The organism is Actinomadura graeca (assembly GCF_019175365.1).
GTDB lineage: Bacteria > Actinomycetota > Actinomycetes > Streptosporangiales > Streptosporangiaceae > Spirillospora > Spirillospora graeca.
This window is the reverse complement of sequence record NZ_CP059572.1, coordinates 3,925,634-4,381,267: the sequence shown is the minus strand read 5'-3', so window position 1 is coordinate 4,381,267 and position 455,634 is coordinate 3,925,634. Positions and strand designations below refer to the sequence as shown.

Below are 455,634 nucleotides of genomic sequence, written 5' to 3'. Positions count from 1 at the left end.
GCCATTGGTGGGCCCGGTGACGTCGGCCGTGGCGGCTCGTCCGAGGAGGCCGGTGTCTGGGAGTACATCGGCATGTATGTAGATCGGCGTGCATGTGGGCGGGTCGCCAATGATCTCCGCGAACATTTAGACATCCAAGGGTATTGTCGAGAGGGAGACCGTAACGGGTTCTTCTTCCTTTGGGTATGGGTGCCGTAGCCGCGGGCGAATCGGCCGGGTCGATTGCCCTCTTCTCCGCTGCTGTGCGGACCACGCCCGAGGGTGGACGGGTGCGGCGCCGTGGCGTGCAAGCGTTAGGCGACGGAGCGCAGCCGTGCGTCCAGGGCGTCGAGGTCGGGGACGAACCAGATGTGGTCGGAGCGGCCCGACTCGTGGACGAGGGCGCGCAGCGCGGAGCTGGCCGCGAGGTGCTCGGTGATGTCGCCGATGACGGCCAGCGGCAGCCGGTAGTTGGCGAACTTCTGCATGATCTCCCCGGCGAACCGGGTTCCCAGGGAGAAGAAGCGCTCGTCCAGGCGGTCCACGGGGACGGCGACCACCCTGGCGCCGAGGAACGACGCGCCGATCAGGTCCAGCGCGTCCTGCGTGGTGGCCACCGGCGGGCCGGACGGGTCGCACATCAGCACCTGGACCCCGGCACGCTCCTGGATCACGTCAGGCATCGCCGGCCTCCCGTCCGAGCAGGCCGTTGTCGCTTTCCAGGAGGACGTCCAGCATGCGCAGGAGGTCCGCGGTGTCGGACGCGCCGCCCAGTATGACGATCTTCATGCGGTTCCGTTCGGTGTCGTGGACGGTCTGGACGCGCAGCGGGTGTGCGGAGTCGCGGGCGGTGTTCGCGCCGCCGAGGATCAGCGTGCCCAGCCGGTCGGCCGCCGTCCGGTCGATGCCGTCGATCTGCACGATGCTCGACACCTCGACCGGCGCCGGGCCGGGGCGCTGGGGTGCCGGTCCGGAGCGTCCCGTCAGCGACTCCAGGTCGGTCTGGGCGATCCGGTACTGCTTGCCGATCCGGACCGCGTTGAGCCGTCCGGAGCGGATGTAGCCGCGCACGGTCCGCACGTGGAGCCCGAGACGGTCAGCCACCTGTTGAACCGAATACATCTCTTCCTTCATCACTCCCTATCATAGGGTGTTGAGGGAAAAATAGGGAAGTTTAGGGTGTGATACGAAACGTGTGATCCACTGCGTGTCCGAAGACGGGAGGAAGGAACGTGGCCCGGACGTTCGTGGTGACGGGAGGCGGCCGCGGTGTCGGCCGGGTGATCGTCGAGCGGCTGCTCGGGGACGGGCACGGCGTCGTTGTGATCGAGTTCGATCCGCCCGCCGTGTCGTGGACGGACGGACATCCCGCCGGGCCCCGGCTGGTCCCCGTGATCGGGGACGCATCGGACGAGGCCGTCGCGGAGCGCGCGGCCGACCGGGCGCAGGCCATGGGTGTCCTGTCCGGCTGGGTCAACAACGCCGCCGTGTTCCGGGACGCCGACCTCGGCGCCCCGTCCGCGGCCGAGATCCTCGGGCTCGTCGCGCTGAACCTCGACCCGGCGGTGGTCGGATGCGTCACGGCCGTCCGCCGGTTCCTGGACGCGGGGACGGGTGGGGCGATCGTGAACGTGTCTTCGCACCAGGCGCGGCGTCCCGTCCGAGGGGCCCTGCCGTATGCGACGGCCAAGGCGGCGATCGAAGGGCTGACGCGGGCGCTGGCCGTCGACTACGGTCCGCGTGGGATCCGTGTCAACGCCGTGGCGCTCGGTTCGATCACGACCGAGCGGTACGAGGCGTTCCTGGACGGGCGGGATCCGGCGTCGGCCGCGCGGGTCGAGGACGAGATGCGCCGGCTTCACCCCGTCGGGAGGGTCGGGCGGCCGGACGAGGTGGCCGCCGCCGTCGCGTACCTGCTGTCGGACGGGGCGGGCTTCGTCAACGGGGCCGTCCTGCCCGTCGACGGTGGGCGGTCGGCCCAGGGACACGACCCCGAGGAGGCGTGAGCCCCACGAGTGCCCGGCGACGAGGTTCGCGGCGAAGCCGGTGAGCGCGACGCCGGAGCTCTGCTGCATGCGGTGCTGGAACGACGGTCGGCGGAGACGCCCGGCCAGGGCGGACGTGCCTGGCCCGCGAGGTGAACGGGTGCCGCAGATCGCAGGCCGGGTGGAGCGCGGTGAGCAGTGCCGTCAGCCCGATCGCGGACGCGATGCGCCAAGGGGACGGGACGTCAAGGGGGAGGGGTGGGGTGTCTGGAAGTCGACACGGACGTCAGGGTTACTTGACGTCAGGGTGTCCTGACCGCAGACTCGTTGTCATGATCACAGCTGATGGGATGGAGAAAGAGATCACGCTGCCCGCGGCGGCGGCGCGTCATGACGCGCTGTGGGTGCGCAACGCGGTCGGCGGGCTGCCGCTGGACCGGGACGAGGTCCTGGAGCTTCTGGCGCTCGGCGAGGTGATCGCCCGCAAGGCCGCCTACGGCCGCCAGCTCGCGGTCCGCTCCGCGCGCACCGCGGGGGCGTCCTGGTCGCAGATCGGCGCCGCGCTGGGCGTCACGAAACAGGCCGCGTGGGAGGCGCACGGCCGGTGGATCGACGACCAGGCCGCGCAGAACCGCGAGACCGGCTACGAGGGTCTGGACGAGGCCCGGACGGCCGCCGCCCGCGCCCTCGCCGGCGACCTCGGAGACGAATCGTGACCCGATGACGGGTTCTGACCCTTCTTGATCGTGAACGCGCAGGTCACGCCCATGGTCATGTCGCCGGGACCCCGCGGTGTCCGCGGTCTAGAGTGCGGAGGGGAGCTGCCGACGGGGGGAAGCGGATGGGGATCGACGCCGGGACGGGCATGGGCATGGACGAGGTCGTCCGGCAGCTGCGGATGGCGACCCATGACGCGCGGGTGGCCTTCGACTGCCTCGGGCTCGGGGAGATCGAGCGGGCCCATGAATGCATGATCACCGCCAAGGCGGCAATGGATGCCGCTGAGACGTTGCTGCGGCACGACCTGGAGCGGTTCCCGGTCGACGAGATCGCCGGAGAGGGTGCGAAAGTCATGGCAGAGATGGCTGACTAGGGCTTTTGTTCCACTTTGGGGTCGAGGTGGGGGTGGCCGGAGTTTCCGGCGTGTGGTAGTGGGAAATCTGCCTCCTAGAGGAACGGAGGCGGTTGGCATGGAGGTCGTCCTCGAAATGACCCTGCCGAGGAACGCCGAGAGCGCGCCGCTCGTACGGCATACGCTCGACGCCTCCCTCCGCGGCCTCGGGGTGACGCCGGAGATCCGCGCCGACATAGCGCTCGCGCTGGGGGAGGCGTGCGCCAATGTCATCCAGCATGCGGCGGCCGGGATGGAGTACGAGGTCCGCGCGCGGATGGACGGGCTGCGCTGCGTCGTGGAGGTCATCGACGGGGGCGGCGGCGATTCCGCTCAGTGGGGCGGCGGACGGGCGCCGCTGACCGCCGAGCACGGACGCGGCCTGCAACTGATCCGGGCCTTCACCGAGGACGTCCGGATCGCCGACCGTGTGACCAGAGAAGGGTCGGTCGTGCATTTCGAGAAATCGCTGGCGAGCTGAGCGCTTCGGCCGGGTCACTTCGGCCCAAGGCGCCGTTCCGGTATTCTCCTCGGGGATTTCGGGAGTTGCCGTGGACTTCAGCGCACGCCGTTATGGGGATCGTACGATCGTGGCCCTCACGGGTGATATCGACGTCGAGACGAGCCCCCGGCTGCGCGAGTTCCTCATCGGGCTCGTGGACGCAGGCGCCCGCCATTTGGTGATCGACCTCGACGGCGTCGCCTTCCTGGACTCCACCGGCCTCGGCGTGATGATCGGTGTGTTCCACCGGCTGGGGGCCGCGAACGGCTCGATGGCGTTCGCGGGCGGCCCGGCGGCGGTGCGGGGCGTCTTCCACGTCACCCAGCTCACCAGGGTGTTCGCCTTGCACGACACGCTCGACCAGGCACTCCTCCCCGTGCGCTGACCACCGCGTCCGTAACGTGCGACGGCCCGTGACGTGCGACGGCCCGTAACCTGCGACGGCACGTGACGTGCGACGGCCCGGGAGGTGTGCTCCCGGGCCGTTCGGCACGATCGTCAGCCGGTGACCGGGAGGTCCCGCTTCACCGGGGTCGGCGCGGGAGCCTCGACGGGTCCGGGCGCGGGCCGCGGCGCGGCGACCCGTCCGCAGGTGGCGGAGGCGACCCGGAGCGTCGAGCCGCCGTTCTGCGGCAGCTGGAGTTCCATGGCGGTGACGGCGAGGCGCCCGTTGGGCAGGCGCTGCTGCTTGTTGAGGACGAGCGCGGCCCGTCCGACGCCGTCCAGCTCGACGGGGACGGTGGTGTTGGGCGGCGGGGCGGCCATCAGGCGGCGTCCGGCGGCCACCGCGTTGGCGAGGTGGGCGCTGCCCTGGCCGCCGTCGCAGGTGGCGGACACGGTGCTGGCCATCAGCTTCGCGGCGGGGACGTTGAGCCGTCCGACGGTCGAGCGGGCGTGGCCCGCGCGGGCCCGCACGTTCAGCGCGGACGCCTTGACCAGCTTGGTGCGGTCCTCGCGCAGGAGGCTCTTGCTGACCTCGTCCGAGGTGGACGAGACGGTGGGCACCGGCGCGAGCGGGATCGGCCCGGTGGCCGTCAGCCCGTATGCCGCGCCCTCCGCGCCCGCGGCGCGCGGGGCGGCGGTGCCGGTCATGGGAGTGCCCGCCATGGCGGGAGTGGTGGTGGCGACGAGACCGGTGGCCAGGAGCCCGGCCGAGGTCAGGCGTCTGAGGACAGCGCGCATGGTGAGATCTCCGATCTGGGGAAGGCCGAGCGGCGTGCGCCGGTCGGCGCGGGTCAGCCGATGAGCACGAGCGTTCCGAGCGGGACGCGCGACAGCTTCCGCAGCGCGTCCGCGGGGACCCGCACGCAGCCGTGCGTGACGGCCTTGCCGAACACCGAGGTGTCGGGCCAGCCGTGCAGGGCGACCGTGCCGGGCCCGCCGCCGAAGGTGTCCAGCGTCGCCGAGTGCGTGCCGAGCGGCAGGACGAGCGGGCTGGGCGTCTTCTTGGCGGGGGCGAGGGTGGCCATGACGAACGTGCGGCCGGACGGCGTCGGGGTCGCGGGGGCGCCCACCGCGACCGGCCACCGCCCGACCCGCCGCGAGGACCTGACCAGTGTCAGTTCGCGGCGGGAGAGGTCGACCTTGACGGTGTAGGACGTTCGCGCGGTGCGCAGCCCCGCAGCGGAGATCCAGCCGCTCGCCTGGTTGGGGCGGCTCGGCAGCAGCACGCGCCGCCAGCCGCCGGAGGTCTCCACCACCGGGACCCAGGTGGGGCCGCCGAGCTGTTCGGTGGGGAGGGTGGCGATGGTCCGTCCGCCGGGACGGTCGAGCACCGCCCTCGGGCCGGTCGGGTGCACGACCAGCCCGTTGGTGCCGGACCGCGGGGCGGCGTCCTTGGGGACGCCGCGGAGGGTGGCGAACGTGGTGGCCGCGGGTCCCTTGCGGCCCGTGTCCGCCTCCGCGCCCGGCCGCCCGCCGGCGCCCGGCCGCTCGGCGGACGCCTTGCCGGGGGACGGGCCCCCGCACGCGCCGAGCAGGAGCATGGCGGCGGCCGCCGGGAGCAGGGCCCCGGACGTCCGGACACGTCCCGGCAGGACATTCGTGGTCGCCATGAGCCGCGATATTAGTGGTGTCGAAGGCCCAGGTATCGGCAATGGAGAAAAAATGGCAACGCCATTGCGTTGGCCATGCACAATGCCGTTTAACTTCCGATTTGCCAGGCGAATTCGGAATTAAAGGAATTTGTACGCGGGCGGTCTCATCCGGGATCCGGGAGGGCGCCGCGATGGGCGTCCGGCCGCGACGCCGCCTCGTGGAACTCCGCCAGGCCCCACAGCAGCGCGTCCCGCGCCGGGGCGGGCATCGTCGCCAGCACCTGCGCCAGCTCTTCGAGCCGCCGCGTCCGCAGCCGGTCGAGGACCTCCTGGCCGCCCGGCGTCAGCCGCACGGTGACCTCGCGGCGGTCGCGGCCCGGGTCGCGCAGCAGCAGCCCGGACGCCTCCAGCCGGTCGCACAGGCGGCTCGCCGACGACACCAGCGCGCCCAGCCCGGCCGCCAGGCGGCTGACGTTGACCGGGCCGCGCTCCAGGATGAACAGGGCCCGCAGCTGCGTGGACGGCACCGGCACGTCCGCGGCGGTGTGGGGGCGCGACCAGATGTCCATCAGCGTGGACGCCGCCTCGTCGAGGGCCGCGGCGGACTCCGCGAACCCATGATCCGGCGTGGCGACCATGCCGTCCACTGTTACACACCCCGGACCCGGACGGCAGTCCGCCGCGGGCGTGCCGCGGCGCCCTCAGCGGGGGAGCTTGACCACCGAGACGAAGAAATCATCGATCTTGCGGACGACGGAGATGAACCGGTCGAAGTCCACCGGTTTCGTCACGTACGCGTTGGCGTGCAGGTCGTAGCTGCGCAGGATGTCCTCGTCGGCCTCGGACGTGGTGAGCACGACCACGGGGATGCGGCGCAGGTCACCGTCGTTCTTGACGTCGTGGAGCACCTCCCTGCCGTCCTTGCGCGGCAGGTTGAGGTCGAGCAGGACGAGGTCCGGGCGGGGCGCGTCCGCGTAGTCGCCCTCGCGGCGCAGGAAGGCCATCGCCTGCTCGCCGTCGTTGACGACGTGCAGGCTGTTGTTGACCTTGTTGTGCTCGAACGCCTCGACGGTGAGCAGGATGTCGCCGGGATCGTCCTCCACGAGCAGCACTTCAATGGGGCGCGGGCCTTTGGTCATCGTGGTCTCCTGCGGGGAGCGTCCAGCGGAACGTGGTACCGGGCGAACCGCCCCGGTCGCGGGTGTCGAGCCAGATCCGTCCTCCATGGAACTCGACGATCTTCTTGCACAGGGCGAGCCCGATGCCCGTACCGGTGTACTCCTCGCGCGGGTGGAGCCGCTGGAAGATGAGGAAGATCCGGTCGGCGTAGCGGGGCTCGATGCCGATGCCGTTGTCGGCGCAGCGGAACTCCCACTCGGCGCCGGAGCGGCGGGCGTCGATGGTGACGCGGGGCGGTTCGTCCGGGCGGCGGAACTTCACCGCGTTGCCGATCAGGTTCTGGAACAGGCGGGCGAGCTGCGCGGGGTCGCCGGGCACGGACGGCAGGTCCCCGACCTCCACCTCCGCGCCGGTCTCCTCGGCCAGCGTCCCGAGGTCGTCGAGCACCTGCCGGGCGATCGCGTTCAGGTCGACCGAGTCCTCCGTCCGCGTGATCCGGCCGACCCGGGAGAAGCCCAGCAGGTCGTTGATGAGGGCCTGCATGCGCTTGGCGCCGTCCACGGCGAACGCGATGTACTGCCGTCCGCGTTCGTCGAGCTGGTCGCCGTAGCGGCGCTCGATCATCTGGCAGAAGCTCGCGACCTTGCGCAGCGGCTCCTGGAGGTCGTGGCTGGCCACGTACGCGAACTGCTCCAGCTCGGCGTTCGAGCGGCGCAGCTCCCCCGCCTGCGCGTCCAGCCGCCGGGTGGCCTCGGTGGTGGCGCGCCACTCGTCCAGGATGCGCCGCCGCATCCCGTCGATGATCACGGCCAGCTCGTCGATCTCGGCCGGGCCGCGGACGTCCAGCGGATGCGCGAAGTCGCCCAGCGCGACGGCCCTGACCTGGCCGCCCAGCAGGGACATCGGGGTGAGGACGGTCCGGCGGAACACCAGGGTCAGCGCGAGGGCCGCCAGCACCACCAGGCCGAGCGCGACGACCGCCGACCACAGGGCCGTGCTCGCGCGGCTGCGCAGCTTCGCCGCGGCCTCGCCGTGCAGCGTCGTGATGCTCCTCTGCAACGGCGCGATGTCGTTGCGGATCGTGCTGAACAGGCGGCGGGCCTCCTCGTCCCGCGCGCGCTCGATGGCGCGGCCGCCAGGCGTCGCGGCGAGCGGGTCGGCGAAGCCGGTGCGCCAGGCCGCGGCGTCGGCGGAGACGCGGTCGAGCATGTCGGTGACGGTCGCGCCCCGCGCGACCCCCGAGAGCAGCCGCCGCATCTTCGCCGCGGCGGCGCGTTCCTGCGCGACCGCCGCCCGGTAGTCCAGGACGTGGGCCGGTCGGCCGGTGGAGGCGTAGTCGCGGATCGCCATGTCCTGGGCGGCGATCGCCGAGGACAGCCGGAACTGCTCCAGCGTGGCCGGGTCGATCCGGTCGATGAGGGTGTTGCGGGCCTGGTTGTTGCCGTAGAGGGCGGACCCGGCCTGCGCGAACGAGACCAGGAGCAGCAGCCCGAGGATGATCGACCCCCACCGGTAGATCTGGACGAGCCGGAGCCGGCTCATCCCGCGCGGCTCGGGCAGTCCCGCCGCGGGCATCACCACCGGCGGCCCGATGATCTCTGTGAGCGCCGCCTCGCCGGTGGGCTCGCCCGCCCGGCCGCCCGCCGCGTCGCCCGCCGTCTCGCCCGCCGTCTCGCCCGCCGCGTCGCGCGCAGGGTCGCGCGTCGCGTCGCCCGCCGGGTCGTGCGCCGTCCGGGGTGTCGTCTCCTCCGGGCCGGGTGTCACGATCCGCCCCGGCTCAGCAGCAGCACGGCCAGGTCGTCGGGGAGGGCCTGGCCGTTGAGCCGCTCGGCCTCGGCGATCAGGCCGTCCACCAGGGCGTCGCCGCGCCGTCCGCCGCCGTGCGCCGCCTGCGCCATCTCGATCAGCCCGGCGAGGTCGAGCCGCTCCCCGCCGTCCCCCGCGTACCCCTCGATCAGCCCGTCGGTGTAGAGGAGCAGCCCCCACGAGTCGCCGAGCTCGATGTCGGCGGCGGGCCACCGCATGCCGGGCATCAGCCCGAGCGCGGGCCCGCGCGGCTCGTCCGGCACGGCCTGGACGCCGGTCGGCCCGAACAGCAGCGGCCGCGGGTGGCCCGCCCGGTGCAGCCGCGCGCTGCGCCGGTCCGGCGAGATCGTGATCATGCAGACGGTGGTGAAGATCTCCTCGCTCCAGCGCTCGTGCTCCAGGACGGCGTCGAGCGTCTCCAGCAGCCGCTGCCCGGTGTGGCCGGCCAGGACGAGCGTGCGCCACGCCATGCGCAGCCGCACCCCGAGGGACGCCTCGTCCGCGCCGTGCCCGCTGACGTCGCCGATCACCACGTGGACGGCGCCGTCGTCGGTCTCCACGGTGTCGTGGAAGTCGCCGCCGAGCAGCGCGCGGTCGCGTCCGGGCCGGTAGCGGGTGTGGTGCCGCAGCCCCCGGTCGTTGAGGATCGGGACGGGCAGCAGCCCCCGCTCCAGCCGCGCGTTCTCGCGGCTCACCGCCCGCGCCTCGACGAGCTGCCGCTCGGACTCGTCGGCGCGCTTGCGCTCGATCGCGTAGCTGATGGCGCGGCTGAGGAGCGCGCCGTCCACGTCCTGCTTGACCAGGTAGTCCTGCGCCCCGGCGGCGACCGCCTCCACGCCGACGTGCGCGTCGGCGAGGCCGGTCAGCACCAGGACGGCCGTGCCCGGCGCGCGGGCGAGCACCTGCCGCAGCGCGTCCAGGCCCTCGGCGTCCGGCAGCGTGAGGTCGACGATGACGCACTGCACGTCCGGGCGGAAGGCGGCGAGGGCCTCGGCGAGCGTGCTCGCGACGGTGATCCGGACGTCGGGCTGCACCTCGGTCAGCAGTTCCCCGAACAGGAACGCGTCTCCGGCGTCGTCCTCGACGAGGAGCAGATGCAGGGAGCCCGCGACGTCCAGGAGCCGTTCGGCGCCGCGACCGTGCATCGCGGGCATACGATCAGCTCCTTCGCCCTGCGGAACCGTGCAGGTGACGGGCGTTCTTCTTTTGCAGTCGAGCAAATATATGCCAGCCCGCCGGGCGCTCGTGAGGGAACACCGGCGCACGGCAGGGGCGCCGTGCGTTCTGCCTGGTCAACCGCCCCATGACGCCTCTGGCAGCATCCGGCGCGGCCTCCCGCGCCACCTCCCGCACGGCCTCCCGCGCCGCCGCTCGGGCGGCACATCGTCGTGTGGCTCCGGCACCCTGCGCCCCGTGCGTCACATGTCGGCGATGAGCTTGTCGACGCGTTCGTCGACGGAGCGGAACGGGTCCTTGCACAGGACGGTGCGCTGGGCCTGGTCGTTCAGCTTCAGGTGGACCCAGTCGACGGTGAAGTCGCGCCGCTTCTCCTGCGCCCTGCGGATGAACTCGCCGCGCAGCCGGGCCCGGGTGGTCTGCGGCGGCACCGACTTGGCCTCGAAGATGTCCAGGTCCCGCGACACGCGCTCGACCGAGCCGCGCTTCTCCAGCAGGTAGTAGAGACCGCGGTCGCGGTGCACGTCGTGGTAGGTCAGGTCGAGCTGCGCCACACGCGGCGAGGACAGCGGCAGGTCGTACTTGTGGCGGTAGCGCTCGATGAGCTGGTATTTGGTCACCCAGTCGATCTCCCGGGCCACCAGGTCGAGGTCGCCGGTCCCCACCGCGCGCAGGGTCCGCTCCCACAGTTCCAGGACGCGCAGCGCCACGGCGTCGCCGCCGTGCCGGTCGACGAAGTCCTTGGCCTTGCCGAAGTACTCCTCCTGGATCTCCAGCGAGCTGGCCTCGCGGCCGTTGGCCAGCCGGACCTTCCGCCGTCCGGTCGTGTCGTGGCTGACCTCCCGGATCGCCCGGATCGGGTTCTCCAGCGTGAGGTCGCGCATCACCACGCCCGCCTCGATCATCCGCAGCACCAGGTCGGTCGCGCCGACCTTGAGCAGCATCGTCGTCTCGCTCATGTTCGAGTCGCCGACGATCACGTGCAGCCTTCTGAACCGCTCGGCGTCGCCGTGCGGCTCGTCGCGGGTGTTGATGATCGGGCGGGACCGGGTCGTCGCCGACGACACGCCCTCCCAGATGTGCTCGGCCCGCTGCGACACGCAGTACACCGCCCCGCGCGGGGTCTGGAGCACCTTGCCGGCGCCGCAGACGATCTGCCGGGAGACCAGGTAGGGGATCAGGACGTCCGCGAGGCGGCCGAACTCGCCCTGGCGGCTGACGCAGTAGTTCTCGTGACAGCCGTAGGAGTTGTCGGCCGAGTCGGTGTTGTTCTTGAACAGGTGGATGTCGCCGGCGATGCCCTCTTCGCGGAGCCGCTGCTCGGCGTCGACCAGCAGGCCCTCCAGGATCCGCTCGCCCGCCTTGTCGTGTGTCACCAGGTCGATGACGCTGTCGCATTCGGGCGTGGAGTACTCGGGGTGGCTGCCCACGTCCAGGTAGAGCCGCGCGCCGTTGCGCAGGAACACGTTGCTGCTACGGCCCCACGACACCACCCGCCGGAACAGGTAGCGCGCCACCTCATCAGGTGACAGCCGCCGCTGGCCACGGAAGGTGCAGGTGACGCCGTACTCGTTCTCAAGCCCGAAGATGCGTCTGTCCACACCCGTGAGCGTATGCGGCCCGGGGCACGGTCGGTGGTCCTCTGAGCCTCTGTTCGACCGCTGTGGAGCCAGTGCTCTGTGGCCTGGCCGGACGTGACGGGCTTCGTCCGCGGTCGGCCACGACGCCCTCACCCGCGCCCTCACCCGGGGCGTGATCGGGTCGTGATCAGGCGCTTTTCGGGGTCTGCCGGGCGGCTTTCTGGGCGGCCTTGCGCTGCGCGGCGGCGGACCTGGCCCGGTTCAGGCTTTCCCTGACCCGGGCCGCGCCGCGCATTGCCGTGGCGGTGTCCTTGACGCGGCCCGCGTAAACCGCGAGAACCTCCGCGACCGGCGGCGGCGACCATTCCTCCTTCATCAGGACGACGGGGGGCGCGGGCCCCTGGGCGCCAGCGGGCACGGCGTTCGCGGGCGCGGCGCCCGGGGGGACGGGGACGAGCGCGAGATGCGATTGGCAGTGCGGGCACTGCACCCCCGGATGGGTGTCTCTGCTCATAACAAGAATCATTACCCAAAGGTCTGACAAAACCGGGGCGCGGTCCCTTGCCCCGTCCCTTGCGCCGCCCCTTTAGAAGGTGATGGGTAACGATCACGCCGTCCTCAATCAAGAGGGCGGCGTGACGTGGCGTCCGGTTAATGCGGGCTTCGCGATGACGGTCGGAAGCGGCCGCCGGGGCGAGGCGGTCGGCTGCCGGTGGGGCGGGCGCACCGGGCTCTGGTGGTCGCCGTGCCGCAGGTAGGTGGCGCCGCAGCAGACGAGCGCGACGAGCACCGCGATCCAGGCCATGATGCGCCCCGCGCGCAGCCCGTATCCGCTGGTCAGCCAGAGGATGTGCAGTGCCCAGCGTCTCCACTGGTCGGGCTCGCCGTGGCGGCGCATCTCGAAGGCGTTGTAGCGGAAGTCCCGTGCCAGGGCGTGGCGGCCGCATCCGGCGGTGGCACGTGCCAGCTCGCGGTAGAGGGCATCCAGCCGGTCGGAGCCGCGGTCCGTCCTGTCGCCGGAGCGCCGGGCGAGGTCCTCGGCGAGGACGGCCCGGCCGTGCCTGCGCCACCGCAGCCCGATGCGTGTCGGGCCGACGCGCATGTACGCGGCCCGCTCTGTGGGGGCCCGCTGCGCGGCGCCGCCGTCCGGGGTGGTGGAGAGAGACCACCAGGGCCGCCGGACGGGCAGGGTCGCGAAGAGGCAGTCGCCGGAGATCCGCAGCAGATCGGGGCGCCGGAGCCCGAGGAAGGCGCAGTCCCTGAGGTCCACGTCCGACAGGTGCAGCCCGCCCGAGGCGACCTCCCGCAGCGACCGCAGCCGGATCGCCGATGGACCGGTCCAGGCGGGTTCGGGCAGCCCCGCGATCGGCTGGGGCAGTGACCGGACCGTGATCGTCTCGCCGACGTCGGCCCGTTCCAGGTCGAGGTCGGCGTGCCGGAGCCGGAACTCCGCCGCGCCGCGCACCGTCACGCCCCGGGCCGACACCTGCCGTGCCGTCGCGTGGACGCGCAGCCCGGCGTGCGCGCAGGCGTCCGCGAGGCCGATCCGCCCGCCGGCGACCAGCGGGCCGAGCCACAGTCCCCGCCGGAACCTGGCACGTTCGAAATGGGCATGGCGCGTCACCTGGACGCGTTTGAAGGAGACGGCGCCGCCGAAGCACGCCGCCTGCATCGCCGCGTCCCGGCCGAAGAGCGCGCGGTCGAAGCAGGCCGCGCCGATGAACACGGCGTTGCGGAAGGAGGCGTCGGCGTGCCAGCCCGCCTCGCCGAACAGCGCGTCTCCGGCGAACACGGCCTCCTCGAAGGAGGCGTGCCGGTGGAACCGCGCGGCATGGAACGACACGTTGCCGCCGAAGCGCGCGCCCCGGAACGAGACGTTGCCGAAGAAGCGCGCGTCGTAGAAGGAGGCGCCGCCCAGGAAGCACGCGCCGTCGAACGAGCTGTCGCCCTCGACACAGGCACCGTGCAGAACGGCATGGGACGGGAGGACGGCGCCGTCGAAGCGCGTCCGCCCGATGTGGGGCCGTCCGTCCGGGCCGGTCAGGGCGTCGAGTAAGGCGTCCAGCAGCCAGGCCGGGACGGTGACGCCCCGCAGGTCCAGATCCGCGCCGGGACGGATGCCCTCGGCGAACAGATCGAAATCCCCGGGGGAGAGGTGCGCCGGGCAGCCCCCGAACTCCGCGACGGCGCGGCCGGTGCATCCGTAGACGGCCGTGCACCGCGGCCAGAGCACCGTGGTCAGGGGCGGCTGCGTAGGCTCGTGAGGGGTCACCTTTCTCGTTCTACCTACGTCGGGTGCCCACGTGAAGGTCTCCTGGTGGCCAGGTCGGTACTCCTTCGCGGTGACCCAGCGCACGGCCGTGGCCATCAGGGGCCACGCCCACCTCGGCTTTCCCTCTCGCGCCCTCTCCCGCCACCCCTGTCCCAGGGACCCCGCGACCGGCTTCGGACGTTTCGCTCGCATCCGTCACCCTACGGTCATCGGATCGTCCGGAGCGTAGTGGCGGCGATCCAGGTTCCGGATCACCGAGTGATCAGGCGGAACCGCGGGCATGATCGGCGTATCTGATCCTTCGGCGAGACCGCTACGTTCGACTGCCGTTCACTTTGCTCGGGAAAAATTACGGACATGACAGTCAATCCAGGACATCTCCCTCGTAACGATGAGGTGCTGCCCGACGACCGCTTCCTTGACCGGGAGGAGAGCTGGCTCAGGTTCAACCAGCGCGTCCTGGAGCTCGCCGAGGACCCGGCGCTGCCGCTGCTGGAACGCGTCCGGTTCCTCTCGATCTTCTCGAGCAACCTGGACGAGTTCTTCATGGTGCGGGTCGCCGGGCTCGCCCGCCGCATGGCGACCGGGCTCGCCGTCCAGTCCGCGAGCGGCCGGCAGCCGCGCGAGGTGCTGGAGCGCACCGCGGGCGTCGCGCACGAGCTGATGCTGCGGCACGCCGCCGCGTTCCGCAACGAGATCCGTCCCGCCCTCGGCAAGGAGGGCATCGACATCCTGCGCTGGGACGAGCTGGCCGAGACCGAGCAGGAGCGGCTGCGGCGGCTGTTCCGCGACCGAATCTACCCCGTGCTCACCCCGCTGGTCGTCGACTCCGCGCACCCCTTCCCCTACATCTCGGGGCTGTCGCTCAACCTCGCGGTGATCGTCCGTGACCCGGAGACGGACGCGACGATGTTCGCGCGGGTCAAGGTGCCGCCGCTGCTGCCGCGCTTCATCGAGGCGTCCCCCGACCGGTTCACCCCGCTGGAGGACGTGATCGCCGCGCATCTCGGCCAGCTGTTCGTCGGGATGGAGGTCGTCGAGCACCACGCGTTCCGCGTCACCCGCAACCAGGACCTGGAGATCGACGACGACATCAGCGAAGGGCTGCTCCAGGCGCTGGAGCGCGAGCTGCTGCGCCGCCGGTTCGGGCCCGTCGTCCGGCTGGAGGTCGAGGAGTCGATCTCCGAGGGCGTGCTGGAGCTGCTCACCGACGAGCTGATGGTGGACGAGGGCCAGATCTACCGCGTCGGCGGCCCCCTCGACCTCGGCGGCCTCGCGGCCATCGCGGACCTGGACCGCCCGGAACTGAAGTACCCCCCTTTCGTCCCCTCCAAGGAGGCCCTGCCGGAGGATGCGAGCATCTTCACCGCCATCCGTGAGCGGGACGTGCTCGTCCACCACCCCTACGACTCGTTCACCACGACCGTCCAGCGGCTGATCGAGGACGCCGCCGCAGACAAGCGCGTCCTGGCGATCAAGCAGACCCTCTACCGGACGAGCGGCGACTCCCCGATCGTCGACGCGCTGATGAGCGCCGCCGAGGCCGGCAAGCAGGTCGTCGTGGTCGTCGAGCTGAAGGCGCGCTTCGACGAGCGCGCCAACATCGCGTGGGCCCGCAAGCTGGAGACCGCCGGCTGCCACGTCGTCTACGGGTTCGTCGGGCTGAAGACGCACTGCAAGCTCGCGCTGATCGTCCGCCAGGACGCGGACGGCACCCTGCGCCGCTACTGCCACATCGGCACCGGCAACTACCATCCGAAGACCGCGCGGCTCTACGAGGACTTCGGCCTGCTCACCGCCGACCCCGAGGTCGGCGAGGACGTCAGCGCCCTGTTCAACCACCTCACCGGCTACTCGCGGCAGAGCTCCTACCACCGGCTGCTCGTCGCGCCGCACAGCCTGCGGTCCGGGCTCGTCCAGCGGATCGACCACGAGATCGACAACCACCGCGCCGGGCACTCCGCGCGGATCCGGATCAAGTGCAACTCGCTGGTGGACGAGATCGTGATCGACGCGCTCTACCGGGCGTCGCAGGCCGGTGTGCCGGTGGACGTCTGGGTGCGCGGCATCTGCGCGCTCCGTCCCGGCGTGCCCGGCCTGTCGGACACCATCCGGGTGCGCAGCGTCCTCGGCCGGTTCCTGGAGCACTCGCGGGTGTTCGCGTTCGAGAACGGCGGCGAGCCCGAAGTGTGGATCGGCAGCGCCGACCTGATGCACCGCAACCTCGACCGCCGCGTCGAGGCGCTCGTCGCGGTCCGCGACCGGGCCCAGCGGCGCGAGCTGCTCACCCTCCTCGACACCGCCATGGACGAGGGCACCCACGCCTGGACGCTCGCCGGAGACGGCACCTGGACGCGCGGCAAGCCGCCACCCGGCGAGACCCTCCTGGACATCCAGAGCCACCTGGTCCGGAGCCGGCGGTGGAGGACGGTCGATGGCTGACACGATCCACGCCGCGGGGGCCGTCCTCTGGCGGGACGGCCCCGAAGTGGGGCTGATCCACCGTCCCCGGTACGACGACTGGTCCTTCCCCAAGGGCAAGGTCGACAAGGGCGAGCACGTGCTGCGCGCCGCCGTCCGCGAGATCGAGGAGGAGACCGGGCTCGTGGCCCGCCTCGGCCGCCGCCTGTCCACCAGCGGCTACCAGGTCGGCGGGCGCGACAAGCGCGTCGACTACTGGTCCGCGCGGCCCGTCGCCGAGGCCGGGTTCGCCCCCAACGACGAGGTGGACCGGCTCGTCTGGCTCCCCGCCGGGGAGGCGGGGGCCCGTCTCACCTACGAGCGCGACGCGGAGCTCCTCCAGGAGTTCCTGCGCGGGCCGCTGCGCACCTGGCCCCTGGTGATCCTGAGGCACGCCGAGGCCGGTGAGAAACGGCAGTGGCGCGAGCCCGACGAGCTGCGTCCCCTGGACGAGCGGGGCCGCTCGGAGGCGTCCGCCCTGGCCGGGCTCCTGCATTCCTATGGCCCGGCCAGGCTGATCAGCTCGGCGACGGCCCGCTGCCTGGAGACCGTCCTGCCGTATGCGCGGCTGCTGCGCTCACCGGTCGTGACCGACGCCGCGTTCACCCTCGGCGAGACCGGCGCGGACCGTGCCATGGAACGCGCCCTCGACCTCGTCGCGGACGGGACGCCGACCGTCGTGTGCACGCACGGCGAGGTCGTCTCCGACCTCGTCACGGGACTGTGCAAGGAGATGGGGGAGACGGTCCCGGACGACCCCGGCCTGCGCAAGGGCGAGTTCTGGGTCGCCCACATGGACACCTCGGCCGTCGCCGCCCTGGAACGTCACGGCCCGGTCAGAAAGACGGCCCGAGCGTCTGCGACCAGGTGACGTCCAGCCGGTCGCGCGCCGCCTCCGCCGCGCACTGCTCCTTGCCATAGAGCACACCCAGGGTGAACGCGTCGGAGGCGGCCACGCGCGGGCGCGTCCCGGCCGTCTGGAGGTGCTCCATCGCGATGATCCCGTCCTGGTATTCGCCGAGGACCTCCTGGATCCGCTTGGCGTCCTTGGCGACCCTGCGCGCGGCCACCCCTAGCACGGGCACGGCCACCTCGGCGGCGTACCGCGCGCGCTTGGCGGCCTTCCGGGTGTCGTGGCGCGCGATGTCGGGGTCCTCTGCCACCGCGATGGTCGCGTACTGCTTGGCCATCCGGTCCCATGCCTTGGTCACGAGGACCGGCAGTTCCTTCCGTGCCTTCTTCTCGGCGGCCTTCCCCAGCGGCGGCTCCGCGATCAGCGATTCCAGCCTGTCCAGCAGCGAGAAGTACCGGGCGTCCTTCAGGGCGATGTTCAGCCTGCGGTAGGCGGCGCGCTCCTGCCGCGCGAGATCCTCCATCCACGCGGACGCCGCGCCGTCCAGCTTCTCCTCGAAGCGCATCCGCAGCACCTCCAGGTCGCGGACCTCGCCCAGCGCCGCCGCGAGCCACTTCAGCTCCTCGCCGAGCGTGCCGTCCACGTCCAGGACGGTCCGGTAGCTCTTGAGCGTGCTGCGGATCCTCCGCACCGCGATCCGCATCCGGTGGACGGCGTCGTGCTCCCCCATCCGCGCCTTCGGGTCGTACTCGACGACCGCCTCGACCTGCGCGGCGAGGTAGGCCATCACGGTCTCCGCCGTCGTCACCACGGGCGCCTTGCCGTTCTGGGTCGCCGCCACCAGCCGCGCCCGCGTCGCCGCCCTGGCCGCCTTCGCCTCAGACGGGACGATCGCCCCGTCCAGCAGCCGCCCGAGCTTGGACGACGACTTCGCCCGCTTCGCCCCCGCCCGCCGCAGCCGCTTCCCGACGGCCTTCAGCAGCTCGTGCGTGCCGTCGCCGAGCTCGACCTCGATCTCCCGCCACTGCTCGGTCACGGCGGCCACGGCGAGGACCACCGCGTCGGCCGTCGCCGCCTCCGCCGCGACGGCGTCCGGCACCCGGACGTCCCGCCCCGTCACCAGGTCGTCGGCGACCTCGGCCAGGACGCCGCCGTCCTCGTCCAGCAGCCGCACCACCGTCCGCTCGGTGTCCAGCGTCGCCACCGGGTCGAGCGCCGCGCCCCGCGTGTACGCCGCCACCAGCGCCGCCAGCCGCGGGGGGACGATCCGGGGCCGTCCCAGCGGCGCATGCAGCTCCTGCTTGCTGTCCGGCCCCAGCGGCATCTTCAGATGCCACCCCGCGTCCGACCCGCCCCTCCGCCGCCGCAGTGTGATCCCGTGCGCGGCCAGCCGCAGATCCCGCGTGTCGAAGTAGCTCGCGTGCAGCTCGTGCGTCACCGGCTCGCTCACGGACGCCACCCCGGGCAGCCCGTCCAGATCCGGCAGGACGAACTCGGCGACGGCGTCGTACTTATGTTCGATCTCCACATGCTTGACGGCCACGATCTGCTCCTCCAAGGGGGTCGGACGGCGGTGAGCACACCCTGGTGGCCAGCATTCCACGCCTAGGTGAACAGATACAGAAACGCTCATGGCGGCTCCTGGCGGGCTCTCGTCCCACCGGAAAACCCCGTCCCGCGGCAAGCCCACTCTCACATGACCGCGCAGTAAGGCCAACGTGCTCCACCCGGATGCAGACTTACAGTGTTCACTTCTTTACTTTGAGTCACGTCAAATCCCCTCCGCATCTGGGAGCACCCATGCGAAGTTTCGCGTCGAAGCTCGGTGCCGTGACGGCCTCCGCCGCCCTCGCCCTCACCCTGTCCCCCGCCGCACACGCCGAAGAGGCGGCCGCCTACTTCGAGGTCACCACCTACCAGGACCGGTCCGTCATCAAGCTCACCGACCCCGCGAAGATCGAGCACGCCCGCGGCATCGTCAACGGCACCGAGAAGGAACGGGTCCACGTCGTCGGCCGCATCCTCAAGACCCCCGCGCCCTACAACCCCGGATGGAGCTTCCACCTCAATCCGGACACCATCGACTTCTTCCAGGTGGCGATCGAGGTCTGCGACGCCACGACCAGCTACGTCGAGGAGCACCTGGACGAGGCCGGCGGGGCGTTCCTGCCCGGCCTCGTCTGGTGCCCCTGGTCCTCGAAGGTGATCCGCGAGGTCACCCCCGGACGCGGCTGACGCCCAGGCGCGCCGCGGGCGGGAGGCCCGCGGCGCGCCGCCGCGTCCGGCCTACCATGCCCCCGTGCGCACCCTCGTCCTCTGGGACATCGACCACACGCTCATCAACGCCGGCGGCGTGAGCGCCGAGATCTACGCGGCCGTGTTCACCCGCCTCATCGGCCGCCCGCCCGACCTGGTCGCCCCCATGGCGGGCCGCACCGACCTCGCCATCACCGCCGACACCCTCCGGCACCACGGCGTCGACCCCACGCCCCGCATCATGGAGTCCTTCACGGGGGCGCTGGCCGACGCGTTCACCGCCCGCCAGGCGGAGATCACGACCCGGGGCCGCGTCCTGCCGGGCGCCCGCGCCCTCCTGGAGGTGCTGGCGGACCGTCCGGACGTGGTCCAGTCCGTCCTGACCGGCAACATGCGCCCGATCGCCGAGTGCAAGCTGGCGGCGCTGGACCTGGCCACCCTCGTCGACTTCGACGCCGGCGCCTACGGGCTGGACGGCACCGAACGCCCGCCCCTCGTCAAGCTCGCCCAGCAGCGCGCCGCGCACAAGTACGGCGAGGAGTTCGACGCGGCCGCCACCGTTCTCATCGGCGACACCCCGCACGACGTCCGCGCAGGCCACGAGGGCGGCGCCCGCGTCGTGGCCGTCGCCACCGGCGCCACGTCCGCCGCCGACCTGAGACTCTCCGGCGCCGAGGTGGTCCTCCCCGACCTCACCGACACCCGGGCAGCCCTCCAAGCCCTCCTCCCACATACCTGACGCTGGTGGAGGTCGCTGACGACTGCCCCCTGCCGGGACTACCGGGCCGCGATCTCCCCACCCAGACCGTCGGGAACGCGAGCACCGTCCAGCGAAAGAGAGACGAGTAAGTCGTCTCGTTCGCGTGGGTCGGCGGCGGCGCGCAGGCGTCGTGCCATCTCCGAGCGAGACCAGTAGGGCGGGGCCTCTCGCACGGCCCGCAGGCGGGCACCGACGATCACCTTCGCGGCGGACATGTCGCCACGCACCTCCTGCCAGTCAAGCCGGTACTCTCATCCTGCCCATGGATCTACGCCAGCGCCGCCGATGCTCCACCCCCGAGCCTCCGCGATCTCCTTGGCGAGGTCAGCCAGTGTCGAGGACGGTCTGTCCGATCCACCTCGCGGGCGCAGAACGGTCCGCACGGCGACGTGGAGTGTCACTTCGGTCTGGGCGGACACGACCTCGCGTGTGAAGTCGGTGACCGTTGTGGCCACCGCCTCGGCGTCCATCCAAGCGCTTGCCTTCGTCAATGCGACGAACAGGTGGACAAGGTCGTTGTACGCGGCTCGTCCCCACTGCTGACCGTGCGCGGTCACCGGCCCGGCCTGACTGCGTGGGCTGTACGGGTCTTGGCGCAGGCGTCCATGGGCGGCCTCGTCGAAATAGGGCATCGCCGCCTTGTGGTCGCCGAGCTCGGCGTAGACCAAGCCGCGTTGAACGGCCAGCTCGGAGGCGTCCAGCCACCAGGACCACGCGGGGTCACGGGAATGCATGGAGTCCTGAAGGACGCTGGCCACGCGCTCCAGCCGGTCCAGGGAACGAGCGCGGTCGCCCGCCTGTGCGAGGGAGCGGGCTGCGCGGATGTTGAACAGCGCCTTGACGCGCGGGGCGAGGGTGACGTCCTCGATGGCGTGCTCCGCGATGCGAAGGGCCTCGCGGCCGTGCCGCTGTTTGACGTCGATCAGCGCGAGATGCGACAGCTCGAACAGCTCCATGGACCGGTCGCCGGCCAGCCGGGACAACAACATCGCCTCATGGGCGGTGGCGCGTGATTCCGCCAGCCGGTTCGCGTCGTACAACGTCCATGCCGCGATTTCACCGGTCTCGCCTGCGGCGGCTAGGAGATCACGCTCATCGGCATCGTGACGACCTGTGGCCAGCGCAGTCTTGGCGGAGGTGAACGCCTGGACGGCCAAGGCAGCGACGCTCGTCCCGCCAAAGCGGCTGTCGAGCACGATCAGGTGCCGGTTCGTGTCCCGGACCAAAGCGGCGTAGTCGTTCGGCGATGCGCTGTCGGCAGCCGGTAGAGCGGGCGCTTGGGAGATCGGGACTCCGAACAGTTCGGCTTGGGTGAGTCCGGTGACGCGTGCGTAGAGGGCGCGGTAGCGGCGTGATGGCGTCCGTTTTCCTGTCTCCCAGTGTTTGATCATCTCGGTGAGGGGGCCGACGTGCGGCAGTCCTGGTCGGTCGCGTGGGTCGGCGGCGGCGCGCAGGAGCCGCGCGAGTTCGGAACGTGACCAGTACGGCGGGGCCTCGCGTATCTCTCGCAGGCGTGCGCCGATGGCCTTTTTGTCGGGGGTCATGAGATGCACCTTCCGGCGCCGGATCGGCGGGGGTCCGATCCCCGGCCGTCCCCAATCATCCCTCTGTCGTTGTGGCGCCCGCCACAGGTTCACTGAGAGTGACGGAACGACAACACTCTTTGCGTCGGGAGACGGGTATGGCTGGCACCTTCGACGGGACCGAGCATCGGCACGCTTATCCGAGGCTGTACGAGCTAATGTGCGCCTTGCAGGGGCGCCGCTTCGTCACGGAGTTGCAGGCCAGTCCGCTGGCCGTGATCGTGACCCGTGCCGATGACCCCGCGGGAGCGAGGCAGATGGTCACGTGCAAGCCGCGGGTCGCCGACCAGGACCGGATGTGGTTCTTCGACGCTTCCGGGGAGCCCATCGCCGAGGCCGAGCACGTCACTGACGCGGCGGTCATCATCGCCGGGTACCTGGCCCCGGCGCCGTGAGCGGCGAGGAGACGTGTGTCGAGGGCTACGTCCTCACGGGTGGCGCCGACGTCTACCTGCTGCTGGATCCTGACACGCGGGACCCGCGGGCCACGATCGTGTCCCTGGGCAATGGGACGTGGCGGGCCCGCACCTTGGATGGCAAGGCCAAGACGTTCGAGCCGCCCGACGAGATCGACCGTCCCGCCCTGTGGGTCGCCGAACAGCTCACCATGGAGGCGCCCGATGGCGGGTGAGCTGCGAGTGGAGCCGTTCGGGCCGGTGGACGCGCTGTACGCCGCGGTCCGGCGGAGGGCGCCGCAGGTCGCGGTGGCGCGCGCCCGGGTGCTGGAGGAGTACAGCGTCCCTAAGCTCGGGGGATTCGGTGTCCTCGGGTTGCGGCTGCATGTGAGCTACCGGGACCGTTCGCTGCGGCGAATCGCGTGGGATGGCGGCGCCGGGACCTTTGTGTGGACGTCCGGGCCCGACAGGGGCGGCATGCTTGCCGCCGACGCTGAGCGGGCGGCCGTCCAGATCGCATGGGCGATTGGCGCACCTGTCTACCCGGGGCCGGCCGGATGGTGAGCCGGAGCGGCGTCGCCTCTCCCAGTGCCGTGATCGTGGGTGGAGCCACGGCTGCGGGGTGGTATGCGCAATGGCCCGGCCGCCAAGGCTCCCGCGGCGCCGGTGACTGAAATCGACCTTCGAACGACTCTCCCCGAGCAGGAAGCGGGCATCTTGAACGCGTATTCCGAAGACATCGAGCACACCAAGGCCGGTCTCCGTGAGGAGTTCCCCGCCTGGTCGATCATCTACACCACGGATACAGGTCGCTGGTGGGCCACGCGCGGGCCTCTCGTCCGCGAGGCGCTGGACGCAGAGGCCGCCGTCGATGCCGATATCCCGGATCCGGGCCCGGATCCGGGAAGTGCGTCCGACCCGCTTGGGGGACGGGCGTTGACCCGGCGTGCCATCTGGACCTGCTCGCGCGCGTCCTGGCCACCGAAGGGTGGTCGTCGCGTCCTCGATACGACCTGACCCCGGCGCGGTTACATGTGCTGTCGTCCGGCCTTCCGTCGGTCGGGGAGAGCGTCCAGGTCAAGGTGGGTGTGGGCGGAGTCCCCTGGTTCACGGGCTCGACCGGTGATCCGATCGCCCCCTGCCACGACCTGGCCAGGGCGGTCGGAGAGATCGGGACTCGGATCGAACCGCACGCCCGGGTTGTGATGCTGCGCGGGGAGGTGAGGCGAGGGGGCGCGCGCTTCGGTGCCGCCCGCTTGTGGAAGGCGCTGAGGCGATGCGGAGGGGGCGAAGACCCGTGCGCTCCGCGGGCCGGCTAGGTGTCCGTGAGGTGGTATTTCATGCCCATGTGGGAGGGGCGGAAGCCGATCTTTTGGTAGAAGCGGATCGCGTCGGGGCGCTGGCGGTCGGTGGTGAGTTGCACCACACGGCAGCCTCGGGCCCGGGCCTGGGTGATGGCCCAGGTGATGAGGGCCTGGCCGACGCCGTGGCCGCGGTGTTCGGCGGCGACGCGGACGCCTTCGATCTGGGCGCGTTCGCGGCCGGTGTAGGTGAGGCCGGGGATGAACGTCAGTTGGAGCGTTCCCGCGATCTTTCCGGCGACCTCGGCGACGACCAGGGTGTTGTTCGGGTCGTCGGCGATGGCGGTGAAGGCGGTGAAGTAGGCCGCTTCGCCCGGTGTTTCGCGGGCCGATCCGAGGGGATCGTCGGCGAGTAGCCGGACGATCTGGGGCAGATCGTCCGCCGTCGCCTCGCGGAAGGTCACTTCTTGATCACGCTGCACATCTCACAGGTTATCCGGGCACTACCGTGCATAAATCGCTATGACTTGTAGTACTACGCCTTGTAGTACTACGTTGGGTGGACGGCCACCCCGTGGACTGTCGTGGCCGCCGCCGCAGGGAGAAGCCATGCACAACGAAGAGAACGAGGAACACTGGAGCGACCACGCCATCTGCCGGGGCGCTGATCCTGATCTGTTCTTCCCGATCGGGTACTCCGTGCCCGTCCTCCAGGCGCAGGAGGAGGCCGCCAAGGCGATCTGCGCCAACTGTCCGGTCGTATCGGACTGCCTGTCGTGGGCGCTGAAGGTGGGGGAGCCCGACGGCATCTGGGGCGGGACGACGCCGGAGGAGCGCCGCTACCTGCGCCGGACGGCCGAGGCGCCCGCGCGCAAGCGGCTGCCGGTGATCGTGGTCCGGGGGGACGCGTCGGAGTCCGAGCACGCCTCCGCCGCCTAGGGGCACCTTCGGGGTGGTGTGAGCGTTGGGCTGGTGACGGCAGGGTCATCCGGATCTACGGTGGCGTACATGAGCTATCCCCCTGACAGGCGACGCTCCGAAGGACTCCTCGAAACGGGCGCGCGGGCGCTGGCCGCGGCCCTCCTCGTCGGCGGCGTGGCCGCGGCCATGTGGGTGCTTGAGCTGTTCGACGTCTACGCGAACGACCAGCGGCTCGACCAGTTCGGCATACAGCCGCGGGACGTGGCCGACCTTCCCGACGTCTTCACCGCCCCGTTCATGCACGCGGGGCTGGCGCACCTGACGGCCAACACGCTGCCCTTCCTCGTCCTGGGGTTCCTCGCGGCGGTCCGGGGCATCGCGAAGTTCCTCGCGTCGACCCTGATCGTCATCGTGGTCGGGGGGCTCGGGGTGTGGTTCACCAGCTCGGCCAACACGCTCGGGTCCAGCATCCTGATCTTCGGGTTCTTCGGCTACCTCGTCGGGCGGGGGCTCTTCGAACGGCGGCTCGCCGACATCGCCATCGCGGTCGCCGTGGTCGCTGTGTACGGGACGATGCTGTTCGGCGTGATCCCGAGCGACCCGGCCATCTCGTGGCAGGGGCACCTGTTCGGGCTGATCGGCGGGGTTCTGGGCGCCTGGTTCCTGCGCCGTGACACTAGTGCGGCCTGACGGTGACGTCCGAGACGACCGCGTCCCGGGGCGTCTCCAGGGCCCCCACCAGGACGCGGGCCACCGTCGCGGGCGCCGCGAAGTCGTCCTCGGCGTAGGGGTGGCCCTCCTGGGCGCGGACGCTGCGCTGCATCTCCGTGGCCGTGCGGCCAGGGTAGACGGTGGTGACGCGCAGGGACCGCTCCTCGTGGCGGAGGGAGTCGGCCAGGGCGCGGAGGCCGAACTTGCTCGCGGCGTAGGCCGACCATTCGGGGTTCGCGCGCAGCCCGGCCGTCGAGTTGACGAAGACGACGTGCCCCTTCGCGGCGCGGAGGGCGGGCAGGAGCAGTCGCGTCATCTCCGCGGCCGAGACGAGGTTGACCGACAGGTGGGCGATCCACTCGTCGGCCTCCAGCTCCGCGACCGGGGACAGGTGGACGACGCCGGCGGCGTGGACGAGGCCGTCCAGGCGCGTGGGGAGCCCGTCCATGGCGAGGGCGGCCTCGATGCGGCGCGGCTCGGACAGGTCGAGCTGGATCGTCCGGATGGACCGGGTGGAGGCGGGGCCCGTGGGGGCCGTCGTGTCGATGAGCTGGGTCGCGGCGTGCGCGCCGGTCCTCAGCTCCTTGGCCAGCTCGTCCAGGCGGCCCGCTGAGCGGCCGGTGAGGATCAGGTCGTGGCCGCGCTCGCGCAGCAGCCGCGCGACCGCGGCGCCGATGCCGCCGGTCGCCCCCGTGATGAGATACGTGCCCATGGAGCCCCATTCTCCTGGATCTTCGGACCGTCCGCCCACTCGGGTGGGACGCGGGGGAACCCGGATCAGTTCGGGCGCAGCACGCGGGTGACTCCGGCGATCAGGGCGGTGGCCAGCACCCATCCGGTCGCGACCAGGACGTACGCCGCCCAGCGGGACCAGCCCGTCGCGTCGAACGCCTGCTGCTGACCGAAAGTGTCCAGGGGGATCAGCAGGTCGAGGCTGTAGACGAGCGCGTGGAACTCGGGACGCTCGTCCGGCTGCTTGATCGGCTTCGGGGGGTCGAGGGAGAAGACGGTGGTGCCGGCGGCGAGCAGCGCGCCGAACCACGCGAACGCCAGCCACGGCCGGTAGCCGTAGCCGACCGTCCAGTCGAGGACGTGGTTCCAGCAGCGCCCGACCGGGTTCAGCCGCCGGCGGCGCGCGCGCAGCTTCGCTAGCTGCACCTTGCGGGCCAGATCGTCCGAGCCGACGCTGTGATACCAGGCCGCGAGCTGCTCGTAGGGCTGGAGGTGGAACTCGGGGTCGCGGGACACCCAGCTCAGCCGGTCCTTGTACGTGCCCTTGGAGCGCAGCGTCTCGTAGGTGAGGCCGTTGAGGTACAGCTCGTCCGGCCAGATCTCCGGGCTGTCCATGATGAGGTCGATGCGCGAGTAGGACAGCGACACCCGGCCCCTGATCTTCTCCGCGGGCCACAGGAGCAGCTCGTCGGCCTGGATGTGGCTGGCGTGCAGCGCCATCCGCCCGGGGTCGCAGGAGTCGAGGACGCTCGTGGAGAACGACAGGATGCCGTTGACGCGGGCGCTGCGCAGCCGCACGGTGCCGCGGGCGGTGAAGCCGCCGCTGAACTCGGCGGCGTCCTCGACGACCATGTTCTGCGCGTCCAGGGCGAGGCGGCCGGGGTTCTCCAGGGTGGTGCCCTGCATGAACAGGCCGCCGTTCATCCGGGCGCCGACGAGCCGGACGCCGCCGGTGATCCGTGAGTTCTGCACGAACGCGCCGACGTCCACGACGAGCCCGCCGCTGAACAGGGCCCACTTCTCCGGCGCGCTCGCGGTGATCTCCATCTTGTTCATCCGCAGGCCGCCGCTGATCTGCGCGCGGGGCAGCCAGATCTCGCCCTCGACGATCGACCCGGACAGGCTGACGTAGCCGTCCGCGCGCAGCCCGCCGCCGTCGAATCCCGGCATCCGGCATTCGGAGAAGCGGAGCTGCCTCGTCTGCGCGTTGGAGAAGTCGGGCTTCTCGACGATCCTGCACCTTTCCAGGCGCAGCTCGTGCTCGACCGTCCCGCCCGACAGGTCGAACCGCCCGACGACGTAGGCGCCGCGCAGCCGCACGGACGCGACCGACCCGGGACGGGACTCGCCCGCGCCCAGCAGCAGCCGGGTGATGATCTCGGCGCGGACGATCCGGTCCGGCAGCGGACCGGCGGGACGGTCGTCGCCGAGGACGACCGTCCCGCCGGAGGGGAACGCCGCCCACAGGCGTCGTTCGGCGTCGTTCATTCCCGGGGGGTGGGCCACGGGCACCCTTTCTACGGGCAGACCACCTTCGCGATCAAGGTGGGCCCGGGCCGGAACCGCCTAGAAGAAGCCCCTGCGCCGCCCGGCGTCCTGGAGGAAGCCGCCGAGCTGCTGCTCCCAGTCGACGCTGCCGACGGACGCGTAGTCGACGGTGAAGCGGCTGAACGCGTCGTGGCCCTCGGACAGCAGCCCGCCGCGCTTGTCGAGCTCCAGCACGACCTCCATCGCCTGCGGGTAGGAGACGAACGTCACTTCGAGCTGGTTGATGCCCCGCGAGAACTGCGGCGGAGGCATGAACTCGATCTCCTGGTAGAACGGCAGCTCCTGATGCACGCCCCAGATGCGGCCCTTCTCGCAGTCGGCGTTGCGGAACCGGAAGCCGAGGTTGGAGAACGCGGCGAGGATGCGCTCCTGCGCGGGCAGCGGGTGGACGGCGATCGGGTCCAGGTCGCCCGGGTCGAGCGCCCCGGCGACCTCCAGCTCGGTCGCGAGGCCGACAGTGGTGCCGTGCAGGGGCTGCCCGTACATGTGGGTGAGGGGCGCCTCCCATGGGATCGGGAACTGGAACGGGACGCTGTGCCGCGCGCCCTCCGCCAGCTGGAAGTTCCCCGCGACGGGCATCTTGGAGTACTCCAGGTTCGAGGTGTACTCGTTGTCGCCCGACTCGACCTCGACCCGCGTGCGCAGCGCCAGGTTGACGGCCTTGATGTCGGAGTTGAACTGGCCGCCGACGATGGTGATCTCGCCCGTGACGACGGCGCCGGGCGTGGTGTTCGGGTCGTGCAGCACGGTCTCGATCGAGGGGCCGCCGATACCCATCGCCTGACGCAGCTTCTTGAAGACCAAGGTGTGTCCCTCCCTGTTCGAGCATCCCCCTGGGCGCTCTCGTCCCATAGACGCCCCTAGGGGAGGGTACGTTCCCGAAAGGTGTTGTGACCTGCGATTCGGTAGATTCCGAGCGGTCAGTGGCCGCCGCCCCCGGCGAGATTGAGCCCGACGACCCCGGCGATGATCAGTGACAGCGCGCCGATCTTGACGGCGGAGACGTCGTCGCCCATCACCAGCATGCCGAGCACGGCCGTCCCGACGGCGCCGATGCCGACCCACACGGCGTAGGCGGTGCCGACCTCCAGGGTCTTCAGCGCGAGGTTGAGCAGGCCGAAGCTGGTGACGGCGAACACGAGGAAGCCGAGTGACGGGAGGAGTTCGGTGAAGCCCTTGCTGCCCTTCAGGCACAGGGCCATCGCGACCTCGAACAGGCCGGCGACGATGACGAGGATCCAAGCCATGGGTGGTGCTCCCGGACGACGAGACGGCAACGGTCGACGCGTCGTCTTCGCCTGCCGGGTACGGCGCACCTCGTCCGGGAGAACCCGCCAAGGGCCCTCACAAGCGACAACGCCCCCGCCAAAGCCGGTGTTCCCGCCGATGACGGAAGTCACCGGCGGGAACACCCAAACTTCGTCCAAGCCCGCTGGACGGGCGTGGGGCGACGGGGGCGGATCAGCGGGGGCGGATCACAGGGACCGGCCGAGGGCGCGGTACTCCCAGCCCGCTTCGCGCCACCGGACGGCGTCGAGGGCGTGCCGGCCGTCGACGATGCGCTTGTGGCGGACGACCCGGGCCAGCGCGTCCGGCTCGATCTCCCGGAAGTCCGACCACTCGGTCAGCAGGACGACGACGTCGGCGTCCTCGGCGGCGTCCAGCGCGCTCTCGCCGTACCGCAGCTCGGGGTAGGCGCGGCGGGCGTTGTCGAGGGCGGCGGGGTCGAAGACGCGCACGTGGCCGCCGAGACCGTGCATCGTGCGCGCGACGTCCAGCGCGGGCGCGTCACGGATGTCGTCGGAGTTCGGCTTGAACGCCGCGCCCCACGCCGCGATCCGCTTGCCGGAGATCTGGCCGCCGAGCAGCTCGCGGACGAGGTCCACGGTGCGGGCGCGGCGGCGGCGGTTGATGTCGTCCACCTCGCGCAGGAACGACACGGCCTGCCCGACGCCGATCTCCTCGGCGCGGTGCGCGAACGCGCGGATGTCCTTCGGGAGGCAGCCGCCGCCGAAGCCGAGGCCGGGCCGCAGGAACTTGCCGCCGATGCGGTCGTCGAGCGCGAGGGAGTCGGCGAGGTCCTTGATGTCGGCGCCGACGGCCTCGCAGACCTCCGCCATCGCGTTGATGTAGCTGATCTTGGTGGCGAGGAACGAGTTCGCCGCGACCTTCACCAGCTCGGCGGTGGCGAGGTCGGTGCGCACGACGGGGGTGCCGAGGTCCAGGACGGGCTTGAACGCGGCGCGCAGCCGCTCGTCCGCCCAGTCGGAGGCGACGCCGAACACGAGCCGGTCCGGGCGCATCGTGTCGTCCACGGCGAAGCCCTCGCGGAGGAACTCGGGGTTCCAGGCGAGCTCCACCTCCGTGCCGGCGGGGGCGAGCTCGTGCAGGACGCCGGTGAGCCGCGCGGCGGTGCCGACCGGGACCGTGGACTTGCCGACGACGAGGGCGCGGCGGTCCAGGTGCGGGGCCAGGGCGCGGACCGCGGCGTCCACGTAGGTGAGGTCGGCGGCGTCCGAGCCGGGCTGCTGCGGCGTGCCGACGCACACGAAGTGCACGTCGCCGAACTTGCCGGCCTCCTCGAACGACGTCGTGAAGCGCAGCCGTCCCGACTCCAGCGCCTTGCTGAGCAGCTCCGGCAGCCCCGGCTCGAAGAACGGGACCTCCCCCGAGGCCAGCCTGTCGATCTTGCGCTGGTCGACGTCCACGCCGACGACCTCGAACCCGAGCACGGCCATGCAGATGGCGTGCGTGGCACCGAGGTAGCCGGTGCCGATGACGGTGAGCCGCGGGGACTCCGTCGCGTTCATTCGCGCTTCTCCTAGTTTCATGTCAGTTGGTGACGGACGCTCCCGTGGCCTCAGGAGCACGAGCCCTTCTTCGTCAACCGGCCGCCCTGGACCTTGTTGCCGCAGTCGATCGTGTTGCCGCCGACGGTGTCGTTGATGCCGACGCCGCGGCCGCCCGCGAGGTCGATGACGTTGCCGCGGAAGATGTTGCCGCGCCCCCAGCCGTCGACGATCTCGTGGGTCTGGAAGCCGTCCAGGGGCGTCTTGGTGCCCTTGTTGCCCTCGATCAGGTAGCCGTTGCCCTTGACGTCCACCCACGAGTCGTTGTGCTTGTCGCCGCCCGTCCGGGAGCCGTCGAAGACGTTGCCGAGGATCTTGCCCCCGGTCGTCCCCTCCTTGATGTCGATCGCCTCGGCGGTCGCGCGGATCACGTTGCCGCGGACGACGTTGTGATCGCTCTTGTCCATCTTCCCGCCGGTGACGTCGCCCCAGTTCGACTCGGCGGTGCCGAGGTAGACGCCCTCGCCGAACTTCTCGCGCCGCAGCCCCGTGTTGTAGATCTTGTTGTACTGGACGGTGTTGCCGGTGGAGAAGTTGCGCAGGTGGATGGCCTCGTCACCGATGTCGTGGACGGTGAGGCCCTGGATGACGGACCCGTTCGTGGTGTCCCCCATCACGCCCTTCTGGCTGTTCTGGACGGAGAACCCGATGAGCCGCCAGTAGTTCGCCTTGTTCAGGTGGAACGCGTAGCCCTTCTTGATCCCGCCGCCGTCGATGACCGCGTCCTCGCCGCCGCACAGGAAGATGGGCTTGTCCTGCGTGCCGGACGCGGTGGCGACGAACTTGCCCGTGTACCGGCCCGCCTCCATCTTGATGACGTCGCCGGGCCGCGCCTCCGCCAGGGCCCGCTCCAGGCCGCGCGCGTCGCTCACGGTCTTCGTCGGACGCGGGCAGGTGATCTTGCCGGCGCCGCCCGGGACGGGCAGGGCCAGGGCCGGGCCCTTCGACGCGCTCTCCGGCGTGCCGCCGTCGCCCTCGCCGCCGTCGCCCTCGTCCACCTTGCCTCCCTCGTCGCCGCCCTTCGCCGGGCCGACGGTCCCCTCGCCCGAGGTCCGCTTCGAGTCACCGTCGTCCTTCCCGGTGAACAGGATCACCAGGGCGCCGACGACGACCGCGCCGACCAGCAGCCCCAGGACGAACTTGATATCGATCTTCACCGTCATGTGCCGGACTCCCTCACAGACCTCAGACGCGGCGGAGCAGCTGGACCGGACGCTCCTCCAGCTTGGTCTGCCGCTCGTACGGGTGGGCGCCGCGGCGGCCGATGCGCAATGCGGAGCCGCGCGAGCGGAACATCGAGATGGCGACGAGCAGGAACACGCCCGCCCAGATCAGGTTCATGGGCTTGAAGATCCGCTTGACCCATGTCCAGAAACCCGCGGTCTTGTGCCATCCCTTGGTGTTGTTACCGGTCGCGGCGTATGTGCCGGTGGCGCGGTCGACGTCCATGACGCTCGTCCCGGCGCCGCCGATGGTGTTGCCCGTGATGCGGGTGCCGGAGACGTCGCCGCGCAGGGTGATCCCGTGCCGGCGCGCCGACTGCACCGTGTTGCCGGTGATGGTGCTGCCCGCGTCCCGGACGTACAGCGCCGTCTTCGCGCCGACGACCACGTTCCCGGACACGGTGCCGCCGCGGACGCCGTCGCGCAGCACGATGCCCTGCCGCTCAGGGCCCTTCACCTGGTTGCCGGAGATCTGCACGCGCGTCGCGCCGCCGCGCGCGACGATCCCCATGTCGCCGCCGATGATGCGGCTGTTCTGGACGGCGACGTTGTCGCCGCCCAGCATCTCGACCCCGTACCGGCGGTTGCCGCGGGCGACGCTGCTGCTGATCAGGTTGCCGCCGAACGCGGTGACGGCCTCGCCGGACGCGGACGGGCCCTCGGCGAGCGGCTGCCCGTTCAGGGTGAAGCCGTTGCCGCCGTTCTCCTCGGACGTGCAGTTCGCCACCCGGACGCCCTCGGTGCCGCGCGACAGGACGAACCCGTCGCCGCGGCTCCCGGCGACCGTCGTGTTCTCGATCACGGCGTTCTTCGCGAACCGGTGCAGGATCACCCCGTGCACGAGGCTGTTCCGGATCGTGTTGTTCGTGAGCTGTGTCTGGTTGGACGCGGTCACGAACAGACCGTACGCGTCGCCGGTGAACGTGGAGTGGTCGATCGTCCCGCTCACCAGGTTCGCGGCGGGCACGAAGAACGAGGCGCCCCGTCCGCCGCCGCCCGCGGGGGAGACCTCGACCTCCTCCCGGTTGCCGCGGGTCGGCTCGTAGGTGCCGTTCGGCAGCCGCACCGCGCGGGGCGGGGCGGGCACGCCGGTCGGCTCCGCGGCCGAGTCGGGACGGTCGGAGCCGGTCAGCGCGACGCCGCCGGTCCGCCCGCTCCAGAACCCGAGGTCGGAGACCTGCGTGTACTTCATGGTGAACTCGCCGCCGATCGCGCGGATGTAGGCGCGTCCGTCGGTCACCTGAGTGTCGGGCCGGTGCGTGTCGTCGTTCCAGCTCGTGAAGCGGACGGGGTTCTGCGCCGAGCCGTTGACCCGGACCATCCCCCCGGCGCTGACGATCGAGGTGAAGGCGCCGGGGACGCTGCGCATCCGGATCGTCAGCGGGCCGGTGGAGCTCTGCAGGATCAGCTTCCCGCCGGCGGCGACCATCACGTTGACGCCGAGCAGGTAGGAGCCGTCGTTCTGCTTCTGGAAGTCCTGCCCGGCCAGCTTGGCCAGCTCCGCGATGTAGTAGGGCTGGCGCCGCTGCGGGAGCATCAGCGTCCGCCCGTTCGCGGACGTGAGCAGCCGCGGCACGCGCGCCGCCGCGGCCTCCGCGCCGCCGCCCGCGAGGTCGGACTCCTGCTTGGCGCGGATCTGCATGATCCGCGTGTCCTCCTGGTCGACGAGCGTGGCCTGCTGCTTGGCCGACTCCGCGGACACGTCGTTGACGTCCGGCATGCCGGAGTTCTGGCCGGTGTAGAGGCGGTAGCCGTAGGTGCCGCCGCCGACGAGGCCGAGCACCAGCACGGTCGTCACGACCTTGCGGCGCCGCCGCTTCTTCGGCGGGGGTGCCGCGCCGTGCCGGGGGCCGCCGGGCTCTTCGGGTCCGCTCATGTCAGACGCCCCTCCGTTCCGGCTGCGGGAGCCCGTGCCGCGGCGTCGGGTGCGGCGGCTGCGCGGGCAGCTCGCCCGTCGTCGCGCCCGCCATCGCGGGCGTCAGCGGCGGTACCCCTCCGGGACCCGCGCCGGGGCCGGGGCCCTGACCTGGGCCCTGACCTGGGCCCTGACCTGGGCCGGGACCCGGACCGGGGCCGCCTGCGCCCGGTGCTCCAGGCGCTCCGGGTCCGCCGTGCGTGCCAGGACCGCCGTGCGTGCCGGGCATGCCAGGGGCACCGGCGGTACCAGGGGTACCGGAGGCGGGCGCCGGACGGCCCTGCCGGGGGCCGGGGCCCCCGCGGCGCGGCAGCCGCCAGACCGGGCGCTCCTCCAGCGGCCGCTGGAGGGTGTACGGGTGGACGCCCGTCCGCCCGAAGCGCCTGCCGTCCCCGCGGGCGCGCAGCATCGTGATGATGACCAGCGCGAAGACGCACGCCCAGATGACGTTCAGCGGCGTCATGTACCGCTGCGCCTTCATCCACAGCGACGCCGTGTCGTGCCATCCGTCGGTGTCGTTGTCGGCCTTGGTGACCCGGCCGTGGGCGCGGGACGTGCTCACCGCGCTCGTCCCGGAGCCGCTCAGGCTGTTGTCGCGGATCTCCGAGCCGCCCGAGCCGCCGATCAGCGTGATGCCGTGCGCGGACGCGCCCTTGATGACGTTCCCGACGAGCGTCCCGGACGAGTTGCGCAGGTAGATGCCGGTGCGCGGGCCGTCGACGGTGTTGCCGGCGAGGCTCGCGCCCTTCACCCCGTCACGCAGCGAGATGCCCTGGCGGACCTGCCCGGACAGCCGGTTCCCGGAGATCTGCACCTGCGTGGCGGCGGAGCGGACCACGATGCCCATGTCCCCGCCGATGACCCTGCTGTTCTGCACCGACAGCTTGTCGCCGCCGAGCAGCTCGATGCCGTAGTGGCCGTTGTTCCTGGCCAGGCTGTTGTTGATCGAGCTGTCGCCGAAGCTCTCCAGCGACTCGCCGGACGCGGACGGGCCGTCGGCCAGTGCCTGCCCGTTGACGGTGAAGCCGTTATGGCCGTTCCGCTCGGACGTGCAGCCGGTGACCCGGACCTTCTCCGTCGCCCTGGACAGCACGAACCCGTCGCCGCGGCTGCCCGTCACCGTCGTGTCGGAGATGGTGGCGTTCTTGGCGAACCGGTGCATGACCACGCCGTGCACCAGGCTGTTCTCGATCCGGTTGCTGGTCACCTGCGTCTGGTTGGAGCCGGACACGAACAGCCCGAACGCGTCGCCGCTGATCGTGCTGTGGTCGATCGACCCGGTGACCAGGTCGGCCGCCGGGACGTGGGTGGCGGTGCCGCCGGGCTTCTCGGTCTCGATGTCGCCGGGGCCGCCGCCCGAGCCGCCCTGCTGCTGTTGCTCCAGCCGCCGCTGCTTGTTGGCGTGCCGCTGCTCCTTGTTCAGGTGCTTGGCGGCGCTGGCCGGGCGGTCGGTGCCGGTGAGCGCGATGCCGCCCGTCCGCCCGCTCCAGAACCCGAGCCGGGACACGTGGGCGTACTTCATCCGGAACTCGCCGCCGACCGCCCGCAGGTAGGCGCGCCCGTCGGAGACCTGCGTGTCCGGCCCCCGCGTCCGCGGGTCCCAGCTCGTGATCTGCACCGGGTACCGGCGGTTGCCCTCGATCCTGATGTTGCCGCCGAAGCTGACGATCGAGCTGAACGCGCCCGGCATGCTGCCCATCCGGATCACGAGCGGCCCGCCGGACGGGTTGGACAGCAGCAGGCCCGCGCCGTCCGCGACGAACACGTGCGCGCCGAGCAGGAACGAGCCGTCCGGCAGCCGCTGGAAGTAGCGGCCCCCGTACCGGCGCAGGTCGTTGATGGTGTACGGCTTGCCGCTGTTCACCGCGGGCAGCACGAGCGTCTTGCCCTGGCTGGAGCCGAAGATCTGCGGCCGCTTCCACTGCGCGGTGGCCCGCCCGCCGATCTGCAGGATCGCGGCCAGCACCGACCGCGTCTGCATGATCCGCTGGTCCTCCCGGTCGACGAGCGCCGCCTGCTGCGTCGCGTCGTCCTGGGGTCCCGCGTGCGCGCGCGCCGGCCTTGGTGGCGTCGGCGCCGCGGCCGCCGGCAGCGCGGCCGGGACGAGCCCGAAGCCGGCCGCGAGACCGGCGCAGACCGTCCCGCGTCCCGCCGCGCGCAGCGCCCTGGGACGGAGTGCCGTGCCGATCACCTCAGCCAACCCCCTGGAGCGAACTGGCGCTCTGCCCGGCGCCGCCGACCTGGTCGGACGAGCGGGTCAGCCAGCCCTGTTTGTTCATCGTCACGAACGCGTACAGCTTGATCGGCAACGAGATCATCATGATGACCAGCGCGGTCAGCGGCAGCAGCAGGATCTCGCCGGGGTGGCGCCTGAGGTGCGAGTAACCGCGCACGCCGCGTCCGAACAGCACCCATCCGATCGCGAGCGAGATGCCGAGGGGGGTCAGGTTGTCCAGGATCCGGCTGAAGATCAGGTAGCCGAGCGTCACGCCCATGGTGACCGGCGTCAGCAGGATCTGCAGGACGGTGACCTTCGTGACGAACGGCGTCTTCCACAGCCAGCCCTTCCACAAGGCCGTGAGGTAGCAGCGGTAGGAGTTGCGGCTCCAGCGGATCCGCTGCTTGAAGAAGGCGCGGAACGAGTCGGGGAACATCGAGATCGCGCGCGCCGACGACTGGTGCACGGTCTTGTACCCCTGCGACAGGGTCAGCCAGGTGAGCCGCCCGTCGTCGCCGGCGATGCAGCGGCGCCCGAGGAAGAACTCGTTCTCCAGGTTCTCCACCACCGGCTGGATGACCGAGCGGCGGTACGCGGCGGTGCGTCCGGACAGGCACGCGACGCCGCCCTTGGAGCCCATCGCCGGGACGTAGTCGTAGTAGCGCAGGTTGACCAGCCAGTCGGCGATCCGCCGCCACACGCTCGTCGTGCGCTGGTAGACGTTCTGCTGCGTGCCGACCCCGCCGACCTGCGGGTCCTCGAATGGCATCTGCACCGCGTCGAGCAGCCCGGGCTGCCACCAGGTGTCGGAGTCGGCGAACACCACGATCTCGCCCCGCGCCGCGCGGATGCCGACGCCGAGCGCGGAGCGCTTGCCGGAGTGCTCGTAGATCAGCACGTGCAGCCGCGGGTCCTCGACCTCGGCGAGCCTGCGGTGCCCCTCGACGTCCTTGACGTCGATCACGATGATGACCTCGCTCGGGTCCTGCGAGAGCCAGCTGTCCAGGCACCGGATCAGGATCTCGGGGTCCTCACGGTACGACGGCACCACGACCGACACCGTCGTCCGGAAGTTGTTGACCACAGGCCGGTCCAAGCGGGACAGCACGACGCGGTAGAGCCAGAGCCCCCACACCAGCAGTCCCGCGAAGCCCAGCGGAACGAACTTCCGCCAGTCGCCTCCGGCGGTCGCCCCCGCGACCGTCTCCCAGGCGTCGCTCAGCCATCCCGTGACAGATGACACTCGTCCTCCCCTCCCGTGTGGTCACGGGAGGGGACAGCAGTCCCGAGCGCCCCCGCGCCATCTCTAGTTAGAGGGACCTCTTGGGGTGGTCGATCCACTTTTGCCAGATCTGGCCATACACGATCACCAGGTCAGACGGGGTGGGGTGCTTTATCGGTCACCTTGGAGTCGTGTCAAGCGAATGGCGCTAAATGCGAGGGAACCCATGCCTCCGCCATCTCGTGGACGGGCCGAGGACATCTTTCCGAAACACCCAACAGGTAGTTGAGTGCCCTGTATATAGCTAAAAGAGTGCTCTGTAGCTACTTGTCTGGTTTCTGTTACCGACAAGTAGAGGAGGGGGTCATCGGCTGTGAATTGTGTCACCTCAGGGAACCGGCGGGCGGGTCGATGTGGCCTGCATCCCGCGGATCGTCCTCTTCCGGGGTGGTCGGATCTGGTTACCAGCGGGTAGCATGATGGTGAGTTACTGACCAGTACCACGCGCGGGGCATCGGCCGCCGCTGGACCGGACGGAGTCTCGAATGGGGCACTACAAGAGCAACCTCCGGGACCTGGAGTTCAACCTCTTCGAGGTGTTCAGGCGCCAGGACCTCCTCGGCAGGGGGCCGTACGCGGAACTGGACGAGGACACCGTGCGCAGCGTCCTCGACGAGGTGAACCGCCTCGCCGAGGGCCCGCTCGCCGAGTCCTTCGAGGACGCCGACCGTCACCCGCCGGTGTTCGACCCCGCCACCGGCACCGTGACCATGCCGGAGGGCTTCAAGAAGTCGTTCAAGACGTGGATGGACGCCGAGTGGTTCCGGCTGGACCTCACCCCGGAGTTCGGCGGCAGCGGCGCCCCCCGCTCGCTCTCCTGGGCCGTCGCCGAGCAGGTGCTGGGCGCCAACCCCGCCGTCTTCATGTTCGCCTCCGGCCCCGGCTTCGCCCAGATCCTCTGGCACATCGGCACGCCCGAGCAGAAGAGGTTCGCCGAGCTGGCCCTTGAGCGGCAGTGGAGCGCCACGATGGTGCTGACCGAGCCCGACGCGGGCTCCGACGTCGGCGCCGGACGCGCGAAGGCCGTCCCGCAGCCGGACGGCACCTGGCACATCGAGGGCGTCAAGCGCTTCATCACCTCGGCCGAGCACGACATGGCCGAGAACATCTTCCACCTGGTGCTGGCCCGTCCCGAGGGCGCCGGGCCCGGCACCAAGGGCCTGTCGATGTTCCTCGTCCCGAAGTACCTGGTGGACCTGGAGACCGGTGAGCTGGGCGAGCGCAACGGCGCCTACGTGACCGGCGTCGAGAAGAAGATGGGCCTGAAGGTCTCGACGACCTGCGAGCTGACGTTCGGCGGGAAGAGCCCCGCCGTGGGCTACCTCGTCGGCGACGTGCACCAGGGCATCCGGCAGATGTTCCTGGTCATCGAGTACGCGCGGATGATGGTCGGCACGAAGGCCATCGCCACGCTGTCCACCGGTTACCTCAACGCGCTGGCGTACGCCAAGGAGCGCGTGCAGGGCGCCGACATGACGCAGATGACCGACAAGTCCGCGCCCCGCGTGACGATCACGCACCACCCCGACGTCCGCCGCAGCCTCATGACGCAGAAGGCGTACGCCGAGGGCATGCGGGCGCTGGTGCTGCTCGCCGCGTCCTACCAGGACGCCGTGCAGATCGCCGAGCACGAGGGACGCCGGGACGAGCGCGCCGAGAAGATCAACGACCTGCTGCTGCCCATCGTCAAGGGCTTCGGCTCAGAGCGCGCCTACGCGCTGCTCGGCGCGGAGTCCCTCCAGACCCTCGGCGGTTCCGGCTTCCTCCAGGACTACCCGATCGAGCAGTACATCCGTGACTCCAAGATCGACACCCTGTACGAGGGCACCACCGCGATCCAGGGCCAGGACCTGTTCTTCCGCAAGATCCTCCGGGACGGCGGCGCGTCCCTGAAGGAACTGGCGGGCGAGATCCGGGCGTTCGCCGAGAGCGACGCCGGCAACGGCCGCCTCAAGAACGAGCGCGCGCTGCTCGCCCGCGCCCTCGACGACGTGCAGGGCATCCTCGACCCGATGATCGGCTGGGCGCTCGGCTCGGCGGAGGACCCGAGGCAGCTGTACAAGGTCGGGCTCGGCACGTCCCGGCTGCTGCTCGCCCTCGGGGACCTGATCGTCGCGTGGCTGCTGTGCCGCCAGGCCGAGATCGCCCTCAACGCCCTCGGCGGCGACGGCGTCTCCGCCTCCGACACCGCCTTCTACACGGGCAAGGTCGCCGCGGCGCAGTTCTTCTGCCAGACCGTTCTGCCACGCCTGGCCGCCGACCGTGCGATCACCGAGGCCACCAGCCTGGACGTCATGGACCTTCCCGAAGAGGCGTTCTGACCGTCCACCGGACCTGACCGCCCCTCCGGGCCCCGCTCCGCCTCCCGCGGTCAGGGAAGCGGCCCCTGCCATCTCGCGTGGCAGGGGCCGCCGCATGCGGCCGGGTGCTGCGCTCGGCCGCCGGGCTCATTACTGTAAGCCGCGACCTCCCCGCCACCCCCATTCGACCGGAGAGCCCGATGCGCGCCGCCGCGAGCGTCCCTTTTGCCGTCTGCCTTGCCGGGCTGTTGTCCGCCGCAGGCTGTGCGAACTCCGGGAAGGCCGAGACGAGCGACCCCCCGACGGCCAAGGCGGGCGGCCCCGCGCCCGCCCCCACTCCGTCCGGCGGGAAGTACGTCCGTGAGGGCTGGTTCGGCATCCCGTCCAGCACGGGAATCCCGGGCGGGACGGGCGGCACGGGTGGCCCTGGCGGCGCGCGCGGGCCGGGCAGTGTAGGCGGCCCTGGCAGTGTGGGCGGGACGAGCACATCGAGTGGTTCGGGTGGTCCCAGCGGCGTGGGCGGGCCGGGCGGCACGGGTGGCCCGGGCAGTGTGGGTGGGCCGGGCAGCGTGGGTGGTGCGCCGACCGCCGGCGCGACGGGCGCGTTGCATGCCCGCGTCGAGGTCAAGGGCGTGGAGCGGCAGGGCGCCAGGTCGGTGGTGCGCTACAGCGTGACGTCGCTGGACTCGTCCGCCAAGTCCGTGCCGATCCCCGCGAGCGTCCTCGACCCGGTCGGGCGCAGGTTCTACCGCCCTGCGGCGTCGGCCACCGGCGAGCAGTTCGCGCCGGGCGCCACCCGCGAGATGGTGGCCGAACTCCCGCCCCTCCCGCAGGACGTCCAGCAGGTCACGGTGTTCACGCCGGGCACGACGGGGGAGTTCACCGGCATCCCGGTGAGCGGCACGGGGAGCGCGCCCAGCCCGTCAGCCTCGCCCACCTCGCCCGCCCCGGGCGGCACCGGCCCTTCCGCGACGTCGGGGAGCGCGTCTTCGTCGGGGTCGCCGTCCGGGTCGCCGTCCTCGTCGCCGCAGGCGGGAGGCGTGGCCGGGGCCCCGGCCGAGCTGTACGACATCACCGAAGGCGAGATCAAGGACGTCACGTCCAGCGGCTCGGACGTGACGGTCAACCTCCGCACCGACGTGCTGTTCGCGTTCAACTCGGCCAAGCTGTCGGCGCGCGCGAAGGTCGTGCTGGACGAGGCCGCCCAGGAGATCAAGGAGAAGGCCGACCCCGCCCGGCGGCCCCTCACCTTCACCGGGCACACCGACAGCAAGGGCAGCGACTCCTACAACCTCAAGCTGTCGCGCGCCCGCGCCGAAACCGTCATGAAGGAGCTGAAGAGCCGCCTGGGCGACTCCTACAAGTACTCCGCGCACGGCAAGGGCGAGACGGATCTGATCGCCCAGGAAGGCGGCCCGGACGATGCGAAGGCCCGCGCCCGCAACCGCCGCGTGGAGATCACCTACGAGGTCCGGCAGCAGACCGCCCCGACCACCGGGCGCAGCACCGCCCCGGCGGGCGGACGTGGCGGAAGCACCGCTCCGTCCGCGTTCCGTCCGCAGGACGGTGCCACTGTGGCGAGCCGTTACGGCCGGTTCGGCGCGGACAAGAGGCGGCTGGACGTCAAACCCTTCTTCCGGGACGGCGCCTACATCGTCGCCGTTTTCGACATCGTCAACGAAGGGCCTGGGACGACCCCGCTGAGCGCCTCCTACGCGCACAAGGACTATCCGGGCGGCGTCTTCACATCCTTCTCAATCTCCGCACCAGGTGAGAAGGACGTGTACCGCGCCGTCCGCATAGGCACCCCGGTCTTCAAGGGCAGCGCCCTGTACGTGGGCTCCGCATCCGCCGCCTACAGGACGGGCGTCAACGAGCCGGTGCGCGGGATCGTCTACATGCCCGCGCCACCGGGAAACGTCACGTCGGTCGTCTTCGACGGCGGCCCCTTCGGCAAGGTCAACAACGTCCCGGTCTCCTGACCCACCGGGACGCGTCTCAGCCGTCACGTGAAGCGATGACGCGCTGGCCCATCCCGGCCCCGGGGCGCGCCCCGGGGCCGGGATGAGATCAGCGCACCGTCAGCTCCAGGCGAGGATGTGGAGCGGGTCCTCCAGCATGTCGCCGATGTCGCGGAGCACCCGCGACCCCAGCTCGCCGTCGATGATGCGGTGGTCGAACGACAGGGACAGCGTGGTGACCTTGCGGATCGCCAGCTCGCCCTCGTGCACCCACGGCATGTCCCGGATCTGGCCGAACGCCAGGATCGCGGCCTCGCCGGGGGTGATGATCGGCGTCCCGGTGTCCACACCGAACACGCCCACGTTCGTGATCGTGATCGTGCCGTCGGACAGGTCCGCCGGGGTCGCCTTGCCCGCGCGCGCCTTCGCCGCCAGTTCGTTCAGCGCGCGCGCGAGGCCGGGCAGGCCGAGCTCATGCGCATCCTTGATCTTCGGGACGATCAGCCCTCGTTCGGTGGCCGCCGCGATGCCGAGGTTCACGTAGTGCTTGACCACGATCTCAGCGCCGGACGGACCGTCCGCCCATGAGGCGTTCACCATCGGGTTCCTCGCCACGGCGGTGAGCAGCGCGCGCGCCACCAGCAGCAGCGGGGAGACCTTCACGTCCGGGAACTCGGGCATCTCGCGGAGGCGCCGTACGGCCTCCATCGTGCGCGTGACGTCCACCTGGAGGAACTCGGTGACATGCGGTGCGGTGAACGCCGAGCCGCTCACCGCCGCCGCGGTCGCCTTCCGCACGCCCTTGACCGGGATCCGCTCCTCGCGTCCCCCGGCCGCGGGAGCGGGCGCGCTCTGCGCGGCGAGGACGTCGTCGCGGGTGATGGACCCCTGCGGGCCGGTCCCCTCGATCGCGGTGAGGTCCACGCCGAGGTCCTTGGCCATCTTGCGGACCGGTGGCTTGGCCAGCGGCAGCGCGTTGTCCACAGCCTGTGGACGACGCGCCTGCGCGGGAACGGACGGCGCCGCGGGCGGCGCTGCGGACGGGGCCGCCGGCGGCGTCGCGGACGGGGCCGCAGCCCCGTTCGTACCCTTCCGGGCGCGCCGCCTCGTCGCCCCGTCCTTGACCCCGTACCCGACCAGGACCGGCTGGCGTTTGGGCTGGTCGGGCGACACCATCCCCGGCTCCTGCACCGACGGGACGCCCTCCTCGCGGAGCGCCGCCGCCTGCGCGGGCGGCTCGGAGACCGGCGTCGCGACGCCGCCCTCGGCCCCCACGTCCACCGTGATGATCGGCACGCCGACGTCCACGGTCTGCCCCTCGGTGACCATCAGCTCGGTCACCACGCCCTCGAACGGGCAGGGCAGCTCGACGATCGCCTTCGCCGTCTCGATCTCCACGATCGTCTGGTTGACCTCGACCTGGTCCCCCGGCTGGACGTGCCACTTGACGATCTCGGCCTCCGTCAGGCCCTCGCCCACGTCCGGAAGGTTGAACTGCTTCGGGCTCACCGGCGTCACCACGCGAAGGTCCGGTCGACCGCGTCCAGGATGCGGTCGAGGTCGGGCAGGTACTGGTCCTCGACGCGGGACGGCGGATACGGCGTGGAGAACCCGCCGACCCGCAGCACCGGCGCCTCCAGCCGGTAGAAGCACCGCTCGGTGATCCGCGCGGCCAGCTCGGCGCCGAACCCGCCGAACACGGGCGCCTCGTGCACCACGACGCAGCGTCCCGTCCGGTCCACCGAGCCCACCACCGTCTCGGTGTCGAGCGGGTTCAGCGACCGCAGGTCGATGACCTCGACCGACCGTCCCTCCTCGCCGGCCGCCGCCGCTGCCTCCAGGCACGTCTTGACCGACGGCCCGTACGCCAGCACCGTCACGTCCTCGCCCGGCCGGACGATCCTGGCCGCGTGCAGCGGCGTCCAGTCCGTCGACTCGGTGTCGATCTCGGCCTTGTCCCAGTACCGGCGCTTCGGCTCGAAGAAGATCACCGGGTCCGGCGACGCGATCGACTGCTGGATCATCGAGTACGCGTCCACCGGGTTGGAACAGCTCACCACCCGCAGCCCCGCCGTGTGCGTGAAGTACGCCTCGGGCGACTCCGAGTGGTGCTCCACCGCGCCGATGCCGCCACCGCACGGGATGCGGATGACCACGGGCAGCGACACCGCGCCCAGCGACCGCATCCGCATCTTCGCGAGCTGCGTGATGATCTGGTCCGCCGCCGGGAACACGAACCCGTCGAACTGGATCTCGACCACCGGCCGGTACCCGCGCAGCGCGAGCCCGATCGCGGTGCCCACGATCCCCGACTCGGCGAGCGGCGTGTCGATGACCCGCTCCTCCCCGAAGTCCTTCTGCAGGCCGTCCGTGACCCGGAAGACCCCGCCCAGCTTCCCGACGTCCTCGCCCATCACCAGGACCTTCGGGTCGCCCTCCATGGCCTTGCGCAGGCCCTCGTTCATCGCCTTGCCGAGTGTCAGGGTCGTCACGACGCCTCCTCCTCGAACGACGCCAGGTAGGCGGCGAACTGCTCCTGCTCCTCGGTCATCAGCGGATGGTCCTCCCCGTACACGTGCTCGAAGATCGTCAGCGGCCCGGGGTCGGGGAGCGCCAGGCACTGCGCCCGCAGCTCCTTCGCGACCGCCTTGGCCTCCTCGTCCACCCGCTCGAAGAACGCGGCGTCCGCCAGGTCACCGCGCACCAGGTACGCCTTGACCCGCTCGATCGGGTCCTTGAGCTTCCACGCCTCCTCCTCGGCCTTCAGCCGGTAGCGCGTGGGGTCGTCCGTCGTCGTGTGCGCGCCCATCCGGTACGTGAACGCCTCGATCAGGGTCGGCCCCTGGCCCGTCCTCGCGTTCTCCAGCGCCTTCCGCGTCACGGCCAGGCACGCGAACACGTCGTTGCCGTCCACCCTGATCCCCGGGAACCCATACCCCTGGGCCCGCTTGTACAGCGGGATCCTCGACTGCCGCTCCAACGGCTCCGAGATGGCCCACTGGTTGTTCTGGCAGAAGAACACGATCGGCGCGTTGAACACCGAGGCGAACACGAACGACTCGTTCACGTCCCCCTGCGACGTCGCCCCGTCCCCGAAGTAGGCGATCGTCGCCCCGGCCGACGGCGAGCCCAGCACACCGTCCCTCTGGACGCCCATCGCGTACCCGGTCGCGTGCAGTGTCTGGCTGCCGATCACGATGGTGTACAGGTGAAAGCCATGCTCCGCGGGGTCCCACCCGCCGTGGTTCACACCCCTGAACAGGCCGAGCAGCCTGATCGGCTCCACGTCCCGGCACCACGCCACCGCGTGCTCCCGGTAGGTCGGGAACACCATGTCGTGCCGTCCGAGAGCCCGCCCGGAGCCGATCTGCGCTGCCTCCTGCCCGAGCAGCGAAGCCCACAGCCCCAGTTCCCCCTGCCGCGTCAGCGCCACGGCCTCCAGATCTATCTTCCGAGTGAGCACCAGGTCGCGGTACAGCCCGCGGACCTCGTCCGCGCTCAGCTCGAGCGGATAGTCGGGATGCTCGACGCGCTCCCCCTCGGGGGTGAGCAGCTGCACGAGTTCGGGCTCGGCGAGCCCGGGGGTGTCTGGCGCGCCGCGCACGGAGTCGATCGTCATCGATGACACTCCTCGTTCGGGGCCGGTACACGGGATCGCCGTCCACCGGCCGATGTCAGCGACCTCGCCCCCGGTAAGGGACAAAAGCCGCTAAAGCCATGGTGGCAGACATCACACCCTGCGTTGCAAGTCCTACCCCCGCGCGCCCCGCCCCCACGCGCAACGTGACGCACGCCACCCGTACATTGCCCGCATGAGGCTCGACATGGACGTCCCCGACGACGGCCGCCGCCACCAGTACTGCTGGGGCTGCCGAGCCGAGACCGTCACCCCCGCCCACGGCGCCCCGGGCTTCGTCTGCGCCACATGCAGCCAGGAACACGCCCGCTCCCTCGTCATCGACCCCGCCCTGACCTGGTGGACCGACGCCGCAGGCGAGTACTGGCACGAGACCGCCGGCGTGTTCGTCCGCCGCCCGGACGGCCGCCACCTCTTCTTCGAGCGCCTCTTCTACCCTCTCCAATGGACCGTCCCCGCAGGCCACATCGACACCGGCGAGGACCCCCGCCGCGCCGCCCAGCGAGAACTCCACGAAGAGGTGGGCCTCCACGCCGCCCTGTCCGACCTCACCGAACTCGGCGTGGACGACATCCCCGGCGACTCCTGCTGGCGAGGCTCCGACGCACACCGCTGGCACACCTACGTCCTGGACGTCCCCGCGTCCACCACCGTCCGCGTCCTGGAAGAGGGCCACCGCCCCACCTGGCTCCCCCTCGAAGCCGCCCTGGAACAACCCCTCACCGTCCCGGTCAGAACCCTGATCGACCGCTACCTGAGAGCCCGATGAGCCCGCCGGACGCGCCCACCCCTGCCATCATCGACAGGTGCGTTACACCAGGGTCACCACAGCTGTAGCCCTCCTGGCGGCACTCGCTGCCTGCACGACCGCCAAGGACACCCCGTCCTTCAACCCGACCCCCCGCCCCACCCGCCCCGGCCAAGTAGTCATCATCGCCGGCGCTCCGGACAACTACCGCCCCCCTCGTGACGGCGAATACGCGGTGAAGGCAGGTGCCCAGTCCGATGGGGGGCTGGCCGTGGATCCAGCCACGGGACTGGTGTATTTCCGTGCGCTCGCAAATGACGCCTCCGTCGTCGTTCGTATCGAGCGGGACGGACGGGTCAGTACATTCCGTGTGAAGAACCGAGGCGGCCAGCTTGCCGTTGTGTCCGGTCAGTTGTGGATCATGTCCTCGGCCAAGGGCCTCCAGCTGTCCAAGATGGCGCTGTCGACCCTTCAAGAGACCGACGTCCTGACCACGGAGAACGACCGGCCGATCCGAATCCTCGACGAGGCGGGGCGCCCTGTGAGTTCCTCGGAGCAGCGCAAACTGGACGGACAGTGGACGGATTCTCGCTTCGCGATGCGGGGGGACGGTAGGCCCATCATTGTTTCGGGCGCCGGAGATCTCTTCGAAGTACAGGCGGCCAACGAGGTGAGGATCTGGCGGCCGAGCGGCTTTGAGGAAGCACGAAGGAAGGCGATGGGCTCCGGAAAGCAGCGTCCGCTGGCCCTGGTGGCGAACGGACGGAGCGGCGCGATCGTCCTCGCGGCCAGCGGGCTCGTCCGTATCGACACGGGCGGCGCTGCGAGCGGTACCGCCTTCCCCGGCTTGCCCAGGGGCATCCCGGCGTGGTCGGCGGCCACGCCTCTCGCCGATGGTTCAGTGCTACTCCTCGGAGGGACGACGGCCTTCGAACGCAAGCCGCGACCCGCTCTTCTGCGGCCGGACGGCCGCCTTGTGGCGCTTTCCCTCGGCGGTCCTCAGTGGTGTGGCCAGTTCGACGGTTCAATGGCTATTGTCGCCTCGGCCGAACCGGGCGGCCTGGCCGTGACGCCGGGCGGTGACCATCTCGTCATGGACAAGAACTGCGGACGAATATACTCTTTCCGTCTTCCTGCCGATATCGGTGGCGTTCCGCGTCGCGGCTAGGGTTGCACACCGTTCGGAGAGGAATTGTGATCAGTCGGATCCTCCATCCTCTGGACGATGGCGCGGCCTGTCATTGACTCTCCGTGAGGTTCTACTGGGAACTCGAAGTTCATGGCCCATTGTCGGATGGCTTGCTCTTCGGACGCTGTCAGGTTGGGCTTCTTGAGCAGCGCATCGACCTCGGGAACGCCGGTGTGACCGGATTTGGTGAGTGCGAGGGCCCGTGCTAGATCCAGCATCAACTGATCAGAGTACTGAGCGTGCTGGTCCTGGATCTCTTTGACCTTCTTGTCGAAGGCTTTGTAGGTCATCTTCTCAAGGGCGAGCCCAGTGCCCATCGAGTACGCGTCGGTCACCCCGGGGATGTTCGCGGCGGGAGTCGCACCGAGGATGGCGCCGGAAGCATCGCGAAGTAGTGTGAGGTGCTTCTGTGCGTCCTGGTATTGCTGCGCGGTGAGTTTTTCATTGGCGATCCGTTCCTTGCCGTACGCGGCGATCAGGAGCCCCTCCGCGTAGCCGGCCCTTGCTATCGCGTCATCGAACTTTCCGTGGGTCATACCCCAAGCGAGGATCTGCTGACGATAGAGCTGGGTGTCGTGTGCTATCTGCGCCCAGGACTTGTCGTCCATGGCGAAGGTGCGCAGAAAACCCTCCATATCGCTTCCCGCAATGTTGACGTAGACGCGGCCGGTTGCCGGATCCTTGCTGGGAAGGTCGGTACCACCGGATGTCGCGTTGGAGTCACCGATCGCTGGTATGTATAGGTGGATCATCCGAAGGAGGCCGGTTCTCAGGCCGGGGGCCAGTTCGGCTGTGTAGTGCTTGCTGCTGCTCGTTCCCGGGGGAGCCTGGTCGGTTCTGGGGAGGATGTCGAACCAGGGGAGCCAGTCGGGAGGGCTGTCTTTCTTGAGGAGTTTGTCGACCTTCTCGCGGCCCTTGTCGTTCCACCAGGCCACGGTCTTCATGATTTCGGCGGCGTTCTGGGCGGCCTCTTCTTCGTGGCCCTTGTCGGGTGTGGTCGCGAGGGCGATGACGGATCCTGCGGCGGTGCCGCCGTCCGGCCAGTCGGGTGTGATGAGGAGGGCGGCGTACGTTCCGCCGTTTCCGCGGGTCAGCCAGGTGAGCGGTTCGGCCTTTTCCGCGTCCTTGATGGTGAACGCCGATTCCAGTCCGGTCGCCGCGAGCGTCCGGGCCGCGGTGAGGTCTTGTTGCTGGGAGATGCGGCCGAGGATGGTGAGGGCGGGGTCGTATTCGCGGAGGGTCTTGGTGTCGGGGTCGCGGCCAAAGGGCTTGTTCAGGCCCCAGGGGTCCCACCAGCGGCCGTCCGGCTGGTTGGTCACGGAGGTGTGGGACTCGCCGCTGAGGGCTCCGGACGACTCGGTGATGGCGTAGGAGGGGTGTTTCTGGCGCCAGCGGAGGGCGGCCTTGGCGAGGTCGACGAGGACGGCGCTGCTCCATCTGACGTTGGGGGCGCTCAGTTTCACGAGGAGGGCCTGGCCGGGCATGTCGGCGCCCGCGGGGCCCAGGGCGTGGGCGACGGGGGCGCTGCCGTCCTTCCTGCGGGAGAGGGCGGCCAGGGCGGTGCCGAAGTCGCCGACGATCTTCTTGTCGTCGGGGGTGAGGCCGGAGCCGCCGTGGCTCTGGTGCAGGCGGTAGGCGAGTTTGCCGACCGAGCCCGCCGGGACGTTGGCGAAGAAGGCCGTGAGGTAGCCGTCGTCCTTGGTGTTCGCGCGGAGTGTCCTGGCCATCTCGGAGATGAGTTCGGGGGTGTAGGTGTTGGGGGCGTCCAGGGCCTTGGTCAGGGCGACGCCCTGGAGGCGGCCCAGTTCGGCCATTTCCTTGCGGCCGAAACGTTCCAGGTCGGGGACGGGCGAGAGGGACGAGCCGGCGAGGAGGGGGTCGGCCTGGTTCTCGGCGAGGGCGTACATGAGCCGCGTGCGGGTGCGGGACGACTGGTCGCGGCACCAGGCGGCGGCCCGGTCGCAGGGGGCCGTGCTCGGGATGTCGGGGTAGGCGGGTGCGAGGAGGCCGCGGACCATCCTGGCGGCCTGGGGGAGGCGGTCGGCGGCGCGGGTGAGGGCGGTTTCGAGGCGTTCGAGACCCTTGGCGGAGACGGACGCGACGCCGGGACGGCCCGCGGCCGGGGTCACGCGGGGGATGTCGGGGGTCTGGTACGTGGAGGGGCTCTGGTTGACGCGGGCGACCGTGCGCACGACCTCGAACATCAGGCGGTTGAGGGAGCGGTTGTGGTCCTGGAGGTCCGAGGTGAAGGACGCGGCGGAGCCGCCCTGCCAGATCTGTGGGCCCATCAGACGGGTCACTTCGGACATAACACTAGAAATCGCCCGTAGTTCCGTCTGGACGGCGCGCATGTCGATCGTGGCGACCATCGCCGTCCCTTCGTCCCTGTGCCGGAGGGCAACAGCGTAGAAGGAATTGTTGACCTCCGCATCTACTTTCCTTGACGAAAGAAGGTGGAAAGCGGGCGGAATAGGTTCTATTCGCGGGATAGGGCGCGGGTCGCTCCGGCGGCGACGGTGAGGCCGAGGAGGAGGCCCGCGGCCACGATGAAGTTCGCGATCCACTGGTAGACGCCCTTGGGGGCGAACTCGATCTCCTGACCGAGGCTGCCGATCGGGAGGAGAAGGTCGAGGGTGTAGAAGAACGGATTGAAGTGCGGTTTGTGACCCTCGTCCAAGACCTCTGGCTTGTGGAGGGAGAAGACGATCGTCCCGAACGCGAGGAGGCCGACCAGCCAGCTCGCGGCGCGGAACGGGCGGTAGCCGTAGCCGACCAGGCCGTCCTGGAACCAGCCGACGACCTTGCGTGACACGCCCTGGGTCTTGCGGCGGTCGCGGGCCTTGGCGAGCAGGATGGAGCGGCCGTCGGCGTCCAGGCCCAGGGCGCGGTAGGTCTGGGCGAGGCGCTCGTAGGGCTGCGGGGCGTAGCCGTCGGTGTCGCGGCGGAGCCAGGCGAGGCGGTCGCGGGCCGTCAGGGGCGGTTCGAGGGTCTCGTACTGGAGGCCGTCCAGTTGGAGGCGCTCAGGCCAGGTCTTCGCGTCGTCGCGGAGGAGGTTGATGCGCGCGTACGACAGGTCCGCGACGCCCCTGATCGGCTCGGCCGGGCGCAGCAGGACCTCCTCGGCCTGGAGGCGCTGGAGACTGAGCGCGGTCCCGTTCTCGTGGTGCAGGTGGGCGCCGCGGAGGCTGAGCTGCCCGGTGACGCGGGCGCCGGCGAAGCTGACGGCGCCCAGGGCGGTGAAGCCGTCGGAGCAGTAGATGTCGGTCTCCACGGCCAGGTCGTCGGCGTTGAGGGCGGTGCGGTCGGGGTGGGACAGGTGGGCGCCGACGAAGGACAGGTAACCGCCGACGCGGGCGCCGCGGAGCCGGACCTCGCCCTCGGCGCTGAACCCGCCGTCACAAAAGACGTTCGCGGCCACGTCCAGGCGGCTTGCGTACAGGGCGGCGCCGGCCGGGTTGTGCAGCCGCGCCTCGCGGAAGATCAGCTGTCCGCCGACGCGGGCGCCCGGCAGCCGGACCTCGCCGTTGGCCACGAAGCCCTGGTCGCAGTACACGTTCGCCTCGACGGTGAGGCGGTCGGCGAGCAGCGCGTCCCCGCCCGGATTGGCCAGCTGGACGCCCGACATGTTCAGGATGCCGGTGATGTTCGCCCCGTCCAGCCAGAGGCCCCCGGAGATCCGGCTGCCCTCCAGCCACAGGTGCCCGTCCACCCGGGTGCCGGACGCGACGAGGCCCGGAAGCCGGCAGCGCATCAGGTGGACGCTGTTCATGCTCGCCCAGTACAGGTGCGGGGCCTCGTCGAACAGGCAGTTCGTCAGCGCGAGCGGGACGTGGACCTCCGCGTGCCCGAGGTTCAGCGAGCCGGTGATGCGGGCGCCGCTGAGCCGGACGGCGGCGACCTGACCGGGCTGGGGCTCCACGGCGCCGACGAGGAGGGCGACGAGGACCTCGGCCCTGACCATCCGGTCATGTCCCCAGTGCGCGGTGCCGCCGGGATCGTCCAGCGCCGGGTCACCGGACGACATGTCGACCGACTCGCCGCGCGGGAACGCGTCCCAGAGGCGGCGCTCCGAGGGGGTCAGGTCCTCGACGTTCATCGGGCGGCTCCGGGGGGTGGGGACGGGGGTGACGGTGGGGGGTGGTGATGGGGGCCTGCCAGGCCATGGTGCCGTACGCTTCAGGATCGTTGCCGTACTTTAGGTCCGTAGAGAAACCGCAGACCAGTGAGGGGGCGGTCGTGGCGCGTGTCGTCGTCGACGTCATGCTGAAGCCGGAGATCCTCGACCCGCAGGGTCAGGCCATCGCCCGGAAGCTGCCGCAGATGGGGTTCGAGGGCGTCGTCGCCGTCCGGCAGGGCAAGCGGTTCGAGGTCGAGCTCGAAGGGGCGGCCGACGAGGCGGCGCTGGAGCGGGTCAACAAGATCGCCGAAACGCTGCTGGCCAACCCGGTCATCGAGAGCTTCGAGGTCCGGGTCCTCTAGCCGGATCCCCCGCGCCGGACGGATCTCCCGACACCAAAACGATCTTGATCGGGGAGGTTCCTCCGTCCGGGCCGGCTCTCGCCGGGAATGGCGTGGAATGTCGTGTGGTGACGTTCCGTGGTGGAGTCGTATGGCTCGTTCCATCGGGTGTTGGTGCGTTCCATGAGATGCTCGATCCTTCGCGGTGCCGGTGAGATGTCATGGAAAGACCCGACACTATAGCGATTACGGAAGATACCGCCGGGGAAGTGTTAGCTTCGTCGAGTCGTCGAACACGCTCCGGGGCCGGGGGCCTGGCCAGGAAGCCCGGAGCACGACACGAGGTGTCCCGGTGGAGATGAGGTTTTCGCTCGCGCTGCCACGAGAGGCGCTGAGCATTCCGGTGGTTCGCCGAGTGGTGGGTGACTCCCTGCGGGGGCTGGGTGTATCCGAAGAGTGCGTCGGGGACATCCTCGTGGCCGCCTCAGAGGCGTGCACGAACGTCATCCAGCACGCGCGCGCTACCGGCGACTACGAGGTCGCCGGTCACGTGGACGACGGCGTCTGCTCGCTCAAGGTCATGGACTGGGGGCACGGGCCACGTCCGGCCCCCGAGGACCGCGGGGTTTTGAGCGAGTCGGGGCGCGGCATTAGGATCATGCGGGCCCTGGTGGACGATATGAGCATCGACTCCTCGCCCGACCTGGGCACTGTCGTCCACCTGCGGAAGCGCCTGACCTGGCGAGACGAAGTGCTGATCGGGAGCCTCGAACGCAGGCTCATGCACAGCGCCGGGTAGATTGGTACGCGCGCGGGGGGAATGCGACGCGCAGCGGGGTGATCGGCGGAGGAGACCCGCTCGTCCAGGCCGCACCTCATTTCGGAGGAACAGAAGAGATGGACGCTGCCCGGGTTGGGATCATCACCTTCCCTGGTTCCCTAGACGACAAGGACGCCGCGCGAGCCGTACGGCTGGCCGGCGCCGAACCGGTCGCCCTCTGGCACGGCGACCACGACCTGCAGGGCGTCGACGCCGTCGTGCTGCCCGGCGGGTTCTCCTATGGGGACTACCTGCGCGCCGGGGCCATCGCCCGGTTCGCGCCGCTGATGGTCGAGCTCGTCGCCGCGGCCAAGGCGGGCCTGCCCGTCCTCGGCATCTGCAACGGGTTCCAGGTCCTGTGCGAGTCGCACCTGCTTCCCGGTGCCCTGCTGCCCAACGCGGGCCTGCACTTCGTGTGCCGGGACCAGCGGCTGAGCGTCGAGAACGCCGACACCGCCTGGACCACCGAGTACCGCGAGGGCCAGGAACTGGTGATCCCGATCAAGAACGTCGACGGCCGCTACGTCGCCGATCGTGAGACGCTGGCCGAGCTGGCCGACTCCGGACGCATCGTCGCGCGCTATCTCGACCTGAACCCCAATGGCTCCCTGGACGATATCGCCGGGATCTGCAACGAGGCCGGCAACGTGGTCGGGCTCATGCCCCACCCCGAACACGCCGTGGAGTCACTGACGGGCCCGTCCACCGACGGGCTCGGCTTCTTCACCTCGATCGTCAAGAGACTGGTCAACGCATGAGCGAGCAACCGCCCAACGGGTCCGGGCGCACGGACCGCGCCCGGGACACCTCGGACGAGCCCTCCATGGAGTGGCTCGGCGAGCTCAAGTCCGACGCCGACGACCCCGAGCTGCAGCCGGTCGACCCATCGGTGACCCAGGCGTTCGAGGCCATGCTGGAGGAGGGCGGTCCCACCGCCCCGCCCCCGGCCTCGTCGGTGCCGTCCGTCCAGTCTTCCGCCCCCAACGGGGGGCCCGCGGGCGCGCCCGTGAACGCGGGTGTCGGGGCCGTCGCCCCGGCGTCCGGCGGGAAGCAGCTTTCGATCGAGCTGGCTCCCGAGTTCGCCCGGGCCATCGCCGAGGAGCGGCCCTTCGGACGACCGTCCGACCCACTCGCCGATCCCCTGGCCGAACCCACGCGCACCGTCGCCGACCCGAACGGCACCGTCGCCGACCCGAACGGCACGAGTGGGCGGGGCACAGGCCCGCAGCCTGCCGTCCAGACGGGTACCGGCCCCCAGGATGCCGTGGGTACGGGCACCGATCCGCAGCCCCCCGTGGGCACTGGTACGGGACCTCAGCCCGCAGTGGGTACGGGCACCGGTCCGCAGCCTGCGGTGGGTACTGGTACGGCTCCGCAGCCTGCTCTTGGTTCGAGCTTCGATCCGTTGTCCCAAGGCGGCCCTGGGACGGGCCCCTTTCCGCCTGTAGGTACAGGTACGGGCCCGCAGCCCGCGGTAGGTACGGGTACTGGCCCGCAGCCCGCCGTGGGTACGGGTACCGGTCCGCAGCCCGCCGTGGGTACGGGCACGGGCCCGCAGCCTGCCGTCGGAACGGGCACCGGGCCGCAGCCTGCCATCGGTCTTGACGCTGATCCTCTATCGCAGGGGGGCCCGGCCACAGGGCCCATCCCTTCGGCCGGTCATGGCACCGACCCGCAGCCTGTTACAGGGCACAACACAGGTCCGCTGCCCTTCACCGGTCTCGGCACCGGGCCGCAGCCCGCCATCGGGGCGGACGGCCCCGGCCCGGGTGGACCTCACTACGCGATCGGGTCCGAGAGCCCAGGGGACGGCCCGCAGCCCGGCGGTGAAGGTCCCGGGACGGGCCCACAGCCTTCGCTGGGCGGTTCCGGCACCGGACCCCAGCCCGCGATCGACCGGCCCGGCACAGGCCCTCAGCCGACGATTGGCGGCCACGGCACGGGGTCGCAGCCGACGGTCACCACCGGCGGCCCCGGCTCTCAGCCGACGGTCACCGGTGGTGGCCCCGGCCCCGGCACGGGCCCGCAGCCGGCCGTCGTGCCGGTCGAGCCCGGAACGGACACCGTCGCGATCGCCGCGGCCTCGCCCGACCGGCAGCAGCCGTACGCCGAGCTGGGCATGAAGGACGAGGAGTACCAGCGGGTCCGGGAGATCCTGGGGCGCCGTCCCACCTCGTCCGAGCTCGCGATCTACTCGGTCATGTGGAGCGAACACTGCTCCTACAAGAGCTCCAAGGTGCACCTGCGCCAGTTCGGCGACAAGGCACCGCAGACGGAGGCGCTGCTCGTCGGCATGGGCGAGAACGCGGGCGTGGTGGACATCGGCCAGGGCTGGGCGGTCACGTTCAAGGTCGAGTCGCACAACCACCCGTCCTACGTGGAGCCGCACCAGGGCGCGGCGACCGGCGTCGGCGGGATCGTCCGCGACATCATGTCGATGGGCGCCCGTCCGATCGCGGTCATGGACTCGCTGAGGTTCGGCCCCGCCGACGCGCCCGACACGCAGCGGGTCCTGCCCGGCGTGGTGGCCGGGATCGGCGGCTACGGCAACTCGCTCGGCCTGCCGAACATCGGCGGCGAGACGGTCTTCGACGCCTGTTACGCCCAGAACCCGCTGGTCAACGCGCTGTGCGTGGGCGTGCTCAAGCACGAGGACATCAAGCGCGCCGTGGCGCCCGGCCCCGGCAACAAGGTGATCCTCTTCGGCGCGACGACGGGTCCGGACGGCATCGGCGGCGCGTCCGTGCTGGCGTCGGCGACCTTCGACGACGAGTCGCAGCAGAAGCGGCCGAGCGTCCAGGTCGGCGACCCCTTCATGGAGAAGCTGCTGATCGAGTGCTGCCTGGAGCTGTTCGGCGAGGACCTCGTCGTCGGCATCCAGGACCTCGGCGCGGCCGGGGTGTCCTGCGCGACGACCGAGCTGGCCGCGGCCGGCACGGGCGGCATGCACGTCGACCTCGACACCGTCCCGCTGCGCGACGAGACGCTCCGCCCTGAGGAGATCCTCATGAGCGAGTCGCAGGAGCGCATGATGGCGGTGGTCACGCCGGACAAGGTCGACCGCTTCATGGAGATCTGCGGCCGCTGGGAGATCCCGGCGACCGTCATCGGCTCGGTCACCGACACCGGCCGGCTGGTCATGACGTGGCGGGGCGAGACGATCGTCGACATCCCGCCGGTCACCGCCGCCGACGAGGGTCCGGTGTACGAGCGTCCGTACGAGCCGCCGCATGACCTCGGCGCGCTCCAGTCCGACACGCCGGGGCGGCTCACGCGCCCGTCCAACGGGGACGAGCTGCGCCGGACCGTCCTGTGGCTGGCCGGGTCGCCGAACCTCGCCAGCAAGACCTGGGTGACCTCGCAGTACGACAGGTATGTCCTGGGCAACACGGTGCTGGCCATGCCCGACAACGCGGGCGTCGTCCGCATCGACGACGAGTCGGGCCTGGGCATCGCCCTGTCCCTGGACGGGAACGGCCGCTACACACGCCTCGACCCGTACTCCGGGGCGCAGCTCGCCTTGTCGGAGGCGTACCGTAACGTCGCCGCGACGGGCGCGCGTCCCCTCGCCGTCACCAACTGCCTCAACTTCGGTTCACCGGAGGACCCGGGCGTCATGTGGCAGTTCGCCCGCGCCGTCGAGGGCCTGGCGGACGCCTGCCAGTACCTCGGGGTCCCGGTGACGGGCGGCAACGTCAGCTTCTACAACCAGACCGGCACCACGCCGATCAACCCGACGCCGGTCATCGGCGTCCTCGGCGTCCACGACGACGTGCGCCGCCGCGTGAACATGTCCCTGACCTCCGACGGCGCCACGATCGCGCTCCTCGGTGAGACGCGCGAGGAGTTCGGCGGCTCGGAATGGGCGCACGTGGTCTACGGCCACCTGGGCGGGCTTCCGCCGCTGGTCGACCTGCAGGCCGAGGCGGCGCTGGCGGGCGTCCTCGTCCAGGCGGTCCGGGAGGGGCTGGTCACGGCGGTGCACGACCTGTCGGACGGCGGTCTCTCGCAGACGCTCGTGGAGTCGTGCCTGCGCGGCGGTCTCGGCGCGCGGATCACCCTGCCCGGGGACCCGTTCGTCTCGCTGTTCAGCGAGTCGGTCGCGCGGGCGATGGTGGCGGTGCGGGCGGGCGCCGAGGCGCGCCTGGCGGCGCTGTGCGAGGCGGCGGGCGTCCCGGTCTCCCAGATCGGCGTCGCGGGCGGCGACTCGCTCAGCGTGACGGGCCGGGGCCCGGAGGGCGAGCAGCAGGAGCTCTTCGCGATCCCACTGGCGGAACTCCGCGAGGCGCACGAGCGGATGCTTCCGAGCTACGCCAGCTGACCGAAAAGCACCCGACCCGGGCGAACACCGCCCGGGTCACTGCGCTGTGCCGTCAAGGCCCGCAAGCCCGTCAAGGCCCGCAAGCCCGTCACAAGCCCGCAAGCCCGTCACAAGCCCCTGGCCCGTCCGAAAGCGGGCGGGTCAGAACACCGAGACGTGCACGTGGTCGTAGTGGTTGGCGGTCACGCCGCCGCGGTTCTCCATGCTGCGCCAGCCGGGACTGCGCAGGTCGTAGATGCGCTGCCGCCAGATGATGTACTTGATGCCGAGGGCGCTGGCGTGCGCGATGGCGTAGGCGGCGGTGCGGTCGCCGAGGGACTGGGCGCTGCCCGTGGCCATCTGGCCGCCGGTCGTGACCATGAAGTCGCAGGCGTGGCCGGTGCCGTGGTCCTGCGGGTCCCCGGTGCTGCGGACGCAGCCGATCGTCGGGAACGGCCCCATCTCCAGGTCGAGGGTGTTCTTGACCTTCAGCATGCGGGGGGTCACGCCGCCCATCCCGACGCTCGGGGACTCGGGCTTGTACTTCTTGACCAGGGCCCTGATGCGGTTCTTCTCCGCGAGCAGGTCCTTGATCTCCTTCTGCAGCGCGGAGATCTTCTGCTGGGCCTGCCTGCGGGCCTGGTCCTGCTGGGAGACCAGCGACTGGATCTGCTCGACCTTCGCCGCCTTGTTCTGCGCGAGGTGGCTGACCAGGGTGACGTTGCTCAGCAGCTCCGACGGGTTGTCGCTCGCCATGATCGACACCGTGGGGTCCTGGCCGTTCATCATGTACTGGGACGCGGCCATCTGCGCGACGAGACCGCGGGCCTCGTTGAGGTCGCTCTGCAGGACCCTGGACTTGTCCAGCGCCTGCTTCGCCGCGTACTGGGCGTCCTTCAGCTTGGCGAGGTCACCGCCGTACGCCTTGTCGAGCTTCTCGATCTGGGCGTTGAGCTTGCTGAACTTGCTGCTGTCTCCCGGGTCCGCGGCGAGGGCGTTCGCGGACGCGAGGGCCGCGAAGGGGGCCGCGGACGCGGACGGGACCGCCCCGCCGGCCAGCGGCACGGCCGCCACGGCGGCCGTGAGGGCCATGGCGGCGCGCCGGAGGGTGGAGGTGGGGGTCTCCACGTCTTCTCCTCTCCTCGTTGGCCTACCGGGTTAGCTGACGGGTTCGGGCTGGAGTGCGCCCTATCACCGACCTTCCGGTCCGCGAATTCACCCCGGCCGGGTCGTCCCGGCTGGTGGGTCCCCGGTTCCCGGGCTCGCGCCGCGGGATTCGGCCCGTCCGTCCGGCGCGTCCGGTGCGGCCGGACGTGGTCGCCGGGCGGGCTGTGAATCGAACATCGATCGGGACCGTCCGTTGCCTCGCCAAGATTAGACCCCAGCGGCGCGTAGGGCGGGCCCGAAGCCCGGAAAGCCCGGCCCCCTTGCTGGGAGCCGGGCCATCCTATGTGACACGAATCACAACTTGCCCTTGTAGAGCAACCTGTTCGCCTGCCCGCGCAGGCGTCCGAGGGCGTTCTTGGTGGAGTTGTCGTTCAGCCACTTCTGAACCGTCGGGAAGGTGGCCCCGCGGTGGGTGGTCAGGTAGAGCGCCGCGACACCGCTCACGTAGGGCGTGGCCATCGACGTCCCGTTGAGGGTCTTGGTCCCGCCTCCGGGCCAGGTGGAGACGACGCCGTACCCGGGTGCGCTGATGTCCACGCACTTGCCCCAGTTGGAGAAGTCGGCGCGGTTGTCGTAGACGGTCGTCGCGCCGACCGTCATGACCCAGCCGGCGCTGGCGGGCGAGACGCGGCAGGCGTCGATGTTGTCGTTGCCGGCGGCGACGGACACGAACACGCCCGACTTGGACAGGTTCGTGACCGCGGTGTTCAGCGCCGCGGACTTCGGCCCGCCGACCGACATGTTCGCGACGGCGGGCTTCGCGGCGTGGGTGCGCAGCCACTGCGCCGCGGCGACGAGGTTGGACATCGCGCCGCTGCCGTCGCAGCCGAGGACGCGCAGCGCCCGCAGCTTGACGTTCTTGGCGACACCGTAGGTCTTGGCCCCGATGATGCCCGCGACGTGCGTCCCGTGCCCGTTGCAGTCGTTGCCGTCCGGGTACTCGCTCGCCTTCCACGCGATGGCCGCGCGTCCGCCGAACTCCTTGTGCCCGACGGAGAGGCCGGTGTCGATGACGTACGCCGTCACACCTGTGCCGGTGGCGCTGTAGGAGTAGGTCTTCGACAGCTTCCGGCCGCGCTGGTCGATGCGGTCCAGGCCCCACGGCAGCGGTGCGCGCTGGGTGGTCGCGACCTTCACGACCTGGTCCTGCTCGATCGCGGCGACGCGCCTGTCACGGCGCAGCTTGTCGAGCTGGCCGCCGGTGAGCCGCGCGGCGAACCCGTTCAGGACGCCGTCGAACCGCTGGACGCCGGCCGCGCTCACGTTCTTCGCGGCGGCGTCGGTGGACGCGCCGTCCTTCAGCGTGACGATGTACCGGCCGGGCAGCGGGGTGCCCTCGGCCGCCGTCACCTGGACGGGCGCCGGGGACGGGTCGGCGGCGAGGACCGGGAACGCCGCCGCGCCGCCCACGCATGTCGCGACCGCGCCGGCCAGCAGGAGCCTTCGGTGGACAGCCCGCAAGGCGTCTCCTTCTGTCGAGGGGACCCGCGCAAGGCGGTGCCCCCGTCGGGGGGATGGGGGGTGCGGGGGAGGCCGAGACATCGACCGAAGGGAACCTTAGCGGATGTGTACAGAAATAGACGGCTAAATTGGTCACCGATATCGGCCATGGCACCCGATTGTGATCTCCGGAAGTCCACTGAACCGTTACTGATTCGTCATTTTCGGAGTCGGCGCACCACCACCGGACCTCGACCTTCGGCCCCGTCCACCGACCGACGGAGTTGCGTTTCACAGTCGTCCTGCGGCCGGGACCGGTCGCGGCTACCGAAGCCGTTGAACCATGACCGGGACGATGCTTCTCGCTGGCCGACACGACACACCCAGGGCGCGGTTCTCCGAAGCCCGACCGCCACCCCCACAACCCGCCCGCGACACGCCTCCGTACGCCGCGCACACACCCTGCACGCCCCCCGTCCGCGACGCGCCGACGCCCACTCCTCGCACCCACCACACACCCCCGCCTGCGACGCGCACCGACTCCGCACACACGCGGCCGCCACTCACGGCCACCCCCGCAAGCGTTTCCGCACACCGCACGCATCCGCCCAACACACCCATCCGTCAGCAACGCGCGCCCGTTCCCACACGCTCGCGTTAGCGACGCGCGTCCGTCCCATGCACGTGCGCCTGCCAGCCGCATCCGGCCCCATGAGCACCTCTGAGTGCTGCGTGCCTGCCCCGTGCGCGCCTCTGTCCAGCACCCGAGTCCGACTGACACGCGCTCCATCCGCGAGAGGCACCCTCCCTGCACGGCGCATGTCGCATCCCTTAAGCACCCCGTGCGCTGCGCGCATCCGTTCCGAGGGCACACGCGGCCCGCCACGCGCATCCGCTTGCGACGCGCGCCCGCATTCCACAAGCCTCCGTCTGTGACGCGCATCCGTCTGCTACACGCCTGTCTGTGACGCCCCGCGCGCTGCGACCCCTACCCGCATCCGGCTCCGTAAGCGCCTCTATGTGCTGCGCGCATCCGTCCGGCAGACGCATCCACCTGCGCCGCGCGTGCGTGCCCCCGTCCGTCACGCGCATCCGTCACGCGCATCCGTCCGTCACGCGCATCCGTCCGGCAGACGCATCCATTTGCGCCGCGCGTGCGTCTGCCATACGCCTTCGACGCCGAAAGACATCCGAGCTACGGCGCGTGCGGTCGCTCGTCGCATCCCGCCTCCGTGAACGCCTCCGCCGTGCGTGCCTCGGCGCGTGCGTGCACCCGCCCGGCAGGCGCATCCGTTTGCGGCGCGTGCCCGTCTTCCATGCGCCTCCGTCTGCGACGCCGCGCGTACGGGAGCTACTCGCATCCGGCTTCGTAGGCGCTTCCGTGCGCTGCGTGCATCCGCCCGGTGGGCGTATTCGTCCGGCACACGCCTCCGTCTGCGACGTGCATATGCCCGTGGGCGCATCCGTCCGGCACGTGCATCCGTCTGCCTCGCGCCTCCGTCTGAGAGAGGCATTCGCCCCCGCGTGCGGCCGCTAGACGTATTCGGTTCCTTAAGGGTCTTCGGCCGCTATGTGCCTCTGTCCGCGACGCGCGTGCGGCCTCGTTGCGCATCTGGCCGCCACCAGCACCCGTTCGCGATGCGCAACTAGTCAGTGCGTGCGCTCCGCCCTTTGCGCTTCGTTCGGCAGGCGCATCCGGCTCGTGTGCGCATGCGGCCGCTCCGCATGTCCGGCCGGTGCGGGAGGCGTGTTTGTCGTTGCGTGCACCGGGCCGTGCACTTGGGGCGGATGCGTGAGGGGATCCGGCCCCCGGAGAGCGGTGAGCTTAGGGGTGTGTTCAGCCGCGGCTGAGTCGTCCGGAGTAGCCCAGTTGTGTCCCCGGTTTGCTCCAGCTGTACTGCAACGTCCCGTCCGGCTGGCGTGTCACGCGCACGGTTCCGTTGGTGCATGGCTTCGGGACGATCAGGTTCATGTTCAGGGAGCCCTCCGTGCCCCTGCTCAGGGTGAGCGTCCCGGTGCAGTTCTCTCGCGGGTACACGGCGCGGGCGGTCGTGCCACCGGTCTCGAAGGTGACCTCGATGGGGAACGAGACGTTGCGGTTGGTGTTGACGACTGTTCCCTTCCAGGTTCCGGCGAACGAGGCCGGGATCGTCGTCACCGGGCGTTTGTCGGACGCGTTGGTCTGGTCCGGGGGCGGGGCGGCGTCGTCCGCCTTCAGTTGCGGCCACAGCACCAGCGTGATGATCGCGATGCCGACGCCCACGCCGATGGTCAGGGACAGCGCGACGCCGAGCACGTGGTTGCTCGGACGGCGGAGCCGGCCGAGGGCCAGCGCCACCGGCGACTGGTGCTCGCCGCTCTCGCCCGGCGGCCTCAACCCGGGGATGAGGTGCGGCGCCGATTGCGCGGTCGGCTGCGAAGGGTCGGCCGCGTCCTTCGCGTCGATCGACTCGAACACCGTTGTCTTGTCCGGCATCGAGCCGAGCGAGTCGAACGCGGTGGTCGCCTCGGACGGGTCGGGGGTTACTGCCTCGAATGATGCGGTCGGCTCGAAGGCCGCCGGGTCCAAATCGGTGGCCGAGGGCTCGTTCTTGGGTGACGGAGCCCAGGACGGCTTGGACCTCGGGGGCGGGGGTGGGGGCGGCGTCCGGGGCGGTGGGGTCGAGGGGAAAACAGCGCCCGGCATCGGCTGCCCGAGCGCTTCCGCATACGCGGCGTTACTGAACGCGGAGTTGCGCGGGCGCGGACCGTCGAACGTGCTCGACGGAGGATTCATAGGCGGTGATGCCAGTGGGTCGGGCGGGATCAGGGGACTCCTCGGGCTGGGCCTCGGCGGTGGCGCTCCAATGGGCGACCCGGTCGGGTCGGCGCTCGGCTTCGTCGAGTCCGCAGTTGCAGGTTCGGCGGACAACGGCGCGTCACCCCGGGGTGCGACGGGCGGCACGGAAGGCGTCCTCGACTCGTCGGACTCCTTCGGCTTGGCCGTGGACTTCGACTTGGTTGAGGGCTCCGAGGTGGCGCCCGCCGCGAGCGCGCGCCCCTCGTCCACCATGGAGGCGGGCATGCGGTCCACGAGCTCCGAACCCTCCTCCAGGAGCCGTTTCAGGATCCGCCTTGCGCTCGGACGCTCGGCCGGGGCCTTGGCCAGGGCGTCCGCCATGACCTCGCGGAGCGAGTCGGGTATGGCGGACAGGTCCGGGTCGTCGTAGACGATCCGCTGCATGACCTCCGACGGCGAGTCCTCCCCGAACGGGGGCTTGCCGGTGGCCGCGAAGAGCATGGTCGAGGCCCAGGCGAACACGTCGGCCGCCGGGCCGATCCCCTGGCCGCTGAGCTGCTCGGGAGCCTTGTACGACGGATCCTCGGTGACACGTCCGGCGGGGGTGGCGTTCACGGCCTCCAGGGCGCGGGCGATGCCGAAGTCGCTCATCCTGGGCCCGGACCGTCCGAGAAGGATGTTCCCGGGCTTCAGGTCGTGGTGCAGCGCGCCCGCCCGGTGCACCGCCGCGAGAGCCACCGCGGTGCCGATGGCCAGACGCTCAACGACCGCGGAGCCACGCACCCCCTCCTCGTCCACGAGTTGCTGGAGGGACGGCCCGTCGATCCACTCGCTCACCACGTACGGACGGTCGCCCTCCACGTCCGCGTCCAGGATCGCGGCCGTGCAGAAGCCGGACACCTTGCGTGCCTTGGTGAACGCACTGGCGAAACGGGACCGTGCCACCGGTTCGCCGCTCAGCCGCACGTGCAGCAGCTTCACCGCCACGACACCGGCGGACGCGTCCTTGCCGAGGAAGACGGCGCCCTGCTCGCCGACGCCGAGCCGTCCCGTGATCTCGTACGCGCCGAGTCTTCGCGGGTCACCCGGCTGCAGGGGCAGCGCCTCGGGCATCTGACGAACCTCCGTGTCCTGCGGGGACCGCGTCCCCGCCCGTCCCCGTTCCCTCGCTCCCCCATGCCTGGCACCGGGGTCCATTTTTACCGCCTGCCGGGCGTTCTGCCGCCAGAGCCGCGCAGACGGTCCCGGTCCGTGACCCGGTAGTGTCGATCGCGATGCCGCGAACACCGCTCTCCCCGGCCGTCCTGAACGAGCAGCGCACCGGGCTCGGCCTGCCGCCCTACACCGGCGGGGACGAGCCCGCCGAACTCCGTCGCGCGGCCTTCGACACCGTCCTGGCCTCGGTCGAGGCCGGGACCGCCGAGCCGTCCCGTCCGGTCGTCCAGGGGGCGGTGCGGTTCCTGCTCGACCGTCTGGCGGAGCTCGCGCCCGGCCGGTCGGTGGAGGTCCGCGTCCCCCCGCACGCCGCCGTTCAGTGCATCGACGGCCCGCACCATACCCGCGGAACCCCTCCGAATGTGGTGGAGATGGATGCCGCCACGTGGATCGCCCTCGCCACCGGCCGCCTGGCCTGGGCAGATGCGACAGCCACAGGCAGAGTCCGAGCCAGCGGCGCACGCGCAGATCTCACCGAACACCTCCCCCTTCCCCTGATCTGAAGTCCGCAGCCACCTTGGCAGGTCGGACAGCCCGACATGACCGATCCAGCAGGACCGACGGCTCGGCCACAGTCGCCAAGCCCCATGGCCGCGCCACACAAGGATGCAGCCGGAACCCGCGACCGGCTTGGAAATCACGCAATCGGGCCCGAGTACAGGGATCCGGCGGCATCGCTCGGTTGACCAGGCACTCGCGCGACCGGTACCGGCTTTGCGGTGTGTGATGTGGCGAGCCGGTGATCCTTATCACCCCATCGCGCCGATCCGCCCGCACTTGCCGGGACGCGGACGCCACGAGCTACCGCGACTGCGGCTGACCGATGCCAATCGTGCCGCCAATCGGTTACCGGCGCCTGCCCGTCACCAGCTTCCGGGTGGACGAGCCCCCTCGTCCACGCCGATCGAACCGCACTCCCGAGGCCGCTACCTTTCCGGCGAATGGCCACGTCCTTTGGGTGGTTGGACGTCGGCCCGTCACCGTCACCGTCGCCGACTTCGGCCTCGACCCCGTGCCATCCATCCCATCAGCGCAGGGATCAGAGCAGATAACTCCCATCATGTCCGGCGAATCGCGTGCGACTGCCGGTAGTGACGAGCGCTGCAGCGGCCCGTCCAGGCATCACGAGGTTGAAGAGCGAAGCGTTTGATGACCGATGAGTGGACCAGCCAACGCTGACCGCTCGCCGTCGATCGACGAGACGGCCGGACCGGCGGACGGGCGGACGGGCGGACGGGCGGACGGGCGGACGGACGGGCGGACGGACGGGTTCAGCATGTGTTTCCTGACCTCACGTCGCCTGACCTCGCGACGCTTATCAGGCCTAACGTGGCAAGCGTCCACCCAAAGTTCGCACCAGCCCAGACCTTCGGGCACGTCTCGCAACTGTGGCCTCTGCCGAACTCAGCGAGCGTCGTGCGTGACCTTGAAGCTGTGATCGCTCGCAGTTGGCCATCCGCAGAGGCGGGGCGGATGCGGCAGTGAGGCGAACAGGCTTCATAGTGCTATGCCTGGCCAGGTCGGGCACTGCCAACTGTGTCCATCCCACGTGACGAGGAAGGGGATGGCTGGAGGCAGTGGCGTTCCCCACACCCTCTTTCCGAAGCCGCAAAGGGCACTTAGTGCCGTAGTGAGACTGGCGACATGACCGACCAAAGCGATGGTTTCGCCAGGGTGAGCGGAAACGATGGCGGCGAGTGCGGAGTTGACGCGCTCGATGACCTGATGTCCGTCCTCGCCGTCGGCTACTCGCTGGGATAGATCCTGGTCGACGACCCAGGCGTGCAGCACCGCTGCGGCTCGCGCGCGTGTGTTCGGGTCGGTGGCGCCCTCGCTGCGGCCGATGCCGCCTTCTACCAACTCCGCCGAGGCGGTCACCTCTGCGCCGAGACGCGCGGCGATGATCTCCGCCGTCTCGTGAGCGCGGCGAGCGGTGCTGGAGTAGACGTGCGCGATCGCCTCGTTCCGAAGCTCATCGGCGGCGCGAGCAGCCTGGTGGCGTCCATGCGAGGTAAGCGGCGCAGCCGGGACCGCTCCAGACGCACCGGTGACGATGTTCTCTGACTCGCCGTGACGCATGCACCAGAGTCGGACTTGATCGGTCATCCCAGGCGCCGCCTCAGCCGGTTGCCGTGAGGTACACGCGCGACTCGCTCACGACCCGGCATTCTTCAAGGGCCCCGTTGCACTCCGCAGCCGAACGCTGCGCCATGTAGGTCCGAACGTGGCCACTCAACGGAGCCAGACAAGCTCCCTAGCGGAGTTCGGAACTCGTATGGCTGGGGGCGGAGGCGCGGGTGCCTCGGTGTGGTGCGTTGTGGGCTGGGGTTGTGGTGGCGCTGAGTTGAGCTGCTGTGTTGGCGGCCCCGCCCGCTGGTTGCGTGGGCGGCCGCACGGATGGCTGTTCGCATTGCTCCTGCGGAGTCGAATGTCCGGGGTCGGATGGGGATCGAGTGGCTAACCCTGTGACGGCGGGAGCTGGGGCGCGGTGTGCCGTTGTGAGCCGGGGTTTCGGCGTTGGGTGAAGGCGCGCGGTCGTCGATGGACGGTGACGCGTTTGGTGATCGGACGGTGTCGTGGGTCTCGAACGTTGGGGCGTGGTCGCGGTTTTAGAAGATCATCGGCTGGGGTGTCGGTGGGGCCGTCCTGCGAGAGCAGGTGGGGAGATGTGTGTGGTGGGAGGCAGTGGAGAGCGAGGACGTTGGTGGGGTGGCCGTTGGCTTGTCTGCCGCGGTGCGGGGGTGGAAGTTCGGGAGGAGCGGCTTGCTCGTTGGAGCGGTTGGGATGCGCTGGCCGGGGCGGATGCGGCGACGCGCTGCGGGTTCGGGGGCTGGTAGGTGGGTGATCTCGCGTGCTGTGGCGAGCGGGGCTTCGCGGGGTGCTATGCGCTGTGGCGGAGTGGATTGGTGGCTGATGGCGTTCGGATGGGGGGTGTGGGTGGCATGGGGTGAGGGTGTGCGTGGTTGGGGGTGGTCGGTTAGGGGGCTGGGGTGGCGTGGGCGTAGGGGAACTCGCGTTCTACACAGGATCGACGAGCTGTGTCGGTGGGGTATCTGGAGGCGTCGCCGCATTGGGCGGCCTTGCTCAGCAGCCAGGAGAGGGCGAGGGAACCGAGGATCAGGGCGATCGCCGAGCAGATCATGCCTGCCACGGCCAGGCCGCGTTCGGTGTCGCCGCGGAGGAGGGAGATCGTTCCGAGGATGAGCCCGGCGAGGGCGGGGAGGATGCCCACCAGGCACAGGGCGAGTCCTGCGAGGCCGGCGATCCCGAGGATCAGGACCGTCCGCGCCATGCCGCTTCGCTTCGGCGGCGCCGGAGGCGCGTAGGTCCGGTATCCAGGCATCGTCATGCGTACCTCCCCTGTCGGGCACCACATTTCCGTGCGCCGTGCGAAGGGCGCGGTTCCGGGGGGTAAAGGTCGGTTAAGGAGATCCGCCGATCGGAGCAGGTGAAGGAGGCAACTAGACTGGCTGACGTGCCTCTCCGTGATGGACGTCTGAGCCACGACATCGATCCCTCCGATCGCCCCCCGCAGGACGCATGCGGGGTGTTCGGCGTCTGGGTCCCTGCTGACCAGGCGTCGCGGGCCGAGGTGAGCAAGCTCACGTACTTCGGTCTCTACGCGCTCCAGCACCGGGGCCAGGAGTCGGCCGGTATCGCGGTCAGCGACGGGTCCCGCATCGTCGTCTTCAAGGACATGGGCCTTGTCGCCCAGGTCTTCGACGAGTCGGTGCTGAACACCCTGCGGGGCCACATCGCCGTCGGTCACTGCCGGTACTCGACCACTGGCGCTCCGACATGGGAGAACGCCCAGCCTACGTTCAGGTCCACCGAATCGGGAGGGCTCGCGCTCGTCCACAACGGCAACCTGATCAACACGCTCGACCTGGCCACCCGGCTGGAGCCGGGGGTGCTGACCGCGACGACGGACACCGAGGTCCTGACGGCCTTGCTCGCGACGCGCAACCAGGGGCCGGAGTCCGAGGCCGATGGTGGGCAAGGTGCCAGGCCGGGGCCGCTGGCGGCGGCCCGGGAGATCCTTCCGGCCGCGCGTGGTGCCTACTCGCTGGTCTTCATGGACGAGGAGACCCTGTACGCGGCGCGTGACCCGGAGGGCATCCGGCCGCTGGTCCTGGGGAGCTTTGAGGACCGGGGGTGGGTGGTCGCCTCCGAGACCGCGGCGCTCGACATCGTCGGTGCCCGGTTCGTCCGGGAGATCGAGCCGGGCGAGATGGTCGCCATCGACGGTGACGGGGTGCGGTCGGAGCGGTTCGCCGAGGCGCGGCCGAAGGGCTGCCTGTTCGAGTACGTGTACCTGGCCAGGCCCGACACCACGATCGCCGGACGCAGCGTCCAGGCCACCCGGGTGGAGGTCGGGCGGCGGCTGGCGCGTGAGCATCCCGTCGAGGCCGACATGGTGATCCCGACGCCGGAGTCGGGGACCCCGGCGGCGATCGGCTACGCGGAGGCGTCCGGGATCCCGTACGGGCAGGGGCTCGTGAAGAACTCCTACGTCGGCCGCACGTTCATTCAGCCGTCCCAGACGATCCGGCAGCTCGGGATCCGCCTCAAGCTGAACCCGCTGCGCGAGGCGATCGAGGGCAAGCGGCTGGTCGTGGTGGACGACTCGATCGTGCGCGGCAACACCCAGCGGGCGATCGTCTCGATGCTGCGGGACGCGGGGGCCGCCGAGGTGCATGTGCGGATCTCCAGCCCGCCCGTGGCGTGGCCGTGCTTCTACGGCATCGACTTCGCCACGCGCGCCGAGCTGATCGCGGGGAACCTGTCGGTCGAGGAGATCCGCGACTCCATCGGGGCCGACTCGCTCGGCTACATCTCCCTGGACGAGCTGATCTCCGCGTCCCACATCGCCAAGGACGACCTCTGCCGGGCGTGCTTCGACGGCGTCTACCCGATCGAGGTGGAGCAGAGCGCCCGGGGGAAGCATCTCCTTGAGGCCACCCGTTCCTGAGCGTGACCCGGGGTCCGCGGGCTCTCGCCGTGGTCGCGTGTTCGTCCGGTCCCGGACCGGACGCGGGTTCGACATCGTGCACCAGACCCTTTCCGAGAGGATGAGATGACCTCGTACGAGGCCGCCGGAGTCGACATCGCCGCGGGCGAGCGTGCCGTCGAGCTGATGAAGTCCCGGGTCGCCCGGTCGCGGCGTCCCGAGGTCGTCGACGACGCCAGCGGGTTCGCGGGCCTCTTCGACGCGTCGGCGTTCCTGCGCTACAAGCGGCCCTTGCTCGCCACGTCCACGGACGGTGTCGGCACCAAGGTCGATCTGGCGCGCCGCCTCGGGATCTACGACACGATCGGGCACGACCTGGTCGGCATGGTCATCGACGACCTGGCCGTCTGCGGCGCCGAACCGCTGTTCATGACCGACTACATCGCTTGCGGCAAGGTCGTCCCGGAGCGGATCGCCGACATCGTCGGGGGCATCGCCGACGCCTGCGCCCTGGCCGGCTGCGCCCTCGTGGGCGGTGAGACCGCCGAGCACCCCGGACTCCTCGAAGAGGACGAGTTCGACGTCGCCGGCGCGGGGACCGGCGTCGTCGAGGCCGACGGCCTCCTCGGACCCGACCGGGTCCGCCCGGGTGACGCCGTCATCGCCATGGCGTCGTCGGGCATCCACTCCAACGGGTACTCGCTCGTCCGCCACATCCTGGCGACGACCGGCCTGGATCTGGAATCCCAGCCCGCCGACCTCGGCCGGACGCTCGGTGAGGAACTCCTCACCCCGACCCGCATCTACGCCAAGGACTGCCTGGCCCTCATCGGCTCGGGCGGAGTCCGCGCGTTCGCCCACATCACCGGCGGTGGCCTGGCCGCCAACCTGGCGCGTTCGCTACCGCCGACCGTGGACGCCGTCCTGCGCCGGTCCTCGTGGGAGGTCCCTCCCATCTTCCGGACACTCCAGGCCCAGGGGAACGTACCCCAGGCGGAGATGGACAAGACCTTCAACCTGGGCGTCGGCATGGCCGCCATCGTCGCTCCTGAGGCGGCCGACGAGGCGCTCCGTGTCCTCAGGGGGCGGGGTGTTCCCGCATGGTCGCTTGGGGAGATCGTTCCGGGCACCGGGACCACCAGCCTTTCCTGAAGTCCCTCCGGGTTCGGAGGTGATGGGTCCAGGTTCGTCGGGCGGTCTGGATTCGGAAAGTAGAACGCCGTTCTGTGGATAATGGTCGGCGGCGGCCTCCGCGGGGCCCGGCCTGGCGCCCGAACTCGTGTTGGCGCGCGAAGTGGCTGCCGGACCCCTGAGAGGCGCTGGAGATGCTCACGGTCGGGTGTCGACTGGTCGCGGCCAGGGGCTGAGGTATCGGCTCGGGCGTCCTTGTGCCCAACCGCCCTTCGGTTTCGTTGCCCTCCTGCCAGTGGCCAGGGTGCTCGCGTCGGCCCGCGAGCGGCTGACGCCGGGCCTGTTATCCGGACCACACCAGACTTCCAAGGTGCCGTCAGCGGTCGATGGGGGTGGTTGGCCAAGGTGACGGGAGTGGGGGTTGGACGGGAGTGGGGGTGTCCGGTCTTGTGCGGGGTGTCGAACTTTGACGGGTCGGCAGGCGTCGGATTTATGTGATCTCTATGCGGGGGCGGTCTGAGGCGGCCGAGAAGAGTTCAAGGCGTCTGCCGGTGCTCTTGGTGTGGGTGAGGCGGTGGGCGGGGCCTCTGGGGGTTCTCGGCGGGCTTGGGGCGTACGTGGTGCTCGCGCCGATGGGGTGGGCTTATGCGGATACGGCCAAGTACCGATACTCGCCGGAGAAGGTGCCGGCCACACCTGTGGCCCTGGTGCTCGGGGCGGGGATCTGGGGGGACCATCCGTCCCCGCTGCTGGCGCGGCGGCTGGATCTGGCCGCTGATCTCTACCGGCGGGGCAAGGTGAGGGTGCTGCTGGTCTCCGGTGACAACCGGGTCAAGGGCTACGACGAGCCGACGGCGATGCGTGCCTACCTGGTGGGGAGAGGTGTGCCGGAGGGCAAGGTCGTCCGGGACTTCGCCGGGCTCGACACGTGGGACTCCTGCGCGCGCGCCAAGCGCATCTTCGGTGTGACGAAGCTGACCGTCGTCACCCAGGACTTCCACCTGCCGCGCGCGGTCGCGCTCTGCCGGGCGGTGGGCATCGAAGCCTGGGGAGTGGGCGACGACAGTATGGGCGGGTCGCGCACCAACGCCACCGTGCGGGGCTATGTGCGCGAGCCGCTGGCCATGATGAAGGCCGTGGGCAGCCTTACACTGCGGCCCGATCCGGCGCTGCTCGGCCGGAGGGAGCCTGGCGTGGACGAGGCCCTGGCATCTCCCTGACGAGCCTAAACAAACGCCACTGCCCGGTACTCCGGGCAGTGGCGCTCATGTCGTTCGGTCAACCGGAGGTGCCGTCCTTGCGCTCCTCCGTGCCGTAGTCCTCTGCGTAGTCAGCGTACTTCTCGGCGAGCTCGTCATAGGAGTCGTCGCCGGAGTCGTTGACTCCCAGTTCGCTCTTCAGGCGGTCGAGGTCCGTGTTGCCGCTGTTGTACTTGAGCTGTCGGGCAACCTTCACCTGCTTGGCCTTGGCTCGGCCGCGACCCATTGGCTCGACCCCCTCGATGGTCAGGGCTTTCGTGGGCCCATCAACGCGCGCGTGTACCACACGAACCGGTGCCTGATGAGCCATGCGTCAGTCACGGATACAACCGTACCCGTTTTGCGCCCGGCTCGGTACATCGACGGTACGTGGCGGCGCCTTATGTTGCAGAGAACACCAGTGTATCCGGGCTCCGGTCAGGGCGACACGGCTCTGTAGCCCACCCGGTGGGTGAGATCACCAAGGCCGCCACGGGACGGTAAAGAGGAGCCCATGGCGGCCCGGGGGACGTGCTTCAGACCAGGATGCCGCGCAACCGGCCGATCTCGGACATGCGCCGCTCGGCGAGCCGGTCGGCGGCGACCGCTGGCGGGACACCCTCGTCGGACGCCAGGGCGAAGATCTTCCGAGTCGTCTCATAGATGCGCGTGGCCCGGGCCTTGGCCCGGTCGAAGTCGAAGCCGTCGATCTCGTCCGCCACCTGGATCACGCCACCGGAGTTGACCACGTAGTCCGGTGCGTAGAGCACGTTGCGGTCGGCGAGGCTCTTCTCTATGCCGCTGTGGGCCAGCTGGTTGTTGGCCGCTCCGCATACGATCCGCGCCTTGATGGCGGGTACGGAGTCGTCGTTCAGGGAGCCGCCGAGCGCGCATGGCGCGTACACGTCGAGCTCACTCCGGACCATGGCGTCCTTATCGGGGACGACCTCCACTTCGGGGTGCAGGGACCGGACGCGCTCTACGGCGGCCTCGTTGACGTCACAGATCACGACGTCCGCGCCGTCCTCGCGCAGGTGCTCGACGAGACGGTGGCCGACCTTGCCGACACCCTCGACCCCGACCCGCCGGCCGCGCAGCGTGGGGGCGCCCCACACGGTCTCGGCCGCGGCGCGCATTCCCTGGAACACTCCGAACGCGGTGAGGATGGACGAGTCGCCCGCGCCGCCGTGCTCGACCGTCCGGCCGGTCACGTAGCGTGACTCCCGGGCGATGACGTCCATGTCCTCGCTGTAGGTGCCGACGTCGCACGCGGTGTAGTAGCGGCCGTGCAGCCCCTCGATGAAGCGGCCGTACGCCCGGAGGAGGGCCTCCGACTTGTCGATGGCGGGATCACCGATGATCACTGCCTTGCCGCCGCCGAGGTCCAGGCCGGCCAAGGCGTTCTTGTACGCCATGCCGCGGGACAGGTTCAGGACGTCGGTGAGCGCCTCCTCCTCGGACCCGTAAGGGTAGAAACGTGTCCCTCCCAGGGACGGGCCCAGCGCGGTGGAGTAGATCGCGATGATCGCGCGCAGGCCGCTGGCCTCGTCCTGGCAGAAGACGACCTGCTCGTGTCGGGGTTCTGTGCCCTTGTGGGGCGACCCGAAGACATTAGGCACGGTAGTGCCCTCCTCTCGTCTCTCGATCAGCCTAAGGGCCGCCCACGCCGCGACGCCGCTCTATGGACGTTTCCGACATGCCATGATCAAGAGGGCGTGGTCAGAGGTTCGCGGGAGGTAACACGCCCGTCTCGGTGGCCGTGAGGCGCCGTCGCCGCGGGAAGTCTCGTGTCACCATGCGGTGGTGTTTCCGTACTCCGCGTACCTACGGGTATACGAACCGGTGACCGCCTTCCCCGAGCCCGCCCGGACCCTCTGGACGGTCTACGCCGACTCCAGACGGCGCCCGCGGCGGATCCACGCGCTCGGGTCCGAGCACCGGGCCGCGGCCCGGCGGCTCACCGCCTCGCCGCCCGAGATCGTCCCGGACCGGGAGAGCAGGGACGCCTACGTACGGCGCTCGGACGACATGATCTTCGTGTGCCCGTGGGAGACGCGGCTGCGCTCCTGGCTGGCGTTCGAGCGGTTCAGGGACGAGCGGTCCGCGGACGTGGCGGCCGCCTTCGTCCCGCCGACGGTGGCCGAGCAGGCGGCCCGCGAGTTCGAGCACTGGAAGCAGTCCGGACGGTCGTTGCACCCGCACATCCAGACGGACGTGTGGCACGTCCCGCTGGCGTGGTTCGTGCCGTTCGCGCGCGCTGAGCGGTGCCTGATGCTGGGCGCCCCGGGCACCGGCTACCGGAGGACGGCCGATGCTTTGCAGGAACACGCAGGTCATGGCCCTGCTACGGCCGCCCGTGCGCGTACCCTCATCTACGTCACCTCGATGGGGGAGGCGCGCCGCCGCGTCGCGGACGCCCTGCCCGTCGTCAGCGGCACGCTCGGTGACGGCGCCGCGGGCGCGGTCCCGCTGTCGGCCGGGCGGCTGGAGGCCCTCGGCCGGTGGCTCGGCGTGTTCCACCCGCGGGCGCTGGTCGAGCTGGACTACGGCGGCCTCGTCCACCTCCTGGACGACCGGACGCTCCAGTCGGACGAGTCGGTGGCCGAGATGGCCGTGGCGCTCGCCGCGATGGAGCGCGGCGAGGCCGAGCTGGCCGTCGCGATGTACAAGCGGCTCCTCGCGCGCTGGAGGCCCGTCAGGGCCCTCGAAACGGCGAACTAAAACAAATTTCCCGAATCAGCGCGCGATACGACTATACGTGTCGCTAGAATCACGCAGCGTGACCCGTTGCTCAGTGGACACGCGCAGCTCCCCGCGTCCGCGGGGATGTTTGCACGCAACTACCGCCAGGAACTTGCTTGTTGCGCTGAGTGGTGGCAAGGTTACACGTTGTGATGTCATAGTGGCTCTTTCGGGCCATAGGGGACATCAGTGACCGCGCGAGGATCAACCGCAGGATCGCTGTCATCGGTCCACGGAGGAGAGGCCGCAAACATGTCAGCACGTACGCCAGAGGCCGAGCCCCTGCTGACGCCGGCGGAGGTGGCGACGATGTTCCGCGTCGACCCCAAGACCGTCACGCGATGGGCGAAGGCGGGGAAGCTCACGTCCATCCGCACGCTCGGGGGGCACCGCCGTTACCGCGAAGCGGAGGTGCGGGCGCTGCTGGCGGGAATCCCGCAGCAGCGTTCGGAGTAGCGACTCCGACCGGCGGCGTACCCGCCGGAGCACCAGGGGGGTCAGGAGACCGCTGGACGGCCTCGCACGTCGATTTCGCGCGAGGACGGTTCAGAGGTCTCCTGGGCGAACGGCCCGGGACCACGGTCATCCGAGAATCGCGGTCCCGGACCGCACATCGTTCATCGGGAGTCCCGCCCGCATCCTGCGGGCGGGACATCCGCATGTCCGCGGGACGACGCGGACCATCGTGGGATGTCAGGGTTTTGGGACACGGAGGACGGCCGCGACCACAAGAGGACAGATAGGGCCCTCAGGGTTGCGGGCCGAGCTCCTTCTGGGCGAGGCGGTCGAAGAGGGCGCCGGTGCCCGGATCGTGGCGCCCGGCCACGCGGAGCATGACGACGAGATGGTCCACGAGCAGGCGTTCCAGCTCGGGACGGGTCACATCGCGGTTCTCCAGCCAGTCCAGGCCGGCGGTCTCCACGGCGGCCATCCAGGAACGCAGCGTGATGCGCAGGATGGGCTGCGGGGTCTCCACGTTCAGTGAGTGCAGGATGCGGTCGAGGAGGAGCCGGCGGATGCCGTCGACGATCTCGCCGACCTCGCCGGAGCGGTCCGCGGGGCCGCCGCGCAGAAGGGCCGCGTACCCGGCCGCATGGCTCTCGACGAAGTCGAAGTAGCGCTCCAGCGAGATGCTCAGCCGTTCCAGGGGCTTGCCCTCGGTGGGCGGTTCGAGCAGGACGGACAGCTGCTTGGCGGCGCTGCCGAGCGCCGCGACGTACAGCTCGTACTTGCCGCCGAAGTAGTGGTAGACCAGCGCGCGGGAGGCGCCCGCTGCGGCCGCGACGTCGTCGATCGAGATGTCCTCGGGCGGGCGGGTGCTGAACAGCTGCAGGGCCGCCTCGATCAGCTCGTCACGCCGCTCGTCGACGGTGAGCCTGCGGCGGCCTCGCCCGCCGCCCTGCTGGCTCCTCTGCCGGCCCCGCGTCTTCGCGCCGGCCACTGCGCGATCTCCCACCTGGGCAGCGTATCCGAGGCCGGAGCGCCGCCCGCCGCGCGGATCGGCCGCCCGGTGCGGCGCGCACCGTGCCGTGATCATGCCGGTGCACGGTTGTGATCCAGGACACCACCGCCCCGAACTGCCATTCGCGGATGCCCGTTACTCACTGTTGCGACGATATGGGGTGAAGGCGAGGCATCATGGCATCTCCTCCCGGAGCGGAGGAGGCGCGCCGAGACCTCCCCTGGATTGGGTCCGGAGCGCTGTTGGCGGCAAGTCCTGCAGCCCCCCTGGACGGAGTGCCATGTCAGCTGGCGAAGGAAATCCCCCGCACAACAGGCCGATGCTAGGAGAGGGCGCGGTCCCCCCGCCGCGCGACGGTACCTCTCCTCCGGCGCGCGATGAGGGGAGGTCCGTGCCCGCGCCGAAACCGACCATCCGCAACGTCGCCGAGCGTGCCGGAGTGTCGAAATCCCTTGTCTCCCTTGTCATGCGGGGGTCACCGCACGTGAGCGAACGCCGGCGGCAGGCCGTCCTGCAGGCCGCCCGTGAGCTCGGCTACCGGCCCAACGCCGTGGCGCGAAGCCTCGTTGAAGGACGTACCAGATTGATCGGCGCGATCGTGGCCGACTTGCACAACCCCTTCTTCGCCGAGTTCCTGGACGGGCTTCAGGAGAGCCTGCACGGTGCGGGATTGCGGATGCTGGTCGGCAGCGGACGGTGGGATCCGCTGTTCGAGGCGGAGGCGGTCGAGGCGTTCCTGGAGATGCGGGTGGACGGGCTGGTGTTGCTCAGTGTCGTCCCCGAGTCGCTGAAGGAGGCCGCGGCCAGCGTCCCGGTGGTCGTCGTCGGCGAGCGGGACGTCGTCGGGGTGGACATCGTGGTCGACGATGACGAACTGGGCGCGAGCCTCGCCGTCGACCACCTCGTCGACCTGGGCCACCGGCGGATCGCGCACATCGAGGGGGCCCGCTCGACGACCGCGCGGTACCGCCGCGCCGGGTACGAGAAGGCCATGCGGCGGCACGGCCTGACGGACGAGATCGTGGTGGAGCCGGGCGACTTCACCGAGGAGGGCGGCTACCGGGCCACCCGCGCGCTGCTGCGCCGCGACCCCCGTCCGACGGCGATCTTCGCGCCGAACGACCTGGTCGCGACGGGTGCGCTGTCGGCGGCGGACGAGATGGAGACGCCGGTCCCCTCGCAGCTGTCGATCGTCGGCTACGACAACACCCACCTCGCCGCGATCCGGCACATCTCCCTGACGAGCGTGGACCAGCCTCGCAGGGACATGGGCCGGGTGGCCGCCGAACTGCTCACCGCGCGGATCGGCGATCCCGCACGCGGCGCCCGGCAGAACCTCGTCGTCCCGCATCTGGTGGTGCGGTCGACGACGGGCCCCGCGCCCGTCCTGTAGTGGCCACGGCCGGACGGGTTCCGGCCGCCTCCGCCCCCGCCTTCTCCCCCGGCCCTCCGCCCGCTCCACGCTCCCCGACTTCGTTCCATCCGAGGCGACGGCCGGTCGCGCGCATGCGCACATGGGGTCGCCCGTTCCTCGAACTGGTGCGCCCCCGGTAACAGCACGGCCAAGCCTGCCGCATTCGCCGGGCCCCGGACCGCCGCCGGGGGGTTAATGGACTCACCGTTCGGCGGGCCGGAAACCGGCTCCGGGCGGCCTCGGGCCGAGGCCGCCCGTGCGGGCTCCGCCGCGCGGACACGGGGAAGGGTCGTGTTCACCCAGGGGGGTTCAGCTCGTGCGTGATCCGGAGTTGGTGTCGTGCGCGCAGCGCGCGGCGAACGAATTGGAACGCGCGTGGTCGGAGTGGCGGCACGCGCGCGGGCTGGCCGAGCAGGTCTCGGAGTCCGTCGCCAGCTACGTCGCCCATTCGATCGACCATCCGTGGGGACGGCCCCGGGTGGTGCTGGGCCTGGACGCCGACGAGGCGCGGGCGCTCGCCGCGCTGCTCGGCAAGGAGGACCACCTGCGCTGAGCCGATGGTGTGGTGTGGCCTTGCCGCTCTATTTTCCCGGAACCTCGTTTGACGAACTCCGGTCCGTGTGCAGACTGTCAGGGTCGGTAACGAAGTCATCACGGAGGACGGCCCTGTGCGCATCCATCGAGGCGGCCCGGCGCTCGCCGGTCTCGCGCTGTGCCTCGGCGTCCTCGCGGCGTGCGGCGGCTCGTCCGGGGGCCAGGCGAAGGGCGACGCTGCGCCCCCGCCGACCGTGGGCGCCACCACGCCGCAGAACGCCACGGGCGCGGACCCGGCTGACCCCGCGGACCCGGCGAAGCCCGGGGCGGCGGACGGCTCCTCCCTGCGAGGCAAGGTGATCGTCATCGATCCCGGGCACAACGGCGGCAACGCCTCGCACCCGTCCGAGATCAACAAGCAGGTGCAGATCGGCAACGGCAGCAAGGCGTGCGACACGTCCGGTACCAGCACGAACGCCGGATACGACGAGCACGCCTTCACCTGGGACGTCTCGAACCGGCTCGCCAAGCTGCTGCGGGCGAAGGGCGCGAAGGTGACGCTGACCCGCACGAACGACACCGGTGTGGGGCCGTGCATCACCGAGCGCGCCGCCATCGGGAACCGGCTGGGCGCCGACGCCGCGCTGTCGGTCCACGCGGACGGCGCCCCCGCGTCCGGCCACGGCTTCCACATCATCGAGCCGATCGCGGTGAAGGGGCACAACGCTAAGGCGGTGCCCGCCTCGCTCAGGCTGGGCAGGATTCTGCGCGACGCCTACCACTCGGGCACCGGCGTCCCGTACTCCACCTACATCGGTGAGAAGGCCCTGGACAGGCGCGACGATCTCGGCGGCCTGAACCTGTCCACGGTGCCGAAGGTCTTCATCGAGTGCGGCAACATGCGCAACGCGGGCGACGCGGCCAAGCTCTCCAGCGCGCCGTTCAGGCAGCGCATAGCCGAGTCCCTGGCCAAGGGTTTCGCGTCCTACTTCGGCTGACCGCGCCGCCCTCCCGTCAGCCCTTCACCTCGCGCAGGCGGCCGGTCTCCACCTCGTAGACGAAGCCGCGGACCTGGTCGGTGTGCGGGATGAACGGGTCGGACCGGACGCGTCCGATCGACTGGCGGACGTCCTCGTCCAGGTCGCCGAACGCCTCGGCGGACCAGTCGGGCTTGAGGCCGGTCTCGCGCTGGATGTCGGCCTTGAACGCGTCGTCGGTGAAGGTCAGCATGCCGCAGTCGGTGTGGTGGATCAGGATGATCTCGCGGGTGCCGAGGAGCCGCTGGCTGATGGCGAGGCTGCGGCGCCCGTCGGCGGTGATCACGCCCCCGGCGTTGCGGATCACGTGCGCGTCGCCCTCGGTGAGGCCGAGGACGCCGTAGGGGTTGAGGCGCGCGTCCATGCAGGCGACGACGGCGACGCCCTTGCCGGGAGGCAGGGGGAGGTCGCCCTTGTCGAAGGATGCGGCGTAGCGCTCCGCGTTGGCGAGGAGTTCGTCCGTCACGCTCATGGTGGTTCCGTTCACTCGGGCCGGATGACGTGCTGCGTAACGAGGATTTCCGATTAAACCAGTAGAGTCAATGGGTAACACGGCGGGGACTCGCAGTGAGAGTCCCCTGGCAGCGGATGGGCCGTGGATCGGCCGCGCGGACGTGACGCGGACATGGCGCGGACGGGACACGGACAGGGCGTGGACGGGACACGGACAGGCCCGCGGCGGGCAGTATGGGCGGGTGCCTGATCTTCGTGCGCCCCTCGACCGCGTCCGTGCCGTCCTGGACGGGGCGGACTACACCGTGGACGCCGTGCGCGGCCTGCTCGGCCCCGTGGCGGGCGGTGCGCTGGCGCGCGACGAGATCGTCCCGGCGCTGCGCGCCACGCGTGGCGGGTCGCCGCTGGAGGCGCTGACCCGGCTGTTCTGGCTCCAGGTCCCCGTGGACGTGAAAGCCCTCGATGCCGCCGCCCTGCCGGTGGACGCTCTCGTCGCGGCCGGGTTGGCGGAGGTGTCGGGCGGCGAGGTGCGGGCGCTGCTGCACGTGGAGCCGCTGGAGTCGGTGGACGGCGGCGGGGACGGCGGCGGCGAGCTCGGCGACGGCGGCATGGAGGACGGCGACGGCGGTGGGGAGGACGGCGACGGCGGGGATCGTTGCCGAGGCCGTGACGGGCACGCCGGGTACGCGGTCTCGGATCTGAAAGTGCGGCCCGGCTCGGGGCGCGTCGTCCCGTCCGATCATGTGGTGGGGGCGGGCGGTGCTTCAGGCAGCCTCGCGCGGCTGGTTGTCCACAGGGCTGTGGACAACATCCTCGATCTCGGGACGGGATGCGGCGTCCAGGCGCTGCACCTGGCGGCGCGGAACCCGTCCGCGCGGATCACGGCCACGGACGTCAACCCGCGCGCCCTGAAGCTGGCCGCGATGAGCTTCGCGCTCTCCGGCGCGGACGGCGTCGAACTCCTTGAGGGGCCGTTCCTGGAGCCGGTCCGGCGGCGGCGGTTCGACCTGATCGTCTCGAATCCGCCGTTCGTCGTCGCGCCGTCCGGCGACGGTGGCCGAAGGTTCACCTACCGGGAGTCGGGGCTGCCGGGCGACGACTTCTGCCGCCGGCTCGTCACCGAGGCGCCCGCGTTGCTGGACGACGGCGGGCACGTCCAGCTGCTGGCCAACTGGCTGCATGTCGAGGGTGTGCCGTGGGACGAGCGCGTCGGCGCCTGGGCGCGGGAGTCGGCCTGCGACGCGTGGATCGTGCAGCGGGAGGTGCAGGACCCGGCCGAGTACGCGGAGCTGTGGCTGCGCGACTCCTGCGAGGCCGGGACGCCCGAGTACCACGCCCGGTACGAGGCGTGGCTCGGCCACTTCGAACGCCAGGGCGTGACGGGCGTCGGCTTCGGATGGATCACGTTGCGGCGGTCCGGGGCGGACCGGCCCGCCGTCAGGGTGGAGGAGATCCGGCATGCCGTCGAGCAGCCCGCCGGAGCGTACGTGGATCATGTCCTGGACGGGCTCGCCGCGGCGGAAAAGTTTTCCACAGTCTGTGGACAGCCGGTGCTGCGTGCGGCTCCCGGGATCGTCCAGGAGCAGATCGGCGAGCCCGGCGCCGAGGACCCGGAGCGGATCGTCCTGCGGCAGTCCGGACGGCTGCGGCGCGCGGCGGGCGTCGGCACGGTCGAGGCCGCGCTCGCCAGCGTCTGCGACGGCACCCTCCCGCTGGACCCCCTGCTGGACGCGATAGCCCGGCTCACCGGCATGGACCCCGACGAGGTGCGCGCGCACGCGGCCGCCGTCCTGCCCGAGCTGATCGCGGACGGGTTCTTCGAGGTCCCCTGAGGCGCTGGCGGCCGCATGCCCTAGGCGGTCGAGGCAGCCTGCCCGAGGCGTCGGCGGCGGGCGGCTCGGGGCGTCAGGGGCGGCGGGCGGCGGCGATCGTGGGGAAGGCGCTGCCCCGCAGGCGCCGGGACAGGCCGCGGTTGAGCCGGTGGGCCCACAGCGGGCCGCCGTAGATCATGCCGGTGTAGCCCTGGACGAGCGTCGCCCCGGCGCGGACGCGCTCCCAGACGTCGTCGGCGGTCTCGACACCGCCCACCGATATCAGGACGAGACGGTCGCCCGTGCGGGCGCGCAGGCGGCGCAGGACGTCCAGGGACCGGTCCTTGAGCGGGGCGCCCGACAGGCCGCCGGTCTCCTTCACCAGGCCCGCCTCGCTGCGCAGGCCCTCCCGCCCGATGGTGGTGTTGGCGGCGATCATGCCGTCCAGCCCGAGTTCGAGGGCGAGGTCGGCGACGGCGTCGACGTCCTCGTCGGCGAGGTCCGGGGCGATCTTGACCAGCAGCGGGACGCGGCGCGGGGACGAGCGGTCGGCGGCCTCGCGGACGGCCGAGAGCAGCGGCCGCAGGTGCTCGACCGCCTGGAGGTCGCGCAGCCCGGGTGTGTTGGGGGAGCTGACGTTCACGACCAGGTAATCGGCGTGCGGGGCGAGCCGCTCGGTGCTCGCCACGTAGTCGGCGGCGGCCTCGCCCTCCGGGACGGCCTTGGTCTTGCCGATGTTGACCCCGACGATCGTCCCCGGGCGGCGGTGCCGCAGCCGGCGCGCGGCGGCCTCGGAGCCCTCGTTGTTGAAGCCCATGCGGTTGATGACCGCCCGGTCGGCGACGAGGCGGAACAGCCTCGGGCGCGGGTTGCCGGGCTGGCCGCGGCCGGTGACCGTCCCGACCTCGACGTGGCCGAACCCGAACGCGCCGAGCGCCTCGTAGGCGAGGGCGTCCTTGTCGAACCCGGCGGCGAGTCCGAGCGGGCTGGGGAAGTCCAGGCCCAGCGCCCGGACGGCCAGCGCGGGGTCCCGCGGCGCGAGGACGCGGCGCAGCAGCGGCGCGGCACCGGGAACGGCCTGGATCGCGCGCAGCCCCCGCAGCGTGAGGTGGTGGACGGTCTCCGCCGGTACCCGGGTGATGACGCGTGAGAAGAGAAGTCGATACATCGCCCGCCAGTATCCCAGCCGCTCCGGTCAGCGGCCGAGGAAGGTCCGGCGGAGCGTCAGGCGCACCTCCCGGCCCGTCTCGCGCACCGTCCGGCGGACCATGCGGATGGGGTCGCCGACCGAGACACGCCAGGCCGCGCGCACCCCACGCCCGGCGGGACGCAGGACGCTCGTCCCGACCCAGCGGGCGGGGGAGACGGCGAGCGTCCACCACAGCCGGCGCAGCACGCGCGCAGCGAGCCGCCATGTTCCGGCGGCGGCGCGTCCGAGCGGCGCGAGGACATATCGGTACACGAAACGGGCGGGCGGGACGAACAGGACGCGTCCCAGCCAGGCCAGCCCCCGCCCGAGCAGCCGCCACGACCATGCCACGGCGGACCAGAACGTGTTCCAGCCGTCGGCGACGACACTCCCCACAGAGGCGAGAAGCCGACCGACGCCGCGTCCCACCCAACCCAAGCCACGTCCCACCCAAACGAACCCGCGCCCCACCCAAAGCAAGCCGCGGCCCGCCCAGGCGAGTCCGGCGCCGATGCCCCGGGCCGCCCAGGCGATGCCTTGGCCGACGACGCGGAACACCCAGGCGAGGCCGAGCAGCGGCGGCCGCAGCACATAGCGCCACAAGATGACGGCAGGCAGCACCACGAAGACGGCCAGTACCCAGCCGGTACCCACCGCGATCGCCCTGCCGAGCCGGGCGAGGAACCGTCCGGCGGGGGACAGCAGGACACGGTGGAACCAGCGGGCCAGCCGTCCTGTCCCCCGGCCGAGGAGGCGCAGCAGGCCGAGCGACAGCACGACCGCGAGCCACCGCAAAGGCCGGACGAGCAGCCGGACGACCAAGACGTCGAACAGCCAGGCGACGCCCGCACCGAGCCCGCGGGCGACGGCAGCCGCCAGGCGTCCGAGCGGCGCGAGCACCCCGCCGTAGAACGCGTTCCAGGCGCGGGCGAGGATCCGGCCGATTCCGGCCGGGATCAGCAGCAGTCCCCGCAGGACGGCGGCGACGCCGCGGCCCGCGAGTCGGATCAGGTCATAGCCGAGCCGGAGCGGGACCACGACCACGAGCGCGACCACCCGCACGGGCACGACGAGCCACGCCGGACCGGACGGTTCAGCCCTGCCGGTCCCCGGCGTACCGGGCCCGGCCACGGGGGCGGGCGTCTTGCGGAGGCTGACGGGGACGCCCGCGCCCGCAGGGTCGTCCTGCGTGCGACGGCCGTCCTTGGGGGGTCGGGCGGTCGCCACATCACACCTCGGAACGGTCGAAAGTTGCTCGATGGGAATTCGACCTGTCCGGACGGCGATGGGTTCCCCTCCCGGAGGCCGGGTTGAACCCGTTTCGCGCCCGTCACCGTACTGCCCCACGATCCGGAGGAGCGGTGCGGCCGCTCCGCCTCGATCGCCGTACGGGAACCGGACCGGAGCCGGAACTCAGATCGACAGGAGGACATGATGAAATTCCCACGTTGGGCGATCCCCGCCGCGGCCGCCCTGACCGCCACCGGGGTGGTGCTCACGGCATGCGGGCAGGAGAAGTCGGGGAGCCAGCAGAACGCCGCCGCGGGATCCAAGCAGAGCCCCTCCGCGGAACCGTCCGCCGAGCCGTCGGAGCCGCTGCCGGAGCCGACCGTCCTGGAGGTCGCGAGCGTCACCAAGCTCGGCAAGGTCGTCACGGACGGCGAGGGCAAGACGCTGTACCGCTTCGACAACGACACCGCCCGGCCCCCCGCGTCCACGTGCATGGACGCGTGCGCGAAGGCGTGGCCGCCGGTGTGGGCGACCAGTGAGGAGCCCGAGGTCAAGGGCGTCAAGCAGTCGCTGGTCGGCAAGGTCAAGCGGCCCGACGGCAAGTGGCAGGTCACGCTCGACGGGTGGCCGCTGTACAAGTACGCCAAGGACCAGAGCCCCGGCGACGTGAAGGGCCAGGGCGTGGGCGGCACCTGGTACGCGGCCGCGCCGAACGGCAAGAAGGCGCTCGCCGCGGCGAAGCCGGAGAAGGAGCCGGAGGCCCCCGCGAACAACCGCTGGGCGGGCTGGACGGTCCTCAAGGTCCGGCAGGACCCGAAGCTCGGCCTGATCGCCACCGACGGGAAGGGCAACACGCTCTACCGCTTCGACAAGGACACCCCCAAGTCGGGGAAGACGACGTGCTTCGGCGCCTGCAAGAAGGCATGGCCGCCGGCGGTCTTCAACGGGTGGAAGAAGCTCAAGCTGGAGGGCGTCAGCAAGAAGAACGTCAACTTCATCGAGCGTGCGGACGACGGCAAGTGCCAGCTCACCATCAACGGCTGGCCGATGTACTACTTCGCCAAGGACCAGCAGCCCGGCGACACCAAGGGACAGGGCGTCGGCGGGGTGTGGTGGGTCAGCACCCCTGAGGGCAAGAAGGCCATCGCCACCGGCGGCGGCTCCGGCGGCTCCGGCGGGTCCGGTGGCGACGGAGGCTACGGATCGGGTGGAGGCTACTGATCCGTTCACCCGGCGGCCGCTGAGCCGCCGGCACCGTGCCGGACCCGGCACAGCGCCCGACCCCCGTCGCGGGCGCGAACCGGTCCCACAGACGAAGGCGCGGAAGACTCGTGGGTCGGTCGGGGTCCGCGAGGCTTCCGCGCCTTCCTTCATGCCCGCATGTCCGTGAAATCCGCTGACACGGGTGTGGACATCGTTGCCTGTGGGCAGGTTTCCCTCGCCGATCACGCTCCGGATCTCGACAGTCACCTGATCCGGTGTTCGAATGGAGATCGGTTCCGCCATGGACGCGGCCCGGCGAAGTGCCCGCCCATGGTGGGTGGCTTCGGGAGGCCCGATGGTCAAGCGAGTCCGACGAGCCGGACGAGTGGAGAGGGGCAGGCGGCGGGGCAGGGCGGCCCGTGGCCGGGGGGGTGGCCGCAGAGGCGGCCGGGGTGGCGGCCCGCTGCGCGCGGCGGTGGCGCTGACCGTGCTGGCCGGTGGCCTCACGGCGTGTTCCGGCGGTGGCGGCACCCCCACGCTGAACTGGTACATCAATCCCGACGACGGCGGCCAGGCCAAGCTCGCCGCGGCGTGCACGCAGGCGTCCGGCGGCAAGTACCGGATCAAGACGTCGGTGCTGCCCAACGACGCGACGCAGCAGCGCGAGCAGCTCGTCCGGCGGCTGGCCGCGAAGGACTCCGGGCTCGACATCATGAGCCTGGACCCGGTGTACGTGGCGGAGGCCGCCAACGCCGGGTTCCTGCGCCCGTTCCCGGCGGGCGAGGCGGCCCGGTTCACCGAGGGGGTGTTCCCGCCCGCCGTCCAGAACTCGACGTGGGAGGGCAGGCTGTACGCGGCGCCGTTCTGGGCGAACACGCAGCTGCTCTGGTACCGCAAGTCCGCCGCGAAGAAGGCCGGCATCGATCCGAAGGCGCCCGGCTTCACGTGGAACGAGCTCATCGACGGCGCCGTGCGCTCCGGGACGACGGTCGGCGCGCAGGGCAACAAGTACGAGGGCTACATGGTGTGGATCAACGCCCTCATCGCGTCCGCCGGCGGGCGGATCATCAGTGACGCCGAGAAGGGCGACGACGCCACCATCGACATCGACTCGCCGGCCGGACGGCAGGCCGCCGCGATCATCCGCAAGCTCGCCCGGTCCAGCGCCGCGAGCCCGACGCTGTCCACCGACATCGAGGAGCAGGCGAGGTCGCTGCTGAACGGGCCGCGCGGCGGGTTCATGGTCAACTGGGGCTACATCTGGCGGGCCGAGAACGGCGACGCCAAGGACGGCGTCATCGACAAGCGCATCCCGGCCGACCTCGACTGGGCCCGCTACCCGAGGGTGAACGCGAACCAGGAGAGCAAGCCGCCGTTCGGCGGCATCGAGCTCGGCATCGGCGCGTACGGCAAGTACAAGGACACCTTCTCCGTCGAGGCCGTCAGGTGCATCACCTCCACCGAGAACATGAAGAAGTACATGATCGACTCGGGTAACCCGGCGGCCCGCGCCGCGGTCTACGACGACCCGGAGATCAAGAAGGAGTTCCCGATGGCCGGGCTGATCCGCGACTCCATCAACGCCGCGGCGCCCCGTCCCATCACCCCCTACTACACCGACGTGTCCGGTGCCGTGCTGAGCCGCTGGCACCCGCCCGCCTCGGTCGACCCCAACACGACGCCGGCCCGGTCCGCGGAATTCATCCGCCAGGTCCTGCGCGACCAGGCGCTGCTCTGAAGGGACGGAAGATGACCGCAGTGCACAGCGCGCCGGCCCCCGGGCAGAGCAGGGCCGGGCGCGCGGAGATCTCCGACCGGAGCCGCGCCGAACGCCGTCTCGGGCTGCTGCTGTCGGCGCCCGCCGTGCTCGTCATGCTGCTGGTGACCGCGTACCCGCTGATCAACGCGCTGTACCTGTCGCTGTTCAGCTACCGGATCACCGCGCCGGACGACAAGCGCTTCGTCGGCCTCGCCAACTACTGGACGGCCCTGTCGGACCCCCTGTTCTGGCAGGACGTGTTCACCACGTTCTTCATCACGTTCGTCACGGTCGCCGTGGAGCTCGTCATCGGGTTCGGGCTCGCGATGGTGATGCACCGGGCGCTGTTCGCGCGCCGGACCGTCCGCACCGCGATCCTGCTGCCGTACGGGATCGTCACCGTCATCTCGGCGTTCGCGTGGCGATACGCGTTCGACCTCCAGTCGGGGTTCGTGAACTCCTGGTTCGGGCTCGGCGACTACGCCTGGTTCTCGGGCCGCTGGTCGTCCCTGTTCGTGATCATCCTGTCGGAGATCTGGAAGACGACCCCGTTCGTGTCGTTGCTGCTGCTCGCCGGGCTGGCGCAGGTGCCGCGCGACCTCGGCGAGGCCGCGACGGTGGACGGCGCGACCGCGTGGCAGCGGCTGCGCCGGGTGACGATCCCGAACATGAAGGCCGCGATCCTCGTCGCGGTGCTGTTCCGCACCCTCGACGCGTGGCGGATCTTCGACAACGTGTTCATCATGACGGCCGGCCAGCAGAAGACCGAGACGCTGTCGTTCCTCACCTACCGGCAGACGATCACCCGGACCGCGATCGGGCTCGGCGACGCCGTCGGCGTCCTGCTGTTCCTGTCGGTGGTGCTGATCGCGTTCGTGTTCATCCGGGGGTTCCGCGTGGACCTGTCCCAAGTGCGAGGTGACCGGTGATGGAGAGCACCCGTTCCAAGTGGCTGTGGATCCTCGCGTCCCTGCTCATCCTCGTCTGGACGGTCTTCCCGATCCTGTGGATCGTGATGCTGTCGTTCAAGCAGCCCGGCGAGGTCGGCAACCAGAAGGGGTTCTTCCCCAAGGACTGGACGTGGGAGAACTACCGGACGGTCTTCAAGACCGACCTGTTCACCTCCGCGCTGGTCAACTCGATCGGCATCTCGGTGATCGCGACGTTCGTCGGGGTGGTGTTCGCGACGCTCGTCGCCTACGCCATCGCCCGGCTGGAGTTTCCCGGTAAGAAGCTCATCCTGTCGTTCGCGCTGGCCATCGCGATGTTCCCGGTCGTGTCGCTCGTTGGCCCGCTGTTCAACCTGTGGCGCGACATCGGCCTGTACGACACCTGGCCCGGCCTGATCATCCCCTACATCTCCTTCGCGCTGCCGCTCGCGATCTGGACGCTGTCGGCGTTCTTCCGTGAGATCCCGTGGGAGATGGAACAGGCCGCGCAGGTGGACGGGGCCACCACGTGGCAGGCGTTCCGGAAGGTGATCGTCCCGCTGGCGGCGCCCGGCGTGTTCACCGCCGCGATCCTCACCTTCTTCTTCTGCTGGAACGACTTCGTGTTCGGGATCTCGCTGACGTCCTCCGACCAGGCGCGTCCCGTCCCGGCGGCGCTCGCGTTCTTCACCGGCGCGTCCCAGTTCGAGCAGCCCACCACCGCCATCTGCGCGGCGGCGGTGGTGGTGACCGTGCCCGTCGTCGTCATCGTCCTGGCGTTCCAGCGCCGCATCGTGGCCGGGCTGACGTCCGGCGCCGTCAAGGGCTGAGCCCCGAGAGGGAGAACCATGGCCGCCATCACCATGAAGAACATCGTCAAGCGGTACGGCGACGGTTTCCCGGCCGTGAACGAGGTGTCCCTGGACGTCCGGGACGGCGAGTTCATGATCCTGGTCGGCCCGTCCGGCTGCGGGAAGTCCACGCTGCTGCGGATGATCGTCGGGCTGGAGGACATCACCTCCGGCGAGATGCTCATCGGCGACCGGGTCGTCAACAGGGTCGCGCCGCGCGAGCGGAACCTGTCGATGGTGTTCCAGAACTACGCGCTCTACCCGCACCTGACCGTCTACGAGAACATCGCGTTCCCGCTGCGGCTCGCCAAGACCTCCGACGACGAGGTGCGGCGGCGCGTCACCGAGACGGCGGAGCTGCTGGAGCTGACCGAGCACCTGGAGCGCAAGCCCGCGAACCTGTCCGGCGGGCAGCGGCAGCGCGTCGCGATGGGCCGCGCGATCGTCCGGCAGGCCGACGCGTTCCTGTTCGACGAGCCGCTGTCCAACCTGGACGCGAAGCTGCGCGGCCAGATGCGCACCGAGATCTCCCGGCTCCAGCGGCGGCTCGGCGTCACGACCGTGTACGTCACGCACGACCAGACGGAGGCGATGACGCTCGGCGACCGTGTCGCGGTGCTGCGCAAGGGCGTCCTCCAGCAGGTCGGCGGCCCCCGCGAGCTGTACGAGGAGCCCGTCAACCTGTTCGTGGCGGGGTTCATCGGGTCGCCGTCGATGAACTTCCTGCCCGCGTCCGTGGACGGGAGGTTCCTGGAGACCCCGCTCGGCCGGTTCGAGGTCCGCGACGACCGGAAGGCCGCCGCCGTGCAGGGCCGCGAGGTGGTGCTCGTCGGCATCCGCCCGGAGCACTTCGAGGACGCGTCGCTGGTCGGGGAGGAGAAGAAGGGGCGCGGCAGCATCGTCCAGGCGCACGTGGACGTCACCGAGTGGCTGGGCAACGAGCTGTACGCCTACGTCCCCTACGAGGCGCCCGCGGATCTCGCCGCGCAGCTGCGCGACCTGTCCCGCGAGCTCGACAGCGACCAGCTCCGCACGCAGGCCGTCGTGGCGCTGGACGCGGGCAGCGCCATCACGCCCGGACGCGACGCCGAGCTGTGGATCGACACGTCCCGGATCCACATCTTCGATCCGTCCACCGGCGAGAACCTCACCCGGGACGAGGAGCACGTCGCCCGGCTCGGCCGCGCCGCCGAGGAGTCGCGGGAGGCGCAGCGCCGCGCGCAGCGGGAGCACGCCGCGCCCGCCGACGGCGCGTCCGTCGCCGAACCCTGACATGCGGTTCGTGTTCAGCCCTCCGGCGGAGGCCGCGTCCGGCCTGCTGGACCTGCCGTGGCACGAGCCGCTGGAGGAATGGAGCGACGAGCGGCTCGTGGAGATCAGGCAGCGGGGGCTGTCGCGGCATCCCGTCCGGTTCGTGTCCGAGGCCGGGGTCGTGTACGCGCTGAAGGAGCTGGACACGCGGCTCGCCCGCCGCGAGTACCGGCTGCTCCGCCGCCTGCGCGACCTCGGCCTGCCCGCCGTCGAGGTGGTCGGGATCGTCGTCGACCGTCCCGGCCTGGACGCGATCCTCGTCACCCGGTTCCTGGACCACTCCAGCTCCTACCGGGCCCTGTTCGCCAACACCCGCTACGGCCACCCCGTCGACCGCCTCCAAGACGCCCTGGTCGAACTGCTCGTCCGCCTCCACCTGGCGGGTTTCATGTGGGGGGACTGCTCGCTGTCCAACGTCCTGTTCCGCATGGACGCGGGCGCGTTCGCCGCCTACCTGGTCGACGCGGAGACGGCCGAGCTGCACCCGTCCCTGTCGGAGGGCCAGCGCCGCTACGACATCGACCTGGCCCGCGAGCGCATCGCCGGTGAGCTGTTCGACCTGCGCGCCGCCGGGACGCTGCCCGCCGTCGACCCGGTCGGGATCGCCGACGGCACCGTCCACCGCTACGACGCGCTGTGGGACGAGCTGACCCGCGAGGAGATCCTGCACCCGGACGACCAGCGCCACCGCATCGCCGAACGGCTCCGCCGCATCAACGCGCTCGGCTTCGACGTCGACGAGGTCGAACTGGTCGACGCGGGGCCCGGCGGCGCGCGCCTGCGCGTCCGCACGCGCGTGGCGGAACCCGGCCACCACCGCCGCATCCTGATGGCCAGGACCGGCCTCGGCGCGCAGGAGAACCAGGCGCGCCGCCTCCTGAACGACATCGCCGGTTACCGGGGTCACCTGGAACGGGTGAAAGGCGGCCCGGTCCCCGAGGTGGTCGCGTCCAACATGTGGCTCGCCGAGGTGTACGAGCGAGTCGTCCGCGCGATCCCGGCGGGCCTCCGCGACCGTCTCGACGAGGTCGAGATCTTCCACGAGATCCTGGAACACCGCTGGTTCCTGTCGGAACGCACGGGCCGCGACGTCGGGACCTCGGAGGCGGCGCGCGACTACTTCGCCTCCGTCCTGCCGACCGTCCCCGAGGACCTGACCGAGACCGGACGGCCGCCAAGTTGATCTTGTCTGAGACGATCGGTGACATGTACGAGCGCTTCGCCCACGAGTACGCCGCCCACGCCGAGACCAGCGCCTACAACGCGCTCTACGATCGTCCGGCCGTCCTCGGCCTCGCGGGCGACGTCTCCGGGCGGACGGTCTTCGACGCGGCCTGCGGCCCCGGGCTGTACGCCCGCGAGCTGCTGGACCGCGGCGCCCGCGTCCTCGGCTGCGACGCGTCCCCGACCTTCGTCGCGATGGCCCGCGAGCGCACCGCCGGCCTGGCGGACCTGCGCGTCCACGACCTCGCCGACCCCCTCACCTGGGTCGAGGAGGGCTCGGTCGACCTGGTCGTCCTCGCCCTGGCCTTGCACTACATCGACGACCGGACGGCCCTGCTCCGCGAGTTCCGCCGGATCCTCGCCCCCGCCGGGGCGCTCGTCCTGTCCACCGAGCACCCCACCACGGCGTGGCTCCGCCTGGGCGGCTCCTACTTCACCACCGAACCCGTCGAGGAGTCCCTCAGCGACGAGCACGACTGGCCCATCCGCGCCTGGCGCCGCCCCCTCACCGTGACCTGCGCCGAGTTCCGCGAGGCGGGATTCCTGATCGAGGAACTCCTCGAACCCCGTCCCGCCCCCGAGATGGCCGACCGCTACCCCGACGACCACACCAAGCTCACCGAGTTCCCCGCCTTCATCGCCTTCCGCTTGATTCCCGTCCGGTAAGGGGCGGCCATTCCGCCTGGGTTCACGATGCTGTCGGGTGGGTGACTGTGGACTGACATGATCGTCAGTTGGCGGGGGGTCGTGGGCGGTGGTACTGCCATGCTCGCCCACTGGGCGAAAAACGCTGATGAAACGGACGGTGACCTACGGATGCCGTCCGTCGAATCGGGCCCCGGCGCGGAAATTATGGGTTAGTCATGGGTTCCGGGTGAGCGGTGGCGGAGAGGGCGCCCGTCCGCGGGCGCACGGCCGGGCGATCACCTCGCCGGACGCGGCGTGCGTCCGTCGACAAGGAGGCTGTTTCCGTACGCGGATGAGCAATCGGCGGCCTGTTGTTTACTTTTGTCACAATCCGCGGATGCGCTGTTAAGTCATACCGTAGGCTCCGCCACAAGCGGACCTGGAAGCCTCGAAAACCGCCGAAGCCGTCCTCTGGTCCGGCCCGCCGCGCGCCCCGGCTGGCCGGTGATGGACCGCTCCCGGCTCCGAAAGGTCAAGAACAAGCCGTCCAGCGCGTTGCCCGGTCACTCACCGCAGGTGGTCGAGCGCGATGCGCTTCGATCCTTGTGTGGTGATGCAGTGACACTCGGCACGACGGACCACGTCTCCCGCGATCGCGGCGCCTCGCGGCGGGCCGCCTCGTGAGCGGGAGGATGGAGCGGCTGGGCGAGCCGCTCGGTTTCACCGCCGACCCGGGGGAGGGGCGCCGGGCGCGGCGCACCGTCCGCGAACGCGCCGCGAAGGTCGTGGGCGACGCCTCGCTGCTGGACGACGTCGAGCTGATGAGCGCCGAGGCCATCGCCAACGCGATCCTGCACGGCTCCGGGCTGATCAGGGTGACGGTGGCGACGGACGGCCGGCGGCTGCGGGTGGAGGTCGCCGATGACGGCCCGGCGCGGACCGACGTGCACCGGCGCCGCCGCATCGACCACGGGCGCGGGCTCACCGTCATCGACGCGCTGGCGGAGGAGTGGGGCCTGGAGCAGACGACCCGCCGCACGCAGCTGTGGTTCGAGGTCGACGCGGCCGGCGCCCGCCTGGCCGAGATCTGACGCCTGCCGATCGCGCGACCGGGCCGGTCTCTTGTGGGGGGACGACCCCCCACACCCCCCGGAACGGAGCGGTCCTTTGTGGGGACGGCCCCTTACACCCTCCGGAACGGGCCGGTTCTGCCGCACTCCGCTCTCCCAGGCAATCTTTCGATGCGCATATTTCAAGTGTGGGTAGGGTGGGCGGCGATGGCGACGACGACCGGTGAGACGACGACCGGCGGGCTGCGCGAGCGCAAGAAGGAGGCGACGCGCAGGGCCCTGCACGAGGCCGCGATGCGGCTTGCGGTCGAGCACGGCCTGGACGAGGTCACGGTGGAGGCCATCGCGGACGCCGCGGGCGTCTCCCGGCGCACCTTCTCCAACTACTTCGCCGGCAAGGAGGACGCGCTCCTCTACGGCGACGAGCAGCGGATGCGCCGGCTGCTGGAGAACTTCGGGTCGCGGCCGCCCGGCGAGACCTCGTGGGCGGCGCTGCGCGCCTCGTTCCGCGCGTTGCTCGCCGAGCAGGGCGAACCCGATCCGCAGTGGGCCGCGCAGGCGCGCCTCGCCCGCGCCCATCCGTCCGTCCTGTCGCGGCAGCTCGGCCACTACGCCGCGTTCGAGCGCTGTATCGCCGACCTGATCGCCGCCCGTGACGGGCTGCCGCCCGGTGCGCTGCGCTCCCGCGTGATGGCGGGCGCGTTCATCAGCACGCTGCGGCTGGCGGCGCACCTGTGGACCGACGACCAGCCGTCGCGGCCCCTCGGCGAGGTGGCCGACGAGCTCTTCGAGGAGATGGCGCGGCCCTTCCGCTGACGGCGTCCCTCACCGCCGGGGGATGTTGCGGAGGTTGCTGCGGGCGAGGTCGAGCATCTTGCCGACGCCGCCGGTGAGGACGGTCTTCCCCGCCGCCAGCGCGAAGCCCTTGACCTGCTGGGGCGTGACGTGCGGCGGGATGGACAGGGCGTTCGGGTCGGTGACGACGTCCAGCAGGTACGGGCCTGGCGCGGCGAGCGCGCGCGACAGCGCGGGGCGGACGTCGGCGGGGCGCTCCACCCGGGCCGACTCGATCCCGGCGGCCTCGGCGATCGCGGCGTAGTCGACGGCCTCGTGGTCGGTCTCGTAGGCGGGCAGGCCGTCCACCATCATCTCCAGCCGCACCATGCCGAGCGACGCGTTGTCGAACACGATGATCTTCACTGGGACGCGGTGGAGCCGCACCGTGAGCAGCTCGCCGAGCAGCATCCCGAGCCCGCCGTCGCCGGAGACGGAGACGACCTGGCGGCCGGGCGCCCCGAACTGCGCGCCGATCGCGTGCGGCAGCGCGTTCGCCATCGAGCCGTGGACGAACGAGCCCATCACGCGGCGGCGCCCGTTCGGGGTGATGTAGCGGGCGACCCAGACGTTGCACATGCCGGTGTCGACGGTGAAGATCGCGTCGTCATCGGCGAGGTCGTCCAGGACGCTCGCGACGTACTCGGGGTGGATCGGGACGTGCCTGTCGATGTCCCGCGTGTAGGCGGAGACGACGTTCTCCAGAGCGCGCGCGTGCCGATGCAGCATCTCGTCGAGATAGGCGTGGTCCTGCTTCTGCTCGACCTTGTCCAGGACGAGGCGGAGCGTCACCCCGATGTCCCCGTGGACGGCCAAGTCCAGCGGGGTGCGGCGACCCAGCCTGGAGGGGTCGTCGTCCACCTGGATGGTGTTCTTCCCCGGCAGGAACGGGTCGTACGGGAAGTCCGTGCCGAGCAGCAGGACGAGATCGGCCTCCTGCATCGCCTCGTAGCAGGCGCCGTAGCCGAGCAGGCCGCTCATGCCCACGTCGAACGGGTTGTCGTACTGGATCCACTCCTTGCCGCGCAGCGCGTGCCCGACCGGCGACAGCACCTTGTGGGCCAGCGCCATCACCTCGGCGTGGGCGTTCCTGACGCCGGCGCCGCAGAACAGCATCACCTTCCGCGCGCGGTTCAGCGCGCCCGCGAGCCGCTCGACCTGGTCGGCCGGGGGGTGCACGGCGCCCTTGCGGACGAGGAGGGCGTGGTCGCCGGCCGGTCCGGCGGCGTCCTCGCTGGCGGTGTCGCCGGGCAGGGTGACGACCGCGACCCCGCCGAGCCCGACCGCGTGCTGGATCGCGGTGCGCAGGATCCGCGGCATCTGCGCCGGGCCGTTGATCATCTCGCAGTAGTGGCTGCACTCGGTGAACAGCCGCTCGGGGTGGGTCTCCTGGAAGTAGCCGCTGCCGATCTGGGTGCTCGGGATGTGCGAGGCCAGCGCGAGCACCGGCGCGCCGGAGCGGTGCGCGTCGTACAGGCCCTGGAGCAGGTGCGCGTTGCCGGGCCCGCAGCTTCCCGCGCAGACCGCGAGGCGTCCGGTGACCTGCGCCTCGGCCGCGGCGGCGAACGCGCCCGCCTCCTCGTTGCGGACGTGCACCCAGTCGATGCCGCCCGTGCGGCGGACGGCGTCCACGACCGGGTTGAGGCTGTCGCCGACGACCCCGTAGATCCGGCGGACGCCGGCCTGCCGCAGCACCTCGATGAACTGATCGGCGACCGTCGCCATCGTCCCCCCACGTACCGTGATCGTTCGAGGGGGACATGCCCGATGATCGTCGCACTGACACCCGGACGGTAATCAATCCATGAACCAACCGGTTCCGGTCCGGCGCTAAGGTGTCGCCCATGGGCGAGGGTGGGGGAGAGGGCGGCCGGGAGCTGGACTTCTGGTCGTTCGTCGATCTCGCGGGCGGACGGCTCGCGGAGGAGTTCGGGTTCCCGCACCGGCTCGCCACACGGCTGCTGCTGACGCTCAACCGCGCGTCCGCGATCGTCACCTACGACCTGGAGTCCACGGTGCACCGGCCGCGCGGGCATTCGTGGGCGGCGTTCCGGCTGCTGTTCGTGACCTGGATCGCGGGGCCGCTGGAGCCGGGCCGGGCCGCCACGCTGGCCGGGATGAGCAGGGCCGCGGTGTCCAATCTCGCCAAGACGCTGGTCGCGGACGGGATGATGGTCCGCACCAAGGGCGAGCGGGACGGCCGCTCGGTGATCCTGTCGCTGACCGAGCGCGGCGGGCAGGCCATGCTGGAGATCTTCGCGGGCCAGAACGAGCGCGAGCGGCAGTGGGCGAGCGTGCTGACCGAGACCGAGCAGGACATCCTCATCATGCTGCTGGACAAGCTTATCGCGGGCCGCGTCCAGTTCGACGTCCGCGAGCGCAGCTAGGAACTGCCCGCGGCGCCACTTCCCTGAGTCGGCGAACCCCCGTAAGGTTCGGCCAAAAGTAATACATACGTTAATCAGTTCGGGAGGCGAGCGCATGGCCCACTACCGCCGGGCCGGCGACGTGCCGCCGAAGCGTCACACCCAGCACAGGGACGGCGCGGAGCGGCTGTACTTCGAGGAGCTGATGGGCGAGGAGGGCTTCTCCTCCGATTCGTCCCTGCTCTACCACCGCGAGATCCCGTCCGCGATCGTCGACTCCCGGCCCTGGGAGCAGCCGGACGCGGCGACGACGCCGAACCATCCGCTGAAGCCCCGCCATCTCAGGCTGCACGAGCTGTTCCCGAAGGAGACCTGGGAGGGGACGGACGCGGTCACCGGCCGGCGGCTGGTGCTCGGGAACGCCGACGTCCGCCTCTCCTACGTCGTCACCTCCGGCGACTCGCCGCTGTACCGGAACGCGACCGGCGACGAGATCGTCTACGTCGAGTCGGGGTCCGCGACCGTCGAGACGGTGTTCGGGGCGCTGGAGGCGAAGGAGGGCGACTACGTCGTCGTCCCGGCGTCCACGACCCACCGCTGGCTCCCCACCGGCGACCAGCCGCTGCGCGCGTACGTCATCGAGGCCACCGGCCACGTCGCGCCGCCGAAGCGGTACCTGTCGCGTTTCGGGCAGTTCCTGGAGAACGCTCCCTACTGCGAGCGCGATCTGCACGGCCCCGGGAACCCCCTCCAGCTGGAGGGAACGGACGTGGACGTGCTGGTCAAGCACCGGGCCCCCGGCGGCGTGACCGGGACGCGGCTCACCTACGCGCGGCACCCGTTCGACGTGGTCGGCTGGGACGGCTGCCTGTACCCGTACACCTTCAGCGTGCACGACTTCGAGCCGATCACCGGGCGCGTCCATCAGCCGCCACCGGTTCACCAGGTGTTCGAAGGGCACAACTTCGTCGTGTGCAATTTCGTCCCGCGCAAGGTGGACTACCACCCGCTGTCCATCCCCGTGCCGTACTACCACTCCAACGTGGACTCCGACGAGGTCATGTTCTACTGCGGCGGCGACTACGAGGCGCGCAAGGGATCGGGCATCGGGCAGGGGTCGGTCTCGCTCCATCCGGGCGGGCTCGCGCACGGCCCGCAGCCCGGCGCGTACGAGCGCAGCATCGGCGCCGGGTCCTTCGACGAGCTGGCCGTCATGGTCGACACCTTCCGCCCGCTGGAGCTGGGCGAAGGCGGTCTGGCCTGCGAGGATCCTGGCTACGCCTGGACGTGGGCGAGGCGGTCGTGACCGGTTTCCCCGCCCTGTTCGCCGGCCTGTGCGACGACGCCGCCGTGTTCCCGCCCGGGCTCGCGCCGCTCGCCGCCGCCGTCCCGGCGCACCACCGGCACCGCCGCGCCGTCTACGGCCCCCTCGTCGGCCCGTTCGTGCTGCCCGCGACCGCGCTGGACGCCCTCGGGCCGCTGCTGACCGAGAAGATGGACCTGGCGGTGACGGCCCCCGGCGGCCCCGTCCAGGTCGCCGACGCCCTCATCGCCGTCTCCGGGCTGCCGGTCGACCTGCGCTGGCTGGAGGTCGCCGTGCCCGCCGGGATGTCCCCGGGCGACTTCTTCCGGGCCCTCGACCGCGCCCGCGCGGGCCGCGAGGACGTCCCGGTCTACGTCGAGGTCCCGCGGGACGGGCGGCATCGCGCGATCATCACGATGCTCGCCGCGACCGGCCACCGGGCGAAGTTCCGCACCGGCGGCGTCACGGCCGACCTCCATCCGACCGTGGCGGAGCTCGCCGCGGCGATCAAGACGGCGGTGGTCGCGGGCGTCCCGTTCAAGGCGACCGCCGGGCTCCACAACCCCGTCCGGCACACCGCCCGCGAGACGGGCTTCGACCAGCACGGATACCTCAACCTCATCCTGGCCACCGAGGCGGCGCTGGACGGCCGCCCGGCCGGTGACCTGGCCGGCATCCTGGACCACCGCGACGCCCTGTTCGTCGCCGCGTGCGTCTCGGAGATCGCCGACAGGGCGGAGGAGATCCGCACGGCGTTCCTGTCCTTCGGGACGTGCAGCATCAGCGAGCCGCTGGGCGACCTGGTGGGGCTGGGGCTGCTCTCGCACGAGTTCTTCGAGGAAGGCGCATAACCCGCATGACCCGCATATCGATCCCCGAGGGCTCGCCCTTCGGACTGTCCAACCTGCCCTACGGCGTGTTCTCCACCCCGGGCACCGCGCCGCGCGTGGGCGTCCGCGTCGCCGACTCCGTCGTGGACCTGGCCGCGGCGCTCGGCGACGACGTCTTCGCACGTCCGAGCCTGAACGCCTTCATGGCGCAGGGCCACGGGCGCTGGGTGGAGGTCCGCGAGCGCTTGCTCGGCCTGCTCGCCGGGGACGTGCCGGAGCCCGCCGTCCACCCGGCCGGGGCGGTCCGGACGCACCTGCCGGTCGAGGTCGGCGACTACGTCGACTTCTACGCCTCCGAGCACCACGCGTCCAACGTCGGCCGCCTGTTCCGCCCGGACTCCGCGCCGCTGATGCCGAACTGGAAGCACCTGCCCGTCGGCTACCACGGCCGCGCCGGGACGGTCGTCGTGTCCGGGACGGACATCGTGCGCCCGAGCGGGCAGCGCAAGGCGCCGTCCGAGGCCGCCCCGTCCTACGGCCCGAGCCGCCGCCTGGACATCGAGGCGGAGGTCGGTTTCATCGTCGGCACCGGTTCTCCGCTGGGCAGCCCCGTGAGCGTCGACGACTTCGCCGAACGGGTCTTCGGTGTCGTCCTGGTGAACGACTGGTCCGCACGCGACATCCAGGCGTGGGAGTACGTTCCGCTTGGTCCGTTCCTAGGGAAGAGCTTCGCGACGTCCATCTCCCCTTGGGTCGTCCCATTGCTCGCCTTGGAGGACGCCCGTGTCGCGACTCCGCCTCAGGATCCCGAGCCGCTTCCCTACCTTCGGGAGAAGAACCCGTGGGCCTTGGACCTCGACATGGTGGTGGAGTGGAACGGCCAGGTCGTGTCCCGTCCGCCGTATCGGGACATGTACTGGTCGCCCGCGCAGATGCTCGCGCACATGACGGTGAACGGCGCGTCCACCCGCACCGGGGACCTGTTCGCCTCCGGGACGGTCTCGGGGCCCGCCAAGGACCAGCGGGGCGCGTTCCTTGAGCTGACCTGGGGTGGCAAGGAGCCGGTCGAGGTCAACGGGGAGACCCGCACCTTCCTTGAGGACGGTGATGAGGTGACCGTCTCCGCGACCGCCCCCGGCCCGTCCGGCACCCGGATCGGCTTCGGCGAGGTCCGCGGCCGCGTCCTCCCCGCCGTCTGACCGCCGCTGTCTGACCGCCATCCGCGGCCGGGCGGCGGCGTGCTACGCCGCAGCGGTGAGCAGCACGACCGAGACTCCGGCACCCGCGAGGCCCGCGGCCTGCGCCGCCGACAGCCGCTCGCGCAGCGCGGTCACGCCGAGCAGGACGGGCACGACGGGGTACAGCGACGACAGGACGACCGCGATGACGACGATCTGCTCGCGGACGGCGAGGAGGTAGCAGACCAGCGCCGCCGCCGCGAGGCCCCCGTTCGCCGCCGACCAGCCGAGGGCCGCGGCGGACGGGAGGCGGCGGCCCGGTGCCCCCATCATCGGCGCGATCACCAGCACCGCCGCGACACGGCCCGCCGCGACCGGCCAGATGCCCGCTCCGTCCCCGGCCTGGGCGAGCGCCAGATACTGGACCCCGATCCCGGCGCCCGCCACCAGCCCGTTGAGGACGGCCGCGCGCGTCCTGCCCTGCTCGTCCGAACCTGACCGGGACACCAGCCACAGTGCGGGCAGCACCACCGCGATCCCGGCCCAGGCGGGCGCCGAGGGCCGGTCGCCCAGCAGCACGACACCGGCGACGACGGGGAGCGCGACACCGCCGACCGCGCTGACCGGGACGACCACGCTCATGTCACCGCGGCTGATCCCCCGGTAGAGGAAGACCATCGCCAGGCCGGTCCCGGCCCCCGACACCGCGCCCCACCCGAGGTCGGACGCGTCCACGCCCGTCGCGGGCAGCAGCGGCGCGGCGGCCACCGCGCACACCAGCCCGCCCGCCTGCCCGGCCAGCGCGACGGCCGCGAAGTCCGCGCGCCGCGACAGCAGCCCGCCCGCGACGTCGCAGACGCCGTAGGCCAGCGCCGACGCCAGGGCCAGCAGCACGCCGGTCACGCGGTCCCCGCGTCGCGTGCCGCCTGGCCCACCGGGCACACCGCGCCCTCGGTGCAGCGTCGCCGGTCGCAGAGGCGGCACAGCGTCTCCGCGTCGCCGATCTCCGCGTACAGGCGGGTCAGGAGCTTGGCCAGCAGCGCGGTGAGGGCCGCGCGCTCGTCGTCGTCGAGCACGGCCAGCACGTCGGCCAGCGGGGCGCCGCGCGCCGCCAGCATGTCCCGCACAGCGCTCTCACCGGCCGGTGTCAGCCGGACGTGCACGGTGCGGCCCTCACCACGCCGCCGGCGTGCGAGGCCCGCGTCCTCCAGCCCGTCCACCATCCGCGCCGCGGCGGACTGGGTCAGCCGGACCCGGCGTCCCAGCTCGGTGACGCCGAGATCCGGCGCGTCCGCCAGGACGACCAGCGCCGCCGCCCCGCTCGCGCTCACCCGCCCGGCCTCGGTGGCCCCGGCGAGGACCAGGTCGGTGACCGCCAGCGAGGCGGCTCCCAGCAGGTTCGCGAGGCGTTCATGCATGACTCATGCATAACATGATCGGGCACCCCGCGTCCAACCCGCACGGGACGGCGGGGCAGGAAACGGCGGCGGTCAGGACCGGGACGGCGACATGGGTCCTCCTCGACGGTTGGCGATGCCAACCCAGGACCCGGCGCGCGGGTGTGCCTGGCGGCACCTTGCGTCGCGGGGGACGCGCGTCCGGGCTACGGGTCCCGGCGGGGCGGGGAGCAGTCGGGGCCGTCGCGCCACAGCCGGTCGGCGGAGCCGGAGGCGAGGTGGTCGGCGTACAGCGCGACCTTGCCCCTGATGACGTCCAGTGCCTCCTGGAGGTCGGCCATCTGCCGCTGCACCTTCGCCTCGTGGCGGCTCAGGATCTCGAACCGGTCGGCCTCGTTCCCGGGACCCTGCCGGACGAGGTCGGCGTATCTGCGGATGTCGGGCAGCGACATCCCCGAGGAGCGCAGCTTCGTGCAGACCTTCAGCCAGCCGACCTCCTGCTGGGTGAACACGCGCCGCCCCGCGGAACTGCGCCGCACGGGCGTCACGAACAGCCCCTCCTGCTCGTAGAACCGCAGCGTGTGCGCGGAAAGGCCGGTCAGCGCGCTGACCTCGCCGATGCTCAGCGTCTCGGGGGCGGTGGTCATGGTGCCCAGTATAGGAACTTGACTTCGAGTCGACTCGAACTCCTACCGTCGGCGGCGACACACCGAGGGAAGGAAGCACTGTGGCCAGAACATGGTTCGTCACCGGCACCTCGTCGGGTTTCGGCCGGTTGCTCACCGAGCGGCTGCTCGTGCGGGGCGACCGGGTCGCCGCGACGCTGCGCAGGCCGGAGGCGCTGGACGACCTGCGCGCCGTCCACGGCGACCGTCTCTGGACGGCGCGGCTCGACGTCACCGACACCGGCGAGGTCCGGCGCGTCGTGGACGAGGCGTTCGCGGCGCTCGGCGCGATCGACGTCGTCGTCAACAACGCCGGGTACGGGGTCTTCGCGTCGGTCGAGGAAGCCTCGGACGAGCAGGTCCGGCAAGTGATCGACACCAACCTGCTCGGGTCGGTCCACGTCATCCGCGCCGCGCTCCCCCACCTCCGCGCGCAGGGACACGGCCGCATCCTGCAGGTGTCCAGCGCGGGGGGACAGACGACCTATCCGAACTTCGCCTACTACCACGCCTCCAAATGGGGCATCGAGGGCTTCTGCGAGACCGTCGCCCGCGAGATCGCGCCCTTGGGCATCGGCCTGACCATCGTCGAGCCCGGCGCGACGCCGACCGGGTTCGGTGACGCGCTCGCCACCGCCCCGGTCATGCCGGAGTACGACCGGGGCCCGGCGGGCGACACCCGCCGGGCCGTCGAGGACGGGACGTTCCCGCTGGTCAACGACCCGGAGAAGATCGTCCAGGCGATGATCGACCTCGTCGGACGGCGGGACGTCCCGCTGCGGCTGCCGCTCGGATCCGACGCGTACCGCGACGTCCGGGCGTCCCTGGCCGCGCGCCTCGCGGAGCACGACGCGCACCGTGAGATCGCGCTGTCGGTCGTCCACGACGACCACGCCCCGGCGGAGTAGCCCCCGCTTCAGGGCGCGGTGCCTCAGGACGCGCTGCGGAGCCACTCCTCGAACGTGGGACCGGCGAGCACGGCGTCCGGCCCCGCCAGCAGCACACCGGCCCTGACCGCGTCGCCGTCCGGGTCGTCCGGATTCTCCACACCCTCGACCCGCACCGGGTCGCCGCGCCGGGCGGCGAGGCGGGCGGTCATGTCGGCGAGCTCCTCCTCGCGGGGCCCGGCGATGTCCACGATCGGCGGCGCACCGGGCGCCCACTCCGGTTCGGTGGCGAGACGGGCGAGCTCCTGGACCACCGCCTCGGCGGCCACCGGCTGGATGCGCATCCGCGGGACATGGCTCACGTCGCCTTGCCTGCCCCACTCCAGGTTCTGCGCGGCGAACTCGTGGAACTGCGCGGCCCTGAGCACGCGCACCTGGAGCGGGCCGGCCAGCGCGGCCCGCTCCTGCGCGGCCTTGGCCGCCATGTACCCGGCGGTGAACCTGTCGACGGCCAGGATGGACAGCACCACCATGCGCCGCACACCCGCCCGCTCACCTGCCTCGTTCAGGTTCCGCGCCACGGACGTGAAGAACTCCGTCGCGGCGCCCTGCTCGATGCTCCCCGAGTTGGTCACGTCGATGACGCAATCGACGCCCTTGAGCGCCGCGTCCAGGCCGCCCCCGGTGGCCGCGTCGACGCCGCTGGACCGCGACATCGCGACCACGTCATGTCCCCCGCCTTCGAGCACCTCGACGAGACGGCGGCCGATCATCCCCGTCGCTCCGGCTACTGCGATCCTCATGTCCGGTCTCCTTCCCTCACCAGGGAGACGACACAGGTCCGGGACGTGTGACCGGCAATCTTTCACCTGCCGGGCGCGGGGGGCGGCGGTCAGTTCGTGATGGGGTCCAGCGAAAGGATCACGGCGTCCCAGGGGCAGAACCAGCCGCCGTGGCCCCAGTCCGGGCCGTCCACCCAGGACGGCCTGCCGTCACAGCCCTCGGGTGCGGCGTCGGTGAAGGAGAAGACGTCCGGGTCGATCGACCAGTTGTACGGCGCGTTGACGTCGACCACGCCCCAGAGGAATTTCCCGTTGGGGGTCAATGAGCCGGGATTGTCGCTGTCGAGGAGGGCACGGGCGTCGTCGATGTCCTTCTGATCGGTCAGCCGGACCTTGTAGTGCTCCCCGCTCACCTCGAACTCCGCGACGTACTGGGTGGCCTCCCGCGCCGGGCCGGTGTCCGCGTCGGCGGCGACGGCGGACCCGATCAGACCGGCGGCGACGGCGCCCGCCATGATGAACGTCCTCACACGCATGCGTCCTCCTAGAACGGGCGGAGGAGCGGGCAACGTCCGCCCCCGCGCCATGGATCGACTGATCGTGCGTCCCCGACGCTAGGAGCGGCGGACGCGTCGAACGACCCAGGCCACGCGCCCTTCCAGGTACAGCAGCCTGTACCGAGGGTGCAGGTCAGACGGTGGGGTGGCGGCGTGGGGCGGCGTCGTGGTCGCCGATGGGCGGCAGACCCACCTCGGCGCGGCGGGCGTCCAGGCCGTCCGGGTCCTCGATCGGCCGCGGGCCGAATCCGGCGGCGGTCAGGCCGTACTGGGTGCCGTACCGCTGCGGGCGGCCGGCGTTGACCCGGACGCGGTCCTCCAGGTAGGCGAGGTCCTTGCGGTCGGCGTCGCCGCGTCCGGCCGCTTCGCGCATGGCGAGGAGGAAACGGCGCTGCGTGCGCCGCCGCCGGTCGGCGTGCTGGGCGAGCAGCCAGGCCGCGTGGGCCGCCGCCGGCCCGACCAGCGCGATCCCCGGCCATCCGGTCCGCCGGACGACGCGGTCGAGCCAGGCGGTGTTCCTGTCGTCGACCCAGAGGAAGCGCAACGCCGTGAGCGGGGACAGGGACGTCGGCGGCGTCGAGGTGCGCACTCTCTGATCTCGGGCGGCCCGGCGCATCAGCTCCGCCCGCAGCACCTCTGCCCGCGGCGTCGCGTCCATCGCCCCACTATCGCCACTCAGCCCGCGCCGGGCCAGGGGCCGCCGGTTCTTCCGCTTGGGCCTCGGCGGGCCGGGCCGGTTCGGGATGGCCGGTCATCCAGCGCAGCAGGCGGAAGGCGCGCTCGCTGACGGTGCGCGGCGCGAAAACCGCGGTGACCAGGACGGTGAGCATGAGGGCGAGTTCGGCACTGGCGAGGACGACCGCCAGATCCGGATTGATGAACGCGATTCCCGTGGGGATCGCCAGGATGGTCGCGGCCAGGCCGAAGGAGACCCCTCGGCCGGACGCGGCGGGCTTGACGTCGGCGGGCGTGGTCATCATCGCCGTCCCGAGGTGTTCGTGGCGCCGGGGAAGTGGCAGCGGAGGGTCGCGATCCAGGCCCAGGCGATCGCCGCCGGGGCGTGCAGGAGGTAGTCGCGGAGCAGCCGGGGATGCTCGCCGCGGTCGTAGTCGTACCGGGCCTCGGCGAAGTCGTCGCGCCACCGCCGTCCGTAAGCGGAGGGCATGAGCGTCGCGGCGGTCCGGATGGGCCAGGGATCGTCCATGGTGTCGGCGAGGTCCGTCGCGGCGGCCGTCGGCCTCGCGCGGGTGAGCGTCGAACCGAGGAAACCCGCCAGCACCTGGACCAGGACGGCGGCGACCAGGACGGCCGCGCCGAGCATGCCGATGACGACACCGAACACGAGGCCCATGGAGGCGCCCAGGAGGGCCAGCAGCACGAGGTTGCCGAGATAGGTGTCGTCGAGGGTGTCGGCGAGGTCCCTCCTCAGCAGGAAGGTGGAGAGCGCGATGTAGCCGCCGCACTGGGCCACGGCGATGGTGAGGGCGCCGCTGGCGCGCTCGAAGAGCGATGCCATCCGGACGCGGAAGCGTTCGACGAAGGCGCCGAACGTCAGCACGATCGCACTGATCGCGCTTCCCGCTGCCGCGCCGGTGATGCCGCACACGGCGATGATCGTGAACTGCTCCGCGACGGTACCGGTGTCCTCTCCGCCGAGGTCGGCGGCGTCGAGGGCGGTGCCGACGACCGCGCCCAGCGGGGTGCCGATGAGGCTGAGTAAGGCCACGACGCCGAGGCTGTGGACGACGAACTTGAGGGAGGCTCCGAGTTCGAGCCGGTCGGAGAGGATCATCAGGAGGCCGCACCGCCCTCGGTCAGGCCGCGCAGGGCGGAGCCGAGGGGACGGCGGGCACCGGCCAGGGCGGCGCTGGCCTGCGCGGCGCCGTTGGCGGTGAGCCGGTAGTACCGGCGTGCGGGGCGCTTCTCCGCGCGCGGGTCGATGTCCTCCTTGTGGGAGGTGACCCAGCCCTCGGTCTCCAGCCGCAGCAGGATCGGATGCGTGGTGCCGGGCATCAGCCCGGTCAGCTGGGAGAGCTCACGTCCGTAGAGCTCGCGGGCGGGATCGCGCAGCAGTGCCTGGAGCACCAGCTGCGTCTGCAAGGTCATCCGTAGAGCCACGCTAGAACTCTAACAAGGGTAGGGCCGTTCGTCCATATCAGATCTCTAACTAGGTAAGCTGCTTTGTCGATCTTGCTTTGGGGACGCGGTGTGGAACGTTCGCAAGCCGCCACATGTCCGCGGAGCTGTCAGGTATGCCCGGTTGACCGCCCTGACGGCCCCAGGTGCGCTCCGGCGACATAGCCCAGGCAGCCGCCGCGGTGCCGCCCTCGTTCAGAGCGGCGCAGCTTGGTCGTTCGCGTTGACCACGCCGTCAACCGTCCCCCTCATGACGACGAAGGGCGGAAGCAGCGGATCGATGAAACGGTACCTGAATCGCCCCGGTGGTCCCTTCTTGATGAGGATCCCGCCACGCTGCCCCTCTGTGGACGAGAAGGCGTTGAGGTGGCTCGCGAAAGAGGAGATGTCGTAACGGATGCCCGTCATCTCTTGCAGCTGCTCACGGACGTCCGCGGCGCCGAAGGTGCCGAGCTCGTCCTTCGAGGCCACTGCGCAGGCCAGCAGGACCTGTTTGTGCAGAGTCTCCCGCTTGCTGTAGGTGGAGTTGTGGTAGCGCTCGCGAACCGTCTGCGAGACGTCCTTAAGGGCGGCAGCGACGCCTGACTCATAGTCGGCGACGGTCACCACGTCGCGTGCGTCGTCGACCGCGCACAGGCCGGCATGCTGACTGATGAGATGCGTGTAGTGAGGTAGGCCCTGGCTCAGCCGCACCACCCTCTGGACGAAGTCGTCCTCGACCGACAGACTCGCCGTTTTCATTCCTTGTCGTACGATGTGCTCAAGTTCATCATTTCCCATACGCGGCATGGGAACCTGAACGATGGCGCGCTGAATCGAGGCATGTTCTTTGATCAATTCTCCGACCGTGTCCCCCACGCCGAGGAGAAGCAACGTCACATTGATGCCATGGTCGGAGAGGATCTTGATCGTGTCCGCGAAGAGTGTTTGGAATCTGGCGTCTTCCGGCCTGTCGAACTCATCGATGAGGATGACCGTGCGGTCGACCTCGCTCACCATTTCCAGTAGGCGGCGAACCTGATTGGGGGACGGGTTCGTGTCGCCGAGTAAGGCGGCTAACGGCTTGGTGAACGTCTGGGTTCTGCCGGTGGGTTGAAAGCCGGTCTTCGGCTGTGACTCGGACAGCGGGAAACCGGAAAGTATCTCTCGCCAGATCGTTGCGTAGGTATCCGTGCTGGAACACGTGAAATCGACGGTCCACGCGGTCGTCTCCAGGATCATCTTCATGACCCGGGCGAGGGACGTCTTGCCCACTCCGCGCTCGCCATAGATGATCGCATGTTGCCCTGGCTGGTTGATCACTTCGATCAGCGTGCGCATCTGTTCGATGCGGCCTGCGAAAAGGGCTCGGTCGGTAATCGGCCGGGCAGGGCTGAAGGCTCCCCTGACCAGGGCTCGCCTCTGTGGGAGCTCATCGGCGGTGGTCACGTGTCCAGCTTGCCAGGTGGACGACTACAACACAAGCATTGTACAATGCTCATGTTGTAGTAGGAGGCCAGCGGTGACATGGAAGATCGTCTTGGTGGACGAGGTGCGTGACTGGCTCCATGGGCTGCGGGGGAGCGACCGGGACACCCTGCTGTCCATCTCGGCCGCGATCGACGTCCTCCAGTTGCGGGGCCCGGCTCTCGGCCGTCCACTGGTCGACACACTGCGCGGTTCAACGTTGCCGAACTTGAAGGAGCTCAGGCCGGGTTCCCTGGGCAGCTCTGAAGTACGGATACTTTTTGCGTTCGATCCGGTGCGAGACGCGATCCTTTTAGTCGGGGGAGACAAGTCCAGTGACTGGAACGGCTGGTACAAGGAAGCAATCCCTATTGCCGAGAAGCGCTACGCGGCCCATCTAGAGGAGCTCGCCGAAGGTCGAGGTCAGGAGAAAGGGAAGAGCTGATGGGTGTCGAGTGGGAGGATCTACGCGACGAGCTTCTCGTCGGCCCCGACGACAAGGCGGAGGTCGCTCGCCGCAGGAACAGGCTCCTCGCTGAGGAGCGTGCACATCGACTCGCCGAGGCGAGAAGGCGTCGGCAGCTCACCCAGAAGGACATCGCGGCCTCGATGGGAGTCACCCAATCGCGGGTCAGCGCCATTGAGCGCGGCAGCCTCGGTCGGGCCGAGCTGGGCACACTGGCTGCCTATGTTGCGGCTCTCGGGGGACGTCTGGAGATCGTCGCCGACTTCGGAGACGAGAAACTCGTCATCGGCGACAGCGATTATCCCGAATCAGGACCCTGACCGCAGTCGCCCACATCCACCTTGGCGGCGCGTTCATGAGCCGGACGCAGAGCACGGGGCCGGGGTCGGGGTCGGCGGGGTGGTGGTCAGTGTGGGGGGCCGTGGAGCCAGTTGTTGGATGCGTCCAGGGTCCACTGCTCGCACGGCTGGGTTGGGAACGTCACCTGCTGGAAGGTCGTGACGGTGTCGAGCGCGACCATGGTGCGGGCCGGGTCCTGGCCTGCGTGGATGTAGTAGGCGGGGTCCAGATCGAACGTGTGCAGCAGGTCGGGTCCGCTGTCGGTGACGATCGCCGGCGTCGGCTCGGGCGTCTCGTCCTGCTCGCCGCCCACGATGGCCAGGCCCACGGAGGGCCCGTCCTCGAGTGTCCACGGCGGGATCAGCCCGGTCGTGTCGAGGTAGATCCTCGGGGGGCGGATCGGGTGCGCCTTCTCCGGCCGGGTGAATGTGTAGTCGTCGTTCGGGTGGTCGAGGAGCGCGCTGTTGAGGATGGTGTCGTCGTACCTGACGGGGAACGGTTCACCTTCGTTCCGCCACGGCCGGTCCTCCTGGCAGCCGTGACGGGCGAAGCCGAGGGAGAAGTCGAGCGTCCAGGTGAAGGTGACCTGGTTGCCTTCATTGAGCGGACAGGCGAGCCAGACCAGCGGATAGACGTTGGAGGCGTCGCGCTGGCCGCTCTTCACGGGCATGACGGCGAAGACGGCGAAGGTGAGGGAGGGCTGCGGGGAGCGGTTGTACAGGGTGAGGGCGTACGTGTCTCCCAAGACCGCTCTCCTGGAACGGGTGACAGGCCCTCGCGTGCGGACGAATGGGGAACCGTCGCCGGTGAACGGGGTGCCGGGCGAGAGTGGAAGCCCTCGCCCGGCGTTAGCGGAATCAGGTGAGTGCGGGCTTCTTGTTACGCACCCAGTTGTTGTCCTTGGTCAGGGTCCACTCCTGAGAGAACTCCCCGGGCTGGAACTCGATCTCGGCCTTCTTGGTCCGCGTCGTGAGGTCGACCATGACTCCCTGCTCGGCGGTCCCGGCGTCGATGTAGTAGGTCGGGTGCAGGTCGAAGGTGTGCGCCAGGTTGGGGCCGCTGGCTCCCGCGATCGCCGGTACGAAAGATTGCTCCACGTCCTGCACGCCACCGATGATGGCCAGTCCCACACTGGGCCCCGTGTCCGGGGAGTAGTTCGGAACGTTCCCAGCCGTGTCGATGTAGACCTCGCCGGGCTTGATCGAATGCTTCCCAGGCTCCAGTTCGAACGTGTAGTCGCCCTGCGAATAGCCGAGTTCCGCCGCGTTTTCGGCGGAGTTGTCGTCGACGTCCTGGTAAGCGGACTCCGTCCACTGGACGTCCGATTGGATGCCTTGAGTGGCGAACATGACCTGATAGTTGAGGGACCACTCGAAGGTGACGCTGTTGCCCGAGTTCAGAGTCTTCGTGAGCCAGGCAATGGGAAGTTGCGTGCTCGACTCCGAGATCGGATTGACGGTGTAGACCGCGAACGTCCACTGAGGGTCCGTTGACTGGTTGTGCAGGGTCAGAGTGTAGATGTCGCTCATGACCTTCCTTCCTGTCGGATCCGTTCGGGTGGAGACTCCCCGAGGCCGGGTCCGGCCCTGGGGCATCTGTGCACGCACGACTCCGGTCGCATCGCGCTACGCACCCGTTCGCGAGTTCGCCTACCCTCCGTCATAGATCGTCACACATTGTGAGCATCGCGCAAGAGGGACAGGGCCTTGGTGAGGGCGGGGTCCCGTCCGGCCGAGAGGTCTTCGGCGGTACGGGGGACGTGGTGGTCGGGGGCGACACCGATGCCGTTGATGATCTCCCGGTTCGGGCCGAGGCTGTACCTCGGAGGCAGGAGCAGATGGCTGCCGTCGTCGAGTTCGTGGGGACGGGTCGGGCCGGAGACCATGCCGGCGGTGCGGGCGCCGATCAGGGGTCCGACGTGCAGATCCTTCACCGCGGCGGAGAAGGCGTCGCAGGCCGAGGCGCAGGCGCCGTCCGTGAGCACCGCGAGGGGCAGGTTGAGCAAGGGGACGCCGTCGTCGGTGCGCTGGGCGGCGCAGACGTCGTCCGCGTCACAGTCGTGGCTCCAGACCTTGCCGTGGGTGAACGCGCTGAGCAGCCGGACGGCCTCGGTGGGGGAGCCGCCGCCGGTTCCGCGCAGGTCGAGGACGACTCCGCGCAGCTTGCGGTCCTTGCGGAGCGCGGCGATGGCGGCCAGCACCTGGTCGGCGGTTCCGGGCCGCGCGAAACTCTCCGGCTTGACCACAGCGACGTCGCCTTTCAGCAACGTCGAGGTGACGGCCTTGGTCGTGGGCGTGAAGCGTCGCGGTCTCAGCGTGGTCGTCCAGGTGCGTCCGCTCGCGGGGCGGCGCAGTCTCAGCCGGACGGGGGCATCGCCGTCCTGCGGGTTGAGCAGGTCCATCACGGCGGTGGTCAGGGAGCCATTCACGAACGGAGGAGCGCCGTTGACCAATTCGATGACGTCGCCGGGCCGCAGCCTCCGGCCGGCGGCCGGGCCCCCGGTCACGGCGCTGATGAACAACGGAGGCAGTGCCTTCTGCGGGGCGCGCCACGTGATGCTGTACGCGGGCGAGGTGGTGATTCCCAGCCCGAACGCCTCGCCACCGGAGGGGGGCTGCTGTTTTCCCAGCCAGCGGGAGTGGTTGTCGTGCAGGCTGGCCACGATTCCGGTGATGGCGGCACCGGCCACCGCCTGTTTCAGTGCCAGGTCGTCGGGCAGTGAGGCGGCCACCCGCCGGTACACGGAGGCGAAGGCGTCCCAGTCGGCGGCGCGGTCTCCGGACAGTGGCGGCAGGGTCGCGTCGGCGCGGTCGAGCCCACGCCGGTTGAGCTCTTCGGTGAGCCCGGCGAACGCGGCGGCCAGAAGCGTCCGGTGGTCCAGCTTCTTGCGGCCGTAGAACTCGGTGAGGACGCAGTCGTACGCCTGCCCGATCGTGCTGAGCCCCGTCATCGCCCCGCTGGCCGGTGTGGTGTTCGCGCCGCATGCCGGTGGTGCGGCGGCCGTCTTCGCCGAGGACGCGGCAGCGCTCGCGGTGCTCATCACCAACACGCCGCCGCACGCCAGCACCGCCGCTTGGAGACGTCGGCCTAATGGCGGGAAGGACTTCATCTTGTGGTCTCCTCTGGCACCGGGGAGTCGAGCGGACAGTGCCAGAGGATGCCGGACCGAGTGTTTCCTTCATGTTTGCCGCGACGGGCGTCCGAGGGGCCGCGGGTGGCACGAGCCGTCGTGCCACCGCGCGGACCGCTCAGACTCGTCCGGCTCTATCGGGGGACGTAGACGCTGCTGCCGAACTCGAAGACGTGTGATCTGCCGATGCCCAGCCTGCCGATGAGCCTGCCGTTGCATTTGATGCCGTCGTAGATCAGCACGGTGACGTTGGTCTGGTTGTTGACGGACAACGGCCTGAATTTGCCGATGTAGCAGCCTCGCTCCGGGTTGTGGTAGGTGTTGCCGCTGACCGTCAGGGTTCCCCGGGCGGCCAGGGCGGGCGTGGCCGAAGTCGCGGTCACCGCCGCTGCGACGGCGATGGCGGCCAGAGCGGTCGTGATGTGTCGCATGATCGTCTCCGTTCGGGAGCTGAGTGGAGCCCTCCCATAATCCACGGAGAGTTGTCGCACGAGTACTTACCGTTAAGAGGGGATGCCTGACCGCCTGGCCTCGTTGCTGTGACCGGCCCCGCAACGCGTGGTCACGGCAGGTGCTTGAGTGCCGTGAGAAGGCGGGCGAACGCGGCCGGTGTCAGAGTGAGGTGACCGCCGTCCGGCGCCTTGCTGTCCCTGAGACCGACGCCTCCGCTCAGACTGGCGGCCTCGACGCACTCGTTCCCCTGGGTGTTACTTCGGCTGGACTTCCGCCACCTGGTCATGGCAGTTGCTTCAGGGTTGTGAGGAGGCGGTTGAAGGTGGCCGGTGTGAGGGTGAGGTGGCCGTCCTCAGGTGCTTTGCTGTCCCGGACGAGGCGTGTGTCAGGAAGTTGGGCGACCTCCACGCAGTGGCCTCCCGTCTCGTCGCTGTGACTGGCCTTCTGCCATTCCGGTGAGCTCATGGCTCTTCCTCATCGGTTCTGCTGGGTGCACTTCACCTGCGTCAGGAGCGTGGCGAACGTGGAGCGCGTGAGGGTGAGGCGACCTCCGTCCGGCGCTTTGCTGTCTCTGATGGCGACGGCGTGGGGGAGTGCGGCCAGCTCGACGCAGTTGCCGTGGTCTTCCGATGCCTTGGGCTTTCGCCATGTGGGAGTGGTCATGGGGGTCCTCAGAGGTTTGCCTCGTCGTGCTTCACTCGGGTGAGGAGGGTGGCGAACGCCGAGGGTGTGAGGGTGAGGCGGTCGTCGTCTGGTGCCTTGCTGTCTCGGACGAGGAGCGTGTCGGGAAGTTGGGCGACCTCCACGCAGTGGCCTCCCGTCTCGTCGCTGTGGCTGGATGTCCGCCACGTGGTCATGGCAGCTGCTTCAGGGTTGTGAGGAGGCGGTTGAAGGTGGCCGGTGTGAGGGTGAGGTAGCCGTTCTCCGGTGTCTTGCTGTCTCTGATGGCGACGGCGTCGGGGAGGGCGCCTAGTTCGACGCAGTTGCCGTAATCGTCCGATGCGCTGGATTTGCGCCACTCAACGTTCATTAGAGTGAGTCCAATACTCTGGCGATGAAGGTCTGGGACGCCTCGATGCTCAGCGAGGACATGCCGATCTGGTCATACCGTATCGCTTGTTCCTGGATATCGCTGGGATCGAGCGAAATGTTTCCCGTGGACCCGTAGTTCGCAAAGCCTAGGTCGCCGGTGGGCGTCTGCATGATCGCAAATCCTCCCCCGACGCCGCCGTAACCTAGGAGCTGCTCAGAGGTCACTCGCAGGTAGACGTGGGGCCACTCCGAGACCTCCAGCAAGTAGCTGAGTTGATCGCGCATCACATCCGTTCCACCGAAGACACGAAGGACGGCGGCGGTGTCGATGATCGCCATGAGCTTGCAGGGGTCCGGGCCGTTGAGGATCTCCTGGCGGGCCAGACGTTCCGCCACCGCCTCGTCCGCGTCCGTCCTCCGGCTGGCGGTGAAGACGGCGCGAGCGTAGCCCTCTCGTTGGAGAAGCCCTGGAATCAGGGAGGGCTCGTAGGTCTTGATGAGGGTAGATCGTCTTTCGTATTCCTTGAAAGTCTCCCACCATTCGAGGTCCCGGGCGCTTTTCGCGTGTTTGACCAGATTCTCGAAGAGATACTGCGTCCCCCACTCCCTGTCCAGGACTCGCGCGCGGGCGATGGGGAGCTGGACGTCGCCCGATTCATACCGTGCGACGGTCGAGCGGTCGCAATCGAGTATGGCGGCTAGTGCGGCGCCGGATATCCGGTGTAGTTGGCGCTGTCTGTGCAGCTCAACGGCTATGAGATCCCAGAGGGAGAAGTCCGGGCGGAGCGAGTCGGCGCGGCTCATCGGTGAACCTCCGTTGTTGCATCTGCTTCACGAACCTTCCGAAATTAACTCTCCACAGCCACGCTTGTCCCGGAAACACAGAAATGGAGAGGCGGACGGGATGGGGAGCAAAGCGGCCTATATTGGCGATTTGGACATTTGTTTTGTTGGGGTGGGGACTACTCCGGGGGTGGTGCGGAGTTTGGTGCGGTTTCGGCTGGAGGGGTGGGGGCTGCATCGGGTCGTCGATGACGTCGAGCTGGTCGCGGGGGAGCTCGTCGCCAACGCGGTGCGGAGTGCGCCGGGGCGGGACATCCGGGTCAGGCTCACGCGGGAGACGGGGGCCGTGGTCCTGGCCGTGTGGGACTCGTCGCCTGAGATGCCGGTGATGCGGCCTCTGAACGACATCGTGCCTGATGAGCGGGCCTTGGATCCGGGGTACGAGGACGGGGGGCGCGGGTTGCACATCGTGCTCGCGCTCGCGTCGCGGTGCGGGGTCGCGGTCGGGCAGCCGTCCGGGAAGTGGGTGTGGGCGAGGCTGCCGTGCTGAGCCGGGTGCGGGCGCGGTGGCGGCATCGGGCGGTGGTGCGGCGGCTTGAGCCGCTGGCGGTCGCGGTCGCGGCGCGTGGGCTCGGGTGCGTCCGGTTGTACGAGGTCTCGGGGCTGCCGATGCTGTGGGTCCACGGAAGCGGGGACGACGAGAACGTCGGGCTGGTGGTGGGTGTCCGGGCCGCCCCCGGCGGGTCGTGGGCCTTTTGTGAGGTCCATCGGGGGCGGGCCGGTTATCTCGGGCCGTGCGGGGACGTGACGGCGGCGGCCGTGAACGTGGACGGGATGCTGGAACGGCGGCTGTTCACGTCCGGGTGAGTCAGAGGTAGTAGGTGATTCCCTCGGCGTCATTGGTCGTGTAGAGCTGGTTCCACACCTCATGCTCCGGCTCGTCGCCGAGACCGTCCTGGGTGCCGTGGTAGACGAGCTGCGGCGTGGCCTGCCATGGCTGGACGCTCTGCGCGATCGTCCTGACGATCGGCCGGCCGACCTCCGCCAGGCACCACAGCGACAGCGGCTCGAAGGTCTGGTTCGCTGCGGACATGTCGATGATCTCTTGGAGGCCGGTCTCCGCGTTGAAGAAGTCGACGCCTTCGAGGATCTCGTCCGGGGTGAACGACATCGGGTCGATGTCGTAGCCGTTCCGCTGGAGGACGGCGGCCAGGTCGGCGCCGGTCATGTTCTGGTAGGTGGCGAGGCTCCAGTTCACGACGTACTGGCCGGCCCAGTTGAGCCGGATCTGCTGGGCCAGTCCCGGGGCCTGGGTGCCGCCGTTGGACATGACGTCGCCGTGGAGGTTGAGCTCCGAGAACGGAGCGTTGAGGAAGTGGTCCTCCCACAGGCACGCCCTGGCGAACACAGGCCAGGGGTCGGCGACGGCCCAGTCCGATTCGCCCCCCTCGTTGTCGTCGCCGATGAGCACGAACGCATGGTCGACGCCGATGACGTTCACCATCCTGATGCGGTCGTGGGATGCCTTCTGCCGGAGAAGGGAAAAGGCCATCACCGCCTGCTCGGAGCAGTTCCCCCCTCGTGCGTGCTGTGCTTTCGCCACGGTCAGGTCGGCGGGATCGGCGCCTGGCGGTACGCCGTCCCAGAACTCGGCCTTGCTCATGACCATGTAGCGCATTCGTGAGTTCATCAGCGTCTGCATCAGGCCGTACCGCTGATTGCCTCCCTGCGGGACGAGTGCCTTGACCTCGTTGACGACCTGTTCCGCCAGGGCGAGGCGCTGGGCCGCCTTCTGGGAGACCTGTTTGTAGGGGGCGCGCTGGATGACGGCCGCGGCGTACCCGTGGGCGTGTTCGTGGGCGACGGTGGTGCCCGGCGTGGTCGCCATGACCCGGCGGGCGGTCGCCTCGGCCTCTCGCTCGAAGCGGTCGCCGGGGTCGGAGACTCTGAGGCCCGAGCCGGTGTCGGTGCCCGCGACGGGTCCCTGGCGCTGTTGGATCACGTGCGTGAGCTCGTGGGCCAGGGTCAGCCTGTCCCCGCCCCCGGCCCCCAGGACGACGTGGTCGCCGGAGGTGTAGGCGCGGGCGCCCAGCCCCGCCGCGGAGGCCGTCGCCGCGGCGCCGGTGTGGACGCGCACGTCGGAGAAGTCGGCTCCGAGCCGGGCCTCCATGTCCGTGCGGGTGGCGTCGTCCAAGGGGCGGCCGCCGCTCCGCAGGACGTCATGGACCGTCGAGCGCTGGACCGCGTCCCTCGTCCCGGCCTCGCGCAGCATCTGGACGACCGCTGCGTTCCCTGCGGCGCTCTGTAACGCGAGGATTCCCTCTGGCGAGGGGTTCCCCTTCGGCGAATCGCGGCTTCCGGGTGCCGGGATGTGTTGTCCCGTGGTGACGGTTTGTTTGGGAGTCTGTGTCCTATTCATCCCGATGGTCTATATGATCACCGGGAAACCGGACAAGAGGCGGAGGGGCAGGCGTCGCGGGCCGGACGGGCACCGGTGGGACGTCAGGCGCCCTTGGTGGTGGTGACCGGCTTGCCCAGGGTGCTGCCCTTGGCCCATTTGGCGAAGGAGAGCTGCCAGTAGCCCCAGCCGTTCGTCCACTGGAGGCTGCGCTTGGTGCCGGTGATGGTGACGAGGTCGCCGCGGTAGGCCCAGTTGAAGAACCACTGGGCGTCGTTCGCGGGCGAGCGGACGCAGCCGTGGCTGCAGTTGCGGTTCCCGAGGCAGGACGGGTCGTCCATGTTCTGGTGGATGTACTCGCCGCTGTTGGAGATGCGGGTGGCCCAGGGGACCTGCTCGTCGTACCAGCCGGGGTCGCCCTTCTTCTTGCCGGGCGGGCGCATGCGCTCCAGGCGGCTGCGGTCCATGGTGAGGTGGACGCCGCTGGTGGTGAGCAGGTGGTCGACGCCGTCGGACTGGACGTCGCCGCCCGCGCCGAGGCTGACGCCCCATTTGCGGATGACCTGGCCGTTCTTCCGGATGACGAGCCGGTGGGTCTTCGCGCTGACGCTGATGGTGTGGGAGTCACCGATGCGGAACCTGCGGGTCACGTCTTTGTCACCGAAGACGTTGTCGCCGATCTTCAGCCCGGCGTAGTGGACGGTGACCGTCACGCGCTGGTGCGGGGCCCAGGGGCGGCTCGGGCGGAAGACGACCGAGGGCAGGCCGTTGAACGATTCGCCCGCGCTCAGCCAGCGCCAGGCGCCCTCGGTGGGGACGGTCGAGGAGATCTCGATGGCCCGCTCGACGGCGGGACGCGCCTTGACCGGCACCTCCTTGTTGAACTGGACGAAGACCGGCATCCCCGTGCCGACCGTCTCGTTCGGGCTCGGGACGACATTGTTGACGGTGGTCGCGGCCGTGGTCCTGGCAGTGCGGAAGGCGCTGGTGGCGGTGGTGGACTTGCCCTTGGGTGACGTCGCCGTCGCCGACACCTGGTAGCGGCCGCCGGGGGCGAGGGTCCAGGACGAACGCCAGCTCATCTTGTCCGGGGAGAGCGTCCCGGGGATCTCGGCGCCCTTGAGCTTCACCGAGACCTGCCCGAGCCTGCCGCCCGAGGACGTGACGGTCACGCCCTCGTCGGGGCGGGCGCGCCCGTCGCCGTTCGCGGGGGTGATCGAGACCTTGGGCGTGCCGTCCGCCCCGCCCTCGGCGGACGCGCCGCCCGTTCCCCCGCCGCCGCCGCACGCCGTCGCCAGTCCGAGGACCAGCGCCATCACCAAGGTCTTACCTCGCACCGTTCTCCTTCATCAGCCGCACGGGCCCCGATGGCGGGGCCCGCAACAAGATCGCCTACGGAACGGGCCTTATTCCCGACCACCGCAGGTCGGGGGCCGGACTACGCGTCCGATCGTGTGTGACGCCCATGGTGCCCGGAAGGTTCGCGGCCGGTGGGGGGTTCTCGGATCTTTCTCTGGCCGTGTCGCGCCGGAGTGCGGGACCACGGCCGGGCGGACCGCTTGGAGCAATTGCGGATAAGTGGGGTGGCAAAGGCGCGGCCGGGTGAATTGAAAGGAAGATTGCCCGGGGTTGGGTGTTCGGCGAGGTGATCAGTGAAACATGCTGTGACCTGGGGTTCCGTCGAGTGTTGATCTTCCGTCCAAGGTTGGGGCGCCCTTCGTTAAAAGGGGCTGTGCGTCACGGGGAGCGCTGCGATGCTGGGCCGTGCCGGTCAACTGGGCCCCGGTATTCGGCGGTGGAAGAAAGTGGTGAGTGAATGAGAGCCCAGGGGCTGAGCGCGTCCCTCGACTCCGGGACGTCCCGCTCGGACCTCTCGCCCTCGGCCGGTGACGGAACCGTCGCCGTCGCACAGGACGTGCCCTTCGGCCGGCGGGCGGCGGGGCCCCGCGTCCTCGCCGGGCTCTATCCGGCGTGCCTCGCGGTCGCGGACGGCTGGGCCATGGCGACCGCCGCCGCCGTCGCGCAGGTCCCGGCGGGCGGTCCCCGCGCCCTCGCGGCCGTCGCGGTCGTCGGGCTGAACGCCGCGGGCGGGCTGTACCGGATCCGCCGGAGCCCGTCGCTGCTGGCGGATATGCGGCCGGTGGTCGTGCGGACGCTCGTCGTCGGCGCGCCCACCGCGGCGCTGCTGCCCGGCGCGCGGTGGTCGGCGATGGCGTGGATCTGCGCGGTGTCGTGCGTCCTGTCGCTGAGCGTGCGGGGGTTCGCGCACGCCGCGGTGAGGGCGTACCGGTGCCGGCGCTCCGGTGCCCGCCCCACGCTGGTGGTCGGAACGGGCGCGACGGCCGCGCAGGTCGTGGACCTCCTGCGGGCGCGGGGCGAGTTCGGGCTCGTGCCGGTCGGGCAGGTGGGGCCGGGCATCCCGGACGGCACGGCGCCGCTGCCCGTGCTCGGGGAGACGGCCGACCTGCCCTCGCTCGTGGAGGCGCACGGGATCGACACCGTGATGGTCGTCGCGGAGGACATCGGCACCGGCAACCTGGACGCGGTGCTGCGCGTCTCGTTCGGCCTGCCGTGCGAGACGCTGCTCGTCCAGCCGCCGTCGGACGTGGTGCCCGTGGCGGCGGCGCACCGCGAGTACCTCGCCGGGCTGCCGTGCGCGCGGGTCGACTGGCCCCTGCGGGAGCCGGGGCCGCGCTGTGCCAAGCGCGCCCTCGACCTCGTCCTGGCGTGCGCGCTGCTGCTCGTGTCGGCGCCGCTGCTCGCCGCGTGCGCGCTGGCGGTGCGGCTGGAGGGCGGGCCGGGCGTGCTGTTCCGGCAGCGGCGGATCGGGCTCGGCGGCGAGGAGTTCGTCCTGCTGAAGTTCCGCACGCTGAAGCCGGTGGACGAGCAGGAGTCCGACACCCGCTGGACGGTCGAGGACGACGACAGGCTCGGCCCCGTCGGGCGGTTCCTGCGGCGCTCCTCCTTCGACGAGCTTCCCCAGCTGTGGAACGTCGTCCGTGGGGACATGAGCCTTGTGGGGCCGCGTCCCGAGCGGCCGCATTTCGTCGAGCAGTTCTCCCGGACGTGTCCCGGCTACGTGCTCCGGCACCGCGTCCCGGTGGGCATGACGGGCTGGGCGCAGGTGCACGGCTTCCGGGGGGACACGTCCATCGAACTGCGCGCGCGCCTGGACAACCACTACATCGACCACTGGTCGTTCGCCGCCGATCTCAGGATCCTGATGCTGACCGTCCGCGCGATGCTGTGCCGGGACCCCGGGTGAACGCACACGCGACCACCCCGCGCACCGTCCAGGCGATCCGCGATGCCGGCGCCCGGCCGAGCTGGCTGATCGCGGTGACCGTCTTGTGCGTCGGCGTCCCGCCGGGCGGCGGCACGCCCGGCCAGGAGGCGTCCGGCGTGCAGGTGACCGCGGGGGACGTCGCCGCCGCGGGCCTGGTGGCGGTGGCGGCGTTCCTGGTGGTCACACGGCGGGCCGCGATGCCCCGCCAGGCGTTCCTCGCGTTCGGGCCGGTGACCGCCGCGCTCGGCGTGGCCACGGTGTGCTCGCGGGACATCGCCGCGAGCCTGCCCGGATACGTGCGCGGGATCCAGCTCTTCGTGCTGGTGCCGCTGGCGGTCGTGCTGCTCGTCCGGGACCGCCGTGACCTCGCGATCGTGTGCGGGTCCGTGCTCGCCCTCGGCCTCGGGGAGGCCGGATACGGGATCTGGCAGTCGGTGACCGGCAACGGCGCGTCCATCGAGGGCGAGGCGATCCGCGCGGTCGGGACGTTCGGGGCCGCGGACGTGATGGCCCTGTCCGTCCTCACCGGCTTCGCGATCCTCGTGCTGACCGCGTTCGCGCTGGTGGCGCCCCGGCGGGGGACGGCGGCCGTCCTCGCGTGCCTGGCCGGGCTGGGCGTCCTGGCCGTCGCGCTGGCGTTCGCGCTCAGCCGGGGGAGCTGGCTCGCGCTGGGCGTGGCGGCCGCGCTCATGCTCGTGATCTTCGACCGGTGGGTCGCGGTGCGGACGCTGGTGTGCTGCGCCGCGCTGCTGCTCCTCGCGGTCGCGACGGTCGGCGGCGGGGCGCAGGCGGTCGTCGCGCGGTCGCGGTCGATCGCCGGGTCCGTCACCACGCCGGATCAGTCGGTGAGCGACCGGTACAACCTGTGGGGCGCGGCCCAGCGGATCTGGCAGGACCATCCCGTCACCGGCGTCGGCGTGAAGAACTTCCCGGCGTACCGGGACACCTACGCCTCCATCGAGCTGTCGTCGGGCAGCGAGACCGAGGACCCCGTCCACGGGTACGTCCGGCAGCCGCTGCTGTCGCCGCACAACGAGTACCTGCTGATCCTGTCCGAGCAGGGCGTGGTGGGGTTCACCGGGTTCGCCGTCCTGATCGCGGTGATCCTGCACGGCCTGTGGACGCGCCGCCGCACCCGCGACCCGTTCTGGCTGATCGGCGTCGGGGTCATGGCGTTCCTGCTGGTCAACTTCCTGTACGCGGACCTGGGCGGGCCCACGTGCGTGCTCACGGCGGTCCTCCTGGGCGTCGCGGCGGCGCGGGCGCTGGGCCTGGAGCCTTCCGCGGGTCCCGCGCGGGCCGCACCGTCCGCGCTGTTCACACGGCCCCTGGAGCGGCGATGACCGCCGCGGACGCCGCGCCCCGCGCCTCGTCCGTCGGACGGGCCGCCGTGCTGTCCGGGGTGCTGATCGCGGGCGGCACGGCCCTCGGGTTCCTGCGGGACCTCGCGATGGCGCATCTGTTCGGCGCCAGCGGCAGCACCGACGCCTTCCTCGTCGCCTGGACGATCCCGGAGACCGTCTCGCCGCTGCTCATCGAGGACGCGATGGCGCTGCTCATGGTCCCGGCCGTCACGCGCCTGCTCGCCGGGGGCGAGGGGCTGCGGCCGTTCGTCGGCGCGACCCTCCCGCGGATGGTGGCCGTGCTCGCGGCGGCGACGGTGACGCTGGCGGTCGGCGCGCCGGTGCTGGTCAAACTCCTGGCGCCGGGGCTGACGGAGCCGGGACCCGCCGTCGGCTGCGTCCGGCTGACGGCGGTCACGGTGGTGACGTTCGGCGTCGCGGGCCTGATGAGCGCGACGCTGCGGGCGCACCACCGGTTCGGGCCGCCCGCGGCGATCTACCTCGCCTACAACGCGGGCATCCTCGCGCTGATCGCGGGGTTCTCCGGGGTGATCGGCATCACCAGCGCGGCGGTCGGCGTCGCCTGCGGCAGCGTGCTGATGGTCGCGGTGCAGGCGCCGGCTTTCCTGCGGTGCCTGCGCGAGGCGCCCGCGCCGGCCTCGCCGCCCGGGAGGGCCGCCGACGTCCGGCTCGGGATCGCGGCGGTCGCGCCCATCGTCGTCTACACGGTGACGCGGCAGTCGCAGGTGTTCGTCGAGCGGTTCCTCGGCTCCGGGCTCGCCGCCGGGTCGATCTCGCACCTCAACTACGCGCAGAAGGTCGCGCAGGTCCCGATGGTGCTCTCACTGCTGATCGTGACGGTGACGTTCCCGAGGCTCGCGCGGGCGTCGGCGGACGGCGACACCGACCGGATCGCCCGCCGCATCCAGCGGGACCTCGTCGTCGTCAACGGGATGGTGCTGTGCGCGACCGCCTACCTCGTCGCGTTCGCGCCCGTCATCGTCGAGGCGCTGTTCGAGCACGGCGCGTTCACCTCGGCCGACACCGGCGAGACCGCGGCCATCATGCGCGTGTACGCGCTCGGGCTGTGGGGGCAGTCGACGGTCGGCCTCGCCGCCCGTGCCTTCTTCGCGCACGGCCGTCCCACCTGGCGTCCCGCGGCCGTGCTCGCCGCGGGCCTCGCCGTCACCACCGCCGTCGGCGCCGCGTTCGCCCCCGTCGCCGGGGCGGTCGCGCTCGCCGCCGCGAACGCCGCCGGGATCACCGTCGCCGCCGTCCTGCTGCTGGCGGGGGTGCGGCTGAAGGTCGCGCCGGTGTCGCTGCGCCGCGTCGGCGCGGACGTCGGCCGGCTCGTGCTCGTCGCGGCCGGGTCCGGCGCCGCGGGGCTGCTCGCCGCCGCCGCGCCCGGGATCGGGCGGGGCGGCGCGCCCGCGATCGTCACGGCGGTCACGGGCGGCGCGGTGACCGCCGCGACGTTCGCCGCGCTGGTCGCCGTCGCGGGACGCGGCCTCATCGCTTCATGGATCACCGCGGGGCCGCCCGGCGACCCCGCCGACTCGGGGAGGGCCAGTGAGCCAGCCGACCGGAGAACCGACCCGCCTGACCGGACCGACACGCCCGGAGGAGATGGACCGGTCCCTTGTGGGGGGACTAGCCCCCACACCCCCCGGAACGGGCCGGTCCCTTGTGGGGGGACGACCCCCCACACCCCCCGGAACGACCCGTAGCGCGGAGACGGCCGGACCGGCGCCGTGGGTGCTGATGTACCACTCGGTCGACCACGTCCGTGAGGACCCGCACCGGGTGACGGTCTCGCCGCAGCGGTTCGAGGGGCAGCTGGCGTGGCTGCGCGACCGGGGCCTGCGCGGCGTGGGCATGGCCGAGCTGCTGGAGGCGCGGGACGCGGGCGACGCGCGCGGCCTGGTCGGGCTCACGTTCGACGACGGGTACGCCGACTTCGCGACCCGGGCCGTCCCCGCGCTCGTGCGGTTCGGGTTCGGCGCGACGGTGTTCGTCGTGTCCGGCCGGATCGGCTCCTACAACGCGTGGGACGACGGGCCGCGCAAGCCGCTGATGACCGTCGACCAGATCCGGGCGGTCGCCGCCGCGGGCATGGAGGTCGCCTCGCACGGCAGGCACCACGTGTCGCTGCCCGGGACCGGCGGCTGCGAGTTGCGCGAGGAGCTGGAGGAGAGCCGCTCGACCCTGGAGGACATCGTCGAAGGCCCGGTCACCGGGTTCGCCTACCCCTACGGGCACGCCACCGGACGCGAGATCGAGGCCGTCCGCGCCGCCGGGTACGACTACGCCTGCGACATCGGCCCGGCGGAGCCGGGGCGCCACGCGCTGCCCCGCGCCTACATCGGCGAGCGGGACCGGCGGCTGCGGATGCGCGCCAAGCTCGCCCGGCACGGGCTGCGGTGGCGGCGGAGCCGGGTGTGACACGCGTCCTGCAGGTCATCACCGGGCTGGAGCGCGGCGGCGCCGAGCGGCAGCTCGCGCTGCTGCTGCGGCACCTGCCCGTGACCTGCGAGGTCGCGACGCTCACCCGCGCCGGGACGCTCGGCGCGGCCCTCCAGGACGAGGGGATCGCCGTCCACGAGATCGGGATGCGGGGGAACCGGGACCTGGCCGCGCTGCCGAGGCTGGTGCGGCTGATCCGCCAGGGGCGGTTCGACGTCGTCCACACCCACCTCTACCGGGCGTGCGTCTACGGGCGCGTGGCCGCGCGCGTCGCCGGGACGCCCCGCGTGATCGCCACCGAGCACTCGCTCGGCGACGGGCACCTCGAAGGGCGCCGGGCGACCCGCGGCGTGCGCGCGCTCTACCGGACGACCGAGCGGCTGGGGAACGCGACCGTGGCGGTGTCGCCGACCGTGGCGGCCCGCCTGCGCGGCTGGGGCGTCGCTCCCGGCCGGATCGTCGTCATCCCCAACGGGATCGACGCCGCCGCGTTCGCGTTCGACCCCGGGCGCCGCGCCGAGACCCGGCGGCGGCTCGGGATCGGGCCGGAGGAGTTCGTCGCCGGGGCGGTCGGGCGGCTCGTCCCGACCAAGCGGTTCGACCTGCTCGTCGAGGCCGTCGCCCGGCTGGACGCCCGGCCGGGCCCCGCGGGGCAGGCGCCGCCGGGCGGGGTGCGGCTGCTGCTCGTCGGCGACGGCCCTGAACGGGACGCGCTCGGACGGCTCGCCCGGCGCCTCGGCGTGTCCGGCCGCGTCATCCTCGCGGGCGGGACCGACGACGTCGCCGGCGCGCTGTCGGCCATGGACGTCTTCGCCGCGCCGTCCGTCCAGGAGACGTTCGGGCTCGGCGTGCTGGAGGCGCTCGCCGCCGGGCTGCCCGTCCGCTACACGACCTGCCCGGCGCTGGACGACCTGCCGCCCGGCGAGGCGCCGCACGCCCGCCACGTCCCCGCCGACGCCGGCGCCTGGACCACCGAGCTCGCCCTCCTCGCCGACCCCGGGCGGGGGCCCGTCCAGCGGGCCCCGGTCCCGGCCGCCGTCGCCCGCTACGCCATCGCCGAGCAGGCGGAAAGGCTCGCCCGGCTGTACCGGGACGGGACGCGCCGCACCGGCCGACCGTCCACCCGCGAGTACATCCCTACCTAGAAGGGGCCCGTGATGCCGAAGCCTGAAGCCACCCAGAAACCGTCCGGGGCACCGGCCGGCCCGCTCGGCCGGACCGCCGCGCTCACCCGGCGGACGGTCCGCCGCGCCGCCCGCCGCGCCGCCGCGCTCACCAGGCGGTACGGCCTGGCCGTGGCGTTCCTCCTCGCCGGGGTCCTCGGCGGCCTCGGCTACTCGCTGTTCACCCCGCCGACCTACACCGCGACGGCGTTCGTGCTGGTCGTGGACCAGGGGCAGAACGGCGGCGCCGGGCCGCAGGCGGTCAGCTTCGCGCAGGCGTACGGGCGGCTCGCGCCGCTCCCGGAGACGCTGCGCCACTCCAGCATCCGGCTGCCGAAGGTCGCGTCCGGTGCCACCCGCGAGCACATCCAGGCGTCCACCTCGCCGGACACGCCGCTGGTCCGGCTGACCGGCAGCGGCCGCAGCGGCGCCGACGCCGCCGCGTTCGCCAACGCCGCCGCCGACGCGCTCGTCCGGTACGGCACGTCCCACCGGGCCGACACCGGCGTCCGCGTCGCGCTGATGAGCCTGGCCGCGGCGCCGGGGACGCCGACCTCGCCCAACCTCCCGCTCGACCTCGCGGTCGGCACCTCCTCCGGCGTCCTGCTCGCCGGGCTCAGCGCCGCGATCGTGAGCGGGCGGCGGGGCCGGGGGGCGCGCGACGCGTCCCGGGCGCGGGCCGCCGGGACGGTCCCGTCGCCCGCCTCCGCGGAGCCGGTCGAGGTCGGCTCGTGACCCCTTCCCGTCCCGCCGGGGCGGACGCCGCGTCCGGCGCCCGGCGGGCCCGTCCCCGCGCGGAGAGGGCCGGGCAGAGAGGCCATGGCTGACGGCTCCGGGCCGTTCCGGGTCCTGCACGTCAGCCAGCCCAACGAGGGAGGGGTGGCCGTCTACGTCGGCCAGGCGGCCGCCGATCAGCGGCTGCGCGGCTGGGACGTCGCGGTCGCCTGCCCGGCGGGCGGTGATCTGCCCGGCCGGTGCGCCGCCGCCGGCGTGCCCTGGCTCGCCTGGGAGGCCGGCCGCGCGCCCGGCCCCCGGACGCCGGTGGAGGCGCTCGCGCTGCGCCGCCTCGTCCGCGCGTTCGCGCCCGACGTCGTCCACCTGCACTCCTCGAAGGCGGGCCTCGTCGGACGCTTCCCGCACCGCATCCCGACGATCTTCCAGCCGCACGGGTGGTCCTGGCTCGCCGCGACCGGGCGGCAGGCGTCCCTCAGCCTGCGGTGGGAACGGCGCGCCGCGGCACGCACGGGCGCGCTCGTCTGCGTCGGCGTCGGCGAGCTGCGGGAGGGGATGCGCGCGGGCGTGCGGGGCCCGTACCGGCTCGTCCGCAACGGGGTGGACCGCCGCCGGTTCCGGCCCGCCGACGACGCCGCGCGGCAGGCCGCGCGGATCCGGCTCGGCCTCCCCGCGGGCGGCCCGCTCGCGGTGTGCATCGGCCGCCTGACCCGGCAGAAGGGGCAGGACGTGCTGGTCGCGGCCTGGCAGGACGTCATGGCGCGGTGCCCGTCGGCGCGGCTCGCCGTCGTCGGGGACGGCGAGGACCTTCCCCGGCTGCACGCCCGCGCCCAGGCGGGCGTGGTCTTCGTCCCGGCCGTCCCCGACCCGCGCGACTGGCTGGCCGCGTCGAACCTGGTGGTCCTGCCGTCGCGGTGGGAGGGGCTGCCGCTGACGGCCTTGGAGGCGCTCGCCACCGGACGCTGCCTCGTCGGGACGGACGTCCCCGGCCTCCGCGAGGTCGTCCGGCCGGGCGTCGGCGCGCTCGTCCCCCCGGACGACCCCGCCGCCCTCGCCGACGCGATCGCCTCCAGGCTGCTGTGCCCCGCGATGGCCGACGAGGAGGGCCGTGCCGCGGCGGTGGCCGCCGTGGACTACGACATCGCCGGGACGATGTCGCTCCTGGCGGCCGTCACCCGCGAGGTCGCCGGGGCCGTCCCGGGCGGGGCGGCGCGGCCGGGCGGGACGGGGGCGGGCTGCCTCGGGGAACCAGGCTGCCCCGGCGAGCCGGAGGGACTCTGCGGGCCGGACGCGCCCGGGGAGGCGGGCGCCGTGCCCGGCGCGGCCGGGGACGGGGCCGCGGCGCCGCCGAACAGCTCGCGGTAGGTCTGGGACGAGCGCGGGTTCTGCGGGCAGCCCCACACGCCGTGCGGGCAGTAGTCGGTGATCGACTGGTACACGACGTCGTGCGAGGCGAACCAGTCATGCATTCCCTGGATATATTGCGAATTGTCGGAATTGCGGAACAGTCCCCACTCGGGGAACGAGAGCGGCTTTCCGCGGGCGGCGGCGAAATCGGCCTGCGCCTTCAGCCCGTAAGGCTCGTTGACATGGTCCTGGAAGGTCTTTCCCCAGGGCTGGTCGTAGCTGTCGGAGCCGATGATGTCCACGACGTCGTCACCCGGATAGCAGTGCGTCCACGGGATCGCGTCATGCCCGCGCGTCGCCGCGAAGTCGAAACGGAAACGCGCGCCCTGAACACCGCGCATCGTGGCCACAATGCGCCGCCAGTAGGCTTTCCACGCCGTCGGGTCGGACGAGCACCGGCCGCCGTAGAACTCCCCGTTCATCTCCCACCCGAGCACCAGGACCGTGTCTCCGGCGCCCAGCGAGACAAGCCGCTGCGCGAGGACGCGATAGTGCTGGTCGAACATCCCCCAGGCGCCGCTGCGCAGCATCGACGCCAGCTGGTAGGCCGGCAGGCCCGCCTCGTTCGGCGCCATCATCGGGACGTTGACCACCAGCATCCTGCGCGGATCGGCCGTCCGCCACGCGGCCCACGGCTTGAGCATCCCCTCCGGGCCCTCGACGCCGCGCCAGTCGTCCCCCGGCAGGTAGGTGCGCCCGACGGTCACCGCCGAGCCGAGCCATTGCTGGAATCTCCCGATTCTTTCCACGCCTTCCGCGCCGGATCCCAGAAAGGCGCCCAATGGCACATGTTTCGTCGGCTCGTACACCGTCTGCGGGCGGATGCGGGTCGCCAGCATGGACGCGGCGAGCGCGAGCACGACCGCGGACGCGGCCAGAACGGGAGGGAGCGGACAGAAAGGCACCCGTTTTCTGCCGCGTCCCCGGAATGGCCGCCCGGTTGGATGGATATCCGCTGCTCGCATGCGTAATGTATGCCCTCTGGCGCTCGCGGTGAACAAATCGGCCGAGGGGCCGATGGGAGAATTTACCTTGCGACGAGGAAGGCTGCTGTGCGCCACGATCCGCGGACGTCCTTCGGCGGGCCCGCCGCCCCACCGCGCCTCGACCCGGGCCTTCCCGTCCTGCTGCTGCGCACCAACCACAATTCCCTGCACCACGGCACGCTCGGCGCCATCCGCACCCTCGGGCGCGCCGGGGTGCCGGTGCACGCCATCCTCGAAGGGCCCGCGAACCCCTCGTCCCGGTCCCGCTACCTGAGCCTCGGGCACCCCTGGGCGCCGCCGGCCGAGCGCCCGTCCGCCCTGCTGAGCCACCTGCGCGTGATCGGCGAACGGGTCGGCACGGCGGCGCTGCTGCTCCCGATGGACGACGCGGGCGCCATCTTCGTGGCCGAGCACGCCGACGCGCTCGCGCCCTCGTTCGTCTTCCCCGCCCAGGACCCCGGCGTCCCCCGGCTCGTCGCCGACAAGTCCCGGCTCATCGCCGCCTGCGCCGCGCACGGCATCCCCTGCCCCGAGAGCCGGACGCCCGCCACCCGGGCCGAGGCCGCCGACGCCGTCCGCGCGCTCGGCCTCCCGCTGATCGCCAAGTGGGCGCGCCCGTGGCTGCTCGCTCCTGGGCGGCGGAGCACGTCACTCGTCCGCACCCGCGACGAGGTGCTCGGGCTCCTCGACGACGCCCGCGACGGCGACGGCCCGCCCGGCGGTGGCGCGGGCCCGCTGATCCTCCAGCGGCGCATCCCCGCGGGCGCCGGTGACTGGTTCTTCCACGGCTACTTCGACGCGACGCTCGACTGCCTCTACGGCGGGACGGGCCGCAAGCACCTCGCGCACCCGCCGCACGCCGGGCACACCGTCGCCGGGGAATGGGTCGACGAGCCCGCCCTGTCGGAGCTCGCGACGCGGGCCGTCCGGCTGCTGGGCTGCCGAGGCATCGTCGACCTGGACTTCCGCCGCGACCCCCGCACCGGCGTCTACCACCTGCTCGACTTCAACCCCCGGATCGGGGCGCAGTTCCGGCTGTTCGCCGACAGGCAGGGCCTCGACCTCGCCCGCGTCCTGCACCTCGACCAGTCGGGCCGCCGCGTCCCGCCCGCCCGCCCGGCGTTCGGCCGCCACCTGCTGGTGGAGAACCACTACCTCCAGCGGACGCTCGGGCGGCCGCTGCGCGCCGGGTCGCTGCGCCCGCTGCGCAGGGCCGACGAACTGGCCTGGTACGCAGGCGACGATCTGCCGCCGTTCCTCGCCATGGGCGGGCAGAGCGTGCTGCGCGCGGCGCGCCGCGCCCGCGCCGCGCTGCCCGGCGGGAGGCTCCACCACACGCACGACACACACACGGGGGAACGAGAATGAGCGACCCGACCAGCGACGTCGTGATCGTCGGCGCCGGGCCCTACGGCCTGTCGACCGCCGCCCACCTGCAGAACGTGGGCCTGGGGGTCAGGGTCATCGGCACGCCGATGCGTTTCTGGGACGAGAACATGCCCGAGGGCATGTACCTCAAGTCCGAGCCGTTCGCGTCCAGCCTGGGCGCGCCGAGGCCGGGCATGGGCTTCACCGACCGCAATCCCGATTTCCGGACCGGACGGCCGATCCCGCTGGCGACGTTCACCGAGTACGGCCGCTGGTTCGCGGCGGAGGCCGTCCCGGGCATCGAGCTCGCCGAGGTGGTGAGCGTCGAGCGCGGCGGCCCCGCCGGGTACCTCGTCACGCTGTCGACGGGTGAGACGGTCGCGACCCGCGCGGTCGTCATCGCCGTCGGCGTCGGGCCGTTCGCCCACATCCCCGAGGAGCTGTCCGGGCTGCCGGACTGGCTCGTCTCGCACAGCAGCGCGCACCGCGACCTCGGCCTGTTCGCGGGCAAGGACGTCGCCGTCGTCGGCGCCGGGCAGTCCGCGCTGGAGACCGCGGTGCTGCTGGCCGACGCGGGCGCGCGCCCGCAGGTCCTCGCCCGCCGCGAGGAACTCGACTGGAACACCGTCCCGGAGGAGCGCCGGTCGCTCCGCTCGAAGATCATCGGCGGGCCGCGGTCGGGGCTCGGCACCGGGTACCGGACGTGGCTGTGGGCGGAGCGGCCCGATCTCGTCCGCCACGTCCCGTACGCGCGGCGGCAGCGGATCGTCCGCGAGACGATGCCGCCCGCCGGGGCGTGGTGGCTGCGCGACCGGCTGGACGACCGCGTCGGGGTCGCGACGGGCCGGCTGCTGGTGAAGGCCGCCGAGCAGGACGACGGCGTCGCCGTCACCACGGTCGACCGCGCCGGGCGGCGGCTCGTGACCGAGGCCGAGCACGTCATCGCCGCCACCGGGTTCGTGACGGACCTTCAGCGGCTCGCGGTGCTCTCACCCGAGATCCGCGTCCGGGTGGACACCCGGTCCGGGGCGCCGGTGCTCACCCGCGACTTCGAGTCCTCGCTGCCGGGCCTGTACTTCGCGGGGCTCGCCGCCGCGGCCACCTTCGGGCCCGTCATGCGGTTCGTGCACGGCTCGGGGTTCGCGGGCCGCCGGATCGCCCACCACATCCTCCACCGGGCGTCACACGGGCGGCGGGCCGCGCCGCGGCCGGAGCCCGTCCAGGAGACCGCGCCGGTGGCGGGGGGCGCGCCGGGCGACGGCGCCCAGCGGTGAACGATCCTCAACCCGGCGGGGCCGCGGTCACCTCCAGGGCGGGCGCGAGCGGCGGAGCACGCGCTCGGCCCGCGCGGTGGCCGTGACCCACTCCCAGCGGGAGTAGAGCGTCCAGGCCCACGACGAGCGCCGCCGCCGGCCCGCCCACGCGGGCCCGGCGGACTCGCCGGGGCCGTCCGGACCCTCCGGAACGCCCAGGTCAGCGGGCTCGCCGAGAAGGTCGCAGGTCGGGCGGGTGACGAAGCGGCGGGCGACCCGGACCGGGACGGGACGGCGGCGCGCCGGCCTCAGCCTGGCGAGCGCGGACGGCGGGACGGGCATCGGCGGGCTCCTTGAGAGACCTCACCGAATGTAGCGCATCGGATACCGTCCGCCATACTTCTCCCGGTCTTCCGGTGAACGCCCGGAGAACGATCTCCGCCCGGACCTTGCCGGGTCTTGGCCCGCCCTCGCCCGCACGCTGACCACGCCCCGCCCCCGGGCCGCCGCCAAGGCGGGCGCGAGACCTCATCCCGGACATCCGCCCGGCCCAAATCCCGGAAACCGGACGAAGGTCCGTCAATGGCGCGCGCGGTCATCAAAAGGGACTGAGTTTGTGTCGGAATTCATGGTCGGGTAAACGATTGGAAAGTGCGGGTGGAGTGGCGCGAACGGAAGTCTCAGTTCGGTGATCATGGTTTGGTAGCGCTCTGACGTGCATCTATGTGACTTCTTGAGAAGACACGGCCGTCGGGCGAACAATTAATCCGCGATTCTGTGCGATGCGGTGCTACCGTCGTGCCGACAGTTCGCCGCCGAGCCGGAAAAGATCGACGCGACCAGGGGGACACCGGAAATGGAGACCGTACCGACGCACCGCGGGGCACTGCGCCCCCGGCACCGGTATGGGCTCCTGCACGCCCTCGCACGGCTGATCGTCGTCACCGGGTTCGCGGTCGCCGGCTGGCTCGCCCTCTCCGCGCTGAGCGACACCGCGTCCGCGGCGCAGCCCGGAGGGGCCGGGCAGAGCGACCACCCGGCCGGCGGGCGCCGCGCGGCTCCCGGGGAGGCGCGGGGACCCGCCGAGGCGCGGGGGACCGCCGCCGAGGGCGGGCTGGCCACCGTCCGCCACCTCACCGGCGACGGGACGCGCCCGGCCGGGCACCTGACGGCGGCCGTCGAGCGCGACATGCGCGAACTCGGCGACGACCCGGTGGCCTACACGACGGCGCGCGGGCGCGACGTCCTCGGCGACAAGGACCGCGCCGTCCGGACCGTCGGTGACCTGGCGGCGACGGGCGTGCACCGGCTGCGTCCCGCCGTCCGCGCGGCCGCGCCGATCGGCCTCGTCCCCGAGGTGGCCGGGCCCCGCCCGGCGCTGAGGGACGGCCTGCTCACCCGGGCGCAGGCCCCGGGCCCGGTGCCGCTCACCGCGGCGTCCGCCGGGAGCGCGGCCCGCGCGTCCGGCGGCGCGGTCACGGCGTCCCACGCGGACGCCCGCCAGGGGACCGTCGCCACCGCCGACGGCCGGCGGCACTACGGTGCCGAGCACCGAGCCCCGGCCGCACCGGGGCCCGTCCTCCCGTCCGGGCAGGACGACCCGCGCAGCGGGGCACTGTCGGGCGGCCATCAGCTCGGCCCGATCGCCGACCTCCGCGCCGACCGCCACGCGGCCGCGCCGCCCGCCCCGGGCACGGGGCTGTTCCACCCTTCGGCGCTGGCCGACCTCGCCGCGCCCGGCGGCCCGGCCGTCGTCCCCGACTAGGCACCCGGCCCGCCGCCGGACGCCCCGCACCGGGAGCGTTCCGCGCCCCGGGCCCACGGGCACCGGCCGGACCACCACCGTCCGCGGGACACCGCCCCGATCCACCGGGCGCCGTCCACACGGATCGCCGTCCGGCAGGCCCATCCCTTAGACGCCGTTCCGCCGCCATGCGCCGGACGAGCCGTCCCCTTGAACCTTCCTGGACCGCGGCGGGCCTCATCGTGCCGCTGCGCGCCGCGCCCACCCGGACGGGTGGCCGCGCGGCGATCCCAACCACCGATTCACCCGAATCGCCGAGAAGAAGAACAGGAGCACCAGCATGCGAATCTGGTCCAAGAACACGAGCCGCGCGGCCCTCGTAGCCGCCGCCTCGGTGACCCTCGGAGCGGGGAGCCTCGCGGGTCTCGCGCCCTCCGCGTCCGCCACCGGCGGCCACCACGGCGGCGGCGGAATGCAGACGTCCGGGAACTTCAGCATCCTGGGCGGCAACCAGGTCTACGCGCCGATCTCCGTACCGGTCGAGGTGAGCGGCAACGCCATCGCCGTGCTCGGGATCGCGCAGGGCAAGTCGCGCGGCGGCGCGTCCGTCAAGAACCACCGCCACGGCGGTGGCGGCGGTGGCGGCGGGATGACGACCTCGGGCATGTTCTCGATCGCCGGGGGCAACCAGATCTACGCGCCCATCAGCGTCCCCGTCGACGTCTGCGGCAACGCCGTCGCGGTGCTCGGGATCGCGCAGGCCCAGTGCAAGGGCGGCGCGTCGGTCATCAACGGCGGCTCCCACGGCAAGCACCACGGGAAGCACCACGGTAAGCACCACGGCAAGCACCACGGCTGGCGCGAGACCGGCGGCACCGGCACGACGAGCGGCTACCGGGGCGCCGACGCCACGGGCACCCAGCGCGTACCCGGCATCGCGGGCGGCCAGAACGCCCCTGGGATCGTGGGCGGCCAGCGCGACCCCGGCGCCCCGAGTGACCAGCACGGACCGGGCGTCCCGGCCGACCGGCCCGGCGTCCCGGCCGACCGGCCCGGCGTCCCGGCCGACCGGCCCGGTGCGACCGGCGGTGCCGGTCTCGTAGGCGGCCAGAGCGACTCCGGCGGCCGGCAGGACTCCGGCGCCCGTGATGGCGGCGGCTGGGGCGGCCACCACGGCGGCCACCACGGTGGCGGCATGCAGACGTCCGGGAACTTCAGCATCCTCGGCGGCAACCAGATCTACGCGCCGATCTCCGCGCCGATCAACGTGTGCGGCAACTCCGTCGCGGTGCTCGGGATCGCCAAGTCGTGGTGCAAGGGCGGCTCCCAGGTCTCCAACAAGCGCGGCGGCGGCGACGGGATGCAGACGTCCGGGAACTTCAGCATCCTCGGCGGCAACCAGATCTACCTGCCGATCTCCGTGCCGATCGACGTCTGCGGCAACGCCATCGCGGTGCTCGGCATCAGCCAGGCGGCCTGCAAGGGCGGCGCGAGCGTCGAGAACGGCGGCGGGGACAAGCCGCGTCCGCCCAAGTGGCACAAGCCGCCGAAGTGGGAGAAGCCGGTCAAGCCGCGCAAGCCTCGCAAGCACCGTCCCGGGGCCGGGCACCACAAGCTGCCGAACACCAAGCGGGTCGCCGCACCCCGTCCCGCGGCCGAGCCCGGTCGCCCGTCCATCCTGCGTGAGCTGATGCGCAGCACGCCCGTCAAGGCGCCGGGCCTCGTCCAGACGAGCTTCCAGGAGGAGACGCCGGTGAAGGTCGCCGCCCCGCTCGTGGGCTGACGCCGGCGCCGGACGACCCGTCACGGACGGACGGCCCGGGGCCGGGCGGCAGGCGCACCGCGGAGCGCCGGCGACCAGGCCCGGGGCCGTCACCGTCCACCGGACCCCCGGCCGCCGAGACGGCCGGGACGCACGACGATCGACCATGGTCGAGGAGGAGGGGGCGGCAGACGTGCCGCCCCCTCCTTCCCGCGACCGGACCAGAGCGATGGGAGCCAGACGATGCTCGACCGTACGTCCCGCCCGGCCGCGGCCCTCGCCGCCGGGCTGCTCACCGGCGGGCTCCTCACCGCCGTGGCCGCGCCGCCGGCGCACGCCGCGCCCGCCGGCGCCCGGCGGGGCGCGGTGATCGCGAAGATCCGCATCAAGCGGATCGGCCTGCGGGCACGCGTCCTGCACGGCATCGCGCCGAGGATGCTCCAGAGGGGGGTCGGCCACTACCCGGGGACGGCCTATCCGGGGCAGGAGGGCAACACGGTCCTGCTGGGCCACCGCACGACGTACCTCGCGCCGTTCGGGAGGATCAACGAGCTGCGGCGCGGGGACCGGATCGTCCTGAGCGCGGGCCGCGCGTCCTACGTCTACAGGGTGAAGCGCAAGCGGATCATCAGGCCGCGGGATCGGCGGGCGCTGGAGGCGGTCCCCTTCAAGCGGGGCAGCGTCCCGGACGGGACGTACGTCACGCTCATCAGCTGTCATCCGAGGGGATCGGACCGCCGCCGCCTCGTCGTCGTGGCGGCGCTCCACCACACGTCCCGCCGGCCCCGCTGACCCGGCGCCCGGCGGGCGGGTGTCAGGGGCGTGCGGCCGCGGCGGGGTGGCAGTCGACCATCATCTCGATGTTGCGGGTGTGGGTGAGGGCCGCGGTGCCGTCGCGGTCGAGGGCGGCGGCCAGGACGGAACCGACGGCGCCGGCGAGCAGCCCGCGGATCTCCTCGGGCCGCACGCCCGCCGGTTCCCAGGACCGCAGCGTGGCGTCGCCGGCGACGGTGACGTGGCGGACCCCGGCCAGCAGCAGCGCCAGCTCGCCGCGCCGTGCCAGCCCGGCGGCCCCGGCGGGACCGGCCAGGGCGATGACCGCGCCGAGGCGGCGGGCCACGCCGTGCAGCGCGAGCAGCGCGGGGCGCTCGTGCGCGGCGGCGCGGAAGAGCGGCGGGCAGCCCTCCTCCTGCCACCGGCCGTATTCCCCGAAGAAATGGCTGTCCACGTTGCGACACTAGGGGCGCGACGCGGCACGGAGGCGCGGGACACTCCACGCTTCCGGTCTTTTTACCCTGCCGCCCGAAGGGCGCGGACCATGCCGGTCAGCGCCTCCCGTAAAGAGAGATCAGGCCGTCGTAGTCGCCCTTTCCGAGAGTGGCGAGACCGTCATCGCAGGAACGCACGAACGGCGCCATCGTGAGCCTCGCGTGTTCCGGGCCCTCGACATGCGAGAGGCCGAGCACGTGGCCCGACTCGTGCGTCACGACGGCCGCGGTGTCGTAGCCGCCCGCCGGGCATCCGCCGGCCGCGCCGTCCCCGGCCGTCGTGCCGGGCCACCACCGCTTGCCGTGGGTCTGGAGCGCCATGTCGGTCTCGATCGTCCTGCCGCCCTCGAACCACAGGCAGGTCGCCGCGAGGACCTCGGGCTCCGCCTCCCGCATGGCCAGCCAGCCGAAGGTGTTCATCCGGTCCTGCGGCCCGCAGCCCGCCTGGACGGTGATGTTCGGGGTCCGGTCCGTCCGCCCCGCGTTGGCCTCCCGCACGTCCGGCGGCGGCGCGTACCGCCGTCCCGGCGTGCAGTCGGTGCGGGCGCCGACGATGTTCGCGATGCCCGCGGCGATGCCCGTGACCGGCTGGTCGCCCGTCCCGGGGCTGAAGTGCCACCGCACGGTCCCGCCCTTCGGCCACCTGCCCGGCTCCGCGCGGTACGTGCCGTCCTGGCACGGGTCGAGGGCCGCGCGCGTCCCGCGGGGCCTGCCCTGCGGGACCCGGGCGCCGCGGGTGGAGATGGTGATCTCCCCGGCGCGGGGGTCGACGCGGACGCGCAGCTCCGCCGCGCCGTCGGTGCGCAGCTCGTGCGCCGTGACCGACGCGCCGTCCCGGGGCACGACCACCGCGAGGCCGTTCGCGCCGCGGACCGTCCGGCCGCGCAGGTCGCACCGCGCGAGATTGATCTTCTCCGGCATCGCCCGGGCCGTCAGGGGCCCGGGCTTGCACCAGGCGGGCGGCCGCCGGTGCGCGCCGCCGGGCGAGGCCGCGGCGGCGGGCGCGAGGGGGACCGTGAGCGCGAGGACGGCGGCGGCCGCCACGGTCCCGTTCCTGTGCCGGTGCCACGCGGGCGGGAATGCGTCCATACCAGTGCTCCGATGATCGGAATCGTTGGTCGGAGTGTTGCGCGGCGGCGCGATAGGCAAACGGCCATTTCTCCAAAGTGATCTCCATTTGGCGGGGCTGCCGTTTACCAAATGGCTTCTCATGACGATATGTAAGGCTTTCGTAGATCGTTCCCCATAGTCATGCAAACAGGTTTACTGCGGGTTCATCCGGAAAAGCAGCAGGTAATCCGGCAACTCGGGATCAACAGAACCAGGGCGCCGGGGCCCGGGCCCACCGGACCGCCGCCCGAGCGAGAGCCACCGCGACCGGAGGGGCGGGAGCCGGCGGGTTCCGCCGCCATCGCGGACGGGCCGCCCCCACCCCGCCACTCCGGAAGCGGACACGAGAGCAGAGGTGTTCAACGTGCAGACGGAGACACAGGTCCGGGAACTGATGGGCTTGAGCGTGACCGACACCCACGGGACCAAGGTCGGCACGATCAAGCAGGTCTACCTCAACGACGACTCCGGCGCGCCGGAGTGGGTCACGGTGCACACCGGGTGGTTCGGGATGCGGGAGAGCTTCGTCCCGCTGTCCGGGGCGCGCAAGGAACAGGACGCGCTCCAGGTCCCCTACGACAAGGAGACCATCAAGGGCGCCCCGAACGTGGACGCGGACGAGCACCTGTCGCACGCCCAGATCGTCGATCTGTACCGGCACTACGGCGTCCGCCCGCCGAGCGGCCGCAGCGCCCCGGGCGAGGGCGGCACGGGCAGGCAGGCCGGGGACCGCCCGGAGACGGGCGCCCAGGGCAAGGCCGCGCCGGGCACGCCCACGAGCGCGGGCACCTCGGGCACGCCCGGCACGTCCGGCACCGCGGGCACGGCCGCCGGGAGCGCCGGGACGGCGGGGATGGCCGTGCATCCCGAGCGGCAGGGCAGGCGCGGGCAGGACCTTCCTCCGCAGTCGGCGCGTCAGGGCGCCGAGGCCCCGATGACCGAGATCACCCGCTCCGAGGAGCAGATGCGCATCGGCACCGAGCGCCACGAGTCCGGGCGCATCCGCGTCCACAAGTGGGTGGAGACGGAGACGGTCGAGCGGACGATCCCGGTCTCGCACGAGGAGATCAGGATCGACCGCGAGCCGATCACCGGCGGCCGTCCCGACGCCGAGGTGACGCTCACCGAGGACGACCAGGAGATCATCCTGTACGAGGAGCGCCCGGTCGTGGCGAAGGAGACCGTGCCTGTCGAGCGGGTCCGCATCCACACCGAGCAGGTGCAGGACGAGCAGACCGTCCGCTCCGAACTCCGCAAGGAGCGCATAGAGGTGACGCGTGAGGACGGCGCGCGCCATGACCGCGGGCGCGGCGCCGACCGCGGGCGCGGCGCCGACCGCGGGCGTGGCGCCGACTCCGGCCGCGCTGAGCGGGGACGCCGCAGGCCCTGACGACGTCCGCACGCGCCCTCGGGCCCCTTGCCGGATGACGCGTGCCCGGCCGGATCCGCCGCACCCGCCGTCCGGCCGGGCACGTCGGCGCGGCGTCCCCGGAGGACGGGGTGGCCGGATGCGGCCACCCGGCCGGACCGGTCCAGTCCGCCCCCGCGCAGAACGTGTTCTCGTTACTCATCCGAAACAGAGGTCAACTTCCGGACTTGAGGTGTGGTCACCGATTCTTTTGCGCTTTCGCCTGCCTATCAGGACCAATAGTTGGGTTTCTTGACAAACAGGGGCGCCCCGGGAGAAGTTCCAGACGATGCCACACCATCGGCCGCTGGTCCGGTCCGGTCTCTTGTGGGGGGGCGACCCCCCACACCCCCCGGAACGGCCCGGTCTCTTGTGGGGGGGCGACCCCCCACACCCCCCGGAATGGCCCGGTCACTGGCCTGACGACCCGCCACTGACCAACCCCCTGGGCCGGCCGCTTGCTGGGGCGAGCGGCCGGCCGCCGGTTTACCGGGGCGGGTCCCGGTCAGGACGTGGGGATGGACAGGACGGCGTTCGTGCTCGGCGGCGGCGGCGTCCTCGGCGCCCACGAGATCGGCATGCTGCGGGCCCTGGAGGAGACGGGCGTGCGCCCCGACCTCGTCGTCGGCACCTCCGTCGGCGCCCTGAACGGGGCCCTGGTCGCGGCCGACCCCGGCACCGCCGTCCGGCGTCTCACGGACCTGTGGTCGGACGAGCGGGTTCGCGCGGTGTTCGGCGCCCGCGTCTGGTCACGGCTGTGGACGCTGGCCCGCTCCGGCACGCACCTGCACGCGAACGACCCGCTCCGCAGGATGCTCGCCGAACTGCTGGAGACCTCGCGGATCGAGGACCTCGCCGTCCCGTTCCAGTGCGTCGCGGCCTGCGTCGAGACCGCGATGGCCCACTGGTTCACCGACGGGCCGGTCATCCCGGCCGTCCTCGCGTCGTGCGCCGTGCCCGGCCTGCTGCCGCCCGCGCGGGTCGGGGACCGGCACTACTACGACGGCGGGCTCGTCCACAGCATCCCCGTCGGCCGCGCCGTCGAGCTCGGCGCCACCACGATCTACGTCCTGCACGTGGGCCGCATCGAGCGCGACCTCGCGCCCCCGCGCCGTCCCTGGGAGGTCGGCATGGTCGCGTTCGAGATCGCCCGCAGGCACCGCTTCTTCGAGGAGATGGCGGCGCTACCGGACGGGCTGTCCGTGCACGTCCTGCCCGCCGGAGGACGGCCGCGGAAGGCCGGCGTCGACCTCACCCAGATGCGGTACCGGGACGTCTCCGGCATCGCCGCCCACATCGAACGCGCCTACCAGGCGTCCCTGAAGTACCTCAAAGAAGTGTGACATGCCGCCCCCCATCGTGCGCCGCGTGCTCTGCACGCCCCTCCTCTTCGTCCTGACCCTGCTGGTCCTCGTGCTGTACCCGCTGGCCCTCGTCGGCGGACGGCCCCGGCGCCTGCTCTCGTTCGCCCTCGCCTGGGGCGTCCTGGAATCCCGCGCCGTGCTCGCGTGCACCTGGCAGTGGCTGCTCCGCCGCCCCCGGTCGGACCGCCACTACGACATCATCCGCCGCTACGTCGCGGGCCTGTACTCCTGCGCGGAGAGGCGGCTCGGCCTGGACGTCAGGGTCGACGGCACCTGGGACGGCCCGTCCGAGGACCGGCCCCTGATCGTCCTCAGCCGTCACGCGGGGCCGGGGGACGCGCTCCTGCTCGTCCACCACCTTCTCAGCGACTACAGGCGGCGTCCCCGCGTCGTCATGAAGGCCATGCTCCAGTTCGACCCCTGCATCGACATCGTCGGCAACCGCCTGCCGAACGCGTTCGTCGTCCCCGGCGGCGGCACCGCGGGCATCGAGCGGCTCGCCACCGGCCTCGGCCCCCGCGACGCCCTGGTGATCTTTCCCGAGGGCGGCAACTTCACCCCGGCCCGCCGGCGCCGCGCCATCCGGCACCTCGCGCGCCGCCGCCGCCTCGACGAGGCGGCCCGCGCCGCGCGGATGCGTCACGTGATGCCGCCCCGGTCGGGCGGCGTCCTCGCCGCCCTCGCCGCCGCGCCCGGCGCGGACGTCGTGTTCGTCGCGCACGTCGGCCTCGACCACATCACCACGGCGGCCGAGGTCTGGCGCCGCATCCCGCTCGCGGACCCCGTCCGCGCGCACTGGTGGCGCATCCCGGCCGAGGACGTCCCGCGCGGCGCCGGCGCGCAGGTCGACTGGCTCTACACGCAGTGGCAGAAGGCCGACGCCTGGATCGCGGCCGGGAGCCGCGCATGATCCCCGCGGGTACGCTCGTGCCATGGACGAGGGCACGGTGAGGGTGGACCTGTGGATCTGGTCGGTGCGCCTCCTGAAGACCCGCTCGATGGCCACGACCGCGTGCCGCGCGGGGCATGTCCGCGTCAACGACGAGCGCGCCAAGCCCGCCACCCCCGTCCGCCCGGGCGACGAGATCCGGCTGCGCCATGACGGCCGCGAGCGCATCGTGATCGTCCAGCGGCTCGTCCGCAAGCGGGTTGCCGCCCCGGCCGCCGCGGAGTGCCTGATCGACAAGAGCCCTCCGCCGCCGCCGCGCGAGGCGCTCATCCCCATCGGCCGCCGCGACCGCGGCGCGGGCCGTCCGACCAAACGCGACCGCCGTGAGCTGGACCGGCTCCGCGCCCTGCACCAGAGCCGCGCCGCCCACGACCTGTCCACCCCCTCGGAGGACGGTTCCTGACGGCAGGCCCGCCGTCCGCCGGACGTGCCGCCCCCGGGCCGAGGCGGGATGCGGTCCTGGAACGCCTCCCCGCGTCGCGCCTCTTCCCGCCGCCGTGACCGCCGGAGGATCCGGTCGGCGCGGCACCCCCGCGTGACCTCGCCGGCCGGCCGGCGGGCGACGGGGAAGAACGGACCGCATCCCGCCACCACCTTTTGTAGGCGACCGGGCGCCGCCGCGTCCGGTGCGCACCCGCGCGGGCGCACCCGAGACCGCGCAGGTGCGCACCACCGCGCAGGCGCGCGCCTGTACACCGGGCCACCGCGGGGAGACCATGCAGACGTGGACGAGCGGACCGTGAAGCACCGGCTTCCCTACCCCTACGACCAGGACCTCTCGGGAGTCCTGCGGCGGCTGAACCGGCGGACCCCCGCCAGCCGCGACAGGCTCGCCAACGATCCGGTGACCGCGGCCTACCTGGCCGCGGGCATGCGCCTGATCGGACGGCACCTCGGGCCGTGCGCGGTCCGGACGTCCGCCGACCCGGAGGACGTGAACGCCATCGACCGCCCCCTGCTCGCCTTCCTGTCGCAGCGGGCCGTCGTCGCCGAGGTCGGCACGAACCCCGACCCGTTCCCGCGGATGGGGAGCGTCTCGACGCTGCGGTCCACGTGGGGCTGCCACTCGGACTTCATCTCCGACCTGCTGCGGTTCGGGCTGTGGTCCTCCCACCCGAGCCACTGCGACGCCGCCGAGGCCGCCGACATCCTCGAACGGCTGCTCGAAGGCCCCGACTACGTGGAGGCCCTGCACCGGCTGGGCTTCTGGAACATCCTGACCCTGGTCGACCGTCCCCGCTTCCGCCTGGAGCTCTTCGTCACCGCCGCCGCGGAGGGCGACGAGGTGATCCAGAAGGCGATGGCGGAGAACTTCCGGGAGATCAAGGAGCCGTGGACGGAGATCTGCGAGGACCTCATGCGGGCGCGGGGCCTGCGGCTCCGCCCGGGGCTCACGATCGACGAGTTCGTCGATCTGATCAGCGCCATGATGGAGGGGACGGCCCTGCGCGCCCTCGCCGACCCCCGCGCGGGCGTCATCGACCGTGCCGCGCAGAGGACGCTCGCCGGGACGGGCCTGCTCGCCCTCATCCGGGGATGCGTCGTGCGCGACGACCGGTCCGACGACCGGTCGCTGGAGGAGGCGGTGCACGCGATGGTGTACGACCTTCCCGCCTCCCTGTACGAGGCCGCCTACTGAGCCCGGCCCGGTGGGCGAGGGCCAGGCGGTCCAGGGGCAGGCGGTCGAGGGGCCGGTGGCTTGCGGGCCAGGAGGCGGCCCTGGCCGAAGCGCTCGGTCTCCACGGGCTCGCGGGACGCGCGGGCCTCCACGGCGAGTCCCGCCTGCTCCAGCAGGCCGGCGAGGCGGCCGAGCGGCCAGCGGTAGGCGCGCGTCACCTTGTGGTCGAACGGCCGGACGGTGTCGGGGGACTCGTAGAAGCCGAACAGGAGCCTGCCGCCGGGGGCGAGGACGCGATGGACCTCGGCGAGCACGTCCGGGAGCAGTCCGGGCGGGGTGTGGATCGTCGAGTACCAGACGAGGGCGCCGCCGACCGACCCGTCCGGCAGGGCGAGGGCGGTCAGGGAGCCCTCCTCGAACCGCAGCGCCGGGTGCGCCCGCCGGGCCAGCGCGATCATCGCCGGGGACAGGTCGAGGCCGAAGGCGGTGCGGCCGAGCGCGCTGAGGTGGGCGGTCAGGTGGCCGGGCCCGCAGCCGAGGTCGGCGACCGGGTCCCCGGCGAGCTCGGCGAACCCGGCGATCAGGGCCCGGTCCAGAGGGTGGTGCCCGCCGACGTCGCCGAACAGGTCGGCGTAGAGCGCGGCGACGGCGTCGTAGGCGGTCCTGGTGTCTGCTTCGGTCACGGGCGACGACGATAACCCCTGTGGACAGGCCGACGGATGGGACCGGTGTGCCTGGGTGAGGATTTGCCCTTTATGGGGCTTGTGGTGGGAAGTGTGGTGGAACGTCCCGACATGTGGCGGGGGTGAACGGGCCGACACCGTCCGATCGAAGGGGACCAGCCATGACTCAATCCGCCAATTTCCCGGCCCCGGCGCGCGACATCTGCGGGACCATGCTCGTCCACCGGAGACTGCTCAACGACAGCATGACCTACCGCGCCCAGCGCGCGCGCATCGAGAACCGCGCGCTCCAGTACGAGACGGGACGGCGCAGCGCGGTCCGCAACGAGGTGCTGACCATCCCCGTCGTCGTCCACGTCGTCCACAATCCCGCCCATCCGGAGCAGAACGTCGGCGACGCCCAGGTCCACAGCCAGATCGACGTCCTCAACCGGGACTTCCGGGCGGCGAACGCGGACGTGTCCCAGGTGCCCGAGGTGTGGCGCCCCCTGGTCGCCGACGCCCGCATCGAGTTCGCGCTCGCGACCCGGGACCCGCTCGGGAACCCGACGGAGGGGATCACCCGGATCGAGACCGACCGGGACGGGTTCGACACGAGCGACACGGTGAAGGCCGCCGAGACCGGCGGCGCCGACCCGTGGCCGAGCGACCAGTTCCTGAACCTGTGGGTCTGCCAGCTTCAAGGCGGGTTGCTGGGCTACGCGCAGTTCCCCGGCGGCCCGCCGCAGACCGACGGCGTGGTCATCCTGCACACGGCCTTCGGGACGACCGGGTGCGCCGCGTCCCCCTTCGACGGCGGGCGCACCGCGACGCACGAGATCGGCCACTGGCTCGACCTCCTGCACATCTGGGGCGACGACGACGGCGCATGCAGCAACGACGACCGCGTCGGCGACACGCCCAACCAGGCGTCCTCCAATACCGGCAAGCCCGCGTTCCCCCACGTGACCTGCGACAACGGGCCAAATGGGGACATGTTCATGAACTACATGGACTACGTCGACGACGAGGCCATGTTCATGTTCACCCGGGGGCAGAGCGAGCGGATGGACGCGTGCCTGGAGGGGGCCCGGGCGTCGTTCGTCGTCGCCCACCAGGTCGGCACCGCCAAGGCCCCTGCCGCGGCCCCGGCCGCCGAAGCGCCTTCGGAGGCGGCGGCCCCCGCCGCTCCCTCGGTCCCGCCCCAGGCCCCTGCCGCGGCCCCGGCGCCCGCCGCGCCCGCCGCCGCCCCGGCCGCGGCGGCGACCGGCGGGAACGGGCACGCCGCGCACGACAGCGAGGTGGAACGGCTGCTCAGGGAGGTTCTCAGCGAGGTCCAGGACGCGCTCGGCATCGTCACCGGTGATGGCCGATGAGCCAGGGCGAGAGCACCGTGGGCGCGGCGCCGCCCGACGTCACCGGCTCGTGGCTGCACTCCTTCGAGGAGGACACCGGCACCACGGAGGTGTACCGGCCGTCCGCCTACCGGTTCCGCCCGGCGCGGCGGGTGCGGGGCGGCCTGGAGTTCCGGCCGGACGGGACGTTCGTCGAGCGCCGTCCGGGCCCCGACGACCGGCTTTACGAGGTGCAGGGCCGCTGGGCCGCGCAGGGGGCGGGCCGGATCGGCGTCACCTTCCCGCAGGGACGCGCCGCACCCTACGAGATCACGGTCGTCTCCCGCACGCAGGACATGCTCGCGATCACGCGGTGACGCCCGCCCGGGACGGCTCCGGGGGGCGGGAGCGCGGGGCGGCGCGCAGATGGATGCGCTCGCCCTGGCGGCCGAACAGGCTGAGGATCTCGACGGGCTCGTCGCCGGCGGGCCCGAACCAGTGGGGGAGCCGGGTGTCGAACTCGGCGGCCTCGCCCGGCTCCATGACCAGGTCGTGGTCGGCGACGATCAGCCGCATCCGCCCGGACAGGACGTACAGCCACTCGTAGCCCTCGTGGGTGCGGGGGTCCGGCTCGTTCTGGTCGGCGGGAATGATCGACTTCCACGCCTGGAGGGGACCGGGACGGCGCGTCAGGGGCACCACCGTCCGGCCGTTGGCGGCTCGGGGCGTGAGCGGGACGCGCGGGTCGCCGACCTCGGGCGCGCCGACCAGCTCGTCCAGCGGCACCTGGTGGGCCTGCGCGATCGGCAGCAGCAGTTCGAGGCTGGGCCTGCGCTGCCCGGCCTCCAGCCGCGACAGCGTGCTCTTGGAGATGCCCGTGGCCTCGGCGAGCGCGGCCAGGGTGACGCCGCGCCCGGTCCGCAGGCGCTTCAGCCGCGGGCCGATCTCGGCGAGCGTTCCGGCGATCCCGGGAGCGTGTTCCATGACCCCATTCCATCCCGGCATCCCGGAAACGGCAACAAGAGTTGTCGCCACCGGACGGTGCGCGCCGCAGGGCCGGCTCCTCCGCCCCCCGCCGGCGGATCAGGTGCGCCGGTAGATCGTGATGGTGTGGCCGACGTCGTCGATGGGCTCGCTCGTGCGGAGGAGGGCGATCAGCCGTGGGTCGGCCTTCGCGATCCAGCTGTCGGACACCACCAGCAGCCCGCGCACCTGCCCGGGAGGCGCGCCGAACGGGTCGGAGGCATCGATGCCGTAGTAGGACGGGACGCCGCTGCCCTTGTAGGCCAGCCAGACCTTCTCGCGCGGGTAGCGGGCGCGGAGGCGGTCGGCGAGCCGTCCGAGGTCCTGCCCCCAGTCGGCGTTGGAGTCGTGCAGGCGCAGATGGGTCTTGGACGGCCCGCCGAACGCCTCGTTCGAGTACGGCAGGTAGGACGGGAAGGTCCGCAGCGAGCTGACCACGGCGAACAGCAGCAGCGCCGCCGCGGCCCACCGCCACCGGACGGCGCCGCGCCACGGCAGCGCCACCGCGCACGCCGCCGCCACGGGCAGGAACATCGGGACGACGATGACGTACCGGACGCCGAGGTCGCGTGAACCGGCCATGGCCGCCACCAGCAGGACCGCCGGGGGCAGGAGCACGTAAGGGGCGGCGGGACGGAACCGCCGCGCCGCCATGGCCGCGATACCGGCGGCCCACAGCGCCAGCGCGCCGAGCGGCGTCTTCACCAGCAGCGCGGCGGGCAGGTAGTACCAGAGGGAGCCGCGGTAGGTCCGCCCGAAGAGGAAGCCGGTCCACGTCGAGCCCTCGAACCCGAACTGGATGCGCATCCCGTCGCGGAACGGCCGCGGGAACGGCATCAGGCCGGCGGCGAGACCGCGCGCGCCGCCGAGGTCCGGCACGCCCGGCGGCGCCGTCCAGCGAAGCCGCGGGTCGACGGCCAGGTAGGACGCCCACACCACGGCGACCGCGACGACCAGGACCCCGGCCGCGGCCCCGGCGCCGCGGACGGCGAGCGCCCGCCGCGAGGCGCGGCGTCCCTCGCGCGGCTCCGGGCCGGAGGGACGCGTCGCCGACCACGCCGCGAGCGCGGCCAGGACGGGCAGGGCGGCCAGCATGGTCATCTTGGTGGCCACGGCCGCGCCGAGCGCGGCGCCCGCCGGTGGAAGCCAGAGCAGCGGGCGCTTCCGGGCCCGCCACAGCAGCCACGCCGAGGTCAGCAGGAACCCGGCCGCCGGAACGTCCAGGGTCGCCAGCGACCCGTGCGCGACGACATCCGGCGAGAACGCGTAGAGGGCGAGCGCGACCAGCCCGCCGGTCCGTCCGGCGAGGCCGGACGCGAACGCGAAGACCACCAGCCCGAACAGCAGCGTCAGGACGATCACCGGCAGCCGCGCGGCGAGCAGCACCCGCTGCGCGTCGTTGCCCGACCCGTACAGCAGGCGGCGCCCGGCGTCCTCCTGCGTCCCGGCGAACCCCGCGTCCATGCGCGGGTGCGCGAACGCCACGCCCGCGGCGATGACGAGCTTGCCGAGCGGCGGATGCTCGGGGTTGAGGCGCAGGTCGTGCTCCCGCTGGTAGGACAGCGCGGCGGCCGCGTACACCGGCTCGTCGATGGTCGGGCTCTGCCGGACGGCCGCGGTGACCATCGCGGCCGCCATCACCGCCAGCAGGGCCACCGCGCAGAGCGCCACCGCCCACGGCGGGAGCACGCGGGACCCGCTCGGGGCGGTCGCACCGTGCGGCGAGGTCACCGCCCCACCTAACCACCCCCGGCCGCGCGGATCCGGGCGATGCGCGAGGTGCGCCGGGTGGCGTCCGGGCCGAGTCCGCCTGAGAAGCCGAGTCCGCCGGAGAAGGAAACGGTGGTGTTCCCGGCGGGCCGTCGGCCGGGTGCCTCAGGAGCCGGGGGCCGCGCCGTCTCCGATGGTCCCGTTCCCGGTCGTCTCGGCCAGGCGGGCGGCGAGGAAGGCGCGTTCGGCGTCGTTCCCGGCGAGGTCGATCGCCTGCCCGTACGCCTCGGCGGCCTCGCGCGCGCGGCCCGCCCGCCGCAGCAGGTCGGCCTTGACCGCCGGAAGGTAGTGGTAGGCGGCGAGCCGCCCGTCCCGTTCGAGTTCCTCGACCTCGGCCAGCGCGGCGGACGGCCCGGCGACCATCGCGACCGCGACCGTCCGGTTGAGGGCGACGACCGGCGACGGCCACGCCTCCAGCAGCGCGTCGTAGAGGACGAGGATCTGGTCCCAGTCGGTGTCGTCGTAGGACGGGGCGGTCGCGTGGAGGGTCGCGATGGCCGCCTGCAAGGTGAACCGGCCGGGCCCGCCGCCGCGGAGGGCCTCGATGACCAGGCCGTCCGCCTCGGCGATGGCGTCACGGTCCCAGAGCGCGCGGTCCTGGTCCTCCAACAGCAGCGGCCGCCCGTCCGGCGCCGTGCGCGTGGCGCGCCGGGCGTGGTTGGCGAGCAGCAGTGCCAGCAGGCCCCGCGCCTCCCGCTCGTCCGGCAGCAGCCCGGTCAGCATGCGCGCCAGGTCGAGTGCCCGCTCGGCGATGTCGTCCCTGGTCAGGGTGGGGCCCGTGGGGGCGGTGTGACCCGTGGTGAACAGCAGGTGGACGGTCGTGAGCGCCCCGTCCAGCCGCGCGGGCAGCTCGTCCGGCCCGGGGAGCCGGAACGGGATCCGCGCCTGCGCGATCTTCTTCTTCGCGCGGGTGATCCGGGCGGCCATCGTCGCGACCGGGACCAGGAACACGCCCGCGATGTCGGGCGTGGCCACGCCGCGGGCCAGCCGGAGCGTGAGCGCGACCTGCGCCTCGGCGGACAGCGCCGGGTGACAGCACAGGAAGACCAGCCGCAGCCGGTCGACGTGCGGCTCCGGCTCGCCCTCCGGCTCCACCAGCAGCGGCAGCTTCGACCGCAGCGTCCTGGCCCGCCGCAGCGCGTCCAGGGCGTTGTGCCGCGCCGCGGTCGTCAGCCACGCCCCCGGACGGGACGGCACGCCGTCGCGCGTCCAGGCGCCGAGCGCCGCGACGTAGGCGTCCTGGACGCACTCCTCCGCCAGATCGAGGTCGCGGGCGACGCGCACCGTCGCGGCGAGCACCCTGGCCCACTCGCGGCGGTGCGCGTCGGCGACCGCGCGCCGGACGGGCGAGCCGTCCCCGCGGCCGGTCACCCGGTGAGCAGCGGCCGCACCTCGACGGCGCCGTCCATGATCGGGAGCAGCCTGCCGATGGCGACCGCCTGCTCCATGTCCGCGGCCTCCACCACGAAGAACCCGGCGATCACCTCCTTGCTCTCGATGAACGGGCCGTCGGTGACCATCCCGCCCTTGTGGATCGTGCGGGTGGCCGAGCTCGGCTGGAGCGCCTGCTCGTTGACGACCCGCGCGCCCATCGCCTCGATCCGCTCCCCGGCGCGGAGGTTGGCCTCCATGACCTCGGGCGGGATGTCCGCGACGCCCCCGGGGGTCTCCGCCTCGTAGATCAGAATCGCGTACTGCGGCATGGCCGGTCCTGTCCGCTCGTCTCGTCGCCGGTCACCGTCGCTGCCCTGGTCACCGGCCGTCTGTGCCCGGTTCCCAGTTGCCGGTCTCCGGGCCCATCGCACCGTATTCGAGACGGCCGTCCCGGGTGTAGGTGCTGATGACGACACCGGTCCCGGACGTCGTGGTGCCCGCGTGCCTGAGGCGGGCCGGGACCGTCCCGTCCCCGAACAGCCGCTTCCCGGAGCCGATGAGCACCGGGAAGACCAGCACGTGGAACTCGTCCACCAGATCGTGCCGGAGGAGCGTCTGGATCAGCCCGGCGCTCCCGTGCACCTGGATCTCGCCGCCCTCCTCCTCCTTGAGCCCGCGGACGGCCTCGGCCGTGTCGCCCGTCAGCAGCGTCGAGTTCTGCCATTCGACGCTCTTCAGCGTCCGCGACGCGACGTACTTGGGGATGCCGTTCAGCTTCGCCGCGATCGGGTCGCCGGCCTCGGCCAGCGGCCAGGTCGCGGCGAAGACCTCGTAGGTGCCGCGTCCCAGCAGGAGCGCGCCCGCCCGGGCGGTCAGCCCGCCCATCAGCTTGATCATCTCCGGCTCGAAGAACGGGACCGCCCAGCCGCCGTGCCCGAATCCGCCGTCGCGGTCCTCGTCCGCCCCGCCCGGCGCCTGCATGACGCCGTCCAGGGACACGAACGCGGTGACCAGCAAGTTCCGCATCGTTCTCTCCTCCGCTCGTCCTCCGCCGGGCACCACAGGTGGTGCCCTCACCCACTACGGCGAACGAGCCCGCCCCCGATCGACACCCTTCCCCGGCTTTTTCCGCCCGAACGGCGCCTGTCGCGCCAACGGCGCCGCGGCATCGTCCGCGGCGCCGTTCCCGTCCGGTCAGAAGCTGCTCGCGTACTCCCGGATCTCGGCGAGGACGTGCCCCCGGGCGTCGACGGCCGCGATGTCCGCGTGCTCGAACCCCTCGTTGGGGTCCTCCGGGGGTACGGTCCAGGTCGGGCGGGGGCCCGGCCTGTGGTCGAGGAACGCCATGAAGAACCCGTCCGGCCGCACCGGGACGACCCGCCGCTGCCCGTCCTGAAGGGTCACCCGGATCTGCGTGGTGGAGACCGGCGCGCGGCCGAGCACTCCCAGCTCGTCCTCGGTGAGGTCCCCGAACGTCGCCTGGAGCGGCGGGTCGTCCGTCCCGGCGCCCGGCGTCGCCCGCTTGGGGAGCACGCCGCCCTGCCCGCATTCGAGGCTGCCGTCCTCGTGGGCGACCGTGCGCAGGTAGGTGCACTCGGAGCCGTTGAGGCCGGGCGCCATCCACAGCTGGACGACCACGCCGCGCGAGTTGCGGGCCTCGATGACCTTCTTGGCCTTGGACATGTCCAGCTTCGACCAGTCGCTGTTGGGGTCCTCCGCCCGCCCGAACGCGTTGACCACCCCCGACGGGATGACCCCGGCGGCGTCCGCCCCGGCGCCGAGCGCGCCCAGGGTGAGCGTGGCCGCGAGGACGATCGTCCAGCGGCGCCGCCGCCGTCCGGGCCTGTGCGCCGGCGCGTCCGGGTCGCTCACCATGATCCGGGCCAGGGCGCGGTGGCCCTGGGCGTCACCGGCGGCGCCGGCGAGGTCGTCCCGGCCGACCGGGTTCCCCCGGCCCATCACCTGCCGGACGTGCGCGACCGTCTCCTCCACGGACGTGTTCCCGTGCTTCGTCACTTCGCCTCCTCCGGGGCCATCTGACGGTGGACGCCGGGGACCCGGCCGTCCCGCTCGGCGAGCGCGCGGTCCAGCCGCCGCCGGGCCCGGTGCAGCCGCACCGCGAACGTCTTCGGCGAGCAGCCGACGACCGCGGCCGCGGACGCCACGTCCAGCTCCTCCCAGCCGATCAGCCGCAGCGCCTCCTGGTCCCGGGCCGGGAGGGTCCCGAGGGCCTCGTGGAGCGCGAGCTCCTCCACCACCGTCCCGGCGTGGTCGGCGCCGCCCCCCTTGGGCGCCGTCCCTCCGAGCCGGGCCCACAGCCGTGACCTGCGCCGGTCGGCGCGCCGCTGGTTGGCGAGGGTGTTGCGCGCGATCGAGTACAGCCAGGGCAGTACCTCGCCGGGCTCGCCGGGCACGTCGCCCATCCGCCGCCAGGCGGTCAGGAACGTCTCGGACGCCACGTCCCGCGCCTGGTCCGGGTCGATCCGCCGGGACGCGTAGCGCAGGACGTCGGGGTAGTGGAGCTCGAACAAGGCGGTGAACCTCGTCTGATCGTCTTCCACACCCGCCTCCTTCAACAGTCGTGGTGGGTGCTGGATGCCTCCCTATGTCCGGCAAAGCCCCCCGTATTACCGGTGCGGTATCACCCGCGGTACCACCGGGACGGCCGGGGTGTCCTCGTCCATCACGGTCAATTCACCCACCGATCACTGGGCGGCCACCCCTCCGTCGGCCGGGTGCGAAGAGATTTCCGTTGTGCCCGTGGGCTTGAGCGTCACCTCGTCCCGGCGTGAGGACCCGCCGGTCTCCCCGTCCCGCCGATGGACGGCCCCGGCCCGGCTGGTGCCGGGGGTCCTCGCGCTGGCCTGGCTCGCGGTCCTGGTGACCCACCTGCGCACGCCCGTCCCGTCCGACCAGCTCAACTACCTGACGGCGGCGGCGCGCTTCCCGCACCCCGTCGAGGGCACCACGGAGATGCACCAGGTGACCCGGTTCGGGGTGGTCGTTCCGGTCCGCCTGATGATCGCGGTGTTCGGCTACTCGCAGGCCGCGTACGCGATCGTCCCCGTCCTGGCGACGCTGTCGCTGCTCCTCGGCACCTACGCGCTCGGCACGGTGCTGTTCGCCCGGCCGGTGGGCGTGGCGGGCGGGCTGATCGTCGTCGCGGCGACCCCGGTCTTCACCGACTCGACCGACCTGCTGCCCGACGTGCTCGCGGCCGGTCTCTTCACGTGCGCGCTGGCCCTGGCGGCGTCGACCGGACCGGCGTCCAGCGGATCGGCGTCCACCGGACGGGGTGCGGACGCGCCCGGCAGGGCCCGGTTCCTCGCCGTCGGGGCGCTGCTCGGCTGGTCCTACCTGGCCCGTGAGTTCGTCGTCTTCATGTGGCCGGTGGCGCTGGTCCTCCTGTACCGCAGAGCGCGCCTCACCGGACTGCTGTGGGCCGCGCTCCCGGTCGCGGTCATCGTCCTCGCGGAACTGGCGCTGTGCTGGCGGCTCTACGGCGACCCGTTCGCGCGCCTTCAGGCGATCATGGGGCACGGGCAGGGCCCGTCGAGGCCCGACATCGCCACGACCTACCGCGACAAGCCGCGCATGATGTACATCCTGCGGCTGCCGGTCACGCTGAGGACGTATCCGGAGGGCGGGCTGCTGGTCACCCTGCTCGGCCTGACCCTGCTGGGCGGGCTGCTGCGCCCCCGCAGGCTGGCCGTCCCGGTGGCCGCCTGCGCGCTGCTCTGGGTTCCGCTCACGCTGCTCGGCGGCGTGCTCGACCCCTCCGCCCCCAAGCTGCGGCTCCAGCTGATCCGCTACTGGTTCCCCGTCTTCCCGGCGTTCGTGCTCGGCGGCCTCGGGCTGCTCTGGATCGCCGCGGTGCTCCTGGTCGACCGCGTCCCGGTGCCGAGGCGCGCACCGGACGCGCCGCCCCTCGTCAGGCGCGCCGTCCTGCGCGTGGCGCTGCCCGCGGCGGTGGTCCTGACCCTGGCCGCGATCTCCGTCGGCGTCTCCGCGCGCTCCTGGTGGAGATCCCCGGACACGCGGGCGGGCGGCGGCACCCAGATGGAGGCGCTGCGCTCCTGGATGCGCGACCACGACGGTGCGGCCCCCCGCATCTGGGCGGATCAGCGCACCAGCAAGGTCCTCATGGTCTACCGGCAGGGCGCCTGGGGCGGGCGGGCATGGTCCGCGCGGGTGCGGAACGCCCGGCCGGGCGGCGAGAAGCCCCGTCCGGGAGATCTCCTGTTGCTCTTCGACACCGAGGACGGACGGGTCTGCCCGCAATGCCGGGCGTCGGCGCGCGCCATGAGGGGCGACCCGGCCTGGACGGGCCCCCGGTGGCGGCAGGTCTACGGCACCCCGGACCGCGTCGTCCGCGTCTACCGGCTCGCCCCCTGAGACGCCTCGCCGCAGGTCAAGAGTTCGCGGTCCGGGCTTTCCGGTTTCGTGGAACTCCGCACGCGCGCGGACGGGTAGCGTCAGCGGGACGGGGTGGCCTCGTGCGACCGGAGCGAGCAGCCGGAGTGCGGGGTGCGGCCCCGGGTGAGGCCCATCCGGGGCGGCGCGCCCGCGCCCGCGGGTGGGGGGTGCGTCATGGACGGCGTCCCCGCCCGGCGCGACTGGGCCGTCGCCCGCCCCCGCGTCGCGGAGCGCTTCGACGAAGGCGCCAGAGGGCCGCTGACGGTCGTGACGGGTCCGCCGGGAGCGGGCAAGTCGGTCGCCGCCGCGATGTGGGCCGCCTCGGGCGCGCCACCGGGCCCGGTCGCCTGGGCCTCGCTGGACAGGGAGGACCACCGCTCCGCCGCGTTCTGGACGATCGTCCTCGCGGCCTTGGACGACGCGGGCGTCGCCGGGCTCCCGGCCGTCCCGGGTCCGTCGGGGCGGGGCCGTGAATCCTTCCTCACGGCCCTGGCCTCCGTGCTCGGCGGTGCGGGCGCGCCGGTCGTCCTCGTGCTCGACGACTTCCGGCCCCCGTCCGGCTCCTCGGTGGCCCGCGATCTCGCCCGGGTCCTCACGGCCGCCGGCCCGGCGCTGCGGCTGGTGCTGATCTCCCGCGGCGATCCGCCGCTGCCGCTGCACCGCCACCGGCTGACCGGGGACCTCACGGAGATCCGGGGCGGGGACCTGGCGTTCGACGAACAGGAGACCCGCGCCCTCCTCGACCGCCATGGGGTGCGGGTGACGGCGCCGTCCCTGCGCGCCCTGGAGGCGAACACCGAGGGATGGGCGGCCGGGCTGCGGCTGGCGGCGCTGGCCATGCGCGGCCACCCGGACCCGGACGGCTTCGCCGCGGAGTTCGGCGGCGACGACCCCGCGGCCCTCGACTACCTCGTGGCGGAGGGCCTGAACGCCCAGCCGGCCCGAATCCGCGGCCTGCTGCTCGACCTCGGCGTCGCGCGCCGCTTCAACGCCGACCTCGCCGCGGAGCTGGCGGGACGGGAGGCCGGGGGCCTCTTCGCGGACCTCGTCCGGCGGAACGCCTTCGTCGTCCCCCTCGGTCGGGGCTGGTACCGCTTCCACGCCATGTTCGCCGAGGCGCTGGACCTGACGTCGCGGCACGAGCGGCCCGGAGGCGCGGTCCTGCTGCACCGGAGGGCCGCGGCGTGGTTCGCCCGCAACCGGCTGCCGGAGGACGCCGTCCGGCATGCCGTCCTGGCGGGGGACTGGTCCCGCGCCTGCCGTCTCGTGGTCGGCGACCTCGCGGTGGGCCGCCTCCTCGGTCTCACAGGCGACCGGGCCCAATTCTGTTCCGGGGGGTGTGGGGGGTCGTCCCCCCACAGGGAGCTGGCCCGGCTTATGGCCGGGATGCCCGATCCCGCCGGGTCCGCCGCCCCCGAGACCGCCGTCGTCGCAGCTGCGACGGCGCTGGCGCAGGGGGATCACCGGGTCTGCGCGCACCGCCTCGCGCACGCCGAGCGGCATCTCGCGGCGCTGCCCGACGACCGTGCCGTCCCGGCGCGGCTCGCCGCCGTGCTGGTCCGGGTCGTCGCCGCCCTCCCCTGCCCGGACGGGGCGTTCCACGGGCTCGTCCGCGAGCTGGACCTGCTGCTGGAGGCCCTTCCCCGCGGCCGGACGGACGGCCGTCCCGAGCTCCGCGCGCTCGTGCGCCACGGGTACGCGCTCATGGACCTGCGGGCCGGGCGGCCCCGGCAGGCGGCGGCGGGCCTCCGGCTCGCGTTGCCCGCCGCGGAGGCGGGGGCCGACCTCCAGCTCCGCCGGTGCGTGGGCGACCTGGCGCTGGCGGAGGCCCTCCAGGGCCGGTTCGGGCGGGCCGCCGACCTCGTCGCCCGGGCGGAGCGGCTGCCGGAGGTCCCCGCGGACCCCGGCGGGTGCCCTGTCCCTGCCGTGCACCTCGCGGGCGCCTGGGTGGCCTTCGAGGACGTCCGGCTGGACGACGCCCGCGCCGAGCTCGGCAAGGTCCGCCAAGCCGCCGGCCGGCCGCCCGACGGCCTGATCTCGGTGCTGCGCGCCCTGCTGACGGCCAGGCTGGACCTCGCCTCGGGGCGCCCCGGGCAGGCGCTCGCGGTCCTGTACTCCGCGCAGGAGGAGGCCGCCGGGATGCCCTGGCTGCGGCGGCTGCTGCTCCTGGTCGCCGCCGAGGCGCAGGCGGCCACGGGCGCCGTCGGCGCCGCCATGGAGTCCGCGCGGGCCGCGGGCGGCGCGGCGGGCGCGATCACGCTCGCCCGCATCCAGCTCGGCCTGGGCGAGGCCGCCGCCGCGGCGCGCACGGTCCGCCCGGCGGTGGTGGAGTCCACCGCCGTCCCGGCCGACGTGCGGGTCGAGGCGTGGCTGCTGGACGCCTGCCTCGCCTACCGCGCCGGTGACGGCTCGAAGGGACGCCGGTCCCTGGAGCACGCGCTGCGCCTGGGAGAACGGGAGAGGATCAGCCTGCCCTTCGCCCAGGCCAGGAACTGGCTTTTCCCCGTGCTGCGCGGCGACCCGGCCCTCCTCGGGGCGCACCGCGCCCTCATCGGGCCCCTCGGCGCGGCGGCCGGGGCCGGGACGCGCCCGGACGCGGACCCCGGCGGCTCCGGCGGGTCGGGGGAGGCCCCGATGGCGTTCGGCAGGCTGAGCGCGCGCGAGCTCCAGGTGCTGGGCCTGCTGTCGGAGATGCTGACGACCGAGGAGATCGCGACCGAGATGTGCGTCTCGGTCAACACCGTCAAGACCCATCTGCGGAGCATCTACCGCAAGCTCGCGGTGACACGCCGGGGCGAGGCCGTCCGCCGCGCCCATCACCTGGACCTGCTGTGACGCCGTCCCCCGCCATGGGTGACGCGTCCGGCGGCCGGTCGCCCCCGGCGGATACATCTCATCCGCCACGGGTGATTCGGGACGGTGCCCGGAGATCGGACGATGGCCACGAGGCCCACCGACGACAGGAGGGATGACAATGATCAGCAGTCACATGCACCGCGAATCGTCCAGGACGGGCGCCCGGCCGGTCAGCCGCGCGGCGATGGGCTTCTCGGTCTTCGCCGGCAGCATGATGATCTTGGCCGGGACGTTCGGCGCGCTGCTCGGGATCGCGGCGATCTCCAATGACGACTTGTACGTGGTCCGCGGCGACTACATCTTCAAGTGGGACGTCTCCACCTGGGGCTGGGCGCACCTGATCCTCGGGATCGTCGTGGCCGTGGCCGGGTTCGCGGTCTTCACCGGGCAGCTGTGGGCCCGCGCGATCGGCATCGTCCTGGCCGTCGCGAGCGCCATCGCCAACTTCATGTTCCTGCCGTACTACCCGGTGTGGTCCATCGTGATCATCGCGCTGGACGTGGCCGTGATCTGGGGGCTGGTGAAGTACTCGCCATCGTCCGCCGACACCTGACCGCCGGAGCGCCGGACCGGCGCTGCGGGCCGGTCCCACACCCCCGGCAGTGGTGGTCAGAGGATGAGCACGATGAAGACCAGGCAGCAGATGATGTTGATCAGCCACGCGTGGGTGTTCATCCAGGTCCGGACCGCGGGCATCGCCCGGACGGCGCGCCGGTGCACGAGCAGCAGCAGGAGCAGCGGCAGCGCCGCCACCAGGACGGTCAGCCCGATGAACGGCAGAGCGGCGGCCACGCCGAGGTCGTGCTGTTCGAGATGGGCGCCCACGGTCAGCATCACCACGAGGTCCGAGGGCATCAGCAGGATCACCAGGAACCCGGTGGTGAGCGCCTTGCGGGGCCCGGCGTCCATCAGCGTCCCGAGCCAATGCGGCGGCTCGATCGTCGCCCGCTTGACGTAGTTCCTCAGCGCCGCCACGAGCAGCAGGACCACCAGCACGAGCTGGACGATGTTCCCCGCCGACCCCGAGTCGGAAGGATCACCCATGGAGGAGCCGCCGCCCACCAGGGCGAAGATGCCCCGGGCGATGGAGACCCCCAGCGTCGCGGCCACGGCCACGCCCAGCAGGAACGCCAGCGACACGCGCACCGGGCTCCGGGTGGTCACGAGGATGATCGCGGACATGATCTGCGGGCCCGCCATCATGGTGATGGCCAGCGGAAGAATCTGCAGATCCAAGGGATGCCCCTTCCCAGCGGTCGCGTCGCACGCCACCATCCGTCCCATACCCGCGCACCCCCGCGACGACCGCGAAGAGTGCCTTGACCAGGCAAGCCCACCCATAGCGGGTGACCCGCCGCCACGGAATCCGTTCACCTGCGGCGCGCGGCGCGCCTGACGGCGCGGCGGGTGACCCGGCGGCTCCTGAACATCGTGTTCCGCCTCCCCTTCCCCCTCCGGCGGCCGGTGCGACCAGGCCCCGGTCCGCTTCCGCCGACAGCATGAGGGAGGCGTAGGGCGTCGCGTATCACCTGTAGGAGGTGAACCTGGCGACGTTCGTCGAACGGGGAGACGGCACCCTCAGGACAGGGGATGTGCGGCCGGCCAGGACTTTGCGACGCTCCGAATTCATCGGCTTCGGGGGGAGTGAAGGAATGGACGAGACGCCGTTGGCGCAGACGGGCTCTGTACCGGCTTTGCCTGAATGGGTGGTTTCCCGCCCTCGCGTGACGGAACTCCTGCGGCGCGGGGCCGGACGCCGCCTGACCGTGGTGACGGGGCCGCCGGGAGCGGGCAAGACCGCGGCCACGCTGGAATGGGCCACGGCCGTGTCCGCGCGGGGAGGGCGGTGCGTCCGCTGGATCACGTGCGACGGCTCGACGGCGACCGCCTCGCGGTTCTGCCGCGTGGTCCTCGACGGCCTCGCGCATGCCGGGTTCGACGTCCTGCCGATGGCCGTCGACGCGGGGGAGCCGCGGGGCGCGGAGGAGGCCGGTGGCGCGGAGGAGGCCGGTGGCGCGGAGGAGGCCGGTGGCGCGGAGCAGGCGGACGGCGACGTGCTCGCCCGGGCCGTCGGCGCGTGCCTCGGCGACGCCGATCCGCCGGTCGTCCTGGTCGTGGACGACTTCCCGGCGGAGGCGGGCTCCGGACCCGCCGAGGCGGTGCGGCGCCTCCTGCGCCATACCGGGCCGCGGCTGCGCGTCGTCGTCCTGTCCCGGAGCGTTCCTCCGATCCCCCTCCAGCGCCACCGCCTGGCCGGTGAGCTGACCGAGATCGGGCACGACGATCTGGCCTGCGACGACGGGGAACTCGCGGCGATCCTGGACCAGCATTCAGCGGGTCTTCCGCCCGCGTCCCGGCGCAGGCTGCTGGAGAGCACCGGCGGCTGGGCCGCGGGCGTCAGGATCGCCGCGATGGCCATGGCGCGGCTTTGCGCCCCGGAGGCGTTCGCGGAGGAGTTCGCGGGCGACCACCCGGCGGTCGTCGGCTACCTGACCGAGGAGGTCGTCGAGGCCCAGCCGCCGGGGCTGCGGCGGCTCCTCCTGGCCGCGAGCATCACCCGCAGGTTCACCGCCGGGCTGGTGGCCGAGCTGGCGGGCGGAGAGGACGGCCTGTTCCCGGAGATGGTGCGCCGGAACGCGTTCGCCGTCCCGCTGGGGGACGGCTGGTACCGGTACCACCCGATGTTCGCGCAGGCGTTGCGGTTCGTCCTCCGGCAGGAGTCCCCGGGTGGGATGCGGGACCTGCACCGCCGCGCCGCGGACTGGCTGGAACGCGCCGGGCTGGTCACCGAGGCCGTGGAGCACGCCGTCGAGGCGGGGGAGTGGCGCCGGGCCTCGCGGATGGTGGTGGACCGGTTCGCCATCGGGCAGGTCCTCGGCCCGTGCCCGCGCGGCCCGCTCACCGTGGCGTTCACCGCCATGCCGGACGGCGCCGTCTTCGGCGGCCCGGACCCGGAACCGGCGATCGTCATGGCCGCCGCGGCGACGGCCCGGGGCGACGACCGCGAAGCGGCCGCCGCGCTCGCGTACGCGAACGCGGTGCTCGGCTCGTCCCCGCAGGACGAGGCGCCGGCCGCGCGCGCCTGCCTGGCGGCGGTGGAGCTGTGGCGCACGGGCGTCCTCCCCGCCGGGAGCGCGGGACGGCTCGGACGCCGCGCCGCCCGCCTGCGGCGGCTGCCCGCCGGCGTCCTCGACGAGCGGCCCGAGCTGGAGATCCTGGCCTCCGCGAGCGAGGGCGCCGAGCGGCTGTGGCACGGCGAGCTGCGGGAGGCGGCCGGCTTCTTCCGCCGCGCCCTGTACGCGGCGGAGGCCGCGGGAGGGGACCTGCAGAGGCTGTGCCGCCGGGGCGACCTCGCGCTCACCGAGGTGCTGCTCGGCAACGCGGGGACCGCGTCCGGCCTCGTGACCGGGGTCGCGCCGGGGAGGGGCGCCGCACCGGCCGCGGGCCAGGAGGCGACCACGCGCCTCGCCGCCGCGTGGGTGCACGTGGAGCAGTGGCGCATCACCGCCGCGCGGGACGAGCTGGCCCGGGTCCGCCTGGCGCTCGGTGAGCGTCCCGATCCCTTCCTGGCGATCGTGCACGGTCTCGTGGCCGCCTGGGTCGAGGTGGCGCAGGACCGGCCGGAACGCGCGCTGGACGCGCTGCGCGCGGCCGAGTCGGTGACGCCGCGTCCCCGGTGGCTGAGGCGCAGGCTGCGGCTCCTGACCGCCGACGCGCTCGCGGCGCGGGGCGAGGGCCGGGCGGCGCGGCTCGCGGTGGAGCGCGCCGGACGGGCCGGGGGGCTCGACGCGCGGCTGTCCCTCGCGAAGGCCGCGCTGGGCGAGGGCGACGACGCGGCGGCCGCGGCGGTGCTCCGCCACGCCCTGCACGGGACGGTCGACGCCGCCGTGAACGTGCGCGTGGAGGCGTGGGTGCTCGACGCGGGGCTGTCCTACCGGAGGGGCGACCGGTCCCGGGGGCGCCGGTCGCTGGAGCGCGCCCTGCGGCTCGCCGCCCGCGAGCAGATCAGGCGGCCGTTCGCGATGTCGCGCGCCTGGCTGCGGCCGGTCCTGCTCGCCGACCGCGACCTGCTACGGCCCCACCTGCGGATCCTCGAACCGCTGGGCCTCTCCGCGGAGGACGGCGGGCCGCCCCGCCGGACGGACGCCGCCGTTCCCGTGGAGCGGCTGAGCGCGCGGGAGTCGGACGTCCTCCGCCGCCTGGCCCAGATGATGACGACGGAGGAGATCGCGGCGGATCTGTACCTGTCGGTGAACACGGTGAAGACCCACCTGAAGAGCATCTACCGCAAACTGGCGGTGACGCGGCGGGGTGACGCAGTGAGACGCGCGCGCCGCCTTTCGCTGCTGCGGCCGGCGGCGGCTCCGGAAGATCAGCGGAACGGCTAGGACGCCTTACGCGCGGGGACGCGGGAGCCCGGCCGGAAAGGGTTTCCCGCTCTATGCGGAATTCTCACCCGCGTTCTCCAGCCGATGCAGTCGCGCCGCCTCCTCCGCGGTGTGCAGACCGATCGCGACGAGGGCGAAAGGGCTGACGAACCCGTCGCTGATGTGATGACCGCCCTCGCGGGCGATGGCGTCGCGCAGCGGGACGGCCCAATGGTGTTCCAGGAGCAGGAGCGCCGCCGCCGAGTCGTGCGGGATCTCCTCCAGGACGTCCCAGGCGTCCTCGGCGAGGATCTTCCCCGCCCCGGCTCCGGGGCCCGCGGGCGGCGGGACGGGAGGCGCGTCGCCCTCGATGTCGAGGCCGATGAGCGCGCCGATCCTGCTGCCCGCCTCGGCGGCCTCGTCGCGCGACAGCGGGCCGAGGTGCTCCACCTCCAGCCCGCCCCCGGCGTCCTTGAACACCGCGAGCGCGTCGAGGACCCGGACGGCGTCCTGGCCCCGGAGCCGTTCGAGCTCCGCGGCGACCCGGCCCTGGAAACCGGGCCGGGCGAACCCGAGGGCGATCAGCTGGACGGGTCCGATCGGCATGGCTCCTCCGATTCCGCGGCCGTTGGACGACGTCGATCCTCCGCTCTCCCTAACGACCGTTCCACGCGTTTCCGGGCTCCGCATCACCTTTCCCGGGTGACGCGCTCGCCTTTTTCCCGCGTCGGCGGCGACCAGAGCGCGCCGAAATCCTCCATGGATTGGGGATCCGGCCGCGCGGCCGCCGGGGCCAGCCTTGGAAACGCGAACGGCGAAAGCGAGAGAAAGGGATGACGGCCATGGGTGAGCGTGTGCTGATAGCCGAGGAGGAACTGCCCGTCTCCGGCTGGCGGGCCTTGCTCTATCCAGGTGGCGACTACTGGTGGATGCTCTACCTTTTCTCCCCGGCCGGGTCACCGGTGATCCGCAGCGTCCTGAAGTTCGCCGCGGAGGGCCAGATGGTCATCGGCGCGCATCGGCGCCGTGCGGAGGCCCGGTGGCCGCTGGGGCCCGTCGCCGCCGGAGGCGGAGGGCGGACGGGGTGGGCGTTCGCGTACGGGGCGGTCGGCGCGGAGGGCCCGCCGCGGGTGCGGTTCTCCCATGACAGGGCGCTCAGGCCCAGCGTCGCGCGGGAGGCGGAGCCCCTCCTGCTCGGCGGATCGGTGTGGCTCGCCGAGTGCGCCGGCGACTTCGATCAGGTGCGGGTGGACAACGGCAGGCGGTGGAGCGTGCGCCTGCTGCTCTGACGGGACGCCTCCGGGAGCCGCCGGCGTCCGCCGGCGTCTTCCGGGGGCGGCGGGGCGGGGCGTTACCGCTTGCGGTCGTGTTCGAGGGAGAGGCGGGTCAGCTCGACGCGCGAGCCGACCTCCAGCTTCCGGAAGACGTGCCGGAGATGGAAGGCGATCGTGTGGACGCTGAGGAACATCTGCTCGGCGATCTGCCGGTTCGTCAGGCCCTGCGCGGCCAGTCCGGTGATCTTCTGCTCGGTGTCGGTGAGGCTGGCCCAGCCCGTCTTCGGGCGGGCCCGGCGGGACCAGTGCCGTCGCCGCACCCCGATCTCCCGCAGCCTGCTGCGCACCCGCGCCGCGTCCCGCGCGGCGCCGTGCCGCTGGTAGAGGTCGAGTGCCTGGTCGAGACGGCCCACGGCGTCCTGGCGGGCCGAGGCCGCCGCGAGGACGACGCCGCAGTCCTCCAGCGCCGAGGCCCGGCACCACGGGTCCGGGCTCTGCGCGGCCTCGTCGAGGAGACTCGCGTCCCGGCGGAGCAGTCCCCGCGCGTGGGCCGCCGCGCAGGTGAGGAACGCAAAGCACGGGTTCCCCTCCGCCAGCTCGGCGGCGACGGCGACCACGCCCTCGGCCTGCGCCCGGTCGCCGCCGGCGAGCGCGAGCCGGACGAGCCAGGCGCCCGAGTCCGGCGCGGTCACCAGCAGCCGCCGGTACCGGCCGTCGGCGTCGCGCAGACGGGAGAGCAGCGCCGTCGCGGCCTCGGAGCCGAACCTGGCCTCGTTGACCTGGGCGAGCACGGCGGTGCAGCGCAGGGTGTCCGGGACGGCCTGCCGCTCCAGCAGCAGGTCCTCGAACCGCTCCAGATGACGCGCGGCCAGGGTCATGTCGCCGCCGCGGAGGGCCGCGGTCGCCAGGACCGAGATCGCCGTCGGGGCGAACAGGTCGGCCCCGGTCTCGGTGGCCAGCCGGAGCGCGGCAGCGGCCTCGGCGACCGCGTCGTCGGGCCGTCCGGCGGCCAGATGGATCCTGGCCTGCAACGCGCTCGTCCCGGCCGCCCAGGCGTGGTGGTCCAGCGAGCTGCGCTCCCGCTCGGCGGTGCGGAGCAGCCCCTGCGCCTCGTCCAGCCGCCGGACGTCGCCGAGCATCGAGGCGAGCGTGAGCCGCGGATGCGTCCTCCTGGCCGGGATCGAGCCGAGCAGGGCGTGGCCCACCGCCTCGCGTGCGAGACGCAACCCCTCCTGGAGCTCCCCCCGGGCCCAGGCTGAGGTGGCCAGCAGGATCCGCGCCGTGATGAGGGCGGCGTCGCCGTGCCGGTCGGGCTTGTCCAGGACGGCCGCCGCCCGCTCCTCGCCCGCCCGCTCGCCCGGGTCCGCCGCCATGGCATGCAGCAGCGCCACCTCGGCCTTGTCGCGCAGGTTGACGGGCAGCCTCGGGAGCGCCAGCGTGTCGACGGCCTCGGCCCGGGCCTCGGCGGGCCTGCCGCGCAGGTGCAGGATCGCGGAGGTCGCGATCCGCAGCCGCGCCGCGGTCGGCATGGGCGTCGGCTCGGCCAGCGCGGCACGGGCCAGCGTCTCGGCCTTGCCCAGGTCGCCGGTGAGCGTCAGCGTCTCCACCGCCGTCGCGGTCCGTGCGAGCCAGTCCGAGTCGCGCTGGTCGGTGAGCTGCAGCGCCCGCTCGGTCAGGTGGAGCGCGGTGCTCGGCGAGGTCGGCAGCGCCTGCGCCGCCGCGCGGTCGAGCCGTGCCAGCGCCCTGGCGTCGCCCGGCGGCGTCCCCAGGATCAGATGCTCCGCCGCCGTCTCGGACAGCTCGCCGCGGTCCAGGAGGAACTCCCCGATCTGCCGGTGGACGGCCTGCCTGACCGTCATCGGGATCATCTCGACGATCGTCCGCCAGACGAGCTCGTGGCGGAAGGACGCCGCCTGCGCCATCTCGATGAGCACGCCCTCGGCCATGGCCTCCCGGATCGCCGGCAGCAGCTCGACGGGGGCCCGGTCGAGGAGCTCCGCCAGGTCCTCCGCCGAGAAGCACCGGCCGAGGATCGCCGCCACCTCCAGCAGACGGCGGGTGTCCGGCTTGAGATCGTCCATGCGACGCTGCACGATCGTTCGAACACGCTGGGGGACCACGTTCGAGATCAGGCTCGCCTCGCCCCGGCTCACACGGACGGCGCCCTCCTCCAGCAGGCCCTTGAGGAGTTCCACGAGCAGCATCGGATTCCCGGCGGTCTGCGCGGCCAGCGCCAGCAGCTCCCGTTCCGGCTTCGCCTTCAGCACGTCGGCCGTGATCTCCGCGATGGCCTCGTTGCCGAGCGGGCCGAGTTCGATGTAACGGGCGCCCTCGTGGCGCAGCCGGTCGAAAAGCAGATCGGCCTCGGTGGTCCTCGCCGCCGTGACCTGGCGGGTGAACATCCACGCCACCGGGGCGGACGCGAGCTGGGCCGGCAGGATCTTCAGCGTCAGGAGCGTCGCCAGGTCCGCCTCCTGGACGTCGTCCAGCCAGACCAGCACGGGCCTGTCGGCCGACCGGCTCTGCACGAGCCCCCGCAGCTCGTCGATCGCGGGGAACAGGTTCTCGGAGGCACCGGTCTCGAAGGCGCTCCCCTCGGACATCCCCAGCCCCTGGAACACCGAGAACAGCGACCCCAGCGGCGCCAGCCGCCTGAGCCCCGACGCCGATCCGCCCGTCACCGCGAACCCGCGGCCGGCGGCCTCGTCCACCGCCCTGGTGAGCAGAAGGTTTCTCCCCATACCGATCTCGGCGTCCACGAGAAGCACGCCGATCCCCCTGTTCCCGACCCCGTCGAGGAGATTGAGAACGGCTCTCCACTGGCTGTCGCGTCCTCGCATGGCATCGTCTCCAGAGCTCATCCGGCAACCGGGCATCACCGCGCACCGGGGGTCGGCTCGTCCTACTCCGGAGCTAGTGCGCACAAAGTCGCGTCTCCATGATTGACTCGAACATCTTATATGAGCATCCACATATTGAGTTTGCAAGAGCAAACCCATGCGTCAGATGTGGACGGCTCGCTTGGACGGTCGAACGGAAAGACCTGGATGCCCCATCCTCATCGCGTAAGTGATGAGAATGAATTATCGCTCACCAGTTCGAGTTCTTCCGATGGAGACTTTGGTTATAACAGGGCCATCGTCCGCCGGTAAATCATTCAGTTCGGTAGGAATGATTCGTCCAGGGCCGCTTGCTGGAAGGATGTGCCGCGCGCCCGCCCGGCCACCCGGACACCGCGGCGGCCGGGACCGATCGCATCGGTCCGCCGCCCCCCGCGGCGCCCCGGGCACGACAAAGATCACTACCTCCTTTGAGGATGTGACAGGGCGGCCCGGTGGGGTCGTATGGGACTCGCGAAGCCCGTCCCGCCCGTCCCGCCACGGGAGTTGACCATGATCTCTTCTCCGCAGACCCGCCCCGCAAGGAACATCCCGGCACCGGGAGGATGCGCCATGCCGACGACGTTCGATTTCGCCCAGCGGTCCGTCCGTCCCTACCGTCCCGCCGACGAGCCCGAGGTCCTCGCGCTGATCAACGAGGACCGGCTGGTCGGCCAGCCCGTCTGCACGTGGGGCATGCTGGAGGCCGCCCGCATCGGCCGGTCCGCGTTCGAGGGGTCGCGCTGGGCGCGGCTGGGCCTCGTGCGCACCGACGTGGTCGTGGACGAGGAGGACGTCGTGCTCGGCGTCGTCTCCACGGGCGTCCACCGCTCGGACGGCACCGGAACGCTGCTGTGGCTCCACGGAGGGGAGGAGCCCGCGGTGGTGCACCTGCTGCTGGACGCCGCGATGCGCCGGCTCGGCGGAAGGACGATCAGCGCCTTCCCGCTGCTGAGCTCCCTCGGCCTCGGCCTCAGGGGGCTTCCCGCGAAGGCCCGCGCCGCCACGTACTCCGCGATGCGGGGCCGCGCCTTCGAGATGGTCGGCATATCGACCTACCTGCACCAGCACCTGACCGCCCCGGCGCCGCCGCCCGCCGACGTGCGGGTCAGGCCGAAGCAGAACACCGACTTCCTCGGCTGGCGGATCCACGCGGACGGCGCCGACGCCCACATCGACGTGACGGTCTCGCCGTACGACGTCGGCTGGGTCACCCACGCCGAGCCGGACCCGGCGTGCGCCGAGGCGGAGGACCTCGTCCGGTCGGCGCTCCACGTGCTGACCCGCTGCGCCGCCCGCGAGGTCGTCGCGACCATCCCGTCCACCGGCGCCGGTGCCCCGGACCTGCACGAGCTGTACGGACGGCTCGGGTTCGCCGAGGTGGACCGGCTCACGGTCCTCAGCCGTCCCGCGTCCATCGCGCCGTGACGCGCATGGCCGGGAGATGAGCCGCGCGCGGCCCCAGGGGGGTGGGGCCGCGCGCATCCCGCGGGGATCGGCCACGTCCCCGCACCGAAGGAAGGTCAGGACCCGGGCATCAGGGGCGCCCGGGTCCTGACCGCGTCCCAGATCTGTTCCGGGGGGTGTGGGGGGTCGTCCCCCCACAAGAGACCGGGCCGTTCATTCGAACGCGGAGGGGACGAACGGCTCCTCGTCCCGGATCATCGAGTCCCCGGCCTGGGAGAGCAGAGAGAAGATCACTAGGCCGACGCACAGGTCGATCAGCCCCGTCGCGGCCTGGGCCGCGGGCGGCGCGCCCGTGCTGAAGGGGACGACCGTGCCGATCAGCGTGAGCAGCACCATGATCCAGGCGAACACCCGCATCGGGGCGGGCGTCAGCGCGACGAGGAACTGCAGGACCAGCGTCGCCAGCAGCGCACCGAGACCCGCCGTCACGATGAAGACGCTGGTCGGCAGGCCGCTGAGGACGCCCCTTCCCCAGGACGGGAAGAGCCCGATGCCGAAGACGCCGCGTGCGACCAGCACACCGAGGGACGCGGCGAGCTCGGCGACCAGGGCGGTGGCGAGCCCCGCGCCCCAGAGCCGGGTGGCGTCCACGCGCCGCCTTCCGGGGTCCTTTACCACGGCGCGGACGGTGCGGCCATCGAGAGGACCCGTCACGGCAGGCTCCTTTTCGGATCGGTGCTCCTCCCGCAAGCGTCCGCGCGCCGCGAAGCGGAGGGATCATCCTCCGCGGGTGACTTCGCGGCGGTCCCTCGCACCGCCCCGGAAAAGCGGTTTCATCACCATGAGTGACGCTCTAGGGTCGGTGTGTGATTACCGGGTGTCGTGTCGCCGGTGCTGGAGGAGGTGCCGCCGGTGGAGTCGCAGCTCATCGGGAGGGAGTCCCAGACGCGCGCGCTGCGGGACCTGGTCGGCCGGGCCGCCGTGAGCCACGGCGGGCTGGTGCTCGTCTGCGGGGAGGCGGGCATCGGGAAGTCGTCGCTGGCGGGCCACGCGGTCGCCGAGGCGGCGCGGCGGGGCATGCGGGTGCTGCACGGCGCGTGCTGGGACGCCGACGGCACCCCGGGTTACTGGCCGTGGACGCAGGCCGTCCGCGGGCTGCGTGGCCGCTGCGCCCCCGAGGAGTGGGCGGACCTCGCGGCCGCCGCGGGCGGCGTCCTGCCGGTCCTGCTGGGCGAGGGCCCGAAGAGCGAGGACGTCCCCGCCTTCCGGCTCCTCGACGCCGTCGGCACCATGCTGATCACCGCCTCCCGCCGCCGCCCGGTGCTGGTGGTGCTGGAAGACCTGCACTGGGCGGACGCCGCGTCCCTCGGGCTGCTGGAGTTCGTGGCCCAGCACATCTGGTTCGAGCGCGTGCTGCTGGTCGCGACCTACCGCGACGTGGAGGTCGAGCGGCCCGACCACCCGCTGCGCCCGCTGCTGCGGCCGCTGGCCGCGCGGGCGACGACGCTGCACCTGACGGGCCTGGAGCCCGAGGGCGTCGGGGAGCTGCTGGCCCGCACGGCGGGTGAGCGGCCGCCGGACGCCCTCGTCGACATCGTGCACGCGCGGACCGGCGGCAACCCGTTCCTCGTGGAGGAGACCGCGCGGCTGTGGTCCGCCGGATATCCCGTCACCACGATCTCGCCCGGCGTGCGGGCCGCGCTACACCGGCGCCTGTCACTGCTCGGCGACCCCGTCGCGCGCCTGCTGGAGGCGGCCGCCGTCCTCGGGCGGCGGTTCTGCCCCGCCGTGCTGGCCAGGACCGTGGGCGTGGACGAGGCGCGGGTCGCCGCCCTGCTCGCCGAGGCGGCCGGCACCCACCTGGTGCGGCCGGACCGGGCGGGGGCCCTGGTGTTCCGGCACGACCTCGTCCGCGAGACCCTCTACGAGTCGCTGGGCGAACGCGACCGGCGGCGGCTGCACGCCGCGGCCGTCCGCGCGCTGCGCGACCCGTCCGGCGCCGGTGACCAGGCCCGTCCGACCGAGCTCGCCCGGCACGCCTACTTCGCGGACGACGAACTGGACGGACGCGTCGCCGCGGACCTGCTGGCGGACGCCGCCCGGCACGCCGCCGGACGGCTGGCCGACCAGGAGGCGGTGGGGCACTACGAGCGTGCCCTGGAACGCCTCGGCGGCGACGACCCGGCCAGGAGCGCCCAGCTCTCCCTGCTCCTCGGGAACGAGCTGCACCTGATCGGCGACCGGGACCGCGCCTGGCGCGCCTTCGGCGACGCGGTCGACGCGGCCCGCGGCCTGGACGACCGGGCGGTTCTGAACCAGGTGGCGCTCGTCCTCCACGGCGCGGACGGACGGGGCGACGCCACCGGGCTGAAGGCGCACGTCCTGCGGGAGGTCTACGCCCGCCTGTCGGCCCCGGACCCCGCCGCCCCCGACGCCGACCGCGCCACGGACCCTGCCGACGCCGACCCCGCGACCATGGCCGACCACATCGCGCGGTGCGTCGTGACCGCCGCGCGCGAGCGCCGTGACGACGAGGCCCTCCACGTCGGGTTGTGGGCGCGGCTGCACGCCGGATGGGGGCCGGAGACCGCCGCCGAGCGGTCCGCGTTGTCCAGCGAACTGGTCGAGGTGTCCCGGCGGCGCGGTGACCGCTGCGGAGGGCACATGGCCATGTCCATGCGCTGGGTGGCACTGCTGGAATGCGGCGATCCGGCCTACATCGACCAGTTCCACGCGCTGGTGGGCGCCGCGGCCGACGCGGGGCTGCCGCAGATGCGCCTCACCTCTCTCATCGACCGCGGTGTCGTGTACGCGGTCATGGGCCGCTTCGCCGAGGCGGAGGAGGCGCACGCCGAGCTGGTCACCTCCCACGCCCGGCACACGGACTGGCTCCGGTACTACGCCGACCACCAACGCTGGGCCCTGTCGCTGCTGCAAGGCAGGTTCGCCGATACGGCGGAGCCGTGCCGGGCGCTGAGCGCGCAAGACCACCTGCACGGGGAACTGGTGGCCTCCATCACGGCACTGGAACAGGGCGAGCCCCCGACCGGAACGGTGCCGCGGCTGGGAGAGGGACGGCCCTGGCCGGATCGGGGTCTCGTCCCGCTGTGGCTGCGTTTCCAGGCGCAGGCCGCCGCCGCGTCCGGGGACCCGGGCTGGTGCGAGCGGGTCCGGGCCGCGCTGGAGCCGTACCGTGACCGGTGGCTGGTCTCGTTCTACGGATGGGACATCAGCGGCCCGGCGGCCCTGTGGACGGGAATGCTGGACGCCGCCCGTGAACGCTGGGACGACGCGATCGCGGAGTTCACCCGCGCGCACCGCTCCGCCGACCTCCTGCGGGCCCGCCCCTGGTCGGCCCGCGCCCGCCTCGAACTCGCCGCGGCCCTCCGCGCGCGGGGGGCCGGGCAGGACGCGGCGACGGCCGGCGGGCTGCTGCGCGACGCGGCCGCCGAGGCGCGGCGGCTGGGCATGGCCCACCTGACCGAGCGGGCCGGGCGCGTCCTGCCCGTGTCCGCTCCCGCGCCCCGGCCCGCCGACCCTGTGAACGAATTCACCACCGACGGCTCCGTCTGGCGCCTGACCTTCGCCGGGCGGACCGTGCACATGTCCGACGCCAAGGGCCTGCGTGACCTGCGCTGCCTGCTCGGCTCGCCGGGACGCTACATCCCGGCGGCCCGGCTGCTCGACCCCCGGGACCCCGCCGTGGAGGCGGGCACGTCCATGGGGGCCGACGCCGTCCTCGACGACGAGGCCAAGGCGCGCTACCGGCGGCGCCTGGAGCGGCTCGACGAGGAGATCGACCGCGCCACGGGACTCGGCGACGACCGGCGGGCGGCTGAGTTCGACCGCGAGCGGGAGGCGCTGCTGGACGAGCTGCGCCGCGCCACCGGCCTGGCAGGGCGGGCCCGCAGGCTCGGCGACGACGGCGAACGCGCCCGCAAGAGCGTCACCGCCCGCATCCGCAACACCCTGCGCCGCGTCGAGGAGCGGCATCCCGAGCTCGGCGCCCACCTCCGCCAGACGGTCACGACGGGGACCACCTGCCGTTACGCGCCCGACCACGAGATCCACTGGCGGCTGTGAGGAAGGGCGCGGCCGTCCCGGAAGGAGGAGTGGACGGCCGCGCCCTGGCTGGGGAGGGTCAGAGCTGCTGCCAGGCGGTCCATTCGCTGTTGGGGCGGTGTTGCCAGCGGTGGTGGACGCCGCCGGGGTTGTTGGCGAAGATCTCCAGGCGTCCGTCGGGGTTGCGGAGGGCTTGGACGAAGTAGCCTCCGCCGCCGAAGTCCTGCCAGGTGCGCCAGGTTCCGGTGGTGTCGGTCTGGTAGTTGTGCTGCATCGTGTCGTCGTTGAGGGCGAACACCTCGATGCGCCGGTCGTGGGAGGGGATGGCGGCCAGCCGCGCCCGGGCGGGGCCGCCGAGGGGTTGCCAGTCGAACCAGCTGCCGCCCGGGGTGGTCTGCCAGCGGTGGTGGACGCCACCGGGGTTGCTGGCGAACACCTCCAGGCGTCCGTCGTGGTTGTGGGTGACGGTGAGGTGGTCGCCTCCGAGGCCGAAGTCGGCCCAGTCCCGCCATGTTCCCTTGGCGTCGGTCTGGCAGTTGTGCTGGAAGATGTCGTCGTTCATCGCGAACACCTCGATCCGTCCGTCGGCGGCGGGCGCCGCGGCCAGCCGCGTCCGGCCCGGCCCGCCGAGCGGGTGCCAGTCGACCCAGCCCCCGTTCGGGGTGGTCTGCCAGCGGTGATGCACTCCACCGGCGTTGCTGGCGAAGGCTTCGAGTCGTCCGTCGTGGTTGTGGGTGATGGCGAGGTGGTCGCCGCCTGCGCCGAAGGGTCCCCAGGCGCTCCATTCGGCGGAGGGTTTGATCTGGTAGCGGTGGGTGAAGGTGTCGGCGTTCATGGCGAACAGTTCCAGGCGTCCATCGGCCGATGCCGCGAGTGCGACGGTGGCCTGTGCGGGGCCGCCGAGGGGTTGCCAGGCGGTCCAGGTTCCGCCGGGGCTGTGCTGGTAGGTGTGCCAGACCTGGTCCATCGCGCCGTGGAAGACCTCAAGGCGTCCGTCGGCCGACATGCCCACCGCCAGCCGCTGCCTGCGGTCCGGCGCGACCGGGGCGTGCCACCAGCTCGTCTCCTTGAGCGCTCCCGCCCAGGAGAAGCTGAAGTGGATGTGGTTGGTGTGCGGGTTCTTCTCCCGGTACGGCTGCCACCCGGCGCTCGCGCGGTTCGCCATCCAGATCCGCCGGTTCCAGATCATGTACATGATCCCGAAGCGGCGCGCGAGGGCGTGGGTGTTGCCGTGCCGGTCGTTGCCGTGCAGCCAGCCGATCAGGTCGTCCGCGAGATGCGGCTGGCTATGGACGTCGACGCCCCAGTCCCACGCGCGGCCCTCCTTGTGCTCGCTCGGCCCGCCGCGGCCGCAGGCCCGGCCGATACCGAGGTCGGTGGTGCCGGGGTAGGCGGCCAGGACCAGGTCGCGGAACTCGGCGACGCCGGGCTTGGGCGCGGGATCGCAGTCGCGCTGCTGCTCGTAGGCCGCGTAGGGGTCGATGTCCGGGCCGAAGTCGGGTGCGGGCGGCGCCATCGCGGGCTCCTCACGTGTCCGCCCCGCCTCGTGCGGGGTCCTGCCCGTGAGGCGCTACATCGGATGCGGCGCCGCTACATCGGATCGCGCGGCAGGTGAAGCGCCGTGCTTGGCCGGTGTCGGACTTCATCGGCGGTTCCTGCCCGGACCGGGAACTTCGGGCTGGATGATGGCGATGTGACGGAACGGCGTGCCGCGGTGGCGGTGACGGGGGTGCTGGTCACCGGGCTGGCCGTGGTGCTGCTGGTGCTGGGCTGGGACGACGCCAGGAAGGTGGCGGCCATCGTCTCGACGCTGGCGGCCGTGGCCGGAGTCGGGGTCGCGATCCTGGCGTTGCTGCCCGGCGGGGTCTCGCGGGGTCCGCGGGCGGAGGTCCTGGGGACGGGCCGCGCCTCGTCGGGACGCGGGGGCCACGCCAACTCCGGCTTCCTTGGCCGCTCACGCTCGCACCGAGGCGACGTCCGGGTGAGGAGGACGGGGGACGCCGACGCGTCCCAAGGCGGCGACGCCAACACCGGGATCCGATTCGACTGACCCGCACGTGGTCGCAGGCGCCCACGGGGGTGGTGATGGGGAACCGGGCGCGGTGGCGCGCGCGGCTGCGCGGCTCCGGTCAGGCGATCGGCGGCGACCACAGCGTCGTCAACACGGGGGTGCTGCATCTCGGCGGCCGGCCGGCCCGTCCCCCGGTCTCGGGATACCTGCACCGGGTCCGGCAGATCTTCCCGGGCGTCCTCGAAGACCGCGAGGGCGAGCTGCGCGAGCTGGCGGACTTCTGCACCCGCGCGGACGGGCCGTCCTACGCGTGGTGGCAGGGGCCCGCCTGGGCGGGCAAGTCGGCGCTGATGGCGTCGCTGGTGATGAACCCGCCCCCGGACGTGCGGATCGTGTCGTTCTTCATCACGGCGCGGTGGGCGGGGCAGAGCGACCGGGCCGCCTTCCTTGAGGCGACGCTGCTCCAGCTCGCCGCGATCACGGGGGAGACGCTGCCCGACGTGCTGACGGAGGCCAGCCGCCACGACTGGTTCCTGCGGCTCCTGGACGAGGCGGCGCTGGCGTGCGAACGCGACGGCGTCCGGCTCGTGCTGGTGGTCGACGGGCTGGACGAGGACAGCGGTGTGACGGCCGGCGCGGAGGCGCACAGCATCGCGGCCCTGCTTCCCGCGGCGCCGGTCCGGGGGATGCGCGTGGTCGTCGCGGGACGGCCGCACCCGGAGATCCCCTCCGACGTGCCGTCCTGGCATCCGCTGAAGGACGGGCGCATCATCCGGCCCCTGAGCGTCTCGCCCAAGGCGGAGTTCGTCCGCAAGGAGGCGGAACGGCAGCTGGTGCACCTGCTGGACGACGACGGCCTCGGCAGGGAGCTGCTGGGGCTGGTGACCGCCGCGGGCGGCGGCCTCGGCGGCGACGATCTGGCGGATCTGGCCGGGGTGTCGGTCTGGGAGGTCGAGCGCGTGCTGGACGCCGTCACCGGCCGCGCCTTCATGACCCGCCAGGCCACCTGGCGGCCCGGGTCGACGCGCCAGTTCGTCCTGGCGCACGAGGAGCTCCAGCGGACCGCGGCCCGCTGCCTGGGCGAGGCCGCCCTCACCGGGTGGCGGGACCGCCTGCACGGGTGGGCCGACCGGTACCGGCGCAGCGGCTGGCCGTCCGAGACGCCCGAGTACCTGCTCCGCGGATACCTGGCGATGCTGTACGCCGCCGGTGACGTCGCGCGGATGACGGAGCTGGCCACCGACCGGCTGAGGCTCGATCGGATGCTCGACATCAGCGGCGGTGACGCGGCGGCCATCGCGGACATCATCACCGTGCAGGAGTTCGTCCGGGACCACGAGCGGCCGGACCTGTCGGCGAGCCTGCGCCTGGCGTTCACCAGGGAGCGCCTCGCCCGGCGCAACAGCTACATCCCGACCGACCTGCCGTTCACCTGGGCGCGGATCGGCAACCCGATCCGGGCGGAGGCGCTCGCCCGCTCCATCACCGACGCGTCCGAGCAGGAGCGGGCGCTCAGGAAGCTGGCGACGGCCCTGGCCGCCGGCGGCGACCTGACGCGGGCCGAGCACATCGCCGCGTCGATCACCGACGCCTCCGAGCAGGCGCAGGCGCTGGCCGCGCTCGCCACCGCGTTCGCGAACAGCGGCGACCTGCGGCGGGCCGAGCACATCACCGGCCTGATCCCCGACTCCCTGAGGCAGGCGCAGGCGCTGGCCGCGCTCGCCACCGCGTTCGCGAACAGCGGCGACCTGCGGCGGGCCGAGCAGATCGCCGGATCCGTCACCGGCCGGACCGAGCAGGCCCTGGTCCGGTCCGCGCTCGCCATGACCGTGGCCAACAACGGCGACCTGAAGCAGGCCCTGCACATCACCCAGTTCATCATCGACCGCTCGGAGCGGTCCCGGGCGCTGACGGCGCTCGCCACGGTCAGCGGCGGTGACCTGAGGCGGATCGAGCACCTCGCCCAGTGGGTCATCGATCCCTCCGAGCGGGCGCAGCTGCTGGCCGCGCTCGCCACCACCATGGTCGGCAACGGTGAACTGAAACGGGCCAAGCGTGTCGTCCGCTCGGTCTCGCTCCCCCATGTGCGGGGTCCGGTGCTGATGGCGCTGGGCGGCGCGCTGGCCAGGGGCGGGGAGGCGGACGAGGCCGAGAGCATCGTCAACGAGATCCTCCTCCCGTCGGAGCGGGCCGAGGCGCTGACGCTGCTGGCGCGGGCGGCGACGGGGAACGGGGACACCGTCCGGGCGCGGCGTCTCGCGGTGGCGGCCGCGGACCTCACCCGGTTCCTCGCCCCCTCGGAGCAGGCCGAGGTGCTGACGGCGGTGGCGCGGGCCGCGACCGGGAACGGGGACGACGTCCGGGCGCGGCACTTCGCGGGGGTGGCGGCGGACGTCGCCCGTTCCCTGGTCCCCCCGGCCGAGCGCGCCGAGGCGCTGACGGCGGTGGCGCGGGCCGTGACGGAGTACGGGGACGCCGCCGAGGCGGGGCGGCTCGGGGAGGAGGCCGAGGAGGCCGCCCGCTCCATCGCCTCCGTCGCGGAGAGGGTGCGGGTCATGACGGACGTGGCGCGCGCCGCGACCGGGAACGGGGAGTTCGTCCGGGCGCGGCGTCTCGCGGAGGAGGCCGAGGACGCCGCCCGTTCCATCGCCCACCCGTCCGACCAGGCGCGGGCGCTGACGGCGTTGGCGCAGGAGGCGGCCGAGGACGGCGACCTCGACCGTGCCGAGCACCTCGCGCGCCTCGTCACCGACCCCGCCGGGCAGGCCGAGGCCCTGACCGCGCTGGCGATGGCGCCGGCCAAGGGCGGCGACTTCGACCGGGCGGAGCGCATCGCCCGCTCCATCTCCGAACCCGCGGCGGAGGCGCAGGCCCTGACGGCGGTGGCCCGGGCGATGATCGACGGCGGGGACGTCGGCCGGGCGCGGGACCTGGCGGGCTCGGCCGAGCGCGTCGCCCGCTCGATCAGCCACCCCCTGGAACAGGCCCGCGCGCACGTCTTATTGGCCAGGGCCGTCGCCATCAGCGGTGACGCGGACTGCGCGGAACGGATCGCCCGGTCGATCCCCGACGCCTACGAGCAGGCCCAGGCGTTAGCGGAGCTGGCCGTCGCCGTGGCCGGGAACGGCGATCTGGAACGCGCCGAGAAGCTCAGCCGGTCCATCGACGACGACTACGAACGGACGCGGGCACTGCGGGCGCTGGCCGTCTCCGTGGCCCGCACCGGCGACATCGACCGCGCCGAGCGGTTCGCGGAGTCCATCCCCTTCGCCCAGGAGCGCACCCAGGCGTTGACGGAGCTGGCCGTCGCCACCGTCGGCGGCGGCGACCTGGCACACGCCGAACGTGTCATCCGATCCATCGACACCCCTGTCGAGCGGGCCCGGGCGCAGCGGCTGCTGAGCACCGCCGTCGCCGTGAGCGGCGACATGGAACGCGCCGAACGCATCGCCCGGCCCATTCGCTCGTCCTATGAACAGGCCCAGGCGTTCCGGAAGCTGGCCACCGTCGCCTTGGAGGGCGGTGACCTGGACCGCGCCGAACGCCTCGCCCTGTCGATCCGTTCTCTCTATGAACGGACGCAGGCGCTCACGGAACTGGCCGTCGCCGTGGCCGGGAAAGTCGACCCGGACAGGGCCTTGGAGCTGCTGAGATCGGCCGAGGGGACCTTCAACTCCATGAAGGACTCGTTCGAGAAGCTCCAGGCCCGCGGCTCGCTCGCCGGAGCGCTGGCGAAGACCGGCGACCTGGACCGCGCCGAAAGGATCGCCCACTCGATCCCCTCGTCGCACGAAGACGCCGTGGCGGTGATGGCGGTGGCCGTGGCGGCGGCCCAGAACGGCGCCATGAAGCGTGCGGTGGACATCGCCACCTCCGTCACCAACCCCTTCCTGCGGGCCAAGGTGTTCATGGCCCTCGCGGGGACCGCGGGCAAGGGCGGGGATCTGTACCGCGCGCGGGAACTCGCGGAGCTGGCGGAGAGCATCTGCCGCGTCGTCCCCCACGCCTACGAGCAGACCCAGGCGCTGATGGCGGTGTCCGCGACCGCCGCCGAGCACGGGGACCTGGAGCGTGCCGAACGCATCGCCGGCACCATCACCCACCCGTACGAGAAGGCCCAGGCGCTGATGGTGGTGGCCACGGCGGCGGCGCGGAACGGCGACCTGAAGCGGGCGACGGCCATCGGCCACTCCCTCACGAACCCGCACGAGCAGGCGGCGGTGGTGACCGCGATGGTCGGGCAGGCCGGAGCGGACGAGGCCCGGCGGCTCCTCGCGGACGCCTTGACCAGCGCATCGCCCTACGCGCTGCTGGAGGCCGTCGCCGCCGCCGACCCCGCGGCGCTGGTCGCCGCCGCCCCGCACGCCCTCGAAGAGTTCTGACCGTCCCCGCGACCTCACCCCCGGCAGGCCGGGCTAGGCCCGCTTCTTGCGCTTGGCGTTGAGGTCGGTCACGCTCGCCCGCCTGCGAGGGGACGCCTTGGGCTTCATGAGCCGTTCGCGCCGCTTGCGCAACCGCAGCCGCTCTTTCTGGTAGGCGAGCCGCTCCTCGTCTTTGCGGATGATGAGCTCGTGTCGGAACGTCTCGTGCTCCTGCAAGAAGAGCGCCTCGCGACGTTCGAGGTCGGCCGCCGTCGCCATCTCCACGTCCCGCTGCCTCTTGAAGCGCTCGACCTCCGCCTTCACCAGCGCCGCCAGCTCGGCGTTGCGGACACGCCGGTCGTGCGCCTCCGCCTTGCTGGTCAGCTTGTGGAGGATCGGGGCGATGTCCATGGCCAGCAGCAGCGCCATCAGCAGCAGGCGGATCACCATGACGACACCGTTCCGCTTGGTGACCTTGCGGAACGCCTCCTCCTTGGCCAGGAGGTCCTGCACGTCCGCGCTCTTCCTCCGCGCGGTGTCGATCTCGGCGCGGCGCTGCGTCCGCAGCTCTTCGAGCTTCCCGCCGTCGCGTTCCCGCACCGTGGAGGCGGCCCGCTCCTCCTTGGCGAGGGCGGCCTTGATGTCCTTGAGCCTGGCGGTGGCGTCGTCGAACAGCGGTCCCTCACCGATCGGCCCGCAGGTGCCGGCGCGCTGGCAGGCGGCCTGCCGCTGCACCTTGGCGTATTCGGTGCGCAGCTTCTCGACGGCCTTGTCCTGCGCCTTGATCTCCTCCTGGAGAGGACGTGCGTCGGCGTTGTGGCGCTCGTCGATCCTCGCGATGGTCTTGCGCAGCGCCGCTTCGCGGTCGGCCGCGGCCTGCTCGCCGATTATTCCGCTGAAGGCCATCACCAGCAGGATCTCCGAGACCAGGAGCGATGCCACCACCGTGATGAGGACGCGGGGCGCGAGCACCGACCAGTTCGTCTTGGGCGGGTCCATGGTCGCGGTCACCTTGACGGCCGTCCGGGGTCCTCGTCCGTGCCGCGCCGGTGGCCTGGACGCCGCGTTCGTGCCGGTCTTCGCGCTCGTGCCGGTCTTGGCGTTCGTGCCGGTCTTGGCGTTCGTGCCGGTCTTCCCGGTCGTCCGCGCGGGCCGTCCGGTCGTGGCCGGGACGGTCTTGACGGTGATCTTCACGTTGCGGTACGGCGCGACCTGGCTCGTGACCGACCGGTCGATGAACAGGACGAACGCGCCGAAGACCAGCCCCACCGGCAGCTTCGAGACGATCGAGGAGTTGGCCGCCATCGCCGCCATGGCCGAGGCCGAGAACACGGCCAGCCCGGCGGTCAGCGTCATGAGCGCGCCGAGGTTGACGAACCGGGTCCGCTCGTCCTCGGTGACGAGGCGCAGCCGCGCGCCGGTGACCACGATGAGCAGGTTCGCCAGCAGCCGCGTCAGCGGCCGTGCCAGCGGGCGGCGGCGCCGCTTCCCGGGCCTCGGCGCGGGTTCCGCGGGCTCGGCCTGCGCGGTGCGGGGAGGGCGGCGGCGTGGCGGGCCCTTGCCGACCGAGGTCTTCTTCGGGGTGGCGGAGCGGGGACCGGACTTTGGAGCGGGCATGGCGAACCCCTGCCGTGAGACGTGGCACCGAGGACTGCGGCCAGTCCTGACCAAAAGTGTCCACAGGGGGTCCTGAGCTGCGCCAACAGAATTCTGTGCTCAGTCCGGGCGGGGCCGCTCGCGGCAGAGCCCGAGCTCCTCGGCCCAGCGCTGGGCGGCCTCCACGGGAGTGATCTTGACGGCCCGTCCGCTCCGCTCCAGCTCATCGCGCAGCACTTCACGGCCGTCCTCGGCGAGCAGTTCCGGATGGCTCCGCAGGTACTTGTCCCGGATCCGCGCCAGGTTGGCGTTGTGGGCGTCCTGGGTGACGTTCAGCCGCTCGGCCACCGCCGCGCCGTTGCTGGTGGAGTCGGGGCAGCCCACGAGCTTGGCGAGGCGCCGCTCGGCGGGGGTGAGCGCCGTCTGGCCGACGCTGAGCCTCACGGCGGCGAAGACCCGGTTCACCGACTGCTGGACGGCCGCCGCCCCCAGCCGGTGATCGGCGGCCACCTGTTCGGCGGACGGCCTCAGCATCAAGGACCGGAGCACGGCCATGTCGCCGGACCATAACCCGAAGTCCTCCGGATGCCGATGACGCAGCTCGGCGAAGCAGCGCTTGGCGAGTGCCTGCGACATGTGCAGCCTGCCGTCCGCGACCACCGTGATCGCGTCCGCCATCGCGGGGAAGTCGGGACGCGACTCCAGGTAGCCGCGGGCGCCCGCGGCGATCGCCTCCAGGACCTGGCGGCGCCGGGCGTGCGTGGAGAACAGCAGCACCCGCCAGCCCTTGGCGATCAGGTGCTGGACCGCGGCGCCGCCCGACAGCGGATCGCCGAGCTGGACGTCGCACAGCGCAACCCCCGGCCCGTCGATGGCCGGGACGTCCCGTACGCCGGGGTACGTCGGCTCTATGGTCGCGCCGGGCAGCAGCGGCTTGAGCCTGTCGTCCAGCAGGACGCGCAGCATCGCGTTGTCGTCCACGAACGCGACGGTCAGCCCGGACATGCGGACTCCTTCGACCACTCGAATCGGATCGCCGTCCCCTCGCCGGGCGCCGACAGGATCTGGTGGCGCCCGCAGATCTTCTCGACCCGCGGGTACGTCCTGTCCAGGCCGCCGCCGTGCCGCACCGCCGTGTGGTCGAAACCGACGCCGTCGTCGACGACCTCGACCACGACCTCTCCTTCCCTCGCCTCGGCGAAGAGCTCGACGACGGCCCCGGGCCCGGCGTGCTTATGGGCGTTGTTGAGCGCCTCCGCCGCCGCGGCGACCAGCACCGAGGCGACATCGGGCGGTGGCTCGACGTCGATGAAGAACGTCGGCTGCACCAGCAGCCCCAGCCGGAGGTAGGTGTCCGCCGCCTCGGCGAGGCCCTCGCCGAACGGCTGGTCGTCCTCGTCGGAGTCCAGGGCCGCGCGCGCGGCCAGCGAGGCGCGGCGCAGCAGCTCCCGGGTCTCCTCCGGCAGCCGGTCGTCGGAGATCAGGCCGTCCAGGATGCCGAGGCTCCCGTCGTGCAGACCACGGCTGAACCGGTCCCGGAGCCGCTCCAGGTCGTCCCGCCGCCGCTTGCTGGCCGCCTCCAGCTCGGTGGCGCGGCCGGTGGCCACGGCCAGCACGGTGCGGACGGCCATCGAGCGCAGCAGATAGGCGACGTACAAGCCGACCACGTACCACATGATGAATCCGAGCAGATCGGACGCCAGCTTCAACCCGACGTCGGGGTAGAGGGCGACGCACCACGACCCCCAGAGCAGGCCGATCCCGCCGAGCGCCCGCCAGGTCAGCCCGATCGCGAACGCCAGCGTCAGCGACGCGATCAGGCTGAACGGCACCACCTCGGTCATGATGACGTTGCGCAGCCCGGCCTCCGCCGCGCGCGAACCGACGCCCATCAGGGCGACGCAGAACCCCACGTCCACCAGGGCGAGTCGCGTGTCCCCGCGCATGGGCTCGCTGTCCCACACGCGGCGCACGTACCACGTCGCCTCCACGACCGCGCCGGCCAGCGCCGCCACCGCCAGCGACGGGTGCGCCAGATCGTTCCAGGCGAAGAGCGGGATCACGAGGAACGGCACCATGACGGCCCGGACGAACGCCGCCATCCGGTTCAGGTGCCGTTCGTAGCGCGCGACGATCTCGTCGCGGTCCGGGACCTCCGGGACGCGGTCCCAGTCGAGGGCGAGACGGAGCCGGGAGACGCGCGCGGGCAGGTCGAGTCCGGCCAATCGGCACCTCCGGGAACGCGGCTCCTCGCCCGACATCGTGGCCCATGGACCCGCGCCCGTCTGTGCACTGCGACCAGGTCGGCGACAGGGCGGTGACCGGTTGCGGTCGCCGCGGGTCTTGCGCTTCGAGGAGGCCGCCGACGCCGCTCAGGCCGCGTTCGGTGGGTGGAGCACAGGTCGCCCAGGGCGATGATCTCGGAGAGGCCCGAATCCGGTCAGGCGTCCACGGGAATGCGCCGGCCCGAGACGAGTTCGGGACGAATACGGATGTACTGGTCGCGGTGGCCGGGCATCCAGCTGCGCAGCGGCAAATCCTCCAGCGCGGCGATCTCCTCGGACGCGGTGACGAGGCGGGCGTGGCCGATGATCACGACCGACCAGCCGGTCCGGGCGGTGGCGTCGAACTCGTCGATCTCGAACGCGACGACGGTCTGGCGGGCGGCGGTGGCGAGCCGTGACGCCCGGGCCGTCCGGATGACCACGTCGTCGGCGTGGACGATGAAGTTGACCGGCTGCACGGCCGGGAGGGCGTGCTCGGTGAAGACGACCCGGCCGACCACGGCACGGGCGAGCAGGGCACGGCATTCCCGCACGTCCAGGATCTCCAGGCCACTGCGATCGAGGTGCATGGACCCAGGATCGCCGCCGGGGGCGGCGGGCGTTAGGGACGAACGTCCCATCGAGCGGCCGGTTCCCGCGGCTACTCGCGGTCGGTCCTCGGCCTGGCGGCGTCGGCCTTGAGCTGGGCGGCGAAGGCGGCGGCCTGGGTGCGGCGGCTCATGCCCAGCTTGGCGAAGATGCTGGAGATGTAGTTCTTGGCGGTCTTCTCGGCCAGGTACATGCGCTCGCCGATCTGCCGGTTGGTCAGCCCCTCGCCGATGAGCTCCAGGATCTGCCGCTCCTGGTCGGTCAGGCCCTGGAGGGGGTCCTTCTTCTCCTGGCGTTCGCGGATGCGCCGGAGCATGCGGGCGGTGCTGCGGGGGTCCAGGAGGGACTGGCCGGCGGCGACGGTGCGCACGGCGCCGACGAGGTCCGAGCCGTGGATCTGCTTGAGGACGTAGCCGGAGGCGCCCGCCATGACGGCGTCGAACAGGGCGTCCTCGTCGTCGAAGGAGGTGAGCATCAGGCAGGCCAGTCCCGGCATCCGGGAGCGGATCTCGCGGCAGACGGTGACGCCGTCGCCGTCGGGCAGCCGGACGTCCAGGACGGCCACGTCGGGACGGGCTGCGGGGATGCGGGCCAGCGCGTGCTCGGCGGTCCCGGCCTCACCGACGACCTCGATGTCGCCCTCGGCCGACAGCAGGGCGGCCACGCCCCGGCGGACGACCTCGTGATCGTCCATCAGGAACACCCTGATGGCCTTCCCGTCTCCCGGCGCGCTGTCGCTCACGCCCACGAACCTATCCTCCGCGCGACCACCCACCACACGCTCGGAGGTCCCGCGATCGGCGGGACCAAGGTCCCGGACGCCGCGTCCCATGGCGGGCGGGGATACTGGCGATGTGCCTCAGGAACGCGATGTGCCTCAGGACCGCGGTGTGCCTCGGGGACCCCGTCACGGTGAGGATCGCGCAAGGCCGATCCTTCCGCAGCTCCAGCTCGATGACCTGCTCACCGAGCTTCAGGCGCGGCTGGAGACCGTGCGTTCGACCCGCGACCGGGTGCACGGGCTGCTGGAGGCCGTCGTCTCGATCGGCGGTGAGCTGGACCTGGAGACGGTGCTGCGCAGGATCGTCGAGGCCGCCACGACGCTCGCCGACGCCCGGTACGGGGCGCTGGGGGTGATCGGCGAGGAGGGGGAGCGGCTCGTCCGTTTCGTCACCGCCGGCGTGGACGAGGAGCAGATCGCCGCGATCGGGCACTGGCCGCACGGCCTCGGCATCCTCGGGTTGCTGATCAAGGAGCCGCGTCCGCTGCGGCTGGCCGACCTCACGCGGCACCGCGAGTCGTACGGGTTCCCGGAGGGGCATCCGCCGATGCGGACGTTCCTCGGCGTCCCGATCAGGGTGCGCGAGGAGGTGTTCGGCAACCTGTACCTGACCGAGAAGGCCGGGGGCGGGGAGTTCGAGGAGGAGGACGAGGTCGTGGTGACCGCGCTGGCCACCGCGGCGGGCGTGGCGATCGAGAACGCCCGGCTGTACGAGGACGCGCGGTCGAGGGAGCGGTGGCTGGAGGCGTCGGCGGAGATCTCCACGGCGCTGCTGTCGGGCACCGGCACCGGCGAGGTGACGTCGCTGCTGGCGCGGCGGGCACGGCAGGTCGCCGACGCGGCCCTGGCCACCGTCGCGCTCGCCGACGAGGCGGGCCGCGGGTTCACGGTGGTCGCCGCCGACGGCGACGGGGCGGGGCGGCTGCGGGGCCTGCGGGTGCCCGCGGACCATCCCATCGCGGGCCGGGCCTGCCGGGACGGGGCCGCGCTGCGGCTGGCCGACGGCGGCGAGGCGGCGCGCGCCGCCGGTGTCGCGGAGCCGCCGATCGGGCCCGTGCTGTCCGTCCCGCTCGGGGTCGGCGAGTCCGCGCGCGGGGTGATCTCGGTGGTCAACGCCCCCGGCGGCGCGGTGTTCACCGAAGGGGCGCAGCGGCTGCTGGAGGCGTTCGCGGGGCAGGCGGCGGTGGCGCTGGAGCTGGCCGAGCGGCGCCGTGACACCGAGCGGCTGGCGCTGCTGGAGGACCGCGACCGGATCGCCAAGGACCTGCACGACACCGTCATCCAGCGGCTGTTCGCCACCGCGATGACGCTGATGTCCGTCATCAAGATCACGCAGCGGCGGGACGTGGCGGTGCGGGTGCAGCAGGCCGTGGACGACCTGGACGGCACCATCCGGCAGATCCGCTCCTCGATCTTCGCGTTGCAGGCCCCGGCCGACGAGGAGTCGCTGCGCAGCCGCCTGCACGCGGTGGTGGACGCGGCCGCCGGGAACCTCGGGTTCGCCCCGTCGGTCCGGCTGGACGGCCTGCTGGACACCGCCGTGGACGACCGCGTCGGCGAGCACCTGCTCGCGGTGGTGCGGGAGGCGCTGTCGAACGTGGCCCGCCATGCCGGGGCGTCCGAGGCGTCCGTGGCGGTCGGCGTCGGCGACGAGGTGACGCTGCGGGTCGAGGACGACGGGTCCGGGATCCCCGAGGGCGGCCGCCGCAGCGGGCTGCGCAACCTGCGGGAGAGGGCCGAGGATCTCGGCGGCTCGTTCAGCACGCGGGCGCGGCCCGGCGGCGGGACCGTGCTGGTCTGGCGCGTCCCCCTCAAGGACGTCTAGGACGCGGCGCCGTCGCCCGTCTGGTCGGCGCAGATCACGATCTGGCACCGGGCGCGGTCCCGCGCGACGGGCACGGTGTCGCCGCCGAACAGGTCACCGTGCTCGAAGCCGCCCCCGGCGCCGAGGACGAGCAGCTCCGCGTGCTCCGCCGCCTCGGCCAGCGCGTCCCCCGCGCTGCCGTGGACGATGCGGAGCCGGGTGGTCAGATGCTGGGAGCGCGGCACCGTCCGGGCCACCAGGTCGCGCAGCCGCAGCCACTCGCGCGCGGTGCGCAGCAGGCGGGGCGTGCGTCCCACGGCGGGTTCCAGGACGCGGACGACGTCCAGGCGCGCGTGGCGGCGCAGGGCCTCCCGCGCCGAGCGCCGCAGCGCCGCCACGGAGTTGGGTGATCCGTCCACGCCGACGACGACGCAGCGGTGTTCGGGCATGACCTGCATCAGGACCTCCTCGGGGTGCCTTCCACGCTCGCAGCGCGGGCGGCGCGGAGGGCAGTGCCGGACGTCCCGCCGGGAACGGACCTTCGGCCCTGCCGGGCGCGCACGGCCGGTGATGGGCTGGAGGTCAGGAGGACGGACTCATGCCCACACCACACAAGACCGATCGGGCCGGGCGGCCGGCCGAGGACGCGCGGCGCGCGGTGGAGGACGCGATCTGGGCGCCGTCGGTGCACAACACCCAGCCCTGGCGCTTCGCGGTGCGGGGGTCGCGGATCAGCCTGCGCGCCGACGCCGACCGCCGCCTGGACGTCGCCGACCCGGACGGCCGGGAAATGCTCATCAGCTGCGGCGCCGCGCTCTACAACCTCCGGCTCGGGCTGCGCGCGCTCGGCGACGAGCCGGAGGTGACCCTGCTGCCCGACCCGGACCGGCCGCACCTGCTCGCCGACGTCGAGGCGGTCCCGGGTGAGCCCGCGGACGAGCGCACCGCGCGGTTGTACGCGCAGGTGCGGCGCCGCCGCAGCCACCGTGGCGGCTTCCGGTCCGGCCCGGTGCCGGGGACGCTCCTCGCGGCGCTCCGGCAGGAGGCGGAGCGGGAGGGCGGACGGCTCGTCCAGGCGGTCGACGCCCACGTCGCGGGAGCGCTGGCGGCCCTGACCGACGCCGCCGAGCACGTCCAGCGGTGCACGCCCGCGTACGCGAGCGAGATCGCCCGCTGGGCGCCTTCCCCGGGGACCCGCCGCACGGACGGCGTCCAGCAGGGCGCGTATCCCCGGCAGACCCCGCGCACCGAGCCGCACTTCCCCGCCCGGGACTTCGCCCGGGGCCAGGGCTGGGGGACCGGAGCCCCGGCGGAAGGGGAGGAACCGGGCAGTACGGACGCGGGTGGCGAGGAGGCCGCGGCCGCGGGGGTCGTGGTGCTGCTCGTCACCCGCGCGGACGGCCCCGCCGACTGGCTGAGGGCGGGACAGGCGCTCCAGGCCGTCCTGCTGCGCGCGGCCGAGCACGGCCTTTCCGCCGCGTACCACACCCAGGCGTTGCAGGTCCCCGAGCTGCGGGCGTTCATCCGCGCCCACTTCTGCGGCGACGCCCACCCGCAGATGCTGCTCCGCATCGGGGTACCCGACGTCCGGGAGCTGACCAGCGTCCGGCGCCCCCTTCAGGACGTCCTGATCGAGGAGCCCTGAGTGGGACGGTGACGTTCGCCGTGCCCTCGGAGGACCAACGTCCCCCCGGGGCGGCGGCGCGGGTGCCCTAGCGTTCAGGCATGAACCAGATCATCGTCGGAGTGGACGGCTCGGAGCAGAGCCTCGCCGCGACCAGATGGGCGGCCGATGAGGCCCGTCGCAGGAACGCCGCCCTGCGCGTCGTCTACGTCGTGACGCCCTGGCTGTTCGACGTCCCGGTGGACCCGCGCGCCGGGGCGGTCCGCGCATGGCTGCTGAAGGGCGGCGAGGAGATCGTCGACCGTGCCGTCGCCGCGGCCCGGGAGAACGCGCCCGGAGCCGAGGTGACGGGCGTCCAGAAGGGCGGCCATGCCACCGAGGTCCTCATCGACGAGGCGCGGGACGCGCTGATGCTCGTGGCGGGGACGCGCGGCACCGGCACCCTCGCCGGGCTGGCCCTGGGATCGGTGTCGCTGCAGATCGCCTCGCACGCCCGCCGCCCCACCGTGATCGTCCGCGAGGTCGCCCCGCAGGAGAGCGGCCCGGCATCGGGCGGTGGGATCGTGGTCGGCGTGGACGGCTCGCCCGGCAGCGCCGCGGCGCTCGGGTTCGCGTTCGAGGAGGCCGCCGCGCGCGGCGCCGGGGTCCGCGCCGTCCTGGCCTGGACGCATCCGGCGTCCGCCGCGCCGGAGGAACTGCGGCCGTCCGCGTTCGACGCCGAGGCCCTGGCCGGCGAACACGAGCGCGTCCTCGCCGAGGCCCTCGCGGGATGGCGCGAGCGCTTCCCGGACGTCTCGGTGGAGCGGGAGGTCGTGCACCAGCGGACCGTCCGGGCCCTGGCGGACGCCTCGGCCGGCGCGGACCTGCTGGTGGTCGGCTCGCGCGGGCGCGGCGGCTTCGCCGGGCTCCTGCTCGGCTCGGTCGGCCGGGCGATGCTGCACCGCGCGCACTGCCCCGTCGCCGTCGTCCCCGCGCCGGGCGGCTGACGCCAGGGGGCCGGACAAGGGTGGTCAGGCGATGTTCTGGGGGTCCCAGCGCGCCCACTCGGCGTCCCAGAGACGGTAGCGTCGCCGGTCGAAGCGGTACCTGGCCAGCACGTACACCAGCAGCAGCGGCAGACCCAGCACGAGCGCGGCGCCGACCCCGCCCGCGACCGCGTCCCCCACCGTCCGGGCGTGCGGGCGCGGCGCGACGTCCGACACGGCCGAGGAGTCGGCCCAGACCGTGCGGCGCCCGCCGACGGTGGCCTCCCGCCAGGTGGTGTAGGAGCCGGTCCGCCGCGTGCCGTCGGCGCCGGACCAGGTCACCGTGACCTCGCTGCGGTGCCGCTGGCCCTTGACCTCCACGACGGTGGCGTCGACCCTCCGCCGGTTCGCCGCCTCGTGCCGTTCGGCCCGCACGCCCGAGGCGTAGACGGCCTGCCCGGCCCGCAGACCCAGCGGTGGAGCGAGGCTCAGGAAGAGCATGAGCAGCGCCAGTCCCAGCATCCACTGCCGGCGGTCCACGTCACGGCGCAGCGGACTGTTGTCGAAACCGGCGCGCCGGCGCAGCCGGTCGAGGCGGGTCCATGAGCCGGGCGATGCCATGACGGCCTCCTCTCATACTCGTCCACCGCCGACGTTAGGCGGCCCGGGCCCCGCGGCGACAGAGCCCTTGGTCCTGACGGCAGTGACCGTAAGGTCGGCAAGATCCGCCCCGGAGGGGACAGACGTCCCGCCGGAGCGGGGTCCAACGCACCTGCTGGGGCCTGGTCCCGGCGCGTTGACTGATCGGTGGACGAACCGTGGTGGTTCGACGGAAGGGTGAGGCGACCATGGCCATCTCCGAACACAAGATCAGTGGACGCCGGGCCCGGGTCGGCCTGCGCGTCGCGGCGGCCAGGCCGCTGACCGGGTCGCCCGCAGCGCGGTACGTCTGGGGCGCCGCCCGCCTGGCGCTGGGGTGGGTGTTCGCGTGGGCGTTCCTGGACAAGGCGTTCGGGCTGGGACACGAGACGCCGGTGGGGCGGCACCCGCCTCGTCCGCCGGTTCCCCGTCCTGAAGTAGCCCCCCGGATCGGAAAGGGCGCCCACCCCGTGGGCGCCCTTTCTCGGCGCCGGAGCGCCGGATGAGCCGAGCGTCGTGCAGGGCACCTTTTCGGGGTTCGCCATGTCGTCGTGCAGGATCGTCGCGATCTCGAACAGAACATGCTCATGCGCCCGCGCGGGACGGGCGCCTCCGGATCCCTTGAGACATCGTCGGCCTGTCCGCTCCACTGTGCCGCCGCTTCTGGACAGAAGTCCGAAGACGGCGAAATGGTCCTACCGATAATGAAGATACGGACCGGCCTGGAGATCGGACGCCTGGCGATGGCGTCCGGGAAGGCGCTCGCGGAGATGCGGAAAGGTATCCGGAAGTGCTACTCGAAGCCCGTGAAAGGCCATTCCGGGGTGACGGCGACGCGTGGTCCGGTGGCGTGGCCGGACGGCGGGCGGGTCGGCCATGGGGCGCCGGCCCGCCCGCGATGTCTCGGCACGGTCTCGGGTGGCGCGGGATACGGAGCGGCGCTCTGGTTCACGCCCGGCATCCTGCTATCGTCCGGTGAAGACCTGTCGTCTCAGTGTGATCGGCGATAATCACGCCGCGTGACCGGTTGCCGAAAGCGCCGGCCGGGCGGTGGACGTGCCGTGCCGGCATGACGGCGCGGCCCGCGGTGCGGGGAATCGACAGGGGCGCGTCGCCCTCGGCACCCCTTCCCGGTGTCAGCCCGACATCTCCGCGTGATCGTCTGCCAGTCCCACGGAGCCGGTCAGGAGAGTCGAGCGAAAGTAGGGCAGCTTGCGCTTCGGGACCAGGGCGGGGAGGAGGATTTCCCACATGTCCCGGACCTGCTGCTCCAGATCCGCCCGTCCCGCCAGGACGTGGGAGATCATCTGCACTCCGGTGAAGGAGCCGACGATGAACCGCGCCAGCGTCTCAGGGACGAGCTCCGGGCGCAGGTCGCCCTCCTGGGAGGAGCGCTTGAGGAGCTTCTCGGTCACCTCGAGCCACTCCCGGTACGGCGTGACCACCGCCATGTCGAAGGTCCCCGCCTCAAGGGCCAGCCGGATGCCGGCGCGCACGATCGGGTCCCGCATCATCTGGTGCGTCAGCTGCTGCGACAACCGGATCACCGACACCAGGCCGGGCGCCTGGTCGACGAGGAGTTTGCGGCACCAGTCGACGGAGCGCTCGTGCTGAGCGTCGATGACCGTCTGGGCCAGTTCCTCCTTGGACTGGAAATGGAAATACAAGGCGCCCTTGGTCACTCCTGCCTGGGCGATGATGTCACCGACGGTGGCCGTCCCGTATCCGAACCGGTCGAAAGTCTCCGCCGCCGCGCGCACGATCGTCTGGCGCGTCTGCTCTGCTCGGACCTGCCTCGACTTAGCGATCTCGATCTCCCTCATCGAACCGTTCGCCCGGGTCGCCACGGGACGTCACCCTTCGGACGGCCCCTCCGATCAATCGATCGGCGTCAAGCGCGAGTCACGGTCCACCGAGCTGCCTGTCTTCAGTTCATATTACTCCCGGGTTCCGCATAACTCGGTGCATTCATGGCATCGAATGCTGCTGTGACCTGGGGAGAAGCCAGAGTATCCAGCGACAGGGCGTTTCTCTAGGCCCCCGAGGGCCCGGCCCGGTCTTTTGAGGGGCGCCCCCCGCACCCCTCGCAACGGCCCTGTTCCACACCCCCCGGAACTGCCCGGGGCCGTCACGATTCTGCGGGACTGAGGTGGAAAATCCTCCTCGGCGGGTCGGTCTCCAGCCGCGCGAGCAGGTCGCGGGCCGGATCGCTGAGCTCGGTGACCTGCTGGAACGTGCCGGTGGAACCGGTGAAGGTGACGATGTGGATGCGGTCGAGCTCGCGGCGCATCCGCGTCCAGGTGTCACCGGCCTTGTTCTCGGCGACGCGGACCAGCAGCAGGGCCAGCCAGCACAGCAGGACGTGCGCGCGGATGCGCCCTTCGAGGCGGTGGTACACCGGGCGCAGTTTCAGGACGGTCTTCATGTCCCGCCAGCTGCGCTCGACTTCCAGCAGCTGCTTGTAACCGAGCGCGACGTCCTCGGCGGACAGGTCCGGGTCCGCGCAGCGCAGCAGGTATGTGCCGTCCAGGTCCCGCTCCGCCCTCTCCTTGGCCTTGTCGACGCGCAGCAGCCCGCCGGGGGTGACGCGCAGGAACCTGTCCAGGCCCGGCACGGCGGCGATCCTCCTGCGCAGCTCCGCCCGCTTCGCCGCGGTCAGCCCGTCCGAGCCGGCGATCCTGCCTTCGAGATCGGCGACGAGGCGTCCGCGGGCTGCGGCATCACGGGCTGCGGCGTCGGGACTGTGGCAGAGCACGAACCGGTCCTCGGTGTCGCCCACCCGGACCTCCCTCACCCGCAGGTTCGCGGCGATCGGCCGATAGCGGCCGGGACACGACAGCGCCGCCCGCGCGTGGGGGGAGTCCGGGCGCAGCTTCTCGCCGATGATGTAGGACCCCGTGTTCCGCCGCAGCGCCCGGCGGCCCTCCGCCGGGGACAGGTCACGGTCCGCGACCCAGATGATCTTCGCGGGGCTCCACTCCCGGACGTCCGACCTGACCTGCTGGATCAGCGTCGCGTCGGTGGTGTTCCCCGGCCAGCACCAGACCCGGACGGGGATGCCGTCGCGGGTGACGGCCAGCCCGATGACGATCTGCGGCAGGTCGTCGCGGTCGTCCCGGGACCTGCCGTAGGTGCGGAACCCCGCCGACCGCGCGGGGTCGGCGTCGTCCTCGCTCCCGGCCTCCTCCCCGCGCGAGTTCCGCGTCACCGCCTCGTCGGCCTCCTCCAGTTCGAAATAGGTGGAGGTGGTGTCGAAGAGCAGCAGGTCCACTTCGAGGCCGAGCAGGCCGGCGGCCGCGAGGTAGACCTGCTTCTCCAGCTCGCCGTGCACCTGGTGCAGCCAGTCCATGGCCCGGTAGCACGCGTCGTCGGACACCTCGCCCAGTCCGTTGATGCACACGTCGTGGCTCATCCACTCCGACGCGGCGAGCTTGGACGACGGGGCCAGCGCCCGGTTCGCGACCAGGCCGAACAGCACCCGCTCGGCCGCGGCCGCGTCCCGTGGCCGGCCCCGGCCGGGCGACGCGAGCCCGGCCAGGATCTTCGCCATCCCCAGCCGGTGCCACAGCTGGTCCAGCACGTACGCGCCGCCGTAGGGGCGGGACTCGGCGAACGTCAGATGCGGCCCCCCGGGGGGCGTCTGACCGGGTCGCATCAGCTGTGACAACGACGCGACCAGCCGCCGGACCGCGTCCCTGTCGAGCTTGTCCTCGCGGCCGAAGCTGTACAGCACCTTCGGTACCGAGCGGCCCTTGGAGGCGTCCCAGTCGTTGTGCGCCAAGTGCAGGTACCGGATCGTGCCGGACTTGGCCTTGCGGGTCGTCGTCTTCACATACATGGCTCTTCGCATCGCTGAGGGGCGGCGCCGTCGCCGCCCGGCGGTCTGGCATCTGCTGAGCGACGGGGGTTCATTCGCCCGCGCCCCCGGGCCGGCCGGCCGCCGCGGGCTGGCGCGGGAAGAAGAAGGCGAGCAGGCACGCCAGCGCGACGGCGGCGAGGCTGAACACCAGGGACACCTGGACGGCGTCGGTGTAGTTGCGGCCGAGCGCGGACGTGGACGCCCGGGCCCACGCGGGCGCGGCGGGGGAGTCCTTCAGCCCCTCCTTCCCCGGGCACCCGGGGACCCGGGCGCCGGGGTCGGTCAGGGAGGCGCGCTGCCGGAAGCACGTCTCGAAGCGGCGGACGATCTGCTCCCGCGCGGCGCCCGGCATCCCGGTGGCCGCCAGGTCGCGGCGGAGCGCCGGGACCGTGGCGGACGCCGCGTCCGCCGCGCTGCCGCTGAGGGAGCCGAACAGCACGACCCCGACCAGCGCGACGCCCAGCGCGGCGCCCACCCGCTGGGCGGTGTTGACCACGCCGCCCGCCGCCCCCGCGTCCCGGATCGGGACGGCGGCGAGCACCAGGTTGGTGTTGGGGGCGATGGCCAGGCCCGAGCCGACACCGGCGAAGGCCAGCGAGGGCAGCAGGACCAGCCCCGACACGTCCGGCCCGGCGGCGTGGACGGTGAGCAGCGCGGCCGCCAGCCCGACGATGACCATCGCCGTGCCGACCCGCAGGACGGCCGGGCCGAGCCGCCGGGTGGCCACGGCCGAGGCCGACGAGCCGGCCAGCCCGCCGACGGCGAACGGCAGGATGGTCAGCCCGGCGGTGAGGGCGGAGCGTCCGAGGCCGATCTGCAGCCACAGCGACAGCGAGAAGAACACGCTGGTGAACCCGGCGAAGTAGACGAGGGCGAAGCCGACCCCGGCGGCGAAGGCGCGGTTGTGGAACAGGCGCACGTCCACCAGCGGCGGCTGATCGGCGCGCAGGCGCCGGTACTGCCAGAACGTGAAGACCGCCAGTGCGGGGAGCGCGGCGGCCAGGGCGGCGAACGCCCACACGGGCCATCCCGCCGCGCGGCCCTCGATCAGCGGGTAGGTGACCAGCAGCAGGGCGACGGTGATCAGGACGACGCCGACCGGGTCGAGGTTGCCGCCCCGCCCCTTGGACTCCGGGAGCAGGCGCCACGCCGCGGTGAACGCGATCACGCCGATCACGACGTTGAGCAGGTAGATGGGCTGCCAGGTCATCCCGCCGAACCCGGCGCTGATCAGCGTGCCGCCGAGCAGCGGCCCGAGCGCGGTGCCGACACCGGCCGTGGCCCCGTAGACGGCGAACGCCTTGCCGCGCTCGCGGGGCGGGAACAGCACCTGGATGACCGCGAGGATCTGCGGGTTGAGGAGCCCCGCCATCGTCCCCTGGATCACCCGGAACGTCACGAGCGCGACGGCGTTGGGGGCGAGCGCGCACATCAGGGACATGAAGGTGAAACCGGCCAGGCCGAACAGGAACAGCCGGCGGCGCCCGAGGCGGTCGCCCAGGCGCCCGGCGGGGATCAGCGTCAGCCCGAACGCCATGGCGTACCCGCTCACGACCCATTCGACCGACCCGTAGCTGGCGTGCAGGTCCTCCTGGATCCACGGGATGGCCACATTGACGGTGGTGGTGTCGAGCATCGTCATGAAGAAACCCGTCACGACGACGGCCAGGACCCACCACCGTCGCTCCGGCAGGGCTGCGGGAGCGGCCGTCTCGGCCGCGTTCTGTGTCAGGTTCATAGCGGTTATGGTCAGGAGCGCCCTCGCGCGTAGAGAAGGAAGTGGCGGTATCCGACGCTGATAGCGTGCGTGAGGTGAAATCCGCCACGACCGACGGTCTGGACCGGCAGTTACTCCATGCCCTGGCCATCGACGGCCGGGCCCCGTTCCGGCGCATCGCCCCGGTGCTGGGCGTCTCCGACCAGACGGTCGCCCGCCGCTACCACCGGCTGCACTCCACGGGATCCTTGCAGGTCCTGGGCCGTCTCGACACGCGCCGCTCCCGGCGGGCCGACTGGCTGATCCGGCTGCACTGCACCCCCGGGGCCGCCATGCCCATCGCGGACGCCCTCGCACGGCGGTCCGACACGTCCTGGGTCACGATCATCTCCGGGGGGACCGAGGTGCTCTGCGTCACCCAGACCCGGACCCGGCAGCAGCGCGACGAGCTGCTGCTGGACAAGCTCACCCGCACCAGCCGCGTGGTGAGCGTCGCGGCGCACTGCGTCCTGCACACCTTCCTGGGCAGGCCGACGCCCTGGAGCGGCATCCTCACCGCCCTGACCCCGGACCAGGAGGACGAGCTGCGCCCTTCGGCGGACCAGCCGTCCCCGGTCACCGCGTCCGAGTTCGGCGCCCAGCCGGGGGACGAGGCGCTCCTGGAGCTCCTCGCGCGCGACGGCCGCGCCGGCTACGGCGAGCTCGCCGCGGCCACCGGATGGTCGCAGTCCACCGTCAAGCGCCGCCTCGACCACCTGCGGGCGAGCGGCGCGCTCTACTTCGACCTGGACTACGACGCGGCGCTCTTCGGCATCGAGATGACGGCCCGGCTGTGGATGTCGGTGACCCCCTGGAAGCTGGCCGCCGTCGGTGCCGCCCTCGCCGAGCACCCCGAGACCGCCTTCGTGGGGGCCACGACCGGTCCCGCCAACCTGACGGCCACCGTCCTGTGCGCCGACGCCGACGCCCTCTACGACTACCTCACGATGCGCGTTGGCCGACTCCGGTCGGTCCGGAGCATCGAGACCACGCCGATCATCCGTACCGTCAAGCGCGCCGGCGTCCCACGCCGGAGCGCGTCCTGACACCCCGGGCGGGCCGTCCCCCGGCGTCGGAAGGCCAGGTATCCGGGACGGCAAGGGAACGCGCGGACGCCAGGGAAAGCGCGCCCGAAATTCGCGCGTGCTCCCGCCGCGGGGCAGAACGTCACAGGTAAATCCGAAGCCTCCCGCACCCGCTTCGGGATACCCATACCTCTACTGCTAGACCCGAAACCCGCCGGGCCGGGAACCGTCTCCGAAGCGTGCACCGTGGAGCACTGCCAGATTTGCCGCGCCCGGTAGGCAGAAACCGCGCCGCGGCGTACCGTGGGTCGGCTCGAATGCCGTCGGTCTTGTCCGCCGCGTGCCGATCGACAAGGGACGGCGGACCCGGCCGCCGACGGTCGTACTCCACCCCGCATCACCATGGGCGGCCGCACTAGAGAATTGCCTTGTGCCCAGTTTCTGATGCTTCCGGTCAGAGGTGAAATGGTCATTGGCGTCCTGCCGGTAAATCCGGGTGGGCGGCCGTGCGCGGGCCGCGCCGGGCCGCGCGGGCCGCCGGCGCGGCTCGCAGGGACCACGCCGGCGGCCTGCCCGTGTTCTAGCGGACGGGGGTGAACTCCCTGGCCGCGATGAAGGGGGGCCGCAGCGACGCCGCGCCGAACGGCTCCACCAGCGTGTTCTCGACGCTGTTGAACACGACGAACACGTTCGAGCGGGGGAACGGCGTGATGTTGCTGTTCGACCCGTGCATGCTGTTGCAGTCGAACATCGTGGCCGACCCGGGGGCGCCCGTGAACTGGCGGATGCCATGCTCATCGCCGAGTTTCCGCAGGCTGTCGGGGTCCGGGGTGCCGACCTCCTGGCTCCTCAGCGAGCTCAGGTAGTGGTTCTCCGGCGTCTCGCCGGGGCAGGTCACGAAGGTGCGGTGCGAGCCCGGCATGATCATCAGGGGGCCGTTGCTGTCCAGGTTCTCGGTGATGGCGATCGACAGGCTGACCGCGCGCATCCGCGGCATGCCGTCCTCGGCGTGCCACGTCTCGAAGTCCGAGTGCCAGTAGAAGGTGTTCCCGGCGAGACCGGGCTTGAAGTTCACCCTGCTCTGGTGGATGTACACCTCCGACCCGAGGATCTGCCGCGCGGGCCCGACGACACGGGGGTCGTGGAGCAGCCGGGCGAAGACCTCGCTGACCTTGTGCACCTCGAAGACCGATCGCAGATGCCGCGACGTCGGCTCGAACACCGTGCGCTCGTCGTCCTTGAGCGCGGGGTCCTCCCTCAGCCGCTGCAACTCGGTGTGGAACGCCGCGACCTCGCCGGGCTCGATGAGCTGATCGAAGGCGTGGAACCCGGCGGTGTCGAAGCGCGCCAGGTCGTCCGCCGTGAGGGGCCCGTCGGCGGCGGTCCCGTAGACGACCGGGTCGGCGCGGTCGATGAGCGACGGCCGGCCGCTGGCCCTGGTGGGGTAGAGGTCCTCGGTCATCGTGCGCCCTCCGTGGTCGTCCCGTCCTGCGTGCGAGTGATCATCACTGCTCCTCTCCGGACCGCCGCCGCGCGACTCGGACCGCCTCGGCGACGATGTCCATCCCGGCGTCGATCTCCTCCTCGGTGATCGGGGCCGTGGATGATCGGGTCCGTCGAGAGATGGTCGAGCAGGGCCTGTTCGATCTCCGGGTTGTTGTGCCCGTAGTTGAGAGCGCCCGCGCCCGCGAAGAAGTCGAGGTATTCGCGGCCGGATTCGTCGTGCATTCGGCATGCCAGGGCCCGGCCGAACATCGTCGGCCATTCCCGGCAATAGCTGCGGACTTCAGATTCCAATGGGGTGAAGACATCTACGGCGTCGATGATTCGTCCACCTTCGTCTCGGGTCCGGCGCCGGACGGCTCCTTTTTACGGCCGACCAGTGCGGAGCGGCGTTCCGATTGGTGATCATTGGGAAGTGGGGGGACCTCCGTACTGTTTTGTCGGCCGGGGCGGCGCGCCGTGCGGCCGGATGAGCGATGAGTGGACCGGATATTTCCGGCCCGTGAACGCCGGGTCGCGGGCCCCGGGATGGGGCCGGGGGCGCGGATGTCCCGGGCCGGCTCCCTCAGGTCCGGGCCGCCGCAGGCGTTGAAGCGCTTCATGAGGGACGGCCGCGGTCGCGTGTGCTCCCAGGTCGCGGGCCCGCCGGCAGGTGCCCGTCCTCCCTCCTCGGAGTCGATGTATCACAGCAAACAAACCGACCGGAAGGTTTTGAATGTGGAGAGTACGTTGCTTGTGCGGACGGTAAACGGTCGCGCACGGGCAACTCGCACTTGACTTCCCCCCTCTCCGGTGTGGCGAGCTTGAGCTGGCCATAAGCGGCCATGAGAGGGTGGTCACGGCCCACCTCGGGTGCATCCCGGAAGTTCGCGAACCGGTCGAAAACCACTCACGAAGAACGGCGACGGGCCGCGCGCGGGGCGTAATAGGCATTGACAAACCGGAAGGTTGGTTTTTTTACTGGGCGCTGGCGCATCGGTCCGAGCGCCGAGAGTCGTGAACTGCTTGGCACGTTGGAGGAACCGATGGTCTGCCGTGATGGAACACCACGCGGAGTGCCTGGAGTTCGGCGGTGGCCGGGGCGCCCAGGGGGGATCCGCACAAAGATCGCCTTACGCTTACGGGACGCTCCCCCCGGCCCGCGCCGCGCCGCCCTCGTCCGCACCGTCCTCGTCCGCACCGCTCCCGTCCGCACCGCTCCCGTCCACGCCGTCCCCTTTTCCGCCGCTTCCCGCCGTCCCGCTCCCAGCTGCATCGTTCCCGGCTGCGCCGCGGAATCGCCGCGCCTTCCGGAGGCCCGCGAGCACGGGCACGGGAGCCGGCCATGACCCCCGTCGCGGGCCTTGAGGCCGACGCGCCACCGCACCGCGCCCGTCACGCCCGGCCCGGGGGGATCACCGTGGTCGAGCACGTCGAGGCGGTCCTGCGCCGGATCGAGGAGACCGACGGTGACCTGCACGCCTTCGTCGCGGTCGGCGCCCAGCCCGCGCTGCGCGACGCCGCCGCGGCCGACGCGCTGATCCGCGAGCGCGGGGAGGCCGCCTGGCACGACAGGCCGCTGCTCGGGCTCGTCGCCTCCGTCAAGGACCTCGTCCAGACCCGGGACCTGCCGACCCGCCGGGGGTCGCTGGCGTACCGGGGCGCCCGCGGCGACGCGCCCGCGGTGGCCCGGCTGCGGGCCGCCGGTGCCATCGTCGTCGGCAAGACGGCCACGTCGGAGCACGGATGGAGCGCGAGCACCGTGTCGCGGCTCGGGCCGGCGACCCGGAACCCCCGCCGCCGTGACCGCAGCGCGGGCGGGTCCAGCGGCGGCGCCGCGGCGGCAGTGGCCGCCGGGCTCGGCGATGTCGCGCTGGGCACCGACGGTGCGGGCTCGATCCGCATCCCCGCCGCCTTCTGCGGCGTCGTCGGCTTCAAGCCGAGCTTCGGGCGCGTCCCCTACGCCAACGCCGGCGGGGACCGCCTCGCCCACCTCGGGCCGCTGGCCGCGACGGTGCGCGAGGTGGCCGAGACGACGGCGGTCCTCGCGGGCCCGCACCGGGCCGACCCGGACTCCCGGCTCGCCCCGGCCGACGCGGGGCACCGGCCGCCGCCGCTGCGGATCGGGTGGATGGAGTTCCCCGGCACCGCCCCGGACGTCGCCGCCGTCGCCGCGCGGGCGGTGCGCGTCCTGGCGGACCAGGGCCACGTGGTCGATCCGCTGGGAATCCCGTTCGACGATCCCCACGACGCCCTCGTGGATCTGCTCGCGGTGTCGGAGGCCGCCCGCGAGGACGACGACGAGGACCTCGCCGACCCCGGCCGGGCGGAGCTCGTCCGTTACGGGAGATCGCTGGGCGGTGCCGCCGTCGCCCGCGCCGAGAACGTCCGGTGGGAGCTGAGGCGGGTGCTCGGCGAGGTCATGGAGCGCCACGACCTGCTCGTGTCGGTCACGGTGCCCGTCGAGCCGTTCGCGGCCGAGTCCATCGCGCCCGCCGGGGCGGACGACCCGCGTGACCTGCGCTGGCTCGCGTGGACGCCGGCGACGTACCCGTTCAACCTGACGGGCCAGCCGGCGCTCTCGCTGCCGGTCGGCACCACCCCCGGCGGGCTCCCCGTGGGCCTCCAGCTGGTCGGGCCGGTCGGCGCCGACGCCCTGGTGCTCGCCGCCGCCTCGGCGCTCGAGTCCGCCCTCGCCTTCGCCGTCGACGAGAGGAGCATCCGATGACGTTCCAGCGCACCTGGTCCCGCCGGTTCGCCACGAGCAGCGTCGGGGGCCGCGACCTCAGCGGCGTCTGGGACGACCAGCGCCGGGCGGCCGCCGAGCGGATCGAGGCGGACCTGGCCGACATCGACCTCGTGCGGGTCGCGTTCTGCGACCCCCACGGGCTCGCCCGGTCGAAGACCCTCTCCGCGCAGGTCTTCCGCCACGCCCTGCGCCATGGCGTCGACGTCAGCCCCGGCCCGTTCCTGTTCGACACCGGCCACGCGGTGGCGGTCGACTTCCACAAGGACCCCGGGCTGGGCGTGCCGGAGCTGGCCGGCGCCGGCGACATGATCGTCCTGCCGGACCCGCTGACCTTCCACCTGCTGCCGCACCGCGACCCCGACCGCGAGCCGCGCACGGCGTGGGTGCTCGGCGACGAGTACCACCGGGACGGGCTGCCGATGCCGCTGTCGTCGCGGGCGGTCCTGCGCCGCGTCTGCGAGATGTACGCCGAGCGGGGGCTCGAACCGGTGGTCGGCCTGGAGGTGGAGTGGTACCTCACCCGCCTGCTGCCCGGCCCGCCCGGCAACGCCGGCAACGGTTTCGGGCTCCAGGGGGAGCCGCCGCGGGTCGAGGCGGTCGACGCCGGCTACCAGTTCAACCTCGACGCCTACTCCGACGCGGTCGCGCCCGTGGTCGGCCCGCTCGTCGGCATGCTGACCGGGCTCGGGCTCCCGCTGCGGACCGTCGAGCACGAGTCCGGGCCGGGCCAGCTGGAGATCACGTTCGATCCGCTGCCCGCCGACGAGGCGGCGGACGCGATGCTGCTGTTCCGCACGCTCACCAAGCAGTACTGCGCCCGCAACGGGTACCACGCGTCCTTCATGGCCCTGCCCGGGCTCGACGGCGCGGACCCCAGCGGCTGGCACATCCACCAGTCGGTCATCGGTCCCGACGGGCGCAACCTGTTCGACGAGGGCGGCCCGGAGCCGTCGGAGTCCGGTTCCTGCCGCGCCTACACCGACGGGCTGCTCGCCGCCGCGGCGGAGCTCTGCCTGCTGTCGGTGCCGACCGTCAACGGGTACCACCGCTTCGACCCGTCCTACTCGCTGTCGCCGACCGAGGTGTCGTGCCGGTACGAGGACCGGACGGCGCTCGTGCGCGTCCTCGGCGGCGGCGAGTCGACCCACGTCGAGACGCGGCTCGCGGAGCCGTGTGCGAACCCCTATCTGGCGATCGCCGCCCAGCTCTTCGCCGGGCTGGACGGCATCACCGGGGGCGACGGCCCCCGCGCGAAGCACCCGGCTGCTCTGCCCGGCTCCCTGCGCGCCGCGCTTGAGGCGTTCCGCGCCGGAGACCGCGCGGAGGCGCTGCTCGGCAAGCCTCTGGCCACCTGCCTGGCCCGGCTCAAGGAGAGCGAGGCCGGCAGGTACGAGCACTGGTGCTCGCAGCAGGACGACATCCCGAGACCCACGAGTTGGGAGCACCGTGAGTACTTCGCCGTGTACTAAGGAACGAGTCCCGGACGCCTCCGAGTCGCACCGGCAGGACCGGCGGACGCGCGTCGCCGACCACGTCCGCGACCCGAAGTGGCACAAGCCGCCGCGCCGCATCGAGTCCTCGGAGTGCATCAACTGCGACAGCTGCGTGCGGAACTGCCCGCCGGAGTTCGGCGCCATCTTCGATTCGGGGATCGACGTCGTCATCGTCCCGGAGCTGTGCTCCGGGTGCCCGGTCTGCGTGATGGTGTGCCCGGTCGACTGCATCTACGTCGACGAGGAATGGTCTCCGACCAGCATCGAGATGTGGTCGCACGTCGAGCTGACGGCGGGAGGCCGGTGATGAGCCCCACGCGCCTTTCCACCCAGCAGCGTGCCACGTCGCGGCGGGCCGCGCTGGCCGAGGCCCGCAAGAACCGGCGTCCGAGCAGGCTCGGGACCAAGGCCGGCAGCGCCGACGGGCCCGACTTCGTCCTCGAACCGGACGCCGGATTCCCCGGCCTGCTGAAGCGGACGTGGCAGCACGCCGCGGAGGCACCCGATCCCGGCACCGCGTTCGACGTCCTGCTCACCCTCGGGGGCCACATCCCGGCGCGCGTCGGCTTACGCGGCCTGCGCGTGCCGGAGGAGGTGAGCGCCAAGATCCTCTTCGGGCGCTCGTGGCGCACGGGCGACCCGGACGCGCGGCCCGCCGCCGGAGGCGCCCCCGGAGGCGCACCCGGCGCCGCGGCCGGTGGCGAGACCGCCTTCGCGGGGGAGATCGCCCTCACCACCGCCGGACGCGTCGCCGTCCGCGCCCCGGGCGAGGCACCGCTCGCAGGTGGCGAGACGCTGGTCGACGGAGTGCTGCGGGTGCCCTGGTCGGCCGAGGAGCTCGCGTCCTACCGGCGGGAGATCGGGCAGGCGCGGGCCCTCGACGCCCAGGCGGTCACGACCTGCCGGCGCAGCCTGGACGCCGCCGGCCCGGACGGGCGGGCCGCCATGCTGGAGGGGCTGCGCGAGGCCGCCCGCCGGACCGCGCCGTTCTTCTTCTACCGGGGCGCGAAGCTCTACACGAACTTCCGCGAGCGCAACAACCTGACCGGCAAGACGCTGTGGCCAGGCCACCCGGACTGCATGCTGAGCAGCCTGGCCGGGCTCCCCCTGGAACTGTGGCCCGACGACGACGCCGTCGTGGTGACCTGCCTGTCCACCTACGTGCGGTCCGGTGGGTACGCGCGGATCGAGGAGGTCAACGGCACGCAGGTCAGCGTCGACCACATCGCCGATCTGCTGGAGCGGACCAGGGAGCGGTACAACGCGCTGCCCGCCGACCCCGGCGCCGCGCCGGTGGCCCCGGCGTACGGCGCGGGCATCGAGCCGCTCGGACGGCTTGCCGGCGACATCGCCGACCGGCGCCGCCGCCTGCGTCCCGACGTGCTGCTGTACCGCGAGATCCACGGTCCGCTGGTGCACAAGGTGGAGCGGACGGCCGGGAGCCCGGGCCCCTCGTGCCGGCGCAGCGTCGACGCCGTCCTCGGACGCCTGCGCGCGCGCCTGCCCGTCGAGGGCGCGACGTTCGCCGACGTCGCCGCGGGGCTGCGGTCGGGGCCGGAGTGGCTGGCCCGGCCGCACGGCACGTTCGGCACAGGGCTGGAGTCCCTCGTCCACGAGACGGTGGACGCGGTGCGGGACGCGATCGGCGCCGACTTCGCGATGAGCCGGGGCATGCGGTCGCTGCCGCGGCTGATCACGGCGATGCGCGCCGGGGACTGGGCCGAGATCGCCGGATGGGACCTGCCGGAGTACTTCTGCTGCGTCGTGCCGTCCGCGACCGCGCAGCGGCTCTTCGACGACACCCGCGAGCGCCTCGCCGACGTCGCGTGGGCGATCTCGGCGCGGATGCAGTACAACTCGTGGCACTTCTGCGCCGGGAACCTGCCGGGCGGACCCGTGGTCGACGCCCGCGACTACTTCGCGCCGCCGGGCATCCCGGACATCGCCCACTACTCCGACCAGCACCACAACGGGCATGTCGCGGCCCGCGTGCGCTTCAGCATCCGCAGCCCGCAGGCCGTGCGGGTGCTCGACCGGACGTTCCGCGGCTTCATAGACCTGCGGCTGCTGCGCTGCGAGGGCGAGCCGTTCGACGAGCAGGACCTGCTGGCCGCGCACCACGCCTCCGGGCTGATCGCCGGCGCGACCTCCGGCGCCGCCGCGCTGGCGGCGGCCGGGAGCGACGCCGAGGTCACCGCGTTCGACTCGCGGTGGCACTGGGCGGCGATCGTGGACGGCGCCCTGGAGCGGGCCTCATGACCCGGCCGCGGCCGCGGGGGGCGCGGCCGGAACGCAGAGAACGCCTGGCGGCACCGGCCACCGGCCGGGACGCCGTCAAGGGAACGGAGTGAGCATGTCCCGCCTGGACACAAGCCTGACGATCGACGACCTGCGCGAAGCCGTGGCGACTCAGATCGGCGTGGACGCGGCGTCGATCGACGACGACGCGAACCTGCACGGCCTCGGCGTCGACTCGCTGGGGATGATCCGCCTCGCCAACCGGTTCCGCCGCGCGGGGCTGCGCGTGTCCTACGGCCAGCTGGCCCGCGAGCCGACGCTCGCCGCGTGGAAACGGCGGCTCGACAGTGCGCGGGAGGCGGCCGAGGCGCGTGCCGCTCAGGCGGCGCCCGCGGGGGCGGAACGCCCGGACCCCCCGGCGGGGTGCGCGCGATGATCCCCCGCTACGTCCGTCCGGAGATGGCGCGGCTGCTGTCCGATCAGTACCGGTACGAGATGTGGACCCGCGTGGAGGTCCTCGCGTCCGAGGCGCAGGTGCGCCTGGGCCACGTCCCGGCCGGCGCGCTGGAGGACATCCGCCGCGCGCCCGTCCCGGACGCCGCCCGGGTCGCCGAGTTCGAGGAGGAGCGCGAGCACGAGATCCTCGCCTTCCTCGCCGCGTTCTGCGAGCCGATCCCGCCCGAGTCGGCGCGGTGGGTGCACTGGGGGATGACGAGCTACGACCTCGTCGACACCGCGCTCGGGCACATCCTGGCCACCGCGACCGACGTGCTCCTCGACGCCGCGAGGCGGCTCAGGAGGGTGCTCGCGGACCGGGCCGTCGAGCACTGGCACACGGTCTGCATCGGCCGCACGCACGGCGTGCACGCGGAGCCCACCACGTTCGGGCACAAGCTCGCCGGGTTCGCGTTCGCCGTGGACCGCGGCGTCGAACGTCTGAGACGGGCGCGCGCCGAGGTCGCCGTCGGGACGATCTCGGGGTCGGTCGGGACGTACGCGCTGATCGACCCGCTCGTCGAGGAGCACGTGTGCGCGGCGCTCGGCCTCGGCGTCGAGCAGGCGCCGAGCCAGGTCGTCGGACGCGACCGGCACGCGACCCTCGTCCAGTCGATCGCGACGCTGGGCGCGTGCGTCGAGCAGATCGCCCTGGAGGTGCGGCTGCTCCAGCGCACCGAGGTCGGCGAGGTGGAGGAGCCGCGGTCGGCGGCCTACCAGGGGTCGAGCGCGATGCCCCACAAGCGGAACCCGACCCGCAGCGAACGGTTGTGCGGGCTGGCCAGGCTGCTGCGCGGCCACGTCGTGAGCGTCCTGGAGGACGTGGCGCTGTGGCACGAACGCGACCTGTCCCACTCGCCGGTCGAGCGGACGGCCCTGCCCGACTGCCTCGCCGTGGCCCACTACCAGGTCACCGCCGCGGCCGAGCTGATCGCGGGGCTGGAGGTGTTCGGCGACCGGATGCGCTCGGCGATCGACGCCACCCGGGGCCTCGTGTACAGCTCGGCGGTCCTGGCCGACCTCCAGGAGCGGGGCGTCGAGCGGGAGCTGGCCTACCGCAGCGTCCAGGCGGCCGCCGACCGGACGCGCGCGGACGGCATCGACTTCCGCTCGGCGCTGGTGTCGAGCCGCGTCGGGGCCGGCGCCGGTGCCGGCAACGGCGCGATGCGGCCCGAGCGGTTCCTCGTCCATCACGACGTCATCCTGGAACGATTGGAATCCCTGCGTGAACGTGAAGATTGAGCGCGTCGAAGGCGCCTCGCTCGACGTCGACACCGTCATCGCGGTGTACGACGACTCGGGTCTCGGTGAGCGGCGGCCGACGCGCGACCGCGGCCGCATGGCGGCGATGCTGGCGAACGCCGACATCGTGATGGCCGCCTACGCCGACGGCGAGCTCGTCGGGATCGCGCGGAGCATCTCGGACTTCTCCTACGCCACCTACCTCTCCGACATCGCGGTCGCGCGGTCCTACCAGCGCAGCGGCGTCGGACGGGCGCTGATCTCGGCGACCCGCCAGGAGGCGCCGTCGGCGAAGCTCATCCTCCTGTCGGCGCCCGCAGCCGTCGACTACTACCCGCACATCGGTTTCCGTCCCCATCATTCGGCGTGGACCTTGGAGTCCTGGGCCCGGTCTCCCGGAGAGAACGCCGAGAGAGCAGAAAGAGAGCACTCGTGAAAATCGACAACGTCTACCTGGCCGGGATCGGCACCGCCGACACCGAGCTGCTCGACGTCTCCGAAGCGGTGGACCGGGGCTGGTACGACGCCGAGGCCAGGGAGCGCGGCGCGCTCGTGTCGGTCTCGGTCGCCGGTGAGACGCCCGCCCCCGACCTCGCCGTCCAGGCCGCGAACCGCGCCCTGGCCCTCGGCGGCCATTCCGCCGACGAGATCGGCGCCGTGTTCCACACCTGCGTCCACCCCCAGGGGCCGGACGGCTGGTCGGCGCAGCACTACATCAACCACAACACGATCGACCGGCCGGTCACGTCCGCCGAGATCCGCAACGGGTGCACCGGGTTCTTCGCCAGCCTGCAGCTCGCCTCCTGCTTTCTGGCCTCCGGGACGGACTCGCCCGCGGTACTGCTGACCTGCGGGGACAACTTCTCCACCCCGTCCATCGACCGGTGGCGGGCGTGCGGGCTGTTCGTCCTCGCCGACGCCGGCGGGTCCGTCGTGCTGTCCCGCACCCGCGGGTTCGCCCGGCTCCTGACGGTCGACGCGGTGGCCGCCCCAGAGCTCGAGATCCTGCACCGGGGGGCCACGCCGCTCTACCCGCCGACCATCACCCTCGGACGCCAGCTCGACTTCAACACCCCGGTCGAGTACATCAACGGCAAGGTCGCGAGCGGCGAGATGCCGCCCCAGGAGACGGACTTCGCGACGATCCTCATCGAGGCGACGGAGCAGTCGCTGAAGAACGCCGACGTCACGATGGACGAGATCGCCCTCGTCGTCCACGACGGGTTCCACTACGACACGCTCCGCGACCTCTACTTCGACCCGCTGGGGATCGGCGAGGAGAAGAGCCTCTGGAGCTTCATGCGCCTCGTCGGGCACGCCGGGGTGGTCGACCACATCCGCGGCCTCGAACACGCCTGGAAGGAGGGCCTCGTGTCGGTCGGGGACCGCGTCCTGCTGGCCGGTGGCACCCCGGGCATGGAGGCCGCGTCCGCCGTCGTCGAGATCCTGGAGCCGGCCCCGGCGCAGGTGCCGGACGGGACATGACGGGCGAGGGCCGCAGGGGCGTCCGGCGTCCCGGGTGACGCGCGCCCTCGGCCGCATCGGATCCATCCGCATCCACCGCACAGGAGCTTTCCGTATGTACACCTCGGTCGGCGTCACGCGGACCACGCGTGGCGAGCGTTACCTCAAGCAGCTCTGCCAGCACCTCAGCCGCCGCGCCGAGGTCCGGGAGATCGGCTCCGATTCCGCGGTCGCCCGCTTCACCCAGGGCGACTGCACGATGTCGGCGGACGCCGGGGAACTGACGATCACGGTCGAGAGCGAGCACCCCGGGTTCCACGACCTCGTGTGCCCGCGGCTTTCGGAGGACATCGAGCGTTTCGGCCGCAGGGAGGGGCTGTCGCTGGAGTGGGAGAAGTTCAAGGAAGGACCCGGCGGGACGCCGGACGCGACCGCTCCGGCCTCGAGGAGCGGACCGCAGTGATCGACACCGTGGTCGGGGCATCGCGTGGAAGGACTTCATGATGACGACCGTCGACATGGTCGCGTGGCCGGAGGAGGACGCCGCCCGGTACCGGGCCGCCGGCTACTGGCGCGGTGAGACCTACCCCGAGCTGCTGGAAAGGATGGCGGCGACCTTCGGCGACCGGGTCGCGGTCGTCGACGACGACAGGCGCCTGTCCTACCGGGAGCTCGCCGAGGAGGCCGGCCGGGCCGCCCGGGGCCTGCGCGATCTGGGCCTCTCGGCCGGGGACCGCGTGCTGGTGCAGCTGCCGAACCGGGCGGAGTTCCTCGTGCTGTGGTTCGGGCTGCTGAACCTCGGCGCGATCCCCGTGCACGCCCAACCCGGGCACCGGCGCAGCGAGATGATCCATCTGGCCCGGCTGTCCGAGGCGGCCACCTACGTCGTCCCGGACGTCGTCGCGCAGTTCGACTACCGCGAGCTGGCGGCCGAGGTCAGTGCCGAGAGCCCCTGGCTCAAGCACGTGATCGTCGTCGGCGACCCGGGCACGACCGGTTTCACCGACTACGAGGACGTGATCGCCGACCCCTCCGCCGACCCGGTCAAGAACCCGGCGGACGCCTCGGACATGGCCCTGCTGCTGCTGTCGGGTGGCAGCACCGGACGCCCGAAGCTCATCCCGCGCACCCACGACGACTATCAGTACAACGGCCGCGTCGTCGCGGACGTGCTCGGCTACGACAAGGACACCGTCTACCTGGCCGCGCTGCCGGTGGCGTTCAACTACACGATGAACTGCCCGGGGGTGCTCGGGACGCTCGAACGCGGCGGCAAGGTCGTGCTGGCCGAGAACCCCGACCCCGGCTACTGCTTCGACCTGATCGAGCAGGAGGGCGTGACGGCGACGGCGATCAACCCGCAGCTGGCCCCGCTCTGGCTGGAGGAGGCGGCGGCCACCGACGTCGACCTCTCCACCCTCCGGGTGATGCAGATCGGCAGCTCCCGGCTCGCCGACGACGTCGCCCGGCAGATGATCGACGGGTTCGGCTGCACGATCGTCCAGGCGTTCGGCATGTCCGAGGGGCTGCACTGCGTCACCCGGCTGGACGACCCGGTGGAGATCGTCAGCACGACGCAGGGCAAGCCGGTCTCACCCGACGACGAGGTGCGCGTCGTCGACGAGAACGACGCCGACGTGCCGGACGGCGAGGTCGGGGAGCTCCTCACCAAGGGGCCCTACACGATGTGCGGCTACTACCGCGCGCCGGAGCACAACGAGAAGTCCTTCCTCGACGGGTTCTACCGCTCCGGTGACCTGGTCCGGCGGCTCCCCTCGGGCCATCTGATCGTGATGGGGCGCACCAAGGAGCAGATCCAGCGGGGCGGGGAGAAGATCGCGGCGCCCGAGGTCGAGGGGCACCTCCAGGCGCACCCGGGGATCTCGTCCGTCGCGCTGATGCCGGAACCGGACGCCGTCCTGGGCGAGCGGACGGTGGCGTTCGTCGTGCCGGCGGGGCCGCAGGCGCCCACGCGCGCGGACCTGGCCGCGTACCTCGCCGAGCGGGGGCTCGCCGCCTACAAGACACCGGACGAGGTGCGCGTGCTCGACGAGATGCCGCTGACGCCGGTCGGAAAAATGGACAAGAACGTTTTGGCCGCACTGCTGGATGGGGGCGTGGAATGAACGACGAAGACTCGAATTCGACGCGGTGGTGGAGGTTCCAGCGATGAAATACGAGATCTTAGGGGAGCTGGTCGTCGGCAATGTGCTCGACAAGGCGGTGCGCGAGCACCGTGCCGACACGTTGCTGAGATTCCGGGACGGGGACCTGACGTACGGCGAGGTCGACGAGATGGTCAACCGGGTGGCGCAGGGGCTGCTCGGGCTGGGCGTGGAGCCCGGGGACCACGTCGCGATCATGCTCCCCAACAAGCCGGACATCGTGCACGTCATCCTCGCGCTGGCGCGGCTCGGGGCCGTCGCCGTGCCCGTGAACACCGAGTACCACGGCGAGATCCTCCGCCACGTCCTGCACAACTCCGACGCGAAGCTCCTGGTCATGGACACGCTCTACCTGGAGCGGATCCCCCCGCTGGTGCCGCGGCTGCCGCACCTCGAACAGATCGTCCTGTGCGGGGACTCCGCGGTCCGGGAGGCGCGCTCCCCGGTCGGGCTGGCGGCGTCGGCGCTGGTGGGCCTGCTCGGCGAAGCGGAGCCGCCGCGCGTCCCGGTCGCCTTCTACGACCAGCAGGCGATCATGTACACGTCGGGGACCACCGGCCCGTCCAAAGGGGTCATGGTCTCGCACGCGCATGCGCTCACCTGCTCCCTGGACTCTCTGAACTTCCTCGACCGCTGGGGGAAGACGAGCTACTGCCCCCTGCCGCTCTACCACGCCTCGGGGCTCTGGGACGGGCTGTTCTCCGCCATGCTGTGCGGCGGCTCCGTGGCGATCGTCCCCCGCTTCAGCGCGTCCCGTTTCTGGGACGACGTGCGGACGTTCCAGGCGCAGGTCGCGATGAGCGTGTTCTGCATCATCCCGATCCTGATGAGCGCGCCCCCCGGCCCCCGGGACAAGGACCACCCGCTGGAGATGTTCTACGTCGGCAAGTCCGTCCTCGACGAGGCCCTGCACGACCGGTTCGGGGTGCGGGCGGTGGAGACCTACAGCATCACCGAGGCGGGCCTCCCCGTCGCCAGCCCCTACGGGGAATGGCGTGTCGGCTCCTGCGGGCAGGCCCATTCGGACCTCTTCGACGTGGCCGTGGTGGACGACAACGACATCCTGCTCGGGCCGGGCGAGAGCGGTGAGCTCGTCGTGCGGCCCAAGGTCCCGTCGATCGTCACCACGGGGTACTACGGCGCGCCGGCCGAGACCGCCGAGTGCTTCCGGAACATGTGGCTGCACACGAAGGACCGCGTCTGGCAGGACGAGGACGGCTACTTCTACTTCGTGGACAGGATGCGCGACGCGATCCGGCGCCGCGGCGAGAACATCTCCGCGTTCGACATCGAATGCGAGGTGAACCTCCACCCGCAGGTGCTGGAGTGCGCGGCGTTCGGCGTCCCGTCGGAACTGGGCGAGGACGACGTCAAGCTCGTCGTGGTCCCCGCGGAGGGCGCGTCGCCCACGCCCGAGGAACTGGTGGAGTTCTGCCGGGAACGGCTGCCTGGGTTCATGGTGCCCCGGTACGTGGAGCTCGTGGACTCCCTGCCCCGCACGACCACCGACAAGGTCGCGAAGTATCTGCTGCGCGGCAAGAGCGAATGGTCACCGGCGGCCACCTGAGCGCGCCACGGCGGCCGCGGACCCCGCGGCCGCCGGTTCCATCGCCCCCGCGCCATCGACAAGGAGGACGACCGTGGACTGGGCCGACACCGAGGACGAGGCCGCGTTGCGGGCCGACATCCGGGCGTTCATCCACGAACGGTTTCCCGCCGGGTACGTGCCCGACCCGGACGCCGAGAACAGCCTCGAACCCGAGGACGTCCTGGGCTACGAGTGGACGTCCGACCGCGTCGCCCCCGACCCGGCGCGGCGGGCGGCCGCCGCGGCCTGGGCGGCGGCGCTGGCCGAACGCGGGTGGATCTCGCCGCGGCTGCCCGCCGAGTACGGCGGCGCCGGCTTCACCGCGCGGCAGGAGCTCATCCTCCAAGAGGAGCTGATGCGGGCCGAGGTGCCCACGGTCAACAGCATCGGCGCGCTGCTGCTCGCGCCCACCATGCTGGAGCACGGGACGTCCGAGCAGTGCTCCCGGTACCTGCCCGGCATCGCCGACGGGACGGTGACCTGGGCGCAGGGGTTCTCGGAGCCGGACTCCGGCTCCGACCTCGCCTCGCTCCGCACGTCGGCGACGCGGCAGGGCGACGAGTACGTCGTCAACGGCCAGAAGGTGTGGACGTCGCTGGCGCAGTACGCGGACCGGCTGTTCGTCCTGGTGCGGACGGACCCGGACGCCTACCGGCACCGGGGCCTCACGATGCTGCTGATCGACACCCGGGCACCGGGCGTCACGATCCGCCCGATCACCGACATCCGCGGCTCCCAGCCGTTCAACGAGATGTACTTCGACGACGTGCGGGTGCCGGTCGCCGACCGGCTCGGCGCGGAGAACGGCGGCTGGGCGGTCGCGATGACGGCGCTGGGCTACGAACGCGCCGGGATCGGGGCGACGATCAAATACCAGACGGTGCTCTCCCGTCTGGTGGGGTACCTCAAGGAACGGTCGGCCGATCCCGGTTCGCGAGGAACGTCCGGCGCGCTCCGGCGGGAGATCGCCGACAGGTACGTCGAGACGCGGGTGCTGCACAACCTCGCCCGCTACACGGTGGACCAGCAGTCCGCCGGCCGGACGCCGGGCTACGAGGCGTCCGCGAGCCTGCTGTTCGGCGCCGAGCTGAACCAGCGGCTGGCGCGCACCGGCATGTCGGCCTTCGGGCAGTCCGCCGGCCTGTGGCAGCGGGAGGGCGCCCCGCTCGACGCCCTGTTCGCGCATCTCCGGCTGGATTCGATCTCGGCGACGTTCATCGGGGGGGCGTCGGACATTCAGCGTCAGATCATTGCGTACCGCTGGCTCGGGCTGCCGCGATCCTGATCGACGGCGCTCCCGGCGGGCTTCTAGCGGAGGTGACGACAGTGGAGTTCTCGCTGACGGAGGAACAGGAGCAGATCCGCGGCGCCGCGGCCGGGTTCCTGAAGGGCAGGTTCCAGCGTTGCGCGGCCCGGGAGGGGAGCGCGGTGCAGCCGGGCGACGCCCGCACGGAGTGGAAGGCCATGGTCCAGCAGGGGTGGACGGGGCTGGCCGTGCCGGAGCGCCATGGCGGCGCCGGCGGCGGCCTGCTGGAGACGTGCCTGCTGATCGAGGAGCTCGGCGCGCACCAGCTGGTCACGCCCTTGCTGTCGACCGCGGTGTGCGCCGGGCCGGCGATCGGGCGGTTCGGCACACCGGAGCAGTGCGAACGCTGGCTTCCGGCGATCGCCGAAGGGCAGGTCTTCGCCTACGCGCGCGCGGCGGCCGGCGGCGGCTGGGGGCGTGAGGGGTCGCAGGTGCGGTCCGCCGAGGTCGAGGACGGCTTCGTCCTGCGCGGCACCGCGTGGTTCGTGCCGCACGCGGCGGTGGCCGAGGAGTTCCTGGTCGTCACGCAGACGGGCGCGGCCGACGAGCTGACGGTCCTCATGGTCGCGGCCGACGCGGAGGGCATCGAGTGCTCCCCGCTCGACGTCGTCGGGAACGAGCCGCAGTACCGGCTGCGGTTCGCGGACGTCCGGGTGCCGAGGTCGCGGGTCCTCGGGGAGCCGGGGGCCGGTACGGGGATCGTCGAGTTCATCGATGACCGCGGGGCCGCCGCGACCTGCGTGGAGATGGCCGGAGGCGCCCGCCGGGTGCTGGAGATGAGCGTGGAGTACGCGACGATCCGCGAGCAGTTCGGCCGTCCGATCGGGGCGTTCCAGGCCGTCCAGCACCTGTGCGCGGACATGGCCGTCGATGTGCTCGGCTCCCGGTTGATCGCCTACGAGGCGGTGTGCGCCCTGGACGCCGGGTCCGGTGACCCGCTGACCGTGGCGTCGGCGAAGGCGTGGGTCAGCGAGGCCTATCAGCGGGTCTGCGCGCGTGGCCATCAGGTGCACGGTGCCATCGGCTACACCGCGGAACACGACCTGCACTTCTATCTGCGCCACGCCGTGGCGGGTTCGCTGTCCTTCGGCGACGCCGATTTCCATGGCGAGCGGGTGTCGTGCGCGCTCGGCCTGTAGTGACGACGGTGCCGGGCGGTGATTCCGCCCGGCACCTTCCGTTCCTACGTCACCAGATCGGCTTGGCTTCGGGAACCCGGGCGGACCTGGGCGAGAATGCCGTCCCAGAGCTTGATCCGCGCCGCGAACGCGGTCTCGATGGTCTCGCGGCATTCATCCCATTTGGCGGTGTCATCGCCGCAGATGTCGGCGAGCATCTGCATGGCCATGGGCGTGTGTTCCTCGGCGTCGACCTGGATGTGCCGCCGAAGGTAGTCGACGAAGATCGAGAGGCGGTCGCCGAGCTGCTGGTTCAGCACCGCGACCTGGTCGAACATGTCGGGGATGAGGTCCTCGCGCCCGAAGGCGAAGGCCGCCGCCTGGCAGTGCAGAGGGCTCCCTTCGATGAAGCCCCAGGTGGTGGCGACGAACTCGGCCGCGGCCTCCGGCGCCCCGGCCTTCTTGAGGGCGGTCAGGACGGGTTCGCCGTCGCGCAGCTGCGTGAGGAACGCGTCGATCGGCGTGGTGTCGGCCCCGGCCTGGGCCATGGCGTCGAGGTAGAGCTCGAAGTGGCTGATGAAGCCGCCGCCTAATTCGTCGCTTTCCTCGACGAGGACGATATCGTTGATCAAGCGCCGGCTTCCGGTCGGGCCCTGCGGCACCCAGGGGATCTGCACACAGGTGAGTTGTGCCTGGAGTGCCTTGAGCAGGGACATGAAGTCCCATACCGCGAAGGCGTGGTGCTCCATGAACGTGACGACCGTGGGCAGTTCGTCGAGGGAACGGTACATCGGGTGGCTGATCACCCGCTGCCTGGCCGGCTCCACAGCTGCCTTGAGCTGATCGACGCCGGGGTTGGCCGTTCCCCAATCGTATCGGGACATGCGCATTCCCTTTCCTGTGCGGTGGATCGATCTGCGGGGAGGCTGGTGTCGAATTCACAGTTGGTCGTGGCGCGCGGACGATCGCCTGCGTGGCGTGTTCGCCGGTCCGTCCCAAGAAACGGCCGGCCCGCAGAGTGAAACAATATGCCGTGCATCCGGGCTCCTCCTGCGAGGGCCGGATTATATGCAGGCACTGGTCGCGCGCATTCTGGTCGGCGTGCCGTGCCTCCGTTCGCATATCGAATAGTTCACTCTACCTCGTATGCTAATTTGATTCGGCAATGCGGTCAAGTCATGGGGTACTAACCTTGAACACCGCCGACCTGGCGGACTGGAGTGGTTAATTGCAGGCGAAAGATGCTTTTGAGACGGGTGGGCCGGGATTACCGGAGTGTCCCTGTCCCGCCCTTCATGCGAAGTGTTAAAGCCGGGAGTCCGACCGACGGTGATCTGCCGATCGACAGACGGTCACCATTGCGCAGCGGGTATGAAAGGCCGAACCCGACCGGTCGCGCCGCGGGGCCGCGCCTGACACCACTCCCGCTGAAAGCGCCGGCCGGCCGGGTCGCGACCCGGCCGGCCGGATAGGGAATCGGTGTCGATCCGTGGTCAGCGGATAACGGAACGCCGAGCCTGGGCCAGCGCGGTGGCGACCAGGACGCCGGCACGTGCTCGGGCCTCGGGCTCCTCGGCTATCGTCTGGGAGAGAAGTGCGTCCGGATCCTGCCCCTCCCGCAGGAACACCTCGCGTACGCCACCCTCCATCCATCGGTGAAGATGTGCCTTGTCGAACTCGGGATGGAATTGGACCGCGAGATGCGGCCCCAGTGAGAACGCCTGCACTCCCATGTCGTTCCGGGCAAGAATCCTCGCCCCCGGTGGAGGCAGGCACCCGTCCGAGTGGAGCTGCATCCAGGGGCCCGGGGGAATTACGGCGGAATCGACCGGTTCGACCATGGTCCACCCCAGTTCCCTGCGGGGGGCCGTGACGATCTCACCCCCCAAGGCGGCGCAGAGCATCTGGGCCCCGAAGCAGATTCCGAGGATGGGCACGCCCATCCGGTCGGCCGTCCTCAGCCACTCTTGTTCCTGTTCGATCCAGATACGGGCGGGACCTTCGTCGTTGACCGACGCGGCGGCCCCGAGAATGATCACATGGTCGGCGTCCTGCGGGGACGGAAGCGGGCCATCATGGGGAAACAGGTGCGACGTGACTTCCGCACCTTTACGGCGGAACTCATCACTGATGAATCCGCCCGAGTCCCCGAGGTGATGGTGGATGACCATTGCGCGCAAGTGGCAACCTCCCTCCTGTTCAGGAGACCTGTCCTTTGATTTTACAGCCGGAGTGCGCGCGATACCAGAGACGAGAACACTTCTGCGGATCAATACCGTGAGTACGGGAAGACATAGTGTTGATCACAATCATCGACATCGTCCACCCATAGGTCGAAAGCAATCGAAGGTGTTGTGAAGAGCATCACCGAGGACGGAGAGACGTCATGCACGCTCAGTCATCAGATGGCCGGGACGCATTTACGCTCGCTAGTACCGCGAACCCGGAAGGCGACCTTTCAAGTGACCGGAGACGCCTTTTAATGGGAGACTTCCAAGGCGTTCATATGACCCTGATGGAGATCATTTACGGCCTTTGAATTTCATTTCGAATCGGATCCCGAGCCCGGTTCCGTGAGTTTGCCGTGGAGCTTGGCCTTGGCGGGCTCGGAGACGACTCGGGAGGCGCCGGCCTGCACCTTGTTGCGGAACGAACCCGCGACGACGTGGTCCTTGCCGGCCATGAGCGCTTCGAAGCCCTGCCGGGCGACCTGGGCCGCGTCGTCCTTGTCCATCTGCCCCAGACGGGTGTCCTGGAGGCCGGCCCGCTCGAAGAATTTGGTTTCGGTGGGGCCGGGAAGGAGCGCGGTGACGGTGACGCCGGTCTCCCGCAGTTCGTGCCGCAACGCTTGCGAGAAGGACGAGAGGAACGCCTTCGACGCGGCGTAGGTCGCCTGGTAGGGGCCCGGCCCGGTCGCCGCCACCGACGAGGTGAACAGCACCCGGCCCTCGCCTCGTCCGGCCATGTCCCGGAGCACGCGCTTGGCCAGGTGGACGGCGGACCGCACGTTCAAGTCCACCAGCCGCAGCTCGTCCGCCAGTTCCGTGTCGCGGGAGAAGTCTCCCGCGACGCCGACACCGGCGTTGATCGCCAGGGCGTCCACGGGGCGCCCCCGTGCCCGGATCGCGGCGTAGAGCTCCTCCACCCCCTGGGAGGTCGCGAGATCGACCCGGACCGGCTCGGTCACGCCGCCGGTCTCGTCGGAGACCCTGCGCGCCGCCTCGTCCACGCCCTCGTCCTCGGCGGCCATCACCACCTCGAAGCCGTGACGGGCGAACTCGGCCGCGAGCTCGCGGCCGATCCCGCTGGAGGCGCCGGTCACCACGGCCAGCGATGTCGTCTTCTCGGACGTCCCGGTCATGGTGAGCCACCCCGTTCCTGAAAGACGATCACGGCCGTTGCCCGACGGCCCGCTCGTCCGGCCCCTGCCCTTCGTGCCGGTGATAAACCTGCACCGGGCGCCTCGGCGGGGCATGCTCCAGGCGAGGGCCACCCGGCCCGAGCAGCGGCGACCTCGTGGACGCCGGTCGTCCGAGGCCGTCGTTCAGCTGTTGAGCACCTGGGCGCTGATCTGCTTGAGGTGCGCGTTGGCCCAGCGCATCTGCCGCAGGGTGTCCGGGTGGCAGCGCTCGACGACCCGCGGCAACCCGGTGTCGCGGGCGCCCTGGGCCGCCTGCCATCCGTACAGGTCCTTGGGGCCGAGCCGCCCTCGGTTCACCCGGTCCCCGGCCGAGCCCCGCACGCCGACCATCCGGCCGTCCTTGGACCGCGATCTCCATCGCGTCCCCGCTGGAATGCAGGATCGAGGCCGTGGCCGGCGAGCACGGCGTGGTGGTCCAGGCCGTCGCGGGGGAGCGGGTCGGCGTGCACGAGCGCCGCCGTCAGATGCGGGACGGAGTGGATCAAGGCGTGCTCGGCCTCGGCCGCCACCGCGTGCGCCCGGACGGCCGACACGCCGGGATCGACGACGATCTCGCACTCGGCGCGCAGCCGGTGACCGATCCAGCGCAACCGGACCCGGCCGATGTCCAGGACCCCGGGAGTCGCGCGCAGCGCCGCCTCCGCGCGGTCGACCAGGGCCGGGTCCACGGCGTCCATCAGCCGCCGGAACACCTCGCGGGCGGCCTGGCGCAGCACCGTCAGGATGGCGGCGGTGATGAGCAGCCCGACGACGGGGTCGGCCCATCGCCATCCGAGCGCCAGACCCCCCGCGCCCGCCAGGACGGCCAGCGAGGTGAAGCCGTCGGTGCGGGCGTGCAGGCCGTCGGCGACCAGGGCGGCCGACCCGATCCTGCGTCCGACCCTCATCCGGTACCGCGCGACCAGTTCGTTGCCCGCGAAGCCGACCAGCCCTGCGCCCGCGACGGCGGCCACGCCGGTGACCTCCTGGGGGTGCAGGAGCCGGTCCACGGCGGTGTAGGCGGCCGCGATCGAGGACGCGGCGATCGTCAGCACGATCACGACCCCCGCGAGGTCCTCGGCGCGTCCGTACCCGTAGGTGTACCGGCGGGTCGGCGGACGGCGGCCGAGCAGGAACGCGACCCCCAGCGGAACGGCGGTGAGGGCGTCGGCCGCGTTGTGCAACGTGTCCCCCAGAAGCGCCACCGAGCCGGACAGCGCCACGACGACCGCCTGGACGACCGCGGTGGCGCCGAGCCCGGCCAGCGAGATCCACAGCGCCCGCATCCCCTCGGCCGAGGACTCCAGCGCCGAATCGACCTTGTCGGCCGTCTCATGCGAATGCGGACGCACCACGTGCGTCATCCGCTTCCACAGCCGAGACCCGCCACCCCGCCCGCGCCCGTGCTCATGCCCGTGCCCGTGCCCGTGTCCGCTGGCAGCCGGCAAACCGCTCATCTGCCCAGGATGGCCGAAAAAACCGTTTGCAGCATCTCGACAAAAACTTTTGATAAGTGCCTGCCAATGATGCGCAACAAACAACGCTACGCCGATAGATTCGTCGAGTGACGACAGAAGGCGATCGTCGACATCACCATCTGTCACACCAAGCGTGTTCCCTGTTGAGACCACAGAACTCAAAAGTCCGGCCACCGGCGCGCCGCGCTCTAGTGAGCGCTCGGTTTCCGTGTCTGTGCCAGATCGTTTTCCCGAGGGTTCGGGTGTGACGGCCGGGGTAGAGGCAGCCACCGTGGCCGCTCGCCGGCGCCCTCCGCGCCGGGCACACGCCAAAGCGCCCCACACCGGCCGATCACCTAATGCGAGGAGTCCGCCCGTGACCGATGTGAAGCGGCCGGCCACCGAACCGCCGACGTCGCTGACCGCGCCGGTACGGGGTGTCAAGGGCGTTGTGGTCGAGTGGCTGGCCACCACCGACCACAAGAAGATCGGTTACCTCTACCTGATCGCCTCGTTCGGGTTCTTCTCCCTGGCCGGGCTCCTGGCCATGCTGATCCGAGGGGAACTGGCGCGCCCGGGCCTGCAACTGGTGAGCAACGAGCAGTACAACCAGCTCTTCACCATGCACGGCACGATGATGATGTTCTTCTTCGCCACCCCGCTGTTCGCGGGCTTCGCCAACGTCATCATGCCGCTGCAGATCGGTGCCCCCGATGTGGCCTTCCCGCGGCTCAACGCGCTGAGCTTCTGGCTCTTCTTCTTCGGGGCCCTGATCGCCATCTCGGGGTTCCTGACCAGCGAGGGCGCCGCCAGTTTCGGGTGGACCGGCTATCCGCCGCTGTCCGACGACACCCGCTCGCCCGAGCAGGGCGGCGACCTGTGGACGGCGGGCCTCTTCTTGTCGGGCTTCGGCACCATCCTGGGCGCCGTCAACTTCCTCACCACGATCGTCGGCATGCGCGCTCCCGGCATGACGATGTTCCGGATGCCGATCTTCACGTGGAACGTCCTGTTCACCTCGATCCTGGTGCTCCTGGCCTTCCCGGTGCTGGCCGCCGCGCTCGCCGCGCTGTGGGCCGACCGCACCCTGAACACGCATGTCTTCGACCCCGCCAACGGGGGGCCGCTGCTGTGGCAGCACCTGTTCTGGTTCTTCGGGCATCCCGAGGTGTACATCGTCGCGCTGCCGTTCTTCGGCATCGTCACCGAGGTCATCCCCGTCTTCAGCCGCAAGCCGCTGTTCGGGTACCTCGGCATGGTCGGGGCCAGCATCCTCATCACCGGGCTGTCGATGACGGTGTGGGCGCACCACATGTTCGCGACCGGCAGGGTGCTGCTGCCGTTCTTCTCGTTCCTGTCCTTCCTGATCGCCGTGCCCACCGGCATCAAGTTCTTCAATTGGGTGGGCACCATGTGGCGCGGGCAGATCGTCCTGCAGGCGCCCATGCTGTGGGCGCTCGGGTTCCTGGTCACGTTCCTGTTCGGCGGCCTGACCGGGGTGATCCTGGCGTCGCCGCCGCTGGACTTCCATGTCCACGACTCCTACTTCGTGGTCGCCCACTTCCACTACGTGCTGTTCGGCACCGTGGTGTTCGCGATGTTCGCCGGGTTCTCGTTCTGGTGGCCCAAGATGACCGGCAAAATGCTGGACGAACGGCTCTCGAAGATCCATTTCTGGATGCTCTTCATCGGGTTCCACACCACGTTCCTCGTCCAGCACCTCCTCGGCGCCCAGGGCATGCCTCGGCGTTATTCGGACTACCCCGACGAGTTCAGCGCCCTCAACCTGGTGTCGTCCGCCGGCGCGGCACTCCTGGGCCTGTCGACGTTCCCGTTCCTGTGGAACGTCTGGCGCACCGCTCGCAAAGGCCAGGACGTACACGTGGACGACCCCTGGGGCTACGGCAACTCCCTGGAGTGGGCCACCTCCTGCCCGCCACCCCGCCACAACTTCGACTCGATTCCCCGCATCCGCTCCGAAAGGCCAGCCTTCGACCTGCACCATCCCCACATCGGCGCCCTGCAGGATCCGGAAGACCTCCGCGAGGTTCCGCGCAGGAGTGAGTGACAGGGGAAACGAACACGTCAGGCGAGTTGTTCGTGGCCATGGCGACCGGGGTGCCCGCCTGCGACCGTCGTTACAGCCGGGCGTGGCCGGGTAGCCGTAGCGCGATGGCCGGAACAGCCGGCGGCTCGATCGACACAGGGGGCGCGATGACCACGCCTGAAGAGAACGCGGCGAAGACAGAGGACACCGATCAGGTCGTGATGAAGCCGGGCGGCGATTCCGGCCAGGACGCCGACCAGGCTCAGCCGGACCCTGACGTCCGCCCCGAACTGGGCGCCGAACTCGAAGACAAGATGGCCGAGAAGGGGATATCGCGGGACGACTTCGGCGAATCCTGAGGCGGCCCGGCGTCGAGGGCCGTGGGCGGCGGGTCGGTCGGATCAGCCGGGCTGGTCTCCGGTGTACCGGTAGATCTCACCTTGGGAATTGACGCCCCAGACGGTGCCGTCGGCACCGGTTCCGATGTCGGAAAGGTTGCCCGGGATGTTGATCCAGGGGTTCTGGTCGTCGCCGGTGTACTTGTAGATGCCGCCCGCGGAATTGACGCCCCAGACGTTCGTCCGCGATCCGGCGTCGATGCGGACCAGCTTGCCGGGGATGTTGATCCAGCGTTTGGTGTCCTGGTCGCCGGTGTAGCGGTAGATGTTGCCCGCGGCGTTGACGCCCCAGACGGTGCCGTCGGCGGCGGCGCCGATGTCGGTGAGGGCCCCTTCTATCCGGGTCCAGGGCTCGGCGTCCTCGTTGGTGTACTTGTAGATGCCGCCCGCCGAGTTGACGCCCCAGACGTTCGTCCGCGATCCCGCCGAAATGCGCGCCAGCGCGCCGGGGATGGAGCGCCAGTGGGTGGTGCCCTGGTCGCCGGTGTAGCGGTAGATGTTGCCCGCCGAGTTGACGCCCCAGACGGTGCCGTCCGGCGCGGCGCCGATGTCGATGAGACCCCCTTCGATGCGGATCCAGGGGTTCTGGTCGTCACCGGTGTACCTGTAGATACTGCCCGCGGAATTGACGCCCCAGACGGTCGTCCGCGATCCCGAGGTGATCGCCGTCAACGCCCCGGAGATCTTTTCCCATCGAGCCATATCGGCCGCCTTCCTCGTCCGATCACCACCGGTCCCTGACTCAGAGTAGTCAGTAGATCGCTTTTCGCTAATAATCGGTGCGGTCAGCAGAGGCAGCCGTCCCGCCAGCCTCCTGTATCCCGGCCGTCCATCCGCTCCCCAGTGGAGGGGCCCGGAAATGTCGGCTTGGCGGTCTCAAGGCTGAATTCGGCGCCGGGTCAGCAGCGCAGGGTGACCGCTCCCAGATGGGTGAAGTGGGCGGTGACGGTGCTGCCCCTGGTCAGCGGGATCGCGTCCGTCATGCCGCCGGTCAGGACGATCGAGCCCGCCTCGATGGCGTGGTCGCGCTCGGCCAGGGAGTTGGCGGCCATGGCCAGGGCCTCCGCGGGGTTGCCCTGGACGGCCGCGCCGGTGGCGGTGGCGGCGATCCGGCCGTCCACCTCCAGGTTGCACGCCTCCAGGGGCAGGTGGAGGGCGGTGGCCGAGGCGGACAGCGGCCCGGTGACGTAGTAGGCGGACGAGGCGTTGTCGGCGACGACGTCCGGCAGGGTGAAGCGGAAGTCGCGGTAGCGGCTGTCGATGATCTCCAGTCCGCCGTAGACGCGGTCGACCGCGGCCAGGGCGGAGGCGGCGGTGACGCCGGGGCCGGCCAGGCGGCGGCCCATGACGAAGACGATCTCGGGTTCGACGCGCGGGTGGATGAGGCGGTCCCAGGGGAGCGGGACGGCCGCCGGGAGCGCCATCGCGTCGGTGAGCCACGCGGTGACCGGCCGGTCGACGTTCATCTGCCGCTGCTTGGCCTGGGAGGTGAGGCCGAGTTTGACGCCGATGAGCTGCTCGCCGCGCTCGATGCGGCGGCAGAGGGTCTCGTCCTGGATCCGGTAGGCCGTGGCGAGGTCCAGGTCGGGCAGCTCGTCGGTGAGCGGCCCGCGGTCGGTCACGGTGTCCTCGGCGCGCAACAGCCGGGTGGCCTGCTCGTCGACGCCGCTTCGAACTGATTCCACGTTCCGCCTCCTGTCAGCTTTCCGGCACGGTGGCCCGCGGGCGCCGGGCGGGCCAGTCCCCCTTTCCGGCGGACGGAACGAACCGGTGAGTGTGCCGCCCCCCGGAACGGCCGCGTTGCGGCGGGCGGGCGTGGTGCCGACCATCCCGTTGCCGGAAGAAGCGGAGGACGAGTGATGGCGACCATCGACGCCGACGGTGTCACGATCTACTACGAAGACCTGGGGAAGGGCGACCCGCTCCTGCTGATCCACGGGGCGGCCGCGTCCGGGCGGTGGTTCGGCGACCTGCCCGCGCGGCTGGCCGGGAAGCGGCGGGTGATCATGCCGGACCTGCGGGGTCTCGGCCGCAGCCAGCGGGTCGCGCCGCTGGCGCGCCCCGAGATCTGGGTCGAGGACATGCGGCGCGTCCTGGACGCCGCCGGAGTCGAGCGCGCGGACGTGGCCGGGGTGTCCCTGGGCAGCCGTGTCGCCGGGCGGCTGGCGCTGGAGAGCCCCGAGAGGCTCCGTTCGCTGATCGTGGACGCGCCGATCGTCGGGCTCAGCGCGCACGGGAACGCCGCGCTCAAGAACGTCTTCGCCGTGGTCGACGACGACAGCGAGCAGGGCCGGGAGTGGCGGGACCTGCACGGCGACGACTGGCGGGACGTCGTGGCCTTCTACGGCGAGACCCGGAGCGCGCCGCGTTTCCAGGAGTACTACACGGTGCGGCCCCACCTGGGTGAGATCACGGTGCCGACGCTGGTGTGCCGGGGCGACCACGACGACTCCGTCCACCCCGTCGACGACGCGTTCGTCTGGCACAAGGAGTCGCCGCACACCGAGCTGCTGATCTCCCCGGGGCTGACGCAGTCGTCGGTCATGAAGGAGCGTCCGGAGGAGTTCCTCGCGGCGCTCGACGGGTTCCTCCGGCGCAGGGAAACGGTCACGGCGCCGTGAGCGTGGTGGTCGTCACGGGGTTCGGGCCGTACGCCGAGGAGGCCGACAATCCCAGCGGCGCCATCGCCGGACGGCTGGACGGGCGGGTCAGCGACGGTGTCATTGTCCGGGGGCTGGTGCTGCCGGTGACGACCCGGGGCGTGCGGGAGGCGATCGCCGCCGGGCTCGAACGGCACCGGCCGGACGCGCTCGTGCTGACCGGGGTCGCCCCGGGGCGCACCGCGCCCGCCCTCGAAAGGGCCGCGATCAATGTGCGGGACTTCCCGCTCTCCGACAACGACGGACGGGAACCGGTGGACGAACCCGTCCAGCCCGGCGGTCCCGACGGTTATCTCAGCACATTGCCCATCAAGGCGATTTTGGCCCGGTGGAACGCCGAGAGAATTCCCGGATACGTCTCCAACACCGCCGGTACGTTCCTGTGCAATCAGGCGTTCTATATCGCGCGGCACCTCACGCGGGACACCTCCACGGCGACGGGATTCGTGCATGTCCCGGTCACTCCGGCGCGCGCGGCGGGCGGCGGGGACCGGCCGGTGCCCTCCATGCCGCTGGAGTTGATGGAGCGGGCCGTGCTGCTGGCCGCGGTCGTGGCGGCCACCCACGAGGGCGGCGACCTGCGGCTCTCCGCGGGCGCGATCAGCTGAGCCGGGCCCGCGGCGGGGTTTTCCGTGTGTTCGTTCCTCAGGGCAGAACACCGCGGTGGACGGCGCCGTAAAAGCCCGCGTTCGATGAGCACGCGACCTGGCCCAAGGAATTCCCGGAATGCAAGGAAAGGAGGTCCATCGATGGCCCTCGACGCGGAGTACCTGTCATCGCTGGTGAACTGGAAAGAGGGGCTCATCAGCCCCGAGATCTTCATCGATCCGGAGATCTACCGGCTGGAGCAGGAGAGGATCTTCGGCAGGTCCTGGCTTTTCCTGGCCCATGACAGCATGATTCCGAAGCCGAACGACTTCTTCGCCACCTACATGGGCGGGGACCCGGTCCTCGTGGTGCGGCAGCCCGACGGCGGCGTCGAGGCGTTCCTGAACGTCTGCCGGCACCGCGGCATGAAGGTGTGCCGCGCCGAGTCCGGCAACACGCGCACGTTCATGTGCACCTACCACGGCTGGACCTACGACACCGCGGGCGGGCTCGTCGGGGTGCCGAACCTGGACGACGCCTACTACAACGAGCTGTCGCTGAAGGACAACGGGCTGGTCAAGGTCGCCCAGATCGACAGCTACAAGGGCCTGATCTTCGGGAACTTCGACCCGTCCGCCCCGCCCCTGGCCGACTACCTGGGCGACCTGAAGTACTACATCGACGGCTGGGTCGACCACACCGAGAACGGCATCGAGGTGCTGCCCGGCGTCGTCAAGTGGACGATCAACGCGAACTGGAAGCTGGCCGCCGAACAGTTCGTGGGCGACACCTACCACGCCCCGACCAGCCACGCCTCGTCGCTGCTGATGTTCGGCCCCGCGTTCGCGGGCAAGGACGGCGGGCACGTCGCGATGCGCGAGGGCCACGGTGAGAGCTTCCTGTTCGAGCGGCTGACGCGCTTCGAGGACGACCCGCTCGGCCGGTACAACGAGACCAGGAGCCGGGCCGCGCGGGAACGGGTCGGCGACCGGGCGGAGTTCGTCGCGAACTTCACGGCGTTCCCGGCGTTCTCCGGGCTGCCGGGCTCGGCCAACATCCGCGTCTGGCATCCCAAGGGCCCCAACAAGTTCGAGATCTGGTCGTTCACCGTCGTGGACAAGGACGCGCCCGAGGCCGCCAGGCGGGCCCAGCAGGTGTCGGCGTCCTTCACCGAGGGCCCGGCGGGCGTCGTGGAGACCGACGACGGCGAGAACTGGGGCCTGATCGGGCACATCCTCGAACACGGTCACCAGGCCAGGAAGATGGCCTGGAACTACGAGATGGGACGCGGCCACACCCGAGAGCACGAGGAGTTCCCCGGCGAGTACGGCGACTCGTTCTTCGGCGAGGACGGGCAGCGCGCCTTCTACCGGCGGTGGCTGGAGTTCATGATCAGCAAAACCTGGCCGACCATCCCCGAAGAGCCCGGGAAGCCCGGCGGCGCCGAACTGCCCGAAGGCTCGCCGAGCCGTGCCGGGGGCGTCCGATGACCCTCGACCAGATCGCCGGCGTGCGGGACACGACCGAGGCCATGCTGCTCCAGTACCGGGTCGAGCAGTTCCTCTACCGCGAGGCGCAGCTGCTCGACGGCTGGCTGTGGGACGAGTGGGCGGAGCTGTTCGCCGAGGACGTCCGCTACTGGATGCCGCTGCGCAAGAACCGGCTGCGGCGCCAGCGGACGGCGGACGAGGCGCCCCAGGGCATCGAGATCGCCCTCATCGACGACGACCACACCGCGCTGAGGACCCGCGTGGACCAGATGAAGTCCGGGCAGCACTGGGCCGAGGACCCGCCGTCCCGCTGCCGTCACCTCGTCACGAACGTGCGTGTCACGCCCGCCGGTGGTGAGCGGGCCGGGGACGGGGCGGACGGCGCCCGGTCGGCCGGGCTGCGCGTGCGCTCCAACTTCATCGTCTACCGCAACCGCCTCGAAACCGAGGTGGACATCTGGGCGGGCGAGCGCCAGGACGTGCTCCGTCCGGCCGGCGACTCCTTCCGGATCGCCGCGCGGACGATCCTGCTCGACCAGAACGTCGTGCTGTCCAAGAACCTCAGCGTGTTCTTCTGAGCGACCGGGGAGTGAGATGGGCACCACGTCGCCGTGGCTACCGCTGCGGCTGAAATCCGGGGCGGTGCTGCCGAACCGCTTCGTCCTGGCCCCGATGACGACCGACTCCGCCAATCCCGACGGGACGGTCAGCGACGCGGAGCTGAGGTACCTCGAACGCCGGTGCGCCAACCCGTTCGCGATGACGATCTCCTCGTGCGCGTACGTCGACGACGACGGCCGCTCCTGGCAGGGCATCGGCGCCGCGCGGGACGGGCACCTCGCCAGCCTGCGCTCCGTCGCGGCGGCGATGGGCGGCGGCCTCTCCGTCCTCCAGCTCTATGACGGCGGCCGCATCTCCAATCCGGCGCTCGTCGGTGCGGACGGGCTGCGCGCGCCGTCGGCCGTGCCGTCGCTGCGGCCGGGAGCGCGCACGCCCCGCGCGCTGACCGGGCCGGAGGTGTCCGGGCTCCTGGGCCGCTTCGTGGACGCCGCCCTGCGCGGCGAACGGGCGGGTTTCGGGGGTATCGAGCTGCACGGGGCCAACCACTACCTGATCCACCAGTTCTTCTCGCCGCGCGCCAACCGGCGGACCGACCGGTGGGGCGGCGACCGCGAGCGCCGCATGCGGTTCCCGCTGGAGGTCGCGGCGGCGGTCCGCGCCGCGCTCGGCCCGCGGACCGTGCTCGGCTTCCGCGTCAACCCGTTCGAGTCGGAGCCCGGCGGGTTCCGGCTCCAGGACGCGGCGGAGCTGGCCTCGCGGCTGGCTGGCGCGGGCGTCGACTACGTCCACATCTCGATGGACGACTTCCGGCGGCGGTCCCCGCAGCGCGAGGACCGCGACTGGACGGCCACCGGCGACGCCGTCCGCGCGGACGGCAACCCGATCACCGCCATCTCCGGCGCCGTCGGGGGGCGCTGCGTGGTGATCGCCAGCGGCGGCGTCACGTCCGCCGACGACGCGCGGACGGCGCTGCTGGCGGGCGCCGACCTCGTCGCCGTCGGGCGCGCGGCGGTCATCGACCCCGAATGGCTCACGGCGATCGGCGACGGCGGCGGGCGGAGCCCGCGCAGCCGTCTCCCGGCGGACCGCGACGAGATCGAGTCCGCGCTGACCCTTCCCTCGCGCATGGTGACCTACCTGCTCAGCAGGCCCGACTGGCTCCCGCGCGAGCCGACCGGACAACCGACCGACCCACCCAAGCAGGAGGCGCTGTGAACCTCGACGACCAGGCTGAGAAGGAGCTGCGAGCCACCGTGGCGGGCGTCGTGGCCAGGCCCGGCGAGCCCGGCTACGGAGAGGCGGTGGCGATCTGGAACGGGTCCATCACGCGCCGCCCCTCGATCGTGGTGCGGTGCACCGGGACCGGTGACGTGGCCGCCGCGCTGAAGTACGCGCGGGACGCGGGCCTTGAGGTGTCCGTCCGCGGGGGCGGCCACGGATTCTCCGGGTTCGCGCTCACCGAGGGCGGCCTGATGATCGACCTGTCGCCGCTCACGTCGGTGACCGTCGATCCCCAGGCCCGCACGGCCACCGCGGGCGGCGGGGTGAACTGGGGCGAGCTGGACGCCGCCACGCAGGCGCACGGCCTGGCGCTGCCCGGCGGGATGATCAGCCACACCGGCATCGCCGGGCTCACGCTCGGCGGCGGCATCGGCTGGCTGTGCACGCTCGCGGGCCTGACCTGCGACAACCTCATCGGCGCCGAGGTGGTCACCGCCGACGGCACCGTCCACCGGGTCTCGGAGGACTCCGAGCCGGAGCTGCTGTGGGCGCTGAAGGGCGGCGGCGGCAACTTCGGGGTCGTCACGGCGTTCACGTACAAGCTCACGCCCGTCGGGCCGCTGGTCAACTTCGCGATGTTCTTCTGGAGGCCCGAGCAGGGACGCGAGGCCCTGCGCGCCGTCCGCGACTTCGTCCCCACCTTGCCCGCCGACTGCGGCGCCTTCATCGCCGGGACGAACGCGCCCAACGCGCCGTTCGTCCCCGAGGAGCTGCGGGACAGGCCCGGATGGCTCCTGGCCGTCGTGGGCTTCGGGGACGCCGAGGGCCACGCCCGCGCCATCGCGCCGATCCGGGAGCTGCTCGCCCCGGCGGTCGAGGACGTCGAGGCGATCCCCTACACGCGGCTCCAGGGCATGTTCGACCACACCGGGCCGTGGGGCGCCTACTCCTACGAGAAGGCCGTGCACTTCGACGAGCTGACCGACGAGGTCATCGACGTCATGGTCGAGCACCAGCCGCGCAAGACGGCGCACCTGTCGTTCACCCCGATCCTCGTCACGGCCGGCGCCTACCACGAGGTCCCCGAGGACGCCACGGCCTTCAGCGGCGGGCGCACCGGCCGGTACGTCGTGAACGTCACGGCCGTGTGCCCCGACCGGGAGACCTTCGACATCGACCGCGCGTGGGTGCGCGAGTACTGGGAGGCGCTCGCGCCGCACGCGGTCGGCGAGGGCAGCTACATCAACTTCATGTCGGAGTACGAGGAGGACCGCGTGCGCGCGGCGTACGGCCCGGCCAAGTACGAGCGGCTCGCGGCGGTGAAGGCCGAGTACGACCCCGGCAACGTCTTCCACCTCAACGCCAACATCAAGCCGGTGACATCACGGGAGGCGCGATGACGACGGCCATGCCCCTGGGCGCGGCGGAGAACACCGAGGACGAGTACGAGGCCGTCCGCGCGAAGGTCGCGGCGCGCTTCACCAACCCGCTGGACCTGCCGAAGGAGATCTTCGCCGACGAGGTGATCTACCGGGAGGAGATGCGCCGCATCTTCAACGGGCCGTACTGGCACCCGGTCGCCCACCTGGCCGAGCTGCCGGAGCCCGGCAGCTTCAAGACGACCTGGCTGGGCGGCGTGCCGCTGCTGGTGTCACGCGGGCAGGACGGTGAGGTCCGCGCGTTCGTCAACACCTGCACGCACCGCGGCACACTGCTCGAACAGCGTTCCGCCGGTGTCGCCGCCGAGTTCGAATGCCCTTACCACCGCTGGCTGTTCGACAACCAGGGGTGCTTCCGCGGGGCGCCGGGGCTGCGCGACTTCCGCGCCGACTTCGACGCCGGCGACTACGCGCTGCCCGCGCTGAGGGTCGGGCGGCTCGCCGGGCTCGTCTTCGTCACCCGCGACCCGGGGGCGCCGTCCCTGGAGGCGTTCCTGGGCGAGGCGGCGAGCCCGCTCGGCGACTGCATGCTCGACGACGGGCGGCTCACCCTGCTCGGCTACCAGAAGGTGGTCTACCGCACGAACTGGAAGACCTACTTCGACAACGACTTCTACCACGCGCCGCTGCTGCACGCCGGTTTCCGGATGCTCGGCTGGCAGGGCGGCAGCGGCAAGGTGATCACCACCCGGCCCGTCGGGCACCTCTGCGTCGAGTACCAGAGCAGGCGGTACGTCGACAACGGGTACCTCGCCGACACGAGCGTGGTGGAGTTCCGCGGCGAGGACGACCGCGCCCGCGTGGTGGCGCTGCGTCCCGTCACGGTCGTGACCAAGCACCTGGACACCATCAACGTCCGGTTCGCCCGGCCGATGGGCGTGGACCGCACCGAGGTGCACTACGCGTTCTTCGGCCACGAGGGCGACACCCCCGAGTACGCCGACCACCGGGTGCGGCAGGCGTCCAACCTGCTCGGTCCCAGCGGATTCATCACCATCGAGGACGCGGCGGTGTTCAGCCGCGTCCAGAAGACCTCGGGCGACGACGGCTACCAGCGGTTCGTCAAGGGCGCCGACCGGCCGCCCGAGCAGGCGACCCAGAACGACGAACTGGCCAACACCATCGGGTGGGCCCACTACAGGCAGGTGATGGGCTTTGACCACTGACACCGGACTCCGGGGCGGCCCGCCCGCCGCCCGGCCCGACCACCTCGCGATGCTGGACGAGCTGTACGCCGCGTACGCCGAGGTCGTCGACGAGCGGCGGTGGGAGCGCTGGCCGGACATGTTCACAGAGGAGTGCTCCTACACGGTCCACACCCTGGAGAACGCCGACCGCGGCCTGCCCCTGGCGTACATGCTCGACGACTGCCGCGAAAGGCTCCTGGACCGCGTCAAGTTCGTCACGGAGGTGTGGGCGGGCACCGTCGAGCCGTACCGGACGCGGCACGTCATCCAGCGCACGCGCACCGAGGCGGCCGGTGACGGCGCCTACCGCGTGCGCGCCAACGTGGTGGTCACCTACACCGAGGCCGACGGCCCGCCGGAGATCCTCACCAGCGGCTACTACGACGACCACGTCCGGCTGACCGACGCCGGGCCGCTGTTCGCCGGCAAGCGCGTCTACCTCGACGGCACGCCGACCCGTTACCTCGTCTACCCGCTCTGACCGAGCCCGGAAGGAAGCCCCTCGATGAGCGCTGTCAACCAACTCTCCTACGTCGTCGGTGAGACCACCGACCTCAGGGGATGGAGGCGGTACGGCACCGAGATCCTCGGCCATCAGATCGTCGCCGACAGCGACGACCGCCTGCTGTACCTGCGTTCCGACGACCGTCACCACCGCCTGGCCGTCCGCGCCGGGCACACCGATGACGTGGCCTACGTCGGCTGGGAGGTGGCCGACCATGCGGCGCTGGAGGCCGCGGCCGCCGCACTGGAACGGCACGGCGTGACGGTCGTCGCGGGCAAGCCCGAGGAGGCCGCGGACCGCCGCGTCCTGGAGCTCGCCCACTTCGTCTGCCCGCACTCGGGCGTGCGGATGGAGCTGGTCGTCGGCCACGAGATGCTGCACGGCCCCCGGTTCCGTCCCACCCGCGACCTGGCGGGGTTCCGCACCGGCGAGCTCGGCATGGGCCACGTGGTGCTGTACGCGCCGGACGTCAAGGCCGCGGCGGACTTCTACGTGAAGGTCCTCGGCTTCGGCGTGACCGACTTCGCCAGCATCCCCGGGGCGGGCCTGTTCGCGGCGTTCCTGCACTGCAACCCCCGGCACCACTCGCTGGCGTTCATGAACATCCCCGGCGCGCCCCGCAAGATCCAGCACGTCATGTTCGAGACCGTCACCATGGACGACGTCGGCTACAGCCACGACGTCTGCCTGGACAGGAAGATCACGAGCACCGCGCCGGGACGCCACCACAACGACCGCACGTTCTCCTTCTACTTCCGCAACCCGTCCGGCTGGCACTTCGAGTACGGGTGGGCGCCCCGCACCATCGACCCCGGGACCTGGGACACCGAGCACTACCTGCTCCAACCCGGGTTCGCCTGGGGTCACCAGGGCCTCATGGAGATGGTCTGAGGGGACCATGGGCGAAGCAGACAACCGCGGGGCGCGGTTCGCCGGGCGCACCGCCGTCATCACCGCGGCGGGCGCCGGGATCGGCGCGGCGATCGTCCGCGAGTGGTGCCGTGAGGGCGGGCGCGCGCTGATCTGCGACCTGGACGCCACCGCCGCGCGGCGGGTGGCCGAGTCCGTGCGCGCGGGCGGCGGCGAGGTCACCTGGATCGCCGCCGACGTGAACCGGCCGGACGCCGCCGAGGCCATGGTCGCCGCGGCGGTCGGCGCCTACGGGGGCGTCGACACGCTCTTCAACGTCGCCGGGGTCAACCTCCTCAAGAGCGTCGAGGAGATGGACGACCCCGACTGGTACCGCATCATCGACACCAACCTGACCTCCGTCTACCGCTGCTCCAAGCACGTCCTGCCGGAGCTGCGCCGCAACGGCGGCGGGACGATCGTCAACGTCGCGTCCACGGCGGGCATCATGGCCGAGAACCGCTGCGCCGCGTACACCGCTGGCAAGGGCGGCGTCGTCCTGCTCACCCGGAACATGGCGATGGACTACGCGCGCGACAACATCCGGGTGAACGCGCTCTGCCCGGGGAGCACCATGACGCCGCGCATCCGGTCCTACCTGCGGGACCTCCCGGGGCACGAGAAGATGATCGACACCCTCAACCCCATGGGGCGCTTCGCCTGGCCGGAGGAGATCGCCAGACCCGCGCTGTTCCTCGCCTCCGACGACGCCTCGTTCATCACCGGGGCGTCCCTGGTCGTGGACGGCGGGATGACCGCCGGGATCCGCTTCCCCATCTTCGAGGAGGGCCGCTAGATCCGCTGACGTCCCCGCCGTGGAACCGGCCCCGGCCCCATCAGGGGACGGGGCCGGAGCCTTGTGCCGGGGACACGGCGGTCAGGAGGGGGTCGTGACCACGTACACCTCGCCGTCGACGACGCGGACCTCGTAGGTGGCGAGGGGGGTGGAGGCCGGTGGCGCCTTGACGGCACCGGATCTCACGCAGAACCTCGCGAGGTGCCACCCGCATTCGATCTCGCCGTTCTCCAGGTAGCCCTCCTCGGACAGCGAGGAGAGGCCGTGGGTGCACAGGTCGGCGGTGGCGTAGAACTCGCCGTCGATGTTGTAGAGGGCGATGGGCGGGCTGCCGGGCACCTGCCGGATCCCGCCGGGCGGCAGGTCGTCCACCGCGCAGGCGCGCACGAGCCGGGATGCGGTGTTCTGGCCGGTCATCATGATTCCCTCCGTTGTGCCGTGTGGCGGACGTCCACGCTCGCGTCGGCGAGCAGGTCCGGGTCGGGCCTGGCGCGGTCGGCGATCAGCCGGGTGGCGGCCCGCACGTCCCGCGGCCGGCCGACGCCGATCGCGGCCACGAGCACGCCGTCGCGCAGGTAGCAGGCGGTGAAGCGCATGTCGTCGGGCTCCCCGCGCCACACGACCGTGTCGGTGGGGCGCGGGTGCCCGGACATCTGGATGTTGAGCTCGTACTGGTCGGACCAGAACCAGGGGACCTCCCCGTAGGGTGTGGCCTTGCCGAGCATCGACCGGGCGGCGGCGATCCCCTGGTTCTGCGCGTTCTGGAAGTGCTCCAGCCGGACCGGCGGCCCGCCCAGCATCGGATTGGGGTGGCGGGCGACGTCCCCGGCCGCGTACACGTCCGGGTGCGAGGTGGCGCAGAAGGCGTCCACGAGCACGCCGTCGCCGACGGCGAGGCCGCTGCGGGCGGCGAGCTCGTCGTTGGGCACGACGCCGATCCCGACGACGACGATGTCGGCGTCGATCACCTGCCCGCCGGTGGTGACGACCCGCCGCACCCGCCGGTCCGCCGGCCGGCCGCCGCCGTCGCCTTCGAAGCGCTCCACGCCCACGCGGGTGATCACGCGGACGCCGCGCTCGCGGTGGAAGCGGGTCAGCCGCGCGGCGATGTCGTCGCCGAGGACGCGCCGCATCGGCAGGTCGTCCAGCTCCACCATGGTCACCGGGTTGCCGAGGGCGCGGGCCGACGCGGCGAGCTCCGCCCCGATGAACCCGCCTCCCACCACGGCGAGTGCGGCGCCGTCCAGGAGGGCGGCGCGGATCGTCTCCGCGTCGTCCAGCGTCCGCAAGTGGTGGACGCCGCGGAGACCGGCCCCTGGTACCGGCAGGGGACGGGGGCGGCTGCCGGTGGCCAGCAGCACCTTGTCGGCCTCGATGGTCGCGCCGTCCGCCAGCTCCACCCGGTGCTCCCCGGGCGCCAGCCGCGCGACGCCGGCGCCGAGCAGCAGCTCGATGTCGTTGTCGCGGTAGAAGGGCTCGGGGAACAGCCGGGCGTCGGCGGGCTGCTTGGTGCCGAGGATGAGCTCCTTCGACAGCGGCGGACGCTCGTACGGCGGGTGCGGCTCCGCGTCGACGAGGACGACGCGGCCCTCGAACCCCTCGTCCCTGAGCGTGCCCGCGGCGCGGCCGCCCGCCAGGCCCGCGCCGACGATCACATGGGTTGCCAACTGTCGCCTCCTTACTTCGCGAGGTATTCGAGGTGGAACCGGCCGTCGTCGCCGAACCGGAGCATGCCGGGGGCGTAGCCGAGGCCCTGGTGGTCGTCCTTGGCGTAGGTGTAGGCGCCCAGCACGCCGGTGAACCTGGTCCGCTCGATATGGGCGGCGATCTCCTTGCCGTCGCCCGCCCCGGCCTTCAGCGCGTCGAGGATCTGGTTGGCGGCGTCGAACGCCGCGGCCTCGGAGTGCCCGGCCGGCTTCGTCCCGTAGGCGGCCTGCCAGGCGGCGCGGAACTTCAGGATCGTGTCGCGGTTGGGGACGGAGGCCGGGATCTCGGCGTCGGGCAGGTTGACCCAGTGGACGCCCGCCACCATGCCGCCCGGCACCAGGGAGCCCTTGACGAGGTCGAGCACCGAGTGCGCCACCGCGCCGTGCCCGACCACGAGCGGCATCTTCATGCCGAGCGTGTTCATGCCCTGGGCGATCGGCAGCAGGTTGGCGCCGGACGCGCCCGCGACGACCGCGTCGGGTTTCTGCCCGCGCAGCCGGATGAGCTGGGTCTGCACGGTGGTGGCGCCGGACTGGAACGTCTCCACCCCGGTCAGCGTGATCGTGGGGTTGCGGGCCGCGAGGTCGCGGACGATCTTCTCCATCGCGTCGCCGGTGGCGTCGGCGGTGCGGACGAGGGCGATCCTCGTCATGCCCTTGTGCGCGAAGTAGGGGTTGAGGAAGACGTGGTACTGGTCCAGCGAGCCCTGCGCCCAGAAGATCAGCGGCTTGACGCGCGTGGCGATCGGCGACAGGCAGAACTGCATGACGCCCTTCGGCTCCAGGATCGCGTTCATCGCGCTGCACCCGGCGCCCGTGGCGGTGCCCAGCACGGCCGGGACGTCCTTGCGGCGGGCGAACTCGCGGGCCGCCGCCGCGGCGACCGCCGGCTGCGACTCCGAGTCGCGCACGACGAGCCGGACGGTCCGGCCGCGGACGCCCCCGGCCTGGTTGACCTGCTTGACGGCCAGCTCGACGGCGTCGAGCTCGGTGAGCCCGAGGACGGCGAGCGGGCCGGTCTTCTCGATGATCACACCGAGGTCGACCGGGCCGTCGTCGCCCTTCGCGCCTCCCCCGCAGCCGGTGGCGAGCAGGAGGACCGCCGCGGACGCCGCGGCCGTGATGGTGGGATGACGGTGTGTGAGGGGCATGGCGATCTCCAAGACTGCCGGTGGCCAGGGGGAGGGGCGGGGAGGGTCGGGGAGGGAGCCGGACGGGGTCAGGGACCGGCGGGCCCGCTGACGGGGACCGGGTCGCGGCGGCCCGCGCGGACGCGGCCGCGCAGGAGCGGGCGTTGCCCCGGGCGCCGCTGCCGCACCGTGAGCAGGGCCACGATCACCGACCCGTAGAGCACCGCGTCCTGCCAGGCGGTGGCGCCGTAGCCGCCGACGTAGCCGGTGACCAGGCCGAGGATCACGCTCCCGGCCGCCGCGGGCAGATAGCGCCAGCGGCCCACGGCGGCGCCGATGAAGCCGAAGATGCCGAGCGGCAGCACCTCGTGGGGGCTGACCGCGATCAGCGGGGCGAGCAGGATCCCGCCGACCGCGCCGAACAGCGCCGCGATGGTGAACGCCGCGAGCCGCATCCGGTGCGGGTCGATGCCCACGACCCGCGCGCCGGTGGCGTCCTCCGAGCAGGCCCGCAGCGCCTTCCCGAGGACGGTCCGGTGGAACATCACCCACGCGGCCCCGAACATCACGGCCGTGCCCGTCCAGAGCAGCAGGGCATGAGGGACGGCGGTGGCCCCCAGGATCCGGATCGTGCCGGTCGGCAGGAAAGCCGGTGCCGTCCGCGCGTCGACGCCCCACACGTACCGGAGCGTCTCGGCGATCACCAGGGCCGACCCGAGGGACATGACGATCGGGCCCGCCTCGCCGCGGGCCGTCCGCGGGTTGAGGATCACCCCGTACAGCAGGAGTCCCAGCGCGAGGCAGACGGCCAGCGCCCCGCCGACGGCCAGCGGGACGGGCCAGCCGAGGTCGCCGACGAGGCTGATGTAGGTCATCGCGGAGACGACCACGAACGCGCCCTGGGCCAGGTTGTAGATCCTCGCCACCTGGAACAGCACGGTCCAGCCGAGGGAGATCAGCGCGTACACCGCTCCCATGCTGAGCCCCGCGAACGTGAGCTGGAGCAGGGTGGTCATACGACGCCTCCCAGGTACGAGGCCACGACCCGCGGGTCGTCGCGGATCTCGGCCACCGGTCCCGACATCGCGACCCGCCCGTTCTCCAGGACGACGGCGGTGTCGGCCACCTGGAGCGAGCCGGTGACGCTCTGCTCGATGAGCAGGACGCCGACGCCTTCGTCGGCCAGGTCGCGGGTCTTGCCGAGGATCGTCCGGGCCGGCAGCGGTGACAGCGCCAGGCTCGGCTCGTCCAGGACGAGGAGACGGGGCCGGGCCATCAGCGCCCGGCCGATGGCGAGCATCTGCTGCTCGCCGCCGGACAGGTCCCCGGCGGCCTGCCGTAGCAGCGGCACCAGCTGGGGGAACAGGTCCAGGACCCGGTCCAGGTCGTCCTTGCGCCCGGCGGCGGGCCTCCGGTACGCGCCGAGCGCGAGGTTGTCGCGGACCGACAGCCCGGTGAACAGGTGACGGCCCTCGGGCACCATGACCAGCCCGAGCGGGACCCGCCGATGGGCGGGCAGCCCGGTGATGTCGGCGCCGTCGAGGCGGACCGTCCCGCGGGCGGGGGACAGCAGCCCCGCCGCCACGCGGGCCGTCGTGCTCTTGCCCGCGCCGTTGGCGCCGAGCAGGCACGTCACGCTGCCCGCGGTCACCGTCAGATCGACGCCGTGCAGGACCGTCGCGCCGTCGTATCCGGCGTCGACGCCGTGGAGTTCGAGTCGCTCAGACACCGATGTACGCCTCTATGACGGCGGGGTCGGCCCGGACGGCGTCCGGTGCGCCCCGCGTGAGCACGGATCCGCGGACGAGCACGATCACGTCGGACACCAGCTCCATCAGGAACCCCAGATGGTGCTCGATGACGAGCGCGCTCCCGCGGTGCCGGGCGAAGTAGCGCCGCAGGTCGCCCAGCAGCACGTCCCGCTCGGCGTCGGTCAGCCCGGCGGCGGGCTCGTCCAGCAGCAGGAAGCCGGGACGGGACGACAGGGCCCGGGCGACCGCCACGAGCCGCTGCTGCCCGGCGGTCAGGTCGTCGACCGGCGCCGCGGCCAGGTGGCCCACGCCCACGGCGGCCATGGCCTCCTCGGCGTGGTCGCGGAGGCGGATCTCGTCGCGGCGGAGCCCGGGTGCCCGCACCATCGCCCGGAGCATCCCATGGGTGCCGAGCCGGTGGGCGCCGGTCATGACGTTGTCGAGGACGGTGTGGCCGTGGAAGAGCCGGGCGTGCTGGTAGGTGCGGGCGATGCCGTGCCCGGCGATCCGCTCGGTGGAGAGCCGGTCGAGCCGCGTCCCGCGCCAGCGGACGGAACCGGACGTGGGCCGCACCGTCCCGGCGATGCAGCCGACCATGGTGGATTTGCCCGCGCCGTTGGGGCCGATCAGGCCCACGACGGCGCCCTCGTCGATGCGCGCCGTGACCGAGCGCAGGGCGTGGACGCCGCGGAAGCGGACGTCGAGACCGTCGATCTCAAGCATGCCCGTGCCTTTTCGGCAGGCGCCGCACGGCGGGGACGGCCCGCTCCGCCAGCCCCGCCAGTCCCGCGGGCGAGAGCGCGTAGACGACCATGAGGGCGAGCGCGGTGAGCAGCGGAGTGGACAGCGTGCCGCCGAGTTCGGGCAGCGACAGCAGGAACCCCAGCGCGACGAGGGTGCCGAAGACGCTCCGGTATCCGCCGAGCAGGACCGCGACGAACAGCGTGATCGAGTGGTCCACGCCGAAATCGGCCGGCGAGACGAACTGCGAGTAGTGCGCGTACAGGCTGCCCGACAGTGCGGCCATGGCCGCGGCCAGCACCCACATCGCGGTCTTGTACCGCAGCGCGGGGACGGCCAGGCCGCGGGCCGCGTCCTCGTCGGCCTGCACGGCGCGCGCGGCGCGTCCGAACCGCGACGCGGCGAGGTTCCGCCCGACCAGCATGCACAGCGCCACGGTCGTCCAGCTCGCCACGAAGAACGCGGTCTCGCCGCCGAGCGTCACCCCGAACGCGCCGAGCGGCGGGATCTCGGAGATCCCGTCGTTGCCGTTGGTGACGGGCGTCAGCGTGACCTCCAGGTGCAGGATCAGGTGGCCGAGGGCGAGCGTGGCGAGCGCGAGGTACCAGCCCCGCAGCCGCAGGATCGGCGCGGTCACCAGCGCCACCGCGACCGCGATCACGACCCCGGCGAGGACGCCGAGGAGCGGGTGCCCGCCGTGCTCGGCGGTCACGACGGCGCTGGCGTACGCGCCGATGCCCACCAGCCCGGCCTGCCCGAAGGTGAACTGCCCGCCCAGCCCGGCGAGCAGGGAGACGCCGACCCCGGCGACGCCCCAGATCCCCGCCAGCGTGAGCAGGCCGATGTAGGCGGTGGACCCGAGGAGCGCCGGCACGGCGGCGACGAACAGGGTCAGTGCGGCGAACTGCCACCACCCGTCGCCGGACGGCCGGGTCCGGGTGTTCCCGTCGTGGGTTTTCAGGGCCGCTCACCCCCTTCCTTGCCTGGTAGCGCGGGCGATGACCGGCGCTGCGATGTGATTGCAGCGACAGTCGGCTCTGGGGGGCGGAACCGCAACCGAGACTTTCCGGCCCACGGAACGTCGTCCGCTGTTCAGCGGCGGAGGACGCGGTGCGGTGGGTGCTACGCGGTGGGCGTTACGCGGAGGGGGCGTGCGAGGCGGTGGCCTGCTCGGTGTACCAGGCGGCGATCTGCGCGCGCGAGGTGAAGCCGAGCTTGGTCAGGATGTGCTCGACGTGGCCCTCGGCGGTGCGCGGGGCGATGACGAGCGCCGCCGCGATCCGCTTGTTGGTCATGCCCTGGGCGACCAGCCGCGCCACCTCCCGCTCGCGGGGGGTCAGCTCCGGCGCCGCCCCGGCGGGCCCGGACGGCGCGGACGGTCCGGACGGCGCGGCCGCCGCCTGGCGGGGCTCCTCCAGCGCGTACGCCATGAGCGCGTCGTGGCCGCACCGGCCGCCCTGGGCGAACGCGCGGTCGAACGCGGCGCCCCCCAGCGCGTCGCGGGCGCCGTCCCGGCAGTTGCGGTGGTGGACGGCCAGATAGGCGTGCCCGGCGAGCGGGGTGCCCGGCCGCTGCCACAGCTGCTGGAGGCCGCCGAGCAGGAACGCGGCGCGCTCGGCGCGTCTCTCCTCGGCGGCGATCCAGGCCAGCACCTCCAGCCCGTACGCGGCGCCGAGCTGGTCGTCGTCGGCCCAGTGGAGCCGGATGCTGTGGCGGGCCTCGGCGTCGGCGCGTCCCGGATCACCGGCCAGCCACATGATCACGCTCAGCGCCCAGCGGCCGTACGCCTCCAGGCGGCGCGAGCTGTTGCGCTCGGCCAGCGTCTGGAACTCCTCGGCCAGCGCGCAGGCGCGGCCGATGTCGCCGAGCTCGGCGACCACCAGGCCCCGCCGCACCAGCGTGATCGCGAGGCCGACCCGGTCGCCGGCCGCGCTGTGCGCGGCCTGGGCCCGCTCCAGCAGCTCGGCGGCCCCGGCCACGTCGCCCTCCGCCATCGCCAGGTGCCCGGTGAACTGGGCGACGTGGGCGAGGACCCACTCGTCCCGGAGCCGTGTGCCCAGCGCGCGGGCCTCCTCCAGCATCGCGGCCGCGCTCGCGTGGTCCTCCTGGATCCCGGCCAGCCACCCCGCCGCGACGAGGGCGCGCGCCCGCTCGGGGGTCGGGGACCTGTCGGCCGCCAGGAGCAGGTCCAGCCGGCGCCTGCCCTCCCGGACGAGCCCCACCGCGCGCCAGCCGAACCACAGCGAGGCCGCCAGCCGCAGCCCGGCGTGGTCCGGCCCGTCCTGCCCCGGGCCGTGGCCGTCGGCGCTGAAGTCCAGCGCCGCGCGCAGGTTCGGGAACTCGGCCTGGAGGCGGTGCACCGCCGCGACCTCCTCGGCGGTGAACCACTGGTCCGCGATCCGCTCGGCGAGCCGCTGGTAGTGGTCGCGGTGACGGCGGCGCAGCCGCTCCTCCTCGCCGGACCCGGCCAGCCGCCGCCGCCCGTAGTCGCGGATCATGTCGAGCAGCCGGTAGCGGGAGCCGTCGCCGTCCTCGCCCACCCGCGCCACGATCGACTTGTCGACGAGGGCGGACAGCAGCCCGGCGACCCGGTCGCGGTCCAGCCCGTCGCCGGAGCAGACGTCCTCGGCGGCCTGGAGGCCGAAGCCGCCGGTAAACACCGAGACCCGCGCCCACAGCCGCCGCTCGTCGGGCGAGCACAGGGCGTGGCTCCAGTCGAACAGCGCCTCCAGCGTCTGCTGGCGGGGCTCGCCGACCGCCGTGCCGGTGCGCAGCAGGCCGTACCGCTCGTCCAGCCGCTCGACGATCTGCTGCGGCGTCAGCGCCCGCATCTTCACCGCCGCCAGCTCGATGCCCAGCGGCAGCCCCTCCAGCCGCGAGCACAGCCGCGCCACCGCCTCGGCATTGTGATCGTCCAGGGTGAAGCCGGGTGCCGCCGCCGTCGCCCGCTCCACGAAGAGGTTCACCGCCTCGTAACGCGTGAGGTCCGCCGGTGCCGCGGCCGCCTGCCCGGCGGCGGGCACCGACAGCGGCGCCACGGCGACGACGTGCTCCCCCGGCAGGCCGAGCGGCTGGCGGCTCGTCGCGAGCACGCGGACACCGGGGGAGGTGCGCAGGAGCGCGGCGGCCAGCCCGGCGGACGCCTCCAGCAGGTGCTCGCAGTTGTCCAGCACCATCAGCAGCCGCCGGTCCGCCACATGCTCGGCGAGCGTGTCCACGTTCCAGGCGGCGGACCTGTCGCGGAGGCCGAGGGCGGCCGCGGCCACCTGGGCGATCAGCGCCGGGTCGCGCAGCGCGGCCAGCTCGACCAGCCAGACGCCGTCGGGGAACGTCCGGCGCAGGTCGCCCGCCACCCGCTGGGCGAGACGGGTCTTGCCCACCCCGCCGACACCGATGAGCGTCACCAGCCGCGCCTGGGGCACCAGGCGCTTGATCGCCACGGCTTCCCTGCGGCGACCGACGAAAGTGGTGAGCTCCAGCGGGAGATTGCCGTCGGATCGTCTGACTGCTGCCGCCAACGTGTCGTCCCGAGCGTCGAGGACTCCCTACACCAGCGAAAGTATGCGTGAGAAAGCCGCACGTCAATGCGTTCCCGCCGGTAGCGGGCCCGGCGGACGGCCAGCCTACCCCGCCCGCACGTTCACGCACGGTTCACCGGATCTCACGCGGAGTGAACAGGTAGGTCCCTGCGTAGTTCCCCCCATGCCGCAGGTCAGACGCTGCAGGAGAGTCGGGTCATACGCGCCGGACGGCCGTAGGAGCAGGACCGGATCGGAGGAGCCCATGCCGGCCTCGAACACCGCCACCGTGGCCCACGCCGCGCCGCCGCCCCTGGCCGGGGCCGTGCGCGGACCGACCCCCGCCGGCCCTCCGGCGGACGGCGCCGACGCGGACCTGCCCGCGTCGGGATCGGTGGGCAAGGCGCTCGCCGTGCTCGGCGCCTTCACCCCCGAGCAGCCCTCGCTGGGCGTCTCAGAGGTGGCGCGGCGGGCCCACATGCCGAAGTCGACCGTCCACCGGCTGCTGGCGGCGCTGGTGGACGGCGGGCTGATCGCCAAATCGGGCACCCAGTACTCGCCGGGCCCGCTGCTGACCGAGCTCGCGGCCCTGACGAACCGTCCCGACCTGCAACGCCTGCGCGAGGCGGCCCTGCCCTACCTGCTGGACCTCTACGAGCACGCGCACGAGATGGTGCACCTGGCCGTCCTCGAAGGCATCGACGTCCGCTACGTGGAGAAGATCTACGGTCACGAGCGGGCCCGGTGCCCGTCCCGCGTCGGCGGGCACGTCCCGGCCGCCGCCAGCGCGCTCGGCAAGGCGATGCTCGCCTTCAGCGACACCGAGACGGTGGTCAGGGCGAGCCGGCGGCTGCGGCCCCTCACCCCGTACACGATCGTCACGCCGCACGCGCTGGCCGCGGAGCTGCGCGCCGTCCGCGAACGCCACGTGGCCTACGACCGGCAGGAGAACACCCTGGGGCTGACCTGCGTCGCCGCGCCCATCCTCGGCTGGCGCGGACGGGTCGTCGCCGCCGTCTCGGTTTCCGGGCCGGTCCACCGGTTCCGCCCCGCCTCCTGCGCGACGGCCGTCCGGAACGCCGCCGCCGGGATCGCCAAGCAAGCCCATCTCCTGTGACCCGCATCCCCGAGGAGCGCAGCGTGCCCGACCTGCCGACCGACACCGCCCCGGACCGCGCGTTCGCCGTGTGGCTGTCCACGCCGAACGTGGCGGCCGCCGAGATCGCCTCCCAGGCCGGTTACGGCGCGGTGATCCTGGACATCGAGCACGGCGCGTTCGACCTCGCCGCCCTCGACCGCTTCGTCCCCTTCCTACGGGCCCTCGGTGTCGAGGTGCTCGCCAAGGTCCTCGCCCCCGAGCGCGGGCCGATCCAGCAGGCCCTGGACTTCGGGGCGGACGCGGTCGTCATCCCCCACGTCCTCGGCGTCGAGCACGCCCGCGAAGTGACCGCGTACGCCAAGTTCCCCCCTCTCGGCGACCGGAGCTTCGCGGGCGGCCGGACCACCTCCTACGGCGGCTACGACGACCCGTGGGTGCACCGCCAGGACCGCGGCACCCGCTGCCTCCCCATGATCGAGGACGCCCGCGCGCTGGAGCAGGCCGCCGAGATCCTCGCGCTCCCGACGGTCGACGGCGTGTTCGTCGGGCCGTCCGACCTCTCGCTGCGCCGCGGGCGCGGCGCGTACCGGCGCGACGACGGCGACTTCGCCGACCTGGCCCGGATCGCCGACGCGGCGGCCGCCGCGTCCAAGCCCTGGCTGTTCCCCGCCTGGAGTGAAGAGGAGCAGGTCTTCGCCCTGGAGCACGGAGCCGACCAGATCGCTCTGACCATGGAGTTCACCGCCCTCGGCGACGGGCTCCGATCGGCGCTGGCCCAGGCCAGGCGCCTCACCGCGAAGGAGGAGGCACGATGCTGACGCTCGCAGCCGGGCAGTTCGTCACGCGGGTCGCGGCACTGGACGACGCTCCTGCGCGCCCGCGCCATCGAGAACACCGTGGTCCCGGCGTGACGTTCCGGGATACGGATCACGGTGGTTGCGCCACCGGCGCGGGCCTTTGAGACTGCGCGGACGGCAATGGCTGAAAGGGATTGTGGCGATGGGTGAAGTCAAGGCACTGGGTTATCTCGGTTTTCACGCCACCGACATGGCGGCGTGGCGGACCTGGGCGACCGACCTCCTTGGCATGCAAGTGGCCGGCGCGCCTTCCGAGGCGTCGGAGGACGCCCTTTTCCTGCGCATGGACGAGCGGGGATGGCGCCTGGCCGTGGAGCCCGCCGAAAGCGACGGCCTGGCGTACACCGGATGGGAGGTGGGCGACCCCGCGGCACTGGAACGCCTGGTCGACGACCTTGCCCAGGCCGGTGTGAAGGCCGTCGAGGACCCCGGCCTCGCCCGACGCCGGAACGTCGAAAGGCTGGTCAGGTGCACCGACCCCGACGGTAATCCGCTTGAGTTCTTCTGCGGCGCCTACATCCCCGAACAGCCCTTCGTGTCGCCGCTGGGCGTCACGTTCGTCACCGGCGACTTCGGTCTCGGGCACATCCTCCAGAACGTCGCCGACGCCGAGGCGGCCAAGCGGTTCTATCTTGACGTACTCGGCTTCCGGCTCAGCGACATCATCGAATTCGGCCCGAACAAGGTGCATTTCACCCGCGTGAATCCCCGGCACCACAGCCTGGCCTTCGTCCAGGTGGACCAGCCGCCGTCCCTCGGCCATTTCATGGTCGAGGTGAGCGACCTCGACACGGTCGGCCGGGCCCTGGACAGGGTCAACGCGGGAATGGCGCGGCTCACCGAGACCCTCGGCAAGCACACCAACGACCACATGGTGTCCTTCTACATGATGAACCCGTCCGGCTCCCAGGCCGAGTACGGCTGTGCCGGACGGCTCGTCGACGAGACCAACTGGAAGATCAACACCTACAGCGCCACCGCGTACTGGGGCCACAAGGTCCCGGGCAGCGAGTACTCGGCGGACGGCCCCGTCTCCCCGCGCGTCCCGGCGTGACCGTGCACGGCCTCCTGGGCGACCCCGCCACCGGCCGCACGCTCGGCGTCGACGGCGCGCGGATCCACTACCACGACGTCGGCGACGGGCCCGTGCTGATCATGCTCCAGGCGTTCGGCCCCCTCCCCGGGACGACCGCCTGGCTGACCTACCACAGGGTCGTCGGCACCCTCGCCGCCACTTACCGCTGCATCCTGATCGACTATCCCAACTTCGGCCGCAGCAGCCCGGTGGTGTTCGACGAGCCCGTCCACGACCTCTACGCGCGGACCACGTTCGCGGTGATGGACGCCCTCGGCATCCCGTCCGCCCCGGTCATGGGCGTCTCCACCGGGGGCACGGTGGCGCTGACCATGGCCCTGACCGCACCCGATCGCGTGCGGGCCCTCGTCATCGGCTCGTGCGAGGCGTCCACCGGCGGCGACCCGCCCCTCCTCGCGCCCTTCCCGAGCGAGGTCCACCGGCTCTTCGAGGACTGCCAGTCCGGCCTCCCGGACCCGGGCCGGATCAGGCGCCTGCTCACCGGCATCGTCCACGACCCGGCGCTGGTCACCGACGAACTCGTCACGGCCATGCACGACCTGCGGGTCTCCGAACCGGAGCACGCCCTCGCCTGGGCGCGCTCGCGGAGCGTCCCCCACACCAACCTCGCGGCGCTGGCGACCCTCGCCGACATCCCCGCCCTCGTCCTGCACGGACGCCACGACCGGATGGTCCCTCTGGAGCAGGCGCTGCGCTTCCTCGGCCACCTCCCCAAGGCCGACCTGGTCGTCCTCAACGAATGCGGCCACTGGCCCACCGTGGAACGCCCGGACGCCTACCTGGACCACGCCCGGACCTTCCTGAACACCCTCGCCCCCCGCTGAACATCCACGCCCCCCGCTGCGAGCTGTGCATGGGGACAGCGAGGGGCGGAGGATTTTGGGCCGGTGCCCTAGACACGGGAGTTTCGTGTTGGGCACCGTGAGGATGGCGCCTTCAGGTGCGATCCGCGCCGCCCCGATCCAGGGAGGGTCCGTTGGCAGACGAGCCTCCGCCGCGGGAACCCGACGCCCCGGTCGCGCATGGCAGCATGCTCGACCTGCAACGCGAGCTGGTGGAGTGCCTGACGCTCGGGCAGGGGATGGCCGCGCTGGTCGCCCTGCTCCGCCGCCGCCTGGACGCCCCGGCCGCCCTGATCGACCTCCGGGGCAGCGTGCTGGCCCAGGCGCCCCGCCGCGCGGCCTGGCCCGTCGAGGCCCTGCGTGCCTGGCAGCCGGGGGGCGGGGCCGTGGTCGAGGGGCTCACAGTCGTCCCGGTCGAGCTGGAGGGCGACGTCGTCGCCCTGCTCTGCGCGGCGTCCGGACCCGCCTGCCTGCCGGTCCTGGGGTTCGCGGCCAACGTCGCGGCCCTGGAGCTCGGCCGGCTGCACGCCATCCTCACCGGGCGCCGTGAGCTGGCCGCCCAGCTCTTCCACGACATCATCACCGCGTCCATCCCGGACTGGGACACCGAGCGCCGGCTGCGCGGCTTCGGCGTCGACACCGGCCAGGCGAACCATGTGATCCTCGGCGCCGCGGACTGCTCGCCCAAACGGCTCCAGAAGTTCCCGTGGAACCTGCACGCGCTGCTCGCCCAGCGCAACGAGCCCTACGTGCGGGCGTCGGTGCAGGGCCGCCTCATGCTCCTCGTCCCGGCGGGGGAGGAGATGGAGCGGATCGCGCGGCTCACGCTGGGGCATCTCGCGCAGCTCGGCCCGGACGCGCGGGTCGGGGTGAGCGGCGCGCACCAGGGCGTCAGCGGCGTCCGGCTCGGCTACTACGAGGCGCAGGACGCGTTGCAGCGCGGTCCGGGCGTCAACCACCGGGAGCAGATCAACCTCGGTGCCGCGCTGCTGTGCGCCAACCTCGACCTGCCGATGTACGAGCTGGCCGCGATGGCGATGCAGCCGCTCCTGGACTACGACGAGCAGCACGGCGGCCGGCTCGTCGACACGCTGCATGTCTACCTCAGCCATGACTGCGCCACCGGCCCGGCGGCCGAGGAGCTGTTCATCCACCGCAACACGATGCGGTACCGGCTGGGCCTCATCGAGCGCATCACCGGGCGGGACCTGTCGTCCTTCGGCGACCGGATCCACTTCTGGCTCGCGACGACCGCCCTGCGGCAGGGCCGCCGCCCCCAGTAAGGCCGCGCACGGTAGGGCACCGTGACAGGCCGCACCGGGCAAGACTGTCCGGCGGCACATGGCCGCTCCGCCGCGATCTCGCGATTCTGCTGGTACCGAGACGCCCAGACACCGAGGAGCGGTTGATGAGCAGTGGCACGGATCGGCCGGTCACGTTGGAGACCGCGGAGATCCTGGAGCGGGTCGACAAGCTCGGGCCGGCCATCGGGGCCGCGGCGGACACCATCGAGCGGGAGCGGCGGCTGCCGCCCGAGCTGCTGGAGCGGCTTCGTGAGGCCGGGGTCTTCCGGATCGCGTTCCCGCGCGGCTGGGGCGGGCCGGAGATGCGGCTGGAGGACCAGCTCCGCATGATCGAGTCCATCTCGCGGCACGACGCCTCCGCCGGGTGGACGGTGCAGATCCTCGCCGACAGCGGCTTCTACGCGGGCCAGCTGCCGGAGGCCGTCGCGCGGGAGGTCTTCCCGTCGATCGACCTGGCGACCGCCGGGGCCTGGATCCCGCCCGCACGGGCCGTGCCGGTCCCGGGCGGCTACCGGCTGACGGGCAGGTGGCCGTTCGGCAGCGGGGTCCGCAACGCCGACCGGGTGCTGTGCGGCGCGTTCGTCTACGTGGACGATGAGCCGGTCCGCGACGCCGACGGGGCGATCCGCGAGCATCTGGCGTTCCTGCCCGTCGACCAGGTCACCCTGCACGACACCTGGCACACCACCGGGCTGGCGGGCAGCGGCAGCACCGACTACTCGGTGGACGACGTCTTCGTCCCCGAGGAGCACCTGTTCACCCTGCGCTACGAGGGACGGGGGGACCTGCCCCCGCTGACCCGCAGCGCCGACGTGCTGGCCCTGAACGGGCTCGGCGTCGCCCTCGGCCTGACCCGGCACGTCCTGGACGAGCTGCTCGACCTGGCGCGGACCAAGGTCGGGCCGGACGGCAGGCCGATCCGCGAGGAGTACCGGGTGCTGGCGGGTTACGCCGAGGCCGAGGCCAAATGGCAGGCGGCGCACGCGTACGTGCACGACGTGGCCGAGGAGTTCTCCGAAGCGCTCTGGGCGGGCCGTGTGCTCTCGGCCGCCGAGCGGGCCAGAGGGCTAATGGCGGGCGTGCTGACGGCCGACCTGTGCCGCGGCTCGGTGCTCCAGGCGCTGGAACTCGTCGGGTCGAAGGCGGTGTTCTCCAGCGGCCCGTTCGACCGGCCGCTGCGCGATCTGATGACGATCTCCCGGCACATCCTGCACCAGCAGAAGTCCTACGAGATCGCCGGGAGGCTGCTCATCCAGGGCGCCGCCCGGCACGTGTTCGCCTGAGGAGGGGATCGGTGATGTCGATCGAGGCCGCCCACTTCCGGCGTGTGCTCGGGCATGTGCCGACCGGTGTCGCGGTGGTCACCGCCGCCGCGCCCGCAGGGCCCGCTGGGTTCGTGGTCGGGACGTTCACCTCGGTGTCGCTGCGGCCTCCGCTGGTGTCGTTCTGCGCGGACGTGGGTTCGCGGGCGTGGACGGCGATGCGGGACGGGACGCGCTTCGGCGTCAACGTGCTCGCCGCCGACCAGAGCGGGCTGTGCGGCCGGTTCGCCCGTCCACCCGCCGAGCGGTTCGACGGGGTCGGGTGGTCGCCCTGCGCGCACGGGCTGCCGCGCCTGGACGGGGCGCTGGCCTGGCTGTGCTGCGCGCGCTTCTCGGTGCACCGGGCCGGTGACCACGACCTCGTCCTCGCGACGGTCGAGGAGCTGGAGGTGCTGCGGGACGCCGACCCGCTGGTGTTCCACCGGGGGTCCTACTCCCGTCCGGCGACGCTCTCCGGGGCGTCCTGAACACGGGATCACCCGTGCGGCAGGTGGGGGACGGCCCGGCAGCCGTCCCCCACCGGCTCAGCCCAGCAGGCGCTTGCCGAGCTTGGTGATCTCCTGTGCCGAGGGCGGGGCGAACAGCACGATCCGCTCGGCGCCCAGCTTCGCCAGCCGGTCCCAGACGGGCGCGCCCGGATCCCACCGGGGGTCGTCGACCGGCTCGTGCGGCCCGGTGTGCGCCACGACCCGGAATCCGCCGGTACGTCCCGCCTCCGTGAAGGCGGCTCGCGCGACCTCCACGAGCTCCTCCAGCGGCCGGGCATGGTCGCCGAACCCGTCGAGCGGGCAGGCGACGCCGTCGGCGACCCGCCCGGCGAGCGCCGCCGTCTTCGGCCCGAACGCGCCGACGATGAGCGGCGGGAGCGGTTCCGGCCGCAGGAGGCCGTGTCCCTCCAGCGACCACACCCGCCGGAGCCCGGCGATCCACGCCGCCGTCCCGGCGCGGCGCTGCGGGTCGGGCGGGGGCGTCCGGCCGAGCGAGAACTGCTCGCGGGCGAAGGGGCTCCGCCGCCCGGTGCCCGAGCCGATCCCCAGCCAGAGCCGCCCGCCCGACAGGTCCTGGAGGGACGCCGCCGCGACGGCGGTGGTCCCCGCGTCGCGGTTGGCGTAGTTGAGCACCATGGAGCCGATGTCCACCCGCTCGGTCCGCGCGGCGGCGGCGGCCATCATCGTCCAGCACTCCTGGTTCCAGGCGTCCGGCCCGACGAAGGCCGCCCCGAGCTGGTCGGCGAACGCGACGGCCGCGAACCCGGCCTGCTCGGCGGCGACGGCGGCGTCCACGACGTCCCGGGCCCGGGCGCTCTCACCCGCGATGCAAAGGTCGATCTTGGTCATGCCACCCGAGTGTCGTGAACCGGGGCGCGCCCCGCCATGGGCCCGGGACCAGCGGCTTCGGCGAAGGCTGGTCCGCGGGACAGTGCCTCAGCGGCGGCCCGAGCCGTCCGCCGCGCGGCCTCCGCGCCGCGGGCCGGTCGTCCGCATGTGCTCGTCGGACAGCCCGAACAGCGTGCCGCTCGGATCGGTGAGCAGCGCGTACCGGTCGAACGGCGAGGTGTCGGGGGGTATCCGCATAAGGCCGCCGAGCTCGACGGCCCGCATCGCCTCCGCGTCGACGTCCTCCACGTAGAAGTAGGGCACCCAGTGCGGGGCGATCGGGCTCGGGTGGAACTCCCGGACGTCCAGCATCCCGCCCAGGGAGAGGCCGTCGGGTGTGGACAGGCCACGGAAGTCGAAGATGTCGTCTTCGACCGGGCGGATGCCCGCGCCGAGCACCGCCGAGTAGAAACGCTCGGCCAGCGGCAGATCGTCGGTGGCGAGCTCGCAGTGGTACGGGCACCGCTGCGGACGCACCTGGCCCGGGTCCGACTCGACCAGCCCGAACACGGCCCCCCGGGGATCGGTCACCATCGCGCCGGGACGGCCGTCGAGGTCCACCGGACGGGCCACCCGGGGCGCCCACGGTGCCACCGCCTCCAGCGCCGGGTCCAGCGCCGCGACGCCGAAGCACACCGTCCAGTGGTCGGCGGGCGCACCGGCGACGGGCGCGCCGCCCGCGTCGAGGATCTCCCCGAACGCCTCGCCGCCGGGCCGCGCCACCCTCAGGCCCCCGGCCCCGCCGTCCTCGAACGACCAGTCCAGGAAGGCCCGGTAGAACGAGGCGGCCGCGGACGGCTCCGACGACGCGAGAACCAGCCAGGCAGGACCCGTCGAAGGCTTCATACGCACCGTTCAAGGAGAGGGGCTTGCGGAAGGGGAGCGGGGTGGGGCGTTCCCCAAGCCCACGGGCCGCCCCCTCCTTCCCGCACTGTAGCGGCACGGTGCCGCGTGGGCGCTGTGCCGCCGCCCAACCGGTCCCCGCAAGGCTGGTCGGGCGCACATGGCCTGGTCACCGGCTCGCGATGCAGCATTCACCACACCATCAGCCCCGCCCCGCCCAGGCGGGACACCTCGGGAAGGACGTGTGGTGACCAGAGCACCGATCCGCGCACGGACCGGCCAAGGCGGCGTCGGCGCCGCCCCCGGCGAGCCGCCGCCCGGCCCGGTCTCCAGCACGGGGGCGGCTCCCGGGAACAGGACCGGCACCCCCTCCGGTGACGGCTCCGACAGTGGCTGCAACAGAGGCTCCGACGGTGGTTCCGACGGCGGCTCCGACGCCGTGCTGGCCGGTCTGCTGGCGCGGGCCGCCGAGCTGCGCCCGCTGCTGCGCGCCGAGCAGCAGGCCACCGAGGACCGCGGGACCTACTCGCCCGAGACGCACGACGCGTTCTGGGAGGCGGGCTTCTACCGGATGCTCCAGCCCCGCCGGTTCGGCGGCCTGGAGCTCGGCGTCCCCGCGTTCTACCGGCTGATCGCCGAGGTGGCGCGCGGATGCCCGTCGACCGCGTGGTGCCTGTGCCTCGGCGCCGGCCACGCCCTCCAGGTCGGCTCCTACTTCTCCGAGCGCGCCCAGCGGGAGATCTTCGGCCTGCACGGCCAGCTCGTGAGCCCCGCCAGCGGCAACGGGCAGAACACCGTGATCGAGCGCGTGCCGGGCGGCTACAAGGTCTCCGGCAAGTGGCGGTACTGCTCGGGCGTCCCGTACTCCACCCACTTCATGGGGTTCGGCACCTTTCCCGGCGTCGAGCCGGACGCGCCCGACCGCTTCTGCTGGTTCGTGGTGCCCGGCGGCGACTACACGATCCTGGACGACTGGGGCGGCATCATCGGCATGAAGGGCAGCGGCTCCAACAGCGTCGTCCTGGACGGTGCCTTCGTCCCCGACCACTTCGCCGTGGACTGCACGTGGTTCGACGAGTCCGCCGGGCCCACCGCGGGCTCGGAACTCCACGGCAACCCCGTCTACGGCGGCACCTTCGAAGGGTTCGCCGAGGGCGAGATCGCCGCGATCACGGCGGGCACCGCGATGGCCGCCGTCGACGAGTACGTCCGGATCATCACCACCTCGACCGTCCCGCACCACGCCGAGACCGTCCTGCGCGCGGAGCACCCCGACTACCAGCGCTGGCTCGGGATGGGGCTGGCCTGGGCCGACGCCGCCGCGGCGATCTCGGTCCGGGGCGGCCAGCTGTACGAGGAGTACGCGCGCCTCTCGGTCGAGGGAAGCGACCCCTTCAGCCGCGACAAGGGCGCCCGCCTCAACGACATGTACTTCGCCTCCGAGCAGCTCGCCTACGACGCGGTCGGGCTCCTCCTCCGCAACTCCAGCTCCAGCGCCGCCGCCGACGGCCAGGCGATGCAGCGCTACTTCCGCGACATGGTCGCCACCTGCACGCGCGCCGACCAGCTGGAGCGGATGGCCGCCGCCGCTGCCGGCGCCTACCTCCGCTCCCTCGCCGCGACCTGATCAGATCAGCCTCTCCCCACCCCGGAGGTCCTCATGAACGACCGGCTCGCGGGCCAGGACGGCCTGGGACGCCGCGACCTGCTGCGTACGATCGGCCTCGGCGGCGCGGCGATGACCGCGGCACCGCTGCTGGCCGCCTGCTCGGGGGGCTCCACGGCGTCCTCGGCACGCCCGACCGGGAAACCCGTCCGGGGCGGGCGGCTCCGGCTCGGCTTCTCCGGCGGCGGCGCCTCGTCCGGCACCGACGCCCACGTCCAGCTCGACACCATGTCGGGGGTCGTCGCCGCGGCGATCTACGAGGGGATCACCTTCGTCGACCCGGACTTCAAGCTGGCCAGGCAGCTCGCCGAGAGCATCGAGCACAACGCCGAGGGCGACCAATGGACGATCCGGGTCAAGCAGGGCGTGGAGTTCCACAACGGCAAGACGCTCACCGCCGAGGACGTCATCCACAGCTTCGAGCGGATGCTGGACCACAAGACGCACGCCACGGGCGCGGGCCAGATCGGCATGATCGCGTCGATGCGGGCGATGGACGAGCGGACCGTCCGGTTCGCCCTGGCCCGTCCCACCGCCTGGTTCGACCAGGCCATCGGCGACGGCCAGGCGTTCGGCATCGTCCCGGTCGGCTACGACCCGAAGAAGCCGGTCGGGACGGGCCCGTTCAAATGCACCGGCTTCACCGCCGGCGTCAACGCGACGTTCGAACGCCACCCCAACTACCACGGGGACGCGGCCTTCCTCGACGGTGTCACCGCGACGCTCCTGGGCAGCGACAGCGCCCGGTACAACGCGCTGGTCTCCGGGCAGATGGACGCGGTCATCGGGCTGACCGCCGCGCAGATCGCCCAGGCCAAGGGCCGCTCCGACCTCGTCGTCTTCAACTCCGAGGCCGGGTTCTTCTACCCGATCACCATGCGGGTCGACTCCGGGGCCCTCGCGGACGTGCGGCTCCGCCAGGCCCTGCGGCTCTGCCTCGACCGCAAGCGGGTCGTCCTCTCCGCGTACGGCGGATACGCCCAGGCCGGTAACGACCTCTACGGCCGCTACGACCCGGACCTGGCCACCGACCTGGTCCGCGCCAACGACCTGGCCAAGGCCAGGGCGCTGGTGCGGGAGGCGGGCAAGCAGGGCGCGACCCTCACCCTCAACACCGCCGACCTCGGCCCGGGCCTCATCGCCACCTGCCAGGTCCTCGCCGAGAACGCCGCCAGGATCGGGCTGAACGTCAAGGTCAACGTGCTCGACTCCGCGACCCTGTTCGGCCCCAACTACCTCCAGTGGGACTTCGCGGTCGACACCTATCCCGCGAGCGCCATCCTCACCACCTCGTCGCTGAACGACGGCCCGCGGGCCAGCATCAACGAAAGCCACTTCAAGGACCCCGAGTACGCCGCCCTCTGGGAGAAGGCGTCGGCCGAGTTCGACGCGGCCAAGCGCAAGGAGCACCTGCACGAGATGCAGCGGATCCTCTTCGAGCGGGGCGGCTGGATCATCCCCGTCTTCCCGAACACGCTCGGCGCCTACAACAAGAAGGTCGCGGGCTTCCCCGAGAAGGACCTGACCGGCTTCGGGATGACCCGCCTCCTCGGCAAGGTCGGTTTCACCGCTTGACCGGGGACGCGCCGCCGGCTCCGAGGACCCCCACCCGTACCCGCCGATCCCGGGCACCGATCACCAGACAGGAGTCTCCATGTCCGTCATGGTCACCATCACCTTCCCCATGTCCTCCGACGAGGCCGACCGGATCGCCGCCGAGAACCCCCACCTGCTCGGAGCCATCCGCCCGCTCCTGGAGAAGCACGGCGGCCGGTTCCTGTTCCGCCTGCTCGGGGACGGCGAGTTCACCGACTACGACGAGTACCCCAGCCGCGAGGCGTACGCGGCCTTCAAGGCCGAGGCGCAGCCCGCGATCGACGCGTTCGAGGCGGCGCTCGGCGTCGCGTCCGCAGACGAGGTCCGGGACGTCGTGCGGCTCGGCTGACCGCCGCGGCGCCGACCCGAGAAGGAGGGCAGCATGAGCGACGAGACGGTGGCCGACGTGGCGCGCACCCCCGCCACGGCCGGCCCGCCCGCCACCCGGCCCCGATGGCGCGGCCGGCACCTGTGGCTGTTGCGGCGGCTCGTCTTCGGGGTGCTCACCCTGGCCGCCGTCTCCATGGTCGTCTTCCTGGCGACCACCCTGCTGCCGGGCGACGCGGCCCGGGCCGTCCTCGGCCCGACCGCGTCCCCGGCGCAGGTGGCGGCGCTGCGCGGGGAACTCGGCCTGGACGAGCCGGTCGTCACGCAGTACCTGCACTGGACGGGCCGGCTCATCAGCCTCGACCTCGGCCGGTCCCTCGCGGCGGGCGAACCGGTCTCCACGACCGTCGGATGGCGGGCGGGGAACTCGCTGACGCTGCTCGCGGTGTCGGCGCTGGTGTCGGTGCCGCTGTCGGTCGCGGTGGGCGCGGCGGCGGCGCTGCGTCCGAGGGGCGTCCTCGACGGCATCGTCAACGCCGTGTCGGTGACCCTCGCGGGGCTGCCCGAGTTCGTCACCGCGCTGGTGCTGGTCATGCTGTTCTCCACCACCGTCCTCCCGGTGCTGCCGGCCGTGTCGCTCGTCGAACCCGGCAGCACCGCCCTGGCCGTACCGGAGGTGTTGGTGCTGCCCGTCGCGACGCTGACCCTGGCCGTTGTGCCCTACCTGGCGCGCCTCGTCCGCGCGTCGCTCATCGAGGCGCTCGACTCCGACTACGTCATGATGGCCCGGCTCAAGGGGCTCAGCCCGCGCGTGGTCCTGCTCAGGCACGCGCTGCGCAACGGCCTCGTCCCCGCCATCCAGGGCACCGCCCTCTCCCTCGCCTACCTGCTCGGCGGTGTCGTGATCGTGGAGTACGTCTTCCAGTACCCGGGCCTCGGCAGCCAGCTCCAGACCGCCGTCAACCAGCGTGACCTGCCGGTCATCCAGGCGATCGTGCTGCTGTTCGCCGCCTGCTACGTGCTGTTCAACCTCATCGCCGACGTGCTGACCGCCTACTTCACCCCGAGACTGAGGACGCGATGACCCCGCGGGCAACGGACCCCGCGTCCGTCTCCACGACCGCATCCACCTCCACGACCGCATCCGGGCCCCGGCGGCGGCCCGCCAAGCGGCGGCGCCTCCTGGCCTCCACGCGGGTCCGGGTGGGCCTGGCGCTCACCCTCTTCATCGTGGTGCTCGCGTTCGCGGGACCTTTCGTGGCGCCGCACAGCCCGAGCGAGTTCGTGGGCGCCCCCTTCGCCGGGCCGTCCGGCGCGGCCCCGCTCGGCACCGACCAGCTCGGCCGCGACGTCCTCTCGCGGGTGCTGGGCGGCGGCAGGCTGCTGGTCTGGATGTCGCTCGCGTCCGCGGCGCTCGGCATGCTGCTGGGGGCCGGCGCCGGCCTGGTCGCCGGATACGCCGGCGGCTGGCTCGACGAGCTGATCATGCGGATCGGGGACGTCGTGCTGGCCCTGCCGGTCATCGTCTTCGCGATGCTGTTCGTGTCGCTGCTCGGGATGCGGCTGTGGCTGCTCGTGCTGCTCATCGGCATCGCGCACGCCCCGCAGGTCGCGCGGGTCACCCGCGGCGTCACCGCCGAGGTCGCGCGGCGCGAGTTCGTCGGCTCCGCGGAGGCGCTCGGGATGCCGCGGCGCCGGATCCTGCTCGGCGAGATCCTGCCGAACGTGTTCACCCCGCTGACCGTGGAGTTCGGGCTCCGCGTCGTCTGGTCGATCGCCGCGGTCGCCGGGCTCAGCGTGCTCGGCGCGGGCATCCGGCCGCCCACCGCCGACTGGGGGCTGATGATCAACGAGGGGCGGGACGGCATGGCCGCGCAGCCACCGGCCGTCATCGTCCCGGTGCTGTGCATCGCGATCTTCGCCTTCGGCGTCAACCTGGTCGCGGAGGGCATGTCCCGCTCGGTGGCGGGCCTGGACCGCGAGAACGGAGCGTGACCGGCCCATGACCATCGACGAGGGGATCGCCGCGGTCCGCGGCCTGCGGGTGGAGGTCTCCGCCGGCCACGACATCGTGGACGAGGTCACGCTCGCGCTCCGCCCGGGGGAGATCGTCGGACTGGTCGGCGAGTCCGGCTCCGGGAAGACGACCGTCGGCATGGCGCTGCTCGCCTACGCCCGGCGCGGCGCGCGGATCGCCGGCGGGAGCGTCGAGGTGACGGGCACCGACCTGCTGGCGCTAGGCGACCAGGGGCGCCGGGCGCTGCGCGGCCGGACCGTCGCCTACGTCCCCCAGGATCCCGCCGCCGCGCTCAACCCCGCGCTGAGCGTGGCGCGCCAGCTCGGCGAGGTCGTCGAGGCGCACGAGCCCGCGACGTCCAGGGCGGAGATCCGCTCCCGGATCCGGGCCGTGCTGGAGGAGGTCGGCCTGCCGTCCGACGCCGGGTTCCAGGCCCGCTACCCGCACCAGCTCTCGGGCGGGCAGCAGCAGCGCGTCGGCATCGCCATGGCGCTGATCCTCACCCCGGCCGTGCTCGTCCTCGACGAGCCGACCACCGGCCTGGACGTGACGACGGAGACCCGCGTCCTCGCCATCGTCCGGCGGCTGTGCGACGCGCACTCGATCGCCGCGCTCTACGTCACCCATGACCTGTCGCTGGTCGCCGGCATCGCCGACCGAGTGCTGGTCATGTACGCGGGGCGGATCGTCGAGGCCGGCCCGGTCCGCGAGGTGTTCGCCGATCCGGCCCACCCCTACACGCAGGCGCTGCTGGGCTCGGTGCCCGACGTCCGCGTCCGCACCGTCCTCGCCACCATTCCGGGCGACACCGCGCCGCCGGGACGCCGGCCCGGCGGCTGCCCGTTCCATCCCCGCTGCCCGATCGCCGTCGACGCCTGCGCCTCGGGCGGGCCGCCCGAGGCGGTGCCCGTCGGCGGCCGGGAGGTCCGCTGCACCCGCGTCAGGGAACGCAAGCAGGTCGCCGAGCGGGTCGTCCAGGAGATCCCGCCTCCGCCGGAGGGCCCGGTGGTGCTGCGGGTCACGGACCTGCGGGCGGGCTACCGGCGCCGGCAGGTGCTCTTCGACGTCTCCTTCGAGCTGCGGGAGGCCGAGTGCCTGGCCGTCGTGGGGGAGTCGGGTTCGGGCAAGAGCACGCTGTCCCGCTGCCTGATCGGGCTGCATCCCGAGCACCGGGGGGAGATCCTCCTGCACGGCGCCCCGCTCGCGTCCCGTGCCAGGTCACGCCCCGCCGGCACCCGCCGCACGATGCAGTACATCTTCCAGAGCCCCTTCAACTCGCTCAACCCGCGCCGCACCGTGGGCGAGATCCTCGCGGTGACGCACCGGATGTTCCACCGCGACGACCGCGCCGCGGTCACCGCCGCCGTCGAGCGGGCCCTGGAGCGCGTCGGCCTGTCCGGGGCCACGATGAACCACTACCCGGACGAGCTGTCGGGCGGCGAGCGACAGCGGGTCTCCATCGCCCGCGCGCTGGTCTGCCGTCCCGAGGTCCTGATCTGCGACGAGGTGACCTCCGCCCTCGACGTCTCCGTCCAGGCCGCGATCCTGGAACTGCTGCGCGGCCTCCAGCGCGACGAGGGCCTGGCCATGCTGTTCGTGACGCACAACCTCGCCGTCGTGCGCAACACCGCCGACCGCGTCCTGGTCCTCAAGGACGGCCGCGTGGTCGAACTGGACACCGTCACCAACGTGCTCGACCACCCCTCGCACCCCTACACCCGGGAGCTGGTCCAGGGCACGCGCTCGATCGACCCGTCCTAGACAGTGATCACAGTCCCGGCCCGCGGGTGGTGAAACCCCCTCGCCTATCTCTTGGTGGGGAGACGGCGATGTCTCCTCGGATCATCGGACGGCCGGTCCAAGGGGACCGGCCGTGATCAAGAGGTGGCCGAATTGACTCGCATGACGCTCGGGTTCTCTTCCGGGTCCGTGGGACGTACCGCGTCCCGGATGGCGGCCGTCGCCGGTACGGCCGCGCTGGCCGTCGCCGGGGCGGGCGCCGCGACGGCGGTGCACGCGGCGGCGCACGCGGCGGCGCCGCACTACACGCTGACGGTCGGCCCGGCCGAGGCGCAGCGCTACACCGGCATCAACGACCGGGGCGACATCATCGGCGTCGGACGGCAGCCCGGCGCGCAGAACGGGCAGGCGTTCGTCATCAAGGCCGGGACCAGCACGCCGCAGTTCCTGTCCACGCCGGACGATCCCGGCAACACCCACCAGTTCACCGAACCCCTCGCGATCAATGACAACGGCGTCACCGTCGGGGACGTTTACCTGACCCCCACGAGCGGCCCCGTCCTCAACGTCCACCGCCCCACGCGCTGGGACGGGCCGGGCGCGACCGGCGTGGACCTCGGCATCGATCCGAACAAATCGTTCTACGACGTGCGGGCCACCGGCATCAACGGGAGCGGCCTGATCGTCGGCAAGACCCTCCAGGCCGACGGCCACACCAGCGCCTGGACGGTGAGCGGGTCCACGATCACCAGGCTTCCGCCGCTGCCCGGCGGCACCGAGGGCCGCGCGAACGCGGTCAACGACAAAGGGGTGATCGTGGGATCGGCCATCGCCGCGGGCAACGCCACCATCCCCGCCGTCGAATGGATGGACGGCCGGATCAGGTCGCTGGGGATCCTGCCAGGCGGCACCTACGCCGAGGCCAGGGCCGTCAACTCCTCCGGCGTGGCGGCGGGCCAGTCCACCGTCACGACCGGCAAGGAGAACGGCACCTCCCACGCCGTCGTGTTCCGCGACGGCACGGTGACCGACCTCAACGTCCCCGGCACGGGACGCGGCGACACCGTCGCCAACGCCATCAACGACAGTGGGACGATCGTCGGGCAGGCCGTCGCCACCGGGTTCGTCTACCAGAACGGGGTCGCCACCGACCTCAGCACGCTCATCCCCGCGGACAGCGGCTACCACATCCTCACCGCGCACGGCATCAACGACGACGGCCGGATCGTCGCCACCGCCACCAAGACCGCCAACGGCAGCGGCACCCGCTACCCCGTCCTGCTCACCCCCACCGGGTAGCGGGTGCTCCAAGCCGGGCCCGGCGCTGCGGGCCCGGTCCGCCGCGGTCCCCGGCGCGCGCCCGCGGTTCCGGTGCGGCATTACAGTGGGCCGGTGACCTCGCTGCCGGAAGACCCGTCCCCGCTGGTCGGCGACGAGGACCGCGACGCGGCCGCGCAACGCCTCCAGGACGCCTTCACCGAAGGGCGCATCTCGCACGAGGAGATGGACGGGCGCCTCCACCAGGTGCTCACCGCAAGGACGCAGGGTGATCTGGCATCGGCCCTGACCTCCCTCCCGGAGGAGCAGCCGGACGGCCCGTCCACGATCGCCGCCGCCAGCGGACGGATCCGGCGGCGCGGCGCGTGGCGGGTGCCCAGGAACCTCGTCGTCGAATCCGCGATGGGAAGGGTGGAGCTGGACCTGTCGCGCGCGGTCATCGAGCATCAGGTGATCGACATCGAGCTGAGGCTCGGCACCGGCAAGGCCAGGATCACGGTGCCGCGCGACGCGGTCGTCGATATCGACGGCCTGCACACCGTGTGGAAGGCCCCCCTCTACAAGGTCCCGCGGCGTCCCCGCTCCGGCGGGCCGAGGATCCGGATCTCCGGAGCCATGGGCTTCGGACGGCTGAAAATCCGCCACGCACGCCGCTGAAGGCCCCCTCACCGCACACATCACCGCCGACCGGCTGCGGCATCGAGAACTCGCAGTGCGTCGCCTTCTCCATATCGGCCGCGGTCCTCCGCACCACCATGACGAACGGCGACCGCGTGAGATCACCTCACGATGGCGGGCACAACCGGTCCAATGCCGCCTGGCTCTCCTCGTCCGCGGCACGGTAGATCACCAGCCGCAGATTCGGATCCTGAAGCGGCATGAGGGTCTCGAAGTCCACCGCGACCACGCCGACCTCCGGATGCCGCATCACCTTGCGCCCGCGTCCGTTGACCCGGACATCCCCTTCGGCCCACAATCGCGCGAATTCCTCGTCACCAGCGGTGAATTCGGCGATGAGGTCGGTCAGCGCCTGATCCTCCGGATGCGCCGCCCACGCGGCGCGCAGGTGGGCGATCCCCTCCCGCACCACGCGTTCGCGGTCGACATAGAATTCCCGCGTCTCCGGATGCATCAGGCACAGCCACATCGAATTGCGCTGAGACGGCGGCAGGGTGTCGAAATCGAGGAGCAGCCGCGCGATCTCGTCGTTCCAGGCCAGGATGTCGTACCGGTGGTTCAGCAGCATGGCCGGCAGCGGCGACAGGTCGGCGACCAGCCGCGCCAGCGGCGGCGCCACGGTGGTGGCGGGCTTGTCGGCATTGCGGGGACGGTGCCGGGCCAGGTCGAACAAATAGGCGCGTTCGTCGGGGGCCAGGCGCAGCGCCCGCGACAACGCCTCCACCACGTCCGCCGAGGGCCGCAGCCCGCGCCCCTGTTCCAGCCGCACGACATAGTCGGTGCTGACCCCGGCCAGTTCGGCGACCTCTTCACGGCGTAATCCCGGGGTCCGCCGGGACCGCCGACGCGCCGGCAGTCCGAAATCGTCCGGGTCCAGGCGTTCGCGCCGGGTCCGCAGAAACGCGGCCAGCTCCTGTGTCGTGTCCACCGTGCGGATCACGTGATCGAGCCTACGCGAGGGTGGGACTGGCTTTCCCAGGAATTCCTCTCCCTTACCCGCGGCCCGCGGCGGTCACAGACTGGCCCCGACAACGGATCTCAAGCACAGGAGGCCACGATGTCGCTCACCCTCGACACTTATCGGCTGCTGGGCCGTTCCGGACTGCGGGTATCGCCGCTGGCACTGGGCGCGGCGACCTTCGGCACCGAATGGGGCTGGGGCACCGACCAGGACGAGTCGCGCAAGCTTTTCGACCTCTACGTCGGACGCGGTGGCAACTTCATCGACACCGCCAGCACCTACACCAATGGCACGTCAGAGACCTTGCTTGGTGAATTCACCCGCGACAACCGCGAAAGTTTGGTGCTGGCGACGAAATATTCGACGCTGCGCCGCCCCGGCGACCCGAATTCCTGGGGCAATCACCGCAAGACCATGTTCGCGTCGGTGGAGACGAGCCTGCGGCGGCTGGACACCGACTACATCGACCTGCTCTATCTGCACGTGTGGGACTTCCTGACGCCGGTCGATGAGATCCTGCGCGCCATGGACGACCTCGTCCGGCAGGGCAAGGTCCTGTACGTGGGGGTCTCCAACATCCCGGCCTGGCAGGTGTCCCGTATGCAGGCGATCGCCGACCTGCGCGGCTGGTCGCCGCTGGTAGCGCTCCAGATCGAACACAACCTTGTCGAGCGCACCGGGGAGCGCGACCTGATCCCCATGGCACGTGAAATGGGCCTGGGCGTGATCCCCTATTCCCCCTTGGGCGGCGGAGTGCTCACCGGCAGGTACAACCGCGACGACCTGGTCGAGTCGAACGCCCGAACCGAAGACGGCACCCGCAAAAGCTTCAACTACGACTTGGGCAAGCTCACCGAACACAACCTCGCCATCGCCGACGTCGTGAAGGAGGTCGCCAAGGAACTGGGCCACACCCCCGCCCAGGTCGGGCTGGCCTGGACCCTCCAAAGCCCGGGCGTGACGGCACCCATCATCGGCGCACGCACCCTCACGCAACTGGAAGACAACCTAGGAGCCCTGGACATCACCTTCACCGACTCCCAACTGGCCCGCCTCGACGAGGCCAGCGCGATCGACCTCGGCTCCCCTCACGAAGTGCTCGCCAGCGAGGTGATCCGCAACGCGACCAGAGCCGACCAAAAGATCGAAGCCCGAACCTGAACTCCGAGATGTCAGACGCCCCGGTCCGTACGGCTCCGGGGCGTCTGCACTGTTGAGAGCGGTGGGCAAGGTCAACCGCCGACATTCACGTCAATACAACGCCTCTGAGCTCTCCAGATGCACCCACTGACCTCCACCTAGCCCAAAACCGCCGCTTGTCCGCTGTGCGTCGGTTACGCTCAGAAGGACCTCAGCCTAGGCCACTCACTATCGACGGGAATGCCACGCCGTCTTCGGAAGGCTGCACCATGCGCCGTACCAAGCTACTCCTCTGGCTTCCCTTCCTGCTTGGGGCGGTCATCAACTTCTTCGCCCTGGTGATTGCTGGGTTCCTCTCCAACACGGCGACCGGTTTGGTGACCATTGTGTGGTGGCTCTGGCTGTTTCTCGTCCTAGTGTCTGTAGTGCTTCTCAGTTGCTGGGTGGCCTATTGGCGAAGACTGCCGGACTGACGCTGAAAACCTGAGCAATCGCCGCTCGGACGGTGAAACCAGGCCAGCCGTCCGCCGCCGGTCGCCACCACCGAAGGCTGCGCAGAGCAACCAGACCGAGACGGGGCCGCGATTGCTGCGGCCCCACCCCAGCCTGGGAGCTTGAAAACGACGACGAGCCGGTGGCCTCTGATCAGTGGCCGATGGCTGCGAGGACGTCGTTGGCGATGGCCTCGTCGATTCTGCCGTCGGGCGCGCCACCGACACCGATACCGGCGATGGGGAAGCCCTTGTACTTCACGGGAACCCCGCCGGGCAGGACGAGGGTGCCGGGAATCTGCTTGATCGTTTCGTTTCCGGCCAGGGCGCTCGTGGGCTGCCCGAAGGCAACGGCGGTGTAAGCCTTGCGCTTGGCGGACTTGAAGGTCTGCGGGCCTGCCTCACGGGTGCGGATCACGAGCCGGATGGTGCCGGATCGTTCCATGATGACCATCGTCACCCGCTGGTTCCCGTGCCGTCGCGCCGAGCGAACCAGCGCCTCGGACGCCCTGACGAGCGCGCTGTTGGTCAGGACACGCTCCGGCGCCGTGGCCGGCCCGCCGTGCCCGCCGTCCCCTCCGCGAACCGTGATGACGGCGGACGGCGTCGCGGCGGACGCCGTCCCCGCCACACCGAACGCCCCGGCCGCGACGGTGCCCAGCACAACGGCGCCGCCCATGAAATGCCTGATCGACATGACTCTCCCCGGTCCTCTGACAAGCGATTACATAGAGTAATCATTCAGATTTGCAAGGTAATAGAGCCGGCCTCCAGGGACAACCTGCCGTGCCCAGGGCGCTGAGCAACTCTCGGACAACGAATCACCATGGGTTCACAAGGCGGCGCTCTTGGCAAACCTCAGTCGACCTTCCCGCAAGGGTTCACTGCCCAGGCGCCAGAACCGGGCTGTTGTGATATGCGGCGATGAGCCACTGACCGTCCCGCTTCTCGAAGACCCAGGTCGCGTTCACCTTGCGCCGATCGTCCGGCTCTCCGGTCTCCCCGGCGAACAGGATGCCGGATTCGCTGATGACGATCGCGGCGTCCCTGCCGACGAAACGGAGGCTGAGCTGCTTGTTGAAGGTGGAGCTGCCCTTGAGCGGCCCCGCGAAGCCCAGGGCCATGTTCTCGCGGATCACATCACGGCCGTCGCGGAGCGAGCCGGTCATGATGGCGGTCGCGTCCGCGGTGTAGTCGGCGACCATGCCGTCGGCGTCCCCGGCCTCCCACGCCTTGTAGGAATCAGCCAGCACGGCCCGGATAGCGGCCTCGTCTTCCACACGACTTCCTGACATCGGAGTCTCCATTGTGATCGGCTCGCCCGCCTGTTCCGGCGAGCTCGTCACTACATACCGACGACGAGACCCGAACTCATCGCAGCGCCCGAGAACTTCTCCCAGATCCTCAGACGACCAGCTCGCCGCCATCCCGCACACGGGCCTGACCGGGTCGCCACCGCGCCCACCAGAGCCCCGCCGACCACTGCCTCGACGGGCCCGCTCTGCGATCCCGCCACCCCCAAATGACGAATTCCCGCTCGATCAACATGATCGAACGGGATCTCGTCAACGCTCTCAGTCGATCTCGAGAGCGGCTCTGGGAGTGGGTTGGAGGGTGTCGATCATCATCATCGCGCGGACGGCCGAACTCAGCCTGACCGGGCGTCCACCCGGGGCCGCGAGGATCGCCGACCCGGCACGGGCGCACGGACCGTCCCCCGCCGCTCCGGCTGATGAGCGGGGAGGGCGCCGTGTCACCACCTGACTGGCCCGCCGCGGAGTCATCGTTAGGGGAACCCGCCGATGGAACGGGCGGTGATGTCTCCGAGTGCCGTGTTGTTGGCGATGGTGTAATCGTCGCCGGTGCAGAAGAAGTTGGACTTCAGGCGCAGGATGACGCCTGTCCGGTTGTACGCCGACCGCATGACGGGATACCCGAACAAGCTGTTGCAGTCTCCCGGGGGGACTGCGGTGAACTGATAGCGGATGAGGCCGCCGAAGTTCGTCTGGGACCACATGCACAGGAGCCCCGGATCGCATTCGGCACCGGCGGGGACCGCCGGTTTCTGCGGAGCCGGGCCCGCTGCACTTGCCGCGGGAGCGGACAGGAGCCCGCCCAGCACCGCGGCACCAAGGACCGCGACCTGAATGGTCCTCGCGATCCCCTTTCGCTTCACCATAGTGATTCTCCGTTCGTGGTGTTGCTCACGCCCTTTCTGATTAAAGGATGCAGGCCGCTGCTGGGACTGCCGTATCGTGAGGACGCACAGGTGTTTAGTCTGCGTGCACTGTCGTGTGCTGCCGGCGGAACTCGCGCGGCGAAAGGCCGTAGGCGCCGCGGAACGCCTGACTGAAATGAGCGGGGCTGGTGAACCCCCACCGGGCCGCGATCGCATGGATCGGACGAGCGGCCAGCCGAGCGTCCGCCAGGTCGCGCCGGCACTGCTCCAGGCGACGCTCGCGGACCCAGCCCGCAACAGTGTGCCCGTCCTGCTGGAACAGTTTGTGCAGGTAGCGCAGGGAGATGTGGTGGGCCGTGGCGATCGTGTCCGGCGTCAGTTGCGCATCGCCCAGGTTTTCCCGGATGAAGGCGCGGATTTGGGCCATCAAGGCCCGCCGCCTGGTGTGGGGCGGCACCGTGCTCTGCGTGTCCAGCGCATCGGACAGGGCCGTGGTCAGCACCTCAAGCGCAAGGGTGGACAGCCGGGCAGTGTCGGCCGGGCTGAGTTCATGCATGTGCCGGGCAAGCTGAAGCAGGAACTTGGACGACAGTGCACCGACGCCTCGGGTGCCCGGTATGCGCACGGCGCTCAGACGCGGCAGTTCCCGGGGTGGTAATGACAGCAGCGAACGAGGAAACCGCAGGAGCAGCAACTGCTGGCTCAGAGGAGCATCCGGGGCGAACTCGGCCACATAAGGACGCGAGGTGTCATACAGAATCAGATCCCCGACCGTGAAACTCGTAGAGCGGCCGTCCTGCGTGATCCTGCCGTCCCCACGCACAAGGCAGCCCAGCTTGAACACGTCGGGATCGGCCTGGCGTATGAGCTTGGGCGTCCGGTGGACCGAGTGCGGCATCGTGGTAATCAAAGTCGCTTGCACGGGACCGAACTCGCTGATACCGACACGAGCCCGGAAGCCGCTCTCCAACTCCGGGTCGCAGCGAAGCTCATAGGGCACCCAGAGCTTAGAGTTCACCTCACGCCAGAAGCCGAACCGCTCTTCCGCCAAGACCTCCGCGGTACTGATCACGTCCATGATCCACACACTATTGTCGCCACGCACACTAGATCAATATCCCCGGACAATCCGCCGACCCACCCACACCGCACCCGTTGCGACCTGGCTAACTCACCGGAATGAGGTACCGATACCGCGTCGGGGTAACCATGCCCGATCGTCGCAGTGAACCCCACAAGCTGTTTGCTCACCGCGCACCCCAACAGCCGCGAACATCACATCGCCACCACTCATCGGCCCCTAAGCGATGACGCCGTCCTGGCCATGTCCCAAGAGCAGTACTCACGACCGCCACCACTACCGGCAAATCGCTGCCACATCTCGATCCATCGGACGCAATCAGAAAATACAAGCAGCCGACCTGGTCCTCACCGATAAAACCGTCCGAACACCGGCGGCCCACGAACCACAATAAACCGGCGGCAGCCGCCTTGTTCTCATCAACTCACTCAGCACGATTCGTCCATGGACCGGACGACGGTCACCGTAGCCGGGGCCGCGTCAACTCCGTGAACTGGAGAATCGTCTGCTGAAGGAACTGCTCGACCGGGTGCTGCGGGACGTGTCCTCGATCGCAGCACGTCTCTGATGGCATCACCCACCGGATCACCCGCTCCCCGAGGGGACGGGGTGCTGGTGCGGTGTTGGCCGGGATGTTCGCGGCAGCAGGTGCCCGGCGAGGAGTGTCGTGGTCACCTCAAATGCGACCGCTGGGACGTCCGACTCCCGTGTGCTACCGGCTGGGTTGGGTTACAGGGGGTGAGGGCCTTCGTGCCGGGCTCGTCAGGCGAAGGCCGGAACGGCGCAGATGGCCGCGCGGAGCGTCGCAGGGGGCACCGAAGGACGGGAGCAATCGTGTCCTTGCCGCCGCTACGGCCCGCGAGAGCGACTTGACGTCTTCAACCTGACTTGGCTCAAATTAGTGCGCACCGCGGTCGTGGATGCGGGTGAGGGCATCGCGGAGGTCGTCGGGTAGCGGGTCGACGGCGGTGAGGGTGTGCTCACCGGCCTGGATGTTGATGGTGCGGTAGCGGCGGGTGGTGCGCACGAACTTCTTGATCGACCAGCCGGTGGTCTGCTCGATCCACCAGCTGACGGCCAGGGCGGCGAACACGACCGTCAGGTGCGCGTCGATCGACTCGCGCTTGTATTGGTAGATCGGCCGCGCACGTAGGTCGTGTTTAGACATTCGGAACGACTTCTCGATGTGGAACAGTCGGTGGTAGGCGTCGATCACGAACTCGGCGGTGACGTCCGGGAGGTTGGTGACGTAGCCTTTGAGGCCGGCAAGGGCGCGTGCCTTGGCTTCCAGGGTCCGGTTGACACTCTTGGTGGCGCCGGTGAGCTGGATGAACCGGTTGCGTTTGACCGCGGTCTTGCCGGCGACGGCCTGCTCGGCCTTGGCGACCTGTTCGTCGATGCCGTGCAGGGTGCGCCGAGCCCGGTCCGCCCGGTACTGGTAGTAGATGATCTGGTCGCGGCGCTGGTCCTTGGGGCCGGCAGGCCAGGGCTGGGTGAAGATGTGCCCGTCGGGGATCTGCTCATCCGGGTGCTCGTGGCGCCACGCCTGGACCACGTACGGCACGTCGGGTATCCGCGCGCCGAGGATGAACGACAACCCCGCGGCCTCGATGGCCTGCTGGTTGGCCGCAGAGATCATGCCAGCGTCGGCCACGACCGTGACATCAGCCAGCTGGTGGGCATCCATGAACGCACGGATGGTCGGCAGCATCGTAGTGGTCTCGCCTCGGTTGCCCTCGAACGCGTTAGCCATCAACGGAAACCCGCTTGCGTCGGTGAGCAGCCCGATCGTGATCTGCGGCTCCAGGCGGCGTTCTTTGGAGAACCCGGGCTCACGGAACCCGTCCCCGGCATCGGTCTCGAAGTACAAGGTGGACACATCGGAGAGAACCAGTGACGCCGGCCCCAGATCAGCGGTGCGGGCGCACGCCGCGGCCAACTTCTGCCGCCAGGACTCTTTCGCGAACGCGGGCAGATGCCGCTGAGGGGCGCGTACGCCAGCGGGTCGAAACCTGCCTCCTCGACTTCCCGCAGACTGTCCAGCTTGCTGGTCGGCTCGACGATCCGTGCCAGCACCAGTAATCGGAACACTTCGTCACCACCAGCGGCCTTCTCGAACCCCAACAGCTGGTAGGCGTGGCCGAGCGCGTCCCACAGGTACCCCATCCGCGACGACGTGATCGCAAGCGGCCCACCACCAGCACCACTGCCGGCCTGCAACGCCGCGAAGTCCGGGCCAAAGTCGAGCTCGGGCTGCCCCACAGCCAGACGCTGCCTCGCCACCGCCTTGAGCGCCTCCAACGCCGCATCGTCATGCGCCGAGCCGATGTGCTCGATGTCCCGCGACCCGCGACGCGAGGAGTGCACGATCTGCACCGCCCTGGCCCCCGACGCCGTCTTCACCGTGCGCCATACGCCACGAGAGACAGCCTAGACCCGGCCGCTTAGTGCGCAGATTTTCGCCGTTCACACGACGAAACCGCAGCTCAACAGCCAGCACCCTACCCAAGATCAGGGATCTTGAGCCAAAGTCAGGTAAGGTGACGGAATGGTCATGCGGGTGGCGGTTCCCGTGCTGCCGTGCCGAGATGTGCAGGCAGCGCGGTCGTACTTCACGGACGTGCTCGGATTCGACACCATATTCACCTGGGAGAACCCACCTAGCTACGCGGCCGTGATCCGCGACACCGCCGAGTTCCACCTGTACGCCGAAAGCAGCGTCGGCCCGGCCAGGGTGACGGTTGTCGTCGACGACGTCGATTCCTGCCACGATGAGCTGCGCGCCCGCGGCGCCGACATCGTCGAGCCACTGGCCGACCGGCCCTACGGGATGCGCGACTTCAACGTACGGACACCCGATGGGCACTTGTTGATCTTTAGCCAGCCGCTTACCGAGTACGGGTGACCATCAGCGGACCAGCCGGAAGAATGACCGGACCTCGTCAACGAACAACGCCGGCTGCTCGAACGCCGCGAAGTGGCCGCCCTTGCCGGGCTCGTTCCAGTACCGGATGTTCGGGAACCGGCGCTCCGCCCACCGCCGAGACGGGCGCTGCAGCTCCTTGGGGAAGACCGAACAGCCGGTGGGTACGGTCACCGGCGCGCTGGCCGACCCGGAGATCTATTCGTTGACCTGCCGGAGGCTTTCCCAGTACAGCCGGGCGGATGAGGCGCCGGTGCCGGGCAGCCAGTAGAGCATCAGGTTGTCGAGCAGCTCATCCCGGGTAATAACCCGATGCAGGTCGCCACCGGAGTCGGTCCACGACCAGAACTTCTCGACGATCCAGGCGCAGAGGGCGGCCGGCGAGTCGACCAGCCCGTAGCCGACCGTCTGCGGCCGGGTCGACTGCTGCGCCGAGTATCCGGAGCCCCATTCGTCCGCCTCCCGCAGTGTCGCGAGCGCCGCCCGCTCGGCACCGGTGAGGTCGTCGAACGTGGCCGGATCGGGCGGTGCGAGCGGCGGCATGAGATGGATGCCGGCGACCCGATCGGGTTGCCGTTGACCGATGCTCGTGGCGATGCTGGTGCCCCAGTCGCTGCCCTGGGCGCCGAACCGCCGGTAGCCGAGCCGGGCCATCAGCTCGCACCACGCGTCGGATATCCGCTCGATCCCCCACCCCGGCGCGGCCGGCTTGTCGCTGAAGCCGTAACCGGGAAGCGATGGGCAGACCCCTAGAACCGGCCGCTTAGTGCGCAGATTTTCGCCGTTCACACGACGAAACCGCAGCTCAACAGCCAGCACCCTACCCAAGATCAGCGATCTTGAGCCAAGTCAGGTTCAACGGCGTAGGTCGACGGCGACGGGTGTCGGAAGCGGAGGCAGGCGTGTCGAGGGCGTCGGCTCGACGGGGATGCTTCGGGGGCGAGCCGAGGGGTGCGGCGGACCGTCCAGGCTGGGCACGGGACGACTCGCCGCCATAGGCCGGTCCGGGGGCTGTCGGGGGTGTTGGTGCCGGATGGTCAGTGCGTGCCGGTGGCGGTCTGGACGGCTCCGCGCAGGGCAGCCCGGGTCAGCAGGAGGACGGGCCCGTCCGGGACCTTACTGTCCCGCACCGCCACCACGCCGTGGAGTCCGGCCAGCTCGACGCAGTTCCCGCCGTTGGGGCCGCTGTAGCTACTCCTGCGCCACTTGGCGATTGTCAGGTCCATTTCTCCTGGATGACCTTTCGGATCAGTTCACGAGACATCACTTGTGTCAGCGCCCGTGAACGGAGCTCGATCAGGGTTCGCGCCAGGATGGAAAGATCTACTGGGGTGTCCGTAGTGATGCCTCGAACCGCTGTCTCGATGTATGCGACCTCACTTCGGTCCTCCATCGTCGCGATCACGAACGAGCCCAGGACACCCTCGTGTTCACCACTTCCCAACACTACTTGAATCGTGACGTTCGGCAACAAACTGAGCTCTAGGAGGTGTTCGAGCTGTTCCCGCATCGTGTCTGGCGTCCCGACGAGGTTGTGAAGCACGTGCTCGTCGAGCAGAAACAGGACAGTCGGTGAGGTCGAGTCGTCATCCTTGGTGAGGATGCTTTGGCGGCTGATGCGAGCGTCCGCGGCTTCCCGGCTGCCGCGCAGCATCGCCAAGGCGTAGTCAGGTGTTTGGGCCAGTCCGGGGACTATCGAATTTTCCCAGCTCACTAGCATCACCGCGTCCGACTCGATCTGAGGCCAGTCGAACCAGATCGGTACCGGATGTCCGTCCTTGTTGAGGTCCTCCCACAAGCTGATGAGAGAGCCACCCGCTTCCAAGTGGTCATCCACTGCGACCACGAAGGCCCGAGTGGCGCGCTTCTTACCGTTCTCGATGCGGCTGACCTGGGGACCACTGACCTTCGTCAAATGCGCGATGGTCTCCTGCTTGACGTCCTTGGCCTCTCGCAGACGGCGCATCTGACGGCCGAAGGCCACCAGGGCGGGGGATTCGCGGGGGCGTTGGCGTCGCGGGGGCATGTTTCCTGCCTTTCGGCGGAATCTGTCGAGTTGCGAGGCTGGCCTACCACCTTCTGCCACCTCTAATCGGTAGGCACATCCTAACTCGAAAATAACTCACCGTGTGTCTCATGCCACACACAGTGAGGAGAGATCATGGACGATGAGACGAAGCACGAGATGGTGGTGAAGCAGGATCCGGAGGTCGTTGCGGAGGTGCGGGAGTTCGTCCGGCTGGTGATCGGCCAGTGGGACATGGACGGGTTCGTGCCCTGCCTGGTGGCAAGCGAGCTGGTTACCAACGCCCTGCGCCACGCCTCCCCGCAGGACGGTGATGTGACCCTGCGACTCGACCGCACCGAGGACGGGACGCTGTGGATAGAGGTCCAGGACGGCACGTCCACCAAGCTGCCCGAGATACAGGAACCCGACCTGACCAGCGAAGTCGGTCGCGGTCTCGTGCTCGTGGACTACTTCTCCCTCTGCTGGGGCGTCCGTCCCCTCGCAGACAAAGCAGGCAAGGTCGTCTTCGCAGTCGTCACCCCATGAAGTCCTCTCGGTGGGACGGCCGGACGGCGCCGTCCCACCGCGTCCCCAGCCGGACCCACTACCCGTGCCGAACTCCTGCCCGGGCGACGTCCCGGTCCACGCGCTGAAACCCACGAGAATCGAACCATCCCCGCGTGCGCGGGGCTGAGGTCGACGCCCCCCGGCAGGGACGGCTGCGCGTAGCTACTTACGTGCACTTGGCGACGCTTTCGCGTTGTTGATGGCGGTGGCGGCCGTGTGGGGGTGGGGTGTGGTGACGGTGACGGTTCGGCCGTTGTTCAGGCGCAGCCGCAGGGTAGGCCCGGAGCGGACGGTGTAGCAGGTGCGTCGCGGCGTCCACCAGAAACCGAAGGCGACGTACAAGGGGTGGAGGTCGATCACTTCGGCGCGCTGGATCTGGTCGAGGTGGTAGGTGCGGCGCGGCCATCCGAGTGCGCCGAAGCGAACGGAGGCCCCGTTGGGGCCGGCCGCCAGTCTGACGCTGGACCCGGTGAGAGCGTAGAGGGCCACACCGGTGACGGAGATCAGTATCGGTGCCAGGTCCCACCAGCTCCCATTCGGTCCTCCTCCGAGGATCAGCAGTGGCAGCAGCAGTACGGCGCTGACGATCACCACGGGCCAGCTCGTCGCGCGGCCGGTATAGATGGACGTCGGGCCGGCGCCGGGAAATCCGGGTGCGGTCATGTCAGCTCCTCGATGAGGCGGATCAGTTCGGTTCGTCCGAGCCCCTGGGCGCGGGCGACGGCGATCAGGGCGTGGGCCGCCTCGGTGACCGAGGCCAGTGGTGCGCCTGCCGGGGTCACCCGGGCTCCGCGTCCCCGGCGGAACTCCAGCAGGCCCTCGTCTCTCAGCTGCCGGTAGGCGGCGAGCACGGTGTTGCGGTCGACCGACAGCGCCGCCGCCAGCTCGGTGGCCGGAGGAAGCTGCTCACCGGTGGTCAGCTCGCCCGATGCCACCCCGTGACGGACGCGACCGGCGATCTGATGCTGCAACGCCTCCGAGGATGAGTGATCAACAGTCCATCGCATGGTGCTAGTATTATTAGCACCATCGGCTCATAAATCAAGCAGGCCAACGCCCAGGGCACGGCGCTGGACTCTGCGCAACCACGATCCATCTCAGCGATAACGCCAGTTCGTGAGCCCCTCGCCCTCGAACGCGCCGAACACGCCCTACGACGCCGCCGACGCATCCACGGCAGCATCGACACCCAGACCCACCCATACCATCCCCGGCCTGATCAGCAAGGGCCAGCAAAGAACCCACGTCCGCCCTGGGCGCCGATGACCGGATACCAGATCATCGGGAAGTGCTACAAGAACCGTCCCCGCGTGCGCGGCGCCGACGGGACGTCTGGCCGTCCGAACGACATCACCCGCGGATCATCCCGCGTGCGCGGGGCCGACCTCGATGACGGCGTTGCGGCTCGATTGTGGACAGGGCCTCGACCGGCATGGCCCCCCTTCCAGGTGGGCGTTCTCAGGTCCTTCCAGGGAAGATGGCCGATGGGAGAGGCGCGTCACTCAGGAGGAACGATGCTGTTCAGGCGGGAGGTCCTTGAGGGGATCGCGGGCGGGCGGATCGACCGGGTGTTCCGGGTGTGGGCCAAGCCTCCGGTCCGCGCGGGGAGCACCCAGCGCACCTGGGCCGGGATCATCGTCATCGACTCGGTCACAGCCGTGACCCCTGAGGAGATCACCGAGGAGGACGCCCTCCGCTCCGGCTTCGAAGGGCGTGCGGCTCTGCTCAGCGCCCTGTCCAAAAGCACCAAGGAGGGCGGCTACCACCGCGTCATGCTCCACATCGGTGGTCCCAACCCCGAAGCAGAACTGGCCGGGAACGCCGACCTGACCGACCAGGAACTGGCCGAACTCAAAGCCACCCTGGACGCCATCGACGCCCGCAGCCGCCGCGCTCCCTGGACTCGCGAGGTCCTTCGCCTTATCGAGGAAAACCCTGGCCTGCGAGCCGCGGATCTGGCCGAACGCCTGGGCCGCGACAGGCTCCCGTTTAAGGCCGACGTCAGACGCCTCAAGTCCCTGGGGCTGACCGAGAGCCTGGAGACCGGCTACCGCCTCTCCCCACGCGGCAAGGCCCTCATGACCTACCTACGCCCCTGACCAACGATCAGCCGCTGCCAGGCGGGGGCCGAGCCACCCGTCGGCGGTCCTGCTACACCGGAGCGCTGGACGGCACGGGCCGAGCGAAAGACTTGGAGGCGGGCACGGCGGGGGCGAACGCTTCTAGAAGCAACACCACCTGCCGCCACCTCCTCGACCGAGGTGAGACGGTGCCTGACGTGCGCTCGTGGTGGGCGTTGACGACCTCGGAAATACGGATGTAGGGCGCGTGTGTCGCCAGGCATGGCCCTCGTCACGTCCGGCGGCGCGTTTGGCGGCGACGCTTGGGGGTGGAGCGCTTCGGCGGTGGCTTCTTACTGGTGGGCTGCTGTTGCGGTTTGCGGCCACGGGAGCTGTTGGGAGTGCGGCCGCGGACGATGCCGATCAGTTCCTCCATGAGGTCGGTCGTCACGGCCTCGGGCCAGGCCAGACCGATCTGGGACTGAGGAGCGTCGGTCACGGTGCGGTAGGTGAGGTCTTTGCGGTGGTGGAGGCGGGCCAAAGACTGCGGGAGCATCAGGACGCCGGTCCCCGACGCCACCAGCTCGATCGCGTCAGCGGTGTTCTCAGGACGGGTGAAGGCGAGCTGCCCGGGGCGGTCGTCCCAGGTCAGGACGTCGTCGAGCGGTTCGAACACGTCCTCGTCGACGAGATCGGCAAGCTTCACCTCCTCCACGGCGGCCACGGCGTGATCCTTCGGCACCACCACCACGGTCGTCTCCAGGTACAGCGGGATCACATGAAGGGCCGCGCGGTCGACGGGCAGGCGTACGAACGCCGCGTCCACGCCACCGTCCCGCAGCAGGGGGACGACCTCGGCGGCGGGCATCTGCACCAGCCGAAGTGGCACCTCCCGCACCCGCTCGGCCCACACCCGAGCCCACTTGCCGGGCGTCACCCCTGGCACATAGGCCAGCCGGAACTCACCATCGGTCACTTCTGCAGCCTAGCCACGCGCCCAGGTGGACCCCTCCTGCTGGATACCCTTGAGATCATGAGCCCGTCCAGGACGAAGACGCCGCAGACCATGAAACCCGCGACCGCGGCCAAGAAGCTGGGAATCCTGCTGTCAGCAGCGCCCGCCGAGTTTCAGGAAGGCCCCGTCTCCCGGAACGAGCTGAACGCGCTCCAAGCCGACCCGCCCCCGTGGCTCGCCGACCTGCGCCGCGAGGGCCCTCACCCCCGCCAGGTCGTCGCCGCCAAGCTCCGCGTCTCCGCCTCAGGTCTGGCCCGCGCAGGCATCACGGGCCCCCTCACCACAGCCGAGATCGAGGACCTGAAGGCCGAGAACCCCGACTGGCTGGAACGCGAGCAGGCCATTCAAGCCGAAGTCCGCAAAGAGAACCTCCGCCTCAAGCAGCAGCGCGCCAAGGCTTGACGCACGCGATCCCTCGGCCGCCGACCGGCAGGAGTGCGTGGGTTTCGCGAGTGGCAGATGACGATGCCTGCGGTGTCGACCTGCCGAGTGGCAGTGGGCCTTCGGTATGCGATAGGCGGAAGGTGGACGAGCGGTGTACATCCGCTTGAGATCGCGCCGGGGCGGAAATGAGAGCACCTCTGACCATGTTTCTGTTGGTCAGATGCGTAGAGGTAGGCAGAGGCGAGGCCGAACCGCCGACCTTCCGCTTTCAGAAGCGGCAATCACTCTGCGGCGGCTCCGTCGGTCGAGGTCAGACGGTGCCTCACGTGTGCCGTGGTGGGCGCCGTGCGGTGATGTTGCCGTCAGGGTTGCCGTCACCGGTCGGTGCTGTCAGGCGACCTTGATGGAGTGGGGGCCGACGCTGACGGTGATATCGAGGTGTCCGCCGAGTGCGGTGGCGTAGGCGCGGAGCGTTTCCAGCTCCATGGCTTCAAGGTCGCCGTTCTCGATCTGGGAGACGCGGGACTGGGAGACGCCGAGGATCTGGGCGATCTCGGCTTGTGTCTTGCCGATGGCCTTGCGAAGTTCCTTGAGGTGGTGGCCGGCGACATAGGCGTCCAGTTCGGCACGGGCCTGGGCTTGCCGCTGGGGGTCGGCCAGTTCGGGGTTGCGGTGGTGGGCTTCGGCCTTGATGTCCTGCCAGCGGCGTCCGGTGCTCATCGTCCGGCCTCCTTGTCTCTCGCGGCCCGGTATTCGCTGTAGCGGGCTTCGGCCAGTGGGATGGCCTGGTCGTACCACCGGGACCACTGCCCGGCTTTGTCTCCGGCCACGAGGAAGATCGCGGCGCGGTCTGGATCGAAGACGAACAGCATGCGGATCTCCGATCGCCCGCGGCTGCCGGGTCGCAGTTCCTTGAGGTTGCGCAGTTCGCTGTGTTCCAGGGTGTCGACGAGCGGCCGTCCCAGTGTCGGTCCTACTACGGCCAGCCTGTCGATGGCCTGCTCGATCAAGGCTGCGGTGTCCACATCGGATTCGCAGAGCTTGAGGAACCAGCTCTCGACTGGTTCGAGGAGGATGACGTCCCAGGACACCCCACCAATATAACCTGTGACTCATATCGATGGTTGACCGTCCGCCGCCGCTGGAGGACATCCGTTGCCGCCAAAGACGACGCCCCGAGCCTGCTGGCTTCGGGGCGTTTCCGCTGCTCAGAGAGGTGGGCAGGGGCGGGGTCGAACCGCCGACCTTCCGCTTTTCAGAAGTGGCAACCACCCTGCGGCCACCCGGTCACCCGGTCACCCGAGGTCATACGGTGTCCGACGTGCGCCGATGGTGTCGGCCTGTTGCCGTCAACGGTCAGTGTCCTTGGGATGGCGTGGGGACGCGTAGACGATCCAGACTGTGCGGTAGTCATCGGTGGTAGGGCGCCGGGCGCCCGCACCTACGGCTTGCTGTGCGGGTTGTGGATGAGGGTGCTGTGGAGCGTGGGTGGTCGGGGGCGCTGCATGACGAGGTAGGGGTATTACGGTCTTCTCTGCCGGTTTCCTGGGGTGAACCTTTCGTGGACCAGGCGTACGGCCATGGCGCCCTCGCCTACCGCAGAGGCGACTCGCTTGACCGATCCGCTGCGGACGTCGCCCACGGCGAAGACGCCCAGGTGGTCGCTCTCCAGGGGGAGCTGTGCGTTCCAGGCGGTGGACTGTCCCGTGATGACGAAGCCACGGTCGTCGAGCGGGACGGTGCCCTCCAGCCAGTCGGTGTGCGGAACGGCTCCGATGAAGACGAACATCGCCCTGGTCGGGATCTCCAGGAACTCCCCGGCGCGCTTGTCGTAGACGCGGACGCCTTTCAGTGTGCCGTCGCCGATGAGTTCGCGTACTTCGGTGTTGTGCTTGATCTCGATGCCGGGGGTCCGGTCGAGCTCGTCGGCGAGGTAGCGGGACATGCTGGCGCGCACGTCCTCACCGCGTACGATCATGTGCACGGACGAGGCGCTCTTGGACAGGTAGAGTGCCGCTTGGCCTGCGGAGTTGCCGCCGCCGACGATGACCACTGGTGAGCGGTCGCACATGCGCAGCTCGAAGGGCGTTGCCGCGTAGTAGACGCCCGATCCCTCGTATTTCTCCAGTTCGGGGACTTCCAGCTTCCGGTAGCGGGCCCCGGTGGCGATGATCACGGCGTGACCCCTGACGGTGTCGCCGTCCTCCAGGAGGACGCCGTAGAAGCCGTTGGCCGGCCGCAGGCCGGTCGCCTTCGCCGGGATGGTCAGCGCCGCGCCGAACTTGTGTGCCTGGATGACGGCGCGCTCGGCGAGCTCGGCGCCCGAGAGGCCGGAGGGGAAGCCGAGGTAGTTCTCGATGCGGGAGGAGGTGCCGGCCTGGCCGCCGGCGGCCACGGCGTCGAGCACGACGGTCGTCAGCCCTTCCGAGGCCCCGTACACGGCGGCGGCCAGCCCGGCCGGGCCGGCACCCACGATGACCAGGTCGCGGACGCGGTCGCCGGGCACCGGGGCGGGCAGGCCGATCGCCTTCGCCAGCTCGCCGACGGTCGGGTTGCGCAGAACCTTGTCGCCGCGCCAGATCACCACCGGGGTGTCCTCGGGCGGGATGCGCAGCTCGCGCAGTAGCGTGCCCGCGGTCTCGTCCTCCTCCAGGTCGATCCACCGGTGCGGCAGCCTGTTGCGGGCGGCGAACTCGCGCAACCGCCGGCAGTCCGCCGAATACCGCGAGCCGATGATGCGGAAGCCGGCGCCCAGCCCGATCAGCAGTGAACGCCGGGCAAGGTAGGCCCGCAGGATGAGGTCGCCGAGCGCCGGGTCGCGCGTCACCAGGGCCCGCACCTGCTCGGCCGGGACGGCCAGCACCTCGCCTGGCTCCCGGACGACGGCGGTCAAGAACCCCGCCTGGCCGGTGAGCAGGCTGAGCTCGCCGAGGAACCGGCGCGGGCCGTGGACGGCGATCGTCTGCTCGTCGGGGCCGTGTCCTTCGACCATGGCCACCTTGCCGGCCAGCACGACGATGAATTCCGTGGTGGGCTCCCCTTCCCTGAACAGGACGTGGCCGGGCAAGACGGCCCGGTGCTCGCCGTGTGGTGAGAGTTCGGTGAGCTGCGCCTCGCTCAGGCGGGGGAAGGCGCCGTACAGGTCCAGTGTCTCCGTCATGTGCGGGCCTCGACGGTGTCCGTGACCCATCTGCGCAGCTCGTGGGCAGGTGAGGCGCCCGTCCGCTGGGCGACGGTCTCGCCGCGGACCATCATCAGGAGCGTCGGGACGTGCTTGATCGTGAAGCGCTCGGACAGGTGTGGCGACCGGTCCACATCGACCTTGACGAGTTTGACCCGGCCGGCCAGTTCCCGGGTGACCTGTTCGAGCACGGGTGTGACCGCCCGGCACGGCGCGCACCAGTCCGCCCAGAAGTCGATGATGACCGGGAGGCCGGCACGCTCGGCGACCTCGGCGAACGTGTCGTCGCCCGCTTCGGCGATCCACGGAAGTGGCCGGTGGCAGTTCCCGCACCGGGGCACGCCGTCGGCGGCGGCGGGGACCCTGTTCCGTTTGCCGCAGTGCGGGCAGGCGACGGTCGTCGGGATCATGTCAGCTTCCCGGTCCGGAGAAGGTGACGTTCAGCTCGCCGTGGTCGACGTCCACCGTCACGGTCGAGCCGTCGGGAGCGTCGCCGCTCAGCAGCGCCCGGCCGATCCTGGTCTCGACCTCGCGGGCGATGAACCGGCGCAGCGGCCGGGCCCCGTACACGGGGTCGTAGCCCTGGTTGGCGATGAGCTTGAGCGCCTGGTCGGTGACCCGCAGCGTGAGCCGCCGGTCGGCCAGCCGCCGCCTGACGTCGGAGAACATCAGGTCCACGATCCGCTCGATCTCCGCCTCGGTCAGCGGCTTGAACAGGACGATGTCGTCGACCCTGTTCAGGAACTCGGGCCGGAAGTGCGTGCGCAGGTCGTTCATGACCCGGTCGCGGGCCTCCGGCTTGACCTCGCCGTCGGAGGTGACCCCGTCGAGCAGGTACTGCGAGCCGATGTTCGAGGTCATGATGATCACTGTGTTGCGGAAGTCGACCGTGCGGCCCTGCGCATCGGTCAGCCGCCCGTCGTCCAGGATCTGCAGGAACGTGTTGAACACGTCCGCGTGCGCCTTCTCCACCTCGTCGAAGAGGACCACCGAGTACGGCTTGCGCCGCACCGCCTCCGTGAGCTGGCCGCCCTCCTCGTACCCGATGTAGCCGGGAGGGGCGCCGACGAGGCGGCTGACCGTGTGCCGCTCCTGATACTCGCTCATGTCGATGCGGATCATGTTGTCCTCGCTGTCGAACAGCGTGGCGGCGAGCGCCCTGGCCAGCTCGGTCTTGCCGACGCCGGTCGGCCCGAGGAACAGGAACGACCCGACGGGCCGCCGCGGATCCTTGATGCCCGAGCGGGCGCGGATGACCGCGTCGGCCACCAGCCGCACGGCCTCCTCCTGGCCGATGACCCGCTCGTGCAGGGTCTCGTCCAGGCGCAGCAGCTTCTCGCGCTCGCCCTCCTTCAGGCGGGTGACCGGGATGCCGGTCCAGCGGGAGACGATGTCGGCGATCTCGTCCTCGGTGACGACCTCGCGCAGCAGTCGGCGGCCGCTCTGGCGGATCGCCAGCTGCTCCTCCTCCGCCCGCAAGCGGCGTTCCAGTTCGGGCATCTCGCCGTGGCGCAGCTCGGCGGCACGGTTGAGGTCGTAGTCGCGTTCGGCCTGCTCGGCCTCCCGGCGTATGGATTCCAGCTCTTGGCGCAGGGCCTGGACCTTGCGCAGGGCCTGCCGCTCGGACTCCCACTGCGCCCGCATGGCGTCGGCCTCGGCGCGCAGGTCGGCGAGCTCCTTGCGCAGGTCGGCGAGGCGCTCCTGGCCGGCGGTGTCGTCCTCCTTGGCGAGCGCGGCCTCCTCGATCTCCAGCCGCATCACCCGCCGGGTGAGTTCGTCGAGCTCGGCCGGCATGGAGTCGATCTCCGTGCGGATCATCGCGCAGGCCTCGTCGACCAGGTCGATGGCCTTGTCCGGGAGGAACCGGTCGGAGATGTAGCGGTGGCTCAGCGTCACGGCGGCGACGATGGCGCTGTCCTGGATCTTCACACCATGGAAGATCTCCAGTCGCTCGCGCAGCCCCCGCAGGATCGATATCGCGTCCTCTTCGGACGGCTCGTCCACCAGGACGGGCTGGAACCTGCGCTCCAGGGCCGCGTCCTTCTCGATGTGCAGCCGGTACTCCTGGACCGTGGTCGCGCCGATCATGTGCAGTTCGCCTCGGGCGAGCATCGGCTTGAGCATGTTGCCCGCGTCCATGGCGCCCTCGGTCGCCCCGGCCCCGACCACGGTGTGCAGCTCGTCCACGAACAGCAGGATCCGTCCCTGGGCCGCCGTGACCTCGTTCAATACGGCCTTGAGCCGTTCCTCGAACTCGCCGCGGTACTTGGCGCCGGCCACGAGCGCGCCCATGTCCAGGCTGAAGACGGTCTTGTCGCGCAGCCCCTCGGGGACGTCCCCGTTCGTGATCCGCTGGGCGAGTCCTTCCACGATGGCCGTCTTGCCGACGCCGGGGTCACCGATCAGCACCGGGTTGTTCTTGGTCTTGCGGGACAGGATCTGGATCACCCGGCGGATCTCCGTGTCACGGCCGATCACCGGGTCCAGTTTGCCTCCCCGGGCCTCGCTCACCAGGTCGCGGCCGTACTTCTCCAGCGCCTCGTAGGCGACCTCCGGCATGGCCGAGGTGACGCGCTGGTTGCCCCGGACGGCGGTCAGCGCCTCCAGGAACCGGTCCCTGGTGAGCCCCTGCTGTTGCAGCAGCCGGCCGGAGGCCGTGCCGGAGCCCTCCTCGATCAGTGCCAGCAGCAGATGCTCGACCGAGACGTACTCGTCCTTGAGCCTCTTCGCCTCCCGCTCGGCGGTGTCCAGCAGCCGCGACAGCCGCTGCGTGAGGTAGACCTGTCCGGGTTGCGCGCCCGGCCCGCTGACCTTGGGACGGCGTTCCAGGGCGTGTTCCAGGTCCCTGCGCAGGGCTTCGGGGTCGGCTCCGGCGTGCTGCACGAGCCGGGGGGCCAGCCCGTCCGGCTGTTCGAGCAGGGCCAGCAGCAGATGCTCGGCGTCGACCTCGGTGTGCCCATAGCGCAGCGCCTTCGTCTGGGCGCCGTGCAGGGCCTCCTGCGACTTCTGCGTCATGGTGTCCGGGTCCATTCCAGTCCCCCTAGTGTCGTGAGGCTTGCGTGCGCAGGGAGCCCTCCAGCGCCTCGATCCGGTCGAGCAGGTCGATCACCAGCCCGATCGCGGCATAGCTGATCGACAGGCCCTCGTGCAGCCGCCGGATGCGGGCGGCCGCGGCGACCTCGGAGGGCGGGAAGCAGAGCTCGCCCCTGGCGTCCCTGACCGGTTCCAGCAAGCCGAGCACCACGAGGCGGCGGACGGTCTCCGGGTGCAGCCCGGTGACCCGCGCATAGGCGTCCAGGCCCAGCCGTGTCGGGCGGACGATCGCGTACGTCGTCATGAGACCCTCCTCGGGTCGAACCGGGACGCGGCGGCGAGCTGTTCGAACAGGCGCCGTTCCTCCTCGGCGGGCTCGGGCGGCACCATGATCCGCACCTCGGCGAACAGGTCGCCGGGCGTGCCGCGGGGGTTGGGCATGCCGCGCCCGCGCAGCCGCAGACGGCGGCCGGTCGAGGTCCCCGGCGGCACTTTCAGCTTGGCCTCGCCGCCTGGCGTGCCGATGGCGACCGTGGCGCCCAGAGCGGCCTCCCAGGGGGCCAGCGGCAGGTAGGTGTGCAGGTCGCGGCCCTCGACGCGGTAGCGAGGATGCTCGGCGATCCGGACGATGAGGTAGAGATCGCCCGGCTGGGCGCCGTGGCCTCCCCGGCCTCCCTGGCCGGACAGCCTGATGCGCTGGCCGTCGGTCACCCCGGGCGGGATCGTGACGTCCAGCCGCCGCCCTCCGCCCAGCGTGATCGTCCGGCGCCCGCCGTGGTAGGCCTCCTCGACCGAGAGTGTCAGCTCGGCTTCCTGGTCCGCGCCCTGCACGGGCCCCCACGAGCGCCTGCCCCGGCCGTCGAACATGCCGCCGAACAAGTCCTCGAAGTCGATACCTCCGGCACCTCCGGCGGCCGTCCCGAAGCCGTCGCTCGTGCGCCATTGGCCACCTCCGCCACGTGCTTCGCCGGCGGAGCGGGCACCGGCCCGGGAACGGCTCCTGGCGTACTGCTCGGGGTCGACGTCCGGCGGCACCTGGCGGAAATCGTGCCCGAACGCGTCGTACCTGCGGCGCGCTTCGGGATCGGAGAGCACGGCGTACGCCTCCGAGACGTCCTTGAAGGTGTCCTCTGCCCCGGGATCCTTGTTGACGTCGGGATGGTATCTGCGGACCAGTTTGCGGTAGGCCCGCTGGATCTCGTCCTGGTCGGCGTCACGGCCGACTCCGAGCACTTCGTACAGGTCGCGTCGGTCGGCCATCACTCCGCCCTCGTGGCTACCACCACCACCGCCGGGCGCAGCTGCCGCTGGTCGCCGCCGTAGCCGGGTTGCAGCACCTCCACGACGGTGCCGGGCGCGACGTCGTCGCGTTCGACGGTCGAGACCGCCTCGTGGTGCCGGGGATCGAACGGCACGCCGGTCTGGTCCTGGCGGCGGTAGCCGAGGCGGTTCAGCGTGGCGACCGCCTGGTCGCGCACCGCGCGCACCCCCTGGACGACCGGATCGGCGTCGCCGTCTCCTTCGGCGGCACTCAGCGCGCGCTCAAGGTTGTCCAGGACGGGCAGCCACTCGGAGGCCACCTTGTCGCGTTCCTCGGCCCGGAGCCGCTCGGTGTCCCGGGCGATGCGCTTGCGGACGTTGTCCAGCTCGGCGACCGCACGCAGCCACCGGTCCTCCAGCTCCGCGAGCTTCGCCTCCGATCCCCCGAGCGGTTCGGCCTCGTCGGCGCCGGCCTGGGCCGCCCGCGCACCATCTTGGTCAGGACGCTCTTCGTGGCCGTTCATGTCACTCCGTGTCAGAGGCGGTGAACTCGGCGTCGATCACGTCGTCGTCGGCCGGGGCGCCCGAGGCGCGTTCCGTCCCGCCCTGCGGGGGCGTGCCGGACGGCTGACCGGCCTGCAGGGCCTGATAGACCTGCTGGAGTTCGCCGCTGAGCGTGCGCAGCCGGTCGATCGGCGCCTCCTGCTCGATCGCCTCGCGAGCGTCGTGGACGAGCTGTTCGGCACGCGCCTTCTCGTGCACGGGCACGGCGTCGCCGAGCTCCTGCAGGCGCCGTTCCACCTGGTAGGCGACCGAATCCAGCTCGTTGCGGGCCTCGGTCGCCTGCCGCAGCCGGAGGTCCTCGTCGCGGTGCTGCTCGGCGTCCTGGACCATCCGCTCGATCTCCTGCTTGTCCAGCGTGGAGGTCTCGCTGATGGTGACCTTCTGCTCGGCGCCGGTGTCCTTGTCACGCGCGGTGACGTTGAGGATGCCGTTGGCGTCCAGGTCGAAGGTGACCTCGATCTGCGGTTCTCCGCGTGGCGCGGGACGGATGTTCTCCAGGCGGAAGCGCCCGAGAACGCGATTGTCGGCCGCCCGCTCGCGTTCTCCTTGCAGGATCACGATGTCGACGGCTTCCTGGTTGTCGTCGGCGGTGCTGAACGTCTCGGTCCTGCGGGCCGGGATCGTCGTGTTGCGCTCGATGACCTTGGTCATGATGCCGCCGAGCGTCTCGACGCCCAGCGACAGCGGCGTGACGTCGAGCAGGACGACGTCCTCGACCTCGCCCTTGATGATGCCGGCCTGGACCGCCGCGCCGATGGCCACGACCTCGTCCGGGTTCACCGTCATGTTCGGGTCCTTGCCGCCGGTCAGCCTGCGCACCAGGTTCTGCACGGCGGGCATCCGGGTGGAGCCGCCGACGAGGATGACCTCATCGATGTCCGCGGGCGTGAGCTTGGCGTCCTGCATGGCCTGCTCGACAGGGTGGACGCAGCGCTCCACCAGGTCGGCGGTGATCTGCTCGAACGTGGAGCGCATGAGCGTCGTGTTGAGGTGCTTGGGTCCCGAGGCGTCCGCGGTGACGAAGGGCAGACTGATCGTGGTCTGTGTCACCTCCGACAGTTCGACCTTGGCCTTCTCCGCCGCCTCGAACAGCCGCTGGAGAGCCTGCGGGTCCGCGCGCAGGTCGATGCCCTGCTCCTTCTGGAACTCATCGGCCAGGTGGTCGACGATCCGGCGGTCGAAGTCGTCACCGCCGAGGTGCCCGTCGCCGGAGGTCGAACGGACCTCGACGACGCCGTCTCCGATGTCGAGGAGGCTGACGTCGAACGTCCCGCCGCCCAGGTCGAAGACCAGGACCGTCTCGTTCCCCTTCTTGTCCAGCCCGTACGCCAGGGCCGCGGCGGTCGGTTCGTTGATGATCCGCAGGACCTCCAGCCCGGCGATGCGCCCCGCGTCCTTGGTCGCCTGGCGCTGTGCGTCGTTGAAGTACGCCGGCACCGTGATGACCGCCTCGGTCACCTTCTCGCCCAGGTGCTTCGCGGCGTCCGCGGCCAGCTTGCGCAACACGAGGGCCGAGACCTCCTCGGGCGCGTACAGCTTGCCCTTGACGTCGAAGCGGACGCTGCCGTCGGGTCCCTCCGCCACGTCGAAGGAGACCGCGTTGATCTCGCTCTTGACCTCGTCGAATCGGCGGCCGATGAAGCGCTTGGCCGAGTAGATCGTTCCCTTCGGGTTGAGGATGGCCTGCCGGCGGGCGAGCTGGCCCACGAGCCGCTCACCCTGGTCGGTGAACGCGACCACGGACGGCGTCGTACGTGCGCCCTCCGCGTTCGCTATCACCGTCGGATGCCCGTCCTCCGTGGCGGCGATCACCGAGTTGGTCGTGCCGAGGTCGATGCCTACTGCCTTCGCCATTGCGGCTCTCCCTTTGGTCGATGCTTGCGAGCGGGTACGCGTCCGGGCGGCGTGCTCCGGCTCGACGAGGACGTGCTTCTCCTTCGCCGCCATGAGGTGGGCACTTCAATTCGGCGGTGCTCGGCGTCCGCCGCCTCGCCGACAGTGATTCGAGGTGGCGTACATCGTTTCCAGGTCTCCTGGGCCCACCTGCCGAGGTCGTCGCGGTCCTCCTTGTCGAAAGCGCGGGCATAGCGGCGGACTTCCGGGGGGCGCTCACATAGCGCCGGGCACCGCCCGCCCCGCGGTCGCGCTGGCAATGCCGACACATCGCATCGTTCTTGAAACGGAAACGATGCCCGAAGCCGACAAGGCGTATTTCAACGAACGTACTGCCCGACCTCCCCCGAAATAGGGCTGCGGCACGTCCCGTGAAGGATTTTGACTATGACCAAAGAAGACCTTGGCGTCATCGGACGACATGCGGCAGGGGGCGGCAGGGGAGGCACGCCATGCGGGGACAAAGCGCTATCAGAGCTCAGAACACCATGCTGACCTGGATAAACGTCAACACGCATGTTCCTCATGACGGCTTGGTCGCCGACCCCCGAGAGGCCGTGGTGCGGCGGCCCGGTCAACGCGCGATCCACACGCAGCGACCGATGGTGGGTTGGGTGGCATTCCGAGGGGTAGGCACAGCCGACAGCCCCGTCTGGATTGTGGGTGACGCGTAGACCCGAGCTTGATCGGCTGGCCGGCGCCCGTGGCGAGCGCACTCTGCGGCGTTCGCCGGAGATACCGCGTCGTCGTCCAGATAAGGCGGCAGACCTGCATGGCCGGCGCCCCGCCCAGGCGGGCGGAGAAAATCGCCTGCCTGCCGATGGTGCGGGGTCTATACAGAGGAGAATCGATGGAACTGACGGCCACGACAACGATTCGCAAACCCGTACCGGAGGTTTACGCGTTCTGGCGCGCCCTGGAAAATCTGCCGACGTTCATGGCACATCTCGAGGAGGTCCGCGGCACCGGTGACCGTACGAGCCATTGGGTCGCCCGCGCCCCGTTCGGCAAGGACGTCGAGTGGGATGCGGAGATCGTCGTCGAGGCGCCCGGCGAGAAGATCGTGTGGCGGTCGATCGGCGACGCCGACGTGCCGAACGCCGGCACTGTCCGGTTCATGCTCGCCCCGGACGGTGTGAGCACCGAGGTGCAAGTCGCTTCCAGCTACGACATCCCGGGCGGCACGGTCGGCGACGCGGTCGCCAAGTACTTCGGCGAGGAACCGCACCAGCAGCTCGACGACGACCTGCGCCGGCTCAAGCAGGTGCTGGAGACGGGTGAGGTGGTCCGGTCCGACGGCGCCCCGTGGGGCAAGCAGGCCCGCAAGGAGTTCCCGCAGCATCCGGCGCGACCGCTGTCGCCATCCGAGCTCGCGAAGGGAGCGGACGAATGAGGGCGAATACCTGGGCGGGACGCAACAAGGTCGAGGTCCGTGACGTGCCGGACCCGACGCTCCTGAACGAGCGCGATGCCATCGTGCGGATCACCTCCACCGCGATCTGCGGCTCGGACCTGCACCTGGTCAACGGGTACGTGCCCACGATGCAGGACGGCGACGTCATGGGCCACGAGTTCATGGGTGAGGTGGTCGAGGTCGGCGCGGGCGTCGATCCGGGCCGGCTGCGCGTCGGGGACCGGGTCGTCGTGCCGTTCCCGATCGCCTGCGGCGCGTGCGGCGCCTGTGCCGCCGAGCTGTACTCCTGCTGCGAGAACTCCAATCCCAACGCCGGGATCGCGGAGAAGATGTTCGGTCACCCGGTCGCCGGGATCTTCGGCTATTCGCATCTGACCGGCGGCTTCGCGGGCGGTCAGGCACAGTACGCGCGGGTGCCGTTCGCCGACGTCGGTCCGCTGAAGATCGAGTCCGATCTGACCGACGAGCAGGTGCTGTTCCTCTCCGACATCCTGCCGACCGGCTACATGGGTGCCGAGATGTGCGACATCCAGCCCACCGACGTGGTGGCGGTGTGGGGGGCCGGCCCGGTCGGGCAGTTCGCCATGGACAGCGCCCGGGTGCTCGGCGCCGCGAAGGTCATCGCCATCGACAAGGAGCCGTACCGGCTGGAGATGGCAGAACGGGCGGGCCACACGCCGGTGAACTTCGAGGAAGTCGACGTACGGTCCCGGCTGCTGGAACTGACCGGTGGCCGCGGACCGGACAAATGCATCGACGCGGTCGGCCTCGAAGCCAGCCACGGCAGTGCGCACATCGCCGCGTACGACCGCATCAAGCAGGCCGTGCGGTCGGAGACCGATCGCCCGCACGCGCTGCGGCAGGCGATCCTGTCGTGCCGCAGCGGTGGCGTGGTCTCGGTGATCGGCGTCTACGGTGGCCTGCTGGACAAATTCCCCGCCGGGGCGTGGATGAACCGGTCGCTGACCCTGCGGACCGGCCAATGCCACGTACAGCGCTACATGAAGCCGCTGCTCCAGCGCATCGAGCGCGGAGAGTTCGATCCGACCCGGATCATCACCCACAGGCTGCCCCTCGATGAGGCCGAACGCGGCTTCGAGCTCTTCAAGAACAAGCAGGACAACTGCGAGAAGGTCGTCCTCAAACCCTGACGGCCCCCGCATCGGGCCGCCGCGGCGAGCGCGGTGGCCGGATGCGGGTCTGTGGTCGCCCGCCCGGCAGTGCGGACGGGCCCCAGGGAAGGGGGCCTACGCGTCCTTCTCGTCCCGCCGGCCGCCGGGTTCGGGATGGTAGCCGTAAGCGGCGGCCCGCACCGTGTCCTCGTCCTCCAGCCCGGAACCGATCGCGCCGCCGACGGTGGCCAGCGAACTGATGATCCAGGCCAGCATCAGATAGTCACTGAGATCGACCGGCCGCTCCAGGCTCTGCTCCAGCACCGATGTGTCGATCAGCAGCGCCGCGGCCAGTATCGTCCCGGCGAACAGCACCAGATAGGACACCGCGGTGGCCAGGGTGAGGGTGAGGATCGTGCCGAGGTTGAACAGCCGGGCCAGCTCGGCCGGTGTGTCCCGGTCCGGTTTCTCCCACAGGTCGTGCGCGATGATCAGCCAAGCCACCAGCGCGGTCAGCCCGAGAAGCATGATCGCGGTGAGGCGGGGTCCGCCGAGCGCATCGCCCATCTGCCAGATGGTGTTGGTGGTGAGCGCGAACGCGGCCGTGCCGAAGGCGCCGACCAGCAGCTTGGACAGGCCCAGCAGGGCGCGCCCCGGGCGGTTGGCCCGGACCATCCCGGTCACCAGCCGCACCCGGCCGATCAGCCGCGAGGCGACGTAGCCCAGTTCCCCGGCATCGGCCTCGCCGACCACCCGGTGGATGGCGGCGACCCGCCCGACCGTCTGGGCCGGTGCCCCGCCGGCCTGCGGCACCTGCTCCTCGCGAGCGTCAGTGAGCAGACGGCCCACGAGATCGGGAACGGCTGTGCGGACCGTTTGCAGCTGGCGCAGTCCGAGCGCGGGCAAGGACACCATCGCGACCCGGCGCCGGGCTGACGTCTGCGCGACCAGCGGCACCCGCTCGGTTTGCAGCGGCAGGTCGGTCAGGCACACCGCGACGTCCCACCGGGCGTCGACGCGTCGGCGGGCAAGATCGTCCAGCAGCGCCTCGACACCGCCGCCGCGGCGGGGAGCCACCTCACCCCAGCCTTCCCGGACGATCCACCGCACGTCCGCGTCCACCCGCTCGGCGAGCAGGTCGGCCAGCTCGGCGGTAAGCCGCCCGACCACATGGGCCGGATAGTCCGGCGGGGTCGCCACGAGCCCGACGACGATCTCCGGACGCCCCTGATCGCCGGTGGCCATGGACGCTCCTCACCCTGCAGCCGAGCAAGATCACACGACTGCCTACCCGCCCTCACACGACACATGCGTCACTTGCCAGATCATGCCTTGAGGGGAAGCTTCCTGATTCGGACCCCGGGCGGGTACGGAACGTCCGACCACGGTGATCAACGACGGCGACCCGGAAGGCAGGGCCCGGTGGGTGGAGGCGACCCGTCCAAGAATCCCGGTGCTCAGAAGCGCCGGGCATGGATCTCCTCCGAGCGCTAGTGAACCAGCCTCTTCCTTAATGGCCTCATGCTCCGTCATGGAATCAAGGAGTGATCCGTCCCGTGGGGCAGATCAGGCGCAGATGCCGTCGTCTGCCTCCCCGTTCAGACTCCTTGATCGTTACCCTTCGTATTCGAGGTGTCTCCGGCTTCCCCGGCCAGGCGGATGTCGGCGATGACGTCGAGTCCGGTGTCAGTGGTCAGCCAGTCGCGCAGACCGGAGCGCCTGATCTTCTTGGACGGCGTGTAGGTGAGGTCGCTGACGAAGACCAGCCGGGTCAGACGGGCCCAGTCGCCGATGCGCTGGCCGACCATGCCGCGCAGCTCGCGCGCCAGCTCCACCAGGTCGGCTGACTCGTCCCGCCGAACGACGAACGCGACGGGCACCTGGGTGTAGAACTCGTCCGGCGCGGCGATCACAGCGCAGCGCCCGACGGCCGGGTGGGCGGCCAGGAGTGCTCGATGCCGAGTCCGGACACGCTCTCCTCGCCACCGTCGCCTACCGCCGTGTGTGGGACCGGGCGCGCCGGGTCGCGCTGTTTGACGCCGAGTACGCTTCGCCGCTCGCCAAGCGTCCGTACGACCTACGCCACGCGTGCGTGTCCACCTGGCTCAACGGGGGAGTCCCGGTTCCTCAGTTCGCCGAGTGGGCCGGCCTCAGTGTCGAGGTCCTGCTACGCGCCTACGTCAAGTGCATCGAGGGGCAGGACGAAGCGGCCAAACGCCGCATCGAGCAGGCCCTACGGGACCTAAGGGACGACTGAACTTCGGCACGTCTTCGGCACAGATGCCCGCCGAGAGCCGGTGACAGTCGGACACAGCCGGACGGACATGAGAAGCGTCCGACCGCGTATCCGCAGGTCGGGCGCTTCTTTTGCTGCTCAGAGAGGTGGGCAGGGGCGGGGCCGAACCGCCGGCCTTCCGCGTTTCAGGTCACAACGCCTGAGCGCTGTACTGACCTGCAAGAGCCCAGGTCACCCACGAGTGAGAAGCCGATAAGCGGATCGTCTTCCCTGGGGAGATTACTCTCTGCTGTGATGCAGATACCCACTGCTTGTGGTGATCATGCCTCAGATTCCGTTGGACTGCAGTGTGGGCACTGTGGCTGGTGACGAGGGGTGACCAGCTGTGGCCAGGGGGAAATTTGGCGAACCGGTAGCCTCTGTTGGTGATGACCGGAAATGACATGGGGCCAGGTGACCCGACGGTCGTGGTGCCGCCGATGACGGGGCTCGGGGAGACCGAGGTCCTCGGGATGCTGAATGTCAGCCGGGCGGTCGTCAGCGGCGGGTCGGAGTCGATCGTGCTCGATCAGATCGCGCGGGAGGCGGCGAAGGTCGCGCACGCGGGCGCGGCGCGGATCCTGCTGTCCGGCGGGCGCCACGGATTCCGGGTCGCGAGCAACTATGGGATCGGCGAGGTTTGGGCACGCCGCCTCGACCGGATGCGCGAGGAGGCTGAGATCGGCCCGGCGGGCATCGCAGTCCGGCACGGTGTCCCGATCGCCATCGATGATCATCGGACGCATCCGATGTTCCGCCCGTGGTGCGAGGCGGCGCTCGCGGCGGGCTTCGGGGCGATGCTGCTGGTCCCGATGAAGGTCGACGACCGCTGTATCGGGGCGATGGCGATCTTGCGTGCCGCACGGGGGCCGTGGCCTCGCGCGCAGATCGACGTCCTGTGCTTGTTCGCGGCGCACGCCGCGTCCACGATCAGGATCGCGCAGCTCGTCGAGGGGCAGGCGCGCAGGCTCTCCGCGCTCGACCGCGCGGTCGACGGCCTGCGCGCGCAGGCACACGAGCACGCCAACCGCCTGCAGGCCGTCGCGGGGCTGCTCGCGCTCGGCGACGTGGACGCGGCGATGCGGTTCGTCGACGGCCTGACGGCCGTCTATGTCATGGAGAATGATCAGATCACGAGCCGCATCGAGGTGCGGGTGGTGGCGGGCCTTCTCATCGCGGAGGGCAACATCGCACGTCAGCGTGGTGTGACGCTGGAACTCGCTGAGGACAGCACGCTGACGCACCTGCCGTCGCGGCTGAGCGACGCGGATGTCGTCACGATCTTGGGCAATTTGATCGACAACGCCGTTGCCTCGATCCTGGTGCTCCCGCAGCGCGAGCGCGTCGTCACGGTCCGGATCTGCGCGGGGGCCGAGGAACTCCTCGTCGAGGTGTCCAACCCGCTGCCACCGGGCATGTCGCTCGACCGGGAGCGCATGTTCGAGCGCGGCTACACGACGAAGGGCGGGCACGCGGGCCTCGGTCTCGCCTTGGTCGCCCAGGCCGTCAATGCCGCCTTCGGCGTGATCGACGTTGTGGCGGGAGAGGCCATGACGATCCGGGTGGCGATCCCCTATGACTGAGTGGCGCGTACTGATCGTCGAGGACGACCCGGTCGTCGCGGGCGTCCACCGCCGGGTCGTCTCGGCGTTCCCGGCACTGACCGTGGTCGGCATCGCCGACAGTGCTGAAAGCGCGGCCGCGGAGCTCAGGCGGACCAAGCCGCATCTGGTGCTGCTCGATCTGGGCCTGCCGGGTGTCGACGGACTGACGTTGCTACGGTCCGCGCGGGGTCGGGGTATCGAGGTCGAGGTCATCGCGATCACCGCGCAGAGCACGGCGTCGGTCGTACGCGCCGCCGCCCAGCTCGGAATTCTCGACTACCTCGTCAAGCCGTTCGCCGTCGACAGGCTGCGCCAGGCACTGGCCTCCTTCCTGAACCGGGTGGCGGCGACCGGCGGGGACGAGCTCTGCCAACGTGACATCGACGAGTTTCGCGCGACGACCGGCGCGACGAACTGGGTGCCGAAGGATCTCACGCCGGAGCGCCTCGATCTTGTACGCGGGCTTCTCCGCACGGTCACGCAGGGCGTCACCGCGGAGCAGGCCGCGCAGTCGCTCGGGGTCTCGCGGGTGACCGCCTGGCGCTACCTTGAGTATCTCGTGACGGTCGAGGAAGCCTGGGTCGACCATGTCGGCGACCGTCCCGGCCGACCGCGCAAGGTGTACGTCGCCCGGACGCTCATCGGCTGATCCGCGGTGGAGCGGCCGCACTCTTTTCGCTCGCCTGAACACAACCCGGACCGTGCCGCACATGGTCTTTAGCGTTGCGCTCGTCACCTTCTAGAGGAGCGCTGCTTCGCCGGACGGCGGGTCGGTGCCTTCCCGGACCGTAAAGGACGGGTGCGATGCTCAGGTTGGTCAATTCACACCGCCGGTCCCGTGCGCGGATCTCGTCGCTGGTGGCGGTCTTGGCCGTCACTGTCATGCCCATTGGCCTCACCGCGTGCGGCAGCGCGGCCCAGGGGCCGGCGAAGACCGCCAAGCCGAACGAGGACAAGCCCCTGAAACTCAAGGTCGGCGCGCTGCCGGTCGTCGGGAACGTTCCACTCTTTCTGGCGCAGGAGAAGGGGTTCTTCCGCGAGGAGGGGCTCGACGTCGAGATCTCCACCGACGTCAGCAACCCCGCCAACGCGGTGCCGGCGGTCCTCAGCGGTGACCTCGACCTCATCACCTCGAACTCGGTCACCTTCCTTCAGGCGGTGGGCAAGCGACTTCCCGTCACGTTCGTCTCCGCGGTGAGTTCCAACAGCCCCGAGTACACCGGCACCTACGTCAAGAAGGACAGCCCGATCCGCACGATCAAGGATCTCGCCGGTAAGAAGGTCGGCCTGCTCGCGCTCGGCGGGATCCAGCACGTCGCGTACCTCAAGGCCGCCAAGGACTCCGGGATCGACCCGGGCTCCGTCACGTTCGTCGAGCTTCCGATCCAGAACACCGTGTCCGCGCTCGAATCCGGGAAGGTCGACGCCGCGGGCCTGATAGAACCGTTCATCACCATCGGCGGCAGCGGCCTGCGCCGGATCGCGAGCGGCCTCGATGAGGGCCTGGGCCCGCAGACGCTGGTCACGGGCATGATGACCAGCAACAAGTTCGTCAAGGCGAATCCCGATGCGGCCGGCGGCTTCGCCCGTGCGATGGCACGCGCCGAGACCTACTGCGCGGATCATCCGGGTGATGTGCGCGCGACCCTCGGGAAGGTCAGCAAGACACCGCCCGCGGTCCTGGCCAAGATCGGCATGCCGACCTTCCACAAGGGCTCCGACGCCGCGAGCCTGCGTCAGCAGCTACGCCGGCAGGCGCAGGTCATGGTCGACGTCGGCCGGCTCAAGCAGATGCCGGACGTCGACGGCTCGGTGTTCGGCGGCTAGGACCGACGATGATCGACGTTCATGCGCACTGGATTCCCGCCCACTGCTTCGAAGTGCCCGGCGGGGTCACGCTCCGCGTCCGCGACGGCGAGGTCTTCTACGGGGACGTCCCGCTGCAGTTGAGCGCGGGTGACCTCACCGACCCGGAGGTCCTGCTCGAACAGGCGGCGGCGAGGGGGTTCACGGCGAGCGTGGTCTCCGCCCCGCCGATCAGTTTCGCCCTGGGGAGCGACAGCGCGGCCGTGGAGTACTGCGCGCGGTACAACGAGTCGCTCGGGGCCCTCACCCGGAATGCCGGCGGACGGGTCGTCGCCCTCGGCAATCTACCGCTCGGGCTGCCCGGGGAGGCGCTCGCGATGCTCGATGAGCTCGCCTCACGCGGCGAATTCGCGGGCATCGCGATCCCGCCGATGCTCGGTAGGCTCCGGCTCGACCAGGACCCCATGCGGTCGATCCTCCGCGGCGCGTCACGCCTGGGAATGTGCGTCCTCGTGCATCCGATGCAGCTTCCCGGGCCGGGACTCGGGCACCACTACATGCAGAACCTCCTCGGCAACCCGGTCGAGACGGCCGCGGCGATCGGGGCTGTGCTGCTCGGCGGTGTGCTAGACGAGCTGCCCGACCTGCGGATCTGCTTCGTTCACGGCGGCGGGGCGGCCCCGGCGCTGCTGGGACGGTGGGACCACGGCTGGCGGGCGCGCGCGGACGTGCGCGGCGACCTGACCGATCTCCCGTCACAGGCGTTCCGCCGTCTCTACCTCGACACGCTCGTCCACGGTGTGGACCAGTTGCGTCTGCTGACCGCCGTCGCGAGCGACGCGCACCTGATCGCGGGCTCGGACCACCCCTTCGACATGGGCGACCGTGACCCTGCCTTCCACCTGCGAGAAGCAGGTCTGGACCCCGGCGGCCTCAGGGCCGGCGCACTGAACTTCCTGGGCGAGCGCGGTGCCGCCTGGATCAACGACCAGAAAGGACCGATCGACCATGGCTGAACGGCAGGAGATGCGCGCGAAGCTCAACGAGGTTCTCGAGATCGTCCCCGAGCGCACGGCAGTCCTGGCCATCGACACCCACCGCGGTCACCTCGACCCGGAGATCGCGACGATGCCGGTGGCGGCCGATCTCGCGGCGCGGATCGTGGATTCGTCCGCCCGGCTCCTCAAAATCACCCGCGCTGCCGGGATCGCGACGATCTTCGTCGTCATGACGAACCGCATCATCAACGGCAAGAGCGAGTACCTCTCCAACCCGTTCTGGCGGTCGGTCGACGAGGTTCGCGAGAGCCTCACCCCGGACCTGCCGTCGACGATCGCCGGGCACAACCTCGTCGGCAGCCCGCAGACCCAGGTGATGCCGGAGCTCGAACCGGGCGAGGACGACATCGTCATCGAGTCGAAGCACCGGCTCAGCTCGTTCGTCGACACCGAGCTGGAGGGCACGCTGCGCCAGCTCGGCATCGACACCCTCCTGCTGATCGGCATCAACACCAACACCTGCGTCCAGTGCGCGGCGTTCGACGGGTTCAACCGCGATTTCCGGATCGTGCTCGTGTCCGACTGCGTGGGCTCCAGCTATGGAGACGATCTTCACGAGTTCGGTCTCCAGAACGTCGCCCGCTGCCTCGGCTGGGTGCAGTCGACCGACGAGATCGCCGAGCGTCTCAGCGCGCCCCTCTCCTCGACCGCCGGCGCCTGAGGGTCCACGGATGGTACGGCAGCCAGTCCTCGGGGCAGCGGCCCCGGCCGAGCCGTCGGCGCACGTCCGCGGTCGTGGTGGGCCGCCGTCGGCTCGGCGTGTGCTGCGCCGCCTGGCGGTCACCTACGGCGAGCCGGTGCTGGTGGTCGCGGTCGTGCTCGGCCTGGCCGAGCTGCTGAGCCGGACCGGTGTCATCGCCCAGGAGGTCCTGCCACCCCTGTCCCGGGTCGCTCGCGCGTTCGCGGACGCCGTGGGAGAGGGCAGCACCTGGCGCGCGATCGGGGTCTCCATGGAAGCCTGGGCGATCGGCCTCCTGCTCGCCGTCGGCGTCGCGGTTCCCGCGGGCATCCTGATCGGCGTCTCGCCGCGATTGCACCGGCTCACCTGGGTCGCGATCAATCTTCTGCGTCCGATACCGGTGGTCTCCGCGATGCCCCTGCTGATCCTCGTCTACGGTCTGGGGGCCCGGATGGCCGTCGTCCTGGTGCTGCTCTCGGCGATCTGGCCCCTGCTGCTCCAGGCGATCTACGGGGTCCGCGAGGTCGACCCGGTGGCGCGCCAGATGGCCGTCTCCTACGGGCTTGGCCGCTTCATGCGCTTCCGCCTGCTGGTCCTGCCGAGCGCGCTGCCGAGCGTGGCGACCGGGCTCCGGGTCGCGGCGACCATCGCGCTCGTCCTGGCCGTCGCCGCGTCGCTCGTCGGCGGCGGGCCGGGCCTCGGCTCCGAGATCGCCAACGCTGCGCAGGCCGGGGCCGGCGACCGGATGTGGGCCTTGATCTTTGTGACGGGGCTGCTCGGCCTGCTCGTCACGGCGACCTTCACCCGGATGGAGGCCTACGCGTTGCGATGGCATCAGTCCCAGCGTCAGGGGCACAGGTGACCACCCCGCGTATCGGCCGCCACGTCGGCGGCGCCGCTGCCGGCCTGGTCGTGCCCGTAGCAGCGATCACGCTGTGGTGGGTGCTCTCGGCCGACAGCGCCTCGATCTACTACCCGCCGCTTCAGACCAGCCTTGAGCGGTTCGCCGACGTGTGGGGGACGCAGCCTGGGCTGGGCGATGCGTTCACGAGCATCGTTCGGTTCCTGCTCGGCTACCTGCTGGCGGCGGCGACAGGTATCGGCTTCGGAATTCCCGTCGGACTCTCGCCGCGGTTGCGCCGGGCGATCGCACCGATCACGGAGTTCTCGCGTTCGCTGCCGATCGCGGCGTTGATCCCGGTCGTGTTCGTGATCTTCGGACCCGGGATTCGGATGGAGGTCAGCCTGATCGCGTTCGCCGCGGTCTGGCCCATCTTCCTCAACACGATCGACGGCGTCCGCGGCGTCGACGAGACGATGCTCGCGATGGCCCGCGTCCACCGCCTGAGCCGGGCGATGCGGCTGCGCTGCGTGCTGTTGCCCGCGGCGATGCCGCAGATCTTCTCCGGGCTGCAGGTCAGCCTGTCGATCGGCCTGTCGATCACGATCGTCGCGAGCATGTTCGGCGGTTCGGACGGGGTCGGCTTCTTCGTTCTCAATGCGCAGCGGACCTACGACATGCCGGCGATGTGGGCCGGGATCCTGCTGCTGGCGATCATCGGTCTCGTCTCGGCCCTTCTGCTCGAACTCGTCCAACGGAAGATGCTCGCCTGGCACGCCGGCTGGCGCGGCCACGCACAGGGAGGTGACCGTACGTGAGGTCCGTCAACGGCACGCCGGTCCTTGAGGTGGACCACATCGGCATGACGTACCGGTCACGGGGCGGCGAGACGGTCGACGCGATCGGTGACATCGACTTCCGGGTCGACGCCCGTGAGCTGCTCTGCATCGTCGGGCCGTCGGGATGCGGCAAGACGAGCCTGCTGAAGGTGCTCTCCGGCCTGATGCGGCCGACCGAGGGGACGGCGCGATTCGCGGGCGAGCCGATCGTCGGGCCGCCGGATGGGCTCGCGCTCGTCTTCCAGGAGTACTCGCGCTCACTGCTTCCGTGGATGAGTGTCGTCCGCAACGTGGCCCTGCCGCTGCGTGCGGGCGGTGTCGGCCGCAACGAGCGGCGGGCGGCGGCCGAGGCCGCGCTCGACGCCGTGGATCTGGCCGGGTTCGGGGATCGCTACCCGTGGGAGCTGTCCGGTGGGATGCAGCAGCGTGTCGCGATCGCCCGGGCGGTCGCTTGCAGACCTCGGCTGCTGCTGATGGACGAGCCGTTCGCGTCGGTCGACGCACAGACGCGCGCCGACCTGGAGGACCTCGTCCTGCGCGTCCACGCGGAGCTGGAGGTCCCGACGGTGTTCGTCACGCACGACATCGACGAGGCGGTCTACCTGGCCGACCGCGTGCTGGTGCTCAGCAGGCGCCCCTCCGTCACCCGCACCACGGTGCCCATCAACCTCGATCGTCCGCGTGACCAGGTCGAGACACGTCACGACCCGGAGTTCGTCGAGGCTCGCACCGCGATCGTGCAGATGATCCGCGCAGAGCAGGGGAGCCGTGCTCGTGGCATCGCGAAGGACTGAGTGGCACGTGCCAACGAATCGGAGCCTGTCATGGTGAAGTACGAGTTGTCGCCGGCGCGAACGGCCCTGATCGTCGTCGACATGCAGCGGTTCTTCCTGCGCGACGGCTGGGTCGACGACGCCGCGGGGGTACTGCATCGAGTCAACCGTCTTGCCGCGGGAGCCCGGGCGGCGGGCGCGCTCGTGATCCAGACCGCCCACGTGTTCCGGCCTGACGGCAGCAACGTCGGGACGTACGCGGGGATAGCACCGCAGGTCGCGGAAGCCGGCCTGCTCAACGACGGCACCGAGACGGCCGCCTTCCATCCCGATCTCGACGTGGCGCCCACCGACATCGTCCTGAAGAAGCCGCGCTACAACTGCTTCATCGGCACCGACCTCGACCTGCTGCTGCGCGGCAATGGGATCGACACCGTGGTCATCGCGGGCGTCGCGTCGCATGTCTGCGTGGAGGGCACGGCACGGGAAGCGGCCGAGCGCGACTACCGGACGGTGCTCGCGAAGGACGCCACCGCGACCTACCCGCTCGGCGACCTTGTCGGGCTCGGGCCATCGACGGCCGCGGAACTGCACCGAGCCACCTGCAACTTCGTCGCCTTCACCCTGGGCGAAGTCGCCGACGTCGACTCGATCCGCGAACGGCTGGCCGGCCACACCTCGGCGGCGCGCGCCGCCGCGGCAACCTCTTACGACGGGAGCATCACGCGATGACCGCCAACGAACCGGTCCTCTGGTCCAAGCTGAGCACCACCGAGATCCGGGACGCGGTGCAGCGTGCGCACGCGACGGTCATATGGCCGATCGGCGCGACCGAACAGCACGGGCCGCACCTGCCCGTCGATGTCGACCACGTGCTCGCGGCGAGCATCGCCGAGCGTGTCTCGGCCCGCACAGGGATTCCCGTCCTGCCGACGCTACCGATCACCTCCTCGTGGTACTGGCGGGGCTGGCCGGGAACTCTGTCGATCAGCGCCGCCACACTCGGTGCCGTACTCCTTGAGGTCTGTTCCGGACTCGCCGCATCGGGTGTCCGCCGGCTGATCCTGCTCAACGCCCACGGCGGCAACATTCCGGCACTGATGGAGTTCCCGGACCGGGCGTCCCAGGCGGTCCCCGACCTCGCCGTCCGCGTCCTCCATTGGTGGGAGGCGTCCCCGCGGGTGACGGCACTCGCCAACCGCGACACCGCCCCAGGCGACGGCGGATACCGGGTGACGCACGCCAACGTGGGCGAGACCTCGCTGTACATGGCGCTCGACGCCGGAACGGTCCGGCTCGACCGGATCGACGCCGAACCGGATCTGGACGCCGTCCCGCGCTTCTACTTCCGTCCCACCGCCGAGTTCAGCCCGAACGGCGTCTTCGGTCACCCGAGCGGAGCGACGCCGGAGCAGGGCCGTGAACTGCTCAAGATCGTGATCGATGACATCGTGGCGCTGACGGAGCGGGCGGCGGCCGAGATGCTCGCCGACGGGGCATGACAGGCGGCTCGGGACGCGCCGTGCTCGATCGTCCGGTGTGACTGATCGGCATGGACGCCTCGACAGTCGCTGCGGCTGCCGGTGCCGCCCCGGCCGCGCCCTATGTTCACGGCCGTGATCAAAACGCCGGGCATGGGACCGTCGTGGTGAACGCTGGTGACCGGCCGATGAGCGATCACGCGACCTGATTTCGAGATGCCGACCTTGACACGCCACGACGTCACCATCACCGCTTCTTCGCCACCGGAAGCAGCCGAGTTGCTGAGCCCGGAGGCGACCGCCTTCGTGGCGGAACTCCACCGGAGGTTCGGGGCGCGCCGCGACCAGTTGCTCGCGGCGCGCCATGAACGGCGGAAGGCGCTCGCGTCGGGGGCGACCCTCGACTTCCACGAGGACACGCGTGAGATTCGCGACGCGGCGTGGTCGATCACGCCGAACCCGATGGTGCTGGCGGACCGCCGAGTCGAGATCACCGGTCCCGCCGAACCGAAGACGATCATCGACGCGCTGAACTCCGGGGCAAGCGGCTTCATGGCCTGTATGGCGGAAGCCATGACGCCCACCTGGGACAACTTGATGACCGCGCAGTCGGCGTTGCGGGCGGCCACCCGCGGCGAGCTCGCGTACACCGCCATCGATGGGCGCCGGTGGGAACTGGCGCCGGAGCGGGCGACGCTCCACGTCCGGCCACGCGGATGGCATGCGGACGAACCGGCGTTCCTCGTCGACGGCGCACCGGTCGCCGGCGCGCTGCTCGACGCCGGGCTCTTCTTGTTCCACTCGGCCCGCGAACTGGTGGTGCGCGGCGCCGGTCCTTTTCTTTACCTCTCCAAGCTGGAGAGCTACGCGGAGGCGGCGCTATGGCGCGAGGTGTTCGTGGCGGTCGAGGACGAACTCGGATTCGGCCGCGGGACGATCCGCGCCACCGTGCTGATCGAGACACTGCCGGCGGCGTTCGAGATGGATGAGATCGCGTTCGAGCTCCGTGACCACCTGACCGGTCTCAGTGCAGGACGCCGGGAGTACCTCTTCAGCACGATCAAGTTCCTCGCCGAGCAACCGGAGTTCGTGCAGCTCGACCCCGCGCGCGAGACGACGACCGGGCCGTTCATGCGCGCCTACGCGGATCTGCTCGTGACGACCAGCCACCGCCGCGGCGCTCACGCGATCGCAGGGATGGGCGCGTTCGTTCCCGACCGCGGCGGACCGGGCGTCCCCGCCGCGGCCTTCGAGCGCGAATGCGCGGGCAGGGGCAGCGAGGCGCAGCTGGGGTACGACGGCACCTGGGTCGCGCATCCCGATCTGGTGCCCGTGGTGCGCGCCGCGTTCGACGCGGTCCTTGATGGTCGGCCGAACCAGCTCGACCGCGACCACCACTCGCCGACGATCACCGCCCGCGACCTCCTCGACCTGCCCCCCGCCACCTGCGGGGTGAGCGCCGAGGACGTCCGTGTGAACGCAGCGGTCGCGCTCGGGTATCTCGCGACGTGGTTGGCAGGTCCCGTCGTCATCGGCAACCTCATGGAGGACGCCGTCAGAGCGGAGGCCGCCCGCACGCGGCTGTGGCAGTGGGTCCGCCACGGCGTCCGGACGACCGACGGGGTGACCGTGGATCGCGAGCTCATGCGCTCGGTGTGCCGCAAGGAGGCCGCCCGCTTGGCGGCGCGCGAGGACGGGCCGCCGAGGCAGCGCCTTGAGCAGGCTCAGAAGCTGTTCGAACAGGTGACCTTCTCCGCCGAGCTCGCCGATTTCCTGACCACCCCGGGCCTCGCGCTCGTGCGCCGCCGCATGACGCACCCGACTCGCCACGAAGGTGGAGCATGAGCCTGCTGATCAAGGGTGGCCGGGTGATCACCGGCGCCGACGACTACGTCGCCGACATCCATGTCGCCGACACCACAGTGACCACCATCGGCGCCTCGCTGAACGTCACGGCCGACAAGGTCGTCGACGCGACCGGCTGCTACGTGTTGCCCGGTGGCGTCGATCCGCACACCCATCTCGCGTTCGACATGGCCGGGACGCGTACCGCCGACGACTACGAGTCCGGGACGATCGCGGCGGCCTTCGGCGGGACCACCACCGTGGTCAACTTCGCCCAGCAGCGGCCCGGCGAGCACCTGCGGACCGCGGTCGAGCGGGGCGTGGCCTCGGCGCAGGGCAAGGCCGTGATCGACTACGGCCAGCACATCATCCTCACCCAGCTTGAAGACAGCACGCTCCACCAGCTCGACGAGCTGGTGGGCGAGGGCGTCACCAGCATCAAGATGTTCCTCGCCTATCCAGGCGAACTCATGGTGGACGACGCCACGCTGTTCCAGGTGATGGAACGGGCGGGCGAGCTGGGGGCGCTGTGCTGCGTGCACGCCGAGAACGGCCCGGTCATCGACGTGCTGGTCCGTCGCGCCCTGGCCGCGGGGCGGACCAACCCGTCATGGCACGGCCGGACCAGGCCGGAACTCGCCGAAGCCGAGGCCACCCACCGGGCGATCGCCGTGGCCGAGATGGCGAACGCGCCGGTGTACTTCGTGCATCTGTCCTGCGCGGAGGCGCTCGCCGAGGTCACCGCCGCCCGCGACCGGGGCAGGCCCGTGTTCGCCGAGACCTGCCCGCACTATCTGTTCCTGGACTCCAGCGTCTACGACGACGAGAGCTTCGACACGGCGAAGTACGTCCTCACGCCGCCGCTGCGGGACGTCCGCCATCAGGACGCGCTGTGGCGTGGCCTGCGCGCCAACGGCCTGCAGGTGGTCTCGACCGACCACTGCCCCTTCTGTCTCAACGGGCAGAAGGACCTCGGCGCGGGCGACTTCTCCAAGATCCCCAACGGAGGGCCCGGTATCGAGCACCGACTGCAACTCCTGTACGCGGGGGTGGTCGCGGGGCGACTGCCGCTGCAGCGGATGGTCGAGGTGTTCGCAACGACGCCCGCGAGGCTGTTCGGCCTGTACCCGCGCAAGGGCACGGTGGCCGTCGGGTCCGATGCCGACCTCGTCGTCTTCGACCCGAGCGCGACGACGACGATCAACGCCGCGACCCAGCACATGGCGGTCGACTACAGCATGTACGAGGGCTGGCGGCTCGCCGGCGCGGTGCGCACCGTGATCTGCGGCGGCGCGCCCGTTGTGGAGAACGGCGTGTTCGTCGGCACCCCTGGCCGTGGACGGTTCCTACGCCGCGAAGCCGGTAGCCGACCGTGACCGCGTCCGAATCCAAGAATGACCCGTCGGTCGCTCGCTGGTGCGCGGGCCGGACATCGCAAGACCGTTGCGAAGAACGTCCGAGGTGGTCACTCGACCAGAACCAGCTCCCGGCCGCAGTGCGGCGGAAGGCCAATTCACGATTCCCGAAGAAGGGTTTCCCACGATGCCACGCATGTTCCTGAACGGCACGGCGATGTCCGGCCAGAAAGACCATTTCGCAGTTAACGGTGCCACATTCCTCGGTCCGACCAGCACCGCCCCCGGGTTCCGCTTCTTCGCGGTACGGCGCGAGTTCCCCGGCCTGCTCCCGGTGTCCGAGCATGGTGTCCCGGTCTCCGGCGAGCTGTATGACATGAGCGACAAGCAACTGTTCGACGTGTTGCTGCCCCAGGAACCCGAGGAACTCGAACTCGGCATGATCGAGCTGTCGGACGGGGCGACCGTGCACGCGATGATCCTGCAACCGGATCGCCTTGCCCCGGGGGACGAGGTCGTCGACATCGCCGATTTCGGGGGATGGCGCGCCTTCCAGGCCCACCTCACCGCGAACGAGCGGGCCCGTGATCTCCTCAACCGCTGATGGACTCACCCCGTCCCGGGTCGGCTTGGCACTGATCGAATGCCAGGCCGACCCGATGGGGAGCCCAGCGGGCCCCGGCGTGCTTGCCGCCGTCCCGCTGGGCCCCCAGCGTGGGGTCTAGCCGGCGCTAGCGGTGGGGAGGTGGAGCAGTCGCTCGGTCTCCTCGACGCTCGCGATGGCGAGATCCAGGTCGCGCGCGAGCATGGCGGTGCGCCGCACGAGCGGGAGGTTGCCGTGGCTGAGTTCCCCCTTGCGCAGGTACAGCGTGTCCTCCAGGCCCGCGCGGGCGTTTCCCCCTAGGGCCAGGGCGATCGCCGTGAGGCGGAGGTTGGCCCGCCCGATCGCGATGACCTGCCATACCGAGCCCTCGGGGAGGCGGCCGACCATCGTGAGAAGGTTCTCCGGCGTCGCGGCCATTCCCCCGGCCACGCCAAGCACAATGGAGAACTGCATGGGCTCGTCGTCGAGGAGACCCTCATCGCGCAGTCGCAGGCACGCTTCGAGGTGCCCGGTGTCGTAGATCTCCAACTCGGGCTTGACCCCCAGCTCGCGCATTCGCGCGGCCAGCCGCCGAACCTGTGCCGGCGGGTTGCGGAACTCGCCCGTCCCGAAGCTCATGCTGCACGGGTTGAGCGTCGCCATCCGCGGCCGCAACTCGACCAGCGCCGCGCGCTCCTCGAACGGCACGTCCAAGCCGACACCGGTGGAGAGCTGGATCAGAATAGGGCAGCGCTCGGCGATCAGATCCACGGTGCGCCGCGCGATCGTGAGGTCCGCGGTGGGCCGCTGATCGGTATCGCGCAGATGGAGGTGCGCCACCGCGGCGCCGGCGGAATACGCGGCGACGACCGAGTCGGCGATCTCCTCAGGCTGGGTGGGGAGATGCGGATTGTCAGCTGTGGTCGCGATCGGGCCGGTCGGGGCAACGGTGATGACGATGCTCACGGACGTGCTCCTGCCTGCGTTCGAGGATCATTCATCGAAGATCGCCACCGCCCGCGTCCAGCCCGCGGACGCGGCGTGGACCTTCACCGGAAAACAGGCGATCTGGAAGCCGTCGGCGGGCAGCGACTCCAGGGCGTGCAGCTTCTCCAGATGGCAGTAGCCGATGTCCCGCCCGGCGCGGTGGCCCTCCCAGATGATCGAGGCGTCCCGGTCACGGGCATAGCGCCGTGCGGTATGGACGAACGGGGCGTCCCAGCTCCACGCGTCGGTGCCGGTCAGCCGGACCCCGTGCTCCAGCAGAAAGAGGGTGGCGTCGCGTCCCATGCCGCAGCCGGTGGACACATAGTCATCGTGTCCGTACCGGGCTCCGGCGGCGGTGTTGACGACGACGATCTCCAGCGGCTTCAGTTCATGGCCGATCCGCGCCAGTTCGGTCTCGACGTCGGCCACCGTGGCGATGTGGCCGTCGGGCAGGTTCCGGAAGTCGAGCTTCACCGCGGGCTGCAGGCACCACTCCAGCGGCACCTGGTCGATCGTGATCGCCCGGGCGCCGCCGTCCATCGTTGCCGAGTAGTGGTAGGGCGCGTCGAGGTGCGTGCCGTTGTGGGTGTTGATCCGCACTCTCTCAATGGCCCAGCCCTCTCGATCGGGTAGGTCGTCCACAGTCATTCCAGGGAAGAACGCAATCACGTCTTCCGCGGTGTCGGCATGGGTGTAGTAGTCGATCTCCGGCCGGTAGCCGGGCGGGTCCGAGGCGATCCCGGCCTTGAGTGGAACCGAGATGTCGACGATTCTGCGCATGAAAGGTCCGCCTCCTTCAGCGGGTGAGATCTAGTGCGCCTGATCTGGCGGGGGAGGCAGGTCGAGCGCGGCAATGCCAGGATCACGCCGCCGGCAGGCCCCAGAGCAGGGCGTGACCTGCCGATGATCCGCTTGAGGGCGATCATGGGGGGCCTCCCTCGTGCCCGGCGTCGGAAGGCAGGCGCAGCCTCTGGTGCTCTGTGCCTGTCCTTCAAGATCAGAAGATGACCAGCCCAACTCTAGTTGCGAGTCCCACGACAATCCGTGTTGTGTTCAGGCGAGCGAAAAAAGGTAGGCCCGGACACCCGTCGCGAACCTATCGAATGAAAGTCCGGGCAGGAAAAGCGAAGAAGAGTTCGATCCAGACTTCCGTGAAGCTGCGGAGAACAAAGTCCTACGGGTTAGACGGCGGCCGCCCATGCTGTCGCGTCGCCTGAATGGATGCCCGATTGACGGAAACCGGCGCGATGGCAGAGGACGAGCCTGACGGGATCCCTCGGTGAAGATCCCGGGTCGAATGGTCCAGGTCTGGCGACCTCGGTCGAGCCAAGCACCTTAGGAAGAGGCGGCGCCGATGCCCTGGATATCCGAGTGAACGCAGTCGGAACGCTCGACCACACCGGCACGGGCCCGAGCGGAAATGGAGTCGACCGCGATCCAGTCCAGGGGCATGCTTCCGGGCTCTCGGCGGCAGACACCCGCACATGCCGAGCGTTCGGAAGCGACGTGCGTTGCGCTGCGGCCCGCCAGTACGTTGCAGAGTCAACATATAGGCGGAAGGTGTACGAGCGTTGTACATCCACCTGCGGCGTCCTCCGGGCCAAAATGAAAGGGCCTCCGACCGTGTTTCTGCTGGTCAGAGGCTTGGAGGTGGGCAGGGGCGGGGTCGAACCGCCGACCTTCCGCTTTCAGAAGTAGCAACCACCCTGCGCCCACCCCGCCCACCGAGGTCGGACGGTGCCCGACGTACGCCGGTGGTGCCGGTTGGTGGCCGTCGTTGCCGTCAGGGTTGCCGTCACCGGTCGGTGTTGTCAGGCGACCTTGATGGAGTGGGGGCCGACGCTGACGGTGATGTCGACGTGTCCGCCGAGTGCTGTGGCATAGGCGCGGAGGGTCTCCAGCTCCATGGCTTCGAGGTTGCCGTTTTCGATCTGGGAGACGCGGGACTGGGAGACCCCCAGGATCTGGGCGACCTCGGCCTGCGTCTTGCCGACCGCCTTGCGGAGCTCCTTGAGGTGGTGGCCGGCGACGTAGGCGTCTAGTTCGGTGCGTGCCTGGGCCTGGCGTTCGGGGTTGGCCAGTTCGGGATTGCGGCGGTGTGCTTCGGCTTTGATGTCCTGCCAGCGGCGTCCGGTGCTCATCGTCCGCCCTCCTTGTCCTTCGCTGCCCGGTACTCGGCGTAGCGGGCTTCGGCCAGTGGGATCGCCTCGTCGTACCAGCGTGACCACTGCCCGGCCTTGTCTCCGGCCACTAGGAAGATCGCTGCCCGGTCTGGATCGAAGACGAACAGCATGCGGATCTCCGATCGTCCTCGGCTGCCGGGCCGCAGCTCCTTGAGGTTGCGTAGCTCGCTGTGTTCCAGTGTGTCGACCAGCGGCCGTCCCAGCGTCGGCCCGACCTCGGCCAGCCTGTCGATGGCCTGCTCGATCAAGGCCGCAGTGTCCGTCTCTGATTCACACAGCTTGAGGAACCAGCTCTCGACCGGTTCGAGGAGGATGACGTCCCAGGGCACCCAACTAATATAACGTCTAGCTCATACTGTGGGGTTGACCGTCCGCTTCCTGATGACGTCCGTTGCCGTCAAAACACGACGCCCCGGGCCGTGTGGCTCCGGGGCGTTTGTGCTGGTCTTGAGTGTGGGCAGGGGCGGGGTCGAACCGCCGACCTTCCGCTTTTCAGAAGTAGCAACCGCCCTGCTCGCGAGACATTCGCCGAGGTAGAGGGTGCCTCAGGGGTGCCGCTGGTGCCGGGCGTTTGGGGCTGTTGTCGTCAGGACTGTCGTCAGCTTCGTCGGTGCTGACCTCGGGCTTTGAGGCGCCGTACGCGCCGCCCGTGCTGTCCGCCCGGCTTCGCTGGGCGCGGTCCACGAGCAATGTGCGCGGGTCGGCTGCCAACTCGTACAACCGGACCTTGCTCACAAGCACTCCGCCGCCCGACGAACCACCGCGCCGAAGCAAAGTCATGGGATAGACACGCTCAGCCCGACTCAAAGTGTCTGACTGCCCCCTACGCTCTGCGATCAGTTGAACCTCGTGATGCCGCCAGACGAGTACTACCACGCTCCGCGCCGCCCCAGCCTGCTAGCTGCCTTGGTCGACGTAAAGTTCGAACGCGCAGTGACTCCGCTACTGGTTCGCTGGGTCTACCTCGGTACTCTCGTCGTGGTTGGCTTCGGCGTTGTCTTCGGACTCCTCTGGGTCTGGTCGCTGGCCACCTGGATGGGCGGCGCGCTCTGGCTGGCAGCCCCAATCGTGCTCGGCTGGGGGCTGGTCACCCTGCTCACAGTCCGCATCACCTGTGAGTGGACTCTCACTCGCTTCCAACGTGCATGGCCCTCTCAACCCCAGACGGCCATGCGCCAAGCCTTCGCAGCCTCCGCGCCGTCCACACCCGCACATAACCCGGGCGGAACACCGACTAGCACCCCCACAGTCCGAGGACAAGCCGACCCGGAGCGCAGGGCCGCCCGCGGCCCGAGCACCGGAAGCCACGCGGCAGTACCTTGACCTCAGCCGATCGCGGGCATCTGCTCGTGTGTCCGCTGCCGGGACCTCGGGGGCCCGTAGACTCGTGCGGGGTGACTGGTGGCCAGATACGCGAGCGAGGCGGGCGGCGTGACGGCTGAACCACTTGATCACAACCCGCTTGACCCCGAGGACATCTTGCGTCGGCTCCCCCAGGAGGAGCACGAGCGGTTCATCCGCGACTACCGCAGATGCTGGCCAGACTCGGCCGAGCACACCCCTGGGTGACGCTCCTGCCCAGCCTCGACACCGAGGGGCTTCCCGCTGCCCGCGCGGGGCTCACCGGGCTCCGGACGTCTCAGCCGGGCACCCACTGGCGACGGACTTGTGACGACCACGGCGCGGCAAAGAGCAAACCTGTCTGCGGGTCCCGCTAGGTTGTGCCACGAAGCTAGTAGGACAAGGGGGTACCGATCGGCCCCGGCTTGCTCTGGCCAAGCCTGATGGGTCGATCGGCACAGTACGCAGGGCGGCGCACCTGGGCCGCATACGAGGGCTTGGAGTAGTGACGTTGGCACTGAAGAAGTCAGACCTGTACAGCTCGCTGTGGGCTGGTGCTGACGAGCTCCGCGGCGGCATGGACGCGAGTCAGTACAAGGACTACGTCTTGACGCTGCTCTTCGTGAAGTATGTGTCGGACAAGGCCAAGGCTGACCCGTACGCGAGCATAGAGGTGCCTGAGGGTGGTTCGTTCGACGACCTCGTCGACCTCAAAGGCAAGCCGGACATTGGCGAGAAGATCAACATCGCCATCCGCAAGCTGGCAAACGCCAACGACCTGCAGGGCGTCATCAACAACGCTGACTTCGACGACCCTGACAAGCTTGGTCGTGGCAAGGAACTCGTTGACCGCCTGACCAAGCTGGTCGGTATCTTCCAGGATCTCGACTTTTCGGGCTCGCGCGCCGAGGGCGACGATCTGCTCGGCGACGCCTACGAGTACCTGATGCGGCACTTCGCCACCGAGTCGGGCAAGAGCAAGGGTCAGTTCTATACGCCGGCCGAGGTCTCGCGTGTGATGGCGGCGCTCCTGCAGATCCCGAGGGACACACCACGCTCGACGACCGTTTACGACCCCACCTGCGGGTCAGGTTCGTTATTGCTCAAGGTGGCTGACGCCGCACCGAACAACCTGACGATCTACGGCCAGGAGAAGGACAACGCCACTCGGGCGTTGGCCGTTATGAACATGATTCTGCACGGCAACGCGACGGCAGAGATCCGCCAGGGCGACGCCCTGACCGATCCGCAATTCATTCGGAACGACGAGCTGCGTACCTTCGACTTCCTGATCGCTAATCCGCCGTTCAGCGTCAAGAGTTGGACGAGCGGACTGGAGAACGAATACGGCCGCTTCGCCGGCTACGGTCGCCCACCCGAGAAGAACGGTGACTACGCCTTCCTGCTGCACATGATCAAGAGCCTTAAGTCGACCGGCCGTGGTGCGGTGATCTTGCCGCACGGTGTACTTTTCCGCGGAAATGTCGAGGCGACTATCCGCAAGACCCTGATCAAGAAGGGCTACATCAAGGGGATCATCGGTCTTCCGGCGAACCTCTTCTATGGCACCGGAATCCCGGCCTGCATCATCGTGCTCGACAAGCATGACGCCCAGGCACGCACCGGCATTTTCATGATCGACGCCAGCAAGGGCTTCGCCAAGGACGGCCCGAAGAACCGTCTGCGTCCACGCGACATGCACCAGATCATCGATGCCTTCGTGAACCAGAAGGAGATCGAGCGCTACAGCCGCATGGTGCCGCTGAGCGAGATCGCCGACAGTAAGAACGACTACAACCTCAACATCCCCCGCTACATCGACAGCTCGGAGCCCGAGGACATCCAGGACCTCAGCGCGCACATCAAGGGCGGTGTGCCGAACCGCGACCTCGACGCCCTCCAGCCGTACTGGGAAGCCTTCCCGAGCCTGCGCGCCGGGCTCTTCAAGCCACTGCGCGAGGGCTACAGCGAACTGGTCGTCGAGCGCGCCGAGATCCACAGCACGATCAACGGATCGCCTGAATACGAGGCGTTTGCCTTGACCACGACCGACACGGTCAAGCACTGGTGGAACATCTCGCGCCAGCTACTCGAGGGCATCACGGCCACCACCCGACCAGCAGACCTGATTTACGAGCTTGGCGAGACCCTGCTCGACGCCTTCCGCAAGCGCCCGCTCATCGTCGAGTACGGCGTCTACGAGCAGCTCATGAGCTACTGGAACGACGTCATGCACGACGACGTCGCCCTGATCATGGCCGAGGGCTGGGGTAACGCCGCCAAGCCGCGCCCGACCATCGAGAACAAGGAGCGCAAGCTTAACGAGACGCCGGACTTGGTCATAGGCAGTGGCCGCAGCGCCAAGAAATACAAGATGGACCTAGTTCCGCCGAGCTTGATCGTGGCACGCTACTTCGCCACCGAGCAGGAAGTGGTCGACGAGCTGAACGCTCTGGCCGAGCAGGCCGGTCAGGCTCTCGAGGAGTTCATTGAAGAGAACTCGGGCGAAGAGGGCTTGCTCGCCGACGCCATGGACGACAAGATCAGCAAGGCGCTGGCCTCTGCCCGTCTGAAGGTTGCCAAGTACGAGGATCCGAAGAGCGACGAGGTGAAGGCACTTCAGGAGCTCATCCGACTGTACAACGCCGAGGCGGAGGCCAAAAAGGCTACGAAGGAAGCGCAGGCCGAGCTCGACCGCAAGACGCTGGCGCAGTACGCCAAGCTGTCAACCGAGGACATCCAGAGCCTCGTCATCGACGACAAGTGGGGAGCCCGCTTCGTGCGGGGCGCTCAGGCCGAGCTGGATGTCTTGATTCGCAAGCTTGTCGACCGTCTGACCGTTCTGGCCGACCGCTACGCCGAGACCCTCGGCGACCTCGATGCTGAGGTTGAGAAGTTCGGCGCAAAGGTGGCCGAGCACTTGAAGGCGATGGGGATCAGTCTATGAGTTCGAGTGAATGGCGATCTGTACAGCTGAGTGATGTAGCGGCATTCGGTTCGGGTACAACCCCGGCGCGTGCTCGTCAGTCAGAATTCTACGATCAGGGCACCGTGCCGTGGGTGAAAACGCTAGACCTGAACAACGGCGCCATAGTCTCCACAGACGAGTCAGTGACCACGCTGGCGATTGACCAGACGAACCTCCGCGTACATCCAGCAGGGTCTGTACTTGTTGCCATGTACGGCGGCTTTGTGCAGATTGGTCGGACGGGAGTTCTGCGTATAAGGGCGACGACGAACCAAGCGATCACCGTCGTACTTCCAGATCGCAAGCTTCTCGATTCCGATTTCCTCTTGCACCTTCTCAACTACCGAGTGGGGCACTGGAGGTCGGTCGCAAGTAGTAGCCGTAAAGACCCGAACATCACCAAGAACGACGTGAAGTCTTTCCCTTTCCATCTGCCATCATTACCGGAGCAGGCAGTCATTGCCAATGTGATCAATGACGCTACGGAGTTCCTTTCGGCACTCGAACAGGTCATCGTCAAGAAGCGCGCGATCAAGCAGGGCTTGATGCGAGAACTCCTGACCGGCCGCACGCGATTGCCAGGCTTCACGGCGGAGTGGGCGGAGCGGAAGATCGGCGAGTTTACCGAGGTTATGACAGGGGGCACACCTTCAACCTTCGTCTCTAGATATTGGGGTGGAGACATTCGGTGGATGAACTCGGGAGAGATTCATAAGAAGCGAGTGCGGGAGGTCTCCGGTCGAATTACCGTCGATGGTCTTCGTGAGTCGCCTGCCAAGATACTTCCTCGAGGGACGGTGCTCATGGCGCTCGTCGGCCAGGGAAGAACCCGCGGAACGGTTGCGGTCACAGAGGTTGAACTCACGATTAATCAGTCGATGGCTGGTATCCTGCCTGGTAGAGAACATGATTCTGACTTCCTGTACTACCTCCTCGATACGCGATACGAGGAGCTGCGGGGTGAGTCTGCGGGAGATGGCGGTCGGGGCGTTCTCAACTTGAAAATTATTAAGAACCTCAGCGTCCGGATGCCGCAACTGAATGAACAGGTGGCAATTGGACAAGTCCTTCGGGACACTGACGCCGAGATCGAAACCCTCGACCGTAGACTCGAAGCCACTCGCGCTATCAAGCAGGGCATGATGCAGGAGCTTCTGACCGGCCGCACTCGCCTGGTAGCGGAGGGCGCAGCATGAGCGATGTGGGGCAACTAGAGCGCGCGATGCAGAACCGCGTCGTTAAGTTCTTTCGGGAGAAGCTCGGCTACGAGTACGCTGGCAACTGGGAAGATCGCGCGGGCAACTCGAACATCGAGGAAGCTCTGCTTCGGCAGAAGCTGCTGGCTCGTGGCTATGACGAGGAGATTGTCGGCAAGACCATCAACGAGCTGCGCAAGGCCGCATCGGTCGGCGGTGCTCGTTCGCTGTATGAGGCGAACCACGAGGTCTACGACCTGCTGCGCTACGGTGTGAAGGTCAAGCGCGGGGTGTCAGAGAAGTTCGAGACTGTCTGGGTCATCGACTGGGCAAACCCGCAGGCCAACCACTTCGTCGTGGCCGAAGAGGTCGCCATCGCAGGCGTGCACAACAAGCGCCCTGACGTGGTGCTATACGTCAACGGTCTGGCCTTGGGCGTCATTGAGTTCAAGCGCTCGAAGGTGAGTGTCAGCGAGGGCATCCGCCAGAACATCGGCAATCAGAGCGAGCACTTCATCCGGCCGTTCTTCTCGACCGTTCAGCTCGTATTCGCGGGCAACGACGTCGAGGGCTTGCGCTACGGCGTGATCGAGACGCCCGAGAAGTACTGGCTGGAGTGGAAGGAACCCGAAGACAGCCCGGTCGGGGCTGGCGTGCCTAGCCGGCTGGACCAGGCCATCGCGCAGATGTGCTCGAGGGACCGCTTCCTCGAACTCATCCACGACTTCTTGGTCTTCGACGCTGGTGTCAAGAAGACCGCGCGCCACAACCAGTTCTTCGGCGTCAAGGCTGCTCAGGCCCGCATCGCCAAGCGCGAGGGCGGCATCATCTGGCACACCCAGGGCTCAGGCAAGAGCCTGACCATGGTCTGGCTCGCCAACTGGATCCGTGAGCACCAGCAGGACCAGCCCCGTGTCCTGATCATCACCGACCGCACCGAACTCGACGAGCAGATCGAGAAGGTTTTCGACGGTGTCAACGAACAGATCTACCGCACCACCTCGGGCGCTGACCTGCTCACCCAGATCAACAAGCACGACCCGTGGCTGATCTGTTCGCTGGTCCACAAGTTCCGCGGTGGCGACGAGGACGGCGATCTCGACGAGGCTGGCGAGGAGTTCATCTCCGAACTGCACTCGCGCCTTCCGGCCAACTTCGCGCCCAAGGGCAATCTGTTCATCTTCGTCGACGAGGCGCACCGTACTCAGTCGGGCAAGATGCACCGCGCCATGAAGGAGCTGCTGCCTGGCGCGATGTTTATTGGTTTCACCGGTACGCCGCTGCTCAAGGCCGATAAGGCGACCAGCATCGAGACCTTTGGGTCGTTCATCCACACCTACAAGTTCGACGAGGCTGTCGAGGACGGCGTCGTGGTCGACCTTCACTACGAGGCCCGCAACATCGACCAGGACCTGACCAGCTCCGAAAAGGTCGACAAGTGGTTCGAGGCCAGAACCAATGGCCTCACCGACCTCAGCAAGGCCACGCTTAAGAAGAAGTGGGGCACGATGCAGAAGGTCGTATCTGCTGAGCCTCGGGCCAAGCAGATCGTCCAGGACATCCTGCTCGACATGGAGATCGAGCCGCGCCTTGTGAGTGGCCGGGGCAACGCCATGCTCGTCGGCGAGAGCATCTACCAGGCGTGCAAGTTCTACGAGATGTTCGTCAATGCCGGTTTCAAGGGCAAGGTCGCCATCGTCACGAGCTACGTTCCGAACCCGGGCGACATCTCCAAGGAGGACTCGGGCGAAGGTGCTACCGAGAAGATCCGTCAGTATGACATCTACCGCAAGATGTTGGCCGACTTCTTCGGCGTGAGCGAGGACGAGGGCGTCGCCCGGATCGAGGAGTTCGAGAAGGAGGTCAAACGTCGCTTCGTCGAGGAGCCGGGCCAGATGCGCCTGCTCATCGTGGTTGACAAGCTGCTGACCGGCTTTGATGCTCCGAGCGCCACCTATCTGTACATCGACAAGAAGATGCGCGACCACAGGCTCTTCCAGGCCATCTGTCGCGTCAACCGCCTCGACGGCGACGACAAGACCTACGGCTACATCATCGACTACCGCGACCTGTTCAACTCGCTTGAGAGTGCGATCACTGACTACACCTCGGGCGCCCTCGACGGCTACGAGGAGAGGGATGTCGAAGGTCTTCTCAAGGACCGCGTAGAGCAGGCCCGCAAGGATCTCGACGAGGTGCTGGAGCGGATCCGTGCCCTCGTAGAGCCGGTCGCACCGCCAAATGGAACACTGGACTACCAGCACTACTTCGTGGCCTCTGTACCCGGTGACGCCGCTCAGATCAAGGCCAATGAGCCGAAGCGTGTCGAGCTCTACAAGTCCGTTTCGGCTCTGGTCCGCGCCTACAGCGCCATTGCCAACGAGATGGTAGAGGCCGGCTACACGGCAGCCGAAGCCGTATCGGTCAAGGCGGAAGTCTCTCACTACGTGGCTGTCCGCGACGAGGTCAAGTGGGGTGCTGGCGAGAACATCGACATGAAGAAGTTCGAGGCTGGCATGCGTGCCCTTCTCGATACCTACATCCGGGCAGACCCGTCTGAGGTCGTGGCGACCTTCGACAAGGGTTTGGTCGAGTTGATCGTCGAGCGTGGCGAGGGTGCTCTCCACACCCTGCCTCCGAACATCCGCAAGAACCCTGAGGCCGCGGCCGAGACCATCGTCAACAACGTCCGCAAGACGATAGTCGACGAGCGGGCGATGAATCCGAAGTACTACGACCGCATGTCAGCACTCCTCGATGCTCTGATTGAACAGCGCCGGAAGGAAGCCAAGGACTATAAGGAGTTCCTCGCTCGGCTCCTCGATATAGCCAAAAAAGTTGGAACCGGCGACTCGGACACCAAGTATCCGGAATGGGTTAAGGATGGAGCGCAGCGGGCATTAGTCGACTTCTTCTTCCCAGACCCGAACCTGGCAGTGCTAGTTGATGAGACTGTACGTCATGAGAAGGAGCACGATTGGGTCGGCAACCGTATGAAGGAGCGTGCTCTCGCCCGCGAGCTGCGCAAATTGCTGGCGCCTGACTTCGATCGCTTCGATGAACTGTTTAACCTGCTAAAGGCGCGAAATGAGTACCGTTAACGCCTACCTCACTGTCGCTGGCCTCGGCATTGATGTCGTCTACAAGGACATTAAGAACATGCACATCTCGGTCTACCCGCCGGTAGGCCGGGTTCGTGTTGCCGCACCACAGAGGCTTGACGAGGACGCGATCCGTCTCGCCATCATCCAGCGGCTGCCGTGGATCAAGAAGCAGCGCCAGCAGCTCCAGGACGCCGACCGCCAGACCGATCGCCGCATGGTCTCCGGTGAAACCCACTACGTATGGGGCGAGCGGTACCGCCTCGACTCGTCACGCGTTGGTCGCTCGCACATCGGGCTCAAGGGCAAGACCCTCTGGTTGACCGCCCCGGCCGGCGCCGATGGCGATGCCAAGCAAGCGATCCTTGACCGCTGGTACCGCCGCGAGCTCAAGGCTGCGCTGCCCGAGCTTATCGCCAAGTGGGAGCCGACCATCGGCGAGCATGTCGCCAAGTTCGTCGTCCGCCGTATGAAGACCAAGTGGGGCACCTGCCAGTCGGCAACGCGGGCGATCTGGATCAACCCCGAGCTGGCCAAGAAGAACCCTCGCTGCCTGGAGTACATCGTCGTCCATGAGATGGTCCACTTCTTGGAGCGCACCCACAACGAGCGTTTCGGCGACCTAATGGACAAGTTCATGCCCGACTGGCAAGCTCGCCGCGACGAGCTCAACGATGCGCCATTGGCGGCGGAGGACTGGTCATGTGGCTGATCAGTGCGCATATTCATGGTTACGAGAGACTCGTCGACACGAAGATGCAGTGGCGACTTGATCATGACGTTCCGGTCGGCCGGGGCGGGACCGGCCCGGAGAGGCCGCATGCCCGGCCCGGACGGACCGGCCCGACCGCGTAGTGGCCGGTTTAAAGACGTACTGAAAGTACTCATCCGGGTCGGGCGGCTTTGGATGATCTTGGTTTGGCGGTAGGGACCGCGGTGTCTGCTGTTCCGGCGGGGTGGTGGCGCAAGGCGCGGGTCCGCAGGGCTTGCTGTCAGGCCAGGCCGGTGTGGCGGACGTCGATACCTGCGGCTATGAGGGCTGCGCGGATGTCGTTGAGGTGGCCTGGCCGATTTGTGGACTTTGCTGAGTTGCTGCTGGCGGCTCATGTCGATCAGATCGCCTATGGTCTTCGGTCTGGCGGGGTCGACGCGTAGGGCGTTGGTGACCCTGGTCGACAGGTCCAGGCAGGAGATGGGGCAGCGTGGGGAGTGCTGGTCGTTTTCTGGGGGTGCTTCGGGGGCCGGGCTGGGCGTTCCGTCCAGGAGTGCTGTGCGGGTTGCTGTGGCCAGGAGGTTGACCAGGTCGGCGACCGTGCGCAGCCTAGGCAGCTCACGGGGCCCTGCATCGTTAGCCCTGTGTGGTGCGGGTGGTGCTCGGCCTCGTTCATCTGTGCGGCCATGGCCACGCCTTCGCGTTGATGATCTCTTCACGGAGTTGTCGGACGGTTGGGGCTGAGAGCAGGCGGGGGCCGTCGCTGAGGGGGACTATGGCCCACCACTCTCGGGTGTGCTGGCCGTACCAGGCATGGACGTTGGGGAACTGCTGCGTGATGCCTTGGGCGGCCCGGTGCTCGTCGGTGTTGCCGTTCATGAGCGGTTGGCGCTTGCCTGGGTTGCCTTCTTGAGCCGCCGCCAGATGATGCGCTCGACTTCGGTCACTGCCTCTGCCAGGTCGGCGCAGGGGATGGGGACGGTGCTGCTTCGGGTGAGGTAGACCCATCCGCCGAGGTGGGTGGCCGTCAACTCTTCGCTCGCCGGGGCGTGCCTGGTCGGGCCGACGTGAAGTGTCACCGGGGACACCTCGAAGCGCCGTTTGGTGCGCCATCCTCGTGCCGTGAGTGCTTCGGCTAGGCGGTCCAAGTGCCACATCGCCAGCCGGTCATGGCGGTCTCGCGTGATGAACCAGCGGACGAAGCGGCGGGCGCGGCGTCCCCAGTGCCGTACGGTCAGGGCGGACTCGTCGATCATCGGCCGTTCGATTCGGTGAGGGCGAGGACGTGTCGGATGCGGTCGGCGGCGTGCTGGGTGTCCCAGAGGGGGCAGAGCGGTTCAAGCTCGGGCTCTGACTTGCGGGTCGGACCTGGCCAGACCCAGTGCCACCACAGGTCGCCGGCCGGGCCGTGCGGGCGGCACCTGACCTCTTGCCGGAGGCCGGGACTCATCAACTGGCCAAGGGAGTTGTCGGGTGCTGGTTCACCGTGCGGGTTCACGGCCATGACCGCGCCGTGTCCCCATGCCTTGGCCGCTAGACCATGCTGGTCCAGAGCAGCCATCAGAGAGAGGGCTGCGTCTCGCCACTCGCGTTGATCGCCCAGCGGATGGGCTCTTGCGTCCGCTGCGTCGTGTCTCGGGGCGTCTTGGGGAGCAGACATTGAGGTCCCTTCGGACGGGTCCTATCAGGTGATGGGTGACCTTCTCGCGGTGATCTTGCTGGTCAGAGCCAGGTCTCCGTGATTGATATTCAAAGTACGGGTATAGTACTTCAAGTACAAGTCACTTCGCGTATTGCGTCGCACAATAAGTACTGATCTCGTAGAGATCCACGGAGGAGGGCGCCGATGTTCGGCTTGATGGTTCGGTTCACCTGCAAGGATGAAGACAGCGCCGAGGCGTTCGATCGGCTGGTGGCCGAGACGATTAGGAAGATCGAGACGGAGGAGCCGGGCACGCTGGTGTACGCGGTACACGGTGTTGACGGGCAGCCGCTACAGCGGATCTTCTACGAGCTGTACCGGGACCGGTCGGCCTTCGACGCGCACGAGGAACAAGAGCACGTTCGGCGGTTCCTCGATGCACGTGACGAGCTGCTCGCTTCGGTAGAAGTCGACCGGCTGAACCTCCATGCGGGCAAGGGGACGACCGGGTGAGTACCGAGTATCAGAGGGCGCTTGGACGGCGGATCGCCCAGGAGCGCAAGCGGCGGGGGCTGTCTCAGCCTGAGCTGGCGCGGCTGATCGATCGCTCGGTGGCCTGGGTCTCCCAGGTGGAACGTGGCGTGCGCAAGGTCGACCGGATGTCGGTCTTGGAGAAGGTCGCCGAAGTCCTGGACCTCCCGCTGTCGGAGTTGGCGGCTGAGGCTCCAGTTGTGGCTGCGACGACCGAGGAGCTTCCGGGGTCGGCCGGCCTGCGGCTCGTCCTGTCGGGTGCTCACTCGCTGCGTGCCATGCTGCACTCGGCGCCCGTTCCGTCCACTGCTGAGATCAAGCCGCGGGTAGATCGCGCCTGGGAGCTGGCCCATGGGAGTCAGTACGTCGAGTTGGCAGATCTGCTTCGTGGGTTGGTGCCCGCGCTGGAGTCCGCGGTGCGATCGGCGCCGGAGGAGCGGCGCACAGAGCTGTTCGATCTCTTGGCGGTGACCTACCAGGCGTGCTCGGCGGCGTTGGCCAAGCTCGGCGAACCGGAGGCGGCCTGGATCGCTGCTGACCGCGCCACCGTGGCGGCCGAACGTGCGGGCGATGCGCTGATGATGGCTGCCGGCGCTTTCCGGCTCGGGTTCGTCTTCCTGGGGGCGCGGCACTTCGACCAGGCGGAGGAGAACGCCCGGACGGCTGCTGAGGCGCTGTGGTTCCTTGTTGACCAGGGCAAGCCTGACGCCATGTCGCTTTGGGGCGGGCTGACGCTGCAACGGGCCGTGGCCGCGTCTCGGCTGAATCAGGCGGACGTGGCGTATGAGCATCTTGCGCGGGCTCGCGAGGTCGCCGAACGGCTCGGGGACGGTCGCAACGACTACAACACCGAGTTCGGTCCGGCGAACGTGATGCTCCATGAGGTCGCCGTGGCGGTCGAGTTGGGGGACGCAGGGCATGCGCTCCGGGTCGGGGGCGAGGCGGACACCTCGACGTTGTCCGCGGAACGTCGGGCGCGGCTACAGATCGATCTGGCGCGTGCGCACACCCAGCGGCGGCAGGTCGATGAGGCCGTCTCGGCGCTGCTGGAGGCGGAGTCGATCACGCCGGAGCAGATACGGAACCATCGGATCGTCCGGCAAGTCGTGTCCGATCTGCTGACCATGCAGGATCCACCCTCCTCTGACCTGCGAGAACTTGCCGACAGGGTGGGGGCGTAGGAAAAGTACGCTTTCTAGCACTCAAAGTACTAGTAGAAACCCTGAGTACGGGGTAGCGTTCGTGTTGACGCTGAAGCACTCCTTAGAGGAGGTGAAAGCTCAACACGAACGCTCTTCGTGTTTCAGGGGCGGAAGGCCGCTCTTGGACGGCGAAACAGGCCACACATGAAAGTGGCCTGAGCGGGAGACCCGCCCAGGCCGGATGCGGTTAGCACCCTAGTTGGCGCTTTGATGCTACCTCGTTCGTCCTGATGGCGTGTGCTCCCTCGGTTCCGTAACGCCTGCTCAGCAGGTGGACGAGAGGTGTACTCATCATGCGCAACATCCCTGTCGACGTCTCCGCGCTCACCTTCGTGTGCGTGTCGGCGCCGCGTCCCAAACTGGTCGACCAGGACACCGGCGAGGTGAAGGTGGACCGTAACGGCCAGACGGTGTTCACGGTGGGCCTGTCGGCCGCCGACGCCATGGGGCGGGTGGAACTGCTCAACGTGTCGGTGCCCGGCGACCAGACGGTGACGATCGGCGAGATCGTGTCGCCGGTCGGGCTGCTGGCGTTTCCGTGGGAGCAGGTCCGTAACGGCGAAAAGCGGTGGGGGATCGCCTACCGCGCCGTTCAGATCGTCCCGGCGGGGGCGGTTTCCTCCGGCTCGGTCTCGGCGTCGTCCGCTGCTGCCTGAACGGCGGGACGGTCGTGAACGCTGTCTGTCTGGTGCTCGGAGTCCTGGCCGCTACGGCGGTCGGGCTCTGGGCCTGGCGCCGGTGGCATCCGGTGTCCTTCTGGTACGGCGTGGGCTTCCCGGCTCGTGCGGTGCTGGTGCATCTGACCTGGCATCACGTGGCTTCGGGCTGCTAGCTGACGCCGAAGCGGCGACGACTGCGAGTCACGTTGGACGCCGTCTCCTTCCTGAGTGTCTCGCTGTTGCTTCATTTCGGCATCGCGCCGAATGTCGTCCGGGACATCGTCGGGCACAGCGACATTGAGGTGACCATGACCTACGCGCATGCGGCCCTGGACGAGAAGCGGGCGGCGCTGGGGCAGTTGGGGGATGTGCTCGGCTGAGGCCGTTGCTGTCAAAAGGCCCGGCACCTGATCAGGTGCCGGGCCTTTTGGCTGGTCAATGGAGTGGGCAGGGGCGGGGTCGAACCGCCGACCTTCCGCTTTTCAGTGAACGACGCTTCGACAGAGGAACCCCCCGATGACCTGTGAAGATTGCTCATGGGCGCGTCGAGCGTGGGCCACTTCGGCGCAGGTTCGGCACGATCAAGCACGAGCTCCCTCCGGCCGAGATCACCGACTGGGCTCCTCCCCGGCCTCCTCCTCCACGGTCGACTCTGGTCGGCGCTCAGGGACCGCCTCAGAGGCCTCGCATCCGGCGCTTGATCGCACGTGGCTGAAGCTAACCAACATCCTGGGGCAGCGGATGGGGCGCAGGGCAGAGTCACCGCCGCGGAATCCGCACAATCCACGGATAGTGGGAAGCGACAACCGCGTGGTGTCGGCCGCCTGGTCAGGGCCCCGTCCGTGTCTCTCCATAGCCAGTGTCATGGCGCGACGTCAGGAGCGAGCCTGTAGGCCCATCACCGCAGGTCGGCGGATTGTGCGGTGTTCCGCGAAGTTATGCGTTCCGGTTCCATCGCCGGAACCTAGCCGGACGGCCTGGAGGTCGAGATCTCTCCTCCTGGCCGCAGCCAGTCAACGCGAGCGGCAATCGCCGGGGTCACGACGAGTCGCGCAGAATCTCCAACGTTGGGGCGCCGCGTTTGGAGGGTGAGCTGCCGAGAGCGCTAGCGCTAGCGCCGGCCAGTTCCGCGGATTCTGGGCTTTCTGCGTACGAGTGCCCCATGGTGAGTCCCATACCCGCATGCTTCGGAGGTTGTACACCCGCGGCTGACTCCCGCCCGGGGCGGCCTGGGATGGCCCACCTCGGCCATGTGGAAGACACAGCTGACGATCGACAGCAGGAGGGCGTATCGTCGCTAAATCCGTTTCGTCCCCAACGCGACATGTACCACGCGGAACTATAGACAAAAGGCCCAGATGTGACCATACCGGACTTCGACCCCCAAACGGGCTACCTCCCTTCGGGGCGACACCCGTGCGGAAGGGACGAGATGTATGAGCGGTATGTGTCAAGCATGACAGATGGGGAAACACGAGCAAAGCTCTTTACTCAACTGGAAGATCACGCCGTTATCTTGGGCACCTTTGTACCTGTGGACCGCTGGTGGGTTGGTGGCAGCTTTGTAACATTAAGCAGAAAACCCCCGAATGACATTGATTGCGTTGCGATTATTGACGGGCGGGCCCATCATGAGCTAGAATCAGATGTTCTTCGCGAGATCGATAATCTAACAGATGGCCCGGATCCTTGGAATCCTCGACATAAAGTTGACTGTCTTGGAGTGATCGCCGAAGCGCCCGAAGGGCATCCAGTCTATGACTCATTCCTTCAAGCCTGGGGATTCTTCGACCGTTTCTTAACTCGCGAAACTCGTCCTGGCCGACCCAGGGGGCCGAAGGGGTACCTGGAGGTGACTCTCTAGTGAGCGTCAATGAGCTGAGGAGAGAGTTTGACGCCCTCACTAGGGCTATCAGTGGGCTGCGTGATACGGATTCGCATGCTACTCGCCTAAACAGGCTGGCCATGGAGAAGCTTAGGCAACGGATCGCAAGAGAGATCAGCGAAGCATCTCCCGAACTGGATCTGAGGTTCCAAGACCCTCGTCGCCGAAGTGAGATGCCTGCGCGGAAACTCGCTACGGTATTAAGCGCTTTGACAGACGCTGTCGCACACGCAGTGAATCTGAAGCGACCACAACCTTATTCGGGAACTCTGCCAGACGCTTTTAGGGCGATGGTTGATTTTCGTTTGCTCGGTATTAGGCCCGGTTCCGTGCGTCTCCATTTGCGTCTTCCAAATCCAGAGATTGACGCCAATATTTTGGCGAGCGCAACGGCCGTCAGTGCCAACGTAGATATTATGAAATCCGTTGAGCAAATACTCGACGTGCTTGAAGTCGCGGCTGGCAGTTCTAAAACTGCGACAAGCGGGCGAGCTCTCTCGCGACACCTCACGGCACTTGGGCCAGATGCTGCGCGAAATATTGCCAAGTTGGCCCGCGTGATCGCTGATGAAGAATACAGTGTTGACTTCGAATGGAAGCCTGAGCCTCAGGAGGGCATTCGGAGGAGCATTGTGATTGGCCCGTCTGAGGCCAGGAATCTTAGAGACGCTATCGGTGAACAGGATGCGCAGGTCGAAGTAAATGTCGTGGAGGGTAGGCTAGTTACGGCTAGCCGTGTTAGGTCTGTCTTTGACCTCATCCTTGATGACGAGAGCAAGATAACAGGACGCGTGACAAAGGAAGTTCAGCGCGACTTGCGTAGATTTTTCGACCGTCGCGTTTATGCTCATCTGCGCGAAACCACAGAGATTTCGCAAGTCACCCAGGTTTCGACGCGTCGAATAGAGCTAATTTATCTAGAGCTTGCAGAGGATGACGCTGATTCGTAACGTGTTTCGGTGAATCTCTGCAGACCTAATGCATATCGCGTTCGGCTAGCGCCCGCGGAACGGCGAGTGAGGGGCCTTGTCATCTGATACGACCGTGTAGCCGTGAGGAGCTGGATCAGGGGCAAGGCTGGCAGCGTCGAACAGCCCGACCTCTCCTCGCTCCTCTTCTTTAGCTTGCAGCCGGCTAAGTTTGGCCCTGAGGCGCAGGGCCGGTTGTTGTCTTTGAGCTTTCTCATAAGACCACTTCATAATTTTGTCACCAGCATCATGATCTGTAGCAAAGATCATTTCGAAAATATCTCGACCATTAGTGTTCATAACTCTAAAAGCTCTGGTCTTCCTGTAGCCGAGTACTCGTTCCATCCGCCACCGCATAAGGTTGGTCAGTTCGTGCTCGAACTGAGGGCCGCTAAGAATTCCGTTTTGCGTCGCCTCCAATGCATCAAACCACTCATCGGTGCCGAACATTTCGTTCGTTCTGCTCACGACACCGGGATCTAGGTTGCCTCGTATTCTCAAACCGCGAGGTATAAGGCCACTGGCACAAAGCAGCCACAATTCTGTCTTTGGCTTGTCCTGGCGCTTATGCCGAGCAAGCTTGACGAGGGTCGGCCACTCGACTTCGGTCGATTGTTGATCGAGAAAGGCAAATGTCGGCGCCCAGTTGAGTGGTGTGAGTTCAGTCAGAACGTCATCGATTGTCTCGTTACAATCCCCGGGAATAACCTTAAGGTCCCTCTGGGGATAGGCGGCCCTGAGTGAGTTTTCCAGTTTCTGGGCGTTGTTTGGAAGCTCGAAGAACCTTAGAACAGACAGAGGTGGGTCAACGGCAAGAGCCCGCTTAGGCGACCCTTGTATTGTGTGTCGTGAAGGCTCGCGGCTTACGTTCTCTGCCTGGCCGGCAAAGAGATCAAGGTAAACAGTCTGCTTCGCGCGTATAGATGCCTTTGAAAAGCCTGCAAGGTAGTCCGACAGGATGTCGAGCTTCTGCTCGGTCCACCAGCCCCAGTCCCTGGCCATCGTTGCCCACCTCCGGATTTCGTATGGATCCAGAGGTATCGCACGTTGGCCGGCCTGTCACATGACGGCCGGATGCGGACGGTCCCAAAAGTGGTGGGTTAGCCGGGCAACAAGCCGATCAGGCGCCAGACAACGCCGGCATCTCGCTCCACTGCCTTCCCTCAAGTTCCCTGCCGCCCTGCTTCGGCGTGCGCCCGCCCCACTGCTTGAAGAAGAAGGGGACACCAGTTGAGAGGCACTTGTCCCGGATATCGGTCACCCACCGCGGATCCAGGGGGCGGTGGTTGGGGCCGGACTCGCCACCAGCGATGAGCCAACCTATCCCCGCCAGGTCCAGGCCCCCTAGGGGGCCCAAGAGTGGTTCGCATGAGAGGAATCGGACAGTTGCTGGCACCGATCGTAGATCATCGACTCGGTAGAGAACTTCCTCACTCTCGACCGAAACGCCGATCCATAGGTTGTCTGGCCAGTTGAGCTTTCCTGCCAACTTTCGCAGGCGGGATGAGCGCTTGGTAAGAACCTGGTATGTATGCTGTGGTGTATTGCTTATCACTTCAAATACTTGTTGAACAAAGTCGAGGGGAACGCGCGCATGGAAGAGGTCACTCATGGAGTTAACGAACACGACACGGGGTGAGCGCCAAGAGTATGGTTGCTGCAATGCGTCGGAGTGAAGGGTGATCCCAAAACCTGGTCCCGAGGTCCTAGGGTCACCGTCATTTTGATACTTCTCGGTGCCCATGGCCTTTAGTCGGCGCGCCAAAGTCAAGGCATAACAGTTGTCGCAACCGGTTGATATTTTGTCGCAGCCGGTTGTGGGGTTCCAAGTAACCTCTGTCCACTCGATGCCAGTACTTTGTGCCATCGAAGCTGCCTCCACTTTCTCTTGCTGAGTGTTCTGCCTCCCGCTCTTCTATTCACTGCAACCTTATCATCAACGTGTCGGCATAGACAGTAGTAAGGCGTCATCGTCATCAGTCTTTCGAATGATCTAGCTTCAGTTATCCACATCCATGTGGACAGAACTTTTATCTGTTTTCCGCTTCCTGTCTAGAAACAACGAAGAGCCCCAGTCGACTGGGGCTCTTCGTTGTCTGTTACTTTTGTTCCAAGTACTGAAATGTGGGTTTTGGGTGCATGAGGAAGTCGTGGTGGGAGATGTTCCAGGCGTAGGCACCGGCCATGGAGAAGGCGACTAGGTCACCGACTGCGATGCGGTCCGTCGGGACCTCGCGCGCGAAGACGTCCTTTGGTGTGCAGAGTTGGCCGACGAGTGTGACGGGCTCGTTGTCGACCGCGGGGCCGTCGCCGCTGCCGGTGAGGATGTCGAACGGCTGGTTGTGCTGCTTGGTGACCGGTGTCCGGATGTGCATGGTGCCGCCGCGTAGGACGGCGTACCACTGGCCGTGTGCCTTCTTCACGTCCAGTACTTCGGTGACGTACCACCCGGCGTAGACGCTGATGGAGCGGCCCGGTTCGATGCGCAGTGTCTCGCCCGGCTGGGCGAGGCCGGCGACCTCGGCGCCGTACTGCTTCCAGTCGAATCGGGTGCCGGGCGTGCTGTAGTCGACTGCCATGCCACCGCCGAGGTTGAACTCACGTGGCCCGGTGTGGCCGATCCTGTCGAGCCATGCGCGGCCCCATGCGAGGACCTCGGCGGACTGGGCCGCCATGGCGGTTGCGTCCAGCCCGGACGCTAGGTGCGCGTGGATTCCGCGTAGGCGTACGTGCGGCGAGGCGGTCAGGGTGTCGGTGCAGGTGTCCATGAGTTCGGGGTCCATGCCGAACGGGCCGCTCATGGCCAGTGCGACCCCGCTGCGGTCGCCGGCGAGGTTGACCCGTAGTAGGACGTCGACCTCACGCCCGGCCGCCTCGGCGATGCGCGCGAGGCGAGCCAGCTCGTACGGGCTTTCGACGTGGATGCGCTCGACGCCGAGGTTGAGCGCCAGCTCGAGTTCGTCATCGGTCTTGCCGGGGCCGCCGAACGCCAACCGCGCGTCCGGGAGTGCCTCGCGCACGTGCGCCAGCTCGCCGCCGGACGCGACCTCGATGCCGTCGACGTACGGGGCGAGCGCGCGCAGGATCGGGACGTCGGGGTTGGCTTTGGCGGCATAGAAGATCTCCGGCGCGCCCGGCGCCGAGAGCGCCGCCTTGACCTCGGCTGCGTGGTCCCGGAGTGCGGCGAGGTCGTAGACGAACGCGGGTAGGTGCGCGTCCGCGGCGAGCGTTCTGGCATGGTCTTCGACGAGTCGCGTGATCATGGGGTGTGGTCTCCGGATGTCAGGCGAGCGGGAACTCGTACTGGGCCGTGAGGTAGTGGGCGGGGGCGATAGAGATCGTGACCTCGACGGCGCAGCCCTCGGCGGTCATGCCCACGTGGGTTATCTCCACCACGGTACGTTCCGGGCTGATCTCCAGTGACCGCGCTTCGACTTCGGTGGGCAGACGGCTGGGCGTGATCTCCTCGCGTGCCGACACCTGCGGGTAGCCGAGTTCGCCGAGGGCGCTCTTGACGCCGCCCACGATGACCGGTCCCTCCTCCTCCAGGACCGTCCCGCCCGCGATCTCCAGCGGGAACCAACTGGCGTTGAGCCGGACGGGGATGCCGCTGGCCAGCAGACGCCGTCGCCGGACAAGGCAGTTCACCTCGCCAGTGGGTAGGCCGAGCAGCTCGGCGACGCGGGCTGGAGGTTCAGCGTGTTCGGTGGTGATCTCGTGCTGCGGTTCCAAGCCGCGCGCTCGCACCTCCGCATCGAAGGCGCCGCGGGCGCCGTTGTTCTCTCGCGTAGCGCGCTCATACCGCGCGGGTGAGTGCAGCATCGGCGGTAGCCACGTGACCATGGTTCCGCGGCCTTGCCGAGGGCGGACGATGCCCTCGGCCGCGAGCATCTGCATCGCTCGGTTCACCAGGCTGCGCGAGGCGCCATAGCGCTCCGCTAGCTCCGGTTCGGGCGGCAGAACGGACCCCGTGCGGTACGTCCCTTCGATGATTTCTTGACGAATCTTCGCGGCGATGTCACGGAAGCCATGGCGCTCCGAGTCGGGCATCTACCTGCTCCTTTCTTGCTCCCCGGCGCTTGCGAGGTGCTGCTTAGGTCTACCTAACCAGATGAAACGCCAAACGCCAAACGACTGGTGACCCTTGACAAGCCGGATGAGCCAGGCGCAGTCTAGGTACGCCAAACGACAAACGTTTGGCGTAACTGGACGGTAGGAGCATCTCGTGATTCCGCAGAAGTCCAGCAACATCCCGCAGTGGATCGCCGGTGTGGCGGCCGTGATCTTCGCGGTCAACAACCCGGAGAAGGCCGCCGCGCTGGTCAATCAGGTGATCGACGCGATCACCACGTTCTCGTCCTCGCTGGGTTGATCCCGCGATGACCGCCCCGTGTTCCCGGCTGTCGGCCCTCGGCGCACAAGCCACCAAGCGCGCCGCCGAGGGCCGCGTCTTCCGACCGATCACCGACCTCAACGAGGTGTCCGTGTCCTCTTCCCTGACCCCGTTCGCTGCGCTGGCCGGTGTCGACCTGCGCGGCGTCCCCATCACCGGTGCTCAGTGCCGGTTCGACCCCGAGTTGCACACCGGACCGGCCGGTGAGGAGACGCCGGGCGAGCGCGCGGCGCGTGAGCTGGTCGCGGTCGAGGTGTGCGAGTCCTGCCCGCTGCGCGGTGCGTGCTTGGAGGTGGCGCTGCGGATCCGTCCCGAGTTCGGGGTGTGGGCCGGTTTCACCGCCCCCGAACTCGCCGTCCTCGCCGTGCTGGCCGAGGACCACCCGGCCGGTGTCCGCCGGTCGGCGTGCGACCTGGATGAGGTGGCGTGACATGAGCGCCGATCCCGCCGTGTTCTCCGCCGGCTTCGTGGCCTTGTACGCCGCGCACGCCGTGGGCGACCACTGGGTGCAGCGGGCCTGCGAGGCGGCCGGTAAGGGCGCGGCGAGCTGGCGCGGCCGGTGGCTGTGCGTCCGGCACGTCGTGTCGCTGACCGTTCTCAAGGCCGCCGCTGTGACCCTCGCGGCCGTGGTGCTGGGGTTGGCGGTCGACCCGTTGGCCGCCGGGCTGGCGCTGGTGGTGGACGCGGCCTCGCACTACTGGGCCGACCGGCGTTCCACGCTGCTGGCGCTGGCCCGCCGCGTCGGCAAGGGCGAGTTCGCCGCCCTGGGCGACGGCGCCGCCGCGCCGGCCGGTACCGGCGCCTACGCCCTGGACCAGTCCTGGCACATCGGATGGCTGTTTGTGGCCGCGCTGATCCTCGCCTGACCTTCGACCACTTCACCGCACGACCCGCACAAGGAGAGTCCGTCATGGGCTGGAGCAAGAAGGACCACGAGAACGAGGCCACGCGCCTGCTGGCCAAGGCCGACCAGTACAAGGCCGCGGGCGACAAGGGCGCGCACGACACCCTGATGATCCAGGTCGAGGGCCACAAGCGGCTCGCGCGAGAGGGCGGCAAGTGATGGCGCGCTCCCCGGCGCGGTTCTTCGACCCGGCCGGCGCCCGGTACGGGATCCCGACGTGGCCGTGGCGGATGGCGCCGCCGCACCTGCGTACCCGACGCCAGCTGGCCGCCGAGGGGCTGCGCCCCGGTGGTCAGGACATCGCCGGTCAGGTGCTGTGGCGCTCGCGCCGCTACGCCGCGCCCGGCGGGGTCCGCGCCGCCTACCTCTACGACGTCCGCCTGGCGCTGCCCAAGCGGACCCCGACCGCCTCGCAGCGCGCCGCGCTGGCCAAGGCGTTGGCCGCGCGCCGGTACTGCCCGGTGTGCGGCCACGACGCCGGTTACGTCCTGCCCCGCCGTCTGGGCACCTGCCTGGACTGCGCCGATCTGGCCGGAGCGGAGGCGGCCGCGGCATGACCACCACCCTCGACCACCACGTTCCCGCCGGATCCGGCGCCCCGGCCCAACCGATCACAGAACCTCACGCGACCCCGGCGCCGTCCTCGACGACCGGCACCCGGCGGGCCCGCGCGCTGTCGTCGGGAGAGTTCGCCGCGGTTGCGACCGTCGCCGCGCTCGTTGCGGTCTTGGGCTTGCTGGGGTTCGTCAACAGCTTCGCGGCCGTGGCCGATGCCTCCCGCCCGTCGTTCGGGCGGCTGGCGTGGTCGGTGCCTCTCGGTATCGACCTGGGGATCGGTATCTTCGCCGCGTTGGACATCGTGCTGTCCCGGCTGGACATGCGGGTGCGGTGGCTGCGGCTGATCCCCTGGACGCTGACCGCCGCGACCGTGTACCTCAACGTGGCCAGCGAGCACACGGTGTTCGGCAAGGTCGCCCACGCGGTCCTGCCCGCGCTGTGGGTCATCGCCGTCGAGGTCGCCGCGCACGTCATCCGCGTCCGCGCCGGTATCGAGTCCGGCACCCGGATGGACGGGATCCGCACCTCGCGGTGGATCCTCGCCCCCTGGGCCACGCTCAAGCTGTGGCGCCGGATGGTGCTGTGGGAGATCCGCTCCTACCCCGACGCCCTCACCCGTGAGCGTGCCCGTGTCCTGGCGCTCATGGACCTGCAGGACACCTACGGCCGGTGGACGTGGCGCCGCCACGCACCCCGCCGCGTCCGCGCCCTGTACCGGCTCGGCGAACTCCTCCCCGCCGCCGACCCGGCGTGCGCCGTTGAGAGCCCGTCCGGTGGACCGGGGGCGGACGGGCCGTCGCTGCCCGCCGCGGACCGTCCCGCGCTGGAGTCCGGGCCGTCCGCCGCGCCCGCCGCCGGACCGTCCACGCCGCCGTCCCGGACCAGCAGGCGGACGGCCCCGGGCAGGTCCACGGCCCGGACCGGCGGACGGTCCGCCCGCCCGTCCCGGACGCGCAAGACCGGCAAGACCGCGCCGCCGCCGGACGTCGACGACCTCATGCCGCTGGGCTGGCGCATCGCCGCCGACCTCGGCGCCCGCGACGTGGCACTTACCCGCGACACCCTCGCCGCCCAGCTCCGCGAGGCGGGCCAGAGCGCCGGCAACGCCCGCGTCGGTGCCCTGCTCGCCCGCCTCAAGACCGAAGCACCCACCGACCCTGCAACCGTCCCGGCCGGCACGCCCGCAGCCGCGCCGGCCGCCGAGGGAGACGAACCGCGATGAGCTTCACCAAGACCATGGGCGAGGTCGTCCGCCTGCCCGTCCCGCACCCCGATCACCCCGCCGGCCCGGCCCCCGGCCTCGACGCGCCGGCCGCCTCGCCGGACGGCACCGGCAACGACGCCCCGCCCGGCCCGCCGGTACCCGCGCCCGTCCCGTCCGGCGACGACGGCGACGGCGATGGTGACGCCCTTGAGGGCCGCGTCCTGGTGGACGGCCCCGACACCGCCCGCCCGGACGTGCGCGCCCGCCGGATGGCCGCCGAACGTGACCGGCGCCGCCCGATCATCGCGCCGTGGCTGCGTGACCGCGGCGAGGCCCGCGCCACTGTGCGGTGGGCGGCCGGATACGCCGGTCACGTCACCGGCTATCACGCCGTCCGGATCCCGCTGTACGGCCTGCGGCTGGCACTGCGGTCCCCGCGCGGGCTGTACCGGGTGGCCGTGGGCACCGGCCGGTGGACGTTCGATCTGGAGTCCCGGCCGCTGCGCACTTACGCCATCGACCACCACGATGACGACGCCTATCTGCGGCTGATGAGCGAGCGCAATGACCGCGTCCGCGCCCGGATGCTCACCACCGGCGCAGGGCTGGCCGGTAGCGGGCTGGCCGCCGCCGCGGTGGCCGCCGCCGGCGGCGTCACCCAGACCATCGTGGTCGCCGCGCTCGTGGCGCTGCTGGGCTGGATCGGCACCCCGACCGACCGGCGCATCCTCGACACCGCCGTCGTCTCCACCAAGGCACCCAAGCTCACCTCGGAAATCGTGGTCCGGGCACTGTCGGCGCTGGGCAACGCCGAGATCAACAAGGCCGTCGGCAAGGGCGGGAGCGGGATCACCTTCCCCGCCCCGATCACCCGTGACGGCCCCGGCTGGCGCGCCGAGGTCGACCTCCCCTACGGGGTCACCGCCACCGACATCATGGAACGCCGAGACCGCCTGGCCTCGGGGCTGCGCCGCCCGCTGGGCTGCGTGTGGCCCGAACCCGCGCACGACCAGCACGCCGGGCGGCTGGTGCTGTGGGTCGGTGACCAGGACATGAACCAGGTCAAGCCGGCCGCCGGGCCGCTGGCCAAGACCGCCGCCCGCGTGGACCTGTTCAAGCCGGTCCCGTTCGGCACCGACCAGCGTGGACGCCCGGTCACCGTGGAACTGATGTACGCCAACGCCCTGATCGGCGCGATGCCCGGCATGGGCAAGACGTTCGCGATGCGGGTGCTGGCGCTGGCCTCCGCCCTGGATCCGGCCGCCGAACTGCGCGTCTACGAACTCAAGGGCACCGGTGACCTGTCGGCCCTGGAGAAGGTGGCCCACCAGTACGGATCGGGGCGGGATGACGACACCCTCGCCGAGTGCCTGGCCGCGCTGCGCGAACTGCACAAGGACCTGGAACGGCGCGCCAAGGCGATCCGCAAGCTGCCCAAGGACTTGTGCCCGGAGAACAAGGTCACCCCGGAACTGGCCGCCCGGCGGTCGCTGGGCCTGTTCCCCTCGGTGTTCATCCTGGACGAGTGCCAGAACCTGTTCGCACACCCCGACCTCGGTGACGAGGCCGACCGGCTGGCCACCGACATCATCAAACTCGGCCGCGCCCTCGGCGTCATCCTGCTGCTGGCAACCCAGCGCCCTGACAAGGACTCGCTTCCCACCGGCGTCTCGGGCAACGTCGGGCTGCGGTTCTGCCTGAAGGTCATGGGCCAGACTGAGAATGACATGATCCTGGGCACCTCGATGTACAAGAACGGGATCCGCGCCACCACCTTCACCAAGAAGGACAAGGGCATCGGCTACCTGGCAGGCGAGACCGACGACCCCCAGACCGTCCGCGCCTACTACATCGACAACCCCACCGCCGCCCGCATCGCCGGCCGCGCCCGCGCACTGCGCAAGGCCGCCGGAACCCTGACCGGGTACGCCACCGGCGAGGACGCCACCCCTGCCGCCGACGACGCCGGAACATCGCTGCTGGACGACATCGCCGCGGTCCTGCGGCCCGGCGAGGACAAGGTGTGGTCGGAGGTCATCGTCACCCGGCTGGCCGGCCTGCGCCCGGCCACCTACGGCGCGTGGGGCGCCCTGGACGCCACCAGCAAGGCCAAACAACTCACCGCCGCTCTCAAGCCCCACGGCATCGCAACCGGGCAGATTTGGGGACACGACGGAACCGGCAAGGGCAGCAACCGCCGCGGCATCGCCGCCACGCACATCTGCGACGCCCTCGCCGGCCGCGACCACACCACCCCGTGACGCCGCCCCGCGCCGCTGGGTCTAGCGGCCACCACCGCTAGACCTAGCGGCCCGGCTAGCGACCCACACCCTTTCTCACCTGCGATCAAGCAACTAGCGGCCCTACCTGCACCCATGCCGAAAAGCCGCCCTGGGAGGCACCTGTGACCCCCCTGCTCGCCACCGCCGGCCACACCGGCCCCGACCTCGGCGCCTGGATCCTGCTCGCCGTCCTCGCCGCCGCCGGCCACCTGCTCCACTGCGTGATCTGGCCGTATCGGCCGTGCCGTAAATGCGGCGGCGCCGGACGGTTCCGCTCCCCGTCCGGCCGCGCCTGGCGCTACTGCAACCGCTGCTCCGGCCGCGGCGCGCAACTGCGCACCGGCCGCCGCATCTGGACCCACCTCAAGAACACCAACCGCAACCGGTGACCAGGGCACGCCCCCGGCGACCTGACCAGCAACCAGGAGAACACCCCATGTACGTCTACATCTGCAGCGAGCCCGGACTCTGGACGGTCGGCTTCTACACCCCGGACGGCACCTGGCACCCCGAAAGCGACCACGCCGCCCGACAGGACGCCGCCGCCCGCGTCGCCTGGCTCAACGGAGCGCGCAACACCACCGAGAGCTGACATCACGCCTGGCCGGAGTATCACGCGGCCCCCGGCGCACAAGCCACCAAGCACGCCGCCGGGGGCCGCACCTCCGACCGATCACGGACCCCAACAAGGCCCTAACAGGAGGTACCCCCATCATGACGCACCCCGCCCGCCACGTCCCGCCTGTGGCCCGCAACGGCCTAAGCATCCTGGACGTGTTCGCCTGCGCCGGTGGCGCGGGCATGGGCTACCACCTCGCTGGATTCGACGTGACGGCCATCGACATCCAGCCGCAGCCGCACAACCCATTCCCCTTCATCCGCGCCGACGCCCTCGACGCGCTGGCCGACCGGACATTCCTCGCCGGATTCGACGCCATCCACGCCAGCCCGCCATGCCAGGCATACACCCTCGCGCAGCGGATCCGCGGCAACACACACCCCGACCTCATCGCCCCCGTCCGCGCCCTCTTGCAGGCGTCCGGGCTGCCGTACGTGATCGAGAACGTCCCCGGCGCCCCGCTGCACAACCCGGTCACGCTGTGCGGGGCGATGTTCCCCGGCCTGCGCGTCTACCGGCACCGCGAGTTCGAGACCAGCCACCCCGTACCCGCCCCGGCGCACCCGGCGCACGCCGCGCCGCTGCGCAAGATGGGCCGCCCGCCCCAGCCCGGCGAGTTCGTCCACGTAGTCGGCAACTTCTCCGGCGTCGACTACGCCCGCGAGGCGATGGACATCGCCTGGATGACCCGCGACGAACTCCGCGAGGCCATCCCGCCCGCCTACACGCTCCACATCGGCACCGCACTCGCCGACGCCCTGACCGCAGGGGAGGTGGCCGCATGACCCGCCCGGCCAAGCCGTCCGCGCCCGTGACCCGGATGACCGCCGAGTTGCGCCGAGGGAACGCGATCTACATCCGCGGTATCGGCACCGTCCCGGTCGTCGGCGTTCTGCCGCTGCCGCGCGGTCAGGCGCTCATCGTGCTGGCCCGCGATGACCTCGCGGTGATCAGCACTCCCGCCGCCGAATGGGAAGCGCTGTGCGCCGATGCACCGGTGGAATTCCTCGCCCGCGTCACCTTCTGCTCGACTTGCCGGGGGGTGGGCCGCACATGCCGACTGTGACCATCTCACCCGCCCGCCACGCCTGGCAGCGGCACGACCGGTACAACGCCACCTGCCTGCGGTGCGGCACGCACGCCCAGAAACGGCCCTCGCCGTATGGACGCCGTTGGTTCACCGAGTGGCGGTTGCCCGATGGCACCTACGTCAACGACCATGACGGGCGCCCCACCCCGCCATGCCGACCCCGCACCGACACTGAGGTCGGGCGCAGTCAGGTCTCAGGAGACGCCGGTGAAGCCGGGGTCAAGCAGGGTGTCGATGAGGGCGCCGCCGTCGCCGTAGATCAGGGTGTCGGTGTCCCAGTCGAGTTCGACGTCGTCCAGCCCGCGGGAGCGGACGAGGTTGTCGTAGTTCTTCAGCGCGATTCGGGTCTCATCGGTCATGGCACCGACCGTAGCCCGGTGCCGCCGAGCGCGCAGCGCACCGGCCGCGGCCACGCCCGGCCGCAGCACTTGACCAGTGCGGCACTGGACTACGCGCGCCGCGGGTGGCGGGTGTTCCCGGTCCGCCCGGACGCCAAGAAGCCGCCCGCGCTGCACAGCCAAGCCGCCTGCCCTGGCCGCGGCCCCTGCGCGAGCGGGCACCGCAAGTGGGAGGACCGCGCCACCACCGACCCTGACCGCATCGCCGCCGCGTGGGCGCACGCACCCTACGGCGTCGGGATCGCGTGCGGCCCGTCCGGGCTGGTCGTCATCGACCTGGACGTGCCCGCCCCCGGCGAGCAACCGCCCCCCGGATGGGCGCTGCCGGGCGTGCGGGACGGCGCCGACGTGCTCGCGGTGCTGGCCGAACGCGCCGGCGCTGCCATCGACTTCGACACCTTCACCGTGGCCACCCCGCGCGGCGGCATGCACCTGTACTACACCGCCCCGCCCGGAACCCGGATCGGCAACCGCGCCGGCGAGCGCGGCGCCGGACTGGGCTGGAAGGTCGACGTCCGCGGCTGGGGCGGGTACGTGCTCGCCCCGCCCAGCACCAACACCGGCCGCCCCTACCGCCTCACCCACGACACCGCCCCGGTCCCCCTCCCGGAGTGGCTGACGGGCCTTCTCACCCCCGCCCCGCCGGCGCCTCCCCCCTTGGAGTGCCCCCCGGCCACCGCGGACCCGATCGCTGATCTGCCGGCCTATGCCCGGACGGCACTCCAAGGGGAGGGGCAGCGGGTGGCCGGCGCGCGCACCGGTGGCCGCAACCACGCCCTTAACAAAGCCGCCTACAACCTCGGCCGTCTCGTCGGCGCCGGCCTGCTCACCGCCGACCACGCCGCCGATCACCTCACCCAAGCCGCCGCCGTCCACCTCGGCACCGGCGGACTCACCCCCGCCGAAATCCGCACCACCATCGCCTCCGGCCTCACCGCCGGAACCCGCAACCCGCGCACCATCACCAGGGGGAACCCCGCATGACCACCAACCCCGCCACCCCGGACGACCAACCGGTGAACGGCGCCGCACTGCTCGAATCGCTGCGCGCCGCCCTCACCCGGTACGTCATCCTGCCGAGTCCCCAGGCCGCCGACGCCGTCGCCCTGTGGATCGCCGCCACACACGCGCAACCGGCATGGCCGCACGCCCCGCGCCTGGTCATCCGCGCCCCGGAAAAGCGGTGCGGAAAGTCCCGGCTCTTGGACGTGGTCGAGGCCACATGCCACGTCCCGTTCATCACCGTCAACAGCAGCCCGGCCGCGGTCTACCGGTCCATCACCGACGACCCGCCCACGCTGCTGGTAGACGAAGCGGACACCATCTTCGGGGCGAAGGCCGATGGGAACGAGGATCTGCGCGGACTGCTCAATGCCGGTCATCAGCGCAACCGCCCCGCCAAGCGGTACGACGCCAACGCCAACCGCGTCGAATCCATCCCCACCTTCGCCATGGCCGCGCTCGCCGGAATCGGCGCCATGCCCGACACCATCGAAGACCGCGCCGTCGTCATCCGCATGCGCCGCCGCGCTCCCGGCGAAACCGTCTCCCCATTCCGGCACAAGCGCGACCGGCAACCGCTCCGCCAACTCGCCACGGACCTCAACACCTGGCTACGCGCCGACCTCAACACATTGGAGGCCGCCGAACCCGCAATGCCCGTCGAAGACCGCGCCGCCGACACCTGGGAACCGCTCGTGGTCGTCGCCGACCACGCCGGTGCCCCTTGGCCCGAACGCGCCCGCGCCGCCGTCCTCGCACTCACCGCAGACGCCGACGACAACGGCCAGATGTCCACCCGGCTCCGCCTGCTCACCGACTGCCGGACCGCATTCGGCGCCGAGACCGCCCTTCCCACCGCCGTTCTCCTCGACCGCCTCAAGGCCGACCCCGAAGCACCCTGGGGCGATTACGGCCCCAACGGGCTCACCGCCATGAAACTCGGCACCATCCTGCGCGAATACGAGATCCGTTCCGACACCATCCGGTTCCAGAGCGGGCAGGCCAAGGGCTACCGCCGCGCCGACTTCACCGACGCATGGGCGCGGTACTGCCCCGCCGACGACACCCCGCCCGGCAATGCCGAACCGGCCACCGTCCTGCCCATGCCGGGGGTAGGCCGTACCAGCCGTACCAGCCTCAACACCGCAGGTCAGACCCGATGAGGCTTACCCGGCTGGTACGGCTCAAGCCGTACCACCCTGCCAAGTCGTACCGCACCTGACCAGCAAAAACGAGGCTGGTACGGCTGGTACGGCTACCCCTCCCATCACCGACACCCCGACGCCAGCGCACGAGCCACCACGCATGCCGCTGGCCAACGTCGGCCCAACCGATCCCCCCTCAAAGTGAGGTCGCCCGTGAAAACGGCAATCCGTCCCAAGGAAATGCTCACCCTCGCCGAGGTGTGCGCCGAGATCAAGATTTCGCGATCCACCTTCTACGACTGGCGCGCCAAGGGACTCGCGCCGGAATGCTCGAAAATCCCGAACGGCGAACTGCGCGTCAGCCGCGAAGACCTCGATGCGTGGTGGGAAGCTCGGAAGGTGGCCGCCTGATGCAGAACATCACCTACGACGCCCGCATCTACAAGACCGAGGTCTACAAGGGGAAGAGCGTCACCACCTACACCGCCCGGTGGAAGGTCGGCCCCCAGGTGTGGCGCGAATCCTTCCGTGTCAAGGCTCAAGTCGACAGCTTCCAAGCGGAGCTGCGCGCCGCCGCCCGTAAGGGTGAGGCGTTTGACGTCACGACCGGCCGCCCGGTGAGTTGGGGACGCGCCAAGAAAGACATGTCCTGGTATGCGTTCTGCCTTGCCTACGTGGACATGAAGTGGAAGGGCATCTCTGCCAAGCACCGCGCGAACACGGCATGGGCGCTCGTCACCGTCACGCCCGTGATGCTCGCCACCGAACGCGGCAGGTCCAAAGACCAGCACATCCGGACCGCGCTTCGCCGGTGGGCGTTCAACACCAAGAACCGTCCCACGTGCCCGCCGGACGTCGCCGAGGTTCTGCGCTGGGTCGAGAACAACACCAAGCCTATGTCCGTGTTGAACGACCCCGCCGCCGTGCGGGAACTTCTCAATGCCGCGGCCACGCGCCTCGACGGCAAGCCGGCCGCGCCGTCGACCGTCCAGCGCAACCGCGCGATCCTGCACCACGCGTGCGAATACGCCGTGGAAATCGGCGTGTTGCCCAACAACCCGATCAAGACGACGAAATGGAAGGCACGGAGTAAGAGTTCCGCCGAGGTCGACCGCCGTTCGGTGGTCAACCACGCCCAAGCGCGCCGACTTCTCGGAGCGGTCCGCCGGCAGAGGCCGAGCGGGCAACGCCTCATGGCGTTCTTCGCCGTCATCTACTACGCCGCCCTTCGCCCGGAAGAGGCTGTGAACCTCCGCGTCGAGAACGTCACGCTTCCCGCCCTGGTCTGGGCGGACGACACACAGAAGTGGCAGGAACCCATCGACGACTGGGGAGAACTGCACTTCAACACCGCCAGTCCGGAAGTCGGAACCGACTGGACCGACGATGGCGCCAACCGGGAACGGCGCCAGCTCAAAGGCCGTGCCGAGGGGGCATGGCGCCGCGTGCCGACCCCGCCACCGCTTACCCGCATCCTGCGCGCCCACCTGCGGGACATCGGCCCCGGCCCCGGCGGGCGCCTGTTCTGGGGAATCCGCGGCGGCGAGCTGGCCAGCATCACCTACCGCCGCGCGTGGGATGCGGCCCGCCGCGTGGCGCTCAGTGAGGCCGAGTACGCCTCGCCGCTCGCCAGGAGGGTCTACGACCTCCGGCATGCCTGCGTGTCCACCTGGCTCAATGGGGGAGTGCCGCCGACCGACATCGCCGAGTGGGCCGGCCACAGTGTTGAGGTGCTGCTACGCGTCTATGCGAAGTGCATCGAGGGGCAGCACGAGGCAGCCAAGCGCCGCATCGAGCAGGCACTACGGGACGGCTGAACTCAGAGAGCCGGATGCGCCCGCACAAAGGAAACGGCCCCAGCCACGTACGCCGTGGTCTGGGGTCGTCGCCCTTCCCCTGGAGGCGCTGATCCTTTTCTTGAAGCGCCCCTAGGAGTGTCGGCGAGCCGGTCTAAGGTGCAGACATGGATAAAGGAGTTCTCAGCGCCGATGCCGTCTTGAAGACGCTCGCGGAGTATGACCAGCTTGGGCAACAAGAGTTCCTTGCCTTGTATGGGTACCGTCCTGCCCGTTCGTACCTACTTGTCCATGAGGGTAGAGAGTACGACTCCAAGGCCATCGCCGGAGTGGCGCACAAGTACGAGTATGGGCAGCCTCTGACGTGGGAGGACTTCAGCGGTGGTCGGGAAGGCGCTGCACGCTGGCTTCAGGATCTTGGCTTTTCTGTCAAGGTGCTACGCAACCCGGACTGGGCATGGGATGAGCTTGTCCTTGCCTGCGACCTGGTAGCTAAGAACAACTGGAAGGGGTTGGACGCGGCTAACGCGGACGTGGTCGAGCTTTCCCGGTTGCTCAACCTCGCCCCAATCCACAGCCCGGAGTCCCGTAGCGACACCTTCCGCAACCCGAACGGCGTCGCACGCAAGACTTTCGACCTGGCTACCCACCACCCCGACTACACCGGAAAGCCGACCAATGGCGGGGCGCTCGACCTCGAAGTCATCGACGCCTTCCTCAAGCGGCCTCACGAGATGGCCGAAGCTGCTGCTCTCCTGCGCGAGGGTCTTGCGTCTGGCGACCTCACTGGCGGCAGCCTGCCGAACGACGACACCGAGTCTGAGGACTTCAGTGCTCCCGAGGGCCGTCTACTCCTCCGGCGCCACCTGTCCCGCGAGCGCAGCCGGAAGCTTAGAAGGCGGAAGATCGACAGCGTTCTCAAGCTTGGTGGAACTCTGGCCTGCGAGGCCTGTGGCTTCGACTTCGAGAAAACGTACGGTGCCCGCGGGGCCGGCTACATCGAATGCCATCACGTAGTCCCCCTCCACCAGGCCGGAGAGGGTTCAACCAAGCTCAGTGACCTCGCCCTCATCTGCGCCAACTGCCATCGCATGATCCACCGCGCAGCACCGTGGCCTACCCCAGCCGAACTCAAGGCGCTCATCGAACAAGCTTGAGTGCGACACCGATCGGAGAGCCCGTGACGCCAGAGGAAATGATCAGCCATGCGGAGGAACTGGAGGAGATGGCTAAAGCTCTTCAGGAGCACGCCGCGGCGCTGAAGAGCCATGCCGCCTCACTGAAAAGGGCAGACCGTCTCCTGGATGAGCCAGTCCTTGCCACGCAGACCGGGCACCAATATCACAGCCCGTATACCCCCTGCGGATTCGCACGCGACCCGGAGAAGGTAAGGCAGATCACCCTTCGGCAGGCAGGTGAGCAGGGCCTTCTCCCTTGCACCGTCCGGGAGTGCCGGGCCACTCTGACCGTCCCATGAGCCTGTGCGGTCTCAGGCGGTCGATGGGGCGGCACGGTGCTCTTGCCGCGATCGTGCCCGGTGAGCAGGCACTGCAAGGTGACTGACGTTCCGCACGCATTCCGCACGGCCACCCGCAACCTGCCGGTGACGGTCGGACACAGCCGGACAGACGAGAGAAGCGCCCGGACCTGTTCTTGCAGGTCGGGCGCTTCTTTGCGGTGCCCGATCAGGTGGGCAGGGGCGGGGTCGAACCGCCGACCTTCCGCTTTTCAGGCGGACGCTCGTACCGACTGAGCTACCTGCCCAGGACGCGCGGGGCGCCTGGCGGTCCTGACGGGATTTGAACCCGCGGCCTCCACCTTGACAGGGTGGCGAGCACTCCTAACTGCTCCACAGGACCTTGCTGCTCCGAGCCTAGTGGCTCGGGAGGGGTGTCTTGGCCGGGTGACCGGCGCTTGGCGACGTCCGAGAGCATACGCGATGGCCGAGGGCGGCGCCAACTCGTTAAGGGGTTTGCGGACGGGGGGACGGGGAGGACCGGTGGTAACGGAGAGGTACCGGGCGGATACCGATCCGGGGTGGGTTCAAAGGGTGGTGTAGAGGGGGTTTCGCATTGTTGGCGGGGTTCCTACTCTGACCCGGGTCAGAGGTGGATGATGCGAGAGAGGCCGGAACGCATGGTCGAAAAGCTCCCAGATCAGGCTGCAGATGACTACCAGCGAGGACTCGGCACCCGCCAGATCCAGATGCTGGCGATCGGCGGGACGATCGGCACGGGGTTGTTCCTCGGGGCCGGAGAGAACATCGCGAAGGCGGGGCCGAGCCTGATCCTGACCTACGCGGTCGCCGGGCTGATGCTGTTCTTCGTGATGAGGGCGCTCGGTGAGCTGCTCGCGTACCGGAGGGCCGAAGGGGGGTTCGCCGGGTATGCCCGGGAATTCCTGGGACCCTTCTGGGGGTACGCCACGACGTGGACGTACTGGATCATCTGGGTCACGACCGGCATGGCGGAACTGACCGCGGCCGGGAAGTACGTACAGAAGTGGTGGCCGGACGTCGAGCAGTGGCAGACGGCGCTGGTGGCGCTGCTGGTGCTGTTCGTCGTCAACCTGATCTCGGTCAAGCTGTTCGGTGAGCTGGAGTTCTGGTTCGCCATGATCAAGGTCGCGGCGATCGTGATGATGATCCTCGTCGGGATCGGGGTGCTGGTCTTCGGGTTCAGCGACGCGGGGAAGACGGCCGAGGTCGGGAACCTGTGGTCGCATGGCGGGGTCTTCCCGGAGGGGATCAGCCCGACGCTGATGACGCTCCAGATGGTCATGTTCGCCTACCTGGGCGTCGAGCTGGTGGGCGTGACGGCGAGCGAGGCCAAGGACCCGGAGAAGAACATCCCGAGGGCGATCAACGCGCTGCCGGTGCGGTTCGCGCTGTTCTACCTGGGGTCGCTGCTGGTGATCCTGTCGGTGGTGCCGTGGACGGAGTTCAGGGGCGGCGCGAGCCCGTTCGTGCTGGCCTTCGACAAGATCGGCATTCCGGGCGGGGCGGACATCGTCAACTTCGTGGTCCTCACCGCGGCGCTGTCGTCCTGCAACGCGGGCGGGCTGTACTCGACGTCGCGGATGCTGCGGACGACGGGGGTCAACGGTGACGGGCCCAAGGCGCTGGCCAAGCTGAACGGACGCGGTGTGCCGGTGCTGACGGTCGTGATCTCGACGCTCGTCATGGGCATCGGCGTGATCGTCAACGCGGTGGTGCCGGAGAAGGCGTTCGAGTACATCACGTCCGTCTCCACCGGCGGGGCCATCCTGGTGTGGACGGTCATCCTGGTGGCGCACATGGTCTACCGCCGGCGGGTGGCGGCCGGGACGGCGCCGAAGTCGCCGTACCGGATGCCGTGGGCGCCGTACACGAACTGGATCGTGCTGGCGTTCTTCGTGTTCGTCACCGTGACGATCGCGTGGGAGGCCGACACCAGGATCGCGCTGTATGTGATGGCGGGATGGCTCGTGGTGATCGCGGCGGGCTGGCCGATCGTGCGGCGCAACTCGCAGGACGCGACGAAGGTGAAGGTCGCGCTCGCGGAGGAGAGTACGAGCGCCTGATCCGCCCGGGACGGGGCGTCTCCACCACGGGACGCCCCGTCCCGGTGCGATGATGGGCCCGACCCTCGGAGGCGCCTGTGCCCGGCGTGCCACGCACCAGGCTGGAAGTCCGCGTCCGCTGGGTCCTGATGGTCGTGGTCGGGGTCGCGAACCTGGTCGGCGCGCTGGTGGTGCTGCTGTTCGCGACGTTCGTGGTCCCGGATCCTCCGCTGGACGATCGTGACCATGTCCATCTGGTGAACGCGGTCGTGTTCTTCAGTTATCCCCTGGTCGCGGGGCCGGTGGCGTTGTCGATGGGGCTGTGGCTGTGGCGTCCGGTCGTCAGCCTGGTGCGGGACGGCGGGGTCCCCGACCGCAGGCAGGGCCTGGCGGTGCTGCTGGGTCCGCTCAGGCTGACCATGCTCGTGGGCGGTTTGTGGGGATTCGGTGCGATCGGGTGGGCCGTCCTCGACTATGTGCTGTTCACGGGGCGGCTCGCGGTGAAGACCGGGCTGACCTGCCTGCTGGGCGCGGCCACGACCTGCACGATCATCTATCTGCTGTCGGAGCGGCTGCTGAGGCCGGCGGCGGCGCTGGTGCTGGCGGCGGAGGGGCCCCGGCGGTTCCGGCTGCCGGGCGTGACGACGCGGGTCATGCTGGCGTGGGCGCTCGGGACGGCGATCCCGGTGTTCGGGCTGATCTGCGTGGCGGTCGCGGCGCTCGCCGCGCCGGACATCGGCACCACGCAGCTCGCGATCACGATCCTGGGCCTGGGCGGCGCCGCATTGGTGGCAGGTGTCTATGTCACCTATATGGCGACACGGGCGATCGCTGATCCGATCAAGTCGGTGCGGACGGGCATGGCGCAGGTCGAGCGCGGCGACCTGGAGGCCGAGGTCTCGGTGTACGACGCGAGCGAGGTGGGGCAGCTCCAGGCCGGGTTCAACCACATGGTCGCCGGGCTGCGGGACCACGAGCGGCTGCGGGATCTGTTCGGACGGCACGTCGGCGAGGAGGTCGCCGGCCTCGCGCTGGAGCACGACATCACGCTCGGCGGGGAGACGCGCGAGGTCGCGGTGCTGTTCGTCGACCTGACCGGCTCGTCGAGACTGGCCGAGACGCGCAGCCCGGACGCGGTGGTGGGGCTGCTCAACCGGTTCTTCGGCGTGGTGGTGACCGTCGTGGCCAAGCACGGCGGCTGGATCAACAAGTTCGAGGGGGACGCGGCGCTCGCGATCTTCGGGGCGCCCGCGGAGGTGCCGGACCCGGCGGGCGGCGCGCTCGGCGCGGCGCGCGAGCTGGCGGCCCGGCTGCGTGAGGGGGTGCCGACCCTGGACGCGGGCATCGGCGTCTCCGCGGGCCCGGTCGTCGCCGGTTACATCGGCGCCGAGCAGCGCTTCGAGTACACGGTGATCGGCGACCCGGTCAACGAGGCGGCCCGGCTGAGCGACCTGGCGAAGCTCTCGCCGGGACGGGTCCTCGCCGCGGCCTCCGTCCTGGACCTGGCACACCTGGGCGAAGCGGACGAGTGGGACGTCGGCAGGACGGTGACGCTGCGGGGCCGCAGCCGTCCGACGCGGCTCGTCTCGCCGCGGCCGCACACCGTCCCGCAGCCCGCGCGGGCGCCGGAGGACGAGGCGCCATCGGCCCGCCGCATCCGCTTTCCGCGTCCGCCGGGGTTGCGCAGGACCCGCAAGCTCGTCCTCGGGACGCTGATCCTCGCGCGGGCGGCGCGGCTCTCCCGTCCCGCGGGCAGGGAGCCGGGACTGACAGCGGTACCGGACGGGAGCGCGGCGCCGAAGGCCGAGCCGGATTCGGGGCGGGAGTCGCGCGCAGGGCCTGAGCTGCGGACGGGGCCGGAGTGGGGACGGGAATCGGCGGCCCGACCCGATAAGTCAGGAGAAACCGAATAACTGCCACGTTCCAGACGCGTGCCGTGTTCCCCTCGCGCCCTGCCCTCGCGGATACGTATTGTCACTGGCCGTACATAGTCTGCTTCCGCGCTGTCACCCCGGTGTCATCGAGTCGATCAACCGTGGGGGGTGACACCGTCCAGCATTCGAGAGGTGAAGATGTCCCGACGGTACGGTCTCGCGTTCGTCGCGGTCGCGGCCACGACGACGATCACCGGATCCATGACGGATGCCGCGGCCGCGGACCCGCCCCCCGCCCCCTCCTCGCTTCCCGCCTTCCCCGAGCCCCGTCCCCGCGCCGTCCCGGCTGCGGCACTGGCCGCGAAGGTCGCCAACGTCGCCCACCGGGGCGCGTCCGCCTACGCGCCGGAGAACACCCTCGCGGCGTTCCGGCTGGCCCGCGCCCAGCGCGCGGACGCCTTCGAGATCGACGTCCAGGAGACGAAGGACCACAAGCTCGTCGTCCTCCACGACTCCACCCTGACCCGGACCACGAACGTGGAGACCGTCTACCCGGCCCGCGAGACGTCCAAGGTGTCCGGTTTCACCCTCGCCCAGATCAAGCGGCTGGACGCGGGCTCCTGGTTCGCCTCCAAGTACAAAGGCGAGCGCGTGCCCACGCTGGGCGAGGTGCTGACGGCGATGGACGGCCGCGGCATCGGGGTGCTCGTGGAGATCAAGAACCCGGCCGCCTACCCCGGGATCGAGAACCGGATCGCCACCGAGCTGAAGCGGCACCCGTCCTGGCTGCGTCCCGACCCGCGCCAGCGCAGGCTCGCCGTCCAGTCGTTCGACTGGACGTCGGTGAAGCGCTTCCACTCGGCGCTGCCCGCCGTGCCGACCGCGCTGCTCGGCACCCCCAAGGTCGCCGACCTGCCGAAACTCGCCAAGTACGCCGACCAGATCAACCCCACCTACGGGTCCCTGACCGCGTCCTACGTCAAGAAGGTGCACGCGGCCCGCATGCGCCTCCAGACCTGGACGCTCGACGACCGCACCAGGATGCGCAAGGCCGTCGGCCTCGGCGTGGACGGCATCATCACCAACAAGCCGGACATCCTGGACGACGTTCTGGTCGCCACGAAGTCCGAGGACGTCTGAGCGGTCCCGGGGCCACGCGGTCCCGGGGTCATGTCGTCCCGGGGTCATGTCGTCCCGGCCCCGCGTCTCATGCCCGGCCATCGCGCCTAGCTAGGGACTGTCTCGAAGTGGCCTCGGCCCCGTGCGCGAACGCGATGCCGCGTTCGCCCAGGTCCGGTCGCGTAGCGAACCGTCAGGCGAGTGAAGTGGGCCGGGACTGTACAACGCAGCCTAGGCCGGCCACCGCGCGCGGGCCCGGGAGATGAGGGCGCGCGCCGCGGGACTGCGAGGGCCCTCGGCGCGCCAGGCGAGCGCGATCCGGCCCCGCAGCCGGGGCCGGACGATGGGCATCAGGTGCAGCTCGTCCGCGTAGGCGCGGGCGGCGGACTCGGGCAGGATCGCCACGCCGAGCCCCTGCGCCGCGAGCTGGGCGAGGACGGGCGGCTCGGCCGCCTCGAACGCGATCCGCGGGCGCAGGCCGGCGTCCGCGCACGCCTCGTCCAGGACGGCGCGCAGCCCGGTGCCCTTCGGCAGGCTGACGAGGTCCCGGGTGGCGAGCGTCCGCAGCGCGACCGTCGACCGTCCCGCCAGCTCGTGCCCGGGCTCGACGGCCGCGTACAGCTCCTGCTCGATCACCACCTGGGTGCGCAGGCCCTCGGGACGCTCGGATCCGAGGCTGATGAACGCGAGGTCGATCCGCCCGCTGAGCATCCCGTTCACGAGGGAGACGGAGTCGTCCTGCGTGACGGTGATCTCCACGTTCGGGTGGTCGCGGTGGAACCCGGCGAGCATCGAGGGCAGCTCCAGCGACCTGATCCAGTCGACGGTGCCGATGGTGACGTGCCCGCGGAGCAGCCCGGTCAGCTCGTCCACCGACAGCCGCGCGCCCTCGACCGCCGCGAGCGCCGCCCGCGCGTAGGGCAGCACGGCGGCGCCCACCTCCGTCAGCCGGACGGTCCGCCCCGACCGGTCGAGCAGCGGCTGGCCGAGCTCGCGTTCGAGCTGCCGTATCTGTGCGCTGACCCCCGGCTGGGCGACGTGCAACCGGGCCGCCGCCTTGGTGAAGCTCGCCTCCTCCGTCACCGCCACGAAGTACTCCAGCTGGCGCAGCTCCATAACCAATGATGCTAACAGCGCCAACGTCCATTTCCGAGGCTTCTGCTGGAAGGGCTTCATCGTGGTGACCCCGGCGGTGTCAGGGGCGCGGACGCGTGCAGTCCGCCTCGCCGGACGAAAACGCGGCAACGCGACCGTCCGGACCAATTCTTTGACGTCTCTTGGGCACAACACGCCCGTTTTCAGGCTTGATTCCGGTCTGGGGGGTGATTACCTCACCAGCGGGAGGTCGTGTGTACGGACGGGGCACATGGTCCATACGGGTGCGGATGACCGTCATGGCCGCGGCGGTCACCGCCGTGATGTGTGCCGTTCTGGCCGGATTGATCGTCGCGGGCGTGCGCGGGAACGAGTCCGACTACAGGCGCGACGAGGCCACCACGGCGGCGCTCCGGCTCGCCTACCAGATCAAACGCGACCGTGTGCCCGCGGAGCTGACCGGCCCGGACAAGATCGTCCTGCAACTCCTGGACGACCGGAGGACGGTGCTCGCGGCGACACCCGGCGTGCACGGCAGCGCGCCGATCGCCTCATTCGTCCCGGAAGGAAACAGTGTCTACGCCGACAAAATGTTGTGCCCCCCGGCGGGACTTGACGGCTGCATGTCGGTCGTCGCGTTCCGCGTCTACCAGCCGGGCGGGGACTGGATGGTCTACGCCGCAGCCAGAAAGGTGCCCTGGTACGTCAGCTCCAGCCTCTGCACGTTCCTCGTCAGCATCTCGCTGCTGGTGATCCTGCTGGTCGGCCTGCGCACCTGGCGGACGGTCGACCAGACCCTCGCCCCGGTGGACGCGATCCGGGCGGAACTGACCGAGATCACCGCGCGCCGCTCGGGCCACCGCGTCCCGGTGCCGGAGAACCGCGACGAGGTCAGGCTGCTGGCCGAGGCGGCGAACGCGACGCTCGACCGGCTGGACGCCGCCCTGGAGCGGCAGCGCAGCTTCACCTCCGACGCGTCCCATGATCTCCGCAGCCCGATCGCGGCGGCGCGGGCGCAGATGGAGGAGGCGCTGATGTACCCGGAGGACGTGGACTGGCCGCGGACCGGGCGTTCCGTCCTGCAGAGCCTGGACCGCCTCCAGGCGATCGTCACCGACCTGCTGGAACTGGCCCGCCTCGACGCCGGCAAGTGGAGCAAGTCCGAGTCCGTCGACCTCGCCGCGCTGGTCACGATCGAACTGGCGAGGACGGACCGCAGCAAGCGGGTCGTCACGCACCTCCAGGAAGGCGTGACGGTCAACGGCGACCGCCTGCGGCTCGTCCGGCTGCTGACGAATCTGCTCGACAACGCCGAACGGCACGCCGAGACGCGGGTGGACGTCAGCGTCCGCCGCGAAGACTCCACGGCCGTGCTGGAGGTGCTCGACGACGGAGCCGGAATCGCCGAGTCCGACCGGGAGATCGTGTTCCAGCGTTTCGCGCGCCTCAAGGACGGACGGAGCCGCGACGCGAACGGCACCGGCCTCGGCCTCCCGATCGCCCGCGAGATCGCCAAGTCGCACGGCGGCGACCTCACGATCGAGGACAGCGAGCGCGGCGCGCGCTTCGTCATGCGTGTGCCCCTCGACCCCTCGCGCCGTGACGAACAACGCTGACGCCCCACACCCCTTCACGGACGGCGCAGCGCGGACGGGATGACGGGGAGCAGAGGTGGCTGGGTGGTGGCCGGAACCGCAGAGATGGGTTCGGGGAGTGTGTTCACTGGGTGCTTCGGGAGCGGGTTAATAGGAAGAACCCCTGATGAAGCCGAGGTCGGCGCCGCTTTGGGTGAGCCGGTCCCTGAGGATCCAGGCGTTCAGCAGGCGGGAGGTCTGGATCAGGGGCCAGCCACTCACGCCTTGCGCGTCTGGGGGTCTCGGGCGGGACGACGATCAGCGCGCTGTCGCCGCGGTCCTCGTGGTGGCAGGCGTCCCAGGGCACCCGGACTCCTCGAACGCCTCCCGCAGGAACGGCCGAGGTGGCCGAGGGATGCCTGGCGTGACCTGGGGCATCGGCGCTTGCGCGGGCGGCGGAACCTGGCACGGCGTGGGTTGCGGCCCGGTCTGGTGGGGCTGGAGCCCCGCGTGTGCGGGGAGGGCTGCGTAAAGGTGCCAGAAGAAGGGGCACGCGAGGTGCGGATGCGTCATGTGGAGGTGGCCCGTGGGCTGACCGTACCCACCGGCCGGACCGTAGGGATGGGTGACGGAATGTTGGGCCGATCCGGGTGTGAACTGGCGCAAGAGCAGCCGGAGCCTTGAGGGCGGCGATTGTGTGGAGGTCGCGGCTCCTGGCGGCGGCGGGTGCGTGCCCGCCTTCGGGCAGCCGGTCGAATTCCGGTAAAAGTCGTGGTCAGGCGAAGATGCCGGGCGGATGCTTGAAATACTGGGGCGTGGCCGATCACGCTCGCCGGCTGGACGCCGCGCTCCCAGGGGTCTTCCGTGCCGGTCTCACCGTCCGGACGGCGTACTCGTCCGATGCCTCCATCTACCGGCGCGTCCCGGCCGCGGTCGCGGAACCGCGGACGGTCGACGATCTCGCCAGAATCCTCGGGCTGGCGGAGGAGGAGAACCTTTCCGTGACGCCACGTGGTGGCGGGACGTCGATCGCCGGCAACTCCATCGGCTCGGGGATCGTCGTGGACACCTCACGCCACCTGCGGCGGATCCATTCGATCGATCCCGAGGCGCGCACGGCCGTGGTCGAACCGGGCGTGATCCTGGACGACCTGCGCGCCGCGGCCGGCCGGTACGGGCTCACCTTCGGGCCCGACCCGTCCAGCCATTCGCGCTGCACCCTCGGCGGGATGATCGGCAACAACGCGTGCGGGTCGCACAGCGTGGCGTGGGGGATCACGTCCGCGAACGTCGAGGCGCTGCGGATGCTCCTGCCGGACGGGCGCGAGCTCGCCGCCGGGCGCGGCACGTCCGGCGACGTGGCGGTCGACGCCGAGCTGCGGCGGCTCCGTGACGCGCATCCGGGTCACCTCCGGAAGGAACTGGGCCGGTTCAGCCGCCAGGTGTCCGGCTACGGGCTGCACCATCTGCTGCCGGAGAACGGGTTCGACGTAGCGAAGGCGCTTGTCGGCGCAGAGGGAACGTGTGGTCTCGTCACAGAGGCGACGGTCAAGCTCGTTCCGGTGCCGAAGGCGCGCGCGCTGGCCGTCCTTGGTTTCCCGGACGTATTCGTGGCTGCCGAGGTCGCCCCTTTCGCCGCGGAGTCCGGTGCCCTGACGGTGGAGGGGATGGCAGCCGACCTCCTCACCGCGCTGAGGCAGCAGCCGGGACGCGCGGACGCGGGCTCCGACCTCCCGTCCGGCGGCGGCTGGCTCTACTGCGAGGTCGGCGGCGAGACGGTGGCGGCGGCGCGCGACGCCGCGCACGCGCTCGCCGAGTCCGTCCGGGAACGGGTGCCGGAGACGACCTCGGTCGTGGTGGACGATCCGGTACGGATGCGGGCGTTGTGGTGGATCCGCGAGGCCGGTTCGGGGATCGTGACCCGGCTGCCGGACGGCGGCGAGGCGTGGCCCGGCTGGGAGGACTCGGCCGTCCCGCCGTCGCGTCTCGCCGGATACCTGCGCGAACTGTACGTCCTGATGAGCGGGCACGGGCTGCGCGGCGTCCCGTATGGGCATTTCGGGGAGGGTTGCCTGCATCTGCGGGTCGACTTCGGGCTGGACGAGCCGAGCGGCGTCGCCGGTTACCGCGCGTTCGTCGAGGACGCGGCGCAACTCGTGCTGTCTCACGGCGGGACGGTGTCGGGCGAGCACGGTGACGGTTTCGCCCGGTCAGAGCTGCTCGCCGCGATGTACACGCCCGAGGTGCTGCGCGCCTTCGCCGCGTTCAAGGCCGTCTTCGACCCGGGCCGCCGCCTCAACCCGGGGGTGATCGTCGACCCGGCGTCGCTGGACGCCGGCCTGCGTCCGGGACCGGGCCGGGACGCGCTGGCGATCACACCCGTCCACGCGCTGCGCCGGGACGGCGGCTCGTTCGCGGCGGCCGTCCACCGGTGCGTCGGCGTCGGCGCGTGCCGCGACCTCGGCGCGGGCGCGATGTGCCCGTCGTTCAAGGCGACCCGGGACGAGGTGCACTCGACGCGGGGCCGGGCCCGCGTGCTGGCGGAGATGCTGCGCGGCGAGTCGCTGCCGGACGGCTGGCGCTCGGAGGAGGCGCGCGAGGCGCTGGACCTGTGCCTGTCGTGCAAGGCGTGCGCGAGCGAGTGCCCGGTCAATGTCGATATGGCGACCTACAAGGCGGAATTCCTCTACCGCCATTACGCGGGACGCCGCCGTCCCATGGCGCACTACTCGATGGGCTGGCTGCCGCTCTGGTCACGTCTCGCCACCGCCGTCCCCGGGGCGTCCCGGCTGGTCAACGCGGTACTGGCGCGGGAGCCGGTCGCGCGGGCGGTGAAGCGGGCGGCCGGTGTCGAGCCGCGGCGCCAGATGATCCACTTCGCCGACCGCACGCTGCGCGGCTGGTTCCGCGACACCCACGGCCCCCACACCCCTCGCGCTCCCCGCGGCGAGCGTGGTGGGCGCAATGGGGTAAAAGGTCGGGGTTCCGGGACGGTCGTGTTGTGGCCCGATACGTTCACGGAGTACCACTCGCCCGAGGTCGGGCGGGCCGCGGTCGAGGTCATGGAAGCGCTCGGATACCGCGTCCTGATCCCGCCCGGCCGCGTCTGCTGCGGGCTGACCTGGCATTCCACCGGTCAGCTGGGCGTCGCCCGGCGGGTGCTGAAGCACACCCTCGATGTCCTGGCGCCTGCGTTTGAGGCCGGGCTCCCGGTCGTCGGGCTGGAGCCGTCCTGCACCGTTATGCTGCGGAACGAGGCGCCCGAGCTGCTCCCGGACGACCCTCGCGCGCGGCTGCTGGGGAAGGCCACCATCACCCTCGCCGAGCTGGTCGCCGGGCACGAGGGCGACTGGCCGTTCGGGACGCTCGACGCCGCGGCGATCGCGCAGGTCCACTGCCACCAGGAGGCCAAGGGCTCGTACGCGCCCGACCTCGCCGTCCTGACGCGCCTCGGCGTGGACACCGACGTCATCGGCGCCGGCTGCTGCGGTCTCGCGGGCAACTTCGGCTTCGAACCCGGCCACTGGGACGTGTCGCAGAACTGCGCGGAACGCGAGCTGTTCCCCAGAGTGCGCGGCGCGGACGGCGAGCTGATCCTCGCGGACGGCTTCTCCTGCCGGACGCAGGTCGCCCAGGGCACCGGCCACCGGGCCCTTCACCTCGCCCAGGTCCTCCACCGGGCGCTCACGTCAGGGTCCGGCGCGACCGCCTGACGCGCCGGATCACCCCTCGAAGGCCCCGCGGTTCGCCTCGGCCCACTCGCGGAAGGTGCGGGGCGGGCGGCCCGTGACGGACCGGACGTCCGGGCGGACGACCGATTCGTCGAGCGAGCCCGTCACGTAGAAGTCGAAGAACGCGTCCACGTACTCCGGAGGGGTGGTCTTGCTCATCTCCGCCCGCGCCTCGTCGTCCGGCTGCGCCTCGAAGCGCAGGTCGCGGCCGAGGACGCCGGCCAGGACGCGGACCTGGTCCGCGGGCAGGAGCGCCTCGCCGCCGGTCGGGTGGTAGACCGCGCCTTCGTGGCCGTCCTCCAGCAGGGCCTTCGCCGCGACGGCCGCGATGTCGCGGGGGTCGACGGACGCGGTGCGGACCCCCGCGAACGGCACGCGGACGGTGTCGCCCGCCCGCAGCTGCGGAAGCCAGCGCAGCGCGTTGGACATGAACGCGCTCGGCCGCAGGACCGTCCACGGCAGTCCCGACTCGTGGACGGCCCGCTCGCTGCCGACCATGTAGCGGGTGATCGCGTTGGTGAGGTCGCCGCTGCCCGCCGAGCCGCCGGACAGCTGGACGACCCGCCCGACCCCGGCCCGCCGCGCCTCGTCCAGGACGCCGGGCATGTCGCGGTAGCCGGGGAGGAGGAACAGGCCGGTCACGCCGTCGAGCGCGGGGCGGAGGGACGCGGGCTCGTCGAGGTCGCCGGTGACGTGCTCCACGCCGTCCGCGCGCGTGGGCGGAAGGGCGCGGACGAGGGCGCGCACCGGCCCGCCCTCGGCGGCCAGGATGCGGACGAGTTCGGCGCCGACGTTGCCGGTGGCGCCGGTGACCAGGATCATGCGATCGCCTCTCACCAGGGAAGGGGACGGCCGTCGCGGAAGAACCCGCCGGTCGGGCCGTCGTCGGGGAGGGTCGCGGCCCACACCACGCTCGCGGCGCCGTCGGCGACGGGCCGTCCGCCGGGGCCTCCCATGTCGGTGGCGACCCAGCCGGGGCAGACGGCGTTGACGAGCACGCCGTCCGCGCGCAGTTCGGCGGCGAGCATCCGCGTGAGCGCGTTCAGCGCGACCTTGGACGAGGTGTAGGCGGGTGTACCGCCGCCGAGGCTCGCCAGGGACGCGGCCTCGCTGGAGACGTTCACGATCCGCGGGTGCCGGCTGCGGCGCAGCGCCGGGAGCAGGGACTGGGTCAGCAGCCACGGCCCGTACAGGTTCGTCTCGGCCGCCTCGCGGACGACGCCGAGGTCGGCGGTGACGGCGCGCTGCCAGGTGTCGTAGGTGATGGCCGCGTTGTTGACCAGCACGTCGAGGTGCTCGACCTCCGCCGCCACCCGCTCGATGTCCCCGGGGGACGTGACGTCCAGCCGGACGGGCGTCGCGCCGGCGTCCGCGGCGGCGCGCGCGGCCTTCTCGGGCGAGCGGGCGCCGAGGAGCACCTCGTGGCCGCGCGCCGCGAGCTGGCGGCAGACCTCCAGCCCGATGCCCCGGTTGCCGCCTGTCACCAGCGAGATCGTCACGTGGCCTCCCTTGCGTCCCTGATCACAGCATGATCGCCTGGGTGGGGGAGGGGCGTCCAATAGCCGCGGTGATAGCCGCCCGTTATCCGGACGCGCGCCGGACGGGACCGGTGCGGCGCGAAGCCGGTACGCGCCGATGCGAGGTCAGCATGACCTGAAGCCGGTACGCGCGGGTATAGGGGTCAGCGGCAGTTGCTCTGGGCGGGCTTGCCCGCGAAGCGGTCGGTGAGGAACGCGATCGCGTCCGGTTCGCTCCGCACGGCGCCGATCACATGCCCGGCGAGCCCGTAGGTCCTCCAGGTGAGGTTCGCGCCCTTCGCGCACCAGGCGCGGCGCAGGGCGTCGGCCTGCCCGAACGGGATGATCTCGTCGAGAGAGGCGTGGGACTGCATCACCGGGACTCCCGGCGCGGTGCCGCCGAGTTTGTTGGCGTCCAGCCTGGCCTGCCACTTCTCGGTCTCCAGGGGGTTGTCGGTGGTGTAGTCGCCGATCCTCGTGAAGGCCGTGGTGAGCAGTGTGGCGAAGCCGTCGAAGCTCAGCAGGCAGACGCTTTCGACCCGCTTCAGCAGCGCGCGGCCGTTTCCGTTGAGATGGCCCGCGAGGCCCAGTTCGGGGTAGGCGGCGTCGTAACCGGCCGCGGCCATGAACATGAACGCGACGAACGGGGAGCCGTCGAGGCTTCTGGCGACGGCCCGCAGGTCGGCCGGGACGCCTCCGGCGACGACACCCTTGAGCGGCAGGTCGGGTGCGTACGTCGCCGCCAGTTCGGCCGCCCAGCCCGCGGACGTCCCGCCTTGCGAGTAGCCCCAGACCGCGACGGGACCCTCGCCGAGCCCGGCGTCCGGAAGCCGCCGGGCGGCCCGCGCCATGTTCAGGACGGCCCTGCCCTGCGAGCCGCCCACCTCGTAGGTGTGGCGGCCGGGGGTGCCGAGGCCCTCCATGTCGGTGATCGTGACGGCCCAGCCCCGGCCGAGCGCGTCGGCGATGAACAGTGCCTCGTAGTCCCGGCCTTGGGTGAGGGCATAGGACGGGGCGCACCTGTCGCCGAGGCCCCGCGTCCCGACCGTGTAGGAGACGAGCGGGCGCCCGCCGGGCCCCGCCCACGGCCTGGTCGGGACCAGGACCGTCCCGGACACCGCGACCGGCGTGCCCCGCGCCGACTCCGACCGGTACAGCACCTGCCAGGACCGCACGCCCCGGAAGGGGACGCGGCCGACCGGGTCCACCGTGAACAGTGACTCCCGCGACCGTAAGACGTCGCCGGGGCCGCCGGGCGGGAGCGGGGACGGCGGTGTGTAGAACGGATCCTCGGAGGGAGGGCCGGGAGGCGGCGGGACCGACGCGAGGGCGGTGCCCTGAAGAGACGTCGCCGTCACCGCCACCACCAGCACGGCGCGCAGGATCCGGCGAATCCTGGTGGACATGGTCGGTGCACCCCTCTCGTCGCCCCCATGCCCGTCTCGGTGACGGTGAAACTACTGTAAGTGATATGCGTGCTTCATCCAATGTGGCGGGGAACGCAAAGGCGGGGTCGTCTTTGTCTAGAGCCGACAAAGCGGTAAGCCGTTACGCTCGGCCCGGTGGACGCACATCTACGGGACCTGCGTTACTTCGTCGCGATCGCCGAGGAGCTCAGCTTCACCCGCGCGGCCGAGCGGCTGTTCGTCTCCCAGCCCGCGCTCAGCAAGCAGCTCAAGCAGCTGGAGGAGCAGCTGCGGGTGCGGCTGCTCGACCGCGACCGCCGCACCGTCGCGCTCACCGCCGCGGGCAGCGCGCTGCTGCCCGCCGCACGCGACATGCTCACCGCGTGGGACGCGGCGCAGCGGGCCGTCAGCGACGCGGCCGCGGCCGCGGCGTCCACGCTGACGGTGGGTTTGTCCACCAGTGTCGGGCGCGGGCTGCTCGCGGACGTGCGGGCGCGGTTCGCCGAGCGCCGCCCGGCCTGGGACATCCGGCTCCGCCAGGTCGACTGGGGCGACCCGACCGCCGGGCTCGCCGAGGGCGAGGTCGACATCGCGTTCGTGTGGCTGCCGATCCCGCGCCAGGAGGCGTTCAACGTCCAGGTGGTCGCCGAGGAGCCGCGCTGGGTCGCCGTCCGCGACGACCATCCGCTGGCCGGGCGCGAGACCGTCGCGTTCAAGGAGCTTCTGGACGAGCCGTTCCTCGCGCTCCCCGGGAGCGCCGGGCCCCTGCGCGACTTCTGGCTCGCCCTGGACGAGCGCGGCGGCCACCCCGTCCGGGTCGGCGCGACCGTCGCGAACTCCGACGAGACGTTCACCGCCATCGAGGACGGCAGCGGCGTCGTCCTCCTGGCGTCCGGGAACGCCGCCATCTACCGGCGGCCCGGCATCGCGACGATCCCGGTCACCGGGCTGTCGCCGAGCCGCCTCGCGGTCGCCTGGCGCGCCGACGACCACCGCACGGCGATGCGCGACCTGCTGTGCACGCTCCTGCCCGGGCCGTCGGCCTGCGACGTCAGCCGGTGACGTCCTCCGGGAGCAGGGTCGCGAGCTGTTCCCTGGTGAGCTCCTCGCCGCCGTCCGCGAGCCGTCCGGTGCGCCGGGCGTGCGCGGTCACGGCGGACCGGAACAGCTTGTCGATCTCGCGGCCGTTGCCCTCCCGGAACCGGTCCGCCTCGGCCTCCACACGCGCCGCGAGGGCGTCGAGCGTGCCGTCCGGGACGAGGTAGTCGGCGCCGTCCGCCTTCCCCAGGAAGATCGACACAAGCCCGGCGACGTCGTAGGGCTCGAACGTGAGCGTGCGGGCGAACCGGGACGCGAGGCCCGGGTTCGCCGCGAGGAAGCCCTCCATCTCGGCCGTGTACCCGGCGGCCACGACGACCACCTCGTCGCGGTGGTCCTCCATGAGCTTGACCAGGGTGTCGATGGCCTCCTGCCCGAAGTCGGACCCCGGCCCGCCGGACCGCGCCAGCGTGTACGCCTCGTCGATGAACAGCACGCCGCCCCGGGCGCGGTCGAACACGTCCGCCGTCTTTTTCGCGGTATGCCCGACGTACTGCCCGACGAGGTCGACGCGGGCGGCCTCGACGACCTGGCCCTGCGCGAGGACCCCGAGCGCCGCGAGCAGTTCCCCGTAAAGGCGGGCGACGGTCGTCTTGCCCGTCCCCGGGGGCCCGGCGAAGATCAGGTGCCCGGTGAACGGCTCGGCGTCCAGGCCCGCCTCGCGCCGCCGCCGCGCCGAGGCCAGCAGGTCGAGCAGGTCCCCGATCTCCCGCTTGACCTCCGTGAGCCCCGTCATCCCGGTCAGCCGGGCGAGGACGTCGCGGACCTGGCCGGTGTCGCGCGCCTCACCGAACCGGGCGGCGAGGCCCGTCCCGACGTCGAGGTCCTCGGCGAGCAGCAGGCTCAGCTCGTCCCCGGACGGCGGTTCCGGCAGGTCGGCGAGCCGCTGCGCCTGCCGCTCGACGGCGGCCTCGAAGACGTGCCGGGCCGCGCGGCCGTTGCCGAAGGACGCGTCCCGCTTGAGGGACGTGAAGTGGCCGAGGACGGCGGCCCGGGTGTCGTCCGCGAGGCGGTAGCCGTCCCTGCCCGCCTGGAGTTCGACGATCCGGAGCAGCTCGGCGGGGCCGTAGTTCTCGAACTCGACCGTGCGGGAGATCCGCGACCTCAGGCCCGGGTTCGCCGAGAGGAACTCCCGCATCTCCGCCGAGTACCCGGCGGCGATCACCACGACCTCGTCGCGGTGGTCCTCCATCAGCTTGACCAGGGTGTCGATGGCCTCCCGGCCGAAATCGGCGCCCGCCGACTCGCGGGCGAGCGCATACGCCTCGTCGATGAACAGCACGCCGCCCTTGGCCCGGTCGAACGCCTCGGTCGTCTTCAACGCCGTCCCGCCGACGTTCTCGGAGACGAGGTCGGTGCGGCTCACCTCGACGACCTGGCCCTTCTCCACCACGCCCAGCGCCGCGAGGATGCGGCCGTACAGCCGGGCGACGGTCGTCTTGCCCGTCCCCGGCGGGCCCGCGAACACCATGTGCCGCCCGATCGCCGGGCCCGGCGGCAGGCCCGCGAGCCGCCGCTGCTCGGCGACCTTCTGCAGGTTCGTGAGCTTCCTGATCTCCCGCTTCACCCCCGCGAGCCCGATCATCGCGTCGAGTTCGGCGAGCAGCTCGTCGGCGGACGCCGCCCCGGGCGCCTTCCCGGGGGACGCGGCGCCCGCGTCGGTGCCCGCGTCGGCGTCCGCGTCGGCCCGCGCCGCCGCGGCCCGCGCCGTCGCGACGACCTTCGCCGTGGCGGCCTCCGGCTCGAAGCCCAGGACGTCGGCCTGGCCGTTGCGCTCGCTCGTCACCGCCTCCATCCGGACCCGCGCCGCCTTGGCCGCCACGATCCCCGTCCCGGGGTTGTCGACGATCGCGCAGTCGAGCAGCGACATCTCGCAGTCCGGGTCGGCGCTGGCGCCGATCAGCCCGCTGCCGGTCACGGTCACGCCGGTGAACGTCCCGCCGCCGCCCGCCACGACGGCGACGCCGATCTCCGCCGCGCCGGCCACCCGCCCCCGGACGAACGTGCCGCGCCCCCGGTCGCCGACGAACACCCCGTGCCTGGCGGCGCCGTGGACCTCGCAGTCCTCGAAGTACCCGGTGCCCTCCTCGACGACCACGCCCGTCCGCCGGGACGACTCCATCCGCAGCCGCCGCGCCGTGAGCGACCCGCCCGCGGTCACCCACACCGACTCCATCGCCGCGTCCGCGATCAGGCAGTCCTCGGCGAGCGCGCTGCCCTTGTCGCGGACGACCAGCGAGCACATCCCGGTGCCGTGGAACGCCGAGTTGCGGATCGCCGCGTCCGCGTGGTCGTCCACCAGGACCGCCGCCGACCCCGGATCGCTGATCGTGCACTGCTCGATCAGCGGCCTGGACCCCTCGGTCGCCCAGATCCCGCTGCCGGACGCGCCCTCGATCCGGCATCCGCGCACCGTCACCGCGCTGCCCTTGCGGATCGCCAGCGCGTTGCTCTCCGCCCCCGCCAGGTCGGTGCCCTCCACGAGCCCCGACGACGCCGAGTACACCACCGCGCCGTCCTGGACGCGGCAGTTCCTGAGCGCCAGCCGCCCCCCGTTCCACACGCTCACCGCGACCGTCCCGGCGCGGCTCACGAACCGGCACTGCTCGGCGAGGACGCTGCCCTCCGCGACGTCCAGCGCGCTGCCCTCGTCGCTCCAGTTCCGCACGACCAGCCCTTGCAGCGTCACGTTGCCGGTGACCTCGATGGTCGCGTCGGTGGCGCCGTCCAGGGTGACCGTCCCGGGGCCTCCGGCCGCCGTCAGCACGAAGTCCCCCGAACTGCGGAACCCCGTCGCGGGGTACTGGCCCGGCTCGATCAGGATGTGCCGTCCGGGCGGGCCGTAGGGAGGGGCGGGCGCCTGGAGCGCGTCGAGCACCGTCCGATACGCCCGGGGGGAGGTCTGCGAGACGACCAGACGCAGCAAACGGGCCTCCTCAGCCACCGGGAAGGATCACCGTTCATCGTGCCATCGCCGTTCGTCCGCCCGCGAGGTCTTCGCCCCGTTCCGGGGTGGTGTCGGCGCTTCGGGGGTGTTCTCAGCGCTTCGACTCGTGTCGGCGCTCCGGAATGGCTCAGCGGACCCCGCGCGGACGGAACTGGACGCTGATCCGGGGGCCGCTCGCACGGGCGCTCTTCGGGATCGCGTGCTCCCACGTCCGCTGACAGCTCCCGCCCATCACGATGAGGTCGCCGTGCCCCAGTTCGTGCCGGATCGTCTCGCCGCCGCCGCGCGGACGGAGGAGCAGCGGACGCGGCGCCCCGACGGACAGGATCGCGACCATCGTGTCCTCCGTCGAGCCGCGCCCGATCCTGTCGCCGTGCCAGGCCACGCTGTCGCGGCCGTCCCGGTAGAGGCACAGCCCGGCGGTGCGGAACGGTTCGCCCAGCTCTGCGGCGTAATGCTCGTCGAGGGCGGCCTTCGCCTCGTCCAGGACGGGATCGGGCAGCGCGTCGCCCTCGCGGTAGAACGCCAGCAGGCGCGGGACGTCCACCACCTTGTCGTACATGCGCCTGCTTTCTTCCCGCCAGGGGGCGGACGTGAGCAACCGCTCGAACAGCGCGTCCGCGCCGGGAATCCAGCCGGGCAGGACGTCGATCCAGGCGCCGCGGGCCAGCCGCGTCCGGCGTGCGGCACTGAGCGGGCGCGGGCCGGTCCCGTCCGTCCCGTCCAGCAGCGAGCCTTGGAAAGCGCTGGTCACACCCCCAGGATACCTGCCGAGTCAAACACCTGTTCGATCAGCCCTCGATGGTGATGCCGAGCTCGGCGGCGAAACCGGCCAGGAGCCCCGGCGCGTCCTCGGCCGCGACGGTCACCCCGGCCATGCTCTGCACCCCGGCCACGCCCCACAGGTCGCAGCCGGAGAACCGCGCGCCCGCCATGGTCGCCCCGCTGAACTGGGCCCCGCGCAGCCTGCACCCCTCGAACCGGACGCCGCGCAGGTCGGCGTTCTGGAACGTCGCGCCCTCAAGGTTGCAGTCCCGGAACACGGCCCGCTTGAAGGCGCTGAACCGGAACCCCGCCAGGTCGGCGCGGCACCCCTCGACCACGATGTCCTGCAACGCGCAGTCGGTGAACGCCGCGCCCGTCATCCGCGACCCGCTGACGGCCACCGCGAAGGCCCGCGAGTTCGTGAACCTCAGATTCGCCAGGTCACAGCGGTCGAACACGGCGTCGGAGATCGTGGCCCGCTCCAGCAGCGTGCCCGGCAGCCGGGTCCCGTCGAACACGCACCGCTCGATGTCGACGTCCTGCGCGTCCCTGCCGCCCAGGTCCAACGCCCCGAACGCCAGATCGCGATGGACGGCGTCGTCGACGAGATCGTGCTCGGGCCCCGCCGCCGTCGGCGCCACGGGCGCCTTGGGGCGCGCGGGCCCCTTCGCCTTCTTCGTCTTGCCCGGCGTGCTCGGCGTGCTGTTCGGTCTGGAGGGCGTTGTTCGGGAGGGCATGGACGTGAACGCTACTGAACTGTCAGAGGCGGTTCGTACTCTTGCCCGAAGTGAGTCGAGCACTACCCCCGGACATAAAGGCGCTGGTCGCCGTCCGCGTCCTCAACCAGCTCGGCGCGTTCGTCATGCCGTTCCTCGCCGTGCTCGCAGGCCCCGGCGTGGCTTCCTGGGCGCTCGGAGTCTTCGGCGTCGCGGCCCTCCTCTCCCGGCTGCTCGGCGCGTTCCTCCTCGGCCGCCTCGCCCCGCGCACGGTGATCGTCCTGGGCCTGGCGTCGACCGGAACCGCGCTGCTGCTCCTCGCGGCCGCCCACGGCTCCGCACGATTCCTGGTCGCGGTCGCCCTGGTCGGCCTGGCGTTCGAGCTCTACGAACCCGCCACGCAGGAGGCCCTTGCCCGCCTGACGGCGCCCGGCGGTGACGGCCGGCCCGGCAGGGCCGCCGTCTACAACCTGCTCGGGACGTCGCTGGTCGCGTCCGGGGCCGTGGCGGGGCTGCTGGCCGCCGTGCTGCTCCCCATCGGTGTCCGGTGGCTCGTCGTGGTGGACGCCGCGACCTGCCTCTCCGCAGCGGTTCTGGCGCTGGCCTGCTTGGACACCGTGCCGTCCGCCCGGGGCGGCGCGCCCCTGCCCTTCTCCACGGGGGACGATCCGCTCCCGTCCGCCGGACGGTGGTGGCCGCCCCCGGCGCTGGTCCGGTTGACCGTCGCGGGCACGGCGTTCGCCTGCGGGTCCCTGGCCGTGCTGATGTTCGTGCCGTTCGTCCTGCTTCAGCGCGGAGCGCCGGAGTGGCTGCCCGGCCTCGCCCTGACGGGTGGGGCGGTCCTGGCCCCGGTGACGGGCCGTCTTGGACGCGGGTCCCTCGACCGCGTCGGCGACGAACGCGTCCTCGCCCTCGGGACGCTCCTGCTCGGTGCTCTGGCGCTGGCCATGGCCGCCGGGCGGACCGTCCCGTCCACGGTCGCGGCATACCTGGCATGGGCGGCGGTGGACAGCCTCCTCCAGGGGCGCTGGCCTGCACTGATCGCCGACGCCGCGCCACCGCCCGACCGCGCGCGCTGGTTCGCCGTCCACGGCTCGTCCTGGGGGATCGCCCAGCCCGCCGTCCCGGGCCTGGTGGCGTTGACCGGCGGGGCGGCGGGTGCGATGGCGACGGCGGGCGGCGCGTTCGTCCTCGTTCCGCTGGTGTTGGTGATGGGGGCGAGGTGGCGGGCGTGACCGCGTTCGCGTGCGGGCGGCCTGTACGGTCGGGCCATGGAGGCGGTGCCCGAGCGGTTGGCGTGGGCGGTGCGGACGCTCGCGATCGAGCCCGCGGACGAGGTGCTGGAGATCGGCTGCGGCGGCGGCGTCGCGGTCGCGCTGGTCTGCCCGGGGCTCGGCACGGGACGGATCACGGCCATCGACCGGTCGGCGACGCAGACCGCACGGGCCGAGCGGCGCAACGCGGAGGACATCGCGGCGGGCAGGGCCGTGGTGCGCACCGCCGCGCTGGAGACCGCCGCCTTCGACGGCGAGCGGTTCGACAAGATCTTCGCGGTCAACGTCAACCTGTTCTGGGTCCGCGACCCGGCCGCGGAACTGCGCGTGATCGGCGGGATCCTGAAGCCGGGCGGCGCGCTGTACCTGTTCTATGAGCCCCCGTCCGCCGACCGGGCCGGGCAGGTGGCGGCGGACCTCGATCGGGTCCTGCGGCGGAAGGGGTTCATGACCGAGGTGTCCACGGCGCGGACGTCGAGACGGGCGGCACTGCTGTGCGTCAAGGCCAGCCTCGGTGCGACGCCCCGTTGAGTGACCGCTGGCGGATTCGTCCGGTGCTCGTCAGTGCAGCGGGCCGTCCTTGGCGGGGGAGCGGACGGTCGGTGAGTCGGCGTCCGGGATGAGCAGGCGCGGGGCGCCGCCGCGCAGCGGCACGACCCAGACGTCGGCGTTGCGTCCCCCTGGGCCGCCCTTCGGTACCCCGTACATCACGTGGCCGTCGTCGAGCCACGCCGCCTGATCGTCCACGCTGCGGGCCTCCGCGAGCGGGGTCTCGACACCGGACGCCAGGTCGAGGACGTGGAAACGCCAGACATCGCTGTTGAGGCCGGTCCGCTTCTTGTAGGCCAGGCGCTGGCCGTCCGGGGACAGCGACGGACACTCGACGTTGTCGCGCAGGGCGGTCAGGGTGCGCCGCCCGATGTCGCCTTCGACAAGGTATCTGCGGTTTTGGGTGGCCACGGTCGCGAAGAACCGCTCACTGCCGGGGACGAACGTCACCCCCCACACGTTGCGGTCCACGTTCGTGTTCGGCTGCCCGTTCAAGATGAACGTGAACTGCTCGATGTTGCCGACCGGGTCGCCGCCGACCCGTCCGATGACGGTCTCGGTGGAGAAGCCGTCCGAGAGGTAAGAATGCCCTGTCACGAAGGCGGTGGTGGCGTAGTAGCGGCCGTCGTCGGAGACGCGGGCACGGCTCGGGATCCCGTTGAGGGGGATCTGCCTGCCGGGGCGGAGCCGCGAGTCCAGGAGTTCGGCGGCGAACAGCTGGATCGGGTTGCGCGTCTGCCGCAGGCACAGGCCGCCCGCGGACGAGGCGGCCGTCCGCTCGCAGCGGGTGGGCAGCACCACGCGCTCGCGCCCCAGGTCGGCGGCAGGGAGCGCGGCGATGTGGCCGAACTGGGGACCGGGACGCAGCGACCGGAACACGATCTGCCGCCCCTTCGGCAGGTCCGGCCCGCCGCCGTGCCCGTCTCCGCCCGCCGCGCCCGCGCGCAGCACCGAGGAGGTCACGCAGCCCGCCGCGACGGCGATGACGAGGACCGTGATCGCCACCATGATCCTGCCGTCCCTGATCCTGCGCGGGCTGGGCTCGGTCATCGGGTCTCCGTCCGGTGGTCGCGCGCTCGGGTGATCAGGGGGATGGCCGCGATCAGCGCGGCCGTCAGGGCGATGGCGAAGGTCCACACCGCGGCGTCGCCCTCCGCGGCCGTCCAGACCGCGCCGAAGACCACCGCGCCCAGGGCCCGCCCGCCCGCCACCGCGGCCTGGACGACGGAGATCCCGGTCGCCGTCAGCCCGGCGGGCAGCAGCGGCGCGGCCGCCGCGGGCAGCACGCCGTCGGTCGCCGCGTAGTAGGAGCCGAGGAATACCAGGCTCAGCGCGGCCCCGGCGGGCCCGCCGGTGAGGATCGCGGTGAGGTACGCGCACAGCAGCAGCCCGTACCCGGTGGTGAAGACGCGGGTCCTGCCGTAGCGGTCGGAGATCCGGCCGAGCGGCACGGCCAGGGCGAGGTAGACCAGGCTCGTGCAGACGAACAGCAGCGGGAACCAGCGGGTCGTGACCGCGTCGTTGTCCAGCAGGACGAGGTAGAGGAAGCCGTCCCCGATCGTCGCCGCCGACAGCAGGGCGGCCGCGCACAGCAGCCGGCGGAACCCGCCGATCCGCAGCAGCGCCGCCACATCGCGAACCGAGACGGGCCGCCCCGCGTCCGTGCCCCCGTGTCGTGCCCCGCGGTGTTCCGGCACGTGGTGGAGGAAGAGCAGGAGGCCGAGGACGGCGGCGCAGAACGAGACCATGAAGATCATGTCGAAGTCGCCCGGGGCGAGCGCGAGCAGACCGAACGCCACGACGGGACCGAGCAGCGCGCCCGTCGCGTCCAGCGCCCGGTGCACGCCGAACGACCTGCCGAGCCGGTCCGGCGGGGCCGCGGTGGCGATGAGCAGGTCGCGCGGCGCGGTCCGCAGCCCCTTGCCCGCGCGGTCCACGCCGATCGCCGCCGACAGCGCCCCCGCACCCGCCACGGGCAGCAGCATCAGCTTGGACGCGGCGCCGAGCGCGTACCCCGCGCCCGCCACGGCCTTCGGACGCCGCAGCCGGTCCGCGAAGAAGCCGCCGAGCAGCCGCACCACGACGGTCGCACCCTGGTAGAGACCGTCCAGCATCCCGTACGCCAGGGGCGTGAGGCCCAGCGCGAGCGTCGCGAACAGGGGCAGGACGGCCGTCACCATCTCGGTGGAGACGTCCGTGATCAGACTCACCACGCCGAGGACGACGACGACCCGGGGCACCCGGGTCGTCGGCCTCGTACCGCGCGGGATTCCGCGTACCGATACGTACATGGGGCCTCCGAAGCGAACCGGCGGACGGGGCGGGCGCAGGTCAGCCGGTACCCGGCAGAGGCTTGTCGGCGGAGAACGTGGTCAGGACGTTCCCGGTGATCGTGGCGATGTCGTTGTCGTACTTGTTGTAGAACAGGCTCCCGGCCCAGGAGATCGAGCTGGCCGAGAACACCGCGCCGCCCTTCGGATAGCGGGTCAGGGTGACGTCGCCGCGGACCAGCCAGTTGATGGTCCCGCCCTCCATGAGGTTGGCGGTGTTGTTCTCCTCCTTCACGAACAGGTACTCGTCGCCGAACCCGGTGCCCGAGCCCAGGACGATCGTGTTGTCGGCGCTGCCCAGGGCGTAGTCGGCGCGGTCGAGCTCCTCGCCCATCGGCCCGCCGGGACTTTGCAGCGATTCGAAGTCGCCGATGGGACCGGTGGACTTGACGCCGTTGAAGACCCACGCGGCCCTCGGATCGTGGCTCTGGGGCGAGCGGTCCAGGGGACGGCTGTACATGCCGGTTCCCATGCGGGAGCCGAAGCCCTGCGCCGTGAACCCGACGCCCACCAGCTGCTGTGGAGGCCGCCCGCGGAAGCGCCACAGCCCGCCGTACTCGCCGGTGGTGCTGTGGTAGTGCTCGCCGGGCGCGCCCTGCCACGCCTCGGTTCCGTCGTGCCGGCGCAGCTCGGTGTAGGTGCCGGTGCGGTCGAGCGGCGTGACCCAGTAGAAGCCGTTCCCGCCCAGGTACATGAGGCGGCCGCCGTCGTTCAGCCAGCCCTGCAAGGCGTCCAGCATGGGCTCCGAGGTGTACTCGGGGTGGCTGCCGGTGATGACGACCTTGTAGTCGTCCAGCAGCTTCGCGCCCTCACGATGCAGATCGTGGTCGGTGATGTAGTCGACGGTGCGCCCGGTGGACTCCAGCCAGTCGATGATGTGGGTGTCGGCCTCGAACTGCCACGGCCTGCCCTCGCCCTTGCGGCCCGTGGCGTACGACCGCAGGTTCGTGATCGGCCGCAGGGCGGACGAGTAGACCACGCCGCTTCCGTCGGTGTGCCGGGAGTACTGGCTGAGACCGCTCACGAAGTCGCCGGTCAGGCCGTAGGCGAGGTAGCTGAACGTCGGCACCAGAAACGCGACCTTCGACGTGGGCTTGCCGTGCTTCGGACGCACCACGAACGTCGCGTGGTAGATGCGCCCGTCCGCCTCAAGCCTCGCCGCATAGACACCGCTGCGGGCGTTCTCGGGCACCCGCCAGGTGAAGCCCGGCTCCCAGGCGGCGTCCCCCAGGTCGTCGTCGTGGAAGTACATCGCCCCGTACTGCTCCGGCACCAGCTTGTAGTCCTGCTCGTCGGCCTTCCAGTCGTGCCCCGTGACGGCCCGGACCGGCAGGTTGACCGCGCGGCCGTGCAGGCGGTTCGCGGACGTGTCGACGACCCGGTCGCCGTCCATCTTCTGGGAGAAGTCGTAGGCCGCCACCGCCCCTCCGGCGGACCCGCCGCGCTGCAGGGAGCGGATCTCCCGGTCGTCCAGCGCCCGGTCGAACACCTTCGGAGCGTCGATCTTGCCGTTGTAGAACCCGGCCGGACGGCCCTGCGCGCCCTGGTAGGCGGCGATCAGCAGCGGCGCCGTGGCGTTCTTCAGCCCGCGGGCGTCGATCGTGCGGGTGACGACGGCCTCGGAGTCGTTGGGGTGCCCGGTCAGCGGATACTGGTGCAGCCTCACCTTGCCGGACCCGGCGTCATAGGAGACCGCGGCGAAGTACCAGCCGGAGGAGTTCACATGCTGCGGCCGGACGGCACCGCCCGGCTCGACGCCCCGCAGCGCCGGCGTCCACGGCTTCATCTTCACGCCCGTGCTCACCGTGCTGATGTGCCCGGACCGGTCGGCCAAGCGCAGGCCCAGCCCGCCGTCCCGGTCCACGACCATGCCGTAGCCGGCCTTCTCCTCGTCCGACCACTTGGTCACGATCCCCTGCACCGCACCCGTGCCGACGGGCGTCCGCTGATAGGCGGTGGGGTTGAGCTTGGAACCGGGGACGGTGGTCGGCGCGATCCACGCCGTGATGGTGAAGCTCCCGTCCACCCGCAGGTCACGGTTGTCGGGGACGGTCACGTACGACCCCAGCGGCAGTGTCTGGTACTTGCCGGGATACTCCTTGTTGGCGTCGGACTGGACGACCTGCTCCTTGATCCCCGGCCCGCGCGGATCGGCGTCCCCGTGCACGACACGCACCATCGTCGCCCGGTACGCCGCGCTCTTCGTGCTCACCCTGAACTTCACCGATTCGCCCGGCTCGACGCTCAGCCGGTCGGGATAACCGCTGATCCCGAGGCTGTCCAGGCCCTCCTGGGGCGTCCTCGGGTCGGCGGGCAGCGGCGGCGGCTCGATCTTCGGGGTCTGCGGCCGCGTCGCCGCCCCCACCCCGGTGGACAGCGGCCCGGACCCGGCCGCCACCGCGACCAGCGCCGTGGCCAGCAGGGCCGTTCCCACTCGGCTGCGCGCAATCATCCGATCACCTCTCGGCTGGCCCCGAACGTCGGGCGCACCGTGGCGACGTGCCGTCCCCCCGGCGCGGCAACGGTGCGACCGCTGAGCTGACGCGACCGAACAACGCGCGCTCCAACCGCCCCGCGGAGAACGCGCGCCGCTCCTCTTACCGAAAAACGTGATCTCAAATTAGGACAAAGAGGAGGAAGGTCCTAGAGAGAGTGTGGTGCATCGATAGCCGAAACGGCCCTAATAACTCGTCCCGAAATCCAACACCTCGCTTGATCACTCCATGTCACCGATATCGCGGACGCCGAAACGCCCTGTTCCCGTCCGCACGTGGCAGCAAGTGACGGCCCGCTGACACCCACATGCGGCACCGGAGCCCGCCCCGCCGCGCGACCATCCGCCGATGCAGGCCCGATCGGCGTCGCGGTGCGGTTCCGCCTTCCCAGACGGCAGAGAACGCTTACCAGCGGCCGCGGGAGTGATCAGAACTCTGCGAGCAGGTCCTTGAGGAAGGCGGCGGTGCGGGACGGACGGGAGGCGCGGATGGCCAGAAGGTCCATGACCTCCTGATAGCGGGTCGCCTCGGGGCCGTAGGGGTACCGCGCACCGGTGAGTTGTTCGAGGTAGATGATGTCGTCCAGGTCGTGCTGCGCGAAGCGGACGATCGTGATCGGGCCGCCGAGGGCGAGGTGACCGCCTGCGGCGAACGGCAGTACCTGCACGTTGACGTTGCTCATGCCCTCGGCCACCGCGATCAGGTGTTCGAGCTGGCCGCGCATCGTCTCGGGACCGCCGATCGGGCGGCGCAGGGCGGCCTCGTCGATGATCGCCCACATCGTCGCCGGGGCGATCGTGCGGTACAGGATCTCCTGGCGGGTCATCCGGACGGTGAGGCGCCGGTCGAGGCCGTCGCTGGCGTCGTGGTACTCCAGGCCGATGACGGCTCGCGCGTAGGCGCGCGTCTGGAGCAGACCGGGAATGTACTGCACCTCGTAGTTGCGGATGGCGGTGGCCGACTGCTCCAGCCCGAGGTACTGCTCGAACCAGCTCGGCACGACGTCGCCGTACGCCTGCCACCAGCCCGGCTCCTTGGACTGGCGGACGAGTTCCAGCAGGCTCGCGCGCTCGGCGGCGTCGTCCACCCCGTAGAGGTCGAGGAGGTCCTGGACGTCACGGACCTTGAAGCCGTGACGTCCGAGTTCCAGCCGGCTCATCTTGGACGCGGAGCCGCGGATCGCCGTGCCGGCCTGGACGCGCCCGATGCCCTTTTCCTCCCGCAGCCGGCGCAGTCGCGCGCCGATGTGCATGCGCAGCGCCGTGGGCCCGGCCTGCCGATTGTCCAGCACAAGATCTCCAGCGTCTCGTTCCCGACAACCCTCGGAGCTTCTCACAGGTAATGGCGCGCGCGCAGGGATCCGTGGGACAGAGATATGTAACTTGCACTTTCGGACGCTCCCGAGTGGGGATCGTTCCAATTACAGCACCTAACGCCGTGGGACGAGGAGATCGAGATCGGCCCGGGTGACCCGCGCGCGCTCGGCGAGGCGGTCGCGGTCGGTGCCGGCGTCGCCGACCAGCTCCACCGCCCGGGTCAGCATCGTGGGCTGCTCCAGTGCCCTGGCCTCGCCTGGTTCCCGGCGCCGCCACCCGCGTGAGCCCATCGCGCCCATCGCGTCGCGGTACGCGCCTTCCTTCATGATCCCCAGCGTGCGCGCCCGGTAGAGCAGCGCGGCCATGCTGACCCCCCACGTGATTTTCAGCGCGGAGAGGCGTTCCCAGTCGGGTTTTCCAGGCAGTTCGCGGACGATGTCCTCTTCGGGCATCAGGAATTCCGCCGCGAACCGGTGCGCCTGGTCTTCGACGATCTTTCCGCCGGGTTCCGCGTCGGCATGCATCACCAGGTGACCCAGTTCATGGGCACCGTCGAAACGGTTGCGCCAGTAATCGCCTTTAGCCGGATTGAAGAACACCATGGGACGCGGATGGACGCCCACGCTGAACGCGTCGACCCGCTCGGCGGCCTCGGGGAGAACAAGGACGATCACTCCCCGGCCCTCCAGCAGCCGGACCATGTGCGGTACCGGGCCGGGCTCGCTGAAGAGCGCCTTCCTCGTGACCCTCGCGGCCTCGATGGGCCCGCTTCCGGCGATCTCGTCCAGGGGCACGGAGTATTCCGGCAGGTCGACCGGGGGAAAATCGACGAGGTCCTCCAGGGCCGCGACCACATCCGTGGCGATCCGCCCGTAGGCGAGGGCCTGGTCGCGTTCGATCTGCGTGGTCGACCGCAGGGACCGGAAGTGGGCACCGTCCATGGACACGGGACTCCGGCCCGGGCGGAAGAACTCCACCGGGACGCCCAAGGCGATGGCCAGCCGCGACAGCGTCCCGTCCGAGGGGCGGTGGACGCCGGCCTCGTACTGCCCGATCGCCTTCGGTGTCGTTCCGACGCTCTGCGCGAGCTGGTTCTTGCGCAGCCCCCTGAGCCGCCGGGCCAGCGTCAGCCGCTCACAGTCGAACAGCAGCCCGGCGGCCCGCCGGGCCATCCGATCATCGTCCACTAAGCCGTTTCAGCGCTCGTCTCTCCTCGGAGCCGCATGGGCACGTCGGCCTCATCGCTCCACAGCGGCAACGTCCGCTCGACGAGCTTACGGCGTGGATCACGTCCGAGCGCCTCGTCACTCAGCTCCCGCACCCAGTGCCAGGCCGTCCCCCCGTCCGCGTTCCACCTGGGCCGCCCCAGGAAGAGCTCCATCTCCAGCGGCTCCTCGCTGGCGCTGTGGGCCAGCACCAACGTCAGCACCCCGGGCGTGTCGCGCTGGATCCCCAGGTCCAGCGCAAGTTGCGGATCCTCCACATAGCCTTGCCGCGCCACGGACTGCTTGGTCGGGCTGTCCCGGTCCCAGCGGACCGCCCGCACGGCGCCGAACTCGTGCCGCTTCGTCAGCACCCGGTACGGCCCGTACCGCCACCCGGGGGACCCGTTCAGATCGTCCCGGAAGACCCGGTCGTCCCCCTCGAAGACCCGGTCGATCTGCGACTCCAGGACGTCGAACGCCCCGACACCGAACGACCGCTCCTTGAAGCCCGCCGCGCGGCTCAACCCCCCGAACACCGCCAGGGTGGCCTCACGATGCGCCTCCTTGACGGCATGCAGGAACCCGGCGGCCAGCAACTCGCCCCAAACCCTGCGCTCTTCCACGGGCCCCACGCTAGCGACCGCCTCCGACACTCAGGAGCACCCCTCGAACTCGGGGACGGACGTGGTCAGGCTGAGCTCCGACGCACCGAACCATTTGCGCAGCAAACGCGCGGCGGTGCCGTCCTGGTACATGACGGTCAGCGCCCGGTTGACCTTCTCGCAGCCGTCCACGTCACCACTGCGCAACCCCACGCCGTACCGCTCGTCGGTGAACGGCGCGTTCACGATCTTCACTCTGTCCCGGTACCGGGCGGCGAACCCGGCCAGCACCAGATCACCCGTCGACACCGCGTCGACGTCCCCGCCGAGCAGTTTCCGGACGCACTCGCTGTACGAGGGCGACGGCACGAGCCGCGGCCGGATCCCGAGCCCGATCACCACGCGTTCCGTCGACACCGACCCGCTCGCCTGGCACAACCGGCGCCCCGCCAGGTCCCGCACGTTCTGAATGCCTTCTTCCCCCCGCCGCACCATGATGTCCTGATGGGCGACGTAATAGGGCCCACCGAAAGTGACCGCCTTGGCCCGGTCAGGCGTGATCGAGTACGAAGCCAGCACCAAATCCACAGAGTGGTCGTTCAACAACCGCTCACGATCGGCCGATGTCACCGTCCTGAACGTGACCCGCTTCGCCCCCATCCGCCTGGCGATATGCGTCCCCACGTCGACTTCGAACCCGCGGTACGTCCCCTTTTCCAGCAACCCCAGCCCCGGCTGGTCGGCCTTGACCCCGACCACGAGCGCGTCCTTCCCGGAAACCGACGCCGTAGCCGCCGTGCACCCGGTGAGCCCCAAGCAGGCCACCGCCACAACACGAGCGAATGCGCTGTCCACGCACCACAGCTACCAACCCAAAACGACCCAAACATGAACACCCGGAAAACGCCCAGGCGCGCCGGCCATCTACGGCCTGACGGGAACCACGCAGTTCCCTCGAACGTCAGGGGTGGCAGTGACTACCCTGTGGCGCGAAAAGCTTCGTAGCGTAGCTCGATTGCCTCCGGGTCCGGTTGGTCGATGTGCCGACGCGGCCTTGTGAGCGCGACGCCGTGCATCTCTTGAAGCCCATGCTTGAGCATGGGCCCATCGACCTCCTCAAGAATGTCGCTCCGCACGTGAATAACAAGGTCTGGCCGTATGCCGATAATATTGGCGTCATATGCGGCGTGATGGATCTTGCAGAGCGCCAATCCATTAGAGACCAAAGGCTTACTAGCCTGCTCAAAGTATTTCTGCGGAGAACGCCGTGGGGGTACGGATAGCCGGGCTCGGCCGCGGCCACCCTGGGTCAGCTGATCTTCGCCCGATGCTGGAGAAACAGCTCGTGGCGTTCGTGGTCATCTTGGCCGGTGAACGCCTTGAACGCGCCGAGCTTGTAGGCGACGGTGCTGTCGCCGTCGGCCTTCTCGATGTGAAAATCGCGGCCCAGCAAGGTCATGCGATGCTCCAGCTCAGGGGCCTCGAGATTGAGCTTTGCGGCAAGCTGCGTCGCAGTCATGAAGTCTCCGTGATCCCGTAGCACCCGGTAGATCGGGTCCTCCTCGGGGACTTCTCGCTCACGGGGTTTACCCCTCTTCTTGAGCGCTCCGGATATCGCCTCGCCAACCGCCCGGGCTACAGGAGGAGGGAAGGCGTTGCCGATCTGACGGTACCGAGAGGTCTTGCGGCCGGTGAAAATCCATTCGCCGTCGCGCCAGCCCTGGATCCGGGCGACCATTTCGCAGGTGAGCTTGGGACCGATCTCGAAGGTATCGCCAGCCTTTGGTGCCTCGTCGGCGACGCCGAGAGCATCAACGCCCAGCTGGGCCCAGGCGCGCTTGGCGCGTGTCGGCCCGAGATCGGCGCCACCATGCTTCTTGGACCCTCCGACGATCGTGGGGCCGATCTTGTCTGCCTTCTTGGCCCACTTCCTGGCCCCTTCCCACCCGTTCGCACTCATCAGCTCGAGGAGTGCCTCGCCGACGGTCGGAGCTTCGCCGGCAGGCTCCGGCCAGTGGAAGTACGGGGCGTACTCCTCCTGAAGAGCTACCAGGACGAACCGAGGCCGCAACTGGGGAACACCGAAGTCGGACGCGTGCAGGAGTCTCCATTCGCCGACGTAGCCAAACTCCTGGAGGCGGTCCAGGACATGCTGGCGGTAACCGGTGAACCGCGGCAGGCTCAGCCCCCGGACGTTCTCCAGCAAGAGAGCCTTCGGCTGCATGAACTCCAGCTGCTCGACCGCCCAGGCGAACAGATCACGCTCGTCGTTGGCGCCAAGCTGCTTACCGGCAACGCTGAACGGAGGGCACGGCACACCGCCAGCCAGGAGCGCGATGCCTTCATGGTCGGAAGGCTTCCAGACTTCCGGGTCGGCCACATCGCCGCGCTGGACGATGCTCCAGGGCAGGAGGCCACGGCTGCCCTCCAGGTTCTCCGAGAGCGTGGTGGCAGCGTTCTCGTCGAGCTCGATGGCCAGGCGGTGACGGAAACCCGCCTGCTCCAAGCCCAGGACCTGGCCCCCTGCGCCTGCGCAGATCTCGACGACTTCAAGATCTGCCACTACGGCCTCCTGGTGGTGTTCGTGAGCCCAGCGGGGATGGGGTCATAGGCAGTATCTTCCCTCATGACACCGCCCGTAGAGTGAATCGAGCGAGCGTCGGTGCCACCGTGTCCAGCGGGAGCGGCAGCGACCGGCGAGAGAACACCTGGACAGGGTGGGAACGAGCCCCGCGCGGCGACCGAGGGGCGCTCCCGGAAACACGAAGGCCAGCCGCCGTTCGGACACCAAGCCCGAGACGGCGCTTCGACGCGCGCTGCATGTCCGATCGCGAGGCTCTTCACTTCGACCTTCCCAGCGGTGTACGCGTCCGGCCCGGCCATCTACCGTCGTGGAAGCTGCCGGGTCGGCTCCACCGAACGCGAGTTCGAAGTTACTCGAGAGATCGGACAGAACGCAGTGGAACACGGGAGGTGTGTCGTAGCTGAGTCCGTTAGCTCTTGAAGAGGCCGTGGGCGGAGGTCAGCCAGTCGCCTTCTTGATCTCGGGGAGTGCAGGAGCCGCCTCAACGGGGTCTTCAGGCCCGGCGACGACCCAGTCCTCGCCATCCAGCGTGATGTGCGGAGCATCACCGTGGCGGAGCCTCCGCCGTGCGAGCCGGATGCTGACGTACTCCCCGTCACCGGGGACGGGGAGCCCAAGGGCCCGTGCAGCTTCGCGATGGCTCTCATAGTCGCCGAAGATGACGACCCCCTTCGGCCTCAGCTGGCCTCGTGCCCCTTGTCTACCGCCGCGGATGCGCCGGGTCGGATCGTCTTTAGGCTTGTCATTGGCTGTCGCGACCGTCCAGATGGCGATCCGGGTGAGCCGGATACCGGTGGCGCGACTCAGGAGTTCGTTCACCCGCTGCTGGCCAGAACGCTTGGCGAAGATTGCATCCAGGTCGCGCTCCGGAAGGCGCAGCAGGGCGTTCTCCGCAAGCGGAGCATCCTTGAACAGCCACCGGACGTTGTTGCGATGGACGGCCTTGAGTGTGATCTTCCGGTCGCGGTTGTTCCCGGTGTTGAGCCACTCCTTGCGTGCGCGGATCAGGCCGGCGGACCAGAGCCCCTTCCTGTCGTTGGCCCAGACGACCAGCAGCAGCTTGCCGACGGCCTCTGGTGGGATCTGCCACCCGCCGAATGTCTGGGAGTACTTGCAATCGACGTCATAGCCAACGATGGAATAGTCGAGCGTCTGGCCACCGTCGAACTTGAATTCGCGCTGCAGATTGATCTCGACGACTGTGCCGCAATGCGTTTTCTCGGTCTTGTACAACTGGTCCCAGTCGTACCGGCCGGTGTGAGGCCCGTCGAGCAGCATGTCGAGGGATCGCCTTATCGCGGCTGCGAACCTGGAGCCGTCCGGATCCAGGGCCAGGAGGTGGGCCCGGACCAGTTCCAGCTCCCGGTCGTGTGAGCCACTGGAACCGAAGAGAGGGGGCTGATCTTCTGATGTGGGCACGAGGGGAGGCTAGCCGGCAGGGCTTCGTGCATGGCTCCCTCAGACTGCGGGGGCGGCACTGATCCAGGCTGGCGGGCGTTCGCCCGTTCCGGCGCGGAGCAGGTGACGCCCGCTGAGGCGAGGGCCAGCCCAGTCGCTGATGTCTGTAAGCCCGCGTTGTATGGCATCCGGGGGGATATCGAAGCGGACGGACTCCCATCGGCCGAGCGGGGTGGCATCAGCCGGGGCGTGACGCCGAACCCACCCTGGATCAATTGTCCCGACAGCACCCGCTTGCCGCTCGGAGTTGAGGAATACGACGGTGAGCCGCCAGGCAGGGTTGTCTCGCATGACTTCGTACTCATTGCGTGAGAGGTAGATGGTCAGCCGGCCGCGTCGCGTCGTGGTCTTGACCTCGAGATCGAGGTGGAGCCCGTCGGCGTGGACGGCGATGTCGTACCCGAGCCCATCGGCATAGTCAGCGACATAATCCACGGTCACGCCTGTGAGCTCGGTAAGGAGGTTTGCGAGTGCCTCCTCACCGGCGGATCCGATCTGCTTGCGTGCGGCTGCGTCGACTTTGCCCCAGGCGGTGTGCACGACGGCGGTGGCCTGGCGCGGTGACAACCCGAGCGCTTCACCGGCGGAAATTGCGTCCTCCGGCAGGTCGTCGGGCATATTGATCAGCTGGTCGGCGTCGCGGAGCCACAGCGGGCTCGCGTTCAGCAACGCCGCCTCGAACAATGCCAGCTCCACAGGACTGCCGCTGTGGGCCAGGGACCCATCTTCGGTGACTATGCCGACTTCTCTGAGCCAGGTAAGGGCCGTTCCGTATTGAGTCGGGGTGAGATCAAGATAGCCGGGGTGGTTGGCGAACACAGCGTGTGCCCGCTCCACGGACGAATGCCGCAGGTGGTCTGCCCAGCGCCTAGCCGCACGGAGGATCGGTTCAGCGGGCAGGACGGACATTCAGATGCTCCAGCAGAGCAGACATGTCGGCCTGGGCTGCGGCGGGAGGCTCCTCTTCGAGGTCGGCCAGCTGTCCGACGGCGGGGTCATCCAGCACCGCCTCCATGATCTGGAGCTTGGTGTCCAGGCGCTGCTCGACCCTGTCATCGATGGTCTTGTCCGCCGCGAGCACTGTGATGTTAGTGACCGTGCCAGGTTTCAGCCCGAGCCGGTGGATGCGATCGAGGCTCTGCAGATACCGGCCGGCCGCGAAATCTCGGTCGACGTACACCGCGTCATTGCACACCTGGTGCAGGCTGATGCCTTCGCCAAGGGTTGCGGGGTTAGAAAGCAGGACGTGACAGTCTGGGTCCTCGCGGAATCTCTTGAGCTGATCTTCCCGATCCTGGGTGCCACCATGCACGGTGGCGGGCAGGTAGGGGGCGAGCATCACTTCCAGGGTGGTCAGGTTGCGGATGAATGTCGACCACACAAGGGTCTTCCGTCCAGCCCTGGCATTCGCGTCGACGATGGCCAAGGTCTCCTGGTACTTCGGCGACAGCTCGTAGCTGGGGAGATCCTCCAGCAACTGGTACAGCGTCGCGTCCCGGGGGACATCAAGCGGTGGCACCCGGAACCGCAGCGCCTCGTATTTGGTATCGCCCACGGCGAGGAGGGCGGGGCTGGTCGCGGCCATGAGCAGATACATGAGGATCTTGCCCAGTGCTTCCAGGCCCTCCTGGGATTCAGGATGGGCTACCCGCGCCGCTCGCGCGCTCATCTCACCGGTCAGCGCGCCATAGATCTCTCGGTGAAGATCCGGAAGCTTTAGTCTCCGGATCTTCACGTTGACCTCAGGGAGGCCGAGTTCTCCTTTGGTTGTGCGGGTGAAGAGGGGCCGCAGCACACGGCTGGCGTGCCGGAGATCGCCGTTGCCCACGGCCCGGGTCACTATCCTGCGGCCTTCTCCGGGCCAGACGAAGCCCAGGAGGTTCTCCAGATCCTTGACGCCGTTGGGCGCGGGCGTGCCGGTCAGTATGAGGCGGCGGCGGGACCGCGGTCCCAGCGCCAGGCAAGCCGCACCATGGACCCCGTTGGCGCCTCGCTTCATCCGATGTGCCTCATCCAGGATGAACATCGATGGCTTCATTGCGAGCCACTTCGCCAGCGCCACCTGGTGCTTAGCCAGGCCCTCGTAGTTCACCACGATGAGCTGGGCCGCCGGGTCGGGCAGCCGCCCGCTGTCCAAAACCTGTACATAGAGAGGCGTCTCTAGACACGCCTGGTTCTCGAACAACCAGCTCTCAAAGGCGGCCTTCGGGGCCACCACCATCAGTCTTTCCACCTGGCCCTGCACGCGGAGGACCTGGAACGTCGCCAGTGAGACCCGGGTCTTGCCGGCCCCGGGAACACTGAAGTTCGCGCCATGACTCATGGACAGCAGCTTGGCAATGTCCCTGAGCTGAAACGCCGTGAGCGGATCCGGAGCTGACCAGCCGGACGCGGCGAGCAATTCGGTGATCTCGTCCGCGGGCAGGGCGGGGGACTCCGGTGCTTCGAGGCGTTTGCCGGCTGCTGCTGTGTCCCGGTGGTTACCCTCAACGAGGACCCTGAGCTCGGGCTGCCACGTCACATCCTGTGGTGCCGGCCAGTCGGCGAGTTCACGAAGATTGGCGAGGAGATCCTCGAGTTCCAGCTCTACAAGGCTGGGGCCTTGATGCCGGGCGGTCAGGAACCGGCCAGCGAGCTGACGAAGGTCCTCTGCGCGTTCGGGCGGGACACGCATGAGAACGGCGGTACCGGATGCTTGCAGCTCAAGCCGGAGACTGGGCACGATCCGATCCCTAGTCCATGGTCGCAAGCAGCAGCCACGACAGACCCGGGCCGGGCTCGCCCCGCACACCACGTGCCGCCGTCCGGCCGAGCCGCGTGAGGGTGTCGCGCAGCCCCATCAAGGCGTCATCCAGCGCCTCGTTATCGAGGACATTCTGAGCACGGGCCTTGGCGATGTCGTCGATGCAGGCCCGGAGAGCGTCGGTCGCTTCGTCTAGCTTCTCGGGGGCGGCCATCTTCCGCTGTGCTTGGCGGACGTCACGGTTGGCCTGCCGGAGGCTCTCCCTGATGGCCTTGTCCGCCTCGGCGATGAGCGCCGAATTCCGGGCGGTCTCGGCCGGTGACAGCTTCGCCGCTGAGGCTGACCGGGCCTTGGCCCTCAGCAGCTTGTCTGTGGTGGCCCTGGCTTCCTTGATCTTGGAATCCTCGGCGTCCATCGTGATGCTGAGCCCCGGGATACTCACCCCAGCGGGCTCGGACGTGGCGGGAGCGACCTTGAGCTCGGTTGTCAGCTTGGGCTTGAGGTATTTCTCATCAAAATCCTCGACGAGCCAGATACTGCGGATGTCGGTCTTGGCGGCATCTACCAAGAGCGCCGCCAGGCTGGCCTCCCTGAGCCGCTGGGCGAGGTCGGGGTCCTGTGCCCGGACACGCTTGTACCGCTCGTAGATCTCCCTGAGGGACTCCTGGTGGCCCTCAAAATCCAGTCGGCGAAGCTGGACGCCAGTTCCGTCGTCCAAGGCAGCACGGCTGCGCTTGATGGCCTCATCGATGAGAGCCAATGCCCACTGCCCCTGCTCGATGGTCTTCCTCTTCTTACGGAACGCGGCGGCGGTCTCGTCGAGGGAGCGGCCTGCTGCGAGGAGCTCGGCGTGCGCGATGATCTCGTTGATGAACGAGTAGTCCCGGCGGAAGGTCTTGCGCAGCTGAAGGCTAAGTTCCACGTCATTGACATCGCCCCAGCCCCAGTCTTCGGGAAGGACGGCAACGCGGATATTGGGCTGTCCGATTTCCCGCAATGCGGCGCACCGGGTATTGCCGTCCACCACGATGCCCGTGGGGGTGATCAGGCCCGCGGTGTTCTGCGCGTTGTTCTTCAGGTCCTCCATCAGGGCGACGAAATCGGGGTCCTGGATATCAGGGTTGTCCGGTTTGGCCATGAGGAGGTCATGAAGGTACGCCTGGCTCTGCGGGGTCCACGGATCAGCCGTCAGAGCCGCATCCCGCGCTGGGTCGTGGGCACGCTGCGCCCGGATGCGGTGCGTCTCGGGATTGTAGTAGAGCGCGCTCACCGGCATGTCGATGACCGGGAGATTGCGGTTGCCCTCGCTGCGCCACTCGATCCGGAACGTCTCGGGAGTGCCGCCGCCCTTGCCTACAGCAGCCAGCCTGGTCTTGACAAGATCTTCGTTCTCGGTGGCGCCAGGTGGCCGCACTGGGCTCATGAAAGGTTCTCCATATACGGGTGTGGTACGTGCGCAACTATCATGGTAGTCCCCACCGACACTCTGCAGTCCGACATGCGCCAACCTTGCTATTGGGGTCGCTGTGACTATCCCTGACTGGAACGACACCTCCGTGAAGCGCGGTACGAAGATCCGGATCGCGCTGTGGCTGCTCCGCGAGATCGGCGAAGGGAGCGTGTTCACCAAGGCGCAGCTACGGGCGGCGTTCCCAGGGGTGGAGCAGGCCGACCGCCGGATGCGTGACCTCCGTGACCACGAATGGGTGATCGACACCAACAAGGAGGACTCAGCTCTCGACCCCAGCGAGCTTCGCTTCGTGAAGGCGGGCGAGGAAGTCTGGAAGCCGGGAAAGGCAACCCCGAAGGGAACGGTGACCATCTCCGCGAAGGAGCGGGCAGCGATCATGGCGCGCGACGAGTACATGTGCACTGTCTGTGGCATTACCGGCGGCGAAGCCTATCCTGACGCTCAGCACCAGACGGCGCAGCTCTCGATCTCCCGCCGGGCGGGCGAGGCGGGCAAGCCACGTCTTGTCACCGAATGCAAGCGCTGTCGAGCCGGCGCCTCCGCCGGAAGGATGCCGTCTCCTGATGCATTGCTCGAAGCCATCGGCCGCCTGGCTGGCCCGGATCGCGCGGCGCTGACCTCGTGGATAAGAGCGGGACGGCGTCCCGCCACGGCGGCTGAGAAGGCATGGGCCCAGTACCTGAGGCTCCCTGTCGAAGATCGTGAAGCGGTGGCCCGGCAGCTGTAGAAGGTGGCGGCCTGCAGGCGAGCCCCGTGACCAAGGCACGCCTCCAGCCTGAATCCAGGGCCCGGCATTACCGCGGAAGACCAGTGTCAGCCGATTCAAGTAAGGCTAATTGGCTCGTCGGATTTATCTTGGTCAGTCTCTGAAGCAATTTGGGGCTCGCGTTCGACGCTGGCTGGCCCCGCGGCTACGACAACGGCCTGGACAGCAGCGGGGAGCGGTTCGTGTTCCCACAGGCGCACGACCCGCCAGCCGGCGTTTTTCAGCGCGTCGTCCGCTGCCCGGTCACGCTCGACGTTGCGGCGGAGCTTGGGAGTCCAGTACCACTCGTTGCTCGTCGGCTCGCGGCCGTGCTCAGGGCAGACATGCCAGAAACAACCGTCCACGAATACCGCCACTTTGCGGGCGGTGAAGACTATGTCTGGCCGGACGCGAGTGCCCCCGGGGAGATCGAGCCGGAAGTCCTTGCGATAGCGATAACCGAGAGCATGCAATGCGCGCCGGAGCGCAATTTCCGGCTTGGTATCCGAGCGGCGGTTTGCCTTCATGTTCCGCGAACGGCCCTCGTTGGCCGGGCGGGGGTAGGTGCCGGACGCCCACGCCTTCTCTCTGCGGTCGCTACCATCATCGGCGGACACGATGCTACGGCTCACTCATTTCGCTCTTCGGAGGATGTCGTGGGCAAAGATACTCCTTCGACTCCTTCCCCGCAGAGCACTTAGACATCAGCAGGGGTCCCCGCTGCCCGGGCTTGGAGCCTCTGAGCCGCTTGCACCTGGGGTGCCGGGCAGCAGTGCGGTCCGGCAATTTCCGCCGCGTCTCCCTGGGTGGATCGCGCTACTTGGGGGTGGCGGGTTTTAGGGGGGTGGCTTTGCCTTCGGCTACCAGGCGTTCGTGTTGTTGCCAGCCTTGGAGCCACTTCCAGCCGGAGCCGAGGGCGGCGGTCATGGCGGCGATCATGAAGGTGGTGAGCTGGGTCTCGTCGAGGTGGGCGCCGGGGACGATCTGGGCGACCAGGCCGGCGAACCAGCCGGCGGCGACGACGAAGACCGGGGTGAACAGGGCGACGAAGCGGCCCAGCATGGACGCCTCGGTGGCTGGGGCGGGCGCGGTCTCCACAGGTTCCGGCACCGGGGATCACCTGTCCTTTCGTTCCGCACCAAGATTGACGCCGGACGCGACTGTCCGCACGTGTGCGACCACTTTCGGTCAGGGGCGGTTACGCGGTGCAGGCGGGGCCTGAATAGGGGGCGGACGAGACCGCCCTCCAGTGCTTGCGGGTCGGGGCCCTGAAGTGGATGCGCAGGCAGTCGCCGCCTCGGGCGGCGCGGCGCAGGGATGTGATCATCTTCTGGCCGAGGACGGCTCCGGTGACCTCGCAGACGACCTGGGTCGGCAGGGCGTGGGCGAGGATCTCGCAGGCCAGGTGGCCTGTCGCGGTGATGATGACGTTGGTGGCGCCGCCGTGGTCCAGTCGGTCGGCTTGGCGGCGGGTGGACGCGCGGCCGATCGTGATGGTGCACGACTTCGCGGAGCACTGGGTGGACGGGGGGACCGGTTCGCAGCGGGCGGCCAGGCAGGTGCCCAGGCTGACCGTGAGGACGGCCGTGGTGAGGTGGCGCACCGGTTCAGGTCACCACGTTCGGGTGGGATTGGACGGTTGCCTGCGAGTTCGGGATGAGTCGTCCGAGCGGCATGGCAAGGTCCTCCCTAGGTGACGTCCTGGCGTGAGCGGGCGACGTGGGCGCGGAGCTGGTTCCGCCCGCGGACGCCCAGGCGGGAGTACAGGGAGCGGAGCCTGCGGTACATCGAGCGTTCGGAGCAGTAGAAGTGCTTCGAGATCTCGGCGACGGTGGCCGTGCCGCAGAGGAGGCGGATCAGTTCCTCGTCCTCGTCCTCGCTCGTGGGCGCCGACGTGGGGCCGCGGGTCAGGTACGTGCCCGCCAGGGTCAGCAGGACGTCCTTGTAGCACTGCGTCGGCAGGAGCATGTTCAGGACCCAGGTGGCGCCGTGGTGGATCGCACGGTGCGTCTGGTGCCCGGTCAGGTCGCGGACGACGCCGAGGACGGCGACGCCGGGGTGCTCGTCGGTCAGCTCGTGCAGGCGCCGGGCGTTCACCTCGGTGAAGACGGGCAGCACCACCAGGGGCGGCCGGTCCCGGCGGACGGCGGACGGCACGTCGCCGGTGAACGCGCAGCGGACCCCAAGGCCGTCCAGCCAGGAGGTATAGGGCTCGAACTGGTCGCCAAGGCTGTCACAGATCACCATGACGCCGGCCGTCCGGCTCATCAGGCGGAGTTCTCCCACCGCGCCTCCCTCGGGTCGCTCGTACGGGTAGTACGTAGCGACGGGGGGGTCGGTGGTTCACCGTTCGGGTCGGACGGTCCTCGGATGGTCGGCGAGGACGGTCGCGACAGCGAAGAGGGCGAGGGCGGCGGGCGCGACCCAGGGGGTGGTGGCCCAGGTGCGGCCGAACAGGGCGCCGAGGCCGCTCTCGTGCGCGCCGCCGGTGCCGGGGAGGGTGACGAGCGTCCAGGTCAGCGCGCCGCCGAGCATCCCGAGGACGGACGAGCGCCAGACCGTGAGCGTGACCGCGACGGCGGAGGACAGCAGCGACGGGCCGAGCCACGCGGAGATCAGCTCGCCGGTCCGCAGGGTGTCGCCGGCGAGCCCGGCGGTGGCGGACGCGACGAGCGCGGCCGCGGCGTCGCAGCCGAGGACGAGGGTGAGCCGGGCGAGGAACACGGCGCGGGGGCCGACCGGCAGCGTGCGCAGCAGCTCGCCGCGGGGGTCGCGGCGGGCGCCGCGGACGCAGAGCGCGCCGGCCAGCACGATCAGGGTGACGGCGGCGCCGAACAGGCGGACGGCCGTCGTGCCGGGTGTCGTCAGCGCCAGCAGGACGGCCCCGGCGAGGCCGATGGCCGAGAGCGTCGGCAGGGCCCGGGGGAGGAGCCGCACCTGGGCGGAGGTGAGTTCGGCGGCGGTCCGGAGCGCCTCCACGAGGGAGGGGCGGGTGGACGCCGGGCGCCGGTGCGGAGCCGGGCGCGGGACGGGATGCGGGGCCGGGACGGGCGCCGGGACGGGCGTCTGGGCGTGCCGCCGGACCGGCCTGGCGTGCCGGGCCGGGGCGTGGCGGGCGGGCAGCCGGCCGCCGAGGAGGGCCGTGTAGGACGGGACGTCGGGGTCACCGGTCAGGCGGCGGTCGGCGGCACGGGCCGCGCGCGCGATCTCTTCGTTGGACAAATGCGTCACAGCGACTCCTGCCTTTCCACCAACGATCGCATGAGCCTGGCCCGCACGTGCGACATCCTGCTCTTCACCGTACCGACGGGTATACCGAGCACGGCTGCCACGTCCCGGTATGGCAGCTCGTCCACGAGGGCCAGGACGACGACTTCGCGGAGATGCTCGGGGAGCGCGATGATCGCGTCGGTGAGCGTCTCGCGGGCGGCGGCGGACAGGACGCTGGCCTCCACGTCGGCGCCCGGGTCGGGGACGTGGGACGCCTCCTCCAGCGGGGCGAGCGCGAACTCCCGGCGGCGCAGCCGGTTGTGGGCCTGGCGGCGGGCGACGCCGAGCAGCCAGCCGCGGACGGACGACTCGCCGCGGAACCGGCACGCGGACTGCCACACTGCCAGCCAGACCTCCTGCAGGATCTCCTCTGCCTGCGGGCGGCTGGAGGTGAGGCGCAGGAGCAGGCGGAACATGGCCGTGCTGTGGCGGTCGTAGAGCACCCGCAGCGCGGACTCCCGCCCGCGGCAGACCTCGGCCATGAGGTCCTCATCGCCGATGTCACCGCCCGGCAGGTCGTACGTGTCGACATCTGTCATGGTCGTGCTCCCCGATAGCCGTCCCGGGCCCTCCGGCCGCCGTGGTGCGCGGACAGACCGTATCTGGCAGTCCTGGCAGCCGGAAAAGATCGGGCGTCGCTCGTTACCGCGGTGAGACTAACGGCCATCACGGTCCGTGGACACCCTTGGCCGAGAGCTCGTGCGGAGAACGGCCGCGAAACCCTTTTCAAGGTCATCAAGTAGGATGACGTATTCAGGTCAAGGACGCCTGTTCAGCACATGAGAATCGGGTCCGCGACCGGTCCGCGGAAGCTCCCCAGAGCCGCTCCGAACACGGCCACCGACGCAATGCGACCGAGACGGAAACAGTGACGTTGCGTAGTGCCGCCCTGGCGCATAGTCAGCGCTGAGTGTCATTACTGCCAGCTTCACAGCCACCTCTTGAACACCGCTGGCACGCAACACAGATCATGGCAGTCACCTTGTCCCGGTCGGTTGAGGAGGCGGCTAATTCGTCGCCCGGGAGGCGGAGGTGCACGAGTCGTTTCGGCACCAGGTCAGGGCGGCTGGAACTCCACGCGGATTTCCAGTGAACCGTCAGTACGCCCAGGGAAGGGAAAGAAATGCCGGTCAACGCGACGGAGGGCACGACGACCCCCGGCTCGGACATGGACTTCGACGCCGATTTCGACCTCGACATCGACAGCTCCGTGATCACGGTCACCACCGGCCCGTCCGTGACGAGCCATGCGGTCTGCACTCCGGGCTGCACGAGCCCGGGCGGCGGCAGCTTCTGCAGCTGGTGCTGCTGCTAGTCCGATGACGGCCGGCCCCGCCCTTCGGGCGCGGTCGGGGCCGGCCGTCCGACAACCGTTCCGGTGGAGCCGGAGTCCAGCCGGAGAGAGGGAAGTCCGGGTGTCCCAGTCACCAGCCGAGGCGAGGCCGCCGCTGTTCGAGCCGTGGCCTGCCGGAATGCTGCGCGCGCCGGTGCTGCCCGCCGCGTTCCGCCTCGATCCCCTTCCCGGCGCCCCCGGTTCACCCGGCGTCGAGGACGCGGCGCGGCTGCTCCGCGCGGCGGTGTCGGACGCCCGTTTCATGGCGGCGCTGGAACTGGCCAGCCCCGACCTGGTCCGGGGCGTGCGTTCCGTCCTGGACGAAACCGAGAACGGAACCGCAACCGGTGCGCGCGCCGGCGGCGATGCCGTGCGCGTCGCGCTCGCCGTGCACCGTTACGCGCGGCGCGCCGCGACGAGGCCGACGCCGTTCGGGCTGTTCGCGGGCGTGACGTCGGTCGCGTTCGCGGGGAACACCAAGGTGGTCTGGTCGGATCCGGCCGGCCACCGCGTCGTGGCCCGCGCCGACAACGCCGTGCTCGCGCGGCTGACCCGCGTCCTGGAACTGGACGGGGCGGTGCTGTGGTGGCTGCGCGTGCAGACCCACCAGCTCGTGGAGACGCACGGGGACCGAGTGGTCATGCCCAATCCCACCAATCCGGACATCGACCCGGGCAGCGATGGCAGGGCGGTCACCTCCGTGCGCGCCACGCCCGTCGTCCTCGCCGCCCTCGGGCTGGCACGGCGGCCCGTGGCGGTGCACGAGCTCGCCGCGGCGCTGCTCGCCCGGTTCGCGCGCGCGACGGACGACGCCGTCCTGCGGCTGGTGCGCGGGCTGGTCGCCGAGCAGGTGCTGGTCACCGAGCTGCGGCCGCGGCTCGGCCCTGGCGACCGGCTGGCGGAGACGCACGCGGTCCTCCGCCGCGTCGACCGCGAGGCCGCCGCCGCGCACGCGGGCGGCGGCGATGCCCGGGTGGGGGATCCGGAGGTCCGGGCCCGCTTGGACGCGCTGGACCGGGTCGTCCGCGCCCTCCCGGCCGCCGAACCGGAGGAGGCCGTGCGGCTGCTGCGGGACGTCCGCGGCGCCGCCAACGCCCACACCAACTCCGCGGTCCACGTGGACCTGCGGCTCGGGCACCGGGTGCAGCTTCCCATGGACGTCGCCTCCGAGGGCGCGCGGGCCGCCGAGGTGCTGTGGCGGCTCGCCCCTCCCCTGCTGGGGACGCCCGCGCTGCGCGGGTACCACGCCGAGTTCGTGGAGCGGTACGGGCTCGGCCGGCTCGTGCCGGTCAAGGAGCTGCTGGACGCCGACCGGGGGCTCGGCGCGCCCGCCGGGTACTCCTGGCCGCCCGGCCCGCGCGGCGGCGCGGGCGACGGGGACCCGTCGCAGGACGCGCCGGGCGTGCGGCCGCCCGGCATCGCGCGGCTCCTCACGTCCCTGCTCTGGGACGCGGTCCGCGACGGCCGCCGGGAGGTGGTCCTGGACGACGCGCTCCTGGACGCGCTGTGCGAGGGCGAGCACGACCCGGACTCCGCGCCGCCCGGCTTCGAGCTGTACCTGCACGTCGTCGCGGCCGACGAGGCGGCCGTCGACCGCGGTGACCTCCGTCTCGTGGTGTCACCGAACCCCGGCTCCCACCTGGACGGATCCACGTTCGGTCGGTTCGGCGACGTGCTCCCCGAGGCGGCGCGCGGCACCGTCGCCGCCTGCGTCCGCGACTCCGCCCGCGGGGAGGCGCTCCCGGTCGTCGTCCGCTACGAGCCGAGGCACGCGCGCAGCGGCAACATCGCGCGCGACCCCGGCTGGACGGACACGCGGCTGTCGGTCGGGGTCGCCGCGCTCCCGGACTCGGGCGAGGAGGCGGGCGGCCCTGAGGAGATCGACCTGGACGACATCGCCGTGGGCGCGTCCCTCGGCGGGCTCTACGCGGTGCACGCCCCGAGCGGCAGGATCGTCCGGCCGGTGTTCCACAACATGCTCAACGTGCGGACGCAGGCGCCGAACGCCGTGCGGCTGCTGTGCGAGATCGCGTTCGAGCACCACCAGATGTGGTCGCCGTGGGACTGGTCGGCGATGGGCGCGGCGCCGTACCTGCCGCGCGTCCGTTACGGCCGGACGGTGCTGTGGTCGGCGAGCTGGTCGCTGGAGCCGCTGCGTCCGGACGCGGCGGACCCGGCGCGGTTCGCGGCGGCGCTCGCGGACTGGCGGGACCGCTGGGCAGTCCCCGCCCGGATCCTCGCGACGAGCAACGACCAGCGGATCCGCCTCGACCTGCGGGACGGCTGGGACGTGGAACTGCTCCGCAACGAGCTGAAGCGGGGCATGAGCCTGGTGGCGCAGGAGGTGCCGGGCGGCGAGGACTTCGCCGACGGCTGGTTCTCCCCGGGCGACGCGGCGCGCGGCGGGGGCACCGGAGGAGACGCGGCGCGCGACGGGGAGGCCGGGTACGTCGCGGAGATCGTCCTGCCCGTGCGGCGGCGGGAACCCGACCGGCGCCCGCGTCCCACCTGGGCGCCGCTCCTGACGGACCGTCCGCGCGCCGTGCAACCCGGGGCCGGCTGGCTGTACGCCAAGCTGTACATGGCGCCGGAGCGCAGTGACGTGCTCGTCCGCGACCACCTGCCGGAGCTCGTGGGCAAGGCCGCGGCGCTCGGCGGCGTGGACCGCTGGTTCTTCATCCGCTACACCGACCCCGGATTCCACATCCGGCTGCGCTTGCATGGAGACGCTGCCGTATTGAACGGCCCGGTCCTCTCCCTTCTGCACGACACCGTGTCGGGCTGGGAACGCGCAGGGCTCGCCGGACGGCTGGTCCTGGACGCCTACGACCCCGAGTACGAGCGCTATGGCGGCCCCGAGGCGATGGACGCCGCGGAACGCTTCTTCCAGGCCGACTCGGAGACCGCGATGGGCCTGCTGCGGCTGGCCCGGGAGCACGGGCTCGACCCGGTGGACCTCGCCGCGATCGGCGTCACCGCCCTCGTCCACGCCTGGGGCGGGCCGGTCGCGGCGGACGACCGCGCGGCCGTCGGGACGCGCTGGCTGCACGACCCCGTCGCGGCCTGGATGTCGACCACCGGGCCGCCCCATGACGTCCCGCCGGGATTCCGGCGGGACAGGCACCGCAGGGCCGCGCTCATCGACCCGGCCGGCGGGTGGCCTGGGCTCCGTGAGCTGCCAGGCGGCCCTGCGGTGCTGGACCTCCTCGGCCACCGGGACGCGACGCTCACGGCCTACCGGGACGTCGCCCGGAACCTGGTCGAACCGTGGACGCCGGAGAGCCGTATCGTCGGCAGCCTCCTCCACATGCACTGCAACCGGATCATCGGCGCGGGCGGCCTGGAGCGGGAGGCCGCCGCGATGTCCCTGGCCCGCGCGTGCGCGCTCCATCACGCGGAGCGCCGCCGCCACACCCGGAAGGAAGATCCTTGACCCCCGCTCCCCCCGCGATGTCGCAGCCCGCTGCGACGCCCCCCGCCGCAAAGCCCCCCGCCAGCACGACGCACACCGAACCGGCATCGCGTTCCGACACGGAACCGCGTTCCGGCGGCGGACCGCGCCCTGACGCGGCGCCGCCTTCGGATACGGCGCCGCCCCCTGATACGGCCCCGCGTTCCGGCGACGCGCCGTCCGCCGCCGCGCGGGAGGCCGCCGAGCACGTCCTGACGAAGCTGTGGGACCCGGTGACCGTGGCCGAGATCGCCGGCGACCCCCGCAACAAGATCCCCTATTACGGGCACTCCACCTGGAACCCCGTCTCGCTGGCGCACGGGCATCCCGGCGTGGCGCTCGCCGCCGCGCAGGCCGCCGTCCAGGACGACCGGTGGCTCCCGATGGCGCACGCGCACATCACGGCCGCGCTCGACGCGGTGCGCGCCTACCCGGCGACCGGGCTCTACTGCGGCCCGGCGGCCATCCTCGCCGCGGTCACCGCCGCCCGCCGCGCCGGCGCCCCGTACCGGCGGCTGCACGCCGGGCTCGTCCCCTGGGTCGCCGACGACCTGCTGAAACGCTGTGAAGAGGAGGCCGGGCGGCGCAATCGGGGACCGGGCGTCGGCTGGCACGGCTACGACGTCGTCTCCGGCATCGGCGGGCTGACCCGGCTGCTGATGGCCGTCGCGGACGACCCGTCCGGCGACCCCGAGGTCCTCGACCACGCGCGCCGCGCCGCGGACGCCGGGCTGGAGCAGCTGGCCGCCGTCCTGCGTCCGGTGCGGGTCGGCGGCCACGAGGTGCCGGGCTGGTGGGTGCCCTCCCACCTCCAGCCGACCGCCGACGACGAGCGCACGTACCCGCTCGGCGACTTCAACGCCGGGTTCGCGCACGGCCCCGCCGGGCCGATGGCCGTGCTCGCGGCCGCCGCCTTGCGCGGGACGGCCCCGGCGGGCGCCGAGGAGGGCGTGTCCTACGCGGCGGAGTGGCTGGCCGGGCGCGCGCTGCGGGACGAGGCCGGACCGTACTGGCCGTGCCGCGTCTCCTGGCGTGAGCAGCTGGAAGGCGCCCCGCGCGGCGAGGTGATCGCGCGGAGCGCGTGGTGCTACGGGGCGCCGGGTCTCGGCCTCGCCCTGGACGCGGCGGGACGCGCGTTCGGCCGTCCCGAGTGGTCGCGCCTCGCGCTGGACGGGCTGCGCGCCGTCTTCGCCCGCCCCCGCGACGCCTGGAAGCTCGACGGCGTGACCGTCTGCCACGGGACGTCCGGCCTGCTCGCCGCCGCGCACCGGCTCGCCGGACCCGGGTCCCGCGAGCTCGGGGCGTTCGCGGCGGGCCTCGCACGCGAGATCGCCGGCGCCTGCGATCCGGCGCTCCCGTTCGGCTACCGCCACGCCGTCCGGGCCGCGGAGAGCGGCACGGCGGACGACCGGCGGCTCCTGCTGGACGTGGCCGGGGTGCTGGACGGCGCCGCCGGTGTCGCCGCCGTCCTCCTGGACACCGGCGGGCCCGCCACCGGCACCGCGGGCGGAACGGATCCGAACACGGGCGGCCCCGGCGGGTACGCGGGGCGCGGCGGTCACACGGGCCCCGGCCTGTTCGCCGAGCTGGCCTTCGGCGCGTGAACGGCAAGCGCCCGGCCCGCGTGCTCGTCGGGGCCACGGGCTCGATCGCGATCCTGCAGCTGCCCGCGTTCCTCGGGGCGCTGCGCGCGGTGCGGGTGGACGTCAAGGCCGTCCTCACCCCGGCGGCCGACCGGTTCCTGCCCGCCACGACCCTCGCGCATCTCGTCGAGACCGCCACGGACGCCGACCCCGGCGAGGGGCACGTGCGGCTGTCCCGCTGGGCGGACCTGCTGGTCGTCCTGCCCTGCACGGCGCACACCCTCTCCTCGCTGGCCCACGGCGCCGCGCCCAACCTGCTGACGACCACCGCCCTCGCGCACCGCCGCCCGCTGCTGATCGTCCCGGCGATGAACGCCGACATGTGGGCCTCGCCCGCGGTGCGGCGCAACGCCGCGACGCTGCGCGAGGACGGGCACCGGCTGGTCGAGCCCGTGGCGGCGCGGGTCTACGAGGCGGCCAGCCGCGGCATCGTCGCGGGGATCGCGCCGCCGACCGTCGAGGAGCTCGTCGCGACGGTCAGGGACGAGCTGCGGGAGCGCGTCGCCGGGCCGGCGCTGCGGGAGGCGGGCGCGTGAACCGCCCGGACGCGGTGCGGGCCGAGGGCCTCCGCTTCCGCTACGGCGGGGTGGCGGCCCTCGACGGCCTGGACCTCGCCGCCCGGACCGCGGAGATCACCGCCGTGCTCGGGCCGAACGGCGCGGGCAAGACGACCTTCCTGCGGCAGGTGTGCGGCCTGGCACCCGTCCAGGACGGCACGCTGACGGTCCTCGGCCGGAGCATCGGCGGCGAGGACCCCACGCTCCGCCGCGACCTCGGGGTCGTCTTCCAGGAGCCGACGCTGGACGCGGAGCTGACCGTGATGGAGAACCTCGTCCTGCACGGGCGGCTGTTCGGGATGTCGAGGTCGGCGGCCCGGTCCGGCGCGCGGGAGCTGCTCGGCGGCTTCGGGCTGGACGGGCGGTCCGCCGACCGGGTCCGGCGGCTGTCGGGCGGCCTCGCCCGGCGCGTGGAGCTGGTGCGCGCGCTGCTGCACCGGCCGCGCCTGCTCGTCCTGGACGAGCCGACGGCCGGCCTCGACCCGGAGGCGCGCGCCGTGTTCTGGAGCGACGTCCGCGCGCAGGTGGCCACCGCAGGGACGACCGTGCTGTTCTCCACCCACTACATGGACGAGGCCGAGGTGTCGGACCGGGTGCACGTCGTCGCGGGCGGCCGCGCGGTCGCGTCGGGCAGCCCCCTCGAACTGCGGATGTCGGCGGGTTCGGGGTCGGTGCACCTCGCGGTCGACGCGCCGGGGCCGCTGCTGGCGGTCCTCGGCGCGGCGGGGATCCTGGCGCTGGAGGCACCGGGCGGCGTGCTCGTCCCGCACCGCGACCCGGCGGCGTCGGTGCACGGCCTCTGCGTCCTCGCCGCGCGGCACGGCCTGCGCATCGACCGGGTGGAGCTGCGGCAGTCGTCCCTGGAAGAGGTCTTCCTGTCCTGCGTGGCGGCGTCATGACCCCGCATCAGGGCGGCGTGGTCGGACGGCATCGGGACCGCGTCATGACAGGGCACTACCTCGTCTGCGTGTACCTGCTGTGCAAGCGCGACATGTTGCGGCACGTCCGGAACCAGGGGCTGCTGCTGTCCAGCGCGGGCCAGGTCGCGGTGATGATGCTGGTGTTCGGCGTGGCGTTCCGGGGCATGGTGGACGAGGTCGACGGCATCCCCATCCGCGTCTACGTGTTCCCCGGCATCGCCTGCATGAACGTCACGCTGACCGCGCTGACCAGCAGCGTCAGCCTGGCCTGGGACCGCACGTACGGGTTCGCGCGGGAACTGCTGGTCGCGCCGGTCCCGCGCTGGGTGCTGCCCGTCGCCAAGACGTGCAGCTCCGCGGTGCTCGCCCTCACCCACATGGCCGTCCTGCTGCCGGTCGCGATGCTGCTCGGCGTGCGCGTCACCACCGCGAGCGCCGCCGGGACCGCCGCAGCGGCCGTCCTGCTGAGCGTCTCGTTCGGCGCGCTCGGCGTGCTGCTGTCGGTGGCGGCCGGGCGCCCGGAGGCCGTGGCGGCGCTCATGGGCGTCGCGATGACGCCGCTGTTCATGCTCTCCGGCGCCGTGTTCCGCGCCGACACCCTGCCCGGCTGGATGCGGGCGCTCGTCGGCGTCAACCCGATGACGTACGCCGTCGACCTGCTGCGGGCCGGGCTGCTCGGCGCCGGCGCGCCCGGCGCCGCGCCCTGGCCCGTGGCCGCCGCGGTCCTCGCGGCGATCGGCGCGGCCTCGCTCGCGGGCGCCGCCCGCCTGTCCCGCGGCTCGTCCGATGAAGAGCACCGCGATCGAGGTGAACCTCGCGGGCACCGGACGCTACGTACGGGCCATGGTGCCTCTGTCACTGCTGCGCGCCGACGCCCGCCGGGTGGGGCTCGCCGGGTTCGCCGCGCCGCTGGCCACCGCGCTGCTGGTGATCGCCGCCGGGGCCGCCGCCCGCGCGGCCGGCCAGGCCGGCGCGGGCACCGTCGGGCTGTCGACCGTCCGGATCGCCGCGATGATCTTCCCGATCGCGATCGGGTTCGGCGCCGCCACCGTCGTGACGAGGGAACGGGTCATGGAGTTGCAGCTGTCGCTCCCGTCCCCGTACTGGCACACCGTCCTGCGCCGGGTGGGGATCCTGCTGGCCGCGTCGGTCGTCCTCGCCTGGGTGCTGATCGGCGGGCTCTGCCTGTTCGGCGCCTGGAACCATCCCGCGCCGCTGCTGCTCGCCCCGCTGATCCCGGTCGGCCCCGGCGTGACGCTGGCCGGGGTCGGCGCCGTCGGCGGGCTGGTCCTGCGCTCCGGCGGCGCCGCCGCCGTCTTAGTACTGCTCGTCTGGCTCGCGCAGTCCCCGGCGGCGCGGCTCGGCGCCGACTGGCTGACCGGCCGCCTCGCGCTCGTCGCCGCCGGGACGGCCCTCACCGTCGCGGGCGTCCTGCTCGCCTGCCGGGACACCGAGCGCCTCCTCGGACGGAGCCGGCAATGACCGTCCCGGCGCCGGGCAGGCACGCGGTGACCAAGGCGCGCGGTCGCCTCCCGCTGGCCGGGCTCGTCCGCTACGAGGGGCTGATGCTCCTCCGGCGGCCGTCGTCGCTGGTGGTCGTGGCGCTCATCGCGCTCGTCCTGCTCATCGGCTTCACCGACACCCCCCGCCACGGCGCCGCGGCCGTCGCGGGATGGGCGAACCTGCTGATGTACGTCGTCCCCATCGGCGTGGGGGTGCTGCTGTCCGACCGGCTCGTCCGGGAACGTGACGAGGGGCTCGGGGACCTGCTCAACTCCACCCCCGTCCCGCCGTGGCGGCGCGCCGTCGTCGTCGTCGCCGGGTCGTTCGCCGGGCCGTACACGCTCGTCGCGGGGACGCTGCTGGCGATCGGCGCGGTCCACAGCGTCCTGGACGGCGGGCCGGAGGCGTTCGGCGCGGCGCTGCTGCTGGCGGTCGCGATGATCCTGCCCGGGCTGCTGGTCGCCACGGCCGTCGCGTCGCTGCTGGCGCTGCTGATGCCGCTGCCCGCGGCGCGGGTGCTGCTCGTGGCGTTCTGGCTGTGGGCGTGCATGCTCAACCCGAACGTGATCCCGATCCCGTCGACGACCGGGACCCTGCTGTCGCCGCTCGGCGAGTACGTCGCGATCTCCGTCGGCGGCGAGCGCTCGTACCAGGGCCTCGGGCTCGCGCCCCTGTCCCCGGACGTCACGGCGGGGACCGCCGCGCTGTCGGCGGCCGCCCTCGTCCTGGCCGCGCTGGCGCTGATGGCGGCCGCCCTCGTCATGGTCAACCGGAACCGCCTCGCGGCGGGTTACCGTTGGGAGTAGCGGTGCGGATCGTCACCGAGAACCTGAGCAAGACCTACGGCGGCGGGGTCGTCGCGCTCGACCGCGTGTCGCTGGACCTCGGCCCCGGCATGGTGGGCCTGCTGGGTTCCAACGGGGCCGGCAAGACGACCCTCATGCGCATCCTCGTCGGGGTCGTCCGCCCCAGCGGCGGGCGCGCCTCGCTGGGCGGGCGCGACATCACCGACCGGCGGCGGCGCCGCGACCTCCAGCGCGTCCTCGGGTACCTGCCGCAGGACCTCGCGCTCTACCCGGAGCTGACCGCGCAGGAGTTCGTCGAGTACATCGGGCTGCTCAAGGGCCTGCCGTCCCGGCGGCGGCGCGAGGAGGCGCGGCGGCTGCTGGACCTGGTCGGCCTCGCCCCGTTCGCGGACCGCCGCGTCCGCGCGCTCTCCGGGGGCATGTGCCGCCGGGTCGGCATCGCGCAGGCGCTGCTCGGCGACCCGGAGCTGCTCATCGTGGACGAGCCGACCGCCGGGCTCGACCCCGAGGAGCGCATCCGCTTCCGGTCGCTGCTGGCGGAGCTGGGCGGGGACCGCACCGTGCTGCTGTCCACGCACATCCTGGAGGACGTCGCGCAGACCTGCCCGCAGCTCGTCGTCCTGGACCACGGGCGCGTGCTCTTCCAGGGGCTGACCGCCGACCTCCTGGAGACCGTCCGCGGCCGCGTCTTCCTCGTGCCCGCGGACGGCCTCGAACCGCCGGGCAGCCTCGTCCTCGGCACGGTCGCCGCGGCGTACGGGCAGGCCAAACGGGTCGTGACCAGCGCGCCGGGCGAATCCGCCGAACCCGTCCCGGTGTCCCTCGAAGACGCCTACGCCTACCTGCTGCACTCCTCGCGGACGGGACAGCGCGCCGGAAGCGGTATCCGGTGACCGCCGTTCCGCGCCGGCGGTTCGGCCGCCTCGACGACGACGTGCGCGAGGCCCTGTCCACCGGGCCGCCCGGCGGGGACGCGTCCGCGCCCGCGGCGGAGGCGGACGTCCGTGACCTCGGCGAACGCGCGCTGCTGTGGTGCACGCAGCGGCTCCCGTTCTTCGACCCGCGGCGCCGCCGCCCGCCCGCCGCCCCCGACGCCTTCCCCGAGGGCCCGCTGCTGGAGCTGGTCATCCTCGGGCGGCTGGCGGCCGAGCGCGGCGGGTTCGGGCCCGTGACGAGGCTGGAGACCGACCGGGCCCTGGACCTCGCCGCCGAGGTGTTCGCCGGGCCCGCCTGCCAGGAGCGCTTCGCCCGCGTCCACGCCCTGTTCCCGCACTACGCCGCCCTCGCGATCCTGCTGGAGCGGACGGGCCGCACCCCCGTCCCGCACCTGAACTCCTACCTGCGCGACCGGGTCGCCGCGGCCGGCGGCTCCACCCACGCGCTGGCGCGCACCGCGGCGGGGCTGCTGGAACTGCGCTACTACCTCGACCTCGGACGCGTCGAGCACCTCCTGCCGCCGGTGGGCGACCTGATCGGCCGGTCGCTGCTCGCGGAGCGGCTCAGCCTCTGCCACCTGTCCGACCTGGACGCCTACGCGATCACCCACGTGATCTTCGCCGTGACCGACATGGGCGCGCGGCCCTACCCGCGCGGCGAGACGGTGGGGAACGCGCGGGCGCTCGTCCGGCTCCTGCTCGCCGAGTACGTGGCGTGGCGGAACTGGGACCTGACCGCCGAGCTGCTGCTGTGCTGGCGCGCGCTCGGCCTCCCCCCGGACGGCCTCACCGACGTGGCCTGGCGCTGCCTCCAGGGCGCCCAGCACCCGGACGGCCTCGTCCCCGGCCCCCACCACGACCCCCGCGACGGCGGGGCACCCGGGCAGGTCTTCGCCACCTGCTACCACACCACCCTCGTGACGGCCATGGCCGCGATCGTGTGGGAGGCGCCCGATGCGTCCTGAGACGTTCGAACGCTCCGCCGCCTGGCTGTCGGGCCTGTTCGAGGACGACGCCACACGCGACCCGTGGGCCGCGATGTACGGGCTGGCCGGGCTGGGGCTCTGCTCGGCGGCGGGGCCCGTCCTGAAGAACGCCGCCGCGCACTGCGCCGACCTCCTCGCGCACGTGGACCTCACGCCGTACGACCCGACGCTCGTCCGGCTCACCCACATCACCCTGACGACGCTCGGCTTCCCGTCCCCCGGGCCCCCGGCCGCGGCGCCGCCGCCCCCGGAGTGGCCGTCCGACGCCGACCCCTACGACCTGCTCACCAAGGGACCGGACGAGCTCCGCGACTGCTGCGACGCGATCAGCGCCGTCACCGGCTTCGGATCGGATCCCCTCCAGGTCCCGGCGGCCTTCCGTGAACCGGCCGCCGCGCTGGTGCTGCCCGCCCTGGCCATCCGGGCGCTGCGCTGCGCCGACCTGGAGCTGGGCGCGCTCCTGCTGCGGACCACCGGCTACCTCGACCACCCCATCCCCGCCGAACCGGTGGGGTTCCTCGCCGCCCGCCAATGGCCCGACGGCCGTTTCGGCGACTTCCACGCGATCGCCGGACGGACGGGAGTCCCGGAGCTCCGGCTCTACCTGCCCGTCACGGTCGGGTGCCTGTGGACGCTGGCGGAGGCATGCACACCCGGTTACCGCCTCATGGAGGGTTGACGATGGATCCCGCGCAGCGCGTACTGTCTCTGGCGCTCGGATATCGGGGGACGGCGCTTGTCGGCACCGCCGTCCGGCTGGGCGTCCCCGATCTGATCACGCCCCCGGGCGCGACACCTGACGGGCTGGCCCGGCGCACCGGCACCGACCCGGTCCGGATGAGACAGTTCCTGAACGCGTTGGCGGCCATCGGGATCGTCCATACCGTGCCGGGCGGCCTCTACTCCCTGACGGAGGAGGGGCGGCTGCTGACCACGGCGGCGGACAACCCGCTACGGCACATCGCCCGCGTCGCCGCCGAGATGTCCGCGCCCGCCGCGACCGCCCTCGCCGAGGGGATGAGCGGCGCGAGCCCGTTCGAGAAGCATTTCGGCACCCATGTGTTCAACCGCCTCAACGAGCGGCCGGACCTGGCGTCCGCCTACAGCCATGCCGTCCCCGAGCCGAACCTGTTCGACGCGGTCGCCACCGCCTACGACTTCTCCGGCAAGCGCGTCGTCGACCTCGGCGGCGGCCTCGGTGATCTGCTGGACCGGATCCTCACCAAGCACACCACCGCGCGCGGCACCCTGGTGGAACTTGAGGCGACGCTCCAGGCCACGTCGTGCCCGCAGGGCATCGACCGGGTCGGCGCCGACATCCGCACCTGGGTCCCGCCGGGCGGTGACGTCTACATCCTGTGCCGCGTCCTCGCGAACTGGGACGACGAGACGGCCACGACGATCCTCCGCAACTGCCAGGCGGCGCTGAAGGAGAACGGGCATCTGCTCATCGTGGAGATGGTCCCGCTCCCGGGTGAGACCGAGCACGCGCTCGGCGATCTGGACCTGCTCCTGCACTTCGGCGGGCGGCTCCGTCCGCTGGCGGAATGGAACGACCTTTTCGCCGCGTCCGGCCTTCCGGTCCCGGAGGCGACGAAGCTCCCCGCCGGATGGACGATCCTCCAGAGCTGACGCAGAACACAGGCGTGCCGGGACGGGGCTCCGGCACGCCTCTGGGTGAGCGCCGCCGACGGGACGGGAACGCTCACGGCAGCCTCCGGCTACGTGATCGGACACTCCCAGGCGCACGCCCAGGTCTTCGGGCCGACGATCCCGTCCACCTTCAGCTTCTTCTCCCTCTGGAATTCGTAGCAGACGGCCTCGGACTGCGGGCCGTACCAGTTGTCGGCGTCGATCCTCCAGCCGCGCTTGCGCATCTGGGCCTGCCAGGTGCGGACGTCGTTGTTCTTGCCCTCCATGGGCGGCGGCTGCTTGAAGTAGCGACCGGGCCAGGGCGGCGCCTTGGTCTTCGCTGATTCCCTGACTTCTGGGTCCGCCATGACGATTCCCTCCTTGGGATCGGGTTCTTACCAGACACAATCCACAACACCGCGTTAATGACACAACGGCCAGCAGGGAAGATTCGGGCAAAGAGCCGGACGCCGCCCTTTACCAAGCGTTCGTGATGAAATTTCAAGGGAATGCGCGGGCCTCTGTCAGGCCCGGCGCCCCGCGTCGGGCGTCCCTTCCGGCGGCGGGCGCCGGTCCGCCGCCTCGGGGGGTCCGCGCACCCCCTCCAGGACGGCCTGCCCCTGCCGGTCGACGAACTTCGTGAACAGCTCCTGCGAGTATCCGAGGACGACCGCCCAGGCGATGACCTGGGCCGGCGATTCGAGCGCGTTGAGGCCAGGGATGAACGCGCCCCGCATCAGCAGCAGCCCGAGCACCGCCGTGAGCGCGCCGGTGGGCAGCTTCAGCACGGCCAGGGCGACCGGGATGCCGAAGGGCGTGGACGTCCCCCTGACCTTGCGCAACGCCGACGCCGCGGCGATGCTCGCCGCCGTCATACCCACGATCTCGATGGTGATGTAGTCGCCGCGCCGGGCGACGTCGGCGATCTCGGCGCCGACCTCGTCCGCGGGCATCGCCGGCGCGGACCGGCCGGGGCACACGATGCCGACCCCGTCCCCGGCCGAGGTTCCGCCCGCCGGTGTGAAGCACAAGGGGACGGCCGACTTCCAGATCGCCGCCAGGGTGCCGATCGAGACCGCGAGGCAGAACAGCGAGGCGGCCATCCACCGGACGATGCGGGCGAAGCTCTCGGCGCGCAGCTTCTCCAGCAGGGCGGCCTCGCGGGCGGCGTCCACCGCCTTGATGAGCACCATCAGCTGCGGGGCCGTCAGGCCGGGCGCCCCCTCCTCCGCCACCGCGGCCGCCAGGTCCGCACCGATCGCCTCGGCCGCGATCCTGCGCGGGTCGGCGGGGGCCAGGTGCTCCTTGACCAGCATGAACAGGCTCGGCAGGTACGGTTCGAGCTCCTCCGGGGTGAGGGTCTTCATCCACAGGGAGCGGGCGGAGTTCAGGTGGAGCTGCGCGGTCGTGACGTGCGACGCCGTCGGGCCCCGCCGGTGCTTGTCGAAGTCGATGACGTTCTCGGCGCGCCGGAGCTCGTCCCGTGCCCCCTCCAGCAGGCGCACGTCGTCGCCGGAGCGGCCCGGCCGGGCGGACGCGGCGTCCAGGCGGCAGGTCAGCTCGCGCGCGCTGGAGCGGATCTCCTCGCAGAGCACCCACGAGTTCCGCTCCCGCATCCATTCGTCGAGCCTGGACACGACCGGAAAGTCATAAGCCCATCGTCTCATGCGGACCCGGCCCTTCAGATGCGCGGCACATTCATCGCGCATTCTCCCGCGCCGTCCAAAACCATGGCGTACGACCATGCTATTTCCGGGCCGCTCCAGAACGAATCACGAGGCGGCATGCTTTGCCCCACGATCCCTTTCCTTGAGAAGGGCGCCGCCGCACGCCGTCCCGCGGTCACAGGGGTGTCACCCGGACCCGGCCCCGGCTTTGCCCGCCTGGGGCTCCGGCGTTCCCACCTCCCCGGCGCGCGGGTCGCTGAACCGGGTCGTCCCGGGGACGAGGAGGGCCGCCAGCGCGCTGCCGATGACCAGGAGGCCGGCGGCGTCCAGGACCGCCGTGGCCCCCAGGGCACCGACGGCGACGGGGATGACGGCGAAGCCGACCGGGCTCATGCCGTAGGAGACCAGGAAGTCCAGCGACGAGATGCGGGCCTGGAGGCCGGCGGGGACCTCCCGCTGGATCGCGGTGAACCACGGGATGTTGAAGACCTCGATGCCCACCCCGCCGAGGGCGCAGGCGGCGATGATCGTCCAGCTGTGGGAGGCGTGCGCGAGGGAGAGCGGGACGAGGCCGTAGCAGCCCAGCATGACCATGGCGGGCACGCCCACGCGGCGGGGCCGCCAGCGGCTCATCAGCAGGGCGCCCGCGATCGCGCCGCACGAGTAGGCGCCGAGGGCGGCACCGATGAGCGCGTTGGAGCCGAACCGCTGCTGGCTGACCACGGGCAGCATCACGTACTTGGCGGCCTCGCCGAGCGCGAGCCAGAACACCAGGGCGGTGATGCCGGCGAGGAACCAGCGGTGGCGGCGCGCCTCGGCCAGCCCCTCCCGGAACTCCGCCAGCGCGTTCGCCCGCGCGCCCGCCGGCGGGGGAGACGGGCGCCCGGCGGGGACGGTGACGGTCAGCAGCGCCGAGCCCAGCCACAGCGCGGCCGCGATCGTCAGGCTGGCGCCCCGTCCGAACTGCGTGTAGAGCGCCACGGCCGCGGTGGGGCCGCCCACCAGCCAGATCCGCAGGCTGAGCGTGGTGGCGGCGTTGGCCTGGTGCAGCCGGTCCTCGTCGACGAGCTCGGCGACGAGGGCCTGGTAGGCGCTGCGGAAGGTGCCCTCGCCCGCGCCCGCGCAGCAGATCGCGGCGCAGACGGCCAGGAGCGGCAGGTCCGCCCAGAGCCCGACCACCGCCGTGGCGCCGCCGCGGACCGCGCTGGAGACCGTCAGCACGGCCGCGCGGGGATACCGGTCGGCGATGACCCCGCCGGGGAGGGAGCCGATGACGAATCCGAGGGTCCGCGCGCCCAGGACCAGGCCGAGCGCCGAGAGCCCGGCGGAGGCGTCCAGGACGGCCAGCGTCAGGGCCGTGGGCATCATCCCGGTCGCCGCCGCCGAGGCCGAGTAGCTCAGCCACAACCGGCGGAACGCCCGCTCGCGCAGGAGGGTGAGCATCCCTCACCGCCACTCGGAGCGGGCCAGCACGATGCTCGGACAGCCGAGCTCGGCGGCCAGGCCCGGCCGGTGGTTCGCGCACTCGGCGGCCGGCCTGGTCGAGTGGGGCACGAGTTCGCGCGCGCGTGCGCGGAGTCCCTCGGGCGCGGTCGCGGTGGTGAGCCCGTGCGCCTTCAGCCAGTCGTCGTTGAACGCCGTGGCCAGGTACCGCTCGCCGCGGTCGGCCGCCAGGAAGGCGACCTGCCGTCCCGGGCGGGCGCGCATCGCCTCGGCCAGCGCGACGGTCAGGGCCGCGCCGGTCGAGACCCCGGCGAACAGGCCCTCGCTGCGCACCAGCGTCCGGCAGGCGCGGAAGGCGTCCTCGTCGGTCACCTTGTAGACCCGGTCGACCAGCGACAGGTCCGAGAGGTTGGACGGCGTCCAGCTCAGCCCCACGCCCGGCACCAGGTAGGGGTGCGGCTCGCCCCCGAAGACGGTGGAGCCCCACACGTCGACGCCGATCACCGCGACGTGCGGGGCGCGCTCCTTGACGGCCTTGGCGATGCCGCCGAGCTGCCCCCCGGTGGAGACGGTGCACACCACCGCCGTCAGCCGCCGGGTCTGCGCGAGCAGCTCGCGGGCGGTCGTCCGGTAATGCGCCCGGCTGTTGAGCGGGTTGAAACACTGGTCGGGACGGAACGAGTTCCGTATTTCCCGGTGCAGCCGGTTGGCGTAGGCGATCCGCGTCTTGTGGTACGAGCCCGAGTCGTCGGGCTCGTCGACGACGACGATCTCCGAGCCGAACGCCTCCAGCAGACCGCGGTTGGTCGGCGTGAGTTTGGGATCGACGACGGCGATCACGCGATAACCGCGCGACGCGCCGATCATCGCCAGTGCGATGGAGAAGTTCCCCGACGACGATTCGATGATCGTCCCGCCGGGGCGCAGCAGCCCGGCCCGCTCGGCGTACTCGACGATGTGCCAGGCGGGACGGTCTTTCAGGCTGCCCGCGGGATTGGTGTTCTCCAGTTTGGCGATCAGTTGCGCCTCACCGTCCAACGTGAGATTGCGCAGGCGTATCGCCGGTGTCCGCCCGATGACGTCCAGGAGCTCGGGCATACGGGTGCCGCTCATCGGCTTCATAGCGAATGGTCCTCTTCGGCCGCGAAACGTGACAGGTCATGTTTCTGTGCTCGGCGTGACGCCGAGGCGGGCGGCCGGTCAGGACCGGAAAACGCAAAGGACGGCCAGGGCGGCGGCACCTGTGCGGTGTTCCGCCGGCCCGAAGCCGACTAACCTGCCCCGCCACCGGGGCGGAGAGGGGAGCCCGCCGTCGGAGGCCGCCGTCAGTGCGGCGGCCGGTGCGGCGGTCAGGTCCGGCAGAAGCGGCTGGGCGGGCGCCTCCACCGTCCCGCCGCGGGGCATGGTCGCGTCGGGGGGCGCCTCATGGCATTTCTCGTGATGCAGCACCAGTGCGGGCACGGAGGTGTCGGTGTCACAGGCGCTCGGTACCGGGACGGCCTCCGCGGCCGCCGACGGGATGTGCTCGCCATGACAGTCCCCGAGGGGCGTGCACGGGACCCCGTAGGCGAGAAAAACCGCCAGGGACAGCAGAATGCACAACCCCAGGCCCACCGGCCTGGGATGTCGTATTCCACCTCTCGTGCGCATGACCAAGGAAGGTTAACCGAGGGTGATGAATGTTTCCATTGCGCGAATAGGAGAGTTTTTCAATGTTGATCCAGGGGGCGTAGAAGGTCCTTGGTGGCCCAGTACGTCCGGACGGCGGCCGCCGTTCAACGCCGGGCAGAGTGGGCAGTTCTGGCGTGCCCGGAGCATACGGGCGCACGCCGGCGCGCCGTGCCGCCGCCGAAGAAATCCGCCCGCCCGAAGCGTGATCTTCGACAATTCTCGGGCGCGGAATGGCGGCCATCGGCCGAATGGCCTGCGCCGATGTGGGGTCTCCGGCCCCGAGTGGCCAATTAATAGGAAAGTTTCTTGTTCGGCCGCCATTCTTCATAAAAGCGAGATTGACAGCGCCGGGCCCTTGCGAACCCTGCCACGCATGCATAACTTCACGCCATGCACGTTGAAATACGCCACCTGCGCGTGATCAGCCAGCTCGCCGAGACGGGGAGCATCACGCGCGCCGCGGCGAGCCTGGGCGTCTCCCAGCCCACGCTCAGCAAGCAGCTCCTCCGGATGGAGAAGGCGTTCGGCGGGCCGCTGTTCGTCCGCAGCCGCCACGGCATCGCCCTCACCGCGCTCGGCCGGCACGTCGTGGCGCGCGCCCGCGGGGTGCTGACCGACATGGACGACCTGCTCGCGACCCTGCCCGGCAGCGGCACCCGCACCGGCCTCAGGCTCGGCACCCACTCCCACATCCTGCTCGGGCGCTGGCTGCGCCTGCTGGAGGCCGGGCTGCCGCACCGCACCGTCACCACCAGCCTGGACTACTCCGGCGCCGTCCTCACCCACCTCCTCGCCAAGGACCAGGTCGACGTGGTCCTCATGGGACGCCCCGCCAGCCCGCACGCGCCGCCGTGCCCGCCCGGCACCGCCGAGCGCCTGATCACGGTCGAGCCCTGCGGGGTCGCGCTGCCGTCCGGGCACCCGCTCGCCGCCCGGGGCCGCGTCCGCCTGGCCGATCTCGCCGATGAGACCTGGATCCCCCCGCAGGGAGGCGACGACGGGGGCACCGCCATGCTGCGCGCCGCGTGCGAGGACGCCGGGTTCACGCCCCGCTTCCGCCACGCCGACATGGAGATGAGCGGCATCATCGGCTTCATCGCGGCCGGGCTGGCGATCGCCCTCGCCGCGCCCACCTGGAAGCCCGCCGAGGGGATCACCGTCGTCGCCCTCGACGGGCACGCCACCGACGCCTACCGCGTCATCCGCTGGCGCACGGCCACCATCACGAACGCCGAGATCGACGTCCTTCACCGCACACACCACGAGCTGTACGACGCCGTCATCCGGCGCCACGTCGCCACCCTGCCCTGGCTCGCCGACCACCCCGACGCGCGTCCCCGGACACTCGACCGCCCCACGTAGGACCCAGAGCCCGGCGCTATGGCGGAGTGGAAGTACCGGTCACGGGGCCGCGCGGGTGACGATGTCCCCGCGAGACGGGCCCGGACAACGGCCGTTCCAGCGCACCTCCCGCGCATCGTGGACGTCCGGTACCCCGGACCCGGAGCGTTCGCGGCATTGGGTAACCGGCGCTCCCTCTTCCCGCCATCCCCAGGCACCCGGGAAGAGCGTCCTCGTGCCCGCCGGCGTGAGAAGTCCACCCTCGCGCCGGCGGGCGCTCCGGGAAGGCGGCCCGCTCAGAGGTTCAGCTTCACGACGGCGGCGACGCCGACGACCACGATGACCGCCCGGAGGGCGGCCGGCGGCAGCCTGCGCCCGACCCGCGCGCCGATCTGGCCGCCGACCACCGACCCCGCCCCGAGCAGCAGCACCGCGGTCCAGGCCACGTGCGCCACGAAGACGAAGACGATCCCGGCCGTCAGGTTGACCATCGCGACGAGCAGGTTCTTCAGGGCGTTCATCCGCTGGAGGCGTTCCTCGGGGACGAGCACGCCCATCAGCCCGAGCAGGAGCACGCCCTGCGCGGCTCCGAAGTAGCCGCCGTAGACGCCGCCCAGGAGCACGCCCGTCCACAGGAGGAGGCCGCCGTGCTCGTGCCGCCGCTCCGGCCGCGAGGCGAGCCGGCGGACCAGGAAGGGCTGGGCCGCCACCAGCACCAGCGCGACGAGGATGAGCACGGGCACGATCGCCGAGAAGGCGTCCGCTGGCAGGACCAGCAGCAGCGACGCGCCGGTGACCGCGCCGGCGAGCGAGGCGGGCAGGAGCCGCCGCACCCTCCCATGCTGGCCGCGCAGCTCGTCGCGGTAGCCGTAGGCGCCGCTCAGCGAGCCGGGTGCCAGGCCGAGGCTGTTGGAGACGTTCGCGACGACCGGCGGGTAGCCCACAGCGAGCAGCGCGGGGAAAGCCACCAGCGTGCCGGATCCGACGACGGTGTTGATGCCGCCGGCGAACACCCCGGCGAGCGCGACCACGACCATCTCAAGAGGGGACATCATGTCTCCGGCCGAGGGGCCGCGGTCCCGCCGGGCCCCTCGGTGGCGTGCGGGCCGGGCGTCATCTCAGGAGTGCGGTGGAGTGCCCGGTGGCCGCGTGGGCGCGGGCGTCCGCCGCGTACTCCTGGAGGGAGCGCACCTCGCCCTGCTTCCAGCCGAGCGCCTCGATGGCCTGGACGGCGGCGCCGAGCGCCGCGACCGTGGTGATGCACGGGCGCCCCGCGGACACCGCGGCGGCCCGCACCCGGTGGGAGTCCGCGCCCGCGGTGTCCACGACCAGGTCGATCCCGCCCGCGAGGACGAGCCGCTCCGCCGCCGGCTCGGGCGCCGCCGGGACGCCGGCGCGGCGCAGCAGGCCGGCGGTGTCCTCGGCCGCGAGGATCTCGAAGCCGAGCTCGGCGAGCCGCTTGACCGGGAACACGACCGAGCGCCGGTCCCGTCCCGCGGCCGCCACGAAGACACGGCCGGTGGCCGGCAGCGCGGCCCCCGCCGCCGCCTGGGACCTGGCGAAGGCGTCGCCGAACCCGGTCCCGATGCCCATGACCTCCCCGGTCGAGCGCATCTCCGGCCCCAGCGCCACGTCCACGGGCCGGCCGTCCGGCCTGCGGAACCGGTCCCACGGCAGCACCGCCTCCTTGACCGCGCACGGGGCTTCCGGCGGGAGCTCCGCGCCGTCCCCCTCGGCCGGGAGCAGGCCCTCGGCGCGCAGCCGCGCGATGCCCGTCCCGAGCCCGATCCGGGCCGCCGCCTTCGTCAGCGGCACCGCCGTGGCCTTCGCCACGAACGGCACGGTCCGCGAGGCGCGCGGGTTGGCCTCCAGCACGTACAGGACGCCGTCGGCGAGCGCGAACTGGATGTTGATCAACCCGCGCACGCCCACCGCGTGCGCGATCGCCTCCGTCGAGGACCGCAGCCGCGCGACGTCCAGGCGGTCGAGGGTGATCGGCGGCAGCGCGCAGGCCGAGTCGCCGGAGTGGACGCCCGCCTCCTCGACGTGCTCCATGACCCCGCCCATGTACAGTTCCCCGCCGTCGTACAGCGCGTCCACGTCGATCTCGATCGCGCCGGCGAGGAACCGGTCGATCAGCACCGGGTGCTCGGAGACCAGCCCGGCGCTCCGGTCCAGGTAGGCCGCCAGGGCCGCCCGGTCGGGCACCACCTGCATACCGCGCCCGCCGAGCACGTAGGAGGGCCGCACCAGGACGGGGAAGCCGATCCGCTCCGCGACCGCCTCCGCCTCGGGGAGGGTGGCCGCGGTCCCGTGCTCGGGCGCGGGCAGCCCCGCCTCCCGCAGGATCCGGCCGAACGCCCCGCGGTCCTCGGTCAGGTGGATCGCCTCGGGACCGGTGCCGAGGATCGTGACACCGGCGTCCGCCAGCCCTCGTGCCAGGTTCAGCGGCGTCTGCCCGCCGAACTGGATGACCACACCGGCCAGCGGGCCCGCCCGCCGCTCGGCGTCCACGACCTCGAGAACGTCCTCCAGCGTCAGCGGCTCGAAGTAGAGCCGGTCGGAGGTGCTGTAGTCGGTCGACACCGTCTCGGGGTTGCAGTTGACCATGACGGTCTCGTAGCCCGCCGAGCGAAGCGCGAAGGAGGCGTGGACGCAGGAGTAGTCGAACTCGATGCCCTGCCCGATGCGGTTCGGCCCGGACCCGAGGATGATCACGGCGGTCCGCTCGCGCGGCGCGACCTCGGTCTCCTCGTCGTAGGAGGAGTAGTGGTACGGAGTGGACGCCTCGAACTCGGCGGCGCAGGTGTCGACGGTCTTGTACACGGGCCGGATGCCCAGGGAATGGCGGACGCGGCGGACGGTCTCCTCGTCCGTCGACCGGATCCGCGCGATCTGCGCGTCGGAGAAGCCGTGCCTCTTGGCGTGCCGCAGCAGCTCCCGGCCCGGCTCGGCCGCGGCGGCGAGCTCGTCGGCGATCTCGCCGATGAGGGTCATCTGGTCGAGGAACCACGGGTCGATGCCGGTCGCCCCGGCCAGCCGGGCGACCGTCGCACCGGACCGCAGGGCGGCCATGACCGTGTGGATCCGGTGCTCGGACGGCACGGCGGCCTCGGCCACCAGCGCCTCGGCGTCGCCGGGCGCGCGGAGGCCGGGCGCGAAGTCGAACCCGGCGGGGTCCCGTTCGAGCGACCGCAGCGCCTTCTGCAGCGCCTCGGGGAAGTTGCGGCCGAGGGACATCGCCTCGCCGATCGACTTCATCGTCGTGGTGAGGACCGGGTCCGCGTGCGGGAACTTCTCGAAGGCGAACCGCGGGACCTTGACGACGACGTAGTCGAGCACGGGCTCGAAGGACGCCGGGGTCCGCCGGGTGACGTCGTTGGGGATCTCGTCCAGGGTGTACCCGATGGCGAGCTTCGCGGCGATCTTGGCGATGGGGAAGCCGGTGGCCTTGGACGCCAGCGCCGACGACCGCGATACGCGCGGGTTCATCTCGATGACGATCACGCGTCCCGTCCCCGGGTGCACGGCGAACTGGATGTTGCAGCCGCCGGTGTCGACGCCGACGGCGCGGATCGCCGCGATGCCCACGTCCCGCATGTGCTGGTACTCGCGGTCGGTCAGCGTCAGCGCGGGCGCGACGGTGATCGAGTCGCCGGTGTGCACGCCCATCGGGTCGAGGTTCTCGATCGAGCACACCACGACCACGTTGTCGTTCCGGTCGCGCATGAGCTCCAGCTCGAACTCCTTCCAGCCGAGGAGCGACTCCTCCAGCAGCACCTCGCCCGCGGGTGAGAGCCGCAGGCCGGCGCCCGCGACGGCGCGGAGCTCGGCCTCGTCGCGGACCAGCCCCGACCCTGCGCCGCCCATGGTGAAGGACGGCCGGACCACCACGGGGTAGCCGCCGAGCCCCGCCACCCCGGCCGCGCAGTCGTCGGCCGAACGGCAGATCGTGGAGCGGGCCGACTCCGCCCCGATCGACGCGACGATCCCCTTGAACCGCTCCCGGTCCTCCGCCGCGGAGATCGCGTCGATGTCCGCGCCGATGAGCTCGACCCCGTACTCGTCCAGGATCCCCGCCTCGGACAGGGCCACCGCCGTGTTGAGCGCGGTCTGGCCGCCGAGGGTGGGCAGCAGCACGTCCGGCCGCTCCCGGGCGATGACCTTCTCGACGTACTCCAGGGTGATCGGCTCCACGTAGGTGGCGTCGGCGAACTCCGGATCCGTCATGATCGTCGCGGGGTTGGAGTTCACCAGGACGACGCGCAGCCCCTCCTCGCGCAGCACCCGGCACGCCTGGGTGCCCGAGTAGTCGAACTCGCACGCCTGGCCGATCACGATCGGTCCCGCGCCGATGACCAGCACGGACTCGATGTCAGAACGCTTGGGCATGATCGGTCTCCCGGCTTGCGGTCGTGGACCGCGACCGGCCCGCCGTGCCGCTCATGAGCTCGGCGAACCTGTCGAACAGGTAGGAGGCGTCGTGCGGCCCGGCCGCGGCCTCGGGGTGGTACTGGACGCCGGACGCGGGCAGGTCCAGGCAGCGGAGCCCCTCGACCACGCCGTCGTTCAGGCAGACGTGGGTGACCTCGACCCGGCCGTACGCGGTCACCGGGACCCGGTCGGCCGGCGCCCGCACCGCGAACCCGTGGTTGTGCGCGGTGATCTCCACCCTTCCGGTGCCGCGGTCCCGCACCGGCTGGTTGATGCCGCGATGGCCGTACCCGAGCTTGTACGTCGGGAATCCCAGGGCCCGTCCGAGCAGCTCGTGCCCCAGGCAAATGCCGAAGAAGGGAGTGCCCTTGGCGAGGACATCGCACAGCAGGGCGACGTGCGCGTCCATCGCGGCCGGATCGCCGGGGCCGTTGGAGAAGAACACCCCGTCGGGTTCGCGGGCGTAGACGTCGTCAACGTCGCAGGTGGACGGCAGGACGTGCACGTCCATGCCGCGTTCCGCCATCAGCGCGGGCGTCATCGCCTTGATGCCGAGATCGACCGCGACCACGGTGGAACGCCGTGGGCCCACCGCGGGGACGATGTAGGGCCGGACGGTGGTGACCTCGTGGGACAGATCCGCCCCCGCCATCCGCGGTGCGCGGCGGACCGTGCGCAGCAGCGCGTCCATGCCGGCGTGGCCGGAGGAGCGGGCGAGGGCGTGGCCGGAGAACACGCCTGCCCGCATCGCGCCGTGCTCGCGCAGATGGCGGGTGACGGCGCGGGTGTCCACCCCCCGTATCCCGACGACGCCCTGCCCCGCGAGCTCCTCCTCCAGCGGGCGGCGGGAGCGCCAGCTGGAGGGCGTCCGGGCGGGATCGCGCACGACGTACCCGGCGACCCAGATGCGCCGGGACTCCCCGTCCTCGTCGTTGACGCCGGTGTTGCCGATGTGCGGTGCGGTCATCACGACGACCTGCCGGTGGTAGGAGGGGTCGGTGAGGGTCTCCTGGTAGCCGGTGGTCCCCGTGGCGAAGACGGCCTCGCCGACGGTCGCGCCGACCGCGCCGTAGGACCGGCCGTGGAAGGCGCGGCCGTCTTCTAGAAGGAGCACCGCGGGTGTCTCGGACGCCGTGGTCGCGCCGGGTGCGGGCACGTCTCACACCCGGCCCGGATCGTTCGCCGTCCCGGAGGACCTCGCTGGAGCGGTGAACGTCCAGTAGGACGCGGCGCGCCGGTCGGGCCTGCGGGCCAGGGGGTCGCGTATCACCCGCCGTGCCAGGCCGTACGGGGTGAGGACGAAGTAGTAGGCGAGGAAGAGCGGCACAGTGCGCACGGTGGGCACCTTTCTCGGTGGGAAACGGGGCCGTTCGCCGTCAGTCCGGGGGGATCTCCGAGCGCCAGTCGTCCTGTTCCCGCCACGCCGGCTGGTCCGCCTTGTCGAGCAGGAAGCCGCCGATGACCAGCAGGTCGATGTCGGTGCGCATGAAGCAGGCGTACGCCTCCTGCGGCGTGTTCACGATCGGCTCGCCGCGCACGTTGAACGAGGTGTTCACCAGCACCGGGCAGCCGGTCGCCTCCTTGAACGCCGTGAGCAGCCGGTGGTACACGGGCCCGGCGTCCTCGGTGACGGTCTGCACCCGCGCCGACGAGTCGACGTGGGTCACCGCGGGGATGGTGGAGCGCCGCACCCGCAGCAGGTCCAGGCCGGTGACCCCGCCGGTGTCGGCCGCCACCCGGTGCGCGGGCGCGACGTCGGCGACCAGGAGCATGTACGGGCTCTCCTGCCCCAGCTCGAAGTAGTCCTTGGCGTCGGAGGCGAGCACCGACGGGGCGAACGGCCGGAACGACTCCCTGAACTTGATCTTCAGGTTCATCGTGGACTGCATGGCGGCGTCGCGCGGATCCCCGAGGATCGAGCGGGCGCCCAGCGCGCGGGGGCCGAACTCCATCCGTCCCTGATGCCAGCCGACGATCCTTCCGGCGGCGAGCTCGCCGGCCACGCGCCGGACCAGCGCGTCCGGGCCCGGACGCGTGTACGGGATGCCCGCCGCGTCGAGGTAGGCGCCGACCTCCTCGTCACCGTAGGAGGGGCCGAGCAGCGACCCGGACATCGCGTCCCGGCCTGTGCCCAGGTCGGTGCGGGACGCCCCCCGTTCCAGGGCGACCGCGAGCGCGGCGCCGAGCGCCCCGCCCGCGTCCCCGGCGGCGGGCTGCACCCACAGCTCATCGAGCCCCTCGTCCCGGGCGACCTTGCCGTTGGCGACGCAGTTCAGCGCCACGCCGCCGGCCATGCACAGGCGCGACTCGCCGGTGAGGCGGCGGGCGGTGCGCGCCAGGAGCATGACCGCGTCCTCGGTGACCTGCTGCACGGACGCCGCGAGGTCGAACTCGCGCTCGGTGAGCGGCCCCTCGGGCACCCGCCGCGGGCCGCCGAAGAGCCGCTCGAAGGCCCGGCCGGTCATGACCTGCCCGCGCAGGAACTCGAAGTACCGCAGGTCGAGGCGGAACGAGCCGTCCGCCTTGAGGTCGATCAGCTTCTCCCGGATCAGTGGCGCGTACCGGGGTGTCCCGTAGGGCGCCAGTCCCATCAGCTTGTATTCGCCGGAGTCGACCTTGAAGCCGCAGAAGTAGGTGAAGGCGGAGTACAGCATCCCGAGCGAGTGCGGGAAACGCAGTTCGGCGAGGCTTTCCAGCCGGTCGCCCTGCCCGTGCCAGATGGTCGTCGTGGCCCATTCGCCCACACCGTCGACGCAGAGGACGGCCGCGGACTCGTACGGACCGGGGTAGAACGCCGATGCAGCGTGCGACTCGTGATGGCGCCGGATCACGATCCCGGGCGCCCGGCCCATGCCGAGGTCCCCGAGCCGCCGCTCGACCGTCCTCGCCATGCGCAGCTTCCAGGACGGCCACGTCGGGAAGACATCGCGGAACGCCGCGAAACCGAAGGGCGCGGCGCCCGCGAAGGTCGCCATGACCCGGCCGAACTTGAGCCTCGGGTCCTCGTAGTAGGCGATCGCGCCGACATCGTCCAGGACGGCGCCCGCCTCGCGCAGGCAGTACCGCACCGCGTTCGCCGGGAAGGCCGAGTCGTGGCGGCGGCGGCTGAACCGCTCCTCCTGCGCCGCCGCGATCGGGACGCCGTCCGCCACGAGGGCGGCGGCACTGTCGTGGTAGAAGGCGGACAGTCCGAGGACCAGGTCAGGCATGGGAACGCCCCTTCGTGCGGGCACGCCGGGCAGCCCGGCGGGCACGGCGGCCGGACGGCGGATTGAGCGACCGGTAGCCGGTGCGGACGCGCTCCCACGCCGCCGTCCGGGCCCCGGGGCCTTCGAGGGCGGGCAGACCCGCCATGTAGGTGTCCACGGCGTCGGCGGCCCAGGCCGAGTGGCCGCTGGCGACGTTGTCGATGGTGTTGTGGATGTCGACGAACCGGGTGCTGAACCCGTGGCTCTTCAGCGCGATCCTGGCCTGCCGGTACGTGCCGCCCACGCCGGACAGCTCCATCGCCAGGTTCAGCCCCAGCACCTCCGGCAGGAACGTGCGCGGGAACCGGCCGATGCACAGCCAGTAGACCGGCAGCTCGAACGAGCGGTCCTCGAACCCGGGCCACCGCGCGAACTCCTCCGACCCCGTCGGAGGCAGCCGGACGCCCATCTCCGCGAGGACCTCCCGGTAGATCAGCGGGTGGTTCAGCCGCGGCTCGCCGTTCCCGAGCTCGTCCCAGTACGTCTCGAACAGGAAATGCCCGACCTCGGACGACGCGTGCCCGTAGTCGGTGAAGCCCTGCAGCCACCCGCCGTCGATCAGGGTCAGCGGTGCCAGCTGCACGGTCGAGTCGATCAGTTCCCGCCGGGACGGGACCGGGGCGCCGGTGTTCTGCTCGAAGCGGAGGCCGTGCTCGTCGTGCTGCTCGACGAGCCAGGGCCGCAGCCCGTCCGGCGTCCAGCGCTCCGGCAGCGGCAGGTCCCCGTGACCGATTCCGTGGCGCGAGCGGGCCAGCCAGCCGTGGACGTAGCCGAAGGCGTACCGGGCCAGAGCCGGGTCGCCCGCGCGCGTCTGCAACCGGTGGTAGGCCGCGCGGAGCGTCTCGGGCGCCCGCCCTCCGGAGTCGTCCTCGGTGGCGTGGGGCGTCCTGAGGACGAGCGGCTCCGCGCCGGTGGCGCCGTTCCCGCGCGGGCTTCCGCCTGCGGTCCCGGCTGAGGCTCCGTTTGCGGTCCCGGCCGGGACTCCGCCTGCGGTCCCGGCCGTCTCCGGGCGGGGGAGGGCGTCGATCCAGCGCCGGATCACCGTCAGGTCGTCCGGCGAGAACACCCGGAACATGCGGCCGCGCTCCCCGACCAGGCCGTTGACCAGCGGGCTGTCCGCGGAGCGTCCCCGCTTGATCAGGCGGCTGGCGGCCAGCGCGGAGAGCAGCGGTCCGGGATCGTCCCGGCACTCGGCCAGCCAGTCCGAGAGTGATCTGCCGTCGAGCCGGAAGTCGCGGTGGTAGACCGCGCCCTCCCGCGCCCTCAGGCGCAGCAGCTCCGCCATCTCGTGGGCGGGATCGCAGGACGCGGTGAGCTCCTCGAACAGCGCACCGTCCCACCAGCGCAGGGCTGCGAAAGCCCAGCCGAAGCCCTGGAGCACCCGGTCGGCGGTGGACTCCGCGAGCAGCGCCGCGACGGCGGCGCGGCAGCGGTCGAGGTCACGGGGCCCGTCCTCATGGCGGGCCGCGCCGGGGTCGAGCGCGTCCCAGTCCGCGTCCGGCACCGCACGCCTCACCACGCCGAGCGCCGGTGGACGCCCGGCCGCCCGCAGGCAGAGGTCGGCGCCGAGGATCTCCGCGTCGAAGACGTCGGGACGGCGGCTCATGGCCAGCAGCACGGCGGGCACGTGGAAGGCCGCGTCCGCCACCCGCGGGTCGTTCGCGAGCCGCTCGGCCGGCACGGCGTGCTCGGACAGCGACAACCGGCGCAGCACGGTGAGATACGCGTCCCCCCGGGAACCGCGGGGGCGGCCGACACCGACGTCGGAGGCGTACAGCGCCAGGATCCGCAGGGCGACGCCGGAATCGGCGTTCGCCGGGCCGGTCAGCCATTGCAGCCAGGCACCCGACACCAGCGCGAGCGGCGCGCAGCCGAGGGCCGCCCGCCGCGCCAGCACCTGCCTCGTCCCGGTGTCCGCCTCCTCGTACAGCAGGAGATGGCGCTGCTCCGCGGTCTCCGCCCAGGACCGCACCGCGCGCTGGAGGTCATCGAGGTCGCGGGATCGGCCCGTGCCGCTGTGCCAGGGCTGTGCCCCATTCGCGTCCCCGGGCCCGTCCAGGCCCTCGAACCGGCGCATTTCCGCACGGAGGTCGTCGCAGAGCCCCGTTCCTGGAACCGCGCCCTCGGGATCGGCGGCGGTGACGTAGAGCGTCCGGGCAGCGCTTTCTCCCGCGCTGCTCGGGACGGCCTTTGCTGGTGTGCGTTGCATCCTTTCGCCCTCCGGCCGGTGTGCGCCATTGCCTTCCCGTGCAGGAGTCAGAACATGGGGTAGATCGACGCGTCGTTCTTGCTCTTACGCCGACGCCTTCGGAGGTTTTTGATCACTTTGCGCACGCGCGCTCCCATTGGCCTCTCCAATCAGCTACAGCGGTCACGACAGGTTCAGCTGCCGGGCGATGATGCGAGAAATCAGGTCGTACCCGGCGTCGGTGCAGTGTGCACGGTCAACGAAGATCCAACTGTCCTTCGGGGCCTCCTCCGCGAGGAGGGAATTGAGGTCGACGAAACTCACGTCCTGCTTCTCGCACGCGACGCGAAGACCTTCTGAATAGAGACTCCATACTTCCCGCGTGGCGATCTGGCCGAACATCTCGGTGAACGTCCCCTGCCGGGACATGCCGTCCAGTTCGTCGAAGAGAAGCCGTTCCTGCGGTGCGGGCTCATCGCGGATCCAGGGGGCCAGCGGCTGGAGGACGTAGGAGATCCGCGTCGCCGGGCCGGCCAGCGACCGGTAGCCCTCCAGATGGCGGGAGGTCAGGTCGAGGGCCGTGGCGACGATCTCCGCGGGATCTCGGGCGGCCGCGGCGGTATGCGGTGAGACGCGTTCACCGCGCCGCTCTCTGCGGCGCCTTCCCCGCCCCCGGTCCCTTCTCCGCAATCGCTCCATCGCCTCGAAGAAATCACCGCAGAAGAAGTACGCGCCGTTGTCGCCGACCTGCCACTTGGGCAACCGGCTGGTCGCGAGGTCGTTGAAGCCCGAGAGGATGACGATCTCGTCGACTTCGGGCAGCAGGTGCCGGTAGGAGAGCAGCAGGATCAGCTCCTGCATGGACGAGTGACTGCGTCCCCCGAAGTTGAGCCAGGGCGTCGACGGCGCGTACCGGGTCCACAACCGCGACGGGACGGTCGTCGCGTCACTGGTCGCCCCCACCCCGAGCGCCGCCGAACTCCCCGCGACCAGCCGCACCCGACCGCGCGCCGGGGCCGTGGCGACCGAACCCGATCCCTCCGCCCCGCGGGCGACGCGGAAACCGAGCCGATCGGTGTTGATGACGGCAGACCGGTAGTCCGTGCGATGGAAGTACATCAGGTAGGGCAGGTACCGGGTCTCGCCGCGGTCATCGAAATCCCGGTACTGCGACATGTGCGGAACCAGAAGCTCGCATTGCGTCTTCATAGGCTGATGTCTCCTCAGCAGAATTCCGATCCGCGAGGCCAGCCTAAGAAGAAGGCGCCTGCGGAAAGAATCCGACAGCGGAGACGCCGAACGGATCTCTCCGAATGGAGACGAAAGCCCGTCACGCTCCGGAACCGCCCGCCGATCGTCGGCCACAACCGGCCAAGGGCGGGTCAATCGACAAACGTACCTCTAGAGAGACGCCGATGAATGAAACGTGACAAGGCGGTGGCCCGGCCGTCCGAGCAGCATTGATCAACAGGGAGTGCCGCCCCTCTTTTGACTGTTGAGACGGAAACGGCGAGAAAATGATCACCAGTCGACCTCCTGACCGGTTCCGCCCCTCCGTGCCCCGCATTACCGCGCGCCCCGTCCGCGTCGGAGGGGCGCCGCCACAACCACAGTCCCTGCTCGGTGCACCGATCCCACGACAGGATGAACCGATAGAACGGGACAGAATGGGCGGAACGCGACTAAACAGGTATGTTGCTTACTCGAAAGGAGCAGGCAGTGCTCAACGAAACCTCACCGATCGTCCGCTGGCACGACCGTCACCAGAGACGCACCTTGGAACAGGGAAGTCGGGGAGATTCATGAAGAAGAGCGGCCTCCGGGAGGCCCTGCGCCTTCTTGTCGTCGACAGTCATCCCATCGTCTACGCCGGTGTCTCCAGCGCGGCCGCCACCACCCAGTGGCTCATGGTGGTCGGCTACGTCAGGACCGGGCAGGAGGCGGTCACCGCGGTGAAGTCCCACCGCCCGGACGCCGTCCTGCTCGACCTGCGCCTCCCGGACCCGCTCGCCGTCAAGGTGATCCAGGACGTGCGCGCGAACGCCCCCGGGATCAAAGTGATCATCTTCTGTGCCCGGGCCAGGGTGGACGCGGCGGTCGTCGACAGCGCCGACGGCCTCGTCCCCAAGGACGCCGACCCCGCCTACCTGCTGGAGGTTCTCGATCGCGTGGCCCGTGGCGAGGACGTCGCCCGGACCGCCCCCGCGAAGGACCGCACCGCCCTGGTCCGCGATCTGAGGAAGCACGGCCTGACCGACCGCGAATTCGAGATACTGCGCCGCGTCGCCATGGGCGAGACCAACGCCGAGATAGCCCGGGTCACCGGACTGGCCAGCAACACGGTGAAGACCTATTTCCAGCGGACGCTGGAGAAGCTCGGCGCACGCAACCGGGTCGAGGCCGTCGTCCATGCCGCCGAGATCGGCCTTCTCTGACCCGATGCCCCCACTCCGCGCGGGGTCGGATTCACCCATTCGAGGCCGCACACCGACCCGCCGGTAAAGCCACCGACTCCGAATAGCCCAGACCGCCGCCCTCCGACGGCCGGATCCGTGACCGCGATGTATACGCAGGCGCAGGACAGGCCGAAGCCCCGGCATCCCGCGTGTGCAGGCCGGCCGGGGCCCGGGTCGTGCGGGCCGGACCGGTCAGCGCCACCGCTGAACGGAGCCGACGCCGAAGCGGGTCTCCGGTTCACCCCGGGACCGGAAGAAGCCGATGGGCTCTTCACAGCCGGGGTCGGCGAAGGCCATCCACAGCTCGGGGGGTCCCTCGCTGACCACCTGCCAGTGACTGAACCGGTAGTTGGTGGCCTGGCAATCGAAGCCCTCGAAGATCTGATCGGGTGGTCCGATGGGCTCGCCCCTCCAGGCGTACAGGCTGCCGGCGACGACGGCGGGCGCGGCGGCCTCTCCAGCGGGGGTGTCGGCGTGGGCGGCGGGGTTCGACATCAGACCGGTGACCGCGATGGCGGCCACGGCCAGGGAACCGACGAGGCGGGGGATGTGGCGCATGACAGGTGACTCCTTCCGATCCGTGACGGGCAGTAGAAGTCTCGCCGTCCAGGTAGAACTACTCAATGCACACGACTGACTACATAGTGTGTCCACATGGCGGACGAAGATGGCCGCGCAGGCACCGCCCGCCCCTCATGCCGCCCACCGCCAACACCCAGCGTCGGCGGCCCCGCGTCAGTTCGCTGAAAGGAATCATCACCTTATCGGACGGTCTAGACCTTTTCCGTTGGAGTCTATTAAAGAACACTTTGTGCGTAAGGGTCAGGATATAAAGGGGGCTCTGCGAGATGATGGAAGAGAATGGCTGAAGAATTCTTCATCGTGCGATAGAATGGCCCTGCCCATGCGCCACTGGGCATGGGCCGTGCGCACTTCCCTGTGGCGCCGGAATTCGACACAGGGAGAAGTGAGGCATGAGTCATCCCAGTGCGTCCACGCCCGTCTGGAGGAAGAGCAGCCGGAGCAGCGACCCCGACCTCGGGGTGTGCGTGGAAGTGGCGTCGATCGGCGTCACCCGGGCCATCCGCGATTCGAAGGACCCTGAGGGTCCGCGGCTGTCGTTGTCCATGAACTCCTGGCGCGCGTTCATCGGCGCCGTGAAGGCCGACGCCTTCGAGGGCTGAGCCGACGGGAGCGGAGGCGCGGATTCCGCGGTGGACGTCACGGGCGGCAACAGCGGCCGCCGCGCCTCCAACCGGTGACAGGCCGCATCACGGCAGGTCGAAGACGCCGTTCTTGATCTCGTCCAGCATCCTGCGCAAGGCGGCCTTGCGAATAATGATCATCGTTCCGCAGGGGTTCCTGGTGTCCCTGATGGCACCGCACGAGGCGGAGGCCGCAAGAGAGACGCATCCTCCACCGGGTGGGTCATCTGAGCCGGATCTCTTGCTCTTGCGCCATGACGCCGTGGCCCAGTCTCCTTGACCGCCCATTACCTCCTCCGTCCTCAGGGGGGAGCATCGCGGTGGTTCTCGGTGAGAGGACGGCACTGTCCGCGACCCCGATCCCTTGGCGGCCGGATCGGCTGGATTCCCGCTACGCTCACGTGATCGCCGAATTTTGGCAAGAATGGACAATCCGTGGTGATGCATAAATGTGCTCCCCCACTGTACGTGGGCGGCCGTGGCGTGTCCAGGTCCGGCAATTATGCCTCGTCATCCATCGAAGCGCGATGACGAGAGTGTTTCTTACCCAGTTTGCTTGTCAATGAAACAGGCTCAAGTCAGACGTAGGCCCCCCGAAGGGGAAGTCGTGTTTTCGTGCGGCTGTCGATTCGTCTCAGACCGGAATCGGATAAATGTCGCAGTCCGCGCGGACGCCCTCCCGCGCGGACGTGGTGGCGGGATGCTTCGGGCCGTGCACCCTGCGCATACTGTCGATGGCCCGCTCCGTCAGCTCGTCGGCTTCGGGTACCTCCTCCAACCCACGCAGGTCGAGCCCGAGGTTGAACATGCAGGCGAGCGCGGTCGGGTGCTCCTCGCCGAGGACGCGATGCGCTCGTTCCAGCGTCCGGCGATCCCTTTCCATGGCCTCCTGGAAATCACCGACCGTGTAGTGGTCGCTGGCCAGGTTGATGGCGCAGACGATCGCGCGCGGGTGATCGAGACCGAGGACCTTGGACAGGGTGTCCAGCGCCGCCTCGTCCAGTTTCCTGGCTTCGTCGATCTGCCCGTTCAGCCGGAGGGCGACCGCGAGATTGACGTTCGCGGTCGGTGTGTTGGGGTGGTCGGGGCCGAACATCTTCAGGAAGTTCCGTGCCGTCACGCGCGCCAGCTTGATCGAATCGTCGAGTCTGCCGACCTGGCGCAGGTTCACCGCGTGGTTCAGGGCGGCGGAGATCGAGCCGGGGTGGTACGACCCGAACTGCTCGTTGTAGCGTTCTAGCGCCTCGGTCGAGAGGTCGAGTGCCCGTTCGTGCTCGCCGGCTTTGCGTTCCATGACGGAGAACGCCGTCAGGCTCTCGGCGAGGCCCGCGTAGCTGCTGCCGAAGGCGGACTCCAGACGTTGCGCGTTCTGCCGCGTCAGCTCCCTCGCCTCATCGAAATGGCCCAGCTCCATCTCGTCGACGGCGATCGCCGCCAGCGATGACAGGGCACGGCCGTGGTTCTCGCCGAAGACGACCACCAGATGCCGGTAGGTCTGTCGGTCGATATCGCGCGCCGTCCGGAAGTCGCCGTTGAGGCGGAGACTGATGGCGTAGAGATGCGCCTGTTGCAGGGTGATCGGGTCGTCCTCGCCGTACATGCGGCGCAATGCCTCGTAGGAGCGCTTGTCGTGTTCGAGGGCTTGCTTGAACTGCCCCATGTAACGCAGGTCGCCGGAGACGAAGCGCTGCGCCTCGATCGTGCGTTCGTCGTCCATCCCATGCTCCTCAGCACGGAGGTCGCGGACTCGAACGTGGTTGTCGTATGCCTCCTGGAACCGCCCTCGCAGGCGGAGCGCGCGGCCGAGGTGGAGGAGGGCCTCCTGCGTCTGCTCGTTGCCCTCACCGAGGGTCTCGGTCCAAATCTTCACCGCGGTCTTCGCCAGCTCGAGGAAGCCCCGGTGGTCACCCCACTGAAAGAGGAAGTCGATCTCGTTGAGGACGAGCCGACGAGTCCAGGGGTCGTCGAAGGCGACGACACCGGAGTAGTGGACATGCGGCAGCAGATCGGCATAGCGCCGCCAGTTGGCCGGTACCGTTGGGTCGCGCGGGTCGAAATTCGTCATCAGCTGGTATCCGCACCGGCGAAGCTCGACGTCCTCACCTGCGGGGATCTGACCGACGAGGACCCGCTGCACCAGCCGGTGCAGCATGATCGTGTTGTCCTTGTGACTGATCCTGGCCAGCGCGTACCTGTTGATCGCGCGGATCGCCCGCCCCCGCTTGATCGGGTCGCCCAGCGCCTCCACCAGCTCGGGAGGGCCCTCCACGTTCCGCGCGCCCGACAGCATCTGCAGGGAGATAGGCTCCGGGGCGAAGAAGGCGCAGACCTGGAGCAGCTGGAGCGCCGCGGGGTCGCTCGTCCGCAGCCGGTCCAGGGAGACGTTCCACGCCGCGGCGACCGGCAGCTCATTGGCCACCAGCGCGGCGTCCGCCAGCAGCTCGGCCGCCTTCTCGTGCTTCTCCCGGAACAGTTGCAGGTACTCGTCGACCGGCATGCCCGTCTCGGCGAGCCACACTCCGGCCTGGGCGATCGCCAGCGGAAGGTCACCAAGGACCTCGGCGAGCTCGTCCGCCTTGGCGTCGGCGAGATCCGGACCCCGCAGGCGGAGCAGTGCCTTGCTCTCCTCACGGGCGAAGACGTCGACCTCCAGGGACTTGGCGATCTTCGTCCAGTCCTGGTTGCGGGAGGTGACGAGGATCTTGCCCGGGCCGTTGGTGGGGAAGAAGTCCCGGACGTCCTGAAGCTCCTCCGCGTTGTCGAACACAAGCAGCCAGTTGCGGTAGGGGCGGCCGAGGCGCAGTGCCTCGCGGACGGCCGGTACCGCGACATTGACCTCCTGGCTGACCGGCAAATCGAGTTCGGCGGCCAGCTCGGCGAGATCCTGCTGGATCTGGCCGGGCCGTTCGGATCTGATCCACCAAATCACATCATAGTCCGCCATATGGCGGTAAACGTATTCGATGGCTATCTGTGATTTGCCGACGCCGCCCATTCCGTGCAACGCCTGGGGAAGTACCGCCGTGGTTCCCAGGGAGAGACGCTCGTGCAACTGCTCAAGCAGCTCTTCACGTCCCGTGAAGCTAATGTTCTGGGGAGGTACGTTCCCCCAGACGGGCGGCGGCTCGTTCGCCTTGCGACCGGCCTTCTCCGGTATATCTCGAACTGTCACACCGACTCCAAGGTGGGGGGCCTTGATGATGTCCTCGGGGCCGGTGAGCTGCTCGTCGAGTGCGGCGATTTCGAGCGACGACTGCATGGAGCCAGTCATTCCCGCATCCCGGGCTATTCCATCCGGCCCTTTTCCAGAAAAATGGGCGGTCTTGCCGCGAAGTTTGGCGTCGAGCGCGTCGGCCGGCCGCCGGTAGGGGCCGCCGAGTGCTTTGAGGACGTGAAGGACCGGAAGGACGAACGGCAGAAGTTCGTCAGTCAATTCCGGTATGTCGATCCGCTCGGGCACGGTGATCAATTTCGAAAGATCACGCAATCCGGTGACACGGTCGGCCAAATACCCCGCGACCGTGGTCAGCACACGTGTCGTGTCAGAACGGAGGCCACCGGCGAGGAGCTCGTCACGGACCCCGGGGGCGAAGTCGAAGACGACCTCGTCCCCCGCGTCGGCCGCCGGCCCCCGCTCTGGCGCGACCCGGTTCAGCAGTCCGCTGCCGACCAGTTCGACCAGGTCAGAGGCCCGCGACTCCGGGAGCATCGTGCGCTGGACGAGCCGCATGACGGGTGCGTTCAGCGGGGCCGCCGCCAAGTGCACGGCCAGCGCGTACACGGTCGGGCTGACCGCCGCGCGGAACCGCCGGACGATCTCCGGCGGGGGCGACTCGGCGCTCATGGCGTCGTCGACGAACGCCGGATCCGAGATCCTGGAGGGTTCGTGGGGGTCGCCGCAGACGGCGACCGCACCGTACCAGTCGCCGCGGCGCGCCGTCGCGAATCCCGCCCAGCCTGCGAGCTGGCCGGCGTCCAGTTCCACGACGGGCACGTGGACATGGGAACGGTTCGCGGGCTCCGGCGCGGCATCGGGGTCGCCGCCGAACGGTGCCGCGGGGTAGCGCACGCGGTAGAACCGATTGGCGACCGCGGGGCCCGGCGTGAACAGGTTGGCGGCCCGGGTGGCGAGTCCGGTGCGCCGCCATTGGCGGCGGGTGAGCAGGTTGATCAGCACGACCGGTGCCTGCCCGCCCCAGTGGGCCAGCAGGCGTTGTGCGGCCCCCGAGTGCCAGGCGTCCCCGATCCCGTCCGTCAGCACGAGGACGAGCCGCCGGTCGCGGCGTCCCCGGAGGGTGAGCCCGGCGGCGGCGTGCGTGGTGGCCAGCGGGCCCGGCTCGCGCAGCGTCAGCGCCCCGGTCTCGCCGCCGTCGGTGTCGAGCAGGTGCGCGCGGATGATCCGGAAGGCCCCGACCGCCCCGAGGCAGTCGAGGAACCGGTCGGTCGTCGGGCGGTTGAGCGCGGCCAGCCGCCCGTCGTCCACGACGACGTCGAGATCGAGCCACCGTTCTGGGACGGGGCGTGTCTGTGGCAGCCAGAGCCCGTCCTGCGCCGCGCGGGTCGCGGTCGGCTCGTCGTCCAGTTCCACCTCGCCCCGCCGGGACGCGACCGTCCGTTTGAACGGGCGAAAGGCCTGTTCGAGGCGGCGGCGGTCGGTCAGCGGCCGGACCTCCGCGAACGGCGCGATCCACGCGGACAGGGAGGAAGAGGGCGGTTGGGCCTGCCCGTTCTGTTCCGGCGGACGTAGCGGACGCAAGCGCGGCGGGTCACCGGCACGAGGAGTCGCCGGCTGCACCGGCGACGGCGCTCCGGTCGCGGCGCCGACATCGGCGGAGAAACCGCGCGATGCCTCGTCAGGCCCATCGGCCTCCGACGGCTTGGCGCGGTCGGCACCGGAGGACCCACCACCGGCGGGCCGCCGGTGATCGGCCCGAGGCGCGCGCGGCTCGGCCGGGTCGTCCTCGCGGCGCGCGGCGCGCTCGGCGGCGCTCATCTGTGCGGCCAGCCAGATGACGTCGGAGACCTCGTGCCAGACGGGTCGACCGGCGGGCCCGCCCGAACGTCCCGTGCCGCGCGCCGCTGGGTCTCCGAACCGATCGCTCACTCAGGGGCCGCCACTTCCAACCGTTGCCAGATGAGATCCAAAAGCCGTTCCCAATCGGTGTCCGGGCCCCGCGCGCCGGAGGTCGTGAGGTAGACGGCGTTGAGCAACTGGTCCGCCGCGAGTTCGCGCCGGACGCCGCGGTGGTCCAGGAAGCTGCGGACCAGCCGCCGGGTGGGTTCGTCGGACCGCTCGGCGAAATGCGCCGCCACCATGTCGGCGAGACGCGACTCGTCCGGCTCTTTCATGGTGTATTGCAGGCACCGGCGCAGGAACGCGGGCGGGAACTCCCGCTCGCCGTTGCTGGTGATGACGACGATGGGGAATGCGCGGCAGCGCACTCTTCCTCGCACGATCTCGGCCATTCCGTCGGGGTCGGCGGTGTGCACTTTCACCACGGGCTCGCGGGCGCTCATGCGGAACAACTCGGTGATCCGGTATTCACCCTCCTCGAAGACGTCGAGAAGGTCGTTCGGCAGGTCGATGTCGCTCTTGTCGAGTTCATCGACGAGCAGCACGCGCGGAAGTTCATAGGGTAGTAGCGCGGTTCCCAGCGCGCCCAGCCGGAGGTAATGCCCTACTCCGGCGTCGGTCAGCGCGGCGAGGTGCGGATCACCTGGGCCGGGTGCGTCGGATAGGTCGTCGGTGTCGCGCCCGGGCATCCGGCGGGCCGTCGCCGCGTCCTGCGCCCGGCCGATCGCGTCGTACTCGTACAGTCCGTCGCGCAGGGTGCTCCGGCTGCCGATGGGCCAGCGCAGCACCCGGCCGAGCCCTAACTCGCGGGTGATCCGGTACGCGAGGGTCGTCTTCCCGGACCCGGGCTTCCCCGTGACCAGAAGCGGTCGTCGCAGGAGGATCGCCGCGTTGACGGCGTCGACCTCCGCGGGATCGGCGACACGTGGGCGGGCGCTGACGGGGCCGAGCCGGCGGACGAGATCGCGCTCGTCGGCGGGCGGAGGCGGGAGCGCCGGCGCGCCCTCGAAGGCTCGCCACGGGGGCGGGGGAGGCAGCGCCGCGGCCAGCCGTCCCTCCGGCAGAGGACGGCCGTCACCGCGATAAATCCACCATCCGGGACCATCGCCCGGAGAATCGGCCGCGGGGCCGGGGGGTAATGTCACGTCGCGCGGGTCGGGGACCTCGTGCGGCTCGTCAACGGCCATCGACGATGTCCTCTTCTGGCGTGGCTTATGGGTTTTGCGGGGGATCCTTGCTCTGGGACAGAACCGGTGACAGCCACCTTAGGTCGAGGATCCTCTTCGGCGCTCTGCTTCGCAAGGATCCGCACGACCCACCGATGGCCACGATCCCTTTATCGGTCATCATCACGACTGTCACGCCCGTGCTACTGGTGCGCGCAGAGCGCTGGCATCGTCCAGGAAGTGATTCGGGTCATCCCATAGGAGGGTTACCTCCAGGGATGTGCGTCCATTACGGTCATCGGCCTGCGGTGTGTTTCCTCGAAGGCGCCTGAGATGAGTGGGAAGAGCCTTGATGTCGGGGCGGTCGACGACCTGCCGCACCGCCTCCCGCGTATTCGAAGCGATCTCCTCCGCCCGGTGCCAGAGCACCACGGGCACCCCCGCCCGCAGCGCTTTCCGGAGTTCGCCGCGGCCGGGCTCACGGTCGGGCGGGCCGCTCAGCACGCACGCGACGATCTCGCGGCTGCTCAGCAGCCGGTCGCCCATCGGGCGCGGATGGGCCGGCTCTCCCGCGGTCGCCCAGTAGGTGGTGCCGTCGACGCCATCGAGGAGCACCTGCCAGCGCTGGCGCCAGGCGCGATGGAACCCCAGCGCGCGCAGCCTCTCCTGGCTCCGGACGAGGATCTCGTACTCCGCGCCGAGCGTCGGCGGGTCCGGCGTCTCCGGGGCGTCCCGCGTCCACTGGTCCACATCGAGATTGATCATGTCGAGGGGCAGGACGAACTCCAGCACCAGGGAGTCGTCGAGCTCGTAGGCCCAGCCTCGCTCGGCTTCGCGGACCAGGGCGCCGACCTGCTCGGGCACCGCGCTCAACGGGACCATCCGGTCCTCCCCGGGCTCGGGCCGCCATTCGAGCGGATGTACCTGCCGCCAATGCGACAGCCGGCACATCACCTCACCCTCGACGAGATCCGAAAGCGGTTCGAGCTGGATGATGAGGTAGATGGGCTTGTCGGCGCGCGCGGCGAGCGCTGCGGAACGATCCCGCATGCGGTCGAGATAGTCCGCCTGGGTGGCGCCGCCCTCGCGGCGCAACTGATCGGTCTGCGTCGTCAGCCATTCACGCAGCTTTTTGAGCCGCCATGCCTCCTCGGCATCGGCTCCGTTCGCGGACTGCTGCGTCTGCAAGGTCTGCAACAACATCGCGACGAAGATCAGATGCGGCGGCGGTTTCCCGGGCGCCGTGTTGTGGTCGAGGAGGGTCGAGAACACGTCCCAGGCGTCGGCGGGCCTGAACGGGACGGTGGCGATGCTGTTCCCGGTGGCGGTGACGTAAAGCCGGGTGAGGGACGGCACCCGCAGACCCGTCAGCAGTTCCTCGATCTGGGACTCGGCGCCCGGTTCCAAGTGCGCGCGGACCGGGCTCAGGGTGCGCTTCAGACGCGCGACGGCCGCGGTGGGGCCCGCCACGAACTCGACCGCGCGGACCAGCACCTGAAGCCCGTCGGGCAACTCGCGGCAGGCGCGCACGAGATTGTAGAGAAAGTATCTTGGCTGCGGCAGATCCGGCAGCAGCAACTGCGTGCGCACGTGCTCACTGATGTAGTGGACGACGATGGAACGTCCGGCCACTTCCCGCATATCCGGGATGTCCGTGAGCAGCGCGACGATCTCGGCGGTGGTCTGCTCCGCCCGGATCTGGTCGTGCGCGCGTCCCATCGACATCGTCGCCGGCTGCACCGGCGCCGGCGATCTCCTCTCGTCGTCCGCCATGCGCCGTTACCGCCTTCCCGCCCAAGGCCGCTTTGCTGGTCAATGTAGGCCGCGTCCACCCGGGCGTTCTGCGTCGCCGGACACAGAAGACCGACCGTACAAGCGCTAGAAGCCCGGGAAGTGTGACCGATCGGCATACCGCTTGCCGAAGCGAGCACCATGTGTGCACAGTTGGGGCAATCCAACCGTCCAAGGGGAATCAGAGGTCATGCGGAACGGCTCCGGCGATGCGGGGACCGGCTGGACCCCGACCGGCCATTGCACGCTCTTCGTCTGCGACATCATCGGTTTCGGGAAACGCACCGACCACGTTCAGGGTCATCTGCGAATCGTCCTCTACGAGGCGCTCAAAAGCGGTTTCGAAGCATCGGGCATGCCGCTTGACGGCTGCTACCAGGAGGACCGCGGCGACGGGGTCATCGTCGTCCTGCCGCCGTCGTACGACCCGGCGCGTCTCGCCCACCCGCTGCCCGACCACCTGCGCGGCTCCCTGCGCAGGCACAACGACATCGCGGCCGAGCACGCCCGGATGCGCTTGCGGATCGCCCTGCACAGCGGGCCGCTCGAATCGGACGCAAACGGCATCGTCGGCACCACCGTCAACCACGTCAATCGGCTTCTGGACGCGCCGTCTTTCAAGAAGGTGCTCGCCGACATACCGGCCGACCTGGGGATCCTCGTCTCCGACGAGTTCTACCGCGACGTGATCCGCGAGGGCCGGGGTGCGGTCGACCCCACCGAGTTCCGGCCGATCGACGTGCGCCTCAAGGAGACCGACACCACCGCCTGGCTGTCCGTCCGCGCCGCGCCACCGCCGGCGGGGAGTCCCTCGGGTGCGCCCGCGACGGTCGGACCGCTCCCGTCCGGCCACACCGAGCCGTCCGGCCACACCCCGCCGTCCGGTCCGGGACTGAACGCGCGCCACCGGACGAGACAGGCGGACGAGACCGAACTCCCCGCCCTCTTCGAGATCGTGGATCGGCTCATGGACATTCCGCTGCTGACGACGGCCGAAGGACGGCAGCAGATCGTGGACGCCCTGCGCAAAGAGATCGCGATCCGTGTCCCGCGCCGTGCCCAGCCCCACCTGGACATCCATTCGATCGTCCGCACATGCCTGGAGTTCCCGGAGGGCCTCCAGGAGTTCCTCTCGCTGGTTCACGCCTACGCCGGCGAGTCGTCACAAGTCCAGGCATTGGACGACACAGTCGCGAGACTGACCAGGCGCACTCCCTGAAATACCGATGTGGAGCGGCCCTTCCTAGTGAGGGGAATGGTGCCTAATCGTGGGTCAAGTGATTCTGGGGCTGCGTCGTTCCACCAGGACGACGTCGCGCCAGCGTCCGCGGTGGCGTCCGATGCGGTGGCCGTCTCGAAGGTGGCGTGGCCCTCGTCGATGCCCAGTTGGTAGATGGCGAGGATTTGGGCGGCGTGTCCGGGGCGCAGTGGCTGGATCCGCGCCCCGCCGTTCCTAGGCGTCGGCGCGGTGGTAGACGTGGACGGTGGCGCCGGTCGAGGCGGTGGCCGTGGAGACCAGTTTCAGGCCGTGCTTCACGCCGTCCGCAGGGAAGATCGACTTGCCGCCGCCCAGGATCACCGGCATGGAGATCAGCAGGAGCTCGTCGAACAGGCCGTTCTCGATCAGGGTCCGCGCCAGCGTCGGGCTGCCCATCATGATCATGTCGCCGTCGCCGGACCCGCGCAGTTCGGCGATGCGTTCGGCGGCCTGGCCGACGGGGATGCGCTGGGTGTTCCACTTCATGTCGTCGTCGCTCAGGCTGTCGGACACGACGTATTTGGGCAGGGCGTTCAGCTTGTCCGCGAACGGGTCGCCACCCCGCTCCGGCCATGCCGCGGCCATGTTCTGCCAGGTGCGGCGGCCGTACAACAGAGCCGCGGCGTTCTTCATGGCCGCGTCGAAGGCCCCGCCGACCACCTCCGGGTCGAAGTAGGGGTGCGTCCAGCCGCCGTGGGCGAAGCCGCCGTCGCGGTCCTCGTCGGGGCCGCCCGGGGCCTGGACGACGCCGTCCAGGCTGATGAACTCACTGATCACGATCCGCATCGGGCTGCTCCTTCGACGTGTTCGTCCTGGTGAGGCCCAGCTTGCCAGCACGCGGTGACAGAATCCTCGCCGCACCCCGGCCGGGGGGCTCAGCCGTTGCCCCGGTCGAGGACGGCCGGATCGACGAACTCCGGCTCCCGGGGTGACAGGTGGGGGCCGTCGGCCTCCTCCTCGGCGTGCAGGCGTTCGACCAGGGCGAAGAAGGCGTCCTCGGCGGGACCGAGGGCGGCGAGCACGCCGGTGAGGTCGGTGCGTCCGGTGAAGCGGGCGCCGGTCCGGCCGATGGCCAGGCAGGCGAGACGGCCGTCCCAGTCCGGCGGGCCCAGGCTGCCCGAGGTCTCCGCCCAGAAGATCGCGTGGTCGTCGCCGCCGTCCGCCTTGTGCGGGCCCGCCACCGCGAGCGCCAGCAGCGCCATGTGGACCGACCAGCGGTCGAAGCCCCAGTGCAGCAGGTACGCCTCCAGCGCGCCGTCGCGATGCCGGAGGACGGCGACGCCCTGGCCCTTGTCGATCTGCTCGGCGAACAGTGTGCGCGGGTTCTTGCCTTCACGGTCCAGGTTCCAGTCGTCCTGCGGGCTCGTCCCGTCCCAGAACCACCCGGTGTACATCTGGTCCGGGTTCTCGATCGCGTCGGCGGCCTCCGGCACCGGTGTGTCGAGCCACCGCTCGAACGCCTCCCGCGCCCTCGGAATCCGCGCGGCCACCATGAAACTGTCCGACACTGGTGTGCTCCTTCGGGCTGCCTGCGGCAAGCCTGCCAGGTGCACCCGTTGGCTATGGCCTTGCCCGGGCGGGCGCCGGGGCGGCCAAGGACGACCCGTCCTCGAACGGCGTGGCCTGGACGAGTTGCGAGCCCAGCGGGGTCAGGCCGTGCATCACCGCGGGGCCGACGCGCCGGGTGGTGATCAACCCGGCCCGGCGGAGCACCGCGGTGTGCTGGCTGATCGCGGAGGGGGAGACGAAGACCTTGTCGGCGAGCTGTGTCGTGGTGGACGGGTTGGCGAGTTCCTGGAGGACGGCGGCCCGTGTGGCGCCGAGCAGCGCGGCCAGAGCGGCGCCGTCGGTGGGCCGCTCGGTCACGCGGACGGGGTAGAACAGGCAGATCGGCTTGCCGGGCAGTTCGGCGAAGGCGGGCCTCGGGGCGAGTACCGAAGGGATCAACAGCAGCCCACGTCCTTTGAGATCGACCGTGGGCGTGCAGACCGAGGCGACGCATTCCAGAATCGGTGGCCGCCAGTGCAGGGTGGGGTGCAAAGTCGCCAGCAGGGCGTCGACGCCGCCGTTCAACATGACCTGACCGCGGACCATCCGGTCCGTGTGGACACGGGTGGAGATCGTCTCCCAGTACGGCTCCAAGGCCACGCGGTACAGCTGCCGCAAGGCGGTCCGCAGCTCCTTCCGGGCGCCGAGCCGGCCCGCGGCCAGCCCGCTGGTCCACGTGGGGATCCGCTGCACTTCCCTGAGCATCGTGAGCTGTGTTTCCAGGTCCGTCACCGGCGTGTCGGCGACGGTGTCGATGCCGGCGGCCGGATCCGCGACCCCTAAGGGGCTGAGGAAATCGGGGAAGTACCTGAATTGCCGGACGAGATCGAAGATCGGGGTGGTCTCGGTTCGCAGCCGCGCCGCCACCGTGTGTTTCCAGTCATGGCCGAGTCCGGGGGTCTCGGCCGTTTGCAGGACCATCGCGCTGAACGCGAGTTCCACCATCGCCTCCGCCCTGGGGGCGATGGTGATGCGTCGGAGATCTTCAGAAGTGAAGCGGAGAGCCACCATGACAAAGTCCTCTCACCTCGGTTGTGGCTGAAAGGGCCGGCATTCGCTTGCCCGACGCGGACCGGCTCGTTCACGTGCCGTCCGAAAGGTCCACCTCGCTGGGCGGGACGGTAGTTCACGAAATCGTCCGGCCGCGGGACCGTGGCGTGTTTCCGCCTAGTTGTTCGTGTTCGGAACTTTCTCGGGCCGCAGCATGACCAGGGTGCGGGACCATCGATGACGGCGAGAGCACAAGTGTCAGGAATACAGTACGCAGCAGCGCAGATGGTGGCGTGTGGGGCTGCTGTCCTGTTAAACCCTCAACGCGAAGAAACACGGATGGTCACGGCTTCGAATGGCCGCGTATGCCCTACGGCGCCGGTGTCACCGGACCAGCAGCTCTGCGTGGATCTGCTGGAGTACGGGGTCCGGGTTCGTGCCCAGTTCATCGGCGATCCGCGAGCGAATCGTCTCGTAGCGTACGAGTGCATCGGCGCGGCGGCCCGATTTCTTCAGGGTGAGGAGGAGCCGCGCCCATAGTGACTCCCGCAACGGATGGGACGCGGTCAGCCGGCTCAGCTCGACCACCAGCCCTTCGTGGCGGCCGATGGAGATGTCCAGGTCGATGCGGCGTTCCAGCGCGGTCAGATAGCTTTCGAGCAACCAGGGAGCCTCTGACGCCTCCAGCGAGGCGCACGGTACCCCTTCGAACGGCATGCCGCGCCACAGGTCCAGTGCCTTCGCGAGCCGCGCCCGCTCCAGGGTCCCGTCAGGCGCGGTCGACGCGGCGCCGACCAGCCGCACGAACTGGTGGATGTCGATGTCCTCCGGATCGGCGTGAAGGACATACCCCGTCGATTCGGTGCTGATAGTCGAGGTGCCGAGCGCGTTCCGCAAACGCGCGACATATGTCTGCACGCTCCGCCGGATGTTGCCGGGCGGGTCCTCGTCCGCCCATACCGCCGTGGCCAGGCGATCGATCGTGACGGTGCGCCCCGGCGACAGGGCCAGGACGGCCAGCAGGGCGCAGAGCCTGCCCGCCGTCAGAGGAACCCGCTCTCCGTTCACCGCGACCTGGAGCGGCCCCAGCAGCTTGACCGAAACCGCCGCCGACAAACGGTCTCCCGCTTCGGCATCGGATGGGACCCCCGTCTCCCTGTGAGACATATTCCGCTTCCCCTGAGTCGTTCTTGAATCTTCAACAGTTCGTTCGTCGAAGACGCGGACACAGATCCCCGCTCTGCCTGCCGCCAGGGCGAACGGATTCAGCCGCTGGAAAAGCGACCGGAATGAATCATCCGTACAGTGCACCGGGTTTCGGGTGCGCTCGATGTATCCAGACTGCGCGAGCCAAACTGCGTGGTGCCAGACCTTTAAGCCACAACTAAAACAGCGGGGCCGCGCGTCTCGTGCCCGTGGCCGTCCTCGCCGCCACAGGGCCTCGGCGCCGCGTCCCCCTACGGGTCACCCACGGTCCGGCGTCGGCGTACGGCCACGGAGAACGTGCCGCCGCGTCGGCCGACGCGCTGGGCACGGCCATCGCCCTGCCCCGCGATCACCTCGCGTGAAGCAGATGTGAAGCAGATGTGAAAATCCGCGCTGATACTTCTTTTGCGACGGCAGCGGCACGACGCCACTGCCCGGAGAAAGGGGAAACAGATGGACAAGCTCACGGTCGTCACCCTCCCTGAGATCCCGCTCTCGATGCAGCGGGACGGCGGCACGGTGTTCAGCGCCTAAGGAATCCAATGGAGCTGCATTGGCAGCCCGACTCGGCGAGAGCGCGGCTCGAACGCGCCGCGCTCTCCCGTTTCCTCGGGATGCGACTACAGGAAATGTACGGCGGTGAGCCGCTTGAGGCGGAACAGGATCTCGACGAGGACTTCGTCCATCCTGTGACGTGCTCGATCGCCTACGCCGGAAAGGGCGGGGCCACTCCCGCCCTGTCCCGGCGGGCCATGGTCCGCGCCGTCACCGAGAGCCGCGGCCGGGCAAGGAAGGGCGCGGCGGACGGGCTCTTCGCCGTCGATCTCGTGCCGCTGGATCCGGTGGTGATGGCGGCCACCGTGGGACGGCACGACGACGACGCGCGGCAGGCCGGCGACACGGCGGAGATCACCTTCCACCGGCCGGAGGAACTGGATCACCACGAGCCCCTCCGTGAGGCGCACCGGCTGATCGGCGATCACTGGCCGGACATGCTCGAAGAGATGTCGGCCACCGTCTCCTGCCTGACCTTCTTCACCGCCGGGCAGGCGATCGGATTCGCCGACATCTACACGCACGGCCTGATCGCCCTTCAGGCCGCCGACCTGTCCCTGCCCGTCAAACTCGCGGAGGAGATCGTCCACGAGTCCTCTCACGTGCGGCTGAACGGGGTCCTCGCCAGCACACCGTGTCTGCACGACGACGGCGGCCGCACGTACTCCACCCCGCTGCGGGAGGACCCGCGTCCCGCGGCCGGCCTGCTCCACCAGCTCTTCGTCCTCGCACGACTCTGTGAATGGCATGCCCGCCTGGGCGAGCACGCCATTCCCGAAAGGGCCGAGCTGGCACGAGAACACCTGGTCGCCGCGTATGCCACCGTCCGCGACGAGCTTCCGTTGACGGAGGCCGGCCGCGTTCTGGTGGAGAGCATCCAGCCCGATCCGGCGCCAGTGTCCGCATGATTCTCACCCGGTCCGCGACAACGGCGAAAGCGCCCTTGCCCCGCGACTACAAGAAATGGTTCTGTGGCACTCTCATCGCCACGGCGGGAAACGTCGCCTTCTCGGTCGCCCTCCAGTGGGCGGCGACCGCGCACGGCGGTGGAGCCGCGGGGACGGTGCTCGCGTGCGGCGTCCTGCCCCAGATGATCCTCCTGCTGGTCGGAGGGGCCGTCGCGGACCGGGTGGGCCCACGCCGCGTCATGATCACCACGCTGGCGGCCATGGTGACGGCGGCGCTGAGCCTCGCCGCCATCGCCGCCGTCGCGGGCACCCCCGTCCCGCTTCTGGTCTGCTACAGCGCCATCGCAGGAACGATCAACGGTTTCCACCTTCCCGCCGCGACCTCCATGGTGCGCAGGCTCGTCGACGAGGACATGCTGCCGCGCGCACTCGCGACCCAGAAGGCGGGCCAGCAGATCGCCGCGTTCGTGGGCGCCCCCCTCGGCGGCACGGTGGCCGCCGCCGGTGGCCTCTCGTCTGCGGCGCTCATCAACGCCTTGGCCTTCACCGTGGTCACCGTCGCGCTCCTGGCCGTCCGGCCGGACTTCACACCCGCACCGCCCGGGCCGCCGACGAGCCTGCTCCAGGACGTCCGCAGCGGCATCCAGCTCGCTGCGCGGGACCCCCTCCTACGACCATCACTGCTGGTCATGGCCGCGACGGCGGCCTTCTTCGCCCCCGTCGCACCCCTCCTGATCCCGCTGATCGTGCGCATGCACGCATGGCAGGCGACCGCGGTCGGCTGGATCCTCGGCGCCGAGAGCGTCGCCTTCTTCGTCGTCGCCGCCCTGATCTCCCGCCGCGGAACACTGGACCGCCTCGGCCTCACCTCGGCGACGGGCATCGTCATCATGGGCGCGGGCGTCGCGGGCATCGCCGTGGCGCCGAACCTCCCCCTAGCGATCGCCGCCGCGTCCGCGGGCGGACTGGGCTACGGGATCGCCGCAACGCACCTCACCCCACTCGTGATCAACGCGGCGCCGCCATCACACCTTTCCCGCACCACCGCCACGATGGCCCTGGCCCAGAACCTCAGCGTCATCACGATGTTCGTCGGCTCCGGCGGCCTGGCCGAGACGGTGGGCCCCGACAAGATCGCCCTGTTCGACGGCCTGCTCCTCACCGCCATCGGCGCACTGGCCCTGACGTCCCGCCCCATCCGCCGAACCTGACCGGACCCCTCCACCCAAGATCGTCCTGGCAGGGAATTCGGCCACCGCCATGACGTCGGCGTGCCGACCCCCGTCGGGCACGTCGCCGCGCCTGCGGTGCCCGGGCCGGGCCCCGCGCGGTGCGGGCCCGGCCAAGGCGCCGAATGGGCTCAAGCGAATCGCCGGTTATCGTTCGAGGACGATGGAATTGATCGGCGTGAGGTTGACGTGGTAAGCGCCGCGGCCGAGGCGGGGGCCGCACTGCTGGCCGTTGTAGGCGCGGCACAGCCGGAGGGCCGCGCCGCCGGTCTGGTTGTTGACGACCAGGTGCGTGCCACGCTGGTTCCTGAGGTTGTAGGTGCCGTAGCGCTTAAACTTGATCGGGGTGCCGTCTGCGCTGTTGCCGGGGTAGATGCACACATACCCCGCTTCGCAGGGGGCCTTGACCGCGGTGACATGGTCGGCCGGGGTGGAGCTGAAAGCCGTGGTGGCGGCCATCAGCGGGGCCGCCGCCATCGCGGCCAGGGCTCCGGCCTTCATGAGGTTGGTCGGGTTCACGTTCTTCACCGTTCCTTTCTTGTGCCGTTGCGGCGCAATGGGCGTCGAAGCCCGCAGCCGCTGTAGCGGGAGCGATTGTCCGGATCGTTGCTTCGGGTGGACGGTCGGCGCCCGGAATGGTCCGCGGCGCCAATCCGTCTTCCCGCTGAAATCAACTCTCCCGGCTTCAAGCCCCGACCTACATGGCACACAGTGAACAGCGCTTAACCGTGCGTGCTCTCCCGGTAATCGCGAGGGGAGGTGCCGTAGGCGCGGCGGAACGCCCGGGAGAAGTCCGAGGCGTGCGCGAAGCCCCACCGGGCGGCCAGTGCCTGTACCGGCGTCGCGTACTGGGCCGGGTCGGCCAGGTCACGGCGGGCGCGTTCCAGCCGCTGGGTCCGGATCCACCCGGCGACGGTGCGGCCGTCCCGGCGGAACAACCGGTGCAGGTAGCCCACCGAGATGTGATGTGCGGCCGCGATCGTCGTCGGCGTCAGGTCGCGATCACCCAAGTGGGCCAGCACGAACGCCTGGATCCGCAGGGTCAGCGCCCGGCTGTGGGTCTCCTCGGGCAGCAGCCGGGTTGCGTCCAGCTCATGGGCGAGCATCGCCGCCAGCAGGTCACCCAGCACCTCGCCCAGACGCGGGCCGTCCGCGGGCCCGAACGCGCCGGGCTCGCGGAGGATCCGCCCGATCATGCCGGTCAGCAGTCCGCCGACGCCGCTGTCACCCGGCAGCGGCCCGGCCAGCAACGGCGCCACCGTGGTCTCGTCCAGTCCCAGCACGGATTTGGGGATGGCCAGCCCGAACGCGTCCGCACCTCGGTGGCCTCGGGCCAGTGACCACAGCGAGTGCGGGCGGCAGGAATCCTGCACGATCCACTGCCCCACGATCGCTTCCACCTCACGGCCGGACTGCTCGGCGCCGATGCGGCCGCCCCGGCACAGCTCCAGCGAGTAGACGCCCTCCTCGGCCTGCCGGATCATCCGCGGAGTGCGGATGGCATGGATCGAGGGGACCACGGTGTGGGCCACCGTGGCGGCGCCGAGCCTGGCCATACGCAACGTGAAACCGTAGTCGGCCGCGTGCTCGGAACGCACCTGGTACGGGCACGGCATCCCGCCCACGAGATCGCACCAGGCGTCGAACCGGTCCCCGGCCTCGTAGTCCGCGCCGTTGAACACCGTCGTGATCACGTGGAGCCTCTCCATCGGTGGCCTCGACCGCGGACGCCCGCCGGGCGCTCCACCAGCGCGTCAGGACACGATCACGAGGAACGGAGCGGTGGACCACGGAGCCCGCGCCACGACGACATCGTGCCCGCCCCCGCGATGCCCGTGCTGCCCTCCCGGACGGAACAACCCCCTGACCACCCGAGCAGCGCGTCGACGCGGGCTCATGATCTGAACGTTGCCTTGCCGTAGCGACCGCGGAAGTAGAGCAGCGGGGTCCCCTCGTCCCGCACGGCGAGATCGAGCACGTCCCCGATGACGACGAGGTGGTCACCCGCCTCGTGCACGGTGCCGATACGGCAGTCGATCGTGGCGAGCGCGCCTTCGATGTGCACCGTCCCGTAGGGGGACGGCCGCCAGGGCACCGAGTCGAACTTGTCCTCGGCGCGCCGGGCCAGCGAGACGCAGACGTCCCGCTGTTGTTCGGCCAGGATGCTGACCCCGAACCGGCCGGTTCCCTCGATGCGCGCCCAGCTTGAAGATCCGCGGCCGACGCAGACCAGGATCAGCGGCGGGTCGAGGGACAGGGAGGCGAACGACTGACAGGTCAGGCCCGCGGGCAGGCCCGCCTCGTCCAGTGCGGCGACGACCGTGAGCCCGGAGGCGAATCGGCTCATCGTGGTGCGGAAGTCGTCCTGGCTGATTTCCGGCTCGAATTCGAGCCCCGTGAACTGGTTCAACGCCTTTTCCTTCCCATCGGGCATGGCCGTCGGTCCGTCAGAGCATCGGGTCGTCGACGTCGAAGCCGAAGGCGTGCTTGCCGAACAGGGCGAGCGCCTTCTCAGGGTCGTTCGTCGTGTGGCCCCGCGCGGTGTGGACGTCGCGCCAGGCGCGCTGGAGGACGCTGTCCCCGACGCGCATCGCGCCGCCGCCGGCGTTCTCCATCAGCAGGTCGACGGCGCGGACCGCCCGCTCGGTCGCCAGGACCTGGTCGCGCCGCAATCGCGTGCGAAGCCCTTTCGGCGGTTCATCCCCGCTCCGCGCGCACTCGTACAGGTCGGCGATGTTGCGGCTCAGCTGCAGCCACGCCGCGTCGATGTCGCTGGCCGCCCGGCCGACCCTGACCTGCGCGAAGGGGTCCTCGGCCACCGGCGCCCGGCCCGTCACCCGGATCCGGGTCCGCATCGCGTCGAGGTACTCGTCGTAGGCCGCCTCGGCCATTCCGACGACCGGCGAGGCGATGGACGTCGTGAACATCGAGCCGAGCGGAAGGCGGTAGACCGGTTCGGGGTTCACCGCGTACCCCGGCCTCGTGGCGGACGCGATCCCGTCGGCGGAGAGCGTCCGGTACACCGGCACGAAGGCGTCCTCGACGACCAGGTCGTTGCTCCCGGTGCCCCGCAGTCCCACCGTGTCCCAGACCGGCTCGATGCGGTAGTCCTCCTTGGGCACAAGGAACGTCCGCATTTCGACCGGCTTGCCCTCGTCGTCGCGGACGATCGCGCCGAGCTGCGCCCAGGTCGCGTGGTCGCACCCGGACGCGAAGCTCCACCGGCCCGACAGCCGGTAGCCTTCGGCGGCGGAGGTCACCGTGCCGACCGGGGCGAGCGAAACGCAGATCCTGGCGTCGCGGTCCGGTCCCCAGACATCCTCCTGGGCCTGCGGGTTGAACAGCGCGACCTGCCAGGCTTCCACACCCAGCACCGCCGCGACCCACCCCGTCGAGCCGCAGGCGTGGGCCAGCGTCCGCAGGCAGCGGAAGAACACGGAAGGATCGGCCGCATACCCGCCGTACCGGCGGGGTTGCAGCAGGCGGAAGAAGCCCGACCCGGCCAGCTCCTTGATCGTCGCCTCCGGCACACAGGCGCGTGCCTCGGCTTCGGCGGCGCGCTCGCGCACGGTGGGTGCCAGCCGTCGGACCTCGGCGAACACGTGCTCTTCACTCATGTGCCTTCTCCGGAAATGTTGAGGGACGAAGGCCCGGGCTTTCGCCGGGCAATGCCGACGTTAATCAGCGCGACGATGCCGCGAATTGCGCTTCTCCCGCTCAGCGGAGAACCGGTATTCTTCCGGTGAGCGGGAGAACGACCGGAGGAAGGCCATGGCCGAGGACGTCGGCGAGTCGTCCACCCCGTCGGTGCTGGAGAAGGTCGCCCTGGTCCTGAACGCCTTCGAGGGCCCGCGCTCGACGCTCGGCCTCACCGACGTGGTGCGGCACACGGGCCTGGCCCAGTCGACCGTCCACCGGTTGATGGACCAGCTCGTCAAGATCGGCTGGCTCGGCCGCGAGGGACGCCGGTACTTCCTCGGATTACGGCTGCTGGAACTGGGCGCGTTCGCGTCCCACCACAACCGCATCCGGCGCGCCGCCCTGCCCCACCTGATCGCGCTCCACCAGGAGACCGGCCACTGGGCGCACCTCAGCGTGCTCGACAAGGCGGAGGTGGTCTACCTGGAGCAGATCGGCAATCCTCGGCACTCCGCCATTCCCTACCAGGTCGGCGCCCGGCTTCCCGCGCATTGCACCGCCTCCGGCAAAGCGCTGCTGGCCTACGGTGACGCGACCGTCGAAGCGCTGCTGCGCCAGGATTTCACTCCCCGGACCCGGCAGACCATCGTCCGTGGCGACTACCTCCGGAGCGAATTGGCCACCGTGCGCGAAACGGGTGTCGCGTTCGATCGCGAAGAGTGCTTCAGCGGCGTGACGTGCGCGGCCGCGCCCTTACGCGGAGCCGGCCGGGCGGTCGCGGCGATCTCATTGTCGAGGACGGCCGGATACGCCGATCTGCCGCGCATGGCGAATCAGGTGAGCCGGTGCGCCCGGGCCGTATGGGCATCGCTGTTCGAGTCCGGCCGACGGTTCGCCCAGGCCGACAAGGACCGTGAACCGGCTCCCGCCAGCGACACGGACACCGTGCTGTCCTGGCTCGGGTACATGGATTGGTCATAGCCCTCACCGTCCGGATGAACCCGTTCCACCGCCGAAGCTCGTTCATCGCAGGACGAAACTCCGCGTTGATGCGGCGCACGCGGACCGGGCATAGCTGGCCTGCTGCGTCTCCTCCGGCGCTCGCGCCACCGGCTCTCGGGGTCCCAGCTCTGCGATATCGACTGGCGCAGGGACCCGAGGCGGTTGCCATCGTCGGGTAGGCGGTCCGCTTCCCCGTGCCCGGCGGTCCTAGGACGACCTATCGTCGTTCGTCGCGCAGAATCGACCTGCCCTCACGCAGCCAGTTCGCCGCCGTATCCTCCTCAAGGAAGCCGTCCTCGAGCACGCCCGCGACGAATATCTCCTTCGCGCGTTTCGGTGGGAAGCTGACATCGCCGTAGACATTGCCGATGCAGAACGCGTCGATCTCGGCCTCGGGCTTGGCGAAATAAAGCGAGTAGTGAAGCACTTGGGCGCGGATCACATCGGCCCCGAGAAAGCCTCCGTCGTCGCCGTGGTCGCACATCAGGACGGTCGCGACCTCAAGCGTGCCGCTGATCACGGCGTTGATGCCATAGCGGAATATCGCCGCGTGGGCCCACACGTCGCCCTGAACCGCCAGCAGGCTGCCGTAGGCGTCGCCGCCCGCGGTGGCGTCGAGCGTCCCGTCGACGATCAGATCACCGCGGACCGCGACCCCATAGTCGTCCTTGTGATCATCGAACAGCGCGCCTGTGTCGGCGATGTGGACATCGCCGTCGTAGAACCGGACCTCGTCGAACGAGAACGTGTGGTCCGGCCAGTCGACCTCGGGCATTCGCCGTTGGGCGTCGTCCAGCGAGATCACCTCGCAGGCGTCGACCGCGAGCGTTGGACGGCCGGAGCGACCGACGGTGCGCGCCCTCGGCGGGCCGAAGTCCTGACGCGGAGCCTCGTACACCGCGCCCGGGGCACCGTCGCCATCGAAGTACAGCGCGCCACGGAACCGATAGGGCGGACCCTGCTCAATCCATCCGGCATACAAGTGGCCATTGCCCCAGGGCAGAATGCTGGTGAGCCGATACGACGGCTCTGCGGCGGGCAACGGCTGCAACGCGCCATCGCGACCGAGCACTCCGACGTAGCCGTCCTCACCGGCGACCAGAAAGCCGTCCCGCCGCGGATCGTAACTCAGGCACTCCAGATCGAGCGCGGGAACACCGCTGCAAGGCGCTGGCGACTGGCCAGGCACGGCTAGAAAGAGCTGGCCCGCGTCACCGGCCACCGCGAAGCCGCCGTCAGATGAATAGGCGATGTCGGTCAGCGGCGCGCGTCCGGAGAATATCGGCTCCGTGGTGCCGTCGGAAAGGCGTCGCAGTATCTGGCGGCCGGCGACGAACACCGGTTCGCCGCCGGGGGCGTCCACCGCGCGGACAACGCGCTCTCGGGTGAATCGCGGTTGTGCTCGCAGTTCTCGGGTCTGCGGATCAAGCGTGGCGACGAAGCCTTTGTCTCCGGTGACCCAGATCAGGTCGCCGATGCGGGTCAGACCGAACAAGCAGCCGCTGTGCTTCGTCTCGATTTCATCGACGCCCTCGTCGTCCTCGTCGTCGATCGCAGCGTCGATGACCGAAAGGTCGACGATCGCGAGGAAACCGTATTCACCCGCGACGACGGCGCTCTGGCCGTCGAGCGGCAGCACCGCGCGCACACCGTGGGCGTCGATCGGCCAGGCGCGCCAGCCCTCGTCCTCGAACCGTAACAGCGAGCTCCCGCCGCGGCCGCCGCCGGCTGCCCAGATCGTCCTATCGTGACTCGCGAGGACCAGAGGCCCGGGCACGCTGCCAAGTGTCGGGTGTCCATCCTGCAAAAACGCATCCATGGAACCCGCAACTTATCCTATAGATCACTCACCCGATTGAAGAACTCGATCATCCGACGCCGGTGCAGCAGAACGAACCGCCACGATCACTCTAGGTCACTCCAGAATTTCTGAAAAAAACTCAGCAGCCGATGAGAGCCGAATCCGGAAAACAAAGCGCGGAAAGGCCGCGGTCGTGCCTACTGTGCGCCACGGCCGACAAGGATCTTCGCCATGGGCGGCGAGCCCGAGAGTGCGCATCTGTACTACGGAGCTCACCGGCGAGTTGTCCGCCCTGCACCTGACCAGCGGACAAAGCGACTCTGTTAGCAAAGTCACCGTGGTCGTGGGTGGTCAGCGCAGTGGGGGCCAAGGTACAGGCGGCTTGTGGCGACAAGAATGAGAATCGTCTTCAATGGCTGACGTCACAGCGAACGACGACGCAACGCTGGCGTGTTGCGTTCGCAGTGGTTCCGGTCGATCTGCGAGATCAGATCACTTGCCTTCACATCCGGCCAACTCCCTGTGCTGGCCGGGCATCGGCCCTAATATATAGGGCGTTCGCCCAGATCACACCCATTTCGGGTGACCTGAAGATGGCAGGCGGGTGTGACGGCGCCGCTGACCAGCCGGACAGGTGCTCTGGTAGCACTGAGTGGTGGTGAATGCCGAGCTTCGGTCACCTGCGGTGTCGGCATCGGGTCGCAACTGGAGAAGATCTTGGATTCAGCGCCACGAGGTGGTGAAGCGGTTGTCGGCTGAGCATCGGACGTTCGGTACAGGACTTGAGCTGCCTGGTTATCGCGTGCTGGGGGAGATCGGCCGGGGGAGCATGGGGGTGGTGTTCCGGGCGATGGATTCAGCCTTGGAGCGAGAGGTCGCGATCAAGGTCATGGCCGAGGCCGCACTGGGTGATCACAGATCACTGAGCAGGTTCATGCGCGAGGCGCGAACCCTGGCGAAGGTCAGTCACCGGAACGTGCTGCCGATCTACCATGTCGGCACGCACGAGGGCAGGTCGTTCATCGTGATGCAGTTGGTCCGTGGATGCACGCTGCGTGATCTGCTCGGTCGCCGTTCGATGCTGGCGCCTGGTCATGCATTGATGTTGATGGCGCAGGTCGGCGATGCGCTCGACGCGGTACATCGGAGCGATGTGACGCACCGGGATGTGAAGCCGGAGAATATCTTGCTAGAGGGACCCGAGGGTGGTGAGCATGCCCGGTTGGCCGACTTTGGGCTTGCCCGCCCCATCGGAGATCGGATGACCGAATCCAGTCAGAACGTTGGAACTCTCTGGTACATGGCTCCTGAGCAGTTGCGCGGTGAGCCGGATGTTGGACCTCAGGCCGACTTGTACGCGTTCGCCCTAGTGTTCTATGAGGTGCTCACCGGGAAACGGCTGGACGTCACCCGACGAAATGACCTTCCGGTGAATCTGCCGAAGGATTCCCTGTTCACCGAACAGCTACGGGCGGTCTTCAGCAGGGCGCTCGCACCGGTGGCCATGGATCGGTACGAGTCGGCCGGAGCGTTCGTGGCCGACGCCCGTGCCGCGCTGGCGCAAGCCGAGGTAACGGTCGAAGGCGGCATAAGCCGGGCCGACCGATTGAGGAATGGTGATTCCGGCGGCGATTCGGGATCTCTCGATCTGGACAGCACCAGTCTTCCTCGTCCGGACGACGGCGTGGCTGAGCAACCGACTGCGGTTGAGCGGCCAACACGTCGTAGGAGCCAGAACATCTGGGCGGCCGCCTCGGCAACCGGTCTTGCGCTCATGCTGGGAATCGGCGGTTTTCTCCTGCTCAAGCAACACGGCGGGTCTAGCGCAGGCGGGCCAGCGGCGCCGACTACAGCCGTCCCCTCAGCGGCGTCTCCGTCCCATTCCACGACCACATCTTCACCTTCCATGCATGGACGTCGGACGAGCAGGCCAGCGGTGCCACCGGTATCGCCGTCCTCCACTCAGCCATCGGCCACGGGCCGCCCGACATCGAAACCTCCGACAGGCCCCACTTCACCCCGGCCGGGGGGCAGTTCGGTGCGGTATGAAGTTTGTGGAGATACGGTGACTGTCCGCGCCGCTCCGGAGACCAAAGACGAAACGACAACGGTCGCCACATTGCACTGGGGTGAGACCTTTGTCGTCGAGTATGTGAAGAACTCGGCGTGGGCACGCGGCTACTCCCCGGAGGACTCCGCGGCCCGGGGCTGGGTGCTGAGAAGCTGGATAAGACCCAGGTGTTGACCGTCCCGGCGGCTCGAAGAGTTCTCGTACCGATGCAGTCAGGCTCGGTCGATTCGGGCGAGTAGTTTGGTGACCTGCGGAACGACCTGCAGACAGGCGGCCAGTAGATCGTCGGTCTGGAGACTGGGCCGGGTGCCGGCGGTTTGCTCTGTGGCCTCGGCGGCCATACCCGCCAGGGTGGCCAGGTCGTGCAGGCTGCGTTTGCTGCCCTCCAGAGAACCGATCGCCTGGGTAAGGGGATCGTGCAACTGCCCCAAGCCGTGCAGCGCCCGCTGCACTTGCTCAGGACGGCGCTCCTCTTCCAGCAGCAACACCACCAGCCGGAACAGCCGACGCGCGGCCTGTTTCACCAATCCCGGCGTCAGGCTGCCGGCGGCCTGAACTGCGGCCTCGTCCTCCAGCCGCGCCCGTGTTCGCTCAATCCATGGCTCGATCGTCGCAGCCAGCCACAGCGGTCCCGACGCCAGCTCGTCATCCGGCGCCGGGATCCCGTGACTCGACCGCCGTCGCCACACGGTCACCAGCTGCCGATCCGCCCCCAGCACCTCAGCGATCTCAGCAATCCCGTAGAACCTGCGCCCCGAGACGCGCGCGTCGTTCATCGGTCTCCCTCAATTCGATCTTTCGTTATCCAAGAGAACAGATTGACATCAAAAGCGTCAGTCGCTAGCGTCTGTATGGATGACGTGACGTTATCTGAGAGGACGTCACCCGAGCAAGGGAGCCACCCATGGCAGGATGGAAGAGGATCATCGGTATCACCGGGGGTGCGATCCTCGCGACGACCCTCACCACGGCGCTTCCCGCCACCACCGCGCACGCCGCCACGCCCACCCGGGCCGCCTGCGAGTTCGCGACCTACCAGTACGTGTTCACGGGCCAGGACGGCACCTGGCGCGACGTCCCCGGCGGGAACGTCCAGGGCTACCTGTACAACGGCGACCTGGTGAACAGCGGATTCAACCCCTCCAACACCGGCTGGATCCAGGGCAACATCTATACCTCCGGCGGCACCTACAAGGGCACGGGCTATGTGCTCCGCGGCTACCTGAGCTACGTGCGCAGCTGGTGCTGATCGCTCGCAGCCGTACGACTCCACACGCGCACCGCGGCCGGGTTGGGCCGCCCTGGAACCGCTTCTCCATATTGCGGCAGTCGATTGCGCACCATTCTCCGGCAGACCCCGACCTTCCGACGGTCTCTGTGGCCATGTGATCTCAGGAGAACAAAGCAATGCGTACCAAACTGCTAGGCACGTTAATCCTCACCGGCGGAGTCACCGCTGCCGCCGTCATCGGCGCGGCGACACTCGACACCCCCGGCAGCACCCATAACGCACAGGTGTCCGCCGCCCAGGGCCAGGTCCAAGCGGCCAAGCGGCAGCAGAACCTCTTCCTTCGATACACCACCGCCGGCCCCTGCACGGTCTACCTCAACTACCCAAAGCCCGGGGTCAAGGGCAACGGCCATCCGCTGACGGTCCCGGCCGGCAAGCAGATCATCTGGCGCTACAACATCGATGCAAAGCGGGCGATGATCTCGATCCCGGCCCGGGCGCACAACTACCCCTGGTGGGGCGTCACCGACCGCTCCTGCATCGGCAAGTCCATCCGGCAATGGCTGTTCAGAGAGAAGACCGCCAAGGGCTGGAAGGTCGTCAAGCGCTACCCGGCCGGCCGCCCCATCCCGAACCGGATCAAGCAAGGCCGCAGCAACCAGGCCGGCGGCTGGCGAAAGGTCTATTTCCCCGAGACATCGGCCCGCATCGTCGCCCGCCACCGACAGACGCACCGCAACGCCACGCTACGCGACCGGCACAACTTCGTCATCGGCAACGTTCCCGCGAACTGGCACGTCAACGTCAGCTCGGCCTACCGCTCCGGCAGGCACTGGGTGAAGGTGTACGTCCCCAACGCCAAGCGCTGGGGCTACATCGAATCCTCCGTACTGCACTGACGCTGCTGCCAACACCCGCGGTGGGCCCGTGCCAGCACCACACTCGCGCTGGCACGGGCCCACCGCCACGCATGTCTCAAGTCTGATCCACTGGTCGTAAACCGGTCATGTAGCGTCGCTTGAGATGCTGGGGTGCCGTTCAGCGCTAAACGTGGCCCGGGTTCCATCTCGCCCGGCCGCTCCACGACCCCGCGCCCCGGTGAGAAGCACCTCGAAGCCAGGGAGCGGCTCGGCGAGGGCGGGGACCGCTGAACAGCCAGGCGGCCAGTCCGCCTGCTGTCCTTCGAGGCGGCTCTTCGCATTCCGGTGGGATCAGTGAATTCATACCCCCCGATCTCCGGCCGTGCGCCCTCATGGGCTGACAGCACTCGCCGAGCTGTGTGCGTCACTGTCCTTCACGGCTACTTCGCTTGGGTGATTATTGCCCGACGGTGTACGGGAATGGGGAAGGGGCTGGTGATCATGAGGTGACCAGCAAGGTCACTAGCACGACTCCGTCCTGTCTGTGCAGTACCCCCTACTGGATCCGCCGCAGACCGGCTGCACCCCCCACCCCACCCAACGCCCGCCTAACCATCCCATCCGCTTCCTAATCGGGTCTGTACGGTTTTCGGCTCTGTCGCACTTTCGGCTCTGTCGCACTTTCGTGGTAGCGGAGGGTGTTGTCAGCCCGGCTCGCTGAGGGGTGGTCGAGGGCGACAGGCTTGTTGATGTGGTGTTTTCGGGCTTGTCCGGCCTGGTCATCGACGATGTGACGGACGAGGGCGAGTTGATCCGGGTGCGGGCCCGCAGCCGGAAGGCACGAGTGCCGTGCCCGGAATGCGCTGTGGAGACCGGCCATGTTCATGGGTGGTGCGAGCGGACCGTGGCCGATGTTCCCGTCGATGGACGGCCGGTAGTGCTGTATGTGCGGGTGCGTCGGCTCGCGTGCCGAGACTGGTGGTGCCCCCGGCGAACATTCCGAGGGCAGTTCCCTGGGCTGCTGGAGCGTTACCAGCGACGAAATGCCCGGCTCACCGCCCAGGTCGGGGCGGTGGTGCGGGAGTTGGCGGGCCGGGCCAGCGCTCGGATATTGGCCGCGCTGGCAGCGCCGATCTCCCGTCACACCGCACTGCGAGCCCTGCTGCGGATCCCGTTACCGGTGGTCGCGGCGCCACGGGTGCTGGGCGTGGACGACTTCTCCCTGCGACGCTCCAGGACCTACGCCACCGTTTTGATCGACGCCAAGACCCGCCGGCGTATCGATGTCCTGGCCGACCACAGGTCCGACACCCTCGCAGTGTGGTTGCGCGAGCATCCGGGCGTGCAGGTCGTCTGCCGGGACGGTGCCGCGGGCTACGCCGACGCCGTGCACCAGGCCCTGCCCGACGCCCTGCAGGTCGGGGACCGGTGGCACATCTGGCACAACCTCGCCCAAGCCGTCGGCAAGAAGGTCACGGTCCACAGTGGCTGCTGGGCCAGCGCCTCCCGGGTGCGCAACCTCAACGGCGGAAAGACCACCACCCTCGCCCGGTGGCAGCAGGTCCATGACCTGCTCGATGCGGGCGTTGGCCTGCTGGAATGCGCCCGGCGGCTGAACCTGGCCCTGAATACCGTCAAACGCCACGCACGGGCCGACAAGCCCCAGCAGATGCGGCGGGCGCCCCACTACCGTCCCACGCCTGTCGATCCCCACCGCGAATACCCGCGCAAACGCCGGGATGAAGACCCCGCGGTTTCCGTCCCGCAACTCCAGCGCGAGATCCGCGAACGCGGCTACACCGGCAACCAGATCCTCCTCTACCGCTACATCACCCAGGGCCGTGTCGAGGACGACCGCCCCGCCCTGTCACCCCGCAGGCTCGCCCGGCTCCTACTCACACGCCCCGAGGCCCTCAGACCCGACCAGCAGGAACTCCTCGCCAAGACCACCAGCGCCTGCCCGGAGATGAACAACCTGGCCCCGCTGGTTCGCAGCTTCGCCCGGCTCCTGATCCCCGCCGTCGACAACGCCGACCGGCTACAAGAGTGGATAACCACCGCCGACGAGGCGAACCCGCCTGCACTCGTTCACCCGCGGTCTGCGACTCGACCAAGCCGCTGCCCACGCCGCCCTAACCAGCAAATACCACAACGGCGGCACCGAGGGCGTCAACACCAAGACCAAACTGATCAAGAGACAGATGTACGGCCGAGCAGGCTTCCACCTACTACGCACCGCATCCTCCTCGGGTAGCCTCACCCTCCGCTACCACCGAAAGTGCGACAGACCCGGAAACTGGACACTCCCAATTACCGCGACCGAGATGCCCTTGTACCTGTCGAGTGCCCAACCGGAGGCGGGGGCTGAGCCCTCCATGGCGGTCAGTTGGCTTGGGCTTCAGTCGGAACGGCGGTGGACCGGACAAAGTCGAGAACATCCACGATGGACGTCACTTCTTCTTCGGTGAACAGGTCCTCGGGGCCGCCGGGTGCGTGAGCGGTGAAGGGAGGTTCGTAGAGGGCGTCGGTGTCGACGATCCCGTTCTTGGCGAGGTAGCGGATCAGGAGTTGGAGGAAGTGGAGCTGCGAAGCCGACAAGTTCTTGCCGCGCTGGAACCGGTCGAACGCAGCCGCCGCGGCCTCGTACTCCAGGCCGGTGAGGGAGCGCAGGAACAGGCCGAGGTCGCCGTGCTCCTCCTTGACCTGTTCGATGTCGTCCCCGGTCCCGAAGCCGAACTGGATGAAGACGTGCTCGAGGTGGTTGATATCGGCGTTCGTGATCTGGCGGTTGCGCAGGAGTTTCTGGACGGCCAGCTCGTTCTCGTGGCTGCGCAGGTAGACGCGGACCTTGTTCTCGAACCGGGTGCGGTTGGTGCCGAGCGACACCGCCTTGAGCTCAGACTCGGTGAGTTCGCCGAGCTCGTCCTCGAAGTCGGCGTACAGGACGCCCTTGCGCTGCTTGGGGATGAGCTTGACTAGGCCGCGGAGTCGGCGGCGCATCAGTTCCAGCATCGGCAGCGTGACATCCTGCCACCATTCTTCGGTGACCAGGTCCGACAGCAGTTCCCGCTGCTGCGCGACGACCGGGTTGTTGGACGTCGTCGGGTCGAGGAGAAATTCGGCGATGCCCTGGACCTGCTCACGGAGCCTGTCGTATTGGGGGTCGCCGTTGAGGACACCGAGCTGGAGACGGAGGGCGACGAGGTCGAACCGCTTGGCCTCCTCGCTGTTCTCGTCCTCGCGGAACTCGGTCGGCAGGCCGGCGAGGTTCTCGGTGATCTCGTCGCGCTTGTCGGCGGTGATCCGCCGCCAGCTCTCTGGGGCCTGGTAGCGCTCGACCTCCTCGAGACGGCGGCGCACCTCGATGTTGCCATGGTTCATGCCGGACACTTCGAGTTGGAGGCGGGACGCCAGGTCCCAGCGCAGGCCGGTGTCAGTCTGGGTGCCGTCGGACGCGTCCTCGGCGGGCGGCTCCGGGGCCGGTTCCGGGTTCTGCTGGTCCAGGCCGTAGAGGAGTGCGGTGCGCTTACGGAAGAGCCGTTCGGACAGCGACGGTTGGATGCGCCCTTCAGTTGGCGCGATGTCCTGGTTGAAGAAGTCGACGTTGCGGCACAGGTCGAAGACGAGGAAGGCCTGCTTGTCGTGATTCGGGCCGAACAGGTCGGGGCAGAGTCGGGTGCCGCGCCCGATCATCTGCCAAAACTTCGTCTTGGACCGGACGAGCTTCGCGAACACCAGGTTGACGACCTCGGGCACGTCGATGCCGGTGTCGAGCATGTCGACGGACACGGCGATGTGCGGCGCGGAGTCCTTCATCGAGAACTTGTCGATGAGGTCCTGCGCATAGGTCTTGTCGTGCGTGATGACGCGGGCGAAGTCGCCCCGGTGCTCGGGATAGAGCTTGTCGAACCGCTCGGCGATGAACTCGGCGTGCTTGTTGTTGCGGGCGAAAATGATGGTCTTGCCCAGCCGGTCGCCGCCCTCCACCTTGGCGCCGTATTCCATCAGCGTCTGGAGCATCTTGTCGATGGTGTCGCTGTTGAAGAGGAAGCGGTTCACCTCATCGGCGGTGATCTGGTCGGGGACGCCGTCCTCCTCGTCCCATTCGAGGAGGTCCCATTGCTCCTTCTCTCCCTCCGACAGGTCGTCGTACCTGAGTCCGAGCGTCGGGATCTTCAGCGGGACGTTCACGGTGCGCGGCCCGACGAGGTAGCCCTCAGAGATGGCCTCGTCCAGGCCGTAGACGTCGGTGGGAACACCCTCCTCCAGGTTGAACAGGTGGTAGGTGTTGCGGTCGACTTCGTCCTTCGGGGTGGCGGTCAGCCCGATGAGCAGCGCGTCGAAGTACTCGAAGATCGTCCGGTACTTCTGGTAGACGGACCGGTGTGCCTCGTCGATGACCACAAGGTCGAAGTAGCCGGGGCCGAAACGGCGCAGGTCCCCGTCCGTCTCGTCAATGAGTCCCATCATCGTCGGGTAGGTCGACACGTAGACGCGGCCCGCGATGTTCCGCTCGGTCAGCAGGTTGACCGTCGGTGTGCTGCCGAGGTGATTCTTGAACGCGTTGGTGGCCTGGGTGACGAGGGCCTGCCGGTCGGCGAGGAACAGGACGCGCTTCACCCAGCCGGCGCGCTGGAGCTGGTCGACCAGCGCGATGACGGTGCGGGTCTTGCCGGCGCCCGTCGCCATGACGAGCAGGGCCTCGCGCTGCTTGTGCTTCTCAAAAGTCTCACCGATACGGCGGATAGCGCGGCTCTGGTAGTGGCGACCGGCGATCTCCTCATTGATCCCGATGCCGGACAGCGACTGCCGACTCGTCCGCCGGTGGATCAGCAGGCGCAGCTGGTCCTTGGTGTAGAAACCCTGGACCTCGCGCGGTGGATAGGTTACGTCGTCCCAGATGTGGGTCTTGTAGCCGTTGGTGTAGAAGATGACGGGCCGCTGGCCGAATTCCCGCTCAAGGGCGTCCGCGTATAGCTTGGCCTGATGCTGGCCGCTCATGGCGTCCTTGGTGGTGCGCTTGGCCTCCACCACGCCGAGCGGCTTCCCGTCGTCGTCCCACAGGACATAATCGACCTTGCCGGCCCCGGACTTCGTCGGCAGCCCGCGCACCGGGTACTCCCGGTCCTCCTTCTTGCTGAGCGGCCAGCCCGCCTCTTTCAGTAGAAGGTCGATGATGAGATCGCGGGTTTTCGCCTCGTCGTAATCGTGGGTGTCGGGCCGAGCCTGGTTGGTAGCCTTCGCGGCTTTGATCTCGGCGCGGAGCCGGGCGACCTCTTCGTCCAAATTCTGCGCCTTGCGACGCTCCCTGACGAACTGCTCCTGCTGCTCGGCGTACTGCTTCGCCTGCGCCTGGATCTCGGCTTGCTTCGCCTTTCGCACATCCGCCGAGACCGGGACCGGAATGTGCGTCTGGTCGAAGCCTAGCCCAGACGGCGGGACGTTCTCCTGGTCGCGCGCGTAGTTCCGGCCGATCCAGTACAGAACGTGGAAGAGCTCCACGACCGTGCGGACGGCGTCGTTCGCCCGAACCGGACCCGGACGATGCACGGCAGCATTGCCCTGCCGTCGAATGACGTCCATCTTTGTGCGGATCGCGGGACCGACCAGGTTCACCATGGTCGGCTCCGCGATCAACGCCGCCAGATCGCTGTGGTGGGGCAGCTTCAGGGTTTCATCGGCGCGGTACAGCCAGTTGACCGCTAATTCGAGCGTCCGCCGCGCGTAGAAGCACGAAACACGCGGATCGATCCGCGCGAGCCGCTCGGCTCGGACGGCCTCGTCCTGCAGGTCGGGCCATTCGCCTCTGAGAAACCCGAAGTTCGACACCCGGCGCCCTTCCCCCAGGGAACAGATGCCTCAATCCTCCCACAACTCCCCCCGAAACGCCCGCTGTTGCAGCGACTTGAACAGTTCGTCTACTCCCTCAGCACGCGACTGATGCAAGGTTCGCACTACCTCCACCTCACGCAGGCGCATCGCAAACTCCTGTTGATACGCAAGGGGTGGTGCTGGAATCTCGAGTGCAGACATCTCCTTGGCATTGATGTTGAACTGCACTGCTGAGCGCCGAGAAGCCTTCAAGAATATTCTCCGCCCCCCATTGCTGCGCAGGAATGCTTGAAGAAACTCCGGAAGTAGAAGGCTTTCATTGAGGCGTATTCTCATCAAGTGAGAATCGAAGGCCCATTTGTTGGCTCCAGGTCTTGCGATGATTGCTTTCCCCAAGTGCTCCTGTGAAGCTATGGCTCGCGCCATAAGCAGGTCGCCATCACTTACTGTGTATCGCGCCACGCTCTTAGCATCCAGGTCAACGTACTTGGTATTATTAAAGTCGATCTTCCAGTCTTGGATATTGGCTACCCGGAGGCAGAGATATTCCTTTTTTTCCTTAGATGCGGGAGTCATGGTCCCATAGTTGGGCTTGATCGCAAAAAACGTCGCCAGTTGATGAGTCGGCCATCTATTGGGATTAACAAGGGGATCGCCGAACATTTCGAGGAAGATGGACTGTGTCAGCTCATCGAGCAGGCCGACAGCCTCGCGCTGCTTCGCTCGCAACGCATCCGCCTGGTCCAGGGCCTCTGCGATCTTACGTTGCTCATCCAGAGAGGGAAGAGGTACATCAATCTTGGCAACGAACGAGGGGCGAGCTCGCAGGAGTGATCCCCCCACACCAGCAACAGTGTTCATGAATTGTGAATGAAATCTGTCGCTCACCAAGAGATGGCGAAGATATGGCGCCCAGAAACGGTCGGACCTAAAAAGCATCCATTCACCGGAAGCGATCAGCCTCCTTTTGAAGTCGGACTCAACAATCCAAGACCGGCGAATATGGGGGACAATCTTAGAGAGCAGTACATCTCCAGCTTGAACCAATTGCTTTGTAGATCCAATTTCAGAGCCGCAAACGATCTGTGGAGCACCCTCATCAAAGGCGGGTATGCTGTAGAGGACAAACTCCTCTTGGGTGAACTTTGCTGGATCTATACTGCCGCCCCGACTAACCATAAATTCGCCAAGCTCAACACGCCCATAGGTCCTCATTGCAATGAACCCTTCAAAATCGAGACGCCATCCTGGATCTCTGAGTTGATGCTTTCAATATCCTTGATGATTTCCAGTGGTGGCCGGTAGACTATTTCGTCGTGCACGATCTCTTTGTAGCGATTGATGCTGAGGTCATAGTCTTGGTCTGCAATTTCGCCCTTGGTTACGCAGAAGCTCTGCTCGGTACGAGGGCGCTCAGTTTCGGTGCTCGTGCGGTGGTTCCAGCGGACCAGGACGTCCGGGAGATTGTTCTTGGAGCACTCGTCCTCTGCAAGGTGCGCCGAAGGCTTGGGGCCTAGCTTGTCTTCGGGCAGGAGGGGGGTGCGCTTGTCGTCGAGACTGAAGCCGTCGGCGGTCATGTCGTAGAACCACACGTTGTCCGTGCCACCGCTGTTGGTCTTGGTGAAGATGAGGATCGCGGTGGAGACACCTGCGTAGGGCTTGAAAACGCCGCTGGGAAGCTTCACCACGGCGTCAAGTTTCTGGTCTTCTACCAGGAACTTACGAAGGCCCTTGTGGGCCTTGGTGGAGCCGAAGAGTACACCTTCAGGGACGATGACTGCGGCTCGTCCACCGGGCTTGAGAAGACGCAGGAAGAGGGCCAGGAAAAGCAGTTCGGTCTTCTTGGTCTTGACGATCTGCTGGAGGTCCTTGGCCGTCGTCTCGTAGTCGAGGCTGCCAGCGAACGGCGGGTTCGCAAGGATCAGAGAATACTGCTCAGCCTCGGTGGCGACATTCTCAGCCAGCGAGTCACGGTAACGGATGTCCGGCTGCTCGACTCCGTGGAGAAGCATGTTCATGCTAGCGATGCGAAGCATGGTGCTGTCGAAATCGAAGCCGTGGAACATGCTGGAGTGGTAGTGCTGCTGCCTGGTCGCGTCCAGCAGTTCTTCACTGCACTCGCGCTGGACGTACTCGGCAGCGGCGACGAGGAATCCGGCCGTGCCGCAGGCCGGGTCGCAGATCTCGTCGTTGGGGCCGGGGTTCATCATCTCGACCATTAGCTGGATGATGTGCCGGGGTGTGCGGAACTGGCCGTTCTGCCCGGCCGTGGCGATCTTGCTGAGCATGTACTCGTAGAGGTCGCCCTTGGTGTCGCCCTCGCCGAGGGGGACGTCGTCCAGCAGGTCGACGGCTTTGGTCAGCAGGTTCGGCGTGGGGATCGTAAAACGGGCGTCTCGCATGTGGTGGGCATAGGTGGAATCGTCACCACCCAGGCGACGCAGCCAAGGGAAGACGCCCTCGCCCATCAAGGTAAACACGGCGTCCGGCTGGAGTTCCTTGAGCCGCTTCCAGCGGAAGGCGTCCGTCTCCTCCGTGTAGATCGGATCCGAGATCGGCTTGCCCGTGCGGGTGGCTCGGCGCTCCTTCGCCGTCTGGATGTCCTCCAGCCTGCGCAGGAACATCAAATAGGTGATCTGTTCGATGACCTCCAGCGGGTTGGAGATACCCCCCGACCAGAACGCATCCCAGAGTCGGTCGATCTTGCTCTTCAGCTCACCCGTAATCACGGGTGAACCTTAGTAGATCCTGACCCTGTTCGCCGGGCTCTCGGAGGTCCCGGCAAACACAAGCCTCAAGCCCGGTGTCCAGCGAGTATGTCTACCCGACGCCAGCTAGCGTCCGAGGGACTGCATGAGGTCGGCGTGAGGCGGCTGTGCAAGGTCTGGACCTGTCGCGGTCGCGGTTCTATCGGTGGCGCCAGGGCGTCCTCCCACCCTGGCGCGGGCCGCGCGCCGGTCTGTGGACCAGCGTCTGGCGGAGGCGCCCGTAGGCGGCGAGGGGGAGGGTATGCGGATGTGGGACGGGATAGTCATGCGGATTCGGGAATAGATCGAGTCGCTGCTGATCAAGCCCGTACATGATTCGGACCGTTGCTATGTTCCGTCGCGCACGGCCGACGACGAAGGCGTGGGTGATCGTCAGTTGGCCGGTTGTTGCGGGGGTGCGCCCATGCTTTGTGTACCCCCTACCGGATTCGAACCGGCGCTACCGCCTTGAAAGGGCGGCGTCCTAGGCCGCTAGACGAAGGGGGCCCGGGGTGGCGGGGTGGCCGCCACTCGACCTGGTCAAGTGTAGGGGACAACGGGGGGACGCGGGTAAACGGTCAGCGGCGGCGGGGGGAGGTGCTGGTCGGGGGCTCGCCGGACGGGAAGGGGGACGTCGGGGTCGGCGGCGGGGACGGGGCCGGGGGCTTGATGGGGCGGTCCGGGTCGGGTTCGAGGTGGCGCTCGATCTGGGCGGAGGTGAGGCCGAGGCCGCCGAGGCGGAGGTCGTCCCAGCCCTGGAGGCGGTGGGTGGCGCGGCTGAAGTACAGGACGGACAGCTCGATGGGGGTGGGCTCCTCGCGTTCGAGGCCGCGGAGGCCGGCGCCGCCGGTGGAGCCCTGGACGAACAGGCGGGTGCCGGTGGGGAGGAGCTTGGTGGAGCGGGCGTGGGCGTGGCCGGCCAGGATGAGGGGGGTGAGGCCGGAGAACGCCTCGGCCTCGGCGGGGTCGTGGGCGACGGCGATGTCGGGCAGTTTGCCGGTGCTGCGGAGTTTGTCGGCGAGGGTGAGGCCCACGGCGCGGAGCTGGTCGGCGCCGACGAAGTCGTCGCGGGTGCTCTTGTCGGGGGTGTAGCGGGGGTCGCCGACGCCGTAGATGCGCAGGCCCTCGACCTCGCGGGTGGTGTCGTCCAGGACGATGGCGTTCTTCTGGCGGGCGACGGCCTTCTGGGTGCCCTTGGAGTCGTGGTTCCCGCGGACGTAGACGTAGGGGACCTTGAGGTCGGAGATCGCGTCGGCGAACTTGTCCTCGGCCTTGGTGCCGTGGTCCATGAGGTCGCCGCTGTCGATGATCAGGTCGGCCTGGAACTGGGCGCTGACGGAGCGGATCACGTTCCAGGCGGCGGGGTTGATGTGGATGTCGGAGACGTGCAGGACGCGGAGGGTGGACGGGTCGGGCTCGTAGGTCGGGAGGGTGGAGGTCGCGGCGTAGAGCTTGGAGACGTTGCCGACGAGGTGGGCGAGCTGGGCGCGGTAGACGGAGAAGCGGGCGGCGACGCTCTGGGCGTCGCCGACGACCTGGGGGGCGTTGGCGAGCAGGCCGGTGTAGCGGGGCTCGGCGACGGACTGGGGGTTGAAGGTGAGCACGACCGCGAGGGTGAGGGCGATGAGGCCCGTCGCGGACGCGGCGAGGCCGAGGAGGGCGCGGCGCCAGGAGCGGAAGAGGGCGAGGGCGGCCAGGAAGCCGAGGAGGAGGGACAGGCCGAGGGCGCGGGCGAGCATGACGGAGACGCCGTGCCGGATCTCCTCGGCGATCTGGTCGGTGACGCGGTCGAGCTCGGCGTCGTTCTCGATCAGCTTGCGCGCCTCGTCCGGGCGCAGGTCGATGACGCGGGCCTCCAGGGAGACCGGGCCCCAGTGGGTGTCGAGGTGCAGGGCGCCGAGGGGCGGGAGTTTGAGGGTGGTGCCGCCGTCCCAGGACGGGGTGAGCGCGAACTGCACGTCGGTGGGGCCGACGGGGGTCGTCGCGTGGCCGCCGAGGAGCAGGCCCGCGTAGCCGCCGGCGGCGCCCACGGCCAGGACGAGCGCGAGTCTCGCCCAGCGGCCGGAGAGGACGGCGCGGGCCCGGCGGGCGGTGGGGGCGATCTTCGTGACGGTCGTACGGACCCACGTCCGCGGCACAGGGTCTCCTTCGAGCAGAATGACGGTGTGATCGAGATGTCGCGCGAGGCGTTCGAGGACCTGGTCGGTGCGGCCCTGGACACCATCCCATCCGAGCTCACCGCCCACATGCGCAACGTCGTCATCGTCGTCGAGGACGACGCGCCCGAGCGGGGGCTGCTCGGCCTGTATCAGGGCGTGCCGCTCACGGAGCGGGGCGACTGGTACGGCGGGGTCCTGCCCGATCACATCTCGATCTACCGCAACGAGATCCTGCGGATCTGCGACACCCCGGACGAGGTGGTGTCGGAGGTCCGGATCACGGTGGTCCACGAGATCGCGCACCATTTCGGTATCGACGACCACCGGCTGGACGAGCTCGGGTACTGACTTCCATGGATTGTGCACTGTAGGTCACACAGGCGCCACGTAGCGTGAGTTAATAGCGTGCGTGGCGGGAAGGCAGACCGGCAGGCATCGGCGCCCGCCGGAGGCTCGGGCGACCTATCGCGAGGCGTTCGCGGTGGGGGAGTTCCGCGCCCTCTGGCTGGCACAGGCGCTGTCGTTCGTGGGCGATCAGCTCGCCCAGGTCGCGCTGGCCGTCCTGGTGTACGAGCACACGAACTCGGCGTTGCTGACGGCGCTCACGTACGCGCTGACCTACCTTCCGCCGATCGTGGGCGGGCCCGTGCTGGCCGGTCTCGCGGACCTGTTCCCGCGCCGCACCGTGATGGTGGTGTGCGACGTCGTGCGGGCGGGCCTGGTCGCGTGCATGGCGCTGACGCCGATGCCGTTCTGGGTGCTGTGCGCCTTCGTGTTCGTGACGACGCTGCTGGGCGCGCCGTTCACCGCCGCCCGCGCCGCGGTCATGCCCGACATACTCGAAGGTGACAGATATGTGGCGGGCTCGGCGCTGATCAACATCACGCATCAGTCCGCGCAGATGCTGGGGTTCCTGGCGGGCGGCGCGATCGTCGCGGTCGTCGGGACCCACGGCGCGCTCGCGCTGGACGCGGCGACGTTCGGGCTCTCGGCGGTCGTCCTCGTCGGCGGGCTGCGGCGGCGGCCCGCGTCCAGGAAGCGCGGGCGCGCGTCGCTGCGGCTGTGGCGCGGGACGTGGGACGGGGCGCGGCTCGTGTTCGGCGATCCCGCGCTGCGGTCGCTGGTGCTGTTCGCGTGGCTGTGCGGGTTCACCGTGGTGCCGGAGGGGCTGGCCGCGCCGTACGCGGCGACCTTCGGTGACGGCGCCGTCACGGTGGGACTGCTGATGTCGGCGATGCCGACGGGAATGGTGGTCGGGGCGTTCCTTTTCAGCCGGTTCGTCCGGCCGACGAACCGGCTCCGCGCCATGGGCGTGATGTCGATGCTGGCGTGCGTGCCGCTCATCGCGGCGGGGACGTACCCGCCGCTGTGGTGCGTCGTGCTGCTGTGGGCGCTGTCGGGCGCCGGAAACGCCTACCAGCTGGCGGCGAACGCGGCGTTCGTGGCGTCGGTGCCACCGTCGGGGCGCGGGCAGGCGTTCGGGCTGGCGCAGTCCGGCATCCTCGCCGTCCAGGGCCTCGCCATCCTCGCGGCGGGCGCCGCCGCGCAGGTCCTCGGGCCCGAGACGGTGGTGGCGCTGTCCGGCGCGCTCGGCCTGTCGGCCGCCGCGACGCTGACCCTGACCTGGAACCAGGTCCGCGGCGGTGTCATCACCGCCGTGCGCGACACCCTCGAAGCACCGGACGCCACCCCCGCGGGCGTCCCCGTCAGGGCCGCCCGCCGGTCCGCGTCGGCGCCGTGATCAGACGCGGTTCTTGTTCACCGCGTCCTTGGTCTTCCGGACGGCCTCCTGGACCTTCGGGGAGTCCCCGGCCTTCTTGAACAGGTCCTCGGCGATCGAGGTGGGCGCGTCCTCCTCGGGGATGAGCAGCCAGCCGATCGCGTAGAGGGCGATGCCCGCGCCGCCGAAGACGGTGAAGACGGCGAGGCCCAGCCGGACGATGTTGGCGTCCACGCCGAGGAAGCGCGCCGCGCCCGAGCAGACGCCGGCGAGCATGCGTCCCTCGTGGGTGCGGCGCAGCTGTTTGTCCGTGGTGGTGGTGTTCTTCTCCATGTCCATGCCTCGATCATGCCCCGCCACGGCGAACCCGGACATCGGGATTCGCCCTGATTCGTCCCTGACCCGACCCCGGGCGGGACGTCACCGGTCCCTGACCTCGACGCCGCGCGTCAGGAGAAGGAACCCGGGGCCGCCTGCCAGGCTCCCGGCGGCGGTGCCGCGTTGCCGTTGGACGGGGGCGGGGCCGACGGCGGGAGCGGTCCACGGGCGGTGCCGGGACGGGGCGGCGGGGCGGGCGTGCCCTGACCGGCGCCGGACCCGTTGACGCCGGACGGCGCCGCGGCGTGCGGCGGCGCGTGCGGGTCGACGCGGGGGAACTGGTCGGCGTGCAGGTAGGCGTCGATGTTCGCCGGGACGTTGCGCAGCTCGCGGTTGCGCCACTCGTGCAGGACGGCCCGCGCGATCTCCTCCTCGGCGCGGACGGTCTGCTCGACCAGGCGGGGGATGGCGGCGTCGCGGGCCTCGCGGAGCAGGCGGGCCTGGGTGATGATGTCCTCGGCGTCGAGGATCTGCGCGTTCTGCTCCCGGCGGGCGCGCTCCTCCGCGACACGCCGCTGCCGGTGCTCCTCGATCTCCAGGATCTCCTCGTAGAGGCTCTTCTTGGGGACGAGGGTGAGCAGCAGCTTCACGAAGATCGGCAGGCACTCGATCGACGTGAACAGCAGGAGCAGCAGGACGTGCGCCCAGAAGAGGGTGCCCTGCTGGTCGGTGAGCTCGTTCATCGCCTTCAGCCTCAGGAGCAGGCCGTCGGAGTCGGCGTTGCTGGAGGCGAAACCCTCGTCCAGGCGCGCGCGCTGGCCCTGGGCGGCGGCGAGGTCCTTGCGGACCTGCGGGAGGCGCTGGCGGGCGGTCTCGACGTTGCGCTGCCTGGAGGTGGCGCCCTCGCGCTGGAGGACGGTCTGGCGTGCCGTGATCTGGTCGCGGATGCGCTTCAGCTCGGCCTCGGCGTCGTCGAGCTGCCGTTTGCGCTGGGCGGCGAGGGGGCCGTCACCGGCCTTGCACTCGCCGCGCCGCCCGCCCAGCTCGCAGACGAGCTGCTCGCGGGCGTCGGTGACGCGCTTGAGCGCCGCGCCCTCCTGCTTGCGGAGCCCGGCGATGGTGGGGTCGGCGTTCAGGTCGGCGCCGGTGTCGCCGTTGCTGCTGATGATCCCTTCGAGCCGCCTGGCCTCGGCGTCCAGCCGCGTGATCCGCACCCCGAGGTCGCCGGACTGCGCCTGCCGCGCGCTGGAGTCGGCGGCCTCGGCCTTCATCGTCTCCAGCTGCACGTCGATCTCGGGCTTGAAGATCTGCAGGACGAGCGGGGTGGAGATCACGATGCCGATCAGCAGCGCGAACACCAGCCGGGGCGCGGCGAGGTAGAAGGCGTGCCGCTTGCGCTCCTGGCGCTGGACGGTGGTGACGAGCCAGCGGTCCAGCATCATGATGCCGAGGCCCCAGAGCAGCGCGAAGACCAGCGCGAACACCAGCGGCGCCTTGACCGCCATGGACAGCGCGAACGCCATGGAGACGCCCGCCATCACGGCGGTGATCAGCACGGCGGCGCCGATGCCCTGGTATTTCCCCCGCTCGGTCGGGCATTGCGCGAGGATTTCCGGTCGCGCGCCGGAGAGCCAGATCAGCGGATGAAATCCGACAATTCGCCTGTCGATGCTCGTCATGGACGCTGCTTTCGGCGGGAGGCGGAGGACCGCGCCGCGTCCGGCGCCGGGAATGGGGCCGTCTCCGGCGTGCGGAATGACATCGGGCGCGGGGCGCGGAATGTCGCGGGATCCGGGGCGCGGAATGGCGGCGCGCCGAGCGCCTGGGAGCGCGTGAAGGGCACGGGCCGGGCGCGCCAGTGGAGCCGGGGCGCGGTGGGGGGCGTGGCCAGGCGCGGGGGAGCCGTCCGGCGCCGGGCCAGAGGGCTGGTCGCGAAGCGTCCGATGCGCGCCCGCAGTGCGAGGAGCAAGGGCTCGTGGCGGGCGAGCGCGTCCTCGTCGAGCGCCGCCCCGGGCGGGGTGAGGGAGGTGACCCGCGGCCGGCTCGCCGGCGTGCGCGGTGTCATGCGCGGAGGATCCTCATGGGCAGGGACCATGTCGGGTGGCCATTCCTGTTCATTCCGGGGCGAACGTGGTGATGAGGAAACTCGTGATGACGGGCGGCGGGGGCCGAAGAGGGCAGGATAGCGTGCGAAGACGGACGTCCCTGAGTCACAGTAGCCGCACTCCCCCCGTACCTGACCAGATCCGGTCATGAGGGCTGAAAATACCTGAGTTCCGGCCAAGAGTTTGTGTCACCTGCCATCAGACGGAGCCGGACGCTCCCGTACAATCCGGCCCACTGGCAGGTGTGATCAGGTCGCCTATCCCCCCCGAACGGTCGAATGCTCAACGTGGCTGAAACATGCGTGGGTACCCGCGCCCTCGGACCCGGCATGCGGTCGGCCGTGTGGGTTCAGGGCTGCCCGTTCCGCTGCCCCGGATGCCTCGCGCCCGAGTGGATCCCGGACCGTCCCGCACGCGCGGTCGCGCCCGCCGACCTGGCCGCCGAGCTGCTCGCCGACCCCCGCGTCACCGGCCTGACGTTCTCCGGCGGCGAGCCGATGGAGCAGGCCGCCGGGCTCGCCGAGGTGGCGCGGCTCGCCCGCCGGGACCGTTCCGGCCTCACGCTGATCTGCTTCACCGGGTACCGCCTCGAACGGCTGCGGTCGCGCCCGCCGGGCGACGGGGTGGCCGCGCTGCTCGCCGAGGCGGACGTGCTGATCGACGGCCTGTACGTCGCCGCACGCGACGACGACCGGGGCCTGCGCGGCAGCTCCAACCAGCGCGTCCACCACCTGACCGGCCGGCTCCGGGACGCCGCGGAGGTGCTCGCCACGGGCCCGCGGAAGATCGAGATCCGGGTCCGCGCCGGTGCGGCCCTGTACGTGGGCGTCCCGTCCCGGGCGCTCGCCGCGGCCTACCCGCCGGTGGCGCGCGGCGACGGGCGGGACGCGATGACCGTGCCGGGCGCCTTGGCGGGGGGCGCCGGAGAGGGGAGCGCGCGGTGAGCGGAGCGAAACGGATCACGGTGGACTCCACGGCGTGGCGGGAGGCGCAGGCCGCGGCGGCCCGGCTCCGCACCGTCCAGCGGGACGTGCCCCGGCTGGTCGAGGCCGTCCGGCGGCAGCAGCGCGAGGAGCTGGACCGGGTGTTCGGCGGGATGGAGGGGCGGCAGCGGCGCGTCGAGCAGGTCCTCACCGGGCTGAGCGACGAGGCGAAACGCTCGGAGCTGCGCACCGCGAAGCGGCTGCGGGAGCAGGCCGACCGGCTGCGCGGCCAGATCGGCTCGGCCGTGGAGCAGGTCCGCGGCGAGCAGGACGAGCGGATCCGCGCCGCGATCGAGCGCGAGCGGGCCGACCGGCGCGCCGAGATCCAGGAGCTCGGCCGTGAGCTGGACGGCCTGCGGGGCGACCGTGAGCGCGCGGCGTCCGCGGCCGGGCGCACCCTGGCCGACGCGCGGCTGATGCGCGACGCGATCCGCGCCGGGCTGCCGCACGAGCGGTTCGCCCCGGGGCGGCTCGACCGGCTGGAGCGCCGCATCGCGACCGCCGAGTCCAACCTCGCGGCGGGGCTCGCCGCCGAGTCGCTGAGCCTGCTCCAGGAGACCTTCCTCGACCTCGCCGAGCTGCGCGCCGATCTCGTCCTGCTCGACCAGGAGTGGCAGGCGGCCCGGCTCGCGGCGCTGGACGCGCTGACCGTCGTCGCCGAGCGGATCCGGTTCTCCGCGCGGCTTCCCGCGCCGGACGAGCGGGGCGAGCCGATCGACGGCCTGTCCTTCGACGTGGACCACTGGTCGGGCGGCGGGCTGGCCGCGCTGCGCGCCGACCTGGAGGAACGCACCGGCGAGGTCGGTGACGGCAGCCCGCTCGGCACGGGGGAGCTGCGCGAGATCGTCCGGCGGGACGCGCCGGAGCTGGAGCGCCGCCTGGAGGAGACCGTGGCCCGCGCGACCGCGGCGCTCCTCGCCTCGCAGGCCCGCGTCAACGTCGCCGAGCAGGTCGTGGACGCGGTCGAGCACGCCACCGGATTCGCCTGGACGGAGAACGCCTACGCCGGCGACGACCAGCGCGCCGCGTTCTACAGCAAGCTCCGCCACCTCAACGACAACGAGATCGTCATCGAGGTCGCGCACGAGGATGGCGACGAGGACGACGGGCCCGGGACGCTGGCCGTCCGCATCCTGTCCTACGACCGCGACACGGCCTCGGAGGAAGAGCTGGCAGAGCGCGCGCGGGAGATAGCCACGAGCCTCCGGGAGCGTGGCCTGCCGGTCGGGGAGCCTACGGAAGAGGCCCCGCGCCCGGACCCGGCCCTCACCGACTTCGCGGCGCTGCGCACCGAGGCCGTCCGGTCTGAAGGCGGCCGGTCTGAAGGCGGCCGGTCTGAGGGCGGCCGGTCCGAGGGCGGCCGGTCCCGGCCGGACGTCCGACGGTGAGGGCAGGGGACGCCGAGCGGCTCGCCACGCTGCACCGGACCGCCGCCGACGGCGACCCGGTGATGATCGTCCACGGGCCGGGCGCCGACGACGCGTTCGTGGACGGCGCCTACCGCACGTACGGGATCGAGACCGCGCTCTGGGAGGCGCTGCACGCCGCCGGGTACGAATGCGTCGTCTTCTACTCACTCCACCGCAAGGTGTACTTCCGGGACGAGGAGTCGCGACGCCTCGCCCGCCCGGACACGGCGAGGGACACGGCGAAGGGCACGGCGGGGGACGCGGACGCTCGGGCCCGGCCCGCGCGGCGGATGCGGCCGGGGTTCAGCGGGCCGCTCGGCGACCGGGTGGTGACCCCGGCGTCCACGGCCGTCCTCGACCGGGAGCCGGGAGGTGCGCCGGCGTCCGCCCCGCCGGTGCCCGGACGCCCGATGTCCGGCATGTCGGACGCGCATGCGGTGATGACGCTCGACCACCTCATGCGGCAGGACGGGATGCGCGCGGCGGTCGTCGTCCTGCACGCGGAAGAGGTCCTGAGCCACACCGTCGCCGGGCGGGCGCTCGCGACGGTGTTCGCCGAGTGGGTCGCCTACCGGGGCAGTGCCCGCAACAAGTGCGTTCTCGTCTCGCGGAAGGCGTCGCTGGCCGAGGTACGCGACTTCGTCCGGGACCTGCGCGGGTTCCCGGCCCTGGAGGAGTGGGCGCGTCAGCTCGGCGCCCGCCGCGGCGGGCCGGGCCGGGTCGGGGAACCCGGCGAGGCGGAGCTGGCGCGGCTCGTCCACGTCCTGCGGCTGACCGGCCGCCCGCGGCTGCTGATCGGCGCCTGGGCGGAGCTGGCGCGGACCGTCCGGGCGATGGCGGCGACGGCCGAGCCCGCGCGGACGTGGGAGCAGCGGCTCCGCTCCCTCGCCGCGGCGGGCACGCCCCTGGACGGGGCGGTTCTGCGGGAGCGCGGCTGGGTGACCTCCGCCGCGTCCGGGCGGCAGGACGTGTGGCAGCGCCTCGACGGCCTGGCCGGGCTCGACGCGGTGAAGGAGCACCTCGCCGGAATGCGGCTGCTGATCGAGGCGGAGAACCGGATGCGCGCCGAGGGCCGCGGCACCGCCGAGCCCGCCGCGCACCACCTGGTCTTCACCGGCAACCCGGGGACGGGCAAGACGACCGTGGCGCGGCTCGTCGGCGAGATGTACCGGGAGCTCGGGGTGCTGCGGCGCGGCCACCTCGTGGAGGCGACCGCCTCGACGCTCGTCGGCCGGTACGTGGGGGAGACCGCGCAGAAGACGCAGGCGGTGATCGACGGCGCGCTGGACGGGGTGCTGTTCATCGACGAGGCGTACATGCTCGCCGACCAGGCCGACGGCTTCGGCGGCGAAGCGATCGGCGCGCTGCTGACCCGGATGGAGAACGACCGGGACCGCCTCGTTGTGATCGCCGCCGGATACCCCGACCGGATGAAGGACTTCCTGGACGCCAACCCGGGGCTCCGCCGCCGCTTCCCGGAGGCCAACGTCATCGCGTTCCCCGACTACGACGCGGGGACGCTGGCGGCCATCGCGCTCGGGCGGCTCCGCGAGCAGGGGCTGACGTGGACGCCGGGGCTGGAGGCCGACCTGCGGCGCGCCGTCGAGGGCGTGCACCGCACGCGCGGCCCCGGGTTCGGCAACGCCGGGGCGATGCGCGACCTCGCCGACGACGTCAAACGCCGCTGGGTGGTGCGGACGCGCGCGGACGTCGGCCGCCCGCTGGAGCCCGAGGACGTGCCCGCGCGGCTGCGCGCGCACCTGCGCCCGGCGGTGCCGGAGCTGCCCGTCCTGCTCGGCGAGCTGGACCAGATGATCGGCCTCGGCCCGGTGAAGAAGGCGATCCGGGACCTGGTCGCGCAGGTCAGGCTGAAGCAGCGGCGCAACCGCGGCGAGGTGGTCGCGCCGCACCTGCTGTTCCTCGGCCCGCCCGGCACCGGCAAGACGTCCGTCGCGCGGATCATCGGGCGGATCTTCCGCGACCTCGGGCTGCTGACCAGGGGGCACGTCGTGGACACGGGCCGCGCCGACCTGGTCGGCGAGTACATCGGGCACACGGCGCCGCGCACCCGCGAGAAGGTGCAGGAGGCGCTGGACGGGGTGCTGTTCATCGACGAGGCGTACGCGCTGGCCAGGGGCGACGACGGCCGCGACTTCGGCCGCGAGGCGCTCGACACCCTGACCCAGGAGATGGAGAACCTGCGCGGCCGCCTCACCGTCATCGCCGCCGGATACCCGGAGGAGATGCGGGCGTTCCTCGCCGCCAACACCGGGCTCCGGTCGCGTTTCACGGTGCAGGTGGAGTTCCCCGACTACGCGCCGGAGGAGCTGGTGCGGATCCTGGAGTCGATGGCCGCCGCCGAGGGCTACCGGCTTCCGGACGGGACCCGCGCCCGCGCCCTCGCGTGGCTGGCCGCCGAGCGCCGCGCGCACCCGCGCGACTTCGGCAACGCGCGGACCGTCCGGGAACAGCTGCTGCCGCAGATGGAGGTGCGGCTCGCCGCCCGCACGGCCGACGCGCCGGACGCCGACGTCGACACCTTCCTCCCGCAGGACGTGCCCGATGCCGCCCGCTGACGAGGCCCCCGAGGTGGGGAGGATACGGCCCGGATGCCCGGTATGCGGATGTCCTATCGCGCACGAGGAGGCCCGGTGCGCGGAGTGCCGGTGGCCGCTGCACGGCGAGTGGCGGCTCGGCGCGCCTACGCCGGACGCGCTCCGCGACTTCGAGGAGCGGCTGGCCGCCGCGCGCCGCGAGCGTGATCTGCTGGCGGTCGTCCGCGCCGGGCTCACCGGCCACGTCCACGTGCGCGGCGGGACGCCGGACCCGCAGGAATGGGCGCGGGCGCGGCGGGCGGTGGACGCGCCGCCGATGTCGGACGCGCCGCTCCAGGTCGCGCTCACCAAGGCGCTGGAGCGGATGCGGCCCGGCCACGGGCTCGTCATCGCCGAGGTCGGCGCCGACCACGCCCTGACCGTGATCCGGGTCGGGCTGGACGGGCTGGCGATCCCGCGCGGGCACGACGCGGCGGAGACGATCCCGTGGGAGACGGCGGTGCCGGCCCTGTCCCGCGACCCCGGCGAGCGGCGGTTCCAGCTCGCGGGCGGGCTCGCCGGACTGGACCGCGACCTGCTCTGGCGGTCGCTGCGGGACGCCCTCCCGCAGCGGCTGGACGAGCCGGGCGACGAGGTCCTCCTCGTGCACCGGGAGCTCGGCTGGCCCGTCCCCGACCGGGCGGCGCGGATCCTGCGCAAGCGGCACCCGAACGCCACGGTCGTGCCCGCCGGGGGGACGGGCGCCCGTGAGCTGATCGGCCCGCTGGCCGACGCGCTCCCCGCGCGGCACGACGTGGGGCTGCTGGCGGCGGAGGTGGAGCCGGGCACCCGCCGCGTCCGGCCCCGGCTGATCCCGCTGTTCCCCGCGGGCACGCCCGCCGGGACGCGGCGCGCGGTGTCGCTGGCCCGGCCTCCCGGCGACCCCGGCGCGACCGTGCTGGCCGCCGTCGCCGCGAGCGCGGACCAATGGACGCTGCTGGCGGCGGGCGCCGCCACGCTCCCCGCCGACGTCGAGGTGGTGCTGGACGGGCCGGGCCGGGTGCGGATCACCGGCCCGGAGGGGCTGCGCCCGGTCACCGAGCGGCTGCCGGAGCTGCTCGGCGGGCTGCCCGAGCGGCTGGAGATCCTCACCGAGCCCGTCGACCTGATCTGCGCGGTCGAGCTGGGCGGGGTGGACGAGCTCGTCCGCCGCCGCCTGGACCTGCTGCGCGAGCTGGTGGCGGTCCTGGACGCCACGTATCCCGCGGGCGGCCCCGGCGCCGGCCTGATCCGCGTGGCGGTGCTCGGTTACCGCGACCACGCCTACGGGCGCGGCAAGGAGAAGCGCAAGCCGGTCCTCGGCGGCTGGCTGGGGACGCCCGCGAGCGCCGCCGGAGCGCTGTCGCGGCTCGGCCCGAGCCCGATCGAGTACCCCGAGGCCGCGCCGGTGGAGGACGTCCTGCACGAGATCGCCGACCGCCTCGCCCACACCCGCGCCGCCGCCGGTGGCCTCCCCCCGCCCCGGACGGTGCTGCTGACCGTCGGCGGGCGGCCCCCGCACCCGCCGGTCCAGGGCGACGGCGACGTCCTGCCCTGCCAGTTCGAGCGGAGCTGGGCCGTGGCACTGACCGCCATCGCCCGGGCGGGGGTCGCGTGCACCACCGTCCTCGGCGGCGGCCCCGGCGGCCCCGGCGGATCCGTTGACATGGCGTCCCGCGACCATCCGGCCTGGGAGGGCCTCGCCGCCGCGGGCCTGCACGACCTGGACGACATCGACGCCCGGCGGCTCGGGGTGGGGCTCGGCCTGCTCCCGTCCGCGCCGCAGACACTCACTCTTCCCCTGGCCGAGCTGGAACGAGGTACCCGGTGACCAACCCTTCGCAGTTCTCCCCGCCGCCGCGGAACGCGGCCCCAGGGCCACAGGCGCCGCAGAACCCGAACGTGGCCCAGCCCGTGCGGGAGATGCGGCGCATCGGGCTGTGGGGTGCACCCGAGAGCGGGAAGACGACGTTCCTCGCCGCGCTCCAGGTGGCCGTCCTCCGCAACGCCGGGGACTGGATGCTGTACGGGGTGAACGAGGAGTCCAACGACTTCCTCGACACCCAGACCGGCATGCTCACCCAGCACCGCCGGTTCCCCGCCGCGACGAAGTTCTCCAACGCGCTGAGCTGGACGCTGCGCGGCTCCACGACCCAGCCGACCGGCAAACGGTTCGGCAAGAAGTCCCAGGTCGTGCCGGTGGAGTTCAACATCGACCTGCTCGACTCGCCCGGCGCCGTCCACGCCAGCAAGGCCGTCCCGGGGGAGGCGATGGCCTCCGGCGGCGACAACCTCGGGTTCGGCGACGAGCAGGAGGAGCAGCACACGGAGGTGGAGGAGGACCAGATCATCGAGCACCTCGCCGGGTGCGACGGGATCGTCTACCTCTTCGACCCGACCCGCGAGCGGCGGCAGGGCGACTCCTACAGCTACTTCCACCGGACGCTGCTGAAGCTGTCGCGGCAGGTGTTCCGCGACCGCGGCTCCGCGGACGCGAAGCTGCCCCAGCACCTCGCCGTGTGCGTCACGAAGTTCGACGCGCCGGAGGTGTACCGGCAGGCCCGCGTCGGCGGCTACCTCACCTACGACGACACCCCGCAGATGCTGCCGCGCGTCCGCGAGGACTCCGCCGGGCACTTCTTCGCCGAGCTGTGCAAGAATTCCAAGGTCGGCAACGCCGACCTCGTCCTCAGCAGCATCCAGAAGTACTTCCACCCCGAGCGGGTGCGGTACTTCGCGACGTCCGCCGTCGGGTTCTACCTGGGCGAGGCCGACCGGTTCACCGAGAACGACTACTGGAACATCAGCAAGAGCGCCGACGGCAGCGTGGAGATCCGCGGCAAGGTGTGGCCGATCAACGTGGTGGAGCCGGTGCTGTGGCTC

409 protein-coding genes, 3 tRNA genes, 4 pseudogenes and 2 riboswitches (1 of these 418 running past the window's edge) are annotated in these 455,634 nt (G+C 70.8%); of the genes and pseudogenes, 214 read left to right on the top strand and 202 right to left on the bottom strand.

Features of this window, described 5'->3' with window-relative positions; all coding sequences use genetic code 11:
- Positions 1-293 precede the first annotated feature (293 nt).
- Both AGRA3207_RS19280 and AGRA3207_RS19275 read right to left on the bottom strand, forming a co-directional pair.
- On the bottom strand, positions 294-662 hold the full coding sequence (locus AGRA3207_RS19280; RefSeq protein WP_231336114.1) for a DUF4180 domain-containing protein: 369 nt from the start codon (positions 660-662) through the stop codon (positions 294-296).
- Positions 655-1,083: a helix-turn-helix domain-containing protein gene (locus tag AGRA3207_RS19275; protein ID WP_338028290.1), complete on the bottom strand. Its 429-nt coding sequence runs from the start codon at positions 1,081-1,083 to the stop codon at positions 655-657. Before AGRA3207_RS19275 ends, AGRA3207_RS19280 begins: the two co-directional genes overlap by 8 nt.
- Before the next feature lie 128 nt (positions 1,084-1,211).
- Between AGRA3207_RS19275 and AGRA3207_RS19270 the strand changes: the two genes are divergently transcribed.
- The 5 genes from AGRA3207_RS19270 (at position 1,212) to AGRA3207_RS19250 (ending at position 3,962) form a co-directional block, all read left to right on the top strand.
- Complete coding sequence (locus AGRA3207_RS19270) at positions 1,212-1,985, top strand: SDR family NAD(P)-dependent oxidoreductase (RefSeq protein WP_231336112.1); 774 nt, start codon at positions 1,212-1,214, stop codon at positions 1,983-1,985.
- A 311-nt stretch (positions 1,986-2,296) separates the two neighbouring features.
- Positions 2,297-2,680: a hypothetical protein gene (locus AGRA3207_RS19265; protein WP_231336111.1), complete on the top strand. Its 384-nt coding sequence runs from the start codon at positions 2,297-2,299 to the stop codon at positions 2,678-2,680.
- Between the two features lie 125 nt (positions 2,681-2,805).
- Entirely contained in the window at positions 2,806-3,057 is a 252-nt protein-coding gene (locus AGRA3207_RS19260) for a hypothetical protein (protein ID WP_231336110.1), read from the top strand.
- A gap of 97 nt (positions 3,058-3,154) precedes the next feature.
- A complete protein-coding gene (locus AGRA3207_RS19255; protein ID WP_231336109.1) occupies positions 3,155-3,556 on the top strand; it encodes an ATP-binding protein in 402 nt (133 codons plus the stop codon).
- A gap of 109 nt (positions 3,557-3,665) precedes the next feature.
- Complete coding sequence (locus AGRA3207_RS19250) at positions 3,666-3,962, top strand: STAS domain-containing protein (RefSeq protein WP_231336108.1); 297 nt, start codon at positions 3,666-3,668, stop codon at positions 3,960-3,962.
- Positions 3,963-4,075: 113 nt separating this feature from the next.
- On the opposite strand, the gene AGRA3207_RS19245 is transcribed toward AGRA3207_RS19250, so the two are convergent.
- The 9 genes from AGRA3207_RS19245 to AGRA3207_RS19205 all read right to left on the bottom strand — a co-directional run bounded on the left by AGRA3207_RS19245 (position 4,076) and on the right by AGRA3207_RS19205 (position 13,566).
- Positions 4,076-4,759, bottom strand: coding sequence for a choice-of-anchor P family protein (locus AGRA3207_RS19245; RefSeq protein WP_231336107.1), 684 nt, complete (start codon positions 4,757-4,759; stop codon positions 4,076-4,078).
- A gap of 53 nt (positions 4,760-4,812) precedes the next feature.
- On the bottom strand, positions 4,813-5,631 hold the full coding sequence (locus tag AGRA3207_RS19240) for a L,D-transpeptidase (RefSeq protein WP_231336106.1): 819 nt from the start codon (positions 5,629-5,631) through the stop codon (positions 4,813-4,815).
- 146 nt (positions 5,632-5,777) lie between these two features.
- On the bottom strand, positions 5,778-6,251 hold the full coding sequence (locus AGRA3207_RS19235; protein ID WP_231336105.1) for a MarR family transcriptional regulator: 474 nt from the start codon (positions 6,249-6,251) through the stop codon (positions 5,778-5,780).
- A 63-nt stretch (positions 6,252-6,314) separates the two neighbouring features.
- Complete coding sequence (locus AGRA3207_RS19230) at positions 6,315-6,752, bottom strand: response regulator (protein ID WP_231336104.1); 438 nt, start codon at positions 6,750-6,752, stop codon at positions 6,315-6,317.
- Entirely contained in the window at positions 6,727-8,496 is a 1,770-nt protein-coding gene (locus AGRA3207_RS19225) for a sensor histidine kinase (RefSeq protein WP_231336103.1), read from the bottom strand. The genes AGRA3207_RS19230 and AGRA3207_RS19225 overlap by 26 nt, the downstream gene beginning before the upstream one ends.
- Positions 8,493-9,692 (bottom strand): PP2C family protein-serine/threonine phosphatase, encoded by a 1,200-nt coding sequence (locus AGRA3207_RS19220; RefSeq protein WP_231336102.1) that lies wholly within the window; start codon positions 9,690-9,692, stop codon positions 8,493-8,495. Before AGRA3207_RS19220 ends, AGRA3207_RS19225 begins: the two co-directional genes overlap by 4 nt.
- A 264-nt stretch (positions 9,693-9,956) precedes the next feature.
- The gene (gene pafA / locus AGRA3207_RS19215) at positions 9,957-11,315 is read right to left on the bottom strand and encodes a Pup--protein ligase (RefSeq protein ID WP_231336101.1); all 1,359 of its coding nucleotides are present in this window, start codon (positions 11,313-11,315) and stop codon (positions 9,957-9,959) included.
- Positions 11,316-11,481: 166 nt separating this feature from the next.
- Complete coding sequence (locus AGRA3207_RS19210; RefSeq protein WP_231336100.1) at positions 11,482-11,808, bottom strand: hypothetical protein; 327 nt, start codon at positions 11,806-11,808, stop codon at positions 11,482-11,484.
- Between the two features lie 108 nt (positions 11,809-11,916).
- Entirely contained in the window at positions 11,917-13,566 is a 1,650-nt protein-coding gene (locus AGRA3207_RS19205; protein ID WP_231336099.1) for a pentapeptide repeat-containing protein, read from the bottom strand.
- A gap of 357 nt (positions 13,567-13,923) precedes the next feature.
- On the opposite strand from AGRA3207_RS19205, the gene AGRA3207_RS19200 reads away from it, so the two are divergent.
- Positions 13,924-16,008 carry an RNA degradosome polyphosphate kinase gene (locus tag AGRA3207_RS19200; protein WP_231336098.1) on the top strand — a complete coding sequence of 695 codons (2,085 nt, stop codon included), beginning with the start codon at positions 13,924-13,926 and terminating at the stop codon, positions 16,006-16,008.
- On the top strand, positions 16,001-16,897 hold the full coding sequence (locus AGRA3207_RS19195; RefSeq protein WP_231336097.1) for an NUDIX hydrolase: 897 nt from the start codon (positions 16,001-16,003) through the stop codon (positions 16,895-16,897). The genes AGRA3207_RS19200 and AGRA3207_RS19195 overlap by 8 nt, the downstream gene beginning before the upstream one ends.
- On the opposite strand, the gene AGRA3207_RS19190 is transcribed toward AGRA3207_RS19195, so the two are convergent.
- On the bottom strand, positions 16,863-18,422 hold the full coding sequence (locus tag AGRA3207_RS19190; protein WP_231336096.1) for a CYTH and CHAD domain-containing protein: 1,560 nt from the start codon (positions 18,420-18,422) through the stop codon (positions 16,863-16,865). The two genes, AGRA3207_RS19195 and AGRA3207_RS19190, sit on opposite strands and share 35 nt — an antisense overlap.
- A 257-nt stretch (positions 18,423-18,679) precedes the next feature.
- Between AGRA3207_RS19190 and AGRA3207_RS19185 the strand changes: the two genes are divergently transcribed.
- The gene (locus tag AGRA3207_RS19185) at positions 18,680-19,114 is read left to right on the top strand and encodes a BP74-related protein (RefSeq protein WP_231336095.1); all 435 of its coding nucleotides are present in this window, start codon (positions 18,680-18,682) and stop codon (positions 19,112-19,114) included.
- Positions 19,115-19,178: 64 nt separating this feature from the next.
- A complete protein-coding gene (locus AGRA3207_RS19180; RefSeq protein WP_231336094.1) occupies positions 19,179-19,874 on the top strand; it encodes an HAD family hydrolase in 696 nt (231 codons plus the stop codon).
- Positions 19,875-20,146: 272 nt separating this feature from the next.
- Here the strand turns inward: AGRA3207_RS19180 and AGRA3207_RS19175 are convergent, their stop codons facing one another.
- Positions 20,147-21,439: a helix-turn-helix domain-containing protein gene (locus tag AGRA3207_RS19175; RefSeq protein WP_231336093.1), complete on the bottom strand. Its 1,293-nt coding sequence runs from the start codon at positions 21,437-21,439 to the stop codon at positions 20,147-20,149.
- Between the two features lie 137 nt (positions 21,440-21,576).
- Here AGRA3207_RS19175 and AGRA3207_RS19170 point away from each other — a divergent pair, with 137 nt between their 5' ends.
- From AGRA3207_RS19170 to AGRA3207_RS19155, 4 genes are all read left to right on the top strand, one after another.
- On the top strand, positions 21,577-21,873 hold the full coding sequence (locus tag AGRA3207_RS19170) for a hypothetical protein (protein ID WP_231336092.1): 297 nt from the start codon (positions 21,577-21,579) through the stop codon (positions 21,871-21,873).
- On the top strand, positions 21,870-22,109 hold the full coding sequence (locus AGRA3207_RS19165) for a hypothetical protein (RefSeq protein WP_231336091.1): 240 nt from the start codon (positions 21,870-21,872) through the stop codon (positions 22,107-22,109). Before AGRA3207_RS19170 ends, AGRA3207_RS19165 begins: the two co-directional genes overlap by 4 nt.
- On the top strand, positions 22,099-22,437 hold the full coding sequence (locus AGRA3207_RS19160) for a hypothetical protein (RefSeq protein ID WP_231336090.1): 339 nt from the start codon (positions 22,099-22,101) through the stop codon (positions 22,435-22,437). Before AGRA3207_RS19165 ends, AGRA3207_RS19160 begins: the two co-directional genes overlap by 11 nt.
- Positions 22,438-22,500: 63 nt before the next feature.
- Complete coding sequence (locus AGRA3207_RS19155; protein ID WP_231336089.1) at positions 22,501-22,890, top strand: hypothetical protein; 390 nt, start codon at positions 22,501-22,503, stop codon at positions 22,888-22,890.
- 298 nt (positions 22,891-23,188) lie between these two features.
- Here AGRA3207_RS19155 and AGRA3207_RS19150 read toward each other — a convergent pair whose 3' ends face one another.
- On the bottom strand, positions 23,189-23,638 hold the full coding sequence (locus AGRA3207_RS19150; RefSeq protein WP_231336325.1) for a GNAT family N-acetyltransferase: 450 nt from the start codon (positions 23,636-23,638) through the stop codon (positions 23,189-23,191).
- A 145-nt stretch (positions 23,639-23,783) separates the two neighbouring features.
- Here AGRA3207_RS19150 and AGRA3207_RS19145 point away from each other — a divergent pair, with 145 nt between their 5' ends.
- Both AGRA3207_RS19145 and AGRA3207_RS19140 read left to right on the top strand, forming a co-directional pair.
- Positions 23,784-24,113: a WhiB family transcriptional regulator gene (locus AGRA3207_RS19145; RefSeq protein ID WP_231336088.1), complete on the top strand. Its 330-nt coding sequence runs from the start codon at positions 23,784-23,786 to the stop codon at positions 24,111-24,113.
- 69 nt (positions 24,114-24,182) lie between these two features.
- On the top strand, positions 24,183-24,785 hold the full coding sequence (locus AGRA3207_RS19140) for a rhomboid family intramembrane serine protease (protein WP_231336087.1): 603 nt from the start codon (positions 24,183-24,185) through the stop codon (positions 24,783-24,785).
- Here the strand turns inward: AGRA3207_RS19140 and AGRA3207_RS19135 are convergent.
- The 9 genes from AGRA3207_RS19135 to AGRA3207_RS19095 all read right to left on the bottom strand — a co-directional run bounded on the left by AGRA3207_RS19135 (position 24,772) and on the right by AGRA3207_RS19095 (position 36,534).
- On the bottom strand, positions 24,772-25,518 hold the full coding sequence (locus AGRA3207_RS19135) for an SDR family oxidoreductase (protein WP_231336086.1): 747 nt from the start codon (positions 25,516-25,518) through the stop codon (positions 24,772-24,774). The genes AGRA3207_RS19140 and AGRA3207_RS19135 overlap by 14 nt on opposite strands.
- A gap of 65 nt (positions 25,519-25,583) precedes the next feature.
- A complete protein-coding gene (locus AGRA3207_RS19130; protein WP_231336085.1) occupies positions 25,584-27,026 on the bottom strand; it encodes a translocation/assembly module TamB domain-containing protein in 1,443 nt (480 codons plus the stop codon).
- A 78-nt stretch (positions 27,027-27,104) separates the two neighbouring features.
- Positions 27,105-27,890, bottom strand: a complete 786-nt coding sequence (locus AGRA3207_RS19125; RefSeq protein ID WP_231336084.1) for a sporulation protein — start codon at positions 27,888-27,890, stop codon at positions 27,105-27,107.
- 116 nt (positions 27,891-28,006) lie between these two features.
- On the bottom strand, positions 28,007-28,333 hold the full coding sequence (locus tag AGRA3207_RS19120) for a DMT family transporter (RefSeq protein WP_231336083.1): 327 nt from the start codon (positions 28,331-28,333) through the stop codon (positions 28,007-28,009).
- A gap of 35 nt (positions 28,334-28,368) precedes the next feature.
- A riboswitch (guanidine-III (ykkC-III) riboswitch) is annotated at positions 28,369-28,434 on the bottom strand.
- Between the two features lie 127 nt (positions 28,435-28,561).
- A complete protein-coding gene (locus tag AGRA3207_RS19115; RefSeq protein ID WP_231336082.1) occupies positions 28,562-29,896 on the bottom strand; it encodes a UDP-glucose dehydrogenase family protein in 1,335 nt (444 codons plus the stop codon).
- A gap of 50 nt (positions 29,897-29,946) precedes the next feature.
- Complete coding sequence (locus AGRA3207_RS19110) at positions 29,947-31,098, bottom strand: right-handed parallel beta-helix repeat-containing protein (protein WP_231336081.1); 1,152 nt, start codon at positions 31,096-31,098, stop codon at positions 29,947-29,949.
- A 22-nt stretch (positions 31,099-31,120) separates the two neighbouring features.
- Positions 31,121-33,034, bottom strand: a complete 1,914-nt coding sequence (locus tag AGRA3207_RS19105; protein WP_231336080.1) for a right-handed parallel beta-helix repeat-containing protein — start codon at positions 33,032-33,034, stop codon at positions 31,121-31,123.
- 1 nt (position 33,035) lies between these two features.
- On the bottom strand, positions 33,036-35,264 hold the full coding sequence (locus AGRA3207_RS19100) for a right-handed parallel beta-helix repeat-containing protein (RefSeq protein WP_231336324.1): 2,229 nt from the start codon (positions 35,262-35,264) through the stop codon (positions 33,036-33,038).
- A gap of 1 nt (position 35,265) precedes the next feature.
- Positions 35,266-36,534, bottom strand: a complete 1,269-nt coding sequence (locus AGRA3207_RS19095; protein ID WP_231336079.1) for a glycosyltransferase family 2 protein — start codon at positions 36,532-36,534, stop codon at positions 35,266-35,268.
- Positions 36,535-37,058: 524 nt separating this feature from the next.
- On the opposite strand from AGRA3207_RS19095, the gene AGRA3207_RS19090 reads away from it, so the two are divergent.
- Entirely contained in the window at positions 37,059-38,894 is a 1,836-nt protein-coding gene (locus AGRA3207_RS19090; RefSeq protein WP_231336078.1) for an acyl-CoA dehydrogenase, read from the top strand.
- A 548-nt stretch (positions 38,895-39,442) separates the two neighbouring features.
- The gene (locus AGRA3207_RS19085; RefSeq protein ID WP_231336077.1) at positions 39,443-40,855 is read left to right on the top strand and encodes an OmpA family protein; all 1,413 of its coding nucleotides are present in this window, start codon (positions 39,443-39,445) and stop codon (positions 40,853-40,855) included.
- 99 nt (positions 40,856-40,954) lie between these two features.
- Here the strand turns inward: AGRA3207_RS19085 and AGRA3207_RS19080 are convergent, their stop codons facing one another.
- Genes AGRA3207_RS19080 through pdhA form a run of 3 tightly spaced genes read right to left on the bottom strand, consistent with a single transcriptional unit; the run spans position 40,955 to position 44,453 of the window.
- Positions 40,955-42,352 carry a dihydrolipoamide acetyltransferase family protein gene (locus tag AGRA3207_RS19080; RefSeq protein ID WP_420830897.1) on the bottom strand — a complete coding sequence of 466 codons (1,398 nt, stop codon included), beginning with the start codon at positions 42,350-42,352 and terminating at the stop codon, positions 40,955-40,957.
- Entirely contained in the window at positions 42,349-43,326 is a 978-nt protein-coding gene (locus AGRA3207_RS19075; protein WP_231336075.1) for an alpha-ketoacid dehydrogenase subunit beta, read from the bottom strand. The genes AGRA3207_RS19080 and AGRA3207_RS19075 overlap by 4 nt, the downstream gene beginning before the upstream one ends.
- Positions 43,323-44,453 carry a pyruvate dehydrogenase (acetyl-transferring) E1 component subunit alpha gene (gene pdhA / locus AGRA3207_RS19070; protein WP_231336074.1) on the bottom strand — a complete coding sequence of 377 codons (1,131 nt, stop codon included), beginning with the start codon at positions 44,451-44,453 and terminating at the stop codon, positions 43,323-43,325. The genes AGRA3207_RS19075 and pdhA overlap by 4 nt, the downstream gene beginning before the upstream one ends.
- A gap of 193 nt (positions 44,454-44,646) precedes the next feature.
- On the opposite strand from pdhA, the gene AGRA3207_RS19065 reads away from it, so the two are divergent.
- Both AGRA3207_RS19065 and AGRA3207_RS19060 read left to right on the top strand, forming a co-directional pair.
- On the top strand, positions 44,647-45,240 hold the full coding sequence (locus AGRA3207_RS19065; RefSeq protein WP_273700056.1) for an NUDIX hydrolase: 594 nt from the start codon (positions 44,647-44,649) through the stop codon (positions 45,238-45,240).
- A gap of 37 nt (positions 45,241-45,277) precedes the next feature.
- Positions 45,278-46,387 (top strand): hypothetical protein, encoded by a 1,110-nt coding sequence (locus AGRA3207_RS19060; protein WP_231336073.1) that lies wholly within the window; start codon positions 45,278-45,280, stop codon positions 46,385-46,387.
- On the opposite strand, the gene AGRA3207_RS19055 is transcribed toward AGRA3207_RS19060, so the two are convergent.
- Both AGRA3207_RS19055 and AGRA3207_RS19050 read right to left on the bottom strand, forming a co-directional pair.
- Positions 46,384-48,972, bottom strand: a complete 2,589-nt coding sequence (locus tag AGRA3207_RS19055; protein ID WP_231336072.1) for a hypothetical protein — start codon at positions 48,970-48,972, stop codon at positions 46,384-46,386. The two genes, AGRA3207_RS19060 and AGRA3207_RS19055, sit on opposite strands and share 4 nt — an antisense overlap.
- Positions 48,885-50,504, bottom strand: a complete 1,620-nt coding sequence (locus AGRA3207_RS19050) for a hypothetical protein (protein WP_231336071.1) — start codon at positions 50,502-50,504, stop codon at positions 48,885-48,887. The genes AGRA3207_RS19055 and AGRA3207_RS19050 overlap by 88 nt, the downstream gene beginning before the upstream one ends.
- Positions 50,505-50,644: 140 nt before the next feature.
- Here AGRA3207_RS19050 and purS point away from each other — a divergent pair, with 140 nt between their 5' ends.
- From purS to purL, 4 genes are all read left to right on the top strand, one after another.
- Positions 50,645-50,887, top strand: a complete 243-nt coding sequence (purS, locus tag AGRA3207_RS19045; RefSeq protein WP_231336070.1) for a phosphoribosylformylglycinamidine synthase subunit PurS — start codon at positions 50,645-50,647, stop codon at positions 50,885-50,887.
- A 337-nt stretch (positions 50,888-51,224) separates the two neighbouring features.
- The gene (locus AGRA3207_RS19040) at positions 51,225-51,665 is read left to right on the top strand and encodes an ATP-binding protein (protein WP_231336322.1); all 441 of its coding nucleotides are present in this window, start codon (positions 51,225-51,227) and stop codon (positions 51,663-51,665) included.
- Positions 51,666-51,763: 98 nt separating this feature from the next.
- Positions 51,764-52,444 (top strand): phosphoribosylformylglycinamidine synthase subunit PurQ, encoded by a 681-nt coding sequence (gene purQ, locus AGRA3207_RS19035; protein WP_231336069.1) that lies wholly within the window; start codon positions 51,764-51,766, stop codon positions 52,442-52,444.
- Positions 52,445-53,724: 1,280 nt separating this feature from the next.
- Positions 53,725-56,007, top strand: a complete 2,283-nt coding sequence (gene purL, locus AGRA3207_RS19030; RefSeq protein WP_338028288.1) for a phosphoribosylformylglycinamidine synthase subunit PurL — start codon at positions 53,725-53,727, stop codon at positions 56,005-56,007.
- 141 nt (positions 56,008-56,148) lie between these two features.
- Here the strand turns inward: purL and AGRA3207_RS19025 are convergent, their stop codons facing one another.
- The 3 genes from AGRA3207_RS19025 to AGRA3207_RS19015 form a co-directional block, all read right to left on the bottom strand.
- Positions 56,149-57,114, bottom strand: a complete 966-nt coding sequence (locus AGRA3207_RS19025; RefSeq protein ID WP_231336068.1) for a coiled-coil domain-containing protein — start codon at positions 57,112-57,114, stop codon at positions 56,149-56,151.
- Positions 57,115-57,117: 3 nt separating this feature from the next.
- Positions 57,118-57,278: riboswitch (cyclic di-AMP (ydaO/yuaA leader) on the bottom strand.
- Positions 57,279-57,447: 169 nt separating this feature from the next.
- A complete protein-coding gene (locus AGRA3207_RS19020; RefSeq protein WP_231336067.1) occupies positions 57,448-58,614 on the bottom strand; it encodes a S8 family peptidase in 1,167 nt (388 codons plus the stop codon).
- A gap of 1,816 nt (positions 58,615-60,430) precedes the next feature.
- On the bottom strand, positions 60,431-62,485 hold the full coding sequence (locus AGRA3207_RS19015) for a serine/threonine protein kinase (RefSeq protein ID WP_231336066.1): 2,055 nt from the start codon (positions 62,483-62,485) through the stop codon (positions 60,431-60,433).
- A gap of 161 nt (positions 62,486-62,646) precedes the next feature.
- Between AGRA3207_RS19015 and AGRA3207_RS19010 the strand changes: the two genes are divergently transcribed.
- Positions 62,647-63,090, top strand: a complete 444-nt coding sequence (locus AGRA3207_RS19010) for a sterol carrier family protein (protein WP_231336065.1) — start codon at positions 62,647-62,649, stop codon at positions 63,088-63,090.
- A gap of 994 nt (positions 63,091-64,084) precedes the next feature.
- Here the strand turns inward: AGRA3207_RS19010 and AGRA3207_RS19005 are convergent.
- Together AGRA3207_RS19005 and AGRA3207_RS19000 are read right to left on the bottom strand one after the other, a co-directional pair.
- On the bottom strand, positions 64,085-64,693 hold the full coding sequence (locus AGRA3207_RS19005) for a histidine phosphatase family protein (protein ID WP_231336064.1): 609 nt from the start codon (positions 64,691-64,693) through the stop codon (positions 64,085-64,087).
- A gap of 871 nt (positions 64,694-65,564) precedes the next feature.
- On the bottom strand, positions 65,565-65,936 hold the full coding sequence (locus AGRA3207_RS19000; protein ID WP_231336063.1) for a DUF4190 domain-containing protein: 372 nt from the start codon (positions 65,934-65,936) through the stop codon (positions 65,565-65,567).
- 126 nt (positions 65,937-66,062) lie between these two features.
- On the opposite strand from AGRA3207_RS19000, the gene purF reads away from it, so the two are divergent.
- The 3 genes from purF (at position 66,063) to AGRA3207_RS18985 (ending at position 69,889) form a co-directional block, all read left to right on the top strand.
- Complete coding sequence (purF, locus tag AGRA3207_RS18995; RefSeq protein ID WP_231336062.1) at positions 66,063-67,559, top strand: amidophosphoribosyltransferase; 1,497 nt, start codon at positions 66,063-66,065, stop codon at positions 67,557-67,559.
- A gap of 105 nt (positions 67,560-67,664) precedes the next feature.
- Positions 67,665-68,690, top strand: coding sequence for a phosphoribosylformylglycinamidine cyclo-ligase (purM, locus tag AGRA3207_RS18990; protein WP_231336061.1), 1,026 nt, complete (start codon positions 67,665-67,667; stop codon positions 68,688-68,690).
- A gap of 596 nt (positions 68,691-69,286) precedes the next feature.
- Positions 69,287-69,889, top strand: a complete 603-nt coding sequence (locus tag AGRA3207_RS18985) for a SanA/YdcF family protein (protein WP_231336060.1) — start codon at positions 69,287-69,289, stop codon at positions 69,887-69,889.
- Between the two features lie 58 nt (positions 69,890-69,947).
- Here AGRA3207_RS18985 and AGRA3207_RS18980 read toward each other — a convergent pair whose 3' ends face one another.
- Both AGRA3207_RS18980 and AGRA3207_RS18975 read right to left on the bottom strand, forming a co-directional pair.
- On the bottom strand, positions 69,948-70,154 hold the full coding sequence (locus AGRA3207_RS18980; RefSeq protein WP_231336320.1) for a DUF3073 domain-containing protein: 207 nt from the start codon (positions 70,152-70,154) through the stop codon (positions 69,948-69,950).
- A gap of 289 nt (positions 70,155-70,443) precedes the next feature.
- Positions 70,444-71,526: a Glu/Leu/Phe/Val family dehydrogenase gene (locus AGRA3207_RS18975; RefSeq protein ID WP_231336059.1), complete on the bottom strand. Its 1,083-nt coding sequence runs from the start codon at positions 71,524-71,526 to the stop codon at positions 70,444-70,446.
- A 223-nt stretch (positions 71,527-71,749) separates the two neighbouring features.
- Here AGRA3207_RS18975 and AGRA3207_RS18970 point away from each other — a divergent pair, with 223 nt between their 5' ends.
- Both AGRA3207_RS18970 and bldC read left to right on the top strand, forming a co-directional pair.
- Entirely contained in the window at positions 71,750-72,628 is an 879-nt protein-coding gene (locus AGRA3207_RS18970) for a DUF8083 family protein (RefSeq protein WP_338028287.1), read from the top strand.
- A gap of 273 nt (positions 72,629-72,901) precedes the next feature.
- Positions 72,902-73,105 carry a developmental transcriptional regulator BldC gene (bldC, locus tag AGRA3207_RS18965; RefSeq protein WP_012850682.1) on the top strand — a complete coding sequence of 68 codons (204 nt, stop codon included), beginning with the start codon at positions 72,902-72,904 and terminating at the stop codon, positions 73,103-73,105.
- 292 nt (positions 73,106-73,397) lie between these two features.
- Here bldC and AGRA3207_RS18960 read toward each other — a convergent pair whose 3' ends face one another.
- Complete coding sequence (locus AGRA3207_RS18960; protein ID WP_231336057.1) at positions 73,398-74,105, bottom strand: TetR/AcrR family transcriptional regulator; 708 nt, start codon at positions 74,103-74,105, stop codon at positions 73,398-73,400.
- 472 nt (positions 74,106-74,577) lie between these two features.
- Here AGRA3207_RS18960 and AGRA3207_RS18955 point away from each other — a divergent pair, with 472 nt between their 5' ends.
- From AGRA3207_RS18955 to AGRA3207_RS18945, 3 genes are all read left to right on the top strand, one after another.
- Positions 74,578-75,504, top strand: a complete 927-nt coding sequence (locus AGRA3207_RS18955) for a LacI family DNA-binding transcriptional regulator (RefSeq protein ID WP_231336056.1) — start codon at positions 74,578-74,580, stop codon at positions 75,502-75,504.
- 337 nt (positions 75,505-75,841) lie between these two features.
- Positions 75,842-76,078, top strand: a complete 237-nt coding sequence (locus AGRA3207_RS18950) for a hypothetical protein (protein ID WP_231336055.1) — start codon at positions 75,842-75,844, stop codon at positions 76,076-76,078.
- A 115-nt stretch (positions 76,079-76,193) separates the two neighbouring features.
- Positions 76,194-77,057, top strand: a complete 864-nt coding sequence (locus AGRA3207_RS18945) for an N-acetylmuramoyl-L-alanine amidase (protein ID WP_338028286.1) — start codon at positions 76,194-76,196, stop codon at positions 77,055-77,057.
- A 16-nt stretch (positions 77,058-77,073) separates the two neighbouring features.
- Here the strand turns inward: AGRA3207_RS18945 and AGRA3207_RS18940 are convergent, their stop codons facing one another.
- The gene (locus AGRA3207_RS18940) at positions 77,074-77,568 is read right to left on the bottom strand and encodes a beta-class carbonic anhydrase (protein ID WP_231336054.1); all 495 of its coding nucleotides are present in this window, start codon (positions 77,566-77,568) and stop codon (positions 77,074-77,076) included.
- A 223-nt stretch (positions 77,569-77,791) separates the two neighbouring features.
- On the opposite strand from AGRA3207_RS18940, the gene AGRA3207_RS18935 reads away from it, so the two are divergent.
- Complete coding sequence (locus AGRA3207_RS18935; RefSeq protein WP_231336053.1) at positions 77,792-79,381, top strand: DUF7059 domain-containing protein; 1,590 nt, start codon at positions 77,792-77,794, stop codon at positions 79,379-79,381.
- Between the two features lie 73 nt (positions 79,382-79,454).
- On the opposite strand, the gene AGRA3207_RS18930 is transcribed toward AGRA3207_RS18935, so the two are convergent.
- Both AGRA3207_RS18930 and AGRA3207_RS18925 read right to left on the bottom strand, forming a co-directional pair.
- Positions 79,455-80,528: a quinone-dependent dihydroorotate dehydrogenase gene (locus AGRA3207_RS18930; RefSeq protein ID WP_231336052.1), complete on the bottom strand. Its 1,074-nt coding sequence runs from the start codon at positions 80,526-80,528 to the stop codon at positions 79,455-79,457.
- A gap of 27 nt (positions 80,529-80,555) precedes the next feature.
- Positions 80,556-81,776 carry a hypothetical protein gene (locus tag AGRA3207_RS18925; RefSeq protein WP_231336051.1) on the bottom strand — a complete coding sequence of 407 codons (1,221 nt, stop codon included), beginning with the start codon at positions 81,774-81,776 and terminating at the stop codon, positions 80,556-80,558.
- A 207-nt stretch (positions 81,777-81,983) separates the two neighbouring features.
- Here AGRA3207_RS18925 and AGRA3207_RS18920 point away from each other — a divergent pair, with 207 nt between their 5' ends.
- The 9 genes from AGRA3207_RS18920 to AGRA3207_RS18880 all read left to right on the top strand — a co-directional run bounded on the left by AGRA3207_RS18920 (position 81,984) and on the right by AGRA3207_RS18880 (position 91,569).
- Positions 81,984-83,000, top strand: coding sequence for a hypothetical protein (locus AGRA3207_RS18920; protein WP_231336050.1), 1,017 nt, complete (start codon positions 81,984-81,986; stop codon positions 82,998-83,000).
- Positions 83,001-83,457: 457 nt separating this feature from the next.
- The gene (locus AGRA3207_RS18915) at positions 83,458-84,720 is read left to right on the top strand and encodes an extracellular solute-binding protein (protein WP_231336049.1); all 1,263 of its coding nucleotides are present in this window, start codon (positions 83,458-83,460) and stop codon (positions 84,718-84,720) included.
- Positions 84,721-84,731: 11 nt separating this feature from the next.
- The gene (locus AGRA3207_RS18910) at positions 84,732-85,670 is read left to right on the top strand and encodes a carbohydrate ABC transporter permease (protein WP_231336048.1); all 939 of its coding nucleotides are present in this window, start codon (positions 84,732-84,734) and stop codon (positions 85,668-85,670) included.
- A complete protein-coding gene (locus AGRA3207_RS18905) occupies positions 85,670-86,500 on the top strand; it encodes a carbohydrate ABC transporter permease (protein ID WP_231336047.1) in 831 nt (276 codons plus the stop codon). Before AGRA3207_RS18910 ends, AGRA3207_RS18905 begins: the two co-directional genes overlap by 1 nt.
- Before the next feature lie 18 nt (positions 86,501-86,518).
- Complete coding sequence (locus AGRA3207_RS18900) at positions 86,519-87,793, top strand: ABC transporter ATP-binding protein (RefSeq protein ID WP_273700055.1); 1,275 nt, start codon at positions 86,519-86,521, stop codon at positions 87,791-87,793.
- Between the two features lie 10 nt (positions 87,794-87,803).
- Positions 87,804-89,015 (top strand): DUF4032 domain-containing protein, encoded by a 1,212-nt coding sequence (locus AGRA3207_RS18895; RefSeq protein WP_231336046.1) that lies wholly within the window; start codon positions 87,804-87,806, stop codon positions 89,013-89,015.
- 23 nt (positions 89,016-89,038) lie between these two features.
- Complete coding sequence (locus tag AGRA3207_RS18890) at positions 89,039-89,722, top strand: class I SAM-dependent methyltransferase (protein ID WP_231336045.1); 684 nt, start codon at positions 89,039-89,041, stop codon at positions 89,720-89,722.
- A gap of 641 nt (positions 89,723-90,363) precedes the next feature.
- Positions 90,364-90,774 (top strand): ATP-binding protein, encoded by a 411-nt coding sequence (locus AGRA3207_RS18885; protein ID WP_231336044.1) that lies wholly within the window; start codon positions 90,364-90,366, stop codon positions 90,772-90,774.
- Positions 90,775-90,960: 186 nt separating this feature from the next.
- Complete coding sequence (locus AGRA3207_RS18880; protein ID WP_231336043.1) at positions 90,961-91,569, top strand: TetR/AcrR family transcriptional regulator; 609 nt, start codon at positions 90,961-90,963, stop codon at positions 91,567-91,569.
- 9 nt (positions 91,570-91,578) lie between these two features.
- Here the strand turns inward: AGRA3207_RS18880 and AGRA3207_RS18875 are convergent, their stop codons facing one another.
- Positions 91,579-93,312, bottom strand: a complete 1,734-nt coding sequence (locus AGRA3207_RS18875) for a pyruvate dehydrogenase (RefSeq protein WP_231336042.1) — start codon at positions 93,310-93,312, stop codon at positions 91,579-91,581.
- Between the two features lie 119 nt (positions 93,313-93,431).
- Between AGRA3207_RS18875 and AGRA3207_RS18870 the strand changes: the two genes are divergently transcribed.
- The 4 genes from AGRA3207_RS18870 (at position 93,432) to fahA (ending at position 97,285) form a co-directional block, all read left to right on the top strand.
- Positions 93,432-93,974, top strand: coding sequence for a MarR family winged helix-turn-helix transcriptional regulator (locus AGRA3207_RS18870; RefSeq protein WP_231336041.1), 543 nt, complete (start codon positions 93,432-93,434; stop codon positions 93,972-93,974).
- Positions 93,975-94,068: 94 nt separating this feature from the next.
- Entirely contained in the window at positions 94,069-95,259 is a 1,191-nt protein-coding gene (locus tag AGRA3207_RS18865) for a homogentisate 1,2-dioxygenase (RefSeq protein WP_231336040.1), read from the top strand.
- Positions 95,256-96,107: a hypothetical protein gene (locus AGRA3207_RS18860; RefSeq protein ID WP_231336039.1), complete on the top strand. Its 852-nt coding sequence runs from the start codon at positions 95,256-95,258 to the stop codon at positions 96,105-96,107. Before AGRA3207_RS18865 ends, AGRA3207_RS18860 begins: the two co-directional genes overlap by 4 nt.
- A gap of 5 nt (positions 96,108-96,112) precedes the next feature.
- Positions 96,113-97,285 carry a fumarylacetoacetase gene (gene fahA / locus AGRA3207_RS18855; protein WP_231336038.1) on the top strand — a complete coding sequence of 391 codons (1,173 nt, stop codon included), beginning with the start codon at positions 96,113-96,115 and terminating at the stop codon, positions 97,283-97,285.
- Between the two features lie 42 nt (positions 97,286-97,327).
- Here the strand turns inward: fahA and AGRA3207_RS18850 are convergent, their stop codons facing one another.
- From AGRA3207_RS18850 to AGRA3207_RS18840, 3 genes are all read right to left on the bottom strand, one after another.
- The gene (locus tag AGRA3207_RS18850) at positions 97,328-98,167 is read right to left on the bottom strand and encodes an EamA family transporter (RefSeq protein WP_231336037.1); all 840 of its coding nucleotides are present in this window, start codon (positions 98,165-98,167) and stop codon (positions 97,328-97,330) included.
- Positions 98,164-98,682 carry a MarR family transcriptional regulator gene (locus tag AGRA3207_RS18845; protein WP_231336036.1) on the bottom strand — a complete coding sequence of 173 codons (519 nt, stop codon included), beginning with the start codon at positions 98,680-98,682 and terminating at the stop codon, positions 98,164-98,166. The genes AGRA3207_RS18850 and AGRA3207_RS18845 overlap by 4 nt, the downstream gene beginning before the upstream one ends.
- 185 nt (positions 98,683-98,867) lie before the next feature.
- Positions 98,868-99,308 carry a MerR family transcriptional regulator gene (locus AGRA3207_RS18840; RefSeq protein ID WP_231336035.1) on the bottom strand — a complete coding sequence of 147 codons (441 nt, stop codon included), beginning with the start codon at positions 99,306-99,308 and terminating at the stop codon, positions 98,868-98,870.
- An 80-nt stretch (positions 99,309-99,388) separates the two neighbouring features.
- Between AGRA3207_RS18840 and AGRA3207_RS18835 the strand changes: the two genes are divergently transcribed.
- The gene (locus AGRA3207_RS18835; RefSeq protein WP_231336034.1) at positions 99,389-100,234 is read left to right on the top strand and encodes an SDR family oxidoreductase; all 846 of its coding nucleotides are present in this window, start codon (positions 99,389-99,391) and stop codon (positions 100,232-100,234) included.
- 23 nt (positions 100,235-100,257) lie between these two features.
- Here AGRA3207_RS18835 and AGRA3207_RS18830 read toward each other — a convergent pair whose 3' ends face one another.
- The 7 genes from AGRA3207_RS18830 to AGRA3207_RS18800 form a co-directional block, all read right to left on the bottom strand.
- A complete protein-coding gene (locus tag AGRA3207_RS18830; RefSeq protein WP_231336033.1) occupies positions 100,258-101,016 on the bottom strand; it encodes an SDR family oxidoreductase in 759 nt (252 codons plus the stop codon).
- Positions 101,017-101,105: 89 nt separating this feature from the next.
- On the bottom strand, positions 101,106-101,531 hold the full coding sequence (locus AGRA3207_RS18825) for a BP74-related protein (RefSeq protein WP_231336032.1): 426 nt from the start codon (positions 101,529-101,531) through the stop codon (positions 101,106-101,108).
- A 154-nt stretch (positions 101,532-101,685) separates the two neighbouring features.
- A complete protein-coding gene (locus AGRA3207_RS18820) occupies positions 101,686-102,210 on the bottom strand; it encodes a DUF6624 domain-containing protein (protein WP_231336031.1) in 525 nt (174 codons plus the stop codon).
- A 7-nt stretch (positions 102,211-102,217) separates the two neighbouring features.
- A complete protein-coding gene (locus tag AGRA3207_RS18815) occupies positions 102,218-102,529 on the bottom strand; it encodes a hypothetical protein (RefSeq protein ID WP_231336030.1) in 312 nt (103 codons plus the stop codon).
- Positions 102,529-103,344: a hypothetical protein gene (locus AGRA3207_RS18810; RefSeq protein WP_231336029.1), complete on the bottom strand. Its 816-nt coding sequence runs from the start codon at positions 103,342-103,344 to the stop codon at positions 102,529-102,531. The genes AGRA3207_RS18815 and AGRA3207_RS18810 overlap by 1 nt, the downstream gene beginning before the upstream one ends.
- Positions 103,344-103,670 carry a PadR family transcriptional regulator gene (locus AGRA3207_RS18805; protein WP_231336028.1) on the bottom strand — a complete coding sequence of 109 codons (327 nt, stop codon included), beginning with the start codon at positions 103,668-103,670 and terminating at the stop codon, positions 103,344-103,346. Before AGRA3207_RS18805 ends, AGRA3207_RS18810 begins: the two co-directional genes overlap by 1 nt.
- A gap of 213 nt (positions 103,671-103,883) precedes the next feature.
- Positions 103,884-105,116 (bottom strand): nSTAND1 domain-containing NTPase, encoded by a 1,233-nt coding sequence (locus AGRA3207_RS18800; protein ID WP_231336027.1) that lies wholly within the window; start codon positions 105,114-105,116, stop codon positions 103,884-103,886.
- 73 nt (positions 105,117-105,189) lie between these two features.
- Here AGRA3207_RS18800 and AGRA3207_RS18795 point away from each other — a divergent pair, with 73 nt between their 5' ends.
- Together AGRA3207_RS18795 and AGRA3207_RS18790 are read left to right on the top strand one after the other, a co-directional pair.
- Complete coding sequence (locus AGRA3207_RS18795) at positions 105,190-105,579, top strand: type II toxin-antitoxin system RelE/ParE family toxin (RefSeq protein ID WP_231336026.1); 390 nt, start codon at positions 105,190-105,192, stop codon at positions 105,577-105,579.
- Positions 105,579-105,920 (top strand): XRE family transcriptional regulator, encoded by a 342-nt coding sequence (locus AGRA3207_RS18790; protein ID WP_231336025.1) that lies wholly within the window; start codon positions 105,579-105,581, stop codon positions 105,918-105,920. Before AGRA3207_RS18795 ends, AGRA3207_RS18790 begins: the two co-directional genes overlap by 1 nt.
- Before the next feature lie 86 nt (positions 105,921-106,006).
- Here AGRA3207_RS18790 and AGRA3207_RS18785 read toward each other — a convergent pair whose 3' ends face one another.
- The 10 genes from AGRA3207_RS18785 to AGRA3207_RS18740 all read right to left on the bottom strand — a co-directional run bounded on the left by AGRA3207_RS18785 (position 106,007) and on the right by AGRA3207_RS18740 (position 111,358).
- The gene (locus AGRA3207_RS18785; protein ID WP_231336024.1) at positions 106,007-106,684 is read right to left on the bottom strand and encodes a hypothetical protein; all 678 of its coding nucleotides are present in this window, start codon (positions 106,682-106,684) and stop codon (positions 106,007-106,009) included.
- Positions 106,685-106,796: 112 nt separating this feature from the next.
- Positions 106,797-107,468: a hypothetical protein gene (locus tag AGRA3207_RS18780; RefSeq protein ID WP_231336023.1), complete on the bottom strand. Its 672-nt coding sequence runs from the start codon at positions 107,466-107,468 to the stop codon at positions 106,797-106,799.
- A 140-nt stretch (positions 107,469-107,608) separates the two neighbouring features.
- Positions 107,609-108,979 (bottom strand): S41 family peptidase, encoded by a 1,371-nt coding sequence (locus AGRA3207_RS18775; protein ID WP_231336022.1) that lies wholly within the window; start codon positions 108,977-108,979, stop codon positions 107,609-107,611.
- A gap of 224 nt (positions 108,980-109,203) precedes the next feature.
- Entirely contained in the window at positions 109,204-109,500 is a 297-nt protein-coding gene (locus AGRA3207_RS18770) for a hypothetical protein (protein WP_231336021.1), read from the bottom strand.
- Positions 109,501-109,631: 131 nt separating this feature from the next.
- Positions 109,632-109,808: a DUF397 domain-containing protein gene (locus tag AGRA3207_RS18765; protein ID WP_231336020.1), complete on the bottom strand. Its 177-nt coding sequence runs from the start codon at positions 109,806-109,808 to the stop codon at positions 109,632-109,634.
- Positions 109,805-109,987, bottom strand: coding sequence for a DUF397 domain-containing protein (locus tag AGRA3207_RS18760; RefSeq protein ID WP_231336019.1), 183 nt, complete (start codon positions 109,985-109,987; stop codon positions 109,805-109,807). The genes AGRA3207_RS18765 and AGRA3207_RS18760 overlap by 4 nt, the downstream gene beginning before the upstream one ends.
- 9 nt (positions 109,988-109,996) lie before the next feature.
- The gene (locus AGRA3207_RS18755) at positions 109,997-110,185 is read right to left on the bottom strand and encodes a DUF397 domain-containing protein (protein ID WP_231336018.1); all 189 of its coding nucleotides are present in this window, start codon (positions 110,183-110,185) and stop codon (positions 109,997-109,999) included.
- An 8-nt stretch (positions 110,186-110,193) separates the two neighbouring features.
- A complete protein-coding gene (locus AGRA3207_RS18750; RefSeq protein ID WP_231336017.1) occupies positions 110,194-110,379 on the bottom strand; it encodes a DUF397 domain-containing protein in 186 nt (61 codons plus the stop codon).
- Complete coding sequence (locus AGRA3207_RS18745) at positions 110,376-110,552, bottom strand: DUF397 domain-containing protein (RefSeq protein WP_231336016.1); 177 nt, start codon at positions 110,550-110,552, stop codon at positions 110,376-110,378. The genes AGRA3207_RS18750 and AGRA3207_RS18745 overlap by 4 nt, the downstream gene beginning before the upstream one ends.
- Positions 110,552-111,358 carry a helix-turn-helix domain-containing protein gene (locus tag AGRA3207_RS18740; RefSeq protein ID WP_231336015.1) on the bottom strand — a complete coding sequence of 269 codons (807 nt, stop codon included), beginning with the start codon at positions 111,356-111,358 and terminating at the stop codon, positions 110,552-110,554. The genes AGRA3207_RS18745 and AGRA3207_RS18740 overlap by 1 nt, the downstream gene beginning before the upstream one ends.
- Before the next feature lie 184 nt (positions 111,359-111,542).
- Between AGRA3207_RS18740 and AGRA3207_RS18735 the strand changes: the two genes are divergently transcribed.
- On the top strand, positions 111,543-111,887 hold the full coding sequence (locus AGRA3207_RS18735) for an ATP-binding protein (RefSeq protein WP_231336014.1): 345 nt from the start codon (positions 111,543-111,545) through the stop codon (positions 111,885-111,887).
- Complete coding sequence (locus AGRA3207_RS18730; protein ID WP_231336013.1) at positions 111,866-112,204, top strand: hypothetical protein; 339 nt, start codon at positions 111,866-111,868, stop codon at positions 112,202-112,204. The genes AGRA3207_RS18735 and AGRA3207_RS18730 overlap by 22 nt, the downstream gene beginning before the upstream one ends.
- Before the next feature lies 1 nt (position 112,205).
- On the opposite strand, the gene AGRA3207_RS18725 is transcribed toward AGRA3207_RS18730, so the two are convergent.
- Both AGRA3207_RS18725 and AGRA3207_RS18720 read right to left on the bottom strand, forming a co-directional pair.
- The gene (locus AGRA3207_RS18725) at positions 112,206-113,609 is read right to left on the bottom strand and encodes an eCIS core domain-containing protein (RefSeq protein WP_231336012.1); all 1,404 of its coding nucleotides are present in this window, start codon (positions 113,607-113,609) and stop codon (positions 112,206-112,208) included.
- A 230-nt stretch (positions 113,610-113,839) separates the two neighbouring features.
- On the bottom strand, positions 113,840-115,072 hold the full coding sequence (locus AGRA3207_RS18720; RefSeq protein ID WP_231336011.1) for a L,D-transpeptidase: 1,233 nt from the start codon (positions 115,070-115,072) through the stop codon (positions 113,840-113,842).
- Between the two features lie 479 nt (positions 115,073-115,551).
- Here AGRA3207_RS18720 and AGRA3207_RS18715 point away from each other — a divergent pair, with 479 nt between their 5' ends.
- The 7 genes from AGRA3207_RS18715 to AGRA3207_RS18685 all read left to right on the top strand — a co-directional run bounded on the left by AGRA3207_RS18715 (position 115,552) and on the right by AGRA3207_RS18685 (position 124,087).
- Positions 115,552-117,000: an exopolysaccharide biosynthesis polyprenyl glycosylphosphotransferase gene (locus AGRA3207_RS18715; RefSeq protein ID WP_231336010.1), complete on the top strand. Its 1,449-nt coding sequence runs from the start codon at positions 115,552-115,554 to the stop codon at positions 116,998-117,000.
- Positions 116,997-118,364: an O-antigen ligase family protein gene (locus tag AGRA3207_RS18710; RefSeq protein ID WP_231336009.1), complete on the top strand. Its 1,368-nt coding sequence runs from the start codon at positions 116,997-116,999 to the stop codon at positions 118,362-118,364. The genes AGRA3207_RS18715 and AGRA3207_RS18710 overlap by 4 nt, the downstream gene beginning before the upstream one ends.
- On the top strand, positions 118,361-120,091 hold the full coding sequence (locus AGRA3207_RS18705) for a lipid II flippase MurJ (RefSeq protein ID WP_231336008.1): 1,731 nt from the start codon (positions 118,361-118,363) through the stop codon (positions 120,089-120,091). Before AGRA3207_RS18710 ends, AGRA3207_RS18705 begins: the two co-directional genes overlap by 4 nt.
- Before the next feature lie 34 nt (positions 120,092-120,125).
- Positions 120,126-120,806, top strand: a complete 681-nt coding sequence (locus AGRA3207_RS18700; protein WP_231336007.1) for a polysaccharide deacetylase family protein — start codon at positions 120,126-120,128, stop codon at positions 120,804-120,806.
- A complete protein-coding gene (locus AGRA3207_RS18695) occupies positions 120,803-121,972 on the top strand; it encodes a glycosyltransferase (RefSeq protein WP_231336006.1) in 1,170 nt (389 codons plus the stop codon). Before AGRA3207_RS18700 ends, AGRA3207_RS18695 begins: the two co-directional genes overlap by 4 nt.
- Positions 121,973-121,984: 12 nt before the next feature.
- Entirely contained in the window at positions 121,985-122,725 is a 741-nt protein-coding gene (locus AGRA3207_RS18690) for a Wzz/FepE/Etk N-terminal domain-containing protein (protein WP_231336005.1), read from the top strand.
- A gap of 84 nt (positions 122,726-122,809) precedes the next feature.
- Entirely contained in the window at positions 122,810-124,087 is a 1,278-nt protein-coding gene (locus AGRA3207_RS18685) for a glycosyltransferase (protein WP_231336004.1), read from the top strand.
- A gap of 230 nt (positions 124,088-124,317) precedes the next feature.
- On the opposite strand, the pseudogene AGRA3207_RS18680 reads toward AGRA3207_RS18685, so the two are convergent.
- Positions 124,318-124,551 (bottom strand): annotated as a pseudogene (locus tag AGRA3207_RS18680) (glycosyl hydrolase); the annotation flags it as partial.
- 630 nt (positions 124,552-125,181) lie between these two features.
- On the opposite strand from AGRA3207_RS18680, the gene AGRA3207_RS18675 reads away from it, so the two are divergent.
- Together AGRA3207_RS18675 and AGRA3207_RS18670 are read left to right on the top strand one after the other, a co-directional pair.
- A complete protein-coding gene (locus AGRA3207_RS18675; RefSeq protein ID WP_231336003.1) occupies positions 125,182-126,483 on the top strand; it encodes a carboxylate--amine ligase in 1,302 nt (433 codons plus the stop codon).
- Positions 126,480-127,757, top strand: coding sequence for an NAD(P)-binding domain-containing protein (locus tag AGRA3207_RS18670; RefSeq protein ID WP_231336002.1), 1,278 nt, complete (start codon positions 126,480-126,482; stop codon positions 127,755-127,757). Before AGRA3207_RS18675 ends, AGRA3207_RS18670 begins: the two co-directional genes overlap by 4 nt.
- A 27-nt stretch (positions 127,758-127,784) precedes the next feature.
- On the opposite strand, the gene AGRA3207_RS18665 is transcribed toward AGRA3207_RS18670, so the two are convergent.
- On the bottom strand, positions 127,785-128,078 hold the full coding sequence (locus tag AGRA3207_RS18665; protein ID WP_231336001.1) for a hypothetical protein: 294 nt from the start codon (positions 128,076-128,078) through the stop codon (positions 127,785-127,787).
- 514 nt (positions 128,079-128,592) lie between these two features.
- On the opposite strand from AGRA3207_RS18665, the gene AGRA3207_RS18660 reads away from it, so the two are divergent.
- The 3 genes from AGRA3207_RS18660 (at position 128,593) to AGRA3207_RS18650 (ending at position 132,034) form a co-directional block, all read left to right on the top strand.
- The gene (locus AGRA3207_RS18660; RefSeq protein ID WP_231336000.1) at positions 128,593-129,501 is read left to right on the top strand and encodes a hypothetical protein; all 909 of its coding nucleotides are present in this window, start codon (positions 128,593-128,595) and stop codon (positions 129,499-129,501) included.
- A gap of 319 nt (positions 129,502-129,820) precedes the next feature.
- Positions 129,821-131,263 carry a chaplin family protein gene (locus AGRA3207_RS18655; RefSeq protein ID WP_231335999.1) on the top strand — a complete coding sequence of 481 codons (1,443 nt, stop codon included), beginning with the start codon at positions 129,821-129,823 and terminating at the stop codon, positions 131,261-131,263.
- Between the two features lie 222 nt (positions 131,264-131,485).
- A complete protein-coding gene (locus AGRA3207_RS18650; RefSeq protein ID WP_231335998.1) occupies positions 131,486-132,034 on the top strand; it encodes a class E sortase in 549 nt (182 codons plus the stop codon).
- Positions 132,035-132,056: 22 nt separating this feature from the next.
- On the opposite strand, the gene AGRA3207_RS18645 is transcribed toward AGRA3207_RS18650, so the two are convergent.
- Together AGRA3207_RS18645 and AGRA3207_RS18640 are read right to left on the bottom strand one after the other, a co-directional pair.
- Positions 132,057-132,470 (bottom strand): hypothetical protein, encoded by a 414-nt coding sequence (locus AGRA3207_RS18645; protein WP_231335997.1) that lies wholly within the window; start codon positions 132,468-132,470, stop codon positions 132,057-132,059.
- A 97-nt stretch (positions 132,471-132,567) separates the two neighbouring features.
- On the bottom strand, positions 132,568-133,599 hold the full coding sequence (locus AGRA3207_RS18640) for a matrixin family metalloprotease (protein WP_231335996.1): 1,032 nt from the start codon (positions 133,597-133,599) through the stop codon (positions 132,568-132,570).
- A 385-nt stretch (positions 133,600-133,984) separates the two neighbouring features.
- On the opposite strand from AGRA3207_RS18640, the gene AGRA3207_RS18635 reads away from it, so the two are divergent.
- The 5 genes from AGRA3207_RS18635 (at position 133,985) to AGRA3207_RS18615 (ending at position 138,980) form a co-directional block, all read left to right on the top strand.
- Positions 133,985-135,010: a DUF2382 domain-containing protein gene (locus AGRA3207_RS18635; protein ID WP_231335995.1), complete on the top strand. Its 1,026-nt coding sequence runs from the start codon at positions 133,985-133,987 to the stop codon at positions 135,008-135,010.
- A 536-nt stretch (positions 135,011-135,546) separates the two neighbouring features.
- Positions 135,547-136,371 (top strand): patatin-like phospholipase family protein, encoded by an 825-nt coding sequence (locus AGRA3207_RS18630; protein ID WP_231335994.1) that lies wholly within the window; start codon positions 135,547-135,549, stop codon positions 136,369-136,371.
- Position 136,372: 1 nt separating this feature from the next.
- Positions 136,373-137,302 carry a 1-acyl-sn-glycerol-3-phosphate acyltransferase gene (locus AGRA3207_RS18625; protein ID WP_231335993.1) on the top strand — a complete coding sequence of 310 codons (930 nt, stop codon included), beginning with the start codon at positions 136,373-136,375 and terminating at the stop codon, positions 137,300-137,302.
- Positions 137,303-137,324: 22 nt separating this feature from the next.
- Positions 137,325-137,744, top strand: a complete 420-nt coding sequence (locus AGRA3207_RS18620; protein WP_231335992.1) for an RNA-binding S4 domain-containing protein — start codon at positions 137,325-137,327, stop codon at positions 137,742-137,744.
- A 321-nt stretch (positions 137,745-138,065) separates the two neighbouring features.
- Positions 138,066-138,980 (top strand): hypothetical protein, encoded by a 915-nt coding sequence (locus AGRA3207_RS18615; protein ID WP_231335991.1) that lies wholly within the window; start codon positions 138,066-138,068, stop codon positions 138,978-138,980.
- Here the strand turns inward: AGRA3207_RS18615 and AGRA3207_RS18610 are convergent.
- Positions 138,974-139,642, bottom strand: coding sequence for a class I SAM-dependent DNA methyltransferase (locus AGRA3207_RS18610; RefSeq protein WP_231335990.1), 669 nt, complete (start codon positions 139,640-139,642; stop codon positions 138,974-138,976). The two genes, AGRA3207_RS18615 and AGRA3207_RS18610, sit on opposite strands and share 7 nt — an antisense overlap.
- A 161-nt stretch (positions 139,643-139,803) precedes the next feature.
- On the opposite strand from AGRA3207_RS18610, the gene AGRA3207_RS18605 reads away from it, so the two are divergent.
- Together AGRA3207_RS18605 and AGRA3207_RS18600 are read left to right on the top strand one after the other, a co-directional pair.
- Positions 139,804-140,997, top strand: coding sequence for a zinc metalloprotease (locus tag AGRA3207_RS18605; RefSeq protein WP_273700054.1), 1,194 nt, complete (start codon positions 139,804-139,806; stop codon positions 140,995-140,997).
- Positions 140,994-141,332, top strand: a complete 339-nt coding sequence (locus AGRA3207_RS18600; protein WP_231335989.1) for a hypothetical protein — start codon at positions 140,994-140,996, stop codon at positions 141,330-141,332. The genes AGRA3207_RS18605 and AGRA3207_RS18600 overlap by 4 nt, the downstream gene beginning before the upstream one ends.
- On the opposite strand, the gene AGRA3207_RS18595 is transcribed toward AGRA3207_RS18600, so the two are convergent.
- From AGRA3207_RS18595 to AGRA3207_RS18565, 7 genes are all read right to left on the bottom strand, one after another.
- Entirely contained in the window at positions 141,322-141,939 is a 618-nt protein-coding gene (locus AGRA3207_RS18595) for a helix-turn-helix domain-containing protein (protein ID WP_231335988.1), read from the bottom strand. The genes AGRA3207_RS18600 and AGRA3207_RS18595 overlap by 11 nt on opposite strands.
- 99 nt (positions 141,940-142,038) lie before the next feature.
- The gene (locus AGRA3207_RS18590) at positions 142,039-143,709 is read right to left on the bottom strand and encodes an ArnT family glycosyltransferase (RefSeq protein ID WP_231335987.1); all 1,671 of its coding nucleotides are present in this window, start codon (positions 143,707-143,709) and stop codon (positions 142,039-142,041) included.
- A gap of 144 nt (positions 143,710-143,853) precedes the next feature.
- Positions 143,854-145,119: an RNA polymerase sigma factor gene (locus AGRA3207_RS18585; protein WP_231335986.1), complete on the bottom strand. Its 1,266-nt coding sequence runs from the start codon at positions 145,117-145,119 to the stop codon at positions 143,854-143,856.
- Positions 145,116-145,451, bottom strand: a complete 336-nt coding sequence (locus AGRA3207_RS18580) for a YciI family protein (RefSeq protein WP_231335985.1) — start codon at positions 145,449-145,451, stop codon at positions 145,116-145,118. The genes AGRA3207_RS18585 and AGRA3207_RS18580 overlap by 4 nt, the downstream gene beginning before the upstream one ends.
- A 49-nt stretch (positions 145,452-145,500) precedes the next feature.
- Entirely contained in the window at positions 145,501-146,148 is a 648-nt protein-coding gene (locus AGRA3207_RS18575; protein WP_231335984.1) for a dihydrofolate reductase family protein, read from the bottom strand.
- A gap of 168 nt (positions 146,149-146,316) precedes the next feature.
- Positions 146,317-147,138, bottom strand: coding sequence for a hypothetical protein (locus AGRA3207_RS18570; RefSeq protein ID WP_231335983.1), 822 nt, complete (start codon positions 147,136-147,138; stop codon positions 146,317-146,319).
- Positions 147,135-147,683, bottom strand: coding sequence for an RNA polymerase sigma factor (locus AGRA3207_RS18565; RefSeq protein ID WP_231335982.1), 549 nt, complete (start codon positions 147,681-147,683; stop codon positions 147,135-147,137). The genes AGRA3207_RS18570 and AGRA3207_RS18565 overlap by 4 nt, the downstream gene beginning before the upstream one ends.
- Positions 147,684-147,876: 193 nt before the next feature.
- Here AGRA3207_RS18565 and AGRA3207_RS18560 point away from each other — a divergent pair, with 193 nt between their 5' ends.
- The 3 genes from AGRA3207_RS18560 to AGRA3207_RS18550 all read left to right on the top strand — a co-directional run bounded on the left by AGRA3207_RS18560 (position 147,877) and on the right by AGRA3207_RS18550 (position 152,947).
- Entirely contained in the window at positions 147,877-149,517 is a 1,641-nt protein-coding gene (locus AGRA3207_RS18560) for a glycosyltransferase family protein (protein ID WP_231335981.1), read from the top strand.
- Between the two features lie 195 nt (positions 149,518-149,712).
- A complete protein-coding gene (locus AGRA3207_RS39840; protein WP_273700053.1) occupies positions 149,713-152,373 on the top strand; it encodes a winged helix-turn-helix domain-containing protein in 2,661 nt (886 codons plus the stop codon).
- 139 nt (positions 152,374-152,512) lie between these two features.
- Positions 152,513-152,947 (top strand): DUF7144 family membrane protein, encoded by a 435-nt coding sequence (locus AGRA3207_RS18550; RefSeq protein ID WP_231335980.1) that lies wholly within the window; start codon positions 152,513-152,515, stop codon positions 152,945-152,947.
- Between the two features lie 56 nt (positions 152,948-153,003).
- Here AGRA3207_RS18550 and AGRA3207_RS18545 read toward each other — a convergent pair whose 3' ends face one another.
- On the bottom strand, positions 153,004-153,630 hold the full coding sequence (locus AGRA3207_RS18545; RefSeq protein WP_231335979.1) for a GAP family protein: 627 nt from the start codon (positions 153,628-153,630) through the stop codon (positions 153,004-153,006).
- A gap of 488 nt (positions 153,631-154,118) precedes the next feature.
- Between AGRA3207_RS18545 and AGRA3207_RS18540 the strand changes: the two genes are divergently transcribed.
- Positions 154,119-156,782: a helix-turn-helix transcriptional regulator gene (locus tag AGRA3207_RS18540; protein WP_231335978.1), complete on the top strand. Its 2,664-nt coding sequence runs from the start codon at positions 154,119-154,121 to the stop codon at positions 156,780-156,782.
- A gap of 51 nt (positions 156,783-156,833) precedes the next feature.
- On the opposite strand, the gene AGRA3207_RS18535 is transcribed toward AGRA3207_RS18540, so the two are convergent.
- On the bottom strand, positions 156,834-157,367 hold the full coding sequence (locus tag AGRA3207_RS18535) for a hypothetical protein (RefSeq protein WP_231335977.1): 534 nt from the start codon (positions 157,365-157,367) through the stop codon (positions 156,834-156,836).
- Positions 157,368-157,603: 236 nt separating this feature from the next.
- Here AGRA3207_RS18535 and AGRA3207_RS18530 point away from each other — a divergent pair, with 236 nt between their 5' ends.
- Complete coding sequence (locus AGRA3207_RS18530; RefSeq protein WP_231335976.1) at positions 157,604-158,050, top strand: hypothetical protein; 447 nt, start codon at positions 157,604-157,606, stop codon at positions 158,048-158,050.
- A gap of 62 nt (positions 158,051-158,112) precedes the next feature.
- Here the strand turns inward: AGRA3207_RS18530 and AGRA3207_RS18525 are convergent, their stop codons facing one another.
- Positions 158,113-160,776: a helix-turn-helix transcriptional regulator gene (locus AGRA3207_RS18525; RefSeq protein WP_231335975.1), complete on the bottom strand. Its 2,664-nt coding sequence runs from the start codon at positions 160,774-160,776 to the stop codon at positions 158,113-158,115.
- Between the two features lie 711 nt (positions 160,777-161,487).
- Between AGRA3207_RS18525 and AGRA3207_RS18520 the strand changes: the two genes are divergently transcribed.
- Complete coding sequence (locus AGRA3207_RS18520) at positions 161,488-162,342, top strand: hypothetical protein (protein ID WP_231335974.1); 855 nt, start codon at positions 161,488-161,490, stop codon at positions 162,340-162,342.
- A gap of 192 nt (positions 162,343-162,534) precedes the next feature.
- On the opposite strand, the gene AGRA3207_RS18515 is transcribed toward AGRA3207_RS18520, so the two are convergent.
- A complete protein-coding gene (locus AGRA3207_RS18515) occupies positions 162,535-163,035 on the bottom strand; it encodes a DUF6069 family protein (RefSeq protein ID WP_231335973.1) in 501 nt (166 codons plus the stop codon).
- Between the two features lie 177 nt (positions 163,036-163,212).
- Between AGRA3207_RS18515 and AGRA3207_RS18510 the strand changes: the two genes are divergently transcribed.
- Positions 163,213-166,404 carry an ATP-binding protein gene (locus tag AGRA3207_RS18510; RefSeq protein WP_231335972.1) on the top strand — a complete coding sequence of 1,064 codons (3,192 nt, stop codon included), beginning with the start codon at positions 163,213-163,215 and terminating at the stop codon, positions 166,402-166,404.
- Positions 166,405-166,462: 58 nt separating this feature from the next.
- On the opposite strand, the gene AGRA3207_RS18505 is transcribed toward AGRA3207_RS18510, so the two are convergent.
- Positions 166,463-167,899 carry a PLL family lectin gene (locus AGRA3207_RS18505; protein ID WP_231335971.1) on the bottom strand — a complete coding sequence of 479 codons (1,437 nt, stop codon included), beginning with the start codon at positions 167,897-167,899 and terminating at the stop codon, positions 166,463-166,465.
- A 177-nt stretch (positions 167,900-168,076) separates the two neighbouring features.
- On the opposite strand from AGRA3207_RS18505, the gene AGRA3207_RS18500 reads away from it, so the two are divergent.
- Positions 168,077-168,433 (top strand): hypothetical protein, encoded by a 357-nt coding sequence (locus AGRA3207_RS18500; RefSeq protein ID WP_231335970.1) that lies wholly within the window; start codon positions 168,077-168,079, stop codon positions 168,431-168,433.
- Between the two features lie 35 nt (positions 168,434-168,468).
- Positions 168,469-172,776 (top strand): tetratricopeptide repeat protein, encoded by a 4,308-nt coding sequence (locus tag AGRA3207_RS18495; RefSeq protein ID WP_231335969.1) that lies wholly within the window; start codon positions 168,469-168,471, stop codon positions 172,774-172,776.
- Between the two features lie 33 nt (positions 172,777-172,809).
- Here AGRA3207_RS18495 and AGRA3207_RS18490 read toward each other — a convergent pair whose 3' ends face one another.
- The 5 genes from AGRA3207_RS18490 to AGRA3207_RS18470 form a co-directional block, all read right to left on the bottom strand.
- The gene (locus AGRA3207_RS18490) at positions 172,810-174,372 is read right to left on the bottom strand and encodes a DUF4407 domain-containing protein (protein WP_231335968.1); all 1,563 of its coding nucleotides are present in this window, start codon (positions 174,370-174,372) and stop codon (positions 172,810-172,812) included.
- Between the two features lie 99 nt (positions 174,373-174,471).
- Complete coding sequence (locus tag AGRA3207_RS18485; RefSeq protein ID WP_231335967.1) at positions 174,472-175,356, bottom strand: helix-turn-helix domain-containing protein; 885 nt, start codon at positions 175,354-175,356, stop codon at positions 174,472-174,474.
- The gene (locus tag AGRA3207_RS18480) at positions 175,344-176,576 is read right to left on the bottom strand and encodes an ATP-binding protein (RefSeq protein WP_231335966.1); all 1,233 of its coding nucleotides are present in this window, start codon (positions 176,574-176,576) and stop codon (positions 175,344-175,346) included. Before AGRA3207_RS18480 ends, AGRA3207_RS18485 begins: the two co-directional genes overlap by 13 nt.
- Before the next feature lie 215 nt (positions 176,577-176,791).
- On the bottom strand, positions 176,792-177,205 hold the full coding sequence (locus AGRA3207_RS18475) for a pyridoxamine 5'-phosphate oxidase family protein (protein ID WP_231335965.1): 414 nt from the start codon (positions 177,203-177,205) through the stop codon (positions 176,792-176,794).
- Positions 177,206-177,276: 71 nt separating this feature from the next.
- Positions 177,277-177,918, bottom strand: a complete 642-nt coding sequence (locus tag AGRA3207_RS18470; protein ID WP_231336316.1) for a response regulator transcription factor — start codon at positions 177,916-177,918, stop codon at positions 177,277-177,279.
- 196 nt (positions 177,919-178,114) lie between these two features.
- On the opposite strand from AGRA3207_RS18470, the gene AGRA3207_RS18465 reads away from it, so the two are divergent.
- Positions 178,115-179,830 (top strand): sensor histidine kinase, encoded by a 1,716-nt coding sequence (locus tag AGRA3207_RS18465; protein ID WP_231335964.1) that lies wholly within the window; start codon positions 178,115-178,117, stop codon positions 179,828-179,830.
- Here the strand turns inward: AGRA3207_RS18465 and AGRA3207_RS18460 are convergent.
- Positions 179,827-180,267, bottom strand: a complete 441-nt coding sequence (locus tag AGRA3207_RS18460; RefSeq protein WP_231335963.1) for a universal stress protein — start codon at positions 180,265-180,267, stop codon at positions 179,827-179,829. The genes AGRA3207_RS18465 and AGRA3207_RS18460 overlap by 4 nt on opposite strands.
- 140 nt (positions 180,268-180,407) lie before the next feature.
- On the opposite strand from AGRA3207_RS18460, the gene AGRA3207_RS18455 reads away from it, so the two are divergent.
- Together AGRA3207_RS18455 and AGRA3207_RS18450 are read left to right on the top strand one after the other, a co-directional pair.
- The gene (locus AGRA3207_RS18455; protein WP_231335962.1) at positions 180,408-181,454 is read left to right on the top strand and encodes an Acg family FMN-binding oxidoreductase; all 1,047 of its coding nucleotides are present in this window, start codon (positions 180,408-180,410) and stop codon (positions 181,452-181,454) included.
- An 80-nt stretch (positions 181,455-181,534) separates the two neighbouring features.
- Positions 181,535-182,419, top strand: a complete 885-nt coding sequence (locus AGRA3207_RS18450; protein ID WP_231335961.1) for a universal stress protein — start codon at positions 181,535-181,537, stop codon at positions 182,417-182,419.
- 24 nt (positions 182,420-182,443) lie between these two features.
- Here AGRA3207_RS18450 and AGRA3207_RS18445 read toward each other — a convergent pair whose 3' ends face one another.
- Positions 182,444-183,019 (bottom strand): Rv1733c family protein, encoded by a 576-nt coding sequence (locus AGRA3207_RS18445; protein ID WP_231335960.1) that lies wholly within the window; start codon positions 183,017-183,019, stop codon positions 182,444-182,446.
- Between the two features lie 227 nt (positions 183,020-183,246).
- Between AGRA3207_RS18445 and AGRA3207_RS18440 the strand changes: the two genes are divergently transcribed.
- A complete protein-coding gene (locus tag AGRA3207_RS18440) occupies positions 183,247-183,543 on the top strand; it encodes a hypothetical protein (protein ID WP_231336552.1) in 297 nt (98 codons plus the stop codon).
- Between the two features lie 630 nt (positions 183,544-184,173).
- Here the strand turns inward: AGRA3207_RS18440 and AGRA3207_RS18435 are convergent.
- The 3 genes from AGRA3207_RS18435 to AGRA3207_RS18425 all read right to left on the bottom strand — a co-directional run bounded on the left by AGRA3207_RS18435 (position 184,174) and on the right by AGRA3207_RS18425 (position 188,634).
- On the bottom strand, positions 184,174-184,860 hold the full coding sequence (locus AGRA3207_RS18435) for a ScbR family autoregulator-binding transcription factor (protein WP_231335959.1): 687 nt from the start codon (positions 184,858-184,860) through the stop codon (positions 184,174-184,176).
- A 305-nt stretch (positions 184,861-185,165) separates the two neighbouring features.
- The gene (locus AGRA3207_RS18430) at positions 185,166-186,875 is read right to left on the bottom strand and encodes an IS1634 family transposase (protein WP_231335958.1); all 1,710 of its coding nucleotides are present in this window, start codon (positions 186,873-186,875) and stop codon (positions 185,166-185,168) included.
- 70 nt (positions 186,876-186,945) lie between these two features.
- Positions 186,946-188,634: an MFS transporter gene (locus tag AGRA3207_RS18425; RefSeq protein ID WP_231335956.1), complete on the bottom strand. Its 1,689-nt coding sequence runs from the start codon at positions 188,632-188,634 to the stop codon at positions 186,946-186,948.
- Between the two features lie 74 nt (positions 188,635-188,708).
- Here AGRA3207_RS18425 and AGRA3207_RS18420 point away from each other — a divergent pair, with 74 nt between their 5' ends.
- Positions 188,709-189,698 carry an Lrp/AsnC family transcriptional regulator gene (locus AGRA3207_RS18420; protein ID WP_231335954.1) on the top strand — a complete coding sequence of 330 codons (990 nt, stop codon included), beginning with the start codon at positions 188,709-188,711 and terminating at the stop codon, positions 189,696-189,698.
- A 559-nt stretch (positions 189,699-190,257) separates the two neighbouring features.
- On the opposite strand, the gene thpD is transcribed toward AGRA3207_RS18420, so the two are convergent.
- On the bottom strand, positions 190,258-191,139 hold the full coding sequence (gene thpD, locus AGRA3207_RS18415) for an ectoine hydroxylase (protein WP_231335952.1): 882 nt from the start codon (positions 191,137-191,139) through the stop codon (positions 190,258-190,260).
- A 95-nt stretch (positions 191,140-191,234) separates the two neighbouring features.
- On the opposite strand from thpD, the gene AGRA3207_RS18410 reads away from it, so the two are divergent.
- The 14 genes from AGRA3207_RS18410 to AGRA3207_RS18345 all read left to right on the top strand — a co-directional run bounded on the left by AGRA3207_RS18410 (position 191,235) and on the right by AGRA3207_RS18345 (position 207,038).
- A complete protein-coding gene (locus AGRA3207_RS18410) occupies positions 191,235-191,585 on the top strand; it encodes a hypothetical protein (RefSeq protein WP_231335951.1) in 351 nt (116 codons plus the stop codon).
- A 919-nt stretch (positions 191,586-192,504) separates the two neighbouring features.
- The gene (locus AGRA3207_RS18405) at positions 192,505-193,887 is read left to right on the top strand and encodes an amidase (protein WP_231335950.1); all 1,383 of its coding nucleotides are present in this window, start codon (positions 192,505-192,507) and stop codon (positions 193,885-193,887) included.
- On the top strand, positions 193,884-195,377 hold the full coding sequence (locus AGRA3207_RS18400) for a type I glutamate--ammonia ligase (RefSeq protein ID WP_231335948.1): 1,494 nt from the start codon (positions 193,884-193,886) through the stop codon (positions 195,375-195,377). Before AGRA3207_RS18405 ends, AGRA3207_RS18400 begins: the two co-directional genes overlap by 4 nt.
- Entirely contained in the window at positions 195,355-195,708 is a 354-nt protein-coding gene (locus AGRA3207_RS18395; protein ID WP_231335946.1) for an ATP-binding protein, read from the top strand. The genes AGRA3207_RS18400 and AGRA3207_RS18395 overlap by 23 nt, the downstream gene beginning before the upstream one ends.
- Positions 195,708-197,660, top strand: coding sequence for a hypothetical protein (locus tag AGRA3207_RS18390; RefSeq protein WP_231335944.1), 1,953 nt, complete (start codon positions 195,708-195,710; stop codon positions 197,658-197,660). Before AGRA3207_RS18395 ends, AGRA3207_RS18390 begins: the two co-directional genes overlap by 1 nt.
- A gap of 94 nt (positions 197,661-197,754) precedes the next feature.
- Positions 197,755-198,075 carry a phosphopantetheine-binding protein gene (locus AGRA3207_RS18385; RefSeq protein WP_231335941.1) on the top strand — a complete coding sequence of 107 codons (321 nt, stop codon included), beginning with the start codon at positions 197,755-197,757 and terminating at the stop codon, positions 198,073-198,075.
- Positions 198,072-199,376 (top strand): adenylosuccinate lyase, encoded by a 1,305-nt coding sequence (purB, locus tag AGRA3207_RS18380; protein WP_231335940.1) that lies wholly within the window; start codon positions 198,072-198,074, stop codon positions 199,374-199,376. Before AGRA3207_RS18385 ends, purB begins: the two co-directional genes overlap by 4 nt.
- Positions 199,360-199,812 carry a GNAT family N-acetyltransferase gene (locus AGRA3207_RS18375; RefSeq protein WP_231335939.1) on the top strand — a complete coding sequence of 151 codons (453 nt, stop codon included), beginning with the start codon at positions 199,360-199,362 and terminating at the stop codon, positions 199,810-199,812. Before purB ends, AGRA3207_RS18375 begins: the two co-directional genes overlap by 17 nt.
- Positions 199,809-200,861, top strand: coding sequence for a ketoacyl-ACP synthase III family protein (locus AGRA3207_RS18370; RefSeq protein ID WP_231335938.1), 1,053 nt, complete (start codon positions 199,809-199,811; stop codon positions 200,859-200,861). Before AGRA3207_RS18375 ends, AGRA3207_RS18370 begins: the two co-directional genes overlap by 4 nt.
- A gap of 94 nt (positions 200,862-200,955) precedes the next feature.
- On the top strand, positions 200,956-201,303 hold the full coding sequence (locus tag AGRA3207_RS18365; protein WP_231335937.1) for a DUF2218 domain-containing protein: 348 nt from the start codon (positions 200,956-200,958) through the stop codon (positions 201,301-201,303).
- Between the two features lie 40 nt (positions 201,304-201,343).
- A complete protein-coding gene (locus tag AGRA3207_RS18360; protein ID WP_231335936.1) occupies positions 201,344-202,966 on the top strand; it encodes a (2,3-dihydroxybenzoyl)adenylate synthase in 1,623 nt (540 codons plus the stop codon).
- A 43-nt stretch (positions 202,967-203,009) separates the two neighbouring features.
- A complete protein-coding gene (locus AGRA3207_RS18355; protein ID WP_231335934.1) occupies positions 203,010-204,572 on the top strand; it encodes an AMP-binding protein in 1,563 nt (520 codons plus the stop codon).
- 73 nt (positions 204,573-204,645) lie between these two features.
- Complete coding sequence (locus AGRA3207_RS18350; protein WP_231335932.1) at positions 204,646-205,878, top strand: acyl-CoA dehydrogenase family protein; 1,233 nt, start codon at positions 204,646-204,648, stop codon at positions 205,876-205,878.
- Positions 205,879-205,919: 41 nt separating this feature from the next.
- Positions 205,920-207,038, top strand: a complete 1,119-nt coding sequence (locus AGRA3207_RS18345) for an acyl-CoA dehydrogenase family protein (protein ID WP_231335929.1) — start codon at positions 205,920-205,922, stop codon at positions 207,036-207,038.
- Between the two features lie 44 nt (positions 207,039-207,082).
- Here the strand turns inward: AGRA3207_RS18345 and AGRA3207_RS18340 are convergent, their stop codons facing one another.
- The 5 genes from AGRA3207_RS18340 to AGRA3207_RS18320 all read right to left on the bottom strand — a co-directional run bounded on the left by AGRA3207_RS18340 (position 207,083) and on the right by AGRA3207_RS18320 (position 211,781).
- Positions 207,083-207,907 carry a DUF3050 domain-containing protein gene (locus tag AGRA3207_RS18340; protein WP_231335928.1) on the bottom strand — a complete coding sequence of 275 codons (825 nt, stop codon included), beginning with the start codon at positions 207,905-207,907 and terminating at the stop codon, positions 207,083-207,085.
- A gap of 603 nt (positions 207,908-208,510) precedes the next feature.
- Positions 208,511-209,188 carry a type 1 glutamine amidotransferase gene (locus AGRA3207_RS18335; protein WP_231336315.1) on the bottom strand — a complete coding sequence of 226 codons (678 nt, stop codon included), beginning with the start codon at positions 209,186-209,188 and terminating at the stop codon, positions 208,511-208,513.
- 371 nt (positions 209,189-209,559) lie between these two features.
- Positions 209,560-210,378 (bottom strand): SDR family NAD(P)-dependent oxidoreductase, encoded by an 819-nt coding sequence (locus AGRA3207_RS18330; protein ID WP_231335927.1) that lies wholly within the window; start codon positions 210,376-210,378, stop codon positions 209,560-209,562.
- Positions 210,379-210,561: 183 nt separating this feature from the next.
- A complete protein-coding gene (locus AGRA3207_RS18325) occupies positions 210,562-210,768 on the bottom strand; it encodes a hypothetical protein (RefSeq protein WP_231335925.1) in 207 nt (68 codons plus the stop codon).
- Complete coding sequence (locus tag AGRA3207_RS18320; RefSeq protein WP_231335923.1) at positions 210,732-211,781, bottom strand: cation diffusion facilitator family transporter; 1,050 nt, start codon at positions 211,779-211,781, stop codon at positions 210,732-210,734. The genes AGRA3207_RS18325 and AGRA3207_RS18320 overlap by 37 nt, the downstream gene beginning before the upstream one ends.
- A 511-nt stretch (positions 211,782-212,292) precedes the next feature.
- Between AGRA3207_RS18320 and ctaD the strand changes: the two genes are divergently transcribed.
- Positions 212,293-213,942: an aa3-type cytochrome oxidase subunit I gene (ctaD, locus tag AGRA3207_RS18315; protein WP_231336314.1), complete on the top strand. Its 1,650-nt coding sequence runs from the start codon at positions 212,293-212,295 to the stop codon at positions 213,940-213,942.
- A 104-nt stretch (positions 213,943-214,046) separates the two neighbouring features.
- Positions 214,047-214,280: a hypothetical protein gene (locus AGRA3207_RS18310; RefSeq protein WP_231335921.1), complete on the top strand. Its 234-nt coding sequence runs from the start codon at positions 214,047-214,049 to the stop codon at positions 214,278-214,280.
- A 42-nt stretch (positions 214,281-214,322) separates the two neighbouring features.
- Here the strand turns inward: AGRA3207_RS18310 and AGRA3207_RS18305 are convergent, their stop codons facing one another.
- Positions 214,323-215,021 (bottom strand): tectonin domain-containing protein, encoded by a 699-nt coding sequence (locus AGRA3207_RS18305; RefSeq protein ID WP_231335920.1) that lies wholly within the window; start codon positions 215,019-215,021, stop codon positions 214,323-214,325.
- A 197-nt stretch (positions 215,022-215,218) separates the two neighbouring features.
- Positions 215,219-216,004 carry a 2-keto-4-pentenoate hydratase gene (locus AGRA3207_RS18300; protein WP_231335918.1) on the bottom strand — a complete coding sequence of 262 codons (786 nt, stop codon included), beginning with the start codon at positions 216,002-216,004 and terminating at the stop codon, positions 215,219-215,221.
- A 174-nt stretch (positions 216,005-216,178) separates the two neighbouring features.
- Here AGRA3207_RS18300 and AGRA3207_RS18295 point away from each other — a divergent pair, with 174 nt between their 5' ends.
- From AGRA3207_RS18295 to AGRA3207_RS18250, 10 genes are all read left to right on the top strand, one after another.
- A complete protein-coding gene (locus AGRA3207_RS18295; RefSeq protein ID WP_231335916.1) occupies positions 216,179-216,940 on the top strand; it encodes an alpha/beta fold hydrolase in 762 nt (253 codons plus the stop codon).
- On the top strand, positions 216,937-217,587 hold the full coding sequence (locus tag AGRA3207_RS18290) for a pyroglutamyl-peptidase I (protein WP_231335915.1): 651 nt from the start codon (positions 216,937-216,939) through the stop codon (positions 217,585-217,587). The genes AGRA3207_RS18295 and AGRA3207_RS18290 overlap by 4 nt, the downstream gene beginning before the upstream one ends.
- Before the next feature lie 141 nt (positions 217,588-217,728).
- Positions 217,729-219,057, top strand: a complete 1,329-nt coding sequence (locus AGRA3207_RS18285) for an aromatic ring-hydroxylating oxygenase subunit alpha (protein ID WP_231335913.1) — start codon at positions 217,729-217,731, stop codon at positions 219,055-219,057.
- Positions 219,054-219,635 carry an aromatic-ring-hydroxylating dioxygenase subunit beta gene (locus tag AGRA3207_RS18280; protein ID WP_231335911.1) on the top strand — a complete coding sequence of 194 codons (582 nt, stop codon included), beginning with the start codon at positions 219,054-219,056 and terminating at the stop codon, positions 219,633-219,635. The genes AGRA3207_RS18285 and AGRA3207_RS18280 overlap by 4 nt, the downstream gene beginning before the upstream one ends.
- A gap of 16 nt (positions 219,636-219,651) precedes the next feature.
- The gene (locus AGRA3207_RS18275; protein ID WP_231335909.1) at positions 219,652-220,833 is read left to right on the top strand and encodes an oxidoreductase; all 1,182 of its coding nucleotides are present in this window, start codon (positions 219,652-219,654) and stop codon (positions 220,831-220,833) included.
- Positions 220,830-222,239 (top strand): FAD-binding oxidoreductase, encoded by a 1,410-nt coding sequence (locus AGRA3207_RS18270; protein ID WP_231335907.1) that lies wholly within the window; start codon positions 220,830-220,832, stop codon positions 222,237-222,239. Before AGRA3207_RS18275 ends, AGRA3207_RS18270 begins: the two co-directional genes overlap by 4 nt.
- A complete protein-coding gene (locus tag AGRA3207_RS18265) occupies positions 222,236-223,444 on the top strand; it encodes an aromatic ring-hydroxylating oxygenase subunit alpha (protein ID WP_231335906.1) in 1,209 nt (402 codons plus the stop codon). Before AGRA3207_RS18270 ends, AGRA3207_RS18265 begins: the two co-directional genes overlap by 4 nt.
- Positions 223,434-223,946, top strand: a complete 513-nt coding sequence (locus AGRA3207_RS18260; protein ID WP_231335902.1) for an aromatic-ring-hydroxylating dioxygenase subunit beta — start codon at positions 223,434-223,436, stop codon at positions 223,944-223,946. The genes AGRA3207_RS18265 and AGRA3207_RS18260 overlap by 11 nt, the downstream gene beginning before the upstream one ends.
- Positions 223,947-223,970: 24 nt before the next feature.
- Entirely contained in the window at positions 223,971-224,861 is an 891-nt protein-coding gene (locus AGRA3207_RS18255; RefSeq protein WP_231335896.1) for a VOC family protein, read from the top strand.
- A gap of 7 nt (positions 224,862-224,868) precedes the next feature.
- A complete protein-coding gene (locus AGRA3207_RS18250) occupies positions 224,869-225,675 on the top strand; it encodes an SDR family NAD(P)-dependent oxidoreductase (protein WP_231335894.1) in 807 nt (268 codons plus the stop codon).
- Between the two features lie 81 nt (positions 225,676-225,756).
- Here AGRA3207_RS18250 and AGRA3207_RS18245 read toward each other — a convergent pair whose 3' ends face one another.
- From AGRA3207_RS18245 to AGRA3207_RS39835, 8 genes are all read right to left on the bottom strand, one after another.
- Positions 225,757-226,095 carry a non-heme iron oxygenase ferredoxin subunit gene (locus tag AGRA3207_RS18245; RefSeq protein ID WP_231335893.1) on the bottom strand — a complete coding sequence of 113 codons (339 nt, stop codon included), beginning with the start codon at positions 226,093-226,095 and terminating at the stop codon, positions 225,757-225,759.
- Entirely contained in the window at positions 226,092-227,342 is a 1,251-nt protein-coding gene (locus AGRA3207_RS18240) for an NAD(P)/FAD-dependent oxidoreductase (RefSeq protein ID WP_231335892.1), read from the bottom strand. The genes AGRA3207_RS18245 and AGRA3207_RS18240 overlap by 4 nt, the downstream gene beginning before the upstream one ends.
- Positions 227,343-227,353: 11 nt before the next feature.
- On the bottom strand, positions 227,354-228,532 hold the full coding sequence (locus AGRA3207_RS18235) for an ABC transporter substrate-binding protein (protein WP_231335890.1): 1,179 nt from the start codon (positions 228,530-228,532) through the stop codon (positions 227,354-227,356).
- A 68-nt stretch (positions 228,533-228,600) separates the two neighbouring features.
- A complete protein-coding gene (locus AGRA3207_RS18230; RefSeq protein WP_231335888.1) occupies positions 228,601-229,527 on the bottom strand; it encodes a branched-chain amino acid ABC transporter permease in 927 nt (308 codons plus the stop codon).
- Complete coding sequence (locus tag AGRA3207_RS18225) at positions 229,524-230,240, bottom strand: ABC transporter ATP-binding protein (RefSeq protein ID WP_231335887.1); 717 nt, start codon at positions 230,238-230,240, stop codon at positions 229,524-229,526. Before AGRA3207_RS18225 ends, AGRA3207_RS18230 begins: the two co-directional genes overlap by 4 nt.
- Positions 230,233-230,985 (bottom strand): ABC transporter ATP-binding protein, encoded by a 753-nt coding sequence (locus AGRA3207_RS18220; RefSeq protein ID WP_231335885.1) that lies wholly within the window; start codon positions 230,983-230,985, stop codon positions 230,233-230,235. Before AGRA3207_RS18220 ends, AGRA3207_RS18225 begins: the two co-directional genes overlap by 8 nt.
- On the bottom strand, positions 230,978-231,877 hold the full coding sequence (locus tag AGRA3207_RS18215) for a branched-chain amino acid ABC transporter permease (RefSeq protein ID WP_231335883.1): 900 nt from the start codon (positions 231,875-231,877) through the stop codon (positions 230,978-230,980). The genes AGRA3207_RS18220 and AGRA3207_RS18215 overlap by 8 nt, the downstream gene beginning before the upstream one ends.
- Positions 231,878-232,139: 262 nt before the next feature.
- Positions 232,140-234,443: a LuxR C-terminal-related transcriptional regulator gene (locus AGRA3207_RS39835; protein ID WP_273700052.1), complete on the bottom strand. Its 2,304-nt coding sequence runs from the start codon at positions 234,441-234,443 to the stop codon at positions 232,140-232,142.
- Positions 234,444-234,786: 343 nt separating this feature from the next.
- Between AGRA3207_RS39835 and AGRA3207_RS18200 the strand changes: the two genes are divergently transcribed.
- The 7 genes from AGRA3207_RS18200 (at position 234,787) to AGRA3207_RS18170 (ending at position 241,508) form a co-directional block, all read left to right on the top strand.
- A complete protein-coding gene (locus AGRA3207_RS18200) occupies positions 234,787-235,638 on the top strand; it encodes an IclR family transcriptional regulator (protein ID WP_231335881.1) in 852 nt (283 codons plus the stop codon).
- A 23-nt stretch (positions 235,639-235,661) separates the two neighbouring features.
- Positions 235,662-236,438: an HpcH/HpaI aldolase family protein gene (locus AGRA3207_RS18195; RefSeq protein WP_231335880.1), complete on the top strand. Its 777-nt coding sequence runs from the start codon at positions 235,662-235,664 to the stop codon at positions 236,436-236,438.
- A gap of 181 nt (positions 236,439-236,619) precedes the next feature.
- Complete coding sequence (locus AGRA3207_RS18190; RefSeq protein WP_231335878.1) at positions 236,620-237,531, top strand: VOC family protein; 912 nt, start codon at positions 236,620-236,622, stop codon at positions 237,529-237,531.
- A complete protein-coding gene (locus tag AGRA3207_RS18185) occupies positions 237,528-238,397 on the top strand; it encodes an alpha/beta fold hydrolase (RefSeq protein ID WP_231335876.1) in 870 nt (289 codons plus the stop codon). The genes AGRA3207_RS18190 and AGRA3207_RS18185 overlap by 4 nt, the downstream gene beginning before the upstream one ends.
- 152 nt (positions 238,398-238,549) lie before the next feature.
- The gene (locus tag AGRA3207_RS18180; RefSeq protein ID WP_231335875.1) at positions 238,550-239,698 is read left to right on the top strand and encodes a PucR family transcriptional regulator; all 1,149 of its coding nucleotides are present in this window, start codon (positions 238,550-238,552) and stop codon (positions 239,696-239,698) included.
- 125 nt (positions 239,699-239,823) lie between these two features.
- The gene (locus AGRA3207_RS18175; RefSeq protein ID WP_231335874.1) at positions 239,824-241,002 is read left to right on the top strand and encodes an acyl-CoA dehydrogenase family protein; all 1,179 of its coding nucleotides are present in this window, start codon (positions 239,824-239,826) and stop codon (positions 241,000-241,002) included.
- Positions 241,003-241,016: 14 nt separating this feature from the next.
- Complete coding sequence (locus AGRA3207_RS18170) at positions 241,017-241,508, top strand: flavin reductase family protein (RefSeq protein WP_231335873.1); 492 nt, start codon at positions 241,017-241,019, stop codon at positions 241,506-241,508.
- Positions 241,509-241,565: 57 nt separating this feature from the next.
- Here AGRA3207_RS18170 and AGRA3207_RS18165 read toward each other — a convergent pair whose 3' ends face one another.
- Both AGRA3207_RS18165 and AGRA3207_RS18160 read right to left on the bottom strand, forming a co-directional pair.
- Positions 241,566-242,378: an LLM class flavin-dependent oxidoreductase gene (locus AGRA3207_RS18165; protein WP_231335872.1), complete on the bottom strand. Its 813-nt coding sequence runs from the start codon at positions 242,376-242,378 to the stop codon at positions 241,566-241,568.
- An 87-nt stretch (positions 242,379-242,465) separates the two neighbouring features.
- Positions 242,466-243,263 (bottom strand): VOC family protein, encoded by a 798-nt coding sequence (locus AGRA3207_RS18160; protein ID WP_231336312.1) that lies wholly within the window; start codon positions 243,261-243,263, stop codon positions 242,466-242,468.
- 244 nt (positions 243,264-243,507) lie between these two features.
- Here AGRA3207_RS18160 and AGRA3207_RS18155 point away from each other — a divergent pair, with 244 nt between their 5' ends.
- From AGRA3207_RS18155 to AGRA3207_RS18120, 8 genes are all read left to right on the top strand, one after another.
- A complete protein-coding gene (locus AGRA3207_RS18155; RefSeq protein WP_231335871.1) occupies positions 243,508-244,887 on the top strand; it encodes an acyl-CoA dehydrogenase family protein in 1,380 nt (459 codons plus the stop codon).
- 33 nt (positions 244,888-244,920) lie between these two features.
- The gene (locus AGRA3207_RS18150) at positions 244,921-246,501 is read left to right on the top strand and encodes an ABC transporter substrate-binding protein (RefSeq protein WP_231335870.1); all 1,581 of its coding nucleotides are present in this window, start codon (positions 244,921-244,923) and stop codon (positions 246,499-246,501) included.
- A 79-nt stretch (positions 246,502-246,580) separates the two neighbouring features.
- Positions 246,581-246,871, top strand: coding sequence for a hypothetical protein (locus AGRA3207_RS18145; protein ID WP_231335869.1), 291 nt, complete (start codon positions 246,581-246,583; stop codon positions 246,869-246,871).
- 33 nt (positions 246,872-246,904) lie between these two features.
- Positions 246,905-247,933, top strand: coding sequence for an ABC transporter permease (locus AGRA3207_RS18140; RefSeq protein ID WP_231335868.1), 1,029 nt, complete (start codon positions 246,905-246,907; stop codon positions 247,931-247,933).
- Entirely contained in the window at positions 247,930-248,844 is a 915-nt protein-coding gene (locus tag AGRA3207_RS18135) for an ABC transporter permease (protein ID WP_231335866.1), read from the top strand. Before AGRA3207_RS18140 ends, AGRA3207_RS18135 begins: the two co-directional genes overlap by 4 nt.
- Positions 248,845-248,851: 7 nt before the next feature.
- On the top strand, positions 248,852-250,627 hold the full coding sequence (locus AGRA3207_RS18130; protein ID WP_231335865.1) for an ABC transporter ATP-binding protein: 1,776 nt from the start codon (positions 248,852-248,854) through the stop codon (positions 250,625-250,627).
- 168 nt (positions 250,628-250,795) lie between these two features.
- Positions 250,796-251,905 carry a hypothetical protein gene (locus AGRA3207_RS18125; protein ID WP_231335864.1) on the top strand — a complete coding sequence of 370 codons (1,110 nt, stop codon included), beginning with the start codon at positions 250,796-250,798 and terminating at the stop codon, positions 251,903-251,905.
- Between the two features lie 93 nt (positions 251,906-251,998).
- On the top strand, positions 251,999-252,541 hold the full coding sequence (locus AGRA3207_RS18120; RefSeq protein ID WP_231335863.1) for a DUF1707 SHOCT-like domain-containing protein: 543 nt from the start codon (positions 251,999-252,001) through the stop codon (positions 252,539-252,541).
- Positions 252,542-252,668: 127 nt separating this feature from the next.
- On the opposite strand, the gene AGRA3207_RS18115 is transcribed toward AGRA3207_RS18120, so the two are convergent.
- Positions 252,669-253,502, bottom strand: a complete 834-nt coding sequence (locus tag AGRA3207_RS18115) for a helix-turn-helix transcriptional regulator (protein WP_231335862.1) — start codon at positions 253,500-253,502, stop codon at positions 252,669-252,671.
- 117 nt (positions 253,503-253,619) lie between these two features.
- Here AGRA3207_RS18115 and AGRA3207_RS18110 point away from each other — a divergent pair, with 117 nt between their 5' ends.
- Together AGRA3207_RS18110 and AGRA3207_RS18105 are read left to right on the top strand one after the other, a co-directional pair.
- Positions 253,620-254,684, top strand: coding sequence for an aldo/keto reductase (locus tag AGRA3207_RS18110; protein ID WP_231335861.1), 1,065 nt, complete (start codon positions 253,620-253,622; stop codon positions 254,682-254,684).
- A gap of 248 nt (positions 254,685-254,932) precedes the next feature.
- Positions 254,933-255,136, top strand: coding sequence for a hypothetical protein (locus AGRA3207_RS18105; RefSeq protein ID WP_231335859.1), 204 nt, complete (start codon positions 254,933-254,935; stop codon positions 255,134-255,136).
- A 172-nt stretch (positions 255,137-255,308) separates the two neighbouring features.
- Here the strand turns inward: AGRA3207_RS18105 and AGRA3207_RS18100 are convergent, their stop codons facing one another.
- The 5 genes and pseudogenes from AGRA3207_RS18100 to AGRA3207_RS18080 all read right to left on the bottom strand — a co-directional run bounded on the left by AGRA3207_RS18100 (position 255,309) and on the right by AGRA3207_RS18080 (position 260,817).
- Positions 255,309-255,851, bottom strand: coding sequence for a GlcG/HbpS family heme-binding protein (locus tag AGRA3207_RS18100; RefSeq protein ID WP_231335858.1), 543 nt, complete (start codon positions 255,849-255,851; stop codon positions 255,309-255,311).
- 184 nt (positions 255,852-256,035) lie between these two features.
- Positions 256,036-256,449, bottom strand: a complete 414-nt coding sequence (locus AGRA3207_RS18095; RefSeq protein ID WP_231335857.1) for an SgcJ/EcaC family oxidoreductase — start codon at positions 256,447-256,449, stop codon at positions 256,036-256,038.
- 491 nt (positions 256,450-256,940) lie between these two features.
- A complete protein-coding gene (locus AGRA3207_RS18090) occupies positions 256,941-257,333 on the bottom strand; it encodes a peptidase inhibitor family I36 protein (protein ID WP_231335856.1) in 393 nt (130 codons plus the stop codon).
- Between the two features lie 94 nt (positions 257,334-257,427).
- Entirely contained in the window at positions 257,428-258,411 is a 984-nt protein-coding gene (locus AGRA3207_RS18085; RefSeq protein WP_231335855.1) for an AraC-like ligand-binding domain-containing protein, read from the bottom strand.
- 901 nt (positions 258,412-259,312) lie between these two features.
- Positions 259,313-260,817 (bottom strand): annotated as a pseudogene (locus tag AGRA3207_RS18080) (IS1634 family transposase).
- Positions 260,818-260,962: 145 nt separating this feature from the next.
- Between AGRA3207_RS18080 and AGRA3207_RS18075 the strand changes: the two are divergent.
- Positions 260,963-261,319 carry a VOC family protein gene (locus AGRA3207_RS18075; RefSeq protein WP_231335854.1) on the top strand — a complete coding sequence of 119 codons (357 nt, stop codon included), beginning with the start codon at positions 260,963-260,965 and terminating at the stop codon, positions 261,317-261,319.
- Between the two features lie 3 nt (positions 261,320-261,322).
- Here AGRA3207_RS18075 and AGRA3207_RS18070 read toward each other — a convergent pair whose 3' ends face one another.
- The 4 genes from AGRA3207_RS18070 to AGRA3207_RS18055 form a co-directional block, all read right to left on the bottom strand.
- Positions 261,323-261,511 carry an alpha/beta fold hydrolase gene (locus tag AGRA3207_RS18070; RefSeq protein ID WP_207709950.1) on the bottom strand — a complete coding sequence of 63 codons (189 nt, stop codon included), beginning with the start codon at positions 261,509-261,511 and terminating at the stop codon, positions 261,323-261,325.
- Positions 261,512-261,535: 24 nt separating this feature from the next.
- Positions 261,536-262,156: an alpha/beta fold hydrolase gene (locus tag AGRA3207_RS18065; RefSeq protein ID WP_231335853.1), complete on the bottom strand. Its 621-nt coding sequence runs from the start codon at positions 262,154-262,156 to the stop codon at positions 261,536-261,538.
- A gap of 218 nt (positions 262,157-262,374) precedes the next feature.
- Positions 262,375-262,563: a DUF397 domain-containing protein gene (locus AGRA3207_RS18060; protein WP_231335852.1), complete on the bottom strand. Its 189-nt coding sequence runs from the start codon at positions 262,561-262,563 to the stop codon at positions 262,375-262,377.
- The gene (locus AGRA3207_RS18055; protein WP_231335851.1) at positions 262,554-263,321 is read right to left on the bottom strand and encodes a helix-turn-helix domain-containing protein; all 768 of its coding nucleotides are present in this window, start codon (positions 263,319-263,321) and stop codon (positions 262,554-262,556) included. The genes AGRA3207_RS18060 and AGRA3207_RS18055 overlap by 10 nt, the downstream gene beginning before the upstream one ends.
- A 177-nt stretch (positions 263,322-263,498) precedes the next feature.
- Here AGRA3207_RS18055 and AGRA3207_RS18050 point away from each other — a divergent pair, with 177 nt between their 5' ends.
- Positions 263,499-263,891, top strand: coding sequence for an ATP-binding protein (locus AGRA3207_RS18050; protein WP_231335849.1), 393 nt, complete (start codon positions 263,499-263,501; stop codon positions 263,889-263,891).
- 183 nt (positions 263,892-264,074) lie between these two features.
- On the opposite strand, the gene AGRA3207_RS18045 is transcribed toward AGRA3207_RS18050, so the two are convergent.
- Both AGRA3207_RS18045 and AGRA3207_RS18040 read right to left on the bottom strand, forming a co-directional pair.
- Positions 264,075-264,575, bottom strand: a complete 501-nt coding sequence (locus AGRA3207_RS18045; protein WP_231335848.1) for a hypothetical protein — start codon at positions 264,573-264,575, stop codon at positions 264,075-264,077.
- Positions 264,572-264,883: a GntR family transcriptional regulator gene (locus AGRA3207_RS18040; protein ID WP_231335847.1), complete on the bottom strand. Its 312-nt coding sequence runs from the start codon at positions 264,881-264,883 to the stop codon at positions 264,572-264,574. The genes AGRA3207_RS18045 and AGRA3207_RS18040 overlap by 4 nt, the downstream gene beginning before the upstream one ends.
- A gap of 543 nt (positions 264,884-265,426) precedes the next feature.
- Between AGRA3207_RS18040 and AGRA3207_RS18035 the strand changes: the two genes are divergently transcribed.
- Entirely contained in the window at positions 265,427-266,011 is a 585-nt protein-coding gene (locus tag AGRA3207_RS18035; RefSeq protein WP_231335846.1) for a hypothetical protein, read from the top strand.
- Positions 266,012-266,264: 253 nt separating this feature from the next.
- On the opposite strand, the gene AGRA3207_RS18030 is transcribed toward AGRA3207_RS18035, so the two are convergent.
- Complete coding sequence (locus AGRA3207_RS18030) at positions 266,265-266,948, bottom strand: LysR family transcriptional regulator substrate-binding protein (RefSeq protein ID WP_231335845.1); 684 nt, start codon at positions 266,946-266,948, stop codon at positions 266,265-266,267.
- A 57-nt stretch (positions 266,949-267,005) separates the two neighbouring features.
- Here AGRA3207_RS18030 and AGRA3207_RS18025 point away from each other — a divergent pair, with 57 nt between their 5' ends.
- A complete protein-coding gene (locus tag AGRA3207_RS18025; protein WP_231335844.1) occupies positions 267,006-267,389 on the top strand; it encodes a DUF5997 family protein in 384 nt (127 codons plus the stop codon).
- Between the two features lie 372 nt (positions 267,390-267,761).
- On the opposite strand, the gene AGRA3207_RS18020 is transcribed toward AGRA3207_RS18025, so the two are convergent.
- The 9 genes from AGRA3207_RS18020 to dnaK all read right to left on the bottom strand — a co-directional run bounded on the left by AGRA3207_RS18020 (position 267,762) and on the right by dnaK (position 277,263).
- Complete coding sequence (locus AGRA3207_RS18020; protein WP_231335843.1) at positions 267,762-268,091, bottom strand: helix-turn-helix domain-containing protein; 330 nt, start codon at positions 268,089-268,091, stop codon at positions 267,762-267,764.
- Positions 268,088-268,462: a type II toxin-antitoxin system RelE/ParE family toxin gene (locus tag AGRA3207_RS18015; protein ID WP_231335842.1), complete on the bottom strand. Its 375-nt coding sequence runs from the start codon at positions 268,460-268,462 to the stop codon at positions 268,088-268,090. Before AGRA3207_RS18015 ends, AGRA3207_RS18020 begins: the two co-directional genes overlap by 4 nt.
- A gap of 431 nt (positions 268,463-268,893) precedes the next feature.
- Positions 268,894-270,531 (bottom strand): FAD-dependent oxidoreductase, encoded by a 1,638-nt coding sequence (locus tag AGRA3207_RS18010; protein ID WP_231335841.1) that lies wholly within the window; start codon positions 270,529-270,531, stop codon positions 268,894-268,896.
- Entirely contained in the window at positions 270,528-270,962 is a 435-nt protein-coding gene (trxA, locus tag AGRA3207_RS18005) for a thioredoxin (RefSeq protein WP_231335840.1), read from the bottom strand. The genes AGRA3207_RS18010 and trxA overlap by 4 nt, the downstream gene beginning before the upstream one ends.
- 1 nt (position 270,963) lies before the next feature.
- A complete protein-coding gene (gene clpB, locus AGRA3207_RS18000; protein WP_231335839.1) occupies positions 270,964-273,582 on the bottom strand; it encodes an ATP-dependent chaperone ClpB in 2,619 nt (872 codons plus the stop codon).
- 10 nt (positions 273,583-273,592) lie between these two features.
- Positions 273,593-273,889: a chaperone modulator CbpM gene (locus tag AGRA3207_RS17995; protein ID WP_231335837.1), complete on the bottom strand. Its 297-nt coding sequence runs from the start codon at positions 273,887-273,889 to the stop codon at positions 273,593-273,595.
- Complete coding sequence (locus AGRA3207_RS17990) at positions 273,886-274,845, bottom strand: DnaJ C-terminal domain-containing protein (protein ID WP_231335836.1); 960 nt, start codon at positions 274,843-274,845, stop codon at positions 273,886-273,888. Before AGRA3207_RS17990 ends, AGRA3207_RS17995 begins: the two co-directional genes overlap by 4 nt.
- A complete protein-coding gene (locus tag AGRA3207_RS17985) occupies positions 274,845-275,369 on the bottom strand; it encodes a nucleotide exchange factor GrpE (RefSeq protein ID WP_231335835.1) in 525 nt (174 codons plus the stop codon). Before AGRA3207_RS17985 ends, AGRA3207_RS17990 begins: the two co-directional genes overlap by 1 nt.
- 1 nt (position 275,370) lies before the next feature.
- Complete coding sequence (dnaK, locus tag AGRA3207_RS17980) at positions 275,371-277,263, bottom strand: molecular chaperone DnaK (RefSeq protein WP_231335834.1); 1,893 nt, start codon at positions 277,261-277,263, stop codon at positions 275,371-275,373.
- Between the two features lie 889 nt (positions 277,264-278,152).
- Between dnaK and AGRA3207_RS17975 the strand changes: the two genes are divergently transcribed.
- Both AGRA3207_RS17975 and AGRA3207_RS17970 read left to right on the top strand, forming a co-directional pair.
- On the top strand, positions 278,153-278,695 hold the full coding sequence (locus tag AGRA3207_RS17975) for an SRPBCC family protein (RefSeq protein WP_231335833.1): 543 nt from the start codon (positions 278,153-278,155) through the stop codon (positions 278,693-278,695).
- Positions 278,692-279,867 carry a zinc-dependent alcohol dehydrogenase gene (locus AGRA3207_RS17970; RefSeq protein ID WP_231335832.1) on the top strand — a complete coding sequence of 392 codons (1,176 nt, stop codon included), beginning with the start codon at positions 278,692-278,694 and terminating at the stop codon, positions 279,865-279,867. Before AGRA3207_RS17975 ends, AGRA3207_RS17970 begins: the two co-directional genes overlap by 4 nt.
- Positions 279,868-279,963: 96 nt before the next feature.
- On the opposite strand, the gene AGRA3207_RS17965 is transcribed toward AGRA3207_RS17970, so the two are convergent.
- A complete protein-coding gene (locus AGRA3207_RS17965) occupies positions 279,964-281,073 on the bottom strand; it encodes a hypothetical protein (RefSeq protein WP_231335831.1) in 1,110 nt (369 codons plus the stop codon).
- Positions 281,074-281,426: 353 nt separating this feature from the next.
- The gene (locus AGRA3207_RS17960; protein ID WP_231335830.1) at positions 281,427-281,741 is read right to left on the bottom strand and encodes an AMP-binding enzyme; all 315 of its coding nucleotides are present in this window, start codon (positions 281,739-281,741) and stop codon (positions 281,427-281,429) included.
- Positions 281,742-281,776: 35 nt separating this feature from the next.
- Here AGRA3207_RS17960 and AGRA3207_RS17955 point away from each other — a divergent pair, with 35 nt between their 5' ends.
- The 14 genes from AGRA3207_RS17955 to AGRA3207_RS17890 all read left to right on the top strand — a co-directional run bounded on the left by AGRA3207_RS17955 (position 281,777) and on the right by AGRA3207_RS17890 (position 294,988).
- Positions 281,777-282,085 carry a hypothetical protein gene (locus AGRA3207_RS17955; RefSeq protein WP_231335829.1) on the top strand — a complete coding sequence of 103 codons (309 nt, stop codon included), beginning with the start codon at positions 281,777-281,779 and terminating at the stop codon, positions 282,083-282,085.
- 407 nt (positions 282,086-282,492) lie between these two features.
- Positions 282,493-283,686: a GAF domain-containing protein gene (locus AGRA3207_RS17950; RefSeq protein WP_231335827.1), complete on the top strand. Its 1,194-nt coding sequence runs from the start codon at positions 282,493-282,495 to the stop codon at positions 283,684-283,686.
- On the top strand, positions 283,679-284,356 hold the full coding sequence (locus AGRA3207_RS17945) for a response regulator (RefSeq protein WP_231335826.1): 678 nt from the start codon (positions 283,679-283,681) through the stop codon (positions 284,354-284,356). The genes AGRA3207_RS17950 and AGRA3207_RS17945 overlap by 8 nt, the downstream gene beginning before the upstream one ends.
- A gap of 233 nt (positions 284,357-284,589) precedes the next feature.
- Complete coding sequence (locus tag AGRA3207_RS17940) at positions 284,590-285,534, top strand: ABC transporter substrate-binding protein (RefSeq protein WP_231335825.1); 945 nt, start codon at positions 284,590-284,592, stop codon at positions 285,532-285,534.
- An 8-nt stretch (positions 285,535-285,542) separates the two neighbouring features.
- Entirely contained in the window at positions 285,543-286,529 is a 987-nt protein-coding gene (locus AGRA3207_RS17935; RefSeq protein WP_231335824.1) for an amidohydrolase family protein, read from the top strand.
- Positions 286,522-287,232 (top strand): cysteine hydrolase family protein, encoded by a 711-nt coding sequence (locus tag AGRA3207_RS17930; protein ID WP_231335823.1) that lies wholly within the window; start codon positions 286,522-286,524, stop codon positions 287,230-287,232. The genes AGRA3207_RS17935 and AGRA3207_RS17930 overlap by 8 nt, the downstream gene beginning before the upstream one ends.
- 100 nt (positions 287,233-287,332) lie before the next feature.
- The gene (locus AGRA3207_RS17925; RefSeq protein ID WP_231335822.1) at positions 287,333-288,112 is read left to right on the top strand and encodes an ABC transporter permease; all 780 of its coding nucleotides are present in this window, start codon (positions 287,333-287,335) and stop codon (positions 288,110-288,112) included.
- The gene (locus AGRA3207_RS17920) at positions 288,109-288,909 is read left to right on the top strand and encodes an ABC transporter permease (protein ID WP_231335821.1); all 801 of its coding nucleotides are present in this window, start codon (positions 288,109-288,111) and stop codon (positions 288,907-288,909) included. The genes AGRA3207_RS17925 and AGRA3207_RS17920 overlap by 4 nt, the downstream gene beginning before the upstream one ends.
- Positions 288,906-289,724, top strand: a complete 819-nt coding sequence (locus AGRA3207_RS17915) for an ABC transporter ATP-binding protein (RefSeq protein ID WP_231335820.1) — start codon at positions 288,906-288,908, stop codon at positions 289,722-289,724. Before AGRA3207_RS17920 ends, AGRA3207_RS17915 begins: the two co-directional genes overlap by 4 nt.
- A gap of 30 nt (positions 289,725-289,754) precedes the next feature.
- The gene (locus AGRA3207_RS17910) at positions 289,755-290,435 is read left to right on the top strand and encodes a cysteine hydrolase family protein (RefSeq protein WP_231335819.1); all 681 of its coding nucleotides are present in this window, start codon (positions 289,755-289,757) and stop codon (positions 290,433-290,435) included.
- Positions 290,432-291,205 (top strand): creatininase family protein, encoded by a 774-nt coding sequence (locus AGRA3207_RS17905; RefSeq protein WP_231335818.1) that lies wholly within the window; start codon positions 290,432-290,434, stop codon positions 291,203-291,205. Before AGRA3207_RS17910 ends, AGRA3207_RS17905 begins: the two co-directional genes overlap by 4 nt.
- Before the next feature lie 195 nt (positions 291,206-291,400).
- Positions 291,401-293,029 (top strand): malate synthase, encoded by a 1,629-nt coding sequence (locus AGRA3207_RS17900; RefSeq protein WP_231335817.1) that lies wholly within the window; start codon positions 291,401-291,403, stop codon positions 293,027-293,029.
- Positions 293,026-294,405, top strand: coding sequence for a dihydropyrimidinase (gene hydA / locus AGRA3207_RS17895; protein ID WP_231335815.1), 1,380 nt, complete (start codon positions 293,026-293,028; stop codon positions 294,403-294,405). Before AGRA3207_RS17900 ends, hydA begins: the two co-directional genes overlap by 4 nt.
- A 175-nt stretch (positions 294,406-294,580) precedes the next feature.
- Positions 294,581-294,988, top strand: coding sequence for an allophanate hydrolase-related protein (locus AGRA3207_RS17890; RefSeq protein WP_231335813.1), 408 nt, complete (start codon positions 294,581-294,583; stop codon positions 294,986-294,988).
- 117 nt (positions 294,989-295,105) lie between these two features.
- Here the strand turns inward: AGRA3207_RS17890 and AGRA3207_RS17885 are convergent, their stop codons facing one another.
- The 4 genes from AGRA3207_RS17885 to AGRA3207_RS17870 form a co-directional block, all read right to left on the bottom strand.
- Entirely contained in the window at positions 295,106-295,933 is an 828-nt protein-coding gene (locus tag AGRA3207_RS17885) for a beta-keto acid cleavage family enzyme (protein WP_231335812.1), read from the bottom strand.
- Positions 295,934-295,960: 27 nt separating this feature from the next.
- Complete coding sequence (locus AGRA3207_RS17880; RefSeq protein WP_231335811.1) at positions 295,961-296,734, bottom strand: cyclase family protein; 774 nt, start codon at positions 296,732-296,734, stop codon at positions 295,961-295,963.
- Between the two features lie 1,031 nt (positions 296,735-297,765).
- Entirely contained in the window at positions 297,766-298,095 is a 330-nt protein-coding gene (locus AGRA3207_RS17875; RefSeq protein WP_231335810.1) for a helix-turn-helix domain-containing protein, read from the bottom strand.
- Positions 298,092-298,466, bottom strand: a complete 375-nt coding sequence (locus tag AGRA3207_RS17870; RefSeq protein WP_231335809.1) for a type II toxin-antitoxin system RelE/ParE family toxin — start codon at positions 298,464-298,466, stop codon at positions 298,092-298,094. The genes AGRA3207_RS17875 and AGRA3207_RS17870 overlap by 4 nt, the downstream gene beginning before the upstream one ends.
- A 523-nt stretch (positions 298,467-298,989) precedes the next feature.
- Here AGRA3207_RS17870 and AGRA3207_RS40260 point away from each other — a divergent pair.
- From AGRA3207_RS40260 to AGRA3207_RS17850, 5 genes are all read left to right on the top strand, one after another.
- A complete protein-coding gene (locus tag AGRA3207_RS40260) occupies positions 298,990-299,460 on the top strand; it encodes a DUF4282 domain-containing protein (protein ID WP_420830912.1) in 471 nt (156 codons plus the stop codon).
- Between the two features lie 529 nt (positions 299,461-299,989).
- Entirely contained in the window at positions 299,990-302,425 is a 2,436-nt protein-coding gene (locus tag AGRA3207_RS17865) for a type I restriction-modification system subunit M (protein ID WP_231335808.1), read from the top strand.
- Complete coding sequence (locus AGRA3207_RS17860) at positions 302,422-303,642, top strand: restriction endonuclease subunit S (RefSeq protein ID WP_231335807.1); 1,221 nt, start codon at positions 302,422-302,424, stop codon at positions 303,640-303,642. Before AGRA3207_RS17865 ends, AGRA3207_RS17860 begins: the two co-directional genes overlap by 4 nt.
- Complete coding sequence (locus AGRA3207_RS17855; protein WP_231335806.1) at positions 303,639-306,743, top strand: type I restriction endonuclease subunit R; 3,105 nt, start codon at positions 303,639-303,641, stop codon at positions 306,741-306,743. The genes AGRA3207_RS17860 and AGRA3207_RS17855 overlap by 4 nt, the downstream gene beginning before the upstream one ends.
- On the top strand, positions 306,730-307,455 hold the full coding sequence (locus tag AGRA3207_RS17850; protein WP_231335805.1) for a M48 family metallopeptidase: 726 nt from the start codon (positions 306,730-306,732) through the stop codon (positions 307,453-307,455). The genes AGRA3207_RS17855 and AGRA3207_RS17850 overlap by 14 nt, the downstream gene beginning before the upstream one ends.
- 875 nt (positions 307,456-308,330) lie before the next feature.
- Here AGRA3207_RS17850 and AGRA3207_RS17845 read toward each other — a convergent pair.
- A complete protein-coding gene (locus AGRA3207_RS17845) occupies positions 308,331-308,711 on the bottom strand; it encodes a hypothetical protein (protein ID WP_231335804.1) in 381 nt (126 codons plus the stop codon).
- 590 nt (positions 308,712-309,301) lie between these two features.
- Here AGRA3207_RS17845 and AGRA3207_RS17840 point away from each other — a divergent pair.
- From AGRA3207_RS17840 to AGRA3207_RS17820, 6 genes are all read left to right on the top strand, one after another.
- A complete protein-coding gene (locus AGRA3207_RS17840) occupies positions 309,302-309,610 on the top strand; it encodes a putative quinol monooxygenase (protein WP_231335803.1) in 309 nt (102 codons plus the stop codon).
- A complete protein-coding gene (locus tag AGRA3207_RS17835; RefSeq protein WP_231335802.1) occupies positions 309,607-310,809 on the top strand; it encodes a helix-turn-helix domain-containing protein in 1,203 nt (400 codons plus the stop codon). Before AGRA3207_RS17840 ends, AGRA3207_RS17835 begins: the two co-directional genes overlap by 4 nt.
- 314 nt (positions 310,810-311,123) lie before the next feature.
- Entirely contained in the window at positions 311,124-311,486 is a 363-nt protein-coding gene (locus AGRA3207_RS17830; protein ID WP_231335801.1) for an SCO3933 family regulatory protein, read from the top strand.
- 209 nt (positions 311,487-311,695) lie between these two features.
- Positions 311,696-311,869 (top strand): hypothetical protein, encoded by a 174-nt coding sequence (locus AGRA3207_RS17825; RefSeq protein ID WP_231335800.1) that lies wholly within the window; start codon positions 311,696-311,698, stop codon positions 311,867-311,869.
- A gap of 980 nt (positions 311,870-312,849) precedes the next feature.
- Positions 312,850-313,353 (top strand): DUF6932 family protein, encoded by a 504-nt coding sequence (locus AGRA3207_RS40255; RefSeq protein ID WP_420830894.1) that lies wholly within the window; start codon positions 312,850-312,852, stop codon positions 313,351-313,353.
- Positions 313,353-314,324: a hypothetical protein gene (locus AGRA3207_RS17820; protein ID WP_231335799.1), complete on the top strand. Its 972-nt coding sequence runs from the start codon at positions 313,353-313,355 to the stop codon at positions 314,322-314,324. The genes AGRA3207_RS40255 and AGRA3207_RS17820 overlap by 1 nt, the downstream gene beginning before the upstream one ends.
- A 45-nt stretch (positions 314,325-314,369) precedes the next feature.
- On the opposite strand, the gene tcmP is transcribed toward AGRA3207_RS17820, so the two are convergent.
- The 4 genes from tcmP to AGRA3207_RS17800 form a co-directional block, all read right to left on the bottom strand.
- Positions 314,370-315,344 (bottom strand): three-Cys-motif partner protein TcmP, encoded by a 975-nt coding sequence (gene tcmP, locus AGRA3207_RS17815; protein ID WP_231335798.1) that lies wholly within the window; start codon positions 315,342-315,344, stop codon positions 314,370-314,372.
- A gap of 118 nt (positions 315,345-315,462) precedes the next feature.
- Positions 315,463-316,209, bottom strand: coding sequence for a DUF5131 family protein (locus AGRA3207_RS17810; RefSeq protein ID WP_231335797.1), 747 nt, complete (start codon positions 316,207-316,209; stop codon positions 315,463-315,465).
- Between the two features lie 232 nt (positions 316,210-316,441).
- Positions 316,442-317,605 carry a type III PLP-dependent enzyme gene (locus AGRA3207_RS17805; protein WP_231335796.1) on the bottom strand — a complete coding sequence of 388 codons (1,164 nt, stop codon included), beginning with the start codon at positions 317,603-317,605 and terminating at the stop codon, positions 316,442-316,444.
- Between the two features lie 19 nt (positions 317,606-317,624).
- Positions 317,625-318,392 carry a GntR family transcriptional regulator gene (locus tag AGRA3207_RS17800; RefSeq protein WP_231335795.1) on the bottom strand — a complete coding sequence of 256 codons (768 nt, stop codon included), beginning with the start codon at positions 318,390-318,392 and terminating at the stop codon, positions 317,625-317,627.
- Between the two features lie 175 nt (positions 318,393-318,567).
- Between AGRA3207_RS17800 and AGRA3207_RS17795 the strand changes: the two genes are divergently transcribed.
- From AGRA3207_RS17795 to AGRA3207_RS17745, 11 genes are all read left to right on the top strand, one after another.
- Positions 318,568-318,714: a hypothetical protein gene (locus AGRA3207_RS17795; RefSeq protein WP_231335794.1), complete on the top strand. Its 147-nt coding sequence runs from the start codon at positions 318,568-318,570 to the stop codon at positions 318,712-318,714.
- A gap of 7 nt (positions 318,715-318,721) precedes the next feature.
- The gene (locus tag AGRA3207_RS17790) at positions 318,722-319,165 is read left to right on the top strand and encodes a WhiB family transcriptional regulator (RefSeq protein WP_231335792.1); all 444 of its coding nucleotides are present in this window, start codon (positions 318,722-318,724) and stop codon (positions 319,163-319,165) included.
- Between the two features lies 1 nt (position 319,166).
- Positions 319,167-319,601 (top strand): DUF3307 domain-containing protein, encoded by a 435-nt coding sequence (locus tag AGRA3207_RS17785; protein ID WP_231335791.1) that lies wholly within the window; start codon positions 319,167-319,169, stop codon positions 319,599-319,601.
- Between the two features lie 44 nt (positions 319,602-319,645).
- The gene (locus AGRA3207_RS17780; RefSeq protein WP_231335789.1) at positions 319,646-319,798 is read left to right on the top strand and encodes a hypothetical protein; all 153 of its coding nucleotides are present in this window, start codon (positions 319,646-319,648) and stop codon (positions 319,796-319,798) included.
- Positions 319,798-320,196, top strand: a complete 399-nt coding sequence (locus tag AGRA3207_RS17775; RefSeq protein WP_231335788.1) for an RRQRL motif-containing zinc-binding protein — start codon at positions 319,798-319,800, stop codon at positions 320,194-320,196. Before AGRA3207_RS17780 ends, AGRA3207_RS17775 begins: the two co-directional genes overlap by 1 nt.
- The gene (locus AGRA3207_RS17770; protein ID WP_231335787.1) at positions 320,193-321,419 is read left to right on the top strand and encodes a DUF2637 domain-containing protein; all 1,227 of its coding nucleotides are present in this window, start codon (positions 320,193-320,195) and stop codon (positions 321,417-321,419) included. The genes AGRA3207_RS17775 and AGRA3207_RS17770 overlap by 4 nt, the downstream gene beginning before the upstream one ends.
- Positions 321,416-323,662, top strand: coding sequence for a P-loop NTPase family protein (locus AGRA3207_RS17765; RefSeq protein WP_231335786.1), 2,247 nt, complete (start codon positions 321,416-321,418; stop codon positions 323,660-323,662). The genes AGRA3207_RS17770 and AGRA3207_RS17765 overlap by 4 nt, the downstream gene beginning before the upstream one ends.
- 143 nt (positions 323,663-323,805) lie before the next feature.
- A complete protein-coding gene (locus AGRA3207_RS17760) occupies positions 323,806-324,072 on the top strand; it encodes a cobalamin B12-binding domain-containing protein (RefSeq protein ID WP_231335785.1) in 267 nt (88 codons plus the stop codon).
- 47 nt (positions 324,073-324,119) lie between these two features.
- A complete protein-coding gene (locus tag AGRA3207_RS17755) occupies positions 324,120-324,275 on the top strand; it encodes a hypothetical protein (protein ID WP_231335784.1) in 156 nt (51 codons plus the stop codon).
- A 122-nt stretch (positions 324,276-324,397) separates the two neighbouring features.
- Positions 324,398-325,087 (top strand): class I SAM-dependent methyltransferase, encoded by a 690-nt coding sequence (locus tag AGRA3207_RS17750; protein WP_231335783.1) that lies wholly within the window; start codon positions 324,398-324,400, stop codon positions 325,085-325,087.
- Entirely contained in the window at positions 325,084-325,368 is a 285-nt protein-coding gene (locus AGRA3207_RS17745) for a hypothetical protein (RefSeq protein ID WP_231335782.1), read from the top strand. Before AGRA3207_RS17750 ends, AGRA3207_RS17745 begins: the two co-directional genes overlap by 4 nt.
- 218 nt (positions 325,369-325,586) lie before the next feature.
- On the opposite strand, the gene AGRA3207_RS17740 is transcribed toward AGRA3207_RS17745, so the two are convergent.
- On the bottom strand, positions 325,587-325,751 hold the full coding sequence (locus AGRA3207_RS17740; RefSeq protein WP_231335780.1) for a hypothetical protein: 165 nt from the start codon (positions 325,749-325,751) through the stop codon (positions 325,587-325,589).
- Between the two features lie 18 nt (positions 325,752-325,769).
- Here AGRA3207_RS17740 and AGRA3207_RS17735 point away from each other — a divergent pair, with 18 nt between their 5' ends.
- The 5 genes from AGRA3207_RS17735 to AGRA3207_RS17715 all read left to right on the top strand — a co-directional run bounded on the left by AGRA3207_RS17735 (position 325,770) and on the right by AGRA3207_RS17715 (position 330,890).
- Positions 325,770-326,774 carry a bifunctional DNA primase/polymerase gene (locus tag AGRA3207_RS17735; protein WP_231335779.1) on the top strand — a complete coding sequence of 335 codons (1,005 nt, stop codon included), beginning with the start codon at positions 325,770-325,772 and terminating at the stop codon, positions 326,772-326,774.
- The gene (locus AGRA3207_RS17730) at positions 326,771-327,955 is read left to right on the top strand and encodes a DUF3631 domain-containing protein (protein ID WP_231335778.1); all 1,185 of its coding nucleotides are present in this window, start codon (positions 326,771-326,773) and stop codon (positions 327,953-327,955) included. Before AGRA3207_RS17735 ends, AGRA3207_RS17730 begins: the two co-directional genes overlap by 4 nt.
- A 195-nt stretch (positions 327,956-328,150) precedes the next feature.
- Positions 328,151-328,348 carry a helix-turn-helix transcriptional regulator gene (locus tag AGRA3207_RS17725; protein ID WP_231335777.1) on the top strand — a complete coding sequence of 66 codons (198 nt, stop codon included), beginning with the start codon at positions 328,151-328,153 and terminating at the stop codon, positions 328,346-328,348.
- Entirely contained in the window at positions 328,348-329,754 is a 1,407-nt protein-coding gene (locus tag AGRA3207_RS17720) for a tyrosine-type recombinase/integrase (protein ID WP_231335776.1), read from the top strand. Before AGRA3207_RS17725 ends, AGRA3207_RS17720 begins: the two co-directional genes overlap by 1 nt.
- Before the next feature lie 146 nt (positions 329,755-329,900).
- Positions 329,901-330,890: an HNH endonuclease gene (locus AGRA3207_RS17715; protein WP_231335775.1), complete on the top strand. Its 990-nt coding sequence runs from the start codon at positions 329,901-329,903 to the stop codon at positions 330,888-330,890.
- Between the two features lie 533 nt (positions 330,891-331,423).
- Here AGRA3207_RS17715 and AGRA3207_RS17710 read toward each other — a convergent pair.
- Both AGRA3207_RS17710 and AGRA3207_RS17705 read right to left on the bottom strand, forming a co-directional pair.
- Positions 331,424-331,497 (bottom strand) — tRNA-Phe (locus tag AGRA3207_RS17710).
- 17 nt (positions 331,498-331,514) lie between these two features.
- Positions 331,515-331,592 (bottom strand) — tRNA-Asp (locus AGRA3207_RS17705).
- Positions 331,593-331,869: 277 nt separating this feature from the next.
- Between AGRA3207_RS17705 and AGRA3207_RS17700 the strand changes: the two genes are divergently transcribed.
- From AGRA3207_RS17700 to AGRA3207_RS17690, 3 genes are all read left to right on the top strand, one after another.
- A complete protein-coding gene (locus AGRA3207_RS17700; protein WP_231335774.1) occupies positions 331,870-333,294 on the top strand; it encodes an amino acid permease in 1,425 nt (474 codons plus the stop codon).
- Between the two features lie 86 nt (positions 333,295-333,380).
- Entirely contained in the window at positions 333,381-335,186 is a 1,806-nt protein-coding gene (locus AGRA3207_RS17695) for an adenylate/guanylate cyclase domain-containing protein (RefSeq protein WP_231335773.1), read from the top strand.
- Positions 335,187-335,345: 159 nt separating this feature from the next.
- Positions 335,346-336,287 carry a glycerophosphodiester phosphodiesterase gene (locus AGRA3207_RS17690; RefSeq protein ID WP_231336311.1) on the top strand — a complete coding sequence of 314 codons (942 nt, stop codon included), beginning with the start codon at positions 335,346-335,348 and terminating at the stop codon, positions 336,285-336,287.
- A gap of 210 nt (positions 336,288-336,497) precedes the next feature.
- Here AGRA3207_RS17690 and AGRA3207_RS17685 read toward each other — a convergent pair whose 3' ends face one another.
- Positions 336,498-337,382: a LysR family transcriptional regulator gene (locus AGRA3207_RS17685; protein ID WP_231335772.1), complete on the bottom strand. Its 885-nt coding sequence runs from the start codon at positions 337,380-337,382 to the stop codon at positions 336,498-336,500.
- Positions 337,383-337,651: 269 nt separating this feature from the next.
- On the opposite strand from AGRA3207_RS17685, the gene AGRA3207_RS17680 reads away from it, so the two are divergent.
- The 3 genes from AGRA3207_RS17680 to AGRA3207_RS17675 all read left to right on the top strand — a co-directional run bounded on the left by AGRA3207_RS17680 (position 337,652) and on the right by AGRA3207_RS17675 (position 342,648).
- The gene (locus AGRA3207_RS17680) at positions 337,652-338,977 is read left to right on the top strand and encodes a sensor histidine kinase (RefSeq protein WP_231335771.1); all 1,326 of its coding nucleotides are present in this window, start codon (positions 337,652-337,654) and stop codon (positions 338,975-338,977) included.
- A 583-nt stretch (positions 338,978-339,560) separates the two neighbouring features.
- Entirely contained in the window at positions 339,561-339,701 is a 141-nt protein-coding gene (locus AGRA3207_RS40250) for a DUF397 domain-containing protein (protein ID WP_420830893.1), read from the top strand.
- Positions 339,702-339,750: 49 nt separating this feature from the next.
- Complete coding sequence (locus AGRA3207_RS17675; RefSeq protein WP_231335770.1) at positions 339,751-342,648, top strand: FAD-binding and (Fe-S)-binding domain-containing protein; 2,898 nt, start codon at positions 339,751-339,753, stop codon at positions 342,646-342,648.
- Between the two features lie 9 nt (positions 342,649-342,657).
- Here the strand turns inward: AGRA3207_RS17675 and AGRA3207_RS17670 are convergent, their stop codons facing one another.
- The 3 genes from AGRA3207_RS17670 to AGRA3207_RS17660 all read right to left on the bottom strand — a co-directional run bounded on the left by AGRA3207_RS17670 (position 342,658) and on the right by AGRA3207_RS17660 (position 345,589).
- Positions 342,658-343,503 carry an NAD(P)H-binding protein gene (locus AGRA3207_RS17670; protein ID WP_231335769.1) on the bottom strand — a complete coding sequence of 282 codons (846 nt, stop codon included), beginning with the start codon at positions 343,501-343,503 and terminating at the stop codon, positions 342,658-342,660.
- Complete coding sequence (locus tag AGRA3207_RS17665) at positions 343,500-344,165, bottom strand: SDR family NAD(P)-dependent oxidoreductase (protein WP_231335768.1); 666 nt, start codon at positions 344,163-344,165, stop codon at positions 343,500-343,502. Before AGRA3207_RS17665 ends, AGRA3207_RS17670 begins: the two co-directional genes overlap by 4 nt.
- 182 nt (positions 344,166-344,347) lie before the next feature.
- Positions 344,348-345,589 carry a lipase family protein gene (locus tag AGRA3207_RS17660; protein ID WP_231335767.1) on the bottom strand — a complete coding sequence of 414 codons (1,242 nt, stop codon included), beginning with the start codon at positions 345,587-345,589 and terminating at the stop codon, positions 344,348-344,350.
- A gap of 156 nt (positions 345,590-345,745) precedes the next feature.
- Between AGRA3207_RS17660 and AGRA3207_RS17655 the strand changes: the two genes are divergently transcribed.
- Positions 345,746-346,651, top strand: a complete 906-nt coding sequence (locus AGRA3207_RS17655) for a LysR family transcriptional regulator (RefSeq protein WP_231335766.1) — start codon at positions 345,746-345,748, stop codon at positions 346,649-346,651.
- Here the strand turns inward: AGRA3207_RS17655 and AGRA3207_RS17650 are convergent.
- The 3 genes from AGRA3207_RS17650 to AGRA3207_RS17640 form a co-directional block, all read right to left on the bottom strand.
- Positions 346,641-349,613 carry an AAA family ATPase gene (locus AGRA3207_RS17650; RefSeq protein ID WP_231335765.1) on the bottom strand — a complete coding sequence of 991 codons (2,973 nt, stop codon included), beginning with the start codon at positions 349,611-349,613 and terminating at the stop codon, positions 346,641-346,643. The genes AGRA3207_RS17655 and AGRA3207_RS17650 overlap by 11 nt on opposite strands.
- Positions 349,614-349,761: 148 nt before the next feature.
- Positions 349,762-350,388 carry an alpha-ketoglutarate-dependent dioxygenase AlkB gene (locus AGRA3207_RS17645; RefSeq protein WP_231335764.1) on the bottom strand — a complete coding sequence of 209 codons (627 nt, stop codon included), beginning with the start codon at positions 350,386-350,388 and terminating at the stop codon, positions 349,762-349,764.
- 37 nt (positions 350,389-350,425) lie between these two features.
- A complete protein-coding gene (locus tag AGRA3207_RS17640; RefSeq protein ID WP_231335763.1) occupies positions 350,426-351,136 on the bottom strand; it encodes a pentapeptide repeat-containing protein in 711 nt (236 codons plus the stop codon).
- Positions 351,137-351,186: 50 nt separating this feature from the next.
- Between AGRA3207_RS17640 and AGRA3207_RS17635 the strand changes: the two genes are divergently transcribed.
- Positions 351,187-352,350, top strand: a complete 1,164-nt coding sequence (locus AGRA3207_RS17635; protein WP_231335762.1) for an MFS transporter — start codon at positions 351,187-351,189, stop codon at positions 352,348-352,350.
- Positions 352,351-352,386: 36 nt separating this feature from the next.
- Entirely contained in the window at positions 352,387-352,920 is a 534-nt protein-coding gene (locus tag AGRA3207_RS17630) for an SAM-dependent methyltransferase (protein WP_231335761.1), read from the top strand.
- Between the two features lie 30 nt (positions 352,921-352,950).
- Here the strand turns inward: AGRA3207_RS17630 and AGRA3207_RS17625 are convergent, their stop codons facing one another.
- The 12 genes from AGRA3207_RS17625 to AGRA3207_RS17570 form a co-directional block, all read right to left on the bottom strand.
- Entirely contained in the window at positions 352,951-353,988 is a 1,038-nt protein-coding gene (locus AGRA3207_RS17625) for a TolB family protein (protein ID WP_231335760.1), read from the bottom strand.
- Positions 353,985-355,229: an MFS transporter gene (locus AGRA3207_RS17620; RefSeq protein ID WP_231335758.1), complete on the bottom strand. Its 1,245-nt coding sequence runs from the start codon at positions 355,227-355,229 to the stop codon at positions 353,985-353,987. Before AGRA3207_RS17620 ends, AGRA3207_RS17625 begins: the two co-directional genes overlap by 4 nt.
- A 40-nt stretch (positions 355,230-355,269) precedes the next feature.
- Positions 355,270-357,720, bottom strand: a complete 2,451-nt coding sequence (locus AGRA3207_RS17615; protein ID WP_231335757.1) for a LamG domain-containing protein — start codon at positions 357,718-357,720, stop codon at positions 355,270-355,272.
- Between the two features lie 470 nt (positions 357,721-358,190).
- Complete coding sequence (locus AGRA3207_RS17610) at positions 358,191-359,054, bottom strand: helix-turn-helix domain-containing protein (RefSeq protein WP_231335756.1); 864 nt, start codon at positions 359,052-359,054, stop codon at positions 358,191-358,193.
- 138 nt (positions 359,055-359,192) lie between these two features.
- Positions 359,193-360,251: an XRE family transcriptional regulator gene (locus tag AGRA3207_RS17605; RefSeq protein ID WP_231335755.1), complete on the bottom strand. Its 1,059-nt coding sequence runs from the start codon at positions 360,249-360,251 to the stop codon at positions 359,193-359,195.
- Positions 360,252-360,265: 14 nt separating this feature from the next.
- A complete protein-coding gene (locus tag AGRA3207_RS17600) occupies positions 360,266-360,907 on the bottom strand; it encodes a hypothetical protein (RefSeq protein ID WP_231335754.1) in 642 nt (213 codons plus the stop codon).
- 30 nt (positions 360,908-360,937) lie between these two features.
- A complete protein-coding gene (locus AGRA3207_RS17595; protein WP_231335753.1) occupies positions 360,938-361,741 on the bottom strand; it encodes a glutamate ABC transporter substrate-binding protein in 804 nt (267 codons plus the stop codon).
- Positions 361,742-362,195: 454 nt separating this feature from the next.
- Positions 362,196-363,449 (bottom strand): DNA cytosine methyltransferase, encoded by a 1,254-nt coding sequence (locus tag AGRA3207_RS17590; RefSeq protein ID WP_231335752.1) that lies wholly within the window; start codon positions 363,447-363,449, stop codon positions 362,196-362,198.
- 459 nt (positions 363,450-363,908) lie between these two features.
- Positions 363,909-364,889 (bottom strand): NaeI family type II restriction endonuclease, encoded by a 981-nt coding sequence (locus AGRA3207_RS17585; protein ID WP_231335751.1) that lies wholly within the window; start codon positions 364,887-364,889, stop codon positions 363,909-363,911.
- 39 nt (positions 364,890-364,928) lie between these two features.
- A complete protein-coding gene (locus AGRA3207_RS17580) occupies positions 364,929-365,747 on the bottom strand; it encodes a protein NO VEIN domain-containing protein (RefSeq protein WP_231335750.1) in 819 nt (272 codons plus the stop codon).
- A 70-nt stretch (positions 365,748-365,817) separates the two neighbouring features.
- Complete coding sequence (locus AGRA3207_RS17575; RefSeq protein WP_231335749.1) at positions 365,818-367,650, bottom strand: DEAD/DEAH box helicase; 1,833 nt, start codon at positions 367,648-367,650, stop codon at positions 365,818-365,820.
- A gap of 10 nt (positions 367,651-367,660) precedes the next feature.
- A complete protein-coding gene (locus tag AGRA3207_RS17570; protein ID WP_231335748.1) occupies positions 367,661-369,094 on the bottom strand; it encodes a hypothetical protein in 1,434 nt (477 codons plus the stop codon).
- A 103-nt stretch (positions 369,095-369,197) separates the two neighbouring features.
- Here AGRA3207_RS17570 and AGRA3207_RS17565 point away from each other — a divergent pair, with 103 nt between their 5' ends.
- On the top strand, positions 369,198-369,869 hold the full coding sequence (locus AGRA3207_RS17565; RefSeq protein WP_231335747.1) for a hypothetical protein: 672 nt from the start codon (positions 369,198-369,200) through the stop codon (positions 369,867-369,869).
- A gap of 95 nt (positions 369,870-369,964) precedes the next feature.
- Here AGRA3207_RS17565 and AGRA3207_RS17560 read toward each other — a convergent pair whose 3' ends face one another.
- The 6 genes from AGRA3207_RS17560 to AGRA3207_RS17535 form a co-directional block, all read right to left on the bottom strand.
- A complete protein-coding gene (locus AGRA3207_RS17560) occupies positions 369,965-370,519 on the bottom strand; it encodes a very short patch repair endonuclease (protein WP_231335746.1) in 555 nt (184 codons plus the stop codon).
- Between the two features lie 184 nt (positions 370,520-370,703).
- On the bottom strand, positions 370,704-370,997 hold the full coding sequence (locus AGRA3207_RS17555; protein ID WP_231335745.1) for a hypothetical protein: 294 nt from the start codon (positions 370,995-370,997) through the stop codon (positions 370,704-370,706).
- An 88-nt stretch (positions 370,998-371,085) separates the two neighbouring features.
- Positions 371,086-371,490, bottom strand: a complete 405-nt coding sequence (locus AGRA3207_RS17550) for a hypothetical protein (protein WP_231335744.1) — start codon at positions 371,488-371,490, stop codon at positions 371,086-371,088.
- Between the two features lie 86 nt (positions 371,491-371,576).
- Complete coding sequence (locus tag AGRA3207_RS17545; RefSeq protein ID WP_067466395.1) at positions 371,577-372,173, bottom strand: helix-turn-helix transcriptional regulator; 597 nt, start codon at positions 372,171-372,173, stop codon at positions 371,577-371,579.
- Between the two features lie 57 nt (positions 372,174-372,230).
- Positions 372,231-373,118 (bottom strand): hypothetical protein, encoded by an 888-nt coding sequence (locus AGRA3207_RS17540; protein ID WP_231335743.1) that lies wholly within the window; start codon positions 373,116-373,118, stop codon positions 372,231-372,233.
- On the bottom strand, positions 373,115-373,696 hold the full coding sequence (locus AGRA3207_RS17535) for an RNA polymerase sigma factor (protein ID WP_231335742.1): 582 nt from the start codon (positions 373,694-373,696) through the stop codon (positions 373,115-373,117). Before AGRA3207_RS17535 ends, AGRA3207_RS17540 begins: the two co-directional genes overlap by 4 nt.
- 584 nt (positions 373,697-374,280) lie before the next feature.
- Between AGRA3207_RS17535 and AGRA3207_RS17530 the strand changes: the two genes are divergently transcribed.
- From AGRA3207_RS17530 to AGRA3207_RS17475, 12 genes and pseudogenes are all read left to right on the top strand, one after another.
- Entirely contained in the window at positions 374,281-374,472 is a 192-nt protein-coding gene (locus AGRA3207_RS17530; RefSeq protein ID WP_231335741.1) for a hypothetical protein, read from the top strand.
- A gap of 100 nt (positions 374,473-374,572) precedes the next feature.
- Positions 374,573-377,923: a lantibiotic dehydratase gene (locus AGRA3207_RS17525; protein WP_231335740.1), complete on the top strand. Its 3,351-nt coding sequence runs from the start codon at positions 374,573-374,575 to the stop codon at positions 377,921-377,923.
- Positions 377,924-378,180: 257 nt separating this feature from the next.
- Positions 378,181-379,545, top strand: coding sequence for a lanthionine synthetase C family protein (locus tag AGRA3207_RS17520; protein WP_231335739.1), 1,365 nt, complete (start codon positions 378,181-378,183; stop codon positions 379,543-379,545).
- On the top strand, positions 379,542-380,120 hold the full coding sequence (locus AGRA3207_RS17515; protein ID WP_231335738.1) for a flavoprotein: 579 nt from the start codon (positions 379,542-379,544) through the stop codon (positions 380,118-380,120). Before AGRA3207_RS17520 ends, AGRA3207_RS17515 begins: the two co-directional genes overlap by 4 nt.
- Positions 380,117-381,040: an ABC transporter ATP-binding protein gene (locus tag AGRA3207_RS17510; protein WP_231335737.1), complete on the top strand. Its 924-nt coding sequence runs from the start codon at positions 380,117-380,119 to the stop codon at positions 381,038-381,040. Before AGRA3207_RS17515 ends, AGRA3207_RS17510 begins: the two co-directional genes overlap by 4 nt.
- Positions 381,037-381,765, top strand: a pseudogene (locus AGRA3207_RS40245) (ABC transporter permease); the annotation flags it as partial. The gene AGRA3207_RS17510 and the pseudogene AGRA3207_RS40245, both read left to right, overlap by 4 nt.
- A gap of 82 nt (positions 381,766-381,847) precedes the next feature.
- Positions 381,848-382,543: a hypothetical protein gene (locus tag AGRA3207_RS17500; protein WP_231335735.1), complete on the top strand. Its 696-nt coding sequence runs from the start codon at positions 381,848-381,850 to the stop codon at positions 382,541-382,543.
- On the top strand, positions 382,540-383,370 hold the full coding sequence (locus AGRA3207_RS17495; protein ID WP_231335734.1) for a hypothetical protein: 831 nt from the start codon (positions 382,540-382,542) through the stop codon (positions 383,368-383,370). Before AGRA3207_RS17500 ends, AGRA3207_RS17495 begins: the two co-directional genes overlap by 4 nt.
- Positions 383,371-383,372: 2 nt before the next feature.
- Complete coding sequence (locus tag AGRA3207_RS17490; protein ID WP_231335733.1) at positions 383,373-384,263, top strand: ATP-binding cassette domain-containing protein; 891 nt, start codon at positions 383,373-383,375, stop codon at positions 384,261-384,263.
- Entirely contained in the window at positions 384,260-385,270 is a 1,011-nt protein-coding gene (locus AGRA3207_RS17485) for a DUF6895 family protein (RefSeq protein ID WP_231335732.1), read from the top strand. The genes AGRA3207_RS17490 and AGRA3207_RS17485 overlap by 4 nt, the downstream gene beginning before the upstream one ends.
- On the top strand, positions 385,260-385,970 hold the full coding sequence (locus AGRA3207_RS17480) for a hypothetical protein (RefSeq protein WP_231335730.1): 711 nt from the start codon (positions 385,260-385,262) through the stop codon (positions 385,968-385,970). Before AGRA3207_RS17485 ends, AGRA3207_RS17480 begins: the two co-directional genes overlap by 11 nt.
- A gap of 2 nt (positions 385,971-385,972) precedes the next feature.
- The gene (locus AGRA3207_RS17475; RefSeq protein WP_231335728.1) at positions 385,973-386,923 is read left to right on the top strand and encodes an acetylserotonin O-methyltransferase; all 951 of its coding nucleotides are present in this window, start codon (positions 385,973-385,975) and stop codon (positions 386,921-386,923) included.
- A gap of 89 nt (positions 386,924-387,012) precedes the next feature.
- Here AGRA3207_RS17475 and AGRA3207_RS17470 read toward each other — a convergent pair whose 3' ends face one another.
- The 4 genes from AGRA3207_RS17470 to AGRA3207_RS17455 form a co-directional block, all read right to left on the bottom strand.
- A complete protein-coding gene (locus AGRA3207_RS17470) occupies positions 387,013-387,291 on the bottom strand; it encodes a peptidoglycan-binding domain-containing protein (RefSeq protein WP_231335727.1) in 279 nt (92 codons plus the stop codon).
- A 156-nt stretch (positions 387,292-387,447) separates the two neighbouring features.
- Complete coding sequence (locus AGRA3207_RS17465) at positions 387,448-388,560, bottom strand: hypothetical protein (protein ID WP_231335726.1); 1,113 nt, start codon at positions 388,558-388,560, stop codon at positions 387,448-387,450.
- A gap of 216 nt (positions 388,561-388,776) precedes the next feature.
- A complete protein-coding gene (locus AGRA3207_RS17460) occupies positions 388,777-390,033 on the bottom strand; it encodes an MFS transporter (protein WP_231335725.1) in 1,257 nt (418 codons plus the stop codon).
- A gap of 3 nt (positions 390,034-390,036) precedes the next feature.
- Positions 390,037-391,146, bottom strand: coding sequence for a PLP-dependent cysteine synthase family protein (locus AGRA3207_RS17455; protein WP_231335723.1), 1,110 nt, complete (start codon positions 391,144-391,146; stop codon positions 390,037-390,039).
- Between the two features lie 948 nt (positions 391,147-392,094).
- Between AGRA3207_RS17455 and AGRA3207_RS17450 the strand changes: the two genes are divergently transcribed.
- On the top strand, positions 392,095-393,066 hold the full coding sequence (locus tag AGRA3207_RS17450; protein ID WP_231335722.1) for a LysR family transcriptional regulator: 972 nt from the start codon (positions 392,095-392,097) through the stop codon (positions 393,064-393,066).
- A 275-nt stretch (positions 393,067-393,341) separates the two neighbouring features.
- Here the strand turns inward: AGRA3207_RS17450 and AGRA3207_RS17445 are convergent, their stop codons facing one another.
- The 7 genes from AGRA3207_RS17445 to AGRA3207_RS17415 form a co-directional block, all read right to left on the bottom strand.
- On the bottom strand, positions 393,342-394,097 hold the full coding sequence (locus tag AGRA3207_RS17445) for a sulfite exporter TauE/SafE family protein (protein WP_231335720.1): 756 nt from the start codon (positions 394,095-394,097) through the stop codon (positions 393,342-393,344).
- A 61-nt stretch (positions 394,098-394,158) separates the two neighbouring features.
- On the bottom strand, positions 394,159-397,437 hold the full coding sequence (carB, locus tag AGRA3207_RS17440; protein WP_231335719.1) for a carbamoyl-phosphate synthase large subunit: 3,279 nt from the start codon (positions 397,435-397,437) through the stop codon (positions 394,159-394,161).
- Positions 397,421-398,635 carry a glutamine-hydrolyzing carbamoyl-phosphate synthase small subunit gene (carA, locus tag AGRA3207_RS17435; RefSeq protein WP_231335718.1) on the bottom strand — a complete coding sequence of 405 codons (1,215 nt, stop codon included), beginning with the start codon at positions 398,633-398,635 and terminating at the stop codon, positions 397,421-397,423. Before carA ends, carB begins: the two co-directional genes overlap by 17 nt.
- 3 nt (positions 398,636-398,638) lie before the next feature.
- Positions 398,639-398,815 carry a hypothetical protein gene (locus tag AGRA3207_RS17430; RefSeq protein ID WP_231335717.1) on the bottom strand — a complete coding sequence of 59 codons (177 nt, stop codon included), beginning with the start codon at positions 398,813-398,815 and terminating at the stop codon, positions 398,639-398,641.
- A 40-nt stretch (positions 398,816-398,855) separates the two neighbouring features.
- Positions 398,856-400,688: a carbamoyltransferase family protein gene (locus AGRA3207_RS17425; RefSeq protein ID WP_231335716.1), complete on the bottom strand. Its 1,833-nt coding sequence runs from the start codon at positions 400,686-400,688 to the stop codon at positions 398,856-398,858.
- Positions 400,681-402,936, bottom strand: coding sequence for an iron-containing redox enzyme family protein (locus tag AGRA3207_RS17420; protein WP_231335715.1), 2,256 nt, complete (start codon positions 402,934-402,936; stop codon positions 400,681-400,683). The genes AGRA3207_RS17425 and AGRA3207_RS17420 overlap by 8 nt, the downstream gene beginning before the upstream one ends.
- 162 nt (positions 402,937-403,098) lie before the next feature.
- Positions 403,099-404,301: a hypothetical protein gene (locus AGRA3207_RS17415; RefSeq protein WP_231335714.1), complete on the bottom strand. Its 1,203-nt coding sequence runs from the start codon at positions 404,299-404,301 to the stop codon at positions 403,099-403,101.
- A 416-nt stretch (positions 404,302-404,717) separates the two neighbouring features.
- On the opposite strand from AGRA3207_RS17415, the gene AGRA3207_RS17410 reads away from it, so the two are divergent.
- Positions 404,718-405,350, top strand: coding sequence for a LuxR C-terminal-related transcriptional regulator (locus tag AGRA3207_RS17410; RefSeq protein WP_231335712.1), 633 nt, complete (start codon positions 404,718-404,720; stop codon positions 405,348-405,350).
- A gap of 213 nt (positions 405,351-405,563) precedes the next feature.
- Here the strand turns inward: AGRA3207_RS17410 and AGRA3207_RS17405 are convergent, their stop codons facing one another.
- On the bottom strand, positions 405,564-405,929 hold the full coding sequence (locus tag AGRA3207_RS17405) for a hypothetical protein (RefSeq protein WP_231335711.1): 366 nt from the start codon (positions 405,927-405,929) through the stop codon (positions 405,564-405,566).
- Positions 405,930-406,345: 416 nt separating this feature from the next.
- Here AGRA3207_RS17405 and AGRA3207_RS17400 point away from each other — a divergent pair, with 416 nt between their 5' ends.
- Entirely contained in the window at positions 406,346-406,555 is a 210-nt protein-coding gene (locus AGRA3207_RS17400) for a DUF397 domain-containing protein (protein ID WP_231335710.1), read from the top strand.
- Positions 406,556-406,642: 87 nt separating this feature from the next.
- Here the strand turns inward: AGRA3207_RS17400 and AGRA3207_RS40240 are convergent, their stop codons facing one another.
- The 4 genes from AGRA3207_RS40240 to AGRA3207_RS17385 form a co-directional block, all read right to left on the bottom strand.
- Positions 406,643-406,864 carry a DUF397 domain-containing protein gene (locus AGRA3207_RS40240; RefSeq protein ID WP_420830892.1) on the bottom strand — a complete coding sequence of 74 codons (222 nt, stop codon included), beginning with the start codon at positions 406,862-406,864 and terminating at the stop codon, positions 406,643-406,645.
- 346 nt (positions 406,865-407,210) lie between these two features.
- A complete protein-coding gene (fxsT, locus tag AGRA3207_RS17395) occupies positions 407,211-411,680 on the bottom strand; it encodes an FxSxx-COOH system tetratricopeptide repeat protein (RefSeq protein WP_231335709.1) in 4,470 nt (1,489 codons plus the stop codon).
- Entirely contained in the window at positions 411,677-412,837 is a 1,161-nt protein-coding gene (locus AGRA3207_RS17390) for an AAA family ATPase (protein ID WP_231335708.1), read from the bottom strand. The genes fxsT and AGRA3207_RS17390 overlap by 4 nt, the downstream gene beginning before the upstream one ends.
- A 171-nt stretch (positions 412,838-413,008) precedes the next feature.
- A complete protein-coding gene (locus AGRA3207_RS17385; RefSeq protein WP_231335707.1) occupies positions 413,009-414,589 on the bottom strand; it encodes a VMAP-C domain-containing protein in 1,581 nt (526 codons plus the stop codon).
- A 208-nt stretch (positions 414,590-414,797) separates the two neighbouring features.
- Between AGRA3207_RS17385 and AGRA3207_RS17380 the strand changes: the two genes are divergently transcribed.
- Positions 414,798-415,826 carry an effector-associated domain 2-containing protein gene (locus tag AGRA3207_RS17380; RefSeq protein WP_231335706.1) on the top strand — a complete coding sequence of 343 codons (1,029 nt, stop codon included), beginning with the start codon at positions 414,798-414,800 and terminating at the stop codon, positions 415,824-415,826.
- 234 nt (positions 415,827-416,060) lie between these two features.
- Here AGRA3207_RS17380 and AGRA3207_RS17375 read toward each other — a convergent pair whose 3' ends face one another.
- The 4 genes from AGRA3207_RS17375 to AGRA3207_RS17360 all read right to left on the bottom strand — a co-directional run bounded on the left by AGRA3207_RS17375 (position 416,061) and on the right by AGRA3207_RS17360 (position 419,519).
- Positions 416,061-416,651, bottom strand: a complete 591-nt coding sequence (locus AGRA3207_RS17375; RefSeq protein ID WP_231335705.1) for a dihydrofolate reductase family protein — start codon at positions 416,649-416,651, stop codon at positions 416,061-416,063.
- Between the two features lie 89 nt (positions 416,652-416,740).
- Positions 416,741-417,373: a hypothetical protein gene (locus AGRA3207_RS17370; protein ID WP_231335704.1), complete on the bottom strand. Its 633-nt coding sequence runs from the start codon at positions 417,371-417,373 to the stop codon at positions 416,741-416,743.
- Positions 417,374-417,425: 52 nt separating this feature from the next.
- Positions 417,426-418,424, bottom strand: a complete 999-nt coding sequence (locus AGRA3207_RS17365) for a helix-turn-helix domain-containing protein (RefSeq protein ID WP_231335703.1) — start codon at positions 418,422-418,424, stop codon at positions 417,426-417,428.
- A 363-nt stretch (positions 418,425-418,787) separates the two neighbouring features.
- Positions 418,788-419,519, bottom strand: coding sequence for an AfsR/SARP family transcriptional regulator (locus AGRA3207_RS17360; RefSeq protein WP_231335702.1), 732 nt, complete (start codon positions 419,517-419,519; stop codon positions 418,788-418,790).
- Between the two features lie 632 nt (positions 419,520-420,151).
- Between AGRA3207_RS17360 and AGRA3207_RS17355 the strand changes: the two genes are divergently transcribed.
- Together AGRA3207_RS17355 and AGRA3207_RS17350 are read left to right on the top strand one after the other, a co-directional pair.
- Positions 420,152-421,072: an aKG-HExxH-type peptide beta-hydroxylase gene (locus tag AGRA3207_RS17355; protein ID WP_231335701.1), complete on the top strand. Its 921-nt coding sequence runs from the start codon at positions 420,152-420,154 to the stop codon at positions 421,070-421,072.
- A 35-nt stretch (positions 421,073-421,107) separates the two neighbouring features.
- The gene (locus AGRA3207_RS17350; protein ID WP_231335700.1) at positions 421,108-422,283 is read left to right on the top strand and encodes an MFS transporter; all 1,176 of its coding nucleotides are present in this window, start codon (positions 421,108-421,110) and stop codon (positions 422,281-422,283) included.
- A gap of 165 nt (positions 422,284-422,448) precedes the next feature.
- Here the strand turns inward: AGRA3207_RS17350 and AGRA3207_RS17345 are convergent, their stop codons facing one another.
- The 4 genes from AGRA3207_RS17345 to hsaA all read right to left on the bottom strand — a co-directional run bounded on the left by AGRA3207_RS17345 (position 422,449) and on the right by hsaA (position 425,918).
- On the bottom strand, positions 422,449-422,829 hold the full coding sequence (locus tag AGRA3207_RS17345) for a hypothetical protein (protein WP_231335699.1): 381 nt from the start codon (positions 422,827-422,829) through the stop codon (positions 422,449-422,451).
- 194 nt (positions 422,830-423,023) lie between these two features.
- Positions 423,024-423,995, bottom strand: a complete 972-nt coding sequence (locus AGRA3207_RS17340) for an AraC family transcriptional regulator (protein ID WP_231335697.1) — start codon at positions 423,993-423,995, stop codon at positions 423,024-423,026.
- Positions 423,996-424,195: 200 nt separating this feature from the next.
- Positions 424,196-424,711 carry a flavin reductase family protein gene (locus AGRA3207_RS17335; RefSeq protein ID WP_231335696.1) on the bottom strand — a complete coding sequence of 172 codons (516 nt, stop codon included), beginning with the start codon at positions 424,709-424,711 and terminating at the stop codon, positions 424,196-424,198.
- A 37-nt stretch (positions 424,712-424,748) separates the two neighbouring features.
- Positions 424,749-425,918, bottom strand: a complete 1,170-nt coding sequence (gene hsaA / locus AGRA3207_RS17330) for a 3-hydroxy-9,10-secoandrosta-1,3,5(10)-triene-9,17-dione monooxygenase oxygenase subunit (RefSeq protein WP_231335695.1) — start codon at positions 425,916-425,918, stop codon at positions 424,749-424,751.
- 154 nt (positions 425,919-426,072) lie between these two features.
- Between hsaA and AGRA3207_RS17325 the strand changes: the two genes are divergently transcribed.
- Positions 426,073-426,921, top strand: coding sequence for an IclR family transcriptional regulator (locus AGRA3207_RS17325; RefSeq protein ID WP_231335694.1), 849 nt, complete (start codon positions 426,073-426,075; stop codon positions 426,919-426,921).
- A 238-nt stretch (positions 426,922-427,159) separates the two neighbouring features.
- Here AGRA3207_RS17325 and AGRA3207_RS17320 read toward each other — a convergent pair whose 3' ends face one another.
- The gene (locus AGRA3207_RS17320; RefSeq protein ID WP_231335693.1) at positions 427,160-428,761 is read right to left on the bottom strand and encodes a hypothetical protein; all 1,602 of its coding nucleotides are present in this window, start codon (positions 428,759-428,761) and stop codon (positions 427,160-427,162) included.
- A gap of 637 nt (positions 428,762-429,398) precedes the next feature.
- Between AGRA3207_RS17320 and AGRA3207_RS17315 the strand changes: the two genes are divergently transcribed.
- Positions 429,399-430,988: a serine/threonine-protein kinase gene (locus AGRA3207_RS17315; protein ID WP_231335692.1), complete on the top strand. Its 1,590-nt coding sequence runs from the start codon at positions 429,399-429,401 to the stop codon at positions 430,986-430,988.
- A gap of 38 nt (positions 430,989-431,026) precedes the next feature.
- Here the strand turns inward: AGRA3207_RS17315 and AGRA3207_RS17310 are convergent, their stop codons facing one another.
- Positions 431,027-431,590, bottom strand: coding sequence for a hypothetical protein (locus AGRA3207_RS17310; protein ID WP_231335691.1), 564 nt, complete (start codon positions 431,588-431,590; stop codon positions 431,027-431,029).
- Between the two features lie 128 nt (positions 431,591-431,718).
- Between AGRA3207_RS17310 and AGRA3207_RS17305 the strand changes: the two genes are divergently transcribed.
- The 3 genes and pseudogenes from AGRA3207_RS17305 (at position 431,719) to AGRA3207_RS17295 (ending at position 435,159) form a co-directional block, all read left to right on the top strand.
- Entirely contained in the window at positions 431,719-432,063 is a 345-nt protein-coding gene (locus AGRA3207_RS17305; protein ID WP_231335690.1) for a hypothetical protein, read from the top strand.
- Between the two features lie 158 nt (positions 432,064-432,221).
- Entirely contained in the window at positions 432,222-432,944 is a 723-nt protein-coding gene (locus AGRA3207_RS17300) for a hypothetical protein (protein WP_231335689.1), read from the top strand.
- Positions 432,945-433,629: 685 nt separating this feature from the next.
- Positions 433,630-435,159 (top strand): annotated as a pseudogene (locus AGRA3207_RS17295) (ISL3 family transposase).
- Positions 435,160-435,287: 128 nt separating this feature from the next.
- Here AGRA3207_RS17295 and AGRA3207_RS17290 read toward each other — a convergent pair.
- The 5 genes from AGRA3207_RS17290 to AGRA3207_RS17270 form a co-directional block, all read right to left on the bottom strand.
- A complete protein-coding gene (locus AGRA3207_RS17290) occupies positions 435,288-438,734 on the bottom strand; it encodes a DEAD/DEAH box helicase family protein (RefSeq protein WP_231335688.1) in 3,447 nt (1,148 codons plus the stop codon).
- Between the two features lie 30 nt (positions 438,735-438,764).
- Positions 438,765-439,952 carry a restriction endonuclease subunit S gene (locus tag AGRA3207_RS17285; protein ID WP_231335687.1) on the bottom strand — a complete coding sequence of 396 codons (1,188 nt, stop codon included), beginning with the start codon at positions 439,950-439,952 and terminating at the stop codon, positions 438,765-438,767.
- On the bottom strand, positions 439,949-441,466 hold the full coding sequence (locus AGRA3207_RS17280) for a type I restriction-modification system subunit M (RefSeq protein WP_231335686.1): 1,518 nt from the start codon (positions 441,464-441,466) through the stop codon (positions 439,949-439,951). Before AGRA3207_RS17280 ends, AGRA3207_RS17285 begins: the two co-directional genes overlap by 4 nt.
- Positions 441,467-441,918: 452 nt before the next feature.
- A tRNA-Glu gene (locus AGRA3207_RS17275) sits at positions 441,919-441,991 on the bottom strand.
- 71 nt (positions 441,992-442,062) lie between these two features.
- Positions 442,063-443,622 carry a metallophosphoesterase family protein gene (locus AGRA3207_RS17270; protein ID WP_231335685.1) on the bottom strand — a complete coding sequence of 520 codons (1,560 nt, stop codon included), beginning with the start codon at positions 443,620-443,622 and terminating at the stop codon, positions 442,063-442,065.
- 27 nt (positions 443,623-443,649) lie between these two features.
- Here AGRA3207_RS17270 and AGRA3207_RS17265 point away from each other — a divergent pair, with 27 nt between their 5' ends.
- Positions 443,650-443,991: a metallopeptidase family protein gene (locus AGRA3207_RS17265; RefSeq protein ID WP_231335684.1), complete on the top strand. Its 342-nt coding sequence runs from the start codon at positions 443,650-443,652 to the stop codon at positions 443,989-443,991.
- Between the two features lie 133 nt (positions 443,992-444,124).
- On the top strand, positions 444,125-445,384 hold the full coding sequence (locus AGRA3207_RS17260) for an MFS transporter (RefSeq protein ID WP_231335683.1): 1,260 nt from the start codon (positions 444,125-444,127) through the stop codon (positions 445,382-445,384).
- Here AGRA3207_RS17260 and AGRA3207_RS17255 read toward each other — a convergent pair whose 3' ends face one another.
- The 3 genes from AGRA3207_RS17255 to AGRA3207_RS17245 all read right to left on the bottom strand — a co-directional run bounded on the left by AGRA3207_RS17255 (position 445,385) and on the right by AGRA3207_RS17245 (position 447,746).
- Positions 445,385-445,702 carry a PspC domain-containing protein gene (locus AGRA3207_RS17255; RefSeq protein WP_231335682.1) on the bottom strand — a complete coding sequence of 106 codons (318 nt, stop codon included), beginning with the start codon at positions 445,700-445,702 and terminating at the stop codon, positions 445,385-445,387.
- A 110-nt stretch (positions 445,703-445,812) separates the two neighbouring features.
- Positions 445,813-447,360: a DUF4407 domain-containing protein gene (locus tag AGRA3207_RS17250; RefSeq protein WP_231335680.1), complete on the bottom strand. Its 1,548-nt coding sequence runs from the start codon at positions 447,358-447,360 to the stop codon at positions 445,813-445,815.
- Entirely contained in the window at positions 447,357-447,746 is a 390-nt protein-coding gene (locus AGRA3207_RS17245) for a hypothetical protein (protein ID WP_231335678.1), read from the bottom strand. The genes AGRA3207_RS17250 and AGRA3207_RS17245 overlap by 4 nt, the downstream gene beginning before the upstream one ends.
- Positions 447,747-448,073: 327 nt before the next feature.
- Here AGRA3207_RS17245 and AGRA3207_RS17240 point away from each other — a divergent pair, with 327 nt between their 5' ends.
- The 5 genes in view from AGRA3207_RS17240 to AGRA3207_RS17220 are tightly spaced (each overlapping or abutting the next) and all read left to right on the top strand, a layout consistent with a single transcriptional unit that may run on beyond the window.
- Positions 448,074-448,730 (top strand): 4Fe-4S single cluster domain-containing protein, encoded by a 657-nt coding sequence (locus tag AGRA3207_RS17240; RefSeq protein ID WP_231335677.1) that lies wholly within the window; start codon positions 448,074-448,076, stop codon positions 448,728-448,730.
- Positions 448,727-450,157 (top strand): hypothetical protein, encoded by a 1,431-nt coding sequence (locus tag AGRA3207_RS17235; protein WP_231335676.1) that lies wholly within the window; start codon positions 448,727-448,729, stop codon positions 450,155-450,157. The genes AGRA3207_RS17240 and AGRA3207_RS17235 overlap by 4 nt, the downstream gene beginning before the upstream one ends.
- Positions 450,154-452,754 carry an AAA family ATPase gene (locus AGRA3207_RS17230; protein ID WP_231335674.1) on the top strand — a complete coding sequence of 867 codons (2,601 nt, stop codon included), beginning with the start codon at positions 450,154-450,156 and terminating at the stop codon, positions 452,752-452,754. The genes AGRA3207_RS17235 and AGRA3207_RS17230 overlap by 4 nt, the downstream gene beginning before the upstream one ends.
- On the top strand, positions 452,741-454,582 hold the full coding sequence (locus AGRA3207_RS17225) for a hypothetical protein (RefSeq protein WP_231335672.1): 1,842 nt from the start codon (positions 452,741-452,743) through the stop codon (positions 454,580-454,582). The genes AGRA3207_RS17230 and AGRA3207_RS17225 overlap by 14 nt, the downstream gene beginning before the upstream one ends.
- Positions 454,579-455,634: the 5' portion of a hypothetical protein gene (locus AGRA3207_RS17220; protein WP_231335671.1), read on the top strand. It continues 30 nt past the right edge of the window; the window shows 1,056 of its 1,086 coding nt (coding positions 1-1,056); it begins with the start codon at positions 454,579-454,581; its stop codon lies beyond the right edge, outside the window. Before AGRA3207_RS17225 ends, AGRA3207_RS17220 begins: the two co-directional genes overlap by 4 nt.

Excerpts from the sequence above, each read along its gene's own strand:
- AGRA3207_RS19280 (WP_231336114.1), bottom strand. The coding sequence starts at position 662 with ATGCCTGACGTGATCCAGGAGCGTGCCGGGGTCCAGGTGCTGATGTGC.
- AGRA3207_RS19265 (WP_231336111.1), top strand. The coding sequence starts at position 2,297 with ATGATCACAGCTGATGGGATGGAGAAAGAGATCACGCTGCCCGCGGCG.
- AGRA3207_RS19260 (WP_231336110.1), top strand. The coding sequence starts at position 2,806 with ATGGGGATCGACGCCGGGACGGGCATGGGCATGGACGAGGTCGTCCGG.
- AGRA3207_RS19255 (WP_231336109.1), top strand. The coding sequence starts at position 3,155 with ATGGAGGTCGTCCTCGAAATGACCCTGCCGAGGAACGCCGAGAGCGCG.
- AGRA3207_RS19245 (WP_231336107.1), bottom strand. The coding sequence starts at position 4,759 with ATGCGCGCTGTCCTCAGACGCCTGACCTCGGCCGGGCTCCTGGCCACC.
- AGRA3207_RS19240 (WP_231336106.1), bottom strand. The coding sequence starts at position 5,631 with ATGGCGACCACGAATGTCCTGCCGGGACGTGTCCGGACGTCCGGGGCC.
- AGRA3207_RS19235 (WP_231336105.1), bottom strand. The coding sequence starts at position 6,251 with ATGGTCGCCACGCCGGATCATGGGTTCGCGGAGTCCGCCGCGGCCCTC.
- AGRA3207_RS19230 (WP_231336104.1), bottom strand. The coding sequence starts at position 6,752 with ATGACCAAAGGCCCGCGCCCCATTGAAGTGCTGCTCGTGGAGGACGAT.
- AGRA3207_RS19220 (WP_231336102.1), bottom strand. The coding sequence starts at position 9,692 with ATGCCCGCGATGCACGGTCGCGGCGCCGAACGGCTCCTGGACGTCGCG.
- AGRA3207_RS19210 (WP_231336100.1), bottom strand. The coding sequence starts at position 11,808 with ATGAGCAGAGACACCCATCCGGGGGTGCAGTGCCCGCACTGCCAATCG.
- AGRA3207_RS19200 (WP_231336098.1), top strand. The coding sequence starts at position 13,924 with ATGACAGTCAATCCAGGACATCTCCCTCGTAACGATGAGGTGCTGCCC.
- AGRA3207_RS19195 (WP_231336097.1), top strand. The coding sequence starts at position 16,001 with ATGGCTGACACGATCCACGCCGCGGGGGCCGTCCTCTGGCGGGACGGC.
- AGRA3207_RS19185 (WP_231336095.1), top strand. The coding sequence starts at position 18,680 with ATGCGAAGTTTCGCGTCGAAGCTCGGTGCCGTGACGGCCTCCGCCGCC.
- AGRA3207_RS19175 (WP_231336093.1), bottom strand. The coding sequence starts at position 21,439 with ATGACCCCCGACAAAAAGGCCATCGGCGCACGCCTGCGAGAGATACGC.
- AGRA3207_RS19170 (WP_231336092.1), top strand. The coding sequence starts at position 21,577 with ATGGCTGGCACCTTCGACGGGACCGAGCATCGGCACGCTTATCCGAGG.
- AGRA3207_RS19160 (WP_231336090.1), top strand. The coding sequence starts at position 22,099 with ATGGCGGGTGAGCTGCGAGTGGAGCCGTTCGGGCCGGTGGACGCGCTG.
- AGRA3207_RS19155 (WP_231336089.1), top strand. The coding sequence starts at position 22,501 with ATGCGCAATGGCCCGGCCGCCAAGGCTCCCGCGGCGCCGGTGACTGAA.
- AGRA3207_RS19145 (WP_231336088.1), top strand. The coding sequence starts at position 23,784 with ATGCACAACGAAGAGAACGAGGAACACTGGAGCGACCACGCCATCTGC.
- AGRA3207_RS19140 (WP_231336087.1), top strand. The coding sequence starts at position 24,183 with ATGAGCTATCCCCCTGACAGGCGACGCTCCGAAGGACTCCTCGAAACG.
- AGRA3207_RS19135 (WP_231336086.1), bottom strand. The coding sequence starts at position 25,518 with ATGGGCACGTATCTCATCACGGGGGCGACCGGCGGCATCGGCGCCGCG.
- AGRA3207_RS19130 (WP_231336085.1), bottom strand. The coding sequence starts at position 27,026 with ATGAACGACGCCGAACGACGCCTGTGGGCGGCGTTCCCCTCCGGCGGG.
- AGRA3207_RS19120 (WP_231336083.1), bottom strand. The coding sequence starts at position 28,333 with ATGGCTTGGATCCTCGTCATCGTCGCCGGCCTGTTCGAGGTCGCGATG.
- AGRA3207_RS19115 (WP_231336082.1), bottom strand. The coding sequence starts at position 29,896 with ATGAACGCGACGGAGTCCCCGCGGCTCACCGTCATCGGCACCGGCTAC.
- AGRA3207_RS19110 (WP_231336081.1), bottom strand. The coding sequence starts at position 31,098 with ATGACGGTGAAGATCGATATCAAGTTCGTCCTGGGGCTGCTGGTCGGC.
- AGRA3207_RS19105 (WP_231336080.1), bottom strand. The coding sequence starts at position 33,034 with ATGAGCGGACCCGAAGAGCCCGGCGGCCCCCGGCACGGCGCGGCACCC.
- AGRA3207_RS19090 (WP_231336078.1), top strand. The coding sequence starts at position 37,059 with ATGGGGCACTACAAGAGCAACCTCCGGGACCTGGAGTTCAACCTCTTC.
- pdhA (WP_231336074.1), bottom strand. The coding sequence starts at position 44,453 with ATGACGATCGACTCCGTGCGCGGCGCGCCAGACACCCCCGGGCTCGCC.
- AGRA3207_RS19065 (WP_273700056.1), top strand. The coding sequence starts at position 44,647 with ATGAGGCTCGACATGGACGTCCCCGACGACGGCCGCCGCCACCAGTAC.
- AGRA3207_RS19050 (WP_231336071.1), bottom strand. The coding sequence starts at position 50,504 with ATGAACGTCGAGGACCTGACCCCCTCGGAGCGCCGCCTCTGGGACGCG.
- AGRA3207_RS19040 (WP_231336322.1), top strand. The coding sequence starts at position 51,225 with ATGAGGTTTTCGCTCGCGCTGCCACGAGAGGCGCTGAGCATTCCGGTG.
- purQ (WP_231336069.1), top strand. The coding sequence starts at position 51,764 with ATGGACGCTGCCCGGGTTGGGATCATCACCTTCCCTGGTTCCCTAGAC.
- AGRA3207_RS19015 (WP_231336066.1), bottom strand. The coding sequence starts at position 62,485 with ATGCCCGAGGCGCTGCCCCTGCAGCCGGGTGACCCGCGAAGACTCGGC.
- AGRA3207_RS19010 (WP_231336065.1), top strand. The coding sequence starts at position 62,647 with ATGCCGCGAACACCGCTCTCCCCGGCCGTCCTGAACGAGCAGCGCACC.
- AGRA3207_RS19005 (WP_231336064.1), bottom strand. The coding sequence starts at position 64,693 with ATGACCGATCAAGTCCGACTCTGGTGCATGCGTCACGGCGAGTCAGAG.
- AGRA3207_RS19000 (WP_231336063.1), bottom strand. The coding sequence starts at position 65,936 with ATGACGATGCCTGGATACCGGACCTACGCGCCTCCGGCGCCGCCGAAG.
- purM (WP_231336061.1), top strand. The coding sequence starts at position 67,665 with ATGACCTCGTACGAGGCCGCCGGAGTCGACATCGCCGCGGGCGAGCGT.
- AGRA3207_RS18980 (WP_231336320.1), bottom strand. The coding sequence starts at position 70,154 with ATGGGTCGCGGCCGAGCCAAGGCCAAGCAGGTGAAGGTTGCCCGACAG.
- bldC (WP_012850682.1), top strand. The coding sequence starts at position 72,902 with ATGTCAGCACGTACGCCAGAGGCCGAGCCCCTGCTGACGCCGGCGGAG.
- AGRA3207_RS18955 (WP_231336056.1), top strand. The coding sequence starts at position 74,578 with ATGCGGGGGTCACCGCACGTGAGCGAACGCCGGCGGCAGGCCGTCCTG.
- AGRA3207_RS18940 (WP_231336054.1), bottom strand. The coding sequence starts at position 77,568 with ATGAGCGTGACGGACGAACTCCTCGCCAACGCGGAGCGCTACGCCGCA.
- AGRA3207_RS18930 (WP_231336052.1), bottom strand. The coding sequence starts at position 80,528 with ATGTATCGACTTCTCTTCTCACGCGTCATCACCCGGGTACCGGCGGAG.
- AGRA3207_RS18920 (WP_231336050.1), top strand. The coding sequence starts at position 81,984 with ATGAAATTCCCACGTTGGGCGATCCCCGCCGCGGCCGCCCTGACCGCC.
- AGRA3207_RS18910 (WP_231336048.1), top strand. The coding sequence starts at position 84,732 with ATGACCGCAGTGCACAGCGCGCCGGCCCCCGGGCAGAGCAGGGCCGGG.
- AGRA3207_RS18905 (WP_231336047.1), top strand. The coding sequence starts at position 85,670 with ATGGAGAGCACCCGTTCCAAGTGGCTGTGGATCCTCGCGTCCCTGCTC.
- AGRA3207_RS18900 (WP_273700055.1), top strand. The coding sequence starts at position 86,519 with ATGGCCGCCATCACCATGAAGAACATCGTCAAGCGGTACGGCGACGGT.
- AGRA3207_RS18890 (WP_231336045.1), top strand. The coding sequence starts at position 89,039 with ATGTACGAGCGCTTCGCCCACGAGTACGCCGCCCACGCCGAGACCAGC.
- AGRA3207_RS18880 (WP_231336043.1), top strand. The coding sequence starts at position 90,961 with ATGGCGACGACGACCGGTGAGACGACGACCGGCGGGCTGCGCGAGCGC.
- AGRA3207_RS18875 (WP_231336042.1), bottom strand. The coding sequence starts at position 93,312 with ATGGCGACGGTCGCCGATCAGTTCATCGAGGTGCTGCGGCAGGCCGGC.
- AGRA3207_RS18870 (WP_231336041.1), top strand. The coding sequence starts at position 93,432 with ATGGGCGAGGGTGGGGGAGAGGGCGGCCGGGAGCTGGACTTCTGGTCG.
- AGRA3207_RS18865 (WP_231336040.1), top strand. The coding sequence starts at position 94,069 with ATGGCCCACTACCGCCGGGCCGGCGACGTGCCGCCGAAGCGTCACACC.
- fahA (WP_231336038.1), top strand. The coding sequence starts at position 96,113 with ATGACCCGCATATCGATCCCCGAGGGCTCGCCCTTCGGACTGTCCAAC.
- AGRA3207_RS18845 (WP_231336036.1), bottom strand. The coding sequence starts at position 98,682 with ATGCATGAACGCCTCGCGAACCTGCTGGGAGCCGCCTCGCTGGCGGTC.
- AGRA3207_RS18840 (WP_231336035.1), bottom strand. The coding sequence starts at position 99,308 with ATGACCACCGCCCCCGAGACGCTGAGCATCGGCGAGGTCAGCGCGCTG.
- AGRA3207_RS18830 (WP_231336033.1), bottom strand. The coding sequence starts at position 101,016 with ATGAGGATCGCAGTAGCCGGAGCGACGGGGATGATCGGCCGCCGTCTC.
- AGRA3207_RS18825 (WP_231336032.1), bottom strand. The coding sequence starts at position 101,531 with ATGCGTGTGAGGACGTTCATCATGGCGGGCGCCGTCGCCGCCGGTCTG.
- AGRA3207_RS18820 (WP_231336031.1), bottom strand. The coding sequence starts at position 102,210 with ATGGACGCGACGCCGCGGGCAGAGGTGCTGCGGGCGGAGCTGATGCGC.
- AGRA3207_RS18815 (WP_231336030.1), bottom strand. The coding sequence starts at position 102,529 with ATGACCACGCCCGCCGACGTCAAGCCCGCCGCGTCCGGCCGAGGGGTC.
- AGRA3207_RS18810 (WP_231336029.1), bottom strand. The coding sequence starts at position 103,344 with ATGATCCTCTCCGACCGGCTCGAACTCGGAGCCTCCCTCAAGTTCGTC.
- AGRA3207_RS18790 (WP_231336025.1), top strand. The coding sequence starts at position 105,579 with ATGGGTGTCGAGTGGGAGGATCTACGCGACGAGCTTCTCGTCGGCCCC.
- AGRA3207_RS18780 (WP_231336023.1), bottom strand. The coding sequence starts at position 107,468 with ATGAGCGACATCTACACTCTGACCCTGCACAACCAGTCAACGGACCCT.
- AGRA3207_RS18775 (WP_231336022.1), bottom strand. The coding sequence starts at position 108,979 with ATGAGCACCGCGAGCGCTGCCGCGTCCTCGGCGAAGACGGCCGCCGCA.
- AGRA3207_RS18770 (WP_231336021.1), bottom strand. The coding sequence starts at position 109,500 with ATGCGACACATCACGACCGCTCTGGCCGCCATCGCCGTCGCAGCGGCG.
- AGRA3207_RS18765 (WP_231336020.1), bottom strand. The coding sequence starts at position 109,808 with ATGACCAGGTGGCGGAAGTCCAGCCGAAGTAACACCCAGGGGAACGAG.
- AGRA3207_RS18760 (WP_231336019.1), bottom strand. The coding sequence starts at position 109,987 with ATGAGCTCACCGGAATGGCAGAAGGCCAGTCACAGCGACGAGACGGGA.
- AGRA3207_RS18755 (WP_231336018.1), bottom strand. The coding sequence starts at position 110,185 with ATGACCACTCCCACATGGCGAAAGCCCAAGGCATCGGAAGACCACGGC.
- AGRA3207_RS18750 (WP_231336017.1), bottom strand. The coding sequence starts at position 110,379 with ATGACCACGTGGCGGACATCCAGCCACAGCGACGAGACGGGAGGCCAC.
- AGRA3207_RS18745 (WP_231336016.1), bottom strand. The coding sequence starts at position 110,552 with ATGAACGTTGAGTGGCGCAAATCCAGCGCATCGGACGATTACGGCAAC.
- AGRA3207_RS18740 (WP_231336015.1), bottom strand. The coding sequence starts at position 111,358 with ATGAGCCGCGCCGACTCGCTCCGCCCGGACTTCTCCCTCTGGGATCTC.
- AGRA3207_RS18725 (WP_231336012.1), bottom strand. The coding sequence starts at position 113,609 with ATGCTGCGCGAGGCCGGGACGAGGGACGCGGTCCAGCGCTCGACGGTC.
- AGRA3207_RS18715 (WP_231336010.1), top strand. The coding sequence starts at position 115,552 with ATGAGAGCCCAGGGGCTGAGCGCGTCCCTCGACTCCGGGACGTCCCGC.
- AGRA3207_RS18705 (WP_231336008.1), top strand. The coding sequence starts at position 118,361 with ATGACCGCCGCGGACGCCGCGCCCCGCGCCTCGTCCGTCGGACGGGCC.
- AGRA3207_RS18700 (WP_231336007.1), top strand. The coding sequence starts at position 120,126 with ATGTACCACTCGGTCGACCACGTCCGTGAGGACCCGCACCGGGTGACG.
- AGRA3207_RS18690 (WP_231336005.1), top strand. The coding sequence starts at position 121,985 with ATGCCGAAGCCTGAAGCCACCCAGAAACCGTCCGGGGCACCGGCCGGC.
- AGRA3207_RS18685 (WP_231336004.1), top strand. The coding sequence starts at position 122,810 with ATGGCTGACGGCTCCGGGCCGTTCCGGGTCCTGCACGTCAGCCAGCCC.
- AGRA3207_RS18670 (WP_231336002.1), top strand. The coding sequence starts at position 126,480 with ATGAGCGACCCGACCAGCGACGTCGTGATCGTCGGCGCCGGGCCCTAC.
- AGRA3207_RS18665 (WP_231336001.1), bottom strand. The coding sequence starts at position 128,078 with ATGCCCGTCCCGCCGTCCGCGCTCGCCAGGCTGAGGCCGGCGCGCCGC.
- AGRA3207_RS18660 (WP_231336000.1), top strand. The coding sequence starts at position 128,593 with ATGGAGACCGTACCGACGCACCGCGGGGCACTGCGCCCCCGGCACCGG.
- AGRA3207_RS18655 (WP_231335999.1), top strand. The coding sequence starts at position 129,821 with ATGCGAATCTGGTCCAAGAACACGAGCCGCGCGGCCCTCGTAGCCGCC.
- AGRA3207_RS18650 (WP_231335998.1), top strand. The coding sequence starts at position 131,486 with ATGCTCGACCGTACGTCCCGCCCGGCCGCGGCCCTCGCCGCCGGGCTG.
- AGRA3207_RS18640 (WP_231335996.1), bottom strand. The coding sequence starts at position 133,599 with ATGGACGCATTCCCGCCCGCGTGGCACCGGCACAGGAACGGGACCGTG.
- AGRA3207_RS18630 (WP_231335994.1), top strand. The coding sequence starts at position 135,547 with ATGGACAGGACGGCGTTCGTGCTCGGCGGCGGCGGCGTCCTCGGCGCC.
- AGRA3207_RS18625 (WP_231335993.1), top strand. The coding sequence starts at position 136,373 with ATGCCGCCCCCCATCGTGCGCCGCGTGCTCTGCACGCCCCTCCTCTTC.
- AGRA3207_RS18620 (WP_231335992.1), top strand. The coding sequence starts at position 137,325 with ATGGACGAGGGCACGGTGAGGGTGGACCTGTGGATCTGGTCGGTGCGC.
- AGRA3207_RS18605 (WP_273700054.1), top strand. The coding sequence starts at position 139,804 with ATGACTCAATCCGCCAATTTCCCGGCCCCGGCGCGCGACATCTGCGGG.
- AGRA3207_RS18600 (WP_231335989.1), top strand. The coding sequence starts at position 140,994 with ATGAGCCAGGGCGAGAGCACCGTGGGCGCGGCGCCGCCCGACGTCACC.
- AGRA3207_RS18595 (WP_231335988.1), bottom strand. The coding sequence starts at position 141,939 with ATGGAACACGCTCCCGGGATCGCCGGAACGCTCGCCGAGATCGGCCCG.
- AGRA3207_RS18580 (WP_231335985.1), bottom strand. The coding sequence starts at position 145,451 with ATGCCGCAGTACGCGATTCTGATCTACGAGGCGGAGACCCCCGGGGGC.
- AGRA3207_RS18575 (WP_231335984.1), bottom strand. The coding sequence starts at position 146,148 with ATGCGGAACTTGCTGGTCACCGCGTTCGTGTCCCTGGACGGCGTCATG.
- AGRA3207_RS39840 (WP_273700053.1), top strand. The coding sequence starts at position 149,713 with ATGGACGGCGTCCCCGCCCGGCGCGACTGGGCCGTCGCCCGCCCCCGC.
- AGRA3207_RS18550 (WP_231335980.1), top strand. The coding sequence starts at position 152,513 with ATGATCAGCAGTCACATGCACCGCGAATCGTCCAGGACGGGCGCCCGG.
- AGRA3207_RS18535 (WP_231335977.1), bottom strand. The coding sequence starts at position 157,367 with ATGCCGATCGGACCCGTCCAGCTGATCGCCCTCGGGTTCGCCCGGCCC.
- AGRA3207_RS18530 (WP_231335976.1), top strand. The coding sequence starts at position 157,604 with ATGGGTGAGCGTGTGCTGATAGCCGAGGAGGAACTGCCCGTCTCCGGC.
- AGRA3207_RS18525 (WP_231335975.1), bottom strand. The coding sequence starts at position 160,776 with ATGGGGAGAAACCTTCTGCTCACCAGGGCGGTGGACGAGGCCGCCGGC.
- AGRA3207_RS18520 (WP_231335974.1), top strand. The coding sequence starts at position 161,488 with ATGCCGACGACGTTCGATTTCGCCCAGCGGTCCGTCCGTCCCTACCGT.
- AGRA3207_RS18505 (WP_231335971.1), bottom strand. The coding sequence starts at position 167,899 with ATGGCGCCGCCCGCACCCGACTTCGGCCCGGACATCGACCCCTACGCG.
- AGRA3207_RS18495 (WP_231335969.1), top strand. The coding sequence starts at position 168,469 with ATGGGGAACCGGGCGCGGTGGCGCGCGCGGCTGCGCGGCTCCGGTCAG.
- AGRA3207_RS18490 (WP_231335968.1), bottom strand. The coding sequence starts at position 174,372 with ATGCCCGCTCCAAAGTCCGGTCCCCGCTCCGCCACCCCGAAGAAGACC.
- AGRA3207_RS18485 (WP_231335967.1), bottom strand. The coding sequence starts at position 175,356 with ATGTCCGGGCTGACCGTCGCGTTCGTGGACGACAACGCGATGCTGCGC.
- AGRA3207_RS18475 (WP_231335965.1), bottom strand. The coding sequence starts at position 177,205 with ATGCACCTCGATCGCAGTGGCCTGGAGATCCTGGACGTGCGGGAATGC.
- AGRA3207_RS18470 (WP_231336316.1), bottom strand. The coding sequence starts at position 177,918 with ATGGACGATCACGAGGTCGTCCGCCGGGGCGTGGCCGCCCTGCTGTCG.
- AGRA3207_RS18460 (WP_231335963.1), bottom strand. The coding sequence starts at position 180,267 with ATGCAGGTCATGCCCGAACACCGCTGCGTCGTCGTCGGCGTGGACGGA.
- AGRA3207_RS18455 (WP_231335962.1), top strand. The coding sequence starts at position 180,408 with ATGCCCACACCACACAAGACCGATCGGGCCGGGCGGCCGGCCGAGGAC.
- AGRA3207_RS18450 (WP_231335961.1), top strand. The coding sequence starts at position 181,535 with ATGAACCAGATCATCGTCGGAGTGGACGGCTCGGAGCAGAGCCTCGCC.
- AGRA3207_RS18445 (WP_231335960.1), bottom strand. The coding sequence starts at position 183,019 with ATGGCATCGCCCGGCTCATGGACCCGCCTCGACCGGCTGCGCCGGCGC.
- AGRA3207_RS18440 (WP_231336552.1), top strand. The coding sequence starts at position 183,247 with ATGGCCATCTCCGAACACAAGATCAGTGGACGCCGGGCCCGGGTCGGC.
- AGRA3207_RS18435 (WP_231335959.1), bottom strand. The coding sequence starts at position 184,860 with ATGAGGGAGATCGAGATCGCTAAGTCGAGGCAGGTCCGAGCAGAGCAG.
- AGRA3207_RS18430 (WP_231335958.1), bottom strand. The coding sequence starts at position 186,875 with ATGTATGTGAAGACGACGACCCGCAAGGCCAAGTCCGGCACGATCCGG.
- AGRA3207_RS18425 (WP_231335956.1), bottom strand. The coding sequence starts at position 188,634 with ATGAACCTGACACAGAACGCGGCCGAGACGGCCGCTCCCGCAGCCCTG.
- thpD (WP_231335952.1), bottom strand. The coding sequence starts at position 191,139 with ATGACCGAGGACCTCTACCCCACCAGGGCCAGCGGCCGGCCGTCGCTC.
- AGRA3207_RS18410 (WP_231335951.1), top strand. The coding sequence starts at position 191,235 with ATGTCCATCCCGGCGTCGATCTCCTCCTCGGTGATCGGGGCCGTGGAT.
- AGRA3207_RS18405 (WP_231335950.1), top strand. The coding sequence starts at position 192,505 with ATGACCCCCGTCGCGGGCCTTGAGGCCGACGCGCCACCGCACCGCGCC.
- AGRA3207_RS18400 (WP_231335948.1), top strand. The coding sequence starts at position 193,884 with ATGACGTTCCAGCGCACCTGGTCCCGCCGGTTCGCCACGAGCAGCGTC.
- AGRA3207_RS18390 (WP_231335944.1), top strand. The coding sequence starts at position 195,708 with ATGAGCCCCACGCGCCTTTCCACCCAGCAGCGTGCCACGTCGCGGCGG.
- AGRA3207_RS18385 (WP_231335941.1), top strand. The coding sequence starts at position 197,755 with ATGTCCCGCCTGGACACAAGCCTGACGATCGACGACCTGCGCGAAGCC.
- purB (WP_231335940.1), top strand. The coding sequence starts at position 198,072 with ATGATCCCCCGCTACGTCCGTCCGGAGATGGCGCGGCTGCTGTCCGAT.
- AGRA3207_RS18365 (WP_231335937.1), top strand. The coding sequence starts at position 200,956 with ATGTACACCTCGGTCGGCGTCACGCGGACCACGCGTGGCGAGCGTTAC.
- AGRA3207_RS18360 (WP_231335936.1), top strand. The coding sequence starts at position 201,344 with ATGACGACCGTCGACATGGTCGCGTGGCCGGAGGAGGACGCCGCCCGG.
- AGRA3207_RS18355 (WP_231335934.1), top strand. The coding sequence starts at position 203,010 with ATGAAATACGAGATCTTAGGGGAGCTGGTCGTCGGCAATGTGCTCGAC.
- AGRA3207_RS18340 (WP_231335928.1), bottom strand. The coding sequence starts at position 207,907 with ATGCGCATGTCCCGATACGATTGGGGAACGGCCAACCCCGGCGTCGAT.
- AGRA3207_RS18335 (WP_231336315.1), bottom strand. The coding sequence starts at position 209,188 with ATGGTCATCCACCATCACCTCGGGGACTCGGGCGGATTCATCAGTGAT.
- AGRA3207_RS18330 (WP_231335927.1), bottom strand. The coding sequence starts at position 210,378 with ATGACCGGGACGTCCGAGAAGACGACATCGCTGGCCGTGGTGACCGGC.
- AGRA3207_RS18325 (WP_231335925.1), bottom strand. The coding sequence starts at position 210,768 with ATGGTCGGCGTGCGGGGCTCGGCCGGGGACCGGGTGAACCGAGGGCGG.
- AGRA3207_RS18320 (WP_231335923.1), bottom strand. The coding sequence starts at position 211,781 with ATGACGCACGTGGTGCGTCCGCATTCGCATGAGACGGCCGACAAGGTC.
- AGRA3207_RS18310 (WP_231335921.1), top strand. The coding sequence starts at position 214,047 with ATGGCCGGAACAGCCGGCGGCTCGATCGACACAGGGGGCGCGATGACC.
- AGRA3207_RS18305 (WP_231335920.1), bottom strand. The coding sequence starts at position 215,021 with ATGGCTCGATGGGAAAAGATCTCCGGGGCGTTGACGGCGATCACCTCG.
- AGRA3207_RS18295 (WP_231335916.1), top strand. The coding sequence starts at position 216,179 with ATGGCGACCATCGACGCCGACGGTGTCACGATCTACTACGAAGACCTG.
- AGRA3207_RS18285 (WP_231335913.1), top strand. The coding sequence starts at position 217,729 with ATGGCCCTCGACGCGGAGTACCTGTCATCGCTGGTGAACTGGAAAGAG.
- AGRA3207_RS18280 (WP_231335911.1), top strand. The coding sequence starts at position 219,054 with ATGACCCTCGACCAGATCGCCGGCGTGCGGGACACGACCGAGGCCATG.
- AGRA3207_RS18275 (WP_231335909.1), top strand. The coding sequence starts at position 219,652 with ATGGGCACCACGTCGCCGTGGCTACCGCTGCGGCTGAAATCCGGGGCG.
- AGRA3207_RS18265 (WP_231335906.1), top strand. The coding sequence starts at position 222,236 with ATGACGACGGCCATGCCCCTGGGCGCGGCGGAGAACACCGAGGACGAG.
- AGRA3207_RS18255 (WP_231335896.1), top strand. The coding sequence starts at position 223,971 with ATGAGCGCTGTCAACCAACTCTCCTACGTCGTCGGTGAGACCACCGAC.
- AGRA3207_RS18250 (WP_231335894.1), top strand. The coding sequence starts at position 224,869 with ATGGGCGAAGCAGACAACCGCGGGGCGCGGTTCGCCGGGCGCACCGCC.
- AGRA3207_RS18245 (WP_231335893.1), bottom strand. The coding sequence starts at position 226,095 with ATGATGACCGGCCAGAACACCGCATCCCGGCTCGTGCGCGCCTGCGCG.
- AGRA3207_RS18235 (WP_231335890.1), bottom strand. The coding sequence starts at position 228,532 with ATGCCCCTCACACACCGTCATCCCACCATCACGGCCGCGGCGTCCGCG.
- AGRA3207_RS18230 (WP_231335888.1), bottom strand. The coding sequence starts at position 229,527 with ATGACCACCCTGCTCCAGCTCACGTTCGCGGGGCTCAGCATGGGAGCG.
- AGRA3207_RS18220 (WP_231335885.1), bottom strand. The coding sequence starts at position 230,985 with ATGCTTGAGATCGACGGTCTCGACGTCCGCTTCCGCGGCGTCCACGCC.
- AGRA3207_RS18200 (WP_231335881.1), top strand. The coding sequence starts at position 234,787 with ATGCCGGCCTCGAACACCGCCACCGTGGCCCACGCCGCGCCGCCGCCC.
- AGRA3207_RS18190 (WP_231335878.1), top strand. The coding sequence starts at position 236,620 with ATGGGTGAAGTCAAGGCACTGGGTTATCTCGGTTTTCACGCCACCGAC.
- AGRA3207_RS18175 (WP_231335874.1), top strand. The coding sequence starts at position 239,824 with ATGAGCAGTGGCACGGATCGGCCGGTCACGTTGGAGACCGCGGAGATC.
- AGRA3207_RS18170 (WP_231335873.1), top strand. The coding sequence starts at position 241,017 with ATGTCGATCGAGGCCGCCCACTTCCGGCGTGTGCTCGGGCATGTGCCG.
- AGRA3207_RS18165 (WP_231335872.1), bottom strand. The coding sequence starts at position 242,378 with ATGACCAAGATCGACCTTTGCATCGCGGGTGAGAGCGCCCGGGCCCGG.
- AGRA3207_RS18160 (WP_231336312.1), bottom strand. The coding sequence starts at position 243,263 with ATGAAGCCTTCGACGGGTCCTGCCTGGCTGGTTCTCGCGTCGTCGGAG.
- AGRA3207_RS18150 (WP_231335870.1), top strand. The coding sequence starts at position 244,921 with ATGAACGACCGGCTCGCGGGCCAGGACGGCCTGGGACGCCGCGACCTG.
- AGRA3207_RS18145 (WP_231335869.1), top strand. The coding sequence starts at position 246,581 with ATGTCCGTCATGGTCACCATCACCTTCCCCATGTCCTCCGACGAGGCC.
- AGRA3207_RS18140 (WP_231335868.1), top strand. The coding sequence starts at position 246,905 with ATGAGCGACGAGACGGTGGCCGACGTGGCGCGCACCCCCGCCACGGCC.
- AGRA3207_RS18135 (WP_231335866.1), top strand. The coding sequence starts at position 247,930 with ATGACCCCGCGGGCAACGGACCCCGCGTCCGTCTCCACGACCGCATCC.
- AGRA3207_RS18130 (WP_231335865.1), top strand. The coding sequence starts at position 248,852 with ATGACCATCGACGAGGGGATCGCCGCGGTCCGCGGCCTGCGGGTGGAG.
- AGRA3207_RS18110 (WP_231335861.1), top strand. The coding sequence starts at position 253,620 with ATGTCGCTCACCCTCGACACTTATCGGCTGCTGGGCCGTTCCGGACTG.
- AGRA3207_RS18105 (WP_231335859.1), top strand. The coding sequence starts at position 254,933 with ATGCGCCGTACCAAGCTACTCCTCTGGCTTCCCTTCCTGCTTGGGGCG.
- AGRA3207_RS18100 (WP_231335858.1), bottom strand. The coding sequence starts at position 255,851 with ATGTCGATCAGGCATTTCATGGGCGGCGCCGTTGTGCTGGGCACCGTC.
- AGRA3207_RS18095 (WP_231335857.1), bottom strand. The coding sequence starts at position 256,449 with ATGTCAGGAAGTCGTGTGGAAGACGAGGCCGCTATCCGGGCCGTGCTG.
- AGRA3207_RS18090 (WP_231335856.1), bottom strand. The coding sequence starts at position 257,333 with ATGGTGAAGCGAAAGGGGATCGCGAGGACCATTCAGGTCGCGGTCCTT.
- AGRA3207_RS18085 (WP_231335855.1), bottom strand. The coding sequence starts at position 258,411 with ATGGACGTGATCAGTACCGCGGAGGTCTTGGCGGAAGAGCGGTTCGGC.
- AGRA3207_RS18075 (WP_231335854.1), top strand. The coding sequence starts at position 260,963 with ATGGTCATGCGGGTGGCGGTTCCCGTGCTGCCGTGCCGAGATGTGCAG.
- AGRA3207_RS18060 (WP_231335852.1), bottom strand. The coding sequence starts at position 262,563 with ATGGACCTGACAATCGCCAAGTGGCGCAGGAGTAGCTACAGCGGCCCC.
- AGRA3207_RS18050 (WP_231335849.1), top strand. The coding sequence starts at position 263,499 with ATGGACGATGAGACGAAGCACGAGATGGTGGTGAAGCAGGATCCGGAG.
- AGRA3207_RS18045 (WP_231335848.1), bottom strand. The coding sequence starts at position 264,575 with ATGACCGCACCCGGATTTCCCGGCGCCGGCCCGACGTCCATCTATACC.
- AGRA3207_RS18035 (WP_231335846.1), top strand. The coding sequence starts at position 265,427 with ATGCTGTTCAGGCGGGAGGTCCTTGAGGGGATCGCGGGCGGGCGGATC.
- AGRA3207_RS18025 (WP_231335844.1), top strand. The coding sequence starts at position 267,006 with ATGAGCCCGTCCAGGACGAAGACGCCGCAGACCATGAAACCCGCGACC.
- AGRA3207_RS18020 (WP_231335843.1), bottom strand. The coding sequence starts at position 268,091 with ATGAGCACCGGACGCCGCTGGCAGGACATCAAGGCCGAAGCCCACCAC.
- AGRA3207_RS18010 (WP_231335841.1), bottom strand. The coding sequence starts at position 270,531 with ATGACGGAGACACTGGACCTGTACGGCGCCTTCCCCCGCCTGAGCGAG.
- trxA (WP_231335840.1), bottom strand. The coding sequence starts at position 270,962 with ATGATCCCGACGACCGTCGCCTGCCCGCACTGCGGCAAACGGAACAGG.
- clpB (WP_231335839.1), bottom strand. The coding sequence starts at position 273,582 with ATGGACCCGGACACCATGACGCAGAAGTCGCAGGAGGCCCTGCACGGC.
- AGRA3207_RS17995 (WP_231335837.1), bottom strand. The coding sequence starts at position 273,889 with ATGACGACGTACGCGATCGTCCGCCCGACACGGCTGGGCCTGGACGCC.
- AGRA3207_RS17990 (WP_231335836.1), bottom strand. The coding sequence starts at position 274,845 with ATGGCCGACCGACGCGACCTGTACGAAGTGCTCGGAGTCGGCCGTGAC.
- AGRA3207_RS17985 (WP_231335835.1), bottom strand. The coding sequence starts at position 275,369 with ATGAACGGCCACGAAGAGCGTCCTGACCAAGATGGTGCGCGGGCGGCC.
- dnaK (WP_231335834.1), bottom strand. The coding sequence starts at position 277,263 with ATGGCGAAGGCAGTAGGCATCGACCTCGGCACGACCAACTCGGTGATC.
- AGRA3207_RS17975 (WP_231335833.1), top strand. The coding sequence starts at position 278,153 with ATGGAACTGACGGCCACGACAACGATTCGCAAACCCGTACCGGAGGTT.
- AGRA3207_RS17970 (WP_231335832.1), top strand. The coding sequence starts at position 278,692 with ATGAGGGCGAATACCTGGGCGGGACGCAACAAGGTCGAGGTCCGTGAC.
- AGRA3207_RS17965 (WP_231335831.1), bottom strand. The coding sequence starts at position 281,073 with ATGGCCACCGGCGATCAGGGGCGTCCGGAGATCGTCGTCGGGCTCGTG.
- AGRA3207_RS17950 (WP_231335827.1), top strand. The coding sequence starts at position 282,493 with ATGACCGGAAATGACATGGGGCCAGGTGACCCGACGGTCGTGGTGCCG.
- AGRA3207_RS17945 (WP_231335826.1), top strand. The coding sequence starts at position 283,679 with ATGACTGAGTGGCGCGTACTGATCGTCGAGGACGACCCGGTCGTCGCG.
- AGRA3207_RS17940 (WP_231335825.1), top strand. The coding sequence starts at position 284,590 with ATGCCCATTGGCCTCACCGCGTGCGGCAGCGCGGCCCAGGGGCCGGCG.
- AGRA3207_RS17935 (WP_231335824.1), top strand. The coding sequence starts at position 285,543 with ATGATCGACGTTCATGCGCACTGGATTCCCGCCCACTGCTTCGAAGTG.
- AGRA3207_RS17930 (WP_231335823.1), top strand. The coding sequence starts at position 286,522 with ATGGCTGAACGGCAGGAGATGCGCGCGAAGCTCAACGAGGTTCTCGAG.
- AGRA3207_RS17910 (WP_231335819.1), top strand. The coding sequence starts at position 289,755 with ATGGTGAAGTACGAGTTGTCGCCGGCGCGAACGGCCCTGATCGTCGTC.
- AGRA3207_RS17905 (WP_231335818.1), top strand. The coding sequence starts at position 290,432 with ATGACCGCCAACGAACCGGTCCTCTGGTCCAAGCTGAGCACCACCGAG.
- AGRA3207_RS17900 (WP_231335817.1), top strand. The coding sequence starts at position 291,401 with ATGCCGACCTTGACACGCCACGACGTCACCATCACCGCTTCTTCGCCA.
- hydA (WP_231335815.1), top strand. The coding sequence starts at position 293,026 with ATGAGCCTGCTGATCAAGGGTGGCCGGGTGATCACCGGCGCCGACGAC.
- AGRA3207_RS17890 (WP_231335813.1), top strand. The coding sequence starts at position 294,581 with ATGTTCCTGAACGGCACGGCGATGTCCGGCCAGAAAGACCATTTCGCA.
- AGRA3207_RS17880 (WP_231335811.1), bottom strand. The coding sequence starts at position 296,734 with ATGCGCAGAATCGTCGACATCTCGGTTCCACTCAAGGCCGGGATCGCC.
- AGRA3207_RS17875 (WP_231335810.1), bottom strand. The coding sequence starts at position 298,095 with ATGAGCACCGGACGCCGCTGGCAGGACATCAAAGCCGAAGCACACCGC.
- AGRA3207_RS40260 (WP_420830912.1), top strand. The coding sequence starts at position 298,990 with ATGCCGCCAGACGAGTACTACCACGCTCCGCGCCGCCCCAGCCTGCTA.
- AGRA3207_RS17860 (WP_231335807.1), top strand. The coding sequence starts at position 302,422 with ATGAGTTCGAGTGAATGGCGATCTGTACAGCTGAGTGATGTAGCGGCA.
- AGRA3207_RS17855 (WP_231335806.1), top strand. The coding sequence starts at position 303,639 with ATGAGCGATGTGGGGCAACTAGAGCGCGCGATGCAGAACCGCGTCGTT.
- AGRA3207_RS17850 (WP_231335805.1), top strand. The coding sequence starts at position 306,730 with ATGAGTACCGTTAACGCCTACCTCACTGTCGCTGGCCTCGGCATTGAT.
- AGRA3207_RS17845 (WP_231335804.1), bottom strand. The coding sequence starts at position 308,711 with ATGATCGACGAGTCCGCCCTGACCGTACGGCACTGGGGACGCCGCGCC.
- AGRA3207_RS17840 (WP_231335803.1), top strand. The coding sequence starts at position 309,302 with ATGTTCGGCTTGATGGTTCGGTTCACCTGCAAGGATGAAGACAGCGCC.
- AGRA3207_RS17830 (WP_231335801.1), top strand. The coding sequence starts at position 311,124 with ATGCGCAACATCCCTGTCGACGTCTCCGCGCTCACCTTCGTGTGCGTG.
- tcmP (WP_231335798.1), bottom strand. The coding sequence starts at position 315,344 with ATGGCCAGGGACTGGGGCTGGTGGACCGAGCAGAAGCTCGACATCCTG.
- AGRA3207_RS17810 (WP_231335797.1), bottom strand. The coding sequence starts at position 316,209 with ATGGCACAAAGTACTGGCATCGAGTGGACAGAGGTTACTTGGAACCCC.
- AGRA3207_RS17805 (WP_231335796.1), bottom strand. The coding sequence starts at position 317,605 with ATGATCACGCGACTCGTCGAAGACCATGCCAGAACGCTCGCCGCGGAC.
- AGRA3207_RS17800 (WP_231335795.1), bottom strand. The coding sequence starts at position 318,392 with ATGCCCGACTCGGAGCGCCATGGCTTCCGTGACATCGCCGCGAAGATT.
- AGRA3207_RS17790 (WP_231335792.1), top strand. The coding sequence starts at position 318,722 with ATGACCGCCCCGTGTTCCCGGCTGTCGGCCCTCGGCGCACAAGCCACC.
- AGRA3207_RS17785 (WP_231335791.1), top strand. The coding sequence starts at position 319,167 with ATGAGCGCCGATCCCGCCGTGTTCTCCGCCGGCTTCGTGGCCTTGTAC.
- AGRA3207_RS17780 (WP_231335789.1), top strand. The coding sequence starts at position 319,646 with ATGGGCTGGAGCAAGAAGGACCACGAGAACGAGGCCACGCGCCTGCTG.
- AGRA3207_RS17775 (WP_231335788.1), top strand. The coding sequence starts at position 319,798 with ATGGCGCGCTCCCCGGCGCGGTTCTTCGACCCGGCCGGCGCCCGGTAC.
- AGRA3207_RS17770 (WP_231335787.1), top strand. The coding sequence starts at position 320,193 with ATGACCACCACCCTCGACCACCACGTTCCCGCCGGATCCGGCGCCCCG.
- AGRA3207_RS17765 (WP_231335786.1), top strand. The coding sequence starts at position 321,416 with ATGAGCTTCACCAAGACCATGGGCGAGGTCGTCCGCCTGCCCGTCCCG.
- AGRA3207_RS17755 (WP_231335784.1), top strand. The coding sequence starts at position 324,120 with ATGTACGTCTACATCTGCAGCGAGCCCGGACTCTGGACGGTCGGCTTC.
- AGRA3207_RS17750 (WP_231335783.1), top strand. The coding sequence starts at position 324,398 with ATGACGCACCCCGCCCGCCACGTCCCGCCTGTGGCCCGCAACGGCCTA.
- AGRA3207_RS17745 (WP_231335782.1), top strand. The coding sequence starts at position 325,084 with ATGACCCGCCCGGCCAAGCCGTCCGCGCCCGTGACCCGGATGACCGCC.
- AGRA3207_RS17740 (WP_231335780.1), bottom strand. The coding sequence starts at position 325,751 with ATGACCGATGAGACCCGAATCGCGCTGAAGAACTACGACAACCTCGTC.
- AGRA3207_RS17730 (WP_231335778.1), top strand. The coding sequence starts at position 326,771 with ATGACCACCAACCCCGCCACCCCGGACGACCAACCGGTGAACGGCGCC.
- AGRA3207_RS17720 (WP_231335776.1), top strand. The coding sequence starts at position 328,348 with ATGCAGAACATCACCTACGACGCCCGCATCTACAAGACCGAGGTCTAC.
- AGRA3207_RS17715 (WP_231335775.1), top strand. The coding sequence starts at position 329,901 with ATGGATAAAGGAGTTCTCAGCGCCGATGCCGTCTTGAAGACGCTCGCG.
- AGRA3207_RS17700 (WP_231335774.1), top strand. The coding sequence starts at position 331,870 with ATGGTCGAAAAGCTCCCAGATCAGGCTGCAGATGACTACCAGCGAGGA.
- AGRA3207_RS17690 (WP_231336311.1), top strand. The coding sequence starts at position 335,346 with ATGTCCCGACGGTACGGTCTCGCGTTCGTCGCGGTCGCGGCCACGACG.
- AGRA3207_RS17685 (WP_231335772.1), bottom strand. The coding sequence starts at position 337,382 with ATGGAGCTGCGCCAGCTGGAGTACTTCGTGGCGGTGACGGAGGAGGCG.
- AGRA3207_RS17680 (WP_231335771.1), top strand. The coding sequence starts at position 337,652 with ATGACCGTCATGGCCGCGGCGGTCACCGCCGTGATGTGTGCCGTTCTG.
- AGRA3207_RS17660 (WP_231335767.1), bottom strand. The coding sequence starts at position 345,589 with ATGTCCACCAGGATTCGCCGGATCCTGCGCGCCGTGCTGGTGGTGGCG.
- AGRA3207_RS17640 (WP_231335763.1), bottom strand. The coding sequence starts at position 351,136 with ATGCCCTCCCGAACAACGCCCTCCAGACCGAACAGCACGCCGAGCACG.
- AGRA3207_RS17630 (WP_231335761.1), top strand. The coding sequence starts at position 352,387 with ATGGAGGCGGTGCCCGAGCGGTTGGCGTGGGCGGTGCGGACGCTCGCG.
- AGRA3207_RS17625 (WP_231335760.1), bottom strand. The coding sequence starts at position 353,988 with ATGACCGAGCCCAGCCCGCGCAGGATCAGGGACGGCAGGATCATGGTG.
- AGRA3207_RS17620 (WP_231335758.1), bottom strand. The coding sequence starts at position 355,229 with ATGTACGTATCGGTACGCGGAATCCCGCGCGGTACGAGGCCGACGACC.
- AGRA3207_RS17615 (WP_231335757.1), bottom strand. The coding sequence starts at position 357,720 with ATGATTGCGCGCAGCCGAGTGGGAACGGCCCTGCTGGCCACGGCGCTG.
- AGRA3207_RS17605 (WP_231335755.1), bottom strand. The coding sequence starts at position 360,251 with ATGGCCCGGCGGGCCGCCGGGCTGCTGTTCGACTGTGAGCGGCTGACG.
- AGRA3207_RS17570 (WP_231335748.1), bottom strand. The coding sequence starts at position 369,094 with ATGAGCCCAGTGCGGCCACCTGGCGCCACCGAGAACGAAGATCTTGTC.
- AGRA3207_RS17535 (WP_231335742.1), bottom strand. The coding sequence starts at position 373,696 with ATGACAGATGTCGACACGTACGACCTGCCGGGCGGTGACATCGGCGAT.
- AGRA3207_RS17530 (WP_231335741.1), top strand. The coding sequence starts at position 374,281 with ATGCCGGTCAACGCGACGGAGGGCACGACGACCCCCGGCTCGGACATG.
- AGRA3207_RS17500 (WP_231335735.1), top strand. The coding sequence starts at position 381,848 with ATGAAGAGCACCGCGATCGAGGTGAACCTCGCGGGCACCGGACGCTAC.
- AGRA3207_RS17495 (WP_231335734.1), top strand. The coding sequence starts at position 382,540 with ATGACCGTCCCGGCGCCGGGCAGGCACGCGGTGACCAAGGCGCGCGGT.
- AGRA3207_RS17480 (WP_231335730.1), top strand. The coding sequence starts at position 385,260 with ATGCGTCCTGAGACGTTCGAACGCTCCGCCGCCTGGCTGTCGGGCCTG.
- AGRA3207_RS17475 (WP_231335728.1), top strand. The coding sequence starts at position 385,973 with ATGGATCCCGCGCAGCGCGTACTGTCTCTGGCGCTCGGATATCGGGGG.
- AGRA3207_RS17470 (WP_231335727.1), bottom strand. The coding sequence starts at position 387,291 with ATGGCGGACCCAGAAGTCAGGGAATCAGCGAAGACCAAGGCGCCGCCC.
- AGRA3207_RS17460 (WP_231335725.1), bottom strand. The coding sequence starts at position 390,033 with ATGCTCACCCTCCTGCGCGAGCGGGCGTTCCGCCGGTTGTGGCTGAGC.
- AGRA3207_RS17455 (WP_231335723.1), bottom strand. The coding sequence starts at position 391,146 with ATGAGCGGCACCCGTATGCCCGAGCTCCTGGACGTCATCGGGCGGACA.
- AGRA3207_RS17450 (WP_231335722.1), top strand. The coding sequence starts at position 392,095 with ATGCACGTTGAAATACGCCACCTGCGCGTGATCAGCCAGCTCGCCGAG.
- AGRA3207_RS17445 (WP_231335720.1), bottom strand. The coding sequence starts at position 394,097 with ATGTCCCCTCTTGAGATGGTCGTGGTCGCGCTCGCCGGGGTGTTCGCC.
- carB (WP_231335719.1), bottom strand. The coding sequence starts at position 397,437 with ATGCCCAAGCGTTCTGACATCGAGTCCGTGCTGGTCATCGGCGCGGGA.
- AGRA3207_RS17425 (WP_231335716.1), bottom strand. The coding sequence starts at position 400,688 with ATGCCTGACCTGGTCCTCGGACTGTCCGCCTTCTACCACGACAGTGCC.
- AGRA3207_RS17420 (WP_231335715.1), bottom strand. The coding sequence starts at position 402,936 with ATGCAACGCACACCAGCAAAGGCCGTCCCGAGCAGCGCGGGAGAAAGC.
- AGRA3207_RS17410 (WP_231335712.1), top strand. The coding sequence starts at position 404,718 with ATGAAGAAGAGCGGCCTCCGGGAGGCCCTGCGCCTTCTTGTCGTCGAC.
- AGRA3207_RS17405 (WP_231335711.1), bottom strand. The coding sequence starts at position 405,929 with ATGCGCCACATCCCCCGCCTCGTCGGTTCCCTGGCCGTGGCCGCCATC.
- AGRA3207_RS17400 (WP_231335710.1), top strand. The coding sequence starts at position 406,346 with ATGAGTCATCCCAGTGCGTCCACGCCCGTCTGGAGGAAGAGCAGCCGG.
- AGRA3207_RS40240 (WP_420830892.1), bottom strand. The coding sequence starts at position 406,864 with ATGGGCGGTCAAGGAGACTGGGCCACGGCGTCATGGCGCAAGAGCAAG.
- AGRA3207_RS17390 (WP_231335708.1), bottom strand. The coding sequence starts at position 412,837 with ATGGCCGTTGACGAGCCGCACGAGGTCCCCGACCCGCGCGACGTGACA.
- AGRA3207_RS17385 (WP_231335707.1), bottom strand. The coding sequence starts at position 414,589 with ATGGCGGACGACGAGAGGAGATCGCCGGCGCCGGTGCAGCCGGCGACG.
- AGRA3207_RS17380 (WP_231335706.1), top strand. The coding sequence starts at position 414,798 with ATGCGGAACGGCTCCGGCGATGCGGGGACCGGCTGGACCCCGACCGGC.
- AGRA3207_RS17375 (WP_231335705.1), bottom strand. The coding sequence starts at position 416,651 with ATGCGGATCGTGATCAGTGAGTTCATCAGCCTGGACGGCGTCGTCCAG.
- AGRA3207_RS17365 (WP_231335703.1), bottom strand. The coding sequence starts at position 418,424 with ATGGTGGCTCTCCGCTTCACTTCTGAAGATCTCCGACGCATCACCATC.
- AGRA3207_RS17355 (WP_231335701.1), top strand. The coding sequence starts at position 420,152 with ATGGAGCTGCATTGGCAGCCCGACTCGGCGAGAGCGCGGCTCGAACGC.
- hsaA (WP_231335695.1), bottom strand. The coding sequence starts at position 425,918 with ATGAGTGAAGAGCACGTGTTCGCCGAGGTCCGACGGCTGGCACCCACC.
- AGRA3207_RS17325 (WP_231335694.1), top strand. The coding sequence starts at position 426,073 with ATGGCCGAGGACGTCGGCGAGTCGTCCACCCCGTCGGTGCTGGAGAAG.
- AGRA3207_RS17320 (WP_231335693.1), bottom strand. The coding sequence starts at position 428,761 with ATGGATGCGTTTTTGCAGGATGGACACCCGACACTTGGCAGCGTGCCC.
- AGRA3207_RS17310 (WP_231335691.1), bottom strand. The coding sequence starts at position 431,590 with ATGAACGACGCGCGCGTCTCGGGGCGCAGGTTCTACGGGATTGCTGAG.
- AGRA3207_RS17305 (WP_231335690.1), top strand. The coding sequence starts at position 431,719 with ATGGCAGGATGGAAGAGGATCATCGGTATCACCGGGGGTGCGATCCTC.
- AGRA3207_RS17300 (WP_231335689.1), top strand. The coding sequence starts at position 432,222 with ATGCGTACCAAACTGCTAGGCACGTTAATCCTCACCGGCGGAGTCACC.
- AGRA3207_RS17285 (WP_231335687.1), bottom strand. The coding sequence starts at position 439,952 with ATGAGGACCTATGGGCGTGTTGAGCTTGGCGAATTTATGGTTAGTCGG.
- AGRA3207_RS17255 (WP_231335682.1), bottom strand. The coding sequence starts at position 445,702 with ATGGACATGGAGAAGAACACCACCACCACGGACAAACAGCTGCGCCGC.
- AGRA3207_RS17250 (WP_231335680.1), bottom strand. The coding sequence starts at position 447,360 with ATGACGAGCATCGACAGGCGAATTGTCGGATTTCATCCGCTGATCTGG.
- AGRA3207_RS17245 (WP_231335678.1), bottom strand. The coding sequence starts at position 447,746 with ATGACACCGCGCACGCCGGCGAGCCGGCCGCGGGTCACCTCCCTCACC.
- AGRA3207_RS17225 (WP_231335672.1), top strand. The coding sequence starts at position 452,741 with ATGCCGCCCGCTGACGAGGCCCCCGAGGTGGGGAGGATACGGCCCGGA.